Origin of the sequence: Pleomorphomonas carboxyditropha (genome assembly GCF_002770725.1) — a bacterium.
GTDB lineage: Bacteria > Pseudomonadota > Alphaproteobacteria > Rhizobiales > Pleomorphomonadaceae > Pleomorphomonas > Pleomorphomonas carboxyditropha.
In genome coordinates this window covers 1-386,455 of record NZ_NQVN01000003.1, presented here as the reverse complement: position 1 = coordinate 386,455, position 386,455 = coordinate 1, and the positions used below count along the sequence as shown (strand labels likewise).

The window sequence follows — 386,455 nt, the reverse complement described above, 5'->3', positions numbered from 1 at the left end:
TGCCGGCGATGGCGATGCCGACGGCGACCGGCAGGCCGTGGCCGAGCGGTCCGGTGTTGGTCTCGATGCCCGGCAGGTAGTTGCGGTTGGGGTGGCCGTTCAGCATGGACAGCGGCTGCATGTAGGTCTCGAGCTGGGCTTCGGGGAAGAAGCCGGCCTGGGCGAGCACCGAATAGAAGGCGCCGGTGCAGTGGCCCTTGCTCATGATGAAGCGGTCGCGGTCGGGGTGGCGCGGCTCGCCTGGATCGTAGCGCATGACGCCGAAATAGAGGCTCGCCAGGATATCGGCCGCCGAGAAGTCGCCGCCGGGATGGCCGAGCCCGGCGTCGTGGACCATGGTGAAGGCGCTGCGCCGGATGGCAAGCGCCCGCGCACGAACCAGAGCGATCCTGTCGGCGCCGGAAGCCGGCGCCGAGGCGGTTGAAAGGGGCATTTCGCGTTCTCCCGCGTTGCGGCTCGCAGCCGTCAACAGAAGGCCTTGAGACCGAGCGTCGGCACGGCCTCGCCGTTGTGGTGGTAGATGGGCAGCTTCAGGTAGCGGCTGACCGCTTCCTCGACGATGCCGGCCACGTGGCCGCGCACCATGGCGACGTGATGCTCGAAGCCGTTCTGCGTCACCACCTTCAGGAGCTGCCTGAGCTTCTCGACCTGGATCACGGCGATGCCGCCGTCCATGCCGTAGGGATCGTCGGTGAAGTCGCCGTCGCCGACATAGGCCTTGAGGGTAGCGTTGAGGTCGTCGGAGGAGAAGCGCAGGAAGCTCATCGGCCCCGCCTTCACCTTGCCCTTGACGGCGCCGAAGCACTTGTCGCGGCCGATGGTCTCGCCGAGCACGTCGAGCTCGCCGATGTTGGGCGTGTCGCCGAAGAAGCTCTTCGGGTAGTTGCCGCAGTGGGTGCCGACGCACTTGTCGGGGTCGTAGCCGTAGTTGTTGTTCCAGTCGAGGATGGCGGCCGGCTGGCCGGCGGCCAGCGTCAGCGCATACATGGAGAGCGTGCCGAGCACGTCCACCTCGCAGGCGCTCGGCATCAGCTTCTCGCCCATCATGCTCATGGAGAGGCAGGTGGCGCAGCCGTAGTTGTCCTGCAGCGAGCGCCAGCACTGGATGGCCGAAGCGTCGCAGTCGTTCTCGGCCATCCACTCGTCGATGGCGATGCCCCACTTGGCCTGCTTCAGCACCTGCTCCGGCCGGATATGGGCGTCGATCTTGCCGTAGCCGCCGATGGCCGCGAGCTTGTCCTTGACGCTGGCGGCGTCGTCACCGATCGCCTTGGCGCGACCGATGATCTCCGACAGGTCGACCGGCACCACGGTGACGCCGACCGCCTGCAGCAGCTTCTCCGAGTAGCGCATGGTCTGGAACGGCGCCGTGCGGGCGCCGATGGCGCCGATGCGGGCGTGGCGGAGACCGCGCACCGTGCGGCAGACGCGGGAGAAGGCATCGAGGTCGCCGGCGAATTCCTCGCCGTCGAGGTCGGACGTGTGGCTGGTGGTCTCGGTGAACGGGACGCCGTAATTGTAGAAGTTGTTGGCCACCGAGATCTTGCCGCAGAAGGCGTCGCGGCGGCTCTTGACGTCGACCTTGTCGAACTCGTCGTTGCAGGCCTGCAACAGGATCGGCACGCCGAGGCCGGCGGCCATCACCATCTCGATGATGGCGATTTCGTCGCCGAAGTTGGCGAGCGAAATGACCAGGCCGTCGATCTCGTCCTTGTGGGCGGCGAAGAACCGGCCGTAGAGCTTGGCGTCGTCGCGCGTCTGCACCGCGCCGTTCACCGTGGCATCGACCGGCGGCATCAACGTGCGGATGCCGAGGCGCCTGGCCTGCGCTTCGAGGTCGTCGCGGGCCTTGATGCAGGGGGCACCGTTGAAGAATTGCCGGCTGCCCACCACCAGGCCCAGGGTCACGTCGCGCTTGAACTTGTCCGTCATGTCCATCCTCCCGTCGGCCGGAGTTTCCCGCCGACACGAATTCAGTTTTCGATTTTTATCGCTTTCTTTCGTTTGATGATGTTTTTTAGGGGGCGGTTTGTCAATAGGGTTTTTGCCTTGGCCCTTCGGGCAGACAACGCCGGGCGCGGCCCTCGCCGGCCTGGGCCGGCAAAAAGACATGGCCGCCGGTCGGCAATCGGAGCTATAAGGATCGCAAGAAAGCGAAGGTCCCCATGGCGACAGAATCATCGAATGGTAGCGGAACCGAATCGGGCCCGGTCGGCAGGCGTGGCGCCGCCGTGGCGGAAACGCCCGCTTTTACCGGCCTGCTCGCCGAACCCAGGCGCATGAAGATCCTCGAATGGCTGCAGGAAGAGGGCAGCGCCCGCGTGCGCGAGCTGTCGCAGGCCTTCAAGGTGTCGGAAGCCACCATCCGCCAGGATCTGGAGCGGCTCGAGCAGGACGGCTACATCCTGCGCGAGCACGGCGGCGCCTATCTCAAGACGGTGCAGCAGCAGGTCGGCACCATGTCGCTGCAGCACATCGAGAACATGGACCGCAAGCGCAAGATCGGCGCCAAGGCGGCGTCGCTGGTCCGCAACAACGAGACCATCATCCTCGACGCCGGCTCCACCACCACCGAGATCGCCCAGCGCCTGACCACCCGCGAGAACCTGACGGTCATCACCAACGCGCTCAACATCGCCATCATCCTCGGGGCGGTGCCGGGCTACGCGGTGCACATGCCCGGCGGCCAGTTCAAGGCGCCGACGCTGTCGCTTTCCGGCGACAAGTCGGTGGAGTATTTCCGCAATATCTTCGCTTCGAAGCTGTTCCTGGCGACCGCCGGCGTGTCGGTCGACGCCGGCCTCACCTACCCGAGCTTTGCCGACCTGCAGCTCAAGGAAGCGATGATCAAGGCGGCCGCCCACGTCTATCTCGTGGCCGATTCCTCGAAGATCAACCGCACCTCCTTCACCCGCCTCGGCAACCTCGACGTCATCCATTCCTTCGTCACCGACGACGGCATTGCCGACAGCGACGCCAAGGAATTCGAACGCCGCGGCATCGAGCTGATCGTCGCAAGCTGACCCCGATACCGTCGACGCCGGCCCAGGCGGCAGCGGCGCGCCTCTCGTTGAGGCTGCGCGTCGCCATGCGCGTCATTGCCTCTTTCCCGATCCACCCGTCATGCACACGCCGGTTTGGCCGTTTGTCTGCGCCGTCTCCCGTTGTCGGCGAAGTCGGCAGGCCATCGCTACCTTTCGATTGCTATCGACTTTTGTCTAATTGCAAGGGGTTCGGCACTGGGTCGAGCCGCTGATAGATGCTTGTCTTGCCGGGAATGATCATTTTCGACAGGAAAATCGGCTGAAAACGGCCAAGGGAGCCGCCGCTTGCGACCGAACCGGCCGAATGCGCGTCCATCTGTGCGAATGATCCGTTGACAAACGATAGAAAACGAAAATAATCGAAACATGAGGTCCGGGTGGAGAGCTCGATGACCCTAGGGAGGACGAGCATGCCAGATCATGCTGAGTCGCGCCGGCCGATCGCCTGCGCGGCCGACAACCGACCGTCCGCCGCCACGGGCGGCCGAGGCGGCGCAACATTTTCAAGGCGTCTCGTCGTCGCCGGCCTGCTGGCGGTCGCCATGGCCGGCTGCAAGATCCTGCCGATCGCCAGCGAAGACGAGGCGGCGCAGCAAAGGTTCAACGGCGTCGACTACGTGAACAAGCTCTGGGACACCGACGTGATCCCGGTGGTTCGCGACAAGGCCTTCCCGATCGAGACGGTGCTTGCCGCCATCGAGGGCGGCCTCGACAAGGCCGGGTCGGAATTCGGCCATCGCCCGGCCGAGGAGGGCAGCCCCTGGAGCTTCGTCGTCAAGGGCACGGCGGTGATCAAGGAAAAGAACACCACCTCGCGCGCCGGCACCGTGCTGATCGACGTGATGACGCCGAAGGGTGCCGTTCCCGTCACCATCCAGATCGGGCCGGTCATCAAGGGCAACTCGCTGCGCGACGCCATGCCTTTCATCAACTTCCAGAACTTCACCAACCAGCTCGAGTTCGCCGAGGTCGGCCGCGCCTTCAACGGCCGCGTGGTCAGCGAGCTGAAGACGGCCGTCGACGCGCTGGCCCCCGGCCAGACCATCGCCTATTCCGGCACCTTCTCGCTCAACTCGGCCACCGACAAGATCCTGCTCACCCCGGTTCTGATCGGCCCGGCGGGAGGCGGAGCATGAGCGCGCTGGAGCAGGCCGACGCACCGAGGGTGATCCTCCGGGCCGAGAAGATGACGCGCGTCTTTCCCGGCACCGTTGCCCTGGAGGATGTCGATTTCGACGTCTACGAGCGTTCGGTCAACGTGCTGATCGGCGAGAACGGCGCCGGCAAGTCGACGCTGATGCGCATCCTCGCCGGCGTCGACCAGGCGACCTCCGGCCGCATCCTGATGGACGGCGAGGAAGTGTCGTTCTCCTCGGTGCTGGACGCCTCGCAGAAGGGCATCGGCATCGTCTTCCAGGAGCTCAATCTCTGTCCCAATCTCTCGGTCACCGAGAACATCTTCCTCGGCCGCGACATGACCAGGGGCGGCGTCCACATCGACATGTCGCGCCAGCGTGAGCGGGCCAGGGAATTGCTTGCCCGCCTCGAGCACGACATCGACCCCGACACGCTGGTCGACGATCTGCGGATCGGCGAGCAGCAGATCGTCGAGATCGCCAAGGCGCTCGCCGACGACGTCAAGGTGCTGATCATGGACGAGCCGACGTCGGCCCTGTCGGCCTCCGAGGTCGAGGTGCTGTTCCGCGTCATCGCCGAGCTGAAGAAATCCGGCGTCGCCATCATCTACATCTCGCACCGCCTCGAGGAGCTCGTCCGCATCGGCGACTATTTCACCGTGCTGCGCGACGGCCGCTTCCAGGCCAGCGCCCCCAGGGGCGAGGCGACCATTCCCTGGATCATCCGCCAGATGCTCGGCACCTCGGAATTCGCCAAGCGCCAGCAGCGCGAGGTAAAGGTCGGCGAGCCCGTGCTGTCGGTCCGGAACCTGAAGCTGCCGCGCGTCGGCGGCGGCTATCTGGTCGACGACGTCAGCGTCGACTTCCGGGCCGGCGAGATCGTCGGCATCTATGGCCTGCTCGGCGCCGGCCGCTCGGAACTGTTCGAGAGCCTGTTCGGCCTGAGGGCCGACGCCCGCGGCGAAGTCGCCATCGGCGGCAAGGCGATCGACCATCTGCCGGTATCCAGGCGCATCGCCGCCGGCCTGTTCCTGGTCCCCGAAGATCGCCAGCGCGACGGCCTCATCCAGAACCTCACCGTCGGCAGGAACCTGTCGCTCGCCAGCCTCGCCAAGGTCACCAAGCTGTTCACCGTGCAGAACGGCGCCGAGCGCAAGGCGATCGACGTGCTGTTCCGCTCGCTGCGCATCAAGGCGCCGTCGCCGGAAACCCCCATTACGTCGCTGTCGGGCGGCAACCAGCAGAAGGTGGTCATCGGCAAGTCCCTGATGACCGAACCGCGCGTGCTGCTGCTCGACGAACCGACCCGCGGCATCGACATCGGCGCCAAGGAAGAGGTGTTCCGCACCATGCGCGAGCTGGCCGACCAGGGCCTCGCCGTGGTGTTCGCCACCTCCGACCTCAAGGAGGTGCACGCCGTGTCCGATCGCGTGCTGGTGATGTCGCAGGGCCGGATCACCGCCGACCTGCCCGACCACGAGGCGACCGACGAGATCATCGTCCGCGCCTCGACCAAGGGACACGCCGCCCCCATTCCTGCCAACGACCATCCGGCTCAGGATCAGTGACCATGACCAACACCGTTGCAACCCCGGCGGCCGAAGCGCCCAAAGGACAGTCGACGCTGCTCCTGTTGCTCTTGAAGCTCAGGACCTTCATCGCGCTGATCGCCGTCGTCGTCTTCTTCAGCCTGATGGCGCCGAACTTCGTCACCGTCGCCAACGTGGTGATCGTCTCCAAGCACGTGGCGATCAACGCCTTCCTGGCCATCGGCATGACCTTCGTCATCCTGACCGGCGGCATCGACCTGTCGGTCGGCGCCATCGTCGGCCTGGTCGGCATGGTGGCCGGCGCGCTGGTGCTCTACGGCATTCCGCTTCAGATGTTCGGCGTGGTGATCTATCCCAACGTCTGGGAAATGATCGGCATCGCGCTCCTGGTCGGCACCTTCGTCGGCTTCGTCAACGGTCTCCTGATCACCCGTATGCAGGTGGCGCCGTTCATCGCCACGCTCGGCATGCTCTACGTCGCCCGCGGCACGGCGCTGCTGATGTCCGGCGGCTCCACCTTCCCGAACCTGATCGGCAAGCCCGAGTTCGGCAACCAGGGCTTCCCGGTGCTCGGCTCCGGCACCATCCTCGGCATCCCCCTGTCGATCTGGCTGCTGCTGGTCGTCGCCGGCATCGCCGCCTACGTCGCCACCAAGACGCCGTTCGGACGGCAGGTCTATGCCGTCGGCGGCAACGAGCGCGCCGCCACGCTGTCGGGCGTCAACGTCAATCGCGTCAAGCTCGCCGTCTACATGATCTCCGGCTTCTGCGCCGCCATCGCCGGCCTGGTGGTCGCCTCCCAGCTCGTCGCCTCGCATCCGGCGTCCGGCGAGACCTTCGAGATGAACGCCATCGCCGCGGCCGTGCTCGGCGGCACCTCGCTGTCGGGCGGCCGCGGCACCATCGGCGGCACCATCGTCGGCGCCTTCGTCATCGGCGTGCTGTCCGACGGCCTCGTCATGATGGGTGTCTCGGAATTCTGGCAGATGGTCATCAAGGGCGTCGTCATCGTCGGCGCCGTCATCCTCGACCAGATGCAGCGCCGCATCGCCCGCAACGCCCGGCTCGGGTGAGATCTGGGCTGAGATTTCGGCGCCGGCCGAAACCCCGGCCGGCGTCAACGACCGCGGCCGTCGACACCCGACGTGAACCGCGCCCGCTGAGAGGTGTGCAGCGGACTTTAGTGGAGGAGTAAAGACATGTCGCTTCGCAAGACTCTGAAGACGGTTTCCCTCGGCCTGCTGGCCGGCATCGCGCTGACCGCCTCGGCCCTCGCCGCCGACGGCAAGCTGATCGTCATCATCACCCCGAGCCACGACAACCCCTTCTTCAAGCAGGAAGCGGTGGGCGCCCAGGCCAAGGCCAAGGAGCTCGGCTACGAGGCGGCGATCTACAGCCATGACGACGACGCCAACAAGCAGAACGACCTGATCGATTCGGCCATCGCCCAGAAGGCCGCCGCGATCATCCTCGACAACGCCGGCGCCGACGCCACCGTCGCCGCCGTGCAGAAGGCCAAGGACGCCGGCGTGCCGTCCTTCCTGATCGACCGCGAGATCAACGCCACCGGCATCGCCGTCGCCCAGATCGTCTCCAACAACTATCAGGGCGCCACCCTGGTGGCCGAGAGCTTCGTCGAGGCCATGGGCGAGAAGGGCAACTTCGTCGAGCTGGTCGGCAAGGAATCCGACACCAACGCCGGCGTGCGCTCCAAGGGCTTCCATGACGTGATCGACCAGTATCCCGACATGAAGATGGTCGCCCAGCAGAGCGCCAACTGGAGCCAGACCGAGGCCTTCTCGAAGATGGAATCGATCCTCCAGGCCAACCCGGACATCCAGGGCGTGATCTCCGGCAACGACACCATGGCCATGGGCGCCATGGCCGCCCTCGAGGCCGCCGGCCGCAAGGACGTGCTGGTCGCCGGCTTCGACGGCTCCAACGACGTGCGCGATGCCATCCTCGCCGGCAAGATCCACGCCACCGGCCTGCAGCCGGCCTTCCGCCAGGCCCAGTATGCCGTCGAACTGGCCGACAAGTATCTCAAGGAAGGCTCCACCGGCCAGCCGGAGAAGATCTCCATGGACTGCGTGCTGATCACCAAGGACAACGCCGCCAAGCTCGACAACTTCGCGCTCAAGGACTGAGTTTCGAGAGCCGATAATTCCCCGGCGGCATGCCTGCCGGGGTAGCTCCCGAGATGCATGAATGGAAACAGGCAGGCGTGGTTTGCTCCTGCCTGTTTCGCTTTTTACCGCTCATTCAAACCAGACGGCCCGCGGGCGCCTCCAGATCAAGCGAAGTCGGGCGTCAGGACGGCATTCTTGAGGGCAATCGAATAGGGGTGCTGCGGATTGTCTAGCACCGTGCGTGCGTCGCCTCGCTCCACCACTTCACCCTTCCTCATGATGATGATGCGGTCGGAGATATAGTAGGCGGTAGCGAGGTCGTGGGTGATATAGATGATCGATAGGCCGAGCCGGTCGCGCAACGCCCCGAACAGATTGACGATCGACATCCTGAGCGAGGCGTCGACCATTGACACCGGTTCGTCGGCCACCAGCAAGCGTGGTTCGGGGATCAACGCCCGGGCAATGGCCGTGCGTTGCAGTTGGCCGCCCGAAAGCTCATGCGGGAAGCGCCCGCGGACTTCGGCCAGCGTAAGTCCGACCTCCACCAGCACCCGGTCGACCCGCGCTTCGATCTCCTGGCGTGTCGGCTTGCCATTGGCCGTCATGAAGTTGGCGGCGGTGGCGAACAGATAGCGGTCGACGCGCTTCAGCGGATTGAACGCTTCGAACGGATTCTGCAGCACCGGCTGCACCTTGGCCATGAAGGCGCAGCGATCGGCGCGGCTGCGGATGCTGGCGACGTCGACGCCATCGAACAGCACGCGGCCGCGCGTTGGCAACTGCTGGCCGAGCACCATCGCCGCCAGTGTAGATTTGCCCGATCCGGATTCTCCGACCACCGACAGGATCTCAGGCCGTTCTACCTCGATCTGCAAGGAGATGTCCTTGACTGCCTCGATGGAGCGACGCGACAGCAGGCCGCCTTGCAGAAAAGTCTTGCCGACATGATCGATGTCGAGAAGCAGGCTCATGATGTCGCTCCCGAGACGGCAAAGCAGGCGACGCGGTGGCGTGGCGCGAGGGGGTTCAGTGGGGGGACCTGCTTCGAGCAGATATCCATCGCCAGTGGGCAGCGTGGGTGAAAGCGGCAGCCGGCCGGTGGGTCGGCGAGGCTCGGCGGTCGGCCCGACAATGAGGCGCGTCGCGTGGCATCGCCGATCTTCGGCAGGGAGGCGACTAGATGCTGCGTGTAGGGATGACGGGCGCCACGAAACAGCGTTGGCGTATCGGCCTCCTCGACGAGCCGACCGGCGTAGACGATGCCGATACGATCGGACACCGTCGCGTGTACGCTCATGTCGTGCGTCACGAACAGGAAAGATGAGCCGAGATCGCGCTGAATGTCGCGCAGCATGGTCAGAACATCGCGTTGCACGATGACGTCGAGTGCCGTCGTCGGTTCGTCGGCGACGATGAATTCCGGGGTGCAGACGGTGGCAAGCGCGATGGTCGTTCGCTGGCGCATGCCGCCGGACAGCTGGTGTGGATAGCTGTCGAGCACGCCGGGATCGAGATCGAGCCTCCTGAGGTGCTCGCGCACCTTGTCCCAGAAGGTGGCGCGATCGAGGCCCATGTGGGCGAAGGCGAAATCGAAGAAGGAATGCTTGATCCGGCGCACCGGGTTCAACACGTTCATCGATCCCTGCATGATGTAGGAAAGATGCCGCCAGCGAATGGTCTGCAGTTCATCCGGGCCTAGATCGTAGATGTTGTACGCCTGTCCTTCGAAGTTGAAACATACGCTACCACCGACAACGTGCAACGGTGGTCGAATGGCACCGACGATCGTCTTGATCAACGACGTTTTGCCGGAAGACGATTCTCCGGCGACGCCGTAAATTTCGCCCTTGGCGATGGTGAGGCTGATGTCGTCGACAGCACGGATATCACGGTCGATGCCGAAGGCTTTCGTGGTGTAGTAGGCCTTCAAGTTCTCGACCGCTAGAATTGGCTCGGATGCTGCCTTGGGCGTGTGGAGAAGCGCTTCGGTTTGCATCGGATCAGTTCCCCATCCGGTTCAGGCGACTGCGCGGATCGATATATTCGTTCATTGACATGGAGAGCAGGAACAATCCGACGAACAGGATCACGATGGCCCCCACCGGTGCGGCTACCCACCACCAGATGCCGGAAATCAGCGCCGAGTGGGAATTGGCCCAGTAGATCATCTGCCCCATGGTCGGTGTGTCGACATCGGTGAAGCCGAGCACCGACAAGGTGATTTCCATGCCGATCGACCAGATCATGTTGTTCATGGTGGTCGCGAAGACGATGGGCATCACATAGGGCAGGTGTTCCTCGACAAGGATCTTGCGCATGCTCATGCCCGAGTAGACGCTTTGCATAGTGAAAGGCCGTGTCCTCAGGCTCATGGCGATGGATCGGATGAGGCGGGCATCATACGACCAGCCCAGTGCCGACAGGATCAGCACCAGCATCAGCCAGTTCATGTTGTCCTTCAGTACGAAGTAGAACAGCACCAGGATTGGAAACTGGGGAATGACCATGATCGAGTCGTTGATGGCCATCAGCACACGATCGGTTCGGCCACCGGCATAACCGGCCGTGAGCCCGACCACCAGCGATAGGATGCGCGACAGGAAGGCGACGCCGACACCGAAGCCCAGCGTATTCCTGAGACCGATCATCAGTTGCCAGAAAGTATCCTGGCCCCGCGAGGTGGTGCCAAGCCAGAACTCTGCGTCCGGTGGCATGTCCGGCGGCACGACGTAGATATCCGCCGCCGGATAGGGCGAGAAGAAGGACAGAACGACGGCGCCGATCAGCAACAGCAGGATCAAAAGGCCGATCGCAAATTCGATGTTGTAGCGGATGAGGTCGCGGACAATGGTGAACATGGGCCTCACTCCGCCTTGATGCGCGGGTCGAGCAGCGGGCTCAGGATGTCGATCAGGAACACCGCGATGGCGACACCGACGATCGACAGCGAAGCGAGGCCGAGCACCAGGCTGTAGTCACCGGCATGAACGGCATCGATCAACAATGTGCCGATGCCGGGATAGCCGAACACGATCTCGGTGATCACCGTGCCGTTGAAGATGGCGCCGAGCGACATGGCAAGACCGGTGAGCTGCGGCACTAGGGCATTGCGCACCACGTAAGAGCGCAGGATGCGGGTTGAGCCGACGCCTCCGAGCTCCGCGAACGTCACGTAATCCTCGGTGACGATGTTGGAGGTGAGCGCCCTCATGCCGGTCAACCAGGACCCGGCGCCGACCAGGACCAACGCCAGCGCCGGCAGGATCGAGTGACGAATGATGTCGAGGACCAGGGAGAACGACAACGTCAGATCGGCGTTCATCTCGTAGCCTCCGGCGATCGGCAGTACCGGCCAGACGAAGCCGAACAGGATCAGCAGGATGAAGGCGAGGATGTAATAGGGAATTGGCTGCAGGCCGATCAGGCCCAGGCTGACGATCTTCAGGATGCGACTCTTGCGGTAGTAGCCGGCAAGGGCACCGAGCGCATTGCCGATCAGGAAGGAGATCAGCGTTGCCGATATCATCAGGCCCACGGTCCAGGGCAGGGCACGAAATATGATCTGGGATACCGGCGTCGGGAAGGCTGACAGTGACGGCCCAAGATCGCCTCGGAGAAGCCGTGACCAGAAGGAGATATATTGCTCGAAAACGTTTCCCTGCAGCCCGTAAAGCTCGGTCAGCGTCTTGCGCATTAGTTCGATCGCTTCGGGATCGGCTTTGCTGAAGTTGGTGATGACCGAGATCGTCTCGGCCACCGGGTCGACCGGCGTCATGTGCGTTATGAAGAAAGTCGCCGAAATCCCGAGAAAAACCACCAGCAACAACTGGCCAAATCGGCGCGCGACGAAAATCAGGTAGGCTGTCACGGGATCCCGAGCTCCGTTCTCAAGGCCGGCTGGACCGGCGGTCTTGATCCACTCGACCCGTGCGGGACTTGCGGCCCGCACGGGTCTCTTGGAGAGGCGCATCTGGAGGAGGGAGGATGCGCCCGCCGTGGTCAGGGTTGCGCTGGCTTCAGCTTGATCATCATCAGCCGAGAGTTGCCCCAGTTCGGAACCGGATCGGTGTAAGGATCATCCGGGAAGGTCGGGTAGCCCGTCCAGTAAGTCGTGTCCATCGACGAGAACACGTTGTAGGACATCATCGGAATGGTGGGCATTTCCTTCACCACCAGCTTCAGATAGTCCATGCCGTAGTCGACGCCCTTGGGGTCGTCGAAGCTGATCCCGCGGATGCCTTCGATGATCTTGTCGAGTTCTGGGCTCGACCAGCGCTGCCAGTTGCGGGCGGGCTGGACTTCTCCAGGCTTGGCCACGAAGCTCGAGTGCCAGCTGTCGAGGAAGAACGACATGTCGGCATCGCCGCCCCAGGTCTCGACACTCCAGCCGATGGCGGTGTCAAAGTCGCCGGCCTGCATCGGTTGCCAGGGATTGGTGGTCGGCTGCGCCTTGGCGTCGATGCCAAACTGCTTCCATTGCTGGGCGATCAACGTGCCTGCGCGGGTAAATACCGAGCGGGTGTCGCCCTCGACGGTCAGGCGAACCCGGAATGGCTGGCCGTCCGGTTGCGTCCATTGGCTGCCCACCTTCTTGAAGCCGGCCCTTTCAAGCAGCTCGCCGGCCGCTTTCGGATTGGGCTTCCACCAGCCATAGCCGAACTGGTTGGCAATGGCCGTCGCATCAGTCGGAATCTGGTCCTTGAACTTTGGCTGCTTGCGTAGCATGTCGGCGATCTGGGTCGGGATCGTCGGGTCGTAGGGCTTGATCTTCTCTTTGCCGGTATCAAGCTCGAAGGACTTCAGCCACTCGTGCATTGGCGCTTGATAGGTCGTCATGGCGATGCCGGTGGGCGGCACACCAATGGCCGATAGTGTGGCCGCGCCTCGATAGCTGGCGAGGTCGACTGCCTTCATGTCGATCAGCAGCGCCAACGCCCAGCGTACGTCCGCCTTATCGAACGGCGCCTTCTGGGTGTTGAAGATGACCGCCGGCAGGGTTGGATCGGGATGGGCGTAGGGGAAGCCCTTGAACCATGTGGCGAGCGATTTCGACTGGTCCACAAGCGTGAACATGCCTTCCGGCGTGTTGTCGTGGATGATGTCGAGCTCGTGCTTTAGCTGGGCGATGGTCTTCTTGTCCGGCGGGCCGCCGTCGACATAGGCTGCATATTTGGGGCCGGGTTCGCCGATCAGGCCGAGCGGCGTCCGCTGCCAGTCGTCGCGCTTCTCCCAGATGTACCACTTGCCCTGTGGATCATAGTTCTTGAGCTTGTAGGCGCTGATCGAGATCGGATTGGCAAAGTCGAACTTCACCGGGTCGCCCACTTTTTCGAAGACATGCTTGGGCATGACCCAGATGGCGTTCCAGCGCACCGTGAACAGGGCGTGGAAGCGCGAATTCGGCTTTTTCAGCTTGAAGACGACGGTGTAGGGATCGGTCGCCTCGACGCTGTCGACGCTGACGGCCAGCAGAGAACTCCACACCATGCCTGGATGGTCGATCTGCGTCTTCACCGTATAGACGAGATCATCGGCAGTGAATTCGACGCCATCGCTCCAGTACATGCCTTTTCTGAGTTTCACCGTCATCTCGGTAAAGTCGGCATTGTAGATCGGCTTGTCGGCTGCCAGGGAGTTATACCATGTGCCGTTGATGCCCTGGTCCGGGTCGATGTACCAAAGCGTATCCATGGTGAGCTGCTGCAACCCTGTCGACAGGCCGCCACCGCCGTTCACCCAGATGTTGAACCAACCCGGATTCTTGATTGTGCCTTCCGGGTTTTCGATGATCACGGTCTCTTTGCGCGGCAGGTTGGAAATATCCTGCGCTTGAGCCGTGGCCGCCAGGACCGCCAGCGCGGCTCCGGCCAGGAGTTGTCTCCATAGTCTCATGCGGTAGTCCTCCCTCATGATGATCGATCTTTGCGCGGCCAGTCTTTTGCATCGGCATCCGGCCACAGCTCAGTTTTCCCCCGTTGGCCTCCTTGTCTTGCATCGACATGAGCCGGTCTGTGGCTACGTCGGAGGTGGAAAAAGATCGGCCACCTCTCCTCCGAGGTCGGCCGGTCCGATTCAGATTGAAAGGCGGATGACGTTGTAGGAGAGCGGCGGCAAGCGGCTTGTCAGGACGCCGGCTTCGACGGTCGATCCGCTCACCGTTTTCGGAACTACGTTATTTGGAGTGGCGGCCGAATTGACGGCAGCGAGATCGGGATGGCTCATCTGGATATGTTCGACCACGCGGGCGGCCGGGAAGCCGTCTAGCCTGGCTGTAAGGTCGAGTGTTTCGGTAAGATGCCGGTTGACGATGAAGAAGGTGAGGGCGTTGCCCGCCGACGAGCGCACGACCGATGTATCGAGAAATGGAACATCGTCGCCGAAGGCGCTGTCATAGGTCGGGCCGTCGACGATCGCTCTCATGGCGGTGCCGCGGCCATACAACGAGGCATAGAGGAACGGATAGTAGATCGTCTGTTTCCAGGCCGGCCCACCTGTCTCCGTCATGATCGGGGCGATGACATTGACGAGTTGGGCAATACACGCGATCTTCACCCGGTCGGCGCGCCGGATAAACGTATTCAGGACGCCACCGACCTGCAATACATCCTCGAAGTTGTAAATGTCCTCAAGCAGGTGCGGCGCATCCGGCCAATCGTCGCCTTCTAGTATCTTCTTATCTTGCTCGTGGCTGTGATACCAGACGTTCCACTCATCGAACGAAATCGTGACATTTTTCTTTGAGCGTTTCTTCGACTTGACGTAGTCGATGACACCGGCGACCGACATGATGTAACGATCCAGCTTCTCGGCCTTGGCAAGATAGTTCAGCGTGTCGTGTTCCTCGTTGCCGAAATACATATGCAATGACAGGTGATCGATCGCCTCATAGGTGTGGTCCAGAACGGTCGCCTCCCAATCGGGGAACGTCGGCATGCCCGCATGCGACGAACCGCAGACGATCAACTCGAGCGACTTGTCGAACAGGCGCATGGCCTTGGCTGTTTCATTGGCGAGCCGCCCGTATTCGTCGGCGGTCTTGTGGCCAACTTGCCAGGGGCCATCCATCTCGTTGCCGAGGCACCAGAGCTTGACGTTATGCGGCTCTTTCCAGCCATGCTTGCGCCGAAGGTCGCTCCAGTAGGAACCGCCGGGATGATTGCAGTATTCGAGAAAATTCCGGGCCGCGTCGAGGCCTCGGGAGCCGAGATTGACGGCCAGCATGGGCTTGGTGCCCGCTTTCTTGCACCAGTCGGCGAATTCGTTGACACCGATGTGGTTGCTGTCGCGGGTGCGCCATGCGAGGTCGAGGCGCGTCGGACGATCTTCGCGCGGTCCGACGCCGTCTTCCCAGTTGTAGGCCGAAACGAAGTTGCCGCCGGGGTAGCGGACATAGGGCGTGTCGAGGGCTCGAACCAGTTCGATGACGTCGCCGCGAAAGCCGTCGGCGTCGGCGGTCGGATGACCGGGCTCATAGATGCCGGTGTAGATCGCCCGTCCCAGGTGTTCGAGAAAAGAACTGTAGAGCCGGTCATCGACAGGGGAGATGGTGAAATCCCTGTGGATCGTCACGTTCGCTTTCACGGTGGCCTCGCTGCACGTTTCCGTTTATATCTGATGATATGATATATAACGAAGATTATGGTCTGTACCTGATGACGTGTCAACGGCGCAGGCGAGGGTTCGCCGAAAGGCGAACCGGAACGTTTTTCCCGGCAGATACAGAGAATTTCGTGAGATGGAATTTAACTATTGTCGGATATAGCCAATAAAATTTCGCGAACAGAATCGACGACAGATCGTCATTTGACCAAATATCTGTACAATTTATAGATTTTTACTTCAGAAAATCAGGAATTATTCGATCGATATAATCGCATGACGATGTCTTGATCGTAATTTCCAAATCCACGACCGAATATATTGATGCCGCCTGGACGTTTTGCCTGTTCGGCAATGCCGATCCTCATCCGGATTGAATGATGGTTGTCGATATCCAAATCAGCCAGTTTCACATCAGAAATTTTGATACCGTCTATAAATGTCCCGTTTTGCGAGATTGTCCAGGTTTTGAGCTTCCCGTATTGCGATCCCTCGAGCTTCCACCATCGAGGTGTATAGACGCCCCGCTTGTCGCCGTAGTCGCCCGGTGAAGTCCAGGTGCCGACATCGACATTGTTGACCCAGAGCATAATATCGGACGGCCAGTTTGTGTTGGTTCCCGGAACCTCGGAGGACAGTTCCATCGAAAACTCGACGGCGCTGATTTCCTCATTCAGTATCTTGGCATTATTGGGGAATTTATATTCGACATAGCCGCGCCCGAACCAAAGAAGTCCTGCCTGCATACGATTGGGGTCAAGGAAGAAGTTCGGCACGTCGAGGAGGCCGATGACACCTTCGCTCGAGCACAGACCACAAGGCGTCTGAACGTCGCAACTGGTGTAGAGGCCGATCGGCATCGAAACCTCGATGGTTTCGTCGCGTGGCAATTCGGCGGCATCGTCGAAGCGGATAATGATTTCGTCATAGCGTGCCGAGCAAATCTTCTGATGCCCTTTCTTCGCTTTCACCGTCTTGGTGTCGATCAGCTCGGCTTCCTCCAAAGCCTGTACCGAAGTGGCGACGGTCGATTGCGGCAGCGAGAGCGCAGCGCTGATTTCATTGACATTCATCGGCCCCTTGGCGTGCAGCAGGCGCAGAATGTCCAGGCGGGTCGGCGAGGACACGCCCTTGAGCATGGCGTAGCTATCGGCAACGTGCAGGGTGAGAAAATTTCGGTTCAAGGAGGCACTCAAAAATGGGGAAGTTCGTATCTTCATATCATCGATATTGATAGAGTCTATGGGAAAACGATGCTTGGTCCGCTGTTCTACTGGTCGAAGCGGGAAGAAGTCCGGCGTGCCGGGAGCCGTGGCGCGACTACGGATCGACAGGATCGGTTCTGTGGGCTAGGTGCGACAAGCGAATGGCTGTGTCGGTTGGCACGGCGGCGCGTGATGGACGTTTGGCCATTTGGCGTGACGGGAGAAAAACATGCCCTTTCGGATGATCGCCCTCGACCTCGACGGAACGGTTCTCGATCCGGAAGGACGCATCCGCCCGAAAACGATCGCCGCGCTGCAAGCCGCGGGGACGCGCGGCCTCGAGGTCGTGCTGGTCACCGGCCGGCACCACTCGGTCACCCGGCCCTATTACGAGGAGCTCGGGCTCTCCGGTCCGGCCATCTGCTGCAACGGCACCTACGTCTACGATTTTGCCGCCGGACGCATCGTGAACGGCGAGCCTTTCGACCATGACGACGCCCGCCGCGTCATCGCCTCCTGCCGCCAGCACGGCGTCGCCATGCTGATGTACCTCGACGACGTCATGCTCTACGAGGTGCCGACGCCGCATCTTGAGAAGCTCGGCGCCTGGATCGACGGCCTGTCCACCCGGCCGAAACCGCAGCTTCGGCAGGTAGCCTCCATGGAGGCGGTGCTGGATGCCGCCCCCAATGTCTGGAAATTCGTCGTCACCCATCCCGACGCCGGCCGCCTCGCCGGCTGGTACGCCGAGGCCGAAGCCATGCCGGCCTATGGCGTCGAATACTCCTGGCGCGACCGCATCGACGTCATGCCGGCCGGCCGCAGCAAGGGCAGCCGCCTTCTCGCCTGGGCCGCCGAGCGGGGCGTCGACCCGGCCGACATCGTCGCCTTTGGCGACAACTTCAATGATCTCGGCATGCTGACCGGCGTCGGCCTCGGCATCGCCATGGGCAACGCGCCCGACGGGGTCAAGGCGAAGGTGGGCGAGGTCATCGGCGGCAACGACACCGACGCCATCGCCGAGCGCATCGGACGCCTTCTCGCCTAGAGCATCGGACCGAAAAGTGGAATCCGGTTTTCGGTAAATCCGATGTGATAACAAAAGGCTAGATCGTCGCTTTGCGTCCGTTGGGACGCACGGCGATCTAGCCGCCCGCTGGCGGCTGCCTGAGTATTGGGCGTGCCCGCCTATTGACCACCGTTTGGCGAGCCTTTACCAGTTTTTCTCCAGAAACAATGCCGCCGGCCGTTTGCCAACGGCCGGTAACCGCGGAGATGTGCCGCCTTGCGCGGCCACTCGCGCTCGAGCGTCGTCGGGGTTATTGTGAACAGGCGAAAGGCTCCGCCGCCCGGTTGCGGAAGGGGCCGAGCGACCGAAAGGCGGGGAAACCGCCGGGTATGCGAAAAGGGGAACCCGAACATGACTATGCCAGTCCTGGTGAAGCATTTGCGATATCTGTCGGTGGGCGCGGCGATGGCCGTCTTTGTCGCCTGCGCCGGCCCGGCCTTTGCCGCCACGCCGGCCGATACGCTGGTTGAGGGCTTCGCCATCGACGATATCATCACCCTCGACCCGGGCGAGGCTTTCGAGCTTTCGACGGCCGAAGTCACCGGCAACACCTATTCGCTGCTCGTCCGGCTCGATCTCGACGACACCACCAAGGTGAAGGGCGACATCGCCGACAGCTGGACGGTCTCCGACGACGGCCTCACCTATACCTTCAAGCTGAAGCCGGACCTGAAGTTTGCCTCCGGCAATCCGGTCACCGCCGAGGACGTCGCCTTCTCGGTCGAGCGGCTGATCAAGCTGGACAAGAGCCCGGCCTTCCTGTTCGGCCAGTTCGGCCTCACCGGCGACAACGTGACCGAGAAGGTCAAGGCGGTCGATCCGCTCACCGTCTCGCTCACGGTCGACAAGCCCTACGCCACCTCCTTCGTGCTCAATGTATTGTCGTCGACCGCCGGTTCGGTGCTCGACAAGAAGGTGGTCGTCGAGCACGCCAAGGCGGTGACGCCGTCCGACGAGTACAAATGGGACACCGATTTCGGCAATGACTGGCTGAAGACCAACTCCGCCGGCTCCGGCCCCTTCAAGGTGGTGACCTGGAAGGCCAACGAGGCGGTCGTCCTCGAGCGCAACGACAACTATTTCGGCGAGCCGGCCAAGCTGAAGCGGGTGATCTACCGCCATATGAAGGAAAGCGCCGGCCAGCGCCTGGCGCTCGAGAACGGCGATATCGACATCGCCCGCAACCTCGAGCCGGGCGATTTCGACGCGGCGGCCGCCAACAAGGAACTGGCCACCATCTCGGCGCCGAAGGGCACCGTCTACTACATCTCGCTCAACCAGAAGAACCCGAACCTCGCCAAGCCCGAGGTCATCCGGGCGTTCAAGTATCTGGTCGACTACGACGCCATCGGCGCCACCCTGATCAAGGGCATCGGCGAGATCCATCAGTCCTTCCTGCCCAAGGGCCAGCTCGGCGCCATCGACGACAATCCCTACACGTTCGACGTCGCCAAGGCCAAGGAACTGCTCGCCAAGGCCGGCCTTGCCGACGGTTTCACCGTCACCATGGACACGCGCAACACCCAGCCGGTGACCGGCATCGCCGAGAGCTTCCAGCAGACGCTGGGCCAGGCCGGCGTCAAGCTCGAGATCATCCCCGGCGACGGCAAGCAGACGCTGACCAAGTACCGCGCCCGTCAGCACGACATGTACATCGGCCAGTGGGGCTCGGACTATTTCGACCCCAACTCCAATGCCGACACCTTCACCGCCAATCCCGACAATTCCGACGAAGGCAAGACCAAGACGCTTGCCTGGCGCAACGCCTGGGATCCCAAGGAGCTCGACGCCGAAACCAAGGCGGCGCTGCTCGAAAAGGACACGGCCAAGCGCGCCGCCATGTACGAGGACCTGCAACGGAAGGTGCTGGACAGCGGTCCGTTCGTGGTGATCTTCCAGCAGATCGAGGTGGCGGCCTATTCGGCCAAGCTCAAGGGCTTCAGGCTCGGCCCGTCGTTCGACACCAACCTGGTCGCGCCCATCTCCAAGGAATGATCGTGGGCTCCGCCTCCTTCGGGGGGCGGAGCTCCGCCGATCCGTGCATGTGAGGAGCGGCCCGCCCGTGTCTCATTCAAACGCCAAGCGAGCCGCGGGGCTGCGGCGTGCCCGCGGCGTTCTGGCCAATATCGGCCGGTTCGCCGTCATGCTGGCGACCACCTATCTCGGTCTTCTCGCCGTCACCTTCTTCATCGGCCGGGTGGTGCCGATCGATCCGGTGCTGGCGATCGTCGGCGATCGCGCGCCCGCCTCCGTCGTCGAGCGCGTCCGCGAGCAGATGGGCTTTAACCTGCCGCTCTGGCAGCAGTTCATCCTCTATCTGCGGCAGGCGCTGACCGGCGACTTCGGCACCTCCGTGCTGACCACTAATCCGGTGATGGACGACATCATCAGGGTGTTCCCGGCGACGCTGGAGCTTGCCACCGTCGGCACGCTGATCGGCGCCGGCCTCGGCGTGCCGCTCGGCGTCGTCGCCGCCGTCCGGCGGGGCTCGATCGCCGATCAGGTCGTCCGCATCGTCGGCCTGATCGGCTATTCGGTGCCGATCTTCTGGCTGGGCTTGCTGTCGCTGCTGCTGTTCTACGCCCGCCTGAAGTGGGTGGCCTATCCCGGCCGCCTCGACGTCGCCTACGAATATACCTTTACGCCCATCACCGGCCTCTATCTCTTCGACGCCGCCTGGACGCGGCAATGGGACGTCCTCTGGGACGCCTTCCGCCACATCATCCTGCCCGGCGCGCTGCTCGGCTATTTCTCGCTCGCCTACATCAGCCGCATGACGCGCTCCTTCATGCTCAACGAGCTCGGCCAGGAATATATCGTCGCCGCCCGCGCCAAGGGCCTCAGCGAGCGCCGCATCGTCTGGTTCCACGCGCTGCGCAACGCCGCCGTGCCGCTGGTCACCGTCATTGCGCTGTCCTACGCCGGCCTGCTCGAAGGATCGGTGCTGACCGAGACGGTGTTCTCCTGGCCAGGCATCGGCCTCTACATCACCAATTCCCTGCAGAACGCCGACATGAATGCCGTGCTCGGTGGCACCATCATGATCGGCTCGGTGTTCATCGCCATCAACCTGCTGTCCGACCTTCTCTACCGGCTGCTCGACCCGAGGACGCGCGTCAGATGACCGATCCCTCATCCCCGGCGCCGGAAAGCTGGCGCGACTGGCTGCTCACCGCCGAGCCGCGTTCCCGCCATCAGGCCCGGCTCGGCCGCGCCTACGTCACCTGGCGGCGCTTTTCCGAAAATCGCCTCGCCGTCACCGGCCTGCTGATCATCGTCGCGCTGGTGCTGGTCGCCCTCTTCGCCGATCTTCTGGCGCCCCACTCGGCGACCGTCGGCAACCTCGCCGGCGCCCGCCTGCTGCCGCCCGGCTCGCCCGGCTTCCTGCTCGGCACCGACGATCAGGGGCGCGATATCCTGTCCCGCCTGATCGTCGGCTCGCGCATCACGCTGGCCGTGGTGGCGCTGGTCGCCGTCATCGCCGCGCCGGTCGGCCTCCTGATCGGCACCGTCTCCGGTTTTGCCGGCGGCTATGTCGACGCGGTGTTGATGCGGATCACCGACATCTTTCTCGCCTTCCCGAAGCTGATCCTGGCGCTCGCCTTCGTGGCGGCGCTCGGGCCGGGCATCGAGAACGCGGTGATCGCCATCGCGCTCACCTCCTGGCCGCCCTACGCCCGCCTCGCCCGCGCCGAAACGCTGGGCGTGCGCAACTCCGACTATATCGCCGCCGTCCGCCTGATGGGCGCCTCGCCGGCCCGCATCGTCGTCCGCCACATCATGCCGATGTGCCTCTCCTCGCTGATCGTCCGCGTCACGCTCGACATGGCCGGCATCATCCTGACGGCGGCCGGCCTCGGCTTCCTCGGCCTCGGCGCCCAGCCGCCGCTGCCGGAATGGGGAACGATGATCGCCTCCGGCCGCCGCTTCATCCTCGACCAGTGGTGGGTGGCCACCATGCCCGGCATCGCCATCCTGGTCGTCAGCCTCGGCTTCAACCTTTTGGGCGACGGCCTGCGCGACGCCCTCGATCCGCGGGAGGCCGGCCGATGACGCCGCTTCTCACCGTCGGCAACCTGTCGGTCACCTATCCGACCCGCACCGGCGTCGTCGAGGCGGTGCGCGGCATTTCCTTCGAGCTCGGCCGCGAGCGGCTCGGCATCGTCGGCGAAAGCGGCTCGGGCAAGTCGCAAACCGGCCGCGCCATTATGGGCCTGACGCCGCCGCCCGGCATCGTCCGGGCCGACGCACTGTCGTTTTCCGGCGTCGATCTCCTCAAGGCCGGTGCGTCCACCTGGCGCGACATGCGCGGCAGCCGCATGGCGATGATCCTGCAGGACCCCAAGTTCTCGCTCAATCCGGTGCTGACCATCGGTCGCCAGATCACCGAGACGCTGCGCCACCACGAGAACGTCTCCAAGCGCGAGGCGCGGCGGCGGGCGCTCGACATGCTGGAGGCGGTGCAGATCGCCGACCCGGAGCGGGTGTTCGGCCTCTATCCGCACGAGGTGTCGGGCGGCATGGGCCAGCGGGCGATGATCGCTATGATGCTGGTCTGCGGTCCGGAGCTGCTGATCGCCGACGAGCCGACCTCGGCGCTCGACGTCACCGTCCAGCTCGAAGTGCTCGGCATTCTCGACCGGCTGGTGCGCGACAACGGCATGGGCCTCATCTTCATCAGCCACGATCTGCGCCTCGTCTCGTCCTTCTGCGACCGGGTGCTGGTGATGTACGCCGGCCGCATCGTCGAGGAACTGGCCACGGCCGACCTCAGCAAGGCGACGCACCCCTATACGCGCGGCCTCCTCGACTGCACGCCGAAGATCGGCGAGAGCCGGCATCCGCTGCCGGTGCTCGAACGGCGCAAGGAGTGGGCGGCGTGACCATCCGCATCGAAAACCTGTCGGTGACCTTCGATGGCTTCCAGGCCTTGAAATCGGTGAGCATCGCCGTCGGCAAGGGCGAATCCTTCGGCCTGGTCGGCGAGAGCGGCTCGGGCAAGTCGACGTTGCTGCGCGCCGTCGCCGGCCTGGCGCCGGTCAGTGGCGGCACCATCGAGGTGAGCGGCGAAAGGCTGTCCGGCGGCCGGCGCAGCCGCGCCTTCCGCCGTGCCGTGCAGATGGTGTTCCAGGATCCCTACGCCTCGCTGCATCCGCGCCAGACCGTCGACCGCCAGCTCCTGGAGCCGCTGGCCATCCACCGCATCGGCGACGGCGAGCGGCGCATTCTCAAGGCGCTCGACGAGGTCGGCCTCGGCCCGTCTTTCCGCTTCCGCTATCCCCACCAGCTTTCGGGCGGTCAGCGGCAGCGCGTCGCCATCGCCCGTGCGCTGATCGTCGAGCCGGAAATCCTGCTGCTCGACGAGCCGACCTCGGCGCTCGATGCCTCGGTGCAGGCCGAGGTGCTGAACCTGTTGGAGGAGGTGCGCGGCCGCCACGGCCTCACCTATGTCATGGTCAGCCACGATCTCGGCGTAGTCACCCACATGTGCGGCCGCCTCGCCGTGATGAAGGGCGGCGAAGTGGTGGAAACGCTGTCCGCCGCCGACCTCGCCGGCAGCCGGGTGGTCTCCGACTACACCCGGCGGCTGATGGTGGCGAGCAAGGGCTTTTCGCGCGAGGCCGTGTCGGGCTGAAACTTACGCTTTACCGGTCATGAGCGACGCTCGACCGCAATCGAGTCGCCCGACCGGAAGGCCATCGCGTGGAAACCGACCTCTACCTGCCCGTCAAACGCCATCTCGAAAGCCTCGGCCTGACCGTCAAGGGCGAGGTGAAGGGCTGCGATCTCGTCGGCCTGTCCGATGGCGCGCCCGAACTGGTGGTGATCGGCGAGCTCAAGCGCGCCTTCACGCTGGAGCTGGTGCTGCAGGCGGTCGACCGTACGGCGGCGGCCGACGAGATATGGCTCGCCGTTGCCGCCTCGAAGCGCGGCCGTGGCCGCGAGGGCGATCCGCGCGTCAGGAAGCTCTGCCGCTTCCTCGGCTTCGGCCTGATCGCCGTCACCGCCACCGGCCGGATCGAAGTGATCGTCGAGCCGGCGCCCTGGAAGCCGCGCCGCGACGGCCGCCGCCGCTCGCGCATCGTCGAGGAATTCCGCCGCCGCCGGGGCGACCCGATCGCCGGCGGCTCGACGCGGCTGCCGCAGATGACCGCCTATCGCCAGCAGGCGCTCGCTGTCGCCCACGCCTTGCGCGACGCGCCGTCGCGGCCGCGCGACCTCAAGCCGGTCGCTCCCGACGCGGCAAAAATCCTGCAGGCCGACGTCTACGGCTGGTTCGAGCGTGTGGAGCGTGGAATCTATCGCCTTACCGACGGCGGCCGAGCGGCGCTCGTCACCTGGGCGGCTTACCTGCCCGGCGCAGAAGAGCCGGCCGCAGCCTAGAGCGGCAGCCCGGATATATCCGGGCTGCCGCTCTAGGCTTTTGTTTACGCATCGGATTTTCCGAAAACCGGATTCCACTTTTCGGTCCGATGCTGTAGCGCTCACATCTTTGTGTGAGCCTGCAACCGCCCGGTGCATATGGCAGTTTAATGAAGCAGTGCCATATTGCCATAACTTGCCTGTCGGTGCACCGGAGCGATCTGCCTGCATGAATCCCTATTACGATCCCGCCAAAAATCACCACACGCCGAACGGCTTTCGCGATCCGGAAACGGAAGCCGGCCGTGCCACCCTCCGCGATATCTGGGACTGGAAACGGGAGGCGCGCCGCGAAGGGCGGCCACATCCGCCGGGAAGCCCGACTCCATTTGTGGAACCCGATTTCGACCGCATCACCGGCGCGGAGACCTCGGCCACCTTCATCGGCCACTCGACCATGCTGCTCCGCATCGGCGGTCTTTCGGTGCTGACCGATCCCATCTTCAGCGAGCGGGCCTCGCCGTTCAGCTTCCTCGGGCCGCGACGCGTCGTGCCGCCCGGCATCGCCATCGACCATCTGCCGCCGATCGACGTGGTGCTGATTTCGCATGGCCACTACGACCATCTCGATCGGGCCTCGGTGCGCCGCATCCACCATCGGTTCGGTAACCGAACCTTGTTCGTCGCTCCGCTCGGCGTCGGTGCGTTGCTGCGGCGCTGGGGCATCACCAACATTGTTGAACTTGACTGGTGGCAAAGCCATTTCTATCGCGGCCTCGACATGACGTTGACGCCGGCCCGCCACTGGTCGGCCCGCAGCTTCAACGACCGCAACCGCATGCTGTGGGGCGCCTTCGCCGTCTTCGCCGAGGGTTTTTCCTGCTATTTCGCCGGCGACAGCGGCTACGGCCCGCATTATCGCGAGACGCGCGATCGTCTGGCGCCGCGTGAGCGCAATGGCGCCCTGTTCGACCTGGCGCTGATGCCGATCGGCGCCTACGAGCCGCGGCGCATCATGAGGGAGCACCACATGAACCCCGAGGAGGCGGTGGCCGCCCACCGCGAGATCGGGGCGCGGCGGAGCCTCGCCATTCACTGGGGCTGCTTTCAGTTGACCGACGAGGCGCTCGACGAGCCGCCGCTGCGGCTGGCCGAAGCGAGCGCCGAGGCCGGCCTCGCCGAGAGCGATTTCGTCGCCCTGCCGGTCGGCGGCTCCTGGTGGCGGCCGTCGGCCTGATCAACCGTCGAGCTCGGTTCCGAGCCGGCGGAGCCGCGCCGGCAGGAGGCCGATGGTCGCCGCCGTGGCGTTGGCGAAGGCAAAGCGCAGGTAGTCTTCCTGTCCCGGCCCGAAGTAGCTGCCGGGCACGGTGACGACGCCGGCCCGCCGGGCGAGCTGTTCGGCGACGCGGGCCGACGTCAGGCCGGCGAAGGGATGGCGGACGAAGGCGAAATAGGCGCCGACGGCGCCGATCTCCCAGCCGTCAACCTCGGCGATGGCCGCTTTCAGCGCCGTGGCGCGAAGGGTGATCTCCGCCCTGTTCGTCTCCCGCCAGGCGCCGAGCTTGGGCAGCGCCTCTGCCACGGCGATCTGGCCGACGCGCGGCGCGCAGATCTGCAAATTGTCCATGATCTTGGCGATCTCGGCCACGACGGCCGGGCTGGCGGTCACCGCACCCAGCCGGTAGCCGGGCACGCAGAAGCTCTTCGAAAAAGAATAGAGCGAGATCAGGCCGTCGCCCCAGCCGGCGCGGAGGAAGAGATCGTGCGGCCGTCTCGCCTCGGCCGGCAGGAAGTCGCGATAGGTCTCGTCGAGGATCAGCCAGATGCCGCGCCGCCGGCAGAGTTCGAGCAGGTCGGCGAGCAAGGCAGGCGGATAGACGGCGCCGGTCGGGTTGTTCGGCGACACGATGGCGAAGGCCCGGACATCGGGCGTAATCGCCGCCTCCAGCGCTTCGAGGCTCGGCAGGAAGCCGCCTTCCGCCGGGCAGTCGACGAGACCGATGCCGATGCCGAACATGCGCAGCGACGTCTCGTGATTGAAATAGAAGGGATTGGACAGCAGCACCCGGCTGCCCGGCTCGGCGACGGTCAGCGCGGCGCAGATGAAGGCCTGGTTGCAGCCGGCGGTGATGTGGACGTTGTCGGCGGCGATCGCCGCGCCATAGAGCGCGCTCTGGTCGGCGGCGAGCGCCTCGCGCAGCGCCCGGTCGCCCTCGATCGGACCGTAGGCGGCGGTCGACGGACTGGCCGCCGCCGCCATCAGCAGGGCGATCAGGTCGGGGTGCGGCGGATAGCCCGGCACCGCCTGCGACAGGTCGACCGTCGGGCCGAAGCTTTCGTCATAGGCGCGCGCCCAGGCCTGGACGGACGGAATGGGCGGCGGTGCGAGGTCGGCGACGAGCGGGTTGAGGCGCGGCATATCCGGTATCCTGTGGCGGCGCGGTTCAGGGATCGGGTGAAAGGGCGGCAGGCCGGCGCAGCGGCGCGCGCGGCGACAGCTTCGGTTCGGGAAGGGCGTCGGCGTCGAGCGTCGCGAACAGCCAGTCGACGAACGCCTTGACGATCGGCGCCGCGTGCATCTCGTTGCGGCAGGCGACGAAGAAGCTGTCGTTGGCGGTCACGGAAAGGTCGAAGGGCACCACGAGATCGCCGTCGGCGATCAGCCGGGCGGCGGTGATGGTGTCGCCCACCGCCACGCCCTGTCCATGCACGGCCGCCTCGGTGGAAAGGCGGGCGTCGCCGAGGAAGTGCTGGCGGCCGCGCGGCAGGTCGGCGGCGTCGGCGGCGCTCAGCCAGGTCGTCCACTCGTCGCCCCGGTCGCCGTGCAACAGCGTATGATGGCGGAGGTCGCGCACCGAGCGCAGCGGCCGGCTGGCGATCAGGCTCGGCGACACCACCGGAAACAGCCGGAGCGGGCTCCACAGCCGGCTCCAGCCGCCGCCGACGCTGCCGCGCCCGTAGAGGATCACGAGGTCGACCGCCGGGTCGCCGACGCGCGCCGGGTCGTTGCCGGCCGACAGGTCCAGCGTGATGCCGGGGTAGGCGTCGGTGAAGCCGTGAAGGCGCGGCAGCAGCCAGAAGGACAGCAGGCCGGCGACGCAGATGACGGTCAGGGTGCCGCTCGCCTCCGGCCGCTGCAGGCGCGCCGTTGCCGTCGCGATATCGCCGAACGCCTGGGCGACGGCGGGCAGCAGCAGGGCGCCCTGGGCGGTCAGCCGCAGCCGCCGGCTGCCGCGCTCGAACAGCGAGGCGCCGAGCGTCGCCTCCAGCATCCGGATCTGATGGCTGACGGCGCCGTGGGTAACGCCGAGCTCGCGCGCCGCCGCCGACACCGAACCGCGACGGGCGGTCGCCTCGAAGGCGCGCAACGAGTTGAGCGGCGGCAGCCGGCCGGCAATTCCCTGTTCGCCCATCGGACCCCGTCTGTGAGAAAAATTCACGTGTCTGGATAAATCAATGTGAGTTGCATTTCAAATGGATTTGCCTTTTGATTGGGCAGACAAGGAGCCGTCAGCGCTCCGGGGAACGGCTCATTCCAACCATGCGTCCCGTTGCAGGCGCCATTTCAGCGCCGTTGGCTTGGGGAAGCGGCGTTGGCATATCGGGAAGGTCAGCCGGAAATGGTCTGGGATGCCGAGCGATTGAAAGCTCTGCGGCAAAGGTACACCGGCAAACCCGGCGAGACCTACGACCCGCGCTACGCCCGCGTCGCCGCTCGCATCTTCAAGGGCGGCACGCGCGCTGCCCCCTTTTCGGGCATGCCCACTTTGCTGTCGGCGCCGGCCCGCGCCATCGACTGGAATGCCCCGGATTTCGCCGGGCTCGACGTTGCCCTCATCGGCATGCCGATGGACCTCGGCGTCACCAACCGCCCCGGCTCGCGCTTCGGGCCGCGGGCGCTGCGAGCCATCGAGCGCATCGGCCCCTATAACGAAGTTCTCGACACGGCGCCCGTCCACGACATTTCCGTCGCCGACATCGGTGACGTGCCGTTCCGCGGCCGCTTCCGCCTCGAGCAGAGCCATGAGGACATCGAACGGACGGTGGCCGCCATCATGGCGGCCGGCGTGCTGCCGCTGTCGGTCGGCGGCGATCACTCGATCACCCACCCGATCCTGCGGGCGGTCGGCGCCAAGGCGCCGGTCAGCCTCGTTCATATCGACGCCCATTCCGACACCGGCGCGCCGTTCGACGACACCAAGTTCCACCACGGCGGGCCGTTCCGCAACGCCGTGCTCGACGGCGTGCTCGATCCCACCCGCACCATCCAGATCGGCATCCGCGGCTCGTCGGAATATCTCTGGGAGTTTTCGCGCGACAGCGGCATGACGGTGATCGACGCAAAAGACATCTCCGGCCTCGGCATTCCCGCCATCATCGACAAGGCGCGCCAGGTGGTGGGCGACGGCCCGACCTATCTTTCCTTCGACATCGACAGCCTCGACCCGGCCTTCGCGCCGGGCACCGGCACGCCGGAAGTGGGCGGCCTCACCAGCCGCGAGGCGCTGGCGCTCGTCAGAGGCCTCAAGGGGCTCAATCTTGTCGGCGGCGACGTCGTCGAGGTCGCCCCGCAATATGACGCGACCAGCAACACCGCCCAGATCGGCGCCCAGATGCTGTTCGAGATCCTGAGCCTTATGGTGTTCAGCCCGGCGCTGAAAAAGAGTAAATAAATCGTAAAGAGGGGAACCGGCCGCTGATGCCGAACACGGCGGCGGTCAGAGATAAGGGAACCAATCAGATGACCAAGCTCACCGATATCTCCATCAGCCGCCGCGCTCTGCTCGCCGCCGGCGCCACGGGAGCCGCCGTGCTCGCCATGCCCAACGTGCTGCGCGCCCAGGACCGCTCGCTGAAGGTCGGCGCCTACGGCGGCTACTTCAAGGATTCCTTCGACAAGAACGTCTTCCCCGAGTTCACCAAGGCGACCGGCATCGCCGTGGAATCGGTGGCCGAGCCGACCGGCGAGGCCTGGCTCGTCCAGCTCCAGCAGGCGGCCAATGCCGGCGAGGCGCCGGCCGACGTGTCGATGATCTCGCAGACCTCGATGCTGAAGGGCCAGGCGACCGAGCTGTGGGCGCCGCTCGACGCGGCCAAGATCAACAACATCGACGCCCTGATCCCGACCTTCATCAACAAGTATCCCGACGACCGCATCGCCGGCATCGGCGCCGTCGCCTGGTACGTGACGCTGGTCTCCAACACCGACGTCTACAAGGAGGCGCCGACCTCCTGGGCCTTCCTGTGGGATCCGTCCAACGCCGACAAGCTCGGCCTGATGGCGCTGGTCTCCAACTCCTTCCTCTTGGAAGTGACGGCCAAGACCTTCTTCGGCGGCACCAAGGCGCTCGACACCGAGGAGGGCATCCTCAAGGCGTTCGACAAGTTGGCCGAGCTCAAGGGCAACGTCCGCCTGTGGTATCGCGACGAAGCGCAGTTCGAGCAGGCGCTGAAGTCGGGCGAAATCCCCATGGGCCAGTATTATCACGACGTGACGGGCCTCGCGATCGCCGACGGCTTCCACGTCCGTTCCACCTTCCCCAAGGAAGGCGGCATCCTCGATTCCGGCTGCTGGGCGCTGTCCAAGGCGTCGAAGAAGGTCGAGGAGGCGCATCTCTTCATCGACTTCATGAGCCAGCCGTCGATCCAGGCGCTGGTGACCCGCAAGGTCGGCACCGCGCCGACCGTCAAGCGCTCGCTCACCGACCTGACGGATGCCGAGTTCGCCGCCGCCTCGTCGGAGATCGATCCGATCATCCCGCGCTACGACATGCAGGTGGAGAAGGCCGACTGGCTGAGCGAGAAGTGGACCGAACTGATCGTCGGCTGATCGATCCCGCCATACCGGCGTCCCGCCAGGCGCGGGACGCCTCTTTTCTCGCGACGGAAATCCTCATGTCGGGACTGGTACTCAAGGGCGTCAGCCGGGACTTCGGCCCGGTCAAGGCGGTGAACGACGTCGACCTCGAAGTGCCCAACGGCCGCTTCGTCTGTCTGCTCGGGCCGTCCGGCTGCGGCAAGACGACGCTGCTCCGCATGATCGCCGGCCTCGACCTGCCGACCACTGGAACCATCTCGATCGACGGCGAGGACATCACCCGCCTGCCGACCCACAGACGCAACCTCGGCATGGTCTTCCAGTCGCTGGCGCTGTTTCCGCACCTGACCGTCGGCGGCAACATCGCCTATGCGCTCCGGATTCGCGGCCTTTCCAGGCAAGAGCAGGCCCGCCGCGTCGAGGAACTGCTCGCCCTCGTCCATCTGCCCGGCTATGCCGACCGCGCGGTCGCCAAGCTGTCGGGCGGCCAGCGCCAGCGCGTCGCCATCGCCCGGGCGCTCGCCGTCAGCCCGCGCCTGTTCCTGCTCGACGAGCCGCTGTCGGCGCTCGACGCCAAGCTCAGGGAAGCGATGCAGGTCGAGCTCCGCCAGTTGCAGCAGCAGCTCGGCATCACCACCATCGTCGTCACCCACGACCAGCGCGAGGCGATGACCATGGCCGACACGGTGATCGTCATGCAGGGCGGCGAAATCCGCCAGGCGGCGTCGCCGGTCGAGATCTACCGCAAACCCGCCGATACCTTCGTCGCCGACTTCATCGGCTCCACCAACCTGATCGACATCGCCCGCGACGGCGACCGCGCCGTGCTGCTCGGCCGTCCGACCGCCGTCGCAATGCCCTACGGCGTCTCCAGGGCCACGCTGTCGGTGCGGCCGGAGGATGTCGAGCTCACCGCGCCATCGCCGGACCTGCCGGAGGCGGCCGTCACCTTCGTGCGCGATCTCGGCGGCGCCATCGAGTTCTTCCTCGACGCCGGCGGCACCCAGGTGATCGCCGTCACCAGCCCGCGCGCCCGTCCTCAGGTGACGGTCGGCGACCGCGTTGGCCTGCGCCTCGATCCCGCCCGTTCCGTGGTGCTCACCCGATGAGGCGCGAACCGGCCCGCGGTCTCGTCCAGCACCTGCCGGTGATCTTTCCCGGCCTGATGCTGACCGTGTTCTTCATCGTGCCCTTCGGCACCATGGTCGCGGTGAGCTTCTTCCGCCGCCAGCAGGGCGGCTTCTACGTGCCGGACTTCGTGCTGGCCAACTACGCCCGCTTCCTGACGCCGTTCTTCGGCAACGTCCTCGTCTTCTCGCTCTATCTCGCCATCGCCGTGGCCGTGGTGTCGCTGATCATCGCCGTGCCCTTCACCTACCTGATCGCCCGCTCCCGGCGGCAGACGCAGGTGATCTGGCTGGTGGCGCTCCTGTCCATCCTGTCGCTGTCGGAGGTGATCATCGGCTTTGCCTGGTCGACGCTGTTGTCGCGCACCGCCGGCATCACCAACCTTCTCGTCTGGCTGGGTCTGATGGAGGCGCCGCAGGCGCTGGTCCCCGGCTTTGCCGCCGTGCTCACCGGCATGGTCTACCAGGCGATGCCCTACGCCGTGCTGGTGCTCTATCCTTCCATGGTGCGGCTCGACCCGACGCTGACCGAGGCGGCGCGCACGCTGGGCGCCTCGCCGCTCAGGGCCTTCTTCACCGTGGTGCTGCCGGCGCTCCGGACGACGCTGATCGCCACGCTGATCATGGCCTTCATCTTCGCGCTCGGCTCCTATCTCCTGCCGCAGATCCTCGGCCGGCCGAGCCACTGGACGCTGTCGGTGCTGATCACCGACCAGGCGCTCTACCAGTCCAACATGCCGTTCGCGGCGGCCATGGCGGTGTTCCTGGTACTGGTGTCGCTGGCGCTGGTCGCGCTGACCATGTTCGCCGGCAAGAAGCTGGAGGCCTGAGATGGAGCGCTTCCTCTCCCGCCTTTATCTCGCGCTGGTCGGCATCTTCCTCGCCGCGCCGATCGTCGTCGTCACCGGCGTCTCCTTCAACGAGAAGCAGAACCTCGCCTTTCCGCCGCAGGGCTTTTCGCTTCACTGGTTCGCCCAGATCTTCACCGATCCCGAATGGCTGCGGGCGCTCATCGCCTCGGTGCTGCTCGCCGTCACCTCGGCGGCGCTGGCGGTCGCCATCGCCCTGCCGCTCGCCTGGTTCCTGTGGCGGCGCGTCGCGCCCTGGGCGCAGGTGTTCCAACTGCTCGGCGTCGCCCCCTTCACGCTGCCGCCGGTGATCACCGCGCTGGGTTTCCTCACCTTCTGGGCGACGTCCGGCTTCTACGGTCAGCCGTGGACGGCGGTGATCGCCCACGCCATCTTCTTCGTGACGCTGCCGCTCGTCACGCTCTCGCTCGGCTTCTCGTCGATCGACCGCTCGCTGACCGAGGCGGCCGCCACCATGGGCGCCGACGACCGAACGGTGTTCCGCACCGTGGTGCTGCCGCTGATCCTGCCCTATGTGATCTCCGGTTATGCCTTCGCCTTCGTGCTGTCGCTCAACGAATATATCGTCGCCTACATGACCATCGGCTTCGTGCGCGAGACGCTGCCGATCAAGGTGTTCAACGCGCTGCGCTACGGCTACACGCCGACCATGGCGGCGGTATCGGTGCTGTTCGTCGCGGTGACGGCGGCGGTGTTCGGCCTGATCGCCCGCTTCGGCGACCTGCCGAAACTGATGGGCGCCCTGTCCTCGAAAGACTGACCTTAGATCACCTTGCCGGGATTGAGCAGACCATGCGGGTCGAGCGTCGCCTTGAGGCGCTCGATCAGCGCGATCTCGGCCTTCGAGCGGCTATGGCCGAGCCAGCCGCGCTTCAGCGCGCCGATGCCGTGCTCGGCCGATACCGAGCCCGAGAAGGCCCGCGTCACGCCGTAGACCACGCTTTCCACCGCGTGGTGGCCGGCCGGACCGGGCTCGGGCACCGACGCCATCACGTGGATGTTGCCGTCGGCGGCGTGGCCGAAGAACGCCGCCCGGCTGTCCGGCAGCTCATGAGCCAGCGCCGACCGGCAGGCCTCGACGAAGCGGCCGACCTCGCCCGGCGGCAGGCCGACGTCGAAGCTCTCATGCTCGCCGAGTACCGGCTCGATCTCGGCCGACGCGTCGCGGATCGCCCAGAACGCCTCCATGTCGGCGAGCGACTGCGCCAGCACGGCATCCTCGACAAGCCCGGCCTCGAAGATGCCTTCGAGAAAGGCCTCGAACGCCGCCCCGTCGCGCGCCGCGTCGCGGCCGTGACCCTCGACGAGCAGGTAGAGGCCGTGCCGGCCGGCGAACGGATCGCGGCGGCCGGTGACGTTCTCCGTCACCATTGTCCAATAGTCCGGCCACATCACCTCGAAGGCCGACAGCATCGGTCCGAGATCGGCGCGGGCGCTGGCGAGGATATCGGCGGCCGCCTCGAAGTCGCGGACGGCCATCAGCGCCAGTCCGGTCCAGCGGGGCAGCGGCTGGAGCGCGAACACCAGCCGCGTCACCACGCCGAGCAGGCCCTCCGAGCCGACGAAGAGCTGCTTGAGATCGGGACCGGCGTTGTTCTTCAGCATCTTGTTGAGCGAGCCGATCACCGTGCCGTCGGCGAGTACCGCTTCGAGCCCGAGCACGGAGGCGCGCGTCATGCCGTAGCGCAGCACGCGGTTGCCGCCGGCATTGGTCGCCACGATGCCGCCGGCCGTCGCCGTGCCGCGCGCGCCGAAGTCGACCGGAAACAGCAAGCCTTCGGCCTCGGCGGCCCGCTGCATCGCTTCGAGCGGCGTGCCGGCCCGCGCCGTCAGCGTCATGGCCCGGCCGTCGATCTCCTCGACGCCGGCCAGCCGTTCGAGCGACAGCGCCAGCGAGCCGGGCGCCGGCGTCGCGCCGCCGCAGAGGCCGGTGAGGCCGCCCTGCACGGTGACGGCGAGGCGGTGGCGCGAGGCGATGGCGAGCGCCGCCGACACCTCTTCCGTCGAGGCCGGCCTCAGCACGGCCAGCGGCCTCTGCGGCGGCAGCACCGACGAGTCGGCATGGTTGCGGGTCGGGATGTCATCGCCGATGAGAAAGCCGGCCGGGCCGAGCGCCGCCTTCAGCTCCGAAAATGCCTGCTCCTCGCCGCCTTCGCTCATCTCGCCGCCCCATCGCTTCTTGCGGGACCGGCATAGCATGTCCGCCGGCCGGCGCGACAGGCGGACCACGCAACGGCTCACGAATAGACGCGGACGAGATGATCCTTCCGGTGCTCGATCAGATGGCCACCGAACCGCGCCGTGTCGGCGACGAGGCCGAGATCCTTCAGCTCGGCGTCGCTCCAGCGCTCGTGCAGATGCGGCACCGCGTCGAGCAGCGAGCGGGTATAGGGGTGCTGCGGGTCGCCGAACACCCGGTCGGTCGTCCCCATTTCGACGATCGCCCCTTTCTGAAGGATGATGATCCGATCGGAGATGTAGTTGCCGAGCGCGAGGTCGTGAGTGACGAAGATGATCGACAGGCCCTGCCGCTTCAGGTCGCCGAGCAGGTTGAGCACATCGATGCGCGTCGAGGCGTCGAGCATCGAGATGATCTCGTCGGCGATCAGCAGGCGGATGTCGAGGACCAGCGCCCGCGCGATCAACAGGCGCTGCAACTGGCCGCCGCTCATCTGGTGCGGGAACTTGTCGAGGGCGGCGACTTCGAGGCCGACGGCGTTGAGCGCGCCGGTCAGCCGGGCTTCCCAGGCCGCCGCGTCGAGATCGCCCAGGAACTCGCGGCGGATGGTGCGGAAGACGCGGCCGACCTTGAAGATCGGGTTGAACGAGCTGAAGGGGTCCTGGAACACGCCCTGCACGCGGCGGTAATAGGATTTGAGGCCGGCGCCCCTCAGCGTCGAGATGTCCTCGTCCTCGAAGGTGATGCGGCCCCCGCTCACCGAGGTGAGCCGCAGGATCATGCGGCCGACGGTGGTCTTGCCGGAGCCGCTCTCGCCGATCAGCGACACCACCTCGCCGGGCTTCACCTCGAAGTCGACGTCGTGGATCACCTTCGCCTTCTTGCCGCCGAAGGCGCCGGAGCGGAACACCTTGGAGACGTTCTCAACCTTGAGCATGGGCGTCCGCCTTCCAGCAAGCGACCTGATGGCCGGCAGCGATCTCGATGAAGGGCGGCTCCTCGACGCATTTGCCGAAGGCCAGCGGACAACGGTCGCGGAAGCGGCAGCCCACCGGCGGCGACAGCAGGGACGGCGGCCGGCCCTTGATGCCCGGCAGCCGCTTTTCCTCGAAGCGGATGCCCACCTCGGGCAGCGAGCCGAGCAGCAGGCGCGTATAGGGATGGGCCGGCGCCTCGACGATGGTGCGCGTCGGCGCCTTCTCGGCCAGCTTGCCGGCGTACATGATCAGGATGCTGTCGGCGATCTGGGCGAGGATGGCGAGGTCGTGGGTGACGACGATCATCGACTTGACGTAGCCGCGGTCGCGGAACTCGACCAGCGCGCCCGCCACCTTCTTCTGCGAGGCGACGTCCAGCGCCGAGGTCACCTCGTCGGCGATCAGCAGCGACGGGTCGAGCAGCGTCGACAGCACCATGACGACGCGCTGCTTCATGCCGCCGGACAGCTCGATCGGATACATGCCGAGCACGTCAGGCGTCAGGCCGAGGATGGCGAGGCGCCGCTCGAGCTCGGGGCGGAGCGTCGATCCCTTGAGGCCGCGCGCCGCCAGAAGCTCGTCGATCATCCGGCCGATGCGGCGCGTCGGGTTGAGCGCGCTCATGGCGTATTGCGGCACGATCGACACTTTGCGGAAGCGATAGGGGTTCATCGCCCGGTCGTCGGCGATCGGCAGCCTCTCGCCGTCGAGCGCCACTTGCCCGCCGACGAACATCATGCGCTCTTCGAGCCGGATCAGCGCCTTGCCGAGCGTCGACTTGCCGCAGCCGGATTCGCCGGCCAGCCCCATGATCTCGCCGTCGCCGACGGCGAAGCTGACGCCGTCGAGCGCTTTGACGCTGCCGGCCAGCGTCCGGTAGTGGATCTTGAGGTCGGATACCGCCAGCATCTCAGAGCGCCCTCAGCTTGGGATTGAACACCTCGTCGAGGCCGACGTTCATCACGTAGAGCGAGCCGACGATCGCCGTGATGGCAAGCCCCGGCGGCACGAACCACCACCACATGCCGAGCTGCAGCGCGGCGTTCATCACCGAATAGTTCATCATCAGGCCGAGCGAGATGGAGTCGGTCGGCCCGAGCCCGATGAAGTCCAGCGTCGCGGCGGTGAGGATGGCGCCGCCGAACAGCAGGATGAAGGTCATCACCAGATAGGAGCTCATATTCGGCGCGATCTCGCCGAAGATGATGCGCAGCGTGCTCTCGCCGTTGAGCCGGGCCATGCCGACGAAGTCGCGCGAGGTCAGCGAGAAGGTCTGGGCGCGGATGGCGCGCGCCGCCCACGGCCAGGAGGTGAGGCCGATGAACATCGCCTCCGTGCCGAGGCCGCGCACGCTGAGATAGGCGGCGACCACCAGGAGGACGGCAAACGTCGGGATGACCAGCACGACGTTGGTCAGCATGTTCAGTACCTCGTCGACGATACCGCCGCGATAGCCGGCGAAGAAGCCGACGAACATGCCGATCACCGCCGCCGTAATGCCGCCGAGCGCGCCGACGATGAAGCTGGAGCGCAGGCCGTGGACGAATTGCGAGAACACGTCCTGGCCGAACAGCGTGGTGCCGAACCAGTAGCCGGCCGACGGCGGCAGGCCGGGCGGCGCGTCGAAGGTCAGCGGCTCGTGGGTCGCCAGCATCGGCCCGAAGATGGCGCCCAGCAGGAAGACCATGAAGACGAAGGCGCCGATCAGCAGCTTGGTGTTGCGCAGCGCGAAATAGAGGATCTCGTTGCGGCCGGTCTTGGTGGCGGGAGAGGCCGGGGCGGAGCCGGTGGTGCTCGTCATGCGGCGTCTCCCTGCAGTCCGACGCGGGTGCGCGGATCGACGACGACGTAGACGATGTCGACGATCAGGTTGGCGAGCAGCACGCCGACGATGATGAACAGGAACACGCCCTGGATGACGAAATAGTCCTGGTTCTGGATGCCGGACAGCACCAGCCAGCCGAGGCCGGGATAGGAGAAGACGATCTCGGTGACCAGCGCGCCGCCGACCACCGCACCGAGCTGCAGGGCGAGGCCGGTGATCTGCGGCAGCATGGCGTTGCGGAAGGCGTATTTGCGGACGAGCCGCTGCGGCGCGCCCAGCGCCATCAGATAGTTGGCGTAGTCGCTTTCGAGCTCGTAGATGATCATGTTGCGCATGCCGATCGCCCAGCCGCCCAGCGCCACCATGAACAGCGAGGCGAACGGCAGCACCCAGTGGTAGAGGAGACTGCCGATGAACCGCCAGGACCACTCGGCCTTCAGCGACTGGTCGTAGCCGAAGGCCAGCGGGAACCAGCCGAGCGTCGAGCCGAGCACCCAGGCGAGCAGGATGCCGAGCCACATGTAGGGCGTGGCGGTGAGCAGATAGCCGAGCGGCAGCACGCTGTTGTCCAGGAGCTTGCGCCGGGCCGCCAGCGCGCCGACCATGTTGCCGACGTACCAGGACAGAAGGATCGACGGCAGCAAGAGGCCCAGCGTGTAGGGCAGGGCGCGGCCGATCAGCGTCGTCACCGGCGTCGGAAACAGCATGATCGAGCGGCCGAGGTCGCCGTGGAACAGCGCCGACCAGAAATTGAGATACTGCCGCCAGAGCGGCTGGTCGAGATTGAAGGCCGCCATGAAGTAGGAGGTCAGCGCCGCGTTGGCGTCCGGCATCAGCGCGATGCGCGATACCAGCGCGTCGATCGGGTTGCCCGGCATGAAGCGGGGGATGGCCCAGTCGATGGTCACCGCCACGATGAACGTCAGGAGATAGATGATGAGCTTCCGGGCGAGGTAGCGCAGCACGGTCAGGGCTCCGGAAAGGGAATAAAGATCACCCCGGGCGAGACCCGGACGGCGGCGGATGTCGTCGTCCGGGGCCTGCGAGCGAATTGTTGGCTCGGTCGGGCGAAGGCGCCCCGGCGGTGCCGGCCACCGGGACGCGGGATCGGCTTATTCGCCGGCCGGCTCGAGATGCGTGATGGTGTCGAGGCCGGTCATCTGCAGCCAGCCGCGCCAGGAGATCGGGATGAACTGGCGGTCGGTGCCGTCGGCCGGCCAGTTCTTCCAGGTGGTGGTGCTCATCTGCGCCCAGGCGCCGTTGTACCACAGCGGGATCATCGGCAGCTTGTCCATGAAGGCGACCTGCAGCTTGGCCGTGATCTCCTTCATCTTGTCGACGTCGGTGCGCGGCGTCTTGGCGAGCTCGACGGTGAGGTCCCAGGCTTCCTTGTCCTCGAAGCGCGCGAAGTTGTAGTTGGTCTGCGACGACAGGATGGGAAGCTGGTAGAGATAGCGGTAGTAGGTATAGGGCGTGTCGCTGAGCGGCTGGGAATTCTCGATCATCAGGTCGAAATTGCCGGTGTTGCGCGCCGACTGGTAGGTGTTGAAGTCGGGATACCTCGGCGTGATCTTGATGCCGACCGCCTTGGCGTCGGCCGAGATCATCTGCACCGCCTGCATCCAGTCCGACCAGCCCGAGGGCACCTCGATCTTCAGGTCGATCGGCTCCCCCTTCGGCGTCTGATAGAAGCCGTCGGCGCCCTTCTTGTAGCCGGCCTCGTCGAGGGTCTCGGCCGCCCTCTTCGGATCGTAGCTGAAGCCGTGCTCTTTCACCGCCTCCTTGTCGATATACTTGTCCCACACCGGCAGAAGGCCGGTCGGGCTGGCCGGCAGCACCAAGTTGCCGTAGTCGACCTTGGCGATCTGGTCGGTGTTGATGGCAAAGGCCAGCGCCCGGCGGAAGGCCGCGTCGTCGAGCGGCGCCTTCTTGGTGTTCGGCAACAGCCAGGAGGTGACGGCCGGCAGCATGTAGGGCGGCTTGTCGTAATAGGTATGCAGGCCGTAGCCGCCGCTGATCAGTGTCGCCACGCCCGGCAGGAAGTTGTTGTTGAGGTCCTGCCGGCCGGAGAGCAGCAGCCCGAGCGCCACGTTGTTCGACGAGTTGACGAGGTCGATGATGTACTTGGGCTTGGGATCGGGCGAGATGCCGGCCTTCGCCGCCCACCAGCCATCCGGCGTCTTGGTCCAGACGACGCGGGTGGTCGGGTCGTAGCCGGCCTTGTCGAACACGTAGGGACCGGTGCCGATTGGCTCGTCCGGCGTCCACGAGGTGATTTCGGTTTCGTTGGCGTGATCCTTCCACTGGGAAGGCTTCATCATCGGGATGTTCCAGACGGCGTTTTGCCAGGCCTGGTAGTTGGGCGTGCCGTCGAAGGTCACCGTCACCGTATTGCCGGACGCCTCGACGCTCTTGATGCTCTTGTAGAGGTCGGTCCACCAGATGGTCGGCAGCTTGCCGAGGTCGATGTTCCACTTGACGTCGTCGGCGGTGAAGTCCTCGCCGTCGCTCCACTTGATGCCGGAGCGGATGGTCAGCTTGTAGACGGTCGGGCTTTCCCATTCGCCCTTCTCGGCCAGCCAGTCGATATACTTGTCGGCGATCGGGTCGTAGCGGAACAGCGTCTCGTTGACGAGGCCGATCAGACCGTTGGCGAAATTGCCGAAATAGGGGTTGAAGCCGACGATGTTACCCCACTGCGCGCCGCTCATGTAGAGCGTCTCGTTGCGGGGATACTCGCCCGACTGCGCGAATGCCGAGCCGGCGACCGTCGCCATCAGGGCGGCGGCCGACACGACCGTGAAGGTGCGGCGATTGATTCCAAACGACATCTCGTTCCTCCCTTTCCTCCTGCGGCGACAACCTCCCCGCCGCGACGAAAAGCGCCCCGAACCGGCCTCAGCCGTGGGTTGCGCAGCCTTCGAGAGGGGTCATGGGCGACAACGGTCAGGAAAAAGGAAGTGTCCAAACGATCCGACCGAACGGCCGATGACGGAACAGCGGCGACTGTTGGCTCCTCTCGCTCCCACCAAAACGACAAGTCTATGAAATATCGCGTAAATCTCCTCAGCTTCTCGCGATATGACAACGGGCGACCTGCCGTCGCGCCTTGCGCGGTTGCCCGCGGCATTCTTACCTGTAACGTTACAGTAGACTTAGCGAACCGTGCAACAATACGCAAGCCTCAGTTCTGTTCCTCGCCCAAAGGATGTAGGGTGGGCGATTGGGAGGCGCAGCGCGGCCGGCAACGACCGGGGATTTGCGTTGCAACAGCAATATGATGCCCAACGACGAGACGCGCCCGGACACCGCTCAGCCGCGATCGCCCGCCCGGCCGACGCTCAAGACCATCGCCCGCCTCGCCGGCCTCGGCGTGACGACGGTATCGCGCGCCCTGCACGATGCGCCCGACATCGGCGAGGAGACCAAGCTGCGTGTCCGCCGCCTGGCCGACAGTCTCGGCTACCAGCCGAACCGGGCCGGCGTGCGTCTCAGGACCGGCCGCAGCCACGTGATCGCGTTGGTGCTGGCCACGGAGTCGGAGGAACTCGGCATCAATTCGCAGCTCATCTACGGCCTCTCCGAGGTGCTGTCGGCCACCACCTATCAGTTGGTGGTCATGCTGCACGATCCGGCCGGCGATCCGCTGGCGCCGATCCGCAACATCGTCGAGGCCGGCACCGCCGACGGCATCCTCTTCGCCCGCATCGAGCCGGAGGACGCGCGGGTGCGTTTCCTCAGCGAGCGCGGCGTGCCGTTCGCGACGCACGGCCGCACCGCCATGGGCATCGAGCATCCCTATTTCGACTTCGACAACGAGGCCTATGCCGAAAGCGCCGTGTGCCGGCTCGAGAGCCTCGGCCGTCGCTGCCTGGCGCTGATCGCGCCGCCGCCGCATCTGACCTATGCCCGGCACATGGCTGCGGGCTTCGATCGCGGCGTCAGGCGTCTAGGCCTCGATAGGGTTCCGGTGGACGCCATCGACACCGACAGTCCGCACGAGCTCATCCAGGCGGAAGTCTCCCGCCTGATGGAGCGGGACGATCGGCCGGATGGCTTCGTCTGCGGCAGCGCCGTCGCCGCGCTGTCGGTGACGGCCGGCGCCGAAGCGCTGGGGCTGGTGCTCGGCCGCGACTTCGACGTGGTGGTGAAGGAGTCCTCCAACCTGTTTCGCAAGTTTCGGCCGGCCATCGAGACGGCGCACGAGGACTTCCGCGCCGCCGGCCGCTGGCTGGCCGAGGCGATCGTCGGCCGCATCGAGGGCACCGCCGACGCCGGCATCCATTTCCTCGACGTGCCGCGGCTGGCCAGCCCGGAGCGGACGGAGGAGAAAGCGGTTCTGGGCAGCGCTCGCTGAGGGAGCGCTGCCGCCGGATACGGCAAAGCGCCCGATCCGGTCAGGGAAATCGAGCGCTCGACGTCGGCCGGGGGTGGTCGGCCGGGATCCGGGTGGCCCGTTGCAGGCCGGTCGGCTCAGCAGCCGAGGGCCTGCTCGCGGTAGAAGCCGCGCGCCACCACATGGCGCTCGCGGGCTTCGAGATCACAGCGGCCGGTGGCGGCCGTGATGTAGACGACTTCGCGCTCACCGGTGGCGGGGGCGCGGAAGGTCTTGGTGAGGCGCTTCAGGGTGCCGAACATGATCTTCTTCCTTTTCCGTTCCGGGCGGGTCCCGGAACCTTTCTCCGTTCTTTTCTTTGCACCCTGAATATAGCGCCGCCGCCGTCTCCCTCCAATGGCCTGGAACCGCCGCCTTGAATCGTATTTTCTTGGGGGATGCTTCAGTTTTTCTAAGCGATGTCAAAAACCCTCCAGCACGATCTTGCCGCGCGCCCGGCCGCTCTCGATGATCGCATGGGCGCGGCGGAGATTGTCGGCGTTGATCGGCCGCAGCACCTCGGTGACCGTCGTGCGCAGCCGGCCGGCGTCGACGAGGCGGGCGACTTCGGTGAGGAGCCGTCCCTGCTCGCCCATGTCCGGCGTCTCGAACAGCGAGCGCGTGAACATCAGCTCCCAGTGCACCGACACCGCCTTGCGCTTGAAGCCGGTGATGTCGAGGCTGTCGGGATCGTCGATCAGGCCGAAGCGCCCCTGCGGCGCGATCAGCTTGTCGATCTCGCCGAGGTGGCGATGCGTCTGGGTGGTCGAGAAGACGAAGGCCGGCGCGCCGATGCCGAGGCCGGCCACCTCGTCGGCCAGCGGGCGCGAATGGTCGACGACGTGATGGGCGCCGAGGTCGCGCGTCCAGGCCGCCGTTTCCGGCCGCGATGCCGTGGCGACGACCGTGAGGTCGGTGAGCGCCCGGGCGAGCTGGATGGCGATCGAGCCGACGCCGCCGGCCCCGCCGATGATCAGGATGGCCTCGGCGGCGCCCGGCACGCCGCGCCGCACGTCGAGCCGGTCGAACAGCATTTCCCAGGCGGTGACCGTCGTCAGCGGCAGGGCGGCCGCCTCGGCATCGGTCAGCGATTGCGGCTTGCGGCCGACGAGGCGCTCGTCGACGAGATGGAACTGGCTGTTGGCGCCGGGCCGGGCGATCGAGCCGGCGTACCAGACCTCGTCGCCGGGCCGGAAGCCGGTCGCCTCGCTGCCCGTGGCGACGACGCGGCCGACGGCATCCCAGCCGAGCACCTTCGGCTCGCCGGGCGCCGGGGCGGCGCTCGCCCGCACCTTGGTGTCGACGGGATTGACCGACACGGCGGCGACCTCGACCAGGAGATCGCGCCCGGCCGCAACCGGCGTCGGCAGCTCGACGTCGAGCAGCGAGTCCGGACGGTCGATAGGGCCGGCTTGGCGGTAGGCGACGGCTTTCATGGCGGCTTCCTTTCCTGTAGATATGAGCCATAGTTGCGCCTATGCGCGTCAATAGCCAATACGCACAACGAGCGCAGGTACTGCAGAAAAGGATAGTGTCATGGCCAAGGTCCGGCATTCCCGCTTCGACTGCGCGCCGGGTTGCTCGGTCGAGGCGGCCGTCGGTCTCATCGACGGCAAGTGGAAGTCGGTGATCCTGTTCCACCTGCTGGACCGCACGCTGCGCTTCGGCGAGCTGAGCCGCATCCTCGCCTCGGTGACGCCGCGCATGCTGACCAACCAGTTGCGCGAGCTCGAAGAGGATGGGCTGCTGGTGCGCACCGTCTATCCGCAGGTGCCGCCCAAGGTGGAATATTCGCTGTCGCCGCTCGGCCGCTCGATGGAGCCGGTTCTGATGGCGCTAAAGGCTTGGGGCGACGCCAATATCGGCCGTTTCGGCAAGCCGAGGGGCATCGATCTGCGCGAAAGGCAAAGCCCGCCGGCACCGGCCGGCCAGACGGCCGGCGGGCACCAGTGGGCGAAGTTCGACCCGGCCCCGATCGAGGTGATACCGGATGACCTCGAATGACATCGAATGGTCGGGTCGTCTCCTGGATCGTCGTGCGTCCCGACGGACGCAAGGCGACGATCTAGTCCTTTGTCGTTGCATCGGATTTTCCGAAAACCGGCTTCCACTTTTCGGTCCGATGCTCCGGCGTCAGGCCCGCTTCGGGCCGCGGTTGAGCAGGGCGTAAAGCAGGATGGCGCCGAAGGTCGCGGTGCCGATGCCGCCCAGCGTGAAGCCGCCGATATTGAGGGTGAGGTCGCCGGCGCCGGCGATCACCGCCGCCGCCGTGGTGATCAGGTTCTTGGTCTCGGAAAAGTCGACCTTGTTTTCCACCCAGATCCGGCCGGCGGTGGCCGTGATCAGGCCGAAGATGACGATGGAGAGACCGCCGATCACCGGGCCGGGGATGGTGCCGATCAGCGCGCCGAACTTCGGCGAGAAGCCGAGCAGGATGGCGATCACCGCCGCCACCACGAAGATCAGCGTCGAGTAGATCTTGGTCACCGCCATCACGCCCATGTTCTCGGCATAGGTGGTGACGCCGGTGCCGCCGAAGGCGCCCGACAGCATGGTGGCGAGGCCGTCGCCGAGAAAGGCCCGGCCGACGTAACGGTCGAGGCTTTGTCCGGTCATGGCGCCGATCGCCTTGATATGTCCGAGGTTTTCGGCAACCAGGATGATCGCCACCGGTGCGATCAGCGCCATGGCGCTGGTCGAGAAGGTCGGGGCGGTGAAGCTCGGCAGGCCGAACCAGGGCGCGGCGTCGAGCTTGGTGAAATCGATCGGCGCGTCGCCGAACGAGGCGGCGCCCAGCCAGTAGATGAGATAGCCGACGAGGCCGCCGATCAGCACCGGAATGCGGCGCAGCATGCCCGGCGCGTAGACGGCGGCGGCGCCGACGGCGACGATGGTGATCAGGCCGACCGTCCGATCGAAGCCGGTCGCCGAGATGCCCTTGACGGCGATCGGCGCCAGGTTGAGGCCGATAGCGGCGACGATGGCGCCGGTGACCACCGGCGGCATCAGCGTCTCGATCCAGCGGTAGCCGATCTTGATGACGATCAGGCCGATCAGCGCGTAGAGGGCGCCGGCCGCGATGATGCCGCCCAGCGCCACGGAAATGTTGATGTTGGCGCCGGTCCCGGCATAGCCGGAGGCGGCCATCACCACGGCGATGAAGGCGAAGCTGGAGCCGAGATAGGACGGCACGCGGCCGCCGACGATCAGGAAGAAGATCAGCGTGCCGATGCCGGAGAACAGCACGGCGACGTTCGGATCGAAGCCCATGATGATCGGTGCCAGCACCGTCGAGCCGAACATGGCGACCACGTGCTGGAAGCCGGCGATCAGTGTCTGCGGCCAGGGCAGGCGCTCGTCGGGCGCGACGCGATCGGCGGTGGTCAGCTTCCAGCGCGGAAACCAGCCTTCGGTTGGGCTTGTTGTCATGATTGTCTCGTCTGTTGTCCCCGGTCCGTCCCCCCGTGGGCGACCGTTTGGGAAAGGCGAGATGGTCACTATCTCCAAGACCTAAGAAGGCGAAAGAGCAGCCTTCTACGACCCCTGCCGAGGGTCCGGCACCTGAGACGCTGATTTTGAATACGAAAACGTACATTTTGACCATATGGTCAGAATTCAACCCCTTGGTAATCCACAGAAAAATCGGATCAGCCGGCACCGTGGCCGGCAAGGCGGCTCGGCCGAAGCGTCTCGCGGGGTCGGCAGCCTGCCCGCGGCGTCATCGTGCCGGCCACGCCCAACGTCGATCCGAAGCACCGGCTGGCGCTGACTGCCTCATGCCTGGGCGCCTTGCGCGGATCGGGCGCCGCGTGCCATGGCCGGCTCCGCCGACCTCTGGCGGTCTTGACAGTTGCGAGCCTTTCCGCATAACGTCGTAAACGTTTACGGTAACGAACAGGCAGGGAGGAGAGTCCTGTCCGAGCTGGGTCGTCGAACGTCATTGCCGTGCCGATGGGCATGGATGGCGAACGGCAAGGCATACCCTCTTGAGGACCGGGGCAATCCGTCGGATCGCCGTCCACCGTTCTCGGTCCCGCCGGCCGCCATCGCGCCGGAACCGGTCGGCCAACTGGAGGAGTAGGGAGCATGAAGACATCGGCAATCCTCGGGGCGGTGCTCTACGCCGGCGCCGCGGCGCTCGGCACGGCGGCGCACGCCGCCGATCCCGTCACCATCACCATCTGGTGCCAGGACGACGAGCGCCAGCCGGGCCTCAACCTCGCGAAAGAGTTCGGCGAGAAGAATCCCGACATCAAGGTCGTCTACCGCCAGATCCACTTCGACGACGTCACCTCCGAGGCGATGCGCGCCTATTCGACCGGCCAGGCGCCCGACATCATCGCCATCGACAATCCCGAGCACGCGCTGTTCGCTTCGCACGGCGTGTTTCTCGACCTCACCGACCGCATCGCCAAGTCCGAGGTGATCCACAAGGAAGACTATTTCCCCGGCCCGCTCGCCTCGGTCACCTGGGACGGCAAGCTCTACGGCGTGCCCAAGGCCACCAACACCATCGCCCTCTACTACAACGCCGATATGTTCAAGGCGAAGGGGCTCGACCCCGACAAGCCGCCTCAGACCTGGGACGAACTGGTCGACGCCGCCCGCAAGCTCAACGACCCGGCGAGCAACGTCTACGGCATCGCCTTCTCGGCCAAGGCGTCGGAGGAAGGCACTTTCCAGTTCCTGCCCTGGGCGCAGATGACCGGCGGCGGCTACGACAAGATCAACACCGACGGCGCCGTCCGCGCGCTGACCATCTGGAAGACGCTGCTCGACGACAAGCTCGCCTCGCCCGACACGCTGACCCGCGGCCAGTGGGATTCCACCGGCACCTTCAACTCCGGCAACGCCGCCATGGTCATCTCCGGACCGTGGGAGCTCAACCGCATGTCGCAGGAGGCGAAGTTCGACTGGCGCGTGACGCTGATGCCGGTGCCGGAAGCCGGCGCGCCGCGCTCGTCGGCCATGGGCGATTTCAACTGGGCGATCTTCAAGAGCTCCAAGCATCCCGACGAGGCCTTCAAGGCGCTGGAATATTTCGTGTCGCAGGACCCGCGCGTCTTCCCCGACTGGGGCCAGCTCGCCGCCCGCGCCAACGTCGAGATACCGCCGACCGGCGACGCCAGGAAGGACGCGGCCGTCAAGGTATTCATGGAGCAGTTGAAATACGCCCAGCCGCGCGGCCCGCATCCCGAGTGGATGAAGATCTCCAAGGCCATCCAGGATGCCATCCAGTCGGCGCTGACCGGCCAGGCCAGCCCCAAGGACGCGCTGGATCAGGCGGCCGCTACCATCAAGGGCATTCTCGGCTGATCTTTTTGAAAGGCGCTCCGGCTTCGGCCGGGCGCCGATCCGTTGACCCGCAATCGCCCGCCGGGCGGACGTGGGGAGGACCGATGCGACGCCTCTATTCCAGCCTCGTCGATGGCCGGGGATTCGATCTCTGCCTGATCGGCATCCCGCTCGCCTTCCTCATCGTGCTCTCGGGCATCCCGCTTATCTACAACGTGGTGATGAGCTTCCAGGCCGTCGACATGTTCAGCCTCGGCAGCTTCATCCGTCCCTGGGTCGGCTTTGAAAACTATCGCCAGTTGATCGCCCAGCCGGAATTCTGGCCGATCATGGGCCACACGGCGACCTTCCTCGCCGCTTCGATCGCCGGCCAGTTCCTCCTCGGCTTCGCGCTCGCCCTGTTCTTCTGGACCAATTTTCCCGGCGCCTCCTGGCTGCGCGGCCTGTTCCTGGTGTCCTGGGTGATGCCGGGCCTGGTGGTCGGCGCCGTCTGGAACTGGCTCTTGTCGGGCGATTTCGGCGTCTTCAACTTCGTGCTGCGCGAGCTGCACGTCATCTCCGGCAACGTCTTCTGGCGCTCCGACCCGAATTTCGCCCTGTGGAGCGTGATCATCGCCAACATCTGGCTCGGCACCTCCTTCAACATGATCCTGCTGTCGGTCGGCCTCTCCTCGATCCCCGCCGATCTCTACGAGGCTGCCGAGCTCGACGGCGCCGGTGCCCTGACCCGCTTCTGGACCATCACCCTGCCGATGATGCGCTCGACCATCGGCGCGCTGATCTCGCTCGGCCTGATCTTCACCTTGCAGCAGTTCGACCTGTTCGCCGCCATCACCTCGGGCGGCCCGAACAACGCCTCCAACGTCGCGCAATACTGGGCCTGGGATCTCTCCTTCAAGCAGTACGACTTCGCCAAGGGCGCCGCCATCTCGGTGATCATGATCGCCGTGGTGATGGTCGCCTCCGTCTACTACGTCCGGTCGACCCGCCACGAGGTGCGAGGATGAGCGAGACCTTCCGCAACCGGCTGCTGCTTCTCGTCGCGCTGCTGCTCGCCGCCGTCTATCTGTTCCCGCTCTACTGGATGTACATCACGGCGCTGAAGACCGGCTCGGAGATGTTCAGGGCGCCGCCCTCCTTCTGGCCGGACGACCCCCAGTGGTCGATCTTCCCCTTCGTCTTCCAATTGAAGGGCATGGGCCGGTTCCTCTGGAACTCGGTGGTGATCGCCTCCGGCTCGGTGGCGCTGATCGCCGTGCTCGGCACCGGCGCCGCCTATGTGCTCGCCCGCTATCGCAACGTCTGGATCGACGTCGGCCTGTTCCTGGTGCTGATGCTGCAGGTGCTGCCGGCCTCGCTGATGATCACGCCGATCTTCGTGCTGTTCACGCTGACCGGCATTCTCGATTTCCCGCGCACGGCGGTGATCCTCGCCATCGCCGCCAAGAGCATGCCCTTCTTCATCGTGCTGGTGCGCGCCACCTTCATGAGCGTGCCGATGGAATTGGAAGAGGCGGCGCTGGTCGACGGCAACTCGCGGGCCGGCGCCTTCTGGTCGATCGTGCTGCCGCTCGCCAGGAACGGCATCCTCGTTGCCGCCATCCTGATCTTCATGCAGGCCTTCGGCGAGTTCGTCTATTCGAAGTCGCTGATCCAGGAGATCGAGCTGCAGCCGAGCTCGGTCGGCCTCAACGCCTTCATGGGCCCGAACACCAACGAATGGAACCGGATCATGGCCTTCGCCTCGATCTACGTGACGCCCATCCTGGCGACCTTCGTGCTGCTGCAGCGGCGCATCGTCTCTGGCCTGACCTCCGGAGCCCTGAAATGACCAAGCAGATCGAATTTTCCGGCGTCAACAAGCATTACGGCGCCTACCATGCCCTGAAGGACATCGATCTGTCGATCGATAAGGGCAGCTTCGTCGCCCTGGTCGGCCCGTCCGGCTGCGGCAAGTCGACGCTGTTGCGCTCGCTGGCCGGCCTCGAGAAGATCACCGGCGGCGACATCTCGATCGCCGGCGAGGTGGTGACGACCCTGCCGCCGCGCAAGCGCGACGTCGCCATGGTGTTCCAGTCCTACGCGCTTTATCCGCACATGACGGTGGAGGAGAACCTCACCTATTCGCTGCGGGTGCACGGCGTCGCCAGGGCCGAGCGGAAGCAGGCCGCCGCCGAGGTCGCCGCCACCACCGGCCTCGCCGATCTTCTTCATCGCTATCCCCGCGAACTCTCCGGCGGCCAGCGCCAGCGCGTCGCCATGAGCCGGGCGATCATCCGCAACCCCAAGGCCTTCCTGTTCGACGAGCCGCTCAGCAACCTCGACGCCGCGCTGCGCGTCCATATGCGCAAGGAGATCCGCGCCCTGCACGACCGGCTCGGCGCCACTTCGGTCTACGTGACGCACGACCAGATCGAGGCGATGACCATGGCCGACCATGTCGTGGTGCTGCGCGCCGGCGTCATCGAGCAGCAGGGACGGCCGCTCGACCTCTATGACAAGCCGGCCAACAAGTTCGTCGCCGGCTTCATCGGCTCGCCGGCCATGAACTTCCTGCCGGCGACGGTGACCGAAGGCGGCTCAGTCGCCATCGACATCGGCAACGGGCCGCTCAGCCTGGCGATTGCGGTCGCCGCGCCGGCCGGCGCCAGGGTGCTGGTCGGCATCCGGCCCGAGCATTTGACGCTGACCGCGCCCGGCGAAGGCCGCTTCGACGCCTCCATCGCCTTCACCGAGTCGACGGGCTCGACCACCTTCGTCACCACGGCGACGACGCCCGAGCTGATGGTGGTGGAGACCGGCCGCCGCATGGTCGCCAGCGGCGATCGGGTCGGCCTTTCCTTCGGCGACGCCAGCATCCATGTCTTCGACGCGGCCACGGAACGGCGGCTCTGATCGGCCTTCAGGCCCGAAGAAAAACCCCGGAAGCCAGGCTTCCGGGGTTTCTGCTTCGGATCGTCGCCGTGGAGAAGGCGCAGCCGTCAGGCTGGTGGGAGGGTGATCCGAAGCGGGCCGGCGGCACGGAGGATGACGCCGCCGGAACGCTGTTCGAAGTCGTCGCTGCCCTCGACGGCGGCAACATGCCCGATGCCGACGAGACGGAGCGCGTAGGGATGGTCGCGGTCGGGCGTCGCGGTGAGCACGTCGCCGTCGCGATGCACCGTCAATGTCAGCGCCGGTGCGCCGGTGCGATAGTCCGGCACCGTTGCCGCGGCGCTGGCGCCATCGGCGAGCTGATGGAGGGCAAAGGTGACGCCGTCCGCGTAATCGTAGTCCGGCCGGCGGTCGTTGCCGCCGAAGGCGATGAGGCTGCCCGGCCGCACGTAGAGCGGCAGGCTCATGACGCCGTGCGTCTCGCGCCGCCAGGCCGGCCCGTCCGCCACTTCGCCGGTGAGAAGCTGCGTCCAGCGTCCCGCCGGCAGATAGACCGTCACCTCGCCGTCCTTGTCGAACACCGGCGCGACGAGCAGCGACGGCCCCAGCATGAACTGGCGGTCGAGCGTCTCGGCGCCGGGATCGTCGGGGAATTCGATGAGCATGGCCCGGAGCATCGGCACGCCGGTTGCCGACGCCTCGACGGCGGCGGCGTAGAGATAGGGCATCAGCGAGCACTTGAGACGGGCGAAGTCCCTCAGCACGGCCTCGGCCTCCTGGTCGAACAGCCAGGGCACCCGATAGGACTTGGAGCCGTGCAGGCGGCTGTGGCTGGACAAGAGGCCGAAGGCGCACCAGCGCTTGTAGACGTCGGCCTCGGCGGTGTTCTCGAAGCCGCCGATGTCGTGGCTCCAGAAGCCGAAGCCGGACAGGCCGAGCGACAGGCCGCCGCGCAGCGTCTCGGCCATCGCCGGATAGTCGGAATAGCAGTCGCCGCCCCAGTGCACCGGGAAGCGCTGGCCGCCGACGCTGGCCGAGCGGGCGAACAGCACGCTTTCGCCGCGCGTCTCGATCAGCGCGTCGTGCACCACCTTGTTGTAGAGCAGCGAATAGTAGTTGTGCATCCTCACGGGGTCCGAGCCGTCGTGCCAGACGACGTCGGTCGGGATGCGCTCGCCGAAATCGGTCTTGAAGGCGTCGACGCCCATGGCGACGAGGCGCTTGAGATGCCCGGCATACCAGGCGACCGCCTCGGGATTGGTGAAATCGACGATCGCCTGGCCGGCCTGCCAGAGGTCCCATTGCCAGACGCTACCGTCCGCCCGCTTCAGGAGATAGCCCTTCCGCGCCGCTTCGTCGAACAGCTTCGAGGCCTGGGCGATATAGGGATTGATCCAGAGGCAGACCTTCAATCCCTTGTCCCTGAGGCGCCGCAGCATGCCCTCGGGATCTGGGAACACCTCGGGGTCCCATTCGAAATCGCACCAGTGAAGGCCGCGCATCCAGAAGCAGTCGAAGTGGAAGACGTGGAGCGGGATGTCGCGCTGGAGCATGCCGTCGATGAAGGCATTGACGGTGCCCTCGTCATAGTCGGTGGTGAACGACGTCGTCAGCCACAGGCCGAACGACCAGGCCGGCGGCAGCGCCGGCCGGCCGGTGAGGCGCGTGTAGCGCTCCAGCACCGCCTTCGGCGTCGGCCCGTCGATCAGGTAATATTCGAGCGCCTCGCCCTCCACGGCGAACTGCACCTTCGATACCTTCTCCGACGCCACCTCGAAGCCGACGCGGCCTGGGTCGTTGACCAGCACGCCCCAGCCGCGGTTGGTCAGGAAGAAGGGGATGTTCTTGTAGGCCTGGGTGGTGGAGGTGCCGCCGTCCTCGTTCCAGATGTCGATGCTCTGGCCGTTCTTGACGAAGGGCGAGAAGCGCTCGCCGAGGCCGTAGACCAGCGTGCCGACGTCGAGATCGAGCCGCTCGAACACATGCGGCGGCTCGCCCGCAACGCTGGCGTAGCCGGTTTCCCGAAAGGCGGTGCCGGTGAGCCGCCTGCCGCCGCGCGTCACCTCGGTGCGCCAGTCGCCGTCCTTGGCGATCGTCAGCGTCAGTCCGCCGGACGTGAAGCAAAGCGTGCTTTCGTTGTCGACGATGGTCGGCCGAAAGGTCTCGTCCGGAAAGAGCTCGAAGGCGGGGCCGTGCTTGGCGGCGCCCTTGTGATGGGCGATGCGCACGCCGATGACGCCTTGCATCGGCGCGGTCAGCGTCAGCGTCAGGGTCGGCGCGTTGATCTGGTCGGCGCGTCCCCGGCCGCGTCCGGCGAGCGCCAGGATCTCGGCCTTGCGAGCGTCCGTCCGCACAGCATGCACGTGGTGCGGATTGAGGATGCTCATGCCTGCCGGCAGCAGCCAGTTGCCGTCGCTGAACTTCATCGCCTTCCTCCCGGGGCGCTCCGCCGGCAGGCGGGGCGCACGCCGGCCGTTCGTCGCCAAGACCTTCGTGGGTCTTGCGATTCCACGGCCTTCCTCCATTCCGTAAACGTTTACGACGATAGCGGTGGCGGCATCGTCTGTCAAAGGGCTTTTGTATCGGAGGATTGTCTCCGCATAAGCGGTCAACAGGCAGATTTCCTCGACCGCGCCCGGTGTTCCGTCTATTGATCGAACACCGGATTTTTGCTGAAAGACGGCGGTGGCGGTCGGTCGGCCGCTCCGGAATGGCTCCAGCGTTGGTTGGGAGGGCGAGGGATTGGGCATCAAGGAGCTGGCGCGCCATCTCAACATTTCCATCGGCACGGTGTCGCGGGCGCTCAACGGTCATCCCGAGGTCAACGCCGAGACGCGCAAGCGCGTGCTGGAGGCCGCCGCGGCGCTCGGCTACGCGCCGGACCAGGCCGGGCGCAGCCTCCGCCAGGGCACGCTCAACGTCGTGGCGCTGCTGCTCTCCACCGATCTCACGTCGAAGACCGACACCATGTTCTTCATGGAGCTGTCGCGCGGCATTCAGGATCAGTTCGCCGAGCACGGTCTCGATCTCGTCATCCACCTGAACAAGCCGGGCATGGACATGCTCGACCGGGTGAAGCGCATCGTCGAGCGGCGGCAGGCCGACGCGCTGATCCTCGCCGAGACGCGCGACGATGACCCGCGCCTCGATTATCTCGCCGGCCGTGGCTTCCCGTTCGCCACCATGGGCCGCTCGTGGTCGGGGGGCAGCCATCCCTGGATGGACCTCGATTTCGATTCCGCCATGCGCGCCGCCATCGATCGCCTCGCCGGCTTCGGTCACCGCCGCGTGGCGCTGGTCACCGGCGACCCCGGCTACATGCTCGACAGCATGCTGCGCGACGCCTACCGGCGCGAGCTCGCCGGCCATGATCTCGCCGTCGACGAGGCGCTGATGATCAAGGCCGACACCCACGAGGAGGGCGGCTACCGGGCGATGACCGACTTCCTCGCCATGTCCGCGCCGCCGACGGCGGTGATCTTTCCCCATTACCGGGCGGTGGTCGGCGCCTATGCCTGCCTGGCGGAGGCCGGCCTGCAGCCGGGCCGCGACGTGGCGATCCTCAGTTGCTCGGCCGATACCACCATCGCCCAGTTCATGGCGCCGCCGCTCACCTGCTTCCGGCTCGATCTCTACGGCCTTGGCGGCCGCCTCGCCCAGGCCTTGCTCGCCTCGATGCCGCGCTTTGCGGAAAGCTATGGCAGCGCCCTTGTCCAGGAGATCTGGCCGTGGGAGCTGATCGGCCGCGACAGCGACGGCTTCCGCGTCGGCTGACGCATTCCGGACGGCGATGGACAGGCGTAGATCTTGGCGGAGGGCGGAGCCGATTCGCCCGCTTCCGGAGACGACCATGCGCGAGGAAAGCCTGTCCTTTCCGCCCTATCCGACCGAACCGTCCGGGCGTGACGAAACGGTCGAGGTCAGGGTCGGGACATCCGGCGGCAATCGGGTCTTCGAGCTGACCACCACGGCCGCCCGGCGCGACAATCCCTCGCGTCACAGGCGGATCGGGGAACGGCCTGCCGATCCGCGCATCCTGACGGGGTCGCCGCTGTTCGATGCGCTCTTCGCCCAGGCGATCGACGACGCCCGGCTCAACGCCGTCTCGTCGATCCGCGACGGCGCCTATCGCCATGGCGAGCCGATCCCCTGCGACTGCTTCCAGACCGGCGAGAAATGGACCTATGTCTGGACGCGCGACGTCTCCTACGCCACCCATCTCGGGCTGGCGGTGCTCGACCCCGAGCGGGCGGCCACCACGCTTCTCTACAAGGTCAGCCCGTTCCGCGACGGCCTCGTCCTGCCGGACGGGCTGCCGGTGGGCAGCCTGCAAATCGTCCAGGATACCGGTTCGGGCGGCAGTTGGCCGGTCAGCACCGACCGCGTCTCCTGGGCGTTCGGCGCCGAGGCGCTGCTCGCGACCCTTCACGGCGCTGCCCGCGCCGCCTTCGCCGACACCGCCTTGCGGGCGCTGTCCGGCACCATCGAGGCCGACCGGCTCGCCGCCTTCGATCCCGCCGACGGGCTCTACCGGGGAGAGCAGTCCTTCCTCGACTGGCGCGACCAGACCTATGCCCCCTGGGTGATCGACGATCTCACCACCATCGCCACCTCCAAGGCGCTGTCCACCAACGCCTGCCATTTCAAGGCGCTCGACCTCGCCGCCCGCCTCGCCGCCGAGCGTGGCGACACGGCGGCCGCCGATCGCTATGCCGGCTGGGCTGCCGATCTTCGCGCGGCCGTCGATCGCGGCTTCTGGCTGGAAGAGAAGGGCCTCTACGCTTCGATCACCACGCCCGACAGCCCGGCGCGGCCGGTCGAGACGTTCGACATGCTCGGCCTGTCCCTGGCGATCCTGACCGGCATTGCCGGCCGCGAGCGGGCGCGGCGGATTCTGTCGGCCTATCCGCACGTACCTTTCGGCGCCCCCGTCTACTACCCGGCCCAGCCGGATGTCTTCTGCTACCACAATCGCGCCATCTGGCCGTTCGTTACCGCCTATGAGCTGCTGGCGGCCGTGGAAGTGGAAGCCGTCGCCGCCATCGATCACGCCTTCGAGTCGCTGGTGCGCGCCGCCGCGCTCAATCTCGACAACGTCGAGAACCAGGAATGGCTGACCGGCCGCACCTGGTTCGACGACGGCCCGTGCATTTCCTCGGCGCGCCAATTGTGGTCGGTCGGCGGCTATCTCGGCATGGTGACGACGGCGATCTTCGGCTACCGGCCGGCGGCGGAAGGCTTTCGCATCGCGCCCTTCCTCACCGCGCATGTCCGCGATCGGCTCGGCGACGACAGGGCCGAGCTCCATGGCCTTGTGCATCACGGCCGGCGGTTCGCCATCGCGCTCAACCTGCCGCCGCGTGCCGCCGGGCAGGGACATTTCGCCCTGCGCGAGGTGCGCCTCAATGGCGCGCCGGTAACCGGCCTCGTCGCCGACGCCTTGCTTCGGGACGACAATACCGTCGACGTGACCTTCGGCGATTTCATCCCCGACGATGCCGGCCTGTCGCTGATTCCCGTCGTCGAGGCCGCCACCCACGACGATCCCCACGTCTTCTCGCCGCGCGAGCCGCGGATCACCGATCTCGTCGTCGAGGATGGGCGGGTGCGCCTCAATTTCGAGGGCCAGCCGCCGCGCTCCGGCCGCCGCGAGGCGCTTCTCTTCACCGTGCTGCGCAATGGCGAGGTGGCGGCCGCCGATCTCTCCGACACCGTCTGGCATGATCCCGTGCCGCTTCGGCCGGGCATCCGCCGCGCCTATCGCGTCGTCGCCCGTTTTGAAATGAGCGGCAACGCGTCGCACCCGTCCCTTGAGGCGGCGATCGAGGCGGATGCCGTCCTGACCATCGGCGTCGATGGTGCCGGCGTCGAGCGGCGAGACGGCCGGCTGATCTTTGCCGACGTGGCGGTACGCGAGGCCGGCGACTACCGGCTGGCGCTCCTCTACCGGAACCACAGTTTTCACATCCAGACCGGCGTCACCAACGCGGTGAAGAGGGTGGAGGTATTCGACGCCGAGGGACGGCGGGTCGCCTCGGGCATCGTGCAGATGCCGCACATGACGCCGGTCAACCCGCTTCGCCGCTCGACGTTCCTGCCGATGCACCTTCGGGCTGGCCGCTACCGGATAGAGATCGATGATTTTTTCAACATGAGCTATCTTTCATCGAACGCCACCTACATCAGTCCCGGCGGCATGAGCGGCCCGCGCAACGAGGCCGATATCCGCGCCCTCGATATGATCCGCGTCGGTTGATTTCCGGCGAGTATTTTGGGGAAGTCGCAGCCGGAGGTAATGGTCCTTTTCCCGGCCCCTTTCATATGCCCAATTTTATGCCTCACGGCAACTTGACAAAATTTTGGGCACTGATACGGCTTTCGAAACACAATCAAGAAGCCAGAGGGGACCACCATGGACTATCGTCTTTCCCGCCGTGCCGTGCTGGCGTCGGGCCTTGCGCTCGGCGTCGGCGGCCTCATCCTGCCGGCGCGCGCCGCCACGCCGCTGAAGGTGGCCGGCATCCACGCCTCGCCGGTTGAGAACGCCTGGAACTCCTGCCTGCACAAGGCCTTGCAGGACGCCGCCGCCGAGGGCGCCATCGAATACACCTTCTCCGAAGGCGTCTCCGGCACCGATTATCCGCGCGCCATGCGCGAATATGCCGAGGCCGGCAACAAGCTGATCATCGGCGAGGCCTATGCCGTCGAGAAGGAAGCCCGCCAGGTGGCCGCCGACTATCCCGACACCGCCTTCGTGCTCGGCTCGTCCGGCGCGGCGGCTGGCGACAATTTCGGCGTCTTCGGCACCTGGAACCACGACGGCGCCTATCTCGCCGGCATGCTGGCCGGCAAGATGACCAAGTCCAACGTCGTCGGCTCGGTCGGCGCCATGCCGATCCCCGAGGTCAACATGCTGATCAATGCCTTCGCGGCCGGCGTCAAGGCGGTCAATCCGGAGGCGAAGCACCTCGTCACCTTCATCGGCACCTTCTTCGATCCGCCGAAGGCGCGCGAGGCCGGTCTGGCCCAGATCGACGCCGGCGCCGACATCCTGTTCGGCGAGCGCATCGGCACGGCCGACGCCGCCAAGGAGCGCGGCATCAAGGCGGTGGGTTCGCTGATCGACTATACGCCGCGCTACCCCGACACGGTGTTCGCCAACGCCCTCTGGGGCTTCCGGCCGATCCTCAACGCTGCCGTGGCCGACGCCGCCGCCGGCAAGCCGGTCGGCAAGGACTACACCGCCTTCGGCCTGATGAAGGAGGGCGGCAGCGACATCGCCTACGTCAAGGGCGTGGCGCCGGCCGATGCCGAGGCGGCCATGGAAGAGGTGCGGGCGAAGATCAAGTCCGGCGCCTTCGAGGTGCCGCGCGACACCGCCGAGCCGAAGTAAGCCGGCTTATGAAGGACGACGCGACAGCGCTGGCCGAGGCGATCCGCACCGGACGCTTAACCGCCGGCGAGGCCATGGCGGCCTCGCTCGCCGCTGCCGCGGCGCGCTCCGATCTCGGCGCGCTCTGCCATGTCGACGCCGACCTCGGCCGGCGCGAAGCGGCCGCCGCCGATGCCGAGCGCCGCACCGATCCCGATCGGTTTGCCGCCCGGCCGTTCTGCGGCGTGCCGACGCTTGCCAAGGATCTCGGCGGCCCGTTTGCCGGACTGCCGGTGGTCGCCGGCTCGCGGCTGTTTTCGCGGCAAAGGCCCGATGCGCCCGACTCCGACCTGGCGAGCCGTTTCCGCGCCGCCGGCCTGCTGCCGTTCGGCATTACCACCGCGCCGGAATTCGGCCTGGCCCTGGCGAGCGAGCCGGCGATCGGTCCCCTCGCCCGCAATCCGCTCGATCCCAGCCGGACGCCCGGCGGATCGTCGGGCGGTTCGGCCGCCGCCGTCGCCGCCGGCATCGTCGCCATCGCGCATGCCACCGACGCCGGCGGCTCGATCCGCGTGCCGGCCGCCTGCTGCGGCCTCGTCGGCCTGAAGCCGGGCCGCGGCGTCATGCCCGCCGGCCCCGCCTTCGGCAACCATCTCGGCGGCATCGCCTCCGAGCTCTGCGTGTCGCGCAGCGTCCGCGATTGCGCGAGCCTGCTCTCGGCCGCCAGCGGCAACACGCGCGGCCCCTTCGCCGATGTCGTCCTGGCCGAGCCGAAGGCCGCGCCGCTCGATATCGGCGTTCTCTGCGAGACGGGTCCGGATCACCCGACGGCGCCCGAGCGGTCCGCGGCCATCGAGGCGGCCGGCCACTTTCTCGAAGCGCGCGGCCATCGGCTGGTGCCGCTCGCCTGGTCGGATGTCGCGGCCATGGCCGCGGCATCGGCGCGCCTTTTCTACGATCTCGTATCCACCAACCTGGCGCTTCTCTCGGAGACGCCCGGCATCGATTTCTCGTTGACCGAGCCCCTGACCCAGGCGTTTGCCGCGCGGGGCAGGGCGCTGACCGCCGCCGCCCTCTGGCGTTCGCAGACGGCCGGCGTTCTGGTCTCGCGCGACCTCTGGCGGCTGTTCGACCGGATCGATGTCCTGCTCGCCCCGATGCTCGCCACGCCGCCGCCGCCGATCGGCTCCTTCCCCTCCGGCCACGACGATACCGACCTGCATCTCGACCGCATGATCTCCCTGGCCCCACTCGCCACGCTCGCCAACATCTCCGGCTTTCCGGCCCTGACCATGCCTTTCGGCGCCGATGCCGGCGGACTGCCGCTGCCCGTGCAGATGTTTGCGCCGCTGGGAGTCGACCGCCGGCTGCTGTCGCTCGCCGCGACGCTCGAGCGGGACGATCGCTGGCAGCACCGCTTCCCCATCGCAGGATTGCCGTCATGACCGAAACGGTTCTCGAGATCGACCGCGTCAGCAAGAGCTTCGGCGACAACAAGGCCAACGACGCCATCTCGATGACGCTGGGGCGCGGCGAGATCGTCGCCCTGCTCGGCGAGAACGGCGCCGGCAAGACCACCTTGATGAGCATCCTGTTCGGCCACTACGTGCCCGACGAGGGCCGCATCCGCATTGCCGGCGCCGACCTGCCGCCCGGCAAGCCGCGCGCCGCCATCCACGCCGGCATCGGCATGGTGCACCAGCATTTCTCGCTGGCGCCCAACCTTACCGTGCTGGAAAACGTCATGACCGGCACCGAGACGCTGTGGTCCTGGCGCTCGGAAGCCGGCCGCGCCAGGGCCAAGCTGAAATCGCTCGCCGAGCGCTTCGGCCTTGCGGTCGATCCCGATGCCCGCCTCGGCGACCTGTCGGTCGGCGAGCAGCAGCGCGTCGAGATCCTGAAGGCGCTCTACAACGACGCCCGCATCCTGATCCTCGACGAGCCCACGGCGGTGCTGACCAATCTCGAAGCCGAGACGCTGTTCGCCACGCTGAAGCAGATGGCCCGGCAGGGCCTGTCGCTGATCTTCATCTCGCACAAGCTCGACGAGGTGATGGCCGCCGCCGATCGCGTCGTCGTGCTGCGCGGCGGCAAGGTGGTGGCCGAGCGCCGGGCGGCCGCAACCTCGAAGGCCGAGCTGGCCGAGCTGATGGTCGGCCACCGGGTCGCCAGGCCCGTGCGCGAGGCGCACGCGCGCGGCGAGGCGGTGCTGGAGGCGGCCGCCGTTTCGGTCCGTATCGACGGCGTCGACCGGCTGAAGGAGGTCAGCTTCCGTCTGCATGCCGGCGAGGTGCTCGGCATCATCGGCGTCTCCGGCAACGGCCAGGCGGCGCTCGCCGGCCTGCTGTCGGGCACGCTGGCCCGCAGCGCGGGCGACATCCTGCTCTATGGCGCGGCGATCGGCGATCTGTCGGTGGCCGGCACGGTGGCCGCCGGCATCGGCCGCATCCCCGAGGACCGCACCCGCGAGGGAGCGATCGGCGAGATGGCCGTCTGGGAAAACGCCGTGCTGGAACGCATCGACGAGCCGCGCTTTTCCCGGCACGGCCTCGTCGACCGCAAGGCTGCCGTCGCCTTTGCCGACGCCATCGTCCGCGACTTCGACGTGCGTGGCGGCGGGCCGCTGACCCGCACGCGTCTCCTGTCGGGCGGCAACATGCAGAAGCTGATCCTCGGGCGGAACCTGGCCGAACGGCCGCGCATCCTGATCGCTGCCCAGCCGGCGCGCGGTCTCGACGAAGGCGCCGTCGCCGCCGTTCACGCCCGCATCCTCGACGCCAGAAAGGCCGGAACCGCCGTGCTGCTGATTTCCGAAGACCTCGACGAGGTGATCGGCCTCGCCGACCGCATCCAGGCCATCGTCGGCGGCCGTCTGTCGCCGCCGGTGTCGGCCGACGAGGTGGATGCGCGGGCGCTCGGCCTGATGATGGCCGGCGCCTGGCAGAAAGAGGCGGCCTGATGCGCTTCGAACGCCGCGAGCATCGTCCGCTCGCCCTGATCGTCCTGACGCCGCTCCTCGCCGTCGCCGCCGCCCTGGCGCTGTCCGGCCTGTTGATCGCCGCCGCCGGCGCGCCGGTCCTGGAAGCCTATTGGCGCATCCTCGTCGGTGCCTTCGGCTCCCGCCTGTCGGCCACCGAGACGCTGACGCGGGCGACGCCCCTGATGTTGACCGGCCTCGCCGCCGCCGTCGCCTTCCGCGCCCGCGTCTGGAACATCGGCGGCGAGGGGCAATTCTATCTCGGCGCCATCGCCGTCGCCGCCGTCGGCTCGCAGCTTCTGGCCGGCGCTCCCGGCTACCTGTCGATGCCGCTGCTCCTGTTGGCCGGCGCCGTCGCCGGCATGATCCTGCTGATCATCCCGCTATGGCTGAGGCTGAGGTTCTCGGTCGACGAGGTGGTGACCAGCCTGCTGCTCAACTTCGTCGCCGTGCTCGTCGTCTCGATGCTGATCGACGGCCCGCTGAAGGATCCCCTGGCCTTCGGCTGGCCGCAGAGCCAGTCGGTGCCGGACGCGGCCATGCTGCCGAAGCTGATGGCCCGCTCGCGCCTGCACTGGGGCTTCGGCATCGCCCTCGTTCTCGCCTTCGTCGTCCACTTCGTGCAGAGCCGCACGGTGTTCGGCCTGAAGTCGCGCGCCGCCGGCCTCAGCCCTGAAGGCGCCGTCTTTGCCGGCGTGCCGCTCGCCCGGACGCTGCTCTTCGTCGCCTGCCTGTCCGGCGGTCTTGCCGGCCTTGCCGGCGCCGTCGAGGTAATGGGCGTCAAGGGTTACGTCACCACCGACCTGTCGCCCGGCTTCGGCTATTCCGGCATCGTCGTCGCCATGCTGGCCGGCCTTCATCCGCTCGGCGTCGTGCTGGCGGCGCTGTTCACGGCCACCATGTTCGTCGGCGCCGACGGCATGAGCCGGGCGCTGAAGATTCCCACCTATATCGCCGACGTCACCGTCGCGCTGTCGCTGATCACCATGCTGGTGGCGGTGTTCTTCGCCCAGTACAGGATACGCCGATGAGCACCTTCGTCGACATCGTCGCTTCGGTGGGCCTCTGGGCGGCGGTGCTCAGGATCGCCACGCCGCTGATCTTCGGCACCCTCGGGGCGCTGCTCTGCGAGCGGGCCGGCGTGCTCAATCTCGGCATCGAGGGCATCATGACCTTCGGCGCCATGGTCGGCTGGCTCGCCGTCTATCACGGCGCCGATCTGTGGACCGGCCTGCTGGTCGCCGCGCTCGCCGGCGCCGTCTTCGGCCTGCTGCATGCCGCGCTGACCGTGACGCTCGGCCTGTCGCAGCACGTCTCCGGCCTCGGCGTCACGCTGTTCGCCTCGAGCTTCAGCTACTATCTGTTCCGCCTGATCGTGCCGCTCGCCGGTTCGCCGCCGACCATCGTGCCCTTCGCGCCGGTGAGCGTGCCGGGCCTCGCCGGCCTGCCCTTCGTCGGGCCGGTGCTGTCGGCTCAGACGCCGCCGACCTATCTGGCGGTACTGCTGGCCCTGCTGCTCGCCTACGTCGTCTTCCGCACGCCGCTCGGGCTCGCCATCCGCATGACCGGCGAAAACCCGCATGCCGCCGAGGCGCAGGGCGTCAATCCCATGGCGGTGCGCTATGGCGCGGTGATCGCCGGCTCGGCGCTGATGGCGGTGGGCGGCGCCTTCCTGACGCTGTCGGCCTTCAACAGTTTCTTTCCGACCATGGTGCAGGGGCGCGGCTGGATCTGCATCGCCCTCGTCGTCTTCGCCTCCTGGCGGCCGGGGCGGGCGCTGTTCGGCGCCTTGCTGTTCGCCTTCTTCGATGCCTTCCAACTGCGCTTGCAGACGGCGGTGGACGGCGTGCCCTATCAGGTGTTCCTGATGACGCCCTACATCCTCTCCATCCTGGCGCTTTGCGTGATGGCGCGGCGCGCCCGCGTGCCGCAGGCGCTGATGCAGCCCTACCGGCGCGGCGAGCGTTGACAGGAAAAGAAGCGGAAGGTTGGTTCTAGAAGCTGCCGCTGTCGCGCAGCGAATGCTCGACGCGCAGGATGCGGCGGGTGAGCGTCAGCGACAGCACCAGGCCGGGGATGGACATCACGCCGATGAAGATCACGATCGGCGTTTCGCCGAGCCCGAGCATGCTGCCGACCGCCCAGGCGAAGGCAACGAGGGCGCCCAGCATTTCGGAGACAATCAGCAGCGTCGCCCCGATCGCCGAGATGACGGCGTCGGTCTTGGTGTAGCGAACCTCGTGGGGCAGATCGTCGGTATTGACCAGCATGAAATTGCGTCCTGGATGCCGCCGTCTTCGCGGCGCGTTCGTCGGCGCGCATCAAGGGCCAGCGGCGGCCCGCTGTCAAGTGCGGAAGGCTGCAAACCGAAAGTCGTCCGAAGCCGCGTCAGCGGCTTCCGGCGCCAAGCGGCGCCCGCGCGGAGCGCGAAAGCCAAGGACCGGAGGTCCGCTGGCGACTGAGGCAAAAATCAAGACCCGAAGCCGCCGAGCGGCTTCCGGCGCCAAGCGGCGCCCGCGCGGAGCGCGAAAGCCAAGGGCCGGAGGCCCGCCGGCGACTGAGGCATAAAGAAAACGGCCGACGTGGGATGCCCCGCGCCGGCCGCCAAGTCTTTCACCGGAAAGAGGTCACTCGCCCTTCGGCTCGGCCCTGTCGTCCTGCTTGATCTCCTGGCCGGTGGCCTGGTCGACCACCTTCATCGACAGGCGCACCTTGCCGCGCTCGTCGAAGCCCATCAGCTTGACCCACACCTTGTCGCCTTCCTTGACGACGTCCTTGACGTTCTGAACGCGCTGCGGGGCGAGCTGGGAGACGTGCACCAGGCCGTCGCGGGTGCCGAAGAAGTTGACGAAGGCGCCGAAGTCGACGCACTTCACCACGGTGCCCTCATAGATGGCGCCGACTTCCGGCTCGGCGGCGATGCCCTTCACCCAGTTCATGGCGGCCTGGATCGCCTTGAGGTCGGACGAGGCGAACTTGACGGTGCCGTCGTCCTGGATGTCGATCTTGGCGCCGGTCTTCTCGACGATCTCGCGGATGACCTTGCCGCCCGAACCGATCACTTCGCGGATCTTGTCGGGGTTGATCTTCATCACCTCGATGCGCGGCGCGTGCTCGCCGATCGACGAGCGGGCGCCGGTCAGCGCCTTGGACATCTCGCCGAGGATGTGCTCGCGGCCGCCCTTGGCCTGGGCGAGGGCGACCTTCATGATCTCCTCGGTGATGCCGGTGATCTTGATGTCCATCTGCAGCGAGGTGATGCCCTGCGCCGTACCGGCCACCTTGAAGTCCATGTCGCCGAGGTGATCCTCGTCGCCGAGGATGTCGGAGAGCACCGCGAAGCGGTCGCCTTCCTTGATCAGGCCCATGGCGATACCGGCGGTCGGCGCCTTCAGCGGCACGCCGGCGTCCATCAGCGCCAGCGACGAGCCGCAGACGGTGGCCATCGACGACGAGCCGTTCGACTCGGTGATCTCCGACACCAGGCGAATGGTGTAGGGGAACTCGTGATGGGCCGGCAGCTCCGGATGGATGGCGCGCCAGGCGAGCTTGCCGTGGCCGATCTCGCGGCGGCCGGGCGAGCCGATGCGGCCGGTTTCGCCGACCGAGAAGGGCGGGAAGTTGTAGTGGAGCAGGAAACGTTCCTTGCGGGTGCCTTCCAGCGTCTCGATGAACTGCTCGTCCTCGCCGGTGCCGAGGGTGGCGACCACCAGGGCCTGCGTCTCGCCGCGGGTGAACAGCGCCGAGCCGTGGGCGCGCGGCAGCACGCCGACCTCGGCCACGATCGGCCGCACGGTCTTGAGGTCGCGGCCGTCGATGCGCAGGCCGGTGTCGAGCACGTTCCAGCGGACGATCTTGGCCTGCAGGTCGTGGAAGACGGTGGCAACCTTTTCCTTGTCGAACTTCGGCTCAATGCCCTCTGGGAACAGCTCGCCGAACACCTTGGCGCGGGCAGCGTCGACGGCGGCGTAGCGCTCTTGCTTGGCGGTGATCTTGTAGGCGGTCCTGAGGTCGGCCTCGGCGATGGCGAGAACGGCGGCCTCGATCTCCGAGACGTCGGGCGCGGCGAACTCGCGCGGCTCCTTGGCGGCGCGCTCGGCCAGGCGGATGATGGCATCGATCACCGGCTGGAAGCCGCGATGGCCGAACATCACGGCGCCGAGCATGGTGTCTTCGTCGAGCTCCTGAGCTTCCGACTCCACCATCAGCACGGCATCGCCGGTGCCGGCGACCACGAGGTCGAGCTTCGAATCGGCCATCTTGTCGACCGGCGGATTGAGGACGTAGGCACCCTCGATCAGGCCGACGCGGGCAGCGCCGACCGGGCCCATGAAGGGCACGCCGGAAATGGTCAGCGCCGCCGAGGCGGCGACCAGGGCGAGGATGTCCGGTGCGTTCACCATGTCGTGGCTGAGCACGGTGACGATCACCTGCGTGTCGCACTTGTAGCCATCGGGGAACAGCGGGCGGATCGGGCGGTCGATCAGGCGCGAGGTGAGCACTTCGTGCTCGGCCGGGCGGCCTTCACGCTTGAAGTAGCCGCCGGGGATCTTGCCGGCCGCGAAGGCCTTTTCCTCGTAGTTGACGGTCAGCGGGAAGAAGTCCTGACCGGGCTTGGGCTGCTTGGCGGAGACAACGGTGGCGAGAACCGACGTTTCACCGAGCGTCGCGAGCACCGCGCCATCGGCCTGGCGGGCGACGCGGCCCGTCTCGAGGGTCAGCTTCTGGCCGGCCCAGTCGATCTCGACTTTCTGGATATCGAACATGCGTTTGTTCCGTTCTTGTCTGGTCCGGCGCGCGGCCCACGGGCAAGACGACGAGACGCTCCTCTCGATACGAGGCGAGCGTCTGGCAATCCTGCCCCAGGGTGCGGGACACGCCGGAGCGGCGCTCGCCCCGGCGGGGCGACGGCGCCTGTCGTTCTTGCCCGCTTCGGCGGGCGGGACCCTACGCCCTCGTCTCAGGGCGGCGGGAAACCGGAGCCACCCCGGCGAACCGGAGTGGCGGAAGGGGGAGGGCGGCGAACCGCCCGTCCCCGGAAAGGTCCGTCAGCGGCGCAGGCCGAGGCGACCGATCAGCGCGGTATAGCGCCCGGCGTCCTTGCGCTTCAGGTAGTCCAGAAGCTGGCGACGCTGGCTCACCAGCTTCAGAAGGCCACGGCGGGAGTGGTTGTCCTTGACGTGGCTCTTGAAGTGCTCGGTGAGGTTGGCGATACGCTCCGACAGGATCGCCACCTGGACTTCCGGCGAACCGGTGTCGCCCTCGAGGGTGGCGTATTCCTTGATGAGAGCGGCCTTGCGCTCGGCAGTGATCGACATCGGTGACTCCTTGTCGTTGGATAACAAAAATGGCCCGGCCGGGATGTCGTCCAGCCGGGTCGGTGCAACCTGTGTCATCAGGTTGCGGCTTCTCTACAGGAAAACGCGTTCGAAAGCCAGCGGCAATCCGAAGCCGGAAAAGCCGCCTCAATCCGGCAGGATCAGGCGGACCGGCTTCAGCTCGCCGTGCTCCACCTTGGCAATGGCGATCAGCCGGCCGCGCTCGAACACGCCGACCGCCTCCTCCTCCACCGGCGCGTCGCGGCCGCGCAGCAGCACCGGATTGCCGTTCCTGAGCCGGATCGCCTGGTCGGACGTCACGTCGAGCTGCGGCAGGTCGGCAAGCGCCGCCTCGATCGGCGTCAGCAGCGCCAGCGCCTCGCCGTCCGCCTCGAGCGCCGCCTGAAGCGCGTCGAGGGTGACCATGTCCTCCTCGCCGAACGGGCCGACGACGAGCCGCCGAAGCTCGACGACATGGCCGGCCGTACCCAGCTTGCGCCCCATGTCGCGGGCGATGGCGCGCACGTAGGTGCCCTTGCCGCACTCGGCCTCGAAGACGGCGGTGTCGGCGTCCGGGCAGTCGATCAGGTCGAGCCGGTGAACCGTCACCGGCCGCGCTTCCAGCTCGACGGTCTCGCCGGCGCGAGCAAGGTCATAGGCGCGATTCCCGTCGACCTTGATCGCCGAGAAGGCCGGCGGCGTCTGCAGGATCTCACCCTCGAATTCGTCGAGCACGGCGTCGATCTCCTCGGCGGCCGGCCGATGGTCGGAGGCGCGCACCACCTCGCCCTCGGCGTCGTCGGTGGAGGTTTCCGCCCCCCAGCGCACGGTGAAGCGGTAGAGCTTGTCGCCGTCCATCACATAGGGCACGGTCTTGGTCGCTTCCCCCAGGGCGATCGGCAGCATGCCCGAGGCGAGCGGATCGAGCGTGCCGGCATGCCCGGCCTTGGGCGTGCCGAAGATGCGCTTCATGGCGCCGACCGCCTGCGTCGAGGTCATGCCATAGGGCTTGTCGAGCACCACCCAGCCGTGGACCGTGCCTTTTTTCTTGCGTGCCATACCCGAATCCTGCGTGCGCCGGCCGGGGATGGAACCCGGCGTGGCGAATGACGGCGGACAATCGTCCGGAAGGCGCCGCTCCTACACCGGCGACCGGAGGAAGGCAAGGCCCGGAGGATTGCGATAGTGGGGCCGGCATGGAAAAGTGGGAACGCCAATCGTCGGCGGATCTTCCGGAGTTCAGATGTCTTTCGGTGTCTTCGCCGCCGTGCTCGCGGCCGCCTTCGTCCATGCCGGCTGGAACGTCCTCGTCAAGGGTGCCGCCGACAAGCTCGCCATGACGATCTCGGTGGCGATCGGCGCCGGCCTGATCGCAGCGGCGCTGCTGCCGTTCCTGCCGCTGCCCGCGCCGGCAAGCTGGCCGTTTCTCGGCGTCTCGGTGCTGCTCCAGAGCGTCTACTACCTGTTGATCGCCCGCGCCTATCGCATCGCCGACATGAGCCTTGCCTATCCGCTGATGCGCGGCGCGGCGCCGGTCGTCGTGGCGCTGTTCGGCGCCGCCGTCTTCGGCGAGGTGCTGGCCGGCGGACAATGGCTGGCCGTCGGCCTGATCTCGGCCGGCGTTGTCGCGCTGGCTCTCGGCGCCTTCCGGCGGCAGCCGCTGGCTATCGCCGGGGTAACGGCCGCCCTTTGCAACGCCATGGTCATCGCCGCCTACACGCTGGTCGACGCCAGCGGCGTGCGCCTTTCCGGCTCGCCGGTCGCCTACGCGCTGCTGCTCGCCGTATTGACGGGCGTGGTCACCGTGGTCCTGGCGCTGGCCGGCGGCGCCCGCCCGCGCCTTGGTGCGCGCACGCTCGGCCTTGGCCTGGCGGGCGGCGCCGCGACCACGCTCTCTTATGGCGTCGCGCTCTGGGCGATGACGCGGGCGCCGGTGGCGCCGGTCGCCGCCCTGCGCGAGACGTCGATCGTCTTCGCGCTGGCGCTATCGCGGCTGGTCTTCGGCGAGAAGCCGGGCAGGCCGCGCATCGCGGCCGCCTTGCTCGTGGTCGCCGGCGTGATCGCCCTGCGACTTGCCTGAAGTCAGCCGGCCGCCGCCGCGCGACTGGCGATCAGCGCCGCCTCGTCTGCCTGCGCCTTCCGGAAGGCCGGGCGGCTGGCGACCCGCTCGATATAGGCGGCGACTTCCGGTGTTTTCTCGTAGATACCGAAGCTGGTCACCCAGGCGAGCGCCGTTCCCCAGAGGACGTCGGCGACCGAGAAGCGCTCGCCGAGCCAGAAGGGTGTGGCCCGCCTCACCTGTTCGTTGACGACGGCGACCACGGTCTCATAGTCGGCGTAGGGGGCGGTGAAGCGCGGCAGCGATGGCCGCTTCATGGCGTGGTCGACCAGCGCCGGCTCGAAGCTCGAGCCGTAGAACACCATCCAGCGCAGATAGGGGCCGCGGCGGGGATCGCCGATCCCCGGCGTCAGGCCGGCCTCGGGAAACAGGTCGCCCAGATAGAGCGCGACGGCCGCCTGCTCGGTGACCACGATGCCCCGATGGCTGATGGCCGGCACCTTGCCCATCGGGTTGACGGAAAGATAGTCCGGCTTCATCTGGTCACCGGCCCGAATGTCCAGGGCGTGGAGGTCGTAGGGCGCGCCGAGCTCTTCCAGCAGGACCCGGATGGCGAAGGCGCGGCTTTGCGGCGCATAGTGAAACGTGATGCGATCGTCGGTCATGACGGCTCCCTCCTTATGGCCGCGTCGGCGGCCCGTCGGAGGAAGCGTCGATCAGACAACGGTCAGGATCTGGCAGTTGCGCTGCTGACGGAATCCGTCACTCGTCCTTGTCGTCAGGGTCGCCGGGCTTGGCCGGCCCGTCGAGGTCGCGCGCCACGTCGGGCGAATGCAGCAGCGCGTCGATATGGGCCGTCTCGTCGAAACGGTCGTCGTAGCGGAAGGTGAGATCCGGTGCGAATTTCAGGTTGATCCGGTGCGCCACCTGGCCGCGCAGCCAGCGGGCGTTGCGCGCCATCGCCTTCTCGGCCGGCTTCGGATCGCCGCCGCCGAGCGGCGTGATGTAGACGGTGGCGTTGCGGAGGTCGGGACTGACGCGCACCTCCGGCACGGTGATCATCATCCGCGTCACCTCGTCGTCCATCAATTCGCCGCGCGCCAGAATCTCGGCCAGCGCGTGCCGGATCAGCTCGCCGACGCGGAGCTGGCGCTGGGAGGGGGCGCGGGCCTCGCCCTGGGAGTGGCCGTGATGATGGGGCACGATGTTGCCTCCTGAAATGCGGGAAGCGGCGGGGGTGGCCCGCCGCTTCCTCGATGCCTGTCCTGCGGGCGTCAGAGCGTGCGGGCGATTTCCTCGACGCGGAAGCACTCGATGACGTCGCCGGCCCGCATATCCTGGTAGGCCTCGAAGTTCATGCCGCATTCCTGGCCGGCGTGGACTTCCTTGACGTCGTCCTTGAAGCGCTTGAGCGTGCCGAGCTTGCCCTCGTGGATCACCACGTTGTCGCGGATGAGGCGCACCGAGGCGCCGCGCTCCACCATGCCCTCGGTGACGCGGCAACCGGCCACCTTGCCGACCTTGGAGATGTTGAACACCTCCAGGATCTCGGCGTTGCCGAGGAAGGTCTCGCGCCGCTCGGGGGTGAGCATGCCGCTCATCGCCGCCTTCACGTCGTCGACGAGGTTGTAGATGATGTTGTAGTAGCGGATCTCGATGCCGTCGCGATCGGCCGCGTCGCGCGCCTGCTTGTTGGCGCGGACGTTGAAGCCGATGATCGCCGCGTCGGAGGCCGAGGCCAGCGTGACGTCGGATTCGGTGACGCCGCCGACGCCGCCGTGGATGACGCGCGCCGCCACTTCCTCGTTGCCGAGCTTTTCCAGCGAGGCGACGATGGCTTCCAGCGAGCCCTGCACGTCGGTCTTGACGACCAGCGGGAACTCCTTCTTGCCGGCCGTCTGCAGCTTGCTCATCATCTGCTCGAGCGAGCCGCGCGAGCCGGAGGCGCGCTTGGCGACGTTCTCGCGCTTCTGGCGGATGCGGTACTCGGTGATCTCGCGGGCGCGGGCCTCGTTCTCGACCACGGCGACGCGGTCGCCGGCGTCCGGCGTGCCCTGGAAGCCGAGCACCTCGACCGGCATGGCCGGGCCGGCGGCGTTGACGTTGGCGCCGTGATCGTCGAGCAGCGCGCGCACGCGGCCCCATTCGGAGCCGGCCACCACGATGTCGCCCACCTTCAGCGTGCCGCGATCGACCAGCACGGTGGCCACCGGGCCGCGGCCCTTGTCGAGTTTGGCCTCGATGACGATGCCCTCGGCGGCGCGGTCCGGGTTGGCCCGGAGCTCCAGCACTTCCGATTGCAGCAGGATGACCTCGAGCAGCTTGTCGAGGTTGGTCTTGGCCTTGGCCGAAACTTCCACCTCGAGCGTGTCGCCGCCCAGCGATTCCACCTGCACCTCGTGGCGCAGCAGCTCGGTGCGCACCCGCTCGGGGTTGGCGTCGGGCTTGTCGATCTTGTTGATGGCGACGATGAGCGGCACGCCGGCCGCCTTGGCGTGGCTGATCGCCTCCACCGTCTGCGGCATGACGCCGTCGTCGGCCGCCACCACGAGAACAACGATGTCGGTCACCTTGGCGCCGCGGGCGCGCATCGCCGAGAAGGCGGCGTGGCCCGGGGTGTCGATGAAGGTGATCTTCTGGCCGTTCTGCTCGACCTGGTAGGCGCCGATGTGCTGGGTGATACCGCCCGCCTCGCCGGCCACCACGTTGGCGTGGCGCAGCGCGTCGAGCAGCGAGGTCTTGCCGTGGTCGACGTGGCCCATGATGGTGACCACCGGCGGCCGCGGCTGGGTGTCCGCCGCCTCGTCGGGCGCATCGAACAGGCCTTCCTCGACGTCGGCCTCGGAGACGCGCTTCACCGTGTGGCCCATCTCGGTGGCGATCAGCTCGGCGGTGTCGGCGTCGATCACGTCGTTGATCTTCAGCATCTGGCCCTGCTTCATCAGCAGGCGGATGACGTCGACGGCGCGCTCGGCCATGCGGTTGGCGAGCTCCTGGATGGTGATCGCCTCGGGCAGCACCACCTCGCGCAGCACCTTCTCGCGCGGGCCGGACTGCTGGCCGCGCCGCTCCTTCTCGCGCTTGCGCTTCAGCGCGGCGAGCGAACGGGAGCGCTCGCCCTCGTCGTCGGAGAGGGCGGCGGAAATGGTCAGGCGGCCCTTGCGGCGATCGTCCTCGCCGGCCTTCTTGACCGGCGTCGGCGCCGGCACGCGGGCCTTCTTGGCGGCGAGCAGCTTGCCGCGCGGGTTCTCTTCGTCCTCGTCGGTGGCGAGCTTGCCGCGCGGAGCGGCCTCGGCGGCGGGACGCGGCGCGCCGGCCGGCGCCGGCTTCTTGTCGGCCGCCGCCGGTTCGGCGGGCTTCTGCGGCTGAGCCTCGGCGGGCGCGGCCTTGGCGCGCGCTTCCTCCTCGGCCTTGAGGCGGGCTTCCTCGACGGCGCGGACGGCGGCCTCCTCGGCCTCGCGCTTGGCGCGTTCCTCTTCCTCGACCTTGCGGCGGGCTTCTTCCTCGGCGCGGCGCTTGGCCTCTTCCTCGGCGCGCTTGCGCGCCTCGGCCTCGCGGGCGATGGCCTCGGCAAGGGCGGCCTGGCGGGCCTCGATCTCGTCCTGGCTGAGCGTGCGCAGCACCATGCCGCCCGGCGCCGGCCGGCGCTGCTCGCGCGGGGCGGCCGGCGCGGCGTCGCGGCGGGGCTTCAGGCTCTCGGCGATCGACTTCTGAAGCTGCGCCGTCTGCGTCGCCTGCGCGCCCTCGAGCGGGCTGCCTTCGCCGTGCTTGCGCGACTTCTTGGTCTCCACCACGACGGCCTTCGTCCGGCCATGGCTGAAGCTCTGCTTGACCGTTCCCTGCTCAACGGTGCGCCGGGAAAGGGTCAGCGTCTTCTTAGGCGCCATGGACGTGCTCTTGTCGTCGGTGTTCTTCGTATCGCTCATGCCGTACTCTATCCTCGCGGGCCGTCACGGCACCCCTCAAGGGCGGCGCAATGGCCAATCGTATTCGCGAACCTCAGGAAAGGTCCGCTGTCCAGTCCGTGTCCGGCGCCTCACCCCTGTAACGGGCCAGCGCTGCAGCGCATTTCAGGAAGCTGGTGCTCGCCCCACCGGCAAGCAGAGCAGCATGTATCACATTTGCGCCACCCAATGCCAAATCCATTTCGCTCGACGCGAAGATTCCGGCGATAACCTTTGGTCCGGAAGGCGGCGGTTGTTGCCATAATGCCGCATTCCCGGGCATTTCGTCTTCGTCGCCGCCGGTTCCGACGGCACGAAGTCGTCGCCTTATCGCCTGCCCGATCTTGCGCCGGCCGTCATCGGCCGCCTCGCGGGCGTGCAGAACGGCGACCACGCCGCCCTTGCCGGCCGCCTCGCTCACCTGGCCGAAGCCGGTGACCACGAGGCCGGCCTTGCGCGCCATCGACAGCGCCGACAGCGCCGCCTTGAGAAGCAGCGTCTCGACCAGCGCCGGCAGATCGTCGTCGGCCCTGGCCTCCGCCTTGAGGCCGCGCGAGAACGCCCGCTTGCGCACCGCCTCGGCCACCACGTCGCGGCGGCAGGTCACCCAGACGCCCCGGCCCGGCAGGTTGCCGCGAACGTCCGGCACCACCGCGCCGTCCGGTCCGCAGACGAAGCGGACGAGGCCCTCGGGCGGCTGCGCGACGCGCGTCACGATGCAACTGCGTTCCGCCGTCTCCGACCTCGGTGCCATCGTCCTCTTTCCGGGTTTGGAGGCCGCCCGGCGCGGCCTCCGTCATTGTCTTCAGTGCGCCTCTTCGGCGACCTCTTCCTCGGCGACGTCCTCTTCCTCGGCCGGCGGGTCGATCCAGCCGGCGGCGACGCGCGCCGCCATGACGATCGCCTCGGCGTCGGCGCGGCTGACGTCGAGATCGGAGAGGCTGCCCTTGTTGCGGATGGTCTCGCCGTTCTTGCGCTCGGTCCAGCCGACGAGGTCGTCGGTGGCGCAGCCGGCGAGGTCTTCCACTGTCTTCACGCCGTCCTTGCCGAGGGCCACCATCATGGCGGTGGTGACGCCCGGCACGTCGCGCAGCGCGTCGTCGACGCCGAGCTTGATCCGCTCCTCGTCGAGCTCGCGCTCCTTGGCGTCGAGATAATCCTGGGCGCGCGCCTGGATTTCCTCGGCCGTCTCCTCGTCGAAGCCCTCGATGGCGGCGATCTCGTCGCGTTCCACCAAGGTGAGCTCCTCGACGGAGGAGAAGCCCTCGGTGGCCAGCAGCTGGCCGACCACCTCGTCGACGTTGAGCGCGTTCATGAACAGCTCGGTGCGCTCGTTGAATTCCTTCTGGCGGCGCTCGCTCTCTTCCTGCTCGGTCAGGATGTCGATCGCCCAGCCGGTCAGCTGGCTGGCGAGACGGACGTTCTGGCCGCGCCGGCCGATGGCCAGCGACAACTGGTCGTCGGGCACCACCACCTCGATGCGCTCGGCATCCTCGTCGAGCACCACCTTGGCCACCTCGGCCGGCTGCAGCGCATTGACGATGAAGGTGGCCGGATCGGGCGACCAGGGAATGATATCGATCTTCTCGCCCTGCAGCTCCTGCACCACGGCCTGCACGCGGCTGCCGCGCATGCCGACGCAGGCGCCGACCGGGTCGATCGACGAATCCTTGGAGATGACGGCGATCTTGGCGCGCGAGCCCGGATCGCGGGCCACCGACTTCACCTCGATGATGCCATCGTAGATTTCCGGCACTTCCGAGGCGAACAGCTTGGCCATGAACAGCGGATGGGTGCGCGACAGGAACACCTGCGGGCCCCGCTGCTCGCGGCGCACGTCGTGGATGATGGCGCGGATACGGTCGCCGTAGCGGAAGCTCTCGCGCGGGATCAGCTCGTCGCGGCGGCAGATCGCCTCGCCGCGGCCGAGGTCGACGATGACGTTGCCGTATTCGACGCGCTTGACGACGCCGTTCACCACCTCGCCGATGCGATCCTTGAACTCGTCGAACTGCCGGTCGCGTTCGGCTTCGCGCACCTTCTGCACGATCACCTGCTTGGCCGACTGGGCGGCGATGCGGCCGAAGTCGATCGGCGGCAGCGGCTCGGAGATGAAGTCGCCGACCAGGGCGGCCGGGTTGCGGCGCTGCGCCTCGACGAGGTCGACCTCGGTCGAGAAGTTCTCGACGTTTTCCACGACCTGCAACAGGCGCTGCAGCTTGATCTCGCCGGTGCGCGGGTTGATCTCGGCGCGCACGTCGGTCTCCGAACCGTAGCGCGAGCGGGCCGCCTTCTGGATGGCGTCCTCCATCGCCGCGATGACGATCTGCCGGTCGATCGACTTCTCGCGGGCCACCGCGTCGGCGATCTGCAAGAGTTCCAAACGGTTCGCACTGACGGCCATTGTCTTCGTCTCCTGCCCTCGATGGGGTCCTGTTCCGTCCTTCGGGGATTGTCCCGGTTTCTTCCGGGCGGCGCCGCCGCCCGTCGTTCTCAGCTCTTGCCCGCCTTGAGCGCCTCGCGGATCAGCGCCTCGTTGAGCACGAGGCGCGCCTCCGACACGGTGTCGAGCGGGAATTCGATGTCCTTGGTGCCGTCCTCGAGCGCCTGCAGGAGGCGCATGCCGCCCTTGTCGTCCCTGACGCCGGTGAGCCAGCCGCGGAAGCGCTTGCGGCCCATCAGCGGCACGGCGAGTTCCAGCTTGGTCTCGAAGCCCGACCAGCGGATGAAGTCCGACCGCCGCACCAGGATGCGATCCATGCCGGGCGACGACAGCTCGAGGCTGTAGGCCTTGCCGATCGGATCGTCGACGTCGAGCAGCGGCGAGATGACGTTGCTTGCCGCCTCGCAGTCCTCGACGCTCATGGTGCCGTCGGCCTTCTCGGCGAAGATCTGCAGCGTCACGCCGTTGAGGCCGGTCATCCGCACGCGGACGAGACGATAGCCGAGGTCGATCAGCGCCGGCTCGACGATGGCGGCGACCCGTGCCTCGACGCCGGTCTCGGTGACGAGACGCGGCTCGTCGAGCGTCGTCTCGACGCTCTGGCCGCCGAGCGGCGGAAGGGGCGGCTGGTCCTCGGACGTCATCGGTCGGCGGTATCCCTCGCGGCGCGCCTGTCGTCGCGGGCAATAAAAAAGAGCGGGACCTCTCGGACCCACTCCCAACCCGCTTCATGAAGCGCATCAGAACTGATGCACCCCATATAGGCCGCTTTTGCGCGGAAATCAATGGCGGCTCATCCGGAAAGTCGCCGGCTGAAGCCGCGCCGGTGGCCGGGCTGCGAGAGCTTACCCCTCGCGCCGCAGGCGCCGGAACGTGAGATAGGCCGAGCCGCGCCCTTCGCGGCGGGCCTTGGCTTCATAGCGCGTTCCCGGCCAGCCTTCCCAGGGCTGCCGCCAGTCGTCGGGCGCCGAGGCCGTCCAGTCGAAGGCCGGATTGGCGCGGACATGGCGCAGCGTCCAGTCGACGTAGGTGTCGATGTCGGAGGCGAACCAGAACTCGCCGCCGTCCATCAGCACGCGGGCGAAGCGGGCGACGGTGTCCGGTCCGACGAAGCGACGCTTCCAGTGGCGCTTCTTCGGCCAGGGATCCGGATAGAGCAGCAGCAGGCGGTCGAGCGAAGCCTCCGGCAGCCAGTCGAGCACCCTGACGCCGTCCTCGCCGCTGAGGCGGATGTTGGCGATCTCCCCGGCGGCGATGCGGCCGAGCGCCTTGGTCATGCCGTTGACGAAGGGCTCGACGCCGATGAAACCGACATCCGGCCGCTCGAGCGCCCGGTGGATCAGGTGCTCGCCGCCGCCGAAGCCGATCTCCAGCCGGATTTCGGTCGGCGAGCCGGGAAACAGCGCGGCGAGCGGGGCGGGAGCGGGCGTCGTCAGATCGAGCGACAGCCGCGGCAGGTCGGCTTCCAGCCGCTCGGCCTGCCCCTTCCGCAGCGCTTTGCCCTTGCGGCGGCCGAAGAAGGCGCTTTCCCGTGGCTCGCCGGGCCTGTGCTCCAGCCTGTGGTCGTCGTCGCTCATCGTCGTCCGCTGCATGAAAAACCCCGGCAGCCTTCCTTGGCTGCCGGGGCCGGTGTCTAGCTTATTTCAGCGCCTCAGGCGAGGGCCGACTTCAGGGCGTCGACCAGATCGAGCGCCTCCCAGGAGAAGCCGCCGTCCGCCTCGGCCGCCCGGCCGAAGTGGCCGTAGGCCGAGGTGCGGGCGTAGATCGGCTTGTTGAGGCCGAGCCGCTCGCGGATGCCGCGCGGGGAGAGGCGGATGAAGTCGCGGTCGCCGAGCACTTTCTCGATCCTCGCCGGGTCGACGTTGCCGGTGTCGTGCAGGTCGACGTAGATCGACAGGGGATCGCTGACGCCGATGGCGTAGCTGAGCTGGATGGTGGCACGGTCGGCGAGGCCGGCGGCCACGATGTTCTTGGCCAGCCAGCGGGCGGCATAGGCGGCGGAACGGTCGACCTTGGTCGGGTCCTTGCCGGAGAAGGCGCCGCCGCCGTGCGGCGCCGCGCCGCCATAGGTATCGACGATGATCTTGCGGCCGGTGAGGCCGGCGTCGCCGTCCGGGCCGCCGATCACGAACTTGCCGGTCGGATTGACGTGCCAGACGGTGGTCTCGTCGACCCAGCCGGCCGGCAGGGCCTCGAGGATATAGGGCTCGACGATACGGCGCACGTCGGTCGAGGACAGGCCGTCCGCGTGCTGGGTGGAGAGCACGATCTGCGGCGCCCGCACCGCCTTGCCGCCCTCGTAGGCGACCGTCACCTGGCTCTTGGCGTCGGGGCCGAGCAGCGGCTCCTTGCCGGACTTGCGGACCGCCGCGAGGTCGCGGAGGATCTTGTGGGCATAATAGATCGGCGCCGGCATCAGCTCCGGCGTCTCGCGGCAGGCGTAGCCGAACATGATGCCCTGGTCGCCGGCGCCCTCGTCCTTGTTGCCGGCCGCGTCGACGCCCTGGGCGATGTCCGACGACTGCTCGTGCAGCAGGATCTCGATCTCGGCAGTCTGCCAGTGGAAGCCGTCCTGCTCGTAGCCGATGTCGCGGATGGCCTCGCGCGTCAGCTTCTCGATCAGCGCGTTGTCGACGGACTTCGGTCCGCGCGTCTCGCCGGCGATGACGATGCGATTGGTGGTGGCGAGCGTCTCGGCCGCCACGCGCGCCTGCGGTTCGGCGGCGAGGAAGGCGTCGACGATGGTGTCGGAAATGCGATCGCAGACTTTGTCGGGATGGCCTTCCGAGACAGACTCGGAAGTAAACAGGTAGTTCTGGCGGGACATAGGGTTGACCCCTCAAAGAAGACGTCGACGTGGTCGACGGAAGACTGATCTGTCGCCGGGGCGGTCCGTCGCGGCGTCTTCTTTTCGCAAGCCGCCGCAAAAAGCGCAAGCGCCGGCCGCCGTCTCACGCGCGTTTGAAAAGCGCCGTGCATCCGCGCCACGGCGACGGCGAATTCATTCCACAAGAAACAATGAACCGGCAAATCCGTTTCGGTGGGAAAGGTTTCCGTAGGCGCCGCAAGTCCGGCAAAAGAAAAGCGGACCGCGTCGACCTGGGCCGAGGCGATCCGCCATGGTTTGACTCGGTTTCCGCTCAGGCTTCGCCATCCTCGGCGGCCAGGGTCTGCACGAGATCGACGATGCGCCGGCGGACGCGGGCGTCCTTGATGCGCACGAAGGACTTGTTGAGGGACAGGCCTTCGGTCGACGACAGGAAGTCGACGACGTAGGAATGGCTCGGGCTTTCGGCAAATCCTGCCGCCTCCTCAGGCGTGCCCGGCGCGTCCTCGAAGAAGAAGGACACCGGCACCTTGAGAACGGTGGCGATATGCTGAAGACGGCTGGCGCCGACGCGATTGGTGCCCTTCTCGTACTTCTGGATCTGCTGGAAGGTGATGCCGAGCGCTTCGCCCAGCTTCTCCTGGCTCATGCCGAGCATCATGCGGCGAAGCCTGACACGGCTGCCGACATGGACATCGATGGGATTGGGGGACTTCTTGCTGGCCATATTGGTCTCGTCTGCGGATTGTACCCGCGGTTACCGATGAGGCTCGCAAGGCGCGGTCTTTATTTGTTGTCTTGCGGCCCATTTCTTGGCAAACGAACCACAAAGGGGCCGTTGCGCGCTTGGATTGTTGTCTTTGAACGAGAAGTTGTCAACTCCCGGTTCTGCGTTTTCTCTTTCCGAAGAGTGCCAGCAGGATGAAGAAGATATTGAAAGCCAAGAGGAAAGTTGGCTGCCCGTGTTGAAAGAAAGTCTTCGGACGCTCGGACGGCACGAAACCGTCGAGCACGCCTTCCTCGCCGAGCGGTAGACTTGCGACTGTCCTGCCATAAGCGTCGACGATTGCCGATATTCCCGTGTTGGCGGCCCTCACCACCGGCAGGCCTTCCTCGATGGCCCGCATGCGGGCCGCGTCGAGATGCTGATGGGGCCCGCTGCTGCGGCCGAACCAGCCGTCGTTGGTGATGTTGACGAGGTAGTCGGGCCGCCCGCCTTCCGGCAGGACCTCGCCGGGGAAGATCGCCTCGTAGCAGATCAGCACCGAGAAGGACGGGTGGCCGGGAATGGCGATCAGGTTGCGGCGGGGGCCGGGCGAGAAGCCGCCGATGCCGCGGAACAGCTCACCGATGCCGAGCCGGCGCACAAGCGCGCCGAACGGCATGTACTCGCCGAAGGGAACGAGATGCACCTTGTCGTAGGCGGCCCGGATGGCGCCGGTGTCGTCGATGGCGAACAGCGAGTTGTAGTAGCGGCGCCCGCCGTCGCCGAGGTCGTCGGCCGGTTCGACGCGCGGCGCGCCGGTCAGCAGGATCGTGCCGGGCGACAACAGGTCGGCGATGCGGGCGAGCGCCTCCGGCTCCTCGGTCAGGAAGAAGGGCAGCGCCGTTTCCGGCCAGACGATTTCCGAAAAGGAGATGGCGCCCAGCGTCTCGGGGTCGGTCCGGCGATCGGAGAGGCTCGTCAGCTTGTAGAGCGCTTCCTGCTTTTTTTCGGGTGACCATTTGGCGGCCTGGTCGATGTTCGGCTGCACGATGCGGATGCGGGCGTCGGCCATCACCGCCTCGCCCACCGGCGCCGCGCCGGACAGCCGGTAGAAGCCCCAGCCGACGTCGGCGGCGGCGATGAGCAGCGCCAGCGCCAGGGTCAGCCGCCGCGGCCAGGGGCGTTGGTCCCGCGCGTCGGCGAGGAGCGCCGGCGCGGCGAACACGGCGATGCCGGCCAGCGTCAGGCCGTAGATGCCGACGACGCTCGCCCCCTGCGCGGTAATGTCGGTGAAGGCCACCGCCTGTCCGAGGAGGTTCCAGGGGAAGCCGGTGAGCACGTGTCCGCGCAGCCACTCGGACGCGCCGAGCCCTATGGCGAGCGCGAAGATGCGGGTCGGGCCGTCGCTCCACAGCAGCCGGGCGATCAGGGTGCCGAGGGCGGTGAACAGGGCAAGCCCGGCGGCGAGGCTGGCCACCGCGAAAGGCATCAGCGGGACGAGCGCCGACCGTCCCTCGGCGAGAAAGGCCAGTCCCACCCAATGCAGGCCGGCGAAGAAATAGCCGAAGCCGAACCACCAGCCGGTGGCCGCCGCCGGCCTCAGCCGGCGGACGCCGCGCGGCCCGGCGACGACGGCGCCGTCGATCAGCACCACCAGCACCGGCAGCGTCAGAAACAGGATCGGTCCGGCATGCACCGGCGCCAGGGCGAGGGCGGAAAGGGCGCCGGCGACGAAAGTCACGAGGCGGCGCGGCCATCCCCAGAGGAGCAGCAGCCGATGGGCACAGGTTTCGAACATGGCGCCTTTCCCCGGGGCGGCGAATCGGTCATTGCGCTCGAAGCAATAGCCGGTCGCCGCCGGAGAGGAAATGGCCCCGCGGCTCTCAGGCGCCGACTTCCGAGGGTTCGATTGTCTCGGAGGGCTCGGTTGCCCGCGCGACCAGCCGCACCGTCTTGATGCGGCGCGGATCGGCGTCGAGCACCTCGACCTCCCAGCCCGGCAGGTCGTCGGAAACGATCACCTCGCCGCGCACCGGAATGCGGCCGAGGGCAGCGAACAGCAGGCCGCCGAGCGTGTCGACGTCCTCGTCGTAGTCGGCGAAGGAGAAGCTCGGCCCGATGGCCGCCCGCACCTCGTCGAGATCGGCGCGCGCGTCGGCGAGGTAGACGCCGTCCTGCACCGTTTTGACCAGCGGGCCATCCTCGTCGTCGTGCTCGTCGTCGATCTCGCCGACGATGGTCTCGACCACGTCCTCGATGGAGACGATGCCGTCGGTGCCGCCATATTCGTCGATGACCAGCGCCATCTGGATATGCGTCGCCTGCATCTTCTGCAAAAGGTCGGTGGCCGGCATGGACGGCGGCACGAACAGCACGGCGCGCACCAGCTTGGCGGCCTCCAGCGTTATGTCGAGGTCGACCTTGCCGACGTCGAGCCGGCCCTCGTCTTCGGCGGCGGCGGCATCGATGCGCGCCTTGCCGGTGATGTGGGTGATGAGGTCCTTGATGTGGACCATGCCGATGGCGTCGTCGAGCGTCTCCCGGTAGACCGGCATGCGCGAATGGCCGGAGGCCTCGAACAGCCCGAGCAGCTCGGCGAGCGTCGTGTCGGCATCGACGGCGGCGATGTCGGCGCGCGGCACCATCACGTCGGCGACGCGGGTTTCCCTGAGGCGAAGGATATTGCGGATCAGCGTCCGCTCCTCGGGCGAGAAGGCGGCGTCGAGCGCATCCTCCTGGCTGAGCGCGTCCTCGAGATTCTGCCGGAGCGTCGCCGAGGTCTTGAAGCCGAAAGCCTCGCGCAATCGCGCCAGCCAGCTCGATCCGGAACCTGTTCCACCCTCGGCCGAGGTGCCCGGCTGGGTTGCCGCGGCCGTATTCTGACTGCCCGTACTATGACTGTCGCTGTCGCTCATCGTCCTTCTTCCGCGCCGCCCGCTGCCCCTCCCGGCCGCTGACGGACGCCCCGGTAATGCCGTCCCTCAGCGGCCGGCGCCGCCCATCGGCGCGTCGGCATAGGGGTCGGCGATGCCAAGCCGGGCGAGGATGGCCGTCTCGAGGCCTTCCATTTCCCCGGCTTCGTCGTCGTTCATGTGATCATACCCGACGAGATGCAGGAATCCATGCACGATCATGTGCAGGAAATGGTCGCGGAAGGAAATGCCTTCCTCGACGGATTCCCGCGCCACCGTCTCGTGCGCCACCACGATGTCGCCGAGCAGCGGCCCGTAGGCGTCGGCCTCCGGATCGTCCTGCGGGAACGATAGCACGTTGGTCGGCTTGTCGAGATGGCGGTGGTCGCGATTCAGTACACGGATCGCCGCGTCGTCGGTCAGCAGCAGCGACAGCTCCGCATCGTCGGCGATCTCGGCGTCGGCCGCCGCCGCCGCCATGGCGACGGCGGTCTCGACGTCGGCGCGCCAGTCCTCGGGCTCGCCCCACAACGGGCTCTCCGCGAGGATATCGACGGCGATCACGCTCATGCCTTGTCCTTGCGCGCGGCGAGCCGCTCCCGGCTGTCGTCGTCATAGGCCTTGACGATGCGTGCCACCAGCTCGTGGCGGACCACGTCCTCGTGCGTGAAGCGCACCTGCACGACGCCGGGGGTGTCGGTCAGGATGCGGCTCGCCTCGACCAGGCCGGATACCTGCCCGGCCGGCAGGTCGATCTGGCTGGGGTCGCCGGTGACGATCATCTTCGAGCCGTCGCCGAGGCGGGTGAGGAACATCTTCATCTGCATCGACGTGGTGTTCTGCGCCTCGTCGAGGATGACGGCGGCGTTGGCCAGCGTGCGGCCGCGCATGAAGGCCAGCGGCGCGATCTCGATGGCGCCGGAGGCGAGCGCCCGCTCCACCCGTTCGGGCGGCATCATGTCGTAGAGCGCGTCGTAGAGCGGCCGGAGGTAGGGATCGATCTTCTCGCGCATGTCGCCCGGCAGGAAGCCGAGCCGCTCGCCGGCCTCGACGGCCGGCCGCGACAGCACGAGGCGCGCCACCTCGCCGCGCTCGAGCAGGGCCGCCGCGTGCGCCACGGCCAGATAGGTCTTGCCGGTGCCGGCCGGACCGAGGCCGAACACCAGCGTCGAGCGGTCCATGGCGCGGATATAGGCGTCCTGCGCCGGGTTGCGGGCGATGACGGTTTTGCGGCGGGTGGAGATGGCGGCGAGCTGCAGGCGAGAGCTGGCTTCGATGGCCGGCAGCGGCAACTGGTCGCCGACCGCCAGCGCCATGCGGATCGCCCCGTCCACGTCGGCCGAGGTGATGTTCTGGCCGGCCTGCAGGCGGCCGTAGAGCGCTTCCAGCACATCGCGGGCGCGGCTGGCCGCCTCGTGGGAGCCGCGGATGGTCACCTGGTTGCCGCGCGCCGTGGCGTCGACGCCGAGCTTCTGCTCGATCAGCGCCAGATGCTGGTCGAACTGACCATAGAGCGGGCCTATCAATCGGTTATCCTCGAAGACCAGCACCAGATGGGTGAGGTCGGACGCATAGGTCATGGCGTTCCCCGGATAGGTCGCGACTGTCGCGACGGCATGATCGGTACGTGTCGTGACGGCCTCATGCCGACCGTCGGGCCGGCATCGGCTCGCCCTCGAGCCGGCCGATCAGGCTGTGGCCGCCGGTCGCCTCGATGGTGACCTCGGCAATTTCGCCGATCAGCGACGACGGCGCCATGACAGCCACCGGCTGCAGGTAGGGCGAGCGTCCGACGATCTGGCCGGGCAGGCGGCCGGGCTTGTCGAACAGCACCGGCAGGGTGCGGCCGACGAGGCGCTCGGCGAAGACTTTCTGCTGCTCCTCGAGCAGCGCCTGCAAACGCTGCAGCCGCTCGCTCTTCACCGCTTCCGGCACCTGGTCGGCGAGCGCCGCCGCCGGCGTGCCGGGGCGCGGCGAATACTTGAACGAGAAGCAGGCCGCGTAGTCGACGGTGCGGACGATGTCCATGGTCGCCGCGAAATCCTCCTCGGTCTCGCCGGGGAAGCCGACGATGAAGTCGCCGGAGATCGCCATGTCCGGCCGGGCCGCCCGGATGCGGTCGATCAGGGCGACGTATTCGGCCGCCGTATGGCGGCGGTTCATGGCCTGGAGGATGCGGTCCGAACCCGACTGCACCGGCAGGTGCAGATAGGGCATCAGCTTGGAATTGCCGGCGTGGGCGGCGACCAGCGCCTCGTCGAGATCGCGGGGATGGCTTGTGGTGTAGCGGATGCGGGCAAGGCGCGGCAGCTCGGAGAGGCGGGCGAGCAGGCCGGCGAGGCCGACCGTCCGGCCCCCGGCGTCGACGCCGTGGTAGGCGTTGACGTTCTGGCCGAGCAGCGTGATCTCGCGCACGCCGGCCGCCACCAGGGTCTCCGCTTCCTCGACGATCTTCTCGACCGGCCGCGAGGCTTCCGAGCCGCGCGTATAGGGCACGACGCAGAAGGTGCAGAACTTGTCGCAGCCTTCCTGCACGGTGAGAAAGGCCGTCACGCCGCGCGAGCGCACCGCCTTTTCGGAGGGAGCGGCGAGGTGATCGAACTTGTCCTCGGCCGGAAACTCGGTCTCCACCACCTTCGGCCGGGCCGGCGCCTTGCCCTGGGTGGCGGTCGGCCGCTCGCCGGCCCGCACCCGCTCGATCAGCTCCGGCAGGCGATGGTAGGTCTGCGGTCCGAATACCATGTCGACGACCGGCGCCCGGGCGATGATTTCCTCGCCTTCCGCCTGGGCGACGCAGCCGGCGACGGCGACCAGCGTCTCCCGGCCCTCGGCGGCGCGCGCCGCCTTCAGGACGCGCAGGCGCCCCAGCTCGGAATAGACCTTCTCGGCCGCCTTCTCGCGGATGTGGCAGGTATTGAGGATGACGAGATCGGCGTTCTCGGCGCTGTCGGCGGTGGCGTATCCGAGCGGCATCAGCGTGTCCGACATGCGGTCGCTGTCGTAGACGTTCATCTGACAGCCGTAGGTCTTGATGAAGACAGACTTCTTATCCGTCACCGCTGCTCGCTTTCCCTCGTGGGGAACGGCCAATCCAAACCGTCCCGGCAAAGATAACGGCATCTAGTGCATTTTGGGGAGCGGCGAAAGGCAGTTTTCCAACAAATTCGCGTGGCGTTCGGCGGGCGGGCTTTTCGGTTGCTGGAACGATTAGCCGCTGGCCGGCCGTATCCGCCGGCTTGATCGCCGGCAGCGGCGTCTTACAAAGAGTTCCAACCGGCCCTTTGCCGCTCTGGAGAAATCTGCCATGCCGATCTACGAACTCGATGGAATCGCCCCCGAACTGCCTGATGACGGCGACTACTGGGTCGCCCCCGATGCCCATGTGATCGGCCGGGTGAAGCTCGGCGCCGAGGTCGGCGTCTGGTTCGGCGCGGTGATCCGCGGCGACAACGAGCCGATCGTCGTCGGCGCCCGCACCAACATCCAGGAAGGGGCGACGCTGCATACCGATCTCGGCTTCCCGCTCACCATCGGCGAGGGCTGCACCATCGGCCATCAGGCCATCGTCCATTCCTGCGAGATCGGCGACAACGTGCTCGTCGGCATGGGCGCCACCATCCTGAACGGCGCCAAAATTGGTGCCAACAGTCTGGTCGGCGCCAACGCGCTGGTCACCGAGGGCAAGGAATTCCCGGAAGGATCGCTGATCGTCGGCGCGCCGGCGCGGGCCGTGCGGGCGCTCGACGAAGCGGCCATCGACAGGCTGCGGCGGTCGGCGGAAAACTATGCCGCCAACTTCAGGCGCTTCAAGACGGGCTGCCGCAAGATCGCCGACTGACGGGCTGGCGGGGACCTCGTCGAGAGGACGGGATCCCGGGAGCGCGGGGCTTTCGGGACGGCCGGCGGCGTGACAGAAAGGGGCGAAGCGCCGATTCAAACCAAACGGCACCCGCCCCGGAAGAAAAGCTGACATGGCTCCGCTCGAATTCACTCTCGTCGCCCTGCTGGCCCTCGGCTTCGAAGCGGCGATCGGCTATCCCGACTTTCTGTTCCGGCGGATCGGCCATCCGGTCACCTGGATGGGAGCGCTGATCGGCCTGCTCGACCGCACGCTCAACCGCGACGAGCTGGAAGCGGATCGCCGCCGGCTGAACGGCATGCTCGCCGCGGCCCTCAATGTGGCGGCAAGCGTCCTCGTCGCTGGGGCGATCGGTTCGCTCGCCGGACTGGCCGGTCCCATCGCCGGGCCCTGTCTCGTCGCCGTTGCCGGCTCGACGCTGCTCGCCGCCCGCAGCCTGCATGTCCACGTCGCCGCCGTCGCCGACGCCATGCGCCAGGGCGGCCTCGAGGCCGGGCGGCTGGCCGTCGGCCATATCGTCGGCCGCAATCCCGCCCATCTCGACGCCGCCGGCGTCTGTCGCGCCGCCATCGAGAGCCTGGCCGAAAGCTTTTCCGACGGCGTGACGGCGCCTCTGTTCTGGATGGCGATCTTCGGCCTGCCGGGAGCGGCCGCCTACAAGGCGATCAACACCGCCGATTCGATGATCGGCCACAAGACGCCGCGCTACCTCGCCTTCGGCTGGGCGTCGGCCAAGCTCGACGACCTCGTCAACCTGCCGGCCTCGCGCCTGACCGCTTGGGCGATCGTCGCGGCGGCGCTGGCCGACGACGGCGCCTCGGCGGCGGCGGCCGTCCGGGCGATCGATCGCGACGCGCGCCGCCACAAGTCGCCCAATGCCGGCTGGCCGGAAGCGGCGATGGCCGGCGCCCTCGGCCTGCGCCTCAACGGCCCCAAGGTCTATGGCGACACGCGCGTCGAGGACGCCTGGATGGGCGACGGCCGCGCCGAGGTCAACGCCTACGATATCGACCGGGCGCTCCGGCTCTACCGGCGGGCGGTGCTGCTGATCGCCGCCGTGCTGGGGCTGGTCTGGCTCGGCCTCGTCATCCTCGCCCTCGGCTGAGGTCGAGAAGACCGTCGACGTCGAGATGGGCCGCGAGGTGATCGGCGAGGCCGTCGAGCACCCGCTCGATCTCCGCCTCGTAGGCCAGCGCCGACGGGTCGGCGCCGATCCAGGCGAGGAGTCTGGCGCGCTGCCGATCGTCCGAAAAGAGTCCGTGACAATAGCTGCCGACGATGTTGCCGGCCGGTGAGATTGCCCCTTCGTCGTTGCCGTCCGCAAGCCGGGCGAACGGCCGGCGGCGATCGGGGCCGACGGTGGTCCCGACGTGCATCTCGTAGCCGGAAAACGGCGTGCCGTCGGGCAGCGACACGCCGCTCACCGGCCGGAGGCGCTTGTCGCCGGTCATGGTGGTTTCGATATCGAGCAGGCCGAGGCCGTCGATGGCGTCGACGTCGCTTTCGATCCGCTCCGGGTCGCGCAGCATCCGGCCGAGCATCTGGTAGCCGCCGCAGAGGCCGAGCACCTTGCCGCCGCGCCGGGCATGCGCGCGGATGTCGATGTCCCAGCCTTCCGCCTTCAGCGCGACAAGGTCGGGAATGGTCGCCTTCGAGCCGGGCAGCAGCACGAGATCGGCCGGCGGCAGCGGCCGGCCCGCTTCGACAAGGATCACCTCGACGCCCGCCTCCTGCCTGAGCGGATCGAGGTCGTCGAAATTGGCGATGCGCGGCAGCACCGGCACGACGATCCGCTTGCGCTCTTCCTCGCCGCCGGCGTCATAGCGGCTTCTGAGCCCGAGGCCGTCCTCGGCCGGCAGCCGGCCGGCATCCGGCAAATAGGGCACCACGCCGAACGAGCGCCAGCCGGTGTGGCGGGTGATCTCGGCAAGGCCGGCGTCGAACAGGGATATGTCGCCGCGAAAGCGGTTGACGAGATAGCCGGCGACCAGCGCCGCGTCGTCTTCCGCCATCACCGCCTTGGTGCCGACGATCGAGGCGATGACGCCGCCCCGGTCGATGTCGCCGATCAGCACCACCGGCGTGTCGGTGGCCCGCGCGAAGCCCATGTTGGCGATGTCGCCGGCCCGGAGGTTGACTTCGGCCGGCGAACCGGCCCCCTCGACCAGCACCAGGTCGGCGTCCTCCGACAGCCGCGCGAAGCTGTCGAGCACGGCCGGCATCAATTGCGGCTTCATCGCCTGATAGTCGCGGGCTCTGGCGTTGCCGACGATGCGCCCCTGCACCACGACCTGCGAGCCGATCTCCGACTGCGGCTTCAGGAGCACCGGATTCATGTGCACGGAAAGCGGCACGCCGGCCGCCCGCGCCTGCAAGGCCTGCGCCCGGCCGATCTCGCCGCCGTCGGCCGTCGCCGCTGCGTTGTTCGACATGTTCTGCGGCTTGAAGGGGCGAACCCTGAGGCCGCGCCGGGCGTAGAGGCGGCAGAGGCCGGCGACGATCAGCGACTTGCCGACGTCCGAGCCGGTCCCCTGGAACATCAGCCGGCTAACCATCAGAACTCGATCCCCGCCTGCGCCTTCACGCCGGCGGCGAAGTGATGCTTCGCCGCCGCCATCTCGGTGACGCAGTCGGCCGCCTCGATCAGCTCGGGCTTGGCGTTGCGGCCGGTGACGACGACGGTGAGATCGCCCCGCCGCGCCTTCAGCCGTTCGACCACCCCGGCAAGCGGCAGATGCTCGTAGCGGAGCGCGATGTTGAGCTCGTCGAGGACGAGCAGCCGGATGTCGGGATTATCCATCAGCGCCTGCGCTGTCGCCCAGGCGCTCTCCGCCGCGGCGACGTCGCGCGCCCGATCCTGCGTTTCCCAGGTGAAGCCCTCGCCGAGCGTGTGCCAGGACACGCCGGGAAGACCCTCCAGCACGCGCCGTTCGCCGCTTTCCCAGCCACCCTTGCCGAACTGCACGACGCCCACCTTCCAGCCATGGCCGAGGGCGCGGACCACAAGACCGAAGGCGGCGGTCGACTTGCCCTTGCCGGGGCCGGTGTTGACGATCAGCAGCCCCTTCTCAGTGATCGTCTTCGAGGCCACCTCGGCGTCCTGCACCGCCTTGCGCTTCGCCATCTTCAGCCGGTGGCGTTCGGCGTCCGCATCGGTCATGTCGGCGTCTCCTGCCGGCCCGGATTAATGCGCCTCGTCCCAGTTCTGGGCGGCGCGGGCATCGACGACCAGCGGCACGGCAAGCTCCACGGCCGGCCCGGCGGCGCTCTCCATGACAGCGCGCACCACCGGGATGGTCGCCTCCACCTCCTCGTCCGACACCTCGAAGATCAGTTCGTCGTGCACCTGCAACAGCATCTGCGCCGACAGCCTCGCCTCGGCGAGCGCCGCCTCCATGCGCGCCATGGCGCGGCGGATGATGTCGGCGGCCGAACCCTGGATCGGCGCGTTGATGGCCGCCCGCTCCATGAAGGCGCGCATCGACGGATTGGGCGAGCCGATCTCCGGATAGTGGGCCTTGCGGCCGAAGATGGTGGTGACGTAGCCGTTCTCGCGCGCCTGCCGCTTGGTCGCCTCCATATAGTCGCGGATGCCGGGGAAGCGCTGGAAATAGCGCCTGATGTAGTCGCTCGCCTCCTCGCGCCGGATGGACAGCTGGTTGGCGAGGCCGAAGGCCGAGATGCCGTAGATGATGCCGAAGTTGATCGCCTTGGCCCGGCGGCGGATCATCGGGTCCATGCCCTCGACCGGCACGCCGAACATCTCGGAGGCGGTCATGGCGTGAATGTCGATGCCCTCGGCGAAGGCGTTCTTCAGCGCCGGGATGTCGGCGACATGGGCGAGCACCCTGAGCTCGATCTGGCTGTAGTCGGCCGACAGCAGCTTGCGGCCCGGCGGCGCCACGAAGGCGCGGCGGATCTTGCGGCCCTCCTCGGTGCGCACCGGAATGTTCTGGAGGTTGGGCTCCGACGAGGCGAGGCGGCCGGTGGTGGTGGCGGCCAGCGAATAGCTGGTGTGGACGCGCCTGGTCTCCGGATGGATGTAGCCGGGCAGCGCGTCGGTATAGGTCGACTTCAGCTTGGAGAGCTGCCGCCAGTCGAGGATGCGGCGCGGCAGTTCGTGCCCCTCGGCGGCGAGGTCCTCCAGCACGTCGGCGCCGGTCGCCCAGGCGCCGGTCTTGGTCTTCTTGGGCGGAGGCAGGCCGAGCTTGCCGAACAGGATGTCGCCGATCTGCTTCGGCGAGCCGATATTGAAGCTCCCGCCGGCCACCTCGAAGATGCCGGCCTCCATCGCCGCCATCGACTGCGCGAAATCGCCGGACAAGCGCGACAGGATCTGCCGGTCGACGGACACGCCGCGCATTTCCATGCGGGCGATCACGTCGATGAGCGGCCGCTCGGCCGTCTCGTAGAGGGCGGTCATGCCTTCGGCCGGAAGGCGCGGCTTCAGGACGTGCCAGAGGCGCAGCGTGATGTCGGCGTCCTCGGCGGCGTAATGGGTGGCGCGGTCGAGCGGCACGCAGTCGAAGGTGATCATCGACTTGCCCGAGCCGCAGACCTCCTTGAAGGCGATCGGCTTGTGGCCGAGCAGCACCTCCGACAGCTCGTCCATGCCGTGCCCCATGCGGCCGGCGTCGAGCGCGTAGGAGATCAGCATGGTGTCGTCGCAGGGCGCCACGGTGATGCCGAGGCGCTTCAGCACCACCCAGTCGTATTTGGCGTTCTGGCCGATCTTCAGGACCGACCGATCTTCGAAAAGCGGCTTGACGACGCGCACGAAGTCGGGAATGGCGATCTGCCCGGGCACCAAGCCGCCGCCCAGAAGGTCGCCGGCGCCGGAGGTATGGGCGAGCGGGATATAGCAGGCGCGGCCCGGCGTGACGGCCAGCGACGCGCCAACGATCTCCGCCTGCATGGAATCGAGGCCGGAGGTCTCGGTGTCGAAAGCGACGCGGCCGGCGTCGTAGGCCTCCGCCACCCAGGCCTCGAGGCGAGCAAGGTCGGTAACCGTCTCGTAGGCCGAATAGTCGACCGGGATCGCCTGCATCTGGGCAAGCGCCTCGGCGGCGCGGCCGGCGGGCGTGAACACCCCCGACAGCGCGGATACGCCTGTCTCCCCTTCGTCGCCGACCTCGGGAGAGGGGGGACTGACCGTCACGCCGGCGGCCGCGGCATCGGCTGCTTCCGTGGGGGAAGAGGACGAAGCCTCTCCCTCCGGCGGCCAGTACATCACCGGCACCACGGCCGGCGCCACCTTCGACGGCTCGACACCGGTCGCCTCGGCCACGCGGCGAATGATGGTCGAGAACTCCATCGCCTTGGCATAGGCGATCAGTTGCTCGCCGAGAATGGGCCGCACGCCGAGCCCGTCGATCGGATGCTCCAGCGGCACGTCGCGTTTCAGCGTCACCAGGCGATGCGAGATGCGGGCCTGCTCGGCGAAGGCGATCAGGTTCTCGCGCCGCTTCTGCTGCTTGATGCCGGCCGCATTGGCGAGCAGCGCTTCGAGGTCGCCATATTCGAGGACGAGCTGAGCCGCCGTCTTGAGGCCGATGCCCGGCACGCCCGGCACGTTGTCGACCGAGTCGCCGGCCAGCGACTGCACCTCGACCACCTTGTCGGGCGGCACGCCGAATTTCTCGATCACTTCCGGCACGCCGATCCGCCGGTCCTTCATGGTGTCGAGCAGCACGACGCGCTCGCCCACCAGCTGCATCAGATCCTTGTCGGAGGAAACGATGGTGACGTCGGCGCCCACCGCCGCCGCCTCCGCCGCGTAGGTGGCGATCAGGTCGTCGGCCTCGAAGCCCAACTGCTCGACGCAGGGCACGTTGAAGGCGCGGACCGCCTCGCGAATCAGCCCGAACTGCGGGCGCAGGTCGGCGGGCGGCTCCGGCCGCTGCGCCTTGTAGAGCGGATAGATCTCGTTGCGGAAGGTCACCGCCGAGGCGTCGAAAATCACCGCGAGATGCGTCGGCCTGACGCCGACGGCGGTCTGCTCGGTTTCCTTCAGGAGCCGCCACAGCATGTTGCAGAAGCCGGAAACGGCGCCCACCGGCAGGCCGTCCGACTTGCGGGTCAGCGGCGGCAGCGCATGGTAGGCGCGAAAGATATAGCCCGACCCGTCGATCAGGAACACGTGGTCGCCGGCCCTGACCGGACGCGAGACGGGGCTCGAAGGGGATTCTGCGTTCGACATGGGCAGACTATGCCCGCCTGCCCGCCGGAAGTGAAGACGCGCCGTCGCCGTTGCGCACCGCTGCTGACGGTTTTGGGGCGATATCGATCGGCGAGGCGATCATCCGGAGCGATCCCCGACCAACGGCGGGGATGACACCCCGGCGTTGCCGGGCATCATGGTCGGCGACGCGTGGGTCGGGGGCAGCCATGAAGAGCAGCGGTGGCCGGTATTTCGAGGATTTCCGGGTCGGGCAGGTGTTTCGCCACGCCAGCCCGCGCACGGTCACCGACGGCGATGTCGCCTTCTACCGGGCGCTGACCGGCAGCCGCTTCGTCCTGCAATCGTCGGACGACTTCGCGCGCGCCGTCGGCCATCCGATGGCGCCGATCGACGACCTTCTCATCTTCAACGTCGTGCTCGCCCAGTCGGTGCCGGACGTCGGCATCAACGCCGTCGCCAACCTCGGCTATGCCGGCTGCCGCTTTCTCGCGCCGGTCTACCCCGGCGAAACGATCTCCGCGGTGACCGAGGTCATCGGCCTGCGCGACACCGGCGGCCGCACCGGCGTCGTCTATCTGCGCACCACCGGTCACAAGGACAATGGCGTCGAGGTGATGGACTTTGCCCGCTGGCAGACGGTACGCAAGGCCGAGGAGGCCGTGCCGCCGTTCTCCGAACAGCTGGTGCCGCCATTGCCGGCCGCGGTTCCGGCCGATGCCCTGGGGGCGCGTCTGCCGGTGCTCGATCTTTCCGCTTGGGATACCGGCCTTTCCGGCAGCCGTTTCCGCTGGGGCGACTACGAGCTCGGCGAACGCATCGATCACGTCGATGGCGCGCTCGTCGACGAAGGCACCGCCATGCTGGCCGCCCGCTTCTTCGGCAATCCCGCCCGCCAGCATCCGCTGCCCTTTTCCGACGAACGCTCGCGCGGCCGCTGGCTGGTGCCCGGCGGCCTCGTCATGGCCATCGCGCGGGCGTTGACCTTCAACGGCCTCGGCAACGCCGTCCACGTCGCGGCGATCAACGGCGGCCGCTATGTCGGGCCGCTGTTCACCGGCTCGATCGTCCACGCCTGGTCGACCATCGTCGGCAAGGAACTGATCGACGGTCGCGACGACCTCGGCGCCCTGCGCGTCCGCCTCGTCGGCACGCGCGACCAGCCGGCGGCCGATTTTCCCGACCGCGACGACGCCGGCGCCTACCTGCCGTCGGTCGTGCTCGACCTCGATCTCTGGCTGCTGATGCCGCGTTAGCATCCGCCCGAAAAGTTGCAGACTTTTCGGACAAGCGGATGCGCCCAAAAGACAAGGCCGCCGATACCCGTCGGTCTATCTCTCAGCCCCTGAGCTCGGCCGCCAGCAGGCGGCGGACGGCGGTTTCCGCTTCGAACGATACCTTCTTGCGGTCGGCGCTGCGGTCGAAGCGGATCGGCTCGCCGAATACGATGCTGACGTCGAAGTCGGAGGCGGCGAGCATCTCCTTGGCATGCGGCGCCAGATCCTGGTCGCCCACCCAGGAGACGATCGAGCGCCCCGACCGGCCGAGCGGCAGGCCGAGCATGTGCGTGTAGGCGATGGCGACCGGCTGCACGAACACCGCCTCGACGCCGGCTTCGTCGAGAGCCGCGCGGGCGGCGCCGAACAGCGACGAGCGGAACGGCAGGACCTGGTTGCCGTCGGAGGTCGTCCCCTCCGGGAACAGCACGATGACGTCGCCGTCGGCCAGGCGGCGGCCGATGCTGTCCGCCTGGTCGGCGGTGGCGCCGCGTCGGGTGCGGTCGATGAACACCGAGCGTTGCAGACGGGCGAAGAACCCGATCAGCGGCCAGGTCCCGACCTCGCGCTTGGCGACGAAGGAGAGCGGCATCACCGCGCTATAGGCGGAAATGTCGATCCAGGACGCATGATTGGCGGCGAGAAGCAGCGGCCGCTCGCTGGCCGGCCGGCCACGGACGTGAAGCCTGATGCCGAGCGTCCACAGCGCCAGCCGGTGGAAGATCATCTGGAGAAAGCCGGCGAGCCGCCAGCGAAGGCGGCGGGCCGGCAGATAGAGGAGAACGAGGATGAAGGCGGCCACGCAAAACAGCGGCAGCGTCAGCGCTGCCCTGACGTGGCCAGGTTTCACGCCTTGTCCTCCTTGTCGGCCTCGTCGAGCGGCACGCCGTAGAGCTCCAGCCGGTGGTCGACCAGCTTGTAGCCCAGCTTGCGGGCGACTTCGCGCTGCAACGCCTCGATCTCGTCGCTGTGGAACTCGACGACGGCGCCGGTGCGGAAATCGATCAGGTGGTCGTGGTGCTCGTCGGGCAGCGGCTCGTAGCGCGAGCGGCCGTCGCGAAAGTCGAGGCGGGCGATCATGCCGGCGTCGTCGAACAGCTTGACGGTGCGGTAGACGGTGGAGATCGAGATGTTGCTGTCGATCGCCGAGGCGCGGCGATAGACCTCTTCGACATCGGGATGATCGACCGCCTGCTCCAGCACGCGGGCGATGATTCGCCGCTGCTCGGTCATGCGCATGCCGCGCGCCGCGCAGGCTTCTTCCAAAGAGAGCGGAGTGGATTCCTCGGTCATCGCGGATACCCTCGAACAGCCGACCACCGGCATCGGTCAACTATGGGTTATTTGAGATCGGCTCGCATGACAAGGGCGTTCGCAGTACCGCCATCGTAGTAGTTGGCGCGCCGGCCGACCTCGCGGAAACCGAGGCGCCGATAGAGGGCGAGCGCCGGGCCGTTGCTCTCGTCCACCTCAAGAAACAGCGCGGCGACGCGCATGAAATAGAGGCGGCGGATCGTCTCGTCCATCATCAGGCGGCCGATGCCGCGGCCGCGCCGCGACGGCGCGACGGCGACGGTAAGGATTTCCGCCTCGTCGGCGGCGGCGCGCACCATGACGAAGCCGACCGGCCGGCGGGTAAACGGCGTCCGTCCCTCGCGGGCCACCACCGTCGTCACCGCCGGGTCGGCGATCAGCGCCTCCATTTCGGTGGCCGGCCATCCGTGGCGGAAGGCATGGGCATGCAGGGTGGCAAGATCGTCCGCGTCGACGATGCGGCCGGGCTCGCAGATCGGCCGCACGGGAGCGAACAGGCGCATCAGGTCGCAAAGCTTCATGGGGCGGGAGCTCGTGCGAGAAGGCCCGGCACCGGCGGCTGCGGCTTGGCGTCGGGCGCTCTCAGATAGAGCGGCCGGGGCAGGGCGGTCGCCGGATCGGCGAGGCTGCCGAGCCGGGCGAGCGCCAGCGGGTCGGTGGCCGTCATGGCGTCGACCGGCGGCACGCTCCGGCCGGAAACGGCCGCCCGATGGGCGAGGATCGCCGCGCCCGAGCCGGCCAGCACCGCGGCGCGGCCGCCGATGCGGGCGAGCACGCTTTCCGCGTCGGCGGCGAACGGCGCTTCCAGCACGTCGCCCTTCGGCCCAAGGAGGGCGGCGTAGACCTCGCCGCGCCGGGCGTCGACGGCGGCAAGCACCGGTCCGTCCGCCGGTTCGTCGAGCGAGGCGGCAATGAGCTGAAGCGCGTCGATGCCGACGACGGGAATTTCAAGGGCAAGACCGAGGCCGCGCGCCGCCGCCACGGCGATGCGGATGCCGGTGAAGCTGCCGGGACCGACGTTGACCGCTATGCGGGCGACACGGTCGATCTCGGTTTCCGCCGCGGCGAGCACGTCGTCGATCAGCGGGAACAGCCGTTCGGCGTGGCCGCGGGAAATCGCCTCCGAGCGGGCGATCGCCTTGCCTTCGCCGGCGAGGGCGACGGCGATCCGGTCGTTGGCGGTATCGAGCGCAAGCGTCAGCATCGGCCCCCTTTATCCCGGTCGGCGGCCGCTGTCGAGAAGCTACGCCGCATCGTCCACTCCTGCCGGACCGAGGACCTTTCGGGACTTGCGCCGCCGGGCCGGCGCGGCCAGATTAGTCATGATCTGAAAGGAGCTTCGGCATCGTGGTGACGACAGGCGTACAGGGGGGCTTGCGGGAACTCGACGCACGGTCGCGCGACATCTTCCGCCGCATCGTCGAGGCCTATCTCGACACCGGCGATCCCGTCGGCAGCCGCAACATCTCCCGTCTGCTCGCCGCGCCGCTGTCGCCGGCCTCGGTGCGCAATGTGATGTCCGACCTCGAGGCGGCGGGGCTGCTCTACGCGCCGCATACCTCGGCCGGCCGACTGCCGACCGAGCTCGGCCTGCGCTTTTTCGTCGACGCCATGCTGGAGATCGGCGATCTCACCGAGGGCGACCGGTCGGCGATCGAGGGCCGCCTCAGGGCCTCCGGCACCGGCAAGAGCGTCGAGGACGTGCTGACCGAGGCGTCGCAGACGCTGTCCGGCCTGACGCGCGGCGCCGGCGTGGTGCTGACGCAGAAGGCCGACCCGCGTCTCCGCCACATCGAGTTCGTTCGCATCGAGCCGACGCGCGGCATCGTCGTGCTGGTCGGCGACAACGGCACCGTCGAGAACCGGCTGATCGATCTGCCGCCCGACCTGCCGGCTTCGGCGCTGCAGGAAGCGGCCGCCTATCTCAACGCCCATATCCGCGGCCGCACGCTCAGCCAGACGATAGCCGAGGTCGAGCGCCAGCGCGCCGCCCGCAAGCTCGAGCTGGATACCTTGACCGCCCGCCTCGTCGACGCCGGCCTGGCGTCTTGGTCGGATGCCGGCGGCAGCCGGCCGCAGACGCTGATCGTGCGGGGCCGCGCCAACCTGCTCGACGACGTCCGGGCGGCCGAGGACCTCGAGCGCATCCGCGCCCTGTTCGACGAGCTCGAAAGCTCGGAGGATCTGATCGAGCTCCTCGGCCTGGCCGACGCCGGCGAGGGCGTGCGCATCTTCATCGGCTCGGAAAACAAGCTGTTCGGCCTGTCCGGTTCGTCGCTGGTGGTGTCGCCCTACCGCGACGCCGAGGCACGGGTGATCGGCGTCGTCGGCGTCATCGGCCCGACCCGGCTCAATTACGCGCGTGTCGTCCCCATGGTCGACTACACGGCCCGCGTCGTCGGCCGCATCCTCGGCTGAGGGAATGATAGGGTCTAGCGCCGCCGCGCCAAGCGGCATTTCGAGGCGGGGATCGCCTCGAAACGCGTCTAGCGGAGCGCAAAGCCAAGGGCCGGCAGGCCCGCCGGCGCCTGAGGCCGGGAAAAACTTGCCAAGGGTTGATTTTCGTGTCCGAAACCCTCAAATCCGGGGCACGTTCGGCGGCGACCGCCGCCTGCAAGACAGTATGAGGACAAGATGGCAGACGAGACAGCACAGACTCCCGAACCGACCGTTCCCGAACTGGACCCGGTGGTCGACCAGGGACTCCAGCGTATCGCCGCCCTCGAGAAGGAGACGGGCGACCTCAAGGATCAGTTGCTCCGCACGCTCGCCGACATGGAGAATCTTCGCCGCCGCACCGAGCGCGAGATCGCCGACGCCCGCACCTATGCGGTGACCAATTTCGCCCGCGATATCGTCGGCGCCGCCGACAATCTGACGCGGGCCATCGCCGCCGTCGATGCCGAGGCGCGCGCCACCGGCGGCGAGGCGCTGATCTCGCTGGTCGAGGGCGTCGAGCTGACCGAGCGCGAGCTGATGAAGGCGCTCGAGAAGCATGGCGTCAGCCGCGTCGATCCGACCGGCGAGAAATTCGATCCCAACTTCCATCAGGCGATGTTCGAGGTGCCCGATCCGAGCGTGCCGGCCGGCACGGTGGTGCAGGTGATGCAGATCGGCTTCAAGATCGGCGAACGCGTGCTGCGGCCGGCGCTGGTCGGCGTCGGGCGCGGCGGCCCCAAGGCGGCGCCGGCCGAGGAAACCACCCAGCCGGAAGCGCCGGCCGAAAACGGCCGCAAGGTCGACAAGACGGTGTGAGCCGGAAAAATGTCTGAGAGATAAAAGAAGGGCGTCCGGAGCGGCGCCCTTCTTTTTTAAGGCCGGTTTCGAATTCTACGTGGTTTCACCTAAAAGAGACTGGCAATCGGAGGCATTCGCGACTAGCGTCGAAGACGGCCCCAGGAGGGGACGCTCGCCCGCGGGCGGCAATGTCGGAACGGCCCCGCGTCACAGGCGGGGGACATTGCCAGCCCGTCGGCAGACGGGTCTGGCCGGCGGTCCGGCCTCGATGGTGCCTGTCCGAAAGCCCGCTCAATCGTCCATCTTCAGCGCCGCGATGAAGGCCTCCTGCGGGATCTCCACCTTGCCGAACTGGCGGAGCCGCTTCTTGCCTTCCTTCTGCTTGTCGAGGAGCTTGCGCTTGCGCGTCACGTCGCCGCCGTAGCACTTGGCGAGCACGTCCTTGCGGAGCGCCCGGATGGTCTCGCGGGCGATGATCTTGCCGCCGATCGCCGCCTGGATCGGGATCTGGAACATGTGCTGAGGAATGAGGTCCTTCAGCTTCTCGCACATCGCCCGGCCGCGCCGCTCCGCCTGGCTGCGGTGGACGAGCACGGACAGCGCGTCGACCGGTTCGGCGTTGACGAGGATCTGCATCTTGACGAGGTCGCCCTCGCGGTAGTCGCTGAGGTGATAGTCGAAGGAGGCGTAGCCCTTGGAGATCGACTTCAGCCGGTCGTAGAAGTCGAACACCACCTCGTTGAGCGGCAGGTCGTATTGCACGATGGCCCGGCTGCCGACGTAGCTGAGGTCGATCTGGACGCCGCGGCGGTCCTGGCAGAGCTTCAGGATGGCGCCGAGATAGTCGTCCGGCGTCATGATCGAGGCGCGGATCCACGGCTCGGAAATCTCCGAGATGCGCGTCACCTCCGGCATGTCGGCCGGATTGTGCAGCTCGATCTCCGTGTCGTCGGTCAGCTTCATCTTGTAGATGACCGACGGCGCCGTGGCGATCAGGTCGAGGTTGAACTCGCGTTCGAGCCGCTCCTGGATGATCTCGAGGTGCAGGAGGCCGAGGAAGCCGCAGCGGAAGCCGAAGCCGAGGGCGGCCGAGGTCTCCATCTCGAAGGAGAAGCTGGCGTCGTTGAGACGCAGCTTGCCGACGGCGGCGCGCAAGTCCTCGAAGTCGGCGGCGTCGACCGGGAACAGGCCGCAGAACACCACCGGCTGGGCCGGCCGGAAGCCCGGCAGCGGCTCGGCCGTCTGCCGCCGCTCGTCGGTGATGGTGTCGCCGACGGCGGTATCGGCCACCTCCTTGATCGAGGCGGTGATGACGCCGACCTCGCCGGTCTCAAGCTTGTCGCAGAGCTGGAGCTTGGGCGTCATATAGCCGACCCGCTCCACCTCGTAGACGGCGCCGGTCCGCATCATCCGGACCTTCATGCCCTTTTGCAGCACGCCGTCGATGATGCGCACCAGCACCATGACGCCGAGGTAGGCATCGTACCAGCTATCGACCAGCATGGCTTTCAGCGGCGCGTCCGGATCGCCCTTGGGCGGCGGCAGGCGCTTGACGATCGCCTCCAGCACGCCCTCGATGTTGAGGCCGGTCTTGGCGGAAATCTCCACGGCGTCCGACGCGTCGAGGCCGATCACGTCCTCGATCTGGCCCTTGACGCGCTCCGGTTCGGCGGCCGGCAGGTCCACCTTGTTGAGGATCGGCACGATCTCGTGGTTGTTGTCGATCGCCTGGTAGACGTTGGCGAGCGTCTGCGCCTCGACGCCCTGGCTGGCGTCGACGACCAAGAGCGAGCCCTCGCAGGCGGCCAGCGACCGGCTGACCTCGTAGGCGAAGTCGACGTGGCCGGGCGTGTCCATCAGGTTTAGCGTGTAGGTCTCGCTGTCCTTCGCCTTGTAGGCCAGCCGGACGGTCTGCGCCTTGATGGTGATGCCGCGCTCGCGCTCGATGTCCATCGAATCGAGGATCTGGTCCTTCATGTCGCGCTGAGCGACGGTGCCCGTCGCCTGGATCAGGCGGTCGGCGAGCGTCGACTTGCCGTGATCGATGTGGGCGATGATGGCGAAGTTGCGGATATGGGAGAGCGGCTGTGTCGTCATGGCCGGCTAATACCATTCCCCCGGGCCACCGCCAAGCACCCGCCATGTCGCGAGACCAAGGTTTTCCGGCGCCGGATCTACGGCATCGGCCGGCCCGCCATATGTCATGAACGCGATAAGTGTTTTTCGGAGCGGTGCACGCTGTTGTATTCGTTTATCAATGAGAAGCGGCCCGAATTTCGATGCTGCGAGCGTCGCCCGGAAACCGGGGACGGATGTGAGGAAAGGCGGGAAGACGTGGACATGCACTTGCCGAACAAGTTCGCCGCCCTGTCACTGGCCGTCACCGATGCCACGCTTGCCGGAGATGACGATCTCGCGCCGACCGCCGTCGCCGCCCTGATCACCGCCGCCAACAACCCTCCGGCGAGCATCGGTGAGATCGCGGCCATCGTCGGCCTTACGCATTCGGCAACCGTCCGCCTCGTCGATCGGCCGGAAACCGGTGGCCTGCTGCATCGCCGCCGCCGGGTCGGTCGCGAGGTGCTGGTGGAGATCACCGCCGCCGGCCGGCGCCGGGCGGATGGATTGCAGGATCGCCGCCTCGCCGTGAGCGCGGGTTTCCTGGCCGGGCTTTCCGCCGAGGAGCGGGATTTTCTCGGCCGGCTCGTCGATCGGATGCTGCGCGACCACGCGGCGCGCGGCTACGACCGCCGCCGTCTTTGCCGGATGTGCGCGCGGCTGCACTGCAATTGCTGCCTTGAGATGGATCTGACGCCAACCGAAAACGCATCGCCGGACGAATCGGTCACGCGCGAAGAGGCGTGACCTCCGTCTCACGCCTTGCGATAGGTCCAGACGCGGGCCGGCGGCAGGTTGCGGACGATCCAGCCGCTGACGTCCAGCGTCCAGCGCCCGGCCTCGGCGGGAAGCGGCGGCACCAGCGCATAGGAAAACTGGATGAACGGCCGGCCCGGCTCCAGGGCGCTCATCGCCTGTTCGAGGAGATGGCGGCGGCGAAGCGGCGGCTGGGTAAACAGCGGCAGCGACGACACGACGGCGGCCACGTTGGCGACGCCGGCATGCCGCAACGTGTCGGCAAATTCATAGGCGTCGCCGACTTTGACGCGAAGCCCCGGAAAGCGGGCGCGGATATGCTCGGCGAACTCGGGATTGTATTCGACGGCCAGGAGGCGCTCCGGTGCGACGCCGCGCTCGAGAAGCGCGGTGGTGACCGCGCCGGTGCCCGGACCGAGCTCGACCACCGTTCCGTCCCAGGCCGGATCGACCACCGCCGCCATGGCGCGGGCCAGCGAGCGCCCCGATGGGCTTACCGCGCCGGTGGTGAGCGGCTTTGCCGCCCAGCTCCTCAGAAACTTCAGGTCTTCCGAATACTGGCAGCGCACGCGGCGCGCCTCGGCCACCGCCTCATCCCGCACCCGGTGCACGAACATCCCGATCTCCAGTTCGACCTGCAACACCGCCTGGCCGCAGGCTCATCCTGCGTCATGTCGGTATTTTGACGGAAGGGGCTCAACCGCCGAGATTATCGAAGAAATCGCGGACGCGAGCGAAGAACCCGGCTGATTCGGGATTGTTCTCGCCCGACGATTCGCGCTCGAACTCCTCGAGCAGCTCGCGCTGGCGCCGCGTCAGGCGTTGCGGCGTCTCGACCGTGACGTTGATGTACATGTCGCCGATGTCGCGCGAGCGCAAGACCGGCATGCCCTTCGATTTCAGGCGGAACTGCTTGCCGGCCTGCGTGCCCTCGGGCACGCGCACCTTGGTCTTGCCGCCGTCGATGGTCGGCACTTCGAATTCGCCGCCCAGCGCCGCCGTCGTCATCGAGATCGGCACGCGGCAGTGGAGATCGGCGCCGTCGCGCTGGAAGAACACATGCGGCCTGAGCGAGATGAAAATATAGAGGTCGCCGGCCGGGCCGCCCCTCAGGCCGGCCTCTCCCTCGCCGGAGAGACGGATGCGCGTGCCGTCCTCGATGCCGGCCGGGACGTTGACCGACAGCGTCCGCTCCTGCGTGATGCGCCCCGTGCCCGAGCAGGCGTCGCAGGGGTTGGCGATGGTCTCGCCGCGGCCCTGGCAGGTCGGGCAGGTGCGCTCGATGGTGAAGAAGCCCTGGCTCGCCCTCACCTTGCCGCTGCCGCCGCAGGTGCGGCAGGTCTGCGGGCTGGTGCCCGGCTTGGCGCCGGTGCCCGAACACTTGACGCAGGTGATCGAGGTGGGAACGTGAATCTCGACGGTCTTGCCGGTGAAGGCCTCCTCCAGCGTGATGTCGAGATTGTAGCGAAGGTCGGCGCCGCGCTCGCGGCCGTTCGGCCGGCTGCGGCGGCCGCCGCCCATGAATTCGCCGAAGATGTCGTCGAAAATGTCGGCCATCGAGGCGCCGAAGCCGGCATCGGCGCCACGCCCGCCCATGCCGTTCTCGAAGGCGGCGTGGCCGAAGCGGTCGTAGGCCGCCTTCTTCTGCGGGTCCTTCAAGACCTCGTAGGCCTCGTTGGCTTCCTTGAAGCGGCTCTCGGCGGTGGCGTCTCCCGGATTCTTGTCCGGATGCAGCTGCATGGCGAGCTTACGGAAGGCGCTCTTCAGCGTCTTTTCGTCGGCGTCGCGGGGAACGCCCAGCACGTCGTAATAGTCGCGTTTGGCCATCGTCTGTCCCGAGGTGCGAGGAAACGGGCGGCGCCTTCCGCCCATTCTCAACAGGGAACGGCTCCCCGGCTAGTCGACCGGGGAGCCGGATACGCAAGGAAGCCCGGCCTCAGCCGTTCTTCTTGTCGTCCTTGACCTCCTCGAAGTCGGCGTCGAGGACGTCGTCGCCCTCGGTGCCCGGCTTCTCCTCGGTGCCGCCCTGCTGCTGGGCGGCATACATCGCCTCGCCGAGCTTCATGGCCGCCTGGGCAAGGGCGTTGGTCTTGGCCTTGATATCCTCGGCATCGTTCGAATCGATCACCGCCTTGAGGTCGGCGATGGCGCTTTCGATGATCGACTTGTCCGACGAGGAGACCTTGTCGCCGAAGTCGGCAAGCGACTTCTCGGTCGAGTGGATCAGCGCCTCGGCGTGGTTCTTCGCCTCGACCGCCTCGCGGCGCACCTTGTCGGCGGCGGCGTTGGCCTCGGCGTCCTTCACCATCTTGTCGATGTCGGAATCCGACAGGCCGCCCGACGCCTGGATGCGGATCTGCTGCTCCTTGCCGGTGCCCTTGTCCTTGGCCGACACGTTGACGATGCCGTTGGCGTCGATGTCGAAGGTCACCTCGATCTGCGGCACGCCGCGCGGCGCCGGCGGCAGGCCGACCAGATCGAACTGGCCCAGGAGCTTGTTGTCGGCCGCCATCTCGCGCTCGCCCTGGAAGACGCGGATGGTCACCGCGCTCTGGCTGTCCTCGGCGGTCGAGAACACCTGGCTTTTCTTGGTGGGGATGGTGGTGTTGCGGTCGATGAGGCGCGTGAACACGCCGCCCAGCGTCTCGATGCCGAGCGACAGCGGCGTCACGTCCAGGAGCAGCACGTCCTTGACCTCGCCGGCCAGCACGCCGGCCTGGATGGCGGCGCCGATCGCCACCACCTCGTCCGGGTTGACGCCCTTGTGCGGCTCGCGGCCGAAGAACTGCTTCACCGTCTCCTGCACCTTGGGCATGCGCGTCATGCCGCCGACCAGCACCACCTCGTCGATCTGGCCGGCGCTGAGGCCGGCGTCCTTGAGCGCCGCCTTGCAGGGCTCGACGGTCTTCTGGATGAGGTCGTCGACCAAGGCTTCGAACTTGGCGCGGGTGAGCTTCAGCGTCAGGTGCTTGGGGCCCTTGGCGTCGGCGGTGATGAACGGCAGGTTGATCTCGGTCTGGGCCGAGGAAGACAGCTCGATCTTGGCCTTCTCGGCGGCTTCCTTCAGGCGCTGCAGCGCCAGCTTGTCGCCGCGCAGGTCGATGCCCTGCTCCTTCTTGAACTCGTCGGCCAGATAGTTGACGAGCCGCATGTCGAAGTCCTCGCCGCCGAGGAAGGTGTCGCCGTTGGTCGACTTCACCTCGAACACGCCGTCGCCGATCTCCAGGATCGAGATGTCGAAGGTGCCGCCGCCGAGGTCGTAGACGGCGATGGTCCTGGAGTGGTCCGACTTGTCGAGGCCGTAGGCGAGCGCCGCCGCCGTCGGCTCGTTGATGATGCGCAGCACCTCGAGGCCGGCGATCTTGCCGGCGTCCTTGGTGGCCTGACGCTGGGCGTCGTTGAAATAGGCGGGGACGGTGATGACGGCCTGCGTCACGCTGGTGCCGAGATAGGCCTCGGCCGTCTCCTTCATCTTGGCGAGCGTCATGGCCGAAATCTGCGACGGCGAATATTTCTTGCCGTCGGCGTTCACCCAGGCGTCGCCGTTGTCGCCCTTGACGATGGCATAGGGCACGAGGTCCTTGTCCTTGGCGACCATCGGATCTTCGAACCGCCGGCCGATCAGGCGCTTCACCGCGAAGATGGTGTTCTCGGGATTGGTGACCGCCTGCCGCTTGGCCGGCTGGCCGACCAGACGCTCGCCACCGTCGGCGAAGGCGACGATCGACGGCGTCGTGCGCGCGCCTTCCGAGTTCTCGATTACCTTGGCGTTCTTGCCATCCATGATGGCGACGCAGGAGTTGGTCGTTCCGAGGTCGATGCCGATAACCTTGCCCATTTCGTCACTCCATTCAGGCAGACCGTCCGAACCCTCTTCCGAGGCATTCGGCTTGACGCCGGATCCCCGGCCGGTCCCCGTTTTTTTCCTTTGAATGCTGACCGGGGAACTCCCCGAATTCGGCCGGTATATAAGTTGCCGGCGAAGGCGGCGCAAGAAGCTGGATGCACCGTAGCGTCAGGCTAGAGGGGGGCAAGATTCTCCGACAGCGTCGGCATAGACCTGTTTGGAGGCTCTACGAATGTCGTAAATGAGCAAACCTACAAAAGCGACCAACGAAGCGGTGGCAAGCGGTATACCCGATATGGCCGCGGCAAGGCCAAGTGCCGGCAGCATGTAGACACTGAGCAGGATTGCTTGCTGCCATGGTTTGTCCATTCTATCCATAAGCAGAACTAGAGGCATGATGAGAAGCGCGGTATCATAACTGAAAGCATAAGGCAGAATAAGAATTGTCGCGGTCACCAGAGCTGCGAGCTTTACGGTATCCTCAGCCCTTCGCCACAGCACATAAAGAAAGGCAGCGAGGGCGGAGGGGGCAGCGATGCCGACGAAGACCCAGCCATAGTTAATCGGCAAGCCTAAGGTGCGCGCCATAAGCATCGGCGTCGGCATAATCCAGTCAAGTCGCTCGTAAGTCATGAGCACATGAAGTTGCGCCGGGCCAACATAGGCGAGATAGTCGGGAAAAACCGACCAACCGAATGCGAGGGACGTCGTAACAACGAGAATAATGAAGGTTATCGCTGCGGATAGGATGACTTTGTAGCGGTGTTCAGCCAACAGTACGAGCGGAAGAAGCAGCCCGAGATGCGGCTTCATGGTTAGCAGGCCGATCAGAATGCCACTCACCACAGGGTGGTCGTTGCGCAAGATCCAGGCAGCGATCAATAGTGCGCCGATATAAAGCCCGACCTGCCCGAGAACGATGTTAAGGGCGACGACCGGAGCGCCGACGGTTGCGAGTGAAAGCCAAGTCCGGCGTGCGGGCGGCAGCGATCGAAAGGCGAGCTTTGTCGCGCCAAAGAAAGCAGCCAAGCCCAAGACATCCCAGAGGATCAGCGCAGCATGGTAGGGTAGCAGACCAAGGGGCCAAACAAAGAGCAGGACGTGTGGCGGATAGGACCAATTGTGGACGGCGAATTCTGGCCAGAAAGTTTTTCGCAGCAGTGCTACATAAGCTGGCCAGTCAAACAGCGTCGTAATATCGCCCGAGAGCGCTAAGCGCGCGCCCATCCACATATTAGCGAAATCCCGGCCGATGACATAAAATTGACCTCTTGGCGGAAAGCCAACGATCGCGTCGTAAGCGACATAGAAGATTGAAAACCCTAAAATGCCGAGTGAAAATCGAGGCGTAACCAAGTTCACTGACGCAGGGAAAGGCGACGGTGGCATAAGGCGAAAATCCTTGTGGTCATGCTCCGTCGATATCACAAGATGGAAAACACTCTCTAAACGCCCTTCGCTTTGTGTGCTTTTGAGCTTGGCTGTGGCCTGTCATTAAATTGTCTGCGAATTGTCATCTCAGTGTTTGGACAATGTGATGGTTGAGATAAAACGGCTTAGTCGCAGCGTTCTTGCGCCGACCTAACTGGCTCTTGAAGGAGTGTCCGACCGATGAGACCTGACCAAATTTCTGCTGTCGGCGGTCGGCTTTTCTCCGCGTTCGCAGGGAACGCTTTGCATCGTGTCCCGGAATCTACGTCTACTTTAGGCCGGCTGGGCGCGCTGGAGGTGCGGCTTGCCCGTTCGGCGGCCGAGGTGCGCGCTGCCCAGGCGTTGCGCTATCGCGTCTTCTACGGCGAAATGCAGGCGACCGCCGATCCGCGCACCTTCCTCCGCCGCCGCGATGCCGACGCCTTCGACCGCTATTGCGATCACCTGCTGGTTCTCGATCATGACGACGTCGAGATCCGGCCGTTCCGCCGGGCGCGGCCGCGCATCGTCGGCACCTACCGCCTCCTGCGCCAGAAGGTCGCCGAGCGCCATCGCGGCTTCTACACGGCCGGCGAATTCGCCATCGAGCCGCTTCTCGCCCGCCACGCCGGCCTCGAGTTTCTCGAACTCGGCCGCTCCTGCGTCATGAAGCCCTATCGCAGCAAGCGCACCGTCGAGCTGCTGTGGCAGGGCATCTGGGCCTATGTGCTCAATCACGGCATCGACGCCATGATCGGCTGCGCCTCCTTCGAGGGCACCGATCCGGATGCGCTCGCCCTGCCGCTGTCCTTCCTTCACCATCACGCGTCGGCCAACGCCGACTGGCTGGTGGAGGCACGGCCCGAGCGGGCCGTCGCCATGAACCGCCTGCCGATCGAGGCGGTGGACATGCGCACGGCGCTCGCCGGCATGCCGCCGCTCATCAAGGGCTATCTTCGCCTCGGCGCCATGGTCGGCCGCGGCGCCGTCGTCGATCGCCCCTTCGGCACCACGGACGTGATGATCGTGCTGCCCGTCGAGCGTATCTCCGAGCGCTATGTCCGCTATTACGGCGCCGATGCCGGTCGCTACGCCGCCTGATCCTCGCTCCCCGTGAAGACCAGGCGCGAATAGCCGGCGAAGTTCATCACCATGCCGACACCGGTGCCGGCCGCCACGCCGATCGCCGGGCTGAGGCCCGGTATGGCGGCAAGGGCCGCGGCGAAGATCAGATAGTTGGCGGCGATCGAGATCAGCGACACCGCGACATAGCGCGTGCGGCGGCCCGGCACCGGCGCGCGCCGCTCTTTCCAGGTCAGATTCCGGTTGATCGCATAGGTGACGGCGATGGCGACGGCCACCGCGAACACGCGGCCGATATAAGGACTGACGCCGAAGCCGGCGAGCGCTTCCGTCAGACCGGCGTCGACGACGAAGCCGGTAAAACCGGCCAGGGCAAATCCGCCAAGCCTCCGGACGGGGAGCGCCATGTCAGCCGGCCTTGCGACGGTCGGACGGGTCATCGAGCCGGCGCAGGAGATCGCGGAGCGCCGCGAGATTGGCCGCCGTCGCCGCTTCGGTGGCGTCTTCCCGCCGCTTCAGCGCCGGGATGGAGAGATAGAGGGTGCGCTTCTGCTCGACCCGGGCGCGGGCGAGGCTGTCGAGGATGAGGCCGGCGGTGGCCAGCAGCGCCGCCAGGATCATCAGGCCGGTCGACAGCAGCGCCGTCGGCAGGCGCGGCACCAGGCCGGTCTCGACGTAGGTGGCGAAAACCGGCAGGGCAAGGACCACCGAGGCTGCGGCGAACAGGCCCGAGAGTGCGCCGAAGAACAGGCTCGGCCGCGTCTCCTTCACCAGCATGGCGAACATCATCAGGATGCGGAAGCCATCGCGGAAGGTACGCAGCTTGGAGGGCGCTCCCTCGACGCGGCGGCCGTAATCGAGCGGCAGTTCCACGGTGGGAATGTGTAGCTGGCCGGCATGCACGGCCATCTCCGTCTCGATCTCGAAGCCGTGCGACACGGCCGGGAAGCTCTTGACGAAGCGCCGGGTGAACGCGCGGTAGCCGGAGAACACGTCGCTGAAGTCGGGCCCGAACAGCCGCCGATAGAGGCCGTTGAACAACCGGTTGCCGAGGGCGTGGCCGGACCGGCCGGCGTCGACGGTGACGTTGCGGCGGACGCCGACCGCCATGTCGGCCCGTTCGGTCACCAGCGCCCGCACCAGATCGACGGCGTCGCGCGGATCGTAGGTGCCGTCCCCGTCGGCCATGACGTAGACGTCGGCGTCGATGTCGGCGAACATGCGTCGGACCACATGGCCCTTGCCCTGCCGCTCCTCGCGGATCACCTCGGCGCCGGCGACACGCGCCTCGACGGCGGTGCGGTCGGAGGAATTGTTGTCGAACACGCAGACCCGCGCCTCGGGCAGCGCCGTCCGGAACCCGCGCACGACGGCGCCGATCGTCGCCCCCTCGTTGTAGCAGGGCAGGACGACGGCGATGTCGAGACCCGGAAAGGTGGCGTCGGTTGCGAGGTCGCTTGCGGTCATGGAGGTCATCCGAAGGATGCGGACCGCGGACGGCGGCGCGCCGCCTTTACCTTTTATCCATCGTGTTAAGGCAAGGCTAACGACGCTTCGCGTGTGCCGGGCTTTCCCACGTCCTGTCGTCGGCTTTGGTCAATGAATTCCAAACAAGGCGCCCTTGGCGCCCCTCTTGCCCTCTCCCGTCTCGGCCCGCGTGCCCGCCTTCTCTTCGCCGCCGCGCTGGGGTTGCTGGTCATCGGGATTGTGGCCGTCCACCGGCTGACCGATCTCGGGCCCGGCTGGAGCGATCCCGATTCCATGATGCGCCTCGTCGAGGTGCGCGACCTTCTCGCCGGTCAGGGCTGGTTCGACCTTACCCAGTATCGCCTCGACCCTCCGGACGGCGTGCTGATGCATTGGTCGCGCCTGGTCGACCTGCCGATCGCCACGATTATTCTCGCCGCGAGCCCGTTTACGGATCGCGCCGGCGCCGAGCTGTTCGCCGCCAACCTCTGGCCGGTGCTGTTGGTGATCCCCTTCGCCTTTGCCCTGGCTTCGGCCGCCGGTCGCTTCGGCGGCGAGATCGCCCGGCTCGTCACGCTCCTGATGATCTTCCTGTCGCCGCAGGTGAAAGGCGTCTTCCTGCCCGGCGACCTCGACCATCACAACGTTCAGGCCGTTCTGGTCGCCTTCGTGCTGATGGGGCTGGTGCGAGCCGACGGCGCCCGCCGCTGGCCGCTTGTCGCCGGCATGGCGGCGGCGATCAGTCTCGCCGTCGGCATGGAAACGCTGCTGGCCGTTCTCCTGGCCATCCTCGGTCTCGCCATCGCCTGGATCATCGACGCCGATCGCTGGCGGCGCGGCTTCATGCTGTTCACCGGCGCGCTGATGGCCGGCACGCTGCTGGCCGCCGCCGCGACCATCCCGCCATCGCGTTGGCTGGTGCCGGCCTGCGATACCCTGTCCTTCGCCTATCTGACGCCGGTTCTCGTCGGCGGCGCCGCCGTCATCGTGCTGGCCGCCGCCCTGCGCGGTCACGACGACGGCCTGCCCGGCCTTCTCATGCGCGGCGGCGCGCTGATCGCCGTCGCTTCGCTCCTGGTGACGATCGCCGCCGTGCTGTTCCCGATCTGCCTTGCCGGACCCTACGGCGGGGTCGATCCGGCCATTCGGCCGATCTGGCTCGATCGCGTTTCCGAGGCGCAAGGTCTCATCGCCACTCTTGAAGGGCGGCCGGATCTGGTGCCGCCGCTCTACATAGCGCCCTTTGCCGCCCTTGTGCTCGGCGCGCTGGCGCTCCGCCGCATGCCGACCGCCGACCGGCCGGCCTTTACCGTCGTGCTGTCCATCCTCGGTGGTTCCGTGCTGCTGGGGGTGATGCAGTTGCGCGCCCTGGTCGGCGCCCAGATCGTCGCCTCGGCCGCCGTAGGCGCCGTCGCCGCTCTGGCCGTCAAGGCGACCGCCGGGCAGGACGATGCGCGTTCGGTCGCCCGGCGCTGGACCTGGCTCGTTGCGGTCCCCATGTTGTGGACATTTGTCGTCATGGCGGTCGACCGGCTCACCGCTCGCCCGGATATCGACGCCGCCGAAGCGGCGACCATGACCGACTGCCGTGCCTTCTTCGGCGACGTGCTCGGCCCCCGTCCGCCCGGCCTCGTTGTCGCCACCTCGAACTTCGGCGCCTTCCTGCTCAAGGCGACGCCGCATGGCGTGCTGGCGGCGCCCTATCATCGCGACGCCCACGGCATTCTCGCGGTTGACGCCGTCTTCACCGGTGCCGACCCCGAAGCTGCCTTCCGGGCGACCGGCGCCGGCTATCTCGCCGCCTGCATGGGCGACGCCGAGCTCAACCAGATGGCCGAGCGGGCGCCGGAGGGGCTCGCCGCCCGCCTGATCAGGGGCGAGCGGCCATCCTGGATCACCGAGGTCGCCTCGGGACCGGCCGGCGCGATCTTCTCCGCCAGACCCTCCGGCATCGACATCACGGGCTCTCTGCCGGTGCTGCCGTTGCGCCCGTCGATCGGCGAGTGAAGCTGGTTAATCTCCGGTTAATCCGGCAGGGCGCAGCATGGACGGGTCCTCGATGCCGGAATGATCCCATGTCGTGTCGCCTCGCCGCCCTCTTCCTCATCGCCGCGGTCCTGCCCGCCGCCGCCGAAACGCCGGCCAAGCAACTGTTCGGCTCTGCGGCGGCCCCGGCGCCGCTTGCCGCCCGGTCGATCGGTTCCTATGCGCGCGGCTGCCTGGCCGGCGCAACGCTGTTGCCGGTCAACGGCCCGACCTGGCAGGTGATGCGCCTGTCGCGCAACCGCAACTGGGGCAATCCGGCGCTGGTCGGTTTCCTCGAGCACCTTGCGGCCAAGGCGCCGGCGGTCGGTTGGAACGGCCTGCTCGTCGGCGACATGTCGCAGCCGCGCGGCGGCCCGATGTCGTCCGGCCACGCCAGCCACCAGATCGGGCTCGATGCCGACATCTGGCTGACGCCGATGCCGAAGCGCGAACTGACCTACGACGAGCGGGAGCGGGTGAGCGCCGTGTCGATGCTGGCGCCCGACACGCTCACCGTCGATCCTAAGAAATTCTCGGACAGGCAGTTCAACATCATTCGTCTGACGGCGAAGCAGCCGGAAGTGGAGCGCATCTTCGTCAACCGCGCCATCAAGAAGGCGCTCTGCGAGCGGGCGACCGGCGACCGCGCCTGGCTCTCGAAGGTGCGCCCCTGGTGGGGTCACGATTACCATTTTCACATTCGCATCGCCTGTCCGCGCAATTCGCCGACCTGCAAGCCCCAGGCTGAGCCGCCGTCCGGCGATGGCTGCGGCGCCGAGCTCCGGAGCTGGTACGCGCCGCCGCCGCCCAAGCCGACGAAACCGTCCAAGCCCAAGCCGCCGCCGCCCGAGATCACCCTGAAGGATCTGCCGCCCGAGTGTTCCCAGGTCCTCGTGGCGAAGTGACGGAAAAGGCCGCGGTCTCCCGCGGCCCTTGCCATTTTCGCGCCTTTCGGGGTTCAGCCGCGCAGGCTCGCCCCCGTCGCCTTCTGCACGGCGGCGACGATCGCCTTCGACACCTTATCGATGTCATCGTCGGTCAGCGTGCGGTCGCTCGGCGCCAGCGTCACGGCGATGGCCACCGACTTCTGGCCGGCGGCCACGTGCTCGCCCCGGTAGACGTCGAACACGTCGACGCCGCCGATCAGCTTCTTGTCGGCGCCCTGCACCGCCTTGACGATCTTCGCCACCTCGACGCCGTCGTCGACGACGAAGGCGAAGTCGCGGCTGACCGGCATGAAGGCGGACAGCGCCAGCGCCGGCTTGCTGCGGCCGGCCTTCGCCTTGGCGACCGGAATGCGATCGAGGATCACCTCGGCGGCGACGATCGGCCCCTCGGCGTCCAGCGCCTCGACAACCGCCGGATGCAGTTCGCCGAAATGGGCGAGCACGGTCTGCGGCCCGAGCTGGATGCTGCCCGAGCGGCCGGGGTGGAACCAGCTCGGCGCCGACCGGACGATCTGCACGCGCGAGACATCGACGCCGAGCGCATCGAGCAGCGCCAGCGCATCGGCCTTGGCGTCGAAGGCGGTCACGGTGGGTGCCGAACCGGCCCAATGGCGGCCGGAGCCGGCAAGCCCGGCGCTGCCTTCGCGCACGGCGGTTGCCGCGACGCTCTGGTCCTGCGGCCGATCGCCGGCGAACACCTGTCCCACCTCGAACAGCGCGAGGTCGGCAAGACCGCGATCGGCGTTGCGCTTGACCGCCGCGACGAGGCCGGGGATCAGGCTCGGCCGCATGTCGCTCATGTCGGCGGAGATCGGGTTGGCGAGTTCGAGCTCGGCCGCGCCGCCGCCGAACAGCACGGCGACCGGCTTGGCGAGGAACGACCAGGTCACCGCCTCGACGAAACCGCGCGCCGCCAGCGCCCGCTTGGCGCGGCGGGTGCGGATCTGCAGCGGCGTCAGCACCTTCTGCGACACCGAGGCAAGGCGCGGCAGCGCCGTCGTCTTCACCTGGTCGAGGCCGACGATGCGCACCACTTCCTCGACGAGGTCGGCCTTGCCATGGACGTCCGGCCGCCAGGACGGCACGGCGACCGAGCGGCTGCCGCCGCTGCCCGTCGCCGAGAAGCCGAGCTTTTCCAGCGTGCCGGTGATGGTGTCGGCCGGAAGGTCGAGGCCGGAGAGGCGCTTTACCTCGGAGAGCGGGAAGTCGATCGCCTTGTTCTGCAGCGGCTCCCTGCCGGCCACCACCACGTCTGAGGCCTCGCCGCCGCAGAGGTCGAGCACCATCCGCGTCGCCAGCTCCAGGCCGGCGACGACGAAGCCGGGATCGATGCCGCGCTCGAAGCGGAAGCGGGCGTCGGAATTGAGGCCCAGCCGGCGGCCGGTGCGGGCGGTGCGGCCAGGATCGAAATAGGCGCTTTCGATGAAGACCGAGGTGGTGGCTTCGGTCGAGCCGGTGGTCTCGCCGCCCATGACGCCGCCAAGGCCGAGCACGGCCGCGTCGTCGGCGATGACGCACATGCTGTCGTCGACCGCGTAGGTCTTGCCGTCGAGCGCCAGCAGGCTTTCACCCGCCCTGCCGAGGCGGGCGCAGATGGTGCCGGAGAGCTTGTCGGCGTCGTAGACGTGCAGCGGCCGACCCCGGTCGAAGGTCAGGTAGTTGGTGATGTCGACCAGAGCCGAAATCGGCCTGAGGCCGATCGCCTTGAGCCGGTCCTGCAGCCACTTCGGCGACGGCCCGTTCTTGAGGCCGCGCACCACGCGGCCGGCGAACACCGGGCAGGGCGTGTCGTCGCCGTCGAACTTCAGCGCGATCGGCACCGGCGAGGGAAAGGCGCCGGCGACCGGCGCCAGCGGATCGGGCTTCAGCGTGCCGAGGCAGCGCGCCGCCAGATCGCGGGCGATGCCGCGCACGCCGAGGCAGTCGGGCCGGTTGGGGGTGATGGAAATGTCGATCACCGGATCGGCGCCGCCGCGATAGTCGGCGAAAGACACGCCGACGGGGGCGTCCTCGGGCAGCTCGATGATGCCATTGTGCTCGTCGGACAGGCCGAGTTCCCGCTCCGAGCACATCATGCCGCGGCTCTCGACGCCGCGAATGGTGCCGACTTCCAGCACGGCGCCGGTGGCCGGAATGACCACGCCGGGCAGGGCGAACACGCCCTTGAGGCCGGCCCGCGCGTTGGGCGCGCCGCACACCACCTGCACCGGCCCCTTGCCGGCGTCGACGGAGAGCAGCTTCAGCTTGTCGGCGTTGGGATGCTTGTCGGCGGTGACGATCTTCGCCACCACGAAGGGCTTGAGCGGCGCCGACGGGTCGGAGACCTCCTCCACCTCCAGGCCCACCATGGTGAGCGCCTCGACGACTTCGTCGAGCGAAGCGTCGGTATCGAGATGGTCTTTCAGCCAGCTGAGGGTGAACTTCATGGAATTATCTTCCGATTCTCGGGGCCTTATCGGCGGTCATCGAACAGGAGGCAGGTGGACAGCTCCAACCTGACATCCATCGGCATAGCCCGAAGATCTGCGACCGCTGTTTCAGCATCGCTGATCAGCCGTTCAACCTCTTCGCGTCCCTTGGCAAATCCTGTCGGATCGTAGTCGGCGGTATGGCGCTCGAACTGGAGGGCGGGAAACACGGCGCCGATGCTGTTGGCGGTCGGATGGAGATTGCGCGCGGCAACCTGCTTGCACCGTTTGGCCGCCTGATTGTGTTGCAACGCTCGGTAAACTCGTACCCAGGCGGGGCTGCCGTATCGTCCCGCTCCGACCAGAGCGTCGGCAGACAGGCGGCAGACTTCATGGAACAGAGCATAGTAGCTTGCGCTGACAGCACGTCTCAGACTGGTCTGGCGCGGTCTCCTGGAATCGGCCTTCAGCAGGTCTTTTGCCTGTTGAAGAAGGTCATCGGCAATCATGACGGCTTCTCCGACTGATCGTCTTCGGCAAAGACATCACCATCGAAATGGCTTCGCAGCCACAGAAAGCGGTCATCGCCCTTCTCGACCATGTAGCGCATGATGTCATTGATGGCCTGCACCTTCGCCCGAGAATCCAGTGTCGGCGCCCCTTCGCGATAGTGAGCGTCCGCCACGACGACAGGATCGCCATGGTGGTCTTGGTCCGCCCTGACATCCACGGCCCGGAATCCGAACCGATCGAGGTGGCCGCGCAGCTTCTCTTCGATGACGGGCTTGAGTTCGGCAATGCTCAGCATATGGAAACTCCTGTTATTTACCCCGTCAGACCGCCGTAGAGGCTCGGCAGGTCGAGCGGACGGAAGCCGTAGTGCTTCAGCCAGCGGGCGTCGGCGTCGAAGAAGGCCCTGAGGTCGGGCATGCCGTATTTCAGCATGGCGATGCGGTCGATGCCCATGCCGAAGGCGAAGCCCTGGTAGACGTCGGGATCGAGGCCAGCGGAACGGATGACGTTGGGATGCACCATGCCGCAGCCCAAGATCTCCAGCCAGTCGTCGCCTTCGCCGATGCGGATTTCCGAACCCGAGCGGCGGCAGCCGACGTCGACTTCCATCGACGGCTCGGTGAACGGGAAGAAGGACGGCCGGAAGCGCGTCTTGACCTCGTCCACTTCGAAGAAGGCCTTCAGGAACTCCTCCAGCACCCACTTGAGATGGCCGAAATGGGTGGTCTCGTCGATGACGAGGCCCTCCACCTGGTGGAACATCGGCGTGTGGGTGGCGTCGCTGTCGCAGCGGTAGGTGCGGCCGGGCGCAATGATGCGGATCGGCGGCTTCTGCGCCTCCATGGTGCGCACCTGCATCGGCGAGGTGTGGGTCCTGAGCAGCAGGCGCGAGCCGTCCTCCTTCGGCTTCAGGAAGAAGGTGTCGTGCATTTCGCGCGCCGGATGGTCCGGCGGGAAGTTGAGCGCCGTGAAATTATAGTGGTCGGTTTCGATGTCCGGACCTTCGGCGACGGCAAATCCCATGTCGGTGAAGATGGCGGTGATCTCGTCGATTACCTGGCTCACCGGATGGATGCGCCCCTCGGCGAGCGGCCCCGGACGGACCGGCAGCGAGATGTCCACCGTCTCGCGGGCGAGACGGGCGTCGAGAGCGGCGGCCTTCAGCACCGCCTTGCGGTCGGCGATGGCGAGGCCGACCCGGTCCTTCAGCGCGTTGATCGCCGCGCCGCGCGTCCGCCGCTCGTCGGGGCTCATGGCGCCGAGCGTCTTGAGCAGAGCCGACACCGACCCCTGCTTGCCGAGGATGGCGACGCGCACGCCCTCGAGGGCGGCTTCGTCGCCGGCGGCGTGGATGTCGTCGAGAATGGAGGCTTCGAGCTGTTCGATGTCGGTCATGACGCTTGTTCTGGCCCCGATATGTCTGATGGGTGGCTTCTAGCCCGTCTCACCGGCGATTGCACCCCTGGAAACGAAAAGAGCGGCGCACCGATCGGCGCGCCGCTCTCGTAATGTCGGGGGCGGCCGATCGGCGATCGGCCCCGCGCTGTCGCCGATCAGGCGGCAGCCTGGGCCTTCTCGACGATGGCCTTAAACGACGCCGGCTCGCTGATGGCGAGGTCGGACAGCACCTTGCGGTCGATGGCAATCCCGGCCTTGGCCAGGAGATCGATGAAGCGAGCATAGGTCAGCTCGCCGCCGGTGACGTCACGGACGGCAGCGTTGATACGCTGGATCCAGAGAGCGCGGAAGTTGCGCTTCTTGGCCCGGCGGTCGCGCGTCGCATATTGCATCGCGCGATCGACGGCCGCCTTGGCGGTCTTGATGGTATTCTTGCGACGGCCCCGATAGCCCTTGGCGGCCTCTAGAACCTTCTTGTGCTTGGCATGGGACGTGACGCCCCGCTTGACGCGCGCCATAATTCAGTCTCCTCGATAGTGAGTGCCGTATGATCGCGCGGGATCAGGCGTAGGGCAGGAAGTTCTTCTTGATGATGATCTCGTCCGGCTTGGACAGCACGGTGGTGCCGCGAGCCTTACGGATGAACTTGGTGGTCCGCTTGATCATGCCATGGCGCTTGCCGGCCTGGGCGGACTTGATGTGGCCACTGGCCGTCACCTTGAAGCGCTTCTTGGCGCCCGACTTCGTCTTCATCTTGGGCATTTTGCTCGTTTCCGAGTGTTTGGAGATCCCTTGCGGGCTCTCGCTGACTTTGTCTTTCCGTAAAGACCGGCCGACATCGCGGAATTCCGCGGAGGCCTAGACGGTCTGTCCGGGGCTGAGCTTCCACGGTCGCCACGGCATGCCCTTGGACACGGCAAGCCGTCTCCACGCCGGGCGACCTGAAGTGGCTGGGCTTCTAGCCGAAAAGGCCGTTGGGCGCAAGGCGGATTCGCGCAAGACTTGAGGAATCGCCCGAAATCAGCGGCCGTTTGAACGGCGCCATTTCGCCGAGCCGGCTTTCAAAAAACGAAGGCTCCGGCGCGGTCGGGCCGCCCGGAGCCTTTTCGGAAAAACCGGCGCCCTCAGCGCGGGGAGAGCAGCATCACCATCTGACGGCCTTCGAGGCGCGGCTCGCTCTCGACCTTGGCGACCGTGACGGTCTGTTCCTTGACCTGCTGCAGAAGCTTGAAGCCGAGGTCCTGGTGAGCCATCTCGCGGCCGCGGAAACGCAACGTCACCTTGACCTTGTCGCCTTCCTCGAAGAAGCGCAGCATGCTCTTCATCTTCACGTCGTAGTCGTTCGTGTCGATGTTGGGCCGGAGCTTGACTTCCTTGATTTCGACGATCTTCTGGTTCTTGCGGGCTTCCGACGCTTTCTTCTGGGCTTCGAACTTGTATTTGCCGAAGTCCAGGATCTTGCAGACGGGAGGTGTCGAATTCGGGGAAATCTCGACGAGGTCGAGACCGGCGTCGGCGGCGGCGGCCAAGGCATCGGCGATCGCGACAACGCCGAGGTTGTCACCCTCCTCGCCAATCAACTGGACCTGAGGGACCCGGATTTCGCGATTGATGCGCGGACCTTCCTTGACGGGGGCGGTGGCTCGGAACGGACGACGAATGGCTGTCAACTCCTCTGAAGTTTTCGAAAACGACCACCGCTCGGATAGGTCAGCGCCCGACCATGTCAAGGACCTTGATCGTCAAACCGATCGCACCTTTGAAATAGAGGCGCCATCCACCGATGGCCGGCTGTCCTCATAGCGAACCGCTTCTTCCCGTGAAGCGCGGACTCGCAAACTGGACAACGGGCTAAAAATCGTTGGAGAGTGCGAAAAAGTCAAGGTCGCAGACGGCGATCGGCAGGGAAATGGGCTAAAGAAGCGGCAATTGCCTCGGGTGCCGGCCAGGAACCGGGCGCGGTGGCAGCGGGGAGCGGAGTAAGATGACGGACCGGCCGATCAGCATCACCATGCCGGACGACGGCCGAACCATTCGCGGCCTCGTCGCCGACGGCGCCGGCCCGACGATCGTCTGGCTCGGCGGCTTTCGGTCCGACATGACCGGCGCCAAGGCGGAAGCGGTGGCGGCCTGGGGGCGCCGGCACAGCCGCAAGGTGGTGCGCTTCGACTATTCCGGACATGGCGGCTCGGACGGCGCCTTCGAGGATGGCCGCATCGGCCGCTGGTTCGCCGAGGCGAAGGCGGTGGTCGCCGCCGAGGCCGGGCCGGACTTCGTGGTCGTCGGCTCGTCGATGGGCGGCTGGATGGCGCTGCTCCTCGCCCATGAGCATCTCGACGGGCTCAAGGGCGCGGTTCTCGTCGCGCCGGCCCCCGACTTCACCGACAAGCTGTTTTATCCGGCGCTGCCGCCCGAAGCGCGCGCCCGCGTCGATGCCGGCGAGGCCATCGAGCTTCCCGGCGAGTACGGCAGCCCGGCCTACCGGCTCGCCGCCGACTTCTTCCGCGACGGGGCCCGGCACAATCTGCTCGACGCGCCGATCCGGCTGGGCGTGCCGATCATCATCCTCCAGGGCATGGCCGACAGATCGGTGCCCTACACGCACGCGCAGCGCATCGTCGATCGTCTCGTTGACGACGATGTAGTGCTGACGCTGGTGAAAGACGGCGACCATCGGCTGTCGCGGCCCGAGGACATCGCGCTCATTCTCGACGCCGTCAGCCGCGTGACTGAAGAATGAGGGGCGCAAATCCGCGTGAATACGCGTTTTTTCCAGCGTGATCCCGAAGGTTTTTTGCGACTAAAGGATTACCTTGCGGCGCTCGCATGATAGAAGGCCGCCATGGCAACGGTGTTCACCCCTGAACCGGCGAGGTCGGACATGTCGGACATGAAGCTCGTAGTCGTCGGCGCCGGCGGGCGCATGGGACGAACGCTGGTGCGCATCGTCTCGGAGACGCCCGGCGTGACGGTGCACGCGGCCATCGAGCGCGACGGCAGCCCGGTGATCGGCGAGGATGCCGGCATCCTGGCCGGCATCGGCGAGATCGGCGTGCCGCTGACGACCGACGTGCTCGCCGCCGTGGTCGGCGCCGACGGCATTCTCGACTTCACCGCCCCGGCCGCCACCGTCGAATTCGCCGAGCTGGCCGCCCAGGCGCGTATTGCCCATATCATCGGCACCACCGGCTGCTCGGCCGAGGACGAGGCGAGGATCGACGCCGCCGCCCGCCATGCGACAGTCGTCAAGTCCGGCAACATGAGCGTCGGCGTCAACCTCCTGGCGGTGCTGGTCGAGCAGGCCGCCCGGGCGCTCGGACCGGACTTCGACGTCGAGATCCTGGAGATGCACCACCGCCACAAGGTGGACGCGCCCTCCGGCACGGCGCTGCTGCTCGGCGAGGCCGCGGCGCGCGGCCGCGACATCAAGCTCGACGACTACGCCGTCCGCTCCCGCGACGGCTATACCGGCCCGCGTCCGCAGGGCGCCATCGGCTTTGCCACGCTGCGTGGCGGTTCGGTGGTCGGCGACCACACCGTTTATTTCGCCGGCGCCGGCGAGCGGCTGGAACTGAGGCACGTCGCGGAAGACCGGGCGCAGTTCGCCAAGGGAGCGGTCCGCGCTGCGCTCTGGGCGCGTGGGCGGAAGCCGGGCCGCTACGACATGGCCGACGTGCTCGGCCTCAAGGATTGACGAAATTCCGGCCGCGCCCCGGCAAGGGGCGATGGCCGGCTGCCGAACGCTCCGGGACCGATGGTCGGTTCCGGCCCGCAACGAAACGATCAACTGGAGAAAAGCCCATGAGCCGCATTCTGGTCCTCGTCCGCCACGGCCAGTCCGAGTGGAACCTGCTCAACCTGTTCACCGGCTGGAAGGATCCCGACCTCACCGCCCAGGGCGTCAAGGAAGCCACCGCCGCCGGCACCCGCCTCAAGGCGCTCGGCTACAAGTACGACATCGCCTACACCTCGGTCCTGACGCGCGCCCAGCATACGCTGCGCCTCATCCTCGACGAAGTCGGCCAGCCCGGCCTCGAGACCATCAAGGATCAGGCCCTCAACGAGCGCGACTACGGCGAGCTGACCGGCCTCAACAAGGACGACGCCCGTGCCAAGTGGGGCGAGGAGCAGGTGCACATCTGGCGCCGTTCGTTCGACGTTCCGCCGCCGGGCGGCGAGAGCCTGAAGAACACCGCCGAGCGCACGCTGCCCTATTTCAACGCCGAGATCCTGCCGCGCGTCCTCAAGGGCGAGAACGTGCTGGTCGCCGCCCACGGCAACTCGCTGCGCTCGATCATCATGGACCTCGAGAAGCTCTCCGGCGAGGAGATCGTCGCCCGCGAGCTCAACACCGGCGAGCCGATCGTCTACGAGCTCAACGAGGACGGCTCGATCAAGTCGAAGAAGGTGCTGTCGGCCTGATTGCCGGCGCCTTTTGAAAAAAGCGAAACGCCGCGATGGGACCCCCGTCGCGGCGTTTCCGTTTCCGGAAGGAAAAATCGGCCTCAGCCTTTCTCCACCTCGGCGCCGCCGAGCCGGCGGGCGAGGCCGGTTTCCCAGCCGAGAATGGCCTTCTTGCGCGTCAGGCCCCAGTGGTAGCCGCAGAGGTCGCCTTCCCGGCCGAGCACGCGATGGCAGGGCACGACGAAGGACAGGGGGTTTCGGCCGACCGCCGAGCCGACGGCCCGCGCCGCGTTGGGATTGCCGATGTGGCGGGCGATGTCCGAATAGGTCGTCGCCTTGCCGAGCGGGATGCGGAGCAGCGTCTCCCAGACGCGCACCTCGAAATCGGAGCCGATGAACACCAGTCGGATCGGCCGGTCCTGCGACCACACCGTCGGATCGAACACCTGCCGCGCATAGGGCGCGGTCACCGCCTCGTCCTGCACATAGGTGGCGGCCGGCCAGCGGGCCGACATGTCGCGGAACGCCTTCTGCTCCTCGCCGGGGTCGGCGAAGGCGATGCCGGCGAGGCCGCGGTCGGTGGCCATCACCAGCGCCGTGCCGAAGGGCGAGGGGTGGAAGCCGTAGGCAACGGTCACGCCCGCCCCGCGCGCCTTGTAGGCGCCCGGGCTCATCGCCTCGTGCGTCACGAACAGGTCGTGCAGGCGCCCCGGTCCGGACAGCCCGACCTCGTAGGCGGTGTCGAGGATCGACGACGACTGGTCGAGCATCCGCCGCGCTTCGTCGAGGGTCAGCGCCTGCACGAAGGCCTTGGGCGTCAGGCCGGCCCAGCGGGTGAACAGGCGGTGCAGGTGGCCGGCGTCGGTGCCGACGGCGGCGGCGATGGTCTCGAGCTCCGGCTGGTCGCGCCAGCGTTCGGAGATGAAACGAATGGTGTCGCGCACGAGGACATAGTCGCTGTGATCGCGATCGAGGATGACCTCGCCCGCCATGCGCAGCCCCTCGTGCAGCCAGCTCGCCGACATCGGCGGCGAGGTGAGGTTGTCGGTCAGCGTAATGGCGTCCATCGCGTCCTCCATCAAGGGTGCGATGCGAAGTTAGGGAGCGGCGGGCGATCCAACCACCCGATTTTCGCACGTCGGCAGAAAAAGCGCAAAAAAAGCGACATCGGCAGACGGGAAAGCGGCGCTGCTGACGCCGCCGGGCGGCAAATCCGGCTATAGAAAGCGTCGTTGCGCCTTGTCCGGAGTATTCCCGTGCCGAGAAAGCCTGCCGTCGCCGTCGCATCCGAGGATGTCGACAAACCCATTCCGCCGACGAAACCGATGAGCGCCGCCGAGATCGAGGAACTGTTCGCCATCTTCAAGGCGGCCAACCCGGAGCCGCGTGGCGAGCTCCACGCCGTCAACCCCTATACGCTTCTGGTCGCCGTGACGCTGTCCGCCCAGGCCACCGACGCCGGCGTCAACAAGGCGACGCGGCCGCTGTTCGAGACGGTCGATACGCCCCAGAAGATGCTGGCGCTCGGCGAGGACCGCCTCAGGGAGGCCATCAAGACCATCGGTCTCTACCGCAACAAGGCGAAGAACGTCATCGCCCTCTCCGATATCCTGGTGCGCGAGCACGGCGGCGAGGTGCCGCACGACCGGGCGGCGCTGGAAGCGCTGCCGGGCGTCGGCCGCAAGACGGCCAACGTCGTGCTTAACATCGCCTTCGGCGAGCCGACCATCGCCGTCGATACCCATGTGTTCCGCGTCGCCAACCGGCTGGGTCTCGCCCCCGGCCGGACGCCGATCGAGGTGGAGCTCGGCCTCGAAAAGGTGGTGCCGAAAGCCTACCGTCAGCACGCCCACCACTGGCTGATCCTGCACGGCCGCTACGTCTGCAAGGCGCGGCGGCCCGAATGCGGGCGCTGCATCGTCGCCGACCTCTGCCGCAGCCCGGAAAAGCGCGTGCCGATGATGTAGCCGCCGGCAAAAAGCCCCGCCGTCGCCGGCGAGGCTTCGTTGCGGCCTGTTCCAGGGGTGGTCAGGCGATGCGGGCGTATTCGTCGAAGGCAAGGCGTGGCAGGCGCGGGAACAGCGACGCCTTGTCGCCATAGCCGAGGTTGAGCACCAGGAAGGTCCGGACGCGGCTGTCGGGGAAGAAGGCGGCGTCGACGGCGGCGGCATCGAAGCCGGCCATCGGGCCGACGTCGAGCCCCAGCGCCCGGGCGGCCATGGTGAGATAGCCGACCTGCAGCGAGGCCGACCGCAGCGCCGAGAATTGCAGCCGCTCGTCGGGCGAGCCGGCGTACCAGGAGCGGGCGTCGGCGTGCGGGAAGGTCTTCGGCAGGTTTTCGTAGAAATCGAGATCGTAGCCGGCAATGACGGAAATCGGCGCCGTCTTCGTCTTGGCCTGGTTGCCGGGCGCCATGGCGGCGAGCAGCTTTTCCTTGGCTTCGGGCGACTTCACGAACACGAAGCGGCCGGGCAGGGTGTTGGCCTCGGTGGGACCGAGGCTGACGAGCTCGGCCAGTGTCTTCAGCGTCTCGTCGGAGACCGGCTTGTCGAGGAAGCCATTGTAGGAGCGGCCGTCGCGGAACAGGCGGTCGAGGGTATCGTCGGCGAGAAGGGCGGACATGGAAAAGCCTTTCGTGGGAGAAGCGAATTCGCCTCCGAATTAGGCCCCGTCGCTAGGCTCGAATAGTCCGCGATCGGCTGACAGATTGTTCGATAAAAGTGTCCGATAAAGCAAATCTGCCGGAGATTACCCGATAATCACGCCGCTTTCACGCTATCTTGAATGTGCGTGGGGGAATTCTCCGGAACGACAACGCCGCCGGCAAGCCGGCGGCGCGCAACGGTAAGGAAGGAATGATCGGTCAGGCGACGGCCCGCACCTCGCGCACGTCCGGCAGGAAGTGGCGCAGCAGGTTCTGGATGCCGTTCCTGAGCGTCGCCGTCGACGACGGGCAGCCGGCGCAGGCGCCGCGCATGTTGAGGTAGACGACGCCGTCCTTGTAGGCGCGGAAGGTGATGTCGCCGCCGTCGGCGGCCACCGCCGGCCGCACGCGCGTGTCGAGCAGTTCCTTGATCGACGACACCGTCTCGGCGTCGGCCGGATCGAAGTCCTCGGCGCCCGCCGCCGTCTCGACGGATGTGAGAATCGGCGCGCCCGACATGAAGTGTTCCATGATGACGCCGAGCACCGCCGGCTTCAGGTGCGCCCAGTCCGCGTCGCGGCTGGTCACCGTGATGAAGTCGGCGCCGAAGAACACGCCGGTCACGCCGGCGATCTCGAACAGGGCGCCGGCCAGCGGCGATACCGCCGCCTGTTCGGGCGTCAGGAATTCGCGCGGGCTGCCTTCGAGGACGACCCGCCCGGGCAGGAACTTCAGCGTGGCCGGATTGGGCGTGGACTCGGTCTGGATGAACATCGTGTGGGGCTCCTCAGGCTCGCCTGATTGGAACATGTCTAAACTTGATCTTTAGAGGATAGTTCCGACTTTGCCAATGAACAATCGGTGAACCTGCGGACATAAATCGACGCGACCGCTCAGGCGACGGCGGCGATGTCCCCGTCGCTCATGTCGCCGGGCACGATGGTCACCGGAATGGGGAAGGGCGGCCCGGAGCGGGCGGCGACCGAGGTGACCAGCGGGCCGGGGCCCTCGCTGCCGGTGCCGGCGGCCAGCACCAGGATGGCGATGTCGCGATCCTCCTCGATCAGCCGGTGGATCTCCTCGGCCGCCTGTCCTTCGCGAATGATGAGCTCCGCCTCGATGTCGGCGGCGAAGGCGTGCACCCGCTCGGCGGTGGCGGCCAGCCGCTGCCGCGCCTCGTCCATCGCCTCGGCCCGCATCACCTCCTCGACGCCGCGCCAATGCTGGAAGTCGCCGGGCGGGATGACGTAGAGCAGCACCAGGCCGCCGGCGGTGTGCCGGGCGCGCGTCGCCGCGTAGACCACCGCCCGGTCGCATTCGGGCGTGTCGTCGACGACGCAGAGGAACTTGCGGCGGTGGCCCTCTTCGCGGGCGAGGCGGCGTGAAACCATGGCGAGAGACTAGCAGAAGACCGGCGGCGGACAAGCCGCGCCGGCCTCAAGTTTTTTCGATCTGAAGCGCCTCAGCGCCGCTTGCGGCTCTGAATGAAGCCGACGATGTCGCGCACATCGTCCATCACCTTGCCGGCGATGGCGCCGGCCCGCTCCGAGCCGTCGGCCAGGACGGCGTCGATGTGGTCGGGTTCGGCCATCAGCGCCTTCATCCTGTCGTTGATCGGCGACAGGACGGACACCGCGAGATCGGCCAGCGCCGGCTTGAAGGCCGAGAACTGCGAGCCGCCGTGGTCGCCGAGCACCGCTTCCTTCGTCGTGCCGGCCAGCGCGGCGTAGATGGTGACGAGGTTGTCGGCGTCCGGACGCTCCTTGAGCCCCTCGACGTCGGACGGCAGCGGCTCCGGATCGGTACGGGCCTTGCGGATCTTCTGGGCGATGGCGTCGCGGTCGTCGGTCAGGTTGATGCGCGAGTAATCCGAGGGATCGGACTTCGACATCTTCTTGGTGCCGTCGCGCAGGCTCATGACGCGCGGCGCCGGTCCCTGCGTCAAGGGCTCGGGCAGCGGGAAGTAGCCTTCCTCGGCATTGTGGCCCTGGGCGACGATCGAGGCGGAGAAGTCGTTGTTGAACTTCGTGGCAATGTCGCGCGCGAGCTCGAGGTGCTGCTTCTGGTCCTCGCCGACCGGAACATGCGTCGCCCGGTAGACCAGGATGTCGGCCGCCATCAGGCTCGGATAGGCGAACAGGCCCACCGACACGTTCTCGCGGTCCTTGCCGGCCTTCTCCTTGAACTGCGTCATGCGGTTGAGCCAGCCCATGCGGGCGACGCAATTAAACACCCAGGCGAGCTCGGCATGCTCGGGCACCTGGCTCTGATTGAAGACGATATGCATCTTCGGATCGATGCCGGCGGCGAGGAAGGCGGCCGTCACTTCGCGGATCTGGCGCCGGAGCTCGAAGGGATCCTGCCAGACGGTGATGGCATGCTCGTCGACCACGCAGTAGATGCAGTCGTGGGTCGCCTGCATTTCCACGAAGCGCTTGATGGCGCCGAGATAATTGCCGAGATGGAGATTGCCGGTCGGTTGCACGCCGGAGAAGACAAGAGGCTTGAAGGGCATCGGTTTGGACCCGAGGATAGAGTTTCACGCGCCGGCGGTGAAACCGGGCGGGCGGACTTATGGACCCGCCGCGCCGCGATCGCAAGCTGGAAGACGGATGCCCGGCCGGCTACTAGGCCGCGATGCCTTCCGCCGGCTGCGGATGGCGGCGTGGCCGGCGCAGCCACTTCAGCACCGGCTTCTCGACCAGCAGGTGCGTGCCGATCGAGACGGCAATGGTGATGGCCACCATGGCGACGAACACCGCCCGGTTCGGCAGTTCGGCCAGCGGCCCCACGCCGAACAGGCGGATCAGCACCGAGCCGAGCGGCGCATGGATTAGGTAGATGCAATAGGAGCTGCCGCCGAGGACGGCCATGAGCCGGCCGAACGGCAGGGGTTTCCTGAACTCGATCTGCGACACCGACAGGATCAGCAGGGCGGCGCAGCCCATGTAGATCAAGGGACTGGCGATGCCGCCGAGCGGCAGCAGGTTCTCCGGCACGTCCCGGCCGATGTACCATTCCGCCGCCATGGCGGCGATAAAGCCCAGACCGGCGAGGCCGGCGACGAGGCCGGGCTTCGGCAATGAGATACGGGTGACGGCCCAGGCGCAGGCCACGCCGATGCCGAATCCGAGATTGTAGATGTAGAAGAAGGGCTTGATCGCCGGAGCGAGGTCGTAGGGGTGCATCGCGCCAATGACCAGGCTGAGAGCCTGCCAGGCGGCGAGCGCGACGATGCCGACCCTGACGTTGAGCACCATGAGGGCGAACAGAGCGTAGAAGACCATCTCGTGGTGCAGGCTCCAGGCCTGCGGAACCACCCCGTCGCCGGGCAGCGGCAGCAGCAGCGCGTCCAGGATGCCGTTCCAGAAGCTGAATTCGCGCGGACCGCGCAGCGACGGGGCGACGGTGAAGGCCAGCAGCATCGCCGCGAATATGGCGAGATAGAGCGGGTAGATCCGCAGGATGCGCCTGGCGGCGAAGCCCGCCGCCGCCGAGGGACGGCCGATGTCCGAACTGTGCACCCAGTAGATGATGAAGCCGCTCAGCACGAAGAAATAGTCGACGCCGGCATGCCCGGCCCGGAAGGCGAAATCGAACACCCGGTCATGGCGGAGGTTCTCGAACGCGATGGAGAAATGGAAGCAGCAGACCAGAAGCGCCGCCAGGAAACGCCCGAACTCCAGTCCCAGCAGCCTGGGCCTCGCCTCGACCTGCATCCCTGCCCCCGAAATGAAACGCAGCGCGCACGGGCTCGCACCATAGCGGCAATGTCTGAAGGAGTTGTTGTCGCGGCCGACGGGATGCGGTGCGTTCAGCCGGTCTTGCCGCGGGCGAGAACCGCTTTCATGTAGCGGCGGATGTCGACGGCGCCGGTCAGCACGGTGGCGAGCCCGTAGACCGCCATGCCGAACGCGCAGAGAGCCAGGAGCCAGAGGCCCTGGACGAGTTCGCGGCCGCCGCGAAGATGGGCGTCGACCAGGCCTTCGCCGAAGACCAGCGCCGCTCCCATCAGCAGGCTGGCGACGGCGAGCAGCACGAGGCGGCGGGTCAGCAGCGCGTCGGCGCGGAAATGGCCGCGGCGGTGCAGCTCGATCACCAGCATCAGCGCATTGACCCAGGCGGCCAGCGAGGTCGCCGCGGCGATGCCGACGTGGCCGATGAACGGGAACAGCGCCAGCGAGGCGGCGACGTTGACCGCCACCGAGATGCCGCCCTGTATGGTTGGCGTGCGGGTGTCCTCGCGGGCGTAGAACGACGGCTGGAACACCTTGATGGCGACGAAGGCCGGCAGGCCGGCGGCGAAGGCGATCAGCGCGTCGGCGGTGGCGACGGTGTCGGCGGCGGTGAAGGCGCCGCGCTCGAACAGCACGCGCATGATGGTGTAGGGAATGGCGCAGAGGGCGACGGTGGCCGGCAGCGTCAGCGCCATGGCGAATTCCAGCGCCCGGTTCTGGGTGTGGAAGATGCTCTCGGCATTTTCGGTGCGGACGCGGCGGGTGAGGTCGGGCAGCAGCACCACGCCGATGGCGACGCCGATCACCCCGAGCGGCAACTGGTAGATGCGGTCGGCGAAATAGAGCCAGGACACGGCGCTCGCCTGCATCGAGGCGATGATGGTGCCGACCACGATGTTGATCTGGGTGATGCCGCCGGAGATCACGCCGGGAATGCCGAGGTTGACGAAGCGGCGGACGTTGTCGTTGTAGCGCGGCCGGGCCAGCGACATCGGAAAGCCGATCCACCACAGCGAGCCGCCGACGGCGATCAGTTGGGCGAAGCCGGAGATGCACACCGCCCAGGACAGCGTGTAGGCGGCTTCCGGCGTGCCGGCCCAGTTTTCCCACCAGATGAGCACCAGGGCGGCCACCAGGATGACGTTGAGCAGCGACGGCGCGAAGGCGGCGACCGCGAAACGCCCGAAGGACTGCAGCATGCCGGCCGCCATGGCCGTCAGCGACATGCAGGCGAGATAGGGGAACATCACCCGCGTCATGAATTCGGCGGCGGCGAATTTGTGCGGATCGTCGATGAAGCCAGGCGCCAGCACGCCGACCAGCCAGGGCGCGCCGACCTCGGCCAGCGCCGTGACGATGACCAGCGCCAAAAGGAAGACGGCGAGGATATCCTCGGCGAGCGCCCGCGCCGATGTCTTGCCGCCCTCGGCGAGCGCCCGGGCGAACAGCGGCACGAAGGCCGACGAGAAGGCGCCTTCGGCGAACAGGCGCCGGAACAGGTTGGGCAGGCGGAAGGCGACGAAAAAGGCGTCGGCGATCGGCCCCGAGCCCAGCATGTTGGCCATGAACACGTCGCGCACGAAGCCGAGCAGGCGCGACGACAGCGTGGCGCCGCCCACCGTCACGAAGTTTTTGACGAGACTCATGGACGGTTGCCTTCCTCAGGCTGCCTTCTTGGGCGGATGCGGCTCCTCGCCGGCGACGGCGGCGAGGATGCGCCGGCGGATCGCCGCCTGCTTGGCGCCGGACTGGATCTTCAGCTTGGTGAGGTCGGTGACGTAGAACACGTCGACCACCCGCTCGCCGAAGGTGGCGATATGCGCCGAGGCGATGTTGAGGTTGAGGTCGCTCATCGCCGTCGTCACGTCGTAGAGAAGGCCCGGCCGGTCGAGACAGGAGACCTCGAGCACCGAGAGGTTTTCCGACAGCGCATTGTCGAACTTGATGTCGGTCGGCACGCGGAAGGCCTTGGTCGGCTTGCGCTGGCCGACGCGGCGGGCGACGATCTCGGGCAATTTCTCGCGGCCTTCCAGCGCCGCCTCGATCATCTTCAGCACGCGGTCGGCGCGGCGGAACTCGTCGGCGTCGTCGGGGAACTCACGGTTGATCAGGATGGTGTCGAGGGCGAGGCCGTCGTTGGTGGTGTAGATCTGGGCATCGGCGATGTTGACGCCGGCCGCCGCGCAGGCGCCGGTGATGGTGGACAGAAGCCGCGGATGGTCGGGCGCCACCACCACCAGCTCGGAGATCGCCTCGAACTTCTTGGTGGAATAGGCGGTGGCAAGCCGCCGGCCCGTGCTCTCCATCGATTTCAGGAGGCGCGCGTGCATCACCTTCTCCGGCAGGTCGACGCGCAGCCAGTAAGGCGCGAAGTGGCGGCGGCCGTAGTCGGCCAGTTCCGCCTCGCTCCAGTCGGTGAGCTCGGCGGCGAGCTCCGCCTTGGCGGCGGCGACGCGCTGGTCGCGCGACAGCTTGGAATGGCCGCCCAGGAGGTAGGGCTCGGTCTCGTAGTAGAGCGTCCTGAGGAGCTGGCCCTTCCAGCCGTTCCAGACGCCGGGGCCGACCGCCTTGATGTCGGCGATGGTCAGCATCAGCAGCATGCGCAGCCGCTCCACCGTCTGCACCACGGCGGCGAAGTCGCGGATGGTCTGGCGGTCGGACAGGTCGCGCGACTGGGCGATGATCGACATCACCAAATGGTTCTCGACCAGCCAGGCCAACTGGTCGGTTTCGGCCGGCGAGAAGCCGAACCGCGGCCCGAGCCGGCGGGCGATCTTGGCGCCGGCGATCGAATGGTCCTCGACGCGGCCCTTGGCGATGTCGTGCAGGAACAGCGCCAGATAGAGCACGTTGCGGTTGGCGATCACCGGGAACAGCTCGGTGGCCAGCGGATGGTCGCCGTGGTCCTCGCCGCGCTCGATCTGGGCCAGGAAGCCGATGGCCCGCAGCGTGTGCTCGTCGACGGTATAGTGATGATACATGTTGAACTGCATCATCGCCACGACGCGGCCGAATTCGTTGATGAAGCGGCCGAGCACGCCGGTCTCGTTCATCGCGCGCAGCACCGTCTCGGCGTGCTTCTTGGAGGTGAGCACGTCGAGGAAGATGCGGTTGGCTTCCTCGTTGTCGCGCAGGTCGGCATCGATCAGGCGCAGCGAGCGGGTGATCAGCTTCAGCACGTCCGGCTGGAAGTCGAGGTCGTTGCGGGCGGCGACCGCGAAGATCCTGAGCAGGTTGACCGGATCGCGCTCGAATACCTCGTCGTCGGTCACCGACAGGCGGTCGTTGTCGATGATGAACTGCGGCGTGCCGGGCAACGACTTCTTGCGCCGGCGGAAGGTGTGGTGCAGCACCCGGTCGAGCATCGGCTTGGGCTTGGCGTGCATCTCCTCGAGCGCCGCGCAGAAGATGCGCGTAAGATTGCCGACGTCCTTGGCCACCAGGAAATAGTGCTTCATGAAGCGCTCGACCGGCTCGAGGCCGGGATGCAGCTGATAGCCCAGAAGCTCGGCGATCTCCCGCTGGTTCTCGAAGCCGAGCCGGTCGTCGGCCCGGTTGGTGACGAAGTGCAGGTTGCAGCGCACCGCCCACAGGAACTCCTCGCACTTGTGGAAGCGGGTAAGCTCCTTGCGCGAGAAGACGCCCTGCTTGACCAGTTCCTCGGCCGTCGAGGCGCGATAGAAATACTTGGCGATCCAGAACAGCGTGTGCAGGTCGCGGAGGCCGCCCTTGCCGTCCTTGACGTTGGGCTCGACGAGATAGCGCGAGGTTCCCGCCCGCCGATGCCGCTCGTCGCGTTCGGCGAGCTTGGCCTGGATGAACTCGGGGCCGGTGCCCTTGACCACCTCGTTGTCGAAGCGGCTGACCATCTCGGCGTAGAGATCCCTGTCGCCGAGGATCCAGCGCGCCTCGAGCAATGCCGTGCGAATGGTCATGTCGGCGCGGCCGAGCTTGATGCAGTCCTCGACGCGCCGGGTCGAATGACCGACCTTGAAGCCGATGTCCCACAGGAAATAGAGGATGTGCTCCAGGATCTTGTCGGCGAGCGGCTGCGATTTCGGCGGCAGCAGGAACAGAAGATCGACGTCGGACGACGGCGCCAGCGTGGCGCGGCCGTAGCCGCCGACCGCGACGATGGCGATCCTCTCCTCGTGTCCGCCCGGGAAGACGTGGCTCACCGTGTGCTGGTAGATGACGCGGATCAGCGAATCGACCAGGGCCGATAGGCGGCGGGCGCAGCCGACGCCGTCGCGGTCGCGGCCAAGAATGTCGCGGGCCGCCGCCCGTCCGTCCTGGTTGGCCTGCTTCAGGACGGCGAGCAATTCCGGACGCGGATCGCTGTCGGCGGCTGCCGCCCGGTCGGCGATGGCGGCCATCTCTTCAGCAAGCGCCTTCTCGTCGATCAGGGAGGCGGTTTCCGGCAGCTTGGTCATCGGCAACGATCACTTTCGGAACAAAAAGACGCAGCGGGTGCACGTCCATATGATACGTGCCTCGTCAAGCTAAAAGTGACAATGCCCGGAATCGAATAGGCGGCGCATGCCGAACAATCAACCATGCGCCCGTCCGATCCCGGCGCGCAGCGCTTTCAGCCGATAGACCGCCTCGAGCGCCTCGCGCGGGCTGAGTTCGTCGGGCGCCAGCGCGTCGATCGCCGCGAGGAGTTCCGCCTCGGCCGGATCCGGCGGCGCCTCGACCGGCGCGGCGGCCGGACGGCGGGCGAGCGAGAACAGCGGCAGGTCGTCGAGCATCGAGACGGCGTTGTTGCCGCCGGACTTCTCCAGCTCGGCCAGCACGGCGCGCGCCCGCTCGATCACCGGCCGCGGCAGGCCGGCGAGCTTGGCCACCTGGATGCCGTAGGAGCGGTCGGCCGAACCCGGCACGATCTCGTGCAGGAACACCACGTCGCCGCGCCATTCCTTCACCTTGACGGTGGCGTTGACGACGCGCGGCAGCCGCTCGGAGAGGGCGGTCAGCTCGTGATAATGCGTCGCGAACAGCGTGCGGCAGCGATTGGCCTCGTGCAGATGCTCGATGGTCGCCCAGGCGATCGACAGGCCGTCGTAGGTGGCGGTGCCGCGGCCGATCTCGTCGAGAATGACGAAGGAGCGCGCTCCCGCCTGGTTAAGGATGGCGGCCGTCTCGATCATCTCCACCATGAAGGTGGAACGGCCGCGGGCGAGGTCGTCGGCGGCGCCGACGCGCGAGAACAGCCGGTCGACGACGCCGATATGCGCCGATTTGGCCGGCACGAAGGAGCCGATCTGGGCGAGCACGGCGATCAGCGCGTTCTGCCTCAGGAAGGTCGATTTGCCGGCCATGTTGGGACCGGTGACCAGCCAGAGCTTGCCGGCTGCCTCGCCGCCGACATCGCAGCCGTTGGCGACGAATGAGCCGCCTTGCTCGCGCAATACCTGCTCGACCACCGGGTGGCGGCCGCCGTCTATGCGGAAGGTGAGGCTGTCGTCGACACGCGGCCGGACGTAGCCCTCGGCGGCGGCGAGTTCGGCCAGCGACGTGGCGACGTCGAGGGCGGCCAGCATGTCGGCCGCCCGCTTGATGGCGATGCCGGCCTCCACCGTCGCCCGCGCCAGGTCGGCGAAGACGGAAAGCTCGATGGCGAGCGCCCGCTCGGCGGCCGAGGCGATGCGGCCTTCGAGCTCGGAGAGTTCGGTGGTGGAAAAACGCATGGCGCCGGCCAGCGTCTGCCGGTGGATGAACAGCCGGTTGAGCGGTTCGCTGGTCATCGCCTGGGCGTAATTGGGCGCCACCTCGATGAAATAACCGAGCACGCCGTTGTGCTTCACCTTCAGCGACTTGATGCCGGTCGTCTCGGCATAGGTCTGCTGCAGGGCGGCGATCACCTGCCGGCTCTGGTCGCGCAGGGCGCGCGCCTCGTCGAGGTCGGAGCGGAAGCCCTGCCGCACGAAGCCGCCGTCGCGCTTCAGGAGCGGCAATTCGTCGTCGAGCGCCGCCATGAGCCGGGCGGCGAGTTCGGCCGGCGCCGCTTCGAGGCCGTGGGCGATGCGGTCTATCTCGCTGCCGGCGCCGCCGGCCTCCCGAAGGCCGCCGGCCAGTCGGGCGGCGGCATTGAGCCCGCCGGCGATGGCGGCGAGGTCGCGCGGCCCGCCGCGGTCGAGGCTGACGCGGGTGAGGGCGCGGGCCATGTCCGGCACGCCGGCGAGATCCCGGCGCAGCCGCGCCCGAAGCGTCGTCTCGGCAAGGAAGAAATCGACGGCGTCGAGCCGGTCGCGGATGGCATCGGGATCGGCGAGCGGCGCGGCCAGCCGGTCGGCGAGGAGGCGGGCGCCGGCGCCCGACACCGTGCGGTCGATGGCGTGGAGCAGCGAGCCGCGCCGCTCGCCGGCGAGCGTACGGCAGAGTTCGAGGTTGGCCCGGCTCGCCGCGTCGATGGCCAGCGCGCCGCCGAGGCTTTCGCGCGCCGGCGGGTCGAGCGGCGGCCGGCTGCCGACCTGCGTCTTGTCGACATAGGCGACGATGGCGGCGGCGGCCGTCAGCTCCAGCCGGCTGAAGCTGCCGAACGCGTCGAGCGAGGCGACGGAGAAGAAGTCGGCGAGGCGGTGCTCGGCGGTGGCGGCGTCGAAGAAGGCGCGCGGCAGCGGCACCACGGCCGGGCTCGCCGCCTTGAAGGTCCGGCGCAATTCGTCGTCGTCGAACAGGCCGTCGGCGGCCAAGAGTTCGCGCGGCTCGATGCGGGCGAGCAGCGCCGGCAGGGCGGCGGCCGTCGTCTCGGCCAGGCGGAAGGCGCCGGTCGACATGTCGGCCCAGGCGACGGCGAAGGCGTCGGCGGCGCTCTCCGTCCCTTTCTGGCGGGCAACGGCGGCGAGATAGTTGGAGCGGCGGGCGTCGAGAAGATTGTCCTCGGTCAGCGTGCCGGGCGTGACCAGGCGGACGACGTCGCGCCGCACCACCGATTTCGAGCCGCGCTTCTTGGCTTCCGCCGGATCCTCCATCTGCTCGCAGACGGCGACGCGGTGGCCGAGGGCGATCAGGCGCTGGAGATAGTCGTCGGCGGCATGCACCGGCACGCCGCAGAGCGGGATGTCCTCGCCGCGATACCTGCCGCGCTTGGTCAGCGTGATGCCGAGCGCCCGCGAGGCCACCTCGGCGTCCTCGAAGAACATCTCGTAGAAATCGCCCATCCGATAGAACAGCAGGCAGTCGGGATTGGCCGCCTTGATCTCGATGAACTGCGCCATGGCGGGCGTCGCCACGTCGGCGGTCCGGTCGTCGGGGAGAACTTGCGCGTCGGTCATGGAGGCGGAAGCTAACAAAGCCCGCGCCGCTTTTCACGCGCCAAATGTCCGGCGGTTGCGGTTATCCAGCTTGTCATTCCGGCACGGGCGAGGGGCGCGTCAGCACGCCCTCGCCGTAGCGGGCCTTGTCGCGGTTGCGGTGCGAGCCGAGGTTCTCGGAGGCGAGGTAGCTCCATATTTCCTCGGCCGTTTCGGCAAAATGCACGAGGCCGATGTCCTCGCGGTTGATCATGCCGTAGTCGGCCAGCGCGTCGAAGTTGATCACCTTGTGCCAGTATTCGCCGTCGACCAGCACCACCGGGATGCGGGTGCCCTTGTGGGTCTGGGTCAGCGTCAACAGTTCGAACAGCTCGTCGAAGGTGCCGAAGCCGCCGGGGAACACCACCAGCGCGTTGGCGCGCATGGCAAGGTGCATCTTGCGCATGGCGAAGTAATGGAACCGGAAGGTCAGTTGCGGCGTCGTATAGGCGTTGGGTTCCTGCTCGTGGGGCAAGGTGATGTTGAAGCCGATGGTCGGCGCGCCGGCGTCGCGGGCGCCGCGGTTGGCCGCCTCCATGATGCCGGGGCCGCCGCCGGTGGCGATGACGTTGTCGAAGAAGCCGTCGGTGCGATTGACGGCGCCGCCGCGCTCGGAAGCGATGCGGCCGAATTCGCGCGACGTGGCGTACCAGCGATTGTGGAGCGGATCGCCGTTCTCATGGACGCGGGCCGAGCCGAACACCACCAGCGTCGAGCGGATGCCCCAGGCCTTCAGCGTCTGCTCGGCCTTGGAATATTCAAGCATGAAGCGGACGCCGCGCATCGAATCCGACAACAGGAAATCGTTGTCGATGGCGGGCAGGACAAAGGCCTTCGAGGTCTTCTGGGCGGTGTTGTCGGCGATGTCGGTCATGCGGTCAGTCCAGGATTCCGGCCAGAAACGGCGATAGGGGCAAGGATAGGGATCGGGACCTTAAGGAACGCTGAAACGCGGCCGCACTGTGGCAGGAAGGCGTCGGCCGGTGCCGGGCAAGGCCGCCCGGACGGGTGGAAGCGGATATAATCATTTTCGAATCAGGCCGCTCGCTCCATGGAGGGGCCTGGACCGATGGCGGCATCTGGAGCTGAAACTGGACGAACACCTGACGATCGACGAGGGCCGCCAGCTTTGGGCGCCGGACGCTGCCGCCTCCGCTCGCCTCGATGCGGTGCGTCTCGCGCTCGCCGACGGGAACTGGACGGCAGGTTTCGCCGAGTTCGAGCGCCGTCCTTTCGCTTCCCCATCCGATCGTCCGCGCTGGAACGGCATGCGGTCGCCGGCGGCCCGCGTCGTCGTGTTCGCCGAAGAGCACGAGTGCGACACGCTTGCCTTCGCCCGCTTTCTGCCGGAACTCGCCGCCCGCGTGCTGTCGCTGACGCTCGCCGTGCCGTCCGGGCAACGGACGCGCCTCTCGTCCTTTGCCGCCGCCTTCGGCAACCTGCCGCTCGTCGATGTCGCCGGGCTGCCGCCGCACGATCTCGTCCTGCCGCTCGCCTCGGCGCCGGCCGTGCTCGGGCTTTCGCCGGATAGCGTGCCGCCGCCGCGCCTTTTGCCGCCATCGCCACGGACCGGCACGACCATCGGCGTGGCGCTGGCGCCATCGCCCTGGGGCGGAGGTTCCGAAGCGGCGCCGGACGGCATCGCGGCGGTGCTCCGCCAGGCGTTTCCCGGCTTCCGCTTGCTGGCCCTCGATCGGGCGGCGGCCCGGCGGCTCGGCGGCGAGATGGCCGACGCCGATCCGGCCACGCTCGCCGGCCTCGATCTGGTCGTCGCCACCGACGGCCCCGCGGCCCACGCCGCCGGCGTCGCCGGCGTGCCGCTCTGGCTGCTGCTCGACGAGGCGCCGCACTGGCTGTGGGGGCGCCGGGGACGCCTCAGCCGCTGGTACCCCGCCGCCCGTCTGTTCCGCGCCGGGGGGCCGGGCTGGCAAGGCGTCACCGAGGCGCTCGCGTCGGAGGCAAAAGCGCTCGCCGCGCCGGGGCTGTCCGACATTGCCGCGCTCGACCGGCTGGCGGCGGCTGCCGAAGGCGTCGAGGGCGCCTCGGCGGCCGGCGCCGCTCTGCCGTTTGCCGCCCGTCTGGTGGCGCTCGATCCGGCCGATCCGGCGGCTTGGGCGCGGCTTGCCGGGCTCTTGTTGCGCGTCGGCGAGACGGTCGACGCCGACCGGGCGCTCGATGCCGGGCTTTCCGCCGGCGCGCGCCATGTTCCGCTGCTGCTGCTTGCCGCCCGCCGCGATCTCGAGCAGGGCAAGCCCGCCGCGGCCCTTCGCCACGCCGACCGGGCGCTCGGCGTCGATCCCGCCTGCATCGACGCCCTGAGGGCGCGCGCCGCCGCCTTCGCCGCGCTCGGCGAACCGGCCAGGGCGGAATTCGCCCTCCGGCAGGCGGTGCAGGCGGCGCCGCATCGGGCCGATCTTCTGGTCGCCTGGGGTGAAGCGCTGAGAAAGCTCGGAGATGCCCGCGGCGCCTGTCGCGCCTTCGAGCGGGCCGTCATTGCCGAGGATGGCGCCGATGCCCGTCTCGGTCTCGGGCGCCTGGCGGCAACAGCCGGCGAGACCGGGCTCGCCCTGCATTTCCTCGGATCGGCCGTGGCCTGCGACGGCGGCCATAGCGAGGCGGCGATGGAATTCGCCCTCGCGCTCTCCGCCGCCGGCCGCGGCCGCGAGGCGATCGACGTGCTGCGCCGTCTCGTTGCCCGCCGCCCGGTCCCGGCCGCCCGCGCCTTCCTCGGCGAATTGCTGCTGGCCTCCGGCGACTTTGCCGCCGGCCTTGCCGAGTTCGAGTGGCGGCGCGGCGAAGCGCCCGCCCTGCCGGCCCTTTCCGACCTCGCCGGCCGGGATGTGGTGCTCACCGCCGAGGGCGACGCCGGGGTGCTGATCCGTTTCCTGCGGTTTGTCCCGGCGCTCAAGGCGGCTGATGCGGCCAGTGTCCGCATCGCCGGCGCCGACGAACTGGCGCCGCTGCTGGCCGATATCGACGGGATCGACGGCACGGGCGAGGCGTCTGACGGCGATCTGGTGCTGCCGGTGATGAGCCTGCCGGCGCTGCTCGGCCTTGCCGCCCGCGACCTGCCGGCGTCGCGCCGCTCTCTCGCCGCCGATCCGGTCGCGGTGACGAACGCGGCGCGGGCCTTCGCCCACCTCGAAGGCTTCCGCGTCGGCCTGGCGCTCGACGGTCTGGCCGGCACCGCCGATATTGCGGCGCTCGCCACCCTGCCCAACGTCGCCTTCGTCGCCCTCGACACAAGCGCGGTGGCGCGTGTTCCGGATGCCTGGCCGCTCGCCGCCGCCCGGGTTGACTTCGACAGGATCGCCGCCGCCCTTCCGAACCTCGACGCCGTGGTGGCATCGGCGGGGAGCCCGGTTGCGGCGCTGGCCGGTGCCGTCGGCCGGCCGGCCTTCGTCGTCGGGCCGGATCGCGACGACTGGCTATGGCTGGAAGAAGACGGCCGCACGCCCTGGTTCCCGGCCACGCGCCTTTTCCGCCGCCGCCCGGGCGAGGCGGCAGGCGATCCGTGGTCCCGTCTCGTCGCGGCTCTCGCCGCTTTCGCGGCCGGCGACCGCGCCGTTCCTTTCCGGGCCGATCCCGCCCCCGCCGCCGATGTTCCTGCCGAGGGAGACGATCTCCCGCCGGCCGTCATGCTCGCGCGCGCCGGTCTTGCCGCTCTTGCCGGCCGCGACGACCACCGCGCCGTCCTGTTGCTCGGCGACGCCATCGCTGCCGGCGCCGCCGAGCCGGATCTCCGCGAGAAACTGGCCGCCGCCCTTCTGCGCATCGGCGAGCGCGACCGGGCCGGCAATCTCCTTGCCACGCTGGTCGCCGAGGCGCCCACCGCCGAACGGCTCGTCGAGCTGTCGGACGCCGGCCGGCTTGGCGGCCGTCCGGAAGAAGCGCTCGCCCACGCCGAGCGGGCGGCCGAGCTGCGGCCCGACCTCGCCCGCGCCCATCGTGCGGTCGGCAAGGCGCTGGTGGCGCTTGGCCGGGCCGGCGAGGCCCTTCTCTCCTACGGCCGCGCCTCGGCCCTGGCGCCGACCGATCCCGAACTCGCGATGGACGAGGCGGAGGCGCTGCTGATTGCCGGCGACTACCGGCGCGGCTTCGCCCGCGCCGAGGTGCGCTGGCAGGCCGCCGAGCTGCTGCCGCGCCGCTTTTCGGCGCCACGCTGGACCGGCGAGGACATCGGCGGCCGGACGCTCTTCGTTCACGGCGAACGCGATCTCGGGCTGGACATCGCCTTTGCCCGCTTCCTGCCGCAGCTCGTGGCGCGCGGGCCACGGCTCGTCCTGGAGGTTCGCCCGGCGCTGACCGATCTGTTCCGCCGGCTCGATCTCGGCAGCAACGTCACGGTGGTCGAGCAGGGGCGGCGCCTGCCGCCCTACGATCTCGAAGTGCCGCTTCGAAGCCTGCCGCATGTGTTCGGTACCGAGCGGGACGGTCTGCCGCCGTCCGCCCTGTTCCGGCCCGACCCCTTGCGCGTCGACGCCTGGCGCCACCTTGCCGGCGGCGACGGCCGGCCTGCCGTCGGCCTTTACTGGCGAAGCGCCGCCGACGCCGCCTGTCTGGCGCCGCTCGCCGGTCTCGACGGCGTCCGCCTGTTCGCCCTCGACCGCCGCACGGGCCGGGCGTCCCTCGCCGCGCTGCCGAAGGGGCTCGCCGTCGAGCCGCTGGGCGACCGGCTGGGCGGCTTCGTCGAGACGGCGGCGGCGATGACGGCGCTCGACGCGATCGTCGCGCCCGTTTCGGCTACCGCCCACCTTGCCGCCACGCTCGGCCGGCCGACGGTGGTGATCGATCCATCGGCCACGGACTGGCTTTGGGCGGGCGAGGGCGGCGCGCCCTGGTATCCCGCCGCCCGCATTCTGCGCCATGGCGATGATCTCGCCGGTCTGCTGCGCGATCTTCTTCCCGAAAGGTCGGCGCCATGACCGAAACGGTTGTCGACCAGTTGCTGGCCCGTGCCGCCGCCGCCGAGGCGATCCACAAGTGGATCGAGGCGGTGGCGCTCTACGAGGTGGCGCTCGTGCGGTCGCCGGACCATGTGCCGGCCATGCTGGGCGCCGCTGCCGCCGCCCGCGCCAACGGCGATCATGCCCGCGCCGTCGTGTTCCTGACGCGCGCCGACCGCACCGAGCCCGGCCGCGCCGACATCGCCGCCGCGCTTGGCGAGGCGCTTGCCGCGACGTCTCGCCTGCCGGAAGCCGCCGCCGCCTTCGAGCGGGCCCGCGCCGCCAGGCCGCTCGACGCCGGACTTGCCGCCCGCCTCGGCCTGGCGCGCCTGGCCGCCGGCGATGCGGCCGGCGCGGTTTCGGCCTTCGAGGCGGCATTGCGCCTCGACCCGGCCGAGCCGAGCGCCCTTGGCGGCCTCGGTTCGGCGCTCGCCGCCGCCGGCCGTCCGCTGGCGGCGGTCGAGGCCTTTCGCCGGGCCGGCCAGTCCCGTCCGCGCGCCGACCGGGCGGCGGCGTTGCTGTCGCTCGGCGACATGGCCGGCGGTTTCGCCGACCTCGACGCCGTCGCCGCCCGTCCGGCTTGGGCGAGCCGTCTGCCGGCCTGGGCCGGCGGTCCGCTCGACGGTCCGCTTGTCGTCTGGGCCGGCGCCGATCCGCTCGATCTCGTTGCCTTCGCTCCGGCATTGCCGCTCGCCCGGCCGCTGGTGGCCGAACTGATTTTGGTGGCGCCGAAGCCCCTCATGCGTCTCGCCTCGGCGCTGGCCGGCGTCGGCCGGGTGATTGCCGACAACGACGATAGCGCCGGCCGGACGGCGGCCGCCGCGGCGCCGCTTGCCGGCCTGCCGCATCGGCTGGGCCTCACCGCCGGCAGTTTTGTCCCGACCGGCCCGCTGCTCGCCGCCGAGCCGTTGCTCGCCGACCGCTGGAGCGCCCGGCTGGAGCTCGGCCGGGGGCGGCCGGCCGTCGGCCTCGCCTGGGGCGGAGGCCTCGGGCCCGACGATCTCGCTCCGCTCGCCGGCATCGGCGACCTGCGTTTCGTCGCCCTCGAACGGTTGCCGTCGGCCCTGCTGGCCCGCTCCTCGGCGCCGTCCGGTTGGGAGGTGGTCGGCACGCCGGTCCGCGTCGAGCATCCCGGCCCGGATTTCGAGGCCGGCGTCGACGCCCGCGTCGACTGCGCCGCGCTTCTCGGTGGGCTCGACGCGGTGATCGCCGTGGACGGCCTGCCGCTTCGCCTGGCCGGTCTGCTCGGCCGGCCGGGCGTCGCCCTGCTTCCCGCCGCGGCCGGCTGGATCTGGCGGCTGGAGGGCGAAAAAACGCCCGTTTATCCGTCCCTGTCGCTGCTGAGGCAGCCGCCGCAGGGATCGTTCGCCGGCTTGCTGCCCGACGCCGTCCGGCGCGTCAGGGACATGGTCCGTTTTTGATCCTCAGAGGAAAATCCCACCGGAAACCATCGGCTTCCGGGAAGCATGTTGCCTCGGATCGCGTAATGGGCGACAATAACGGAATGAAATTTTACAAACCGACCATTTCGGAGGGAATGCTATCTCTTGCCAATTGAAGTCGTCCTTTTAGGATTTCAGCCTGTCGGGAGGCACTGAGGGGCCCGAGAGGCGGCCTAAGCTCCCGGACAGGCGCGATGCGCGGCATCGCTCGAGGCTGGAGACTGGAAGCATGAGAGGCTCGAAACTACAGGGACTGTTCGCCGCCGTCGTCGCGGCACCGCTCGCCTTCGCCGCTCCCGCCATGGCGGTGACGCTGACCAACGTGTCCTACGACCCGACGCGCGAATTCTACGAGGCCTACAACGCGGCCTTCGCGACGCATTGGAAGGCGGAGACCGGCGAGGACATCACCGTCCGCGCCTCGCACGGCGGCTCCGGCAAGCAGGCGCGCGCCGTCATCGACGGCCTGCCGGCCGACGTGGTGACGCTGGCGCTCGAAAGCGACATCAACGCCATCGTCGAGGCGACCGGCAAGATCCCGGCCGACTGGCGCGGCAAGCTGCCGCACAATTCCGCCCCCTACACCTCGACCATCGTTTTCCTGGTGCGCAAGGGCAACCCCAAGGGCATTCACGACTGGGGCGACCTCATCAAGGACGATATCCAGGTGATCACCCCCAATCCGAAGACCTCGGGTGGCGCCCGCTGGAACTATCTTGCCGCCTGGGCCTGGGCTGCCGGTGAGTACGGCGGCGACGAGGCGAAGATTCGCGACTACGTCTCGACCCTCTTCAAGCACGTGCCGGTGCTCGACACCGGCGCCCGCGGCTCGACCGTCACCTTCGCCCAGCGCGAGCTCGGCGACGTGCTGCTCGCCTGGGAGAACGAGGCCTTCCTGGCGCTCGACGAATTCGGAGCCGACAAGTTCGACATCGTGGTGCCGCCGCAGTCGATCCTGGCCGAACCGCCGGTCGCCGTCGTCGAGGCGAACGCCAAGGCCAACGGCACCGAGAAGGAGGCCCGCGCCTATCTCGAATATCTTTACTCGGCCGAAGGGCAGACGCTGGCCGCCAAGTACCATTATCGGCCGTCCGAGCCGAAGCTGGTCGACCCCGAGCTTCTCAAGGCGATCCCCGAGCTGAAGCTGGTCAGCATCGACGATCCGCTGTTCGGTGGCTGGGCCAAGGCGCAGCCCTACCACTTCGGCGACGGCGGTGTGTTCGACCAGATCTACAAGCCCGCGCAATAATGACCAGCACCGCCGGCGGCTCGTCCGCCGGCGACGACGAGTGGAGGGACTGCCATGTGGATCGCAACGGTGCCGCCCGGGTTTCTCTTTCCGCTGACCGAACGAGACCTTGACGCCGGCGGGCCGGGTGATCCCGGTCGGCCGGTTTCTCCCGAAAGAGAGGCAGATGACCCTCAACGCGCCCTTCGTCAAGCCGAGCGTCCTGCCGGGCTTCCGCCTGACCATCGCCTTCACGATTCTGTATCTGGCGGCGATCGTTCTCCTGCCGCTTGGCGCCCTGCTCTACCGGGCTTCTTCGCTGGGGGTGCATGAGATTGTCGCCCTGGCGCTCGACAGCCGCACGCTGTCGGCGCTGAGGCTGTCCTTTCTGACGAGCTTCGCGGCGGCCGCCTTCAACGTGCCGTTCGGCCTGCTGATCGCTTGGGTGCTGGTGCGCTATGATTTTCCCGGCCGCCGCTTCTTCGACGCCATCATCGACCTGCCATTCGCCCTGCCGACGGCGGTGGCGGGCATCGCGCTGACCGCGCTTTACGCGCCGAACGGCTGGATCGGCGCCGTCGCCGCCCCCTTCGGCCTCAAGATCGCCTTCACGCCGATCGGCGTCTTCCTGGCGCTGGTGTTCGTCGGCCTGCCGTTCATCGTCCGCACGGTGCAGCCGGTGCTCGCCGAGGTCGACCGCGAGCTCGAGGAGGCCGCCGCGACGCTCGGCGCCGGCCGGCTCAGGACCATCGCGTCGGTGGTGCTGCCGGTGCTGAGCCCGGCCATCCTCACCGGTTTCGCGCTGGCCTTCGCCCGGGCGGTCGGCGAATACGGCTCGGTGATCTTCATCGCCGGCAACATTCCCTATGTCTCGGAGATCGCGCCGCTGCTCATCGTCATCAAGCTCGAGGAGTTCGACTACGCCGGCGCCACCGCCGTCGCGGCCATCATGCTGGCGATCAGCTTTGCGACGCTTCTCTTCATCAACCTGATCCAGGCCCGGGCGCGCGCGAGGTATGGCCATGTCTGACAGTTCCGTCGCGCTTGCCGCGTCGCTCGAGGAGGCGCCGGCCGCCGGATCGGTGGCCGTCCGGCCGCCGCGGCGGCGCCTGCCGACCGAGGAGGCCCCATGGGTCAGGCGCCTGCTGATCACGCTGGCGGTCGGCTTTCTCGCCCTGTTCCTGCTGCTGCCGCTCGTCACCGTTTTCATGGAGGCTTTCCGGAAAGGCGCCGGCGCCTTCATTCACGCCTTCGCCGACCCGGCCGCCATCGACGCCATCATCCTGACGCTGGTGGTCGCCGCCATCGCCGTGCCGGCCAATCTCGTCTTCGGCGTTGCCGCGGCCTGGGCGGTCGCCAAGTTCGACTTCCGGGGCAAGGCTTTTCTGGTGACGCTGATCGACCTGCCCTTTTCGGTGTCGCCGGTGGTGGCCGGTCTCGTCTACGTGCTGCTCTACGCCAGCCACGGCATTTTCGGCGGCTTGCTGCAGGCCAACGGCATCCAGATCATCTTCGCTCTGCCGGGCATCATCATGGCGACGGTCTTCGTCACCTTTCCCTTCATCGCCCGCGAGCTGATCCCGCTGATGGAGGAGCTCGGCAATACCGACGAGGAGGCGGCGCTGACGCTCGGCGCCTCCGGCCTGCGCATGTTCTGGACGGTGACGCTGCCCAACGTCAAATGGGCGCTGCTCTACGGCGTGCTGCTCTGCAACGCCCGCGCCATGGGCGAGTTCGGCGCGGTGTCGGTGGTCTCCGGCCATATCCGCGGCTACACCAACACCATGCCGCTGCACATCGAGATCCTCTACAACGAATACCAGTTCGTCGCCGCCTTCGCCGTCGCCTCGCTGCTCGCCGCCCTGGCGCTGGTGACGCTCGGCATCAAGTCCTGGCTGGAGCATCGCTACGCCGGCGATCTCGCCGCCGGTCATCGTCACTGACGGAGCCCCCGATGGAACTCGACATCCGCAACCTCACGAAGACCTTCGGCAGCACGGCGGCCCTGCACGGCGTCGACCTCAAGGTCGCCTCGGGCGAGCTTCTGGCGCTGCTCGGTCCGTCCGGCTCGGGCAAGACGACGCTTCTGCGCTGCGTCGCCGGTCTCGAAATCCCGTCGGGCGGCCAGATCCTGTTCGGCGGCGAGGACGCCAGCCTGAAAAGCGTGCAGGAGCGGCAGATCGGCTTCGTGTTCCAGCACTACGCGCTGTTCAAGCATCTCACCATCGCCGACAATATCTCCTACGGCCTGAGAGTGCGGCCGCGCCGCACGCGGCCGACGGCGGCGGCCATCCGGGACAAGGTCGAGGAACTGCTCGCCCTGATCCAGCTGCCGGGCTACGGCGGCCGCTATCCGAGCCAGTTGTCCGGCGGCCAGCGCCAGCGGGTGGCGCTCGCCCGGGCGCTTGCCGTCGAGCCGCGGGTGCTGCTGCTCGACGAGCCGTTCGGCGCCCTCGACGCCAAGGTGCGCAAGGAGCTGCGCCTGTGGCTGCGGGAGTTCCACGACCGCACCGGCCACACCACGCTGTTCGTGACGCATGACCAGGAGGAGGCGCTCGACCTGGCCGACCGCGTCGTCGTCATGAGCGAGGGCCGCATCGAGCAGGAGGGCACGCCCGAGGACGTCTACGACCGGCCGGCGACGCCCTTCGTCTTCGACTTCATCGGCGAATCGGTCCGCCTCGACATCCACGTCGACAAGGGGCGTCCCTTCGTCGGCCAGCAGGAGGTGTCGATCCCCCGGCTGCCGCCGCTTCTCTTCGACGGGCCGGCGAAACTCTATGTCCGCCCCGAGCATGTCGCTTTCCGCCGCGACGGCGAGGGCCTGTGGGCGACGGTGGTGTCGCTGCACCGCTCCGGCTCGTCGCGCCGCATCGGCTTCCGCGCCGACGGGACCGATACGGTGATCGAAGCCCTGACGCCGGCCGACCGCGAGCCGCCGCGGATCGGCGACCGCGCCGCGCTGGAGATTCAGGCGGCCGGCCTGTTCGCGGCTTGAATCATAGACGGGAGTAATTGCCACTCTTCGCAACCGGTGATAATGGCTACAATTGGAAACATTACCGATTGCCAAGAGGTTGAAATGCGTTGTCTGATTGCCGCTGCCATGCTGGTGGCGCAGGTTACCGCCGCATACGCGGAAGAGCTGACCTACGATCTCAAGTCGGGTGAAACGGTGTCGGAGCAGCTCTATCTGCTCACTCAAGGGAATTGCACGTCCTCGGGGCAGTTTCGAACCAAAGTCCTGAAAGAACCTGCCCACGGCAAGTTGGTCATTCGGCCGGATATCGTCGTCGCAGTCGATCCGCCCTGCAAGGGGCGCAGATTCACCGGAACCAAGTTCTCCTACACCTCGGCCAAGGGCTTCCGCGGCACCGACTATCTGTCGGTCAGCGTCGGCCACCCGGTCGATACCTCCGAAATGCGCTACACCTACACGACCTACGACGTCACGCTGAACGTGCGCTGATCAGGTGCCGCGCGGCTTGGCCCGGCGGGTCGGTTCGGCGGCGAGCGGATCGTCCGGCCAGGGATGCTTCGGATAGCGGCCCTTGAGGTCCTTGGCCACGTCCTTCCACGAGCCGCGCCAGAAACCGGGCAGGTCCCTGGTGGTCTGGATCGGCCGGTGGGCCGGCGACGTCAGCACCAGCGTCAGCGGCACCCGGCCGCCGGCGATCGCCGGGTGGCGGTCGAGGCCGAACAGTTCCTGCACCCGGATTTCGACGGCCGGCCCGCCGTCGGCGCCGTAATCGATGGGCACTCGGCTGCCGGTCGGCGCTTCGAAATGGCTCGGCATCAGCCGGTCCATATCCTGCCTGAGGCCAAAGGGAAGCAGCCGGTCGAGGGCGGCGCCGAGCAGCGCCGCGTCGATGTCGTCGAGCCGCGTCAGCCCGTCGATGAACGGGCCGAGCCAGTCGTCGAGCGTATCGGCAAGGGCGGCGTCCGAGAGGTCCGGCCACGGCGCGCCCACCGTCCGGTTGAGGAAAGCGGCGCGCTCCCTCAGCCGCCGCTGCTCCTTCGACCAGCCGAGACGGTCGACGCCGGTACGGCCGACACCGGATAGGAGGGCGGCGCGCACGTCCGGGCCGGCCGGCGCGGCGATCGGCTCCTCGGCGAGCTTTACCGCTCCGAGCCGGCGGACGCGGCGGGCGCGGACGGCGCGGGCCGCCGGGTCGAACGATACGGTGGTCTCGGCGACGATGCGGGCGGAAAAAAGCGCCTCGATCTCCTCGCGGCAGATGGCGGCGGCAAGCCGGATGCGCGCCCGTTCCGCCTTGCCGGCGAGATCGGCGACGACGATATAGCCTTCCCTGGCCAGCCGGTCGTGCTCCTCGACCATACCGCCGCGACCGCTCGCCAGGCGAAAGGCGCCGCGCTGTCCCCGCGCCTCGGCAACCCGGTCGGGATAGGCGAGGGCAAGGAGGGCGCCGGGAGAGAGCGACGTCGTTGGCGTGTCGGCACCCGCATTGCCCGCCAGCTTCGCCCATTTCGCTGCCATGGCTCGCGCGTCGGCGGCTCGTTGGCCGCGGTCGGCACGCAAGCGCTGAAGGCGGTCGGCGAGATCGGTGGAATCGCCGCCAAGCCCCTGCTCGGTCAGGATCGCGGCGATGTCGGCCGCCATCCGCGCCGCGCCGAACGCCGCCGCACGATGGATCATGTGGGCGAGGCGGGGCGGCAGCGGCAGGCGGGCCAGGGCCTTGCCCTCGCCGGTTATGCGGCCCGCCTCGTCGATCGCCTCGAGGCCGCGCAGCAAGTCCACCGCCTCGTTCCAGGCCGGCTTCGGCGGCGGGTCGAGAAAGGCGAGGGCGGCCGGGTCGCGGATGCCGACGGCGGCGAGATCGAGCGCCAGTTGCGAAAGGTCGGCCTCCAGGATCTCCGGCGTCGAATAGGGTTGCAGCGCCGACGTCTGTCCCTCGTTCCACAGGCGCCAGCAGACGCCCGGCTCGGTGCGGCCGGCGCGGCCGCGCCGCTGGTCGGCCGAGGCGCGGGAAACGCGCACCGTCTCGAGGCGCGTCAGGCCGGTGTCCGGCTCGTATTTCGGAACGCGCGACAGGCCGCCGTCGATGACCAGGCGCACGCCGTCGATGGTCAGCGACGTTTCGGCGATCGCCGTGGTGAGCACCACCTTGCGTTCCGGCGGCCGGCAGGGCCGGATGGCGAAATCCTGCTCGGCGCCGGTCAGCGCGCCGTAGAGAGGCGCGAGGCGAACGCCGGCCGGCAGGCGTCCGTCGAGCCGTTCGGCGACCCGGCGGATTTCCGCCTGTCCCGGCAGGAACACCAGCGCCGAGCCCGCCTCCTCGCGAAGCGCCCGCAGCGTCACCTCGGCTATCTGATCCTCGAAGCGCACGAGCGGGTCGCGGTCGACGTGCCTCGTCTCCACCGGAAAGGCGCGGCCTTCGCTTGCGATCACCGGCGTGCCGCCGAGAAGGCTCGCCACGCGGCCGCCGTCGAGCGTGGCGCTCATCACCACGATCCGGAGATCGTCCCTGAGCGCCGCCCCGTCGAGGGCGAGGGCCAGGCCGAGATCGCCGTCGAGCGAGCGCTCGTGGAACTCGTCGAAAAGCACCGCCGCCACGCCGTCGAGCAGCGGATCCTCGACGATCATGCGCGTGAACACGCCCTCGGTGATCACCTCGATCACCGTTTGGGCCGACACCCTGGAATCCATGCGGACCCGGTAGCCGACCGTCTGCCCGACGCTCTCGCCGAGGCTTTCGGCCATGCGCGCCGCCGCGGCGCGGGCGGCGATGCGGCGCGGCTCGACGACGATCAGCTTGCCCCGCCGCCAGGAAGCATCGAGAAGCGCGAGCGGCACCCGCGTCGTCTTGCCGGCGCCGGGGGCGGCGACGAGGACGAGGCGCGGGTTGCCGTCGAGCGAGGCCCGGATATCGTCGAGCGCCGCGTCGATGGGCAGCGGCGGCAGAAAACGCACCGGGACCGATGTCACCTGAGCGCCCGGAGCACGGCCGAATCCGGCCAGCCGTCGGCCGGCAGCCCGGCCTTCAACTGGAAGCCCCGCACCGCCTCGCGTGTCCGCTGGCCGAGCTTGCCGTCCTTGGGGCCGGCGTCGAAGCCCTGTGCGGTAAGCGCGCCCTGAATGAAGGCGATGTCGGACGCACCGAGCGCCTCGACCTTGCCGTTGCCGGCGCCGACCGGCGGCGCGCCGGCAAGCCGCGTCGCGAAATAGGCGGCGGTCGTCGAATAGACCAGCGATTCGTTCCAGCCGAGGTAGACGTCGAAATTGTGATAGGCGAGGAAGGCCGGGCCGAAGCGGCCCATCGGCAGGTAGAGCGCCGCCACGCCGTCGGGGATGGCCCCGTTGGCGGCGCGCACGCCCATCGCCTGCCATTCGCCGACCGGCTTCTTGATCGGCAGATCGGCCTGGTCCCAGGGCAGGTTCGAGGGAATGTCGACCTCGACGAGCCAGGGCTGGCCCGCCGCCCATCCGAGCGACTGGAGATAGTTGGCGGTCGAGGCCAGCACGTCGGGCGCGCTCTTGATGAGGTTGCGGCGGCCGTCGCCGTCGAAGTCGACGGCGTAGCGAAGGTAGTTGGAGGGCAGGAACTGCGTCTGGCCGAGCTCGCCCGCCCAGGCGCCCTTCATCTCGGACGGCGTGAGGTCGCCGCGCGCCACGATCTGGACGGCGTCGAGCAACTCGTTCTGGAACATCACCGGCCGGCGGCAGTCGTAGGCCAGCGTCGCCAGCGACTGCAGGGTCGGGAAATCGCCGGTATTGGCGCCGAAGTCGCTTTCGAGGCCCCAGACGGCGACGATCACCTGGGGCGGCACGCCGTATTGCGCCTCGATGCGGCCGAACAGGTCGGCATTGTTCCTGATCTTCTGCGCGCCGATGGTCAGGCGGTTCTTGTTGACCATGCGGCCGGCGAACTCGGCGAAGGTCTGCGAGAAGACGCCCTGTCCCCGGTCCTTCCTGATCACCGCCGGATCGAAGGCGATGCCGGAAAGGGCCGAGCGCACCGTGTCCGGGGGAAGGCCGGCGTCGACGAGCGTCTTCGAATAGCCGGCGAGCCACGTGCCGAAGCCGTCGCCCTTGGCGCTGCAGTCGGCAGCGAGACCGGGCGTGGCGAGGACCGGAAGCCCGACAACCAACGCTGTTAGGACGGGAACCGAAGACCGCATGAACACAACCTCCTGAAAGAACCGAACTCGGCTGACGCGAATCATAGCGACATTCGCCGGCAACCGACAGGGCCTCAGTCGGCGCCTGTCGCCGCGCGCCCACGGCCGCCGCGTCCGCCCACCACCACGAGACCGGCGACGACGATCACGGCGGCGCCGATCAGCATCGACGGCCGTGGCCGGTCGCCGAACACCAGCCAGCCGAACAGGATGGCCCAGAGCAGCAGCGAATACTGGATCGGCGCCACCATGGCGGCCGGAGCCAGCTTGAGCGAGCGGGCGATGCAGAGATGGGCGGTCATCGAGATGATGCCGAGGGCGGCCAGCATGACGAGGTCGGTAAGGCCCGGCGCCACCCAGCCGAAGGGCGCCAGGACGGCGCCCACCACGAGCGCGCCGATCGTCTGCCAGAACACCAGCACCCGGTCGGGCGTGCCCCGGAGCTGGCGGCTCTGCACCACCACCATGGCGTAGCAGAGCGAGCCGGCGATGGAAATCAGCGCCGCCCACGAGAGGCTGCCCGAGCCCGGCCGCAGCACGAAGACGACGCCGGCAAAGCCGATGGCGATGGCCAGCCACTGGCGGCGGCCCACCCGCTCGCCGAGCAGCCAGGGCGACAGGGCGGCGACGTAGATCGGCCCGGCGAGATAGAAGGTCATGACGTCGGCGAGCGGCAGGAAGCGGATCGCCATGTAGAAGAACACGATCTCCGCCGTTGCCAGGCCGGCGCGGGACATCTGCATTCCCGGCCGCTCCAGCCGAACGAGCTCCGGCGCGCCGCCTTTCAGAAGCAGAGGCACTAGCACCACGAGCGCGGCGAGCGACCGCACCAGGACGATCTGGCCGGCCGGGAAGGTGCTCGCCAGCCACTTGCCCATGATGTCGTTGACGGCGAACGTGAAGTCGCCGAAGAACATCATGAAGATGCCGAGGCCGACGGCGGAGCCGGCGGCGCGGCGAATGACGGGCTGGGCGGACAACGGGAACTCCGGACATCGGCGGGGGTCGCGTCTCGATAGCCGATCCCGGCTGCCTTGGCGAGGACGGCGGGCCGGTTTTCGGGCGGCGGCCGCTTATTTTCCCGCTTGGCGGGGCGAACGCGCCGAGGATAACCTCGCGCCGGTCATTGCCGTTCTGGAGACGAGATGCCGAAGCTGGATATCCTTCTCTACACCCGCGCCTCCGGCGGCGGCGGCGCCGAGCGCGTCTGGGCGATCCTCGCCAACGGCCTTGCGGCGCGCGGTCATCGCGTCACCTTCGCCTTCGACGAGAAAATGGCCGGCGACGGCGTCGATCCGGCGGTCGACGCGATCGAGATCGGGGGCGGCCACGCCGCCGCCGTGCTGCGGCTCGCCGGCCTGCTGCGCCGCCGCCGCTTCGACGTGGCCGCCGCCGCCGTATCGGTCTCCTGCGTCAAGCTGGCGCTCGCCAAGGCCCTCGCCCTGTCGCGGACCCCGCTGGTTCTCTCCTATCACGGCTTCGAGGAGTACAAGACCGGCCGCTTGTCGGCCGCCGGCTACTACGGCCTGCCGCTGCTGGCTCTTCTGACCAGCCGCTTCGTCGGCGTGTCCGACGGCATCGTCCGGGCGCTCGTCGAGCGATGGCGGGCGCCGGCGGCGCGGACGGAACGCATCTATAACCCGGTGCCGATGATTGCCGCCGCCACGGCCGGTGACATCGCCGCCCGCCTCCCGATCGTCGGGGCCGTCGGCCGCCTGTCGCCGGAAAAAGGCATGGACCTGCTGCTCGACGCCTTCGCCCGCCTGACGACGCCCGACGCGCGCCTCGTCATCGGCGGCGACGGACCCGAGCGGCAGCGCCTTGTCGAGCGGGCGGCCGGTCTCGGCATCGGGGATCGCGTGCGCTTCCTGGGGCGCGTCGCCTCGGCGGCCGAGGTCTACGGCCTTGCCCGCGTCGCGGCGGTACCGTCGCGCACCGAGGCCTTCGGCATGACCACCGTCGAGGCGCTCTCCGCCGGCCTCCGGGTGGTCGCCACCGACTGCGAGGGGTCGCGGGAAATCCTGGCCGGACCCTACGGCGAGCTGGTGCCGGTCGGCGACGCCGCCGCGCTGGCGGCGGCGCTCGATCGGGCGCTGGCGACGCCGCCCGATCCGGCGCCCGGCGTCGCCCGGGCGCAGGAATTCTCGGCCGAGGCCGGCATCGGTCAGTGGGAGCGGCTGTTCGCCGGGCTGGCGGCGCCCGGCTGACGGGCCGGGGAGCGGACACGGCCGAGCGCGATGTGCCGTTCGAACAGCTTCGGCATCTGCACCGCCACCGAATAGGGCGTCACCTTGGCGCGGATCGCTCCGGGGTCGAGCCGGCCGGCGGCGATGTCGGCGGCAAGCCGCGCGAAACCGTCGGCCATCGCCTCGGCGGCCGCCTCGCGGTCTTCCGGCCGCTCGACAAGGAAGCCGGATACGCCGGCCTCGATCAGCGGATCATATTGCGGCAGCCGGATGGCGCCCACCGGCCGGCCGCTCGAAAGCGCCTCCAGGAGATAGCAGGGCATGCCCTCGAAATAGGAGGTGAGGATGCCGGCATGGCAGTCGCGCATGATCGCCGACACGCCCTCTCCGGTCTGGAAACCGTGGCGGACGGTGAACGGCTCGATGGCCGCGAACTCCTTGTCGCGGTGCGGATCGGACGTGCCGACATAATGGAATTCCAATTTGCCGCCGAGCCTGGCGTGAAGGCGCCGCAGCGTCTCGAACATCAGCGGCGGATCCTTGAAGGCATCGAGCCGGCCGGCGAATACGACGCGAAACACGTCGGTTGTTGGAAAAGGCGCCGCCGGGAACCGCTCGGTATCCACCGAAACGGTCATGAACTCGGATTTGCGGGCGATCAGCGGCATCTCCCGCTCGTAGCGGGCGATGATGCTGGGATTGACGCCCACGACGCGGCTGGCCAGGGCGAGGGCGATTTTCTCGCTGAGGCGATGAAGCCACCAGTGGCGGCCGAGAAGACTGTCCATCTTGTCGCCCCTGGTGCCCTCGTTATGCACGAGCTGCACCACCGGATGGCCGATCAGGCGGGCCGGGATCGCCTGCTCGAAGCGCTCGATCTCGGTCGAGGCGGTATCCCCGGCGGCGAGGCGGCGGATGGTGAGAAGATGGCGCATGATGCCGAGGGTGAAGCGCAGCGTCACCGACTGGGTGATCTTCCTGGCCGCCGCATGCAGGCTGTCGCCGGGAATGTGAACCACCGGCAGGAAGTCGATGGACCGACCGTCGTACTCGATCTCCACCGGCTTGCCGATCTCGAGGTCGCCGCGCTCGTCGATGCCGACCAGCAGCATGGACACGCTGTCGGGGTGGCGCGACAGCATCAGCCGCACGTGCGTTTCGATGCCGCCCACCTTGCCGCCGCGCGGATCGATCGAGTGAAAGAGGGTGATGCGATGGACCATCGTCTGTTCACTCCTGGCGGGTGGTATCGTCGGAGGCCGGGAAGAAGCGCCGCCGCGACAGCCGGCCCGCCAGTTCGCGGACATTGTAGCGAACGAGATAGAGGGCCGACAGCGCGTAGCGCTTGGTGAGGCGGCGCGGATCGTGGATGAGCCGCCACAGCCATTCGAGGCCGGCGGCCTGGAACGCCTGCGGCGCCCGGCTCTGGCCACCGCCGATGAAATCGAGCGCCGCGCCGATGCATACGAAGGTGACGCCGGGCGCCCAGCGCCTGGCGAATTCGGCGAAGATTTCCTGCTTGGGCGCGCCGAGCGCGATGAAGCAGATGCGAGCGCCGCTCGACGCGATGCGCTCGGCCGCGGCCCGGGCGTCGATGCCGAAGGGGCTGAAGCCGAAGGGCGGGCTCTCGAGGCTGGCGACGATCAGGCGCGGATATTCGCAGCGCAGCACGGTCTCGGTCGTGGCGAGAATTTCGGGGGTGGTGCCGAAGAAGTGGACGGGAATCCGGGCCAGCGCCGCCGCCTCGCAGAGCGGCCGCACCAGGTCGGCGCCGGTGACGCGCACCAGATTGGCGCCCTGACGCCGCGCCATGGCCACCACCGGCGCGCCGTCGGCCGACACGTAGGTCGCCTGGTCATAGGCGGCACGGAAGGCCGGATCGTGCTCCAGCTTGACGAGATGATCGAGGTTCAGCGTGAAAACCGTGCCGCCGCGGCCGGTCAGCGCGTCGAAGGTGACGAGGTGGACGAGGTCCGCCTGCTTGCCGATATTGACACGCGCCGCATCGATCACCGCGATCGGTTCGGGAGCGTGATTGGCCTCGGTGGGATCGGCGGCGGGGGCCGTGACCGGGCGATCATGGAACAGACCTGACATTGGCGACTCTCCGGCGCGTCAAGCGCCATCCCGACGCCGGAGACGCGCGACGGACCATGAAGATCCCATCCCCGCCTCCCAGCGAATTGCAACGTCCGGGGAGGGCCGTGCTGCAAACACGGCTCTTCCCGCTCGCTGCCAGCTTAGGTCGATCGCCGTTCAGTCCGGATTTATCCGATCCTTCAAATTGTAACGAAATGCCGATTTGTTTTCGACGGAAGCAAGCGATTGCCCCGGCCGTCCACGCCAGGCGCTGGACGGATGGGGCGTCGCCGGCCGGCGTGGCCGGCACACCCCGTCGGGTGGCGCCCTTCAGGCTCGCTCGGCGACGGCGAGTTGTTCGGGGCGCTCCGTCACCAGCACCAGGCCCGTGAAGGCCGGCAGGGCGCCCAGGAGGTCGCGCACCATCTCCGCCGCCTCGTCGTCGTCCTCGACGACGGCGTCGGCGACGATCAGCACCGCGTCGACCCTGGCGAGGAGAGCCTTCAGCAGCTCCGGCGAATGGCGATGCCCGCAATGCAGGACGACGCGGCCGAAATCGTGGGAGAGCTTGTCGACAAAGTCGGCGATGCGGCCGACGTTGGCGGCGATATCGGCCGCCGCGTCCGGCCCGCCGACGCCGATCAGCGTGACGTCGGGGCCTCCCTCGCAGATGGCGACGCTGGCCGCATCGGCCGTGCCGGCGATGACGTCGATCACGCCGGGCATCGTCTCGTCGACGTAGGCGCGATAGAGCGGCAGATCGTCCCAGGAGGCGTCGACCAGCAGAACGCCGTCCTCGGTCGGGACGTGCGCGAGGCCGAAGGCGACCGTCGCGGCCGCCGGTCCGTCGTTGGCGCCGAGCACCAGGATCTTTCGCGATGCCCCGGCCGCCGTTGTGACGTTGCGGGCAAGGTCCTCGAACGTCTTGGCGGCGGTTGGCAGCGGTACTCCCTCGCCATCGGCGATCGCGCTGGTGAGAATGGTGCGCGCGGTCCGAATGGCCGGCCGCCCCCGCCGGTCGTGGGCGACGACCCGCGTGGCAACGGACAGCTCGGCGAGAACCGGCGGGGCTGCCGGAGCGTCGTCGGAGAGAGCGGTTTCGGCCCGGTCCGCCTCGTCTTCGGCCACGATCGGCGACGGCGCCTCATCGGGATCATCCGCCTCGGCCGCCACTTCTGCGAAGTCGAGGACTGCCTCCTGCAGGGTGCCCGCCGCGACGGCCGGCCTGGTTTCGCCGACGGACTTGGCGACGGCCGCCTCTTCGATCCACCGGTATTCCGGCAGATAGCGGCGGCCGCGATAGACGGCGATGGTCAGCGCGAGGCCGAGGCCGGCGATGCCGGCAAGCGCCAGAATGATGGTTCGGCGCGGAGCGTAGGGCGAAAGCGGCACATTGGCCGGGGCGATGACGCGCGCGTCGGATACCTGCGTGTTGGCCTGCAGGGTGATTTCCTCGGTGCGCGCCACGTAGTTCTTGTACATGTCGGCGCGCAGCGAGGCCTCGTTCTCGAGCTCGCGCAGCTCGATGGTCCGCTCGCTGGTGTCGGTGACCACCGCGCTGGCGTCGTCGAGCGCCTTGCGTGCCGACGCCTCGGCGGCCGCCGCCACCTGGTATTCGGCATCGGTGCTCGCCGACAGCGTCTTGAGCTCGGCCTCGATCTGGGCGTCGGCGCGGGAAAGGTCGCCGCGCGCCGCCACCATGCGGGGATGGCTGGGACCGAGGTCCTGGGCGAGCTCGCCGACCGTGCGGGCGGCCAGCGCCCGTTCTATCTTGAGGCGGCTCAGAACGGTGGAGTCGATGCCGCCGAGCGCGGCGTCCGAACCGCTGGCGCGGGCGGCGGCGATCTTGTCGCGGCGGGCCTTGGCATCCTGCGTGCGCAGGCGGGCGGCCACATAGGCGTCGTTGAGCTGGCGCAGCGTGTCCTCGTCCACCGAACGGCCGTTGGCGGTGAGGATGCCGTGGTCGCGCCGATAGGTCTCGAGCTTCTCCTGGGCGGCGCGGGCCTTGGAGCGGAGGTCGTCGAGCTGACGGTTGATGAGGTTGCTCGCCTCGCGGACCGCGGCCGCCTTCACCTCGACCTGGTTGGCGACGAAGGCCTCGGCGAGTTCCTGCGCGATACGCGCCGATTTGCTGGCCGAGTCGCTCAGCACCGAGATATCGAGCACATAGGTCTGGTCGGCCCGCGCCACCTTGATGGCCTTGACGAGCGCCCTGAGCGTCTCGTCGCTGGTGCCGCCGAATTCCGGGTCATGCTCGAGGTCGAGCGTGTCGATGACCGTCGACAGGATGGCGGCGGAGGTGACGATATTGGCCTGGGTGTCGATCCACACGGCATCGATGCCCTGGATCGGCTGCGACAGATCGGGACCGGCCACCTGCTTGTCGCGGGGGTCGAGCAACACGCGCGCCGTCGATTGCCAGACCCGGGGGGCGAGCGTCGCATAGGCAAGCCCGACGCCGACAAACAGCAACGTGATGGCCAAAATCAGCAACCACTGCCGGAACAGGATGGACAGAAGCACGCCGATGTCGACCTCGCCCGGGCGGCGCGTTTCCTCGGCCGCCGGCCTGCCGGCATCCTTCTCGTCGTATGTAAAGCGGTTGTTCAACTTGCTTTCCGCCCATGTTTGCACGTTGTTAACCATAAGTCGGCGCGCTTAAGGAAACGTGAACGCTGTCGGTCGAAATAGAGACGCCAGCCGTACGGCGAAGACCGCCGGTTAACCATGCGGCCACGACGATCCCCCTGGTTTTCACAGGGTTCGTCAGGGGTCGACACCGGCATGGCCGTACGGGCGTTTCAGCTTCCCGTTTCCTACAGCTCCGCTGGTGCCGGCGTTGTCATCGACGTCCGGCCGTTTGCCGTCGGCCTGACGTTCCTGTCCGTCCTGGCGCTCTTTCTGCTGTCGGGCCAGATGCTTAATCTGATCGGCATCCCCTATGACGCGGCCGGCGGCAGCCCGCTCGTCAAGATCCATCCGGCGAGCTACCTGTCGGTGCCGGCGCTGATGGCCTGGATCGTCGTGGACGGCGGGGTCGCCGCCTTCCTGGTCCGCGGCTGGCGCGAGAGTCCGGGCCTGATCGTCTTTTTCCTGGCGATCGGTCTCCTGGCGTTCCAGGTGATCTTCGTGCAGAAGACGCCTATTTCGCAGGTGATCGACAATTTCGTGCTGACCGCCTGCCTGTTCGCCTCGCTTGTCCGCCTCGGAGCCGGCGAGATGCGGAGCCTGGCGCTCCTCGTGCAAGGGATCCTCGCCGTCAACAGCCTGCTCGGCTACGCGGAGGTGCTGGGCGGTTTCCGGCTGACGCCCCTTTACGTCAACGGGGAACTGCTGTCCTGGGAATGGCGGGCGACGGCGCTGCTTGGCCATCCGCTGATGAACGCCATGACCACGGCGGTCTGCCTGGTGTCGCTGGCCCTCGGCGCCGGACCTTTCCGCCGGGGACCGCGCCTCCTTCTCGTGGCGTTTCACTTCGGCGCGCTGTCTTTCTTCGGCGGGCGAACCGCCATGGTCCTGTCGGCCGCCGCGCTGTTCGTCATAGCCGCCGGCGCCGGCGCCCGCCTGCTGCTCGGATGGCGCTTTTCGCTGGCAACGGCGGCGGCTGCCATCCTGGCGACCACCCTTCTGGTGATCGGCGTCATCCTCGTCGTCGACGGCGGTATGATCGATCGCATCCTCCATCGTTTCGTGGACGACGACGGCAGCGCCATGGCGCGCGTCGCCATGCTCTCGATCTTCCGCGACATGTCCTGGCCGGAGGTGGTGTTTGGTCCGGATGTCGCCGCCGTCAAGGCAATGCTGCCGAGAATAGGCACGCCCTACGCCATCGAGAGCGCCTACATCGGCTTCGTTGCCTATTACGGCGGCTTCGTCACGCTGTTCTTTCTGCTGGGACTTGCCGCCTTCTTCGGCGAGCTGGTTCGCCGCTTCGGCCCATCCGTCCTCATGCCGCTCGGCATCTATTTCGTGATCTCGACGGCCATCTCGTCCTTCTCCACCAAATCGCTGGAGCTCGCGCTTCTGACAACCCTCCTCATCACGGCCTTCGCCTGTCGTCGCCAGTCCCCCGGAGGGGCGCCGCCATGCTGATCCGCCAGACCATCCTCTACCTGCCGGCGCAGTTCCTGTCGCCGGTGGCGCAGTTCCTGTCGATGATGATCTGGACCTGGTGGCTGTCGCCGACGGAGATGTCCACCTTCGTCCTGGTCACCTCGACGCAGGAGCTCGCCTATATGGTGAGCCGGTCCTGGTTCTCCTTCTACACGCTGCGTTTCCTGCCGCCCGCCGAGGATGCCAACGGCCGCCGCCGTTACCTCGAGACCGAGACGACGCTGATCGTGCTGCTGACGCTGCCCGAGCTCGCCGCCGCCGGCCTGTCCATGCATTTCTTCGACGGGCGCGGCGATCCGCTGACCGTCTTCCTGATCATCTCCGCCTATTACGTGACGCGCGGCCTCAATAACCATTTCGGCGAGCGGGCGCGGGCCCAGGACAAGATCCTCGCCTATACGCTGCTCCTGACCTCGGGACCGGTGGGCGGCCTCGTCGCCGGCCTGCTCGCGACGGGCGCCTTCGGCGCCTCGGCCGGCGAACTGCTGCTCGCCTACGCGGCGATGCAGGCGCTCGGCACCGCCCTCGCCCTGCCGATGATCGGCGCCAGCCTCAGGACGGCCCGCCTCGACCTCGTCATCCTGAAGGACGCCATCCTGAACGGCGGGCCGATGCTGGCCATCAACGGCATCGGCTGGTTCGGCGAGAACGGCATTCGCTACGTCGTCGACCATATCGGCGGCTCGGCCGCCTTCGGCCTGATGGCCGTCGGCTGGGGTCTCGGCCGCCGCTCGGCCTCCGTCGCCTCGATGCTGGTGGCCGTCGCCGCCTTCCCGATCGCCGCCCGGCTGATCAACGCCGGCGACCGCGAGGCGGCGCTCGACCAGCTCAAGACCAATGCCGCCCTGCTGACCGCCGTGTTGCTGCCGTCGGTGGTCGGCCTCTGGCTGGTCACGGACATTCTCGTCGACATTGCGGTCGCCGAAACCTACCGCGACGTGACGCGCTCCATCCTCGGCCTCGCCGCTTTCGGCGGCATGGTCCGCGCCTATCATGCCCATGCCACCGGCCAGATGCTGACGCTGGACCGCCGCTACGGCCTGCTCGTCCTCATCGGCCTGTTTGAAATCGCCGCCACCACCGGTCTCGCCACCATCGGCTTCTACATGGACTATCTGGTGGGCGTGGTCGTCGGCGCGCTTATCGCGTCCAGCCTGACGCTGGCGCTCTCAGCCGTCGTCGCGATCCGGCTCTGCGGCTTCCGGTTCCCGGTTGCCGACACCGCCCGGATCGCCGCCGCCACCCTCGTCATGGGCCTTGCCGTCCACGTGGTGGACTGGCCACATACCGCCCTTGGTCTTGTGGGCGCCGTGTTGATCGGCGGCCTTTCCTATGTCGCGGCGCTCGCTGCCGTCTATTATAGGCATCTGCCGCCGCTGGTCGGCCTCATCACCGGAAAATTCGCAGGGACGCGACCATGACTTTCATCTCCCAGGAATTTCTCGACGACCTGCTGGCGCAGGAGGAGCGCCTGCAGTTCCCGGCCTTCGACAACGACACCGCCATTGGCCTCGGCCTCCACCTGATGGAGCTCGGCCGCGCCCGTGGCCTGCCGATCACCGTCGACGTGAGGCGCGCCGGCCAGCAGCTCTTCCACGCCGCGCTCCCCGGCACCGCCGCCGACAACGACGAATGGGTGATCCGCAAGAACGCCGTCGTCATGCGCTTCGGCCATTCCTCCTATTACATGGGCCGGCGGGCGGCGCTGAAGGACGTGCCGTTCCACGAGGCGATGCTGGTCGACCCGCTTGCATACGCCGCCCACGGCGGCGCCTTCCCGATCCGGGTGATCGGTACCGGCCTCGTCGGCACCGTCACCGTGTCGGGGCTGCCGCAGAACGAGGACCACGCGCTCGTCGTCGAGGCGATCGAAAGTTTCCTCGCCCGGCAGGGCTGAGGCCGACCGCTGATAATATGCTGACGGGCCTCGACTTTGCCTTCCGTCTGCGTACATAACGGGCGTGACCCTTTTCCGGGCGCGTCGTTGTGCGCAAGAGGCCGTGCGGCCTCGAACGGGAGTGCCGATCTGTGGAAATCAAGTGGCTCGAGGATTTCGTGAGCCTCGCCAACACGCGCAGCTTCTCGCGCTCGGCCGTCGAACGCCGCGTCACCCAGTCCGCCTTCAGCCGCCGGATCCAGCAGCTCGAACAATGGCTCGGCGTGCCGCTGGTCGACCGCTCCACCTACCCGACGACGTTGACGGCCGAAGGCCGCCGCTTCCGCGAGACCGCCGAGGAGGTGTTGCGCCTGATCCTGCTGGAGCGCGCCGAGCTGCGCTCCGGCCGGGCGCAGGGCCAGGGCATCCTGACCTTCTCGACGCTGCATTCGCTGTCGATCTCCTTCTTTCCCTGGTGGCTGAAGGACGTGGAGTCCGGCTTCGGGCCGATCCACGCCCGGCTGATCACCGAGAACTTCCATGACAGCATCCGCATGTTCGCGGAAGGCGACTGCGACTTCCTGCTCACCTACGAGCATCCGCGCGTGCCGGTGCTGCTCGACCCCGAGCGCTTTCCCTCGCTCGATCTCGGCGGCGACCGGGTGATGCCGGTATCGGCGCCCGACGAGGCCGGCGCGCCGCTGTTCCCGCTGCCGGGCGGCTCGGAAAAGCCCGTTCCCTATCTCGCCTACGCGCCGGAGACCTTCCTCGGCCGGTTGGTCTCCGTGCTGCTAGCCGAGCGCGGCGAGGCGCTCAATCTCGCCAAGATCTACGAGAACCCGATGGCCGAGGCGATCAAGACCATGGCGATCACCGGCCGCGGCGTGGCCTGGCTGCCCGGCAACACCATCCGCGCCGAGATCGAGGCCGGCAAGCTCGTGGTCGTCGATCCCGAGGCGGTGATCGACATGCGCATCCGCATCTTCCGCAACATGGACAAGGTGCGCGCCCGCGTCGAACGGCTGTGGACCTACCTCAAGGATCACACCGACGCGGCCCCGACGGTCCGGACGCCCGCCTGAACTCCGCCCAACCGAGGCTCGCCATGCTCGACCTGCTCATTGAGAACGCCAATCTCGCCGACGGCCGCACCGGCGTCGACATCGCCGTCAACGCGGGCCGCATCGTCGACATCCGGCCGGCGATCGGCGGACCCGCCCGCACTGCCATCGACGCGACGGGGCGGCTGGTGACGCCGCCCTTCGTCGATCCCCACTTCCACATGGACGCGACGCTGTCGCTCGGCCTGCCGCGCATGAACCGCTCGGGCACGCTGCTGGAGGGCATCGCCCTCTGGGGCGAGCTGAAGCCGCTTCTCACCCAGAAGGCGGTGGTCGAGCGGGCGCTCCGCTATTGCGATCTCGCGGTCAGCCAGGGCCTTCTCGCCATCCGCAGCCACGTCGACGTCTGCGACGACCGCCTGCTGGCCGTCGAGGCGCTGTTGGAGGTGAGGAAGCGCGTCGCCCCCTATATCGACCTGCAGCTCGTCGCCTTCCCGCAGGACGGCTTCTACCGGTCGCCGACCGCCGAGCGCAACCTTCTCAGGGCGCTCGACATGGGCGTCGACGTGGTCGGCGGCATTCCGCATTTCGAGCGCACCATGGCCGACGGCGCCGCCTCGGTGCGCCGCCTCTGCGAGATCGCCGCCGAGCGCGGCCTGATGGTCGATCTCCACTGCGACGAGAGCGACGACCCGCTGTCCCGCCACATCGAGACGCTGGCCGCCGAGACGATCCGCACCGGATTGCAGGGCAGGGTGGTGGGCAGCCATCTCACCTCCATGCATTCCATGGACAACTATTACGTCTCCAAGCTGATGCCGCTGATGCGGGAGGCCGGCGTCCATGCCGTCGCCAATCCGCTGATCAACATCACGCTGCAAGGCCGTCACGACAGCTATCCCAAGCGGCGCGGCATGACGCGGGTGCCCGAGCTCCTGAAGGCCGGCGTCAACGTCGCCTTCGGCCACGACTGCGTGATGGACCCCTGGTATTCCATGGGTTCGGCCGACATGCTGGAAGTGGCGTCGATGGCCGTCCACGTCGGCCAGATGACGGCGCTCGATGCGATCGATACCGCCTTCCATTGCGTTACCGACCGGGCGGCAAAGGCGATCGGCCTCGAGGATTACGGCCTGGAAGTGGGCAGGGCGGCGAACTTCGTGCTGTTGCAGGCCCGCGACACGGTGGAGGCGATCCGCCTGAAGCCGACGCGCCTCGCCGTGGTCCGCAACGGCAGGGTGATCGCCGACACGCCACCGCGGCTTGCCCGGCTCGACCTGCCGGGCCGGCCGGAAACCGTCGATCCGGCCGCCTACGCGCCGCCGCGCGGGGAATGACAGAGCGTTTTGAAAGTCGTGCCGGACGGCCGCCGGAGTAGAAGCGGTCAGCCCTGCGCGCGGGCTTCCTTCCAGGTGTTGGCCTGGCTCAGCATCGACTTGAGATAGGCGACGTTGGCCTCCGCCTGCGCCGGGTCGAGTTCCTGCCGGGCGATGGCGTCGGCTTCCTTGAACTTGCCCTGCAAGCCGAGCACCAGCGCCAGGTTCTGGCGAATGCGGCTGGTGGCGCCCGGAAGCGCCGCCGCCTGCCTGAGCGTCTTCTCGGCATTGGCGACGTCGCCGGCCAAGAGATAGGACAGCGCCAGATTGTTGTAGATCGACGCCTCGCGGGGGGCGATCTGCAGCGCCTTCTGGTAGGTGGCGCGCGCCTCGGCCGGATTGCCCTGCTGGTCGAGAATGGCGCCTTCGGCCGAATAGAGCTTCCAGTCGGGCCGGTCCGGCTGCTGGGTCTGGCGGATGACCCTGAGCGCCTGGTCGAAATTGCCGTTGGCCGCCAGCGCCTTGCCGTAGGCGGCGCTCATTTCCGGATCGTTCTGGGAGGCGACCATGCCCTTTTCGAGCACGGCCACGGCCTGGTCGGTGCGGCCGCCGAGCCGTAGGGCGGCGGCGTAGTTCAGGATATTGGTTCGGCTCTTGGGATCGGCGTCGTAGCGCTGGCCCCAGGCCGACGCGGCGGCGGCGATCTGCGCGTCGGTCATCCGGTCGACCGAGCCCGTCACCGAGACGTCGCCGCGGGTGGTGATCACCGGCCGGTTGTTGGCGCACCCGGCGGCGGCGAGTGCGAGCGGCAGCAGCAGGGCGAGAAGCGCAGGACGTCGAACGGAAAGCAGCATCAATCCCACCGCGATGACAGGGCGGCGCGGCCGCCTCGGACGTCCTCCTTGGTAATCTGTTAACCCTAACGGCCGGTTAACCCGGCGCCGCCGGTCCGCTATCCTCGCCTTGCCGCCCTCCGCCCGTCTCTCTACACTCGGGGAAATGCCAACTGGAGTTTGCCGTCTTGCTGTCCGTTTTCGCCGCCGCCGATGAAGCCGCCGTTCCCGTCCATGCCGTGACCGCCGAGGGCCTCGAGGCCAAGCTCGCCGAGCTCGGCGCCGCCGCCTGGGCGAAAGCCAACGCCTTCTCCGCCGATGAGGGAACGATCCTGCTGCTGCCGAATGCCGGGGGCGAGGTAACGGCCGTGCTGTTCGGCCTCGGTCGCGAGGAGAAGGCGCGGCCGCCGCTTCTCGCCGGCAAGCTCGCGACGGGGCTGCCCGCCGGTACCTACCGTCTCGAAGGCTGGCCGGGCGGCCCGGGCGAGGCGGCGCTCGGCTTCGCGCTCGGCGCCTACCGCTTCGAGCGTTATTTGAAGCCGAAGACCGACGCGCCCCGTCTTGTCCTGCCCGACGGCGAGGAGGGCGCCGAGGCCGAACGGGTGGCCGCCGCCGTCTTCATGGTGCGCGACCTCGTCAATACGCCGGCCAACGATCTCGGGCCGGCCGAGCTCGCCGCCGCCGCGCGCGAGCTGGCGACGGCGCATGGCGCGGTGTTCGAGGAATATCTCGGCGACGACCTGCTGGCCCGCGAGTTTCCGCTGATCGAGGCGGTGGGGCGCGGCTCCAGCCGGCAGGCGCGCCTCATCACCTTCACCTGGGGCCGGGCCGACGCGCCGAAGGTGTCGCTGGTCGGCAAGGGCGTCGTCTTCGACACCGGCGGCCTCGATATCAAGGGCGGCAGCTACATGCTGCTGATGAAGAAGGACATGGGCGGCGCCGCCAACGTGCTCGGTCTCGCCCGCCTGATCATGGAGGCCGGCCTCGACCTGCGCCTGCGCGTCGTGCTTCCCATCGTCGAGAACGCCATCTCCGGCGCCAGCTTCCGGCCGGGCGACGTTTTCCCGTCGCGCAAGGGCCTCACCGTCCAGATCGGCGACACCGACGCCGAGGGGCGCCTGATCCTCGCCGACGCGCTGGCGTTCGCCGACGACGAGGCGCCGGACCTGCTGGTCGACCTCGCCACGCTCACCGGCGCCGCCCGCGTCGCGCTGGGGCCGGACATTCCCCCCTTCTATACGCGCGACGACGCCTTCGCGGCCGACCTCGCGGCGGCCGGCCTCGCCGCCGGCGACCCGCTCTGGCGCTTGCCCCTGTGGGCGCCCTACGAGGACGGGCTGAAGTCGAAGATCGCCGACCTCAACAACGTGGCGCCCGGCGGCTTTGCCGGCTCGATCACCGCCGCCCTGTTCCTCGGCCGCTTCGTCGAGCAGGCGAAGACCTGGGTGCACGCCGACATCTTCGCCTGGGTGCCGGCGGCCCGGCCCGGCCGGCCGGAGGGTGGCGAGGCGCAGGCGATCCGCGCCCTCTATCGCTATCTGAAGGATCGCTTCGGCCGCGCCTGAACGGCAGCCGGCAAGCAGTCGATATTAAAAAAGCTGTTCGGCGGCGCGTACTTATGCCGCTGCCGGGCGGCTCGTCTGCGTCTTGCGCATTGCTCTTGCCCGAGCCATTCCGTGAATGCGGGCGACAGTTTTTGTTAAAGTCATGAAAAGAAAATATAAATTGGATCGCGTTAGGATCGGCGATGTTTCCTTCGTTTTCACAACCCTGATTTTGGTACGGGGTGGGCCGCATACCAAATCTACCCGATCTCGGATATTCGCCGCAAATCCACGAGATTTGGTATGACGGGGGCGCCGCCGCTCGCCGTATCCTCGGTCAATCCAACGAGAATCGATAGAGTATCGCCGATGTCGACATCTTCCCCCCTGATCCTGGTCATCAACAGCGGCTCCTCGTCGCTGAAGTTCGCCATCTACCCGCTCGGCGAACGCCAGCCGCTGGCCTCGGGCCTTGCCGAGCGCCTTGGCCAGAGCGATGCCTCGATCCGCATCGACGTCGACGGCACCAAGAACAAGACCGCGCTGGTCCCCACCAACCACCAGGGCGCCGTCGACGCGCTGATGGCCTTCCTCAAGGAGCGCGGCTGGTTCGAGCGCGTCGCGGCGGTCGGCCACCGGGTCGTCAACGGTGGCGAGCGTTTCACCGAGAGCTGCATCGTCACCGACGATGCGATGATCGAGGAAATCGGCACCTGTCCTTTCGCGCCGCTGCATAATCCGGCGCACGCGATCGGCATGCGCGCCGCCGTCCACGCCTTCCCGAAATTGACGCAGGTGGCGGTGTTCGATACCGCCTTCCACCAGACCATGAAGCCGGAGGCTTTCCTCTACGCCCTGCCGCGCAAGTACTACCGCGACCTCGGCGTCCGCCGCTACGGCGCCCACGGCACCTCGCACCGCTATGTGTCCGGCGAAACCATCCGTCTGCTCGGCCTCGATCCCAACGACAGCGGCGTCGTCGTCTGCCACCTCGGCAACGGCTCGTCGGCCACCGCCGTGCTGAACGGCAAGTGCGTCGATACCTCGATGGGCCTCACCCCGCTCGAGGGCCTGGTCATGGGCACCCGCACCGGCGACGTCGACTACGGCGCGCTCGCCTACATCGCCAAGAAGACCGGCCTCGACGTCGACGGCCTCGAGAAGATGGCCAACCGCGAGAGCGGCCTGCTCGGCCTGTCGGAACTCTCCAACGACTGCCGCACGCTGACCGAGGCGGCCCAGGCCGGCAACCATCAGGCCGAGGAGACGCTCGACGTCTTCGTCTTCCGCCTCTGCCGCTACATCGGCGCCCTGACCGCCGCCCTGCCGCGCCTCGATGCCGTTGCCTTCACCGGCGGCATCGGTGAGAATTCCGCCTATATCCGGGCCAAGACGCTGAAGCGCCTGTCGGCTCTCGGGCTCGACCTCGACGAGGAAGCCAATGCCACCATCTTCGGTGGCAAGAGTGGTATCGTCTCTCGGTCGAGAAAGCCGGTGGCCATCGTCGTGCCGACCGACGAAGAGCGCGTGATCGCCGAGGACACGGCCCGCCTCGCCGGTCTCCTGCCTGCCAACGCCTGATGCGAAAGGGACGAAGGCCATGACTCCGAAACCCTCCTACCGCACGTTCTTCCTGGCGCCCACCTCCAGCCAGCAGGGCATTTCCTCGGTGGCGCTCGGCCTCGTCCGCGCCTTCCAGCGCGAAGGCTACGACGTCGGCTTTGCCAAGCCGGTGGCCGATCCCGAGGCCTATCCCGACGGGCTCGACCGCTCGGTGCATTTCGCCCGCACGCTGCTCGGCCTCAACACGCCCGACCCGATCCCCGCCGAGCGCGCCGAGGAGATGATCCGCACCGGCAATCTCTTCACGCTGCTCGAGGAGATCGTCGAACTGGTCGAGGAGGCGCGCGGCAACCGCTCCATCGTGGTGGTCGAAGGTCTTCTGCCGTCGACCACCCATCCGCTGACCATCGACCTCGACATCGCCATGGGCCGGTCGCTGTCGGCCGAGATCATCCCGGTGGTTCCCGGTCTCGACGCCACCGTCAAGTCGATCGTCGGCGATCTCGCCGACGCCCAGCACCGCTTCCTCGCCGAGGGCCGTCCGTTTGCCGGCCTGATCGTCGGCCGCGCCCGCGGCGGCGACGTCAAGGCGGAGGAGTTCTCCAAGGCGCTCGAGGCGGCCAATATCGGCGTGCCGGTGCTCGCCGTCACCTCCGACGAGCCGGCGCTCAATGCGCCGCGCCTGATCGACGTCGCCTCCGACCTCGGCTTCGGCATCCTCAGGCCCGGCGACATCAAGAAGGCGCGCGTCGGCGAGATCGTCATCGGCGCGCGCAGCCCCGACAAGGTGGTGAAGGCGCTGAAGCCCGGCACGCTGGTGGTCACCCCCGGCGATCGCTCCGACATCATCATCACCACGACGCTGGCCAGGTCTTCCGGCATGCCGATCGCCGGTCTGCTGCTCACCTGCGACGAGCCGATGGCGCCGTCCATCTCCGAGTTCCTGTCGCCGCGCTTCGGCGACCTGCCGGTGCTGACCACCGAGTTGCAGACCTACGACGTCGCCGTCCGCCTCAATTCGATGGACCGCCGCGTCCGTCACGAGGACGCCGAGCGCATGGAAAAGCTGCTCGAGCACGTGGCCGACCACATCGACCTCGCGCCGCTCGCCCCGGCGACGGCACGCGGCAACGGCGGCCTGATGACGCCGCCGATGTTCCGCCACCGCATGATCCAGGAGGCGCGCGCCGCCAACCGCCGCATCGTGCTGCCGGAGGGCGACGAGCCGCGCACCATCAAGGCCGCCGTCATCTGCACGCAGAAGCGCATCGCCCGCTGCGTGCTGGTCGGCGATCCCAAGGCGATCAAGGACGTCGCCACCACCCACGGCATCGAACTGCCGCCGGAGCTGGAAATCCTCGATCCGTCCAAGGTGCGCGCCAGCTACGTGGCGCCGATGGTCGAGCTCAGGAAGTCGAAGGGTCTGACCCCGCCGCAGGCGGAGGCGCAGCTCGAGGACAACGTGGTGCTCGCCACCATGATGCTCGCCATGGGCGACGTCGACGGCCTGGTGTCCGGCGCCGTTCACACGACGGCCTCGACGGTGCGCCCGGCGTTGCAGCTCATCAAGACCGCACCCGGCAACTCCATCGTGTCCAGCGTGTTCTTCATGCTGATGCCCGACCAGGTGCTGGTCTACGGCGACTGCGCCATCAACCCCGACCCGTCGGCGGACGAACTGGCCGAGATCGCCTGCCAGTCGGCCGACAGCGCCCGTTCCTTCGGCATCGACCCGCGCGTCGCCATGATCTCCTACTCGACCGGCACCTCCGGTACGGGCAGCGACGTCGACAAGGTGCGCGCCGCCACGCTCAAGGTGATGGAGAATCGCCCCGACCTCCTGGTCGACGGCCCGATCCAGTACGACGCCGCCTCGGTCGAGAGCGTCGGCAAGCAGAAGGCGCCGGGCTCGCCGGTGGCCGGCCACGCCAACGTCTTCGTCTTCCCCGACCTCAACACCGGCAACACCACCTACAAGGCGGTGCAGCGTTCGGCCAACGTCGTGTCGGTCGGTCCGATGCTGCAGGGTCTCCGCAAGCCGGTGAACGACCTGTCGCGCGGCGCCCTGGTCGACGACATCGTCTACACCATCGCGCTGACCGCCATCCAGGTCAGCCAGAACGCGCAGCCGGTACAGGCTGCCGCCGCTGCCGAGTAAAGGCGGCGGCAAACGGATCGAACAAAAGCCGGCGGCCTTCGGGACGCCGGTTTTTTGTTGTCGCGGCGACGGACCGGACTTTCCGGGACAACCCGCTACCGCCGGGAATCCCATTTAATAAGCCGGCTTGTCCCGGCGAAACGAAAAGGCCGCCGGATCAGCCCGGCGGCCTCGGATTTGCCTACGAAACCGTATCAGCCGGCGACGGCCAGCTCGGTCCTCAGCCTCTCCGTCTCGAAGGACGCATCGAGGATGCGTTGCAGTTCGGCGGCCCGGCGGAAGCTCGGCTCCAGGGTGCCGCCGGCCTTCACCGCATCGACGAACCGCTTGTAGTTCATCGGCACCGGCTTGGCCGTGACGGGACGCCAGGTCTGGCTGTTGATATCCTTTTCGCCCTTGCAGACGCGCAGCCAGGTGCCGTCGGAGCCGTTCTGGATTTCCAGGGCGCCCTTGTCGCCGAATACCCGGACACGCAGCGTGTTGGCGTAGCCGGTGGCGAAGCGCGAGGCATGGATGACGCCGATGGCGCCGTTCTCGAACTCGAGCGTGCCGGCGAAGCTGTCGTTGGCGTCGAGCGTGTATTCGCCGATCTTGTCGTCGGGCGCCTTGTGGAAGGTCTTCAGGCGGCCGAACAATCGCGTCACGTCGGTGCCGGCGCCGAACGAGGCGAAGTCGAGAATGTGAATGCCGACGTCGCCGATGACGCCCTTGGAGCCGTGATTTTCCGACAGGCGCCACAGCCAGCGGCTCTCGGTCCGCCAGTCGCCCCAGTGCGTGCCGGTCAGCCAGCTTTGCAGATAGCTTGCCTCCACGTGCTTGACGTCGCCGATGACACCCGAGGTGACCATCTGGTGCATCTTGTGGATCTCGGGAACGTTGCGATAGCTGAGGTTCACCATGCCGACCAGGCCGGCCTTTTCGGCCGCCTCGGTCATTTCCAGCGCGTGGGCATAGTTGGTGGCCAGCGGCTTTTCGCACAGCACGTGCTTGCCGGCGGTGAGCAGCGCCATGGTGGTCGGATGGTGGGCGAGATCGGTGGTGACGTTGGCCGCCGAGTCGAACTTGCCCCAGACGATGGCGTCCTCCACCGTGGCGAACGTGTGGGGAATGTTGAATTCCTTGGCGAAGGCGGTGGCCAGTTCCGGGAAGATGTCGACGCAGCCGACGATTTTGACACCGCGAATCTGGGCGAAATGCTTGGCATGGTGGCGGGCCATGCTGCCGGTGCCGACGATGATGAGGCGCATGTGGGAAGGGTCCGTGGGCAGGAAGGCGGAAGGAACGACGGCCGGCAGACGGCTGCCGGCCGCTTGAAGGCTCGCTCAGCGCAGGCCGGGAGCGCCCTTGGCGTGGATGGTGAGGCCGCGTTCCTTGATCGGCTCCGGCGCCTTGTCGACCGGCACGTTGGGCGCCTCGGTGATCGCCGTCCAGGCGGGGGCCGGGTTGTAGGCCCATTTCACGGCATTGCGCAGCACGGTCAGCACGTTCTCGTCGTGATAGGTGGGGTAGGCTTCATGACCGGGGCGGAAATAGAAGATCTTGCCGGCGCCGCGCTTGTAGCAGAGGCCGGAGCGGAACACCTCGCCGCCCTGGAACCAGGAGATGAATACGGTTTCATCCGGCTCGGGAACCGAGAAGGGCTCGCCGTACATCTCTTCCATGTCGAGCTCGATCTTCTCCGGCAGGCCGGCGGCGATCGGATGATTGCGGTTGACCACCCAGAGGCGCTCGCGCTCGCCGGCCTCGCGCCATTTGAGCGCGCAGGGCGTACCCATCAGCCGCTTGAAGATCTTCGAGAAATGCCCGGAGTGGAGGACGAGCAGGCCCATGCCTTCCCAGACGCGCTTGGCGACGCGCTCGACGATCTCGTCCTTGACTTCGCCGTGGGCGGCGTGGCCCCACCAGACCAGCACGTCGGTGGCGGCGAGCTTTTCGGCGGTCAGACCGTGCTCGGCCATCTGCAGCGTCACCCAGCTCGCTTCGATGGACGGATCGACGTTGAGGGCGTCGGCGATGGTGCTGTGCATGCCATCGGGGTAGAGGTCACGAACGACCTGGCTGGTCTGCTCGTGAACGTTCTCGCCGAAGACGGTGGCGCGAATGGTCATGGAAGTCCTCCCGGGGATGAGCGGTCCGGCGCGGTTGATGCGTGTCCGCCGAAGCCGCGGCAAGGTCCGGCCCGCCGGCCCTCCTCGGGCGATATGGGACGAGACGCGGCATCTTGCTTCCTGGCTATTCAAAGCGCTTTTAATGACACTTGTCAAGGGCCGCCCGATAAGGATGCGCCAGTCGGGCAATTGCTTGTTCCATCGAACATATTTTGGATAGCGAAATAATAAAAGCGCTTTGGATGAATCGAAACAACAGAACCGTCCGAAACAGGCGGAATCGGCGACTTGTTGCACAACTGATTTGATATGCAAATTCGGGCGGTTATCGGGCGCCGCACAATCCGCCGCCGCCGTGCGCCGCCGGCCCGGCGAACGGCCGATGCGAGGCATGCGGAGCCGATCGATCGGTTTGGCGGCCATCGGGAGGGCGGCCGCCCGCCGCCCTCTTCCTTTGTCAGCGCTCGATCTGGCTCACGTCGCGCACGGCGCCCTTGGCCGCCGACGTCGCCATGGCGGCATAGGCGCGCAGCGCCGCCGATATCTTGCGCGAGCGCGGCGCGACCGGCTTCCAGGCCGCCTTGCCCTTGGCCTCCATGGCGGCGCGGCGCGAGGCCAGGACGTCGTCGGAGACCAGGAGTTCGATGCTGCGCTTCGGAATGTCGATGCGGATACGGTCGCCCGCCTCGACCAGGCCGATGGCGCCGCCCTCGGCGGCTTCCGGCGACGCGTGGCCGATGGACAGGCCCGAAGTGCCGCCCGAGAAGCGGCCGTCGGTCAGAAGCGCGCAGGCCTTGCCGAGGCCCTTCGACTTCAGGTAGCTCGTCGGATAGAGCATTTCCTGCATGCCCGGGCCGCCCTTGGGGCCTTCGTAGCGGATCACCACCACGTCGCCGGCCTTGACGTCGCCGCCGAGGATGCCCTTCACCGCCGCTTCCTGGCTTTCGAAGATCTTCACGTCGCCCTCGAAGACGAGGATCGACTCGTCGACGCCGGCCGTCTTCACGATACAGCCGTCCTGCGCGATGTTGCCGAACAGCACGGCGAGGCCGCCGTCCTTGGAATAGGCGTGCTCCACCGAGCGGATGACGCCTTTCTCGCGGTCGACGTCGAGCTCGTTCCATCGCCGGTCCTGGCTGAACGCCTCGAGCGACGGCACGCCGCCGGGCGCCGCCGCGAAGAAGGTGCGGACGGCTTCGGAATTGGACTGCATGACGTCCCACTCGCCGATCGCCGCCTTCAGCGTCGGCGCGTGGACGGTCGGCAGGTCGGTGTTGAGAAGGCCGCCGCGATCCAGCTCGCCGAGCAGGCCGAAGATGCCGCCGGCCCGGTGCACGTCCTCCATGTGGATGTTGGCGACGGCCGGCGCCACCTTGGAAAGGCAGGGTACGCGGCGGCTGAGGCGGTCGATGTCGGCCATGGTGAAATCGACGCCGGCCTCCTGGGCGGCGGCCAACAGGTGCAGCACCGTGTTGGTCGAGCCGCCCATGGAGATGTCGAGCGTCATGGCGTTCTCGAAGGCGGCGAAGGAGGCGATCGAGCGCGGCAGCACGCTCTCGTCGTTGCCTTCGTAATAGCGCTTGCAGAGATCGACGATCAGCCGGCCGGCCTTCTGGAACAGCGCCTTGCGGTCGGCGTGCGTCGCCAGCACCGAGCCGTTGCCGGGCAGGCTGAGGCCGAGCGCCTCGGTGAGGCAGTTCATCGAGTTGGCGGTGAACATGCCCGAGCAGGAGCCGCAGGTCGGACAGGCCGACCGCTCGTAGGAGCGCACGTCGGCATCCGACACCTTGTCGTCGGCGGCCGCCACCATGGCGTCGATCAGGTCGACCGACTTGGTGACGCCCGACGTGAGCAGCACCTTGCCGGCTTCCATCGGCCCGCCGGACACGAAGACCGCCGGGACGTTGAGGCGCAGCGCCGCCAGCAGCATGCCGGGCGTGATCTTGTCGCAGTTGGAAATGCAGACCATGGCGTCGGCGCAATGGGCATTGACCATGTACTCGACGCTGTCGGCGATGAGATCGCGCGAAGGCAGCGAATACAGCATGCCGTCGTGGCCCATGGCGATGCCGTCGTCGACGGCGATGGTGTTGAATTCCTTGGCAAGGCCGCCGGCCGCCTCGATCTCGCGGGCGACCAGTTGGCCGAGGTCCTTGAGGTGCACGTGACCGGGCACGAACTGGGTGAAGGAGTTGACCACGGCGATGATCGGCTTGCCGAAATCGCTTTCCTTGACGCCGGTGGCGCGCCACAGGCCGCGGGCGCCGGCCATGTTGCGGCCGTGGGTGGAGGTGCGGGAACGATAGGCGGGCATGGCTTGGTCCATCTCGGTGGAAGGCGTGTTGCCTGACGGATGGGACCGTTTTGCCGAAAAAGCAAGGGCGGCGGCGGCGCAAAGCGTTCGCCGGCGGGTAGACGCATGGCTGAGACGGGCTCGCGGCGCCCTGATGAACGTGATGCTCACCGGCCGGTCGGCAGATGAAAAAGCAGGGACAGCCGCCTTCGGGCGACCGTCCCAATTCATCGTTGCCGCCGCATCCGGGCCGTGCCGTCAGGCGCCGCGCACCTTGGCGAGGAAGCCCTTGATCTCCGAGCGCAGGCAGGCGCAGGTCTCGTCGAGCTCGGTGGCGCCGCTCTTCATCCGCTCGCTGGCGTCAACCGCCGCCGCGTTGGCCTGCGACACGCCGTCGATGTGTTCGGTCACCTCGGCGGTGCTGGACGAAGCCTGGTTGAGGTTGCGCGAGATGTCGAGCGTGGCCGTGCCCTGTTCTTCCACCGAGGCGGCGATGACGTTGGAGATCTCGCTGAGGCGGGCAATAACGCTGGAAATCGCATTGATCGCCGCCACCGACTGCTCGGTCGACGACTGGATGCCGTTGATCTGGTCGGCGATGGTCGACGTCGCCTTGGCGGTCTGGTCGGCGAGCTGCTTGACCTCGGCGGCGACCACGGCAAAGCCCTTGCCCGCCTCGCCGGCCCGCGCCGCCTCGATGGTGGCGTTGAGCGCCAGGAGGTTGGTCTGCGAGGCGATGTTGTCGATGAGGTCGACGACGTCGCCGATCTTCTTGGCCGCCTCGGAAAGTTCCTTGATCTGCGTCGAGGTGCGGACGGCGTCGGCGGCCGCCTCGGCGGCGACGCGGCTCGATTCCTCGACCTGCCTGGTGATCTCGGCGATCGAGCCGGTCAGTTCCTCGGTGGCGGCGGCGACGGTCGCAACGTTGGCCGAGGCCGTCTCGGCGCCGCGCGTCACGCTCTTGGCGCGCTCGGCGGCGCTGTCGGTCGCCTGGTCGAGATCGCTGGTCAGGGCCGCCATGTCCTTGGCCGAGGCCAGCACCTTGTCGGCGATGGCGCCGACCGACGATTCGAACTCCTGGGTGACCCGGTCGATCAGGCTGTGGCGCGCCGCCCGTTCAGCGTCGATGTAGACCGAAATGGCAAAATCCATGTCGACCATGACGGCCTTGCTGAGGGCCTGCAGCAGCTTGAGCCGCGTCTCTTCCCGGCCGCCCTTGAACAGGCCGCCGGAATAGTCCTTGTTGATGCGGCCGATGAGCGTGGCGAGCAGGAAGTCGTAGCCGCCGATATACCAGGTGGGCGACAGGCCGATCCGATAGTGCGTTTCGCCGATCTTCGACACCGACTGGAAGTAGGCCTCGTCGAAGCGGCCGTCCAGCACCCGTTCCCAATGCTTGAGCTGCGCTGCCTTGGCATGGGCCATGTGCTCGGGCGACCGGAAGAAGCGCTTGGTCTCGGGGAATTCGGCGATGTGCCGATAGAAGGCTTCGATGCCCTCTGCAAGGATGCCGGAGATGTAGGAGCGGTGCTCGCGGAGGGTCGCGGCGACGGTGTCGTCGATGGCGTGGAAACCAAGGCGTTGACGCATGTCAGGGGCAAGAGTCGAGGGAGCGGACATGCCGGTTCCTTTATGGTGCGGGTCGGCGCAACGGATGCACCCGACGTCCGGCCTTTGTCGCGCCAAACATCTTACCCGTTCGTAAAGGAATTAGGAAAACCGTCGATATTTAAGGAGGTTGCGTCTCGCGGCCCGCGATATACTACTTATATGCGTATCCTCCATCGAGGGTTCTATCTGCATTACATACGCGGGGCATGACCTCTCGTCGTCAAGGCTCACGGCGACGGCCCGTCGGCCTGGGTTTCGAGATCGGCGTAGCCCTCGGCGCGGAAGCGCGGCTGGCAGAGGCAGAGAAAAACGAGATCGGTGACGCCGTCGTTCTCGATGCGCTGGGGCGTTCCCGTGGGAATGCGGACGCCGTCGCCGGGACCGACGCGGAAACGATCGCCGCCGACCTCCATCACGCCGCTCCCCGTTTCGATCACGTAGGTCTCCTCGACGTCGAGGGCGTGCAGTTGAGTTGTGACGCCGGGCGCAACGCGGGCCCGCGCCAGCGACACCTCCCGCGAAGGATGGCTGAGAAGCTCGGTGATGAAGCAGCGCTCCGGGGTATAGAATTCCCGGAGCCCCTTGCCCGGGATAAGGAAAGGATGGGTCATGCGCGCCTCCTCGGTTGCGGCAGGCGAGTTTGGGGCATCGGCCGGACGTCGGCAACCGTCCCTTTACGAGGCCTGGTTCGGCGCGTTGCGGCGAAAAGCGTTCCACCCACGGCGACCGTCGGCAAAAGTCTTTGCCGGCGTGCCGTTTTCGGCCGGTCGTTGCCTTCTCAGACGGCGGGTGCTGCGCTACATTATTCTCGTTACGGTTTCGGCTGAGAAGCCGTCGGGTCGAAGGGTCCAGTTTATTGTCCCGAACGCCCCTGAAGGGATGCCGCATCCGGCATCTCATGGCCGGGTTCCGAACAAGAGAGGATTTCGACATGTCCGATATCGAAGCCAAGATCAGGGCCAAGGCGCGCGAACTCTGGCAGGCCGAGGGAGAGCCCGAAGGCCGGGCCGATCAGCACTGGCTGGAAGCCGAGGCGATCGTCCGCGCCGAGGCGGAGGCCAAGCCCAAGGCGGCGCGCAAGCCGCGTGCCGCGGTGGCCAAGAAGGAACCGGCCAAGAAGGAGCCGGCCGAAGCCAAGGCGCCGGCTGTGAAAAAGCCCGCCGCCAAGAAGGAATCCGCCAAGAAGCCCTCGCTCAAGGTGGTCTCCGGCTAAGGTCGCCGCCGGGCCGCAATGGACAGCTTGTTGACAAGACCGGCCGGCGCCGTTGCGCCGCCCGGATGACATGCCTAATGTCGCGGCCTTCTTTCAAGGGAGCCGTGACATGACCCTTTCCGCAGCCGTCGAAGCCCGCATCGTCGAGGCCATCGCCAGCGAGATCGGCTGTCGGCCGGCCCAGGCGGCATCGGCCATCGGTCTGCTCGACGAGGGCGCGACGGTGCCCTTCGTCGCCCGCTACCGCAAGGAAGCCACCGGCGGGCTCGACGACACGCAACTGCGCAAGCTCGAGGAGCGGCTCGCCTATCGCCGCGAGCTCGAGACCCGCCGCGCCGCCGTCCTGGCCGCCATCGACGGGCAGGGCAAGCTGACGCCCGACCTCTCCGCAAAGATCGCCGCTGCGGTCACCAAGGCGGAAATCGAGGACCTTTACGCCCCCTTCAAGCCGAAGCGCCGGACCAAGGGCGAGATCGCCAAGGAAAAAGGGCTCGGGCCGCTGGCCGACGCGCTGTTCGCCGACCGGACGCTGGAGCCGGCGGCGACCGCCGCCGCCTATGTCACGGAGGCGGTGCCCGACATCAAGGCGGCGCTCGACGGCGCCCGCGATATCCTGGCCGAGCGCTTCGCCGAAACGCCGGAACTGGTCGGCCGCCTGCGCGCCTATCTCGCGGACCGCGCCGTGCTGCGCTCGTCGGTCATCGCCGGCAAGGAGACCGCCGGCGAGAAATTCTCCGACTATTTCGATCACCGCGAACGCTGGGCGACGGTGCCGAGCCACCGGGCGCTCGCCATGCTGCGCGGCCGCAACGAGGAGGTGCTCGCCCTCGAGCTGGAAATCGACGCCGACGATCCGGCGCCGGTCAAGCCGGTCGAGCGCATGGTGGCGGAGGCCTTCTCGATCGCCGTTCCGGCGAGGCTGCCGGCCGAGGGCTTCCTGTTCGACGTCTGCCGCTGGACCTGGCGGGTGAAGCTGCAGCTTTCGCTCTCCCTCGACCTGATGGGCACGCTGAGGGAAAAGGCCGAGACCGAGGCGATCCGCGTCTTCGCCGACAATCTCAAGGACTTGCTGCTGGCCGCGCCGGCCGGCGCCCGCTCCACCATGGGCCTCGATCCCGGCATCCGCACCGGCGTCAAGGTCGCAGTGGTCGACGCCACCGGCAAGCTCCTGGACACCGCCACCGTCTATCCCTTCCAGCCGAGGAACGACGTGGCGGGCGCGCTCGCCACCCTGTCGGCGCTGGTCCGCAAGCACAAGGTGGAATTGATCGCCATCGGCAACGGCACGGCCAGCCGCGAGACCGATCGCCTCGCCGCCGCGCTGATAGCCGACCTGCCCGCGCCGAAGCCCACCAAGGTGGTGGTGAGCGAGGCCGGCGCCTCGGTCTATTCGGCGTCCGAGCTGGCGGCCCGCGAGTTTCCCGGCCTCGACGTTTCGCTGCGCGGCGCCGTTTCCATCGCCCGCCGCCTTCAGGACCCGCTGGCCGAGCTGGTCAAGATCGAGCCGAAGTCGATCGGCGTCGGCCAGTATCAGCATGACGTCGACCAGGGGCATCTGGCCAGGGCGCTCGATGCCGTGGTCGAGGACGCGGTGAACGCCGTCGGCGTCGATCTCAACACCGCTTCGGCGCCGCTTCTGTCCCGCGTCTCCGGTCTCGGCCCGTCGCTCGCCGAGGCGATCGTCGCCCATCGCGACGCGTCGGGCGCCTTCCGCAGCCGCAAGGGGCTGATGGAGGTGCCGCGCCTCGGCGCCAAGACCTTCGAGCAGGCCGCCGGCTTCCTGCGCATCCGGGGCGGCGACGAGCCGCTCGATGCGTCCTCGGTGCATCCGGAAGCCTATGGCGTCGCCCGCCGCATCGTCGCCGCCTGCGGCCGCGATATCCGCCAGTTGATGGGCGACAGCGCCGCGCTGAAGGCGCTCAACCCGGCGAAGTTCGTCGACGAGCGCTTCGGCCTGCCGACGGTGCGCGACATCCTGACCGAGCTGGAAAAGCCCGGTCGCGATCCGCGCCCCGAATTCCGCACCGCGACCTTCGCCGAAGGCGTCGAGGACATCGCCGACCTCAAGCCCGGCATGGTGCTCGAGGGCACGGTGACCAACGTCGCCGCCTTCGGCGCCTTCGTCGATATCGGCGTCCACCAGGACGGTCTGGTGCATGTCAGCCAGTTGGCCGACCGCTTCGTGAAGGATCCGCGCGATGTGGTGAAGGCCGGCGACGTGGTGAAGGTCCGCGTCGTCGAGGTGGACGTCAAGCGCAAGCGCATCGGTCTTTCCATGCGCAAGGACGACGACGGCGCGCCGAAGGGCACCGGCGGCGGCCGTCCGGATCGCCGCGCTCCCCCGCCGCCGCCGGCCGGCAACAGCGCCATGGCCGCCGCGCTGGCCGCCGCCATGAAGCGGCGGTGACCGGCGGCTTTCGTCGCGACAGACCGTTACACTTTCCGATCGTCCGCCGGCATCTTGCCGATTGGTGGTCGTCGTATTTGGTGTAAGCTCGCCGCCGTTAACCATCGTGGGAGGCCGCCATGGCCAAGCAGTCCACTGGCTATACCGCGCTTCAGCTTTCGCTCCACTGGCTGATCGTCCTTCTGGTGTTTTTCCAGCTGATCTTCGGCGATGACATGGGACGCTACAATTACTTCCTGCGTTCCGGACAGGACGTCGCGCCGCTCCTGACGGGCTATTATCTGCATGTCGGCGTCGGCATCGCCGTTCTCGTGCTGACGCTGGCCCGTCTCGGTCTTCGCCTGACCGTCGGCGTTCCGGCCTCCGTGCCGGGGCCCGCCCTGCAGGTGAGGGCCGGCGAAGCCCTGCACTATCTCTTCTATCTGATGCTGATCGTCACGCCGGTCACCGGGCTTCTCGCCCAGTATGTCGACATGCGCACCTTCGGCGAGCTCCATGCCGCCAACAAGCCGATCTTCGTGCTGCTCATCGTGCTTCACGCGGCGGCGGCGCTCTACCATCACTTCGTGCTGAAGGACTCCACCCTGCGCCGCATGATGGTGCCGGGCACCAACTGACGGCTCTCGTCCCCGCAAACGAAAACCCCGCGGGAGAGGACTCTCCCGCGGGGCTTTTTTAGGCTGCCTGCCGATCGTGAGATCAGGCGGCGGACAGGTTGTCGGCCGAGGACTTGCCGGAACGGCGGTCCTGCACGACCTCGAAGTTCACCTTCTGGCCGTCGTTGAGCGAGCCGAGACCGGAGCGCTCGACAGCCGAGATGTGAACGAAGACGTCCGGGCCGCCGGCGTCCGGAGCAATGAAGCCGTAGCCCTTGGTGGCGTTGAACCACTTGACGGTACCTAGAGCCATGATGAGATCCTTTCCGTAGAAAGTCGAATTTAAGAAAGCCACGCACCCGCACTGGAGCGTGTGACTGGGTGGTTACCGAATTTGGAAAGGTCGTCACGTCGCGGGGGATGACCCCAGGCGTTCAGGGCCGATGGTCTGGCCAAAATCGATTATCTCTCATACTACGAGAAACGGCTTATCGCAAGCAACTTGAAGATGCGGTCCTATGCCGGCCGGAAAGCCGGACAGACGACAGGATCGGTATCTATACGGCCGGCGCCGATCAGGTCAAGGCAGTAGGGGATGGCCGGGAAGACGGCGTCGAGGCAGACGGCGATCGACGCCGGCTTGCCGGGCAGGTTGACGATCAGCGTCGTGCCGCGCGTACCGGCCGTCTGGCGCGACAGGATGGCGGTCGGCACCGTCTCGAGGCTGATGCGGCGCATCAGTTCGCCGAAGCCCGGCAGCTCCTTCTCCAGCACCACCTTCATCGCCTCCGGCGTGAGGTCGCGCGGGCTGGGGCCGGTGCCGCCCGTGGTGAGGATCAGATCGACCCGCTCCTCGTCGCAGAGCCGGACCAGCTCGCCGCCGACGTTGTCGACGCCATCCGCGACCACCTGGGTCAACAGTTCGTAGGGCGAGGTGACGGCCTTGCCGAGCCAGGCGGCGATCGCCGGCCCCGACAGGTCTTCGTAGTCGCCGCGCGCGGCGCGGTCGGAAACGGTGAGAAGCGCGATGCGGACCATAGCCGGACCTCCAGCCTGTGAATCACGGGAGAAGACAGCGTTACCATCTTGCTTCGCTCTTGGCCAAGGCGGCCGAATCGGTCGACAGAAGAAACCGGCCCGCGAAAGACGCGGCCGGAACGATCGGTGGCGTGGGACGAAGACCTCGGCATGACCTTCAGCGTGGACATCGGCAACAGGGCGAACGGCACGCATGCCGCCTTCGACCTCGAGGAACTGCTTGCCACCCGTCTGCTGGTCCAGGGCAATTCCGGCTCCGGCAAATCGCATCTCCTGCGTCGCCTGCTCGAGCAGAGCGCCGAATGGGTCCAGCAGGCCGTCATCGATCCCGAGGGCGACTTCGTGACGCTGGCCGACCGTTTCGGCCATGTCGTGGTCGACGCCAACTGTTCCGAACGCGATCTGGCGCTGATCGCCGCCCGCGTCCGCAAGCACCGCGTTTCCGTCGTGCTCAATCTCGAGGGACTCGACGTCGACGGTCAGGTGCGGGCGGCCGCCGCCTTCCTGAACGGCCTGTTCGACGCCGAGCGCGACTATTGGTACCCGATGCTGGTGGTGGTCGACGAGGCGCAACTGTTCGCGCCGGCCGCCTCCGGCGAGGCCGACGGTGAGGCGCGCCGCGCCTCGCTCGCCGCCATGACCAACCTGATGTGCCGCGGCCGCAAGCGCGGCCTTGCCGGCGTCATCGCCACCCAGCGGCTCGCCAAGCTCGCCAAGAACGTCGCCGCCGAGGCCTCCAACTTCCTGATGGGCCGCACCTTCCTCGACATCGACATGGCGCGCGCCGCCGACCTTCTCGGCATGGAGCGCCGGCAGGCCGAGATGTTCCGCAACCTTCAGCGCGGCGAATTCGTCTCGCTCGGTCCGGCCATCGGCCGCCGGCCGGAGCCGGTCAGGATCGGACCGGTGGAAACCAGGGGACGCGGCGGCGGCCCCAAGCTGACGCCGCTGCCCGAGCAGGGCGGCGAGGCGGCCCGCGAGCTGATCTTCCGCCCGATGGCCGGCGAGGAAGCGCCGCGCGCCGCCGCCGCGCCGGTTTCCACCGCCGACATCCTGTCCGAATTGTCGCGTTCGCGCGCCGCGTTGGCGCCGGCGCCGGAGGACAATCCCGACCAGGCCGACCTGCTCGGCCGGCTCGCCCGCGACCAGGCGATCGAGGACATCCTCACCGAGATGATGGCCGAGCCGGATGCCGCCTTTCAGCCGGTGTCGATGCTCTACCAGGACTTCCTGGTCCGCTGCCGCATCAAGCGGGTGACCGGCGACAGCCTCGACCTGCAGTCCTTCCGCCAGCGCCTGTCGCTGGCCCGCGCCGGGGTGGAGACCGAGACGGTCGACGAGGACGCCTGGCAGCAGGCCACCCTGATCGCCACCTCGCTGCCCGAAGACATGCGCGGCGTTTTCCTGCTGGTCGCCAAGGCGGCGCTTCAGAAGGCGCCATGCCCGTCGGACGCCGACATCGCCCGCGCCTACGGCACCCGTTCGCCGTCGCGGGCGCGGCGGCTCCTTGCCTATATGGAAGAGCGCGGCTTCCTCGTCTGCGCCTCCGACCTGCGCGGCCAGCGGCTGATCCAGTTGCCCGACCTCGGCTGGCAGACGACGCCGGGCTCGGCGACGACCGCCGCCGCCGAATAGGCCCCCGTCCACTAAGCTCTATTGCTGTGTCGCCGCCCCTTGGAGCCGGGTGGAAAACACGACAGACTGCCGCTCCGGCGGCCGTCGACTCGGGGGGAGCCCGGCCGCCCGTTGCGGGAGGACAGCATGGTCTTGTCGAGGTTGGGCGAGGGGGCGACGGCGGCCGTCGACCTTCGCGGCGTCGCGTTTTCGGAAGCCGAACGGGTGATCTTCCGGGCCGGGCCGCTCACCGCGGCGGCCTTCCGCTTTGCCTCCGGCGTCGATGCCGTCAGGCTGTCGAACGGCCCCGACGAGGTGGTGGTGCTGCCCTTCCAGGGCCAGCACGTCTGGTCGGCGCGGCTCGGCGGCCGCGACGTCGGCATGAAGTCGGCGTTCGACGTGCCTCGCCCGACGCAGAAGTTCTTCGAGACCTACGGCGGCTATTTCCAGCACGCCGGCATCACCGCCATCGGCGCCCCCGGTCCCACGGAGCGCCGCGAGCAGCACGGCGAATTGCCGAACGCTCCCTACCGCGATGCCGCCGTGCTGTTCGGCGAGGATGCGAGCGGCCGCTACATCGCCGTCACCGGCCGCTACAACCATACCGTCGCCTTCGCCACCAACTACGAGGCGGTGCCGATTCTGAAGCTCTACGAGGGCCGGCCGCGCATCGCCATCGGCATCACCGTCACCAACCTGAAATCGACGCCGCTCGCCGTGCACTATCTCGGCCATCTCAACTGGCGCGCCCGCGAGGGCGGCCGGCTGGTCGGCACGCTGCACGAGACGGCCGAGGGGATGCGCGTCCGGCAGGAAATCCCGCCGCACATTGAGCCGGGGCCGGGCTATGTCGAGTGGATCGCCGAGCTGGCGAGGGACCCCGGCCTGGCCGGGACACTGACCTCCGACAAGATCTTCGCGCCGGAGGTGGTGTTCTCCTTCGATCCGCTGACCGACGACGAGGGATTGTCGCATTTCATGCAGGTGCATCCGGACGGGACGGCCGACTACACGTCCTTCGCGCCCAAGGACACCGGCGCCGGCGTCCGCTGGATCTGCCGCACCGGCGACCAGGAGGCGGTGGGCATGGCCTTCCCCGTCAGATCGCCGGGCGAGCCGGCCCGGGTAAACGGCCGGCCGGTGACCCACGCGCCGCTCGGCAAGGGCGAGCGCTTTGCGACCGAGATCGTCGCGGCGGTGTTCACGCCGGCCGAGGCCGAAGCCATGGGCCGCCACATCGAGGCGGTGAAGCGGCAGCGCGCCTGAGGAGGCAACGTCAACTGAAAGCGTCGAGCGTCGTCTTCAGCATGTCGTTCGCCGCCTTCATCGTCCTGGCCGACGCCTCGTAGCTGATGCGGGCGGTCATGACGTCGACGAGCTCGCCGGCCATGTCGACGTTCGGCGCGGCGACCATGCCCTCGGCGTCGGCATCCGGCGAAGACGGATCGTAGCTCACGACATGGGGGTCGGCGGCATTGACGATGCGCGCCGTCACGCCGCCGCCCCGCACGTCGGACTGCCTGACCGTTACGGGCGAGTAGGCGGTGGTGGCGCCCGACGCATCCGGCAGCGGTCCGGATGACGAGGCATTGGCGATATTGGCCGCCGCCGCCTCGAGCCGCGTCGAAGCGGCCTGCAGTCCCGATGCTGAAATCGACGACATCGACGAGAGGGACATCGGCATGGCTCCGGAGAAAGGAGTGATCCGCCATTGTCGGCCGGATGTGCTAACCCGGCCTTGCCGGCACCTTGCAAATTTGAAGCGTTCGCCGGTTCGGGGGCTATTCGGGCGATTTATCTCCATTTCCCGGAATATTTGGATGACGGTTCCTCGAAGAAGCACCCCCGGCGATGCCAAATAAAAGGGCATCCGGCGACGGGTGCGGCGGGATTTGACCAGTAGCTTGCGACCGCCGGATCAAACGCTAAAGCGCCATGCCCCGGCATGGTGGTGCCTTTCCAGGAGGCGACCATGGCTGCCAGAGACCTGACGATGCCTCTCACCGACCTCGGCCGATGCTGTCGACCAACTTTTCGAACGTGTCGTTGAAACCAAACGCATTCGAACGGGTTTGACTATCGGCCGGCGCGAGCCGGTCCTGGAGGCATGAAATGGATAGCGGGTACATTGTTGAACTGGCCGGCGAGGCGGTCGGTGTGTTGGTCGGCGCCGGTCGCGCCTACGAGTTTCACGCGGTCGATTCGCGGTTTCGCTCTCTCGAGGGGGCAACTTTCGACAACGGTTTTGCCGCCGAACGTGCGGTTCGGCGTCTCGCCCGGCACGGTGCCGGAAAGCCGGCGCGGCGTGGCCGCCGCCAATATTCGCTTTTTCGCGACGGTCTCGGATTGACGGGCCCGGCAACGATCGAGGCTTTCAGCACCTGATCCTATTCCAGACGGTTTCTTTGGACCTTTCTTCAAGTCTTTGTTTCACCTGATGTCTTGCCTTGGTTGTCCTTCTCGGCTCGTTTCCCTTCCAGGCGCGCCGATCAACTTTCCCGGGAGCCTTGGCTCCCGGGATTTTTTTGTTTCCGGCTAAACCGACGCCGCCTGAGCGCGGCCGGCGATCAGGTCGCGATACCAGATGGCCGACGATTTCGGGATGCGCGCCTGTGTCTCGTAGTCGACGTAGACCACGCCGAAGCGCTTGGCGTAGCCGTGCGACCACTCGAAATTATCCATCAGCGACCAGACGAAATAGCCGTCGACGCGGATGCCCTTGTCGCGGGCGTCGGCGAGCACGCTGAGATGCTTTTCGAGATAGTCGATGCGGCCGGGGTCGTCGCACTTGCCGTCGACGAGCTCGTCATACTGGGCGCAGCCGTTCTCGGCGATGTAGATCGGCGGCAGCTCGTAACGGGCATTGAGGTCGGTGAGCAGGCGATCGAGCGCCGGAGCATGGATCTCCCAGCCCATGGCGGTGCGCGGCACGTTCTCCGCCTGCACCGAGCGGGCGTGCGGATAGGGCAGGGCGGGGTCGGCGGCGATGCGTTCCGGCGCATAGAAGTTGAGGCCGAGGAAATCGATCGGCGTCGAGATGATCTTGAGATCGTCCGCTGCGATCTCCGGCATGATCGGGCCGAAGGCGTCCAGCACGTCGGCCGGATAGCGGCCGAGGAATACCGGATCCATGAACACGCCGTCGTGGAAGGCGCGGTAGCGTTCCGTGGCGGCGATGTCGGCAGGCCGGTCGCTGACCGGATAGAGCGCCTTGGCGTTGTAGACGATGCCGGCCGGCAGGTCGGCGCGGCGCGCCTTGATCGCCTGCACGGCAAGACCATGGCCGAGGTTCAGGGTATGGATGGCGGCGAGCGCTGCCGCCAGATTGCGCTCGCCGGGGGCGTGCTCGCCGATGAGATAGGAAAGATGGCCCGAGCACCAGGGCTCGTTGAGCGTCATGACGCCGGAAAGCCGGTCGCCGAGGCGGGCCATCACCACGTCGGTGTAGTCGGCGAAGGCATAGGCCGTGTCGCGGGCGCACCAGCCGCCGCGGCCGTGCTGCTCGATCGGCAGGTCCCAGTGATAGAGCGTCGCGTAGGGCTTGATCTCCGCCCTCAGCAATTCGTCGACCAGCCGGTCGTAGAAGTCGATGCCCTTCTCGTTGACCGGGCCGCGACCGTCGGGGATGACGCGCGGCCAGGCGATCGAGAAGCGATAGGCGTCCGCCGACAGCGACTTCAACAGCCGGACGTCCTCGGGCATGCGATGGTAGTGGTCGCAGGCGACGTCGCCGCTGTCGCCGCCCCGGACGCGGCCGGGAATACGCGAGAAAGCATCCCAGATGCTCGGCTTGCGGCCGTCCTCGTCATGGGCGCCCTCGATCTGGTAGGCGGCGGTGGCGTAGCCGAAGACGAAATCGCGGGGAAAACGTTTCGAAAGCGCGATGCTGGACATCGGTTCCTCCTCCTCGATCACAAGGCATTGCCATGAATCGGTTCACCCCGGAAGCCCCCGTCGTTTCTTTTTGCGTTCATTCGGAATGGGCTGTATTGGGGCATCACTGATGGAGATGACCGCGGCCGATGGACAAGCTGGCTTCCTGCAATTGGGTGAAGATTGCGTCCTATCTGATCGTCGGCATCGCCCTCCTGCTCTGCCTTGAGATGGGCTTGCTCGCCGGCCTCCTAGCCGGCCTGCTCGTCCACGAGACGGCGCTCAGCGCCGCGCCCTGGCTGCGAAACCGCACCGGCTGGACGCAGGAAATGGGCAAGGCGGTGGCGCTCATTGTCATCGTTGCCGCGATCTCGCTCGGCCTCACCGCCGCCGTCATTGCGGCCGGCTCGCTGTTCACCAATGGCTCGGAGGGCCTGTTCGCGCTCATCCACAAGATGGCCCAGGTGCTGGAGACCGGCCGCACCTACCTGCCGCCGTGGATCGGCGACTACCTGCCGGTCAACACGGACGAACTGCGGCGGCAGGCGGTGAAATTCCTGCAGGACAACGCCTGGGAGCTGCAGCGCTTCGGCCAGGACGTTGGCCGCATCCTCGTCTACATCCTGTTCGGCATCATCATCGGCTCGCTGGTGCTGTTCCGCAAGCCGCCGGAAAAGCCGCACGGCCCGCTGGCCGTCGAACTGATCAGCCGCGTTCGCCGCCTGACGCTGTCCTTCCGCCGCGTCGTCTTCGCGCAGTTCCGCATCTCGCTGCTCAACACGACGCTGACCGCCCTCTTCCTCTACGGCCTCGACCCGCTGATCGGCGTCCAGTTGCCGTTCCTGAAGACCATGGTGGCGGTCACCTTCATCGTCGGCCTGCTGCCGGTGATCGGCAACATCATCTCCAACACGGTGATCTTCATCGTCAGTCTCGGCGTGTCGGCGCCGGCGGCGATCGCCGCGCTGATCTTCCTGATCGCCATCCACAAGCTCGAGTATTTCGTCAACGCCCGCATCATCGGCACCCAGATCAACTCGCGCGCCTGGGAAATGCTGACGGTGATGCTCGCCATGGAGGCGACTTTCGGCGTGCCGGGGCTGATCGCCGCGCCGATCTTCTACGCCTACGTCAAGGAAGAGCTGTCGGCCAACGGCCTGATCTGAGAGGCTTGTCCGCTCCGGCCCTTGCACCCGTATGGCGATCGTTATAGCCTTCAATGTATAACGACCAGACGGGAATTACCTTCATGAAAAAGTCGCTCGCCCTCGTCGCCGCGCTTGCGCTCGGCCTTCTGACCTCGGCTGCCTCCGCCGCCGACCAGATCCGGATTTTCGCCGCCGCCTCGGTGGCGCCATCGCTCCAGAAGATCGCCGACACCTACAAGACCGGCAAGGATGTCGAGGTGCAGATCACGCCGGCCGCCTCCGGCGCGCTTGCCAAGCAGATCGAGGCCGGTGCGCCCGCCGACGTCTTCATCTCGGCCGATCTCAAGTGGATGACCTACGTCGTCGACAAGGGCCTGATGAAGGACGGCAGCACCTTCAACCTTCTTGGCAACTCGCTGGTGCTGGTCGCCGCCAAGGACGACAAGGTCGCCGTCGACTTCGCCGACAAGGCGTCGCTGCCGGCCGTGCTCGGCGAGGAGCGTCTCGCCGTCGGCGAGGCCAAGAGCGTTCCGGCCGGCGCCTATGCCGAGGCGGCGCTGAAGTCGCTCGGCCTCTACGACACGGTGTCGCCGCGCTTCGCGCCGGCCGAGAACGTTCGTGTCGCCCTGCAGATGGTCGCCCGCGGCGAGGCCAAGCTCGGCATCGTCTACGGCACCGACGCCGCCGCCGAGCCGGGTGTCGCCGTCGTCGCCACCTTCCCGGAGACCAGCCACGAGCCGATCGTCTATCCGATCGGCCTCACCAAGGATGCCGGCCAGGCGGCCGCCGACTTCGTGGCCTATCTCAAGGGGCCGGAAGCCGACGCCGTGTTCACCGCCGCCGGCTTCACCAAGCCGGCCGAGTGATCGGTGCCGGGCGGCCGCGCCGTCGGCCGCCCGCGCGTCCAAAATCTGCAAAACGGCGGGCTTGTGCTGCAAGGGCGAGCCCCTTGCATGCCCGCCTGATCGTTCCGTCCATTTCGCCGCCCGCCGCTTGCCGGATCGGCGCCGATCGACCACTGTGGCCCGATGCCGGACCTTTCTCCCGACGCCTGGACTGCCATTGCCCTGAGCTTCAAGGTCGCCGCGATGGCGACGCTGTGGGGCGTGCCGGTATCCACCGTGCTGGCGCTGATTCTTGCTCGCGGACGGTTTCCCGGCAAGGCGCTGTTCGACGGCATCATCCATCTGCCGCTGGTGCTGCCGCCGGTGGTCACCGGCTACGCGCTGTTGCTGCTCCTCGGCCGCAAGGGACCGCTCGGCGCCTTTCTCGACCAGCATTTCGGCATCGTCTTCGCTTTCCGCTGGACCGGCGCCGTCGTCGCCGCCGTGGTGATGTCGCTGCCGATCATCGTCCGCGCCATCCGGCTGTCCATCGAGGCGGTCGACGCCCGCCTGGAACAGGCGTCCGGCACATTGGGCGCCGGCCCGATCGCCACCTTCTTCCTGGTGACGCTGCCGCTGTCGCTGCCGGGCATCCTGGTCGGCGCGACGCTGGGCTTCGCCAAGGCGCTCGGCGAATTCGGCGCCACCATCACCTTCGTCTCCAACATCCCCGGCGAGACGCGCACCATCGCCTCGGCCATCTACACGGCGAGCCAGAGCCCCGAGGGCGACGCCGAGGCGCTTGCGCTGTCGGTGATCGCCGCCTGCATCGGACTGGCCGCCCTCGTCGCCTCCGAGATCATTGCCCGCTGGTTCAGGAGGACCTCCTCGTGATCGACGTGGAGATCCGCCAGCGGCTCGGCAACTTCCGGCTCGATATCGGCTTTTCCGGCGGCGCCGGCGTCACGGCGCTGTTCGGCCCCTCCGGCTCGGGCAAGTCGTCGGTGATCAAGGTGATCGCCGGCCTGACGCGCCTCGAAACCGGCCGCATCGTGCTCGACGGCACGGTCCTCGCCGACGGCAACGGCCGCCACACGCCGCCGCACCGCCGGCGCATCGGCGTGGTGTTCCAGGAGGCGCGGCTGTTTCCGCATCTCTCCGTCCGGCACAATCTCCGCTACGGCCGGTTGTTCACGCCCGGCGGGGAGCGGCGTATCGCCGAGGGACCGGTGATCGACACCCTCGGCATCGGCCATCTGCTCGACCGCCATCCGGCGACGCTCAGCGGCGGCGAGCAGCAGCGCGTCGCCATCGGCCGGGCGCTGCTCGCTTCACCGCGCCTGTTGCTGATGGACGAGCCGCTGGCCTCCCTGGACGCCGCCCGCCGCCTGGAGATCCTGCCGCTGATCGAGACGCTGCGCGACGAGTTCGCCATTCCCATCGTCTACGTCAGTCACGCCGTCGAGGAGGTGGCGCGCCTCGCCGGAAAGGTGGTGGTGCTCGAAGCGGGCAGGGTGGCGCGCGAGGGCTCGCCGGCCGACGTGTTCCGCGTCGCCGCCGACCGCTTCGAGGTCGTGTCGGTGGTCGACGGCCGGCTCGGCGCGCCGGACGGCGCGTTCCAGTTGACGCCGGTCGAAACCCCGGCCGGCACCATCTGGCTGAACGGCGTCGTCCGGCCCGAGGGGCGGCCGGTGCGCGTGCTGGTCCACGCCACCGACGTGGCGCTCGCCACCCGTCGGCCGGAGGGCGTCACCATCCGCACCGTGCTCGCGGGCACCGTCGCCGACATTCCGGACGGCCAGGGCCCGAGCGTCACCGTCGACGTGGCGCTCGACGGCGGCGGCCGCCTCGCCGCCGCGGTCACCCGGGCGGCGGTGGCCGACCTCGGTCTGACGCCGGGCCGTCCGATATTCGCGCTTGTGAAGTCGGTGGCCCTCGACGAGCGGCCGCTGTGAGCGAGGCTCCGAATTCCGGCGGTCGCGCCATCTGAATGCTTTAGCCTCTTTCCTCCGGCCCCGGGCCGGGCTAACTAGCGGCAGCCCCACCGCCGACGAGGTTTCCGACCATGGCCGACGCTCCCAAGCGCACCCACATCCTCACGCTCTCCTGCGCCGATCGTCCGCGCATCGTCGCCTCGGTCACCACCATCCTCGCCGGTCTTGGCGGCAACATCGCCGAAAGCGCCCAGTTCTGGGATCGCGCCACCAACCGCTTCTTCATGCGCATCGCCTTCGAGACGCCGGCCGCCCTCAGCGCCGACACCATCCGCGCCGCGCTGTCCGACACCATCGAGACCTTCGGCATGACCGTCGACCTCGTCGACGCCGCCCGCACGCCGAAGATCGTCATCATGGTGTCGAAGTTCGATCACTGCCTGCAGCACCTGATGTACCAGATCCGGGTCGGCTGGCTGAAGGCGGAGGTTGCCGCCATCGTCTCCAACCACGAGGACAGCCGCGCCTTCGCCGAGGCGCAGGGCATTCCCTACCACTGCTGGCCGGTCGACAAGGACAAGTCGAACAAGGCCGAGCAGGAAGCCAGGGTGATGGCCCTCGTCGAGGAGACCGGCGCCGAGCTGGTCGTGCTCGCCCGGTACATGCAGGTGCTGTCCGACACGTTCTCGTCGACGTTGTTCGGCAGGATCATCAACATCCATCATTCCTTCCTGCCGTCCTTCAAGGGCGCCCGGCCCTACCATCAGGCGCATGAGCGCGGCGTCAAGCTGATCGGCGCCACCGCCCATTACGTGACGCCCGACCTCGACGAGGGTCCGATCATCGAGCAGGAGACCTCGCGTGTCACCCACGCCCTGTCCGCCGAGGACCTCGTCGCCGTCGGCCGCGACAACGAGTCGCGCGTCCTCGCCCGCGCCGTGAAGCTGCATCTCGAGGCGCGCGTGCTGATGCACGGCAAGAAGACCATCGTCTTCGCCTGACGGCTGCTCCGGCAGGCCGATCGGCGCCGGAAGCCGCTATTTTGCGCCACGTTAAGCGTTGTTTCACGCCGGCCTGCCAAAGTCGCTCCATCCTCACCCATGGCATGGAGCTGCGGTGCTGAAAGGCGTGTTTCCCGGCGGCCGCGTCGGAATATTCGCGGGCTGCGGCCTGCTGTACGCCGGACTGTCGGCGGTGATGATCGCGATCGTCGTGACGGCCGGCGTCCGGACGCCGGTCTGGCCGGCCGACGCCGTGGTGGTGGCGCTGCTCGCCAACCGCTCGACCGGCGACCGCCTGGCCGGTGTCGCCGGCGCCCTCGTCGGCTGGCTGCTGTTCGCCTGGTATCGCGGCGGCGACGCGCATTTCTTCCTGTCCATCCTGCTCGTCCGGGCCGTCACCATGGCGACCGGCCTCTGGGTGATCGACCTCGTCCGGGCCTGGGCCAGGCGGTCGCGCAACGAGGAGCTGTTCGAGGTGGCCGCCGCGCTGGTCGCCACCGTCTTTCCGCCGCTCGCCAGCCTTGCCGTGGCGCTCCTCCTGTCGGCGGCCGGCGTGTTGTCGCGCACCCCGATGCCGCTCGGCGTCTGGTGGGGCGGCGCCACCGCCGCCTTCGCCATCTTCCTGCCGGCGCTGCTCTACCTGCAGCGCGACGCGGCGCGGCGCGGCCGGCGGCCGGCCTGGCTGAACCGCGGCGTCTTCGCCGCCGTGGCCGTGCTGTTCCCGGCCGGCGCGGTGGCGGCGACCGCCACGCTGCCCGAGCCGATGGTGTTCTTCGTCGTGCCGCTGCTGCTGACGAGCTTCGTCCTGCGCCCCGTCGATATGGCGGTGCTGTCCGGCTCCGTCTGGTTCGCGACGATGATGGCCGCCTACGGCATGGCCGACACGCCACGGACGCCGATGTTGCTGCCGCTCGGCGTCTCGGTCGGCACGTTGCTGCCGATCGCCACCTGCGTGCTGCTCGAGCGCCTGCGCCAGCGCGAGCGCGATCTCGCCGAGAGCGAGAACTTGTTCCGCCGGTCGATGGACGACGCCAGCATCGGCGTGACGATCATCGGCGGGGAAGGTCAATATCTGAAGGTCAATGCCGCCTTTTGCGCCATGACCGGCTACGACGAGGCCGAACTCGTCGGACGCAGCTTCAAGGACATCACCTACGAGCAAGACCGCGACGAGCTGGACAGCTTCCGCAACGGCATCCTCGACGGCACGGTGCGCAGCTTCAAGGCCGAGAAGCGCTACGTGCGCAAGTCGGGCGAGGTGTTCTGGGCGGAAGTCTCCGTCATCGTCGTCTGTGACCCGGCGACCGGCCGGCCCGATCGGCTGATTGCCCAGGTCGAGGACATCGACCTCAAGAAGCGGACGCTCCAGGCCATCGCCGAGAGCGAGAGCCGCTGGGCCTTCGCCCTGGAGAACGGCCAGCAAGGCGTCTGGGACGTCGACAAGCCCGGTGGCCGGCTCTATACCTCGCCCACCTGGAAGCGCATGCTCGGCTACGAGCCGGAGGACGTGTCGATCGACGGCGGCGACGCCTGGCTCGAGCTGATGCACCCCGACGACCGCGACAGGTTCCTCGCCATCAACAATGCCCACGAGCGCGGCGAGACGGAGTGGCTGGAGGCCGAATTCCGCCTGCGTCACAAGGACGGCCACTGGGTGTGGATCCTCGACCGCGGCAAGGTGATCTCGCGTGACGCCGACGGCAAGCCGCTCAGGATCAGCGGCACGCACACCGACATCTCGCGCAACAAGGCGGCCGAGCGGGAGATCCAGCTTCTCGAGGAACGGGTGCGTCTCGCCGTCGAGGCCGGCGGCATCGGCCTCTGGAGCATCGATCTTGCCACCGGCGTCGCCACCTGGAACGGCGAGACCTTCGGCCATATGGCGACCGACGACACCGACCGCCAGTCGCTCGAATGGCTGCGCTTCGTCCACCCCGAGGATCGGGCCGGCCTGTCGGAGATGCTGCGCCAGGCGGCGCATGATCCCGAGGCGCGCGTCAATACCACCTGCCGCCTGCTCAGTCCCGTCCGCGGCCTGGTGCACATTCGCGTGCTTGCCGACCAGGTGACGCTGTCGAACGGCGACCGGCTGCTGCTCGGCACCGCCTGGGACATCAGCGAGCAGGTGAGCGCCGCCCAGGCGCTGCGCGACGAGAAGGAGCGTCTCAGGACGACGCTGCACGCCATCTCCGACGGCGTCATCGCCACCGATGCCGAAGGCCGCGTCACCCTGATCAATCCCGCGGCGCAACGCATGACCGGCTTCTCGGAGGCCGAGGCCTGCGGCCATCCGATCGAGGACGTGTTCCAGGCCGTTCACGACGACAGCGGCCATCCGGCCGCGTCCTGCGTGCGCCAGGTGCTCGAGACCGGCGCCCCGGTGGAGCGGCTCGGAACGCAGGTGATCGACGTGCGCGGCCGCGACATCCACTATATTCGCGAGGCCGCCGCGCCGATCGCCGCCACCGCCGATGGCCGGGCCGGCGCCGTGCTGGTGTTCCAGGACGTGTCGGCCGAGCGCGCCATGCAACGGTCGCTCGCCCATGCCGCCAGTCACGACGATCTGACCGGCCTCGCCAATCGCCGCCACTTCGAGACGCGTATCCAGAGCATGATCGCCGCGGCGCGCGACGACGACAGCCGGCACGGCCTGCTGTTCATCGACCTCGACCGCTTCAAGATCGTCAACGACACGGCCGGGCATCTGGCCGGCGACGCCCTTCTTCAGGAAGTGGCGCGCACCATGCGGTCGATCGTGCCGATCAGCGATTGCCTGGCCCGGCTGGGCGGCGACGAGTTCGCCGTGCTGATCGAGAATTGCGATCGCCAGTTCGCGGCCTTCGTTGGCGAGAAGCTGATCGACGCCCTCGGCGCCATCCGGTTCACCTGGGAGGGCAAGGTCTACGAGATCGGCGCCAGCGCCGGCGTAACCCAGGTCGACGCCACCACGGCGAGCGCCGAGGCGGTGCTGGCCGAAGCCGACGTCGCCTGCTACGCCGCCAAGGCGGCCGGTCGCGGCCGCGTTTCGGTGTTCCTGCAGGACACCGGCGAAGCGCAGCGTCACATGAGCGATTTCCGGATGGCCGCCCGTATCCGCGAGACGATCGAAAGCGGCCACTTCGTGCTCTATGCCCAGGAAATCCGGTCGATCGCCGAACCCGGGACGCGCGGCCGTTCGCTGGAGCTGCTGGTTCGCATGCTCGACGACGACGGCAGCATATTGACGCCGGATACCTTCATCCCGGCCGCCGAGCGCTTCGAGCTGATGGGAACCATCGACCGCTGGGTGCTCGCCAAGGTGATCGACGACTTCGGCCCGGCGATCATGGCGGTGCCCGGCCTGCACGTCGCCGTCAACCTGTCGGCCAATTCGCTCAATGACCCGACGCTCTGGCGCTATCTCGCCGATCTGTTCCGGGCGAGCCTGCTGTCGCCGTCGCGCCTGACGCTGGAAATCACCGAGACGGCGGTGATCAACTCCTTCGAGGTGGCCCGCGACTTCATCCGGGCCGCCCGCGGCGTCGGCTGCCGCGTCAGTCTCGACGACTTCGGCTCCGGCCTGTCGTCCTTCACCTATCTCAAGAGCTTCGACGTCGACGCCATCAAGATCGACGGCAGCTTCGTCCACAACATGGCCGACAGCACCTATGACCGTACCGTCGTCCGGGCGATCAACGAGATCGGCCGCGAGCTCGGCGTGGACGTCATCGCCGAGCGCATCGAGGACGAGGCGACGCTGAGGGAACTGGCAGCATTGGGCGTCAGCTACGGCCAGGGCTACCTCTTCAACCAGCCCCGCGATTTCCATGCCGTGCTCGCCGACTACGGCGCCGACATGGACGAGGACATGGCCGAACCGCTCCGCGCCTGAGCCCTCCGGGAAATCCGCTGCTTGGACCTAAGCCGAGGTTGTATCTGTCGAAAAGCCGGCTCATCATGCCCTTGTCGGTGGCCAGCCGGAAGACCGGCCCGACCGAACAAAGGCGCGCGGCGACGGTCGCGTCGGCCGCGCTTTCGCTGAGGAGAGCGACATGGCCAAGGGACAGGTGAGAAAGACCAAGGAAGCACGCAAGCCCAAGGCGACGAAGCCGGCCGGCGCCAAGACCGCCTCGGTGACCGACGTTTTCGCCAAGGCGACCGAGGAAGCCACCCATCACACCGGCGGCAAGAAGAAGTCGGTGGCCTGACGCCGCCGGTTTCAGATCAGGTCGAGCGTGGTGCTGCCCTCGCCATAGGCTGCCGCCCAGTCGGCGGCAAAGCCGGCGACGCCGGAATCGGTCAGCGGATGGCGGATCAGCGCTTCGAGAATGTCGGGCGGCAGCGTCGCCGAATGCGCGCCGGCCATGGCGATGTCATGCACCTGCTGGACGTTCTTGAAGGAGGCCGTCAGCAGCCGGGTCGGCAGCGCGTGGACGCGGAACAGATGGACGATGTCGGCGACGACCTTGACGCCGTCGCCGCCGATCATGTCCAGCCGGTTGACGTAGGGCGCGGTGAAGGCCGCGCCGGCCACCGCCGCCATCAGCGCCTGCTGGGCGGTGACGATGGCCGTCGCCGTCACGTGGAAGCCGAGCCCCGACAGCCGCCGGATCGCCTTGATGCCCTCCGCCGTCACCGGCACCTTGGGATGAAAACCGGCGCCGACGAAGTCGGCGAGCTTGCGCGCCTCCGCCACCATGGTGTCGGCGTCCTTGCCGGTCACCTGGACATGCAGCATGGCGCCGTCGCCGATCACCGCGCGGATGTCCTTCAGAATATCGGAAAACGGCCGCTTTTCGCGCGCGATCAGCGTCGGATTGGTGGTGACGCCGGCGACCGGATAGAGGTCCGACAGGCGGGCGATCGCCGCGACATCGGCGGTATCGAGAAAGTAGATCATGGGGTCCTCCCTGCTGGCGGCGACAGTAGAGCATTTTCGAGCGAAGTGGAAACCGGTTCGCGTGAAGAAAATGCGTTAACTCAATAAGATAAAGCATTTCCGTGTTTCAGGGAAACACGGAAATGCTTTTACCTCAGGAGGTGCCGCCGTCACCGGGGATCAGAGCGCCGCCATCCTTTCCCAGAGTCGCGACGCCTCGGCGCGCGCCTCGGCCTCGATGGCGTCGGCATCGGCGCCGACCAGGCGACCGTCGCGGACGACCAGCCGGCCGCCGACGACCACGGCCTTCACCTCGCCATTCTCACGCACCACCACGTCGCCGGCCGCGCCGGGACCGAGGCCGGTGGCCGAGAACCCGAACCGCTCGGCGATCAGCCGCCGGCCGGCGTCGAGGCGGTCCGCTGCCCGGTCGTCGCCGTGGGCGGCGGCAAGGCGGACGAGCGCCGCTTGCTCGACGGCCATGTCGGCGCTCCAGCCGTCGCAGCCGAGCGCCACCTTGTCCGAATGGCGGAGATTGACCGGATAGCCGACGCGGTTGCCCTCGTTGGAGCGCGGATTCTGGACGAGCCAGAGGCCGCGCCGGTCCGCCTCGCGTACTTGGTCGGCGGAGAGGTGCACGCCATGGGCGAGGATCGAGCCGGCCGGCAGCGCGTCGAGGGCGATCAGCCGTTCGAGCGGTCCGGCATAGCCGCGCGCCTGTGCGTCCCTGACGTCATCCGCGGCTTCCGCGACATGGACATGCATCGCCGTGCCGAGGGCGCGGCAGAGATCGCCCGCCATGCGGATGGTGTCGTCGGAGACGGTGAAACTGGCATGCAGGCCGACGAGACGACGCACCAGCGGCGTCTCCTCGACGTTGCCGCACTCGGTAAGGCCGGCTTCGGCTTCGGCGCGGCCGAAGTTGCGCTCGGTGGCGCCGAAGGTGAGAAGCGCCCGGGCGCCGAGCTCTTCGGCGGCATCCGCCAGCACCTGCAGCGATCCCCCGATGAAATGCGGCGATTCGTGATGGTCGACGAGACTGGTGGTGCCGGAGAGCAGCGCCTTGGCGATATAGTCGCGCGCCGAGGCCCTGAGCGCCCCGGCGTCGAGCGCCCGGTCGAGCCGCCACCAGACCTTTTCCAGGATTTCGATGAAATGGACCGGCGCCGGCTCGGCCGCCGGCATGCCGTAGGGCGCGAGACCGGAATAAAGGTGGGTATGGGCGCAGACGGCGCCCGCCGCGATCTCGCCTTGCGGGCAGGGGACGACCGGCGCCGCCGGGTCGGGCGCCGCGGCGATGACGCCGTCGACGATGGCGACAAGCCGGCCGGTCCGGTCGGGTCCCAGGGTGATCGAATAGGTCAATGCCAGTCGCTCCGGTCGAGGTCGGGATCGAGGCCGACCGACAGTGCCCGCGCCGCCGGGCTGTCGATCATCGGCAGCACCGTGCGCCGCACGCCGTCGAAGGCGGCGAGCGCCGAGGCAACGGCGCCGGCGGTCGGCACGAGGCCGATCTCGCCGATGCCCTTGGCGCCGAACGGCCCCTCCGGCTCGTGCTCCTCGATCAGGATCACCTCCACCTCCGGCATGTCGGAGGCCCTGAGCACGCCGATCTCGCGGACGTTGGCGGTGACCGGCATGCCGTCCTTGCAGGGAAGCTGCTCGGTCAGGGCGTAGCCGAGGCCCATGTGCACGGCGCCTTCGAGCTGCCCTTCGGCGAGCTTCGGGTTCAGGGCCTTGCCGACGTCGTGGGCGGCGATCACTTTGTCGACGCGGCCGCTGTCGTCGAGGACGATCACCTGCGTCGCCCAGCCGAAGGCGGTGTGCGTCTTGATCTTGCCGTTCTTGAGCTGCCCCGGCGCCGTCGTATCGTCGATCAGGATGTCGCCGGCGAACACCTCGCCGACGAGGTCCTTCGGCGTCTTCCCTTCATCGAGCGCCGCCCTGAGCGCCTTCGCCGCCTTGATCACCGCGTTGCCGGCCAAGAGCGTGCCACGCGATCCGGTGGTCTGGCCGACGCCGACATCGAAGCGGCTGTTGACCTGCGGCACGAAGATCGACGACGGCAGGCCGGTCACCTCGGCCGCCGACTGGGCGCAGATGGTCAGGAGACCCTGTCCCATCTCGGTGAAGCCGATGTGGAGGCCGATGCGGTCCTCGGCCTCGATCTCAAGGCGGCACTTGCCCCATTCGAGCGCGCCGTTGCCGATGCCGGAATTCTTCACCGCGCAGGCGATGCCGACCGCCTTGCCCGCGGCCTTCGCCGCGTAATAGGCGTCCTTGACGGCGATGAGCGATTTCTCGAGGCCGACCGACTTTTCGAGGATCTGGCCCGACGAGAACACGTCGCCGATGCGGACGCCGTTGCGCCAGCGCATCTCCCAGCCGTCGATGCCGACCTTTTCGGCCAGAAGGTCGAGGCAGCCTTCCATGGCGAACGACGTCTGGTTGACGCCGAAGCCGCGCATGGCGCCGCAGGGCGGGTTGTTGGTGTAGGCGGCGATCGAATGGATGGACAGCGCCGGCACCCGGTAGGGGCCGCAGGCGTGGCCGGCGGCGCGCTCCAGCACCTTGTCGCCGACCGAGGCGTAGCAGCCGGAATCGCCGAGAATGTCGATCTTGGCGGCGGTGATCCGGCCCTCGGCGTCGCAGCCGACGGCATAGGTCATGGCCATCGGGTGGCGCTTGGGATGGACGCGCACCGACTCCTCGCGGGAGAGCACGAGCCGCACCGGCCGGCCGGTCAGGCGGGCCAGCACGGCGGTCTGCGCCTGCACCGTCATGTCTTCCTTGCCGCCGAAGGCGCCGCCGGTCGGCACCAGCTCGACGAAGATGTTGTCCACCGGCTCGCCGAGCACGCCGGCCACCGCCTTGCGGTCCTCGAACACGCCCTGGCCCTGCGAATAGAGGTGGAGGCGGCCGTCTTCGAGCGGCACCGCCAGCGCCGCCTCGGGCTCCAGGAACAGGTGCTCGATGCGCTGGGTCTGCCATCTGCCGGAGACGACGTGGGCGGAAGCGGCAAGCGCCGCCTCGACGTCGCCGCGCTCGATCACCGTCTCGGACAACAGGTTGGGCTGGCGCGGGTTGACCTGCCGGGCGCCGGGCTTCAGCGCCTCTTCCGGCGACAGCGTCGGCTCCAGCAGCGTGTAGTCGACGGCGACCAGCGCGGCTGCGGCGCGGGCGGCGCGCGGCGTTTCGGCGGCGACGGCGGCGATGACGTCGCCGACATAGCGCACCTCCTCGCCGACGGCGACGAACACCGGCCAGTCCTTGCGGATCTGGCCGACCCAGCGGTCGCCCGGCACGTCGCCGGCGGTGGCGATGCGCACCACGCCGGGATGTGCCAAGGCTTTGGACAGGTCGATGGAATTCACGCGGGCGCGGGCGTACGGCGACAGCACGAAGGCGCCGTGCAGCAGGCCGGGCACGTCGATGTCGGCCAGGAACGGCCGGTCGCCCAGCGCGAGATCGCCGCCCCGGAAGCGCTCGACCGGCCGGCCGACGCCGCCGTCGGTCATCGGCTGCGGATGCGGCTTCACGCCGGCCTTGACGTCGCGGATCAGCTCGACGGCGTCGATCACCTTCTTGTAGCCGGTGCAGCGGCAGAGATGGCCATCGAGGGCGGCGGCGATCTCCTGCCGGTCCGTCGCGTCGCCGGCATCGGTCAGCGCCTTGATGCGCACCACGAGGCCGGGCGTGCAGAAGCCGCACTGCACGCCGGCCGCCGCCTGGAAGGCATCGGCGTAGAGCCGCCGCTCCGCCGCGTCGACACCTTCCAGCGTGACGATCGGCCGCCCTCTCAGCGCGGTGGCCTTGACGGTGCAGGTCTTGCTCGGCCGGCCGCCGATCAGCGCCAGACAGCAGCCGCACTGGCCCTGACCGGAGCAGGCATCCTTCAACGAGGTGATCTTCAGCCTGTCGCGCAGCACGGAAAGCAGCGTCTCGTCCGCCTCGACGTCGAGCTGATGGTCGCGGCCGTTGACGGTGAGGGTGATCATGGGCATCTGGCGGAGTCCGTTCAGTCGAAGGCGGTGTTGGCGTAGGTGACGATGGTGGGCGCCGTGACGGCGCGGGCGATGCGGGCAATGAGGATCAGGCGGCCGACGTCGAGCGGACGCCCGGCAACGCCGCAGGCCGTCTCCGGCGCCGCCGGGTCGATCGAAAGGTCGAAGCCGTCCCCCTTGCAGGCGAGGCGGGCGCCGTCGTCGTCGATCGTCAGGCGCCGGCCTTCGTCGCGGACGTGAAGCCGAAGCCCCGTCGCCGTCTTCTCGATGGCGATGCCGTCGCGATCCGGCGCGTCGTCGAGGCTCGCGGGCGAGCCGAACAGGTTGGCCTTGCGGGCAAACGGCCCGCCGGTTTCCGGGCAGGTGACGTCGCAGTTGCCGCAGCGGTTGCAGGCGTCGGCGAAGATGCCGATCTGCTGGGCGCGCGTCACCGGCTGCGCCTCGCCGACCGCCACATCCGCGCCGGGCCGCAGCGTCGCGGCGACGACCGGCTGCTGCGGCAGCGGATAGCGGAAGATGGCGTCGTTGGGACAGACGTTGACGCACTTGCCGCAGGTCTCGCAGTCGAGAAGGCTGAGCGGCACGCCGGTCCGGCGCGGCGGATGGTCGACCTCGGGCCGGCTGTAGCGGCGGTCGTCGCGCACGCGGGCGGCATAGTGGAGGGTATTGCGCAACCGGGCCGCCGACACCCATGGCCCGAAGTCCGAACCGGCGGCGGCGCGCAGGTCTTCACCTGTCTCGATCGCCGCGGCCAGCGCCGCCTTGCGCCCGGCCGGCATCTCCAGATCGTCGAGCGCCGCCCCGGCGAGACCGAACGCCTTCAGGGCATAGGTGTCGAGGTCCGTCGCCTCCACCTCGGCCATGCGATCGGCGAGGTCGGCGACGTAATCGGCGCCCTTGCCATAGCCGGCGCCCTTCAGGAGGTCGGTGCAGACGCTGACCGGCTTGAGGCCGAGGGCCACCGTGTCGGCGAAGTTGCCGACATCGATGCCGGCCGAGAACGAGATCGGCAAGCGATCGCCGAACTCTGCCCGGAAGCGGCCGACCAGCTCGATGGCCAGCACGTGCAGCGGCGGCCCGGACAGGTACATCTCGCCGGTGCCGGCCGGGAAGAACGGCTTGTGGTTATGGACGAGCAGCGTGTTGGAGAACTTGACGCCGAAGCCGCGGCCGATCCTGTCGGCGAGGTCGCCGAGCCGGCTGACGATCGCTCTGACATCCTGCCATTTCGCGTCCTTCTCGAAAGTGGCGTCGGGTACCACGAGGTCGGTGTAGCCGAGCCTGTCGTGCAGGAGGGCGTTGAGATCGGCCTTGCCGAGCAGCGTCGGGTTGAGCTTGATGACCACGTCGAGCCCTTCCTCGGCCATCAGATGGGCGGCGATCGCCTCGATCTCGCCGGGCGGGCAGCCGTGGAAGGTGGAGACGGTGACGCTGTCGGAGATGCAGGTGGGATAGGCGAGGTCCCGGAAGCGGGCGTAGGCGTCGGGAATTTGCCGCCGCAGCCGGTCGATGACGGCGCCGGCGTCCTTCATGCCGGCGATGAAGGCGCGTACCTTGTCCGTGCGGATGCCGGCAAGATCGTAGCCGACGCTCATGTCGATGACGGTGTCTTCGAGGCCGGGCGCCAGACCCTCCGCCTTGGCCATCTCGATCAGCATCGCCGCCTTGACGTATTCCGTAAGCGACTGCTCGAGAGAGAGCTCCTGCGACCATTCGATGTTGAAGCCCACCGTTTCCATGTCGATGCAGGGGCGGGCGATCTCCAGATGGTCGAGCACCTGCACCGTCTTGAGCTCGATCACCCGGCCGCCGGCCAGCCAGCTCAGCACGATGTTCTGCGCCAGTTGGGTGTGCGGCCCGGCCGCCGGTCCGAAGGGCGTCGCCGCCCGGCGGCCGAAGATCGAGGTGGACATGTCACGGCCGGCGGCTGCCTTGGCGAATTTGAAGCGCGGCAGATGGAAGGCGCTCTTCTTCGCCGCGAGCTCGCGGAACATCCGGTTGACGAGCACCGGCAGCGGGATCGGCGTCAGGTCGGCCATGCAAAACAATCCCGCGTCAGACCGGTGCCGACAGCAGCGGATACATTTCCGGCCGCCGGTGCTTCCGGAAATTGAAGATGTTGGCGCGGATCTCGGTGCAGCGATCGAGGTCGCAGTCGTGCGTCACCAGTTCGTCGCCGAGCGTCGAGGCCATGGCGACGATCTCGCCGGTCGGGGCGATGATGCAGCTCTGGCCGATCAGCACGCAGTTCTCCTCGTTGCCGGCCTTGCCGACGCCGACCACCCACATGCCGTTGGCATACGCCCCGGCCTGCATGCCGAGGTGATTGTGGAAGCATTGGAGATGGTCGTGCTCGGGGGCGAGCGGATAGTGATAGGGCGTGTTGTAGCCGATCAGCACCATCTCGGTGCCGCGCAGCGCATGCTCGCGGTAGGTCTCCGGCCAGCGGCGGTCGTTGCAGATGGCCATGCCGATCTTGCCGCCCAGGCAGTCGGCCGGCGTGAAGAAGGTGTCGCCCGGCTCGAAGTAGCGCTTCTCCAGGTGCTGGAACGCCCGCCAGGGCTCGTTGTCCGTATGTCCGGGCAGGTGGACCTTGTGGTAGCGGTGGACGATCTCACCCGTCTTGTCGACGATGATGGAGGTGTTGAAGCGCCTGACGCGGCCATCGACCACCGTCTTCTCGGCATAGCCGAAGCTGATGGCGACGCCGAGCTCCTTGACCTTGGCGAACAGCGGCGCCGTGGCCGGGCCGGGCATCTCGGTCTCGAAGAAGGCGTCGACCTCCGCCTGGTCCTCCATGAACCAGCGGGGGAAGAAGGTGGTCAGCGCCAGTTCCGGATAGACCACGAGATCGCAGCCGCGCCGGGCGGCCTTTTCGATGAGCGCGATCATCCGGGCGACGACCGCCTGGCGGCTGTCGGCGCGGGCGATCGGCCCAAGCTGGGCGGCGCCGACGACGATGGTGCGGGACATTCTCTCGATACTCCTCAAGCGGGTGTGTTGGCGCGGCCGGCCAGGTCCAGCGCCAGCGTGCCGAGCACGGCGAGACCGTTGGCGATGTCGTCCGGGGCCGTGTATTCGGCGGTGTTGTGGCTGAGCCCGGCGATCGACGGCACGAACACCATGGCGGCCGGGCAGGTGCGGGCCAGCATCTGGGCGTCGTGGCCGGCGCCCGAGAACATGCGGCGGGTGGAAAGACCGAGGCTCTTCGCCGTCTTTTCGACCCGGCCGACCAGTTCGCCGTCGAAGGCGACCGGCTCGAAACGGGCAAGGCGGCGCCGGGTGAAGGAAACGTGCTCCTCCTCGGCGACGCGGGCGACCAGGGCGGCGAGGCGCGCTTCCGCCTCGGCCAGCACCTTCTCCTGCGGGTGGCGGAGGTCGACGGTCATCTGCGCCATTTCGGCGACGACGTTGACGAGGTTGGGCCTGAGGCGCAGCGAGCCGACGGTGCCGACCATGTCGCCGCCGATCGACTTGGCGATGTCGGCGACGCCGTGGGCGATGCGGGCGGCGGCGAGGCCGGCATCGCGGCGGAGGCGCATCGGCGTGGCGCCGGCGTGGCTCGCCCGGCCGCTGAGCGTGATCTCCGTCCACGAGATGCCCTGCACGCCCTCGACGACGCCGATGTCGATGCCCTCGGCCTCCAGCACCGGCCCCTGCTCGATGTGATATTCGAGATAGGCGGCCGCCTTGATGCCGCCGAGCGGCGCCGTGCCGGCATAGCCGATGTCGGCGAGATCGTCGCCGAGCCGCGTGCCGTCGATGGAGATGGTGTCGAGCGCTTCCTGGAGCGGCAGGTCGCCGACATGCACGAGGCTGCCAAGCATGTCCGGCTGGAAGCGGGCGCCCTCCTCGTTGGTGAAGGCGGCGACGGTGACGGGCTGCACCGTGGCGATCCCGGCGTCGTCGAGGGCCTGCAATACTTCGAGGCCGGCCAGCACGCCGAGATTGCCGTCGTAGATGCCGCCGGTCGCCACCGTGTCGATATGCGAGCCGATCATCACCGACGGGCCGTCCTGCGTGCCCTTGCGGGTGGCGAAGATGTTGCCGATCGGGTCGATCGTCACCTGAAGCTTCTGGTCCCGCATCCAGCGGACCACCAGGTCGCGGCCGGCGCCGTCTTCCGGCGTCAGGGCGAGGCGGCAGACGCCGCCTTCCGGCAATGCGCCGACCTGGCCGAGCGCCTTGAGGCGGGCGACGAGGCGGTCGCCGTTGACGGGAAGGGCGGGAGAAAGGTCGGTCATCTCTTATGCTCCAGCGCGAACCGCGTCGCCGGTGCGGCCGACGATGCGGGCGTAAAGATCCGGATCGGTGTCACCTTCGCTGCCGAACAGCAGGACGCGCGAGGCGCTGTCAAGGCCGAGCGCCTGCCGCCAGTCCGGCTGGCCGGCGGCGGCGATCAATCCGGCAAGGCCGGCGACCCCCGATTCGCCGCCGACGATGGTGGCCCCGGCGGCGCCCGACGCCAAGAGCTGCATTGTGGCAAGCGCCGCTTGGTCGGCAATGGTCATGAAGGCGGATGCACCGCTGGCGAGCAACGGCCAGGCGATCAGCGACGGCTCGCCGCAGGCCATGCCGGCCATGACGGTGTCGAGGTCGCCGGCGACGGCCGTCGGCTTGCCGGCTCGCGCACTCTCGTAGAGGCACGCGGCCTTGTCCGGCTCCACGACGACGATGGCGGGCATGTCGGCGCCGTAGGCTTCCCACAGGTGGGCGATGATGGCGGCGGCGAGGCCGCCGACGCCACCCTGGACGAAGACGTGGCTGGGCGGGGCATCGAGCGCGCCGAGCGCCTCGGCCACCATCACCGCATAGCCCTGCATGACGTCGCGCGGCACGTCGGTATATCCGGGATAGGAGGTGTCGGAGACCACGAACCAGCCGTTTGCCGCCGCGGTCCGGTCGGCCTCGCGCACCGAATCGTCGTAATTGCCCGACGTCCGCACCACCTCGGCGCCGTAGCGGCGGATGGCCTCGGCCCGCCCTTCCGACACGCTGGCATGAATGAAGATCACCGCGCGGGCGCCGAACATGCGGGCGCCCCAGGCGACGGAACGGCCGTGATTGCCGTCGGTGGCGCAGCAGACGGTAACGGTCCTGGCGGCCTCCTTCAGCCGGCCGGCCGCCAGCGCCGCCTCGTCGACGCCGCCGTCCCTCCGCCGCAGTTCGGCGGCGAGCAGGCGGAACACCGCGTAGGCGCCGCCGAGCGCCTTGAACGAGCCGAGACCGAAGCGCCCGCCTTCGTCCTTGTAGTGGACGGCCGCGACGCCAAGCCGCTCCGCCAGCGTGGGCAGCGAGGCGAGCGGCGTCGGCGCATAACCCGGCCAGGACGAGATGACCTTGGCCGCCCGGACATGGCCGGCGTGCGACAGCGTCGCCTTGAAGGCCTCGGGATAGGGCCCCTTCTTGCGGGCGGCGTTGACGAGAAAGGCGGCCTTGGCGGGCGAAACGGCTGGATTGGGGAAGAGGTAGGTCATCGGTCCGAGGTTCTTGTTGCCGGCCTGCCCGGCTTGACAGGGAAGCATATATGAAAGAGAATTTTCATGAAATGGAAAAGATGAAAAAAGAGGCGATTGCCGCCGGCATGGGCGGACGAAGCGCCGGGGCATCCGGCTACGGCGTCGACGTGCGCATCGCCGCGCTGTTCGACGAGCTGACCGAAAGCGAAAGACGCCTCGCCGAAGTGGTCCTCGAGGCGGCCGCCGACCTTTCGGCCTTCACGGCCGGCGAGCTTGCCGCCCGCGCCGAGGTGTCGGCGGCGACGGCGGCCCGCTTCTTCCGCCGGCTCGGCTACGAGAGCTACGGCGACCTGCGCCGCTCCGTCCGCGAAGCGCGCACCTGGGGCTCGCCGCTTTACGAGCTCTCCGCCGCGGAACGGCCGGCCGATTTCGCCAGGCACGTTGCCCAGGATATCGACAATCTGAAGCGCCTTGCTCTCGATCTGCCGCCGGCCGCGCTTGCCGCCGCCGTCGAACTGCTTGTTTCGGCAAGACGCCTTCACGTGATCGGTTTCCGCAATTCGGCGGCATTGGCCACCTATGCGCGCGGTCTTCTTGCCCACGTGAAGCCGGACGTCCGCCTGTTGCCGCTGGCCGGGCAGACGCTTGCCGAAGACCTCGTCGGCCTCGGTCCCGGCGATGCGCTGGTGGTGTTCGGTTTCCGCCGCCGGCCGCCGGCGCTCCGCGAGGTGATGGCCGCAGTCCGCGACGGCGGCGCCCGCATCCTGCTCGTCACCGACGCCTCCGCGGCCCGCACCGCCCACCTGGCGCACGTGACGCTGCGCTGCCCCAACCAGGGCGCCAGCCTGTTCGACAGCTACGTGGCGCCGATGTCGCTGATCAGCCACCTCGCCTCGGCGGTCGGCGCGGCGCTCGGAGAGGCGGCGGAAAACCGCCTGGCGATGATCGAGGACCTGCACCGGCGCCTCGAGCCTTTTTCGCCGGCCGGCCGGCGGACGCCGCGCGGCTAGAATGTCGGTCCGGAGGATGTTGATTTTCCGGAAAAGCCGGCGCGAGAGCAAATTCCGCGGTGAAACGCCGGCCGGATTGCTCGCCTTTCTGTAGAAACTTTGGGCGTGCACTCCTCTTTTGCGCGACTCTTGGTGAAAAACATGTATACTGCATGGAATGGAAGTGGGTTATCGCCCCGGATCGGGGCGGTTTGCTTATCTTTCATTAACCTTCTTCGTGCCAGACTGGCATTTCTGGTCTTGGTGCGGGTTGGGTGAACAGCGAGCGCGCCAGCTTACGTGGCGGCCACCTCACCCAGAGCCGGAGGGCTCCGTTGTCGCGCAAGCGAAACGGAATCCCGACAGGTTGTGCGGGTTTGGATGGACCCGGAAAACGCCCTGCGGATCTTTGTGTCCGGAGGGATCCTTTTCCATTCCGGTCAATATCGGCCGGTAAAATTCGGGTTGGCGCCAATGTCTATTCTCATTGTTTTTGCAGGCGTGGCTTATTTGGCCATCGGATTGGGTTTCACCGTGCTGTCGCTGCACGAGCTGGCCACCAGCCGGCGCGATCGCCTCTTCAATCGGCTCATGGCCTGGTCCAACGTGCTGCTCTGGTTGCCGACGCTGCTCGTCGTCGCCGCCAGCGCCTTTTTTGCCTCCCTGCGGCCGACGCATCCGCAAGTTCCCGCCATGGCGGCCCGGCGAGACGCTGGCCTCGGCGAGCGGCGTGCCGCTGCCCGCAGGGCCGTCCGCCAGATCTGACGGGAGCGCAGGCAAAGCCCTGCTTTTCGGACGATCATCAGTTGGCCGTCGGCAGAAAAAGCTGCGCCGGCCAAACTTTCCGTTTGACGGAGATTCAGCTAACTATCTGAAAAGATAGGAAGTTGGCCGTTCCGCAAAAAGCGACATCGGCTCCATAGAAACCGCTTGCATTCGTCCGGCCAGTTGGGTAGACACTCCCCAGCGATCGGGACCGCCGATTTCATCGCGGCGGTATCCAGTTCGTATTGGCTTGCGCTCGTAGCTCAGCTGGATAGAGCATCAGACTACGAATCTGAGGGTCAGGAGTTCGAATCTCTTCGAGCGCGCCATTTTATCTCCGGAATCATTGAGCGGTTTTGGCAACGCGCCGGTTTGACGCTTTGTCCGCACGCACGCGGCGCTGACACGTGATCAGAACTGGCTTCCCGCTATCTCCATGCTCGTTCCATCGCATCCCCAATTATGCAGGCCGCCGTGCGCAGTAATGTCTCGCGGGGCGGATAACGCATGATGAGCAGATCGCGAGCAAATCGTGCCTTTGATCGTGCCGTCTGTCTTGCGGGCTCGTAGAGATCGGCATTTATTCACTTCGCGGATGTCGGGGCGCGCTTTTTTCGTCTTGAGAAACCGGCGCAACGCCACGGTGCATCGCTACCTGCTTCATCGACGCCGGGAAAGTTGCACAGCGTGCCGTCTCCGGAGCGCCCGTCGCTGCGATGGATCCAACGAACGGGAAAAACGGCGGGAACGCCGCCCGTTGGATACGATTTTGCAGTTGGGCATCGTCCAAGCCCTGAAAATTCAATCGGTTGATAGAAAGATCCTGCATTTTCAAAGGTGAGCGGCTTCGGTTGCCGGCCCTAAAACCTGCAAAAATTGCACAATAATTGACAGAGAATGCTTGGTCGGCGCCGGCGCGTCGTGAGAGCATTAACCATCGGGCGAGCGAGGGAAATCCAAGTTCAAGGACGCCGCCCGGATCGGTCGAATACCTGTCTGTGTGTATGACGAGACCGCAAATTACTCATAATGACTCACATCCCATCGGCCCGTCGGAGGAGACTGGGCCGGCAGGATCGCCAAAATAGTTCATCGGGCGCCGGCACCACGGCGCCGGGAGGATGAAATGACTCTGAAATCGGCAATGCTCGGCATGGCCTCGATGCTCGTTATCGCGAGCGCGGTCCACGCCGAAACTCTGACCATTGCCACCGTGAACAACGGTGACATGATCCGCATGCAGAAGTTGACCGACGACTTCACCGCCAAGAATCCCGACATCACGATCGAGTGGGTGACCCTCGAGGAAAACAGCCTGCGCCAGAAGGTGACGACCGATATCGCCACCAAGGGCGGCCAGTTCGACATCATGACCATCGGCAACTATGAAGTGCCGATCTGGGCCAAGCAGGGCTGGCTGCTGCCGCTCGACGGTCTCGGCGCCGACTATGACGTGGACGACCTGCTGCCGGCCATCCGCCAGTCGGTGTCCTACGACGGCAAGCTCTACGCCGCGCCCTTCTACGGCGAGAGCGCCATGGTGATGTACCGCACCGACCTGTTCGACAAGGCTGGGCTGAAGATGCCCGACAATCCCAAGTGGGACTTCATCGCCGACGCCGCCCGCAAGATCACCGACAAGTCCGCCGGCATCTACGGCATCTGCCTGCGCGGCAAGGCCGGCTGGGGCGAGAACATGGCCTTCCTCAGCGCGGCGGCCAACAGCTTCGGCGCCCGCTGGTTCGACGAGAACTGGCAGCCCCAGTTCGACCAGCCCGAATGGAAGAATACGATCGAGTTCTACGTCAGCCTGATGAAGGACGCCGGCCCGCCGGGCGCTTCCTCCAACGGCTTCAACGAGAACCTGGCGCTGTTCCAGTCCGGCAAGTGCGGCATGTGGATGGATGCCACCGTCGCCGCCTCCTTCGTGTCCGATCCGAAGGCCTCCAGCGTCGCCGGCAACGTCGGCTACGCGCTGTTCCCGACCAGCGGCGATCTCGACAACCACGGCAACTGGCTGTGGGCATGGAACCTCGCCGTCCCGGCCGGCACCACCAAGGCCGACGCCGCGCAGAAGTTCATCTCCTGGGCGACCTCCAAGGCCTACACCGAGCTGGTGGCCGGCAAGGAAGGCTGGGCCAACGTTCCGCCGGGCACCCGCACCTCGCTCTACAAGAACGCGGAGTACCTGAAGGAAGCCGCCTTCGCCGCCAAGACCCTCGAGGCGATGGACGCCGCCGACACCGGCCATCCGACGGTCAAGCCGGTGCCCTACACCGGCGGCCAGTTCGTCTCCATCCCCGAGTTCCAGGGGATCGGCACCGCCGTCGGCCAGCAGTTCTCGGCCGCTCTCGCGGGTCAGAGGTCGGTCGACGACGCTCTCAAGGCGGCGCAGGATCTGACGGTCCGCGAAATGACCAAGGCCGGCTACATCAAGTAACTCCCGGCTCTCCTCCCGAGCGAAAGACTGGCGGGCGGCTGCCCCTGCGGACGGCTGCCCGCCTCCTTCCCCAGCTTCCCGATCGCGGCGCGCTGCGCCGGACCGATGTCCCGTGCTGGGGCGCGCCCGCCCGCGCGCCCCGTTTCCGCGCCCCGAGGGAACCGGAGTTGCCATCATGCCTCTGACCGTCGAGACGGTTCTGGTCGGCACAACGCTGTCGATGACGGCGCTTGAAAGCAAAACCGCAACGCGCGCCGCCGAGGCCGGGGCCTTCGTCCCGACCCCGGCGGGATGACGGGAACCGGCGCTTCGTTCAAGGACGTCTGCCATGGCAACTCAGAATTCCAGGACCGCGGCACGTTTGATGGTCGCCCCCTCGGTCATCCTGCTGTTTATCTGGATGATCGTTCCCCTCGGCCTGACCATCTACTTCTCCTTCCTCCGCTACAACCTGCTCATGCCCGGCACCGAGCAATGGGCGGGGCTGCTCAACTATCAGTTCTTCCTCACCGATCCCGCCTTCCTCACCGCGCTCGTCAACACGGTGATGATCGTCGTCGGCGTGCTGGCCATCACCATCGTCGGCGGCGTTCTGCTGGCCCTGCTGCTGGACCAGCCGGTGATCGGCCAGGGCATCGTCCGCCTGCTGGTCATCGCGCCCTTCTTCGTCATGCCCACCGTCACGGCGCTGGTGTGGAAGAACATGTTCATGAATCCGGTCAACGGCCTTCTGGCCTGGCTCCAGACGTCCATGGGCTTCACGCCGCACGACTGGCTGGCGGTGACGCCGCTCGCCGCCATCATCGTCATCGTCGCCTGGCAGTGGCTGCCCTTCGCCACGCTCATCCTGTTGACCGCCCTGCAGTCGCTCGACGAGGAGCAGAAGGAGGCGGCGGAGATGGACGGCGCCGGCCCGGTGTCGCGCTTCTTCTATCTCGTCCTGCCGCACCTTTCGCGCGCCATAACCGTCGTCATCCTGATCGAGACCATCTTCCTGCTGTCGGTCTTCGCCGAAATCCTCGTCACCACCAACGGCGGCCCGGGCAACGACAGCACCAACATCGCCTATCTGGTCTACGCCCAGGCGCTGCTCCAGTTCGACGTCGGCGGCGCATCGGCCGGCGGCGTGGTCGCCGTCATCCTCGCCAACATCGTCGCCCTGTTCCTGCTGCGGGCGATCGGCAAGACCCTGGAGGCCTGAGCCATGGCACGCCATGTCAGCACCCGGCGCCGCTGGTTCGTCACCGTCATCGCGTGGGCCATCGGCCTCCTGATGTTCTTCCCTATCCTCTGGACCTTCATCACCTCCTTCAAGACCGAGGGCGAGGCCGTCGCCTCGCCGCCCTCGTTCCTGTTCTTCCAGTGGACGCTGGAGAACTACGTCGAGGTGCAGCGGCGGTCGGACTATTTCCGCCACTTCTCCAACTCGGTGTTCATCTCCTTCGGATCGACGCTGATCGGCCTTGTCATCGCCGTGCCCGCCGCCTGGGCCATGGCCTTCCAGCCCGGCAAGCACACCAAGGATCTTCTGATGTGGATGCTCTCCACCAAGATGATGCCGGCCGTCGGCGTGCTGGTGCCGATCTACCTGATCTTCCGCGACCTGGGCCTGCTCGACAGCCGCGTCGGCCTGACCGTCATCCTGACGCTGATCGACCTGCCGATCATCATCTGGATGCTCTACACCTACTTCAAGGAAATCCCCGTCGACATCCTCGAGGCGGCGCGCATGGACGGGGCCGGGCTGTGGAACGAAATCCTCTACGTGCTGACGCCCATGGCGGTTCCCGGCATCGCCTCCACGCTTCTGCTCAACATCATCCTTGCCTGGAACGAGGCCTTCTGGACGCTGAACCTGTCGGCGGCCAAGGCGGCCCCGCTCACCACCTTCATCGCCTCCTACTCCAGTCCCGAAGGGCTTTTCTACGCCAAGCTCTCCGCGGCCTCGACCATGGCGATCGCTCCGATCCTCATCCTCGGCTGGTTCTCGCAGAAGCAGCTCGTGCGCGGCCTGACCTTCGGCGCCGTCAAATAAGGACACCCCCATGGGCAGCATCACACTTCAGCGGGTGAACAAGGCCTTCGGTGACCTCACCGTCATCCCCGCCATCGATCTCGAGATCGCCGACGGCGAGTTCGCGGTCTTCGTCGGCCCGTCCGGCTGCGGCAAGTCGACGCTGCTGCGGCTGATCGCCGGCCTGGAGGACGTCACGTCCGGCGCCATCCTCATCGACGGCAAGGACACCACGGCCCTGCCGCCGGCCCGGCGCGGCCTGTCGATGGTGTTCCAGTCCTACGCCCTCTACCCGCACATGAGCGTGCGCGCCAACATCGCCTTCCCCCTCAAGATGGCGCGCCTGCCGGCCGCCGAGATCGAGGCCAAGGTGCAGGCGGCGGCGAGGACGCTGAACCTCACCGACTATCTCGACCGCAAGCCGCGCCAGCTCTCGGGCGGCCAGCGCCAGCGCGTCGCCATTGGCCGCGCCATCGTCCGCCAGCCCGAGGCTTTCCTGTTCGACGAGCCGCTCAGCAACCTCGACGCGGCGCTGCGCGTGCAGATGCGCCTCGAGATCTCCGAGCTGCACCAGGCGCTCGGCACCACGATGATCTACGTCACCCACGATCAGGTGGAAGCCATGACCATGGCCGACAAGATCGTGGTGCTGAACCGCGGCAACATCGAGCAGGTCGGCAGCCCGCTCGATCTCTACCGCCGCCCCGACAACCTGTTCGTCGCCGGCTTCATCGGCTCGCCGAAGATGAACTTCATCACCGGCCCGGTGGCCGCCGGGCTGGACTGCCATACCCTCGGCGTCCGCCCCGAGCATATCGCCGTCTCCACCGGCGGCGGCCTCTGGACCGGCACGGTCGGCGTCGCCGAGCATCTCGGCTCGGACACCTACCTGCACATCCACACCGAAAACCTCGGCACGCTCACCGTCCGGGCCGGCGGCGAGATCATGCTCGGCCATGGCGACACGGTGGGCCTGACCCCCGACATGGCCAATCTGCACAAGTTCGACGACAAGGGGAGGGCAATCAGATGAAGCGTCTCGAAGGCAAGTCCGCTCTTATCACCGGCAGCGCCCGCGGCATCGGCCGGGCCTTCGCCGAGGCCTATGTCCGCGAGGGCGCCACCGTGGCCATCGCCGACATCAATCTCGAGCGGGCCCGCCGAACCGCCGAAGAGATCGGCGCGGCGGCCTACGCCCTTTCCATGGACGTCACCGACCAGGCGTCGATCGACGCCGCCATGGCCGAGGTCGACCGCCGCACCGGCGGCATCGACATCCTCGTCAACAACGCCGCCCTGTTCGACATGGCTCCGATCGTCGAGATCCCGCGCGCGAGCTACGACCGGCTGTTCGCCATCAACGTCGGCGGCACGCTGTTCACGCTGCAGGCGGCGGCGAAATCGATGATCGCCCGCGGCAAGGGCGGCAAGATCATCAACATGGCCAGTCAGGCCGGTCGGCGCGGCGAGGCGCTGGTCGCCATCTACTGCGCCACCAAGGCGGCGGTGATCTCGCTCACCCAGTCCGCCGGCCTCGACCTCATCAAGCACCGCATCAACGTCAACGCCATCGCGCCCGGTGTCGTCGACGGCGAGCATTGGGACGGCGTCGACGCCCTCTTCGCCAGATACGAGCAGCGGCCGATCGGCGAGAAGAAGAAGCTGGTCGGCGAGGCCATCCCCTACGGCCGCATGGGCCGCGCCGAGGACCTGACCGGCATGGCCGTGTTCCTCGCCTCGGCCGACAGCGACTACGTCGTCGCCCAGACCTACAACGTGGACGGCGGCAACTGGATGAGCTGACGTCCCGGACTTACGCAAGACGACGGCTCCGCCGGCCCGCCGGCGGCTGTCCGTCCTGACAGGATGCGCCGCGCCGGCGGGCCCGGGTGGGTCCGCGCGCGGCCGTGATGGAGGCCTCATATGCCTATCGCTCTTTCGCTCGCCGCGCTGGACAGCCTGCCGCAAACGGTGACCCGTCCCGCCTACCGCCGCGCCGATCTCAAACCCGGCATCGTGCACTTCGGCCTCGGCAACTTCCACCGCGCCCACCAGGAGGTCTATCTCGACCTGCTGATGAGCGCCGGCAAGGCCCACGACTGGGCGATCGTCGGCGCCGGCGTCCGCGATTCCGACACCGCCATGCGCAAGGCGCTCGAGCCGCAGGACTACCTGACGACGCTGGTCGAGCTCGGCGGCGACCCCGCCGCCGCCCGCGTCATCGGCCCGGTCGTCGACATCATCCCGGTCGAGGACCGCGAACGCCTCGTCGAGACGCTGGCCGCGCCGGAGATCCGCATCGTCTCCATGACCATCACCGAGGGCGGCTACTACCTGGATTCCGCCACCGGCCGCTTCGACGCCGCCCATCCCGAGATCGTCGCCGACGGCCGCAATCCGGACGATCCGCGCACCGTTTTCGGCCTGATCCTCAAGGGCCTCCGCCGTCGCCGCGACCGCGGCGTGCCGCCCTTCACCGTCATGAGCTGCGACAACATTCCCGGCAACGGCGAGGTGACCCACCAGACTCTCACCGGCCTCGCCGGGCTCAGCGACCCCGCTTTCGCCGCCTGGGTCGGCGCCAATGTCGCCATGCCCAACGCCATGGTCGACCGCATCACGCCCGCCACCACCGACCGCGAACGCCAGAAGCTCCGGGACGAATTCGGCATCGTCGACAACTGGCCGGTGTTCTGCGAACCCTTCAAGCAATGGGTGGTCGAGGACCATTTCCCGCTCGGCCGGCCGCCGTTCGAGGATGTCGGCGTCACCTTCGTCCCCGACGTCGCCCCCTACGAGATGATGAAAATCCGCATCCTCAACGGCGGCCACGCCACCATCGCCTATCCGGCGGCCCTGATGGGCATCCACGGCGTGCACGAGGCGATGGCCAATCCGTTGATTGCCCGCTTCCTCGAAACGGTCGAGCTCACCGAGATCATTCCCATCGTGCCGCCGGTGCCCGACACCGACCTCGTCGCCTATTATGAGCTCGTCGCCGACCGCTTCGCCAACCCCAAGGTCGGCGACACCATCGCCCGTCTGTGCCTCGACGGCTCCAACCGCCAGCCGAAGTTCATCATTCCCTCGTCGCGCGACCGCCTGCGCCAGGGTCTCGACGTCACCGGCCTCAGCCTCGTCTCGGCGCTGTGGTGCCGCTACTGCGCCGGAACGGACGACGCGGGCAATCCCATCCCGCCCAACGACGACAGTTGGGAACGCCTGCGCGGCCTCGCCCTCAGGGCCAAGGACGATCCGCTGGTCTTCCTCGACGGTCTGCATGACATCTTCGGCGACGTGGGCGAATCGCCCCGCTTCCGGCAACTGTTCGCCGCGCACCTCGAGGCCCTGTGGGCCCGCGGCAGCGCCGCCGTGCTCACCGGCTATCTGGCGGCAGCGTGACGGAAGGCGGCGCGGGGCCGTCCGTGCGGCGCACGCCGGTCCGCGCCGGCCGTCCAGCATAGTCGGGAGAGGCCGAAGCAAAGCGTGCCTTTACCCGCGCCGTCCGTCCCGCCGGTGCGTGGATGGACGTTGGCGCTCGTTCACGCCCGGGATGTCGGAGCGTGCCTTTCTCCCCTTCGGGAAATCGGCGCGGCGCTCCTTTGCGCCGCCGCTCGCTTCGTCATGGGCGGGAATGATGCACAGCGCGCCATCGCCGAAGGTCTTATCACCGCGATTGATCGGGATTTCTACAAACTGCAAAAACGGCGGGAACGCGCCAATCGGATACGATTTTGCAGTTGGGCATCGCCCAGGTCCTGAAAACTCGATCGATTGATAGAAAGATCCTGCATTTTAAAAGGCGGGTCACGGCGATTGCCGGTCCCGTCGCTTGCAAAAATTGCACAATAATCGACAGACAATGCTTGGTCAGCGTCAAAGCGTCATGCGAGCATTAATCATCGGGCGATTGAGGGAGACACATAAGTGTAGGACGCCGCCCGGACCGATCGGATACCTGTCCCCCACAGGGCAGGGAAAGATTATCGATCGATATAGCTAGTTCACGGAGAGAGAAATGAATAGGTTTGTGGGTGCTGCGCTTGCCGCGGCGATGATGACGCTTGGCCTTTCTTCCACCGCGGGCGCCGAGGAGGCCCTGAAGATCGGTTTTGCCAACCGTACACTTAACGGAGCCTTCTTCGTCGGCCTGACCGAATACATGAAGATCAACGCCGAAAAGGCCGGCTACCAGATCATCACCACCGATGCCGCCGGCAACATGGACAAGCAGGTCGCCGACGTCGAGGACATGCTGTCGCAGAACATCGACTATCTCGTCCTCAACCCGCAGGACCCGGCGGCCGGCGTCAAGATCACCGAGATGGCCGCCAAGAAGGGCATTCCGGTCATCGATCTCGACAGCGACATTTCGCTCGACGCGCCGGTCATCACCCGCGTCATGGCCAACAATGCCGCCAACAACCGGCTGATCGGCGACTTCGCCGTCAAGCAGTTCGGCAACAACCCGATCAATGCGGTGATCATCTCCGGCAACCAGGGCAACCTCGTCGGCGAAGCCCGTCGCGACAACTTCATCGCCGGCGTCATGGAAGCCCAGATGCGCGACTACGGCGCCACCAGCTTCACGGTGCTGACGCAGGCCTGGGGCAACTGGGACCAGCAGGGCGGCCTGAAGGCCATGGAGGACGCGCTCGTCGCCCAGGGCGACAAGATCAACATGGTCTATTCGGAAATGGACGACATGGCGCTCGGTGCCATCCGCGCCCTCAAGGCGGCCGGCAAGCTCGAGAACGTCAAGGTCTTCGCCCACGACGGCTACAAGTTCTCCCTTGACGCCATCAAGCGCGGCGACCAGCAGGCGACCGCCTCCAACAATCCGAAGCTGCTGACCGAGAAGGTGTTCGAGGTCATCAAGGCGCACCATGAAGGCAAGCGCACCTTCAACAACTACGAGTACATCAAGCCGCTGCTGATCACCAAGGACAACGTGGCCGATTACTACGACCCCGAGTCTCTCTTCTGATCAAGGACAGGGTGGACGGGCGATCCCGTCCACCCGCATCCACGGAATAGAACGACGGGAGGGTCGTTTCCATGCAAAGTCCAGCCATCGTCATCGAGGGCGTCAAGAAGCACTTCGGCGGCGTTCGCGCGCTGTCCGACTTCAACCTCAGGGTCGACAAGGGCACCATCCACGCGATCGTCGGCGAGAACGGCGCCGGCAAGTCGACGCTGATGAAGATCCTGTCCGGCATCTACACGCGGGACGCCGGCCGCATCCTGCTCGACGGCGAGGAGGTTCATTTCGAAACCCCGCAGCAGAGCCGCGAGAAGGGCGTCGGCATCGTCCACCAGGAGCTGGCGCTGTCGCCGGATCTCTCCGTCGCCGAGAACATCTTCCTCGACGATCTCGGCCGCGGCCGGCCGCTCGTCGACTGGAAGTCGATCAACGCCCGCGCCGGCGAGCTCCTGAAATCCTTCGGCTTTCCGATCGATCCCCGCCATCGCACCGGCGACCTGACCGTCGCCTACCAGCAGATGGTGGAGATCACCAAGTCGCTGGCCAAGGAAGTCAACATCCTGATCCTCGACGAGCCGACAGCGGTGCTGACGGCGCCGGAGATCGACCTGTTGTTCGAAAATCTCCGCCGCCTCAAGGCCAAGGGCGTCACCATCCTCTACATCTCGCACCGGCTCGAGGAGATCTTCCGCATCGCCGACGGCATCACCGTCGTGAAAGACGGCGTCACCATCTGCGATCTCGATCCCAGGACCTGCAGCGAGAACGACATCATCACGGCCATGGTCGGCCGCGAGCTGAAGTCGCTGTTTCCGGAAAAGAAGCCGCCGCGCGACGAGCCGCTGTTCGAAATTCGCCATCTCACCCGCCGCGGCGTCATCGAGGATATCAACCTCACCGTCCGAAAGGGCGAAATCGTCGGCCTTGCCGGGCTGATCGGCTCCGGCCGCACCGAGATCGCCGAATGCATCTTCGGCCTTGCCCGCTACCAGCAGGGCGAGATGATCAAGAACGGCCGCAAGGTGTCGGTCGCCCACCCGGCCGACGCGGTGGCCCAGGGCATCGGCCTGGTGCCGGAGAATCGCAAGGAACAGGGCGCCGTGCTGCCCATGGGCATCGACGCCAACATGACCATGTCGCGGCTCGGCGGCGTGTCGCGGCTCGGCGTCATCCGCCACGGCTACGAGCAGGCGCTGACCCAGAAGCTGCGCGAGCAACTGCGCATCAAGCTCGGCAGGCTGTCCGATCCCGTGATGAGTCTTTCCGGCGGCAACCAGCAGAAGGTCGTGCTCGCCAAGTGGCTCAACGTCGGCTGCGACTTCCTGGTGTTCGACGAGCCGACGCGCGGCGTCGACGTCGGCGCCAAGTCCGAAATCTACAACATCATCCATCGGCTGGCCGAGGAGGGCAAAGGCCTTCTCGTCATCTCCTCCGAACTGCCCGAGGTCATCGGCCTCTGCCATCGCGTCTACGTCATGGCCGACGGCGAGATCGCCGGCGAGCTGGCCGGCGACGAGCTGTCGGAAGAGCGGATCATGTCGCTCGCCATCCCCAAGCGCAGCATCCAGTGAGGGGAAAAGAGATGACCAACCAGTCCCAAGGCAAGGAAACCACCATGACCGAGATCACATCGGCCCCGGGCGTGCCGGTTGCCGCCCCGGCGTCCAGATGGTCGCGCGAGCGTATCGTCTCGCTGCTGCTCGACCAGTCCACGCTCATCGTCTTCGTCGCGATGCTCGTCATCGCCGCGATGCTGACGGACCGCTTCTACACCTTCGAGAACTTCACCAACATCATGCGCCAGTGCGTGCCGCTCGGCGTGGTGTCGCTCGGCCTGCTGTTCGTGATCCTGACCGGCGGCATCGACCTCTCCGTCGGCTCGCTGATGGCCATCGTCTCGGTGGTGGTGGCGCTGTCCATTCCGACCTATGGCCTGTTCGGCGCCCTGATCCTCGGCCTGCTGACCGGCACCTTCTTCGGCGCCATCTCCGGCGTCTTGGTCGCCTACTTCCGCATCGCTCCCTTCATCGCCACGCTGGCGGTGATGACCATCGCCCGCGGCGCCGGCCTGATCATCTCCAAGGGGCAGCCCGAATTCATCAACGATGACGGCTTCAACGATTTCGGCATCGCCTCCTTCCTCGGCCTGCCGACCACCGTCTACGTGCTGCTGATCTGCTTCGCCGTGGCGCTGTTCCTCTACAAGAAGACGGTGTTCGGCCGGCTGGTCATCTCCATCGGCTCCAACGAGATCGCCACGCGCTTCGCCGGCATCCGGGTCGAGCGCTACAAGTTCGGCGTCTACCTGATCTCGGGCTTCGCCTGCGCCGTCGCCGGCATCATCGCCTCGACCCGCACCGGCGTCGGCTCGCCCATCCTCGCCATCGGCTTCGAGCTCGACGCCATCGCGGCGGTGGTGGTCGGCGGCGCCAGCCTGGCCGGCGGTCGCGGCCGGGTGTTCAACACCATCATCGGCGCGCTCATCCTGTCGGTGATCTCCAACGTGATGAATCTCCTCAACATCCCCGGCTATCACCAGCAGGTGGTCAAGGGAATCATCATCGTCCTCGCCGTGCTGCTCGAGAGCCTGAAGCTCCGCCTGTCCTCGCGCTCCTGACACGATTTTCTGGGTTTTGCATCATGATCAAGCTTAACAACGCCAACCTGGCGACGCTGCCCGCCGACGTCGCCCGCCCGACCTACGACCGCGGCAAGCTCACGACTGGCATCGTCCACTTCGGCGTCGGCGGCTTCCACCGCGCCCATCAGGCCATGTATCTCGACCGGCTGATGAACAAGGGCGAAGCGCTCGACTGGGGCATTTGCGGCGTCGGCGTCATGCCGTCCGACCAGCGCATGCGCGACGCGCTGAACGGCCAGGACGGCCTCTACACGCTGATGGTCAAGCATCCGGACGGCCACTACGAGGCGTCGGTGATCGGCTCGATCGTCGACTTCCTCTATGCGCCCGACGATCCGGAAGCGGTTCTCGAGCTGATGGCGGCGCCCTCCACCCGCATCGTGTCGCTGACCATCACCGAGGGCGGCTACAACTTCCACCATGTCACCGGCGAGTTCGATCTCGGCAATGCCGATGTCGTCCACGATCTCGCCGCCGGCGCCGTGCCCAGGACGGTGTTCGGCCTGGTCACCGAGGCGTTGCGCCGCCGCCGCGCCCGCAGCATCGCGCCGTTCACGGTGATGAGCTGCGACAACATCCAGAGCAACGGCGACGTCGCCAGGAAGATGTTCTGCGCCTATGCCGGCGCCAAGGACGCCGAACTGGGCGACTTCATCGCCAGCCATGTCGCCTTCCCCAACGCCATGGTCGACCGCATCACGCCGGTGACCACCAGGGAAGACATTGCCGAGGTCGCCCGCCGCTTCGGCATCGACGATGCCTGGCCGGTGGTCTGCGAGCCGTTCACCCAGTGGGTGGTGGAGGATCACTTCCCGCTCGGCCGCCCGGCCTACGAGAAGGTCGGCGTCCAGATGGTGGCCGACGTGGTGCCCTACGAGTTGATGAAGCTGCGCCTGCTCAACGCCAGCCACCAGGCGCTCACCTATTTCGGCTACCTTGCCGGCTATCGTTACGCCCACGAGGTGACCGGCAACCCGCTGTTCGCCAAGTTCCTCCTCGACTACATGACGCTGGAGGGCACGCCGACGCTGTCGCCGGTGCCGGGCGTCGACCTCGACGACTATCGCCGCACGCTGATCGAGCGCTTCTCCAATCCGGAGGTGCGCGACACGCTGGCCCGCCTGTGCGCCGAGAGCTCCGACCGTATCCCCAAGTGGCTGCTGCCGGTGATCCGCTGCCAGCTCAAGGCGGGCGGCGACATCTCCCGCTCGGCGGCGGTGGTGGCGAGCTGGGCCCGCTATGCGGAGGGCACCGACGAACAGGGCCGGCCGATCGAGGTGGTCGACCGCCTCAAGGACAGGCTGATGGCGATCGCCGCCCACAATCGCGACAACCCGACCGCCTTCATCGAAAACCGCGAGCTGTTCGGCGATCTCGCCGACGAGCCGCGCTTCGTCGCCGCCTATCGGGAGGCCCTTGCCTCGCTCCATTCGGCAGGAGCGCTGGAAACCGTTCGCCGCTACTGCTGAAGCGGCCGGCGGGCGGCGGCGGAGGCCTCTCCCTCCGGTCGCCGCTCGCCGGCAACCCGATCCGCCGGGAGGAGTATCCCATGTTTCTCGGAATTGATTGCGGCACCCAGGGCACCAAGGCGCTGATCGTCGACGATGCCGGCCGCACGCTCGGCCGCGGCCATGCCGCCCACGACCTCATCGAGCGGGCGAACGGCGCCCGCGAGCAGGAGCCGTCCTGGTGGGTGGCGGCGATGGCCGCCGCCGTCCGCGGCGCCATTGCCGACGCCGGCGTGTCCGGCCGCGACATCGTCGCCCTCGGCGTCTCGGGCCAGCAGCACGGCCTGGTGGTGCTCGACGAAACCGGTGCGTCGATCCGGCCGGCCAAGCTCTGGAACGACACCGAGACGGCGCCGCAGAACGAGGCGCTGATCGCCGGGCTCGGCGGCGCCGCCGCCTGGTTCGACCAGCTCGGCATCGTGCCACGCACCGGCTACACCATCTCCAAGCTCCTATGGCTCAAGGAGAACGAGCCGGACAACTTCCGCCGCATCCGCCGCATCCTGCTGCCGCACGACTACCTCAACTACTGGCTGACCGGCCGGGCGGTGGCCGAATACGGCGACGCCTCCGGCACCGGCTTCTTCGATATTCGCCGCCGCGTCTGGGCCACAGCGCCGCTCGACCTCATCGACGGCGGCAGCGGCTTCCTCGCCGCCGCGCTGCCGGAGCTGATCGCCCCCGATGCCGTGGTCGGCTCGCTCACCGCGGTGGCGGCCGAAGCGCTCGGCCTTTCCACCCGCTGCCTGGTGTCGGCCGGCGGCGGCGACAACATGATGGGCGCCATCGGCACCGGCAACGTCCGGGCCGGCGTGGTCACCATCAGCCTGGGCACCTCGGCCACCGCCTATTGCTACGCCGAAGAGCCGGTCACCGACGCCGACGGCTGGGTGGCGCCTTTCTGCTCCAGTTCGGGCGGCTGGCTGCCGCTCATCTGCACCATGAACGCCACCAACGTCACCGGCCGCATGGTGTCGGCCTTCGGTCACGACATCGGCTTCCTGTCGGAGGCGCTCGCCGCCACCCTGCCGGGGGCCGGCGGCCTGACGCTGCTGCCGTTCCTCAACGGCGAGCGGACGCCCGACCTGCCGACCGCCACCGGCAGCCTCGTCGGCCTCAGGAGCGACAACCTGACGCAGGAAAATCTGGTGCGGGCGATGGTCGAGGGCGTCAGCTTCGGCGTGACCGGCGCCATGCGCCGCATCCTCGGCGGCCGCGATCCTGACCGGATATTCCTGGTCGGCGGCGGCGCCCGCAGCGCACCCTGGCGGCAACTGATCGCCGACGCCTCCGGCGCCGAGATCGTGGTGCCGGCCGGCGAGGAGGCGGGCTGTCTCGGCGGCGCGCTGCAGGCGATGTGGGCGGCCCGGCGCGAAGCCGGCACGCCCGAGCCGCTGTCGGCGATCGCCGAGCGTTCGATCGCGCTCGACGCCGACAAGACCATGCGGCCCGATCCGGCCCGGCGCGCCGCCTATGACGACGCCTTCGGGCGCTATGCCGACGCCCTCCGGCGGATCTACGGCGTCAGGGCCTGAAATGGCCGACCGGTGCCCGCTCGGTCCTCCAGCGAATGGGCACCGGCCGACGGGGCCGGCCGGCGGGGCTCGTCAACCTTGCCGCCGGCCGCCGCCGACAGCGGCATTCCCGGCTCGATCCGCCACTTCAGGCCGCGCTGATGCCGGAAGTCGCTGGGCGACACGCCGATGAAGCGGGCGAAGTTGCGGTTGAAGGTCGACAACACGTCGTAGCCGATGTCGTAGCAGATCGACGTGATGGGAACCTGCGTCTCCATCAACAGCTGGCAGGCTTTGTAGATCCTGAGCCGGTTGATGTATTCCAGGCACGAGCAGTTGAGGTTCTTCTCGAAAAAGCGCGAGAAAGTGGAAAGCGGCATGCCCTCCCGCTCGGCGATCATGCCGCAGGTGAGGTTGGGGTTGTTGTAGTTCTCGGCGATATATTGCAGGACCGAGTTGAGGCGGGCCGAACGCGGCCCGAGGTCGGTGGGCAGGCCCGGGCAGAGAAGCCGCCGGTTCTCGTCGCCGACCAGGGTGGCGAACACCGTAAAGAACAGAGCCAGCTTCTCCGGCCCCTCGGCAACCGCCAGGCGGCGCAGCGGCCCGGCGACCTCGGCCGAGACGGCGGCCGAGAATTCGATGCCGGAATGCGACTGTTCGAACAGCTTGCCGAACGGGGCGGCGTCGGCGAACACCTGCAGGCAGCGCTCGGCGAAGGTGCCGGAGAATTGCAGCGCCATGTCGCGGTCGTGGATGAACAGCCGGTCCTCGCGCTCGCTGAACGAATTGTCCGACACCCACATGTGCGGCATGTTGGGGCCCATCAGCACCAGATTGCCCGGCTCGAAGCGGCCGGCATAGGTGCCGACGAAAAACGAACCGGAGCTGCGCTGGATGAGATGCAGCTCGTATTCCGGGTGATAGTGCCAGCCGGTGTAGGAATAGGGATAGTCGTGGGAAAAGGCGAGGAAGCCGCGGTCGAGCGGCGCCACGATCACCTCCCGTATCAGGTCCTTCATCGCAGCGCTTTTCATCGCTCTCTCCCCGGCAAGACCCAGCCCGAGTTGCCGATCGCTTCCGTCACGGCGGCTTGCGCCACGCGGCCTTCGCCGGCCACCCGATCATTCCCGGCGCCTGCCCGGCTTGTCCACACACGACTTTGCGATGGGGAAGGCTTGATGCCGTTCGGCCAAAGACATCCTAAAGAACCGGCGCCACGCTTGTCTATAATCCGGAAGCCGATCTCGACTCCGCCCCATGTATTGACATGGCGTCCTGGGAGTTGACGGGCTCCGGGCCAGCAGGTTGGAGCGGCAGAAGGGAGCGTCGACACGACTGTTCGTCATTTTTCCCAGTCCTGTTTGCAGCTTCGGTGCATTTGCAGTATCAGAGCGACTTGATGTCAGGAACGCCGGCTGCCTGTTGATTGGAAGCGGCAGTGGCAGGGGAAGGAGGCGACATGGAGAACGGCACCAGGATCGTCGTCGTCACCGCCTGCCCGACCGGTATCGCGCTCACCTACATGGCCGCCAACCGGCTGCAGGCCGCCGCCCAGCGGCTCGGTTACCTGATCAAGGTGGAGACGCAGGGCGCCCTCGGCAGCGAGGACATCCTGACGCGCAAGGATATCGGCCGCGCCAACGCCGCCATCATCGCCGCCGACGTCGATATCGATGGCCTCGACCGCTTCCAGAGCGTGCCGGTGCTAACCGTCGGCACGGCGCAGGCCATCGCCGACCCCGAGGCGGTCCTCGCCGAAGCCCTGGCGCTGCCAAGGGCATGATTTTCGGTTCGCCGGAAAGAATTCTGTAAAACTCGGCAACTATTGTTGACTTGTCGCCAGTTGTTCGGCGTGACACCGTCGCCTCTCGTGAAAGGCGCGGTCGCCGGATGCATTTCGGCCGATAGATCGGCCTCCAGGCAAGAGCGAGTTAGTTCGTCAATGTGCGGAATTATTGGAATCGTCGGTCGCGAGGGTGTCTCTGAACTGCTGCTCGAAGGGCTGAAGCGCCTCGAATACCGTGGCTACGACAGTGCCGGCATCGCAACGCTGGTCGGCGGCGCCATCGAGCGCCGCCGCGCCGAAGGCAAGCTCGTCAATCTGGAGCGGCGTCTCGCCGAGGCGCCGCTTGCCGGCTCCATCGGCATCGGCCACACCCGCTGGGCGACGCACGGCGGCCCCACCGAGGGCAATGCCCATCCGCACGCCACGGATCGGGTGGCGGTGGTCCACAACGGCATCATCGAGAACTACCAGGCGCTGACCGCCGAGCTCACGCAGAAGGGCCACGTGTTCGTCACCGAGACGGACACCGAAGTGGTCGCCCACCTGATCACCGATTATCTTCAGCAGGGCAAGGCGCCGGTCGAGGCCTGCCGCCTCGCCTTCCATCGCCTGGAGGGCGCCTTTGCCCTGGCCATCCTGTTCGCCGGCGAGGAGAACCTGATGGTCGGCACGCGCCGGGGCACGCCGCTGGCCGTCGGCTACGGCGACGACGCCATGTATCTCGCTTCCGACGCCTTCGCCATGGCGCCGCTCACCAACCGCCTCGCCTATCTCGAGGATGGCGACTGGGTGGTGCTGACGCGCGCGTCGGCGGAGATCCGCGCCGCCGACGATACGCCTGTCGAGCGCAAGATCCACGTCTCCAACGTGTCGGCGGCGCTGATCGGCAAGGCCGGTCACCGCCACTTCATGCTGAAGGAGATCTTCGAGCAGCCGCAGGTGATCGGCGACACCATCAACGCCTTCGTTTCCGCCTCCACCGGCGCCATCGCGCTGCCCGACCTGCCCTTCGACCCGGCGAAGGTGCCGCGCCTCACCATCGTCGCCTGCGGCACCGCCTATTACGTGGCCATGGTCGCCAAATACTGGTTCGAGCAGGTGGCGCGCCTGCCGGTCGACGTCGATATCGGCTCGGAGTTCCGCTATCGCGATACGCCCTTCGAGGCGGGCGGCGTCGCCATCTTCGTGTCGCAGTCGGGCGAGACGCTCGATACGCTGGAAGCGTTGCGCCACGCCAAGAGGGCGGGGCAGCACATCGTCTCCATCGTCAACGTGCCGGAAAGCACCATCGCCCGCGAAAGCGACCGCGTCCTCTATACGCTGGCCGGCCCGGAGATCGGCGTCGCCTCCACCAAGGCCTTCACCACCCAGCTCACCGTCATGGCCTGCCTGGTGCTGGCGTTCGCCCGCGCCCGCGGCACCATTTCCCATGAGCGCGAGGCCGAGCTGGCGCTGGCGTTGCGCGAGGTGCCGGCCCGTGCCGCCGAGGTGCTGCGCCACGACGACGCCATCCAGGCGCTGGCCGGCGTGGTGGCGGAAAGCCGCGACGCGCTCTACCTCGGCCGCGGCACCGCCTATCCGATCGCCCTCGAAGGCGCGCTGAAGCTGAAGGAGATCAGCTATATCCACGCCGAAGGCTATGCCGCCGGCGAGATGAAGCATGGCCCGATCTCGCTGATCGACGATGGCGTGCCGGTGATCGCGCTCGCGCCGTCGGATGCCCTGTTCGAGAAGGTGGTCTCCAACATCCAGGAGGTCGCCGCCCGCTCCGGCCGGGTGCTCTTGATCTCCGACGCCGACGGCGTCGCCCGGCTCGGAAGCAAGGTGCGCTGGTCGATCGAGCTGCCGAAGGTCGATCCCTTCGTGGCGCCGATCCTCTATTCGCTGCCCGTGCAGCTTCTCGCCTACCATACGGCGGTAGCCAAGGGCACCGACGTCGATCAGCCCCGCAACCTCGCCAAGAGCGTCACCGTCGAGTGACCGGCGGCAGGTGATTCCATGTGAGAAGGGCGCGCTACGCCGGCTTTCACAAGCCGGCGTAGCGCTTTTCCTATTAGCAAAAAGTATGATTGGGGGAGCCTGGATGCTCCCTATGTCGACTTAAGTATGTTGTGGGCCACACAGCAATCGTACAATTTTCAAGTCGCGGATACTGCCGCAACGTAATGGATTTCAAAGGCTTTCCGTCCTGCCGAATGAGGAACGCCGCGGTGCGGCGCCAGTGTAGGATACATTTTTACAGTCGTGTTTATATCTTTCCACTTTTCCCCGTCGTGATGTCATGTTTTGATCACAATCGAACGAGGACCCGTAAGAACAACGATTGAAGCGTGCTGGAGTCCGAGCGTCGATAGGCGTTCGGAGCGGTGTTTTCGTATCTCCTGATCCGGGCAATACCGGGTCGGGATGGAGGAGCGGAGAGGCTCACGAGATAAACGACCTGACCGGCCCATTCCGGGAGCCGGTGTTTCTTCGACGCAACTGATTTGCGGCGACGGTGTCGCTTATTCTCTGGACTGTCGGTCTCCTTCTTCGGCATGGCAGGACTTCGTGGAGGAGTTTCCAGAATGGCATATACCGCAACCGGAGGGGGCGACGCCTCGTCCTCCAATCTCAAGGTACGCGTCCAGCAAGTGGGCCGTTTCCTGAGCAGCATGGTGATGCCCAATATCGGCGCATTTATCGCCTGGGGTATCATCACCACACTCTTCATTCCGACCGGCTGGCTGCCCAACGAGTTCTTCGCCAAGCTCGTCGGCCCGATGATCACTTATCTGCTGCCGCTGCTCCTGGGCTATACCGGCGGCAAGCTCGTCTACGGCGAGCGCGGCGCGGTGGTCGGCGCCATCGTGACGGCCGGCGTCATCGTCGGCACCGACATCCCGATGTTCCTCGGCGCCATGCTGGTGGGTCCGTTCGGCGGCTGGGCGATCAAGCAGTTCGACAGGCTCGTCGACGGCAAGATCCGCCCCGGCTTCGAGATGCTGGTCAACAATTTCTCGGCCGGTATTCTCGGCATGATCCTGGCCATGCTCGCCTTTGCGATCGTCGGTCCGGTCGTCGAATACCTGTCGGCGGCGCTCGGCGCGGGCGTCAACGCCCTGATCAGCACCGGCCTCATTCCGCTCGCCTCGATCCTGGTCGAGCCGGCCAAGGTGCTGTTCCTCAACAACGCCATCAACCACGGCGTCTTCACCCCGCTCGGCATCCAGCAGGCCGCCGAACAGGGCAAGTCGCTGGTCTTCCTGATCGAAGCCAACCCGGGTCCGGGTCTCGGCCTCCTGCTTGCCTACATGGTCTTCGGCCGCGGCAATGCCAAGGAATCGGCACCGGGCGCCGCCATTATCCACTTCTTCGGCGGCATCCACGAGATCTACTTCCCCTACGTGCTGATGAAGCCGCGTCTGATCATCGCCATGATCCTCGGCGGTGCCACCGGCGTGGCGGCCAACATGCTGCTCGGCGGCGGCCTGCGTGCTCCGTCGTCCCCGGGCTCGATCTTCGCCGTGCTCGGCATGACCCCCGCCGACGGCTTCGTGGGCGTCATCTCCGCCGTGGTTCTGGGCGCGCTCGTGACCTTCCTGGTCGCTTCGGTGCTGCTCAAGACCGACAAGTCGGACGTGGAAGAAGACCTCGCCGCGACCACCGCCCGCGTCAAGGCCATGAAGGCCGAATCGAAGGGCATGGCCGCTCCGGTCGCCGCCGCTCCGGCTGCTGCCGCTTCGGCCGCCATCTCCGGCCCGGTCCGCTCGGTGCTGGTTGCCTGCGACGCCGGCATGGGCTCGTCCGCCATGGGCGCCTCCATGCTGCGCAAGAAGCTGGACCAGGCGGGCCTTGGCGCCATCCGGTCGGGCAACGTGGCGATCAACGCGCTGCCGGCCGACGTGGATGTCGTCATCACCCACAAGGACCTGACCGAGCGCGCCCGCCGGGCCGCTCCCAATGCGACGCACGTCTCCATCACCAATTTCCTCGACGGCGCGGCCTATGACCGCATCGTGGCGGAGATCAAGGCGAAGGCGGATTCCGCCGCGGCTCCGGCCGCCGGCAAGCCCGAGGGTGGCGCATCTTTTAACCTCGGTGAGGAAAACATCTTCCTCGGCCTCACCGCGTCCACCAAAGAGGAAGCCGTTCGCTTCGCCGGCTCCAAGCTTCTGGAGATGGGCGCGATCACCCCGAGCTACATCGACGCCATGCTCCAGCGCGAGACCATCGTGTCGACCTATCTCGGCCAGTCGCTGGCCATGCCGCACGGCACCAACGAAGCGAAGAACGAGGTCCTGAAGACCGGTATCGTCGTCTGCCAGTATCCCGACGGCGTGTTCTTCGGCCCCGAACCCGAGAATGTGGCTCGTCTCGTCGTCGGCCTCGCCGCCAAGGGCAACGAGCACATGGATGTGATGTCGGCCCTCGCCAGGGTCCTGGAGAATCCCAAGGTGGTCGCCCACCTTGCGACGACCAAGAACCCGGCGGACGTGCTGCGCATCCTCGACCTCGGCTGAGCTCGGCTTCTTGAAATCGGGGGTCGCCCAAGGGCGGCCCTCTTCCCGAGACATGTTTTGGAGACGACCATGCGAGCCATTCACTTCGGCGCCGGCAACATCGGCCGTGGCTTTATCGGCAAAATTCTCGCCGACGCCGGATGGGCGGTCACCTTCGCCGACGTCAACGAGACCCTGGTCGGCCAGATCAGGAAGGACGGGCGCTATCCGGTCGACATCGTCGGCTCCGGCAGCCGCCGCGAGGAGGTGACGGGCGTCACCGCCGTCTCGTCGATCGGTGACGACATCGTCGCTCTCATCGCTTCCGCCGATCTCGTCACCACCGCCGTCGGACCGGCCGTGCTGCCGAAGATCGCGCCGACCATCGCCCGCGGCCTCGAGGCGCGCGTCGCCGCCGGCAAGCACGCCCCGCTCAATGTCATCGCCTGCGAGAACACCATCCGCGGCACCACCCAGCTCAAGGAGGCGGTGTTCGGCCACCTGCCGGCGGCTGTGGCCTCCGTCGTGGCGATCGAAGTGGGATTTGCCGACAGCGCCGTCGATCGCATCGTGCCGCCGGCGCCGCCGGTCGAGGGCGAGCCGCTCGCCGTCACCGTCGAGGAATTCTCCGAGTGGATCGTCGACCGCACCCAGCTCAAGGGCTGGACGCACGACATTCCCGGCATGGAGCTGACCGATAATCTGATGGCTTTCGTCGAGCGCAAGCTGTTCACGCTCAACACCGGCCACGCCATCACCGCCTATCTCGGCTTCGGGAAAGGCCTGCCGACCATCCGCGACGCCATCGAGGACGCCGGCATCCGCGCCGTCGTCAAGGCGGCGATGGAGGAAAGCGGCGCCGTGCTGATCCGCCGCTACGGTTTCGATCCGGCCAAGCATGCCGCCTACATCGAAAAGATCCTCGGCCGCTTCGCCAATCCCTTCATCCGCGACGACGTGGCGCGCGTGGGGCGCGAGCCCCTGCGCAAGCTCGGCAAGAGCGACCGGCTGATCCGGCCGTTGCTCGGCACGCTCGAATACGGCCTGCCGCACGTGAACCTCGTCAAGGGCATCGCCGCGGCGCTTCGCTACCGCAACGACGGCGACCCCCAGGCGGTCGAGATGCAGGCGGCCATCGCCGAGGTCGGCGTTGCCGCCGCCGTCGATCGCTTCTCCGGCAACGCGCTTCCGGCGGAGGTTCTTGCCGAAATCGCCGCTGCGGCCCAGATTTAGTTCCCACGAGGCACGAGAGGACCGCCGGTCCGCGGCCCTTCTTCCTCGCATCGCCGCCGCCGCCGGATGTCGGCGGCGGAGGGAGAGGCTTTGCCTCGACAGGGGCATCCGCCCGAAAGGTTGTGAGACTTTTCGGACGGGCGGATGGGAAAACAAGGAGCTGGAGCGACAAGCCGACCCCGTGCGATCGGCCTTTCGTTACAGATATTGGGAGACACGCGCATGACCACCTCGACCATCTCCGTCCGGGCTCCCCTCAAGGGCCGGATCGTGCCGCTCGGCGACGTTCCCGACCCGATGTTCGCGCTCGGCATGATGGGCGACGGCGTTGCCATCGAGCCGGAGGTCGGCGAGGTGCATGCGCCGGTGGCCGGCACCGTGACCTCGGTGCATCGTCGCGGCCACGCCGTGAAGGTGATGACCGACGACGGCGCCGAGTTCCTGGTGCATGTCGGCCTCGAAGCGGTGGCGCTGCGCGGCGCCGGCCTCGACGCCGTGGTGGCCGAAGGCGACCGGGTGGCGGTCGGCGACCTGCTCATCCGCTTCGATCTCAAGGCGCTGGCGGAAAGCTGCGGCATCGTGACGACGCCGGTCCTGGTCACCAACGAGGACGCCTTCCACGTCACCGCCCGCAAGTCGGCCGGCGCGGTCGGCCTCGGCGACGAGGTGATGACGGTGATGCCGATCGATGCGGAAGCGCCGCCGCCGGTCGAACGGATCGAGCGGCAGGTCGTTCTCGAAATGAGCGAGGGCCTGCACGCCCGTCCGGCGGCGCTCCTGGCCGCCAAGGCCAAGGAATATGCCAGCGCCGTCGAGGTCGTCCTCGGCGAGCGCAAGGCTAACGCCAAGAGCCCGGTGTCGCTGCTCACGCTCGGAAGCCGCTGGGGCAGCCGGCTCGTCGTCTCGGCCGAAGGCGCCGATGCGGCGGCGGCGGTGGACGGCGTGATCGAGGCGATCGCTTCCGGCCTTGGCGATCCGGTCGTCCCTTACGTGGATGCCGGCCAGGAAACCTTGCCGGGTGTCGCCGAGGCGGCGTCCGCCGTCGAGGAGCCGCCCGTCGACCTGACGCCCTTTGGTCCCGAAGACAGGCCGCTGCTCGGTGGCGTGGTCGCGGCGCCCGGCCTCGCCATCGGCCGCGCCGTTCATCTCAAGGAAAAGGTCGCCCGGCCGGCCGAGGCGGGCGGGGATGTGGCGGCCGAAAGCGCCGCGCTCGACGCCGCCATCGCCCGCGTCCACCAGCACCTCAGCGAGCAGGCGACGGCCGGCCGCACGCCGCAGCAGCGCGACATCATGGCCGCGCATGCCGCGCTGCTCGAGGATACCGAGCTCCTCGAAGGAGCCCGCGACCGCATCGCCCATGGCAAGAGCGCCGGCTGGGCCTTCTCCGACACGATTTCCGCCCAGGCGGCGCTGCTGCGCGGGCTTGACAACGCCCGCCTTGCCGAGCGCGCCGCCGACCTCGTCGATCTGGAGCAGCAGGTGCTGACGGTGCTGGCCGGCGGCTCGCCGGAGAGCCTGACGCTGCCCGAGGACGCCATCGCCATCGCCGACGACCTCCTGCCGTCGCAGTTCATGGCTTTCGGCGACCGGCTGCCGGCCGCCTTCGTGGTCGCCAAGGGCGGCCGCACCTCGCACGTCGCCATCCTCTCGGCGGCGAGCGGCGTGCCGATGCTGGCCGCCGTCGGCGCCGACGCCCGCCGCATTCCCGAGGGCACGCCGCTGATCGTCGACGCCGAGCGCGGCGAGATCCAGGTGAATCCGACCGAAGCGACCATCGAGGCGACCCGCAAGGCGGCGGCCGAGCGCGAAACGCGCCGCGCCGCCAACCGCGAGGCGGCGCCGATCGATTGCCTGATGGCCGACGGCACGCGCCTGCCGGTCTACGCCAACGTCGGCTCGGTGGCCGACGCGGCGCGCGGTCTCGCCTTCGGCGCCGAGGGCTCCGGCCTGCTCAGGACCGAGTTCCTGTTCCTCGACCGGCCGACGGCGCCCACCGAGGCCGAGCAGCAGGCCGAATACCAGGCGATCGCCGACGCGCTGCGCGGCAAGCCGCTCACCATCCGCACCCTCGATATCGGCGGCGACAAGCCGCTGCCCTATCTCAAGCAGGCGGCCGAGGAGAACCCGATCCTCGGCGTGCGCGGCATTCGCGTCTCCAGGCGCCGGCCCGATCTGCTGCGCCAGCAGTTCCGCGCCATCCTCAAGGTGACGCCGGTGTCGGTCGTCCGCATCATGATGCCGATGATCGCCGATATCGGCGAACTGCGCTGGGCCAAGGCCATCTTCGAGGAGGAGAAGGCAGCCCTCGGCATCACCGCCGACGTGCCGCTCGGCATCATGATCGAGGTGCCGGCCGCCGTCGCCATGGCCGACAAGCTGGCGCGGGAGGCCGCGTTCTTCTCGATCGGCACCAACGACCTCACCCAGTATGTGCTGGCCATGGACCGCGGCAACACCGAGCTCGCCCCGGAGATCGATTCGCTGCATCCGGCGGTATTGAAAACGATTGCCGACGCGGCGGCGGCCGGCGCCCGCCATGACTGCCCGGTCGGCGTCTGCGGCGGTCTGGCCTCGGAACTGCCGGCGGCGCCCATCCTGATCGGCCTCGGCGTCACCAGCCTGTCGGCCACCCGCTCCGGCATTCCGGACCTCAAGGCCTTCATCCGGACGCTCGACAAGGACACCTGCCGTGCCGTGGCGGAAGAGGCGCTGGCGCTCGATTCGGCCGCCGACGTGCGGGCGATGGTGGCCCGGCGCTGGCCCGACCTCTGACGCCTTCGTAACAAACCTCGCCAGCCCGCGCCGCAACAAGGAGGCGCACTATGGTGTCTGCCAACATGACGCTCGACGACTTCGCCCGCGGCGATGCGCTCGCCGCCGCGGCCGGCTGGCCGCAGCATATCGTCTTCGGCCTCGATGCCGCCGCGCCGCCGCTCGGCGCGCTGCAGGTGCAGTTCGCGCGCTTCGAGTTCGTGATCGCCGGCACCTATACCAACCTTCTCTGCGACCGCGCCGCGCGGCTGGTCGAGCGCGAGCTCGGCCCCGGCGATGCGCTGGTGGTGCCGGGCAACTGCTGGAACCAGCCGCTGTGGGACAAGGACGTCGAGGTCCTGAGCCTCCTGTTCGGCGCCACCCACCTCGGCGTCAGCCTGGTGCGATGGAGCGCCGGCGAGCGGCGCTTCGTCTCGGTGGAAAAGCGCAACTGCCTGATCCCCGGCAACGGGCCTTTGCAATACATGGTGGACGCCATGGCGAGCCACCGCGACGACGCCGGGCCGACCAGCCTCGACAGCCGCCTGCTGGCGCAGGCCATCCTCGAATATTCCCGCCGTCTGCTCGCCAATCCGGTGCCGGAAGAGGAGCGGCAGTCGTCGGCCTTCTTCCGCGCCGCCTGCCTCTATATCGAGGAGAACTTCGACCGGCTGATCACCCGCGACACGGTGGCCGCCCACCTGCGCATCAGCCCCAACTATTTCTCGCGCGTCTTCCGCGAGCAGGGCGCCATGACCTTTTCCGACTATCTGACGCAGGTGCGGATCGGCAAGGCGAAGTTCATGCTGGAGAAATACGACCTGCCGCTGTCGCAGATCGCCCAGCGCTGCGGCTTCAACGACTTCAACTACTTCTACAAGGTGTTCAAGAAGGTGGTCGGCCGCACGCCCACCGAATACCGCAATTCGGTGCAGGCCGGGGCGGCGGTCAAGGCGTAAGCATTGAGCCGGCGCGGCTCAGGGCTGTGAAGCGGCGGATTTGGGTGTATGCATCGATGCCATGACGATGCTCTGACGGAGACCTCCGGCCCGATGATCCCAGACGATACCGCAACGCCGGTGCTGCGCCAGATCTCGGTGCGCGCCGTCATGGACGTGCTCCTCAATTCCGGCGCCACCTCGCGGGCCGCCCTCGCCAAGATCACCGGCCTTTCCAAGCAGACGATGTCGGAAGTGATCCGTGTATTGGAGAGCGGCGGCTTCGTGCGCGTCAAGGGCGTCACCTCCGGCAAGGTCGGCCGGGCGGCGGTGATCTACGAGGTCGATCCCCTGGCCGGTTACGTCCTCGGCGCCGAGCTCGGCGTCACCTCGCTGCGCCTGTCGCTCGCCAACATCGTCGGCGACGTCGTCGCCTCGGTCGAGGCGCCGTCGGACGAACTGTCGGGAACGGCGCTGGTCGCCGCGCTCGGCCGCCTCGCGGGCGATCTCGTCGCCGACGCCGGCATCGAACGGCAAAAGGTTCTGGTCGCGGCGGTGGCCATGCCCGGCGTCGTCGAGCCGGAGAGCGGGCGGCTGTCGCTGTCGCCCAACCTCGAAGGGCTCGGCGACATCGACGTCCGCACCCTGCTGTCGGCCGAGCTCGGCTGCCCGGTGGTGATCGAGAACGACATCAACGCCGCGGTGATCGGCGAATCCTGGACCGGCTGCGCCGTCGGGGTCGACGAGGTGGCCTTCGTGTCGCTCGGCACCGGTATCGGCCTCGGCGCGCTGAGCGGCGGCCGGCTGATCCGCGGCGCCAGCGGAGCGGCCGGCGAAATCGGCTTCCTGCCGATCGGTGGCGACCCGGTCGCCCCCGACAGCCTGAGGCGCGGCGCCCTCGAAAGCGCCATCGGCGGGCGCGGCATCCGCGGCCGCTACCGGGCGCTCGGCGGCGCATCGGCGCTGTCGCCGGCCGATATTTTCGTGGCCGCCCAGGCGGGAGACGATGCCGCCGCCGTCGCGGCCGCCCGTGAGGCCGCCCACACCGCCGCCCTGGCGATGGTGGCCGTCCATGCGCTGCTCGAGCCGAGGAAGATCGTCGTCGGCGGCATTGTCGGCTGCCTGCCGGGCGTGGTCGGGCGGATAAGGGACGAGTTGCCCCGCGTCAGCCATCGGCCGATCGCCGTCGAGGTTTCCGTTCTCGCCGCCCGCGCCGCGCTGACCGGCGCCGTCGCCATCGCCCTCAACCAGGCGCACAACCTGCTGTTCAGCCCCGCCGACCTGCCGATGCCCCTGCGGCTGCCGGCCGCCGCGCATGGCTGACCGTCATCCAAATTTTATGTTCGGCATCTTGACGAACTAATTATCCGTCGCCATCATTCTATTGATGGATGGCCTTGGCCGGCCGATGCGCTTGGCCGCCGATCGATGGAGTTCAGGATGCGGATCAATCATTTTCCCACGACCGTGGCGGCGGCCCATGCCGTGGCCGACCGCATCGCCGAGCGCCTCAAGGCAAAGCCGAACATCGTTCTCGGCCTCGCCACCGGCGCCACCATGGAGCCGGTCTACGAGCGGCTGGTGGCGCTGCATCGCGCCGGCGACATCAGCTTCTCCGGCGTCACGTCCTTCAATCTCGATGAATATGTCGGCCTGCCGCCGGCCGATCCGCGCTCCTATCGGTCGACCATGGACAGCCAGTTGTTCGACCTCGTCGACATCGACAAGGCCCGCACCTTCGTGCCCGACGGCCTTGCCGCCGATGCCGCCGCCTTCGCCAGCCGCTACGAGGCGATGATCCGCGAGGCGGGCGGCATCGACCTGCAGCTCCTCGGCATCGGCCGCAACGGCCACATCGGCTTCAACGAGCCGGGCGCCGATTTCGCCGCCCGCACCCGCGTCGTCGACCTCGAAGCGTCGACGCTCGCGGCCAACTCGGCCTTCTTCGGCGGCGCGCAGCCGCCCACCCAGGCGATGACCATGGGAATCGGCACCATTCTCGCCTCGCGTGAGATCGTCGTGCTGGCCACCGGCGCCGCCAAGCGCGACGCGGTGCGCGCCGCGCTCCTCGGCGCCGTCACGGCCGATTGCCCGGCGACCGCGCTGCGCCGCCACGGCAACGTCAGCTGGTGGCTCGATGCCGAGAGCGGCGCCGGCGTCCCCGGCGAAAACCTCGCGGCGGAATAGCCGATTTTTCCTTTGTCGAACGACATGAGCGGCGGCGCTTTCGAGCGTCGCCGCTTTTGCATGTTCAGGCGGCAAGGGCCGGCCGGTCGGGGATCTCGATCACGAAGGTGGCGCCGGGGCCGCCGTCGAGGCAGGAGATGGTGCCGCCGTGCGCCTTGACCAGTTCGGCGACGATGGCGAGGCCGAGCCCGGTGCCGCCGGTCCGCACCGAGCCGGAGAACGGCTTGAACAGCGATTCCCGCGCCTTTTCCGACAGGCCGGGGCCGGTATCGGCAACGCGGATGCTGACCTTGGTGCCGTCGCGCTCGGCCGAAACGGTGAGCCGGCGCACCAGCGCCTCGTCCTTGCACTGTTCGAGCGCCTGCGCGGCGTTGCGGACGAGGTTGAGCAGCACCCGGAACAACTGCTCCGAATCGGCGTCCACCTCCAGGTTCTCGGGCACCGCGTTCACCCATTCGATGCTGGCATGATGGACGAGGCCGGTCATTTCCGCCACATCGGTGCAGAGCCGCGACAGCGACAACAGCCGCCGCGCCGGCGGCGCCTCCTGCGCCTTGCCGTAGGCCAGCACCGACTGGCAGTAATTGATCGCCCGGTCGATGGCCGACACCAGCTTGGGCGCGAAACGCTGCACCGACGGATCGGGAATGGCCGTCAGGCGGTCGGAGATCAGCTGGGCCGAGGCGAGCAGGTTGCGGAGGTCGTGGTTGATCTTCGAGACGGCAAGCCCCAGCTCGACGAGCCGCTTCTGCTGCTTGAACAGCTCCTGGATGCGCTGCTGCATGGTGGCGGCGGCGAATTCGGCGCGGCCGATCTCGTCGGTCCGGCCGCCGTAGCGGACCAGATAGGCGTCGCTTTCCGGCTCCTGCGACCATTTGTAGATCGACCTGCCGAGGCGCCGCATCGGGATGACCATCAGGTATTGGATGGAGAAGAACACCAGCACGCCGACGAAGGCGGAAATCAGGAAGGAGACCAAGAGCAGCCGGCCGGCGAAATGCAGCAGCTCGTCGCGGAGATGGGTCTCGGAGAACACCACCTCGATCTCGCCCTCGTCGTCATAGGTGCCGGTGACGCGGATGGTGCGATCGCCGCCGAACAGCATGGTGTCGATCGCTTCCATGACGATGCCGTGCGTCATCTGGTTGTCGAAGTCGATGCTGCGGGTGACCGTCGGCGGCGCGTCGGCCATGGCGACGAGCTGCTTCATGCCGGCCGAGCGGACCGCGACGGCATAGGCGTCGAGCCGGTTGAGAAGGTCGGCCTGGATGGTGCGCGGCAGCGCCGTTTCCGGATAGGTGGTCAGCGTGTGGGCGACGATCCCGGCGGTGCGGATCTTCGACTCGATGTAGTTGCGCTGGAAGTTGGCGATGGACGGAACGAACAGCAGCACCTCCGCGAACATCACGAACAGAATCGTGAAGATCAGGAGTTTGAAGGACAGACTGAAGGTGTGCGTGGTCGGAAAGTGCGGCTTGTCGGGGCCGCCGGAATTGTCAGTCTGGACCATATGGAAGATTCCGAAAAAAGAATGCTCTCTATCTGTCGCTTCGCGCGAAAATTGGAAGAGGCCCGCGTCCGAAATAAGGTAAAATTCTGTCGTGTTGCCACATTCCTCGTCGATCTTGGCGCCGATCGGTGTCCGCAGGCGTCAGCAGCGTGGGAACAGCCGGCAAAAGGCCGGCGGCCGGCCATTGATGCGTTGACGAGCCATCGTCCGTCCCGTATAAGCCCCTCCGATCGGAAGGGCGCCACCGGTCTTTCGGCCGGCAGTGGCCGGATATGCCGTGGCCGATTTCCCAAGTGAAACGCGAGAGCTGTCCGAAGGCGGGGTGCGAGCCGTCCCGAAGCCGGAAAGCCGCCAGACAACGAGGGGCCCGCGCCGGCGGGCAAGACAAGCATGAAGCGGACTTACCAGCCGTCCAAGCTCATTCGCAAGCGCCGTCACGGCTTCCGTGCGCGCATGGCCACCGCCGGTGGCCGCAAGGTGATCGCCCGTCGCCGGGCCCAGGGGCGCAAGCGTCTGTCGGCGTAATCGGCCCTCGTCCATGGCGGACGCCGGCCGTCCGGCTCGCGAGGCGCCAGACATGCAGCGGCTGAAGAAGCGGAATGACTACGTGAAAGTCGCCCGGGGTGCCAGAACGCCCCGGCGCGGCTTTTTGCTGCAATCGATCCGCCGTCCCGATGGGGTGGCGGACGGGGCCGGGGCGGACGCCCGCTTCGGCTTCACGGTGACCAAGAAGATGGGCAATGCCGTGGTGCGCAACCGCATCCGGCGCCGTCTCAAGGAAGCGGTACGGCTCGCCGGTGCCGCGGCCGCCGACCCGGGGCGCGATTTCGTGCTGGTCGGCCGCCGTCCGGCGCTCGACATGCCGTTTGCCGCCCTGGTCGCCGATGTGGTCGGCGCCGTTCGCGCCGCGGCCTCCGGCAAGATGGGGCCGCGCGGCGGCAAGGAGGCGCTGAAGCCGGCGCCGAGCGAGGAAGAAACAGGTCCATGACCGAAAACCGCAATATGATCCTGGCCATCGCCCTGTCGCTGGCCGTACTGCTCGGCTGGCAGTATTTCGTCGCCGGTCCGCGGCTCGAAAAGGCGCAGATCGCCGAGCAGTCGGCCCAGCAGCAGTCCGTCGGCCAGGCGGCGCCGGCCGATGGCGCCGCGACCGGTGGCGCCGCCGCCGACGGGAGCACGGCGCCGACGGTCGGCCTCAACACCACGGCCGCCTTCGTTTCCCGCGACCAGGCGCTCGCCAAGAGCGCGCGCGTTCCGATCGACACGCCCGAGCTGACCGGCTCGATCAGCCTTAACGGCGCCCGCATCGACGACCTGTCGCTGAAGCTCTACCGCGAGACCATCGAGCCCAATTCGCCGCTCGTGCAGCTTCTCAATCCCTTCGGGACCGACCACGCCTATTATGCCGAATTCGGCTTCATGGCCCCGGCTGGGGCTGGCGTGGCGCTGCCGGGCGCCGAAACGGCCTGGACTGCGCCGGAGGGCGCGCGGCTGACGCCGTCGACGCCGGTGACGCTGACCTGGGACAACGGCGCCGGCCTGGTCTTCACCCGCGAGATCTCCGTCGACGCCCACGCCATGTTCACGGTGAAGGATAGCGTCGCCAACACTTCCGCCAACGCCGCCACCATCTATCCCTATGGTCTCGTCACCCGCTACGGCACGCCGCAGGTGCCGGGCGCCTGGGTGCTGCACGAGGGCCTGCTCGGCGTCTTTGGCGACGAGGGCCTCACCGAGACCACCTACAAGGACCTGAAGGACAGCGACGGCGTGAAGCCCGACCCGGTCAGCAGCGGCTGGCTCGGCATCACCGACAAGTATTGGGCGACGGCGCTGATCCCCGAGGGCGGCGTCACCTTCCAGCCGCGCTTCTCCTGGGCGCTGGCCGGCAACATCGACACCTATCAGGCCAATTACCTGCGCGATCCGCTTCAGGTGCCGGCCGGCGGCAGCGCCGCCACCGAGACGCGCCTGTTCGCCGGCGCCAAGACGGTCGCCCGCGTCGATGCCTATGAAAAGGAGTTCGGCATCGTCAAGTTCGACCGGCTGATCGACTGGGGCTGGTTCTACTGGATCACCAAGCCGATGTTCTGGCTGATCGACTGGCTCTACAACCTGGTCGGCAACTTCGGCATCGCCATCCTGCTGGTGACGCTGATCGTCAAGGCCGTCTTCTTCCCGCTCGCCAACAAGTCCTACGCGTCGATGAGCAAGATGAAGATGCTGCAGCCGGCCATGGCCGACATCAAGGCCAAATACCCGGACGACAAGGTCAAGCAGCAGCAGGAGACGATGGAGCTCTACAAGCGGGAGAAGATCAACCCGCTGGCCGGCTGTCTGCCGATCGTCGTGCAGATCCCGGTGTTCTTCTCGCTCTACAAGGTGCTCTACGTGACCATCGAAATGCGTCACGCGCCCTTCTTCGGCTGGATCCACGACCTGTCGGCGGCCGACCCGACCACCATCTTCAACCTGTTCGGGCTGATCCCCTGGACGCCGCCGCACATGCTGATGCTCGGCATCTGGCCGATCATCATGGGCATCACCATGTTCGTGCAGATGAAGCTCAACCCGACGCCGCCCGATCCGACGCAGGCGATGCTGTTCACCTGGATGCCGATCGTCTTCACCTTCATGATGGCGGCCTTCCCGGCCGGGCTGGTCATCTACTGGTCGTGGAACAACCTCTTGTCGATCCTGCAGCAGTCGCTGATCATGAAGAAGCACGGCGTCAAGATCGAGCTGTTCGACAATCTGAAGACGACGTTTGCCAGAAAGCCGAAGGCCGGCTGAAATCGCCGCCAAGGCTCGTGAAATCGGCGGATCGGCTTTATCGAGCCGGTCCGTTTCCTTTATGAGGGCGAGGACCGCCCGCCGCCGACAGCCAGGATCTGCCACGATGGACGAAACCCGCACCGCGATCGATCCCGAGGCGACACGCCTCCTGTTCGCCCGCCCCTGGACGTTCGTCCGCGGCATGGCGCAGGCGAACGACCTGCCGCCGATCGCCGGCACCATCGAGGTGGCCTTCGCCGGTCGCTCCAACGTCGGCAAGTCGAGCCTCATCAACGCGCTGACCGGCCAGCAGGGCCTTGCCCGCACCTCCAACACGCCGGGCCGCACCCAGGAGCTCAACCTGTTCCGGCCGGAGGTCGACGCCGGCCTGCTGCTCGTCGACATGCCCGGCTACGGCTACGCCGAGGCGCCCAAGGACAAGGTCGACGTCTGGAACGCGCTGATCCGCGCCTATCTGCGCGGCCGGCCCAACCTCCGCCGCGTCTACGTGCTGATCGATGCCCGCCACGGCCTCAAGAAGAACGACGAGGACGTGCTGACCTTGCTCGACAAGGCGGCCGTCTCCTACCAGATCGTGCTGACCAAGGCCGACAAGCTGAAGCCGGGCGGCATCGACAAGGTGCTCGCCGAAATCGCCGAGCGCATCCGCAAGCGTCCGGCCGCTTTCCCCGAAATCCTCGCCACGTCGAGCGAAAAGGGCGCTGGCGTCGACGACCTGCGGGCGGCGATTTCCCGGCTGCTGGCCGGCGCCTGAACGGCGGCTCCGGGTGCGGTGGGTCTGCGACCCGCCGTTCGGCCGTTGAGCCTTGCCCCCCGATCGGCTATAGGCGTTCTCGATCCAACCGACGCCGAGGCCGCCATGACCACGTCCACGCCCGAAACCGCCGAAGCGATGCTGTCGCGCGCCCGCATCATCTCCGAGGCGCTGCCCTACATGCAGCGCTACGACGACAAGACCATCGTGGTGAAATACGGCGGCCACGCCATGGGCGACCCCGGCCTCGCCCGCGCCTTCGCCCGCGACATCGTGCTCCTGAAGCAATCGGGCATGAAGCCGATCGTCGTGCACGGCGGCGGTCCGCAGATCGGCTCGATGCTCGACAAGCTCGGCATCAAGAGCGAGTTCAAGAACGGCCTGCGCGTCACCGACCGCGCCACCATGGAAATCGTCGAGATGGTGCTGGCCGGCTCCATCAACAAGCAGATCGTTTCGGCGCTCAACGCCGAGGGCGGCCGGGCCATCGGCCTCTGCGGCAAGGACGGCAACCTGGTCACCGTCGAGAAGGCGACGCGCACCATGCGCGACCCCGACAGCGAGATGGAGAAGGTGATCGACCTCGGCTTCGTCGGCGAGCCCAAGGTCGTCAACCCGGCCGTGCTCGACATGGTGGCCAAGGAAGACCTGATCCCGGTGGTGGCGCCCGTCGCCCCCGGCGTCGACGGCGAGACCTACAACGTCAACGCCGACACCTTCGCCGGCGCCATCGCCGGCGCCCTGCACGCCGCGCGCCTCCTGTTCCTCACCGACGTGCCGGGCGTGCTCGACCGCAACGGCCAGCTTCTCAAGCAGCTCACCCGCGCCGAGGCGCAGGCGCTGATCGCCGACGGCACCATCTCCGGCGGCATGATCCCCAAGGTGGAGACCTGCTTCGACGCCTTGAAGCGCGGCGTCGACGCGGCGGTGATCGTCAACGGCAAGACGGCCCACGCCGTCCTCCTGGAGATCTTCACCGAGACCGGCGCCGGCACGCTGATCCGCCGCTGATGTTGCAGGGGCAACCGCCCGCCGGCGATGACCTCTCCGTCTTTGCCGGTGTCCGGGACTGGATCTTCGATCTCGACGACACGCTTTATCCGCCGGAGAGCGGCGTCTTCACCGCCGTGATGAGCCGCATCCGCGCCTATACGGCGCGGGTGATCGGCGTCACCGCCGAGGAGGCCGCCGCCCTGCAACGGCACTATGCCGCCCGCTACGGCACGACGCTGCGCGGCCTGATGGAGGAGCACGGCGTCGATCCCGGGGATTTCCTTGCCGAGGTCCACGCCGTCGACCGTTCGGTGCTCGTCCCGCATCCGGCGCTGGCCGCGGTCCTCGCCCGCCTGCCGGGCCGCAAGTTCATCCTCACTTCCGGCACCCACGCCCATGCCGGCGAGACGCTGTCCCGCCTCGGTATCGATGATCGCTTCGACGGCGTGTTCGACATCGTCGACGCCGGCTACCTGCCGAAGCCGGCCGAGGCGACTTACGCCGCCTTCCTCGCCCGCTTTTCCATCGAGCCGGCGGCGGCCGCCATGTTCGAGGATGCGCCGCGCAACCTCGTGGTGCCGCGCGCCCTCGGCATGCGCACCGTCCTGGTGACGGGAGGCACCAGGCCGCGCCCCGACGAGGCAGCCGCCGACTTCGTCACCGCCGACCTCCCGGCCTTTCTCACCCATATCGCGGATGCACTTTCCGGCTGACGAGCCATGCGCCGCCGGGGCTGGCGGAGCCGGCCCTTCGCCTGTATGAGAAGGCTCCGTTTTTCCGCGCCGTGCCGGCCTCCGCCGTTGTCCGCGCGTTCCTTCCAGGAAGCCCCCCAGGAAACTTATGTCTTTTTCTCAAGCTCATCCCGCGTTGGCGCGAGCGCTCGCCGCCCGTGGTTATGTCGATCCCACCGCCGTTCAGTCGGCCGTCGCCGCGCCGGAGCTCGGCGGCGCCGATATGCTGGTGTCCGCCCGCACCGGCTCCGGCAAGACCGTCGCCTTCGGCATGGCGCTCGCCGAACGCCTGCTCGGTCCGGCCGAGGTTTTCGCCGCGGCCGGCAAGCCGCTCGCCCTGGTCGTCGCGCCGACGCGCGAGCTCGCCCTGCAAGTGGCTCGCGAACTCGCCTGGCTCTACGGCGAGACCGGCGCCCGCCTGGTTTCCTGCGTCGGCGGCATGGATCCGCGCCGCGAGCAGCGGCAGCTTGCCCAGGGCACCCATATCGTCGTCGGCACGCCCGGCCGCCTCTGCGACCATCTCGATCGCGGCAACCTCGACCTTGCCGATGCCGTCGCCGTGGTGCTCGACGAGGCCGACGAGATGCTCGACCTCGGTTTCCGCGAAGACCTGGAGAAGCTGCTCGGCGCCGCGCCGGCCGACCGCCAGACGCTGCTGTTCTCCGCCACGCTGCCGGCCGATATCGTCCGCCTCGCCCGCGACTTCATGCGGCCGGACGCGACGCGCGTCGACGTGGCCGAGGACGGCGAGGTTCACGCCGACATCGACTACCATGCCGTCCGCGTCTTCCCGCACGAGATCGAGAAGGCGGTGGTCAATCTGCTGCGCTTTCACGACGCGGTCACCTCCATCGTCTTCTGCGGTACCCGCGAGGGCGTCAAGCGCCTGACCGGCGCACTCCTCGAACGCGGCTTCTCGGTGGTGGCCCTCTCAGGCGAGATGGGGCAGGGCGAGCGCAACGAGGCGCTGTCGGCGCTGCGTGACGGCCGCGCCCGCGTCTGCGTCGCCACCGACGTGGCGGCGCGCGGCCTCGACGTGCCCGACCTCGGCCTCGTCGTCCACGCCGACCTGCCGCACGACAGCGAGGTGCTGCTGCACCGGTCCGGCCGTACCGGCCGCGCCGGCCGCAAGGGCGTCTCGGTGCTGCTGGTGCCGTCAAACCGCCGCCGCCGGGCGGAAAGCCTGCTTGCCGGCGCCGGCATCGAGCTGTTCTCCGAGGCGGCGCCGTCGGCCGACGCCATCCGCCGGCTCGACGAGGAGCGCCTGCTCGCCGACCCGTTGCTGTCGGAAGAAATGGGCGAGGACGAACTGGCTTTCGCGAGCCGCCTCGCCGAGGGCAGGACGGCCGAGGACCTGGCCGCCGCCTTCATCCGCCTCGCCCGCACCCGCCTGCCGGCGCCTGAGGAAATCGGCGACCCGGTGGAGCGCAAGCCGCGCCGCGCCGACGCGCCGGAGCGGCCGAAGGTGCGGGAGACGGTGGACTTCACCGGCTCCGCCTGGTTCCGCCTGTCGGTCGGCCGCCGTGACGGCGCCGAGGTCAAGCGCGTGCTCGCCTTCCTCTGCCGCCATTCCGGCCTCAAGGGCCGCGATTTCGGCGCCATCCGCATCGGCGACGGCGAGAGCTTCGCCGAGGTGGCGCCGGGCGGCATCGCCGCGCTCGAACGGCTCGCCGCCGCCGGCAACGACGAGAACGTCCGTATCGCCCGCGCCGACGGTCCGCCGGCGGCCGCTCCGGCCAGGCCCCGCAAGGACAAGCCGCGGCGTGAGGACGACCATGCCAAGGGCAAGGCGAAGCCGCCACGCGACGGCAAGCCGCCCTACAAGGAGGCGCCGCGCGATAGCAAGCTGCCCTTTAAAGGCAAGAAGAAGGACCGCAAAGCCCACTGACCGGCTGCAAGAATTATCGCAACAATACCTACCTGCTCGTCCGTCCAAGGTGATTGGAGGGAGCTTTTGGGGACGTGTGTCGCCGGCTGACGTGCGTCCAATCCGGGGCAATGACGATAAGACCATGAATTTCGGGCGGTTTCTCCGTTCCGACAAGATCGCCGTCATACGGCGTCTTCCCGGGCCCGACCACGACAAAGGTGGGAAATGTGCCGCCCCGGCATGGACCGCTTTTGTTGCGCCCGCCCGGCAAAACCCCTAAAGCACGAAGCCGATGCCAATCCCGCATGGCCCATTCGGAGATCATCATGACCGAGACTGCCGCCACGGCCGCCTATGCCGACCTCGCCGCCACCCTTGACGTCGCCTGGGAGGATCGCGCCTCCGTCACGCAGGAGACCAAGGGCAAGGTGCGCGACGCCGTCGAGGCGGCGCTCGACCTGCTCGACGGCGGCAAGGCGCGCGTCGCCGAAAAGATCGATGGCGAGTGGGTGGTCAACCAGTGGCTCAAGAAGGCGGTGCTGCTGTCCTTCCGCCTGACGCCGACGGCGCTGATCTCCGGCGCTCCCGGCGGCGCCTCCTGGTGGGACAAGGTTCCCTCCAAGTTCGCGGGCATGGACGCCGCCGCCTACGAGGCCGCCGGCTTCCGCGCCGTGCCGGGCGCCATCGTCCGCCGCTCCGCCTACATCGCGCCGGGCGCCGTGCTGATGCCGTCCTTCGTCAACCTCGGCGCCTATGTCGACACCGCCACCATGGTCGACACCTGGGTCACCGTCGGCTCCTGCGCCCAGATCGGCAAGAACGTCCACCTGTCCGGCGGCGTCGGCATTGGCGGTGTGCTCGAGCCGATGCAGGCCGGCCCGACCGTCATCGAGGACGACTGCTTCATCGGCGCCCGCTCCGAGGTGGTCGAGGGCGTGGTGGTCGGCGAGGGCTCGGTGATCTCCATGGGCGTGTTCATCGGCAAGTCGACCAAGATCATCGACCGCGCCACCGGAGAGGTGCACATGGGCAAGGTGCCGCCCTATTCGGTGGTGGTCTCCGGCTCCATTCCGGGCAAGCCGCTGCCCGGCCAGGATTGGGGTCCGTCGACCTATTGCGCCGTCATCGTCAAGAAGGTCGACGCCAAGACCCGCTCCAAGACCTCGATCAACGAGCTGCTGCGCGACTGACCGGCGGCACGGACGCTTCATCGCAAGCCGGCGCGGAAATTGCCTCGTTGCCGGCTTTGCCTTATTCTGACGGTGCCCCTTATGCCGGAGGTGCTGCCATGAGCGCTCTCACCATCGCCAATATCGATCCCGAGACCGAAGCCGGCCTGCGCCGGTTGGCGGAGCGCAACGGCCGCACGCTCGAGGCGGAGATCGCCGATCTCCTCGCCAAGGCGGCGGCCTCGGTGGCCCCGCCGGTCGAAGACCCGAAAGCGAAGGGCCTCGGCAGCGAGATTGTCGCCATGTTTGCAAAGCATGGCGGGTTCGATCTGCCCGAGCGGCAGCGCTGGCCGGTTCCCGAGCCGATTGATTTCGACACGCCGGATTACGAACGATGATCCTCCTCGATACCAACGTTCTCTCCGAACTGATCCGGCAAAGGCCGGAGCGTCGAGTGGTCGATTGGGTCGACTTACGGGAGCGGGTGATCTCTCCGTCACCGCCATTACCATCATGGAGTTGCGCTTCGGCATCGAGGTGATGCCGGCCGGGCATCGCCGGCGCGCCATCGAAGCCGAAGTTCGCAAACTCCTTGAAGTGAAGTTCCTCGGGCGTATTTTCCCGTTCGACGAGGATGCTGCGGAAATCTGCGGTCGCCTCCGGGCCTCCCGCCGCGCCATCGGCCGGCCGATGCACGATCTCGCCGACGCGGCGATCGCCGCCATCGCCCTGTCGCGGTCGGCATCGCTCGCCACGCGCAACCTGGCCGATTTCGCCGACCTCGGGCTTGACCTGATCGATCCGTGGGCTATGCCTGCTGTCGGATGAACCCGGAGCGCCGCCCGATGCCCCACGATCCCGTCGCCATCGCCCGCGACCTTCTGATGTGCCCGTCGGTGACGCCGGCCGAGGGCGGGGCGCTTGCCTTCCTCGAAGGGCTGCTGGCGCCGGCCGGCTTCACGGTGGACCGTCCGGTGTTCAGCGACGACGGCACGCCCGACGTCGAGAACCTCTTCGCCGGCATCGGAGCCAGCAACCGCCACCTGACGTTCGCCGGCCACACCGACGTGGTGCCGCCCGGCAAGCCCGAGCTCTGGAGCCATGGCCCGTTTGCCGGCGACATCGAGGGTGGGCGGCTCTACGGCCGTGGCGCCGTCGACATGAAGGGCGGCATCGCCGCCTTCGCCGCCGCCGTTCTCGACTTCGTCGAGGACAACGGCCGCGACTTCGGCGGCCGCATCTCCTTTCTCATCACCGGCGACGAGGAAGGGCCGTCGATCAACGGCACGGTGAAGCTTCTCGATTGGGCGGTGAGGCGCGGCGAGCGCTTCAGCCACGCCATCGTCGGCGAGCCGACCAACCCCGCCGCCCTCGGCGACATGGTGAAGGTCGGCCGTCGCGGCTCGCTGTCGGGCTTCGTCAAGCTCAGGGGCGTGCAGGGGCACGTCGCCTATCCGCATCTCGCCGACAATCCGCTGCGCGTGGCGCCTTCGGTGATCGCCGCGCTGATGGACCCACCGTTCGACGCCGGCAACGAGCGCTTCCAGCCGTCCAATCTCGAGGTTACCTCGGTGGAGACCGGCAACCGGGCCACCAATGTCGTGCCGGCCGAGGTGGAGATCGCCTTCAACATCCGCTTCAACGACATCTGGACGGTCGAGGCGCTGCACGCGGAGATCAAAGCGCGGGTGCGGCGCGCCGTCGAGACGGCGCCGCTCCGCAGCGGCCGGCCGGCGCCGCTCGCCTATGAGCTGGTGTTCGAGCCGACCAACGCCGTCTCCTTCCTGACGCACGACGCCACGCTGATCGACGGCCTGTCGGACGCGGTCGAGGCGGTCACCGGCCGTCGGCCGGAGCTCTCCACCACCGGCGGCACGTCGGACGCACGCTTCATCAAGACCTACTGTCCGGTCGTCGAGTTCGGTCTCGTCGGCCAGACCATGCACAAGGTCGACGAAAACGTGGCCCTCGACGATCTCCACCGCCTGAAGGCGATCTATCGAACCTTCCTCGATAGGTATTTTGCCGGGTAACCTTACAGGCGCCTGACGGCCTCAACTCTTCGCCTTGCTCTTCTTCGCCGGCTTGGCTTCGGCCGACGCTTCGCCATCCCAGCGCAGGATGACGACGGCGAGCGGCGGCAAGGTCAGGTCGAGCGAAAAGTCCATGCCGTGGCTCGGGGCATTGTTTGCCGTCAGCCGGCCCTTGTTGCCCATGTTGGAGCCGCCGTAGATCTCGGCGTCGGAGTTGAACACCTCGCGCCATAGGCCGGCGCGCGGCACGCCCACCCGGTAGCCCGAGCGCGGCACCGGCGTGAAGTTGCCGACGATGAGGCAGGGCGCGTCCTTTTCGAAGCCCCAGCGCAGATAGGCGAGCGTCGATTGCTCGTTGTCGTCCACCACCACCCACTGGAAGCCTTCCGGCTCGAAGTCGCGGGCGTGCAGCGCCGGCTCGGCCCGGTAGAGCGTGTTGAGGTCGCGCATCAACCGCTGGACGCCGAGATTGTTCGCCCGGCTCTCCAGCCAGAGATCGATCGTGCCGTCGTGGTTCCACTCCCGCCCCTGGGCGACCTCGTTGCCCATGAAGGAAAGCTTCTTGCCGGGGTGCGTCCACATGAAGGCGTAGTAGGCGCGGATGTTGGCGAAGCGCTGCCATTCGTCGCCGGGCATGCGGCCGAAGATCGAGCGCTTGCCGTGCACCACCTCGTCGTGGCTGAGCGGCAGCACGAAGCGCTCCGAATAAGCGTACATCAGCGCGAAGGTCATCTGGTTGTGATGATACTTGCGATGGATCGGCTCGAGCGAGAAATAGTCGAGCGAATCGTGCATCCAGCCCATGTTCCACTTGTAGGAAAAGCCGAGGCCACCGTCGGCCAGCGGTGCGGTGACGCCCGGCCAGGCGGTGGATTCCTCGGCGATCATCAGCGCGTCCGGCACCTCGTGGGCGATCACGCCGTTGAGGTGCTTGATGAACGACACCGCTTCCAGGTTTTCCCGGCCGCCGTACCGGTTGGGGATCCATTCGCCCGGCTTGCGCGAATAGTCGCGGTAGAGCATCGAGGCGACGGCGTCGACCCTGAGGCCGTCGATGTGGAAGCGCTGCAGCCATTCCAGCGCCGACGCCACCAAAAAACCGATCACTTCGGTGCGGCCGAAGTTGTAGATCAAGGTATTCCAGTCCTGATGAAAGCCCTCGCGAGGGTCCCGATGCTCGTAGAGCGGCGTGCCGTCGAAGTGAGCAAGGCCGTGGGCGTCGGTCGGGAAATGCGCCGGCACCCAGTCGAGGATGACGCCGATGCCGGCCTCGTGGCAGGCGTCGACGAAGCGGGCGAAATCGGCCGGCGAACCGTAGCGGGCGGTCGGCGCGAACAGGCCGAGCGGCTGGTAGCCCCAGGAGCCGCCGAACGGATGCTCCATGATCGGCAACAGCTCGATATGGGTGAAGCCCATGTGCTTGACGTAGGCGACGAGATGCTCGGCCAGGAAGCGCCAGGTGACCGGCTTGCCGTCCGGCCGCTGCCAGGAGCCGGCGTGCACCTCGTAGACGGAAAACGGCGCCGTCTTCGACTGGAAGGCGGCGCGGTTGCGCATGAAGGTGGCGTCGTGCCACTCGAACGGCTTGGGGTCGGCGACGATGGAGGCGGTGGCCGGCGCCAGCTCGTACTGGCGGGCGACCGGATCGGCCTTGTCGGGCAGGAGCTCGCCGTGGGCGCCGATGATCTCGTATTTGTAGGCCTCGCCGATGGCAAGGCGCGGAATGAACAGCTCCCAGACGCCGCACTCGCGGCGCAGCCGCATCGGGTGGCGGCGGCCGTCCCAGGAGTTGAAGTTGCCGACCACCGACACCCGCCGGGCATTGGGCGCCCAGACGGCGAAGCGCACGCCCGGCACGCCGCCCACCTCGGTGACCACGGCGCCCAGGGCGTCGGCGAGATGCCGGTGCTGGCCCTCGGCCAGCAGGTAGACGTCCATCTCACCGAGCAGCGGCCCGAAGGAATAGGGGTCCTCCGCTTCATGGACGCTGTTCGGCCACTCGACGCGCAGGCGATAGAGGCCGGGATCGCCCTGCGCGAAGGCCACCCACAGGCCGCCCTCGACGTGCTGGAAGTCGGCAAGCTTGCGTCCGTCGGCCGAGATCAGCGCGATGGCGCGGGCATTGGGCTTGAAGGTGCGGATCACCGTACGGGCGCCGGACACCCGGTGCGGCCCCAGGAGCGCGAAGGGATCGCCGTGGGTTCCCTCGGTGATCGCCCGGACCGCACCGTCCGTCAGTCCCTCACGCACCCCGAGATCCACCATCGACCTGCCTCCCGAATTCGATCGCTGTTGTGAGACGTTACGCGCAAGGCCGGGCGAGGGCAAATGGCTTTCTGGCCAATTTATTCGAGGCCTCGGGCGCCGGCGCCGCTTGGCGCCGGAAGCCGCTGCCGTGGCTTCGTGCGTCCGGGTCAGCCCGTCAACATCGACTTGAGGCGGGTGAAGCGGCGGCGGATCCGGTCGCCGGACAGCGCCATTTCCAGCGCCCGTGGCTCGGCCACCAGGACGACGAGCTGCCGGCCGCGCGTCGCCGCCGTGTAGAGAAGGTTGCGGGCCAGCATGATGGCGTGATCGCGCAACAGCGGGATCACCACCGCAGGATATTCCGAGCCCTGGCTCTTGTGGATGGTGATGGCATAGGCGCGCGTCAGCGCCTCGAGATCCTCGAGGCCGTATTTGACCTCGCGGCCGTCGAAGGCAACGACGATCTCGTCCTCCTGCTGGCGAATGCGCTTGAGAATGCCGAGGTCGCCGTTGAACACGTCGCGATCGTAGTCGTTCTCGATCTGCATCACCTTGTCGCCGGTGGCGTAGGTCTGGCCGAAGCGTTCGATGCGATCGAGCGGCGCGCCGTTCAGGAGCTCGGCGAGGCGGTCGTTGAGGTTGCGGGCGCCGCAGATGCCCTTCTGCATCGGCGTGATCACCTGCACGTCGCGCATCGGGTCGAGGCCGAAGCGGCGGGGAATGCGGTTGCCGACCACCTCCAGGATCTTGGCCAGCGCGTCGTCGGCGCCGCGCGCCTCGATGACGTAGAAGTCGGCCAGCTCGCCGGACGGCGGCGGTTCGGGCCATTCGCCGCGGTTGATGCGGTGGGCGTTGATGATGATCCGGCTTTCCTCGGCCTGCCGGAAGATCTCGGTGAGCCGGGCGACCGGCACCAGGCCGGAGGCGATGACGTCGGCGAGCACCTGGCCCGGCCCGACCGACGGCAACTGGTCGACGTCGCCGATCAGGATCAGCGCCGCGTTGAGCGGGATGGCTTCGACGAGCGCCGACATCAGCGGCACGTCGACCATCGACGCCTCGTCGATCACCACGACATCGGCCTCGAGCGGCTCCGATGCCGAGCGCTTGAAGCCGCCGGTGGTCGGGTCGATTTCCAGGAGCCGATGGATGGTCTTCGCCTCGCGGCCGGCCTGATCGGCCATGCGGCGGGCGGCGCGGCCGGTCGGCGCGGCCAGCGCCACCGTCAGCTTGGCCGCCGCAATGGTGGCGAGCAGCGCCTCGAGCAGCGTCGTCTTGCCGACGCCGGGGCCGCCGGTGATCACCGATACCTTGGCGCCGGCGACCAGCGCCAGCGCCTCGCGCTGCGACGGGCTGAGCTGCATGCCCTTCCGCGCCTCGAAGCGCGTCACGGCGGCATCGACATCGATCCTGCCCCAGGGCGGCCGCCCCTCGGCCAGCGCCTTCAGGCGGTTCGCCACCGACCGCTCGAAGCGGGCGAGGCGGCGGACGGCGAGATAGGCGGTGCCGTCGATGTCGAAGGTTTCGACCTCGCCCTGGGCGATCGCCCCTTCAATTTCCGCCGCGACGGCATCGGCGTCGACGCCGAGCAGCCGCTCGGCCCGCTCGATCACGTCGGCGCGCGGCACGGCGGTATGGCCGTCGTCGGCGGCGCTCTCGATGGCATGGGCGATGCCGGCCCTGACGCGCTCCGGCGCGGCGCGGTCGATGCCGAATTTCTCGGCGATCTCGTCGGCGCCGGCAAAGCCGATGCCGCGCACCTCGCGGGCGAGGCGGTAGGGATCCTCCTCGACCAGCTTCACCGCTTCCGGCCCCAGCACCTTCCAGATGGCGACGGCGCGCGCCGTGCCGATGCCCTTGTCCTGGAAGGCGATCATCACGTCCTTCACCGCCTTGCGCTCGCGGTAGCTCTCGGCGATGCGGGCGGCGGTCTGCTTGCCGAGGCCGGGTACGGTGACCAGCCGCATCGGCTCGTTCTCGATGACGTCGAGCGCCTTGGCGCCGAACACCTGCACGATGCGCTCGGCCATGGCCGGCCCGACGCCGGAAATCAGGCCGGAGCCGAGAAAGCGAATCACCGCGTCCTTGCCGGTCGGCTCGTGCGTCTCGATACGGTCGGCGCGGAACTGCAGGCCGTGGACCTTGTCGGTCATCCACTGGCCCTCGGCGTCGATCTTCTCGCCCGTTGCGACGGTGGGAACGTGCCCGACGACGGCCACCGGATCCTTGCGGCCGCGCACGCGCACCTTCAGCACCGAGAAGCCGTTTTCCTCGTTGTGGAAGGTCACGCGCTCCACCGTGCCCTGAAGGCGCTCGAACAGGCGCTCGGATGGCTGGGAATCATCAATCATCGCATCAGTTATGCAGTGTCCGCCCACTGTTCGTCGAGCCTTGATCGGTCTATGTATGCGCCCGTCGCGCCTCGATCCGGCAGCAGCCGGCAAAGTGGACCGATCTTCGTCGGAGTGAAACCCTCTCATGTCGTCCGAGCTTACCCGCCGTGACCTTCTGGCCATGTTGGCCGCCCTCGGGCTCGTCCCGAGTCTGTCCGCAACCGAGGCCCGCGCCGTCGAGGCCTCGACAAGGCTCGGCAAGCCCAAGCCCTTTTCCTTCAGCAAGCTGATGACCGCTGCCAAGGAGCGCGCCGCCGCCGCCTACGTGCCGGAGGTGCCGCGCGCCTTCGATGCGCTGGAAGCCATCGACTACGACCGGCACTGGCAGATCAAGTTCAAGGACGACCACACGGTGCAGGCCGCCGGCGGCAAGGCGCCGCTGCGCTTCTTCCATCTGGGCCGCTATTTCAAGCTGCCGGTCGGCATCTACCTCGTCGACGGCGACAAGGCGCAGGAAGTGCTCTATTCGCCCGACTATTTCACCATTCCGGCGAACAATCCGGCCGCCGACCTGCCCGGCGACATCGGCTTTGCCGGCTTCCGCGTCATGGACGAGACCGGCGAGCGCGACTGGCTGGCCTTCCTCGGCGCCGCCTATTTCCGCTCGTCGGGCGCGCTCGACCAGTATGGCCTGTCCGCCCGCGCGCTGGCCATCGACGTCGCCATGCCGACGCCCGAGGAATTCCCGCGCTTCACCAACTTCTATTTCGGCGCCTCCAAGGGGGGGCAGTTCGCCATCTACGCCGATCTCGAGGGGCCGCGCGTCTCCGGCGCCGTGCGCTGGGATGTCGGCCGCGACGAGGACCGGACGGTCGTCATGGACATGGCGGTGCGCTTCTACCCGCGCGAAGACATCGCCCGCTTCGGCATCGCGGCGCTCACCTCGATGTTCTGGTACGACGAGACCAATCGCCAGCGGGCGCCCGACTGGCGGCCGGAAATCCACGATTCGGATGGCCTGTCCATCTGGAACGGCGCCGATGAGCGCGTCTGGCGGCCGCTCAACAACCCGGTCAACGTGATGACGTCGACTTTCGTCGACAAGAACATCAAGGGGTTCGGCCTCTGCCAGCGCGACCGCAACTTCGAGGACTACCAGGACGACGGCGTCTTCTACGAGAAGCGGTCGACGGTGTGGGTCGAGCCGAAGGGCGAATGGGGCGACGGCGCCGTGCAACTGGTCGAGATTTCCACCGACGACGAGATCCACGACAACATCGTCGCCTACTGGCTGCCGGCCGCGCCGGCCGTCAAGGGCAGCGAGATCGCCTTTGACTACCGCCTCACCTGGGGCGTCGACGAGCCGCATCCGGCATCGGTCGGCCGCGTCTACTCGACGCGCCTCGGCTTCGGCGGCGTGCCCGGCCAGGTGCGCCCGGCCGGCGTCGTCAAATACGTGATCGACTTCGACGGCGGCGACCTCAAGGATTGCGACCGGTCGTCGGGCGTCGAGGCGGTGGTGTCGGCGTCCTCCGGCTCCATCTCCGGCGTCTATACGCTGCCGGTGGTGGGAACCACGCGCTGGCGCGCCGTGTTCGATTTCAAGGCCGAAGGTTCCAACCCGGTCGACATGCGCCTCTATCTCCGGGCCGGCGACAAGACGCTGACCGAGACCTGGCTCTACCAGCACCTGCCGTCGACCTTCGTCTGGCCGAAGTGACGCCAGCGAGCCTTTGAAAACTTCGGGAATGGGCGGAGAGGCAACTTTCCGCCCTTTCTTCATGTCAGTAATCGACCCGCATCAGGCAGAGCCCTTCCGGCGGCGCCACCGGCGCACAGGCGCGGCGATCGGCGGCGTCCAGCGAGGCCTTGAGGTCGGCGGCCGTCCAGCGGCCGTCCCCGACCTTCCTCAATCCCCCGACCATCGAGCGCACCTGGTTGTGCAGGAACGAGCGGGCCGAGACCAGGAAATGCACCTCGCCGTCGGCCTCGACGATGTCGAGCTGGTCGAGCGTCTTGACCGGGCTCTTCGCCTGGCAATCCGACGAGCGGAAGGTGGTGAAGTCGTGCCGGCCGATGAGCACCCCTGCCGCTTCCGCCATGCGGCCGACGTCGAGCGGCACCGGCACGTGCCAGACGAGGTGGCGATCGAGCGTCGGCGGTGCCCGCCGCACGAAAACGCGATAGCGGTAATGCCGCTTCACCGCGGAAAAGCGGGCGTCGAAGCTCTCGGGTACTTCCTCGGCCGAGACGATGGTGATGGCGTGCGGGCGAAGGTGCACGTTGCCGGCGTCGCGGATGGTGTCGGTGCGCAGCGTCTTGCCGACGTCGAAATGGCAGACCTGGCCGAGCGCGTGCACGCCGGCATCGGTACGGCCGGCGCCCTTGATGACGACCGCTTCGCCGGCAAATCGCAAAATTGCCCGCTGCAGATGGTCCTGGATGCCGGTTCCCTCGGCCTGCGACTGCCAGCCGGAAAAGCCGCTGCCGTGATATTCGACGAGAAGCCGGTAGCGGGGCATGGCGATCAGCCGAACTTGAAGCCGGGAGCGAGGCGGACACCGCGCGCGAAATCGGCGAAGGCCATCGCCTTCGAGCCGGCGCGCTGCACCGTGACGAGCCGCACGGCGCCCTCGCCGCAGGCGACGACGCCGTCGGGCGAAAGCAGCGTGCCCGGGGCGCCCGATCCCTCCGCCCGCTCGCTGCGGAGGAGCTTCACCCGTTCCTCGCCCTTGCCGAGGTCGGCGGCGAACCAGGCGCCGGGGAAGGGGGAAAGGCCGCGCACGTGGTCGTGCACAGCCGGGCCGGTGAGTTGCCAGTCGACGCGCGTCTCCTCGTTGGTGATCTTCGAGGCGTAGGTGACGCCGTCCCCGGCCTGCGGCGCGAAGGCGAGGGAGCTATCCTCGATCTTGCCGAGCGCCTCGGCCATCAGCGCGGCGCCCAAGGGCGACAGCGCGTCGTGCAGCTCGCCGGCCGTCATGTCCGGACCGATGACGACGCGGGCGGTCAGCGCCACCGGGCCGGTGTCGAGCCCTTCCTCCATCCTCATCACCATGACGCCGGATTCCGGATCGCCGGCCATGACGGCGCGGTTGATCGGCGCGGCGCCGCGCCAGCGCGGCAACAGCGAGGCATGCAGGTTGAGGCAGCAGACGCGCGGCGCGTCGAGCACCGGCTTCGGCAGGATCAGGCCGTAGGCGACGACGACGGCAACGTCGGCATTATGGCTGGCGAAGGTGGCCTGCGCCTCTTCGGTGCGGAGCGTCTTCGGCGTCAGCACCGGGATACCGAGCGCGTCGGCGCGGACGTGCACCGGCGAGCGCCGGAGGTCCATGCCGCGGCCGGCCGGCTTCGGCGCACGCGTATAGGCGGCGACCACCTGGTGCCCGGCGCCGACGACGGCGTCGAGCACCGGCACCGAGAAGTCGGGCGTTCCCATGAAGACGACCCTGAGCGGCATGACGACCCCGTGACGGTTGTTGCGTCCGCCTTTCATACCATGCGGGCAGCGCCGTCAAGCATCAGGGTCACACTGATCATATGAGGCCGCCCCGTCATCGACGCCGGTGACTGAACGACCCCGGACAGGCGGAGCCCTATAGGTGCCCCTCGTTCTTTTCTGCCCGAGGTCCTGCGCCTTCGCGCAGGATGACAATCTATAAGAACCGCCGCGAGCGGTTACGTATTTGTTTCTTATATATAATTCTGTCATCCTACGCGTAGGCGTAGGACCTCGGGCAGAATGGGGCGGGCGGTCTATATAGGTCGCCGTGCCGAGCATTAGAGCGGAGGGGCACCCGAAGCCGCCCCGGCGGCTTCCGGCGCCAAGCGGCGCCGCGCGGAGCGGAAGCCAAGGGCCGGAGGCCCGCCGGCGACTGAGGCGAGCAAGAAACCACCCGTCGGCGACTGAGGCCCGCTAGATTCTCGCCTTTTCCTTGGCCGCCTTGACGAATTTCTTGGTGACGCGGTCGCGCTTCAGCTTGGAAATGTGGTCGATGAACAGCACGCCGTCGAGATGGTCGATCTCGTGCTGCAGGCAGGTGGCGAGCAGGCCGTCGGCTTCCATCTCCTCCGGCTCGCCGGCGAGGTTGGTATAGCGCACGCGGACGCGGGCCGGCCGCTCGACTTCCTCGTAGAACTCGGGAATGGAGAGGCAGCCTTCCTCGTAGACCGACAGATCCTCGGACTTCCACAGGATTTCCGGATTGACGAAGACGCGCGGCTCCTTGGCGTCCTCGTCATGCGACACGTCGATGGTGATGAGACGGGTCATCTCGCCCACCTGCACGGCGGCGAGTCCGATGCCCGGCGCCGCGTACATGGTCTCCAGCATGTCCTGGGCGAGCTTGCGGACGCCGTCGTCGACGCGGGCGACGGGCGCCGAAGTCAGGCGGAGCTGCGGGGCGGGGAGGATGACGAGAGGGCGTGTTGACATGAAAAGTCAGATACGCACGGCAGCTATTTCCGTCAATAGCGACCATTCGGGCGTCCGGCATTCCGGAAGGGCCAGGCGATCGGGGCGGAACGCAAAGGCGCAAGGCTTGCTTTCCGCCGGTCCTGCCGGGCAATGTGGCGCGACCTTTATCCTTGGGAAACGCCATGACCATTCTCGTCGCCGTCCGGGGCTGGAAGCCCGACCATTGGATCCATGCCCTGCGGCAGGCCGCGCCCGACCGGACGGTCGTCCTTGCCGGTGACGACTTCGACCCCGCCGCCGTCCGCTACGCGCTGGTCTGGAAGCCCGAGCCCGGCTATCTCAAGACCTTCGAGAAACTTAAGGCGATCTTCTCGCTGGGGGCCGGCGTCGATCACCTCACCACCGATCCCGACCTGCCCGATCTGCCCGTCGTCCGTATCGTCGATCCCGACCTTACCGGCCGCATGACCGAATGGGTGGTGCTCAACGTGCTCCTGCATCATCGCCGTCACGCCCATTACGCGGCGGCGCAGGCGGCCGGCAACTGGAGGCCGCTTCGCCAGTGGGCGGCCGGCGCCGTGCGGGTCGGCATCATGGGGCTCGGCGAACTCGGCCGCGACGCGGCGCGGGCGCTGCTGGCGCTCGGATTCAAGGTGAACGGCTGGAGCCGGTCGGAAAAGCGCATGGACGGCGTCGATTGCTTCCACGGCACCGAAGGCCTCGCCCCCTTCCTGGCCGGCACCGACATTCTGGTGTCGCTGCTGCCGCTGACGGCCGAGACCGAGAACCTGATCGATCGCGCCGTCATCGATGCCCTCGCCAAGGACGGGCCGCTCGGCGGACCGGTGATCCTCAACGCCGGCCGCGGCCGGTCGCTCGTCGAAGCCGACCTTGTCGATGCGCTGGCGGACGGCCGGGTGAAGGGCGCCAGCCTCGACGTCTTCGCCAGCGAACCGTTGCCGGCCGAAAGCCCGCTCTGGCGGGCGCCCAACCTCTTCATCACGCCGCATGTCGCCGCCGAGAGCGACCCGGTGGCGCTCAGCCGCTACGTGATCGGCGAGATCGCCGCCTACGAGACCGGCCGGCCGCTTCGCCATCTCGTCGATCGCCGTAAAGGCTACTGAGGGCGCGAGGAAAACCGTTAGGCGGCGAAAAAGGCAACATCCCGAATGGGCTGGGTGAATTGACGGCGCTCACAACAAACTGTCATATAACTCAGGTAACGAAGAACGCGGAGACGGCGAACCTTTCCCGACTGCTCGCGGCATCCGGAATCGGTGCGCCATCTGAATCGCGCGAGGCCCGTTCGCCTTCATCGTGAAGGCGGGATTGGCCGTTGCCGAAGAGTGGGAAATCCGGGTGCCGGGGCATCCGGCCAACAGGGGAACCGTCATGTCGTTCAAGCTGTTTCTCGCGTCGACCATCGCCGCGCAGGCCGTCCTGTGTGCCTCCGCGCCGGCGTTCGCCGCCTCGCTCGACGAGCTGGTCGCCGCCGCCAAGGCGGAAGGCAAGCTGACCACCATCGCCCTGCCGCATGACTGGTGCGGCTACGGCGCCGTCATCGAGGGCTTCAAGGCCAAGTACGGCCTCGAAGTCAACGAACTCAATCCGGACGCCGGTTCCGGCGACGAGATCGAGGCGATCAAGGCGAACAAGGGCAACACCGGCGACCAGGCGCCCGACGTCATCGACGTCGGCCTCAGCTTCGGCCCGTCGGCCAAGGCCGAAGGCCTCCTGCAGCCCTATAAGGTGTCGACCTGGGATACCATCCCCGACAGCGCCAAGGATGCCGACGGTCACTGGTACGGCGACTATTATGGCGTGATGTCGTTCGGCATCAACAAGGACCTCGTCAAGGAAAGCCCGGCCGACTGGGCCGATCTCCTGAAGCCGGAACTCGCCAACGCCGTCGCGCTGGCCGGCGATCCGCGCGTCTCGTCGCAGGCCATCTCCGCCGTCTTCGCGGCCGGTCTGTCGGCCGCCGGTGGCGACGTCGCCAAGGCTGGCGAAGCCGGCCTCGACTTCTTCAAGGACGTCGTCGCCAAGGGCAACTTCGTGCCGGTGATCGGCAAGTCGGCGTCGCTCGCTCAGGGCACGACGCCGATCATCGCCGCCTGGGACTACAATCTCCTGTCCTGGCGCGACACGCTGGCCGGCAACCCGCCGATCGACGTCGTCGTGCCGAAGACCGGCGTGCTGGCCGGCGTCTACATCCAGGCGATCTCGGCCTATGCGCCGCATCCCAACGCCGCCAAGCTGTGGATGGAATACCTCTATTCGGACGAGGGGCAGCTCGGCTGGCTGAAGGGCTACTGCCATCCGATCCGCTTCAACGACCTCGCCAAGAACGGCAAGATCCCGCAGGAGCTGCTCGACAAGCTGCCGCCGGCCGAGGGTTACGCCAACGCCGTCTTCCCGACGCTCGACGAGCAGGCGGCCTACAACGAGACCATCACCAAGAATTGGGACAGCGTCGTCGGCGCCGACGTCAAGTAAGCCGGCGCGGCCCGCAAGGCCGCCCGCCCCCGAGTCCACAGACCGTCCTCCGGCCCGCGCCGGAGGGCGGTTTTCCGTGATCGCCGATCCGGATGGCACACAGCATGGCTTCCACTGCATCGCCCGCCAGTCTTCCCCGCCCGCGCGTACCCTGGGCCGTCGTCGGCGTCACGCCGTTCATGGTCTTCGCCGTGCTGTTCCTGATCTTGCCGACGCTGTTCCTGGTGGTCGGCGCCTTCCAGGACAACGACGGCAGCTTCACGCTCGCCAACCTCGGCAAGCTGTGGACGCCGACCATCCTGTCGTCCTACTGGATTTCCATCAAGGTGTCGGTCGCCTCGGCGGTGCTCGGGGCGGCAATCGGCGCCTTCATCGCCTATGCGGCGGTGTCGGGCGGCCTGCCGCGCTGGATAAGGCCGACCATCATGACCTTTTCCGGCGTCGCCTCGCAGTTCGCCGGCGTACCGCTCGCCTTCGCCTTTCTGGCGACGCTCGGCCGCCAGGGGCTCGTCACGCTGTTCCTGTCGTCGGTCTTCGGCCTCAACATCTACGCGCAGGGGTTCAATCTCCTGTCCTTCTGGGGATTGACGCTCACCTATCTCTATTTCCAGATCCCGCTGATGGTGCTGATCGTCGCGCCGGCCATCGAGGGCATCAAGAAGGAGTGGCGCGAGGCGGCGACCATCCTCGGCGCCTCTACCTGGCAATACTGGCGCCATATCGCCGGTCCCGTGCTGCTGCCGAGCTTTCTCGGTGCGACGCTCCTGCTGTTCGCCAACGCCTTCGGCGCCATCGCCACCGCCTATGCGCTGACCGGCTCGTCGCTCAACATCGTCACCATCCTGCTCTACGCGCAGATCCGCGGCGACGTGCTGCACGACCAGAACCTCGGCTACGCCATCGCCTTCGGCATGATCGTCATCACCGGCCTGTCCAATCTCTGCTACATCCTGCTCCGCATGCGCAGCGAAAGGTGGCTCAAATGAAGACCAACCGTCTCAGCCACTGGCTCGCCATCCTGATCGGCACGCTCTACTTCCTGGTGCCGCTCGCCGCCACCTTCGAGTTCTCCCTCCGGAAAATCCGCGGCGTCTACAGCTTCGAAGCCTACCGGGTGGTGCTCGCCGACACGCAGTTCAAGTCGTCCCTCGGCTTTTCGGTGGTCCTCGCGGTGGTCACCATCGTGTTCGGCATGGCGATCATCGTGCCGATGGCCTATTTCGTCGAGCTGCGGCTCAGGAAGCTCAGGCCTTTCATCGAGTTCGTGACGCTGCTGCCGCTGGTGGTGCCGGCCATCGTCATCGTCTTCGGCTATCTCCGCCTCTACAACTCGTCGAGCATCCTGCCGCTCACCAACTTCACGCTCGGCACCAACTTCCTGCTCGCCTGCGGCTACGTGACGCTGGCGCTGCCCTACATGTACCGCTCGATCGAGACCGGCCTCCGCTCGATCGACGTCCGGACGCTGACCGAAGCGGCCGAAAGCCTCGGCGCCTCCTCGGGCACCATCATCTGGCGCATCATCCTGCCCAACATCCGTTCGGCGATGCTGTCGGGCGCCTTCCTGACCTTTGCCATCGTCATCGGCGAATTCACCTTCGCCAGCCTGCTCAACCGGCCGGCCTTCGGTCCCTACCTCCAGCTCATCGGCGCCAATCGCGCCTATGAGCCGGCGGCGCTGGCCGTCATGGCCTTCGCGATCACCTGGGCCTGCATGGGCATCATCCAGGTCGTCTCCCGCAACTCCGTTGCCGCCCGACCCTGATCGGCCCAACCGCCCACTCCACGGAACGCCCGATGTCCTTCATCGAAATCAGCCATCTCCGGAAGTCCTTCGGTCCGAGCACCGTGGTTCACGACTTCAACCTGTCCATCGACAAGGGCGAGTTCGTTTCCTTCCTCGGCCCATCGGGCTGCGGCAAGACCACGATCCTCCGGATGATCGCAGGCTTCGAGAAGGCCACGTCGGGCTCGATCCGGGTCGGCGGCAGCGAGATGACCAATCTGCCGCCGGCCAAGCGCAACGTCGGCATGGTGTTCCAGGCCTACGCGCTCTTTCCCAACCTGACGGTGGCCGGCAACATCGGCTTCGGTCTGAAGATCGCCGGCAAGGAGCGGGGCGAGATCGACGCCCGTGTCGCCGAGATGCTGGAACTGATCAAGCTGCCCGATCTCGGCGGCCGCTACCCCTATCAGCTCTCCGGCGGCCAGCAGCAGCGCGTGGCGCTCGCCCGCGCCCTGGCGGTCAAGCCGCAGGTGCTGCTGCTCGACGAGCCGCTGTCGGCGCTCGACGCCAAGATCCGCGTTTCCCTGCGCGAGGAAATCCGCGCCCTGCAGCGCGAGCTCGGCATCACCACCGTCTTCGTCACCCACGACCAGGAGGAGGCGCTGTCCATCTCCGACCGCATCGTGGTGATGAACCAGGGCCACGCCGATCAGGTCGGCACGCCGTCGGAGATCTACAACAATCCGGCGACACGCTTCGTTGCCAGCTTCGTCGGCACGCTCAACCTGTTCGAGGCGCGCGTCGTCGATCCGGCGGCCGGCCGCGTGTCGATCGACGGCCAGCCGGTGGTGACCAGGCGCGACATTTCCGCCTTCGGCATCGCCGACGAGGCGATGGTGGCGCTGAGGCCCGAGGCGCTCACCCTCGGCGGCGGCGACGACGACCGCAACACGCTGACCGGCACCGTCGAGGAGGTGGCCTTCCTCGGCGCGGTGATCCGCGTGCGGGTACGGCTCAGGGAGGCGCGGGTATCGCTCGACATCTTCAACGATCCGGCGCTCGAATTGCCGAAGATCGGCATGCCCGCCGTCGTCTCCTTCAAGAAGGAAGACCTGCTGATCATCGCGCCCAGCTAAACGCGATCCGGCCGTGCTCAGCTATTCAGCTATGAAGAAGGCCGCCCTCCGGGAGAGCGGCCTTCGTGCTGTATAGGTTGGCGATCAGGGCGCCGGGGCGGGCGCCGGCGCCTCGTCGGCCGGCGCCTCGTCGGCCGGGCCGCCCTGGTCGGGACCGTCGTTCTGGCCCATCCGGTGCTGCATCATGCCGGGTCCGTGATGGCGGCCGTGCTTGCCGTCGCGACCCCAGCCGTCGCGACGCGGCCGGTCGTCGGACGACAGCACGCCGTCGTTGTTGCGGTCGAAGCGACTCAGCAGCCGGTCGCTGGCGGCGTCCGCCTCGGCCTTGCTGATCTGGCCGTCGCCATCGGCGTCGAGGCGCTGGAAGGCGCGCACCATCATCTCGCGATGCTGCTTCCAGAACCAGGGCTCGAATTCCTGGATGGTCACGCCGTCCTGGCCGTCGCTGTTGGCCTCCGCGAACATCTTGTCGCGGTAGGCGGCGATCTCGGCGGCGTCGAGCTTGCCGTCCTTGTTGGTATCGGCATCGGCGAAGAACTTCATCGGGCCGCCCGCCGGGCCGAAGCCCATCGGGCCCATGCCGGGACCGGCGGCGAAGGCGACCGTGCCGACGGTGATCACGGAAAGGGCGGAAATCGTGGCGAGTGTGAGCGCTTTCACGGGAGCTTCTCCTTGGTTGTCCGTTTCCGCCCACGGCTCGATGGGGGTTCCCGTCGGCGGTCAGGTCAACATAGGGATGAAATGTCGCGCGAATTTGCCGGGAAAGGTCCTGGTTGTATTGAGCGGTAACTGCACCGGCGGCTGATACATCTCGATACCATTTCCTCTGGCATCGATCCGGCGGATCGTTATCCTTGGGAAATGGAACGCCAGAGTATCTGTCATGACCGAGCCACAGCCGCATATCCTGGTGGTTGACGACCATCGTGAAATCCGAGACCTCATCGGCCGCTACCTCCTGAAGAACGGCTTCCGCGTCACCACGTCCGAAAGCGCGGCGGCGGCCCGCAAGGCGCTGAAGGCGGCCGCCGTCGACCTGGTGGTCCTCGACATCATGATGCCCGGCGAGGACGGACTCAGTCTCTGCCGGTTCCTGCGCGAGAGTTCCGACACGCCGGTGATCCTGCTCACCGCCATGGCCGAGGATACCGACCGCGTGGTCGGTCTGGAGATCGGCGCCGACGACTACCTCACCAAGCCGTTCAACCCGCGCGAGCTGCTCGCCCGCATCCGCGCCGTGCTGAGGCGGACGCAGGCGGTGCCCAAGCCGCGCGACCCGCTGGAAGCCCGGCAACTGAAGTTCGACCGCTTCGTGCTCGACGCCCGCCGCCGCGAGCTGATCGGCGGCGACGGCGTGGCGCTGCCGCTGTCGACGGCCGAGTTCCAGTTGCTGACCGCCTTCCTGAAGCGGCCCAACATGGTGCTGAACCGCGACCAGTTGATGGACCTCACGTCCGGGCGCACGCCGCAGATTTTCGACCGCTCCATCGACAACCAGGTGAGCCGGCTGCGCAAGAAGATCGAGATCGACCCGAAGAATCCCGAGCTGATCAAGACCGTCTGGGGCGGCGGCTACCTCTTCGCCGCCGACGTCGAGGAAATTTCCGAGTGAGGCCGCGCCTGTTTCCCCGCAGCCTGGCCGGCCAGCTCACGGTGCTGCTGATCGCCGCCGTGCTGATCGCCCAGATGGTCACGCTGGCCTTCTTCGCCGAAAGCCGGCGCTCGGCGATCGACGCGGCGGCGCGCGAGCAGGTGCTCGGCCGCATCGCCACCCTGGCCAATCTGATCGAGGAAACGCCGGCCGGCCAGCGCGACCGCGTTCTCGCGGCGCTCAGCACCTATCGTCTCAGCTATTCGGTGACGGCGGATCCGCTGGTCAAGGGCGCCGCCACGGTCTGGCCCGACGGAGAGACGCGCGACAAGCTCAATGAAATCTTCGGCGCCGACCGGGAAGTGCGCGCCCAGTTCGCCGACAACGATCGCGACGAAGGCGAACCGCACATGCCGATGCACGGCAAGGGCTTCGGCCCCGGCGGCCGGCAGCGGATGAAGCCCTTGCCGCCGACGCTGGCGCTGTCGGTGCGCCTGTCCGACGGCACATGGCTCAATTCCGAAACGCTGCTGCCGCGCCCGCAACTCTGGGCCTGGCCGGTGGTGATGTCGACCTTCCTGACGGTGATCGCCATATCGCTGGTCACCGCCCTGTCGGTGCGGCGCATCACCAAGCCGCTCAGGGAACTGGCGCAGGCCTCCGACCGGCTGGGGCGCGGCGACGGCGTGCCCGACCTGCCCGAGCGTGGCCCGGAGGAGATCGTCCGCGCCAATCGCGCCTTCAACGCCATGCAGGCGCGCGTCAGCCGCTTCGTCGCCGACCGGACGCGCATGGTGGCGGCGATCAGCCACGATCTCCGCACGCCGCTCACCTCCCTGCGCCTCCGGGCCGAGTTCATCGACGACGACGAGACGCGCGAGCGGATGGTCGACACCATCGACGAGATGACGCGCATGGCCGAGGCGACGCTGGCCTTCGCGCGCGACGACGCGGCGGCCGAGGAATCGCGCAACACCGATCTGGTGGCGCTGGTCGAGGCGGTGTCGGCCGATTTTTCCGACCTCGGCCACGACGTCACCGTAGAGGGGCCGGAGCACGTCTATCTGTCGGTGCGGCCGGTGTCGCTCAGGCGCGCCCTGCGCAACCTCGTGGAGAACGCCGTCCGCTACGGCGTCCGCGCCCGCATCCGGCTGGAACGCTCGGCGGCGGCCGTCGTCATCGCCGTCGACGACGACGGTCCCGGCATTCCCGAGGACAAGATGGAGGAGGTGTTCGCCCCCTTCACCCGGCTCGAGACCTCGCGCAACCTGGAAACCGGCGGCGTCGGCCTCGGCCTTGCCACGGCGCGGTCGGTCGTCCGCGCCCATGGCGGCGAATTGACGCTTGCCAACCGGCCCGGCGGCGGCTTGACTGCGACCATCCATCTGCCGGTCGCCGCCGAGACCTGAGCGGCGCCGGCTTTGCACTCTCAGGAGCGTCATGTCCGGTACCCCGACCTTTGCCGTCGCCCCGAGCTTCATGGGGCTCGCCCGCTTCGATCGCAGCGCCGCCTATGCGCTGGCCGGCATTCCGCTCGATATCGGCGTCACCAACCGCACCGGCGCCCGCTCCGGCCCGGCCGCCGTGCGCGCGGCGAGCCGCATGCTGACCGACGGCGATCATCCGCATTTCTGGATCGATCCGACCCGGCTCGACATCGCCGACATCGGCGACTTCGCGATCGCCCTCGGCGATCTTGCCGAAAGCTACCGGGTGATCGAACGGCAGGCCGAGGATCTGAACCACCTCATTGCCATCGGCGGCGAGCACGGCATCACGCTGCCGCTGTTGCGGGCGCTTCGCCGCAAGCTCGGCGCGCCGCTCGGCCTCGTTCATTTCGACGCCCACGTCGACACCTGGCCGGACAACTTCGGTCAGGTCTACGGCCACGGCTCGCCGTTCTATCATGCCATCGAGGAGGGCCTCGTCGATCCCCGGCGGATGGTCCAGATCGGCATCCGCTCGCCGGTGCAGCGCGACGTGTGGGACTGGACGATCGGCAGGGGCGTCGGCATCCTCACCGCCCAGGACGTCCACGCGCTGGGGCCGGCCGCCGTGACCGAGCGCATCCGCCAGGTGATCGGCGCCGGACCGGCCTATTTCAGCTATGATGTCGACTGTCTCGACCCGGCCTTTGCGCCTGGCACCGGCACGCCGGAATTCGCCGGGCTATTCCCCTGGCAGAGCCAGGCGATCCTGCGAAGCCTGACGGGCATCGACTTCGTCGGCATGGACGTCGTCGAGGTGGCGCCCGCCTATGACGTCTCGGAGATCACGGCGCTCGCCGCCGCCACGGTGATCTGGGACTATCTCGGCCTCGTTGGATCGGCGAAGACCGGCTGATCACTTCCTGAGGATGGCCTTCAGGATCGCTTCCGAGCTGATGGCGCCGACGATTTGGCCGCCGTCCTCCACCAGCACCGGCCTGCCGGTGGCGACGGAGGCGGCCATCACCTCGCGGATCGGCGTGCAGCGGGCGACCACGGCGTCACCCTCCTCGCGCGCCGCATCGACGGCGGCCGTCATCACGTCGGCGGCGCGCAACACGTTGAGCGGGTTCATGTGGGCGACGAATTCGGCGACATAGGGCGTCGCCGGCGCGAGCATGATCTCCTGCGCGGTGCCCACCTGCACCACGCGGCCGCCGGCCATGATGGCGATGCGGTCGCCGAGCTTCATCGCCTCGTCGAGGTCGTGGCTGACGAACAGGATGGTGCGCTTGAGTTCGGCGCGGAAGCCGATCAGCTCGTCCTGCAGCTTGTCGCGGATGAGCGGATCGAGCGCCGAGAAGGGCTCGTCCATCAGAAGGATCGGCGCCTCGGTGGCGAACGCCCGGGCGAGGCCGACCCGCTGCTGCATGCCGCCGGAAAGCTCCTGCACCCGGCGATCGGCCCAGTCCGCCAGATGGACGCGCCTGAGCTCGGTTTCGACGCGGGCGGCGATCTCCGCCTTGGGGATGCCGGAAAGCTCGAGGCCGAGCGCCACGTTGTCGGCCACCGTCCGCCAAGGCAGGAGGCCGAACTGCTGGAACACCATGGCGACGCGCTGGCGGCGGATGCGGCGCAGCGCCGCGGCATCGCAGCGGGCGACGTCGACCTCTTCCTCCCCGTCGCGCACCAGCAGGCGGCCACGGCTGATCCGGTTGAGGCCGTTGACGGCCCGGACCAGCGTCGACTTGCCGGAACCGGAAAGGCCCATCAGCACCAGGCATTCGCCCTCGCGCACCGAGAAGGACGCCTGCATGGCGCCGACCGTCAGGCCGGTATCGGCGGCGATCTCCGACGGCGTGAGGCCGGCATCGATCAGCGGGAAGGCGGCCTGCGGCTTCCTGCCGAAGACGATGTCGACGCGCTCGAAGCGCAGCGCGTCGCGAACGCGGGAGGACGGCAAGACAAACTCCTCAGCCGCGGATCCGGCACATGCGGTCGAGCATGATGGCGATCAGCACGATGGCGAGACCGGCGGTGAAGCCCATGCCGATGTTGACGGTGTTGAGCGCCCTGACCACCGGCACGCCGAGACCGTTGGCGCCGACCATGGCGGCGATCACCACCATCGACAGCGACAGCATGATGGTCTGGGTGAGGCCGGCGAGGATCTGCGGCATGGCGTGCGGCAGCTCCACCTTGACGAGGCGCTGCAGCGGCGTGGCGCCGAAGCTGTCGGCCGCCTCGATCAGCGGCTTCGGCGTCGAGGAGACGCCGAGGGCGGTGAGGCGGATCGAGGCAGGCAGGGCGAAGATCACCGTGGCGATCAGGCCCGGCACCATGCCCAGGCCGAACAGCACCAGCGCCGGAATGAGGTAGACGAAGGTGGGGATGGTCTGCATCAGGTCGAGCACCGGCCTGAGCGCCGCCATCGCCCAGGGCCGGCGCGCCGCCAGGATGCCGATCGGCACGCCGAGGCCCATGCACACCGCCGACGAGGCGACGACGAGGGCGAGCGTCTGCGTCGTCTCCTTCCAGAAGCCCTGGTTGACGATGAACAGCAGGGCGGCGGCGACGAACAGCGCCAGCGGAATCGAGCGCTTCAGGATGAAGGCCAGCGTGGCGATCAGCGCCACGGTCACCGGCGGCGGCGGCGCCTGCAACGCCAGCACGATCCAGCCGACGGCGCCGCCCAGCACGGCGGCGATGGCGTCGAAGACGCCGCCGCCGTTGGCCGTCAGCCAGTCGACCAGCGTCTTGGCCCAGGGGCCGACCGGAATCTTGTAGGCCGTGAGGAAGTCCATGATCGCCTCAGCCTCCCATGCGCCGCGTCATCGTCAGAGCCCCAGCGCCGCCTTGACCGCGGCAAGGCCGTCCTGGCCGTCGCGGGTGGTCACGCCGTCGAGCCAGGGGGCGAGCGTGTCGGGGTGCGCCTTCAGCCAGGCCTTGGCGGCGTCCTTGGCCTCGGTGCCGTTGTCGAGGATGTCGCCCATGATCTCGTTTTCGAAGGCCAGCGTGAATTTCAGATTGCGGACGAACCGGCCGAGGTTGGGGCAATCGGCCGACAGATTCTTGCGCGTGTTGGTGTAGATGGTGGCGCCGCCGAAGTTCGGCCCGAACACCTCGTCGCCGCCTTCGAGATAGGCCATCTCGAAGCGGGCGTTCATCGGGTGCGGTTCCCAGCCGAGGAAGACGATCGGCTTTTCGTCCTTCACCGCCCGGCTCACCTCGGCCAGCATGCCCTGCTCGGAGCTTTCCACCAGCTCGAAGCCGGAGAGGTCGAACTTGCCGTCGTTGATCATGCCGAGGATCAGCCGGTTGCCGTCGTTGCCCGGCTCGATGCCGTAGATCTTGCCGTCGAGCTCGGTCTTGAACCTGGCGATGTCGGCGAAGGACTTGAGGCCGGCGTCGAAGGTGTATTTCGGGACGGCCAGCGTGTACTTGGCGCCCTCGAGATTGACGCCCGTCACCTCGATCGTTCCCTTGTCGACGTAGGGCCGGAGGTCGGCCTCCATGGTCGGCATCCAGTTGCCGAGGAAGACGTCGATGTCGCCGTTGGCCAGCGAGGCGAAGGTGACCGGCAGCGCCAGAAGCTGCACCTCCGGCTGATAGCCGAGCCCTTCGAGCACCACCGAGGCGGCGCCGGTGGTGGCGGCGATATCGGTCCAGCCGACGTCGGCGAAGCGCACCGTCGTGCAGGCGTCGCCGTCGGCGGCGAGCGCCGGACCGGCGAGAGCAAGGGCGATCGGCAAGGCGGCAAAGGCGGATTTCATCGGCGGTAGCGCTCCTTGAGGCCTTCGGGGAGGGTGTCCCGACCGGCCCATGAAGGTTTTATGATCATGTGGAGCGAAATGAATACGCATTTTCCTGCGCTTGCCAATGATTTTTTGGGAAATGTCCGTGGACTACTTCCGGTTTGGCGCGGAATTCCGCGCGATGCAGCGTATTTGTCGGCAAGGTCGCCGGCCTGTCCGTTGCAGGGCAGGCAGATTTACGCTGCCGATTTTTTATTGATTGAGCAGTCAATTAAAAATATGCTGTGCCTTGCAGCAAGGGAGGGTGGAATGCCGAAACGCGGCATGCAGCCGATCCGCCAACGGGAACTGATCCTCGCGGCCGTCGAGGCCATTCATGAGCGCGGGCTGAACGGCGTCACCATGGGCGACATCGCAAAGCGGGCCGGCGTGTCGCCGGCGCTCGCCCACCACTATTTCGGCTCGAAGGACGAATTGCTGTCGGCCACCATGCGGCACCTGCTCGGCGAGTTCGCGCTGGCGGCCCGCCGCCGCCTCGCCGTCGCCGGCGATCCGCGCGCCCGTGTCGACGCGATTCTCGAGGCGAGCTTCGCCCCCGACCAGTTCTCGCCGGCCCTGATCTCCACCTGGCTCGCCTTTTACATGCAGTCGGTGCACGACAAGGCGGCGGCGCGTCTGCTCGCCATCTACCTGAAGCGGCTCGAGGCCAACCTCCGCCACGATCTCCGGCCGCTGGTCGGCGACGGCGCGGTGGCGTTCGCCCGCGGCATTGCGGCGATGATCGACGGTCTCTGGCTGCACGCGGCGCTGCCGACGCTACATCGCTCGCCCGACGAGGCGCTCGGCATCCTGCGCGATTACGTCGACGGCCGCCTCGCCGCCGTCGCGCTGTCGTGATGATTTCCCCGTTTGCGTTAGGCACGGTGCGCCGCTAGGCTCGGCCGTCCTGCCGGAGCCTTTCGCCGATGCCCGTCCGCCATATCGCCCTCGCCGTCCTCGTCACGGCGATCTGGGGCTTCAACTTCGTCGTCATCCGCCTCGGCCTGGGCTCGGTGCCGCCGCTGCTGCTCGCCGCCCTGCGCTTCGTCGTCGCCGCGCTGCCGGCCCTCTTTCTCGCCCGGCCGAACGTGCCGCCGACGCGGATGATCGCCATCGGCATGACGCTGTTCGTCGGCCAGTTCGCCTTTCTGTTTCCGGCCATGAAGCTCGGCATGCCGCCGGGGCTCGCCTCGGTGACGCTGCAGAGCCAGGCCTTCCTGACCATCCTGTTCGCCGCGGTTGCCCTCGGCGAGCGGCCGAAGCCGCGCCAGCTCGCCGGCGCCGGCGTCGCGGCGCTCGGCCTTCTGACCATCGCCAGCACGGTGGGCGGCGACTTCACGATGATCGGTCTCGGCCTCACCATCGCCTCGGCGGCGAGCTGGGCGATCGGCAACGTGCTGATGCGCGGCGCCGGCAAGGTCGACATGCTGGCCCTGATGGTCTGGCTGAGCCTGGTGCCGCCGATCCCGCTGTTCGCGTTGTCGCTGGGCTTCGAGGGCTGGCCGGCCATCGTTTCCGGCGTCACCGGCATGGGGCTGGTCGGCGCCGGCTCGGTGCTCTACCTCGCCCTTCTCGCCACGCTGGTCGGCTTCGGCCTCTGGGGATTTCTCCTGAGGAACCACCCGGCCTCGACGGTGGCGCCCTTCTCGCTCCTGGTGCCGCTGTTCGGCACGCTGTCGTCCTGGCTGGTGCTCGGCGAAACCTTCTCGCCGCTGCGCGTCGCCGGCATGGGGCTGATCCTTCTCGGCCTTGCCACCATCGCCCTGCCGCTGCCGGCCTTCGCCAAAAGACGACGGGCGGCCTGATGGCCGCCCGCGCTTTCCGTTTCTTGGTGAGAAAATGTCTTACGGCAGCGGCGCCGGATTAGCCGACAGCGTCCGGAGGTAGGCGATCAGGTTGGCGCGATCCTCCGGCTTCTTGACGCCGGCGAAGGCCATCTTGTTGCCCGGCACCTCGGTCTTGGGGTTGGTGAGGTAGATGTCGAGCGTCGCGTAGTCCCAGGTGTGGCTCTCGCCGAAGGTCACCATGGCAGGCGAAAATTTGAAGCCTTCGTGCGTGCCCGGCTTGCGGTTCACCACTTCCCAGAGGCCGGGGCCAACCTTGTTGGCGCCGGTATCGGCGAAGGAGTGGCACGCCGTGCAGACCTTGCTGGTCTTTTCGCCGGCCGTGGCGTCGGCGGTCTTGAGACGGTCGGCGATCGGCGTCACGTCCGAGGCCGCCGGCGCGGCAGCCGCGGGGGCGGCTGACGCCTCGGCGGCCGTGCTCGCCTGCTGGCTTGCCTCGGCGGCCGGCGCATTGGCGTCGGGCTCGACCGCGGCGGGGGCGGGAGCTTCGGCGGCGGCGACGGCCGGCGCGGCGTCCATGTCCACCACATAGCCGGGCGCGGCGAGTTCCGGCTTGGCGAAGATCTGGTCGGAGACGAAATCGATGGCAAAGGCGACGACGGCAACCGCCAGCACGGCGCCGAGAATCTTGTTGGGTTGCAGCGACATCGGGGACACCGGCTCCTTGGACTCGCGCGGCGCCCGCCCCGGCGCGCGTGACATTTGGCGATCTGAAGGTGGACCTCGCCAGAGGCTTTTTGGTCACACTCGGCAGCATATACGGGATTTTGCTCCCTGCTGCAAACTATCCTCAGGTCGCGTCACGCCTTATAAAGCGGCCGCTCGGGAACGCGCCGATCAGGGCCGTTTCAGCGCTGGTCGGGAGAATTTCAAGTGTCCGCAAACAAGCCGAACGCCCTGGTGATCATTCCTTCGCGCCTCGGATCGACGCGCCTGCCGGGAAAGCCGCTGGCCGATATCCACGGCGAGGCGATGATCGTCCACGTCTGGCGGCGGGCCGTCGAAGTCGGCATCGGCGAGGTGGTCGTCGCCTGCGATCATCCTTCCATCGAGGCGGCGATCGAGGCGGCCGGTGGCCGGGCGGTGCTGACGCGCCCCGACCATCCGAGCGGTTCGGACCGCATCTTCGAGGCGCTTTGCAAGGCCGATCCCGAGGGGCGGGTCGAGGTGGTCGTCAACGTGCAGGGCGATTTGCCGACCATCGCGCCATCAGCCGTGCGCGCCTGCTTCGATCCGCTTCTCGACCCTGCCGTCGACGTCGCCACGCTGACCGCCGAGATCGTCCGCGACGAGGAGAAGGTCGATCCCAACGTGGTCAAGGTGGTCGGCTCGCCGATCGCCGAACGCCGCCTCAGGGCGCTCTATTTCACGCGCGCCACGGCGCCCTACGGCGCCGGGCCGCTTTACCACCACATCGGCCTCTACGCCTATCGCCGCGCGGCGCTCGCCCGCTTCGTCACCCTGCCGCCCTCGACGCTGGAGACGCGCGAGAGGCTCGAACAGCTCCGTCTCCTGGAGGCCGGCATGCGCATCGACGCGGCCATCGTCGACGACGTGCCGCTCGGCGTCGACACGCCGCACGACCTCGACCGCGCCCGGTCGATCATCGGCGCGTCACTCAAGCGATGACGGGCCCTATCTACTTCTGAGGGCGCAATTCCGGACGCAAAACCGGTGTCCACTTTTGCTGGCATTGCTCCGGCGCGGCTGCTATGCCGCTCTCCGCCTGTTGAAGAGCGGAAGAGAACGATGTCGGACAAGCTGAAAGTCGTGTTCCAGGGCGAGCCGGGCGCCAATTCCCATCTCGCTGCCCTCGAAGTCTATCCCGATTGCGAGGCCGTCGCCTGCCCGACCTTCGAGGACTGCTTCGCGGCGCTCGCCTCCGGCGCCGGCGACCTCGGCATGATCCCGATCGAGAACTCGACGGCCGGCCGCGTCGCCGACATCCATCATATCTTGCCGCAGGCCAACGTGCACATCATCGGCGAGCATTTCCTGCCGGTGCATCATCAGCTCCTCGGCGTGCAGGGGGCGCGGATCGAAGACGTCAAGACGGCGCAAAGCCATATCCAGGCGCTCGGCCAGTGCCGGCAAACGTTGCGCACCCTCGGCATCCGGCCGGTGGTCGGCGCCGACACCGCCGGCTCGGCCCGCGAGATCGCCGAGGCCGGCGACCCGACGCGCGCCGCCATCGCCTCCTCGCTGGCCGCCGAGATCTACGGCCTCGACGTATTGAAGGCCGATTGCGAGGACACGCTCCACAACACGACGCGCTTCATCATCCTGTCGCCGCGGCCGACCGACGCGCCGCCGCACGGCACGCCGACGGTCACCACCTTCATCTTCCGCGTCCGCAACATTCCGGCGGCGCTCTACAAGGCGCTGGGCGGCTTCGCCACCAACGGCATCAACATGACCAAGCTCGAAAGCTATCAGCTCGAGGGGCAGTTCTTCGCGACGCAGTTCTACGCCGACGTCGAGGGCCATCCCGACGATCCGGCGGTGAAATTCGCCATGGAAGAGCTCGAGTTCTTCAGCCGCGAGGTCAAGGTGTTCGGCAGCTACCCGGCCAGCCCGTTCCGCGAGAAAATCCGCGAGCCGGCCGCCCACTTGGGGCTCCGGCCCGGGGAGTAATCCTCACTTCAGCGCGGCCCACACCTCGATGAGGTGGCGGGCGACCGCCAGCTTCGGCGGGCAGTGCAGCTTGCCGACCTCGGTGGTCTGCAGCATCGCCTTCACGTCGTCGCGGCTGAACCAGGCGCAGTCGTCCATCTCGGCCTTGTCGACCTTGATATCGGTGGAGATGGCCTCGCCGTAGCAGCCGAGCATCAGGTTGGCCGGGAACGGCCAGGGCTGGCTGGCGTGATAGCGCACGGCGCCGACGTCGATGCCCGATTCTTCCTTCACCTCGCGGCGGACGGCGTCCTCCACCGTCTCGCCCGGCTCCATGAAGCCGGCGAGGCAGGTGTACATGCCCGCCTCGAAGCGCGGCGTGCGGCCGAGCAGCACCCGGTCCTCGCCGTCCTGGATCAGCATGATCACCACCGGGTCGGTCCGCGGGAAATGCTGGGTGCCGCAGCCGGTGCAGTTGCGCTGGTATCCGGCGGCGATGCTCACCGTCGGCGCGCCGCAGACGCCGCAGAAGCGGTGGCGCTGGTGCCAGAACAGCGTGGCGCGCGCCTGCGCCACCGGGCCATAGCCATCGGCGCCGACCAGCGCGTCGCGGGCGAGGCTGCGAAGATCGACGAGGGTCTCGCCGGGCTCCAGCTCCGGCTCGTTCTTGAATTCGCCGGCAAACCAGGGCCGGCCCTCGAGATCGAGGCCGAGGAAGATCTGCGTCTCCGTCTCCTGGAACAGCGCATTGGCTGCGCTGCCCTCGAAGTCGAGGCGGCCGGACTTTACCAGCACGCGATCGCCGAACAGCATCATCAGCCGGCGGCGCGGGTCGGCGAGGTGGCGCTGCACCAGCGCCCCGTCGGCGCGCTGTTCGGAATGGCGGTGAAGCGGGTTGACCGAGTAGGTGTTGTGGCTCGACCAGTCGAAGCCGGAAGAAGGATCGGGAGGTAGGATCATCTTGCGATTTGCTTTCCGCGTGCCAGCTCCAGGCGCCGGCCGCATGCTTGAAGGCGCCGGTCAGGAGCGGTTGCGGCCGACGTTGAGAAGCCGCAGCACCAGCCAGACCGGCACCACCACCACGGCGCCCAGCAGGAAATAGCGCCAGACGCGGTCGAGGGCGTCGAAGCCCATCGACCAGATGCGATCGACGAAGCGCAGCGCCGAGGCGACGATGTCGTAGGGCTCGACGCCGAGCGCGGCGAGCACGACGCCGACCACCAGCGAGAGGATGACGAGCCGCAGGAGAAGACGCGCCGGGCTGTCGCCGAACAGGCGCTGGAAACGGTCGGACATGGCAACGCTCCGGCTTGCGGTGGGGAGGTTGCCGACAGATAGGCGCGGCGGCCGGCCTTGTCCAGCCATTGCGAGCGATCAATCGGCCAAGGAACAGAAGCCGCCCCAGCGACTTCCGGCGCCAAGCGGCGCCGCGCGCGAAGCGCGAAAGCCAAGGGCGGGACGCCCGCCGGCGCCTGAGGCCAAACCGAAGTTGCGCCAGCGACTTCCGGCGCCAAGCGGCGCCGCGCGAAGCGAGTCTTTCGTAGCGAAGCCCCGAAAGACGCAAAGCGGAGCGGAAGCCAAGGGCCGGAGGCCCGCCGGCGCCTGAGGCAGAACTAATTCAACGTGCGCACCGCCGTCGGGCTGTCGAGCGAGAAGGCGGGGATGGCGACGTCGAGCGCCGTGCCGCGATCGTCGACCATGCGGTAGCTGCCGGACATGATGCCGCTCGGCGTCGACAGCGGGCAGCCGCTCGTATACTCGAAGGCCTCGCCCGGCTCGATGATCGGCTGCTGGCCGACCACGCCGGGGCCGGTGACGGTGCGCTGGAAGCCGTTGGCGTCGGTGATCTCCCAGGAGCGCGTCATGAGCTGCACGGCGCGCAAGCCATGGTTGGCGATGACCACTCGGTAGGACCAGACGTAGCGGTGCTCGTCGGGGTCGGACTCGCCGGGGAGATAACTGGGCTCGACGTTGACGACGATCTCGTGGCTGACGGCGGTGAACATGGCGGGCGCATCCCGATTTGGTGCTCGGCGTCAGTAAAGGCTTTCGGGGAAGAAGCGCAAGGCGAGATCGGCGAGCGTGCCGTCGGCGTCGAGCGCGCGCAACGCGCCGTCGATGCTGCCCTTGAGCGCCGTGTTGTCGGCGGCGACGGCGATTTTCATGCCGTCGCCGAAATAGGCCGGCTCGATATAGGCGCCGCCGGAGAAGGCGCAGCAGCCGTGGGCGGCCGGTCCGGCCAGCCAGAAGGCGGCGCCGACGGCGCCCGTGAACACGGCGTCGACCTCGCCGTCCTTGAGCAGCGCGAACAGGTCCGCCTCGGTGGCCGCGGTGCGCGGGGTGGCGGCCGGGAAATAGTCCCGGATGAAATCGGCGTAACGGCTGCCGGAGATGACGCCGACCGCCTTGCCGGCAAGCGTGCGTGGCGACGGCTCCACCAGCGCCGGCCAGCGGCGGACGAAGCGGGCCGGCTCGCGGAAATAGGGCACCGAATAGGCAAGGTGGCGGCGCAGCGCCGGCGTATCGGCGACGCCGGCGGCAATGGCGTCGGCCTTGTTGTCGCGTATCGTCCCGAGCAACAGGGGGAATGGCCGCACCTGCACGGTGCAGGGGATGGAGAGATGGGTGCAGATCGCCCGGGCGACCTCGACGTTGAAGCCGGTGATGAGGCCCGAGCCGTCGACGAAGTTGAACGGCGGAAAGTCGTCGGACGTGACGAAGCGGATGGAGGGCGGATTGGCCGCGGTGGCGGGGCCGGTGGCGAGAGGAACGATCTGCGGATAGTCGGCTTGCGCGGCGCGCGCGCCGGGCGAGGATCCCGGACCGAGGACGCAGGCGGCCAGGATCGTTGCAATCAGGATTTTCGATAGGCGCATCTTCGGTGCACTCTGGCGGCGGCTCGGCCTGGTTTCTTCGAGGCTAGCCGAACTTCGGAGCCGGTGAAAGCCTCGGCCGCCGGCCCCGTCTTCCCCAGGCTCCCCGTCAGCCCTTCGCCGGGTAGCCGGCAAGGCGACGGACGCTCGTCACCGGCACGCCGCCCGAGGCGATGCGGGCGATGGCGGCGCCAAGCGGCTCGATCACCGTGGCCATGTGGAAGCCGTTGGCGTGCAGGAGCTGGCCCGGCCCGGCGACGATGCCGACGTGGCCCTTCCAGAACACGAGGTCGCCGCGCCGGAGCGTGTCGGGATCGCCGTTCCAGTCGACCGGCTCGCCGACCGCCGTTTCCTGCTGGTCGGTGTCGCGCGGCGCGGCGACGCCGGTTTCGGCGAGCGCCCGCTGGACGAGGCCGGAGCAATCGATGCCGAGGCTGGAGGCGCCGCCCCAGAGATAGGGCGTGCCGACATAGGCGGCGGCAACGGCGACGAAATCGCTGGCCGGCGGCGCGCCGACCGGCGCGAGGTGCTTCATCACCGTCGCCGTGCCGTCCGATAGCAAGGCGTAGACGAGGCCGCGCCGTTCCACCTCGCCGGTGACGGCGACGAGCGCCCCTTGCACCAGCGGATAGGCGACGGGCAGCTTGAGGTCGGAGCCCGAAAAGGCGAAGGAGCGCAGCGCCGTCACGGCATGCGTCGGCTCCGGCGCCGAAAAGGACAGCGCCTCGGCCGGCAGGTAGCCGACATAGCCGTCGCGGCCGATCTCCGCGAAGGCCCAGCCCTCGCCGTCGACGTCGAGCACCCGGATAGCCTCGCCATGCAGCGCCTCGCTGTCGAGCGGACAATCGAAGCGCGGTTCGCGCCTGAGGCCGGCGAGCGGCGCCACGATCCGGGCCGGCCGCGGCTCGACGTATCTCCCGGACGCCACCCGGCCGGCGAGCGCGGCGTCGGCGAGATCCTGGCGGGCGAACGTGGTGCGGCGATCGGTGGTCAACGCGGCAGCTCCCTGGCTTTGTCCACGATGGTATCGGCGAGGCGCTCGAGGAACAGCGCCCCCTCCACCGTGCGGTGGACGATGACGTTGCGCCGGTCCGCCTCGTCGCGCTTGCGGCCGAGCAGCTTCAACTCGCCCATGGTATCGAGGGCGCGGGTGATCGCCGGCTTGGTGACGCCGAGCTTTTCGGCGAGGCCGCGCACCGTGTGCGGCGGCGGTTCCAGGTAGACGGTGAGCAGCACGGTGATCTGGCGCGGCGACAGGTCGGCGCCGTTCTCGCGCACGGTGGCGAGCGAAACGTCGTGCCAGAGTCTGAGAGCCTGAGCGGGGCGCATGTCGATCGGCATGCGCCCTTTCTACACCGAATTCGTTTCGGAGGCGTTATTATCCCGCGGTCAGCCGAGCGCCTGCTCGAGGTCGGCGATCAGGTCGTCGGCGTGTTCCAGGCCGACGGAGAGGCGCAACAGGCCCTGGCGGATGCCGAGTTCCTGCCGCACCTCCTCGGTGAAGCGCTGATGCGTCGTCGTCGAGGGATGGGTGACGAGGCTCTTGGCGTCGCCGAGATTGTTGGAGATCTTGATGATGCCGAGCTTGTTGACGGCGGCGAAGGCGCCGTCGCGGCCGCCCTTCACCTCGACGGCGATCATCGTCGAGCCGCCGGTCATCTGCCTGGCGCAGATATCGGCCTGCGGATGGCTCTTCGATCCGGGATAGATCACTTGCTCGACCTTGGGGTGGCCTTCCAGGAAGGCGGCGATCTTCGCCGCGCTTTCGGTCTGCCGGCTGACGCGCAGCGAGAAGGTTTCGAGCGCCTTCAGCATCACCCAGGCATTGAACGGGCTCATGGTCGGGCCGGTCTGGCGCAGGAACACCTGCAGGTATGTCTCCAGGAACTCCTCGTCGCATAGCACGACGCCGCCGAGGCAGCGGCCCTGGCCGTCGATATGCTTGGTGGCCGAATAGGCGACCACGTCGGCCCCGAGTTCCAGCGGCTTCTGGTAGAGGGCGGTGGCGAACACGTTGTCGACCACCAGGCGTGCGCCGGTCGCATGGGCGATCTCGGCCACGGCGGCGATGTCCACCACCTCCAGCGTCGGGTTGGTCGGACTTTCGAAAAAGAAGACGCGGGTGTTCGGTCGCACGGCCGCCCGCCACTGGTCGAGGTCGCGGCCGTCGACCAGCGTACACGAGATGCCGAAGCGCGGCGCCAGGTCCTCGACGATGTAGCGGCAGGAGCCGAACAGCGCCCGCGCCGCCACGATATGGTCGCCGGCCGACGCCTGGCTGAGGATGGCCGCCGTCACCGCCGCCATGCCGGTTGCGGTCGCCCGCGCCACCGGCGCGCCTTCGAGCAGCGCCATGCGCTCCTCGAACATGGCGACCGTCGGGTTGGAGAAGCGGCTGTACTGGAAACCCGGATCGAGGTTGAGGAAGCGCGCCTCCGCCTGCTCGGCGCTGTCGTAGACGAAGCCCTGCGTCACGAACATCGACTCGGACGTCTCGCCCCATTGCGAGCGCAGGCTGCCGCCGTGCACGAGGGCGGTGTCGGGATGCCAGTCGACCTTGGTCATGTCTTCGTCCTTCATTGTCGAGGTCCGGATAAAAGCGAACCCGGCTGCGCAAGGGCGAGCCGGGCGTCAATAATCGACATGTCCGTCCCGACCTTTTAGCAGCCTTGTTTAACGTGGCGGCAAGCCGGTCGGCTCAAAGAACCACGATCATTCGAGGTCTAGGGGAAGCGCGGGCAAAGGTCAAGCCGGCAGCCGATCCCGTCCGCCGCGCAATCGGCGATGCTTCAGCAGCACGTTGCATTCAGCGGCGGTGGAAGTGCTCATCCTTGAAAGGTTGTGTTTGCCACACCAGAATAAATCCCGCGCCTCTACTGATTTTTGGTTGTTGGGGCTCAAGATATTGGGCATGCGACCGCGTCTCCGGAGAGCCGATGAACCCGACGACCAGCCTTGATCGCCGATTCTTCCTGCGGGTGATCATGCCGATGTTCGGCCTGATCGCCCTTTTGCTGGCCGGCGCCATCGCCGGCGCGCTGATGCTGTCGTCCAAGCAGAACCACCTGTCGATCGAGTTCCAGCAGCGCACCGCCAAGAATGCCCTTGGCCATTTCGCCGACGAACTCGCCGGCATGGCCGCCGGCATGGCCGGTCGCGACGAGACGGCGGCGCACGTCATCGGCGCCTTCGATGCCGAATGGCTCGTCAGCCACCTGGCGACCGACGAATCCGACAATTTCTTCTTCGTCCTCGGCCCCGACGACCGCACGCTGTTGTCGCGCATCGACGGCCGGGTCGCGCCGGCGGAGGCGCGCGGCGTGCTGCCGCCGACCTTCAGCCAGATGATCGCCCGCTGGCGGGCCGGCCGCCTTGCCGACACGGTGACCCAGCTCATCGCGGTCGACGGCGCCCCGGTGCTGTTCGCGATCACCGGCGTCCACGCCGTTGCCGACGCGGAGAGGCCGGCCGATGGCGGCTACATCCTGGCGATCGGCCGCCGCATCGATCGCGCCAGCCTCCAGTATATCGCAGAGACCTTCATGCTGCCGAACCTCGACTACGAGCCGGCATCCGGACAGGCGACCGAAGGGGCCGGTCGCCTGCGGCTGATGAGCCAGGACGGCTCGATGACCGATTCGCTGGTCTGGGACCCCATCCTGCCCGGCGACCAGCTCATCAAGGCCCTGGGGCCGGGGCTCGTGTTGGCCTTCGCCGCCTATCTGGTGTTGACGATCGTGGTGCTGACCTTTGCGCGGCGTGCCGCCCGGATCATCAGCGTCAGCGAGGAAAAGGCGCTGCACGACCCGCTGACCGGCCTGCCGAACCGGCTGCTGCTGCTCGACCGCATGCAGCGCCAGCTCGATCCGCTGCGCGGCGACGACGCCAGGGCGGCGGTGTTCTACCTCGACCTCGACGGCTTCAAGGACGTCAACGATAGCGCCGGCCACGCGGCGGGCGATGCCGTGCTGGTGGGCGTCGCCCGCCGGCTCCGCGAGTTCTGCCGAACCGAGGACACGGTGGCCCGGCTCGGTGGCGACGAGTTCGTCATGGTCATCTCGACCGACGACCGGCGCGTGGCGGAAGCGCGCGCCGAGGCGGTGCTGGCCGCCTTGACCAGCCCTTACCACCACAACGGCCATCTGCTCGCCGTCGGCGTCAGCATCGGCGTCGCCATGGCGCCGGAACATGGCCTCGATGTCGCTGCCCTGCTGCACAAGGCCGACGCGGCCCTTTATGCCGCCAAGCAGGGCGGCAAGGGAACGGTCCGTTTCTATCGCAAGACGATGCGTAGCGAGCGGGCGGACGGCGAGCCGGCCGCTCTCGAGGCGGCCGGACTCTGAGGCCGGCCATTGTTGTTCCCATGCGCCGCAAAACAGGCTAGAGCTTCGGAAAGTCCGGCCGGCGCCTTTCCAGCCTCGGCCTCTTACCTTGCCATCCGGACGCTTTGCACGCCCATGACCGAGACTGCCGGCATTCTTCCCGCCCACCGCATCCTTGAACTGTTCGACACCGGCGCCATCCTGGCGGCGCGGCCGCTCGACGCCGACCAGATTCAGCCGGCCAGCCTCGACCTCCGCCTGGGCACGGTCGCCCATCGCCTGCGGGCGAGCTTCCTGCCGGGCGGCGGCGCCACCGTCGAGGACAAGCTCGGCTATCTGACGCTGCACGACCTCGACCTCACCGCCGGCGCCGTGCTCGAGACGGGCGGCGTCTACCTGGTGCCGGTGCTCGAATCTCTTGCCCTGCCGGACGATGTCTCCGCCTCCGCCAATCCCAAGAGCTCGACCGGCCGGATCGACGTCTTTACCCGCCTCATCACCGACCACGGCGTCGCCTTCGACCAGATCGCCGCCGGTTACCACGGCCGGCTGTGGGTCGAGGTGTCGCCCCGGACCTTCCCGATCAAGGTGCGGGCCGGCTCGCGGCTCAGCCAGGTCCGCTTCCGCCGTGGCGACGCCCGCCTCGACGACGCGGCGCTGGCGTCGCTCCACGCCCGCTATCCGCTGGTCGACCTGGAGCCGCGTTTCGAGCACGGCCTGACGCTGTCCATCGATCTGGCCGGGGCGGGCGAGGGCGCGCTGATCGGCTATCGGGCGCGCCGCCACACCAGCGTGCTCGACGTCGACGCCAAGGCGGCGCAGGAGGTCGACGACTTCTGGGAGCCGATCAAGGCGCGCGGCCGGCCGTCGCTGATCCTCGACCCGGACGAATTCTACATCCTGGTGTCGCGCGAGGCGGTGCAGGTGCCGCCGGAGACGGCGGCCGAGATGGTGGCGATCGATCCCCTGGTCGGCGAGTTCCGCGTCCATTACGCCGGCTTCTTCGACCCCGGCTTCGGGCACGCGCCGGCGGGCGGCAAGGGCGCGCGCGCCGTGCTGGAGGTCAGGAGCCACGACGTGCCCTTCATCCTCGACCACGGCCAGACCATCGGCCGCCTCGTCTACGAGCAGATGGTGGAAGTGCCTGCCACGCTTTATGGCCAGGGCATGGGCTCCAACTACCAGGCGCAGGGGCTGAAGCTCTCCAAGCACTTCCGCCCGTGAGGACGGCGCGCCACCTCTTGACAGCGCCGGGCGGGACTGCGATCTAGGTCGCGTCGCGGGTGTAGCTCAATGGTAGAGCAGCAGCTTCCCAAGCTGAACACGAGGGTTCGATTCCCTTCACCCGCTCCACTGCATCGTTCCAGGGAATTCTGAGGAAGTCCAAGAGGCATCGTAAGTCGTTGATTCTGGTTGAGTTTTCGACACCTCGATGTTCCAGTGGGCTCCACGGAAATCCACCTGAAGCCACGACGTTTATGTCCATTTTTGTGTCCATTTTTGCGGGCACGACGGCTTCCGGATTGTTGCTAGGGCGCTGAGGTCGATGGGTTAAGCATCTGGTTCCTGACTCATGTTCAGGAGCTAGAGCATGGCACTCTCAGACTTGGTGGTCCGCCAAGCCAAAGCCACCGGCAAGGCCTACACACTTCCAGACATCGATGGTCTCTCCCTGGCCGTGACGGCCACGGGCAGCAAGAGCTGGCACTTCCGTTACTACTGGATGAAGGAGCCCAAGCGCATGTCGCTGGGCACCTATCCCGAGGTGTCCCTTCGTGAGGCACGCGCCCTGCGTGACGAGGCGCGCGCCTTGGTGGCCAAGGACATCAACCCGCGCCTTCACCGCAAGCAAAAGCGCGCCGCGGTCAAACTCGCCGGTGAAAACACCTTCGAGGCGATCTACAAGAAGTGGCTTGCCCACCGCGAACGCGGCCTCAAGAAGGGCCGGCAGACCACCCTCTCGATCCTCCCTCGCGTCTTCGCCAAGGATGTGCTGCCCTTGCTGGGCAAGCGCTCGATCTACGACATCAAACGCCCTGACCTGCTGGAAGTGATCGCCAGGATCGAGCGGCGCAAGGCGCTCTCCGTCGCCGAGAAAGTCAGGACGTGGTTCAACCAGATGTTCCGCTACGCGCTGGTGGTCGTGCCGGGCCTGGAGCAGAACCCGGCTTCCGACCTCGACGTGGTGGCGCTGCCGCTGCCCCCGGTGAACCACAACCCGTTCCTGCGCATGGCCGAGTTGCCGAAGCTGTTGCAGCGCCTGCGCAAGTATCGTGGCCGGCTGCAGACCCAGCTCGGTCTGCGGCTGCTGCTATTCACCGGCGTGCGCACGGGCGAGCTGCGCCTGGCGACGCCGGATCAGTTCGACCTCGATCGGGGCCTCTGGATCATCCCGCCCGAGGTCGTGAAGCAGCTCCAGGTGGACATGCGCAGGAAGCGCCAGTTGCCCAAGGACATTCCACCCTACATCGTGCCGCTGTCGGTGCAGGCCATCGAGATCGTCCGGCACCTGCTCGAACAGCTCAAACCGGCCCAGCACTATCTGTTCCGCCACGACAGCGAGTTGAAGAAGCGCATGAGCGAGAACACGCTCAACGGCGCGCTCAAGCGCATGGGCTATCGCGACCTGCTGACCGGGCACGGCATCCGGGGCACGATGTCCACCGCGCTCAACGAGATCGGCTACCCGAAGGTGTGGGTGGACGCGCAACTCTCGCACGTCGATCCCAACAAGGTCAGTGCCACCTACAACCACGCCGAGTACGTCGAGCAGCGGCGGCGGATGATGCAGGATTGGGCCGACCGGCTCGATCTCTTCGAGCAGAACATGGTCGAGGCAGCGAGCATGCCGCTCACCATTCATTTGGAGGGCGTGCCCGTCCTCTCGGATGAGGAAGCCGCGAGTGCGCCACCCAAACCAGCGGCCGCGTCGGCGCCGCTCCTGATCGTGACCAGGCCGGGAGACGCGATGCCACTGGTGTCAGCCGAGACGCATCGGCTGCCCGCAGTGCCGTTGCCGCGTTCCGTCATGGAGGAACCGCTGTCCGACATACAGCGCCAGCGGATGGAACTGGTCGATGTCTTCGAGGCACCACACAACCTGCCAGTCGCCGAGTACGCGAAGATGGCGGGCAAGTCCCGCCGGTGGATCAGCTACGAGATCAAGGCCGGCAACCTGCTGGCGCTGAACCTGGGCAACCGTGGTCAGCGCGTGCCGGATTGGCATCTCGATCCGGTCAAGCACGCGCTGATCCAGGCGGTCCTCAAGCTGACCAGGGGCGCCGACCCTTGGCAGATCTACAACGCGCTCCTGCAGCCGCGCGCGAAGCTGCGCGGCGGCTCGGCTCTGGAAAGCGTCAGTGCCACAAATCTCGACAAGATCATCATGGCGGTGAGCACGACGGTGAAGGAAAGCGAGTGGTCCCCGCAGCAGGTGGCGTTTGCGTAGCGCGCCAGCGCCCAGCAGTGCGCGCCCCTGTCTCAGGACACGGAGCGCGCGCGGCGGGCGAATCTTTCCTGGGGCTCGGTCAAGGACGAGGACGGGCGAAGCAGGTAGGCCATCACGATGATGGGTGCGCCAGCCAATGGCCGCGCGGCGATGCCGCGACGCAGGTAGCAGGTCAGTCTCGCGGCGGGTGCGACGGCAATGCCGTAGCCCGCGGAGACGAGCGTCATCGCCATGTCGAAGGTGCTGACGGTCTGCTCATGGCCCTGCGGTGCATCCTCGACCAGGCCATGCGCCACCGCGCGCCACGGCTCGTCGGCCGTTGACTGCGCGCAGATCAACGGCTGCTTGAGCAGCTCTTGGCGAGGCACTTCACGGTAGGACAGCAGGTGCGAGCGCTTGGCGACGGCGACTGCCAGCGTGTCATGCCACAACGGCTCGCACACCCAGCCTGGCCACTCCCAGGCGGCTGTGGACAGGGCCAAGTCAAAGTTATCGTGCGGCAGTTCCTGCGCCTGCGCTGTGGAACTGCATCCGATCAAGGCGGTGGCGGTCTCTGGCTCTTCGGCGCGCTGCAACGCCAGCAAGTCGGCAAGCGGTGAAGGCACCCACTCGCCGAGCACAGCCACCCGGATTTCAGTGGAGGCATCGCTCGATTTCACGTCCAGTTCCTCCAGGCAGTGAACTCGCGGCGACCGATGAAGTCGCTTCTATTGAGTTAAGTTTAACGTGGTTTATATCGTGTCAATCCTCGACGCTTTTGGCAATGCAAAAGCGTTCGATTCAAAGAGGCCGGCCCACCGGGACAACAACCTACGAAGCGGAACCAGCCATCGCGTTTGGGGCCTCCGTGCGCGAAGAAAGAACCAGTCAAGGCATCGCCCAGGAAACGCTGGCTCATCTGTCAGGAATCGAGCGTTCGCACATGGGAAAGATCGAGCGTGGCGAGCATGTCCCCACGCTCCCCCTCATTCTCAAAATCGCCCGTGCGCTGAAATGCAGTTCTGCCCACTTGATGGCGCTGACTGAAGCCAAGCTGGCAGAGACGGCTCCGCCTAAATCAGCGGACTGAAGCCGGCCCGCGCCGTGGCTCCTTGTCTACCCCTGTTCGTTGTCGTTCTTATTACCGGCGGCTGAATTTTCGCGCTTTACGGCCTCGGTGAGGAGGCGCAGGTATGGATTGTCCGGAGGCATTTCCTGGAACAGCGCTTCGGGAGCGCTCAGCAGGTAGCCGTGCAGTCGCCTGGATTTGCGCGGCCCCGTGACTTCGCAGGTCCAGATATTCAGCCCGCTGGCTTGCTTGCGGTGCAGGCCTAGCTTCTCGAAACGCTTCTGCACCCACTGCCATCCCTCCAGGTTCTCCGGTTTCGCCAGTGCGGCGATTTGCAGATGTTCCTGCGCATAGCGCTGGAAGACGCCGGGGCTCACCAGGTAGGCCGTTCCGGCGACGCTGTGCACCAAGGCTTTGGCGTCGTTGATGATGAGCTTGTGCGTCTGGATGCCCTGACGCAGCCAGGCCATGAAATGCTCGCCGGATGGCTCCGGCCGATCCTGAAATGGCGCGAGGCTTATCTGCGGCAGCACCGTAGGCGCCGGTGGCGAGGCAGGCTCGGGTTCGCTCGGGGCCTCCGGCGCTACGGGTGGGGCCGTGTCACTCAGCAGATCGAGCAGCGCAGCCACGCCGTTGTCGCTGGGCATAGGGACGGTCGGCGCGATGCTTGGTGGCGCCGTATCGGCGCTTTCCAAGCCTGGCGCTTCGGATGCCGGTGCCTGCGGTGTCGGCGCCCCTTGTTCCTCGTCGGCCTGCACGCGACCCGCGAACGGCGCCGGCCGGTCGGCCGCATCCCAGACCATGGCCGGAGACAGTTTCAGGAAGGTGAAGCTGTGCGACCAGCCGGCATCGCTGGTGACGGTGGCCTTCCAGATCGCCTTGCCGTCCGGTGTGGCCAAGGCGATGCCGTGATCCTGCAGCACGTTGAACACCGCCGTGTTGCTGGCCGGGATGCCGTCGATGCCCTGCGACAGCAGATGCGCGCGCAGCTTGTCCGAGACGGTCTTGCTCACCAGCCAGAGCGCGTCCTGGGTCAGCCAGCCATCCGAGGCCTGGGGCTGGTTCAGCTTGAATTCTTCCTTCAGGAGGTAGCGCAGGCCATCGAGCAGCTTGCGCTGCAGTGCGTGCCGGGGCGCTGCCAGGGCCTTGCTCGGATCGCCGCCGAGTTCCTGGGCGACGGATGCCTGGTCCGCCTGCACGACCAGTTCGCCGAGCATGCCGGCGTGCTCGTACTGGCCGGCCAGGACGTACAGCAGCGCGGCCCACAGGTCGGGGTAGTCGGCGAGCCAGTCGAAGATGCCCGGATCGAGCAGCCGGGCGTAGAGCAGCCCGGTGGCGGCGCTGTGCAGCCGGTATTCGCGCTCCCTGCGGTAGCGGAAGCGGTACGGCCGCCGCAGCGGGCCGTGCCAGGGATGCCAGACCGTGCCGTCCGCGTACTCGACGTGCAGGTCGACCGCGATCTTGCCGATGTCGTGCAGCAGCGCAGCATAGGCGGTGCCTGCGGTCCAGGCCTCGGCCTGGGCGGCTTGCGCCTCCGGCGTGGCGCCGGCGGGCAGCAGATGCGACTGCCGCAGCTTGAGCGCGTAGGCGACGATCTCCAGGCCGTGGTCCAGCATGCCGCCCGGATAGGCGTGGTGATGGGCCTCCGACGCGGGGAATTGCTGGACCAGCTCGGCGTAGCGTTCCAGCGGGGCGAGGTACAGCGTGGCGAACTGCCGGCGCGACAGCGAGGTGCGCTGCCAGATGTGTTCCAGCAGCTTCTGCCGGCGCGGCGTCGCCAGCAGCGATGCGGCCGGCTCCGGCCGCATCAGCCCTTTGCCGGGCTCGGCGGGAGGTTTGGGCGGTGGCGCACTGGCGGCAGGTGGCACCCGTTTGCGTTGGAACAGCGAGAGCATGGCGAACCCCAGACGGCGGGCCGGTCGGGAGAGCCTTTTGGCCTTTTCGGGTAGGGCCTTTCCCCTTGGCCCCATTCCCTTGCCCCTTCCCCAGCCCTTTGGCCTTTACGGAAACCTTTGGATATAGGGCAACGACGCCTGCCGAACCACAACCAATGCGGGTTTGGCCCAAGTCGGATTGATGCGGGAAGGCTGGCTGTGCCGCCCCTACGATGGAGCCGTTTCATCGACCGGACGGAGCACCATGCACACCCAGATTGACAAGGTAAGGAAATTTCCTTACCATCCAGGCATTGCCATCAGGAGTGCCGCCATGCCCGAAATCCACGAAGTCGCGACGCTGACCTCCAAGGGTCAGATCACGCTGCCCAAGTCCATCCGGCAAGCGCTGGGCGTGGACACCGGCGGCAAGGTGGCGTTCGACCTGCGCGGCGGCGAAGTCGTCGTGACCCGCGCCGACGCCGACCATGAAGACCCGGCCATCGGCGCCTTCCTGGGGCTGCTGGAAGCGGACATCCGGGCCGGGCGGCACGTCCAGTCCCTGCCGGACGATCTGGCGCGGGCCATGCTGGCCAACGCGCACCACGCGGTGAACCTCGATGAAGACATCGAAGGCGAAGTGGCGCTCTGATGCAGCGGCACGGTTGGACGCTCCTGTTCCACGAGGGCGTGATCGAGCAGTTGCGCAAGCTGCACGCGGCCGCGGAACGGGCCGAACAGAACGACCCGCAGGGGTTCGAGAGCAACGCCAACGTCAAGCTGTTCCGGGCGTTGAGCCAGTTGATCATGGATGTCGTGCCGAGCGATCCTGCGCGCGACGAATTCCGCCAGGGCAACACCTTGGGGCCGGCCTACCGGCACTGGCGGCGCGCAAAGATCGGGAGGCGGTTCCGGCTGTTCTTCCGCTTCGACTCCAAGGCCAAGGCGATCGTGTTCGCCTGGGTCAACGACGAGCAGACCTTGCGGTCGTCGGGCAGCAAGTCCGACCCCTATGCGGTGTTCGAGAAGATGTTGGGACGCGGCAACCCGCCGGACGATTGGGCGGCGCTGGTGGCCGCAAGCCAGGCCGACTGGCGCGCAGCAGACAAGGACTAGACCGCGGTTGAAGAACAGCACAGGTTTCAATCGCGACACGGACAGGGATCACAGCCACACGACAGGATGAACATGAGGTAGCCACCATGAAGACCGCCGCACAGACCACCTTCGCAGAACGCCTCGGCCGGACACTGGGCCGGGCGTGGAGAGGCTGCGCGCGTCTGGATCGGCGGGCGCAGGGCTGGCTGCTCGCGCAGGGATGGGCGCCTGGCATTGCCAAGGCCGCGCTGCTGGCCGTCAAGCTCGCTGCGATCGGTGTCCTGCTCTACACCGCGTTCTGGCTGGCACTGCTGCTTGCGTTCGCGCTGGTCGGCGCCTGGGTAGTCCGCAACGACGATGGGAGCTACGACGAGGAACACAAGCCGGAATGGCGATACGGCCCTGCCGGGTACGGCCTCTACACCCATGACGATTACCGGATCGACCCCCACGATCCAGAAGACGAGCAAGCCTAGAGGCGTTACTTCGCTGCTTTCATAGCGACACCCGCACCCCTGCCGCCAGCAGCTTGGGCATCCCTGGTTCCTGCCGCCAGCCCTTGAATTGCCGTTCCCGCGCGCACGCCTACCCAGCCCAGCGCAGCCACCCAGAAGGTAGGCAGCACGATGAACATCGTCGCCATGACGAAGTTCAGCAGCATGTCGCCGAAGGCGTTGTTCAGGCCGATCAGCGGATCGAAGTTGCTGTGCGGCCGGTTCGCGCCGAACCCCCAGCCGTAGAGCGCGTCGAGGATCGTGCTGTCCAGCCAGCGCGCGAGCTGGAACCAGAAGTCCACGAAGAACAGCGCGAACTGCACGCAGCTCACCGCGACCAGCGCCTTCAGCTCGTAGGTGCCGAAGACCAGCACCAGCGGGATGCAGATCACCAGCGCCATCTTGAGCAGCGACAGCACCATCGGCAGCGCCTGGCGTACCACGTCCATCGCCGGAAAGAAGCCCAGCGAGCCCATGGTCAGCCCCAGGTCGCCGGCGCCGCGCGTCACGACGTTGGGCAGCGTCTTCTCGATCTGGCCGCCGTAGTCGGTGTAGACCGAGCCCTGGTTCATCTTCTGCTGCCGCGGCGAGACCACGGCGCGGATCACCGAGTCGTTCACCTCGCTCTGCGACAGGAAGCCCGCCCAGCGGCCGATGCGCGTCAGCAGGTCGGGATCGACCTGGGCCAGCAGGCGCGCGCGCAGGCCGCTGCCGCCGTCCGACCACCACTGCCGGCACGTGGGGTAGCCCCCGCCGCTATCCACCTGGGCCAGCCCCGCATCGCGCGTCGCGTCGTAGGGCCAGGCCGTGCGTGGCGTGTTCGAGTGGTAGGTGTCGTAGAAGCCCGCGTTGTTCAGGAAGTAGCTCGAACCGATCCAGGTCACGTCATTCATCTGCTCGTCGGAGAGCGTGGGCCGAGACATGAACAGCTTGGCGCGCGAGGGGCCGTAGCAGTCATGCACGAAGTCGCCGACCTCCTGGGCCAGCACCGGGTCATCGATGCGCGTGGCATCCACGTCCATGCGCATCTGACGCAGATCCGTTCCGCAGGGGATGGCCGCCACCGCGCCGCCCGTCACCGCCTTCGAGATGGCGTGCATGAAGAACCACCACACCGGCACCAGCGCGCTCTGGTTGTTGAGCGTGGTGTAGGCGTTCGACCAGCCCGTGTCGGTGGGCTGCGGGACGCTGACCTGGCATTGCGCGGAGCGCGTCGTGTCGAACTTGATGGTGCTGAGGTCGACCGGAATGAAGGGGATGCCGGCGAACAGGATGACGACGATCGCCACCCACACGCGGTTCTCGATGCGCATCGATGACAGCACCCCCTTGTTGCCCTCGTCCGCACCCTCGGCCCGCGCGCGCAGCCATTCCTGCACCACCATGACCACGAAGGGCAGCGCGAATACGCCGCTGGCCACGAGGATGTTCCAGATGCCGTTGCTGACGATCCACCCGACCAGGGTCAGGTAATACTCCAGGTAGTCCGTTGTGTTGAGCGTCATGGCGTTCTCCAGGGCTCAGCCATTGCGCAGTAGCTGGCTGCCTTCGAGCAGCACGAGGGTGGCGACGGCCGCGATCTCGGCGCGCAGCAGGCGCTGATGGGTCTCGGCCAATGGCTCGCGTTCGCGCAGGCGCCGACGCATCCACCACCAGCCGTAGGCCGTCGCCGCGTAGAGCAGCAGCCGCCAGACGAGGAAGTGGCCCGAGTGCTCGCGCAGCCACTGCTCCCAGCCGTCGATGCTGCCGACGATGTGGAGGCCGACGACGTTCACGCCGACCGCGATGCCCGCCACCAGCAGCACCCACAGCAGCACGATGCCAACGCGGCGGCCGAGCAGCCGTGCCGGCCGCAGCCAGGCCCGGCTGGTCATGGCCCGCTCCGCGGCTTCTGCACTTCCTTGAGCCGGTCGCGCGTCGTGTCGCCCTCGAAGATGCCGCGCGAGCCCGCGGCGCGGGTGCCGTGGCGCTGCACGATCGCCATCGCCGAATTGCCGGCCAGCGTGCGCCGCAGCTCCAGCTCGGTCTTGAGGTTGTTGATCTCCTGCTCCAGCGCGTTGTTCTCCTGATCGACCGCCTTCACGGCCAGCTCGTTGGCGGCGACGTTCGGCTCCTTCTTGCCGGTCAGCAGCGTGCGCTGCAACAGCAGGGCCTTCTCCAGCACGCTCGACAGCGCGGCTTCGGACGCCAGGCGCTTGCCGAGCAGGTCTTGATCGGGCTCGTCGCGCAGCGCCTCGATCACGCCGCGCGTGATCGGCAGCGAGTTGCTGCCGGCGGCTTCGAGGTTTGCCACCGTCATCGGCGTCGAGCCCGTCACGAGGCCCTGCAGTGCCTGCAGCTTGGTCTCGTACTCTTCCTGGATCACCGGCGTCAGGCCGACGCCAGGCGTGGTCTGCGTCTTGGTGCAGGTCTCGCAGGTGCGTTGCTCGCGCTCGCCGAGCACGCGGGTTGCGAAGTCCGCTGCGGCCTGCGGCGAGGACCAAGTTTGGCAGGTCAGCCGGTTGCCGCAGGACGCGCGCGGGATGGATGAGGTGTCGCTGACGCCGCGGCTGTTGAGCAGGTTGTAGCCGGCACGGGTCACGTCGCCGACCACCTTGATGGAACCCTGGCCCGAGCCGCCCGCGTTGCCGCCGCCCACCCAGGGCACGCCGTTGTTGCCCTTGTTCGATTCGGCCTGCTCGACGGCGGACACCGCATCGGTGCTGCTCACCGCATCGCGCAGCGCGAAACCTTCGGCGAGCTGATCCCACCCGGCCTGGCCGCCGGCCATGTCCGCCATCCGGTTGGCCATCGCCTTGCACGTCAACTTGCTGCGGTCGAAATCGAGCCGAGCCTGCAGCACGCCGTTGGTCAGCAGGTTGTAGAGGCCCGGATCGGCGCGCTGGATGATCAGGGCCGGCAGCGACGCCACGGCGCTGGTGGCGCTCTGGATCACCGAGGACATGATCTGCTGAAAGCCATTGGTGAGGCCGTTCAACTGGTTCTGCAGCGTCGTCGTGATGCTCATGTTTCCGCAGATCAGGTTGCTGTTCCAGCCGATGCCCACGCCGATGCTCTGCATGTTCCCGGCGCCGCCCATGGACACGGCCCGGCCGCCGCCGATGCTGTAGAGCACGTCGTCGCCGATGACGCTGCCGCTCACGCCGACGCCGGTGGGGCTGATGCGGGTCTGCGCCCACGCGACGCCGGCTGCGGCCGTGACGGCGCAGGCGAGCGCGATGCTGAGCGCGTAGGGCCTGGCGCGCTGTGCGAAACGGGAGAGAGACGCTTTCATCGGAATACCTCAGAGGAAATCGACGCTGCCGAGGAAGACCTGCCCGCGGCGCTGGCAGCAGGCATAGGGCCGCCACAGCGCCCAGGCGTAGTCGCCTTGCTGGGCCTGCACGCGCGTGTTGGAGTGGGGGAACACGGCGCAGGAGTTGGAGAGGGTCGGCGTCAGCTCCTGCCACTTGCCGGTGGAGGCATCGCTCTCCACCAGGGCGCCGGCCGGCCAATAGCCGTCGCTCGAACTCGCGAGCAGCGGCTGGTAGACGTGCGGCTGCATGCGCCGCGTGACGACATCGCCCGCGCGCTGCGCGACGACGGCGCCGCTCTTGTAGTCGTCGGTCTGATGCAGGAAGCCGCCGCGCGGATAGACGTTGCCCCACAGGTTGAGCGTCGTGCGGCCGCCGATCTCGCGCATGCCGGGGATCACCGCCTCGGGGTACACCATCTCCGGGACGTTGTAGCGCCAGGCCAGCGTGTCGAGGGTGCTCAGCAGGTACGGCATGAAGGCCGTGCCTGCGCCCTGGCAGGCGTAGCCGGACGCGCTGGCGAACTGGCTGAACACCGAACCGCCGGGATGCCCGATCACGTCGGCGTTCTTGAACTTCGCCAGGTTGTTCTCGTTGTCGTGGTTCGTCGTCCCGTCGCCGCCGGCCTGCGCCGTGGGATTGGGCATGCTCATGGCGCGCACCTCGATCCACGGGTTCTCGCCGGTGTTGCTGTAGCTCGACACCACCGCGTCGGGAATGTAGTGGCGCACCTTCACCGAGGTGCGCACCGTGCAGCCCGTCCAGGTGCAGAACAGCCAGTAGCAGATGCCGACGACGCGATATTCCAGGCAGTCGGGCGACAGGGCCGAGGACACGATGGTAGCCGTGTTCAGCGCGAAGCTCGAAGCGGCGCCGCCGAGCAGCACCGAAGCGATGGCAAGGCGGGCCCGGCGCGACGACGCCGACAGCAGGCGGTTCATGGCTGTGCCCTCCGATGTGATTCGATGCGTGCCACGGCGCGCGCGACATCGGGCTCGCCGTAGACCACGTAGCGGCGATCGACCACCACGGCAGGCACCTTGGCCAGCCCCAAGCCCCAGGCATCGGCGACGCCCTGGTAGGCGCTGCCGATGCGGCGCTGTAGTGCCTGGCTGCCATCGCGCAGGCGTTGCTGCACGAGCGCGGCCGCGCGGCCCGGATCGGCAGGCAGGCCCGCGGCCAGTTCGGCCTCGATGCGCTCGGGCAGATCCAGCTCGATCACGCGCGCGCCGGATGCGGACTGCACGGGATGGCGGCTGTCGGTCACGACCAGCACGTCGGCTGCGGATGCGTCCTGGCCGAGCAGGCACAGCAGCAGCCCTCCCGCGCAGGCGATGCGCGTACACCGCAGCCGCGGGATGGGTTTCAAGAAGGGAGCCGTCATGGCGGGCGTCCTGGGAATGAGAGCAAGGCTCTAGTCGAACGCCGAAGGCAGTCCAACCGCGACAAGGAATGCGCACCGCGCGCGCTCCGCTTTGGGCAGACAGGCGAAAGAAAAGCGGCAGCCGAGGCTCCCGCGGGGACCAGGCGGTCAGCGGCGCTACAGCAGGCCGGATTCGGCGAAGGAGTACGGCGTGCCCTTGCCGACGATGAAGTAATCCACCACCCGGACATCGACTATCGCCAGGGCGGCTTTGAGCCGGTCGGTCAGCGCCTGATCGGCGGCCGAAGGCACGGTCATGCCAGATGGATGCTGGTGGGCCAGGATGACCGCCGAGGCGTTGAGGGCCAGGGCGCGCTGCACCAGCACCCGCGGGTACACCGAGGTTTGATCGACCGTGCCCTTGAACATCGGCTCGTAGGCGAGGACTTGGTGCTGAGAGTTGAGGAACACGACGGCGAAGACCTCGTTGGGCTCCGCGACCAGCTTCAGATGCAGGTAGTCGCGCACGGCGGCGGGACTGTTCAGCATCGGGCCGGCCTTGAAGATGCGTTGTTCCAGCAAGGCGATGGCCTGGCGGATGATCCAGTCTTCGTGCTGGGCGGCGATCAGGCTGAGCGACTCGGGACGCGAGTCGGCGACGACATAGGACATGGCGAACCTCCACGGGATGAAGTCGGAGGACGCCTGTCCCGGGAGGGACAAACCCTCCGGGGACGATGAAGAACAAGCGGCAGAAGAGCGGGCATCCGCCACCGCATGCACAGTGGCTGTTCGCGTCCAGGGATGCGCAGCGAACGGGGTCGATCAGCACGGCCAAGCCGCGTCGTAGCCTTGAAGATCGTGGCTACCTGGGCATGTCTCCGAGAGACTCGGCAGGCATTTCCTTCGATGCGGGCTCGGCCGCTGCACTGGCCGCCAGCAGGTCGATCGCGGACAGCAAGGCATCTCCTTCGACCGGGCCGTGCAGCAGCAGCGTCTTGCCGGACTGGCGATCCTGCAGGCGCAGCGTGGGCGTGACCTTGATGCCCTCCTGCGCCGCGCTCGCCGACTGTGCGCGGATCAGCGCATCGGGGCGGTCGCTGTCGAGGCACTGCTGCGCGGCCGGCGTGAGGTCGGGATAGCGCAGGCCCTCGGGCAGGCCCTGACCGTCGCCGCGGGTGTGCGTGTAGACCCACTCGGCGGCCTGCCAGAACGCGGCCTGGCCGCCGGCCTCGCCGACGCACTCCACCAGGCGCGCACCGGCAGACGCGGCCGGCTCGTGCAACGGCAACGGCAGGTGATGCCATTGCCAGCTCACGTCCGGGTGCGCGTCGATCCAGCGCTTGAGCACTGCGAAGTAGGCGCGGCAGAACGGGCATTCGAGGTCGGCGTACTCGACCACCGTGAAGCGCGCATCGGCGCGGCCATAGCGCCAGGGCGGGCCGGCTGGTGCCGTTGCCGGCGCAGGCGTTGCTTCTGCCGAAGGAAAATCGGGTTCGGCGGGCGGCGACTGCGGCCGCAGGCCGAGCCATGCGGCCGTTGTCAGGGCCGCGGCCATCAGCAGCGCGACGACAAGGACGGTGCGGGACGGCGCGAAGCGAGGGATGCGCATCGTGGACTCCCCGTCACGCCAGCGCATCGAGCACCAGCGGCTCGATGCTGCGGGCGCGGTCGATCTTCTCGGCGATCTTGAAAGCGGCGTCCAGTTCGCCGATGCCGTACTGCTGCATCAACTGGAAACGCTCGGCCTTCTCTTCCGGCTCGGTCTGAGCCAGCGCCAGGTACAGGCTGGGCGGCACCGCGCGGAATAGCACTTCCATGCTCTTGGAAAGGATCACGCCCTCGCTGAACTTGCCGGCCTCCTTGCGGGCCGACAGCATCAGCGCCTTCTGCGCCGCGTTCAGCTCGCGAAAGCGCGCGATCTTCTCCACCTCGTCGGGCGGCATCGAGAGGCAGATCCACCACTCGATCATGTTGAGCATGGGCTCGGCGGCCTTGGGCAGGTCGTCGATGTTCTGCGTCGCCAGCCAGTACCAGGCGCCGAGCTTGCGCCACATCTTCGTGATCTTGACGACGTAGGGCGCAAGCAGCGGGTTCTTGGTGATGATGTGCCCCTCGTCCGTCACGTTGATGATCGGCCGGCCGAGGAACTGGTCGCGCTCGGCGATGTTGTTGACCGTGTTGATAAGGCTGATGTAGGCGATGGAAAGCTGCGCGTTGTAGCCCTCGCGTGCGAAGGTCGCCAGATCGACGATGGTGATGTCGGCCTCGGGCCAGGGCGTGCCGGGCCGGTCGAACATCTCGCCGTCCACGCCCTGGCAGAACATATCCATCGCGTCGGCCATTTCCAGCAGCCGCGCGCGCCGCACCTCGGGTAGTGCCGTATCGCGGCCGCGCTCGCGCAGCGCATCGCGCACGTCGCGCGTCAGGACGGTGCGCTGGTTGGCCACGCAACGCTGGGCCGCATCGAGGATGCACTGGCGGATCAGGCTGCGGTCGGCGCGCGTCATGCGCGCCTCTTCCTTGTCCTCGCCGCCGGTGATCATCAGCCGCGCGGTGATTTCCAGTTCCCCCAGCACGTCACGCTGCTCGTCGGCATCCGCTGCCTGTGCCGCTTCGTCGCGGTCCTCGTCCAGGGCGTCGGCATCCAGCGTCTGCACCTGGCTGGGCGTTTCCACCAGCCGGTGGGCGTCGGCGAACGGCGCGAGGCTCACCCCGGCACCGGGGGCCAGCTTAACGCGATGCACCTTCATGCCTAGCCGCGCCGCGAAGTCGCCGAACAGGCCGAAGCTGTTGCCCGCCTCGACGATGAACAGCCGCGGCCGGTAGATCGCCGTCACCTGGTTCAGGATGTTGTTGAGCGTGGCGCTTTTGCCCGAGCCGGTGGGACCGAACAGGAACAGGTGAGCGTTCATCTGCCGGTCGAGCCGGTTCAGCGGGTCGAAGGTGATCGGCCCGCCGCCGCGGTTGAAGAACGTGATGCCCGGATTGCCGGTGCCCTGGCTGCGGCCCCACACCGGCGCGAGGTTCGCCGCGTGCTGCGCGAACATCAGTTGCGTGTACCACTGGCGCTTGTCGGTGGCCGGATCGAACACGCACGGGAGCCAGCGCAGGTAGCTGTTGAGCGGCGCCACCTCGTCTTCCTCGCGCACCGGCTGCAGGCCGGCGTTGAGCATGACGTTGACCAGTTGCAGGCCGCGGGCGTCGAGCTGCGCGAGGTCGCGTCCGCGCAGATAGAAGGCAAGCGCACCGCGGTAGAGCTTGTGCGCGCTGCCGATCAGCCCGCGCGCTTCCTGCACGTCGCGGCGCGTCTGCTCCGAAGCCAGCGTCTCGCCGACCGACTTCTTGCTCAGGTGGTTCAGGTGCCCTTCGAGCACGTCCTGCGGCGTCGCGACGACGGTCAGGCACATCACCGTGTCCTCGGGCATCTGGTCGAACAGCGCGTTGACGGCATCGCCGCCCTTGCGCGTTTCGCCGGTGACGTGGCCGGTCGCAGGCGGCATGCGCAACCGGTCCATCACGATGATCCGGTGCGGCATGCCGTCGAGCAGCCACGTGCCGTTCGCCACGTCCGAGCGCGGCTGGCCGAAGAACAGGCGCTGCGCGAAGTCTCCGCTAGCCAGCTCGATCTCGCCGTCTTCGACTGCCTCGGGGTAGCGCGTGAGCGCATAGAAGCGCTCGCGGTCGTCGGCGCTGGGGCCGAGCAGCGTCGGGTGCGGGTTGAACCAGCGCAGCAGCCAGTCGTGGATGTCGGCCGCCTCCATGCGGCGGGATTTCACGCCCGCGTTGGCGAGGCCGCCCACGAGCCGGTCGCAGATCGTCGTCAACGCCTGCTCGGGGGACTGGCCGCGCCGCGATGCGGTCGTAGCGTTCGCGCGCCGGTAGACCACCATTCGCACGCGCCGGACCTGGCCGCGCCACGGCAGCCGCGTCACCGTGGTGTCCTCGAACAGCCCGCCGGGCTTGGCAATGGCGCGCAGGTGGTGCCCAAAGAAACGCAGGTAGAAGTCCGTGAAGGCGCTGCCCTGGGCGCGCGGCCGCACATAGTCGGCCAGCCCGCGCAGGTAGGTGTCCCAGGTCGATTCGTCCTGGGCGTAGAGCTGCACGACCCACGGGTTCTCGTCGAGTTCGTCGAACGAGTCCTGCAGCGCGTTCTCCAGTGCATCGCGTGCCTGCCACAGCCAGGCCATCTCACGGCCTTCGGTGCCGACCGGGGCCAGTTCGAAGAAGCCCGCAACCGACTGGCCGTCTTCCAGCAACATGCTCTTGGAGCCGGGCAGGTACTCCATCCACGGCAACAGGTCGGCGAAGGACGGTGCCACGCCGTAGAGCGCCTGCAGGTCCGCTTCGGTGGTCGGCGGGCGCGGCTGGCTGCCCATCGCGCTGCCGGGCTCGGGAATGCCGTGCGCGGCCAGCGTCGAGACATGCTGCGACCAGGCGTCATCGGCATCCAGGTCGGGGCCGGCGGGCGTGACGGCCTTGCGTGCCCAGGGCAACGACCAAGCCATCAGTAGTCCTCCAGGCGCTCGCCAGGCATCGCGTACTGCACGCGCTGGTAGAGCGGGAACACGGTGGTGTAGCCGGGCACGGGCACCGGGTCGGTGCCGGCCAGGTGCGGGAACACGTACATCACTAGGTCCGGGTTCGGCAGGCGTCGGAACTGGCGGTAAATCTCGTTGGCCGCGGTGCGCGTGTAGGCGGCAGCGGCGGCGGGCACCGCCTGCACGTCGGCCTCGGTCAGCGGCCGGCGCAAGTCCTGGCGTGCATCGAGCAGTTGCCGCGCTGCCTGCCCACCACCGGCGCTGCCGCCCGTCTCCTGATTCCACACGTCGAGCATGGTGTGATCGCCGTGCGGCAGCAACTTGTCCTTGCTGGTGGCGCAGCCGCCCAGCACCAGGACCGCGCACAGGATCGCGGCCGATTCAATCCAAATCCGACGCATGCTTGCCTCCGATGCGTTGATTGACCCGGCGCCCCTTGGCGTCGTAGTCGATGTTGAGCGGCTGCTCCAGATGCACCGCGACCTTGGCGCCGGGCCGCACGTAGACGGCGGCGAAGGCTTGGCCGTAAAGCTTGTTGACCCAATCGGCCATGTCGCGGACGCCCCCGGCCAGGATGCGGCCCATCGCCTCGTTGCCGCTGATGCCTACCGTGCCAAGCGAGCCGTTGCTGTTAGCGACCACGGCCACGCTGCCGTTGTCCGACTTGATCAGTGAAGCGGCGCCGGCGCCGGCCGCGGTGATGAGGGCTTGCGAACCCAGGTACTGCTGCGCGTTGCTGCGCCGTTCGCCGCTGACGCAGGGGATGCCGTAGGGATCGCTGATCCAGCCCAGGCCGCCTTGCGTCGTGCTGTTTGCACCATTGCCCTGGCCGCCGCCGCTCTGGTTGCGGTTGCCGTCCTCCGGCATCGTGCGCACCGTGCCGTCGTTGAAGACGAACGTCACCGAGCGAATCTGGCCGCGCACGCAGGAAAGCGTCCAGTCGCCCGAGGCCGTGCCGCTGACCACCGCGCCCGCCACGTCGGGAATGTCGATGCCGTTGGCGGTGAGGTTGTCCGGGCCGATCAGCACCTTGAAGGGGTACGGGTCGTTGACCGTGCCGTCGATCGGCACGCGGCCGATCAGCGCGGTCATCGCGATGGAGCCCATCAGCGTCGAGTTCGACGGCACCGTGTAGACCGGCTTGGACGACGTGCCCACGGCGCGGCTGCCTGCATCCGCGACGGTGCTGGCCACGTTGTCGGCCGTGTCGGAAAGCGTCTTCTGCGCCGGCCCGAAGCTGGTCGGAAAGTTCAGGCCGCCGCTGCTGCCGTTCTTCGCCGAAGGCTTCGCATCGTCCGGTTCCACCCAGCGCGTGCCGCTGGTGCTGCGCGCGGCGCCGCCCTGGCTGCCGCTGAAGCCCTTGCCGTCGCCGTCCTCCAGGCCGAGCCCGACCGGCAGATCGGCCTGGCCGCCCTTGCCGGAAAGCCCATCCAGGCGCCGCTGCAGGTCTTGCAGCAGGCCCTGGGTCTGCTGGCGGTCGCCGGCCAACTGCTCGCGGTACTGCTGCAGGCGGCCGCGTTCACCATCCAGCGCGGACTGGATGCGCTGGTCGATCGCGCTTTCCCGCGCGCGCATACGCTCGTTCTCGCTCTTCTGGTTCTTGTTGTCGTTGAGCGCCGTCTGCAGCTCGTTGCGCAACTGCTTGACCTGGGCCACCAGTGTGGCAACGGTATCGCGCGGCGTGTCGCCCTCGATGCCCAGCGCCTTCATCTCTTCGGGCGTGAGCGAGTTGGCGCTGCCGGCCGGAACGGGCTTGGCGCCGCGATCCCCGGAGAACATCTTGATGCCGACGAACAGCAGCACCAGCGCCATCGGGATCAGCAGCCACTTCAGGAGGGGGTTACTTTTCATGGCGGGCACCTCCTTCGGCCTGGCCGGCCGCCGCGGCCGGCGGCAGGTTCACCGTCGCGTCGATCGGTGAGAGCTTGGGCAGCAGCGACTCGGCCAGGCCGTGGCCACGGGTCACGAGGTAGACCACCGTGGTGTCGGCGGCGCGGCCGGCCGGCGCCAGATTCGGGTGCTGGAAGGTCGCGGCGAGAAAGTCGCCCTGCAGCGCGCGGGGATCGAGGTCGAGCCAGCGCCCGGAGGCGTTGGTGAGCTTCACCGCCGTCACCCACTGGTCTTCGAGCCGCCAAGCGGCCAGCGCCTGCGCACGCACCGGCAGTGTGGGCAGCAAGGTGGAAAGCTCCAGCCCACGGCGCAGATTGACGCGGCCGAGGCCGGGAACGGGCTCCACGGTGCGCAGCGGCGCGTAGAGGTTCTGCGCCGCATAGCGCGTGAGCACAACCGCCACCGGCGTGGCGCGCTTCGCTGCGGGTACGGTGCGCTCCGCATCGTCGTCCGCCGGCTTGGCCGGCTCGCCGTAGCGCGTCGCCGGCACGTCGCCTTCGACGATGCGCACGGGTTCGAGTGCAGGCTGGCCCGCCTTCGCCGGCTCGGCCGCGATGTCCAGCAGGATCAGCGCGCCCGACTCCACGTCCTGCAGTTGCAGCCGTGTGGGCGGGATCGGCGCGCTCGCGCGCAGGTAGATCGCGCCACCAGCGCTCTGCACGCGCAACTGCTCGCCAACCGTGGGCGGCACACCGATGCGCACGTTGCGCTCGATGAACACCACGCGCTCCTGGCCGACCACCAGCGGCACCGCCAGCGGCAGGCGCTCCCAGCGCAGGATTTCGACGGCATGGGCCGCAGGCACGAAGGCCAGGCACAGCAGCAGGCCAGCCAGGGCCGCCGCAGATGAACGCTTCCCGAGGGACTTCATGGGGTGTCTCCCTGCAAGTTGGAGCCGGCGCTTGCGGCCCGGCCGGGCGGCGCCGCAGGCGGCGGGGTCTCGATGCGCTCCGGCGCGCGTGCATGGCAGTCCAGCGCCAGGCCGAAGGGGTTGCGCTCGGGGTCCACGTCCATGCGCACAACCTTGAGTGCATAGCGCACGAGCGCGCGCTTGACCTGCTCGGCGCCCAGGTACTCGTCGGCGCTCACGTCCAGCGTGACGATCCAGTTGTTGGCCGACACGGTGCGCACGCGCATGGCCGGCTCGTCGCCGTAGCCGCGGCCGGGAATCTCGTAGATGCCGCGCACGCGCTGGCGTAGCTCGCCGTTGCTGCGCCGGAATTCGTAGTCCTGCTGCAGGAAGGCACGGCAGCTCGGCGTGAAGTACGCAGACAGTGCATGCAGGTTGCGCGGGTAGTCCTGCTCGCCATTGGTCGGCCAGCGCTGGGCCTGCTGCCAAATGTAGAAGGTGAAGGCGTAGACGCTCTCCGGCGGCACGTCCCACCACTTGCGCGTGCTGCCCGAGCGCAGGTCGGGTGGCACGTGGATGGTCAGGCTCTTGGGTGCGCTCCACCAGCCGAAGCCGAGCAGCAGCGCCACGACGAACAGTGCGGCGCCAGCCAGGCGCAAGGTCTTCACATGCGCCTGCAGGTGCGCGACCTCGTTCTTGAATCGGCTCATGGTCTACCTCGACGCAGGGACGGATCGGGCCGCAGGCGCCGCGTGGACCACCAGCCCGACCGGGTGATGAGCTGGCCCCCGCCCGCATGCGCAGCCAGCGCGGGGTAGCGCAGCGCGAGGCGCCACTGGAGCTGGCGGTACAGCCAGGTGTCGGGCCGGCCGCGCTTCCACCGCCGCAGCAGGCCGCCGCCCACGAAGACACCGACACCGATGCCGGCGACGATCAGCGTGGGCACCATCGCGATGCTGTGCGTCAGCCAGGCCAGCGGTACGCCGGCCACGAGACCGGCCGCGCCGGACAGCCCGGCGCAGACCCACAGCTCGTCGGCCGTGAGCCCGCGCACGACCACCGGGTGGCGGTTGAGGCGGTGCGGCAGGAAGGTCACGAGCCCGTCGCGCGACGGACTCTCCAGGGCGCCGGCCATCGTTGCCGGGCCTTACAGGACGCCGGTAGCCTTGGTCAGCAGCCAGATGCCGACGACCAGCAGGATCGCGCCCACCGCGACGGTCAACCCGAACTGCCCCCACGTTGCGCGGCCGGTGTGGATCTCGGCGTAGCGCGTGTAGGCGTGGTAGCAGACGCCGACGAACATCGAGGCGACGACGAGCAGCGCGATCAGCAGCACGATGTCGTAGCCGTAGTTTTGCAGCGTCTGCATGATGCCGCTGCCGGTGCCGCGCGACGGGTCTTCCAGCGTGGGAAGGTCGGCGAACGACGGCAGCGGCGTGGCGGCGATGCCCAGCGGGATCAGCAGCGCGGCGATGCGCGCGGCGGGCCGCGACGTGGGACGGCGAGAAGTAGCGGGAGCGTTCATGGCGAAGTACCTTTCATGGGGTCAGGACAGGAGGAAAAAGCCCAGCACCAGGTACATCGCGACGAAGCGCACGATGACGCCGAGGAACTGGCGTTGGGTCAGGTGGTGCTCGGCCCAGCCGACATAGGCAGTGCGCATCGCCCACACGCCCCACAGCAGCAGGATGGCGAAGACGAAGCCGAGCACGACGGTGGAGACGGCCCCGGGCGCGAAGCCGCCGTTGGCCGTGAAGGCGGCGACCTGATCGGCGGAAGGCGTCATGACGACGGCGCCTCCTTGGGCGACGTCGCAGGCGCCGCGTTACTGCGCGTGTAGTCACCGGCCAGCGGCACGGGATCACGCGGCTGGGCGCGTTGCGGAACGAGGTAGTCGCGCACGCCGGTGCGCACGCGCTCCAGGTCGGCGCGCAGCCGCGCGTAGTCGAAGTGGTAGCGGGCGCGCTCCTGCGGCGCGGTGGTGGCGGCGTGCTCGGCGAGGCGGTCCAGCAGTTCGAGCTGGCGCGTTACCGCGGCGAGCATCTCGCGCTCCGCAGCGTTGTCGGAGGCGTCAGCGGCGATGGCGGGCTGCAATCCGGCAGCGGCAAGCAGCAGCGCGGCAACACGCACGGCCCAGGGTGCCTCGACGGCGAAGCGCCGAACCTGCGCGGGATTGCGAGTGGTTTCCATCGAGCCGTTCTCCGAGGGATGCGGATGGCTCGATGCTCAAACGGCCGGTCTTCCGGCGCCGCAATCAATCGGAACCGGCCAGCCACCGCTTTCCGCGGCAAACTCCGCTGCAGAGGAAGGAATTTCCCCGATGACGTCGTCTTTAATGCACTACCGTCTGAGTGGAGGTGCAAGTCAAGACGATGATGGTTGTTGCGCTAGTGCTCTACTCCACGGGGAAGAATATCGACCCTTCGCCTGATCTCGGCACCAACTCTGCATACAGAGATCTACGCCCGATGATGACAGCGAGCACTGGCCGCTTGTCCCGACGCTGCGCTGCCAACAAAGTCCATTCAGATCTGTCAAGGCTAGAAGGCTGGGGATGGTCTTCCGGGTGGGTATGCCATTCGCCTAAATAGCGGACAGTTCCCTGACTCGCCGTCCATCGCGACAACGCAATAGCCTCATGACCAAACGGCATCCGCTCGAACAGATAGCGAAACCGCTTGTCCCACGCGGTAGGAACCGTCGCCTGCTCAATGAGCAAATGGGCTCCATGTACAGAACCAAGCAAGAGTCCGCCCGCTTCGCAGTCGGCATCACTAGCCTGGATATGCTGACTGAATGTCTCCAGCGTCTGGGTCGAAAAATGCAGCAACCTGCTCTTGTCGCCAGTTGCCCAGGACCCTAGGAATTGCATAGAGGGCAATCATGATCTCGCAGAGGATCGCAGTCAGGCGTGGCCAGATGATGGGTCTGGTCGATCAGCCGGGTCCGCAATGCAGGAGAGTGGACGCCCTTGACCCAATCAAGGGCCATCTCAGCACCCAAGCTGGCTGCCTGCACCGACACCGAAGCCGGAAATGGCACATACAAGCCCTCGCACCCGTGGCCTGCCAAGATGTTAGGCAGAGCATCAATGGTCGAGCGAAGTTCGCCTCTTCTGTGGCTCTGCCATAGGCATCGGTAGCACGCACCCGATGCGTTCGTTCTCAGGAGCGCACGCACAGCCGTTCCCGGCCCTTCGATCCAAACAGAAAGCATGGGCGTGGGAGCCCTGTAGCGGCCGCACAGCCAATGCCCGAGGGATTCTTCGCCGGTGGCATCGATGAGTAGGTCCAGCTTTCCCAGTTGGGCCTGTCTCACGTCCACGGGGAGCGCATGAACCTCGACGCCTGGCGACAAGCGCTTGAGTTCCTTCGCCATCGCCTCAGCCTTGTTCGACAACAGGTCCGGGAAGCCGAGCCGATGCCGTCCGATGTTCTGTGGAAGGAGGCCATCAAAATCCACCAGCGTGAGTTTCCCTCCGCATGATCCTGCCCCGGCCTTGACCAGCATGTCCGAGAGGTATCCGCCGATCGTGCCGCAACCCACAAGTGCGATTCGTTTCCCCGCCAACGTTTTCGACTTGGGGATGTTGCGCTGGGCCAGATACCGGTCATCGATCCTGATCACTGAGACGGGCATTACCTTCAGCCCAAAACTCGAATCCCTGCGATCAGCAAGCTTGGTCTTTTGACTCACTTGGTGGTCAAAGAGCACGGCAAAGCCGTAGGTCATCAGTGGCGATTCGATGATGATCAGGACGCCATTTGCTTTTTTGCTTTGCCCTTCCTTGATTCGTTCGTGAATCTTGCGCCGACACCGTGGGTCCAGGGTGCTTTGCCAAGCCAAGACGTCCCCCACCGTTTCGGGGGGCCAGTGGCTGGTTAGTGGGCGGGGTTGCGCGGTGGTCTTGACCCGGTATGTCAGCACCGTTTTATCAGTGACCTGGTAGCCGAGTGAATGCAACTTTCTTGTTGTTCGATCTTCGTTGTCGGTGATGAACCAGAGTGGATTCCCATTGGCTTGCGCAACGATACAGTTTTGTCGCCCCAGATCTTCGCCTTGCATGTCCACAAAACAAAGCCAGCCGTTCCAGTAGGCAAAGAACTCTTCGGCGAGATCTTCGATCATCTCGCCCTTCAAGATCTGCCCGAGCACCGCTGCCGCCCGTTGCAGGCACGCCAAGGACTGCCCTACAGGATCGTAGATGTCCAGCACGACAGTTCCCTTGGCCAGATAGCAAAGGCCGCCCTCCGCGCCAAGATGAGGAACTGCATTGGGCAGTTCAGGCGGAATTTCGAGCAGCCGAATGCGAGGCAGGTCGAAGAAGGTAGGGTCGAGCTGAACCTCACATGGAATGCCATCGTCCGCGCCGCACGGGATCAACGGCCCCCTCAGTTTGAACCAGCCGTCGTCCGTCTTGCCGACAAACTCGAAGCCTTGCAGCCTGAAGGCTTCGACCACATCGGAGACCACGGCGACGCTGCTCATCCGGCCTTCGTGCGCCCGACCAATTCGCTCGGACCAGCCGTAGCCGGCGCTGCGGCAATGGTGGCGACAACGGATACCACCTTGACCCGGTCCGGCTCGTTCGGAAAACGCGGACCGAATTCGCCTTGCATCCAGACGCAGGCCTGTGAAGGGCTGCCGGCGTTGGTGGCTCCGCGCAGCACTTTTTCGAATGCTTCGAACGCTTTCGCAGCCTCTTCGACGCCCTCTTTACCAAGGCGTGCAGTAAGCGACTCCGACTCATCAACGGGGTTGTTCACCCCCGCGCGCAGCCGGGCCGGCAATGCCGCGACGACATCCAGCAACGCCAGGTCGTCGCGCCGATCCCGCTTCTCGAATAGCGGAGCCGCAGCGGCCATCAACAGAATCGAAGCCGGTCCACCGCTCGACCACCGCCAATCGCGAAACGCCTTCAAGTAGCGAATCACGCGGCGGAACTGTTCGCCCTTGGCCTCCACCTCGCCCAAAAACCATTCCTTCACAGGCCTGGGGTCGGAGGGCATCCAGTTGCACTCGCGGTGAGCCAGGAGCACTTTATCAGCGGGCAATGCCGTCCAGGCATCCCGCTCTGCCATGTTCACCGCCTCCGTCAGCGAGTCATAGCCGTATCGCTCCATCGAGGCTTTCGCGAGCGTGACGAATTCTTCGTCGGGGATGGCGTACAACGGAATGTCGATGTGGGCATAGGCCGCAATGACAATCCGGATGCATGTCGGCTTGTCGGTGACAAGCTTCCAGTGCTTCTCCTCGACCAACAGCCTCAAGGCTTCTTCAGCAGCTGCAAAGAACACCGTTGTGGCCCTGCTGGGACGCTTCGTCTGCGAGACAAAACTCAACGGCAGATAGCAACCATCATCGACATCCGCCTGCTGGGGCCGTTGTGCCGGGCCGTTCAAGGTCTTGTACGCCCACGATCCTTGCGTGAAGAAGCGTGGCTGCGGCACGTCGTCCGTGTACCCGCGTTCGCGCAGCACGCGCGGAATTCCGGTGCGAAGGCAGTTCCTGACATCATTTCGGGCGCTGGCGATCCAGGCTCGTTGCTCGGGCGACAGATCCAGCTCGTCATGCATGCAGGATTCGTCATCGACGGTGGTAAAGAAAAGCGGGCTCAGGTTCAGCATTCGGCCTCCGGCACATTCTTGTTGGGGCCGTGATAGAAGGTGGGTGCGCCGGCCTGGTGCGCTCGAAACGGTTGGAAAAGAGGGTCGCCAAGCGCGCGCTGCGCTGCATGATTGCCGCGGTCCTTCAGCGTATTCGTGGCGCCGATGGAAACCCGGTCCAGCGCCTTTACGTCCTTGCTTTGATCGGGCGTGGCCTTGTCGTCGATCTGGAAGTAGTTGCTACCCAACGACTGGCGCAGCATGTAGTCCACCGACGACTCCTGGGCAGAGATCACCAGATCGAACAGCCCTCCGCGCCACTTGCCGAATCCGCGGTCGAGGCTGGCGCCGCCACGGACGGTTGCACCGATCGTCATCGTGCCGATGGACAGCACCCGGACCAGTGCATTCTGTTTCGGCGCGAGGAACGTATTGACTTCGTGCAGCCCGAACAGTCCTGGCGCATTGCCGACCAGTCCTCCATCCGCAAAGACGCCACGATCGTTGCGCGCTAGCGGAAAGTAAACGGGCGCAGCGGCGGTCGCCAACGCCACATCCACGATCCTCATGCGGTGGTCCATCTCAAATGAGGGATGGTGAGGCGTTTTGAAGAACTGGCCGCGCCCCGTCGAGTAGTTGACGGCTGGCACGAGAACGCGGTGCTTCAAGTTGCCGATCGTGGCGTCTTGAAAGCGCTCGGTCAGCACGCCCCGCAACCCTGCGGAGTCGTGCTTGGCGGTCAACCAGAAGCCCAGAAGGCGCCGAGCGAGACTTCGGCAACCAAAGATGCGGGAGCCCTGTCGTTCGAACAAGGCTTTGAGTTCAATGGCGGGGATTTCCGCGGCCAGCCCCAAGGCCAGCATCCCGCCTGCAGAGGTGCCGCAGATCAGGTCGAAGTGAGAAGCGATGGGGCGGCCTAGCACGGCTTCAAGCTCGGCAAGAACCGTCGCTGTGTACAAGCCGCGATAGCCGCCCCCAGACAGGGCGAGCACATGGTAGGTGGGCACGCCCATCATGGCACTCAGCCCTTCGGCGGGAAGGAGTCGTTACCGTGGCTGTCCTTGTCACGGATGCGACCGTCCGGACGGTGGATGACCAGTTCGGACTGCTGGTTGCGTGCGATGTCCCGCGCCGCGTCAATGGCCTGCTGCTGCGTATCGTGCACGGAGGTTGCCCGTTGATTGCCGGCACCCTTGACGGCCCAACCGTCCTGGTGAGGAACTACATGCTGATTTTTGCCTGTCATGGCGAATTTCCTAAAGTTGAACCATCGAGACCCCGGCCAGCCGGCCGGGTTGCCAATGACCACCGGTTGAAGCAAAATTCGTTGCTCTTGCAGACAACGGGCGAGTCAAGCCAAATCAACTTGCTGCAGTCGTAGAACTCACTTCTGTTGTCTGGCTGGACAACAATGTATCAGACTTGGTGCCAAGCTGCAAATGGTGGGATTGGTGCCGCAGAACGCAACTGCTTCGGACCGGACACACACCGTTGTCCGCCGCAGCCACAAGGAACGGAACGGATGTCACAAACAGGCCTGGGCGTCGCCCTCAAGACGCTACGCGAGCGCAGAACCCTCTCATTGCGCGAAATCGGTCAACTGTCTTCGGTGGACCATGCCTATGTCCACCGGCTGGAGTCCGGCGAAAAGACAAATCCGTCAGTGGACTTAGTCGAGAAGCTGCTGAAGGTTCTCAAACCAGGTGAAAGAGATGCTGCGCTGGTGATGTGGCTTGTCGACCATGCGGAGGCCGATCCCCGCCTTGTTGAATTCGTGCTGAACGATCCTTCCATCAGCATCGACATCTTTTCGGCTGCAGCAGGCGTGAGGCATCGTGGAAATACAAGGCCCGATCCCGCGACACTGATCGCCCGGATACAGCGAGCATTCGAGGACGAGGATGACTGAATATGGATGAAGCGGATGTCACACAGAAAGCACGGGCCTTTGTTGCGAAGGTTGATGTGTCCGGCATCCGAGAAGACCTGACGCCCTATGTGGTCGCGGCCAACGCCAAAGTCAAGAAAGAGGAGCTTAGTGAGGGGGAGTCCGGCTACACGATCACCAAGCCGAATGGCAAGCACGTGATCACGGTGAATTCGCTGGAGACAGAAGAACGCCAACGCTTCACCATCTGCCACGAAATTGCGCATATCGTCCTTGCGCTGGAATCGAGCCACGAAGAGGTGCCGTCCTGGTCCTATGCGAAGCGGCATCCGAACGAAATCGCATGCGACACTTTCGCCGCCGAGTTGCTGATGCCGTATCAGCAATGGCTATCGCTTGTGCCCAAGGAAGAACCTTCGCTGGAGCTGATCCAGGGCATGGCGGCGCTTTTCAGCACATCATTTCCCGCCGCTGCGTCGCGGTTCGCCTCCCTCAGCGACATCCCTTGCGCCTTCGTCACCATGGAGCGCGGTGCAGTGCGCTACGCGGCACGCTCCACCAGTTTGCGACAGGCTGGGGCTTGGATATCTCCCAGGTCTGCCATTCCTGTCGGCTCTGTGGCTCACCGTCTCCGTTCTTCAGGCAGCAGTGCTGCCGACACAGATGAGGTTGCACAAGACATCTGGTTCGACAACTGGGAAAAGGGCCTCGATCTCTGGGAACTCTCCAGGCACTACGCACGTACTGACACCACGACCTCGCTGCTCTGGTTCGACAGCGACGATTTACCTGAGGTCGAAGTGAACCGCTTCGGTGTACGCGTCGAGGACGACGGTGGCTTGGCTGAACTCACTGGGCAGCTACCGTGGCCGGGACGCAGCAGGCGCCGCTGAGGCCATTTGCGTTCGTGTGTCTGAGTGGCCACATGGCCTCGAAGATGTAGGGTGGATGCAGTGTCAAAGGTCAAAAGATGTTTGGTGTCGATGAGTCGCCATGAAGAGTGAGACGGAGATTATCTTGAACCGCTTTCACAGATACTTCTTGAACGTCGCCGACGCGATGCACACCGCGACGCCGAGCAGCGCCGCGCTGGGCAGCAGGATCAGCAGCGGATGCACGCTGACCGGCAGCGCGAGGTAAGTGACCCAGGGCAGCACCGCCAGCGGCATCAGGCTGGCTCTCGCCCGGTGGTAGACGAAGCCCGATTCGCGGCCGGCGCCGAAGCCGCGCACGTCGCGGCGCACGAGCCCGTCCACCAGGCCGGTGAAGGCCGCCATCAGGAACAGCGGCAAGGTCAGGACCAGCACCAGCAGCCGCACGAGGAACACCAGCACTGTGTACGCCGAGGCGATCAGGTAGCTCTCGACATGCACGTAGAGCTGACCGATGTAGTAGCGGAAGTCCTGCGCCTGGCTGCGCGCGCCGGCACGCGATTGCGCCGCCGCGTCGCGTATCCAGTCCAGCAGGCCCGTTTTCACGAACAGTCCTTGGTAGGCCCACTCGACGAGCTGGAGGGCGCTGCGCCCCGGCTCCTGCACCAGCACGCTTTGCGTGAAATGCTCCGAGACCTGCGACAGCTCGTAGTTCAGCATGCCCTGCGCATGGCGCCAGCCCTGCTCGGGCCAGAAGAAGTGCATGCCGATGCACTCGATCGCGATGCACAGCACCAGCGAACCGGCCAACACCCCGAACAGCCGGAACGGCAGCGTGATGAGGCCTGCGATCAGGCCCTGCTGGCGAACCTGCTGGCGCTGGACGGCGACGGCGGGGTCGCTCATGCCGTGGCCCCTTCATCCGCGCTGGCCATCTGCTTGAAGTCGGCGAGCAAGTCGTCGGGCAGTGCTTGGTCCTGCAGTCCGGGAAGCCCATTGTTGTCCCACCAATCGCCGGCCTCGACGTAGTGCTGGCGCATGTAGCCGGCCAGCTCCTGCAAATCCTTGGGCATGGCCTCGTCGGGGTCGGGCGCCGGCAAGGGCATGCGCACCTTCCAGAGGTGCCCGCCCTCGATCAGTGCAAAGCACTGGCCCTTGGGCAGCCCGACCACGTGCGCCGGTTCAATCAGCGGCACGCTGTTGCTGCTGATGCGGTCCTGCGTGTTGGAGGTGAAGGCGGTGTTGCCGGTCGGGTCCGAGCTGTCGGTGGCGCCGCTCATCACCGTCGTCGTGTAGACCTCGACCTTGGGCAGTTGCCGCGTCAGCAGTTCGGCCGTGGCGGTCTCGCGCACGCGCAGCATGAACAGGTTGTTGAAGTTGCCCACCACCTGGCCCGCCTTCGCGCGGTTGCCGATGCGTGCCTCGATGTCCGAGAGGGTCTGCGTGTAGGCCGTGACCTGGACGCCCGCGCCGCCGCCCTTGTTGACCATGGGTATGAACTCGTCGCCCATGAGTTCGTTGAACTCGTCGGCATGGACGTTGATGGGCACCTTGATGCCCGTCGCGGCACCCGGCAGGCCGTCGTCGATGCCGAACTTGTAGATGTGACCCGCGACGGATACGAGGTCGGAGAACATCGAATTGCCGACCGCCGCCGCGACTTCCGCGTCCGACAGTGCATCGAGGCCGACATAGACCACGGCCCGCTTCCTGATGATCTGCATCCAGTCGAAGATCGGGCGTGGGTCGGCGAGGTCCGAATAGTTCGGCGCCAGCAACTGCGCGATCTTGCCGGTGGTCAGCTTCTCCAGCAGCGGTAGGAGCGATGCGACGATCTTGTCGAAGTACGTCCTGTCGTAGCGCACCGCGCTGCGCAGGCCGTCGAGCACAGGGTCGTAGATGCGCACCTGCGACAGGTACTGCTCCAGCGCGACGACGCGCTTCTCGCGGCCGATCATGTTGCGCGGGATGTTCTTGTCGTTCAGCTTGGCTTCGAGCTGGACGATGACCTCCCAGGCCTTGGGCTCGTTCCGGGCGAAGTAGTGCTGGGCGTACTCGATGAACAGCGCATCGATGTTGATGACATGGCGCTGGATCAGCAGGTAGTCGGGCCGCTGCCCCAGCTCGACCAACGCCCGCGCGATGATGTTGACGAAGCGCCAGGCGAACTCGCGGAACGCCGCGCTGTTGCCTTCACCGGAAAGCTGGCCGGCGATGCGCGTGGCAACTTCCGAGATGCGTCCGAAGCGGCCCACCGCGTTGTAGCGGGCGCTGATGTCCGGCCAGCCCAGGTGGAAAACGTAGAACTCGCCTTCGCGTCCGGCGCGCTTGGCCTCCACGTACATGCGCTTCAACAGATCCGCATCGCCCTTGGGATCGAAGACGATCACGACCTCGTGCTGTCCATTGACCTTGCGCCGGATGTCCTGCGTGATGAACAGCTCGGCCAGGCGGGTCTTGCCGACGCGCGTGGTGCCTAACACCAAGCTGTGGCCGACGCGCTCGGCCAACGGCAGGGTGACGTCGACCTCGTGCGGCTCGATGCCGTGCAGCCGCGGCAGGCCGCCCACCGGCGGCAGCGGCCGCGCCGGGTTCAGCGGGCTGTCCCAGGCCAGGGCCTTCGCCATCTTGGACAACGGGTACGGCGCGAACTCCAGGCGCTCTTCCATGCGCCGTGCCATCCGATAGATTGCCGTCGGCTCCACGTAGCGACGGAACTCCGACCGATACGTCTGCATCAGTCGGTGCGTGTGACGCTGGTCCCAGTGGAAGCCCCGGCCGACGAACAGCCGCTGCTGGCTGACCGGCACGTCGCGGCTGGTCATCACGTAGCGCGGCAGGCGCCGGATGTTGCGCCGGTAGCGCAGGATGGCCCAGGCGTCGCGAAAGCGCAGCGCGCCGAAGGTGAGGAAAGCGAGCGCGCTGCCCAGGCCCAGCAAGGGACTCAGCGCGAGCGACCACGGGGCCACCAGGCACAGAAACGCGGCGCCCGCACAGACCGCGACGGTGTATAGCTCCACCGCTGGCCGCAGCAAGACTTCGACGGCTTGGGACTGGGGCATGGCGGGTGCTTCACGTCACGTCAGGGCTCGATGCCGGTGGCGGTGATCAGCACCGGGTAGTGCTTGAGCCCCAAGCGCTGCGCCAGCTCGTCGCCCGAGGCCGGCGACAGCATCAAGCCCGGTGCGAGGCGACGCAACGCGGCCAGGGCTTCGGGCGTCGCCACGTTGACCACCAAGCCCACGGCGCGTAGCGCCTGCAAGTCCTTGCCCCGTCGTTGGAGCCAGGCTCGTGAGCGGTCGTCGTCGCCGATCAGGAACAGCGGCGTCAGGCCCGGCGCGCGGATCACGCGGCGCGGCTCGTCGCCGGGTGTCAGCCGCATCGAGCGCACCGGCAGCATGGCCGCCTCGGCTTCGGCCGGGCCGCCAATGCGCGGCTTGGTTTGCGGCGTGGCTGGCTGACCGGGCTGCGCATCCTGCGGATTCAAGGCCCGGTAGTACGGCAGCGCCGAGGTGCCGCCTTTGTCCTCGACCACGATCAGCGGCGGGGAACTGTTCTTGGTAACGGGGCCGCGGTCCTGCGCGTCTGCGGTGGTGGCCAGCAGCGCCGCAGTCGCGGCGACGAGGATGCGGTTCATGGCATGGGACTCCGGGCAGAGGGAAGTGAGGCTCCCGGCCCGAGCACGCGGGTCAGGTGCTGGTGGACGCTGCGGCGGTAACGGGCGGCGGGCGCCCCGCCCGCGGGGCGGTGGTAGCGGCCGATGGCGACCAGCCAGTCCTCGCCCGGCGTGTGCTGCTCCTGCAGGATTTCCGCGGCGATGGCGAGGTTGCGGTATGGGTCGAGCAGCTCGCAGGGATGCGCGTAGCGGTGCGCGTGGTAGCCGAGGTTGACCTGGCCGAGGCCGGCGTCGATGCGGTTGACCGGCGTGCGGGCGAGCGCCCGGCGGATGCCGGCGCAGGCCTCGGCCCGCGTGGCATAGCGTTCGGCGCGGCCGGCGACGTTGAGCGTCCACGGCCACGGGATCAGCCGGCCGCGCAGCCGGGCGCCGCTCTCCTGCAGCGCCACCGCATACAGCACCGGCGACGGCACGCCCGCCTGCTGGGCGGCGAGCTGGTAGGCGGGTGGTGGCACCTCCTGGCCGAAGACGATGGCGGCATGGGCGCTGAGGCCGAGGACCAAGGCCGCGCAGCCTGCACGGCGGGTTACTGCCGCTGCCATTGGCCGTTGACCTCGCGCACCACGGCGGGCAGATCGCCGGGCAGGCCGAGCGACAGCCAGCGCCCGGCGTCATGGTTGAGCGTGATGGTGCGGGAGCGCACGCGGCCGGCGTCGATGCCGGCCTGCGTCGCCCACTGGCGGATGCGGGCGTCCTCCTGGCGGCTGCCGACCATGTAGAGGTCGAAGGCGGTGCCGGCCACCTGCAGCTGGCGCACGCGCTGCTCGCACGACGGGCACTCGGCCTTCACGAAAACCGCCAGCCGGCCCGAGCCCCGGTTGCCGGCGCCCGGCGCCTTCGCACCCGGCATGTTCACGCGCTGCTGTCCCGGATAGAGCCGCTTCCACGCCGCGTCGTAGGCCCGCTGGTAGGCCAGCGTCTTGCCCACGCGCTTCGATTCCGCCTGCACCTGCAGCTCCGCATAGCGGTTGCGTTCCTCGTCGCTGCGCGCCTCGATGCCCAGCGCCGTGAGCGGATCGAGGTTCGGGGAATAGATGCCCAGCGGCCCCTGCATCAGTTGGCGGTAGCGCGCCCACTCATCGGAGCGCAGGCCCCAATCGCGCGCCAGCCGTTCGTCCAGCGCGGCGTCGCTGCTGTTCTGAATCTGGGCGGGCACCGTGCGCGAGGACGCGACCGGCGCCGACTGTGCCGAGGCCGTGCCTGCCGTTCCTGCGACAGCGGCGAGGATGGCGGCGAAGCAGATCGCGGCGTGCTTCATGGCCGGCTCCTACGGCAGCGCGAGGCGCTGGGTCTGTCCATCCACGCGGAACACGGCGGCGCGCGCCTCGATCGCCAGCAGATGCCACGCGCCCACGGCATCGCCTTCGCGCAGCAGCCACACGTCCAGCACCGACGACGCCTTGGGTGCCGCCACCGACAGGAAGCGCTCGCCGCCGCGCAGCTCCACGCCCACGACGTTGAACGGCGGTTCGGGCACCTTGGGCTTGGCCGGCTCGGCGGTGCGCCGGGGTGCCGCGGCAGGCGCGGCGGTTCGCTTCATGCGAGCTTCGAGGTCGCCCATGCGCGCCTGCAGCGCCTGCAAGTCGCCGGCATGGGCGTCTGCGCCCTGGGTGTGCTCCACCTGTGCCAGGCGTTCGTCCAGCAACTTGCGGGCGGCCTCGAAGTCGGGTTGGGTGACGGGCTTGGGCTGGTTCTTCGAGGCCGCCGCCTGCTGTTCGAGTTCGGCGACGCGCGTGTTGAGCGCCTGCACGTGGGCATCCTGGGCGCTGGCCTGGCTTTGCTCGCTCAGGCGCGACAGGCCCACGCTGTTGACCACGGCCAGGATGCTCACGAGCAGCAGCCATGCGGCCGCTGTGATCTTCAACCAGCGCGCGCGGCCGGCGTTCTCGTCGGGAAGCTGCGGGATGGTCATGGCTGGGCCTCCTGGGGCACGTGGGAATCGGCGGGTTCGGCGGCCGGCGCGCTCGGTGCCGGAGCCGCGGGAATCGGGCTTGCGCTCGGCGCACGCGCAGTCGTCACGCGCGTGAAGCACACCGCGCGCGAAGCGTCATCGACGGACAACTCCCAGGCCGGGCCGGCGAGTGCCAGCAAGGCATCGCGCAGCGGCAGCGGCCCGAGCCGCAGGTGCGCCGCCGGCAGCGGCAACGCGTACAGCGCGGTCGCCTCCGTCGCGTCGCAGAGCCGGTAGCCGGTGCGCAGCAGCACGTGCCGAAGGGCATCGCCGACGCTCGCGTCCAAGATCGGCGGAATCGAAATCTCGATCACCTGTCGCAGCAGGTCGCGCTGTGCCGGTTCCGGCACCATCTCGACCAGCGTGTAGCGCCCGTAGCGGGCCACCGGGATCAGGCCCGGCTCGGGCTCCGGGGCGATGGTTCTGACCAACACCGCAGGCTCGGGGAGCGAGTCATGGACAGTGGGAGGGCTCGTCGTGCCCGTGGCGGCGCAGCCGGTGATGAGCACGCAGCCGGCCAGCAAGGCAGGCACAGCCAAGCGGTGAGCGACGCAGGTGAGTGGTTGCATGGGGCAATTCCCTGGAACACGGAGCCCTCACCATCGCCGCCGCGAAGCGTTCGGGCAGCAAACAAAGGGAACTGGCAGGCGCCCGACTTCATCGCGCGCCATCGATGCACGGAAAAAAGAAGCCGGCGCCCCGAAGGGCAGCCGGCGTGGGTGGGTGGATCAGGCCGCGACGAGTTGCCGGGCCAGTGCCACCTCGACGGAATCACCGTCCTGGTTCAGCACGTCCAATCCCGACTCGGGCACGTCTCCCGACGTGCTCTGCGAGACCATGATCTTTCGCGCCATCAGCCCCAGGCAGGTCATCTGCGAGGAAGCCGCGTAGCCGAGGTAGATCACGCGAACCGGCAGCTTCTGGCCGATGCGCCATGAGCGCCGGGCCGCCTGCTGCAGGCTGTAGACGTTGTAGCCCGACTGCATGAACACGATCGTCGGAAACTCCAACAGGTCCAGGCCGGTTTTCACCAGCTCGGGGTTCGTGATCAGCACGTCGATGCCGCGGTCCAACTGCTCGGCGATCCAGTCCTCGCGGCGGGAGGCATCCACGCTTGCGCGCAGCACCGCCACCTTGAAGCCTTCCTGCTCCAGCAGCACCTTCAAGCGCGACGTGGTGTCGCGCGTGCCGGTGTAGACCGAATAGACCAGCGTCTTGCGACCCGCAGCCTTCTCCTGCTTGCAGATCTCGATCAGCTCGCGCTCCTTGGGCATCACCTCCAGCTCGTTGAACTGAGCCGGAACGAAGGCCAAGGTCTGGCGTGTGCGCGGGTGCACCACCGTCTCCGACCGGAAGCAGCAATCCGGCCAGGCCAGCAGCACGTTGAGGACCACACCGAGCAGCGTCGTGTCGCGCTTGGCCAGCGCCTGTTTCAGCGCCGAGGTCAGACGAAACGACAGATCGCGATAAGCCGCGGCTTGCGCCGTGTCCATCGCCACCTCGCGGAACTCCTCGTCGTAGGACGGCAGCACGTTGCCGCCGATGTCCTTCAACTTGAGGAATACCGTGAACGGCAGGACGCAACGCAGCACGCCCTTCGGGCCGAAGCCCGGCGCCTTGACCGTGCGCACCGAGACCTTGCTGCCCTTGGCCGTCTTGTGCGCCGTGCCCGTGCTCTCGGAATAGATGTCCTTGAGGATGCCGTGATCCCTCATGAACGCCATCGCGGCCGAGGTCATGCTGCCGCTCTTGGTCGGGCGGTAGCCGTCTTCGATCATTCGCCCAGGCAGGGCTCGGAACAGCAGGTGGAACAGGTCGTCGCCGTAGCCGCCCATCAGCGTGCCAGTGAGCAGCAAGGCCTTGCGCGCCTTCGCTGCGAGCACGCCCATGGCCTGGCCTTGGGCGCTACCGCCGTTCTTGTACTCATGCGCCTCGTCGGCGATGAGCAGGTCGAACGTGCCTTGCGGCAAGTACCTTTTGATGAATTCGCTGGGCTGATACCCGCCCTCGCCGAAGCCGAACTCCATGTTCGCCATCGCCCGCTCCATGCGGTGCGCCTGACGATCCGAGAACACCAGCTCACCGTTGGCATCCATGAGGTTGATGAACTCGTGGATGTTGTCGCCCAGCATTGAGGCCAGGAAGCCGTCGCCGAACTTCTTCATCAGCTTATGCGCCGTGACCTCTCCGATGGTCGGGATGCGCTGCAAGGCTTTGAAGACGGCCGTGGACTGGTCGCTGGCGGACAGGCTCCGCGGTCGCATCAGCGTCCACAGCGGTGCGGCGCAATGGCTGCACCGGCGGCGGTAGTCCTCGGCTTCGAGTTCGACCGGGTTGATCGGCTCGCCGTCGAGATTGGTGATGACCTGGCCGCAGTCCGGGCATGCGCCCACTTCGCCGTGCCGCGTGCGCCGCACGTTGAAGACGGGCTTCCAGTGGAAACCCATGCGCATCCGCACGCGACCGAGAACGTAGAACTCCTGGCCGCGTACCGGCACGCCCAATTGCTCGCGCAGTTTGATGAGCTTGACCAGCGTGTCCGGGCCATTGAGCACCCAGACCTTGGCGCCGGCCACCGTCTCCTGGATTTCCCGGCGCCATTTGTAGACCAGGTGAGGCGGCGAGAGGATCAGCGTGCGGCGATAGCCTTCGGCGTGCAGCACGGCCGCCGTGGCGATGCCGACCGTGGTCTTGCCGCAGCCCATCTCGCCATTGACGATCGCGGCGCGTTCGCCGCGGTCGGCCAGCAGCTCGGTAACGGCATGCACCACCTCGGCCTGCGCGCCGAACAGCTTGCGCTTGAGACTGGCCAGCACGAGCTGGCGATGCGGCCGGGCCTGGCCGGTGTAGACGGGAGGGTTGGCGCGGTTGAGCGAGTCCAGCAGCTCGTCGCCGAATTCGGCAACGAAATCCTGAAGGCTCATCGCCAGGGGAGAAGCAGTCGCTTCGAGCACGTCGCTCTGGACGGGCGTGCCATCAGCGGCGGGAACGACTTCGGTATCGAGGGACATGGTGATGCTCCAAAGAAGATGGGGCATGCACCTCCCCCTGCGGGGCGATGGCATGCCCCGGGGTGGGAAGAGAAGAACGGCGCGAAGCCGCAGTGGAAGAACAGATCGACGGCGACCGTCAGGGAACAGCGATCAGCGGATGGTCAACACCTCGCCGCAGGTCGGCGAGCCTGGTGTCATGTCCCAGGCACGGATGACCGGCACGAACTTGTCGGTCAGGATGCGCGTCTCGGCCACGGAACCGTCGTCGCGCTCGGTGTACTCCGTGTGCAAGGTCTTCTCCTTGTGGGTGTCGCCTTTGACGACGAGCACGCGGCCCGTCTTGGACTTCACCACTCCGGAGATCGCACCTGCGGCGAGTGCCAAGGCGAGATGCCAATGCGATAAACCTCGCGCCGGGGACCGCAGCGACTGCTGCGCGGCGCCCAGGTGCGTGTCGAGCGTCGGCCAGAGCCCTTGCAGTCGGCCGACTTCCTCGGCGAACTGCTCGGGCTCCATCGTCACGCGGTAGAAGTGCTCCGGCTCGGCCGTGGCAGGCACCGTGTAGGGCAGGAACGGCCATTCGACTGGCAGCTCTTCCGCTTCGGCGTCGCCAAGACCTATCTGCAGCAGCAGCGCGCGCGTGGCCTTGACAGACTCCGATGCCTGGTCGCGCTGGCGAACCTTGCGACCGAAGATCACGACCTGCTTGAACTGCGTGTCCACCGCGCGGTAGATGCGCAACTCGGCGAAGTGCCGGGTCAGCCATCCGACCAGCTCGGCGTCGAGCACGTAGTGCGGGACGATGTAGATCAGCACGCCGCCGTACTGCAACAGCGGCAGCGCCTTCTGATAGAACAGCTTTTCCAGCCGAGCGCGGCCCTGGCCCTGGTAGCCGACGTTGCCGTTGGTGTCCTTGGACAGGTCGCCATACGGCGGGTTGAGCCACAGCAGGCCGAAGCTCTGCCGGCTGATCAGTGTGTCCATCAGGTCGCCGTGGATGCAGCGATCGACCAGTTGCCGGGCATGGCGTGCGCGCTCGGCCTCGTACTCGACGGCGAAGGCCTGGACCTGCTCGCGCCCGAGGGCGTGCGCGGCTTCGGCGATCGCCACGCCTTCGCCGGCGCAGGGATCGAGGATGCACAGCGGCCCGGCCGAGGCCTCGGCGGGCGCCAGTGCGGTGAGTGCTCTTTCGAGCGTGGGTTCATCCGTGGGGAAGTACCCGTTCTTGACGAAGTTGCGGGCGAGCCGCGGGAACATGAGGGCCATGGGAATCTCCTGGCATTGAAGATGAAGGGATGCGGACATGCGCGCGTGCATGTCCGGTGAAGGAACCTCAAGCCACCGCTTCGAGCGGTTGCGCCGAGGGGGTGCGGCTGGCGGGTGCGCCGCCGACGAGCGCGCCGCTGCGGATCAGGCCGCCCAGCACCTCGGTCAGCGTCGGCACGTCGATGGCGAGCCGATGGCCTTCCAGAGGCCCGAGGGCGAACGGCAGGCGCGTCAGCATCGACTTCGCCTGCAGCAGTTCCAGTACGCTGTCGCGCCAGGGATCGAGAAGCGGCAGCGGGCACGTGTCCCGCACCAGCGTCCACAGCCGGTCGAGCCGGTGCGTGGAATCGCGAGGCAGGAGCGCCAGTGCGCTGGCGTTGGCCTTGTCGGGTTTGACGCAGCGCCGATCGAACAGCCAGATGTTGGTCAGCGAGCCGAACAGCGTGCGCCGGTAGGCGCGTGCGCTGCGTTTCTCCAGGTTCTCGACGTTGCCGACGAAGACCGGGATGCTGGCGCCCTGCTCGGTGATGACGTGGAACTGATCCAGTCCCTGTTCGTCCCGGCCCAGGGTGAGGCGGGCCAGGAATTCCTGGACGGCGGTGTCGCGCGCCCAGAGGGAGATGAAGACCAGGTTGCCGTTCTCGTCACCGACGACGCCATCGGCCATCAGGTCGGGGCATTCGTCGATGCGATAGAGCGTCTTGGGGGAAGAAGGTGCAGGCATGGTGATGTCCTCGAAGTGAGCGGAGACAGCACCAACCGCGAGGGCAGTCACTGCCCCAGGGGGATGGAAGAAGACGCGGTGAGCGTCGTGGTGAAGAATCAGACCGTGCGTCGCAACGCACCGTAGCCTTGAAGGTCTGGACTACCTGGGCATGTTGTCGGCAACGCCGACGGACATGGGACATAGCCTGCGCCAAGGTGCGCCTACAGCGGGAGCGGAAAACCGACCCAGCGTCCAACCCTGTTTGCGCTGGCGCATCGCCCGCGGCCTGGAAGGACGGCCATAAAAGAAAACCGCCCCGGGAACACCGAGGCGGCAAAGATGACTGCTTGGCTCAGGGAGGAAAAGCCAGGGAGGTATGCAGTCGAACCGCAATTTTCGCGGCGGCAGCGAATTGCCGCATTAGGGTTACACCGAACCAAACTGAACGTGGTGCGCTGGCAGCACAGCGCCGCCAAAGAAAAAGCGGACCATGCCGCGAGGCACGATCCGCTTGTGGGTCAGGCTTTGAGCTGACGCAGGCCATCCGCGAGCAGCCAAAGCGCCCGGTTGAGCCGGACGTTCTGGTCGATGCCCTGAACGGGTCGCGTGCGCTGCTGGCGCCCGTTGGCGGCACGGCCAGTCAGGCCGCCCTTGACCAGGTTCTCCTGAACCCGGTTGAAGACCGACCAAAGATCGGCACGGTTGTCGTCGAAACGACGAGGCCGCAGGATCTGCGTCTCCGTGATGGGCAAGGCCTTGCCCGACTCGTCGTACTTCAAGGTCAGCGCCGACCTGGCGAAGACTTCGGCCTCGCCGTCGTCGAGGGTGATGACGCGCATGGCGTCGCGCGAGTCCTGCACGCGCTCGAAGCCGTGCAGCACCTCGTAGGCGCCTTCGATCACGTGATCGGTGACGTTGCCCTTGTGGGGCACGCGCACGTCGGCGAAGGTGTCGCCGCACACCAGGCCGTTGTGGCAGACGAATCTGAACATGCCCGCGAGCATCTGGTAGCTGCTGGTGCCGTCGTGCGAGTTGAGCAGGATGATCTCGTTCGCCTCGGCGCCGTTGATCTGGCTGGCGTGGCGAAGGCGCAGCATGTGCTTGGTGTAGTCGCGGCGATCCTCGTGTCGCACGCGGGTCTGGCACACCATGAACGGCTGGAAACCTTCTCTGCGCAGTTCGGTCAGCACAGCCGCCGTGGGGATGTAACTGTACCGTTCGGAGCGGCTTTCGTGCGGGGTGTCCGCGAAGATGGATGGGGCCACGGTGCGAATCTGATCGTCCGACAACGGATGGTCGGCGCGCAGCACCGGGGAACGAGGGGCGAAGCGAGATGCGAGTTGCATGATGATCTCCTTGCGGAATGGAGCAATCGGCATCCAGCGGCCGAGGCCGGATGCGTGCGATTGCGTAGGACGAAGAAAAGCCCTGCTGAACAGGGCCTGATGAAAGGGATGAAGAAGTGCGCCGCGTGAAGGCCGGCCTATGGGTTCGGAACCGGCTCCCAGCCGCGGCTGTGCGGGTTGAAGCAAAGCGCTTCCTGGCCTTTGAGGATCGGCGTGAAGCCGTCGAGAAAGACGTGTCGCAGGTACAGCGCGCGGTAGGTCAGTGCCTGCCACGCCTGTTCTTCGCTCAGGCCGTTGGCGATGAAGTGCTCGCGCAGTTCGTCGTCGTCGGAAACCTCGTTGTTGGCCAACTGGTCTTCGACGAAGCGAAGCAGCTCGGGCGGCAAGGACGACATGAGGGTGTCCATGTTCGCCTCAGTCGGTGGCTGCATCGCCGGCCGCTTTGCGCGTCGGCTGCTGGTGGAAGGCATGCACCCTTGCGCGCCAGGTGGCGCAGCGCTGCGGCGCCATGTCGAGATAGCGCAGCGGGCACGAGTAGTAGTACGGGTGCTCGGCCTCGACCAGGAACTTGTAGCCCCATTCGCGGCCCTCGCTTTCCAGCAGATGGCAGCCGATCAAGGTGGCCGACTCGCCGGGTGCGAGACCCAGGACGCCGGCCTGCTTGGCGGTGACGCGCGCCACCGTCCACAGCACGTTGCCGACCAGCGTGTGGTCGATGACCTCACTGCGCGACCGCTCGGTTTCCTCGGTTGCGGTCAGCTCGCGGATCAACTGATCGCGCGTCAATCGAACGAATGTCCAGCCCATGGAATGACTCCTGTGAGAAAGGGCCGGAGTCCTCCCGCCGGGGAAGGAGCCCCGGCGGGTGGTGGAAAGCCGCAGGCATGCGGCGTGAAATGGCGATGGGATCAGACCCTGGTGAGGTGCCAGTCCTGGGACAGCGGAGCGAACTCGTAGCCCAGGTCGCCGAGGCGGTCGCGCTGCTGACGCAGCACGCGCCGATCCACGGTGGCATCGAGCTTGACGACATCGCCCAGCGGCCAGAGTGTGCCGAACAGCGCCGCGTCGCCGTCGTCGTCCGCATGGGCCGTAGCCTCGGCAGACGCAGCAGCCGGCTCGCTGCCGAACGGCGTGGTATCGACCAGCGGGTCGCGCGAGCTGCGCGCCTTCTTCCGGCCGGCCGCCTTGGGGGCGGTCGTCGGCGTCGGCGTGGCGGTCTGCGCTTCCTCGTCGATCGGATCGACTTCCTGCGGACTCAGCCGGCGGGCGTCGTCACGGCTCAGGGCGTCGATGTTGGACAAAGTCATCCCACCCAGGAGGGCGCGGATCTCAATGACCATGCGGCCGTTGGCGGTGTACGTGGACGGGCGAATCTCCGCGATGGCGAAATCGCCCTCGTACTTGCCTTCGGCGTACTGGTCGAGTTCGGCGTTCTTCACGACGAACTCGCCGATGGAGGTCGCAAGGCGCCCGACGTTGAAGTCGCCGTTACGGCCGTGGATGGTCTTGATGGCCAATTGGCCGGGAATGGTGATCATGAAGAACTCCTGCGGACGAAGCTGCGATCACGCACACGGCCGTCATGGCGACGGTCGCATGCGCACGCGAGTGGGAGAAGACAAAGCCCCGGACTCAATTCAGAGTCGGGGCCTTGCGGATCAGAACGACTCGGCAACTTCCAATGCAGGCGCATCGGCAGTGGCTTCGTCGGCAGCTTCGGCGGCGGGCCTGGCGGGCTCGAACGCAGCGGCTTGCGGCTCAGCGAACGTCGCGGGGACATCCGTGTTACGCACGTCGCGTTCGTCGCGCTGGTCGGCATCGGTCGGCTTGGGCTCGGCCTTGTAGACGAGCTTGCCGTCGACCTTGATCCAACTGACGAACAGCAGGCGGGCCTTGAAGCTCACCCCCTGCTCGCCGGCACGCTTGCCCTTGGAGTAGGTGAAGGTGTCGGCCCACAGGTCGCCCAGACGGAAGCCGATCATCACTTTCTTCTCGGCATCGACCGCTTGGATGCAGCGGCGCACGAGGTGCTGCGCTTCGGAGCCCGAGACGCGCGTGTCGAAACGCACGTAGGCCACGTCATCGCTGGGGCCGTTGAGCGCCGCGATGTCGCAGGCCAGGAACGCATCGCCTTTCTTGGGCTTCACTTCGCGGATGCGATTGAGATACCCGAGTCCGGTGATGTGCAGGTCGAAGTAGGACTTGTCGGTGGAAGTGGTCATGGTGAATCTCCTGAGAACAATGAGGCGGAGACACACCCGACCCAAGGCGGGGAAGGTGTGGAACCCCCGCGTGGGTTGAAGGAACAGCTTGGGTGGCATCACCATCGGGAGAACCGATGGCTGTTCGCGCTGGGATGCCGGAGCGAACTGGTTGATCAACGCGGTCGGAACCGCGTCGCAGTCTTGAAGATCGAGACTGCCTGGGCATGCTGCTGACGGGCGTCAGCGGAACATGGCGGCAGCGTGGCGCCAGGCGCGCGCCCGCGCGAGCGGCAATCGGCACCGGCGGCTGTCCGCATTAGTGGCACCCTCTCGCCACCGGGTTGGGCAGGTACTGCCGCTTGCGGACCAGCATCTCGAAGGGCTCGCCCGCGCGGCTGGCGGTATCGAAGTCCACCACCACGAAGCCCGGTTCGATGGGCCGGTACTCCAGCCAGTGGATCGGCACTTGCCAGTGCTCGGCGCAGTCGCGCACGAAGCGCAAGGTGGCTTCCACTTCTTTTCCGGTGTTGGCGAAGCAGACGACGGCATCTGCGGGCAGGCCGCCGTTGGCTTGCAGCACGCGCCAGAGCATGTACGCGCTGGTGCGGCCGCCGCTGAAGCTGATGCAGGTCGGTTGCTCGATCTTGAACGGGTCTCGCATGCAGGCGTCACCAGGCGGTGGCACCGGCAGATGCCGGCGTGAGCGGCCCGAGCCGGACTGGAGACGAGCGCGTGCGATGCGGCCATGGGCCGCGGCACGAGATAAAGAGAAGCCCCCGTGAAGGGGGCTGGGAAGCAGTACGGTCAGTGGCCGGCCGGTGCAGCGGATACCGCCTGCATCGACAGGTGCGTGACCGTGGCCGACACTTCGAGGTCGTCCTCGCTGTGCAGGATACGGGTGAGGACCCGTTCCTGCAGGGCGAAGAACTCGCCGAAGTCGTCGCCGCCGAATTCGGCGCGCGCCAGTTCCCACCAGTCGTCGAACGCATCGACATCGGGGTTGCAGCCCACGGCGTAGGCGATGGTCTTGCGCCGCCCATCGGGCCGGCTCTCGCCGTGCTCGGCCATGAAATACACGCCCTGGTCCTTGACCAGGATGACGCGGCACTGGTTGGCCGCCGCCTCGGCAAGCACGGGCCGAAGCTCGGTGCCTTTGAATCGAACAGTCATGGAAGTGGTCTCCAACGGTGAAGGAAGAAGGTTTCCCGCCGCGAGGACGGGAAGCCGCTTGGGGACGTGAGGGGATCAGTGCTGGACGGGCTTGCGACCGGACAGGCGCTGTACGCGGATGAGGCGCCAGCTCCCGTCGTCGATCAGCCGCTCCAGCACCTGGCCCAAGGTGTCGAAGAACACTTCATCGACCCGCTCGACCAGCTCGCCTTCGCGATGCAGCTCCACCGCGTAGGTGTCGAGGCCGCGTTCGTAGAGCACGGTGACGCGCCCCTGGAACTTCGCCGAAGCGACGGTGAAGCCGATGGCCGGCGGCGTGGCGATGATGTTGCTGGGGCTCGGATCGACCACCGTGAAGTCCCGCGCGCCGGCATCCACCAGCAGGTGCGTGATGCGGCGGAATCCATCGGGCGCGGGCAACTGCTCCAGTTGGTGGATCAGCTCCTGCAGCTCGGGGCACTGCGGCTCGGGGATCGGCAGCTTGGCCGGCGCGGAACCCAGGATGAGCCGCTTCACCGTGTACGGCTGGCCGTCGGCGGTGAACTCAGTGCTCTCCTCGGGCGTATCCGCGCGCAAGCCGTCGAAGCGGCGCCGCGCATACGGTTCGACCTGCACCTTGGCGCCTTCGTCGGGCACGTCGGTGACGAGGGCCTTGTCGAGCACCGCGAACTCGGCCCGCCCCGTCTTGACGACGATGGCCTCGTCGGTGGTGGCGATGACCTTGCCCTCGAAGGGCTTGGGATCAACGTGGAAGCCCAGCGTCGAAACCTTGGGCTGGCCGTCGAAGATGTTGAACTTGAAGCTGCGGACGTTGGAAGGCACGTGGCCGCGAACCAGCGTCGGCATCTGTGCGCGGATGGCTTGGGTATCCATGGAAGACTCCTTGTGGCAACCAAGGGACTTCCGCCCGCAAGGGAGGTGTGTCCCTTGGGGGTGAGGTGGATGGACGCGACATGCGCCCGGAGAAGGAATAGCAACCAGCACGGCGAACCGTGCCGCAGCCTCGAAGGTCTCGACTGCCTGGGCATGCTTGCCGGCAACGCCAGCGAACATGCGAGCAGCGTGCGTCAGGCGTGGGCCAGCGACGCGGGGGAATCGGCACTGCGCGTCCACCGGCTTCGTCCAGAAAGAATACGAGCCCCGCGTGGGGGCTCGAAAGGTGGTGTCAGTCGTCGTAGATCGGCAGGCCGTCCAGCACCTGCGCATCGGCATCGAAGACCAGCATGCGCACGTCGGCGAGCGCGGCCAGGTGCAGCACGTGCATGAGGGATTCCGGCATGCCCTTCTTGCGATGCTCCTGCATCAGCCGCTTGGCCGTGATGCCTTCGACCGCGCGCAGGTTCTCGTCGGTCCAGGGCGTGGCGATCAGCTTCAACCCGATGGCCGGGCCGTACGGGATGCGGAAGGCGACGAACAGGAACAGCGTCGGCGTGGCGATGTCCGCCAGTTCGGCGAGGAAGCGGTGTGCGTCGGCGTCGAGGTGCGCGCTGCTGATTTCCCAGCACCGGCTGTAGTAGCCGGTTTCATAGCGCAGGCGCCGCACGACTTCCCGCGCCGCTTCTTCGGAGTAAGTGTCGCCCACGTGCAGTGGCTTGCCGTCTTCCTCGGCCATCACGGCATAGACCACGTTGCGGGCGAGCCCGTGGCTGCGGCATTGCGCCTGCAACTCGTTGGGGACCACCTGGTCCTCGGTGATCAGCACGAAGTCGTCCGAGAAGATGCAGGCCCGCCGTTCGACCTGGCTGTCCGGCAGATTCGACTGCGAAGGATGCAGCGGCAGGTAGGTCAGCGGGCAGTCGTCGTCGTAGGAGATGGCGAGCAGCCGCTGGACGGACAGGCCGTCGTAGCCGCGGACAAAGGGATTGTTGTTCGAGTAGGACATGGGATTTCTCCAGCAGGGGATGGCCGAGGCAATCCCCTGCTGGGGATTGAACCCCAGCGGGTGGATGAAGTGGCAGCCGGTCAGCCGGCAGCGGTAGAGGACGGGTCGCCCAGCGCCTTCAACAGGTCGAGCAGGCCGCCATTCGCAAGCTGGTACAGGCGGTTGTAGTCGTCGCCGGTCGGCGCCTGCTCCAGGCGATCCAGCCGCGCATCCAGGTTGAGGATGCTCTGGTGCACGTTGCGGGCGATGCTCAGCGCGGAAGGTTTTCCGGCCGGCTTAGGTGCATCGAGCACCGAAAGGACTTCAGCGGGCGATGGGTAGCGGCAGTCGGGTCCGTACTCGACCGGGAACACCTCGCGCCCGGTCAATCCGGTATTCGGGGTTCCGCTGCTGACATGCAGCACATACTCGTCGGGCACATCATTGCCGGCGTAGTCGAACACCACGATGCGCGGCTTGCGCACGTCGGCCGGCCAGCCTTCAAGGATGACCGCATCGATGTCGTCGTCGGTCACGAGCAGACCGATGGAAAAGTCAGGGGACATGAATCACTCCTTTCAAGAAAAGGAGGGACATGGCCCCATGCAGGGACGCATGTCCCTCGTGGGGTGGGAAGAAAAGAAGAACGTCGGCAGGCCGCAGCGCGGCTCACCAGCCGTTGTAGTTCAGCGTCAGGTCGGCGACGACCTTGCGCCGTTCCAGGTCGAGGCCGCCCAGGTCGGACAGACCCTCGAAGCCGCAACGCTTGAGCATCGCACCGCCCTCGCGGGCGTTGTAGAAGCTCACCATCGCGGACAGGAACATCCGCTGGCCGCTGCTCAGGACGCCGAGGGCATCGTTGAGCATCAGCAGCTTCGGCCGCAGATCCCACTTGGTGGTGGCACGCTGCAGGCCTTCGCGGGTGCCGTCGCCGAACCATTCGGCTCCGGCGATGTCGACGCCGCGTTTCCACGCCTCGAAGAAGGCTTGGGGCGCGGCGGCGAAGTGCTGGTGTTCCAGCTCGATCTGATCAAGTACCTCTTGAGGCAGGGCACGGTTCATGACATGGGCTCCTGGTGGTTGGACATCACGGGTGGAGGCGCTGCTGCCAGCGGCCCGTTTGCAGGGCGTGCTCGGCGGCGTGGTGCGAGCGGAAGTAGCTGACCGACTCCCGCGAGACCGGGCCGTCCGCATCGGCGGTGCCGATGTAGTGGCCGGCTGCGCTGCACAGCACTTGCAGGGGCAGGCGCTTGCCGACGCAGGCCAGGGCCTGGTAGCCGATGGATTCGGCTCGGGCCTGTTCAGCACTCAAAGGTGCCGATGCGAGCGCAAGGGACATGGTTTTCTCCTGTTGGTTGAAGACCGGGAGCACCACGCCCTGACGGGAGCGGATACCTCCCGAAGGGTTGAACATGAAAAGCACCCGCGTCGTGGCGACGCGCGTCCGCGGTGGTCGGTGCGAAGCGGACTGGATCGGTCAACGCGGCGAACCGCGTTGCAGCCTTGAGGACCGGGGCTGCCAGGGCATGGTGCTGACGACCGTCAGCGACACATGCGGGAAGAATGAAAGCGCGGCGGCACTCCGTCGCTGATCAAACGGAACCGAACGCCGTCCAGTTTGGGCCGAGCGCTGGCAAGAGCAGCGATGCACGATTCCGTTCGCCCACGACAAAGGCGCCGAAGCCTCGCAAGGCTTCGGCTGGAGAGAAATCAATCCACCTGTGGGCTGCAAGCAGGCCAGGCCATCGTCAAAGCCATTCGCTGCGTCAGCAATCTCACCCGGCCCGTTTCGTGGCTGGGGGCCGGAATCCTCTGGCGTGCATCCACACACAAAGGGAGCCCGTTGTTCCGCCGGCGGGCACCGGCACCGAATACCGTCGACCGCAAGCGGTCTCCTGGCGCCTCGCAGTTTTGCACACCAAGGCGTCAGGAGACCGCTCGCGTATCGGCGGAAGCACCTCGATCAGGGGAACCGCGGCGAACGCGATCCGGGGAGAAATGACCTTCTCGCCCAGCAGGCCGTGATGGGCCTGCAGGACGCGCACACCGTTGCAGAAGGGAACGCGCGCTGGGGAGTCCCGCGGGGTGCGGGAGGTTTGCCCCGCCGTCGGCAGCAGCCGGCGTGGCAGAGGGAAACGTGGGCGTCAGCTCGCCTTCGGAGACCGACGCCGCGGGCTTGGCGCTGCGGGCTTGCCTGTCGCGGTTTCGACCGGCTCCGTGCCCTTGCAGTCCGGGTAGCGGCTGCACGACCAGAACGCGCCGTTCTTGCCAGTGCGCTGGCGCATCGGGGCGCCGCACTGCGGGCAGCTCGGCGCGGGCGGCAGCTTGAGGGGGAGCGTTGCGCCGCGGTACTGCTGCACGAGCTGGGCGACCCAGGCCGATTGCTTGGCGATGAAGGTGTCCAGCGTCATCTGGCCGGCCTCGATCATGTCCAGCGCCTGCTCCCACACCGCCGTCGTGCCCGGATCGGCGATGGCCGCCGGCACCGCGTCGATCAGCGTGAAAGCCGCATCCGATGCGCGGATGGCACGGCCCTTCTTCACAAGATAGCCGCGTGCCAGTAAGGCGCTGATGACGTTGGCGCGCGTGGCCTCGGTGCCGATGCCCGTGGTGTCCTTGAGCTTCTGCTTCAGGCGTGGGTCGGTCACGAGCTTGGCGACGCCCTTCATGGCTTTGACCAGCTCGCCCTGCGTGTAGGGCTTGGGCGGCAGCGTCTTCAACGCCTTCAGATCGACCTGGCCGACCTGGCAGGAAGCTCCAGCACGCAGCGCCGGCAGCACCTGGCCGCGCTGCGCTTCCTCGCCGTCCGCGTCGTCGGGCTCCGGCGCCGCCAGTACCTGGCGCCATCCGGCCACCGCGATCTGCTTACCGACCGCGACCAGCGACTGCCCGCCGCACGTAAGCTGCGCCACCGTCCGGTCGAATTCGTGGTGCGGCAGGAACTGCGCGAGGTAGTGGGCGCGGATCAGCCTGTAGACGGCCAGCTCCTTGTCGCTCATCGCCGAGAGGTTCGCCGGTTCCAGCGTGGGAATGATGCCGTGGTGCGCCGTGACCTTGCCGTCGTTCCAGGCCCGCGAACGCTGCTGGCGATCCAGGCGGTCGATCAGCGGGCGCAGGCCGGGGTCGGTCTTGAGCAGGCTGTCGAGTACGGTGGGCACCTCGGCCAACATGCTCTCGGGCAGGTAGCCTGAGTCCGAGCGCGGATAGGTGGTCGCCTTGTGCGTCTCGTACAGCGCCTGGGCAATGTCCAGCGTCTCCTGCACGTCCAGACCCAACTGCTTCGAGCACACCTCCTGCAGCGTGCCGAGGTCGAACGGCAGCGGCGGCCCTTCGCGCACGCGCTCTGTTTCCACCGACAGCACCTGGGCGGCACCGGCCGCGCGCAGGCGCTCGGCAGCCTGCTGCGCCACCGGCTGTTGCAGGCAGCGGCCGGCGTCGTCGGTGCTGCCCTGCGGCGGCGTCCAGCTTGCGACGAAGGACTGGCCCGCATGTGAGAGTGCAACCTCGATGGCCCAGAACGGCACCGAAACGAAACGCGCGATCTCGCGGTCACGGTCCACCACCAGCTTGAGCGTCGGTGTCTGCACGCGCCCGACCGACAGCACGCCGGTGTAGCCGGCCTGGCGCCCGAGCAACGTGAACAGGCGGCTCAGGTTCATCCCGATCAGCCAGTCGGCACGCGATCGGGCGAGCGCGGAGAAGTAAAGCGGCAGCGTCTCGGCGGACGGCTTGAGCGTGCCCAGGGCCTTGCGGATCGACGCATCGTTGAGCGCCGACAGCCACAGGCGCTGGATCGGGCCGCGGTAGCCGCACAGCTCGATGATCTCGCGGGCAATCATCTCGCCCTCGCGGTCGGCGTCGGTCGCGATCACCAGTTCGCCCGCCTTGGCGACGAGCTGCTGCACGACCTTGAACTGCGCCGCGGTCGCCGCCTTGGGCTCGACACGCCAACGCTCGGGAAGAATAGGCAGTTGCTCGATGCCCCAGCGCTTGTACTGCTCGCCGTAGCCTTCGGGCGGAACCGCTTCGACCAGATGACCGATGCACCAGGTCACGACGACACCCGCACCGCTGTAGCAGCCGTTGCCGCGTTGGCCGGCGCCCAGCACACGGGCGATGTCCTTGCCCTGGGACGGCTTCTCGCACAGGAACACGCGCATGAAGCCTCCTTGGAAGTGTGCGGTCATCGGATGGCCCCAGCTTGGCCGGGCCAGCGGATGACGGCAGCAAGGAAGCCGATTGGCGCAGACACCGCTTTGTGATCGGCAGGCGATGCGTTGCCGCAGCGGCATGCGCGAAGCCGCAACGGCTGGCGCAGCGGGAGCGTCGTTTCGGGAGGGCGGCTGGAACCCGGTGGAACACCCTGGAGCTATCCCCTGGGGATAGCTGGTGCATGGCGGGCGTCTGACGGTTGCTACAGCCGCCCCCTGCGGGGAATCAGCCCTTGGCCTTGGTTTCCTTCGACGCCTTCGTCCCCTTGGTCTCCTTCGGCGGCGGTACTGCGGCCTCGGGTTCCAGCGTCCTGGCGCTGAGGGTCACGGCCTGGATGCGGTACGGCAGAATGCCGATGCGGCGGGCCTCGATCTTGAAGGTCGTGCGCTCGTTGTCGTCGGCGTCCTCCCACTCGTCCTTCACCGTGCGGCCTTCTACCAGCACGCGCATGCCCTTCTGGTACAGGTCTTTCCAGTGGTCGGCGTCGCGGTGCCACAGCTCCACCGGCGCCCAGAAGCCGCCGCGGTCCTCGAATTCACCGTCCTTCTTTGGGATCGGGTTGTCGAAGTAGACGTTCAGGCGCAGCAGCCGGCGCGGCTCGTCGTTGCCGTTAGGGAATTCGCGATAGTCCGGCGCGGAACCGATGTTGCCCTCGCCGACGAAGTGCGTGCTCATGGAGACTCCTTGGGGGTGGTGGATGGAACCGACGCGGCATGCCCGTGGACACGTCGCAGGTAAGCCGCTTCGGCCTGCGCGGCCTTGCTGGCGCACTCCTGGGCCTGGCGGCCCAGCGTGTGAAGGAGGCTGATCTGCATGTTCAAAGCGATGCGCTGCAGCTCCATCGCGTACAGGTCGTCGATCAGCGAGGCCGGCGTCGCCGGGCGGTCGAGCAGCGATTCCCACAGCGCCACGCCCATGGAAGAACGGTCGTGGTTGCGCCAGCGCAGGAAGGTCGTGCCTGCGCCAGTGGTCTGCTGGGCCAGTTGCACGTCGAGCAGCGAGAAGGGGTAGGCCCGCGCCTGTTGCAGCACGCGCCGCTGCGCCAGCCCGATTAAGTCGTCGCGCAGCGCCGTGCACTGGTTGGCCCAGGCCTCCAGACTCCCCTTACCTTTAAAAGGCTGTAAAAGGCCTTTTAGGTAGGAGCCGTGTTCCAGGCGCTGGAAGTCCGCCTGTTCCAGCGGCAGGAAGCGCGCCGGTTGGCCGTTGGAAGACGATGCTGTCATGCCTTCGTGCCTTCGCCGTCATGGTCGTGGTCGTCGTCCGCCACGTCGGCTGCGCCAGCGCTGGGTGCGGCATCCGCGGCTTTACCAGGCTTGCCCGACCGCCGTGCGATCGGTGGCGCAAAGCGCGAGCGGCGCGTGCCTTCGAGCACGTCCTGCGGCAACTCGCCGAACTTCTCCAGCGCCGCCCGCGCCACCGCGTTCTTCGAGGCGAAGTCGTCGCGCGTCGCGCCGGAGTAGCGGTACTGCTGTGCCAGCGAGAACAGGCTGCGCAGCGCATGCGCGCCGTCGTTGAGCCAGCGTTCCAGCGTGCTGCGGTCGATCAGCGCGGTGTGGTGGGCGAGGATCAGCTTGCGGGCCAGGTCGTCGTAGTCGGCCAGCAGGTACACCGCTATGAAGCCGAGCTGCGCATTGACGAACAGCGGCAGCTTCACGGGCTGCACGTTCATGTTCTCGCCCAGCGACAGCGCGGGCGGCACGTCGGCCAGCGCCTGGTCCACCTGCTCACGCAGCGCCTGCAAGCTGTCCTTGGTCTGCGTCAGCTTGTCCTCGATGCGCAGCATCCAGAAATCCGAGTAGGGATCGTCCTGCTCGGCGCCGCGCTTCATCTTGTTCATCACGCTGATGTAGCCGTTCAGGCCGATGATCCCGGGCCGGCCCTCGGCAGGCGCTCGGCCATGCCAGATGCGTGAAGCGTGGTGGGTGTGCAGCGTCAGCGACATCGCGCTGCGCAGCGATCCGAGATTCAACTGCAGGGGCGGCTGGGATTCATTGGCCATGGTGACGACTCGCGGTACGGGAACGAGCCGCCAGCATCGGCATCGCCCGGAAGGGCGTCAGTCAACAAACCGCAGCGGGTGCGCTCCCGGTTGTCGCCCCGGAAGGTCGCGTGTTCCGTCTATCCCCAGGGGATAGGTCCGCGCCGGGCTGCGACCGTGCGACGCATGACAGAACCGAAGCCGATGCCTGGAAGGCTTCGTGTCCCAGCTATCCCCTGGGGATAGCTGCTCAGGAATCGCCCAGGGTTGAACGCAGTTTCGCCAGGTAGGCCCGCGCTGCCTCGCGGCCAGGGCCGTTCGGCGCGGGCGGTGGCGGTGCAGACGGTGCCGGTGCGGCTGGCCGTGGCGGCGGCGCAGGCGGCGTCGATGGCGAACCGCCTTCGCCGGCCCAGGCCTTGAACTCGCCGCGCATCGCCTTCTGGATGATGCCGAACAGATAGCCGGCCGGGTTGCGTACCGCGCTTTTGCGGCAGCGCGCATCCCATTCGTCCAACACCGCCTGCCGCAGCGACTCGTCCACCTGCTGCAAGGCCACCATCGCGCCGCTTTGCTGCTCGTCCTTCAAGCGCAGCAGGCGCTCGGGCAGGCGCAGGTGCTGCAACGACTTCGCGCGCGGTACTGTACGTACTTGATTTATACGATCCATACGTACAGTACGGTCCTCCTTCGGATTCCGAAGTGAGCCGTCTGGCGCGGATTTCAGCCCTGCTTCGGATTCCGAAGACGGGCCTTCGAGATTCCGAAGCAGGCCGTCCTGGCCTTCTTCGGATTCGTGATCCACAGGCGCTTGTGGATAACTCGCGTCCGCCCATTCGTTGCGCGCCATGCGCTGTGCCAGCACCTGCAGCCGCGTGGGCAGCGTGCGGCCGTTGAGCATCGGGTCTTCGGCGATCTCGCGCAGGGTGTTCATGCCGACGATCTGCACCGCCTTCGCCGCATGGGTCAGCGCCTGGCTGACCAGGCCGAGGTAGTCGGGGTCGAGCTGCATCGCCTCGAAGGGTGTCAGCGGTTCGTCGTGCAGCACGTAGAGGTTGCTCAGGATGCGCCCGGTCTTCGGGTCGCGGCGCCGTCGCACCAGGCTCAGCCAGCGCGTCAGCCGCAGCAGCGTCAAGGCGCGCGCCACGGTCTCGTGCGAGGCCTGCGCCGCGCAGGGCATCGAGGCGAGGTAGGGGCGAAGCTGGTCGTAGGTCGGGAACGCCGTCACGCCGTCGCTCTGGAGCTGCAGGCGGAGCACCTGCCAGGCGTTGCGCTCCAGCGGCGTCAGGCGCCGGTCGAGGAACAGCGCACGCGGCACGCTCTCGTGCCGGTTGCCGCTGTAGAGGAAGCCGTCGCTGACCGGCGCGGCCGGCAATGCAGCAGCAGCGCCGCGCGGGGCTGGCGGTGTCGGTGGTGCCCGTGGCACCAGTTCCCGCAGCGCGTCGTCGAACAGTGCCGACAGCGCCACGGGGCCATCGCGCCGGGGTGCGCCGCCGGTCGCCATGGCCTACACCAGCCCCTGGTCGATCCAGTTGCGTATCGCCGACCAGATCACCGACATCGGCAGGTTCAAGGTCTCGGCCAGGTCCATGGTCAGCGTCAGCATCGCCACCTCATCGTCCAGCGCGATGCCGCGCTCCATGACGCCGGCCTTCCACTGCTTCCACAGCGCCGTGTCCTGCGCCTCGTCCAGCACCGGATGCCGCCCCTTGCGCTTGGGCAGGCCGAGGATGTCGCGGCGCAGGGCCACCTCCTGGTGCGTAAGCCCGTAGAAGCGGCTGACCATCTCCGTGCTGGCGCCCAGGCGCAGCATGCGGTCGACCGTCGCGATCTCTCGCTCCACGTCGTGCACTTGGCTCAGCAGCCGCTTCAGCACATCGCGGTTCACCGACACCGAACACCACGACACCGTGGCGTTCACCAGCATGCTCACGAGTTCGGGGTGCTTGAGCGCGTCCAGCTCCTCCTCGCCGAAGCCCATCGCCTTGCAGCGCCGCAGTTGCCCATTGCGCAGGTCGTGCAGCGCCTGTGCGATGACGGCCTGGTTGAGCGGATGCGGTGCCGACATGATGGCCTCTGCTCAGGCGCCGTGGCCGGGGTTGCTGAAGGCCGCGCCGGTCTCCAGATCCAGCAGCCGGCGCGCCATGCGCAGCAGCCGGAACAGCTTTACCAGCCCGGCATCGCTCAGGCGCGGATATGCGCCGCCGCCATGCAGCAAGGCCGCAAGGTCGTCGGCCAGCCGGGCGCCATCGAAGCCGGGGGCGGGTCGGGGCGCGGCGCACAGCGCATGCAGCAAGGTCAGCACCGCACACGCGAACGGAGGCAATGCGCGCACCGCCGGGGGCGCCACGCAGACGAAGCCCATGCCGCCTTCGCTGGGTTCGACCTGCCCGGCCACGTCGGCTTCCTCGGCGATCTCGCGCGCGAACTGTGCGATGTGCACCCGCAGCCGATCCGGCACATCCAGGCCGGGCTCGATGTACCAGACATCCGAGATGGGGTAGAGCCCGCCCGCCTGCACAGGGATCGCGCGCAGCGCGTCGGCCTCGAAGTCGGGCAGCTTGTCGCCCATCTGATCGGCCACCATGCGCTGGATGGATTGCAGGCGTTCGGTGGTCGGGGCCGGGGACACGATGTGACCCTGCAGGCGTTCGTCATCCTGCTGCATGCCCTTGTCGCTGGCGGCCGGCGTGGAACCGGCCTGCGCAGCCTGGCCAGGGCCAGGCTCCGACGACTGCACCGAGGGGCCGGGCGGCAGCGAAGGCGGTGACGGTGGTCGCGGTGGCCCGGCCGGCACCGCAGGTCTTGCCGCCTGCAGCGGCGCAGGATCGCTGGTCAATGCGCGCTGCCGGCTCTCGCTGTCGTCGATTTCCAGGCTCAGCGTGTCGTAGTCCGCTTCCAGCAGCTCGGCCATCTGGCCGACCAGCTCGTCCTGCACCCGCTGCGGTGAGAAGTTGTCGGGCTGCGTGTCGAACTGCGCCAGCAGGTCCTGGAACAGCGTAGCGAAGTCCATCGACAGGTTGCGCCTCAGGGCATGCCGCTCCCAGGTGCGTTCGCAGGCCTTGCGCAGCACCGCGAGCCGTTCCACCTGATGCCGGCCGAGCCCGCCGTACAGCAGCGTGGGGATCGCCGGGAGCAGGTAGTGCACGGCGTCCTGCATGCGGCTGATGTGCGACTGCGGCAGCGGGAAGCCATCGGCCGTAAGCCGCCGCGCCAGCTCGCTCTGCGACAGCGGCTGGCCGCTGTCCCGCCCCATTTCCTGCTCGTAGAACTCGCGCGCCTTCTCCACGCCCAAGGCCCGCTCGATGAAGCTGAGCCCGCCGCGCAACTCGTTCTCGGCCAGGTGCCCGGTCAGCATCACCACTTCGCCGCGCTGCGGCCACGGGCGGAACAGGCAGGGGATGCGGAAGAACCGTTCGTCTTTCGTCTCGCTCCACAGCTCGCGCAGGATCGCCAGGCGCGTGTTGCCGCCGTTGCGGATGATGTAGTGCGGTTCGCCGGGCCGGCGCGTGATCGCGGGCGGCGCATCGAGCCCGCGTTCGCGGATCGAGGCCTTGATGTCCTCGTAGGCCGGGTTGCGCGTCACGCGCGGGTCGTGGTCGTAGGGGCGCAACTGGTCCAGCGTCACCACCATCGGCGTGTCGGCGATGGGGTCGCTCAGGGCCGCGACCGAAGGGCCGTTGCGCTCGAAGCCCGAGGCCAGCAGATTGGCGGCCATGTCCTGCGGCGTCAGGTCAGCCACGGCCATTCTCCTGAGATGCTGCAACACCCTGGGCCGCCTGTCGGTCGGCGCGGCGAAGCTGCGCACGGGCGTTGCGCTCGGCGCGGTGGTCGCTCGCCGTCGAGCTGGTGTAGATCGGCGCGCAGCCTTGCTTCGTGAACAGCAGGTGCCCGCCGCGGGTGCGCACCACCTTCCAACCTTCTCCCAGGGCGAACTCGATCAGCCCTCGCAGCCGCTTGTGGCCGCGGGCCAGGTCATGTGCGCTGGCCATGGCCGGCCCCTCCCGCGTCGCCTCGGCCGGTGACGAGCGCAAAGCGCTCCTGCCACGCCGGGAACAGCTCGCCGGCCAGCGCGCGCATGGTCTCCAATGCGGCAGGTGCCGTGCGGCCCGCCGGCTGGCGGTATTCCACCCGATGCACCGGCAGTCCGCGCGTCGCGGCGCGCGGATAGGCTTCAATCGCCGGCACGTCGGTGTCCAGCACGCGCACGCCAGGCTGCTCCTGGAATACCTGACGCAGCGCCTGCTGGATCAGCCGCGCATTCGACGACACCGGATGCACGCGGTTGATGAGCAGGTGCAGCGGCGGCGGCTCGATGCCGAGGTGGCGGTACGGCGCGATGTCCTCGATGAGTTGCAGCGTGCCGCGCCGCAGCTCGCGCGCCGCGAGGATTTCCGGCGTCACCGGCGAAAGCGCCAAGTTCGAGGCCAGCACCGCCATCTCCAGCAGCACGCTGCGCGCGCCCTGGGTGTCGATCAGCAGCAGGTCGTAGTGCGGCGCCAGCGTGGGCAGCAGGTGGCGCAGCCGCAATCTGCCATCGGGCGCGTGCAGCAGCAGCGTGTTCAGCTCGCCGCGGTCGTCGTTCGAGAGCACCAGGTCAAGCCGCTCGATCGCGGTGCGCGACACCAGTTGCTCGGCGCGCTGCTCGTTGTAGGCCAGCATCTCGTAGATCCCGGCCGGCGCGCGCTCGGCCAGCGTGAAGTAGCTCGACAGCGTGGGCTGCACGTCCAGGTCCAGCAGCAGCACGCGCAGCCCGGTGTCGGCTGCGAAGCCGCCCAGGTTGGCCGCCGTCGTGGTCTTGCCGACGCCGCCCTTGGTCGAAATGATGGACACCACCTGCATGGGCCTCTCCCGGTTGAATGGCATGTACCGAGGAAAAGCGTCAGGCGCGCTCATCGAGGCGATCGGCGATCCATTGCTCGACCTCCGCCGAGTCCCAGCCCACGGCGCGCACGCCCAAGCGCAGCGCCTTGGGGAACTTGCCTTCTTTCATCAGGCTGTAGATATGCGCGCGCTTGAAGCCGGTTTTGGCCTCGACTTCGGCGCGACGCAGGATGCGGTGCTCGGCCGGCACTGCCGGCGCGGTGGTCTGCGAAGACATGAGAGACACTCCTTGACGCTCACTGGCGCTGTTCGGAAAGTGCCTCGTATTCAATACACCGCGGTCGCCGAAATCACTGCAATTGCAGAAGCAGCGACTGCAATTGCAGTGCGCCGCATCGGCATCATGCTGGCCGCGTCGTCAGCGCGACGCCTCCAGGTGGCGCCGCGCCTGCGCGAGCTTGCTCCACAGCGTCCGCTCGCTGAGACCCGGCCGCCCCTCATGGTGTGCGATCAGCGCGCTGACCACGGCATCCATGCTGCGGAACGACGAATAGGCCGCGCCTGACGGCGAATTGCCCAGCAGCAGCGTCAGCAGTCCGCCGATGATGTTGAGGTAAGTCGTCTCGCTGCGCAGGCCAGGCTCGCGCGCCTGTTCGTCGTTGGCCGCGCGCGTGGCATGTTCCTTCGCCAGTGCTTCGTGCGCGGTGCGCAGCGTTTCATGCACCAGGGCAAGTTCGGCAAGTTGCGACTTCGCTGCTTCGCGATCGGCCAGCAGAATGTTGAGCGTGTCCACGCTCACCGCCGGATGCACCGCGCGTTCGATGCCGTCAAACAAAAACCCCGGCCGATCGCCGGGGTAGAACTGCGACATCCACGCTTTCAAGTCCACGTGGCGCACGGTCAGCTCGGGGTCGTCGAGCGCCGGCCGCTGCGAGTCCAGCACGATGCCGGCCTTGCCACCGGGCAATTCGCCATGCGTCAGCGCGTCGAAGATGCGCTCGGCATACAGGCGCAGCAGCGGCCAGCGCGGGAATTCGCCGGGCTCCGGCATGGCACGCTGCTCCAGCGCTTCCAGAATACGCTGCTCGAAGCGCAGGAGACCGCACCAGCGGACGGCCGCCTCGATCGGTCGGTAGTACGTCTTTGCGCCAAAGGCGTGGCTGCTCGATTTCGGCATATCGCGCTCTTCCCATCGTCGGATCGACACATGGCAAGCGCGCGCGGCCCACATGGGCGCAGCGATTGCCCAAAGAACCCGATGAAGCGCGAGCCGGTCGGCATCGTGGTGGACGTTGGGTGCGGCGATGTCGCCGAGCGTTACGCAGGGGGCAAACCTTCTTGCGGTGCCCGCTACACCTCAACCATAATGCACCTGCGAAAAATCTTGTTACCGGCGCAACGGTCTGAAAAGCCGCGCATCCAAGTTCGATCAGGAAGGGATGCTGCGCTTTACCGGAAAACCAGGGCAAAGTTTTCGTAGGAATACGGGCGGGGTAAAGCGCCAATGCGACTTCCGGCTGAGCCGGTTTGCATCCAGCAAGGGCTCATGCGTTCTGCGTCACTGCTGTGACCTCGACAGCTTGAAGGTGCCTTGCTTGATGCCGGGTGGATAGGCCCGATTCGCCATCCATGCCCGTGACGCAAAAGGTCGGCCGCCGATGCAATGCGGGTCAAGGTCCAGACCGAAAGGGAATCGTACCGTCCAAAATCCCCGCGTCACATCGGGCGTTGATCGGTGCCTTGCGGGCGTCCGACACGCTCCACGCGGTCGATGAACTGCCGCAGCGGCTCCATGATTTCGCCTTCGGGTCGCAGTAGATAGGTCGTCAGCGAAGCGGTCTCGTCGGCCAGCGGCCGCACGACGACATCGGCCTGATGGCAACCCGCCAGATGCGCCGCGCTCGAAAAGCCCACGCCGTAGCCGGCGGCCACGAGGGCCAGCATCAGGGAATGGGTCTTGACGTACTCGGCTACCGTCGGCTGCGCATCCACCGTGCGGAGCAGCCGTTCGCGCTGCCGGCTGCAACCTTCGCAGACCTGGGGATCGCACAGCACCAGCGGATAGCTCGCCACTTCCTCCAGCGGCACTTCCTTGAAAGCCAGCAGCGGATGCCTGGCGGGCAAAGCCACCACCAGCGGGTCTCGCCACACCGGCATGGCGACGATGCCGGCGTCCATTTCACCAGCCAATGCAAAACCTGCGTCATACAAGTCGTTGCGCAGTCCAGTCACCAACTGCGCCAGTGGCGTTTCAAATATCCGAATGCCGACCTGTGGTGCCTCCTCGCGGCAAAGCGCAAGCAACGCCGACAAGCGGGCCTGCCCCATGTCACCAGATAGTGCGATGCGCAGCGTGTTCCGCTGGTTCGCTGCGGCGCGTGCCTTGGTCTGCGCTTGCTCGAAGGCCAGCAGTACGCGCCGGGCTTCTTCGAGGAAGACCTGTCCCGCCGGTGTGAGACGAACACTGCGTGGCAAGCGGTTGAGCAGCGGCACCCCTAAATCCGCCTCCATCTGGCGGATCGTGCGCGACAGTGGAGACTGTTCGATGTGCAGCCGTCGAGCAGCCCGGCCGAAGTGCAGTTCCTCGGCTACGGCGATGAAGCAGCGAAGATGGCGTAAGTTCATGCTTTCTCCCTACCGATGTGATCAGTCCATATCATCGTAGGGAGCCGAATAGTGCGGAGGATTCACCTCTGTATCGAGATGAGAGCCATCCTGGGGGGTGATGCTCGGATGCTTTTCGCCCATGTCAGCGCCTACGGCGAAGCTCTCGTTCGAGATCGCCCAGCTGCGACGCCTGAAGTTCGGCAAGAAGAGCGAGCAGCTCGATGCCGAACAACGCGCGCTGTTCGACGAGGCTCTGGACGCCGACCTTGCCGCGGCTGAGGCGCAGCTCCAGGAACTGCTGGGCAAGAAGAAGCCGCCGGCTACGCCTGGCGCGATGCCTAAGCGCACCGCCTTGCCGGCGGACCTGCCGCGCGTGGACTGCCACCACGAGCCCGAGAACACTCGCTGCGCGTGCGGCTGTGCGCTCAAGCGCATCAGCGAGAAGCTGGACAACACACCGGGCGTATTCACGGTAGAGTGCCACATCCGCGGCAAGTGGACCTGCGCACAGGTGCCGAACGCTGACCCAGGCGCCAGTCCCGGCGGAGATCATCGCCAAGGGCATCCCCACCTCCGGGCTGCTCACGTAGGTGCTGGTCGCAAAGGACTCCGACCATCTGCCGCTTACACGGTCGTCCCTAGGCAAGCAGGAATCAGCTGCGTGAGTGAATCGGGAGGTTTGCGCAGCTGATGGGTGGTCAGCAGCGTCTGCGCCGGCGGCTTCACCGGCACGAAGCGCATGTGCGGGCGGGTTGCCGCCTCGCAGATCGCTGCGGCATCGGCCGCACCGTTCTTGCGTCCCTTGCCGGCCATGCGGTAGCGCGTGACGAAGTGGCCTGCAATCAGCCGCGCATCCAGCCCATAGCCGCGCAGCTTGCGTGCCCAGTGATGCGCACCGCCGCAGGCCTCCAGGGCCACCAGGCAGCCGGGAGGCAGCTCCACGCACCAGGCCGCAAACTTGTCAGCGGCCAGCGCCTTGGCAACCACCACGCGCGCATCCACCGCATGCACCTAGATAACCCGCTTGGCCAGATCCACCCCGACTCGGGCAATCTCGTTCATGGACTTCCCCTTCACATGGCTACAGATTGACGACTTGGGGAGCACCATCGCGGCGGCAGCCAACATTTGTTTCCTCGCTGCTTACGATTGATTCACATCGATCGGCCAGCAGATCGCTGGATGTTGACTCTTGACTTTCGGCATTTTAGGCGCACTATCTTGCAAAGTCTTGCAAGAACTTCCTCGAGCGAGGCCGCGTGACGACGGAACATGTGGGGGTGGTATGACAGCGCGCCAGCAGGCGATCTTCACACTCGACGAGTTGGCTACCTACTTAAAGGTCGGCAAGCGGACGCTTTACCGGCTCGCCGCGCACGGGGAAATTCCGGCCTTCAAGGTCGGCGGGACGTGGCGGTTTCGTCAAAGTGAAATCGATCAATGGATCAATGATCAGATCCAAGCAGGCAGAAAGAAGGAGGTGATACGCACAGATGAGCAGCCGAAGTCAGCGAAACATCCCGTGTTGCCTGGGCGCGCTATCCATAGCCGCAGGCAAGCGGATTGAGTGAGTCTTCAATTGATTTCTGGAGGTATGACATGGACATTGATTTCAAGAAATTGGCTCCCTGGAACTGGTTCAAAAAGGAGCAGGAAGAACAACAGAGCACTGCCTCGCTGCCGGTGCAGCGCAATGACCTGCCGGTGGCGGGTGGGCCCGTCAGTCCCATCCTGCAATTGCATCGCGAGATCGACCGCCTGTTCGACGACGCGTTTCGAGGCTTCGGTTTCCCGACGCTGGCCATGCCACGCTGGCCGTCGGACTGGCCGGGCATGCTGAAGCCGGCGCTGGACATCCAGGAGACCGACAAGCAGTACAAGATCGCCCTGGAAGTACCCGGCATCGAGGAAAAAGACATCCAGATCACGCTCGACAACGACGTGCTGCTGGTGCGCGGTGAAAAGCGTCAGGAGCAGGAAAGCAAAGACGGTGGTTTCCACCGGGTGGAGCGCTCCTACGGCAGCTTTCAGCGCGCTCTGAATCTGCCGGCCGATGCCAACCAGGACACGATCAAGGCCGCTTTCAAGAACGGCGTGCTCACGATCACGATGGAAAAGCGCGAGGCCAGTACGCCCAAGCAGGGGCGCTCGATCCCGATCAACGGCTGACGCGGGGCAGCGCGTTTTTCTCAAAAACCACAAAGAGATGAGGCACCGTGATCGGCGGTGCCTCGTCAGATCAATCTTTACAGGAGCATCAGCATGGCCAGAAAACAATGCCAAGTCTGCGGCCAGCCCGCCACGGTGCGGGTGGAAGCCAATCTCAATGGTCGCCACAGCACCATGCTGTTGTGTGACGATCACTATCGCCAACTGGTGCGCCAGCAAAAGCGCACCGTCTCACCGCTGGAAGCCTTGTTCGGCTCGCGCAGCGGGCTGTTCGAAGACTTCCTTGGCAGCGACTTCTTCCGCATCGGTGACGACGCACCGTCCATGGCGGCCGATACCGACGAGGTCGTCGATGCCTCGTTCGGCGAACCCGCCCCGGCCGGTACGGGCACCGCGCGCCGTCGCGGCAGTGGGCTCGCCAGCCGTATCAGCGAACAGTCCGAGGCCCTATTGCAGGAGGCCGCCCGACACGCTGCAGAGTTCGGGCGCGCCGAAGTCGATACCGAACACCTGCTGCTGGCGCTATCCGACAGCGACGTGGTCAAGACCATCCTGGGGCAGTTCAAGATCAAGGTCGATGACCTCAAGCGCCAGATCGAATCCGAAGCCAAGCGCGGCGATAAGCCGTTCGAGGGCGAGATCGGCGTGTCGCCCCGGGTCAAGGACGCGCTCAGCCGTGCTTTCGTGGCCTCCAACGAACTCGGCCACTCTTATGTCGGGCCGGAGCATTTCCTGATCGGGCTCGCCGAGGAAGGCGAAGGTTTGGCGGCCAACCTGCTGCGCCGTTACGGCCTCACGCCGCAAGCGCTGCGCCAGCAGGTAAGCAAGGTGGTCGGCAAAGGGGCCGAGGATGGCCGCGCCGAGACGCCGACCAACACGCCGGAACTCGACAAGTATTCGCGCGACCTCACCAAGATGGCGCGCGAGGGCAAGCTCGATCCGGTCATCGGCCGCGCGCAGGAGATCGAGACGACCATCGAAGTGCTGGCCCGGCGCAAGAAGAACAACCCGGTGCTGATCGGCGAGCCCGGCGTCGGCAAGACCGCCATCGTCGAAGGGCTGGCGCAGCGCATGGTCGCCGGCGAAGTGCCCGAGACGCTGCGCGACAAGCGTCTGGTCGAACTCAACATCAACGCCATGGTGGCAGGCGCCAAGTACCGCGGCGAGTTCGAGGAGCGCGTGCAGAAGGTGCTCAAGGAAGTGACCGAGCACCAGGGTGAGCTGATTCTCTTCATCGACGAGGTGCACACCATCGTCGGTGCCGGCCAGGGTGGCGGCGAAGGCGGGCTGGACGTGGCCAACGTGTTCAAGCCGATGATGGCGCGCGGCGAGCTGAACCTGATCGGCGCCACCACGCTCAACGAGTATCAGAAGTACATCGAGAAGGACGCCGCGCTGGAGCGTCGCTTCCAGCCGGTGATGGTGCCCGAGCCGACGGTAGCGCAGACCATGATGATCCTGCGCGGCCTGCGCGACACGTTCGAGGCGCACCACAAGGTCAGTATCACAGAGGACGCGATCATCGCCGCCGCCGAGTTGTCCGACCGCTACATCACCGCCCGCTTTCTGCCCGACAAGGCAATTGACCTGCTCGACCAGGCGGCCGCACGTGTGAAGCTGTCGGCCACGGCCCGCCCAGTGGCCGTACAAGAGCTGGAGTCCGAACTGCACCAGCTGCGGCGTGAGCAGGACTATGTGGCCTCGCGCAAGCAGTACGACAAGGCCGCCGAGCTGGGCAAGCACATCGAGACCAAAGAGGCCGAACTCAAGAAGCTTGTCGAGGAATGGGAACGCGAGCGCGCCTCGGGTAGCGCCGAAGTCAAAGCCGAGCATGTCGCGCAGATCGTCTCGCGCCTGACCGGCATTCCGGTCAACGAGCTGACGGTGGAAGAACGCGAGAAGCTGCTGCATCTGGAGCAGCGGCTGCACGAGCGCCTGGTGGGCCAGGACGAAGCGGTGCGCGCGGTGGCCGATGCCGTGCGTCTGGCGCGCGCGGGCCTGCGCGAAGGCGGCAAGCCAGTGGCCACCTTCCTGTTCCTCGGGCCGACGGGTGTGGGCAAGACCGAGCTCGCCAAGGCGCTGGCCGAGTCCATCTATGGCGATGAAGGTGCTCTGCTGCGCATCGACATGTCCGAGTACGGGGAACGCCATACCGTGGCACGCCTGGTGGGGGCGCCTCCGGGTTACGTCGGCTACGACGAGGGTGGCCAGCTCACCGAGAAGGTGCGGCGCAAACCCTACAGCGTGTTGCTGCTGGACGAGATCGAGAAGGCTCACCCCGACGTCTACAACATCCTGCTGCAGGTGTTCGACGACGGGCGGCTCACCGACGGCAAGGGCCGGGTGGTGGATTTCACCAATACCATCATCATCGCCACCTCGAACTTGGGCTCGGACATCATCCAGCGTCGGCTGAAGGCCCGTGGCGCCGCCGGCGAGGAATACGAGAAGACCAAGGGCGAGGTGATGGACGTGCTGCGCGGACACTTCCGCCCCGAGTTCCTCAACCGCATCGACGAGATCATCGTCTTCCATGCGCTGGGCAAGGAGGAGATCCGCCATATCGTCGGCCTGCAGCTCGATCGTGTGGCCCGCAACGCCGCCAGCCAGGGCGTGACGCTGACCTTCGATCAGACCTTGATCGATCACTTCGCGGAGGAAGGCTACAAGCCCGAGTTCGGCGCGCGTGAGCTCAAGCGGCTGATCCGCAGCGAGCTGGAGACGGCACTGGCGCGCGAGATGCTGGGTGGCGGTATCGGCAAGGCCGATCACGCCAGCGCCCGCTGGGACGACAAGGCCGAACGGGTGGTCTTCGAGCGCCAGGAGCCACCCGCGAAGCCGGCCGAGCCTGAGAAGCCCGATGCCGCGAACGCGGCCGAGACGCCGCCGAGCGACGCGAGCAAGCCTGCGCGCAAGAAGAAGTCAGCGGGCGGCGAATCTTGAGTCATGGGGAGGCTGTCGTGTCCGACCCCAACGGGCTGACATGGGCAGCCACCCTCGTGTCGCTGGCGGTCGCTATCCCCACAGCGGGGCACGCGGTCATCTACAAGCGTGACCCTCGATCGGCCACGCTGTGGGTACTGCTGATCGCCTTGTTGCCGCTGGGCGGTTCGCTGCTGTATGGGCTGTTCGGCATCAACCGTTACCAGCGGCGGGCGCGGCGGCTCTTCCCGGGGGCAGATCCTGCTGTTCGGCAGGACCTCTCGCCCACGATGCCCGAGGCTGTATCGCCGCCGCTTGCCGGTCTGGCCCACCTGGTGGGACGCGCCACCGGCCAGTCGCTGACCAGCGGCAACCGCATCGAGCCGCTTGTCGATGGCGAGCAGGCCTACCCGGCCATGCTCGCCGCCATCGAATCGGCGCGGTACAGCGTCGCCTTGGCCTCGTACATCTTCGACAGCCAAGGCATCGGGGCGCAGTTCGTCGATGCGCTGCGCCGGGCTCATGAGCGCGGCGTGCAAGTGCGGGTGCTGATCGACGACGTGTATGCCCGCTGGACGCCCCGCAGCGCCTACCGCGCCTTGCAGCGCGCCGGCGTTCCGGCGGCGACGTTCAACCCGACGTTGATTCCCGCGCGCCTGCATGCCGCGCATCTGCGCAATCACCGCAAGCTGCTGGTGATCGATGGCGAGACGGGTTTCACCGGCGGCATGAACATCTTCAGCCCGTATTGGCGGCCCGATGCGCCGGGCCGGGCCTGTCACGATTTGCACTTTCGTCTGCGCGGGCCGGTGGTTGCGCATCTGATGCGGTGCTTCACCGACGATTGGTGCGATACCACGGGCGAGCGGCTCAACGAGGGTCTCTGGGGCGAACCGCCCGCAACGGCTGATGAGCAAGGAACCTCTTGGGCGCGCGGCATCGAGGCCGGTCCCGATGAGGCCCTGGACCGGCTGCGCTGGACCTTCATGGGCGCTTTGAGCGCGGCGAAGCATTCGGTGCGCATCTGGACACCTTACTTCGTGCCCGATCAGCCGATGATCGCGGCGCTAAGCACGGCCGCGTTGCGCGGCGTGCGTATCGACGTGCTGACGCCCGCAAACGGCGACCATCCCACGGTGCAATGGGCCGCACGCGCCCACTACTGGCAGGTGCTGGAGCACGGTATGCGCATCTTCGAACGGCCGGGCCCGTTCGACCACAGCAAGCTGATGCTGATAGACGGCCAGTGGTGCTGCCTGGGTTCGGCCAATTGGGATGCGCGCAGCCTGCGCCTCAACTTCGAGTTCAATGTGGAGGTGTACGACACCGCGCTGTCTACGCGGCTGGAATCCCTTTTTGATGCCGCCCGTGATGCATCGAACGAGATATCGGCCATGGCGTTGCGCGCCCGCCCGCTGGCCATCCGCTTGCGCGACGGGGTGGCCCGTCTGTTCACCCCCATTCTCTAGCGGCACGACTTGCGAGGAACATTGCCCATGGAAAAGAAAGATCAATGGAACATTGGCTACTGGATCGTCGCCGGCCTGTTGCTGCTGACGCTGCAGAACTACTGGCAGGCGGCCAAGACCGTCGAGCCCGTGCCCTACAGCGAATTCGAGAAGGCGCTGGCCGAGGGGCGCGTCGCCGAAGTGCTGGTGTCGGACCGCACGGTCACCGGGCGCCTGAAATCGCCGGACAGCCGGGGCAAGACCACCATCGTGGCCACTCGCGTCGAACCCGACCTGGCCGAGCGGCTGTCCAAGTACGACGTGCCTTACGCGCGGGTGGTGGAAAGCACCTGGCTACGTGATGTGCTCTCCTGGATTCTGCCGGCGGTGGCCTTCTTCGGCGTCTGGTTCTTCCTGTTCCGCCGCTTCGCCGAGAAGCAGGGCATGGGCGGCTTCCTGAGCATCGGCAAGAGCCGCGCCAAGGTGTTCATGGAGAAGAACACCGGCGTCACCTTTGCCGATGTCGCGGGTGTCGATGAGGCCAAGGCGGAGTTGGTTGAGATCGTCGATTTCCTCAAGAATCCGCAGGAGTATGGACGGCTCGGGGCGCGCATTCCCAAGGGCGTGTTGCTGGTCGGCCCACCGGGCACCGGCAAGACATTGCTGGCCAAGGCTGTTGCCGGCGAGGCGGCGGTGCCCTTCTTCTCCATCTCCGGATCAGAGTTTGTCGAGATGTTCGTCGGCGTGGGTGCAGCGCGCGTGCGCGACCTGTTCGAGCAGGCCCGCGGGCAGGCGCCGGCCATCATCTTCATCGACGAGCTCGATGCGCTGGGCCGCGCGCGCGGCGTCGGCGGCCCCATCGGCGGCCACGACGAGCGCGAGCAGACCCTCAACCAGCTGCTCACGGAGATGGACGGCTTCGACAGCTCGGTCGGGCTGATCATCCTCGCCGCCACCAACCGCCCCGAAATCCTCGACCAGGCGCTGCTGCGCGCCGGTCGCTTCGACCGTCAGGTGCTGGTGGACCGGCCCGACAAGAAGGGACGGCTGGACATCCTGAAGGTTCATGTCAAGAAGGTGACGCTGGCCCAGGATATCGATCTCGAACAGGTGGCTGCGCTGACCACGGGCTTTTCGGGTGCAGACCTCGCGAACCTGGTCAACGAGGCCGCGCTGGCCGCGACCCGGCGCAAAGCGTCCGCCGTGGAGTTGCAGGACTTCACCGCCGCCATCGAGCGCATCGTGGCGGGCCTGGAGAAGAAGAACCGAGTACTCAATCCCAAGGAGCGGGAAACCGTGGCCTATCACGAGATGGGCCATGCGCTGGTGGCGCTGGCGCTGCCCGGCACCGACCCCGTGCACAAGATCTCAATCATCCCGCGCGGCATCGGCGCGCTGGGCTACACGCTGCAACGCCCCACCGAAGACCGCTTCCTGATGACGCGCGCCGATCTGGAACACAAGATCGCCGTGCTGCTGGGCGGTCGTGCGGCCGAGAAGCTCGTGTTCGGCGAGCTGTCCACCGGGGCTGCCGATGACCTCGCACGGGCCACCGACATTGCCCGCGACATGATCACCCGCTTTGGCATGGACGAAGGACTGGGCTACATCGCCTTCGAGGCGCAGCGGCCACGCTTTCTCGATACACCGGAACTGGCCCACGGCGGCTGCCGGGTGGCCGAATCGACCCAGGCGCGCATCGATCAGGCCATCCGCGACATCGTGATGGGCGTGTTCGAGCGCGCCTACGGGATCCTCGACACCAACCGCGCGGTGCTGGAGCGTTGTGCGCGCGAACTGCTGGCGCGGGAAACGCTCGACGAGAACGACATCCTTCAATTGACCCAAGGACTTGTTCTTGATGGAAACGAAAAGTAGTAGGCGCTATTCAGAGTAAGCCGGCGGCTCTGTTCGGTGCGTCATCCAATTCGCCGGCATTGTTCAAGGAGAACCGATATGTCTGCATTGACTCCGTGGGACCCCTTCCGGGAACTGGATGAATTGCAAAACGGCCTGGCGACGATGTTCGGACGAATACCCCAGCGACAGGGCGCCCGTACCGGCAACGAAGCCATGACCACGGCGGACTGGGCACCAATGGTGGACATCAGCGAGGATGAGAACGCATTCCTCCTCAAGCTGGATCTGCCGGAGGTCCCCAAGGATGCCGCGCGCGTCAGCGCGGAAAACGGCGTGCTCACCATCAGCGGCGAGCGCAAACTGGAAAAAGAGAAGCAGTGCAAGAAGTTCCACCGCATCGAACGTGCGTATGGCCGCTTTGTGCGCAGCTCTGTCTTGCCTGACAACGTTGATCCGACCAAGGTGACGGCTGATGAAAGACGGCGCGCTGGGAGTGCGGCTTGTCAAGGCCGAGCAAGCCAAACCGAAACAGATTGAAATCTCAGTCAACTAACTTTAATTAGGAGCCCAAGATCATGAATATCAAACAGCCCCAATCAACCTTCTCCGCACTAGCCCTGGCGGTCGTCGTCGGACTGAGCGGACCGGCTCTGGCCCAATCGGCGGCAGGTTCTAGCCCAGGTGCTGCAGCACCCTCTGCCGCTTCCAAGGCGGCGCAGCCACAGGTAGATGACAAGGCCGCCCGGGAAGCCGAAAAAAAGCGTGCTGAGCTCACTCAGGACGCCATCACGGCGCTCACCAAGACCCAGGAGGCTTTGACACTCCTTGATGCAAAGAAGACCAAGGAGGCGCTCGCTGCGCTGGAACTGGCCAGCGGAAAGCTGGAACTGGTATTGGCACGCGACGCCAAACTTGCTTTGGCGCCGGTCGATGTACGCGTCATCACCCACGATATCCACGCCAACGTGGAATCGGTGAAGAAGGCGGTCAAGTTGTCTCGGGAGTTCTTGGGTGATGGCGAGCTGCAAAAGGCCCGGCCCATCGTCGCCAATCTGGCCAGCGAAATCGTGATCGAAACCGACAACCTGCCGATGGCAACGTACCCGGCAGCGATCAAGTCGGCCGCACGGCTCATCGACAGCGGCAAGATCGACGACGCCAAGGCGGAACTCGCCCGAGCACTGAACACGCTGGTGGTGACCTCGGTCGCCTTTCCTCTGCCCGTGCTACGGGCTGAAGCCGCGATGGCAAAAGCTGAAAAGCTGGCCGAGACCGACAAGCGCGATGCCAAGCAGAACGAGGAGCTCAGCACCTTGCTGTCGTCCGTGCGCACGGAGATCGAGATGGCGCAGATCCTGGGTTATGGCAAGAAGGCGGATTTCAAACCCATCTTCGATCATGTGAAGTCCATTGAGCAAAAGTCGGCTGGTGGCAAAAGCGGCAAGGGATGGTTCGACGAGTTGAAGACGCGCCTCCAAAAGCTGTTTTGAGGTGATGAAGGGGCCGACTGTTCGGTCGGTCAGTCTCGCGATGTTCGCAGTCAGCCCCAATAGATTCGCCTATTTTCACTAACTCACACGAGGCATATCACCATGAATGAGCAAACATCGAATCCCAATGCGACGAACAAAGAAATAAACGAACAGGCCGCGGTAAGCAGCCTTCCTGTCAGTCCAGAGGCCAAGGCTGAAGTCGTCACGGAGGTACAGCCTGAGGTTCAGAAGGAAACGGACTCGCAGGCGGCAGACAAACGTAAACAAGTCCTCGATGAGGCCGTCTCGGCCTTGGCGCTGACCAAATCAGCGCTGGCCGCACTTGACGGAAAGGACGCTGCACGCGCATTGGCAACGCTGGCCGAAGTGACGGGAAAGCTGGAGCTGATCGTTGCGCGCGAACCCACGCTCGCCCTGGCCCCCGTTGATGTGCGCACCATCGTGCACGACTTGTTCGCCAACACGGAAACCATTGAGGCGATGACCGACGAGGCGCTGGATGCCCTCAAACATGGCGAGGTGCAACAGGCACGTCACGTGCTGGCTTTGCTGGCCAGTGAAATCGTGATCGCGGTCACCAACATCCCTCTGGCGTCCTATCCCGCAGCCGTGAAGTCAGTCGTGCCGCTGATCGATCAGGGCAAGATTGAAGAAGCCAAAGCCGCGCTGCAGGCAGCGCTCAGCACGCTGGTCGAGACGCGCAGCGTGCATCCGCTGCCCGCCCTGCGCGCCAGGCTGCTCCTGAAGCGCGCCGAGACCTTGGTAGAAGATGGTCAGCGGAGCGAAGCGTCCAATGAGCGCCTGGAGACATTATTGAACGAAGCGCGGCAGCAGTTGGAAATGGCAGAACTGCTGGGCTATGGAAAGAAGAAGGACTTTGAGCCCCTGTATGCTGAACTCAAGAAAGTCAAGCAAAAGACGGCTGGGGGAGGCGGCGGAAAAGGCTGGCTCGATGAAATCAAGGCAAAGCTGTCCAAGTTGTTCTGAAACCGCTGGATAGGGCGTAAGAGGGGCGCGTCGCGCCCCTCTCTTGGCTCAGGAGTGTTTGCTTTTTCACCCCATTAGATCTTTAGGAGATATAGCATGAATACAGACACCATCACCGATTCCAGTGCGGATGAGCCCACCAAAACACTGTGTTCATTGACCGAAAATTGGTGGATTTTTGCGTTGCGCGGTGTCTTGGCATTGATTTTCGCAGCCCTTGCGTTCTGGATGCCACAATCGGCTCTGTTGGCCATGACCTTAGTGTTCGGCGCATTTTCCTTGGTCAATGGCGCTTTCAACTTGGTTGCAGCGGTGCGCCATATCCAGAAAAAAGAGCGCTGGGGCTGGCTGCTGTTCAGCGGCATTGTCGGCATACTTACCGGCGTCGTCGTCCTGGTTGCTCCTTGGGTCGCCACGATGGTCATGGCTTCTTTTTTATGGGCTAGCGTGGGGTTCTGGGCGATTTTCACCGGTGTGCTGGAGATATCCGCCGCCGTTCGGCTGCGTCAAGAAATCAAGGGTGAAATCTGGCTTGCCTTCAGTGGACTGCTCTCGATTGTCCTTGGCGCTATCGTCTTGTGGATATTTTTTTCCCGTCCGGTCGAGTCATTCCTGGCCGCAGGCTGGCTGTTGGGCTTCTATGCGGCAGTCTATGGTGTCACGCTTTTGTTCTTGAGTTGGCGTCTTCGCAAAACGCGCCAGGGATAAGAGCGGGTCAAACTAAATTCTATGGATATGAGCATCCTCGATTCATACCTCCATAGAAATGACATCGAAGGAGTCATACATGCAGATGCAATATAGCTATCGAGCTATCGACAAAGAGTTTCATGAACCTTGGCAGAGAGCTTTGGGAAATGTGATCGAGCACGCCCTCAAGCCATTGCTCGACAAACACACTAAAGATTCAGCGCAACTTCAAATCGTCCTTGATCGCGACAAGATCAAGCGGCAATTTCTGGCCAGTGGCTATATGCACCTGCCCGGCAAAAAGATTGTCAGCGTTACTGCATCACATGACGAGCTGACGCCCCTCGCGCAGATGCTCGCACAGTCGTTGTTCCGTCAGGCCAAGAAGCATTTTGACCGACTGCATGCTCAGGATCAAATCAAGCGCAAAGCACGACGCGAGCGCTTGCGCGAGCTCAAGGTGCGAATTGCTGCAAAACCCGCGTCAGCCGCCCATGAGGCCAAAGAGACCCGAATGCCTCTACTGTCGAAACTTGAGGCTGTCGCAAGGCGTGAGCTGGCTTATCTGCGGGCCGTCGGCGATTTACCGCGCGATTATCCGACGCTGCGCGACGTGGTGGATGAAGCGATTGTCCGAGCTGAGGTGGAATGGCAATCCGTGCCGGGGGAAAAAGAGGCTTACACCGGTCTTTTGAAGCATCTGTTCGCCGTCCTGGATAACGAAGTGGCAAGCAGCCGGCAATTTGGCGAATTCGTTTCTCTGGACGCGCCGGTCGAACCGGATGCCCAGGACGTCGCCGAGGCCATGGTGGAAGAGGAAATCTTCGAATTTTATCAGCCCGATGACACACTCAAGCTGGCCGATATCTTCGCTGGCAGTCAGCATCCCGATGTCGCAACGATCGCGGAACAGGAGGAGCTGATTGATCGGTCGAGCGAGTTCGCTTTTGCATTCGACCTGCTGAAGGACATGCCGCGTTTGTGGCGGCGCATTTTTCTGCTTATCCGTGTGGACGGGCTGAATGCCAGCAGCGTCTCTGAAATCCTGCTGATTCCTAGTAAGGAAGATGCTGTCCGAAGGTGGCTCATGCAGGCCGAAGCATTCATCGCTGCTCATCTGGAAGAGGCCGGAGTAAGCAAAAACGGGAACGATTGGCTCCAAGGCGTTGATTGGTCGGCATTGTCTGTGACCCGAAGCGAGGCAGCCTCACTGTGGTCCAAGGAGGCGAACCATGAAGAATGATCTTCACCTTGTCTGCCCGCATTGCCAGTCCATCAACCGCGTACCGACTGCGAAGCTATCGGAACATCCCAACTGCGGCCGCTGCCAGCAGCCCTTGTTCACGGGCGAGCCCATCGAGTTGACCACGGCGACGTTCTCGCGCCACGTGGAGCGCAGCGACCTGCCACTGTTGGTCGATTTCTGGGCACCTTGGTGCGGGCCGTGCAAGATGATGGCCCCGCAGTTCCAGCAAGCGGCGCGCCAGCTCGAACCCAGGGTCAGGCTGGCCAAGGTCAATACCGAGGCAGAACCCCACCTGGCCGCGCAGTTCGGCATCCGCAGCATTCCGACGCTCGCCCTGTTCCAGGGTGGGCGGGAGATCGGGCGTCAGGCTGGCGCCTTGGGCGCGCAGGACATCGTGCGCTGGGCATCTGCACAGGTGGGGCGCTGACCGATGCAGGACTTGCTCGGCGCCACCCTGATCCTGCTGGCGGCATGCAGCCTCGCGGATGTGGCGACGGCGGCGTTCAGAGTACCCGCCTTGCTGGGTTACCTCGCCGTCGGCGCCTTGCTGGGCCCGTCGGTCAGCGGTGTAGTCGCGCCGGGAGAAGCGCTTGATTTTCTGTCCGAGCTGGGCGTGGCCCTGCTGCTGTTCATGGTTGGGCTGGAGTTCTCCCTCGGGCACTTCTGGCTTTCCCGTAAAACCGTATTGGCGGCCGGCAGCTTGCAGATGATCGCTGTCGCCACGCCACTGACCTTGATGTTGATGTGGCTGGGACAGCCAGTTCAGCGCGCTGCGTTGCTCAGCACTGCGGCGGCCATGTCGTCCACGGCGCTGGTCAGCCGACAGCTGGCCGACCAAGGCGAGCTCACCACCCGCCACGGCCGCAGCGCCATCGGCGTGCTGGTCTTTCAGGACCTGGCCAGCGTGCCCCTGCTGGCCCTGCTGGCGATCTGGGCGCGCGGCGAGTCGCCGAAGATCGAGAGCGTGCTGCTCGAAGTGTTGGGCGTGCTGATGTTGTTCGCGGCAGCGGCCCTCGCCTCCCGTCGTCTGTTGCATGGCCTGCTGGGCTGGGTGGCGCGGCAGGGCCACGAAGAATCCTTCGTGCTGGTTTCCTTGTGCGTGGTGGTGGCTGCCGCCGCTGCTGCACACGCGGTCGGCGTATCCGCCGCCCTGGGTGCGTTTTTGGCCGGCATGGTGCTGGGCGAGAGCGACTTCCGTCACCACATGGAAAGCCACCTCAAACCGTTTCGCGATGTGTTGTCGGGGGTGTTCTTCGTGACCATCGGCCTGCAGTTGGACGGAGCGCAGATTCTTTCGGCACCACTGGCGGTGTTCGCGTGGCTGGCAGTGCTGGTACCGGTCAAGATCGGGCTCAACACCCTGGCCTTGCGGGCGACGCGCCTGTCCGCCCTCGATGCCTGGCGCACGGGCATAGCGTTGGGGCATGGCGGCGAGTTCGCCCTGCTGTTGTTGGGCATGGTCTTGCAGCAGCATCTGATTCCCGCGACCGTCGTACAACCCATGCTGGTCGCGCTGGTGCTCAGCATGGCCTTGGCACCGCTGCTGATCCGCCATCACGATGTACTTGCCCGGTTCTTGAGCCGCACCGGCGGCGTCATTCAGCCACCCCAGGCTGAAGAAGTTGAGATCACCGCGCAGACAGCGCGATTTCGAGACCACGTCATCATCTGCGGCGCGGGCGAGCTTGGCCTGACCGTCAGTGAGATTCTTCGCCACGCCGGCGTGGCGCATCTGCTGCTGGAAGCAGACGAGCAGAAGGTAGAGGCCGAGCGTGCCGCCGGCGTGCCGGTGTTCCATGGCGATGCGAGTCGGCCCGATACCCTGCTGGCTGCCGGGTTGGCGCAAGCGCGTCTGGTGGTGCTCACGTTCGCCCATGCCCAGCAAGTGCTGCGCATCGCCCAGGCGATTGCCGAGCGCCGTCCGGCGCTGACCTTGTGGGTGTCATGCAGAAGTACGACCGCGGCCGATGCATTTCGCGCCATGCCCAACGTGCGTGTGTACCAGCAATCCTTTGCCGCAGGCCTTGGGCTGGCGGAACAAGTGATGTCGTCGCTTGGCATGTCGGCCAAGCTCGTCGAACGAAACATCAGTGCGATGCGCCGCCGTCTCGACAGCGGCAATGTCGCAGGGAGTCCATCTGCATGAAGTCAACAGGCCGCAATCCATTTCAGGTCTTCCGTGACCAATGGGCCATCATGAGTTTATACGAGCGCTTCGAGCAGGTCGTCGCCCTCGTTCTGTCGGCGGTAATTGCCGTCATCATCGTGGTGTCGCTGTTCCAGCTCATCGCCATCGTCTTCACGCTGCTGGTCCTCGATGCCTTCAATCCCCTGGATCACAAGGTATTCCAGAGTGTGTTCGGCATGATCATGACGCTCTTGATCGCGATGGAGTTCAAGCATTCCATTGTGCGCGTGGCGCTGCGTCGGGACAGCATCATCCAGGTCAAGACCGTGATCCTCATCGGTCTGATCGCGCTGGCGCGCAAGTTCGTGATCCTTGACCCCGAGGCGAGCCCCGCAAGATAGCCGCGCTGGCAGGCGCCACGCTGGCTCTGGGTGCGACCTACTGGCTGCTGCGCAAGCGCGGCGACCGCGCCGCCGAGACCTCTGAGCATGACCCGTCATCATCCCAGTGATCCGCGCACGGCGCTGTTGCAACACCGCTGGCTCAACCGCCTGCAGACCGGGCTGTTGGTCCTGACCCTGGTCGGGATCGCAGCCGCAGCAGGGAGACTGCCGTTTGGGGAAGGCGGCCTGTGGCTCGCGCTGTTTGCCGTTGCAGGTGCGTTGCTGCTGGAACCGGTAGCCGCGTCGGCGCTGAGCTTGCGCCTGTACCGCGTACGGGCCTTGCACCCGCAAGAAGCCCACGAGATGTGGGCCCTGTTGCGCGAGCTGCCCGCCCGTGCCGGTTTGCCCGCCACGCCGGTGCCGCACTATGTGCCCAGTGCCGTCGTCAACGCCTTCGCCACCGGATCGAAGCAGGAGGCATCGATCGCCCTCACCGATGGCCTGCTGCGCAGCCTGAGCCCACGCGAGCTGGCGGGTGTGCTCGCGCACGAGATCGCGCACATCACCAATGAGGATCTGCGCGTCATGAGGCTGGCGGATTCCGTCAGTCGCCTCACGAGCCTGCTGGCCCTCATGGGACAAATCGCGATCCTGCTCAACCTGCCCGCGCTGCTGGTTGGCGCGGCGGAGGTCTATTGGCCTGGTCTATTGTTATTGGCCGCATCGCCCCAGCTGGCCCTGCTCGCACAGCTCGGCTTGTCTCGCGTGCGTGAGTTCGACGCTGACCGCCTCGCGGCGGAACTGACGGGCGACCCGCAGGGGCTGGCGTCCGCGCTGGCGAAAATCGAGCGGGTCAGCCGCTCCTGGCGTGCCTGGCTGTGGCCGGGATGGGGCAATCCCGAGCCCTCCTGCTTGCGCACGCATCCGGCAACGCAAGAGCGTATCGCACGCCTGCTGACGTTGGCGCCTGGGCCAGCATCAGCGTTGCCATTCCACGCGCCCCATTTCTTGCCGGAATCCGCTGTGACGCCGCGCCCGCCGCGCTGGCACCCGAGCGGGCTGTGGCGCTGATTGCCTATCAACAGGAGACTTCTCATGGCCTACCCCGACCCGTACCCACGCCCCGCACCGGACCCCTTCATCCGGCGCTGGCTCTTCATCACCGCCTGTATTGCCACGCTCATGCTGCTGTGGCAGTTCCTGCCCGCCATCGAGGCCTGGTTCAGTCCGCGCGAGGCGGCAGATCGCACCGTGACGGCGCGTGGCGATCTGGCGGCGGACGAGAAAGCCACCATCGAACTGTTCGAAGAATCGCGCGCTTCGGTGGTCTACATCACCACCGCGCAGCTGGTGCGCGACGTCTGGACTCGCAATGTCTTTTCCATGCCGCGCGGCACCGGTTCGGGCTTTATCTGGGACGATGCCGGCCACGTCGTCACCAACTTCCACGTCATCCAGGGTGCTTCTGAAGCCACGGTCAAACTCGCCGATGGCCGCGACTACCAGGCCGCGCTGGTGGGGACGAGCCCAGCGCACGACATCGCCGTGCTCAAGATTGGCGTCGGTTTCAAGCGCCCGCCGGCCGTGCCGGTCGGCACCAGTGCCGACCTCAAGGTGGGTCAGAAGGTGTTCGCTATCGGCAACCCCTTCGGCCTGGACTGGACGCTCACCACCGGCATCGTCTCCGCGCTCGACCGCTCGTTACCCGGAGAAGCGGGCGGCCCGGCCATCGATCACCTGATCCAGACCGACGCCGCCATCAACCCTGGCAACTCCGGTGGGCCGCTGCTCGATTCGGCAGGAAGGCTCATCGGCATCAACACGGCGATCTATAGCCCCTCCGGCGCCTCGGCCGGGATTGGTTTCGCCGTGCCGGTGGACACCGTCATGCGCGTAGTCCCGCAACTCATCAAGACCGGTAAGTACATCCGTCCGGCGCTGGGCATTGAGGTGGACGAACAGCTCAATCAGCGTCTGCTTGCACTGACCGGAAGCAAGGGCGTGTTCGTGTTGCGTGTTACCCCTGGTTCGGCAGCGCACAAGGCCGGCCTCGCGGGTGTCGAAGTCACGCCGCAAGGCATCGTGCCGGGCGACCGCATCATCGATGTTGATGGCAAGGCGACGGACGATGTGGCCAAGCTGCTCGCGCGGCTAGACGACAGGAAGGTCGGCGATGTGGTGGTCTTGTCAGTGGAACGGGCCGGCAAATCGCGCGAGGTGCGTGTGGAGCTGCAACCCGGGAATTGATTGAACTGAACCTGTGGATCAGGCGGTAGTGCAGCGTCGCGGTGATTGAGGTTCTCAGGTCTTCGGCCAGGTAGCGTTCCGCCTCAACCTCCGTAATTTTCGGATGCGATCTGCCTATCCGAATAGGCAAGCATGCAACGCCGGAACCTCTTGCCAATCATCGAAGGAGAAAGCGAGGCGCAATCCGCATGAGGTGGACGCAGGCCAGGAACGAGGCAAACAGGAGGCCGCATTGGAACTCAGACTACTGCGCTATTTCGTTGCGGTCGCGGAAGAACTGCATTTCGCGCGAGCGGCCGAGCGCCTTGGCGTAGAACAATCGCCTGTGTCGCGCGCAATGCGCAATCTCGAAGCCACGCTCGGCGTGCAGTTGTTCGACCGCAGCGCGCACCAGACGCGACTGACCTGGGCCGGTCAAGTGTTCCTCGGTGAGTGCCGGCGTGTGCTGGCCACCGTGGAGCAGGCGGTGAGTGCCGCAAAGGCGGCGGCGCAGGGCTATCAGGGTTATCTGCGCATCGCCATCTGCGACAGCTTGGCGCAGCCCCACATTGCCACCTTGCTGGCGCGCAGCCGCGAGGAAGAGCCCGAACTGGAGATTCGCGTCTTCGAGCTGCCTTTCGCGCAGCAGCTCAAGGGCCTGCACAACGATCTGCTGGACATCGGCTTTGCGCTGTCGGACGCGGTGAGCGAAGGCCTTGTCGCCGAGCCCGTGTGGACCGATCCTCTGTCGGTGATCGTGCCCGTGCGCCACCCCTTGTTGGCGCACGCGGAAGTGCCATTGGATGAAGCCTTGAAGTTTCCGTTGGTACTGTGCCATCCGGACGCGGGATCGGGCTGCCACCACCAGATCCAGGCGGTGCTTCAAGGTGCGTCCAAGCCGCTCAAGCTGGTAGATCAGGTGACGAGCCTAGGCGTGATGCTGACTCTGGTCGGTGCCGGTTATGGCCTAGGTTTCGCCATTGCCTCGCAGGTGCAGACCCTGAACCGCCCCGACATAACCGTTCGCCCCTTGGCCGGCACGCCGCCCATGCTGTCTACCTACCTGCTGCGCCGCAGCGCCGAACCCTCTGAGCCCATGAAGCGGTTTCTGCAGCGCGCCCGCGAGGAGTTCCTGCCAAAGGGAGATGAACCGGCCTCGTGACGTTGAGCGCTCGGGTACATTGGCTACTGCTGGCTGTCCATGGCTCGCACTGGACTTGCTCGGAGCGCGCGTTGACCAAGCGTGGTTTTCAGTCCATAATTATGTCCATCTCGGTTCGCCGAGTGCGGAAAACTCGTTATCAATCAACGAGTTGGGAACACGATGATGTTCCCTTCACCCGCTCCAGCCAACATCCTGTTCAATGCTCGCTGCGGCTCTCGTGTCGCGTCTTGTCGCGTGGCTCAGGTCGTCCTCGCTTCCACCCAGGCCCTGGCAATCTTCCGGGCGGTCTCCGCTTATGGAAGAGGCGAGAGCATGAGGCGCCAGTCTCGGTCGTGAGTTATAAGATTTTTGCGATTTTCTTATAACCCAACTTGTTTGCTGGTGGAGAGGGCGTTATAAGAAATATGCGGAAATCTTATAACGGCCGATGTCGATGAAAACAATCGACCTTGTGTATCGAACGATGTTTGCCGAACTGGCGCAGCGGAGTCTCGATGCGTCGTTCGAGATCGATTTCCCGACGACGGGCAACTTCGTCCGAGTGCCCGTGAAGGATCGGGATTACTGGTATTTTGAGCAAACCCAGCCGAACAAGACGCGGAAATATGTCGGCCCGGCCAACGATTCCGAGATTGCCAGCAGGGTTGCGGCCTTCAAGGAGATCAAGGAAGACCTGCGGGGGCGACGCAAGCTGGTATCCACCCTGACAAGGCAAGCCGGGCTGGTTGCTCCCGATCGCTTCACGGGCGATGTCGTGGAAGCGATGGCCAATGCAGGCATCTTTCGCCTGCGGGGCGTTCTCGTCGGAACGGTCGCATTCCAGACCTATGCCGGTTATCTCGGCGTTAGATTGCCCGGCGCCTCGCTGCAGACGGGCGACGCCGATTTCGCCCAACATCATTCCATATCGTCATCCGTTGAAGACAGTCTTCCCCCCATACTCGACCTTCTCAAAGGCGTTGATTCGACTTTTCGGGCCATTCCCCATCGGTCCGACCCTGCACGCGCCACGCAGTTCGAGAACGCCGCGAGATACAAGGTCGAATTCCTGACACCGAACCGAGGATCGGATGACTATGACGACCATGCGAGCCCGATGCCGTCTCTCGGTGGGGCATCGGCGCAGCCGCTGCGATTTCTGGATTTCCTGATCCATGAGCCCATACGCACGGTGATGCTGCATCGGTCGGGTGTACCGGTGACAGTGCCGTCGCCGGAGCGCTATGCTGTCCACAAACTGATTGTCGCCTCGCGCCGCCAGTCCGATGCAAGCGGTATTTCGAAACGCGAAAAGGACGTTTATCAGGCGAGCCTCCTTATCGAGGCGCTGAAGATCACGCGTCGTCAGGATGAACTTGCCGAAGTTTTCGTGGAAGCTTGGAATAGAGGATCGCGGTGGCGAGCGGCGATTGAAAAAGGTCTCGATCTGATGCCCGACAAGCGGCGCATGGCGACCGGCATGACGTTGAAGGAGGCTTTGGCGTCGATCGGCGAGAAACTCGACGGATTTACGGATGTCGGATCAGGCTTGGCCGGTTAGTTGGTCACTTCTTTCGGAAGTCGTGCCGGGCCGAGCGGTGGCGAGGGTTGTCTTAAAAATCAAAAATTGCCGGCTCGAGGCGAGTCTCGCTGCCGCTCGGCTTCTTCCGTGCCGTCCGGTCGTCGGGGCGCCGACGTCAGGCGGCCTGTTCCCGGTTGCGCTTGCGCGTTGCCGCCGCCTTCTTGGCGGAAGCCGACCGCTCTTCCTTTGATCGCGAGGCCGCGGCCTTCTTGGCGGACGCCGAGCGGTCTTCCTTCGACCGGGATGCTGCGGCGGCGCCGCCTTTCCGCCCGCCCTTCTCGGACGAGACGTGGGTGTCGGGACGGCCACGTCCGGAGCCGGACTTGTTGCCGCCGCCGCTTTCCTTGTTGACGGTCGCCCAGGCGCGGCGCTCCGCTTCGTCCTCGGAAACGCCACGCGACTCGTAGCTCTCCTCGATATGCTCGGCCTTGCGCTTTTGCTTGTCGGTATAGGCGGATTTGTCTCCACGGGGCATGGAACCTCTCCTTCTTGCGGATGGGTCCGAAGGAAACCGCTTATCCGCCTGAAAGTTCCTGGCGCCGCCGCCCGCGGCGGATACGGCGACCGAGCCCCGGCTATTCCTCGGGCGACCAGGCGATCGGCACGCTGTCCTTGGGGTCGTAGGGCGCCTTGACGAACACCGCCTTCCACGGCGTATCGCCTCGATTGACCACGTGATGGCCTTCGCCGGGCTCGCAGCGCAGGAAATCGCCGACGCCCAGCACATGCAGTTCCCCGTCGACATACATGTGCACCTCGCCGGCGATCGTCAGGAAGTTCTCCTCGACATGCTGGTGCTTGTGCGTGGAGAAATGCTGGCCCGGCTGCAGCGTCACCACGCCGACATCGATGCGCGGGCCGCGCAGGAGATATTTGGGGCCGTGGTCGCCGAAGCGGTAGCTGTGCTCGTCTTCTCGGGTTTTGAACATCGTTCCTCCACCGCTGTCCCGGTCCGGATGGCGGTCCTTCCTGATACCTGAGGCCTTGGCTTCGCGCCTCGCCCGCCGCGCCCGGATGCCGGCGCGGCAGTCGTCAGAGACCCGGCGCCTTCCACATCGAGCGGGTGATGCCGGCGTCGACCAGGGCGCGCTGGGCGGCATAGGCCTCGCGCCAGCGGTGGGTCACCTCGCCGTAAAGGGCGTGACGGCCGGCGTCCGGCTCATAGCGGCGACGCCAGCGGACGACGGCGTCCGCCGCTTCCGGCAGCGACGCATATTCGCCGATGCCGACCCAGGCGGCGAGACCGGCCGCCAGGGCCGTCGCCTCGGTCACCTCCGGCACCTTGACCGGCAGTCCGGTGACGTCGGACAGGATCTGGCCCCACAGCGCCCCCTTGGAGGCGCCGCCGGCGAAAACGAGGTCGGTCAGCGTCACGCCGGCCAGGTCGGCGGCGAGCCGCAGGTTTTCGGCGGCGACGATCGCCGCGTTCTCCTGGATGGCGCGGAAGATCTGCGGCTTGCCGCAGACGTTGGCGTCGAGCGACAGGTTCAAAAGCGACGGCGCGGCGTGATACCAGGCGGCGCAATTCATCACGTCCGAGAAGATGGGCAGGATGCCGCCCGCGCCCGGCGCCACCGCCGCCGATTTCTCCTCGAGCAGCGCGTAGACGTCGATGCCGCGTTCGGCGGCGACGCGCCTTTCCTCGTCGCAGAAGGCGTCGCGGAACCAGCGGGTGGTCATGCCGACCATGAAGGCGATGCCCTCGGCCTGGCTGAGGCCGGGCACGGCGTGCGGATTGACGCGCACCCGCATGGCCGGATCGGCGGTCGGCCGCGGCATGTTGACCACTTGCTGCCAGAAGGTGCCGCCGAGCACGGCGGCCTCGCCGGCCCGGGCGACGCCGAGGCCGACCGCGCCGAGCTGCACGTCGCCGCCGCCGACCACCACCGGCGCGCCCTCGGCAAGGCCGGTATCGGCCGCCGCGGTCGCCGTCACCCGGCCGATGGCGGTGCCCGTCTCGTGGACGGGCGGCAGGATCGCCGGGTCGATGCCGGCGCGGCGGGCGATATCGGCGTCCCAGGTCCGGGTGTCGAGGGCGAGCAGGCCGCTCGTGCCGCCGTTCGACGGATCGCAGGCGATCTCGCCCGACAGGCGGGCGACGATCCAGTCGGACAGCATCGACATCCGCGCCGTGCGGGCATGCACCTCCGGCAGGTGCCGCTCGATCCACTTGAGGCGCGGGATGGCGCCGAGCGCGAAGGTCTGGCCGGTGACGGCGTAGGCGTCGCGCTCGAAGCCCGGCTGGGCGGCCTTCAGCGCCTTGGTTTCGTCGGAGGCGCGCGAATCGACGTTGGCGCAGGCCCAGAGCTCGCGGCCGTCGCGGTCCCACAGCACGATGCCCTCGCGCATCGAGGTGGCGGAGACGGCGCGGATGGCCGAGGCGGGGAGGCCGGCGTCGGACAGCGCCTTGCGGACGCAGCGGCAGAGCAGCGCCCAGTTGGCGGCGCAGTCGAATTCCATCGAGCCGGGATGGCGGGGATCGCTGAGATGCGTCCACTCCTCCTGCGCCACGGCCACCTGCCGGCCGGCGGTGTCGAAGATGACGGCGCGGCCGCTGCCGGTGCCGGCATCGATGGCGAGAACGTGGGGGCTGGTCATGCTTGGTCCTTCTCGAGGATGGCCTCGGCGGTCGGCTCGTCGGTGATCAGCACGTCGATGCGGCCGCCGCGGGCGGCGGCGCGGATGGCCTCGACCTTCTTGGGGCCGCCGGCGGCGGCGATCACCTGCGGGATGGCCGACAGCGCCTCGAAATCGAGGCCGACCAGCATCTTGTGGAAGGGAAGGTCGAGCGGCACGCCGTTCTGGTCGTAGAAGATGCCGATGATGTCGCCCACCGCGCCCTGGCGGCGGAAGATCTCGAACTGCGAGCGGCTGGCGTAGCCGGAGGCGATCAGCGTCGCCTCGTCGGCGACGGCGCCGATGCCGATCAGCGCGTAGTTGGCGGTGCGCGCCATGCTCATCACCTCGACGACGTGCCGCTCGGCCCGGATCGCCTCGGCGATGCTCTCCTGCGACACGACGAGCGGCGCCGGGATCAGGTGGACGTTCTGCGACGACCGGCCGGAGGCGACGCCCTCGATATAGGCCGACACGCCGCCGGTCAGGCTGACCAGGGAGATGTCGCGATAGGAGAGCGTGCGCGCCAGCCGCTGCAGCGTGCCCATCACCGTGGCGCCCCAGCCGACCGCCAGCATTTCCTGGTCCTTGAGGCGGCCCATCAGGTATTGGCTGGCCGCCTCGGCCAGGCGGTCGTTGATATTGCCGGTCTCCTGGGCGGGAATGACGCGCGCCTCGTCGAGGCCGTAGATTTCCTGCAATCTGGCTTCGAGGGCGAAGCAGCCGCCGTAGCTGGAATTGATGTGGACGTGGATGAGGCCCATCCGCCGGCCGCGCTCGAGCATGCGCGACACCTTGATGCGGGAGAGGTTCAGCCGATCGCCGATTTCGCTCTGGGTCAGGCCGTCATGATAATAATGCCAGGCAACGCGGCTGAGCAGCTCTTCCTCGTGCGGCTCGAATGCCAGTTCGTCATAGGCTTCGTTCACGTCACTCACCTTCACGACATTTGCACGGGCGATGCGGCCATCGCGTCTGTGCGGCCTTTTCGTCGATCATATGATCACGATGCGCACATAAGCGCAAGTGATGAAGTCCCTGATCATCATTAAGTCGTAGGATGCATCAGATCAATGGCAGGGCTGATCAGCAAAATCAATGGCTTAAATGCGCATCGCCATAATGCCACGAATGTGCGCGTCGATTCTTTTGGGCTGCGATGTCACTTATGTGCAGAATGCGGGTTGACGATAGGGGTTGTCCGGCGAATAATTCAGCGTGCAATTGATAAGGCGGCGTTCATTTGAACGGCTGGTACTGCTGATTGCAGACCCCCGCCAACTCCTGGAGGATCCCATGGCCGATTTGGACGACGTGAAGGAAGGCAAGGATTTCGGATTGGACCAGCCGGTGGAGGCGAAGGCGTTTCCCGTGCGCGGTTCCGTCTCGCTCGACTGGGGCATGCAGGATCGTCTCGCCCGCATCTTCCAGGCCAGGAGCGGCCGCACCGTCATGCTGGCTTTCGACCACGGCTACTTCCAGGGGCCGGCCACCGGTCTCGAGCGGCTCGACCTCACCATCCGCCCGCTCGTTCCCTATACCGACGTGTTGATGTGCACGCGCGGCGGTCTCCGCCAGACCATGCCGGCCGACAGCCGCAAGCCGGTGGTGCTGCGCTGTTCGGGCGGCATGAGCGTGCTCACCGAGCTGTCGCGCGAGCTGGTCGCCGTCGACATCGAGGACGCCATCCGCCTCAACGCCTCGGCGATCACCACCAATGTCTACGTCGGCGCCGAATACGAGCACCAGTCGCTCGCCAACCTCGTCAAGCTGATCGACACCGGCAACCGCTACGGCATCCCGACCATGGCGGTGACCGGCGTCGGCAAGGACATGGCGCGCGACGCCCGCTATTTCGGCCTCGCCACCCGCATCTGCGCCGAGCTCGGCGCGCATATCGTCAAGTCCTACTATATCGACAGCGGCTTCGAGAAGGTGGTGGCCGGCTGCCCGGTGCCGATCGTCATCGCCGGCGGCAAGAAGCTGCCGGAACGCGACGCGCTCGAAATGGCCTGGCGCGCCGTCGACCAGGGCGCCGCCGGCGTCGACATGGGCCGCAACATCTTCCAGTCCGATTGCCCGCTGGCGATGATCGCCGCCGTGCGGGCCGTGGTCCATGACGGCGAAAGCGTCGACCGGGCCTACGATATCTACAAGTCCGGCCGGGCGAAGGCCGCCTGAGGCCGCCAAAGGGACCGCAGACCGCGCCGCCGGGCTTCTCGACGAGTCCGGCGGCCCGCCCGGAGGAGGGCGCGACGAAACGCGGGGGAGGGCTCCGGCGTTTCCAATAATAAACTGGGAGACTGTCGATATGGCGGGAACCTCGCCGTCCGACCAGCGGCCGCCGCTGGTCGAAGCCAGGCAAATCTGGAAATTCTTCGGCCCCATCGCCGTGCTGCGCGGCGTCGACCTGACGCTGCGGCCGGGCGAGGTGCACGCGCTGCTCGGCGGCAACGGCGCCGGCAAGTCGACGCTGATGAAGATGATCGCCGGCCTCTATCGCCTCGATCGCGGCGAACTCCTGGTGTGCGGCGAAGACGCCTCGGCCATGACGCCGGTCATTGCCCGCCAGGCCGGCATCCATCTGGTGCCGCAGGAGCCGATGCTGTTCCCGAGCCTTTCGGTCGAGGAGAACGTGCTGATGCACGTTCCGGGCAATCGCAAGGAACTGCGCGCCCGCCTCGAGACGATGATCGCCGAGATCGGCGCCGGCATGACGCTGTCCACCCAGGCCGGCCAGCTCGAGGTCGCCGACCAGCAAATGGTCGAGATCCTGCGCGGCCTGATCCGCGACGCCCGCATCCTCATCCTCGACGAGCCGACCTCGGCGCTGACGCCGCGCGAGGTCGGCAAGCTGTTCGAGCGCATCCGGGCGCTGACCGCCCAGGGCGTCGGCATCTTCTTCATCTCCCACAAGCTCGGCGAGATCCGCGCCATCGCCGACATCGTCTCCATCCTGCGCGACGGCCAAGTGGTGCTGGCCGGTCCGCCGAAGTCGTTCACCGACGCCGAGATCGTCGCCGCCATGACGCACGTCGAGGGCAAGGAAGGCTTCACGCTCGGCCGCGCCGCCGCCCCGGCGGAGCACGGCGCCGAACGGCTGCGCGTCGAGGGCCTCGCCGGCGAAGGCTTCGCCGACGTCACCTTCTCGCTGCACGCCGGCGAGATCCTCGGCCTCGCCGGCGTGGTCGGCTCCGGCCGCACCGAGCTCGCCGAAACCATCTACGGCATTCGCCCCGCCGCGCGCGGCCGCATCTTCGTCGACGGCAAGCCGCTCGCCGGTCACGGCCCGCGCGACAGCCTCGACGCCGGCGTCGTCTACCTGCCGGAAGACCGGCAGGTGTCGGGCCTGTTCGTCAACGCGCCGCTCGTCTGGAACGCCTCGGCGCTGGTGCTGCACCGTGGCCGGGAATGGCTGCCGCTCGCCAGGGAGCGGGCCGATTTCGCCGAGCAGATCCGCCTGCTCGGCATCGTCTGCTCCAGCGCCGACCAGCCGGTGCGCACGCTGTCGGGCGGCAATCAGCAGAAGGTGCTGCTCGCCAAGTGCCTCGCCGCCGGCCCGCGCGTGCTGATCCTCGACGAGCCGACGCGCGGCGTCGACGTCGCCGTGCGCGCCGACATCTATCGGCTGATCGACAGGCTGGCCGGCGAAGGCCTCGCCATCCTGCTGATCTCCTCCGACCATGAAGAGATCGAGCGTCTCAGCCACCGCGTGCTGGTGATGAACCACGGCTATCCGGGCGGCCTGCTCGAAGGCTCCGACATCACCATCAACGCCATTGCCCGCCTCTCCTTCGGGGTCGGCGCCAAGATGGACGCTGCGCAATGATCATCCGCTTCCTGCAGCGCCACCGCGAAGCCTCGGTCGCGCTGATCATCGTTGTCCTGTTCGCGATCCTCGGCCTCGTCGATCGCAGCTACCTGTCCTTCGACACCGTGCTGCTCGTCTACGGCAACAGCCTCATCCTGTTCGTGCTGGCGATCGGCGCCACCATGGTGATGGCGACGCACGGCCTCGACGTCTCCGTCGGCTCGATCATGGGCCTGGCGGCGGTGGTCGCCGGCCTCTTGATGAACGCCGGCTGGGGCATTCCCCTCTCGATCGGCGTGGCGCTGCTCGTCGGTCTTCTCTGCGGCCTGTTCAACGGCGTGCTGGTGTCGTGGCTGAAGGTGTCGGCGATCGTCGCCACGCTCGGCACGCTCGGCCTCTATCGCGGCCTCGTCCACCTCCTGTCCGGCGGCAGTTGGATCGAGGGCCTGCCCGAAGACTTCAAGGCGCTGACCAAGGCCGGCTCGCTCGGCCTGTCGCCGGTCGCCTGGCTGGTGCTGGTCTTGCTGGTCGTCGCCCATTTCGGCCTGCGCTACACCGCTTTCGGCCGCTCGATGTTCGCCGTTGGCGACAATCGCGAAGGCGCCCGGTTGATCGGCATCCGCGTCAACGAGGTGCAGATCGTCGCCTTCGGCCTCAACGGCCTGCTGGCGGCGTTGGCCGGCGTCATCTTCGCCTCGCAGATCGGCTTCATCCCCAACACCGCCGGCACCGGCATGGAAATGCGCGCCATCGCCTCGAGCGTGCTCGGCGGCGTCAGCCTGTTGGGCGGCACCGGCACGGTGCTCGGCGCGGCGCTCGGTGCCTATTTCATGACGTCGATCGACAGCATCCTGGTGCTGCTGCGCCTCGAAGCCTACTGGAACGACATCATCGCCGGCGCCATCCTGCTGGTGGTGCTGATCACCGACGGCAAGATCCGCGAGGCCGTCGATCGTCTCCTCCGCTACCAGAAATACCGCAAGTTCATCGACCCGCAGGCGGCCGGCCCGCAAGCCGACGCCGCCAAGGCCGCCCGGCCGCTCAAGACGGCGCTCGAGACCTCGGAGGCGCGCAAATGAAGCTTCACCCTGTCCTCAAGCGCTGGGAAGGCGTGCTGGCGCTGCTGCTCGTCGCCGAGATCCTGCTGTTCGGCGCCCTCAACCCGGTGTTCCTGCAGCCGTCGATGCTGCTCTACGCCACCTCCGACTTCATCCACGTCGGCATCACGGCGCTAGCGCTGACGCTGGTCATCATCACCGGCGGCATCGACCTGTCGGTCGGCTCGGTGATGGGCCTCTCGGCCATCACCCTCGGCATCCTCTGGGTGGGCGGCGTCGACATCTGGCTGGCGGCCGTGGCGGCGCTCGCCGTCGGCACGCTCGGCGGCGTCTTCAACGCCGTCGCCATCCATCTCTCCAAGGTCAACCCGCTGGTCATCACCCTCGGCACCGGCTTCCTCTACGGCGGCGCCGCGCTGGTGCTGTCCGGCCTTGCCGGCGCCACCGGCTACGAGGGCATCAGCAACTTCGATCCGGCCTTCGTCAACCTCGCCAACCTCGAAGTCGTCGGCCTGCCGCTGCCGTTCGCCCTGTTCCTGGCGCTGACCGTCGGCTTCATGGCGCTCTTGCACCGCACCCGCTTCGGCCGCTACGTCTACCTGATCGGCCAGAACCCGCGCGCCGCCGCCTATGCCGGCACGCCGGTGTTCCGCACGCTGGTGGTCGCCTACGCCCTGACCGGCCTGCTGGCGGCGCTGTCCGGCCTGATCCTCGCCTCCTATTTCGGCTCGGCCCGCTCCGACTTCGGCTCGACGGCGCTGATGCCGGCGATCACCGCCGTGGTGCTCGGCGGCACGTCGATCTACGGCGGCTCGGGCACCATCCTGGGTACGGCGCTGGCCGCGCTGCTGGTCGGCTACCTGCAGACCGGCCTCCAGCTCGTCGGCGTGTCGAGCCACGTGTCGAGCGCCCTGTCGGGCGGCCTGCTGGTCATCGTGGTTGCCTTGCGCAGCCTGTCGGAGATGGGACGCGTCTGGCTGCAGCACCGGCGCGTCTTGCGGAACGTTGCGGCCGAATGACGGTCTGACGTGTGGAGGAGGGCCCGGAAAAGCGGGGTATTCCGCCTCGGGGCCATGTCTTGGAAGGAGAGCAACAATGAAGTTTGGTACCGTTTCCCTCGCGCTTGCCGTGGCCGCCGCCGCGACCTGCGCCGGTCCGTCGGTTGCCGCCGACAGCACCCGCATCGCCTTCATTCCCAAGCTGGTCGGCGTCGGCTTCTTCACCTCCGGCGGCAAGGGCGCCGTCGAGGCCGGCAAGAAGCTGGGCGTCGAGGTGACCTACGACGGCCCGACCGAGCCGTCGGTGTCCGGCCAGGTGCAATATATCAACACCTTCGCCAACCAGGGCTTCAACGCCATCGTCGTCTCCGCCGTGTCGCCCGATGGTCTCTGCCCGGCGCTGAAGCGCGCCATGTCGCGCGGCATCAAGGTCCTGACCTGGGACAGCGACGTCAATCCCGAGTGCCGCAGCTACTACATCAACCAGGGCACGCCGGCCCAGCTCGGCAAGCTCCTGGTCGACATGGCCGCCGAGCAGCATCCGGACGACAAGGCCAAGGTCGCCTTCTTCTATTCGAGCCCGACGGTCACCGACCAGAACCAGTGGGTCGAGCAGGCCAAGGCGATCATCGCCAAGGACAAGCCGGGCTGGGAGATCGTCACCACCCAATACGGCTACAACGATGCCCAGAAGTCGCTGCAGACCGGCGAAAGCATCCTGCAGGCCTACAAGGACGTCGACATCATCATCGCGCCGGACGCCAACGCGCTGCCGGCCGCCGCCCAGGCCGCCGAGAACGTCGGCCGCGCCGGCAAGGTGACCATCGTCGGCTTCTCGACGCCCAACGTGATGCGCCCCTACGTCAAGCGCGACACCGTCAAGGCCTTCGGCCTCTGGGACGTCACCAAGCAGGGCGCCATCTCCATCTACGTCGCCGATCACCTCATCAAGAACGGCGCCATGAAGGTCGGCGACAAGCTCGACATTCCGGATGTCGGCACCGTCGAGGTCAGCCCGAACAGCGTCCAGGGCTATGACTACGAGGCCGACGACAACGGCATCATCCTGCTGCCGGAGCGTCAGGTGTTCACCAAGGACAATATCGACAACTTCGACTTCTGATCGGAGTCTCGTGTCTCCGCGAGACGGCGGTCCCTCCCGTCCGCCGTCCGCTCCTCCCCCCGCCGGCTCCCCATGGGGCCGCGCGGGGCACCCGGAGAGCCGGCCGCCATCCCCCGGCGGCCGGCCGTCCTTTTCCAGCCAGTTCAAGAGGAGAGCCCCATGCACGTCACGCTCGTCGAGATCAACGTCAAGCCCGACCGCATCGACGATTTCCTGCGCGTCTTCGGCGCCAACCGCGAGGGTACCCTCGCCGAACCCGGCTGCCGCCGCTTCGACGTCTTGCAGGATCCTGCCGATCCCGCCCGCTTCACCATCTACGAGGCCTTCGTCGACGAGGCGGCGGTGAAGTTCCACAAGACCACGCCGCACTATCTCAAGGTGAAGGCCGAGCTCGAGGACATCATGACCGGCCCGCGCAGCCACAAGGTGTTCGTCGGCATCATGCCGCGCGACTGACGGGGCCGCCATGTTTCCCTCATCGGACGATCTTGCGACGCGCGACGCGCTGAAGGCGTTCCTGCGTCGCGCCGCGCCCTGCCTCAGCGTCGGCCTGACGGCCGCCGACGCCATGACCTATGGTGCCGCCATCGCCGGGCTGGAAGCGGCGGGCGCCGCCCTTCTGCATTTCGACGTGATGGATGGCGTGTTCTGTCCCGGCTTCACCGCCGGGCCGCCGCTCGTCGCGGCATCGCGGACGAAGATGCTGAAGGACGTCCACCTGATGGTGGCCGACCCGATCGCCGTCATCCCGGCAGCGCTGAAGGCCGGCGCCGATATCGTCCACGTCCATCCCGAGGGACTGTCGCATCTCCACCGGGCGCTCGCCATGCTCGACGTCGAGGTGGCGGGACGACCGGCGCGGCGCGTGCTGCGCGCGGTGGCGCTCAATCCGGCGACGCCGGCCGATGTCGTGGCGCCGGTGCTCGGCGACATCGACATGGTGACGCTGCTCGCCGTCGATCCCGGCTGGAGCGGCGGCGCGCCCGACGCGGCGCTCGGCCGCAAGGTCGAACGGCTGAGACGGCTCGCCGGTGAAGCCGGCGCCGATCCGCTGATCGCCATCGACGGCGGCATCACCGAGGCGACCATCGGGGTTGCCGCCGGCTTCCGGCCGGATATCATCGTCAGCGGCAGCGCCGTCTTCAAGGCGGGCGCCAGCGTCGCCGACAATCTTGAGGGACTACGCCGGGCAGCCGGCCGATAATCGCTGAAGGAGACAGCCATGCGGATCGACCTTTCCGGCAAGCGTGCCGTCGTCACCGGCTCGACGGTGGGCATCGGCCTCGCCATCGCCAAGGGCCTCGCCGAATGCGGCGCCAGCGTCGTCATCAACGGCCGCACCCGGGCGGCGGTCGACAAGGCGATTGCCGCCGCCAGGGCCGACGTGCCGGATGGCCGCTTCATCGGCCACGCCGGCGATCTCGGCACGACCGCAGGCTGCGCGGCGATCGTCGCCGCTCACCCCGATTGCGACGTCCTCGTCAACAATCTCGGCATCTTCGGCCCGCGCGACTTCTTCGAGACGCCGGACGACGAGTGGAGCCGCTATTTCGAGGTCAACGTGATGTCGGGCGTCCGCCTGTCGCGCGCCTGGCTTCCGGGCATGGCGACACGGGATTGGGGGCGGGTGGTGTTCATCTCCTCGGAATCGGCCCTCAACATCCCCGAGGACATGATCCACTACGGCGTCTCCAAGACGGCGATGGTGTCGATCGCCCGCGGCCTCGCCAAGCGGATGGCCGGCACCGGCGTCACCGTCAATTCGGTGCTGCCCGGGCCGACGCTGTCCGAAGGCTTCGCCGACATGCTGTCGGACGAGGTGAAGCGCAGCGGCAGGACGGTGGAAGAGGTGGGCGCCGACTTCGTCATGACGCATCGGTCTTCGTCGATCATCCGCCGGCCGGCCAGCGTCGAGGAGGTGGCGAACATGGTGGTCTATGCCTGCTCGCCGCAGGCCTCGGCCACCACCGGCGCGGCGCTGCGCGTCGACGGCGGCGTGCTCAACACGATCTGATCTCAAGCCGGGATCGGCCGGCTCGCCCAGGCCCGGCTGTCGGAGCCGGCAAGCGCCCGCGCCGAGCCGATGCCGCTCCGCTCGATGCGCGCCAGAAGATCGCCGGTGATGGCGTTGACGGCATTGCCGCCGCCCAGGATGAAGGCGGTGTAGACCTGCACCAGATTGGCGCCGGCGGCGATCTTCAGATAGGCGTCCTCGCCGGTCATCACGCCGCCGACGCCGATGATCGGCAGCGCGCGGCCGACCCGCTCGCGCATCTTGGCGAGCACGATGGTGGAGCGCTCGAACAGCGGCTTGCCGGAAAGGCCGCCCGGCTCCGCCGCCGTCGGGCCGAACACGCCGCTGCGCGACAGCGTCGTGTTGGAGACCACGAGGCCGTCGGCGCCGCGCGCCGCCATCACCGCGGCGATGTCGTCGAGCGCCGCCTCGTCGAGGTCGGGCGCGATCTTGACCAGCACCGGCGTCCGCCGGCCGACCGCCGCCGTCGTGTCGTCGCGCGCTTCGATGGCGCGGGCGACGAGGTCGGACAGGGCGGCGCTTGCCTGCAAGTCGCGCAGGCCGGGCGTGTTGGGCGAGGAAATGTTGACGGTGAAGTAGGAGGCGAGGCCGGCGAAGGCCTTGATGCCCGTCACGTAATCGGCGGCGCGGTCGGCGCTGTCCTTGTTGGCGCCGACGTTGACGCCGATGATGCCCGGTCGTCCATTGCGCCGCTCGAGCTGTTTCAGGGCATGGGCGTGGCCCTTGTTGTTGAAGCCGCAGCGGTTGATCACCGCCCCCGCCTCGGGCAGGCGGAAGATGCGCGGCTTGGGATTGCCCGGCTGCGGCCGCGGCGTCAGCGTGCCGACTTCCACGTGGGAAAAGCCCTGCTTCAGCAGGGCATCGGCAATCTCGGCATCCTTGTCGAAGCCGGCGGCGAGCCCCACCGGGTGGTCGAGCCGCATGTCGAACAAGCCGACGGCGAGGCGGTCGTCGACGATCTTCGGCAGGCCGGGGGCGAGGTTGAAGCGCATGGCGGAGACGGCGAGCGTATGGGCGACCTCCGGATCGAAGCGTCTCAGCATGCCGGCGCCGAACGAGCCGATCAGTTCGGAAAGGGTCATCGGCCGGTCTCCAGGTCGGGGAACTCGTGCGCGCCGTCCGGCCCGAGCGGCAGCGGCACGACGAAGTCGACCGCCGAGAATTCCAGCGGTGCGTAAAGGTGCGGGAAGAGGTCGCCGCCGCGCGAAGCTTCCCACTTCAGCGCCTCACCGAGCGCCGCCGTCTCGATGCCGCTCAGCAGAAGGTCGTTCTGGCCGGCGAAGTAGAGGCGCGCCGTCTCCCTGACCTGCGCCGCCGACGACAGGTGGATGAAGCCATCCTCGAAGTCGACGGATGCGCCGGCGAATACGCCGGTCGCTTCGGCGGCTTCCCACAACGGGCGCGGCGCGATCTTGTAGACGAGACGATCCATGGGGGAACTCCGAAAGGCTGCGGCCTTCCTCTAGAACATCCGGCGGTTCGATGCCACCCTGCCGGGATCAAATCCCCGCGCAATGGCGTCCCCGTTGGCGCGGCTTGCTCCTTCAGCGGAAATCCAGCATTTTCCGCGGCGTGCGCTCCGGTTAGGGAATTCCGCAGGCGATGGCTCGACAGGAACGGCGATACGGGTTTCTCATACGCTGGGTGGCGCCGCTGATCGCCGGGCCGGCGCTGACCGCCGCTGCGCTGCTCTGGCTTTCCGAAGACGCCGAGCGCGAGGATCTTGCCGCCGCCCGCCCGACCATTCTCGATTTCGGCCGCCTGCCGTCCCCTCCCGTGCTGCGGCAGCCGCTTGCCGCCGATCCGCCGCCGCCGGTCGAGGGAAGCGGCCGGACGGCGGCGGCCGGCACTGCCGCCAAGGCACCCGAGCCGGCGCTGCCGCTGGCGCCGCCGCCGGACAGCTTCGAGGCGCTGTTCCCGCGCGTCACCGTGCTCGATGCCGGTCGCTTCCGGACCATCCGCGACCGCGAGCCGCTGGTCGTCCATCTCGCCGGCATCAACGGCCTCGCCTTTTCCGACTCCTGCGAGGGCACGGTCGGCCGCTGGAACTGCGGCGCCCGGGCGCGCGCCGATCTCGCCCGGCTGATCGGCCCGCGCGCCGTCGGTTGCGTCGGCATCGCGGCGGAAGGCGACGACGGCGAGAGCCGCGCCGACTGCTGGGTCGGCAACCGCAACCTGTCGCTGTTCATGGTCAGCCGGGGCTGGGCCGAGCCGGCCGATCCCGCCGATCCGCTGCTCGCCCCCTATGCCGGCAAGGCGAAGGCCGAGAAGCTCGGCCGCTACGGCGACGGCAGCCTGCGGCCGCCGGACCCCGCCGACGAATGAAAAGGCCGGCGCGTGCACCGGCCTTTGATCCTAAAGCATTTTCGAGCGAAGTGGATACCGGTTCGCGTGAAGAAAATGCCCTGGCGATTTGCGGCCGTCAGGCCTGGCCGAGCGTACCGGCGAGCGCCGCGTCGATCATCGCCACGGTTTCCTTCAGGCCGTAGAGCTCGACGAAGGAGCCGAAGCGCGGGCCCTTCTCCTGGCCGAGCAGCACCTGGTAGAGCGTCGCGAACCATTCGAGGCTGACGCCCGGCCCGCCGTCCGGGCTCTTCTTCGACGGATCCTGGAAGCGCGGGAACGACCGGCCGACCGCCAGCACCGTGTCCTGGATCGCCTCGCCGGCCGTGGTGACCGGCAGCGCGTCGAGCGCGTCGCGCAGCTTCGCCAGCGCCTGCCGCTCCTCGTCGTCCGGCGTGCGGAAGGTGACGAAGGGCTTCACCCGGTCCTGGTAATAGGCCAGCGCGTAGCCGCAGAGCTCGTCGAGCTTGGGATGCGTCTCCGGCGTCACGCCCGGCGTATGCCGGCCGATATAGGCCCAGAGCGCGCTCTTGTCGTGGGCGTGGCTGGCCGACACGAGGTTGAGCAGCATCGAGAAGCTGACCGGCATCGGCGTCACCGGCACGTTGCCGGAGTGGATGTGCCACACCGGGTTGGTGAGCCGCTGGTCGAGGTCCATCGTCGGATATTTGTCGAGATAGGCGAAATACTCGTCGACGGCGCGCGGGATCACGTCGAAGAACAGCCGCTTGGCCGTCTTCGGCTTCTGGAACATGTAGAGCGCCAGACTGTCCGGCGAGGCGTAGGTCAGCCACTCGTCGATGGTGAGGCCGTTGCCCTTCGACTTGGAGATCTTCTCGCCGTTCTCGTCGAGGAACAGCTCGTAGTTGAAGCCGTCCGGCGGCGTGCCGCCCAGCACCTTGCAGATCTTCGACGACGTCTTGACGTTGTCGATATGGTCCTTGCCGCTCATCTCGTAGTCGACGCCGAGCGCCGCCCAGCGCAGCGCCCAGTCCGGCTTCCACTGGCACTTGGCGTGGCCGCCGGTCACCAGGGTCTCGAAGCGCTCGCCGCTATCGGGATCGGTCCAGACGATGGTGCCCTTTTCGACGTTGCGCTCCTCGACCGGCACCTGCATGACCACTTCGGTCTTCGGATGCACCGGCAGGAAGGGCGAGTAGGTCTTGCGCCGCTCCTCGCGCAGCGTCGGCAGCATGATCTCCATCACCGCGTCGTATTTGGCCAGCATGCGCAGCAGCGTCTCGTCGAAGGTGCCCTTCCTGTACTCCTCGGTGGCCGACATGAATTCGTAGTCGAAGCCGAAGGTGTCGAGGAACTGCCGGAGCTTGGCGTTGTTGTTGTGGCCGAAGCTCGGATAGCCGTTGTCGAACGGGTTCGGCACATTGGTCAGCGCCTTGCCGAGGTTGGCGCGCAGCAACTCGGGGTTCGGCACGTTGTCCGGCACCTTGCGCATGCCGTCCATGTCGTCCGAGAAGCAGAGAAGGCGCGTCGGCACGCTGTCGCCGGTCAGCACGCGGAAGGCGTGGCGCACCATGGTGGTGCGCGCCACCTCGCCGAAGGTGCCGATGTGCGGCAGGCCGGACGGACCGTAGCCGGTCTCGAAGATCACCGGCTTCGAGGCGTCTTTCCGTTTCTCGATCCGCGCCACGATCTTCTTGGCTTCCTCGAACGGCCAGGCCTTGGAGCGGCCGGCCGCGGCGAGGAGCGCGGGATCGGAAAGCAGGGTGGAAGAAACGGTTGCCATCGGTTGCCTCTATTCGAGAAAACCCGGAGTTTCCGGGCGCGCGGGACAGTAGGGACGAGGCCCCCAAAGGTCAAGGACGCGAGGCGGTTTTGCGTCGATTCCGCCGACAGGACGCTTGCGCTTTTGTCGGCAGCGTCCCAAATAGGGTGCCGTTTGACTTTTGCCCGAGGGTTCCATGCAGAAGCCGTTGTCCATCCAGGAAGCGCTGATCTGGGTGATGGTTACCGCCGCGATCGCCGATCGCAACATGACCGAGCGCGAACTCAATCAGTTCGAGCGGTTGATCGGCTTCCTGCCGGTATTCCAGGGCTTCGAGGGCTCGGTCGGCGCCATCGCCGACGCCTGTTCGGAGAATTTGAAGTCGGTGAACGGCATCGACCATATCCTCGACCGGGTGGCGATGTCGCTGCCGGAGCGCCTCTACGAGACGGCCTACGCGCTGGCCATCGAGGTCGCCGCTTCCGACGTCGACGTCAAGCAGGAGGAGCTGGTGTTCCTGCAAATGCTGGAAGACCGCTTCGCCCTCAACAAGCTGGCCGTCGCCGCCATCGAGCACTCGGCCCGCGTCCGCTACCGCAAGATCGGGTAAGGCGGGATTTAGTCGCTGAATCCATCTTGACGGCGAGCCGCTTTGGCGAGATGACCCGGCGCTCCTTTCGCCGAGTGCCGCCATCTTGCACGTTGCCTCTTCCGGGGACCTTCTCGCCGACCGCCGCTACGAATATGCCCGCGCCTATTTCGACGCCGGCGATCATCGGGCGGCGGCCGATCTCTATCTCCAGGCGCTCGAACGCGCCTCCGGCTGGCTGCCGGCGCTGGTCGGGGCCGCCGACGCGCTGACCGTCCTCGGCCGCCGCGACGAGGCCGGGCCGCTGCTGCGGCAGGCGGCGGCGCACGACCGCGACGGCCTGTTCGGCACGTCGCTGAGGCTCGCGGCCCTCGGCCTCGCCGAGGTTCCCGATGCTCCGCCGGAGGCCTACGTGCGCGGTCTCTTCGACGACTATGCCGACCGCTTCGAGGCGGTGCTGGTGGACGACCTCGGCTATCGCGCGCCTTGGCGGATCGCCGAACTCATCGACAAGGTCCGCCCCGGCGCCGGCTTCGCGCGCGGCGTCGACCTCGGCTGCGGCACCGGCCTGGTGGCCGAGGCGCTGAAGGGGCGGGTGGCGCATTTTACCGGCTGCGATCTTTCGCCGGAAATGATCGCCCGCGCCGAGGCCGGCGATCGCTACCAGGCGCTCGTCGTGGCCGAGGCGGCCGCCTTCCTGTCGGAGCGCACCCAAACCCTCGATCTCGTCACCGCCGCCGACGTGCTGGTCTACATCGGCGCGCTCGACAACCTGTTCCGGCATGTGGCCGCCCGTCTCGCACCGGGCGGCCTTTTTGCATTCAGCGTCGAGGAGGCCGACGACGGCGATCTCGTGCTGCGCGACAGCCTGCGCTACGCCCATGGCGAGACCTATATCCGCCGCGTCCTCGCCGAGGCCGGCCTTGCCGTCGCCGGGCTCGTGCGCGATACGCTGCGGTACGACCGCGGCACGCCGATCGGCGGGCTGATCATGCTGGCAAGGCCGGCACGCTGAGGCCTTCCGCGCAAATGTTCTTCACTTGTTCGCGGAAATCGGGCTTACTCCGCCGGTGACCGAGACGAATCTCCTGCCCCCCAAGTTCGAAGCCTGGTTCGCCTCGCGCGGCTGGAGCCCGCGCGCCCACCAGCTCGCGCTCCTCGAGCACGGCCTCGCCGGCCGCTCGGTGCTGCTGATCGCCCCGACCGGCGCCGGCAAGACGCTGGCCGGCTTCCTGCCGAGCCTCGTCGACCTCGCCGCCCGGCCGAAGTGGAAGCCCGGCACCCGCCGGCGCGGCGTCCACACGCTCTACGTCTCGCCGCTCAAGGCGCTGGCCGTCGACATCGAGCGCAATCTCGAAACGCCGGTTGCCGGCATCGGTCTCGACGTCGCCATCGAGACGCGCACCGGCGACACTTCCGCCGCGCGCCGCCAGCGGCAGAAGCTGATCCCGCCCGACATCCTGCTGACCACGCCCGAGCAACTGGCGCTGCTGCTTGCCGGCCGCGACGCCGAAGCCTTCTTCGAGGACCTGAAAACGGTGATCCTCGACGAATTGCACGCGCTGGTGACCTCGAAGCGCGGCGACCTCCTGGCGCTCGGTCTGTCCCGCCTGCGGGCCATCGCCCCGGCCATCCGCACCGTCGGCCTGTCGGCCACCGTCGCCGAGCCGGACGAGCTCCGCGCCTGGCTGCTGCCGCAGGCGCCGGGCGAGCCGCCGGCCTTGTCGGAGATCGTCACCGTCAAGGGCGGCGCCCGGCCCGACATCCGCATCTTCGACGCCGACGAGACCATCCCCTGGGCCGGCCATTCGGCCCGCTACGCCTATCAGGGCTTGCTCGCCGAGATCGATCGCCGCCGCATGACGCTGATCTTCGTCAACACCCGCAGCCAGGCGGAAATGATCTTCTCCGAACTGTGGCGGCTCAACGACGCCAACCTGCCGATCGCCCTCCACCACGGCTCGCTCGACGTCGGCCAGCGGCGCAAGGTGGAGGCGGCGATGGCCGACGGCCGCCTGCGGGCGGTGGTCGCCACCTCGACGCTCGACCTCGGCATCGACTGGGGCGACATCGACCTCGTCATCCACGTCGGCGCGCCCAAGGGGGCGAGCCGGCTCGCCCAGCGGGTCGGCCGGGCCAACCACCGCATGGACGAGCCGTCGACGGCGCTCCTGGTGCCGGCCAACCGCTTCGAAGTGCTGGAATGCCAGGCGGCGCTCGACGCCAATTATCTTGGCGCCCAGGACACCCCGCCGATCCGCGACGGCGCGCTCGACGTGCTCGCCCAGCACGTGCTCGGCCGGGCGGTGGCCGGCCCGTTTCGCGCCGACGACTTCTACGCCGAGGTCGTCTCCAGCTATCCCTACCGCCGTCTCGACCGCGAGCGGTTCGACCGGGTGATCGACCTCGTCGCCACCGGCGGCTACGCGCTGCGCGCCTACGAGCGCTATGCCAAGATCAGGCTGACCGCCGACGGCACCTGGCGCCTCACCCATCCGCGTTTCGGCCAGGCCTACCGGCTCAACGTCGGCACCATCATCGAGAGCCCGATGCTGAAGGTGCGGCTCGGCGGCAAGGCGCGGGGACGCGGGCCGGTGACCGGCGGCCGGCTGCTCGGCGAGGTGGAGGAATATTTCTGCGAGCAGATGAAGGTCGGCGACACCTTCCTGTTCGGCGGCGAGGTGCTGCGCTTCGAGGGAATGCGCGAGACGGAAGTGATCGTGTCGCGGACGCGGTCGAGCGATCCGCGCATCCCGGTCTATGCCGGCGGCAAGTTCCCGCTGTCCACCTTCCTCGCCGCCGGCGTCCGCAAGATGCTGTCCGACCCCTCCTCGTGGCACAGGCTGCCGGCGCCGGTGCGCGACTGGCTGGCCCTGCAGCGCGATCATTCCCTTCTCCCCAAGCCCGACGAGCTCCTGGTCGAGACCTTTCCCCATCATGGCCGCTTCTTCGTGGTGCTCTACCCCTTCGAGGGGCGGCTCGCCCACCAGACGCTCGGCATGCTGCTCACCCGCCGGCTCGAACGCTTCGGCCTCAAGCCGCTCGGCTTCATCGCCACCGACTATGTGATCGGCGTCTGGTGCGCCGCCGACGTCGGCAGCGCCTTTGCCCGCGGCGAGCCGACGCTGTCGCGTCTCCTGGAGCCGGACATGCTGGGCGACGACCTCGAGGCCTGGATGGCCGAGAGCTATCTGCTCAAACGCATGTTCAAGGCCTGCGCCATGATCGCCGGCCTCGTCGAGAAGAATGCCATCGGCGCCCGCAAGACCGGCCGGCAGGTCACGGTGTCCACCGATCTCATCTACGACGTGCTGCGCGAGCACCAGCCCGACCACATCCTGCTGGAAGCCGCCTGGGCCGATGCCTCCACCGGCCTTTTGGACCTCCGGCGCCTGTCGGATATGCTGTCGCGAATCAGCGGCCGCATCGTGCACAAGCGGCTCGACCGCATTTCGCCGCTGGCCGTGCCGATCATGCTGGAAATCGGCGGCGAGCGGGTGGCGGGCGAGGCCGACGAGGATGTCCTCCGGCAGGCGGCGGACGAAATCATTCGGGAGGCCATGGCGTGACGGCGCTGACGGCGGGACAGGGAGACGACGACGTGCTGACAGCGGGCGGTCTCGTGAATCTCAATGGCGCCGCCGTGCGCTTCGATGCCTCGGGCGTGCTGCATTGGCCGGAAGAGCGGCTCCTGGTGGTCGCCGACCTGCACCTCGAAAAAGGCTCCTCGCAAGGCGCGCGCGGCCGTTTCGTGCCGCCCTACGACACCCGCGCCACGCTCCGGGCGCTGGCGGAGGCGATCGGCCGTCTCCGGCCGGAGCGGGTCATCGCCCTCGGCGACAGCTTTCACGACGGCGGCGCCGAGGGGCGCCTTTCGCCGGCCGACCTTCAGAGCCTCGCATCGTTGGTCGGCTCCGTCGACTGGACCTGGGTGGCCGGCAACCACGATCCGTCGCCGCCGGCCGGCCTCGGCGGTCGGCCGGTCGCCGAGATCGTCGTCGGCCCGCTCGTCTTCAGGCACGAGCCGCGCGCCGGCCGCGCCGCCGGCGAAGTGGCCGGCCACCTGCATCCGGCGGCCAAGGTGGGGCGGACCCGCTCGGTCCGCCGGCGCGCCTTCGTCTCGGACGGCAGCCGCTGCCTGCTGCCGGCCTTCGGCGCCTATACGGGCGGGCTCAACGTCATGGACATGGCCTTCAAGGGGCTTTTCGAGCGGTCGCGGCTGATCGCCTGGATGCTGTCGGACGGCCGGGTGTATCCGGTGCGTTCGGCCGAGTTTTTGCCGGATTGAGCTTATTCAGTCTCGCCGGAACGCCACGCCGGCCAGCCAGCCGGTGAAGCAGGCGACGACCACGGCGGCGAGGCCGTAGAGGGCCGGCCGCTGATGGGCGAGGTCGGTGATCGCCTGCTCGAACCCGCCCTTCAGGATGGAGAAATCCTGCGTCGTCTTGGCGAGCAGCACGCCGCCGGAAAACAGGTAGACGGTGGCCGTGTACCAGCCGATCGGCACGTTGGAGGGAAGCGCGATCGGCGCCTTGAACAACTGCGGCGACAGGAATTCGACGCTGCCCTCGTTGAGGCTGAACAGGTTTTCCTTCTGCATCAGGCGAAAGAAGGCGGCGTCGAATTCGGTGCGAACCGGCGGCAGGGCATCCGGCAGGCCGCGCGTCGGCAGCATGTCGAAGCCGAGGCCCTGGCGGGCGCGCACCGGATTGCCGGCCACGTCGGCCATCGGCGCCGTGGTGGCGATGGCGAGGAAGGAAGGCACGCGCGGCAGTTCGCTCGACGTGCGGTTGATCCAGATGCCGGCCACGCGTTCCTTGCGACGAGCCACCATGGGGCGCAGCGGGCCGGTCAGCGTCACCACGATCTCGTAGGGAGCGCCGCGGGCGACGGTCTGCCGGTCGCGCTCGACGGTGCCGAAGATGACGACGCCCGAACCGGTGAAGTTCGATTCGATGGAGACGCGCTCGGTGGAAAGCGCCGTCACCAGCGTCTCGGCACGGAGGGGCAAGGGGGCGATGATGAGCATCGCCGCGAGGCGGAGGGCGCGGGCGATCATCATCCCCCTCCTATCCGGCTGATCGAATAGAGCTCTTCAGGCTTCACCACCAGATCGACGGCGAACCTGAGGCCGACCGACAGCACCAGGAGGCCGAGCAGCAGGCGCAGCGTCTCGCCGCGCAACGACTGGCCGACGCGGGCGCCGAACTGGGCGCCGACCACGCCGCCGACCATCAGGGCGAGGCCGAGGATGACATCCACCGTCTGGTTGGTGGCCGACTGCATGAACGTGGTGAAGGCCATGGTGCCCAGCGTCTGCAGCAGCGTGGTGCCGATGACGATGGTGGTCGGCACCCTCAGAAGATAGATGAGGGCCGGCACCATGATGAAGCCGCCGCCGATGCCGAGCAGGGCGCCGAGGAAGCCGATGGCCGCGCCGAGCGCGATGACCGGCAGCGCCGAGATGTAGAGCCGCGACCGATGGAAGCGGATCCTGAGCGGCAGGCCGGCGATCCAGCTGTGCTGGCCCGGCCGGCGCACCGGCAGCGGCGTGCCGCGCTGCTTGGCGATGATCGCCCGCACCGCCTCCACCGCCATCAGCACGCCGATGGTGCCGAGGAAGGCGACGTAGCAGAGGGCGATGACCACGTCGAGCTGGCCGACGCCGCGCAGCGCCCCGTAGACCCAGACGCCGATCGCCGAGCCGATGATGCCGGACAGCGTCAGGTAGAGCCCGAGCTTCAGGTCGACCGTCTTCTTGCGCAGATAGGCGAGGACGCCCGAAGCGGAGTTGGCGACGATCTGCGAGGACACCGAGGCGACGGCGACGGCCGGCGAGATGCCGGAGAAGATCAGGAGCGGCGTCAGCAGGAAGCCGCCGCCCACCCCGAACATGCCGGACAGGAAGCCGACCGCCGCGCCCATCCCGAGCAGCAGGAAGAGGTTCATCGGCATTTCGGCGATCGGCAGGTAGAGATCCACGGCCTGTCATCCGTTGAGGGGCGTCCGGGCCAGTATTAGCTGGCAACCCCTTGCGAAAGTGCAACGGAATAGGCTTCTGCCATGGCTTTCCGGCAAAAAAGCGCATCGACACGGCAAAAAGAAAGCCCCCGGAGCGGTGGCGCCGGGGGCCGATGGCACGAAAGGCGGTTCAGATGGCCGGCATGCCGAGCGCGTCGACCAGCGCCTTGTCGATCTCGCCGGTGGCCGGCAGGCCCTTGGCGGTCTGGAAGGCGGCGATGGCGTCGCGCGTCTTGCGGCCCATCTTGCCGTCGGGCGGGCCGGCATCGAAGCCGAGGCTCGAAAGGATCGCCTGGGTGCGGGCGATCGTCCTCGACGTGTCGACCGAGGCGGTGTGCTCGGGCGCCGCCGTCCAGGCCGCATCGGCCGGCGGCACCTCCTCGGCCTTGGGATCGAGCGGCTTGGCGACCCAGGTCTCGACGGCGAGGCGGGCGCGGGCGAGGTCTTCCTTGGAAAGAACCTGGGCGATGTCGTCGCGCTTCTTGGCGCTGTCGGCGTCGCCGGCGGTGGCGGCCAGCGCAAACCACTTGTAGGAGGTGGCAAGGTCGCGCGGCACGCCGAGGCCACGGGCATAGAGGATGCCGAGGTTGAACTGGCTGTCGCGGATGCCGCGGTCGGCGGCTTCCTGGAACCACTTGGCGGCCAGCGCATAATCCGGTGCGCCGAGGCTGCCTTCGGCGTTGATCACGGCGAGGTTGTGCATGGCCTTGGCGTTGCCGAGGGCGGCCGCCTTGGCATACCACTGCGCCGCGGTCTTGGCGTCGCGCGGCGTGCCGGTACCCTTCTCGTAGAGGCTGCCGAGCCGGTATTGGGCCGGCGCGAGGCCGGCCTCGGCGGCCCGGCGGTACCAGTCGACGGCGGCGGCGAAATCCTGCGGCACGCCACGGCCGTCGGCGAAGCGGGAGGCCACCTCGACGGCGGCGAGCGGGTCTCCGCCGGCCGCGGCATCGCGCAGCGCCTTCGGTCCGATGGCATTCGGCAGCGCCGGCGCGGCGCTCGCCACCGGCGCGGCCGGCGTCTCGATTGCCGCTTCGGGAGAGACGGGCGGCGCCGAAGTCACCGCCGGTACCGGCGCGAAGCCGTCGGTCGGCAGGGCGGGCGGCGTCTGCGAGAATCCGTCGCTCGGCATCGCGGTTTGCGAGGCCGGCATTTCGGCGCTTGCCGGCGGTTCGAGCGACGGCGCGGCCTCGCTCATCGGCGACGGCGTTGCCGCCGCCGACGGTTCGGCTGCCGGCGCCTCCGGGGCGGGCGCCGCTGAGGCGGTCGGCTCGGACGAAGAGACGGCTTCCGCCGGCGGTTCGCCGGATGCCGACAGGCGATTCACCGTGTCGTTGGCGATCTTGGCAAGGCCGAGCGCGATCAGCACCACGGCGGCGGCCATCGCCGCCTTGCGCCGGTTGAAGCGGAATTTCGGCAGGGCGAAGCGCGGCTTGCCGCCGGCGGGCTCCTCGTCCTTGGCGGTCTCGCCGGGCACGCCGCTGCCGGCCGCCTGGGCGGCGCGGCGGGCGGCGGCGATGAAATCGGCCTTGGTGGGGGCGCGGGCCGCTTCGGGCGCGGCCGTCCTGTCGGTCGGCGGCATCGAATTCGGCAAACGCGGCTTGCCCGATCCGGGCTCGAGCGGCTTGTTGACGTCGAAGCCGGGCGGCAGCGCCGGCTCGTCCGCCTTCGCCGGCTCCGGCTTGCCGAGCTGCGGCTCGACGCGGGGCGTCGGCGGCGACTTCCGGCCGAAGATGCGCGGCAGGTCGTCTCCCTCGTCGGCGACCGGCGGCATCCGCCGGGTGAGCGCCTCCTGGATCTCTTCCCAGTTGTCTTTGGTGGGGGGCGGCGCCTTCGGCTCGGCGGCCACGGCGTGCGCCCTATCCTCTCCGACTTCGCGCAGGGCCAGGCGCTCCACCGTCTGTCCGATGGCCAGCAGCAGGCCGCGATCGCGCTCGGCATCGGCCCTAAGATCCTCGCCGAGCCGGTTGATGCCGGCCTCGACGCCGGCGAGGCGGGCGGGGGCATCGTCGCCGTGACGGCCGGCGACGGCCGCCACCCGATCGGCGATGGCGTCGACCGACAGCGAGTTCGACATGGTGGCGTCGAGCCGCTCCAGCGCGTCGGCCAGCGCCGCGATTTCGTTCGGCCGCGTTTCGAGGCGGGCGGCGATGTCGGCTATCCGGCTCTCCAGCCGGTCGAAGGCGGCGGCACCGATCGACGGCGCATCCAGCCGGTCGATCCGCTCGACCAGCGTCCGCACGTCGGCGGCAAGGCCGGCATCGGGCCGGCCGGCCGCGGCGAGCACGTCCTCGCGCAGCCGCTCGACGGCGTTTTCGAGCGCGGCGACGTCCTTGCCGGTGGCGAAATCGATGTCGGCCACCGATCGCGTCAGCACGGCGATGCGGTCCTCGATTTCCGAGATGCGGCCGCCGGTCGCCGGCTCGGCGAGCTTGGTCTCGATGCGCGACAGGGCCGCCGCGAGATCGGCCGGCAGGCCGCCGCCGGCCGCCGGCCGGAGCTGCGCCTCCAGCGACCGGCCGAGCTCGGCGAAGCGCTCGTCGAGCGCCCGGATGGCGGCGGCGTCGAGCGTCACGCCCGGCCGGTCCAGGGAGAGGCGCAGGCCGTCGATTTCCTCGGCAAGGCGCGGCAGTTTGTCGGTCGAGCGGGCGATGCGCTCGATGGAGGCCGACTGCCGCTCCAGTTCATGGGCGAAACGCGGCAGTTGCTCGGAGCGCTGGGCGACCTGCGACAGCGTGGCGTTCTGGCGCTCGAGGCCGTCCTGCCAGCGCGCGAAGTCGCCGACGTCGCGCTCGATGGCGCGCAGGCTGCCGGCGACGTCGTCGAGCCGGCGCTCGATGGCGGCGATCACCTCGCGCTTGTCGAGCTGGGCGACGGCGGCGGCGAGGTCGGACAGGCTGCGGCCGAAATCGCCGAGCACCCGCTGGTCGCCGAGCCCCTGGTCGAGCCGTTCGGCGAGGCGATCGAGGCGCGCGGTGATGACGCCGACCTGCTCGCCCGACGGCAGCGTGGCGATCAGCCGCCGGATTTCGGCGAGCCGCTGCACGAGGTCGCCGACGACGCGCGGGTTGTCGACGGAGGCGCGAATGTCGTCGAGCCGCGCCACCAGCGTGTCGAAGGCGCTTTCCAGCGACCGTCCGGAGCTCGCCTCGACCAGCCGCTCGACCTCGGCCCGCAGGTCGGCCACCTCGGTGGCAAGGCCCTCGCCGGGCGCCGTCGTCCGCCGGCGATCGCCGCTCATTTCCTGGCTGAGGGCGCGAACGCGGGCGCCGAGCTCGGCGACATCGGCCTCGCCGCGGCGGCCGTGCCGTGCCGGGGCGAGGGCGTCGCGCTTGCGCGAGATCTGGTCGATGGCCCTTTGCAGGTCGTCGGGTTCGCTGGCGCGCGGCACCGGCCGGACCGGCCGCCGCTCTTCGGCCGGCGACAGCGTCCGGATGCGCTCGCCGAGCCGGTCGAGAGACGTAAGGATGCGGTCGACCGGATCGCCGCCCTGCCGGTCGCCTTCGGATCCGTAGTCGTCGAAGCCGGCCGGCTCCCGGTCGTACTGGCTCGCTCCGTCCATTCCGCCGCCCAAACGAGACGTAGCCCGCGACGCCATGATCGTTCTCCCCGTTTGCGATGGGTCCTCGCGGCAAGGGCCGCCGGGACGGAACACCGCCAGGATGCATTCATTGGGCAATTTGCAAAAACAGGGTAAACGCCCGGTTAACCGGAGGGCCGGTTTTCGCGGCTTTTTAAGCGCTCTGAACGGAACCTTACCGAAGCGCACCGAAAAACAACGATGCCGGCCCGCGAAATGCCCGTCGCTTGACGTAAAGGGAAGCTTATGCGCAGTCTGACCGCCACCCTGGAGCCGTTCCGGCGGCCTTGCATGGAGGGATGGCAGGTGACCGAAAGCGACGAGCCGGCCGCCGAGGCGCAGATCGGGGCCGTCATTGCCGACAAGCTCGAGGACGACGACGGGCTGCACCCCCGGGGATCGCTGTTTTCCATCGGTGACCTTGCCCGCGAGTTCGACGTCACGCTGCGCACCTTGCGCTTCTACGAGGACAAGGGGCTGATCAGCCCGCGCCGGGAAGGGCTCAACCGGCTCTATTCCCGCCGCGACCGCGCCCGCCTCAAGCTGGTGCTGATGGGAAAGCGCGTCGGCTTCTCGCTGACCGAGATCAAGGGCATGCTCGACCTCTACGACCTGCGCGACGGCCAGGTGGCCCAGCTCAAGGTGGCGCTCGATCGCTTCAACGACCGGATCGCCATTCTGGAGAAGCAGAAAAAGGAGATCGAGCAGGCGCTGATGGAATTGCGCCGCACCACGGCGGTGGTCAGCGGCCTTCTGAAGGAAAAGGAAGAGAAGGAGGCCGGCGCGCGCCGGAGCTGACCGGCTTCCGGCGCCGAGCGGTGTCCGCGCGAAGCCAGGGGCGGAGGAAAAGCCGCCTGCCCGGCATCTATATAACTAAACGGCGCCGCACAGATGGAGCCCTATATATACCCCTTGCCTTTTCCTGCCCGAGGTCCTACGCCTTCGCGTAGGATGACAGAATTATATATAAGAAACATATACATAAGGTGTCATCCTACGCGAAGGCGTAGGACCTCGGGCAGAATGGAGCGGGCGGCATATATAGGTCGCCGTACCGAGCATCAGGATGCAGGATATCCTAGGCCACGGAGCGGCTTCCACGCCAAGCGGCACCGCGCGCGAAACGCGGAAGCCAGGGACCGAAGGCGCGCGGTCGATTGAGGCAAGAATAAGATTTTGACCCGGAATACCCCCCGTCGGCGGCGCGATGGGGTATTCTCCTGCCGAGACCCAACCGGGAGACCCACGATGCGCGCGATCCTGGCAACCCTTCTTGTGTCCGGCGCTCTTCTCGCCGTTTCAGCCGTCTCGGCCCAGACCCCACCGGCCGACGACGGCTACAGCCTGCAGCCGGCCGTCGGCGACTATCTCAAGATCGACCGCCGCACCGGCGACGTCTCGCACTGCGCCGTGCGCGGCGGCGCCTGGTCCTGCCAGTTGATCGCCGAGGACCGCAAGGCCTACGAGGAGCGCATCGCCGAGCTCGAGGCGGAAAACGACAGGCTCGGCAAGCGGATCGCCGCGCTGGAGGCGCGGGACAAGGAGGCGCGGGCGCCGCTTCTCGACGAGAACGACGAGCGGCGTCTCCAGGAATTTCTCGACCTCGGCGATCGCATGTTCCGCCATTTCTTCGATCTCGTCGAACGGCTGCGCCAGCGCGACGAGGGGCCGATCTAGCGTCGCCTGCCGCCGGGTCAGCGGGAATCCACAGCTTTCTCAGTAAAAATGCGGTCGGCGGCGGTCCGGGGCATGGCAGCCCGCCGAGGGCTGCGGCATGATCGCACCGACTCCGAACAACCCCGTATGGAGATGAAAGATGCTCAAGGAATTCAGGGAATTCGCGCTGCGCGGCAATATGGTCGACCTCGCCATCGGCGTGATCATCGGCGGCGCCTTTGGCGGGCTGGTCAATTCGATCGTCGCCGACCTGTTGATGCCGGTCATCGGTCTGATCACCGGCGGCATCGACTTTACCAATCTCTACGTCCAGCTTTCGGGCGCGCCGGTGACCAGCGACCTCGACGCCGCCCGCAGGGCCGGCGCGACGGTCGCCTACGGCAACTTCGTGACCCTGGCCATCAACTTCCTGATCATCGCCTTCGTGCTGTTTTTGGTGGTGAAGGTGATGAACCGCCTGAAGAACGCCTCGGAACCGCCGGTGGAAGCGCCGCCGGAGGTGCCGGCCGACGTCGCGCTGCTCACGGAGATTCGCGACCTTCTGAAGAAGGGCTGACCGGGGCCGGCCGGGACGGCCTTGCCGGGTTCGCGGCAGCTTTCTCCATGTCCTGTCTTTTGATTCGTTTTTGCGGGACTGATATTCCCGGTGGGCGGCGATTCTCGCCGGCCCACCGAGCAAGGCATATCCATGACACTCGACGTTGCCGCGCGTTTTCTGGACGACATCAGGCCCGCTGCCCGCAACGCGCCGCCGAGCGGCATCGTCGAGGTGCATCTCGAGGGATTGCGGCGACCGGGAACGGCCAAGCTGTGGGTGGGCGAGGGCAATCTGCCGACCCCGGCCAACATTCGCGACGCGGCGGTCCGCTCGCTGATGGCCGGCGAGACCTTCTACACCCACCAGGCCGGCCTGCCGGAGCTGAGAGAGGCCCTCTGCCGCTATCACGACCGGCTCTACGGACCGTTCGGCGGCCGGCCGGCCGACGTGGACCGCTTCCTCGTCACCGCCTCGGGCATGCACGCCATCCAGATGGCGGCCTCGCTGGTCGCCGGCTCCGGCGACGAGGTGATCGTGCCGACGCCCGCCTGGCCGAACGCGCCGGCCGCCGCCGCGCTGTGCGGCGCCGCGGTGCGCGAGGTGCCGATGCGCTTCGGTCCCGCCGGCTGGGACCTCGATCCCGACGACCTCGAGGCGGCGATCACGCCGCGGACCAGGGCCATCTTCGTCAACTCGCCCAGCAATCCCTCCGGCTGGGTGGCGAGCCGCGACCGGCTCGCCTCCATCCTCGGCATCGCCCGCCGGCACGGCGTCTGGATCGTCGCCGACGAGGTCTACGGCCGTTTCTGCTACCTGGACGGCCAGGCGGTGGCGCCCTCCTTCCACGAGGTGGCCGAGCCCGAGGACCGGCTGATCTTCGTCAACACCTTCTCCAAGAACTGGGCGATGACCGGCTGGCGCATCGGCTGGATCGAGGTGCCGGCCGCCCTCAACGCCACCGTCCAGAATCTGGTGCAGTACACGAGTTCCGGCACCGCCGTGTTCATGCAGCGGGCGGCCGTCGAGGCGCTCGACAACGGCGAGGATTTCCTGGCCTTCCAGATCGCCCGTGCGCGTCACAACCGGGCGACCGTCATCGCCGCGCTCGCCGCCGCCGGCGGCGTGACGCTGTCGCCGCCCGACGGCGCCTTCTACCTGTTCTTCTCCGTCGAGGGCGAGAGCGACCCGCGCCGCCTCTGCCTCGACATGGTGCGCGAGGCCGGCGTCGGCATTGCGCCGGGCACCGCTTTCGGCCGGGGCGGCGAGCGCTTCATGCGCCTCTGCTTCGCCGGCGACCCCGAGGAAATCACCGCCGCGCTCGGCCGCCTTCCGGCCTGGCTCGCGGCGCGCCGGCGCGCCGCCGGCGGCGGGTAGCGTTTTTTTGCGGACATTTGCATTTGAATTTGATCTGGAACAGTTCCTTTTCCGTCGAAGTCGTGCATGTTACATCCGGACTTGCACTGAAGGGCTGTTCCTGATTTGACAGGCCCGCGGGCGAGGATGTGGCCCCATCGGGAAGAAGGGGAGAGCGAGGCGGATATGGGAGAACTCGAGGACCGCAGGACCGCGGTCTCGGAAGCTCGTTTCGAGAGTCTTCTCGACACCGCCGCCGATGGCATCATCGTCATCGACGAGACCGGTCGTATGCTGGTCTTCAACAAGATCTGCGAACAACTGTTCGGCTATACCTCCGAGGAGGCGATCGGCCAGAACGTGTCGCTGATCATGCCGCCGGAGTTCTCGACGTCCCACGACCGTTTCATGCACAACTACCACCGGACCGGCGAGAGGCGGATCATCGGCATCGGCCGCGAAGTCTCAGGCATGCACCGCGACGGCTCCGTTTTCCCGCTGGAGCTGTCGGTCGGCGAGGCGAAGACGGCCGATGGCCGGCAATATATCGGCGTGCTGCGCGACCTGCGCTCCCGCCGCGCCGTCGAGCAGCGGGTGTCGCAGCTCCAGGCGCAGGTGGTGCACATGACGCGCCTCTCCGCCATGGACGAGATGGGCGCCGCCATGGCGCACGAGCTCAACCAGCCGCTCACCGCGCTGCTGCTCTATCTCCAGGCGGTGGCGCGCCAGGTCAAGGCCTGCCACGCCGACGCCAAGCCGCCCAGCGACAAGATGCTCGACGTGCTCGACAAGGCGGTGCAGGAGGCCGAGCGGGCCAGCCACATCGTCCAGCGCATGCGCCAGATGGTGGAGAAGCGCGATCCCGAGCGCGCCACCGTCGACCTGCGCGAGGTGGTCAACGAGGCGCTCGACCTCAGCGAATTCGTGGCGCAGGGCGCCACCGTCACCATCCGCCGCGTGTTCGGCATGACGCCGATCCATGTCGACGCCGACGCGACGCAGATCCAGCAGATCATCCTCAACCTGTTGCGCAACGCCCTCGAGGTGGCCAAGGAGAGCGAGGAGCGCTGGGTCAAGGTCTCGATTGGTTCCGACGATCGCTCGGCCTTCGTGTCGGTGACCGACAGCGGCCCCGGCTTTTCCGAGGATGTCGGCAAGTCGCTGTTCAGGACGTTCAGCACGACCAAGAAGTCCGGCATGGGGCTCGGACTGGCCATTTCGCGGGCGATCGCCCAGAATCATGGCGGCGACCTGATGGCCGATCCCGGCGGCAACGGCCAGGGCGCGACCTTCACGCTGATGCTGCCGATGCACCGTCCGGACGAGGCGGAAGACGATACGTGGGGGTGAGGGGCGGCGGGACTGACGCCGGTGG

338 protein-coding genes, 2 tRNA genes, 6 pseudogenes and 1 riboswitch are annotated in these 386,455 nt (G+C 67.3%); of the genes and pseudogenes, 166 read left to right on the top strand and 180 right to left on the bottom strand.

From position 1 onward, the window contains the following. Both CJ014_RS08840 and CJ014_RS08835 read right to left on the bottom strand, forming a co-directional pair. Window positions 1-433 (bottom strand): annotated as a pseudogene (locus CJ014_RS08840) (transketolase); the annotation flags it as partial. Window positions 434-465: 32 nt separating this feature from the next. Continuing rightward, window positions 466-1,932 carry an L-fucose/L-arabinose isomerase family protein gene (locus tag CJ014_RS08835; protein WP_245427194.1) on the bottom strand — a complete coding sequence of 489 codons (1,467 nt, stop codon included), beginning with the start codon at window positions 1,930-1,932 and terminating at the stop codon, window positions 466-468. A 299-nt stretch (window positions 1,933-2,231) separates the two neighbouring features. On the opposite strand from CJ014_RS08835, the gene CJ014_RS08830 reads away from it, so the two are divergent. From CJ014_RS08830 to CJ014_RS08810, 5 genes are all read left to right on the top strand, one after another. Further along, window positions 2,232-3,023, top strand: a complete 792-nt coding sequence (locus CJ014_RS08830; protein WP_245427193.1) for a DeoR/GlpR family DNA-binding transcription regulator — start codon at window positions 2,232-2,234, stop codon at window positions 3,021-3,023. Between the two features lie 431 nt (window positions 3,024-3,454). Beyond that, window positions 3,455-4,180, top strand: coding sequence for a DUF2291 family protein (locus CJ014_RS08825; RefSeq protein ID WP_165790799.1), 726 nt, complete (start codon window positions 3,455-3,457; stop codon window positions 4,178-4,180). Next, entirely contained in the window at window positions 4,177-5,748 is a 1,572-nt protein-coding gene (locus tag CJ014_RS08820; RefSeq protein WP_100080090.1) for a sugar ABC transporter ATP-binding protein, read from the top strand. The genes CJ014_RS08825 and CJ014_RS08820 overlap by 4 nt, the downstream gene beginning before the upstream one ends. Before the next feature lie 2 nt (window positions 5,749-5,750). After that, window positions 5,751-6,803 carry an ABC transporter permease gene (locus CJ014_RS08815; RefSeq protein WP_100080089.1) on the top strand — a complete coding sequence of 351 codons (1,053 nt, stop codon included), beginning with the start codon at window positions 5,751-5,753 and terminating at the stop codon, window positions 6,801-6,803. A 126-nt stretch (window positions 6,804-6,929) separates the two neighbouring features. After that, window positions 6,930-7,877 (top strand): D-ribose ABC transporter substrate-binding protein, encoded by a 948-nt coding sequence (locus CJ014_RS08810; RefSeq protein ID WP_100080088.1) that lies wholly within the window; start codon window positions 6,930-6,932, stop codon window positions 7,875-7,877. 146 nt (window positions 7,878-8,023) lie between these two features. Here the strand turns inward: CJ014_RS08810 and CJ014_RS08805 are convergent, their stop codons facing one another. From CJ014_RS08805 to CJ014_RS08775, 7 genes are all read right to left on the bottom strand, one after another. Continuing rightward, the gene (locus tag CJ014_RS08805) at window positions 8,024-8,833 is read right to left on the bottom strand and encodes an ABC transporter ATP-binding protein (RefSeq protein WP_100080087.1); all 810 of its coding nucleotides are present in this window, start codon (window positions 8,831-8,833) and stop codon (window positions 8,024-8,026) included. Next, entirely contained in the window at window positions 8,830-9,858 is a 1,029-nt protein-coding gene (locus CJ014_RS08800) for an ABC transporter ATP-binding protein (protein ID WP_100080086.1), read from the bottom strand. The genes CJ014_RS08805 and CJ014_RS08800 overlap by 4 nt, the downstream gene beginning before the upstream one ends. Window positions 9,859-9,862: 4 nt before the next feature. After that, on the bottom strand, window positions 9,863-10,720 hold the full coding sequence (locus CJ014_RS08795; protein ID WP_100080085.1) for an ABC transporter permease: 858 nt from the start codon (window positions 10,718-10,720) through the stop codon (window positions 9,863-9,865). 5 nt (window positions 10,721-10,725) lie between these two features. Then, entirely contained in the window at window positions 10,726-11,730 is a 1,005-nt protein-coding gene (locus CJ014_RS08790; RefSeq protein ID WP_100080084.1) for an ABC transporter permease, read from the bottom strand. 131 nt (window positions 11,731-11,861) lie between these two features. Continuing rightward, window positions 11,862-13,754, bottom strand: a complete 1,893-nt coding sequence (locus CJ014_RS08785) for an ABC transporter substrate-binding protein (RefSeq protein WP_100080083.1) — start codon at window positions 13,752-13,754, stop codon at window positions 11,862-11,864. A gap of 180 nt (window positions 13,755-13,934) precedes the next feature. Then, the gene (arfA, locus tag CJ014_RS08780; protein WP_100080082.1) at window positions 13,935-15,443 is read right to left on the bottom strand and encodes an arabinosylfuranosidase ArfA; all 1,509 of its coding nucleotides are present in this window, start codon (window positions 15,441-15,443) and stop codon (window positions 13,935-13,937) included. 266 nt (window positions 15,444-15,709) lie between these two features. After that, complete coding sequence (locus CJ014_RS08775; protein WP_100080120.1) at window positions 15,710-16,645, bottom strand: ArsR/SmtB family transcription factor; 936 nt, start codon at window positions 16,643-16,645, stop codon at window positions 15,710-15,712. A 250-nt stretch (window positions 16,646-16,895) separates the two neighbouring features. Between CJ014_RS08775 and CJ014_RS08770 the strand changes: the two genes are divergently transcribed. From CJ014_RS08770 to CJ014_RS08735, 8 genes are all read left to right on the top strand, one after another. Continuing rightward, complete coding sequence (locus tag CJ014_RS08770) at window positions 16,896-17,714, top strand: pyridoxal phosphatase (protein WP_100080081.1); 819 nt, start codon at window positions 16,896-16,898, stop codon at window positions 17,712-17,714. A 378-nt stretch (window positions 17,715-18,092) separates the two neighbouring features. Then, on the top strand, window positions 18,093-19,730 hold the full coding sequence (locus CJ014_RS08765; protein ID WP_100080080.1) for an ABC transporter substrate-binding protein: 1,638 nt from the start codon (window positions 18,093-18,095) through the stop codon (window positions 19,728-19,730). Window positions 19,731-19,878: 148 nt separating this feature from the next. Beyond that, the gene (locus CJ014_RS08760; RefSeq protein ID WP_100080119.1) at window positions 19,879-20,859 is read left to right on the top strand and encodes an ABC transporter permease; all 981 of its coding nucleotides are present in this window, start codon (window positions 19,879-19,881) and stop codon (window positions 20,857-20,859) included. Then, the gene (locus CJ014_RS08755) at window positions 20,856-21,788 is read left to right on the top strand and encodes an ABC transporter permease (protein WP_100080079.1); all 933 of its coding nucleotides are present in this window, start codon (window positions 20,856-20,858) and stop codon (window positions 21,786-21,788) included. Before CJ014_RS08760 ends, CJ014_RS08755 begins: the two co-directional genes overlap by 4 nt. Continuing rightward, the gene (locus CJ014_RS08750) at window positions 21,785-22,618 is read left to right on the top strand and encodes an ABC transporter ATP-binding protein (RefSeq protein WP_100080078.1); all 834 of its coding nucleotides are present in this window, start codon (window positions 21,785-21,787) and stop codon (window positions 22,616-22,618) included. Before CJ014_RS08755 ends, CJ014_RS08750 begins: the two co-directional genes overlap by 4 nt. Continuing rightward, the gene (locus CJ014_RS08745) at window positions 22,615-23,370 is read left to right on the top strand and encodes an ABC transporter ATP-binding protein (RefSeq protein WP_100080118.1); all 756 of its coding nucleotides are present in this window, start codon (window positions 22,615-22,617) and stop codon (window positions 23,368-23,370) included. Before CJ014_RS08750 ends, CJ014_RS08745 begins: the two co-directional genes overlap by 4 nt. A gap of 68 nt (window positions 23,371-23,438) precedes the next feature. Further along, window positions 23,439-24,119, top strand: coding sequence for a DUF2161 domain-containing phosphodiesterase (locus CJ014_RS08740; protein WP_100080077.1), 681 nt, complete (start codon window positions 23,439-23,441; stop codon window positions 24,117-24,119). Between the two features lie 370 nt (window positions 24,120-24,489). Continuing rightward, window positions 24,490-25,335 carry an MBL fold metallo-hydrolase gene (locus CJ014_RS08735; protein WP_165790798.1) on the top strand — a complete coding sequence of 282 codons (846 nt, stop codon included), beginning with the start codon at window positions 24,490-24,492 and terminating at the stop codon, window positions 25,333-25,335. Here the strand turns inward: CJ014_RS08735 and CJ014_RS08730 are convergent, their stop codons facing one another. Together CJ014_RS08730 and CJ014_RS08725 are read right to left on the bottom strand one after the other, a co-directional pair. Continuing rightward, complete coding sequence (locus CJ014_RS08730; RefSeq protein ID WP_100080075.1) at window positions 25,336-26,517, bottom strand: aminotransferase; 1,182 nt, start codon at window positions 26,515-26,517, stop codon at window positions 25,336-25,338. A 25-nt stretch (window positions 26,518-26,542) separates the two neighbouring features. Further along, entirely contained in the window at window positions 26,543-27,496 is a 954-nt protein-coding gene (locus tag CJ014_RS08725; protein ID WP_100080117.1) for a LysR substrate-binding domain-containing protein, read from the bottom strand. A gap of 222 nt (window positions 27,497-27,718) precedes the next feature. On the opposite strand from CJ014_RS08725, the gene speB (CJ014_RS08720) reads away from it, so the two are divergent. The 5 genes from speB (CJ014_RS08720) (at window position 27,719) to CJ014_RS08700 (ending at window position 32,672) form a co-directional block, all read left to right on the top strand. Then, window positions 27,719-28,771 (top strand): agmatinase, encoded by a 1,053-nt coding sequence (gene speB, locus CJ014_RS08720; protein WP_100080074.1) that lies wholly within the window; start codon window positions 27,719-27,721, stop codon window positions 28,769-28,771. 68 nt (window positions 28,772-28,839) lie between these two features. After that, complete coding sequence (locus tag CJ014_RS08715; RefSeq protein ID WP_100080073.1) at window positions 28,840-29,928, top strand: ABC transporter substrate-binding protein; 1,089 nt, start codon at window positions 28,840-28,842, stop codon at window positions 29,926-29,928. A gap of 65 nt (window positions 29,929-29,993) precedes the next feature. Continuing rightward, the gene (locus CJ014_RS08710; protein WP_100080072.1) at window positions 29,994-31,025 is read left to right on the top strand and encodes an ABC transporter ATP-binding protein; all 1,032 of its coding nucleotides are present in this window, start codon (window positions 29,994-29,996) and stop codon (window positions 31,023-31,025) included. Further along, complete coding sequence (locus tag CJ014_RS08705; RefSeq protein ID WP_100080071.1) at window positions 31,022-31,873, top strand: ABC transporter permease; 852 nt, start codon at window positions 31,022-31,024, stop codon at window positions 31,871-31,873. The genes CJ014_RS08710 and CJ014_RS08705 overlap by 4 nt, the downstream gene beginning before the upstream one ends. Before the next feature lies 1 nt (window position 31,874). Continuing rightward, window positions 31,875-32,672, top strand: a complete 798-nt coding sequence (locus tag CJ014_RS08700; RefSeq protein WP_100080070.1) for an ABC transporter permease — start codon at window positions 31,875-31,877, stop codon at window positions 32,670-32,672. Window positions 32,673-32,674: 2 nt separating this feature from the next. On the opposite strand, the gene CJ014_RS08695 is transcribed toward CJ014_RS08700, so the two are convergent. The 6 genes from CJ014_RS08695 to CJ014_RS08670 form a co-directional block, all read right to left on the bottom strand. Next, entirely contained in the window at window positions 32,675-34,072 is a 1,398-nt protein-coding gene (locus tag CJ014_RS08695; RefSeq protein WP_100080116.1) for an FAD-binding oxidoreductase, read from the bottom strand. A gap of 77 nt (window positions 34,073-34,149) precedes the next feature. Then, on the bottom strand, window positions 34,150-35,028 hold the full coding sequence (locus tag CJ014_RS08690; RefSeq protein ID WP_100080069.1) for an ABC transporter ATP-binding protein: 879 nt from the start codon (window positions 35,026-35,028) through the stop codon (window positions 34,150-34,152). Beyond that, window positions 35,015-35,977: an ABC transporter ATP-binding protein gene (locus CJ014_RS08685; protein WP_100080068.1), complete on the bottom strand. Its 963-nt coding sequence runs from the start codon at window positions 35,975-35,977 to the stop codon at window positions 35,015-35,017. Before CJ014_RS08685 ends, CJ014_RS08690 begins: the two co-directional genes overlap by 14 nt. Window position 35,978: 1 nt before the next feature. Then, entirely contained in the window at window positions 35,979-36,869 is an 891-nt protein-coding gene (locus tag CJ014_RS08680; protein ID WP_100080067.1) for an ABC transporter permease, read from the bottom strand. Then, complete coding sequence (locus CJ014_RS08675; RefSeq protein ID WP_100080066.1) at window positions 36,866-37,858, bottom strand: ABC transporter permease; 993 nt, start codon at window positions 37,856-37,858, stop codon at window positions 36,866-36,868. Before CJ014_RS08675 ends, CJ014_RS08680 begins: the two co-directional genes overlap by 4 nt. A gap of 147 nt (window positions 37,859-38,005) precedes the next feature. Then, entirely contained in the window at window positions 38,006-39,724 is a 1,719-nt protein-coding gene (locus tag CJ014_RS08670; RefSeq protein ID WP_100080065.1) for an ABC transporter substrate-binding protein, read from the bottom strand. A 449-nt stretch (window positions 39,725-40,173) separates the two neighbouring features. Here CJ014_RS08670 and CJ014_RS08665 point away from each other — a divergent pair, with 449 nt between their 5' ends. Continuing rightward, window positions 40,174-41,250, top strand: coding sequence for a LacI family transcriptional regulator (locus CJ014_RS08665; RefSeq protein WP_100080115.1), 1,077 nt, complete (start codon window positions 40,174-40,176; stop codon window positions 41,248-41,250). A gap of 116 nt (window positions 41,251-41,366) precedes the next feature. Here the strand turns inward: CJ014_RS08665 and CJ014_RS08660 are convergent, their stop codons facing one another. Next, complete coding sequence (locus CJ014_RS08660) at window positions 41,367-41,531, bottom strand: DUF3563 domain-containing protein (protein ID WP_100080064.1); 165 nt, start codon at window positions 41,529-41,531, stop codon at window positions 41,367-41,369. Between the two features lie 159 nt (window positions 41,532-41,690). Further along, on the bottom strand, window positions 41,691-42,704 hold the full coding sequence (locus CJ014_RS08655; RefSeq protein ID WP_100080063.1) for a zinc-binding alcohol dehydrogenase family protein: 1,014 nt from the start codon (window positions 42,702-42,704) through the stop codon (window positions 41,691-41,693). A 100-nt stretch (window positions 42,705-42,804) separates the two neighbouring features. On the opposite strand from CJ014_RS08655, the pseudogene CJ014_RS08650 reads away from it, so the two are divergent. Next, window positions 42,805-43,149: pseudogene (locus CJ014_RS08650) on the top strand (winged helix-turn-helix transcriptional regulator); the annotation flags it as partial. Between the two features lie 252 nt (window positions 43,150-43,401). On the opposite strand, the gene CJ014_RS08645 reads toward CJ014_RS08650, so the two are convergent. Next, on the bottom strand, window positions 43,402-44,697 hold the full coding sequence (locus tag CJ014_RS08645; protein WP_100080061.1) for a solute carrier family 23 protein: 1,296 nt from the start codon (window positions 44,695-44,697) through the stop codon (window positions 43,402-43,404). Window positions 44,698-45,354: 657 nt separating this feature from the next. Here CJ014_RS08645 and CJ014_RS08640 point away from each other — a divergent pair. The 4 genes from CJ014_RS08640 to CJ014_RS08625 all read left to right on the top strand — a co-directional run bounded on the left by CJ014_RS08640 (window position 45,355) and on the right by CJ014_RS08625 (window position 49,458). Next, window positions 45,355-46,584: an ABC transporter substrate-binding protein gene (locus tag CJ014_RS08640; protein WP_100080060.1), complete on the top strand. Its 1,230-nt coding sequence runs from the start codon at window positions 45,355-45,357 to the stop codon at window positions 46,582-46,584. A gap of 83 nt (window positions 46,585-46,667) precedes the next feature. Beyond that, window positions 46,668-47,570: a carbohydrate ABC transporter permease gene (locus tag CJ014_RS08635; protein ID WP_100080059.1), complete on the top strand. Its 903-nt coding sequence runs from the start codon at window positions 46,668-46,670 to the stop codon at window positions 47,568-47,570. Beyond that, window positions 47,567-48,394, top strand: a complete 828-nt coding sequence (locus tag CJ014_RS08630; RefSeq protein WP_100080058.1) for a carbohydrate ABC transporter permease — start codon at window positions 47,567-47,569, stop codon at window positions 48,392-48,394. The genes CJ014_RS08635 and CJ014_RS08630 overlap by 4 nt, the downstream gene beginning before the upstream one ends. Further along, complete coding sequence (locus CJ014_RS08625) at window positions 48,391-49,458, top strand: ABC transporter ATP-binding protein (protein ID WP_100080057.1); 1,068 nt, start codon at window positions 48,391-48,393, stop codon at window positions 49,456-49,458. The genes CJ014_RS08630 and CJ014_RS08625 overlap by 4 nt, the downstream gene beginning before the upstream one ends. 86 nt (window positions 49,459-49,544) lie before the next feature. Here CJ014_RS08625 and yicI read toward each other — a convergent pair whose 3' ends face one another. After that, complete coding sequence (gene yicI / locus CJ014_RS08620) at window positions 49,545-51,863, bottom strand: alpha-xylosidase (RefSeq protein ID WP_100080056.1); 2,319 nt, start codon at window positions 51,861-51,863, stop codon at window positions 49,545-49,547. 316 nt (window positions 51,864-52,179) lie between these two features. Between yicI and CJ014_RS08615 the strand changes: the two genes are divergently transcribed. The 7 genes from CJ014_RS08615 to CJ014_RS08585 all read left to right on the top strand — a co-directional run bounded on the left by CJ014_RS08615 (window position 52,180) and on the right by CJ014_RS08585 (window position 61,755). Continuing rightward, complete coding sequence (locus CJ014_RS08615; RefSeq protein ID WP_165790797.1) at window positions 52,180-53,211, top strand: LacI family DNA-binding transcriptional regulator; 1,032 nt, start codon at window positions 52,180-52,182, stop codon at window positions 53,209-53,211. Window positions 53,212-53,287: 76 nt separating this feature from the next. Next, entirely contained in the window at window positions 53,288-55,693 is a 2,406-nt protein-coding gene (locus CJ014_RS08610) for an MGH1-like glycoside hydrolase domain-containing protein (protein WP_100080054.1), read from the top strand. Between the two features lie 156 nt (window positions 55,694-55,849). Next, on the top strand, window positions 55,850-56,830 hold the full coding sequence (locus CJ014_RS08605; protein WP_100080053.1) for a BMP family protein: 981 nt from the start codon (window positions 55,850-55,852) through the stop codon (window positions 56,828-56,830). 8 nt (window positions 56,831-56,838) lie between these two features. Then, the gene (locus tag CJ014_RS08600) at window positions 56,839-58,254 is read left to right on the top strand and encodes an amidase (RefSeq protein WP_100080052.1); all 1,416 of its coding nucleotides are present in this window, start codon (window positions 56,839-56,841) and stop codon (window positions 58,252-58,254) included. Further along, window positions 58,251-59,768: an ABC transporter ATP-binding protein gene (locus CJ014_RS08595; protein ID WP_100080051.1), complete on the top strand. Its 1,518-nt coding sequence runs from the start codon at window positions 58,251-58,253 to the stop codon at window positions 59,766-59,768. Before CJ014_RS08600 ends, CJ014_RS08595 begins: the two co-directional genes overlap by 4 nt. Further along, window positions 59,768-60,817 (top strand): ABC transporter permease, encoded by a 1,050-nt coding sequence (locus CJ014_RS08590; protein WP_100080050.1) that lies wholly within the window; start codon window positions 59,768-59,770, stop codon window positions 60,815-60,817. Before CJ014_RS08595 ends, CJ014_RS08590 begins: the two co-directional genes overlap by 1 nt. Continuing rightward, complete coding sequence (locus CJ014_RS08585) at window positions 60,814-61,755, top strand: ABC transporter permease (RefSeq protein ID WP_100080049.1); 942 nt, start codon at window positions 60,814-60,816, stop codon at window positions 61,753-61,755. The genes CJ014_RS08590 and CJ014_RS08585 overlap by 4 nt, the downstream gene beginning before the upstream one ends. A 25-nt stretch (window positions 61,756-61,780) precedes the next feature. On the opposite strand, the gene CJ014_RS08580 is transcribed toward CJ014_RS08585, so the two are convergent. From CJ014_RS08580 to truB, 4 genes are all read right to left on the bottom strand, one after another. Further along, entirely contained in the window at window positions 61,781-62,056 is a 276-nt protein-coding gene (locus tag CJ014_RS08580; RefSeq protein ID WP_100080048.1) for a hypothetical protein, read from the bottom strand. 357 nt (window positions 62,057-62,413) lie between these two features. Beyond that, window positions 62,414-64,552, bottom strand: coding sequence for a polyribonucleotide nucleotidyltransferase (gene pnp / locus CJ014_RS08575; RefSeq protein ID WP_100080047.1), 2,139 nt, complete (start codon window positions 64,550-64,552; stop codon window positions 62,414-62,416). Window positions 64,553-64,834: 282 nt separating this feature from the next. Further along, window positions 64,835-65,104 (bottom strand): 30S ribosomal protein S15, encoded by a 270-nt coding sequence (gene rpsO / locus CJ014_RS08570; protein WP_100080046.1) that lies wholly within the window; start codon window positions 65,102-65,104, stop codon window positions 64,835-64,837. A 147-nt stretch (window positions 65,105-65,251) separates the two neighbouring features. Further along, window positions 65,252-66,163 carry a tRNA pseudouridine(55) synthase TruB gene (gene truB / locus CJ014_RS08565; RefSeq protein ID WP_100080045.1) on the bottom strand — a complete coding sequence of 304 codons (912 nt, stop codon included), beginning with the start codon at window positions 66,161-66,163 and terminating at the stop codon, window positions 65,252-65,254. Window positions 66,164-66,347: 184 nt separating this feature from the next. Between truB and CJ014_RS08560 the strand changes: the two genes are divergently transcribed. Beyond that, entirely contained in the window at window positions 66,348-67,184 is an 837-nt protein-coding gene (locus CJ014_RS08560) for an EamA family transporter (RefSeq protein ID WP_100080044.1), read from the top strand. A 2-nt stretch (window positions 67,185-67,186) separates the two neighbouring features. On the opposite strand, the gene CJ014_RS08555 is transcribed toward CJ014_RS08560, so the two are convergent. From CJ014_RS08555 to miaB, 14 genes are all read right to left on the bottom strand, one after another. Then, window positions 67,187-67,828 (bottom strand): glutathione S-transferase family protein, encoded by a 642-nt coding sequence (locus tag CJ014_RS08555; RefSeq protein ID WP_100080043.1) that lies wholly within the window; start codon window positions 67,826-67,828, stop codon window positions 67,187-67,189. 97 nt (window positions 67,829-67,925) lie between these two features. Further along, window positions 67,926-68,366: a 30S ribosome-binding factor RbfA gene (gene rbfA / locus CJ014_RS08550; protein ID WP_245427191.1), complete on the bottom strand. Its 441-nt coding sequence runs from the start codon at window positions 68,364-68,366 to the stop codon at window positions 67,926-67,928. 71 nt (window positions 68,367-68,437) lie between these two features. Then, window positions 68,438-71,089: a translation initiation factor IF-2 gene (infB, locus tag CJ014_RS08545; protein ID WP_100080041.1), complete on the bottom strand. Its 2,652-nt coding sequence runs from the start codon at window positions 71,087-71,089 to the stop codon at window positions 68,438-68,440. A 73-nt stretch (window positions 71,090-71,162) separates the two neighbouring features. Beyond that, entirely contained in the window at window positions 71,163-71,861 is a 699-nt protein-coding gene (locus tag CJ014_RS08540) for an RNA-binding protein (RefSeq protein ID WP_100080040.1), read from the bottom strand. 51 nt (window positions 71,862-71,912) lie between these two features. Then, window positions 71,913-73,511 (bottom strand): transcription termination factor NusA, encoded by a 1,599-nt coding sequence (nusA, locus tag CJ014_RS08535; RefSeq protein WP_100080039.1) that lies wholly within the window; start codon window positions 73,509-73,511, stop codon window positions 71,913-71,915. A gap of 89 nt (window positions 73,512-73,600) precedes the next feature. Further along, window positions 73,601-74,194 carry a ribosome maturation factor RimP gene (rimP, locus tag CJ014_RS08530; RefSeq protein WP_100080038.1) on the bottom strand — a complete coding sequence of 198 codons (594 nt, stop codon included), beginning with the start codon at window positions 74,192-74,194 and terminating at the stop codon, window positions 73,601-73,603. Window positions 74,195-74,395: 201 nt separating this feature from the next. Beyond that, a complete protein-coding gene (gene trmB, locus CJ014_RS08525) occupies window positions 74,396-75,127 on the bottom strand; it encodes a tRNA (guanine(46)-N(7))-methyltransferase TrmB (protein ID WP_207765705.1) in 732 nt (243 codons plus the stop codon). 74 nt (window positions 75,128-75,201) lie between these two features. After that, on the bottom strand, window positions 75,202-76,377 hold the full coding sequence (gene metK, locus CJ014_RS08520) for a methionine adenosyltransferase (RefSeq protein ID WP_100080036.1): 1,176 nt from the start codon (window positions 76,375-76,377) through the stop codon (window positions 75,202-75,204). 313 nt (window positions 76,378-76,690) lie between these two features. After that, complete coding sequence (locus CJ014_RS08515) at window positions 76,691-77,104, bottom strand: helix-turn-helix domain-containing protein (protein ID WP_100080035.1); 414 nt, start codon at window positions 77,102-77,104, stop codon at window positions 76,691-76,693. A 148-nt stretch (window positions 77,105-77,252) separates the two neighbouring features. Continuing rightward, entirely contained in the window at window positions 77,253-78,881 is a 1,629-nt protein-coding gene (gene lnt / locus CJ014_RS08510; RefSeq protein ID WP_100080034.1) for an apolipoprotein N-acyltransferase, read from the bottom strand. A gap of 85 nt (window positions 78,882-78,966) precedes the next feature. Beyond that, on the bottom strand, window positions 78,967-79,998 hold the full coding sequence (locus CJ014_RS08505) for a hemolysin family protein (protein WP_100080033.1): 1,032 nt from the start codon (window positions 79,996-79,998) through the stop codon (window positions 78,967-78,969). A gap of 66 nt (window positions 79,999-80,064) precedes the next feature. Beyond that, window positions 80,065-80,565: an rRNA maturation RNase YbeY gene (gene ybeY, locus CJ014_RS08500; RefSeq protein ID WP_100080032.1), complete on the bottom strand. Its 501-nt coding sequence runs from the start codon at window positions 80,563-80,565 to the stop codon at window positions 80,065-80,067. Beyond that, window positions 80,562-81,575, bottom strand: coding sequence for a PhoH family protein (locus CJ014_RS08495; protein ID WP_100080031.1), 1,014 nt, complete (start codon window positions 81,573-81,575; stop codon window positions 80,562-80,564). The genes ybeY and CJ014_RS08495 overlap by 4 nt, the downstream gene beginning before the upstream one ends. A gap of 61 nt (window positions 81,576-81,636) precedes the next feature. Beyond that, the gene (gene miaB / locus CJ014_RS08490; RefSeq protein ID WP_100080030.1) at window positions 81,637-83,115 is read right to left on the bottom strand and encodes a tRNA (N6-isopentenyl adenosine(37)-C2)-methylthiotransferase MiaB; all 1,479 of its coding nucleotides are present in this window, start codon (window positions 83,113-83,115) and stop codon (window positions 81,637-81,639) included. A gap of 184 nt (window positions 83,116-83,299) precedes the next feature. Between miaB and CJ014_RS08485 the strand changes: the two genes are divergently transcribed. Beyond that, window positions 83,300-83,833 (top strand): gamma carbonic anhydrase family protein, encoded by a 534-nt coding sequence (locus CJ014_RS08485; RefSeq protein WP_100080029.1) that lies wholly within the window; start codon window positions 83,300-83,302, stop codon window positions 83,831-83,833. A 133-nt stretch (window positions 83,834-83,966) separates the two neighbouring features. After that, window positions 83,967-84,959 (top strand): adenosylcobinamide-phosphate synthase CbiB, encoded by a 993-nt coding sequence (cbiB, locus tag CJ014_RS08480; protein WP_100080028.1) that lies wholly within the window; start codon window positions 83,967-83,969, stop codon window positions 84,957-84,959. On the opposite strand, the gene CJ014_RS08475 is transcribed toward cbiB, so the two are convergent. The 3 genes from CJ014_RS08475 to polA are packed head-to-tail and all read right to left on the bottom strand — an operon-like array spanning window position 84,940 to window position 90,053. Beyond that, entirely contained in the window at window positions 84,940-86,409 is a 1,470-nt protein-coding gene (locus tag CJ014_RS08475) for a cobyric acid synthase (protein ID WP_207765701.1), read from the bottom strand. The two genes, cbiB and CJ014_RS08475, sit on opposite strands and share 20 nt — an antisense overlap. Further along, the gene (gene cobO / locus CJ014_RS08470; RefSeq protein ID WP_100080027.1) at window positions 86,409-87,014 is read right to left on the bottom strand and encodes a cob(I)yrinic acid a,c-diamide adenosyltransferase; all 606 of its coding nucleotides are present in this window, start codon (window positions 87,012-87,014) and stop codon (window positions 86,409-86,411) included. Before cobO ends, CJ014_RS08475 begins: the two co-directional genes overlap by 1 nt. Window positions 87,015-87,038: 24 nt before the next feature. Then, on the bottom strand, window positions 87,039-90,053 hold the full coding sequence (polA, locus tag CJ014_RS08465; protein WP_100080026.1) for a DNA polymerase I: 3,015 nt from the start codon (window positions 90,051-90,053) through the stop codon (window positions 87,039-87,041). Between the two features lie 188 nt (window positions 90,054-90,241). On the opposite strand from polA, the gene CJ014_RS08460 reads away from it, so the two are divergent. Continuing rightward, the gene (locus CJ014_RS08460) at window positions 90,242-91,288 is read left to right on the top strand and encodes a MaoC family dehydratase (protein ID WP_100080025.1); all 1,047 of its coding nucleotides are present in this window, start codon (window positions 90,242-90,244) and stop codon (window positions 91,286-91,288) included. Window positions 91,289-91,370: 82 nt separating this feature from the next. On the opposite strand, the gene olsA is transcribed toward CJ014_RS08460, so the two are convergent. The 4 genes from olsA to tsaB are packed head-to-tail and all read right to left on the bottom strand — an operon-like array spanning window position 91,371 to window position 93,827. After that, window positions 91,371-92,159: a lyso-ornithine lipid O-acyltransferase gene (gene olsA / locus CJ014_RS08455; RefSeq protein ID WP_100080024.1), complete on the bottom strand. Its 789-nt coding sequence runs from the start codon at window positions 92,157-92,159 to the stop codon at window positions 91,371-91,373. Then, window positions 92,156-92,602, bottom strand: coding sequence for a Fur family transcriptional regulator (locus CJ014_RS08450; protein ID WP_100080023.1), 447 nt, complete (start codon window positions 92,600-92,602; stop codon window positions 92,156-92,158). The genes olsA and CJ014_RS08450 overlap by 4 nt, the downstream gene beginning before the upstream one ends. A 47-nt stretch (window positions 92,603-92,649) precedes the next feature. Next, the gene (rimI, locus tag CJ014_RS08445) at window positions 92,650-93,144 is read right to left on the bottom strand and encodes a ribosomal protein S18-alanine N-acetyltransferase (RefSeq protein WP_245427188.1); all 495 of its coding nucleotides are present in this window, start codon (window positions 93,142-93,144) and stop codon (window positions 92,650-92,652) included. Next, window positions 93,141-93,827 carry a tRNA (adenosine(37)-N6)-threonylcarbamoyltransferase complex dimerization subunit type 1 TsaB gene (gene tsaB / locus CJ014_RS08440; RefSeq protein WP_100080022.1) on the bottom strand — a complete coding sequence of 229 codons (687 nt, stop codon included), beginning with the start codon at window positions 93,825-93,827 and terminating at the stop codon, window positions 93,141-93,143. Before tsaB ends, rimI begins: the two co-directional genes overlap by 4 nt. Window positions 93,828-93,970: 143 nt before the next feature. Between tsaB and hrcA the strand changes: the two genes are divergently transcribed. Then, window positions 93,971-95,041: a heat-inducible transcriptional repressor HrcA gene (gene hrcA, locus CJ014_RS08435; RefSeq protein WP_100080021.1), complete on the top strand. Its 1,071-nt coding sequence runs from the start codon at window positions 93,971-93,973 to the stop codon at window positions 95,039-95,041. A gap of 216 nt (window positions 95,042-95,257) precedes the next feature. After that, window positions 95,258-95,878, top strand: a complete 621-nt coding sequence (grpE, locus tag CJ014_RS08430) for a nucleotide exchange factor GrpE (protein WP_100080020.1) — start codon at window positions 95,258-95,260, stop codon at window positions 95,876-95,878. 273 nt (window positions 95,879-96,151) lie between these two features. Here the strand turns inward: grpE and lepA are convergent, their stop codons facing one another. Further along, window positions 96,152-97,957 (bottom strand): translation elongation factor 4, encoded by a 1,806-nt coding sequence (gene lepA / locus CJ014_RS08425; protein WP_100080019.1) that lies wholly within the window; start codon window positions 97,955-97,957, stop codon window positions 96,152-96,154. A gap of 144 nt (window positions 97,958-98,101) precedes the next feature. Here lepA and CJ014_RS08420 point away from each other — a divergent pair, with 144 nt between their 5' ends. Continuing rightward, window positions 98,102-98,725: a MarR family winged helix-turn-helix transcriptional regulator gene (locus tag CJ014_RS08420; protein WP_133121821.1), complete on the top strand. Its 624-nt coding sequence runs from the start codon at window positions 98,102-98,104 to the stop codon at window positions 98,723-98,725. An 8-nt stretch (window positions 98,726-98,733) separates the two neighbouring features. Here the strand turns inward: CJ014_RS08420 and CJ014_RS08415 are convergent, their stop codons facing one another. The 4 genes from CJ014_RS08415 to CJ014_RS08400 form a co-directional block, all read right to left on the bottom strand. Beyond that, window positions 98,734-99,351, bottom strand: coding sequence for a class I SAM-dependent methyltransferase (locus CJ014_RS08415; protein ID WP_118847911.1), 618 nt, complete (start codon window positions 99,349-99,351; stop codon window positions 98,734-98,736). Between the two features lie 79 nt (window positions 99,352-99,430). After that, on the bottom strand, window positions 99,431-100,561 hold the full coding sequence (dnaJ, locus tag CJ014_RS08410) for a molecular chaperone DnaJ (protein ID WP_100080017.1): 1,131 nt from the start codon (window positions 100,559-100,561) through the stop codon (window positions 99,431-99,433). 109 nt (window positions 100,562-100,670) lie between these two features. Next, entirely contained in the window at window positions 100,671-102,572 is a 1,902-nt protein-coding gene (gene dnaK / locus CJ014_RS08405; protein WP_100080016.1) for a molecular chaperone DnaK, read from the bottom strand. Window positions 102,573-102,749: 177 nt separating this feature from the next. Continuing rightward, entirely contained in the window at window positions 102,750-103,970 is a 1,221-nt protein-coding gene (locus tag CJ014_RS08400) for a glycosyltransferase family 87 protein (RefSeq protein ID WP_100080015.1), read from the bottom strand. A 222-nt stretch (window positions 103,971-104,192) separates the two neighbouring features. Here CJ014_RS08400 and olsB point away from each other — a divergent pair, with 222 nt between their 5' ends. Then, entirely contained in the window at window positions 104,193-105,092 is a 900-nt protein-coding gene (gene olsB / locus CJ014_RS08395; protein WP_100080014.1) for a l-ornithine N(alpha)-acyltransferase, read from the top strand. On the opposite strand, the gene CJ014_RS08390 is transcribed toward olsB, so the two are convergent. Further along, entirely contained in the window at window positions 105,080-105,481 is a 402-nt protein-coding gene (locus CJ014_RS08390) for a GtrA family protein (RefSeq protein ID WP_165790796.1), read from the bottom strand. The two genes, olsB and CJ014_RS08390, sit on opposite strands and share 13 nt — an antisense overlap. A gap of 1 nt (window position 105,482) precedes the next feature. After that, window positions 105,483-106,541, bottom strand: a complete 1,059-nt coding sequence (locus CJ014_RS08385) for a glycosyltransferase (RefSeq protein ID WP_100080012.1) — start codon at window positions 106,539-106,541, stop codon at window positions 105,483-105,485. A gap of 132 nt (window positions 106,542-106,673) precedes the next feature. Here CJ014_RS08385 and CJ014_RS08380 point away from each other — a divergent pair, with 132 nt between their 5' ends. Further along, window positions 106,674-108,548 carry a hypothetical protein gene (locus CJ014_RS08380; RefSeq protein ID WP_100080011.1) on the top strand — a complete coding sequence of 625 codons (1,875 nt, stop codon included), beginning with the start codon at window positions 106,674-106,676 and terminating at the stop codon, window positions 108,546-108,548. Window positions 108,549-108,616: 68 nt separating this feature from the next. Beyond that, complete coding sequence (mepA, locus tag CJ014_RS08375; protein ID WP_100080010.1) at window positions 108,617-109,471, top strand: penicillin-insensitive murein endopeptidase; 855 nt, start codon at window positions 108,617-108,619, stop codon at window positions 109,469-109,471. A 53-nt stretch (window positions 109,472-109,524) separates the two neighbouring features. On the opposite strand, the gene pheT is transcribed toward mepA, so the two are convergent. The 7 genes from pheT to infC all read right to left on the bottom strand — a co-directional run bounded on the left by pheT (window position 109,525) and on the right by infC (window position 115,493). Next, window positions 109,525-111,939 carry a phenylalanine--tRNA ligase subunit beta gene (gene pheT / locus CJ014_RS08370; RefSeq protein WP_100080009.1) on the bottom strand — a complete coding sequence of 805 codons (2,415 nt, stop codon included), beginning with the start codon at window positions 111,937-111,939 and terminating at the stop codon, window positions 109,525-109,527. A gap of 26 nt (window positions 111,940-111,965) precedes the next feature. Beyond that, window positions 111,966-112,430 carry a hypothetical protein gene (locus tag CJ014_RS08365; protein WP_100080008.1) on the bottom strand — a complete coding sequence of 155 codons (465 nt, stop codon included), beginning with the start codon at window positions 112,428-112,430 and terminating at the stop codon, window positions 111,966-111,968. Continuing rightward, entirely contained in the window at window positions 112,427-112,729 is a 303-nt protein-coding gene (locus CJ014_RS08360) for a hypothetical protein (RefSeq protein ID WP_100080007.1), read from the bottom strand. The genes CJ014_RS08365 and CJ014_RS08360 overlap by 4 nt, the downstream gene beginning before the upstream one ends. 17 nt (window positions 112,730-112,746) lie before the next feature. Then, on the bottom strand, window positions 112,747-113,829 hold the full coding sequence (gene pheS / locus CJ014_RS08355; protein ID WP_100080006.1) for a phenylalanine--tRNA ligase subunit alpha: 1,083 nt from the start codon (window positions 113,827-113,829) through the stop codon (window positions 112,747-112,749). Between the two features lie 158 nt (window positions 113,830-113,987). Next, a complete protein-coding gene (rplT, locus tag CJ014_RS08350; protein ID WP_100080005.1) occupies window positions 113,988-114,350 on the bottom strand; it encodes a 50S ribosomal protein L20 in 363 nt (120 codons plus the stop codon). Window positions 114,351-114,393: 43 nt separating this feature from the next. After that, window positions 114,394-114,594 carry a 50S ribosomal protein L35 gene (gene rpmI, locus CJ014_RS08345; protein WP_026789928.1) on the bottom strand — a complete coding sequence of 67 codons (201 nt, stop codon included), beginning with the start codon at window positions 114,592-114,594 and terminating at the stop codon, window positions 114,394-114,396. 362 nt (window positions 114,595-114,956) lie between these two features. Continuing rightward, entirely contained in the window at window positions 114,957-115,493 is a 537-nt protein-coding gene (infC, locus tag CJ014_RS08340) for a translation initiation factor IF-3 (protein ID WP_100080111.1), read from the bottom strand. Window positions 115,494-115,816: 323 nt separating this feature from the next. Between infC and CJ014_RS08335 the strand changes: the two genes are divergently transcribed. From CJ014_RS08335 to CJ014_RS08325, 3 genes are all read left to right on the top strand, one after another. Next, window positions 115,817-116,572: an alpha/beta hydrolase gene (locus CJ014_RS08335; protein WP_100080004.1), complete on the top strand. Its 756-nt coding sequence runs from the start codon at window positions 115,817-115,819 to the stop codon at window positions 116,570-116,572. A gap of 141 nt (window positions 116,573-116,713) precedes the next feature. Then, entirely contained in the window at window positions 116,714-117,526 is an 813-nt protein-coding gene (gene dapB / locus CJ014_RS08330) for a 4-hydroxy-tetrahydrodipicolinate reductase (RefSeq protein WP_100080003.1), read from the top strand. A 107-nt stretch (window positions 117,527-117,633) separates the two neighbouring features. Next, window positions 117,634-118,254 (top strand): 2,3-bisphosphoglycerate-dependent phosphoglycerate mutase, encoded by a 621-nt coding sequence (locus CJ014_RS08325; protein ID WP_100080002.1) that lies wholly within the window; start codon window positions 117,634-117,636, stop codon window positions 118,252-118,254. Between the two features lie 83 nt (window positions 118,255-118,337). On the opposite strand, the gene CJ014_RS08320 is transcribed toward CJ014_RS08325, so the two are convergent. After that, window positions 118,338-119,228: a methylated-DNA--[protein]-cysteine S-methyltransferase gene (locus CJ014_RS08320; RefSeq protein ID WP_207765704.1), complete on the bottom strand. Its 891-nt coding sequence runs from the start codon at window positions 119,226-119,228 to the stop codon at window positions 118,338-118,340. Between the two features lie 264 nt (window positions 119,229-119,492). Here CJ014_RS08320 and nth point away from each other — a divergent pair, with 264 nt between their 5' ends. After that, on the top strand, window positions 119,493-120,203 hold the full coding sequence (gene nth, locus CJ014_RS08315) for an endonuclease III (RefSeq protein ID WP_425351901.1): 711 nt from the start codon (window positions 119,493-119,495) through the stop codon (window positions 120,201-120,203). Between the two features lie 61 nt (window positions 120,204-120,264). Here nth and CJ014_RS08310 read toward each other — a convergent pair whose 3' ends face one another. From CJ014_RS08310 to CJ014_RS08270, 9 genes are all read right to left on the bottom strand, one after another. Next, window positions 120,265-120,858, bottom strand: a complete 594-nt coding sequence (locus tag CJ014_RS08310) for a malonic semialdehyde reductase (RefSeq protein ID WP_100080001.1) — start codon at window positions 120,856-120,858, stop codon at window positions 120,265-120,267. A 241-nt stretch (window positions 120,859-121,099) separates the two neighbouring features. Further along, complete coding sequence (locus CJ014_RS08305) at window positions 121,100-121,654, bottom strand: NifU family protein (RefSeq protein ID WP_100080000.1); 555 nt, start codon at window positions 121,652-121,654, stop codon at window positions 121,100-121,102. 119 nt (window positions 121,655-121,773) lie between these two features. Further along, window positions 121,774-122,271, bottom strand: a complete 498-nt coding sequence (locus CJ014_RS08300) for a universal stress protein (RefSeq protein ID WP_100079999.1) — start codon at window positions 122,269-122,271, stop codon at window positions 121,774-121,776. Between the two features lie 71 nt (window positions 122,272-122,342). Beyond that, window positions 122,343-123,395, bottom strand: coding sequence for a tryptophan--tRNA ligase (gene trpS / locus CJ014_RS08295; RefSeq protein WP_100079998.1), 1,053 nt, complete (start codon window positions 123,393-123,395; stop codon window positions 122,343-122,345). 112 nt (window positions 123,396-123,507) lie between these two features. Next, complete coding sequence (locus tag CJ014_RS08290; protein WP_100079997.1) at window positions 123,508-124,599, bottom strand: acyltransferase family protein; 1,092 nt, start codon at window positions 124,597-124,599, stop codon at window positions 123,508-123,510. Window positions 124,600-124,694: 95 nt separating this feature from the next. Then, window positions 124,695-126,263, bottom strand: a complete 1,569-nt coding sequence (gene murJ / locus CJ014_RS08285) for a murein biosynthesis integral membrane protein MurJ (protein WP_100079996.1) — start codon at window positions 126,261-126,263, stop codon at window positions 124,695-124,697. A 15-nt stretch (window positions 126,264-126,278) separates the two neighbouring features. Continuing rightward, window positions 126,279-129,050: a [protein-PII] uridylyltransferase gene (locus tag CJ014_RS08280; RefSeq protein WP_100079995.1), complete on the bottom strand. Its 2,772-nt coding sequence runs from the start codon at window positions 129,048-129,050 to the stop codon at window positions 126,279-126,281. A gap of 117 nt (window positions 129,051-129,167) precedes the next feature. After that, entirely contained in the window at window positions 129,168-131,894 is a 2,727-nt protein-coding gene (gene mutS / locus CJ014_RS08275; protein WP_100079994.1) for a DNA mismatch repair protein MutS, read from the bottom strand. Between the two features lie 73 nt (window positions 131,895-131,967). After that, window positions 131,968-132,786: an LOG family protein gene (locus tag CJ014_RS08270; RefSeq protein ID WP_100079993.1), complete on the bottom strand. Its 819-nt coding sequence runs from the start codon at window positions 132,784-132,786 to the stop codon at window positions 131,968-131,970. A 394-nt stretch (window positions 132,787-133,180) separates the two neighbouring features. Here CJ014_RS08270 and CJ014_RS27800 point away from each other — a divergent pair, with 394 nt between their 5' ends. From CJ014_RS27800 to CJ014_RS08235, 7 genes are all read left to right on the top strand, one after another. Next, window positions 133,181-136,837, top strand: a complete 3,657-nt coding sequence (locus CJ014_RS27800) for a tetratricopeptide repeat protein (RefSeq protein WP_165790794.1) — start codon at window positions 133,181-133,183, stop codon at window positions 136,835-136,837. Continuing rightward, window positions 136,834-138,279, top strand: coding sequence for a tetratricopeptide repeat protein (locus tag CJ014_RS08260; RefSeq protein ID WP_100079992.1), 1,446 nt, complete (start codon window positions 136,834-136,836; stop codon window positions 138,277-138,279). Before CJ014_RS27800 ends, CJ014_RS08260 begins: the two co-directional genes overlap by 4 nt. 250 nt (window positions 138,280-138,529) lie before the next feature. Then, entirely contained in the window at window positions 138,530-139,549 is a 1,020-nt protein-coding gene (locus tag CJ014_RS08255) for a sulfate ABC transporter substrate-binding protein (protein ID WP_100079991.1), read from the top strand. A gap of 166 nt (window positions 139,550-139,715) precedes the next feature. Then, a complete protein-coding gene (cysT, locus tag CJ014_RS08250) occupies window positions 139,716-140,558 on the top strand; it encodes a sulfate ABC transporter permease subunit CysT (RefSeq protein WP_100079990.1) in 843 nt (280 codons plus the stop codon). Next, on the top strand, window positions 140,545-141,471 hold the full coding sequence (gene cysW / locus CJ014_RS08245) for a sulfate ABC transporter permease subunit CysW (protein WP_425351900.1): 927 nt from the start codon (window positions 140,545-140,547) through the stop codon (window positions 141,469-141,471). Before cysT ends, cysW begins: the two co-directional genes overlap by 14 nt. Window positions 141,472-141,482: 11 nt before the next feature. Then, window positions 141,483-142,526: a sulfate/molybdate ABC transporter ATP-binding protein gene (locus CJ014_RS08240; RefSeq protein ID WP_100079989.1), complete on the top strand. Its 1,044-nt coding sequence runs from the start codon at window positions 141,483-141,485 to the stop codon at window positions 142,524-142,526. Window positions 142,527-142,610: 84 nt separating this feature from the next. After that, a complete protein-coding gene (locus tag CJ014_RS08235; RefSeq protein ID WP_100079988.1) occupies window positions 142,611-142,997 on the top strand; it encodes a hypothetical protein in 387 nt (128 codons plus the stop codon). On the opposite strand, the gene hrpB is transcribed toward CJ014_RS08235, so the two are convergent. The 3 genes from hrpB to CJ014_RS08220 form a co-directional block, all read right to left on the bottom strand. Further along, window positions 142,998-145,460, bottom strand: coding sequence for an ATP-dependent helicase HrpB (gene hrpB / locus CJ014_RS08230; protein WP_100080107.1), 2,463 nt, complete (start codon window positions 145,458-145,460; stop codon window positions 142,998-143,000). An 11-nt stretch (window positions 145,461-145,471) separates the two neighbouring features. Then, window positions 145,472-146,668 (bottom strand): lytic murein transglycosylase, encoded by a 1,197-nt coding sequence (locus CJ014_RS28150; protein ID WP_245427186.1) that lies wholly within the window; start codon window positions 146,666-146,668, stop codon window positions 145,472-145,474. Between the two features lie 74 nt (window positions 146,669-146,742). Further along, a complete protein-coding gene (locus CJ014_RS08220) occupies window positions 146,743-147,648 on the bottom strand; it encodes a DMT family transporter (protein WP_245427184.1) in 906 nt (301 codons plus the stop codon). A 165-nt stretch (window positions 147,649-147,813) separates the two neighbouring features. Between CJ014_RS08220 and CJ014_RS08215 the strand changes: the two genes are divergently transcribed. Further along, entirely contained in the window at window positions 147,814-148,875 is a 1,062-nt protein-coding gene (locus CJ014_RS08215) for a glycosyltransferase (RefSeq protein WP_100079987.1), read from the top strand. Here CJ014_RS08215 and CJ014_RS08210 read toward each other — a convergent pair. The 3 genes from CJ014_RS08210 to CJ014_RS27795 all read right to left on the bottom strand — a co-directional run bounded on the left by CJ014_RS08210 (window position 148,833) and on the right by CJ014_RS27795 (window position 153,543). Continuing rightward, window positions 148,833-150,077 (bottom strand): glycosyltransferase, encoded by a 1,245-nt coding sequence (locus tag CJ014_RS08210; protein WP_100079986.1) that lies wholly within the window; start codon window positions 150,075-150,077, stop codon window positions 148,833-148,835. The two genes, CJ014_RS08215 and CJ014_RS08210, sit on opposite strands and share 43 nt — an antisense overlap. A gap of 7 nt (window positions 150,078-150,084) precedes the next feature. After that, window positions 150,085-150,951, bottom strand: a complete 867-nt coding sequence (locus CJ014_RS08205) for a WecB/TagA/CpsF family glycosyltransferase (protein ID WP_100079985.1) — start codon at window positions 150,949-150,951, stop codon at window positions 150,085-150,087. 312 nt (window positions 150,952-151,263) lie between these two features. Then, a complete protein-coding gene (locus CJ014_RS27795; RefSeq protein WP_165790793.1) occupies window positions 151,264-153,543 on the bottom strand; it encodes an exopolysaccharide transport family protein in 2,280 nt (759 codons plus the stop codon). A 174-nt stretch (window positions 153,544-153,717) separates the two neighbouring features. On the opposite strand from CJ014_RS27795, the gene CJ014_RS08195 reads away from it, so the two are divergent. The 5 genes from CJ014_RS08195 to CJ014_RS08175 all read left to right on the top strand — a co-directional run bounded on the left by CJ014_RS08195 (window position 153,718) and on the right by CJ014_RS08175 (window position 159,320). Continuing rightward, window positions 153,718-155,025 (top strand): VpsF family polysaccharide biosynthesis protein, encoded by a 1,308-nt coding sequence (locus CJ014_RS08195; protein ID WP_100079983.1) that lies wholly within the window; start codon window positions 153,718-153,720, stop codon window positions 155,023-155,025. Next, the gene (locus CJ014_RS08190) at window positions 155,019-156,467 is read left to right on the top strand and encodes a lipopolysaccharide biosynthesis protein (RefSeq protein ID WP_100079982.1); all 1,449 of its coding nucleotides are present in this window, start codon (window positions 155,019-155,021) and stop codon (window positions 156,465-156,467) included. The genes CJ014_RS08195 and CJ014_RS08190 overlap by 7 nt, the downstream gene beginning before the upstream one ends. Continuing rightward, window positions 156,464-156,943 (top strand): heme-degrading domain-containing protein, encoded by a 480-nt coding sequence (locus CJ014_RS08185; protein ID WP_100079981.1) that lies wholly within the window; start codon window positions 156,464-156,466, stop codon window positions 156,941-156,943. The genes CJ014_RS08190 and CJ014_RS08185 overlap by 4 nt, the downstream gene beginning before the upstream one ends. A 131-nt stretch (window positions 156,944-157,074) precedes the next feature. Continuing rightward, window positions 157,075-158,004, top strand: coding sequence for a LysR family transcriptional regulator (locus CJ014_RS08180; protein ID WP_165790792.1), 930 nt, complete (start codon window positions 157,075-157,077; stop codon window positions 158,002-158,004). Between the two features lie 23 nt (window positions 158,005-158,027). Beyond that, a complete protein-coding gene (locus tag CJ014_RS08175; RefSeq protein ID WP_100079979.1) occupies window positions 158,028-159,320 on the top strand; it encodes an amidohydrolase family protein in 1,293 nt (430 codons plus the stop codon). A 47-nt stretch (window positions 159,321-159,367) separates the two neighbouring features. On the opposite strand, the gene CJ014_RS08170 is transcribed toward CJ014_RS08175, so the two are convergent. Next, window positions 159,368-160,153, bottom strand: coding sequence for a tetratricopeptide repeat protein (locus CJ014_RS08170; RefSeq protein ID WP_100079978.1), 786 nt, complete (start codon window positions 160,151-160,153; stop codon window positions 159,368-159,370). A 167-nt stretch (window positions 160,154-160,320) separates the two neighbouring features. Here CJ014_RS08170 and CJ014_RS08165 point away from each other — a divergent pair, with 167 nt between their 5' ends. The 3 genes from CJ014_RS08165 to pta all read left to right on the top strand — a co-directional run bounded on the left by CJ014_RS08165 (window position 160,321) and on the right by pta (window position 165,397). Beyond that, window positions 160,321-161,697 (top strand): leucyl aminopeptidase family protein, encoded by a 1,377-nt coding sequence (locus CJ014_RS08165; protein ID WP_100079977.1) that lies wholly within the window; start codon window positions 160,321-160,323, stop codon window positions 161,695-161,697. Between the two features lie 348 nt (window positions 161,698-162,045). Further along, window positions 162,046-163,257, top strand: a complete 1,212-nt coding sequence (locus CJ014_RS08160; protein WP_100079976.1) for an acetate/propionate family kinase — start codon at window positions 162,046-162,048, stop codon at window positions 163,255-163,257. A gap of 19 nt (window positions 163,258-163,276) precedes the next feature. Beyond that, window positions 163,277-165,397, top strand: coding sequence for a phosphate acetyltransferase (gene pta, locus CJ014_RS08155; RefSeq protein ID WP_100079975.1), 2,121 nt, complete (start codon window positions 163,277-163,279; stop codon window positions 165,395-165,397). 194 nt (window positions 165,398-165,591) lie between these two features. Here pta and CJ014_RS08150 read toward each other — a convergent pair whose 3' ends face one another. The 5 genes from CJ014_RS08150 to CJ014_RS08130 all read right to left on the bottom strand — a co-directional run bounded on the left by CJ014_RS08150 (window position 165,592) and on the right by CJ014_RS08130 (window position 172,020). Beyond that, window positions 165,592-166,644, bottom strand: a complete 1,053-nt coding sequence (locus CJ014_RS08150) for a Gfo/Idh/MocA family protein (protein WP_100079974.1) — start codon at window positions 166,642-166,644, stop codon at window positions 165,592-165,594. Between the two features lie 75 nt (window positions 166,645-166,719). Further along, complete coding sequence (locus CJ014_RS08145) at window positions 166,720-167,505, bottom strand: ThuA domain-containing protein (protein ID WP_100079973.1); 786 nt, start codon at window positions 167,503-167,505, stop codon at window positions 166,720-166,722. Between the two features lie 457 nt (window positions 167,506-167,962). Beyond that, the gene (gene ilvD, locus CJ014_RS08140; protein ID WP_100079972.1) at window positions 167,963-169,819 is read right to left on the bottom strand and encodes a dihydroxy-acid dehydratase; all 1,857 of its coding nucleotides are present in this window, start codon (window positions 169,817-169,819) and stop codon (window positions 167,963-167,965) included. Window positions 169,820-170,056: 237 nt separating this feature from the next. Next, complete coding sequence (locus tag CJ014_RS08135; RefSeq protein WP_165790791.1) at window positions 170,057-171,388, bottom strand: globin-coupled sensor protein; 1,332 nt, start codon at window positions 171,386-171,388, stop codon at window positions 170,057-170,059. 248 nt (window positions 171,389-171,636) lie between these two features. After that, entirely contained in the window at window positions 171,637-172,020 is a 384-nt protein-coding gene (locus CJ014_RS08130; protein WP_100079970.1) for a cupin domain-containing protein, read from the bottom strand. A gap of 320 nt (window positions 172,021-172,340) precedes the next feature. Between CJ014_RS08130 and CJ014_RS08125 the strand changes: the two genes are divergently transcribed. The 3 genes from CJ014_RS08125 (at window position 172,341) to CJ014_RS08115 (ending at window position 175,646) form a co-directional block, all read left to right on the top strand. After that, entirely contained in the window at window positions 172,341-172,622 is a 282-nt protein-coding gene (locus CJ014_RS08125) for a DUF2934 domain-containing protein (protein WP_100079969.1), read from the top strand. A 109-nt stretch (window positions 172,623-172,731) separates the two neighbouring features. After that, window positions 172,732-175,029 (top strand): Tex family protein, encoded by a 2,298-nt coding sequence (locus CJ014_RS08120; protein WP_100079968.1) that lies wholly within the window; start codon window positions 172,732-172,734, stop codon window positions 175,027-175,029. A gap of 119 nt (window positions 175,030-175,148) precedes the next feature. Next, complete coding sequence (locus CJ014_RS08115; protein ID WP_100079967.1) at window positions 175,149-175,646, top strand: cytochrome b; 498 nt, start codon at window positions 175,149-175,151, stop codon at window positions 175,644-175,646. An 82-nt stretch (window positions 175,647-175,728) separates the two neighbouring features. Here the strand turns inward: CJ014_RS08115 and CJ014_RS08110 are convergent, their stop codons facing one another. Together CJ014_RS08110 and mog are read right to left on the bottom strand one after the other, a co-directional pair. Then, a complete protein-coding gene (locus CJ014_RS08110; protein ID WP_026781928.1) occupies window positions 175,729-175,938 on the bottom strand; it encodes a cold-shock protein in 210 nt (69 codons plus the stop codon). Window positions 175,939-176,141: 203 nt separating this feature from the next. Further along, window positions 176,142-176,663 carry a molybdopterin adenylyltransferase gene (gene mog, locus CJ014_RS08105; protein WP_100079966.1) on the bottom strand — a complete coding sequence of 174 codons (522 nt, stop codon included), beginning with the start codon at window positions 176,661-176,663 and terminating at the stop codon, window positions 176,142-176,144. Between the two features lie 150 nt (window positions 176,664-176,813). On the opposite strand from mog, the gene CJ014_RS08100 reads away from it, so the two are divergent. Both CJ014_RS08100 and CJ014_RS08095 read left to right on the top strand, forming a co-directional pair. After that, window positions 176,814-178,298, top strand: coding sequence for a helicase HerA domain-containing protein (locus tag CJ014_RS08100; RefSeq protein WP_100079965.1), 1,485 nt, complete (start codon window positions 176,814-176,816; stop codon window positions 178,296-178,298). Between the two features lie 126 nt (window positions 178,299-178,424). Beyond that, a complete protein-coding gene (locus CJ014_RS08095) occupies window positions 178,425-179,543 on the top strand; it encodes a DUF4432 family protein (protein WP_100079964.1) in 1,119 nt (372 codons plus the stop codon). A gap of 10 nt (window positions 179,544-179,553) precedes the next feature. Here CJ014_RS08095 and CJ014_RS08090 read toward each other — a convergent pair whose 3' ends face one another. Beyond that, on the bottom strand, window positions 179,554-179,955 hold the full coding sequence (locus tag CJ014_RS08090) for a flagellar basal body rod protein FlgC (protein ID WP_165790789.1): 402 nt from the start codon (window positions 179,953-179,955) through the stop codon (window positions 179,554-179,556). 434 nt (window positions 179,956-180,389) lie between these two features. On the opposite strand from CJ014_RS08090, the gene CJ014_RS27510 reads away from it, so the two are divergent. Continuing rightward, window positions 180,390-180,662 (top strand): hypothetical protein, encoded by a 273-nt coding sequence (locus CJ014_RS27510; RefSeq protein WP_133121820.1) that lies wholly within the window; start codon window positions 180,390-180,392, stop codon window positions 180,660-180,662. A 150-nt stretch (window positions 180,663-180,812) separates the two neighbouring features. On the opposite strand, the gene CJ014_RS08085 is transcribed toward CJ014_RS27510, so the two are convergent. Then, the gene (locus CJ014_RS08085; protein WP_100080104.1) at window positions 180,813-182,171 is read right to left on the bottom strand and encodes a GH1 family beta-glucosidase; all 1,359 of its coding nucleotides are present in this window, start codon (window positions 182,169-182,171) and stop codon (window positions 180,813-180,815) included. Between the two features lie 128 nt (window positions 182,172-182,299). On the opposite strand from CJ014_RS08085, the gene CJ014_RS08080 reads away from it, so the two are divergent. The 7 genes from CJ014_RS08080 (at window position 182,300) to CJ014_RS27790 (ending at window position 191,244) form a co-directional block, all read left to right on the top strand. Then, the gene (locus tag CJ014_RS08080) at window positions 182,300-183,316 is read left to right on the top strand and encodes an AI-2E family transporter (protein WP_100079962.1); all 1,017 of its coding nucleotides are present in this window, start codon (window positions 182,300-182,302) and stop codon (window positions 183,314-183,316) included. An 83-nt stretch (window positions 183,317-183,399) separates the two neighbouring features. After that, complete coding sequence (gene modA / locus CJ014_RS08075) at window positions 183,400-184,164, top strand: molybdate ABC transporter substrate-binding protein (RefSeq protein WP_100079961.1); 765 nt, start codon at window positions 183,400-183,402, stop codon at window positions 184,162-184,164. Window positions 184,165-184,326: 162 nt separating this feature from the next. Further along, window positions 184,327-185,016 (top strand): molybdate ABC transporter permease subunit, encoded by a 690-nt coding sequence (modB, locus tag CJ014_RS08070; RefSeq protein WP_100079960.1) that lies wholly within the window; start codon window positions 184,327-184,329, stop codon window positions 185,014-185,016. Continuing rightward, a complete protein-coding gene (modC, locus tag CJ014_RS08065; RefSeq protein WP_100079959.1) occupies window positions 185,013-186,077 on the top strand; it encodes a molybdenum ABC transporter ATP-binding protein in 1,065 nt (354 codons plus the stop codon). Before modB ends, modC begins: the two co-directional genes overlap by 4 nt. A gap of 110 nt (window positions 186,078-186,187) precedes the next feature. Further along, window positions 186,188-187,057 (top strand): formyltetrahydrofolate deformylase, encoded by an 870-nt coding sequence (gene purU / locus CJ014_RS08060; protein WP_100079958.1) that lies wholly within the window; start codon window positions 186,188-186,190, stop codon window positions 187,055-187,057. Window positions 187,058-187,172: 115 nt separating this feature from the next. Continuing rightward, window positions 187,173-190,928 carry an EAL domain-containing protein gene (locus CJ014_RS08055; RefSeq protein WP_100079957.1) on the top strand — a complete coding sequence of 1,252 codons (3,756 nt, stop codon included), beginning with the start codon at window positions 187,173-187,175 and terminating at the stop codon, window positions 190,926-190,928. 160 nt (window positions 190,929-191,088) lie between these two features. Continuing rightward, window positions 191,089-191,244, top strand: a complete 156-nt coding sequence (locus CJ014_RS27790) for a hypothetical protein (RefSeq protein ID WP_165790784.1) — start codon at window positions 191,089-191,091, stop codon at window positions 191,242-191,244. An 11-nt stretch (window positions 191,245-191,255) separates the two neighbouring features. On the opposite strand, the gene CJ014_RS08045 is transcribed toward CJ014_RS27790, so the two are convergent. From CJ014_RS08045 to CJ014_RS08015, 7 genes are all read right to left on the bottom strand, one after another. Beyond that, on the bottom strand, window positions 191,256-191,936 hold the full coding sequence (locus tag CJ014_RS08045; RefSeq protein WP_100079956.1) for a transaldolase family protein: 681 nt from the start codon (window positions 191,934-191,936) through the stop codon (window positions 191,256-191,258). A gap of 159 nt (window positions 191,937-192,095) precedes the next feature. Continuing rightward, entirely contained in the window at window positions 192,096-193,280 is a 1,185-nt protein-coding gene (locus tag CJ014_RS08040) for an amidohydrolase family protein (RefSeq protein ID WP_100079955.1), read from the bottom strand. Further along, the gene (gene xdh / locus CJ014_RS08035) at window positions 193,277-195,919 is read right to left on the bottom strand and encodes a selenium-dependent xanthine dehydrogenase (protein ID WP_100079954.1); all 2,643 of its coding nucleotides are present in this window, start codon (window positions 195,917-195,919) and stop codon (window positions 193,277-193,279) included. Before xdh ends, CJ014_RS08040 begins: the two co-directional genes overlap by 4 nt. Before the next feature lie 14 nt (window positions 195,920-195,933). Further along, window positions 195,934-197,958 carry a 4Fe-4S dicluster domain-containing protein gene (locus CJ014_RS08030; RefSeq protein WP_100079953.1) on the bottom strand — a complete coding sequence of 675 codons (2,025 nt, stop codon included), beginning with the start codon at window positions 197,956-197,958 and terminating at the stop codon, window positions 195,934-195,936. A gap of 16 nt (window positions 197,959-197,974) precedes the next feature. Beyond that, window positions 197,975-198,892 (bottom strand): N-carbamoyl-D-amino-acid hydrolase, encoded by a 918-nt coding sequence (locus tag CJ014_RS08025; RefSeq protein WP_100079952.1) that lies wholly within the window; start codon window positions 198,890-198,892, stop codon window positions 197,975-197,977. A 14-nt stretch (window positions 198,893-198,906) separates the two neighbouring features. Further along, window positions 198,907-200,163: a Zn-dependent hydrolase gene (locus CJ014_RS08020; protein WP_100079951.1), complete on the bottom strand. Its 1,257-nt coding sequence runs from the start codon at window positions 200,161-200,163 to the stop codon at window positions 198,907-198,909. A gap of 3 nt (window positions 200,164-200,166) precedes the next feature. Continuing rightward, window positions 200,167-201,396 carry a diaminopropionate ammonia-lyase gene (locus tag CJ014_RS08015; RefSeq protein WP_100080103.1) on the bottom strand — a complete coding sequence of 410 codons (1,230 nt, stop codon included), beginning with the start codon at window positions 201,394-201,396 and terminating at the stop codon, window positions 200,167-200,169. Between the two features lie 71 nt (window positions 201,397-201,467). On the opposite strand from CJ014_RS08015, the gene CJ014_RS08010 reads away from it, so the two are divergent. From CJ014_RS08010 to xylB, 14 genes are all read left to right on the top strand, one after another. Next, window positions 201,468-202,388: a MurR/RpiR family transcriptional regulator gene (locus CJ014_RS08010; RefSeq protein WP_165790788.1), complete on the top strand. Its 921-nt coding sequence runs from the start codon at window positions 201,468-201,470 to the stop codon at window positions 202,386-202,388. Between the two features lie 453 nt (window positions 202,389-202,841). Further along, window positions 202,842-203,132 carry a hypothetical protein gene (locus CJ014_RS08005; RefSeq protein WP_133121819.1) on the top strand — a complete coding sequence of 97 codons (291 nt, stop codon included), beginning with the start codon at window positions 202,842-202,844 and terminating at the stop codon, window positions 203,130-203,132. A gap of 252 nt (window positions 203,133-203,384) precedes the next feature. Further along, window positions 203,385-203,461: transfer RNA gene (locus tag CJ014_RS08000), tRNA-Arg, on the top strand. Window positions 203,462-204,258: 797 nt separating this feature from the next. Further along, a complete protein-coding gene (locus CJ014_RS07995) occupies window positions 204,259-205,572 on the top strand; it encodes an ABC transporter substrate-binding protein (protein ID WP_100079948.1) in 1,314 nt (437 codons plus the stop codon). A gap of 328 nt (window positions 205,573-205,900) precedes the next feature. Beyond that, window positions 205,901-206,773 (top strand): carbohydrate ABC transporter permease, encoded by an 873-nt coding sequence (locus CJ014_RS07990; protein ID WP_100079947.1) that lies wholly within the window; start codon window positions 205,901-205,903, stop codon window positions 206,771-206,773. 3 nt (window positions 206,774-206,776) lie between these two features. Beyond that, complete coding sequence (locus CJ014_RS07985; RefSeq protein WP_100079946.1) at window positions 206,777-207,607, top strand: carbohydrate ABC transporter permease; 831 nt, start codon at window positions 206,777-206,779, stop codon at window positions 207,605-207,607. Between the two features lie 10 nt (window positions 207,608-207,617). Then, on the top strand, window positions 207,618-208,619 hold the full coding sequence (locus tag CJ014_RS07980) for an ABC transporter ATP-binding protein (RefSeq protein WP_100079945.1): 1,002 nt from the start codon (window positions 207,618-207,620) through the stop codon (window positions 208,617-208,619). Next, window positions 208,616-209,389 (top strand): L-iditol 2-dehydrogenase, encoded by a 774-nt coding sequence (locus tag CJ014_RS07975; RefSeq protein ID WP_100079944.1) that lies wholly within the window; start codon window positions 208,616-208,618, stop codon window positions 209,387-209,389. The genes CJ014_RS07980 and CJ014_RS07975 overlap by 4 nt, the downstream gene beginning before the upstream one ends. Before the next feature lie 120 nt (window positions 209,390-209,509). Then, a complete protein-coding gene (locus CJ014_RS07970; RefSeq protein WP_100079943.1) occupies window positions 209,510-210,988 on the top strand; it encodes a mannitol dehydrogenase family protein in 1,479 nt (492 codons plus the stop codon). A gap of 616 nt (window positions 210,989-211,604) precedes the next feature. After that, entirely contained in the window at window positions 211,605-212,573 is a 969-nt protein-coding gene (locus CJ014_RS07965; protein WP_100079942.1) for a substrate-binding domain-containing protein, read from the top strand. A 71-nt stretch (window positions 212,574-212,644) separates the two neighbouring features. Continuing rightward, window positions 212,645-214,141, top strand: a complete 1,497-nt coding sequence (locus CJ014_RS07960) for a sugar ABC transporter ATP-binding protein (protein WP_100079941.1) — start codon at window positions 212,645-212,647, stop codon at window positions 214,139-214,141. 11 nt (window positions 214,142-214,152) lie between these two features. Further along, a complete protein-coding gene (locus CJ014_RS07955; RefSeq protein ID WP_245427182.1) occupies window positions 214,153-215,187 on the top strand; it encodes an ABC transporter permease in 1,035 nt (344 codons plus the stop codon). Window positions 215,188-215,210: 23 nt separating this feature from the next. Further along, the gene (locus tag CJ014_RS07950; protein ID WP_100079940.1) at window positions 215,211-216,680 is read left to right on the top strand and encodes a mannitol dehydrogenase family protein; all 1,470 of its coding nucleotides are present in this window, start codon (window positions 215,211-215,213) and stop codon (window positions 216,678-216,680) included. An 80-nt stretch (window positions 216,681-216,760) separates the two neighbouring features. After that, the gene (xylB, locus tag CJ014_RS07945; RefSeq protein WP_100079939.1) at window positions 216,761-218,254 is read left to right on the top strand and encodes a xylulokinase; all 1,494 of its coding nucleotides are present in this window, start codon (window positions 216,761-216,763) and stop codon (window positions 218,252-218,254) included. Here the strand turns inward: xylB and CJ014_RS07940 are convergent. Next, the gene (locus CJ014_RS07940) at window positions 218,236-219,267 is read right to left on the bottom strand and encodes an AraC family transcriptional regulator (protein WP_100079938.1); all 1,032 of its coding nucleotides are present in this window, start codon (window positions 219,265-219,267) and stop codon (window positions 218,236-218,238) included. The two genes, xylB and CJ014_RS07940, sit on opposite strands and share 19 nt — an antisense overlap. 425 nt (window positions 219,268-219,692) lie before the next feature. On the opposite strand from CJ014_RS07940, the gene CJ014_RS07935 reads away from it, so the two are divergent. The 8 genes from CJ014_RS07935 to nagB all read left to right on the top strand — a co-directional run bounded on the left by CJ014_RS07935 (window position 219,693) and on the right by nagB (window position 231,609). After that, on the top strand, window positions 219,693-220,016 hold the full coding sequence (locus tag CJ014_RS07935; RefSeq protein ID WP_100079937.1) for a PTS fructose transporter subunit IIB: 324 nt from the start codon (window positions 219,693-219,695) through the stop codon (window positions 220,014-220,016). A gap of 159 nt (window positions 220,017-220,175) precedes the next feature. Then, entirely contained in the window at window positions 220,176-221,999 is a 1,824-nt protein-coding gene (gene glmS / locus CJ014_RS07930; protein ID WP_100079936.1) for a glutamine--fructose-6-phosphate transaminase (isomerizing), read from the top strand. A gap of 587 nt (window positions 222,000-222,586) precedes the next feature. Then, window positions 222,587-224,521, top strand: a complete 1,935-nt coding sequence (locus CJ014_RS07925) for a PTS mannitol transporter subunit IICBA (protein ID WP_100079935.1) — start codon at window positions 222,587-222,589, stop codon at window positions 224,519-224,521. 69 nt (window positions 224,522-224,590) lie between these two features. Then, complete coding sequence (locus tag CJ014_RS07920; protein WP_100079934.1) at window positions 224,591-225,733, top strand: mannitol-1-phosphate 5-dehydrogenase; 1,143 nt, start codon at window positions 224,591-224,593, stop codon at window positions 225,731-225,733. 222 nt (window positions 225,734-225,955) lie between these two features. Next, window positions 225,956-228,505, top strand: coding sequence for a phosphoenolpyruvate--protein phosphotransferase (gene ptsP, locus CJ014_RS07915; protein ID WP_100079933.1), 2,550 nt, complete (start codon window positions 225,956-225,958; stop codon window positions 228,503-228,505). Window positions 228,506-228,555: 50 nt separating this feature from the next. Next, on the top strand, window positions 228,556-229,443 hold the full coding sequence (locus CJ014_RS07910) for a helix-turn-helix transcriptional regulator (RefSeq protein WP_100079932.1): 888 nt from the start codon (window positions 228,556-228,558) through the stop codon (window positions 229,441-229,443). Between the two features lie 93 nt (window positions 229,444-229,536). Beyond that, complete coding sequence (locus CJ014_RS07905) at window positions 229,537-230,745, top strand: ROK family transcriptional regulator (protein ID WP_100079931.1); 1,209 nt, start codon at window positions 229,537-229,539, stop codon at window positions 230,743-230,745. Between the two features lie 117 nt (window positions 230,746-230,862). Next, the gene (nagB, locus tag CJ014_RS07900) at window positions 230,863-231,609 is read left to right on the top strand and encodes a glucosamine-6-phosphate deaminase (RefSeq protein ID WP_207765698.1); all 747 of its coding nucleotides are present in this window, start codon (window positions 230,863-230,865) and stop codon (window positions 231,607-231,609) included. A gap of 64 nt (window positions 231,610-231,673) precedes the next feature. On the opposite strand, the gene CJ014_RS07895 is transcribed toward nagB, so the two are convergent. Continuing rightward, window positions 231,674-233,119, bottom strand: coding sequence for a sensor histidine kinase (locus CJ014_RS07895; RefSeq protein ID WP_100079929.1), 1,446 nt, complete (start codon window positions 233,117-233,119; stop codon window positions 231,674-231,676). A gap of 390 nt (window positions 233,120-233,509) precedes the next feature. Between CJ014_RS07895 and rpmH the strand changes: the two genes are divergently transcribed. From rpmH to dapE, 11 genes are all read left to right on the top strand, one after another. Then, a complete protein-coding gene (gene rpmH / locus CJ014_RS07890; RefSeq protein WP_026781973.1) occupies window positions 233,510-233,644 on the top strand; it encodes a 50S ribosomal protein L34 in 135 nt (44 codons plus the stop codon). Window positions 233,645-233,657: 13 nt separating this feature from the next. Continuing rightward, on the top strand, window positions 233,658-234,107 hold the full coding sequence (gene rnpA / locus CJ014_RS07885) for a ribonuclease P protein component (protein ID WP_100079928.1): 450 nt from the start codon (window positions 233,658-233,660) through the stop codon (window positions 234,105-234,107). Beyond that, entirely contained in the window at window positions 234,104-235,912 is a 1,809-nt protein-coding gene (yidC, locus tag CJ014_RS07880; RefSeq protein WP_100079927.1) for a membrane protein insertase YidC, read from the top strand. The genes rnpA and yidC overlap by 4 nt, the downstream gene beginning before the upstream one ends. Window positions 235,913-236,018: 106 nt before the next feature. Further along, entirely contained in the window at window positions 236,019-236,669 is a 651-nt protein-coding gene (yihA, locus tag CJ014_RS07875) for a ribosome biogenesis GTP-binding protein YihA/YsxC (RefSeq protein ID WP_100079926.1), read from the top strand. Between the two features lie 138 nt (window positions 236,670-236,807). After that, the gene (gene argB, locus CJ014_RS07870; RefSeq protein ID WP_245427197.1) at window positions 236,808-237,680 is read left to right on the top strand and encodes an acetylglutamate kinase; all 873 of its coding nucleotides are present in this window, start codon (window positions 236,808-236,810) and stop codon (window positions 237,678-237,680) included. After that, entirely contained in the window at window positions 237,680-238,375 is a 696-nt protein-coding gene (locus tag CJ014_RS07865) for a pyrimidine 5'-nucleotidase (RefSeq protein WP_100079924.1), read from the top strand. Before argB ends, CJ014_RS07865 begins: the two co-directional genes overlap by 1 nt. A gap of 127 nt (window positions 238,376-238,502) precedes the next feature. Further along, window positions 238,503-240,281 (top strand): DEAD/DEAH box helicase, encoded by a 1,779-nt coding sequence (locus tag CJ014_RS07860; RefSeq protein ID WP_100079923.1) that lies wholly within the window; start codon window positions 238,503-238,505, stop codon window positions 240,279-240,281. Window positions 240,282-240,589: 308 nt separating this feature from the next. Then, entirely contained in the window at window positions 240,590-241,453 is an 864-nt protein-coding gene (gene dapD / locus CJ014_RS07855; protein WP_100080101.1) for a 2,3,4,5-tetrahydropyridine-2,6-dicarboxylate N-succinyltransferase, read from the top strand. A gap of 98 nt (window positions 241,454-241,551) precedes the next feature. Beyond that, a complete protein-coding gene (locus CJ014_RS07850; RefSeq protein WP_100079922.1) occupies window positions 241,552-241,830 on the top strand; it encodes a FitA-like ribbon-helix-helix domain-containing protein in 279 nt (92 codons plus the stop codon). After that, window positions 241,748-242,260 (top strand): PIN domain-containing protein, encoded by a 513-nt coding sequence (locus CJ014_RS28285; protein ID WP_100079921.1) that lies wholly within the window; start codon window positions 241,748-241,750, stop codon window positions 242,258-242,260. The genes CJ014_RS07850 and CJ014_RS28285 overlap by 83 nt, the downstream gene beginning before the upstream one ends. A gap of 17 nt (window positions 242,261-242,277) precedes the next feature. Then, a complete protein-coding gene (gene dapE, locus CJ014_RS07840; RefSeq protein WP_100079920.1) occupies window positions 242,278-243,465 on the top strand; it encodes a succinyl-diaminopimelate desuccinylase in 1,188 nt (395 codons plus the stop codon). 21 nt (window positions 243,466-243,486) lie between these two features. On the opposite strand, the gene glgB is transcribed toward dapE, so the two are convergent. Together glgB and recD2 are read right to left on the bottom strand one after the other, a co-directional pair. Then, window positions 243,487-245,730 carry a 1,4-alpha-glucan branching protein GlgB gene (gene glgB / locus CJ014_RS07835; protein ID WP_100079919.1) on the bottom strand — a complete coding sequence of 748 codons (2,244 nt, stop codon included), beginning with the start codon at window positions 245,728-245,730 and terminating at the stop codon, window positions 243,487-243,489. A 149-nt stretch (window positions 245,731-245,879) separates the two neighbouring features. Beyond that, window positions 245,880-248,063, bottom strand: coding sequence for an SF1B family DNA helicase RecD2 (gene recD2, locus CJ014_RS07830; protein ID WP_100079918.1), 2,184 nt, complete (start codon window positions 248,061-248,063; stop codon window positions 245,880-245,882). 127 nt (window positions 248,064-248,190) lie between these two features. Here recD2 and CJ014_RS07825 point away from each other — a divergent pair, with 127 nt between their 5' ends. Beyond that, complete coding sequence (locus CJ014_RS07825; RefSeq protein WP_100079917.1) at window positions 248,191-249,765, top strand: OpgD/OpgG family glucan biosynthesis protein; 1,575 nt, start codon at window positions 248,191-248,193, stop codon at window positions 249,763-249,765. A gap of 64 nt (window positions 249,766-249,829) precedes the next feature. Here the strand turns inward: CJ014_RS07825 and truA are convergent, their stop codons facing one another. From truA to def, 3 genes are all read right to left on the bottom strand, one after another. Further along, window positions 249,830-250,567 (bottom strand): tRNA pseudouridine(38-40) synthase TruA, encoded by a 738-nt coding sequence (gene truA / locus CJ014_RS07820; protein ID WP_100079916.1) that lies wholly within the window; start codon window positions 250,565-250,567, stop codon window positions 249,830-249,832. A 5-nt stretch (window positions 250,568-250,572) separates the two neighbouring features. Next, the gene (gene fmt, locus CJ014_RS07815) at window positions 250,573-251,505 is read right to left on the bottom strand and encodes a methionyl-tRNA formyltransferase (RefSeq protein WP_100079915.1); all 933 of its coding nucleotides are present in this window, start codon (window positions 251,503-251,505) and stop codon (window positions 250,573-250,575) included. A gap of 456 nt (window positions 251,506-251,961) precedes the next feature. Beyond that, window positions 251,962-252,480, bottom strand: coding sequence for a peptide deformylase (def, locus tag CJ014_RS07810; protein WP_100079914.1), 519 nt, complete (start codon window positions 252,478-252,480; stop codon window positions 251,962-251,964). 164 nt (window positions 252,481-252,644) lie between these two features. Between def and CJ014_RS07805 the strand changes: the two genes are divergently transcribed. From CJ014_RS07805 to CJ014_RS07785, 5 genes are all read left to right on the top strand, one after another. Continuing rightward, window positions 252,645-253,586: a 2-hydroxyacid dehydrogenase gene (locus CJ014_RS07805; protein WP_100079913.1), complete on the top strand. Its 942-nt coding sequence runs from the start codon at window positions 252,645-252,647 to the stop codon at window positions 253,584-253,586. Between the two features lie 205 nt (window positions 253,587-253,791). Beyond that, window positions 253,792-254,958, top strand: a complete 1,167-nt coding sequence (locus tag CJ014_RS07800; protein ID WP_425351898.1) for an ABC transporter substrate-binding protein — start codon at window positions 253,792-253,794, stop codon at window positions 254,956-254,958. A gap of 104 nt (window positions 254,959-255,062) precedes the next feature. Continuing rightward, window positions 255,063-255,944, top strand: a complete 882-nt coding sequence (locus CJ014_RS07795; RefSeq protein WP_245427174.1) for an ABC transporter permease — start codon at window positions 255,063-255,065, stop codon at window positions 255,942-255,944. After that, complete coding sequence (locus tag CJ014_RS07790; protein ID WP_100079911.1) at window positions 255,941-256,723, top strand: ABC transporter permease; 783 nt, start codon at window positions 255,941-255,943, stop codon at window positions 256,721-256,723. Before CJ014_RS07795 ends, CJ014_RS07790 begins: the two co-directional genes overlap by 4 nt. Before the next feature lie 32 nt (window positions 256,724-256,755). Next, a complete protein-coding gene (locus CJ014_RS07785) occupies window positions 256,756-257,820 on the top strand; it encodes an ABC transporter ATP-binding protein (protein ID WP_100079910.1) in 1,065 nt (354 codons plus the stop codon). Window positions 257,821-257,904: 84 nt separating this feature from the next. On the opposite strand, the gene CJ014_RS07780 is transcribed toward CJ014_RS07785, so the two are convergent. Next, the gene (locus tag CJ014_RS07780) at window positions 257,905-258,480 is read right to left on the bottom strand and encodes an EF-hand domain-containing protein (protein ID WP_100079909.1); all 576 of its coding nucleotides are present in this window, start codon (window positions 258,478-258,480) and stop codon (window positions 257,905-257,907) included. Between the two features lie 223 nt (window positions 258,481-258,703). On the opposite strand from CJ014_RS07780, the gene CJ014_RS07775 reads away from it, so the two are divergent. From CJ014_RS07775 to speB (CJ014_RS07765), 3 genes are read left to right on the top strand one after another with little or no spacing between them, the layout of a single operon-like run. Further along, complete coding sequence (locus CJ014_RS07775; protein ID WP_100079908.1) at window positions 258,704-259,432, top strand: response regulator; 729 nt, start codon at window positions 258,704-258,706, stop codon at window positions 259,430-259,432. After that, complete coding sequence (locus CJ014_RS07770) at window positions 259,429-260,820, top strand: ATP-binding protein (protein ID WP_100079907.1); 1,392 nt, start codon at window positions 259,429-259,431, stop codon at window positions 260,818-260,820. Before CJ014_RS07775 ends, CJ014_RS07770 begins: the two co-directional genes overlap by 4 nt. Before the next feature lie 31 nt (window positions 260,821-260,851). Continuing rightward, entirely contained in the window at window positions 260,852-261,754 is a 903-nt protein-coding gene (speB, locus tag CJ014_RS07765) for an agmatinase (protein ID WP_100079906.1), read from the top strand. On the opposite strand, the gene choV is transcribed toward speB (CJ014_RS07765), so the two are convergent. Genes choV through CJ014_RS07750 form a run of 3 tightly spaced genes read right to left on the bottom strand, consistent with a single transcriptional unit; the run spans window position 261,755 to window position 264,611 of the window. Further along, window positions 261,755-262,801 carry a choline ABC transporter ATP-binding protein gene (choV, locus tag CJ014_RS07760; RefSeq protein WP_245427172.1) on the bottom strand — a complete coding sequence of 349 codons (1,047 nt, stop codon included), beginning with the start codon at window positions 262,799-262,801 and terminating at the stop codon, window positions 261,755-261,757. 10 nt (window positions 262,802-262,811) lie between these two features. Further along, the gene (gene choW, locus CJ014_RS07755; protein ID WP_100079905.1) at window positions 262,812-263,642 is read right to left on the bottom strand and encodes a choline ABC transporter permease subunit; all 831 of its coding nucleotides are present in this window, start codon (window positions 263,640-263,642) and stop codon (window positions 262,812-262,814) included. A gap of 33 nt (window positions 263,643-263,675) precedes the next feature. Next, window positions 263,676-264,611: a choline ABC transporter substrate-binding protein gene (locus CJ014_RS07750; protein WP_100079904.1), complete on the bottom strand. Its 936-nt coding sequence runs from the start codon at window positions 264,609-264,611 to the stop codon at window positions 263,676-263,678. Between the two features lie 291 nt (window positions 264,612-264,902). Between CJ014_RS07750 and betI the strand changes: the two genes are divergently transcribed. Together betI and CJ014_RS07740 are read left to right on the top strand one after the other, a co-directional pair. Then, window positions 264,903-265,490 (top strand): transcriptional regulator BetI, encoded by a 588-nt coding sequence (gene betI / locus CJ014_RS07745; protein ID WP_100079903.1) that lies wholly within the window; start codon window positions 264,903-264,905, stop codon window positions 265,488-265,490. A gap of 68 nt (window positions 265,491-265,558) precedes the next feature. After that, window positions 265,559-266,437: an EamA family transporter gene (locus tag CJ014_RS07740; protein WP_100079902.1), complete on the top strand. Its 879-nt coding sequence runs from the start codon at window positions 265,559-265,561 to the stop codon at window positions 266,435-266,437. 39 nt (window positions 266,438-266,476) lie between these two features. Here CJ014_RS07740 and CJ014_RS07735 read toward each other — a convergent pair whose 3' ends face one another. Continuing rightward, on the bottom strand, window positions 266,477-267,124 hold the full coding sequence (locus CJ014_RS07735; protein WP_100079901.1) for a c-type cytochrome: 648 nt from the start codon (window positions 267,122-267,124) through the stop codon (window positions 266,477-266,479). Window positions 267,125-267,349: 225 nt separating this feature from the next. Here CJ014_RS07735 and CJ014_RS07730 point away from each other — a divergent pair, with 225 nt between their 5' ends. Then, window positions 267,350-268,105, top strand: a complete 756-nt coding sequence (locus tag CJ014_RS07730; RefSeq protein ID WP_100079900.1) for a 3-deoxy-manno-octulosonate cytidylyltransferase — start codon at window positions 267,350-267,352, stop codon at window positions 268,103-268,105. A gap of 120 nt (window positions 268,106-268,225) precedes the next feature. Continuing rightward, window positions 268,226-269,110, top strand: coding sequence for a prephenate dehydratase (locus CJ014_RS07725; protein WP_100079899.1), 885 nt, complete (start codon window positions 268,226-268,228; stop codon window positions 269,108-269,110). A gap of 3 nt (window positions 269,111-269,113) precedes the next feature. On the opposite strand, the gene nudC is transcribed toward CJ014_RS07725, so the two are convergent. The 7 genes from nudC to CJ014_RS07690 form a co-directional block, all read right to left on the bottom strand. Further along, on the bottom strand, window positions 269,114-270,049 hold the full coding sequence (nudC, locus tag CJ014_RS07720; RefSeq protein ID WP_165790786.1) for an NAD(+) diphosphatase: 936 nt from the start codon (window positions 270,047-270,049) through the stop codon (window positions 269,114-269,116). 60 nt (window positions 270,050-270,109) lie between these two features. Further along, window positions 270,110-270,385: a DUF6460 domain-containing protein gene (locus tag CJ014_RS07715; RefSeq protein WP_100079897.1), complete on the bottom strand. Its 276-nt coding sequence runs from the start codon at window positions 270,383-270,385 to the stop codon at window positions 270,110-270,112. Between the two features lie 317 nt (window positions 270,386-270,702). After that, window positions 270,703-271,095 carry a Co2+/Mg2+ efflux protein ApaG gene (gene apaG / locus CJ014_RS07710; protein ID WP_100079896.1) on the bottom strand — a complete coding sequence of 131 codons (393 nt, stop codon included), beginning with the start codon at window positions 271,093-271,095 and terminating at the stop codon, window positions 270,703-270,705. Window positions 271,096-271,125: 30 nt separating this feature from the next. Continuing rightward, entirely contained in the window at window positions 271,126-271,965 is an 840-nt protein-coding gene (locus tag CJ014_RS07705) for a transporter substrate-binding domain-containing protein (protein ID WP_100079895.1), read from the bottom strand. A 106-nt stretch (window positions 271,966-272,071) separates the two neighbouring features. Further along, window positions 272,072-272,956: a C40 family peptidase gene (locus CJ014_RS07700; RefSeq protein WP_100079894.1), complete on the bottom strand. Its 885-nt coding sequence runs from the start codon at window positions 272,954-272,956 to the stop codon at window positions 272,072-272,074. Beyond that, entirely contained in the window at window positions 272,953-273,303 is a 351-nt protein-coding gene (locus CJ014_RS07695) for a MarR family transcriptional regulator (RefSeq protein ID WP_100079893.1), read from the bottom strand. The genes CJ014_RS07700 and CJ014_RS07695 overlap by 4 nt, the downstream gene beginning before the upstream one ends. Before the next feature lie 48 nt (window positions 273,304-273,351). Continuing rightward, on the bottom strand, window positions 273,352-274,527 hold the full coding sequence (locus tag CJ014_RS07690; protein ID WP_245427170.1) for an O-succinylhomoserine sulfhydrylase: 1,176 nt from the start codon (window positions 274,525-274,527) through the stop codon (window positions 273,352-273,354). Window positions 274,528-274,602: 75 nt separating this feature from the next. Beyond that, a riboswitch (SAM riboswitch) is annotated at window positions 274,603-274,682 on the bottom strand. A 216-nt stretch (window positions 274,683-274,898) separates the two neighbouring features. Here CJ014_RS07690 and CJ014_RS07685 point away from each other — a divergent pair. The 4 genes from CJ014_RS07685 to CJ014_RS07670 all read left to right on the top strand — a co-directional run bounded on the left by CJ014_RS07685 (window position 274,899) and on the right by CJ014_RS07670 (window position 279,732). Continuing rightward, entirely contained in the window at window positions 274,899-276,305 is a 1,407-nt protein-coding gene (locus CJ014_RS07685) for a diguanylate cyclase domain-containing protein (protein ID WP_100079891.1), read from the top strand. 114 nt (window positions 276,306-276,419) lie between these two features. Beyond that, a complete protein-coding gene (locus CJ014_RS07680; RefSeq protein ID WP_100079890.1) occupies window positions 276,420-277,508 on the top strand; it encodes a 2'-deoxycytidine 5'-triphosphate deaminase in 1,089 nt (362 codons plus the stop codon). A 55-nt stretch (window positions 277,509-277,563) separates the two neighbouring features. Beyond that, window positions 277,564-277,637: transfer RNA gene (locus CJ014_RS07675), tRNA-Gly, on the top strand. Between the two features lie 238 nt (window positions 277,638-277,875). Continuing rightward, window positions 277,876-279,732 carry a tyrosine-type recombinase/integrase gene (locus tag CJ014_RS07670; protein ID WP_004265627.1) on the top strand — a complete coding sequence of 619 codons (1,857 nt, stop codon included), beginning with the start codon at window positions 277,876-277,878 and terminating at the stop codon, window positions 279,730-279,732. Between the two features lie 32 nt (window positions 279,733-279,764). Here CJ014_RS07670 and CJ014_RS07665 read toward each other — a convergent pair whose 3' ends face one another. After that, on the bottom strand, window positions 279,765-280,391 hold the full coding sequence (locus tag CJ014_RS07665; RefSeq protein ID WP_003454711.1) for a LysR substrate-binding domain-containing protein: 627 nt from the start codon (window positions 280,389-280,391) through the stop codon (window positions 279,765-279,767). Between the two features lie 104 nt (window positions 280,392-280,495). Here CJ014_RS07665 and CJ014_RS07660 point away from each other — a divergent pair, with 104 nt between their 5' ends. Beyond that, window positions 280,496-280,801 (top strand): helix-turn-helix domain-containing protein, encoded by a 306-nt coding sequence (locus CJ014_RS07660; RefSeq protein WP_003454714.1) that lies wholly within the window; start codon window positions 280,496-280,498, stop codon window positions 280,799-280,801. 26 nt (window positions 280,802-280,827) lie between these two features. Here the strand turns inward: CJ014_RS07660 and mobH are convergent, their stop codons facing one another. Further along, window positions 280,828-282,675 carry a MobH family relaxase gene (mobH, locus tag CJ014_RS07655; RefSeq protein ID WP_016451652.1) on the bottom strand — a complete coding sequence of 616 codons (1,848 nt, stop codon included), beginning with the start codon at window positions 282,673-282,675 and terminating at the stop codon, window positions 280,828-280,830. A gap of 313 nt (window positions 282,676-282,988) precedes the next feature. Between mobH and CJ014_RS07650 the strand changes: the two genes are divergently transcribed. The 3 genes from CJ014_RS07650 (at window position 282,989) to CJ014_RS07640 (ending at window position 284,228) form a co-directional block, all read left to right on the top strand. Then, window positions 282,989-283,306 carry a type II toxin-antitoxin system PrlF family antitoxin gene (locus CJ014_RS07650; RefSeq protein ID WP_003454724.1) on the top strand — a complete coding sequence of 106 codons (318 nt, stop codon included), beginning with the start codon at window positions 282,989-282,991 and terminating at the stop codon, window positions 283,304-283,306. Then, a complete protein-coding gene (locus CJ014_RS07645; RefSeq protein WP_003454727.1) occupies window positions 283,306-283,770 on the top strand; it encodes a type II toxin-antitoxin system YhaV family toxin in 465 nt (154 codons plus the stop codon). Before CJ014_RS07650 ends, CJ014_RS07645 begins: the two co-directional genes overlap by 1 nt. Window positions 283,771-283,856: 86 nt before the next feature. Next, on the top strand, window positions 283,857-284,228 hold the full coding sequence (locus tag CJ014_RS07640; RefSeq protein ID WP_003454730.1) for a DUF3742 family protein: 372 nt from the start codon (window positions 283,857-283,859) through the stop codon (window positions 284,226-284,228). A gap of 5 nt (window positions 284,229-284,233) precedes the next feature. Here the strand turns inward: CJ014_RS07640 and CJ014_RS07635 are convergent, their stop codons facing one another. The 21 genes from CJ014_RS07635 to CJ014_RS07535 form a co-directional block, all read right to left on the bottom strand. Next, window positions 284,234-285,751 (bottom strand): conjugal transfer protein TraG N-terminal domain-containing protein, encoded by a 1,518-nt coding sequence (locus CJ014_RS07635; RefSeq protein ID WP_003454733.1) that lies wholly within the window; start codon window positions 285,749-285,751, stop codon window positions 284,234-284,236. A 15-nt stretch (window positions 285,752-285,766) separates the two neighbouring features. After that, window positions 285,767-286,120: a hypothetical protein gene (locus CJ014_RS07630; RefSeq protein WP_004265620.1), complete on the bottom strand. Its 354-nt coding sequence runs from the start codon at window positions 286,118-286,120 to the stop codon at window positions 285,767-285,769. Beyond that, window positions 286,117-287,520, bottom strand: coding sequence for an integrating conjugative element protein (locus CJ014_RS07625; protein WP_003454739.1), 1,404 nt, complete (start codon window positions 287,518-287,520; stop codon window positions 286,117-286,119). Before CJ014_RS07625 ends, CJ014_RS07630 begins: the two co-directional genes overlap by 4 nt. 9 nt (window positions 287,521-287,529) lie before the next feature. Further along, window positions 287,530-288,480 carry a TIGR03756 family integrating conjugative element protein gene (locus tag CJ014_RS07620; protein WP_003454742.1) on the bottom strand — a complete coding sequence of 317 codons (951 nt, stop codon included), beginning with the start codon at window positions 288,478-288,480 and terminating at the stop codon, window positions 287,530-287,532. After that, a complete protein-coding gene (locus CJ014_RS07615) occupies window positions 288,477-288,923 on the bottom strand; it encodes a TIGR03757 family integrating conjugative element protein (protein ID WP_003454745.1) in 447 nt (148 codons plus the stop codon). Before CJ014_RS07615 ends, CJ014_RS07620 begins: the two co-directional genes overlap by 4 nt. A gap of 156 nt (window positions 288,924-289,079) precedes the next feature. Next, window positions 289,080-289,574 carry a JAB domain-containing protein gene (locus CJ014_RS07610; protein WP_004265610.1) on the bottom strand — a complete coding sequence of 165 codons (495 nt, stop codon included), beginning with the start codon at window positions 289,572-289,574 and terminating at the stop codon, window positions 289,080-289,082. 193 nt (window positions 289,575-289,767) lie between these two features. After that, window positions 289,768-290,514 (bottom strand): DsbA family protein, encoded by a 747-nt coding sequence (locus tag CJ014_RS07605; RefSeq protein WP_003454752.1) that lies wholly within the window; start codon window positions 290,512-290,514, stop codon window positions 289,768-289,770. A 13-nt stretch (window positions 290,515-290,527) separates the two neighbouring features. Continuing rightward, window positions 290,528-293,410, bottom strand: a complete 2,883-nt coding sequence (locus CJ014_RS07600) for a conjugative transfer ATPase (RefSeq protein WP_016451650.1) — start codon at window positions 293,408-293,410, stop codon at window positions 290,528-290,530. Then, window positions 293,410-293,844 (bottom strand): TIGR03751 family conjugal transfer lipoprotein, encoded by a 435-nt coding sequence (locus tag CJ014_RS07595; RefSeq protein WP_004265606.1) that lies wholly within the window; start codon window positions 293,842-293,844, stop codon window positions 293,410-293,412. Before CJ014_RS07595 ends, CJ014_RS07600 begins: the two co-directional genes overlap by 1 nt. Further along, window positions 293,825-295,294: a TIGR03752 family integrating conjugative element protein gene (locus tag CJ014_RS07590; RefSeq protein WP_016451649.1), complete on the bottom strand. Its 1,470-nt coding sequence runs from the start codon at window positions 295,292-295,294 to the stop codon at window positions 293,825-293,827. The genes CJ014_RS07595 and CJ014_RS07590 overlap by 20 nt, the downstream gene beginning before the upstream one ends. Next, entirely contained in the window at window positions 295,284-296,204 is a 921-nt protein-coding gene (locus tag CJ014_RS07585; protein WP_016451648.1) for a TIGR03749 family integrating conjugative element protein, read from the bottom strand. The genes CJ014_RS07590 and CJ014_RS07585 overlap by 11 nt, the downstream gene beginning before the upstream one ends. Next, window positions 296,201-296,893 (bottom strand): PFL_4703 family integrating conjugative element protein, encoded by a 693-nt coding sequence (locus CJ014_RS07580; RefSeq protein WP_003454780.1) that lies wholly within the window; start codon window positions 296,891-296,893, stop codon window positions 296,201-296,203. Before CJ014_RS07580 ends, CJ014_RS07585 begins: the two co-directional genes overlap by 4 nt. Continuing rightward, a complete protein-coding gene (locus tag CJ014_RS07575) occupies window positions 296,890-297,318 on the bottom strand; it encodes a TIGR03750 family conjugal transfer protein (protein ID WP_003454784.1) in 429 nt (142 codons plus the stop codon). The genes CJ014_RS07580 and CJ014_RS07575 overlap by 4 nt, the downstream gene beginning before the upstream one ends. A 12-nt stretch (window positions 297,319-297,330) precedes the next feature. Beyond that, window positions 297,331-297,708: a TIGR03745 family integrating conjugative element membrane protein gene (locus CJ014_RS07570; RefSeq protein ID WP_003454787.1), complete on the bottom strand. Its 378-nt coding sequence runs from the start codon at window positions 297,706-297,708 to the stop codon at window positions 297,331-297,333. Window positions 297,709-297,729: 21 nt separating this feature from the next. Beyond that, a complete protein-coding gene (locus CJ014_RS07565; protein ID WP_003454790.1) occupies window positions 297,730-297,969 on the bottom strand; it encodes a TIGR03758 family integrating conjugative element protein in 240 nt (79 codons plus the stop codon). Then, the gene (locus CJ014_RS07560; protein ID WP_004265602.1) at window positions 297,966-298,373 is read right to left on the bottom strand and encodes an integrative conjugative element protein, RAQPRD family; all 408 of its coding nucleotides are present in this window, start codon (window positions 298,371-298,373) and stop codon (window positions 297,966-297,968) included. The genes CJ014_RS07565 and CJ014_RS07560 overlap by 4 nt, the downstream gene beginning before the upstream one ends. Window positions 298,374-298,578: 205 nt before the next feature. Further along, window positions 298,579-299,055: a Mov34/MPN/PAD-1 family protein gene (locus CJ014_RS07555; RefSeq protein WP_003454794.1), complete on the bottom strand. Its 477-nt coding sequence runs from the start codon at window positions 299,053-299,055 to the stop codon at window positions 298,579-298,581. Next, on the bottom strand, window positions 299,043-300,671 hold the full coding sequence (locus CJ014_RS07550; RefSeq protein WP_003454796.1) for a ThiF family adenylyltransferase: 1,629 nt from the start codon (window positions 300,669-300,671) through the stop codon (window positions 299,043-299,045). The genes CJ014_RS07555 and CJ014_RS07550 overlap by 13 nt, the downstream gene beginning before the upstream one ends. Continuing rightward, on the bottom strand, window positions 300,668-301,810 hold the full coding sequence (locus tag CJ014_RS07545; protein WP_003454798.1) for a CBASS cGAMP synthase: 1,143 nt from the start codon (window positions 301,808-301,810) through the stop codon (window positions 300,668-300,670). Before CJ014_RS07545 ends, CJ014_RS07550 begins: the two co-directional genes overlap by 4 nt. After that, the gene (locus tag CJ014_RS07540) at window positions 301,804-302,805 is read right to left on the bottom strand and encodes a CBASS cGAMP-activated phospholipase (RefSeq protein WP_003454800.1); all 1,002 of its coding nucleotides are present in this window, start codon (window positions 302,803-302,805) and stop codon (window positions 301,804-301,806) included. Before CJ014_RS07540 ends, CJ014_RS07545 begins: the two co-directional genes overlap by 7 nt. A gap of 5 nt (window positions 302,806-302,810) precedes the next feature. Continuing rightward, the gene (locus CJ014_RS07535; protein ID WP_003454802.1) at window positions 302,811-303,035 is read right to left on the bottom strand and encodes a DUF2188 domain-containing protein; all 225 of its coding nucleotides are present in this window, start codon (window positions 303,033-303,035) and stop codon (window positions 302,811-302,813) included. A 276-nt stretch (window positions 303,036-303,311) separates the two neighbouring features. Here CJ014_RS07535 and CJ014_RS07530 point away from each other — a divergent pair, with 276 nt between their 5' ends. Next, window positions 303,312-303,698 carry a helix-turn-helix domain-containing protein gene (locus CJ014_RS07530; protein WP_003454804.1) on the top strand — a complete coding sequence of 129 codons (387 nt, stop codon included), beginning with the start codon at window positions 303,312-303,314 and terminating at the stop codon, window positions 303,696-303,698. 2 nt (window positions 303,699-303,700) lie between these two features. Beyond that, the gene (locus tag CJ014_RS07525; protein ID WP_003454806.1) at window positions 303,701-304,570 is read left to right on the top strand and encodes an ImmA/IrrE family metallo-endopeptidase; all 870 of its coding nucleotides are present in this window, start codon (window positions 303,701-303,703) and stop codon (window positions 304,568-304,570) included. A gap of 135 nt (window positions 304,571-304,705) precedes the next feature. Here CJ014_RS07525 and CJ014_RS07520 read toward each other — a convergent pair whose 3' ends face one another. The 34 genes from CJ014_RS07520 to CJ014_RS07350 form a co-directional block, all read right to left on the bottom strand. Beyond that, window positions 304,706-305,455, bottom strand: a complete 750-nt coding sequence (locus CJ014_RS07520; RefSeq protein WP_004265580.1) for a TIGR03747 family integrating conjugative element membrane protein — start codon at window positions 305,453-305,455, stop codon at window positions 304,706-304,708. Beyond that, window positions 305,452-307,611: a type IV conjugative transfer system coupling protein TraD gene (gene traD, locus CJ014_RS07515; protein WP_004265579.1), complete on the bottom strand. Its 2,160-nt coding sequence runs from the start codon at window positions 307,609-307,611 to the stop codon at window positions 305,452-305,454. The genes CJ014_RS07520 and traD overlap by 4 nt, the downstream gene beginning before the upstream one ends. Window positions 307,612-307,631: 20 nt before the next feature. Then, on the bottom strand, window positions 307,632-308,186 hold the full coding sequence (locus CJ014_RS07510; protein ID WP_004265578.1) for an integrating conjugative element protein: 555 nt from the start codon (window positions 308,184-308,186) through the stop codon (window positions 307,632-307,634). Then, complete coding sequence (locus CJ014_RS07505) at window positions 308,183-308,728, bottom strand: lysozyme family protein (protein ID WP_004265577.1); 546 nt, start codon at window positions 308,726-308,728, stop codon at window positions 308,183-308,185. Before CJ014_RS07505 ends, CJ014_RS07510 begins: the two co-directional genes overlap by 4 nt. A gap of 23 nt (window positions 308,729-308,751) precedes the next feature. Further along, entirely contained in the window at window positions 308,752-309,483 is a 732-nt protein-coding gene (locus CJ014_RS07500) for a TIGR03759 family integrating conjugative element protein (RefSeq protein WP_004265574.1), read from the bottom strand. 9 nt (window positions 309,484-309,492) lie between these two features. Further along, complete coding sequence (locus CJ014_RS07495) at window positions 309,493-310,137, bottom strand: hypothetical protein (protein WP_004265569.1); 645 nt, start codon at window positions 310,135-310,137, stop codon at window positions 309,493-309,495. Then, a complete protein-coding gene (gene pilL2 / locus CJ014_RS07490) occupies window positions 310,134-310,745 on the bottom strand; it encodes a PFGI-1 class ICE element type IV pilus protein PilL2 (RefSeq protein WP_016451646.1) in 612 nt (203 codons plus the stop codon). Before pilL2 ends, CJ014_RS07495 begins: the two co-directional genes overlap by 4 nt. 159 nt (window positions 310,746-310,904) lie before the next feature. Beyond that, window positions 310,905-313,187: a helicase-related protein gene (locus CJ014_RS07485; RefSeq protein ID WP_016451645.1), complete on the bottom strand. Its 2,283-nt coding sequence runs from the start codon at window positions 313,185-313,187 to the stop codon at window positions 310,905-310,907. A gap of 132 nt (window positions 313,188-313,319) precedes the next feature. Then, window positions 313,320-314,435: a DUF6094 domain-containing protein gene (locus tag CJ014_RS07480; RefSeq protein ID WP_004265560.1), complete on the bottom strand. Its 1,116-nt coding sequence runs from the start codon at window positions 314,433-314,435 to the stop codon at window positions 313,320-313,322. 67 nt (window positions 314,436-314,502) lie between these two features. Further along, a complete protein-coding gene (locus CJ014_RS07475; protein WP_004265557.1) occupies window positions 314,503-315,159 on the bottom strand; it encodes a hypothetical protein in 657 nt (218 codons plus the stop codon). A gap of 500 nt (window positions 315,160-315,659) precedes the next feature. Next, entirely contained in the window at window positions 315,660-316,487 is an 828-nt protein-coding gene (locus CJ014_RS07470; RefSeq protein WP_004265548.1) for a DUF932 domain-containing protein, read from the bottom strand. 137 nt (window positions 316,488-316,624) lie between these two features. Further along, on the bottom strand, window positions 316,625-316,894 hold the full coding sequence (locus CJ014_RS07465; protein WP_003454871.1) for a hypothetical protein: 270 nt from the start codon (window positions 316,892-316,894) through the stop codon (window positions 316,625-316,627). A 7-nt stretch (window positions 316,895-316,901) separates the two neighbouring features. Then, complete coding sequence (locus CJ014_RS07460) at window positions 316,902-317,294, bottom strand: hypothetical protein (RefSeq protein ID WP_003454873.1); 393 nt, start codon at window positions 317,292-317,294, stop codon at window positions 316,902-316,904. 101 nt (window positions 317,295-317,395) lie between these two features. Next, window positions 317,396-318,025 (bottom strand): DUF3275 family protein, encoded by a 630-nt coding sequence (locus tag CJ014_RS07455; protein ID WP_003454876.1) that lies wholly within the window; start codon window positions 318,023-318,025, stop codon window positions 317,396-317,398. A 120-nt stretch (window positions 318,026-318,145) separates the two neighbouring features. Continuing rightward, window positions 318,146-318,709 (bottom strand): STY4534 family ICE replication protein, encoded by a 564-nt coding sequence (locus CJ014_RS07450; protein WP_003454879.1) that lies wholly within the window; start codon window positions 318,707-318,709, stop codon window positions 318,146-318,148. A gap of 298 nt (window positions 318,710-319,007) precedes the next feature. Next, entirely contained in the window at window positions 319,008-319,352 is a 345-nt protein-coding gene (locus CJ014_RS07445) for a hypothetical protein (protein ID WP_003454883.1), read from the bottom strand. A 143-nt stretch (window positions 319,353-319,495) separates the two neighbouring features. Further along, window positions 319,496-319,861 (bottom strand): DUF3085 domain-containing protein, encoded by a 366-nt coding sequence (locus tag CJ014_RS07440; RefSeq protein WP_003454886.1) that lies wholly within the window; start codon window positions 319,859-319,861, stop codon window positions 319,496-319,498. Window positions 319,862-319,936: 75 nt separating this feature from the next. Further along, window positions 319,937-320,734 carry a hypothetical protein gene (locus CJ014_RS07435; RefSeq protein WP_003454887.1) on the bottom strand — a complete coding sequence of 266 codons (798 nt, stop codon included), beginning with the start codon at window positions 320,732-320,734 and terminating at the stop codon, window positions 319,937-319,939. Window positions 320,735-321,026: 292 nt separating this feature from the next. Beyond that, window positions 321,027-321,743: a DUF5983 family protein gene (locus CJ014_RS07430; protein ID WP_016451644.1), complete on the bottom strand. Its 717-nt coding sequence runs from the start codon at window positions 321,741-321,743 to the stop codon at window positions 321,027-321,029. Between the two features lie 80 nt (window positions 321,744-321,823). Further along, the gene (locus tag CJ014_RS07425; protein ID WP_004265538.1) at window positions 321,824-322,288 is read right to left on the bottom strand and encodes a hypothetical protein; all 465 of its coding nucleotides are present in this window, start codon (window positions 322,286-322,288) and stop codon (window positions 321,824-321,826) included. A gap of 103 nt (window positions 322,289-322,391) precedes the next feature. After that, window positions 322,392-322,784 (bottom strand): hypothetical protein, encoded by a 393-nt coding sequence (locus tag CJ014_RS07420; protein WP_003454890.1) that lies wholly within the window; start codon window positions 322,782-322,784, stop codon window positions 322,392-322,394. Between the two features lie 25 nt (window positions 322,785-322,809). Beyond that, window positions 322,810-323,061 carry a hypothetical protein gene (locus CJ014_RS07415; protein ID WP_003454891.1) on the bottom strand — a complete coding sequence of 84 codons (252 nt, stop codon included), beginning with the start codon at window positions 323,059-323,061 and terminating at the stop codon, window positions 322,810-322,812. Window positions 323,062-323,866: 805 nt separating this feature from the next. After that, entirely contained in the window at window positions 323,867-325,882 is a 2,016-nt protein-coding gene (locus CJ014_RS07405) for a DNA topoisomerase III (RefSeq protein WP_004265528.1), read from the bottom strand. A 277-nt stretch (window positions 325,883-326,159) separates the two neighbouring features. Continuing rightward, complete coding sequence (locus CJ014_RS07400) at window positions 326,160-326,609, bottom strand: single-stranded DNA-binding protein (RefSeq protein WP_003454893.1); 450 nt, start codon at window positions 326,607-326,609, stop codon at window positions 326,160-326,162. Beyond that, window positions 326,606-327,157 carry a DUF3158 family protein gene (locus tag CJ014_RS07395; RefSeq protein WP_004265525.1) on the bottom strand — a complete coding sequence of 184 codons (552 nt, stop codon included), beginning with the start codon at window positions 327,155-327,157 and terminating at the stop codon, window positions 326,606-326,608. The genes CJ014_RS07400 and CJ014_RS07395 overlap by 4 nt, the downstream gene beginning before the upstream one ends. Continuing rightward, window positions 327,154-327,933, bottom strand: a complete 780-nt coding sequence (locus CJ014_RS07390; RefSeq protein ID WP_004265522.1) for a PFL_4669 family integrating conjugative element protein — start codon at window positions 327,931-327,933, stop codon at window positions 327,154-327,156. Before CJ014_RS07390 ends, CJ014_RS07395 begins: the two co-directional genes overlap by 4 nt. A 229-nt stretch (window positions 327,934-328,162) precedes the next feature. Further along, window positions 328,163-329,413, bottom strand: a complete 1,251-nt coding sequence (locus CJ014_RS07385; protein ID WP_020306388.1) for an STY4528 family pathogenicity island replication protein — start codon at window positions 329,411-329,413, stop codon at window positions 328,163-328,165. Window positions 329,414-329,416: 3 nt separating this feature from the next. Continuing rightward, window positions 329,417-329,977, bottom strand: a complete 561-nt coding sequence (locus CJ014_RS07380; protein ID WP_003454899.1) for a DUF2857 domain-containing protein — start codon at window positions 329,975-329,977, stop codon at window positions 329,417-329,419. Between the two features lie 12 nt (window positions 329,978-329,989). Beyond that, a complete protein-coding gene (locus CJ014_RS07375) occupies window positions 329,990-331,651 on the bottom strand; it encodes a ParB family protein (RefSeq protein ID WP_037004480.1) in 1,662 nt (553 codons plus the stop codon). Next, window positions 331,644-331,901 carry a hypothetical protein gene (locus tag CJ014_RS07370; protein WP_003454921.1) on the bottom strand — a complete coding sequence of 86 codons (258 nt, stop codon included), beginning with the start codon at window positions 331,899-331,901 and terminating at the stop codon, window positions 331,644-331,646. The genes CJ014_RS07375 and CJ014_RS07370 overlap by 8 nt, the downstream gene beginning before the upstream one ends. Then, on the bottom strand, window positions 331,885-332,751 hold the full coding sequence (locus CJ014_RS07365) for a ParA family protein (protein ID WP_004265510.1): 867 nt from the start codon (window positions 332,749-332,751) through the stop codon (window positions 331,885-331,887). Before CJ014_RS07365 ends, CJ014_RS07370 begins: the two co-directional genes overlap by 17 nt. Before the next feature lie 40 nt (window positions 332,752-332,791). Beyond that, a complete protein-coding gene (locus CJ014_RS07360) occupies window positions 332,792-333,010 on the bottom strand; it encodes an AlpA family transcriptional regulator (RefSeq protein WP_003454927.1) in 219 nt (72 codons plus the stop codon). A 141-nt stretch (window positions 333,011-333,151) separates the two neighbouring features. Further along, window positions 333,152-333,910 (bottom strand): hypothetical protein, encoded by a 759-nt coding sequence (locus CJ014_RS07355; protein ID WP_003454930.1) that lies wholly within the window; start codon window positions 333,908-333,910, stop codon window positions 333,152-333,154. A gap of 539 nt (window positions 333,911-334,449) precedes the next feature. Next, window positions 334,450-335,358 carry a LysR family transcriptional regulator gene (locus CJ014_RS07350; protein ID WP_012761385.1) on the bottom strand — a complete coding sequence of 303 codons (909 nt, stop codon included), beginning with the start codon at window positions 335,356-335,358 and terminating at the stop codon, window positions 334,450-334,452. Window positions 335,359-335,497: 139 nt separating this feature from the next. Here CJ014_RS07350 and CJ014_RS28145 point away from each other — a divergent pair. Then, window positions 335,498-335,927 (top strand): annotated as a pseudogene (locus CJ014_RS28145) (transposase domain-containing protein); the annotation flags it as partial. Between the two features lie 121 nt (window positions 335,928-336,048). Here the strand turns inward: CJ014_RS28145 and CJ014_RS28370 are convergent. Continuing rightward, window positions 336,049-336,210: pseudogene (locus CJ014_RS28370) on the bottom strand (IS110 family transposase); the annotation flags it as partial. 415 nt (window positions 336,211-336,625) lie between these two features. Between CJ014_RS28370 and mads1 the strand changes: the two are divergent. From mads1 to CJ014_RS07255, 17 genes and pseudogenes are all read left to right on the top strand, one after another. Beyond that, window positions 336,626-336,907: a methylation-associated defense system helix-turn-helix domain-containing protein MAD1 gene (mads1, locus tag CJ014_RS07335; RefSeq protein WP_003454941.1), complete on the top strand. Its 282-nt coding sequence runs from the start codon at window positions 336,626-336,628 to the stop codon at window positions 336,905-336,907. 32 nt (window positions 336,908-336,939) lie between these two features. Next, window positions 336,940-337,509 carry an Hsp20/alpha crystallin family protein gene (locus tag CJ014_RS07330; RefSeq protein ID WP_016451637.1) on the top strand — a complete coding sequence of 190 codons (570 nt, stop codon included), beginning with the start codon at window positions 336,940-336,942 and terminating at the stop codon, window positions 337,507-337,509. 93 nt (window positions 337,510-337,602) lie between these two features. Continuing rightward, a complete protein-coding gene (gene clpK / locus CJ014_RS07325; RefSeq protein WP_016451636.1) occupies window positions 337,603-340,452 on the top strand; it encodes a heat shock survival AAA family ATPase ClpK in 2,850 nt (949 codons plus the stop codon). Window positions 340,453-340,469: 17 nt separating this feature from the next. Then, window positions 340,470-341,900, top strand: coding sequence for a cardiolipin synthase (gene cls / locus CJ014_RS07320; protein WP_016451635.1), 1,431 nt, complete (start codon window positions 340,470-340,472; stop codon window positions 341,898-341,900). Between the two features lie 27 nt (window positions 341,901-341,927). Further along, window positions 341,928-343,757, top strand: a complete 1,830-nt coding sequence (ftsH, locus tag CJ014_RS07315; protein WP_020306398.1) for an ATP-dependent zinc metalloprotease FtsH — start codon at window positions 341,928-341,930, stop codon at window positions 343,755-343,757. Between the two features lie 78 nt (window positions 343,758-343,835). After that, a pseudogene (gene hsp20-GI / locus CJ014_RS07310) lies at window positions 343,836-344,292 on the top strand (small heat shock protein sHSP20-GI). A 22-nt stretch (window positions 344,293-344,314) separates the two neighbouring features. Beyond that, window positions 344,315-345,229: a heat resistance protein YfdX1 gene (yfdX1, locus tag CJ014_RS07305; protein ID WP_016446194.1), complete on the top strand. Its 915-nt coding sequence runs from the start codon at window positions 344,315-344,317 to the stop codon at window positions 345,227-345,229. Window positions 345,230-345,331: 102 nt separating this feature from the next. After that, window positions 345,332-346,219 carry a heat resistance protein YfdX2 gene (gene yfdX2 / locus CJ014_RS07300; RefSeq protein WP_038625722.1) on the top strand — a complete coding sequence of 296 codons (888 nt, stop codon included), beginning with the start codon at window positions 345,332-345,334 and terminating at the stop codon, window positions 346,217-346,219. A gap of 96 nt (window positions 346,220-346,315) precedes the next feature. Further along, a complete protein-coding gene (gene hdeD-GI / locus CJ014_RS07295; RefSeq protein ID WP_003285392.1) occupies window positions 346,316-346,927 on the top strand; it encodes a heat resistance membrane protein HdeD-GI in 612 nt (203 codons plus the stop codon). A gap of 79 nt (window positions 346,928-347,006) precedes the next feature. Continuing rightward, window positions 347,007-348,152, top strand: coding sequence for an RNA polymerase sigma factor (locus CJ014_RS07290; RefSeq protein ID WP_020306402.1), 1,146 nt, complete (start codon window positions 347,007-347,009; stop codon window positions 348,150-348,152). Then, window positions 348,142-348,582, top strand: a complete 441-nt coding sequence (trx-GI, locus tag CJ014_RS07285; protein WP_012761376.1) for a heat resistance system thioredoxin Trx-GI — start codon at window positions 348,142-348,144, stop codon at window positions 348,580-348,582. The genes CJ014_RS07290 and trx-GI overlap by 11 nt, the downstream gene beginning before the upstream one ends. A 3-nt stretch (window positions 348,583-348,585) precedes the next feature. Continuing rightward, window positions 348,586-350,301: a heat resistance system K+/H+ antiporter KefB-GI gene (gene kefB-GI, locus CJ014_RS07280; RefSeq protein WP_012761375.1), complete on the top strand. Its 1,716-nt coding sequence runs from the start codon at window positions 348,586-348,588 to the stop codon at window positions 350,299-350,301. Then, window positions 350,298-350,794: pseudogene (psiE-GI, locus tag CJ014_RS07275) on the top strand (heat resistance protein PsiE-GI). The gene kefB-GI and the pseudogene psiE-GI overlap by 4 nt, the downstream one beginning before the upstream one ends. Then, the gene (locus tag CJ014_RS07270; RefSeq protein WP_012761373.1) at window positions 350,772-351,737 is read left to right on the top strand and encodes a zinc metalloprotease HtpX; all 966 of its coding nucleotides are present in this window, start codon (window positions 350,772-350,774) and stop codon (window positions 351,735-351,737) included. The pseudogene psiE-GI and the gene CJ014_RS07270 overlap by 23 nt, the downstream one beginning before the upstream one ends. Window positions 351,738-351,761: 24 nt before the next feature. Continuing rightward, entirely contained in the window at window positions 351,762-352,913 is a 1,152-nt protein-coding gene (locus CJ014_RS07265) for a S1C family serine protease (protein ID WP_012761372.1), read from the top strand. 232 nt (window positions 352,914-353,145) lie between these two features. Beyond that, window positions 353,146-354,054, top strand: a complete 909-nt coding sequence (locus CJ014_RS07260) for a LysR family transcriptional regulator (RefSeq protein WP_003141085.1) — start codon at window positions 353,146-353,148, stop codon at window positions 354,052-354,054. Window positions 354,055-354,490: 436 nt separating this feature from the next. Beyond that, a complete protein-coding gene (locus CJ014_RS07255; RefSeq protein WP_165790785.1) occupies window positions 354,491-355,597 on the top strand; it encodes a nucleotidyltransferase family protein in 1,107 nt (368 codons plus the stop codon). Between the two features lie 136 nt (window positions 355,598-355,733). On the opposite strand, the gene CJ014_RS07250 is transcribed toward CJ014_RS07255, so the two are convergent. From CJ014_RS07250 to CJ014_RS07235, 4 genes are all read right to left on the bottom strand, one after another. Next, the gene (locus CJ014_RS07250) at window positions 355,734-356,093 is read right to left on the bottom strand and encodes a plasmid stabilization protein (RefSeq protein ID WP_100079889.1); all 360 of its coding nucleotides are present in this window, start codon (window positions 356,091-356,093) and stop codon (window positions 355,734-355,736) included. A 100-nt stretch (window positions 356,094-356,193) separates the two neighbouring features. Beyond that, window positions 356,194-356,547: a cupin domain-containing protein gene (locus CJ014_RS07245; RefSeq protein ID WP_100079888.1), complete on the bottom strand. Its 354-nt coding sequence runs from the start codon at window positions 356,545-356,547 to the stop codon at window positions 356,194-356,196. Between the two features lie 103 nt (window positions 356,548-356,650). Then, window positions 356,651-358,216 carry an autoinducer-2 kinase gene (gene lsrK / locus CJ014_RS07240; RefSeq protein WP_100079887.1) on the bottom strand — a complete coding sequence of 522 codons (1,566 nt, stop codon included), beginning with the start codon at window positions 358,214-358,216 and terminating at the stop codon, window positions 356,651-356,653. Continuing rightward, window positions 358,213-359,163 (bottom strand): sugar-binding domain-containing protein, encoded by a 951-nt coding sequence (locus tag CJ014_RS07235; protein ID WP_100079886.1) that lies wholly within the window; start codon window positions 359,161-359,163, stop codon window positions 358,213-358,215. Before CJ014_RS07235 ends, lsrK begins: the two co-directional genes overlap by 4 nt. 367 nt (window positions 359,164-359,530) lie before the next feature. On the opposite strand from CJ014_RS07235, the gene lsrF reads away from it, so the two are divergent. The 8 genes from lsrF to CJ014_RS07195 all read left to right on the top strand — a co-directional run bounded on the left by lsrF (window position 359,531) and on the right by CJ014_RS07195 (window position 367,238). Further along, entirely contained in the window at window positions 359,531-360,415 is an 885-nt protein-coding gene (lsrF, locus tag CJ014_RS07230; RefSeq protein ID WP_100079885.1) for a 3-hydroxy-5-phosphonooxypentane-2,4-dione thiolase, read from the top strand. A 130-nt stretch (window positions 360,416-360,545) separates the two neighbouring features. Then, entirely contained in the window at window positions 360,546-362,063 is a 1,518-nt protein-coding gene (lsrA, locus tag CJ014_RS07225; RefSeq protein ID WP_100079884.1) for an autoinducer 2 ABC transporter ATP-binding protein LsrA, read from the top strand. Then, complete coding sequence (gene lsrC / locus CJ014_RS07220; RefSeq protein WP_207765697.1) at window positions 362,060-363,124, top strand: autoinducer 2 ABC transporter permease LsrC; 1,065 nt, start codon at window positions 362,060-362,062, stop codon at window positions 363,122-363,124. Before lsrA ends, lsrC begins: the two co-directional genes overlap by 4 nt. Next, window positions 363,121-364,122, top strand: coding sequence for an ABC transporter permease subunit (locus CJ014_RS07215; RefSeq protein WP_100079883.1), 1,002 nt, complete (start codon window positions 363,121-363,123; stop codon window positions 364,120-364,122). Before lsrC ends, CJ014_RS07215 begins: the two co-directional genes overlap by 4 nt. 76 nt (window positions 364,123-364,198) lie before the next feature. Next, window positions 364,199-365,224 carry an autoinducer 2 ABC transporter substrate-binding protein LsrB gene (gene lsrB / locus CJ014_RS07210; RefSeq protein WP_100079882.1) on the top strand — a complete coding sequence of 342 codons (1,026 nt, stop codon included), beginning with the start codon at window positions 364,199-364,201 and terminating at the stop codon, window positions 365,222-365,224. A 159-nt stretch (window positions 365,225-365,383) separates the two neighbouring features. Then, window positions 365,384-365,680, top strand: coding sequence for an antibiotic biosynthesis monooxygenase (locus CJ014_RS07205; RefSeq protein ID WP_100079881.1), 297 nt, complete (start codon window positions 365,384-365,386; stop codon window positions 365,678-365,680). A 10-nt stretch (window positions 365,681-365,690) separates the two neighbouring features. After that, on the top strand, window positions 365,691-366,428 hold the full coding sequence (locus tag CJ014_RS07200) for a ribulose-phosphate 3-epimerase (RefSeq protein ID WP_100079880.1): 738 nt from the start codon (window positions 365,691-365,693) through the stop codon (window positions 366,426-366,428). An 18-nt stretch (window positions 366,429-366,446) separates the two neighbouring features. Then, the gene (locus CJ014_RS07195) at window positions 366,447-367,238 is read left to right on the top strand and encodes an SDR family NAD(P)-dependent oxidoreductase (protein WP_100079879.1); all 792 of its coding nucleotides are present in this window, start codon (window positions 366,447-366,449) and stop codon (window positions 367,236-367,238) included. A 2-nt stretch (window positions 367,239-367,240) separates the two neighbouring features. On the opposite strand, the gene CJ014_RS07190 is transcribed toward CJ014_RS07195, so the two are convergent. Then, complete coding sequence (locus CJ014_RS07190) at window positions 367,241-368,326, bottom strand: quinone-dependent dihydroorotate dehydrogenase (protein ID WP_425351903.1); 1,086 nt, start codon at window positions 368,324-368,326, stop codon at window positions 367,241-367,243. A gap of 11 nt (window positions 368,327-368,337) precedes the next feature. Further along, entirely contained in the window at window positions 368,338-368,691 is a 354-nt protein-coding gene (locus CJ014_RS07185; protein WP_100079878.1) for a DUF952 domain-containing protein, read from the bottom strand. A 170-nt stretch (window positions 368,692-368,861) separates the two neighbouring features. Between CJ014_RS07185 and CJ014_RS07180 the strand changes: the two genes are divergently transcribed. Beyond that, a complete protein-coding gene (locus CJ014_RS07180; protein WP_133121817.1) occupies window positions 368,862-369,584 on the top strand; it encodes a thermonuclease family protein in 723 nt (240 codons plus the stop codon). 97 nt (window positions 369,585-369,681) lie between these two features. Here the strand turns inward: CJ014_RS07180 and CJ014_RS07175 are convergent, their stop codons facing one another. Beyond that, window positions 369,682-371,346 (bottom strand): lysine--tRNA ligase, encoded by a 1,665-nt coding sequence (locus CJ014_RS07175; RefSeq protein ID WP_100079876.1) that lies wholly within the window; start codon window positions 371,344-371,346, stop codon window positions 369,682-369,684. Window positions 371,347-371,521: 175 nt separating this feature from the next. Here CJ014_RS07175 and CJ014_RS07170 point away from each other — a divergent pair, with 175 nt between their 5' ends. From CJ014_RS07170 to pdeM, 4 genes are all read left to right on the top strand, one after another. Next, the gene (locus tag CJ014_RS07170) at window positions 371,522-371,935 is read left to right on the top strand and encodes a tellurite resistance TerB family protein (RefSeq protein WP_100079875.1); all 414 of its coding nucleotides are present in this window, start codon (window positions 371,522-371,524) and stop codon (window positions 371,933-371,935) included. A gap of 85 nt (window positions 371,936-372,020) precedes the next feature. After that, window positions 372,021-372,929: a class I SAM-dependent DNA methyltransferase gene (locus tag CJ014_RS07165; protein WP_100079874.1), complete on the top strand. Its 909-nt coding sequence runs from the start codon at window positions 372,021-372,023 to the stop codon at window positions 372,927-372,929. A 37-nt stretch (window positions 372,930-372,966) separates the two neighbouring features. Next, window positions 372,967-375,483, top strand: a complete 2,517-nt coding sequence (locus tag CJ014_RS07160) for a ligase-associated DNA damage response DEXH box helicase (RefSeq protein ID WP_100080095.1) — start codon at window positions 372,967-372,969, stop codon at window positions 375,481-375,483. Window positions 375,484-375,488: 5 nt separating this feature from the next. Continuing rightward, on the top strand, window positions 375,489-376,202 hold the full coding sequence (pdeM, locus tag CJ014_RS07155; RefSeq protein ID WP_425351902.1) for a ligase-associated DNA damage response endonuclease PdeM: 714 nt from the start codon (window positions 375,489-375,491) through the stop codon (window positions 376,200-376,202). A 6-nt stretch (window positions 376,203-376,208) separates the two neighbouring features. Here pdeM and CJ014_RS07150 read toward each other — a convergent pair whose 3' ends face one another. The 3 genes from CJ014_RS07150 to CJ014_RS07140 all read right to left on the bottom strand — a co-directional run bounded on the left by CJ014_RS07150 (window position 376,209) and on the right by CJ014_RS07140 (window position 381,494). Next, a complete protein-coding gene (locus tag CJ014_RS07150; protein ID WP_100079873.1) occupies window positions 376,209-376,976 on the bottom strand; it encodes a TIGR02186 family protein in 768 nt (255 codons plus the stop codon). Then, window positions 376,973-377,896 carry a sulfite exporter TauE/SafE family protein gene (locus tag CJ014_RS07145; RefSeq protein WP_100079872.1) on the bottom strand — a complete coding sequence of 308 codons (924 nt, stop codon included), beginning with the start codon at window positions 377,894-377,896 and terminating at the stop codon, window positions 376,973-376,975. The genes CJ014_RS07150 and CJ014_RS07145 overlap by 4 nt, the downstream gene beginning before the upstream one ends. Window positions 377,897-378,065: 169 nt before the next feature. Beyond that, the gene (locus tag CJ014_RS07140; protein WP_133121816.1) at window positions 378,066-381,494 is read right to left on the bottom strand and encodes a peptidoglycan-binding protein; all 3,429 of its coding nucleotides are present in this window, start codon (window positions 381,492-381,494) and stop codon (window positions 378,066-378,068) included. 372 nt (window positions 381,495-381,866) lie between these two features. Between CJ014_RS07140 and CJ014_RS07135 the strand changes: the two genes are divergently transcribed. The 5 genes from CJ014_RS07135 to CJ014_RS07115 all read left to right on the top strand — a co-directional run bounded on the left by CJ014_RS07135 (window position 381,867) and on the right by CJ014_RS07115 (window position 386,430). Continuing rightward, window positions 381,867-382,310 (top strand): MerR family transcriptional regulator, encoded by a 444-nt coding sequence (locus CJ014_RS07135; protein WP_245427195.1) that lies wholly within the window; start codon window positions 381,867-381,869, stop codon window positions 382,308-382,310. Between the two features lie 450 nt (window positions 382,311-382,760). Next, complete coding sequence (locus CJ014_RS07130) at window positions 382,761-383,189, top strand: hypothetical protein (protein WP_100079870.1); 429 nt, start codon at window positions 382,761-382,763, stop codon at window positions 383,187-383,189. A gap of 139 nt (window positions 383,190-383,328) precedes the next feature. Continuing rightward, window positions 383,329-383,745, top strand: coding sequence for a large conductance mechanosensitive channel protein MscL (gene mscL / locus CJ014_RS07125; RefSeq protein WP_100079869.1), 417 nt, complete (start codon window positions 383,329-383,331; stop codon window positions 383,743-383,745). Between the two features lie 132 nt (window positions 383,746-383,877). Next, window positions 383,878-385,101 (top strand): pyridoxal phosphate-dependent aminotransferase, encoded by a 1,224-nt coding sequence (locus tag CJ014_RS07120; RefSeq protein ID WP_100079868.1) that lies wholly within the window; start codon window positions 383,878-383,880, stop codon window positions 385,099-385,101. A 165-nt stretch (window positions 385,102-385,266) separates the two neighbouring features. Further along, window positions 385,267-386,430: a two-component system sensor histidine kinase NtrB gene (locus CJ014_RS07115; protein WP_100079867.1), complete on the top strand. Its 1,164-nt coding sequence runs from the start codon at window positions 385,267-385,269 to the stop codon at window positions 386,428-386,430. The last annotated feature ends 25 nt before the right edge of the window (window positions 386,431-386,455 follow it).

Bases quoted from the DNA above. Each gene is read 5' to 3' on its own strand.
- CJ014_RS08630 (WP_100080058.1), top strand. From the start codon at position 47,567: ATGAGCGAGACCTTCCGCAACCGGCTGCTGCTTCTCGTCGCGCTGCTG.
- CJ014_RS08150 (WP_100079974.1), bottom strand. From the start codon at position 166,644: ATGCGCCTCATCATCGTCGGCACCGGCAGCATGGCCCGCCACCATGCC.
- CJ014_RS08090 (WP_165790789.1), bottom strand. From the start codon at position 179,955: ATGTCCCTCTCGTCGATGTCGTCGATTTCAGCATCGGGACTGCAGGCC.
- CJ014_RS07645 (WP_003454727.1), top strand. From the start codon at position 283,306: ATGCAGCGGCACGGTTGGACGCTCCTGTTCCACGAGGGCGTGATCGAG.
- CJ014_RS07535 (WP_003454802.1), bottom strand. From the start codon at position 303,035: ATGACAGGCAAAAATCAGCATGTAGTTCCTCACCAGGACGGTTGGGCC.
- CJ014_RS08795 (WP_100080085.1), bottom strand. From the start codon at position 10,720: ATGTTCACCATTGTCCGCGACCTCATCCGCTACAACATCGAATTTGCG.
- CJ014_RS07465 (WP_003454871.1), bottom strand. From the start codon at position 316,894: ATGGACACCCTCATGTCGTCCTTGCCGCCCGAGCTGCTTCGCTTCGTC.
- CJ014_RS07995 (WP_100079948.1), top strand. From the start codon at position 204,259: ATGACTCTGAAATCGGCAATGCTCGGCATGGCCTCGATGCTCGTTATC.
- dapE (WP_100079920.1), top strand. From the start codon at position 242,278: ATGCCCCACGATCCCGTCGCCATCGCCCGCGACCTTCTGATGTGCCCG.
- CJ014_RS28150 (WP_245427186.1), bottom strand. From the start codon at position 146,668: ATGCGGTCTTCGGTTCCCGTCCTAACAGCGTTGGTTGTCGGGCTTCCG.
- CJ014_RS07960 (WP_100079941.1), top strand. From the start codon at position 212,645: ATGCAAAGTCCAGCCATCGTCATCGAGGGCGTCAAGAAGCACTTCGGC.
- CJ014_RS07200 (WP_100079880.1), top strand. From the start codon at position 365,691: ATGTTTCCCTCATCGGACGATCTTGCGACGCGCGACGCGCTGAAGGCG.
- CJ014_RS07360 (WP_003454927.1), bottom strand. From the start codon at position 333,010: ATGTCTTCGCAGACCACCGCGCCGGCAGTGCCGGCCGAGCACCGCATC.
- CJ014_RS08125 (WP_100079969.1), top strand. From the start codon at position 172,341: ATGTCCGATATCGAAGCCAAGATCAGGGCCAAGGCGCGCGAACTCTGG.
- CJ014_RS07600 (WP_016451650.1), bottom strand. From the start codon at position 293,410: ATGGCTTGGTCGTTGCCCTGGGCACGCAAGGCCGTCACGCCCGCCGGC.
- CJ014_RS08460 (WP_100080025.1), top strand. From the start codon at position 90,242: ATGAAGAGCAGCGGTGGCCGGTATTTCGAGGATTTCCGGGTCGGGCAG.
- CJ014_RS07850 (WP_100079922.1), top strand. From the start codon at position 241,552: ATGAGCGCTCTCACCATCGCCAATATCGATCCCGAGACCGAAGCCGGC.
- CJ014_RS27790 (WP_165790784.1), top strand. From the start codon at position 191,089: ATGGCCAAGGGACAGGTGAGAAAGACCAAGGAAGCACGCAAGCCCAAG.
- CJ014_RS07120 (WP_100079868.1), top strand. From the start codon at position 383,878: ATGACACTCGACGTTGCCGCGCGTTTTCTGGACGACATCAGGCCCGCT.
- CJ014_RS07895 (WP_100079929.1), bottom strand. From the start codon at position 233,119: ATGGTCCAGACTGACAATTCCGGCGGCCCCGACAAGCCGCACTTTCCG.
- CJ014_RS08115 (WP_100079967.1), top strand. From the start codon at position 175,149: ATGGCCAAGCAGTCCACTGGCTATACCGCGCTTCAGCTTTCGCTCCAC.
- CJ014_RS07575 (WP_003454784.1), bottom strand. From the start codon at position 297,318: ATGGCCGGCGCCCTGGAGAGTCCGTCGCGCGACGGGCTCGTGACCTTC.
- choW (WP_100079905.1), bottom strand. From the start codon at position 263,642: ATGGACTTCCTCACGGCCTACAAGATTCCGGTCGGCCCCTGGGCCAAG.
- CJ014_RS28285 (WP_100079921.1), top strand. From the start codon at position 241,748: ATGGCGGGTTCGATCTGCCCGAGCGGCAGCGCTGGCCGGTTCCCGAGC.
- CJ014_RS08195 (WP_100079983.1), top strand. From the start codon at position 153,718: ATGGCCGTACGGGCGTTTCAGCTTCCCGTTTCCTACAGCTCCGCTGGT.
- CJ014_RS08335 (WP_100080004.1), top strand. From the start codon at position 115,817: ATGACGGACCGGCCGATCAGCATCACCATGCCGGACGACGGCCGAACC.
- CJ014_RS07290 (WP_020306402.1), top strand. From the start codon at position 347,007: ATGCAGATGCAATATAGCTATCGAGCTATCGACAAAGAGTTTCATGAA.
- CJ014_RS07545 (WP_003454798.1), bottom strand. From the start codon at position 301,810: ATGCTGAACCTGAGCCCGCTTTTCTTTACCACCGTCGATGACGAATCC.
- CJ014_RS08320 (WP_207765704.1), bottom strand. From the start codon at position 119,228: ATGGCGGGCGAGGTCATCCTCGATCGCGATCACAGCGACTATGTCCTC.
- CJ014_RS07955 (WP_245427182.1), top strand. From the start codon at position 214,153: ATGACCAACCAGTCCCAAGGCAAGGAAACCACCATGACCGAGATCACA.
- CJ014_RS07635 (WP_003454733.1), bottom strand. From the start codon at position 285,751: ATGACGCTCAACACAACGGACTACCTGGAGTATTACCTGACCCTGGTC.
- CJ014_RS08800 (WP_100080086.1), bottom strand. From the start codon at position 9,858: ATGCAAACCGAAGCGCTTCTCCACACGCCCAAGGCAGCATCCGAGCCA.
- argB (WP_245427197.1), top strand. From the start codon at position 236,808: ATGCTGTCGCGCGCCCGCATCATCTCCGAGGCGCTGCCCTACATGCAG.
- dapD (WP_100080101.1), top strand. From the start codon at position 240,590: ATGACCGAGACTGCCGCCACGGCCGCCTATGCCGACCTCGCCGCCACC.
- ybeY (WP_100080032.1), bottom strand. From the start codon at position 80,565: ATGAGCGTGATCGCCGTCGATATCCTCGCGGAGAGCCCGTTGTGGGGC.
- olsB (WP_100080014.1), top strand. From the start codon at position 104,193: ATGAGACCTGACCAAATTTCTGCTGTCGGCGGTCGGCTTTTCTCCGCG.
- betI (WP_100079903.1), top strand. From the start codon at position 264,903: ATGCCGAAACGCGGCATGCAGCCGATCCGCCAACGGGAACTGATCCTC.
- CJ014_RS07420 (WP_003454890.1), bottom strand. From the start codon at position 322,784: ATGAACCGTGCCCTGCCTCAAGAGGTACTTGATCAGATCGAGCTGGAA.
- CJ014_RS08810 (WP_100080088.1), top strand. From the start codon at position 6,930: ATGTCGCTTCGCAAGACTCTGAAGACGGTTTCCCTCGGCCTGCTGGCC.
- pheS (WP_100080006.1), bottom strand. From the start codon at position 113,829: ATGACCGACATCGAACAGCTCGAAGCCTCCATTCTCGACGACATCCAC.
- CJ014_RS08380 (WP_100080011.1), top strand. From the start codon at position 106,674: ATGAATTCCAAACAAGGCGCCCTTGGCGCCCCTCTTGCCCTCTCCCGT.
- CJ014_RS08080 (WP_100079962.1), top strand. From the start codon at position 182,300: ATGGACAAGCTGGCTTCCTGCAATTGGGTGAAGATTGCGTCCTATCTG.
- speB (WP_100079906.1), top strand. From the start codon at position 260,852: ATGTCCGGTACCCCGACCTTTGCCGTCGCCCCGAGCTTCATGGGGCTC.
- CJ014_RS08580 (WP_100080048.1), bottom strand. From the start codon at position 62,056: ATGCTGGTCAATACCGACGATCTGCCCCACGAGGTTCGCTACACCAAG.
- CJ014_RS08095 (WP_100079964.1), top strand. From the start codon at position 178,425: ATGGTCTTGTCGAGGTTGGGCGAGGGGGCGACGGCGGCCGTCGACCTT.
- CJ014_RS07255 (WP_165790785.1), top strand. From the start codon at position 354,491: ATGAAAACAATCGACCTTGTGTATCGAACGATGTTTGCCGAACTGGCG.
- CJ014_RS07980 (WP_100079945.1), top strand. From the start codon at position 207,618: ATGGGCAGCATCACACTTCAGCGGGTGAACAAGGCCTTCGGTGACCTC.
- mepA (WP_100080010.1), top strand. From the start codon at position 108,617: ATGTCGTGTCGCCTCGCCGCCCTCTTCCTCATCGCCGCGGTCCTGCCC.
- pnp (WP_100080047.1), bottom strand. From the start codon at position 64,552: ATGTTCGATATCCAGAAAGTCGAGATCGACTGGGCCGGCCAGAAGCTG.
- CJ014_RS08290 (WP_100079997.1), bottom strand. From the start codon at position 124,599: ATGCAGGTCGAGGCGAGGCCCAGGCTGCTGGGACTGGAGTTCGGGCGT.
- CJ014_RS07975 (WP_100079944.1), top strand. From the start codon at position 208,616: ATGAAGCGTCTCGAAGGCAAGTCCGCTCTTATCACCGGCAGCGCCCGC.
- CJ014_RS08635 (WP_100080059.1), top strand. From the start codon at position 46,668: ATGCGACGCCTCTATTCCAGCCTCGTCGATGGCCGGGGATTCGATCTC.
- CJ014_RS07650 (WP_003454724.1), top strand. From the start codon at position 282,989: ATGCCCGAAATCCACGAAGTCGCGACGCTGACCTCCAAGGGTCAGATC.
- CJ014_RS07825 (WP_100079917.1), top strand. From the start codon at position 248,191: ATGTCGTCCGAGCTTACCCGCCGTGACCTTCTGGCCATGTTGGCCGCC.
- CJ014_RS08715 (WP_100080073.1), top strand. From the start codon at position 28,840: ATGACCAAGCTCACCGATATCTCCATCAGCCGCCGCGCTCTGCTCGCC.
- def (WP_100079914.1), bottom strand. From the start codon at position 252,480: ATGTCAACACGCCCTCTCGTCATCCTCCCCGCCCCGCAGCTCCGCCTG.
- CJ014_RS07405 (WP_004265528.1), bottom strand. From the start codon at position 325,882: ATGCGCGTGTTCCTGTGCGAGAAGCCGTCCCAGGGCAAGGACATCGCC.
- CJ014_RS07485 (WP_016451645.1), bottom strand. From the start codon at position 313,187: ATGTCCCTCGATACCGAAGTCGTTCCCGCCGCTGATGGCACGCCCGTC.
- CJ014_RS07620 (WP_003454742.1), bottom strand. From the start codon at position 288,480: ATGAACCGCCTGCTGTCGGCGTCGTCGCGCCGGGCCCGCCTTGCCATC.
- CJ014_RS08710 (WP_100080072.1), top strand. From the start codon at position 29,994: ATGTCGGGACTGGTACTCAAGGGCGTCAGCCGGGACTTCGGCCCGGTC.
- CJ014_RS07265 (WP_012761372.1), top strand. From the start codon at position 351,762: ATGGCCTACCCCGACCCGTACCCACGCCCCGCACCGGACCCCTTCATC.
- ptsP (WP_100079933.1), top strand. From the start codon at position 225,956: ATGACCACCTCGACCATCTCCGTCCGGGCTCCCCTCAAGGGCCGGATC.
- CJ014_RS07610 (WP_004265610.1), bottom strand. From the start codon at position 289,574: ATGTCCTATGTCGTCGCCGACTCGCGTCCCGAGTCGCTCAGCCTGATC.
- truA (WP_100079916.1), bottom strand. From the start codon at position 250,567: ATGCCCCGCTACCGGCTTCTCGTCGAATATCACGGCAGCGGCTTTTCC.
- fmt (WP_100079915.1), bottom strand. From the start codon at position 251,505: ATGCCGCTCAGGGTCGTCTTCATGGGAACGCCCGACTTCTCGGTGCCG.
- yicI (WP_100080056.1), bottom strand. From the start codon at position 51,863: ATGAAGTTCAGCGACGGCAACTGGCTGCTGCCGGCAGGCATGAGCATC.
- CJ014_RS07380 (WP_003454899.1), bottom strand. From the start codon at position 329,977: ATGTCGGCACCGCATCCGCTCAACCAGGCCGTCATCGCACAGGCGCTG.
- CJ014_RS07180 (WP_133121817.1), top strand. From the start codon at position 368,862: ATGGCTCGACAGGAACGGCGATACGGGTTTCTCATACGCTGGGTGGCG.
- rpsO (WP_100080046.1), bottom strand. From the start codon at position 65,104: ATGTCGATCACTGCCGAGCGCAAGGCCGCTCTCATCAAGGAATACGCC.
- CJ014_RS07935 (WP_100079937.1), top strand. From the start codon at position 219,693: ATGGAGAACGGCACCAGGATCGTCGTCGTCACCGCCTGCCCGACCGGT.
- lnt (WP_100080034.1), bottom strand. From the start codon at position 78,881: ATGTTCGAAACCTGTGCCCATCGGCTGCTGCTCCTCTGGGGATGGCCG.
- dnaJ (WP_100080017.1), bottom strand. From the start codon at position 100,561: ATGGCCAAACGCGACTATTACGACGTGCTGGGCGTTCCCCGCGACGCC.
- truB (WP_100080045.1), bottom strand. From the start codon at position 66,163: ATGGCACGCAAGAAAAAAGGCACGGTCCACGGCTGGGTGGTGCTCGAC.
- yfdX2 (WP_038625722.1), top strand. From the start codon at position 345,332: ATGAATGAGCAAACATCGAATCCCAATGCGACGAACAAAGAAATAAAC.
- apaG (WP_100079896.1), bottom strand. From the start codon at position 271,095: ATGTTCACCGCCGTCAGCCACGAGATCGTCGTCAACGTCGAGCCCAGT.
- CJ014_RS08560 (WP_100080044.1), top strand. From the start codon at position 66,348: ATGTCTTTCGGTGTCTTCGCCGCCGTGCTCGCGGCCGCCTTCGTCCAT.
- CJ014_RS08765 (WP_100080080.1), top strand. From the start codon at position 18,093: ATGCCAGTCCTGGTGAAGCATTTGCGATATCTGTCGGTGGGCGCGGCG.
- CJ014_RS07425 (WP_004265538.1), bottom strand. From the start codon at position 322,288: ATGTCCCCTGACTTTTCCATCGGTCTGCTCGTGACCGACGACGACATC.
- infB (WP_100080041.1), bottom strand. From the start codon at position 71,089: ATGAGCGATACGAAGAACACCGACGACAAGAGCACGTCCATGGCGCCT.
- CJ014_RS07985 (WP_100079946.1), top strand. From the start codon at position 206,777: ATGGCACGCCATGTCAGCACCCGGCGCCGCTGGTTCGTCACCGTCATC.
- CJ014_RS08590 (WP_100080050.1), top strand. From the start codon at position 59,768: ATGCGCTTCGAACGCCGCGAGCATCGTCCGCTCGCCCTGATCGTCCTG.
- CJ014_RS07175 (WP_100079876.1), bottom strand. From the start codon at position 371,346: ATGGCAACCGTTTCTTCCACCCTGCTTTCCGATCCCGCGCTCCTCGCC.
- CJ014_RS07590 (WP_016451649.1), bottom strand. From the start codon at position 295,294: ATGAAAAGTAACCCCCTCCTGAAGTGGCTGCTGATCCCGATGGCGCTG.
- ilvD (WP_100079972.1), bottom strand. From the start codon at position 169,819: ATGCCCGCCTATCGTTCCCGCACCTCCACCCACGGCCGCAACATGGCC.
- CJ014_RS07520 (WP_004265580.1), bottom strand. From the start codon at position 305,455: ATGAGCGACCCCGCCGTCGCCGTCCAGCGCCAGCAGGTTCGCCAGCAG.
- CJ014_RS08755 (WP_100080079.1), top strand. From the start codon at position 20,856: ATGACCGATCCCTCATCCCCGGCGCCGGAAAGCTGGCGCGACTGGCTG.
- CJ014_RS07330 (WP_016451637.1), top strand. From the start codon at position 336,940: ATGGACATTGATTTCAAGAAATTGGCTCCCTGGAACTGGTTCAAAAAG.
- CJ014_RS08625 (WP_100080057.1), top strand. From the start codon at position 48,391: ATGACCAAGCAGATCGAATTTTCCGGCGTCAACAAGCATTACGGCGCC.
- polA (WP_100080026.1), bottom strand. From the start codon at position 90,053: ATGTCGAACGCAGAATCCCCTTCGAGCCCCGTCTCGCGTCCGGTCAGG.
- CJ014_RS07690 (WP_245427170.1), bottom strand. From the start codon at position 274,527: ATGACCAAGGTCGACTGGCATCCCGACACCGCCCTCGTGCACGGCGGC.
- CJ014_RS07540 (WP_003454800.1), bottom strand. From the start codon at position 302,805: ATGATGGGCGTGCCCACCTACCATGTGCTCGCCCTGTCTGGGGGCGGC.
- murJ (WP_100079996.1), bottom strand. From the start codon at position 126,263: ATGAGTCTCGTCAAAAACTTCGTGACGGTGGGCGGCGCCACGCTGTCG.
- modB (WP_100079960.1), top strand. From the start codon at position 184,327: ATGCCGGACCTTTCTCCCGACGCCTGGACTGCCATTGCCCTGAGCTTC.
- CJ014_RS08020 (WP_100079951.1), bottom strand. From the start codon at position 200,163: ATGACCGACCTTTCTCCCGCCCTTCCCGTCAACGGCGACCGCCTCGTC.
- CJ014_RS07370 (WP_003454921.1), bottom strand. From the start codon at position 331,901: ATGGCCAGCGCACATGACCTGGCCCGCGGCCACAAGCGGCTGCGAGGG.
- CJ014_RS08255 (WP_100079991.1), top strand. From the start codon at position 138,530: ATGAGAGGCTCGAAACTACAGGGACTGTTCGCCGCCGTCGTCGCGGCA.
- CJ014_RS07415 (WP_003454891.1), bottom strand. From the start codon at position 323,061: ATGTCCCTTGCGCTCGCATCGGCACCTTTGAGTGCTGAACAGGCCCGA.
- nagB (WP_207765698.1), top strand. From the start codon at position 230,863: ATGCGGATCAATCATTTTCCCACGACCGTGGCGGCGGCCCATGCCGTG.
- CJ014_RS08835 (WP_245427194.1), bottom strand. From the start codon at position 1,932: ATGACGGACAAGTTCAAGCGCGACGTGACCCTGGGCCTGGTGGTGGGC.
- CJ014_RS08585 (WP_100080049.1), top strand. From the start codon at position 60,814: ATGAGCACCTTCGTCGACATCGTCGCTTCGGTGGGCCTCTGGGCGGCG.
- CJ014_RS08700 (WP_100080070.1), top strand. From the start codon at position 31,875: ATGGAGCGCTTCCTCTCCCGCCTTTATCTCGCGCTGGTCGGCATCTTC.
- CJ014_RS08160 (WP_100079976.1), top strand. From the start codon at position 162,046: ATGTCGACATCTTCCCCCCTGATCCTGGTCATCAACAGCGGCTCCTCG.
- cysW (WP_425351900.1), top strand. From the start codon at position 140,545: ATGGCCATGTCTGACAGTTCCGTCGCGCTTGCCGCGTCGCTCGAGGAG.
- CJ014_RS08600 (WP_100080052.1), top strand. From the start codon at position 56,839: ATGAAGGACGACGCGACAGCGCTGGCCGAGGCGATCCGCACCGGACGC.
- CJ014_RS08110 (WP_026781928.1), bottom strand. From the start codon at position 175,938: ATGGCTCTAGGTACCGTCAAGTGGTTCAACGCCACCAAGGGCTACGGC.
- CJ014_RS07170 (WP_100079875.1), top strand. From the start codon at position 371,522: ATGCAGAAGCCGTTGTCCATCCAGGAAGCGCTGATCTGGGTGATGGTT.
- CJ014_RS08485 (WP_100080029.1), top strand. From the start codon at position 83,300: ATGCCGATCTACGAACTCGATGGAATCGCCCCCGAACTGCCTGATGAC.
- lsrB (WP_100079882.1), top strand. From the start codon at position 364,199: ATGAAGTTTGGTACCGTTTCCCTCGCGCTTGCCGTGGCCGCCGCCGCG.
- CJ014_RS07750 (WP_100079904.1), bottom strand. From the start codon at position 264,611: ATGAAATCCGCCTTTGCCGCCTTGCCGATCGCCCTTGCTCTCGCCGGT.
- CJ014_RS08280 (WP_100079995.1), bottom strand. From the start codon at position 129,050: ATGACCAAGCTGCCGGAAACCGCCTCCCTGATCGACGAGAAGGCGCTT.
- CJ014_RS08505 (WP_100080033.1), bottom strand. From the start codon at position 79,998: ATGAGCGACAGCGACAGTCATAGTACGGGCAGTCAGAATACGGCCGCG.
- CJ014_RS07245 (WP_100079888.1), bottom strand. From the start codon at position 356,547: ATGTTCAAAACCCGAGAAGACGAGCACAGCTACCGCTTCGGCGACCAC.
- CJ014_RS08475 (WP_207765701.1), bottom strand. From the start codon at position 86,409: ATGGTTAGCCGGCTGATGTTCCAGGGGACCGGCTCGGACGTCGGCAAG.
- CJ014_RS07555 (WP_003454794.1), bottom strand. From the start codon at position 299,055: ATGCAATTCCTAGGGTCCTGGGCAACTGGCGACAAGAGCAGGTTGCTG.
- CJ014_RS07920 (WP_100079934.1), top strand. From the start codon at position 224,591: ATGCGAGCCATTCACTTCGGCGCCGGCAACATCGGCCGTGGCTTTATC.
- CJ014_RS07905 (WP_100079931.1), top strand. From the start codon at position 229,537: ATGATCCCAGACGATACCGCAACGCCGGTGCTGCGCCAGATCTCGGTG.
- hdeD-GI (WP_003285392.1), top strand. From the start codon at position 346,316: ATGAATACAGACACCATCACCGATTCCAGTGCGGATGAGCCCACCAAA.
- CJ014_RS07400 (WP_003454893.1), bottom strand. From the start codon at position 326,609: ATGAGCACGCACTTCGTCGGCGAGGGCAACATCGGTTCCGCGCCGGAC.
- CJ014_RS08135 (WP_165790791.1), bottom strand. From the start codon at position 171,388: ATGCGTCAACGCCTTGGTTTCCACGCCATCGACGACACCGTCGCCGCG.
- metK (WP_100080036.1), bottom strand. From the start codon at position 76,377: ATGTCCCGCCAGAACTACCTGTTTACTTCCGAGTCTGTCTCGGAAGGC.
- CJ014_RS08100 (WP_100079965.1), top strand. From the start codon at position 176,814: ATGACCTTCAGCGTGGACATCGGCAACAGGGCGAACGGCACGCATGCC.
- CJ014_RS07790 (WP_100079911.1), top strand. From the start codon at position 255,941: ATGAAGACCAACCGTCTCAGCCACTGGCTCGCCATCCTGATCGGCACG.
- CJ014_RS07450 (WP_003454879.1), bottom strand. From the start codon at position 318,709: ATGACCACTTCCACCGACAAGTCCTACTTCGACCTGCACATCACCGGA.
- CJ014_RS07565 (WP_003454790.1), bottom strand. From the start codon at position 297,969: ATGACGCCTTCCGCCGATCAGGTCGCCGCCTTCACGGCCAACGGCGGC.
- CJ014_RS07695 (WP_100079893.1), bottom strand. From the start codon at position 273,303: ATGCCGATCGACATGCGCCCCGCTCAGGCTCTCAGACTCTGGCACGAC.
- yidC (WP_100079927.1), top strand. From the start codon at position 234,104: ATGACCGAAAACCGCAATATGATCCTGGCCATCGCCCTGTCGCTGGCC.
- CJ014_RS07950 (WP_100079940.1), top strand. From the start codon at position 215,211: ATGATCAAGCTTAACAACGCCAACCTGGCGACGCTGCCCGCCGACGTC.
- CJ014_RS08685 (WP_100080068.1), bottom strand. From the start codon at position 35,977: ATGCTGGCGGTATCCGACCTCAAGATCCACTACCGGACGCTGGCCGGC.
- CJ014_RS08805 (WP_100080087.1), bottom strand. From the start codon at position 8,833: ATGAGCCTGCTTCTCGACATCGATCATGTCGGCAAGACTTTTCTGCAA.
- CJ014_RS07350 (WP_012761385.1), bottom strand. From the start codon at position 335,358: ATGAACTTACGCCATCTTCGCTGCTTCATCGCCGTAGCCGAGGAACTG.
- CJ014_RS08540 (WP_100080040.1), bottom strand. From the start codon at position 71,861: ATGGCACCGAGGTCGGAGACGGCGGAACGCAGTTGCATCGTGACGCGC.
- CJ014_RS07660 (WP_003454714.1), top strand. From the start codon at position 280,496: ATGCAAAAGCGTTCGATTCAAAGAGGCCGGCCCACCGGGACAACAACC.
- CJ014_RS08170 (WP_100079978.1), bottom strand. From the start codon at position 160,153: ATGCTGCTTTCCGTTCGACGTCCTGCGCTTCTCGCCCTGCTGCTGCCG.
- CJ014_RS08240 (WP_100079989.1), top strand. From the start codon at position 141,483: ATGGAACTCGACATCCGCAACCTCACGAAGACCTTCGGCAGCACGGCG.
- CJ014_RS08400 (WP_100080015.1), bottom strand. From the start codon at position 103,970: ATGCCACCGTCGCCTTTCCCTGCGTCAGTGAACTTGGTTACGCCTCGA.
- traD (WP_004265579.1), bottom strand. From the start codon at position 307,611: ATGCCCCAGTCCCAAGCCGTCGAAGTCTTGCTGCGGCCAGCGGTGGAG.
- CJ014_RS08390 (WP_165790796.1), bottom strand. From the start codon at position 105,481: ATGGCGCTCCCCGTCCGGAGGCTTGGCGGATTTGCCCTGGCCGGTTTT.
- CJ014_RS08185 (WP_100079981.1), top strand. From the start codon at position 156,464: ATGACTTTCATCTCCCAGGAATTTCTCGACGACCTGCTGGCGCAGGAG.
- CJ014_RS07215 (WP_100079883.1), top strand. From the start codon at position 363,121: ATGAAGCTTCACCCTGTCCTCAAGCGCTGGGAAGGCGTGCTGGCGCTG.
- CJ014_RS08695 (WP_100080116.1), bottom strand. From the start codon at position 34,072: ATGAGCGAAGGCGGCGAGGAGCAGGCATTTTCGGAGCTGAAGGCGGCG.
- CJ014_RS07910 (WP_100079932.1), top strand. From the start codon at position 228,556: ATGGTGTCTGCCAACATGACGCTCGACGACTTCGCCCGCGGCGATGCG.
- CJ014_RS07205 (WP_100079881.1), top strand. From the start codon at position 365,384: ATGCACGTCACGCTCGTCGAGATCAACGTCAAGCCCGACCGCATCGAC.
- trmB (WP_207765705.1), bottom strand. From the start codon at position 75,127: ATGAGCGACGACGACCACAGGCTGGAGCACAGGCCCGGCGAGCCACGG.
- CJ014_RS07435 (WP_003454887.1), bottom strand. From the start codon at position 320,734: ATGGATACCCAAGCCATCCGCGCACAGATGCCGACGCTGGTTCGCGGC.
- CJ014_RS07445 (WP_003454883.1), bottom strand. From the start codon at position 319,352: ATGCGAGACCCGTTCAAGATCGAGCAACCGACCTGCATCAGCTTCAGC.
- modA (WP_100079961.1), top strand. From the start codon at position 183,400: ATGAAAAAGTCGCTCGCCCTCGTCGCCGCGCTTGCGCTCGGCCTTCTG.
- CJ014_RS07270 (WP_012761373.1), top strand. From the start codon at position 350,772: ATGACCCGTCATCATCCCAGTGATCCGCGCACGGCGCTGTTGCAACAC.
- rnpA (WP_100079928.1), top strand. From the start codon at position 233,658: ATGGCGGACGCCGGCCGTCCGGCTCGCGAGGCGCCAGACATGCAGCGG.
- miaB (WP_100080030.1), bottom strand. From the start codon at position 83,115: ATGCCGTTATCTTTGCCGGGACGGTTTGGATTGGCCGTTCCCCACGAG.
- rplT (WP_100080005.1), bottom strand. From the start codon at position 114,350: ATGGCGCGCGTCAAGCGGGGCGTCACGTCCCATGCCAAGCACAAGAAG.
- CJ014_RS07475 (WP_004265557.1), bottom strand. From the start codon at position 315,159: ATGCCTGCACCTTCTTCCCCCAAGACGCTCTATCGCATCGACGAATGC.
- mutS (WP_100079994.1), bottom strand. From the start codon at position 131,894: ATGACCGACGCGCAAGTTCTCCCCGACGACCGGACCGCCGACGTGGCG.
- CJ014_RS08085 (WP_100080104.1), bottom strand. From the start codon at position 182,171: ATGTCCAGCATCGCGCTTTCGAAACGTTTTCCCCGCGATTTCGTCTTC.
- cysT (WP_100079990.1), top strand. From the start codon at position 139,716: ATGACCCTCAACGCGCCCTTCGTCAAGCCGAGCGTCCTGCCGGGCTTC.
- CJ014_RS07115 (WP_100079867.1), top strand. From the start codon at position 385,267: ATGGGAGAACTCGAGGACCGCAGGACCGCGGTCTCGGAAGCTCGTTTC.
- CJ014_RS07705 (WP_100079895.1), bottom strand. From the start codon at position 271,965: ATGCGCCTATCGAAAATCCTGATTGCAACGATCCTGGCCGCCTGCGTC.
- pilL2 (WP_016451646.1), bottom strand. From the start codon at position 310,745: ATGCAACCACTCACCTGCGTCGCTCACCGCTTGGCTGTGCCTGCCTTG.
- rpmH (WP_026781973.1), top strand. From the start codon at position 233,510: ATGAAGCGGACTTACCAGCCGTCCAAGCTCATTCGCAAGCGCCGTCAC.
- CJ014_RS08300 (WP_100079999.1), bottom strand. From the start codon at position 122,271: ATGGTTTCACGCCGCCTCGCCCGCGAAGAGGGCCACCGCCGCAAGTTC.
- CJ014_RS08360 (WP_100080007.1), bottom strand. From the start codon at position 112,729: ATGCTGAGCATTGCCGAACTCAAGCCCGTCATCGAAGAGAAGCTGCGC.
- cobO (WP_100080027.1), bottom strand. From the start codon at position 87,014: ATGACCGATGCGGACGCCGAACGCCACCGGCTGAAGATGGCGAAGCGC.
- rpmI (WP_026789928.1), bottom strand. From the start codon at position 114,594: ATGCCCAAGATGAAGACGAAGTCGGGCGCCAAGAAGCGCTTCAAGGTG.
- CJ014_RS08825 (WP_165790799.1), top strand. From the start codon at position 3,455: ATGCCAGATCATGCTGAGTCGCGCCGGCCGATCGCCTGCGCGGCCGAC.
- mads1 (WP_003454941.1), top strand. From the start codon at position 336,626: ATGACAGCGCGCCAGCAGGCGATCTTCACACTCGACGAGTTGGCTACC.
- CJ014_RS07130 (WP_100079870.1), top strand. From the start codon at position 382,761: ATGCGCGCGATCCTGGCAACCCTTCTTGTGTCCGGCGCTCTTCTCGCC.
- CJ014_RS08365 (WP_100080008.1), bottom strand. From the start codon at position 112,430: ATGATTGCCGATGACCTTCTTCAACAGGCAAAAGACCTGCTGAAGGCC.
- CJ014_RS08015 (WP_100080103.1), bottom strand. From the start codon at position 201,396: ATGACCTACCTCTTCCCCAATCCAGCCGTTTCGCCCGCCAAGGCCGCC.
- CJ014_RS07185 (WP_100079878.1), bottom strand. From the start codon at position 368,691: ATGGATCGTCTCGTCTACAAGATCGCGCCGCGCCCGTTGTGGGAAGCC.
- CJ014_RS07455 (WP_003454876.1), bottom strand. From the start codon at position 318,025: ATGATCACCATTCCCGGCCAATTGGCCATCAAGACCATCCACGGCCGT.
- pheT (WP_100080009.1), bottom strand. From the start codon at position 111,939: ATGAAGTTCACCCTCAGCTGGCTGAAAGACCATCTCGATACCGACGCT.
- CJ014_RS08665 (WP_100080115.1), top strand. From the start codon at position 40,174: ATGCCCAACGACGAGACGCGCCCGGACACCGCTCAGCCGCGATCGCCC.
- CJ014_RS08190 (WP_100079982.1), top strand. From the start codon at position 155,019: ATGCTGATCCGCCAGACCATCCTCTACCTGCCGGCGCAGTTCCTGTCG.
- CJ014_RS08670 (WP_100080065.1), bottom strand. From the start codon at position 39,724: ATGTCGTTTGGAATCAATCGCCGCACCTTCACGGTCGTGTCGGCCGCC.
- CJ014_RS07670 (WP_004265627.1), top strand. From the start codon at position 277,876: ATGGCACTCTCAGACTTGGTGGTCCGCCAAGCCAAAGCCACCGGCAAG.
- mobH (WP_016451652.1), bottom strand. From the start codon at position 282,675: ATGCTCTCGCTGTTCCAACGCAAACGGGTGCCACCTGCCGCCAGTGCG.
- CJ014_RS08450 (WP_100080023.1), bottom strand. From the start codon at position 92,602: ATGACCGAGGAATCCACTCCGCTCTCTTTGGAAGAAGCCTGCGCGGCG.
- xylB (WP_100079939.1), top strand. From the start codon at position 216,761: ATGTTTCTCGGAATTGATTGCGGCACCCAGGGCACCAAGGCGCTGATC.
- speB (WP_100080074.1), top strand. From the start codon at position 27,719: ATGGTCTGGGATGCCGAGCGATTGAAAGCTCTGCGGCAAAGGTACACC.
- CJ014_RS08385 (WP_100080012.1), bottom strand. From the start codon at position 106,541: ATGACCGCAAGCGACCTCGCAACCGACGCCACCTTTCCGGGTCTCGAC.
- CJ014_RS08305 (WP_100080000.1), bottom strand. From the start codon at position 121,654: ATGTTCATCCAGACCGAGTCCACGCCCAATCCGGCCACGCTGAAGTTC.
- CJ014_RS27800 (WP_165790794.1), top strand. From the start codon at position 133,181: ATGCGGTCGCCGGCGGCCCGCGTCGTCGTGTTCGCCGAAGAGCACGAG.
- grpE (WP_100080020.1), top strand. From the start codon at position 95,258: ATGGCAGACGAGACAGCACAGACTCCCGAACCGACCGTTCCCGAACTG.
- clpK (WP_016451636.1), top strand. From the start codon at position 337,603: ATGGCCAGAAAACAATGCCAAGTCTGCGGCCAGCCCGCCACGGTGCGG.
- lsrA (WP_100079884.1), top strand. From the start codon at position 360,546: ATGGCGGGAACCTCGCCGTCCGACCAGCGGCCGCCGCTGGTCGAAGCC.
- CJ014_RS08595 (WP_100080051.1), top strand. From the start codon at position 58,251: ATGACCGAAACGGTTCTCGAGATCGACCGCGTCAGCAAGAGCTTCGGC.
- CJ014_RS08815 (WP_100080089.1), top strand. From the start codon at position 5,751: ATGACCAACACCGTTGCAACCCCGGCGGCCGAAGCGCCCAAAGGACAG.
- CJ014_RS07970 (WP_100079943.1), top strand. From the start codon at position 209,510: ATGCCTATCGCTCTTTCGCTCGCCGCGCTGGACAGCCTGCCGCAAACG.
- CJ014_RS08640 (WP_100080060.1), top strand. From the start codon at position 45,355: ATGAAGACATCGGCAATCCTCGGGGCGGTGCTCTACGCCGGCGCCGCG.
- CJ014_RS08415 (WP_118847911.1), bottom strand. From the start codon at position 99,351: ATGTTCGTGCACCGGGTGCGGGATGAGGCGGTGGCCGAGGCGCGCCGC.
- tsaB (WP_100080022.1), bottom strand. From the start codon at position 93,827: ATGCTGACGCTTGCGCTCGATACCGCCAACGACCGGATCGCCGTCGCC.
- glgB (WP_100079919.1), bottom strand. From the start codon at position 245,730: ATGGTGGATCTCGGGGTGCGTGAGGGACTGACGGACGGTGCGGTCCGG.
- CJ014_RS07150 (WP_100079873.1), bottom strand. From the start codon at position 376,976: ATGATGATCGCCCGCGCCCTCCGCCTCGCGGCGATGCTCATCATCGCC.
- rimI (WP_245427188.1), bottom strand. From the start codon at position 93,144: ATGAAGCTTTGCGACCTGATGCGCCTGTTCGCTCCCGTGCGGCCGATC.
- CJ014_RS08205 (WP_100079985.1), bottom strand. From the start codon at position 150,951: ATGTCAGGTCTGTTCCATGATCGCCCGGTCACGGCCCCCGCCGCCGAT.
- lsrC (WP_207765697.1), top strand. From the start codon at position 362,060: ATGATCATCCGCTTCCTGCAGCGCCACCGCGAAGCCTCGGTCGCGCTG.
- CJ014_RS08820 (WP_100080090.1), top strand. From the start codon at position 4,177: ATGAGCGCGCTGGAGCAGGCCGACGCACCGAGGGTGATCCTCCGGGCC.
- CJ014_RS07440 (WP_003454886.1), bottom strand. From the start codon at position 319,861: ATGACTGTTCGATTCAAAGGCACCGAGCTTCGGCCCGTGCTTGCCGAG.
- CJ014_RS08690 (WP_100080069.1), bottom strand. From the start codon at position 35,028: ATGCTCAAGGTTGAGAACGTCTCCAAGGTGTTCCGCTCCGGCGCCTTC.
- CJ014_RS08235 (WP_100079988.1), top strand. From the start codon at position 142,611: ATGCGTTGTCTGATTGCCGCTGCCATGCTGGTGGCGCAGGTTACCGCC.
- glmS (WP_100079936.1), top strand. From the start codon at position 220,176: ATGTGCGGAATTATTGGAATCGTCGGTCGCGAGGGTGTCTCTGAACTG.
- CJ014_RS08025 (WP_100079952.1), bottom strand. From the start codon at position 198,892: ATGTCCCGCACCATCGTCGTCGGCGCCGCCCAGCTTGGGCCGATCGCC.
- kefB-GI (WP_012761375.1), top strand. From the start codon at position 348,586: ATGCAGGACTTGCTCGGCGCCACCCTGATCCTGCTGGCGGCATGCAGC.
- CJ014_RS08120 (WP_100079968.1), top strand. From the start codon at position 172,732: ATGACCCTTTCCGCAGCCGTCGAAGCCCGCATCGTCGAGGCCATCGCC.
- CJ014_RS07500 (WP_004265574.1), bottom strand. From the start codon at position 309,483: ATGAAGCACGCCGCGATCTGCTTCGCCGCCATCCTCGCCGCTGTCGCA.
- CJ014_RS08610 (WP_100080054.1), top strand. From the start codon at position 53,288: ATGCGCGAGGAAAGCCTGTCCTTTCCGCCCTATCCGACCGAACCGTCC.
- CJ014_RS08210 (WP_100079986.1), bottom strand. From the start codon at position 150,077: ATGGTCCATCGCATCACCCTCTTTCACTCGATCGATCCGCGCGGCGGC.
- CJ014_RS07615 (WP_003454745.1), bottom strand. From the start codon at position 288,923: ATGACGGCTCCCTTCTTGAAACCCATCCCGCGGCTGCGGTGTACGCGC.
- dapB (WP_100080003.1), top strand. From the start codon at position 116,714: ATGTCGGACATGAAGCTCGTAGTCGTCGGCGCCGGCGGGCGCATGGGA.
- CJ014_RS07595 (WP_004265606.1), bottom strand. From the start codon at position 293,844: ATGCGTCGGATTTGGATTGAATCGGCCGCGATCCTGTGCGCGGTCCTG.
- CJ014_RS07580 (WP_003454780.1), bottom strand. From the start codon at position 296,893: ATGAGCCGATTCAAGAACGAGGTCGCGCACCTGCAGGCGCATGTGAAG.
- CJ014_RS07140 (WP_133121816.1), bottom strand. From the start codon at position 381,494: ATGGACGGAGCGAGCCAGTACGACCGGGAGCCGGCCGGCTTCGACGAC.
- trpS (WP_100079998.1), bottom strand. From the start codon at position 123,395: ATGCCCTTCAAGCCTCTTGTCTTCTCCGGCGTGCAACCGACCGGCAAT.
- CJ014_RS07460 (WP_003454873.1), bottom strand. From the start codon at position 317,294: ATGGGCTGGACATTCGTTCGATTGACGCGCGATCAGTTGATCCGCGAG.
- CJ014_RS07390 (WP_004265522.1), bottom strand. From the start codon at position 327,933: ATGGCCAATGAATCCCAGCCGCCCCTGCAGTTGAATCTCGGATCGCTG.
- CJ014_RS07925 (WP_100079935.1), top strand. From the start codon at position 222,587: ATGGCATATACCGCAACCGGAGGGGGCGACGCCTCGTCCTCCAATCTC.
- nusA (WP_100080039.1), bottom strand. From the start codon at position 73,511: ATGGCCGTCAGTGCGAACCGTTTGGAACTCTTGCAGATCGCCGACGCG.
- CJ014_RS08130 (WP_100079970.1), bottom strand. From the start codon at position 172,020: ATGACCCATCCTTTCCTTATCCCGGGCAAGGGGCTCCGGGAATTCTAT.
- CJ014_RS07395 (WP_004265525.1), bottom strand. From the start codon at position 327,157: ATGACAGCATCGTCTTCCAACGGCCAACCGGCGCGCTTCCTGCCGCTG.
- CJ014_RS08770 (WP_100080081.1), top strand. From the start codon at position 16,896: ATGCCCTTTCGGATGATCGCCCTCGACCTCGACGGAACGGTTCTCGAT.
- CJ014_RS07785 (WP_100079910.1), top strand. From the start codon at position 256,756: ATGTCCTTCATCGAAATCAGCCATCTCCGGAAGTCCTTCGGTCCGAGC.
- CJ014_RS07990 (WP_100079947.1), top strand. From the start codon at position 205,901: ATGGCAACTCAGAATTCCAGGACCGCGGCACGTTTGATGGTCGCCCCC.
- CJ014_RS07365 (WP_004265510.1), bottom strand. From the start codon at position 332,751: ATGCAGGTGGTGTCCATCATTTCGACCAAGGGCGGCGTCGGCAAGACC.
- CJ014_RS07510 (WP_004265578.1), bottom strand. From the start codon at position 308,186: ATGAACCGCATCCTCGTCGCCGCGACTGCGGCGCTGCTGGCCACCACC.
- CJ014_RS08730 (WP_100080075.1), bottom strand. From the start codon at position 26,517: ATGCCGCGCCTCAACCCGCTCGTCGCCGACCTCGCACCGCCGCCCATT.
- CJ014_RS07735 (WP_100079901.1), bottom strand. From the start codon at position 267,124: ATGTCGCTGCAACCCAACAAGATTCTCGGCGCCGTGCTGGCGGTTGCC.
- CJ014_RS07195 (WP_100079879.1), top strand. From the start codon at position 366,447: ATGCGGATCGACCTTTCCGGCAAGCGTGCCGTCGTCACCGGCTCGACG.
- CJ014_RS07865 (WP_100079924.1), top strand. From the start codon at position 237,680: ATGTTGCAGGGGCAACCGCCCGCCGGCGATGACCTCTCCGTCTTTGCC.
- CJ014_RS08660 (WP_100080064.1), bottom strand. From the start codon at position 41,531: ATGTTCGGCACCCTGAAGCGCCTCACCAAGACCTTCCGCGCCCCCGCC.
- CJ014_RS08260 (WP_100079992.1), top strand. From the start codon at position 136,834: ATGACCGAAACGGTTGTCGACCAGTTGCTGGCCCGTGCCGCCGCCGCC.
- CJ014_RS07355 (WP_003454930.1), bottom strand. From the start codon at position 333,910: ATGCCGAAATCGAGCAGCCACGCCTTTGGCGCAAAGACGTACTACCGA.
- ftsH (WP_020306398.1), top strand. From the start codon at position 341,928: ATGGAAAAGAAAGATCAATGGAACATTGGCTACTGGATCGTCGCCGGC.
- CJ014_RS07795 (WP_245427174.1), top strand. From the start codon at position 255,063: ATGGCTTCCACTGCATCGCCCGCCAGTCTTCCCCGCCCGCGCGTACCC.
- CJ014_RS07480 (WP_004265560.1), bottom strand. From the start codon at position 314,435: ATGGCCCTCATGTTCCCGCGGCTCGCCCGCAACTTCGTCAAGAACGGG.
- CJ014_RS07585 (WP_016451648.1), bottom strand. From the start codon at position 296,204: ATGAAGTCCCTCGGGAAGCGTTCATCTGCGGCGGCCCTGGCTGGCCTG.
- CJ014_RS08495 (WP_100080031.1), bottom strand. From the start codon at position 81,575: ATGACCTATGCGTCCGACCTCACCCATCTGGTGCTGGTCTTCGAGGAT.
- CJ014_RS07680 (WP_100079890.1), top strand. From the start codon at position 276,420: ATGACCGAGACTGCCGGCATTCTTCCCGCCCACCGCATCCTTGAACTG.
- trx-GI (WP_012761376.1), top strand. From the start codon at position 348,142: ATGAAGAATGATCTTCACCTTGTCTGCCCGCATTGCCAGTCCATCAAC.
- CJ014_RS07725 (WP_100079899.1), top strand. From the start codon at position 268,226: ATGTCGGACAAGCTGAAAGTCGTGTTCCAGGGCGAGCCGGGCGCCAAT.
- CJ014_RS08705 (WP_100080071.1), top strand. From the start codon at position 31,022: ATGAGGCGCGAACCGGCCCGCGGTCTCGTCCAGCACCTGCCGGTGATC.
- CJ014_RS08785 (WP_100080083.1), bottom strand. From the start codon at position 13,754: ATGAGACTATGGAGACAACTCCTGGCCGGAGCCGCGCTGGCGGTCCTG.
- CJ014_RS07560 (WP_004265602.1), bottom strand. From the start codon at position 298,373: ATGGAAACCACTCGCAATCCCGCGCAGGTTCGGCGCTTCGCCGTCGAG.
- CJ014_RS08655 (WP_100080063.1), bottom strand. From the start codon at position 42,704: ATGAAAGCCGTCGCCTACCGCCAAGCCGGCCCTATCGACCGTCCGGAC.
- lepA (WP_100080019.1), bottom strand. From the start codon at position 97,957: ATGACGACACAGCCGCTCTCCCATATCCGCAACTTCGCCATCATCGCC.
- CJ014_RS07525 (WP_003454806.1), top strand. From the start codon at position 303,701: ATGGATGAAGCGGATGTCACACAGAAAGCACGGGCCTTTGTTGCGAAG.
- CJ014_RS08515 (WP_100080035.1), bottom strand. From the start codon at position 77,104: ATGGCCAGCAAGAAGTCCCCCAATCCCATCGATGTCCATGTCGGCAGC.
- cbiB (WP_100080028.1), top strand. From the start codon at position 83,967: ATGGCTCCGCTCGAATTCACTCTCGTCGCCCTGCTGGCCCTCGGCTTC.
- CJ014_RS07530 (WP_003454804.1), top strand. From the start codon at position 303,312: ATGTCACAAACAGGCCTGGGCGTCGCCCTCAAGACGCTACGCGAGCGC.
- CJ014_RS07430 (WP_016451644.1), bottom strand. From the start codon at position 321,743: ATGTCCTACTCGAACAACAATCCCTTTGTCCGCGGCTACGACGGCCTG.
- CJ014_RS08555 (WP_100080043.1), bottom strand. From the start codon at position 67,828: ATGACCGACGATCGCATCACGTTTCACTATGCGCCGCAAAGCCGCGCC.
- CJ014_RS08175 (WP_100079979.1), top strand. From the start codon at position 158,028: ATGCTCGACCTGCTCATTGAGAACGCCAATCTCGCCGACGGCCGCACC.
- lsrK (WP_100079887.1), bottom strand. From the start codon at position 358,216: ATGACCAGCCCCCACGTTCTCGCCATCGATGCCGGCACCGGCAGCGGC.
- CJ014_RS07740 (WP_100079902.1), top strand. From the start codon at position 265,559: ATGCCCGTCCGCCATATCGCCCTCGCCGTCCTCGTCACGGCGATCTGG.
- CJ014_RS07625 (WP_003454739.1), bottom strand. From the start codon at position 287,520: ATGAAAGCGTCTCTCTCCCGTTTCGCACAGCGCGCCAGGCCCTACGCG.
- CJ014_RS27510 (WP_133121820.1), top strand. From the start codon at position 180,390: ATGGATAGCGGGTACATTGTTGAACTGGCCGGCGAGGCGGTCGGTGTG.
- CJ014_RS08310 (WP_100080001.1), bottom strand. From the start codon at position 120,858: ATGTCCGCCCTTCTCGCCGACGATACCCTCGACCGCCTGTTCCGCGAC.
- CJ014_RS07570 (WP_003454787.1), bottom strand. From the start codon at position 297,708: ATGAACGCTCCCGCTACTTCTCGCCGTCCCACGTCGCGGCCCGCCGCG.
- purU (WP_100079958.1), top strand. From the start codon at position 186,188: ATGGCCGACGCTCCCAAGCGCACCCACATCCTCACGCTCTCCTGCGCC.
- mscL (WP_100079869.1), top strand. From the start codon at position 383,329: ATGCTCAAGGAATTCAGGGAATTCGCGCTGCGCGGCAATATGGTCGAC.
- CJ014_RS08645 (WP_100080061.1), bottom strand. From the start codon at position 44,697: ATGACAACAAGCCCAACCGAAGGCTGGTTTCCGCGCTGGAAGCTGACC.
- CJ014_RS07860 (WP_100079923.1), top strand. From the start codon at position 238,503: ATGTCTTTTTCTCAAGCTCATCCCGCGTTGGCGCGAGCGCTCGCCGCC.
- nudC (WP_165790786.1), bottom strand. From the start codon at position 270,049: ATGATCCTACCTCCCGATCCTTCTTCCGGCTTCGACTGGTCGAGCCAC.
- CJ014_RS08010 (WP_165790788.1), top strand. From the start codon at position 201,468: ATGGAAAAGATGAAAAAAGAGGCGATTGCCGCCGGCATGGGCGGACGA.
- CJ014_RS07495 (WP_004265569.1), bottom strand. From the start codon at position 310,137: ATGACCATCCCGCAGCTTCCCGACGAGAACGCCGGCCGCGCGCGCTGG.
- recD2 (WP_100079918.1), bottom strand. From the start codon at position 248,063: ATGATTGATGATTCCCAGCCATCCGAGCGCCTGTTCGAGCGCCTTCAG.
- CJ014_RS07250 (WP_100079889.1), bottom strand. From the start codon at position 356,093: ATGCCCCGTGGAGACAAATCCGCCTATACCGACAAGCAAAAGCGCAAG.
- CJ014_RS07805 (WP_100079913.1), top strand. From the start codon at position 252,645: ATGACCATTCTCGTCGCCGTCCGGGGCTGGAAGCCCGACCATTGGATC.
- CJ014_RS08005 (WP_133121819.1), top strand. From the start codon at position 202,842: ATGTCTATTCTCATTGTTTTTGCAGGCGTGGCTTATTTGGCCATCGGA.
- CJ014_RS07965 (WP_100079942.1), top strand. From the start codon at position 211,605: ATGAATAGGTTTGTGGGTGCTGCGCTTGCCGCGGCGATGATGACGCTT.
- lsrF (WP_100079885.1), top strand. From the start codon at position 359,531: ATGGCCGATTTGGACGACGTGAAGGAAGGCAAGGATTTCGGATTGGAC.
- yfdX1 (WP_016446194.1), top strand. From the start codon at position 344,315: ATGAATATCAAACAGCCCCAATCAACCTTCTCCGCACTAGCCCTGGCG.
- rimP (WP_100080038.1), bottom strand. From the start codon at position 74,194: ATGACGTCCGAGGACCAGCCGCCCCTTCCGCCGCTCGGCGGCCAGAGC.
- CJ014_RS08045 (WP_100079956.1), bottom strand. From the start codon at position 191,936: ATGATCTACTTTCTCGATACCGCCGATGTCGCGGCGATCGCCCGCCTG.
- CJ014_RS08325 (WP_100080002.1), top strand. From the start codon at position 117,634: ATGAGCCGCATTCTGGTCCTCGTCCGCCACGGCCAGTCCGAGTGGAAC.
- CJ014_RS08760 (WP_100080119.1), top strand. From the start codon at position 19,879: ATGCTGGCGACCACCTATCTCGGTCTTCTCGCCGTCACCTTCTTCATC.
- pta (WP_100079975.1), top strand. From the start codon at position 163,277: ATGACTCCGAAACCCTCCTACCGCACGTTCTTCCTGGCGCCCACCTCC.
- CJ014_RS08270 (WP_100079993.1), bottom strand. From the start codon at position 132,786: ATGACCGACATCGCCGACAACACCGCCCAGAAGACCTCGAAGGCCTTT.
- yihA (WP_100079926.1), top strand. From the start codon at position 236,019: ATGGACGAAACCCGCACCGCGATCGATCCCGAGGCGACACGCCTCCTG.
- CJ014_RS07470 (WP_004265548.1), bottom strand. From the start codon at position 316,487: ATGCAACTCGCATCTCGCTTCGCCCCTCGTTCCCCGGTGCTGCGCGCC.
- CJ014_RS08680 (WP_100080067.1), bottom strand. From the start codon at position 36,869: ATGACGAGCACCACCGGCTCCGCCCCGGCCTCTCCCGCCACCAAGACC.
- CJ014_RS07385 (WP_020306388.1), bottom strand. From the start codon at position 329,413: ATGGCGACCGGCGGCGCACCCCGGCGCGATGGCCCCGTGGCGCTGTCG.
- dnaK (WP_100080016.1), bottom strand. From the start codon at position 102,572: ATGGGCAAGGTTATCGGCATCGACCTCGGAACGACCAACTCCTGCGTC.
- CJ014_RS08605 (WP_100080053.1), top strand. From the start codon at position 55,850: ATGGACTATCGTCTTTCCCGCCGTGCCGTGCTGGCGTCGGGCCTTGCG.
- CJ014_RS07685 (WP_100079891.1), top strand. From the start codon at position 274,899: ATGAACCCGACGACCAGCCTTGATCGCCGATTCTTCCTGCGGGTGATC.
- xdh (WP_100079954.1), bottom strand. From the start codon at position 195,919: ATGCCCATGATCACCCTCACCGTCAACGGCCGCGACCATCAGCTCGAC.
- CJ014_RS08750 (WP_100080078.1), top strand. From the start codon at position 21,785: ATGACGCCGCTTCTCACCGTCGGCAACCTGTCGGTCACCTATCCGACC.
- CJ014_RS07605 (WP_003454752.1), bottom strand. From the start codon at position 290,514: ATGCGCATCCCTCGCTTCGCGCCGTCCCGCACCGTCCTTGTCGTCGCG.
- CJ014_RS07940 (WP_100079938.1), bottom strand. From the start codon at position 219,267: ATGAAAAGCGCTGCGATGAAGGACCTGATACGGGAGGTGATCGTGGCG.
- CJ014_RS07640 (WP_003454730.1), top strand. From the start codon at position 283,857: ATGAAGACCGCCGCACAGACCACCTTCGCAGAACGCCTCGGCCGGACA.
- CJ014_RS07775 (WP_100079908.1), top strand. From the start codon at position 258,704: ATGACCGAGCCACAGCCGCATATCCTGGTGGTTGACGACCATCGTGAA.
- mog (WP_100079966.1), bottom strand. From the start codon at position 176,663: ATGGTCCGCATCGCGCTTCTCACCGTTTCCGACCGCGCCGCGCGCGGC.
- CJ014_RS07630 (WP_004265620.1), bottom strand. From the start codon at position 286,120: ATGACCAGCCGGGCCTGGCTGCGGCCGGCACGGCTGCTCGGCCGCCGC.
- CJ014_RS07715 (WP_100079897.1), bottom strand. From the start codon at position 270,385: ATGTCCGACCGTTTCCAGCGCCTGTTCGGCGACAGCCCGGCGCGTCTT.
- CJ014_RS08215 (WP_100079987.1), top strand. From the start codon at position 147,814: ATGCCGAAGCTGGATATCCTTCTCTACACCCGCGCCTCCGGCGGCGGC.
- CJ014_RS08145 (WP_100079973.1), bottom strand. From the start codon at position 167,505: ATGACCATTCGCGCCACCGTCTTCGGCGAGAACGTTCACGAGCAGACC.
- CJ014_RS07550 (WP_003454796.1), bottom strand. From the start codon at position 300,671: ATGAGCAGCGTCGCCGTGGTCTCCGATGTGGTCGAAGCCTTCAGGCTG.
- CJ014_RS08030 (WP_100079953.1), bottom strand. From the start codon at position 197,958: ATGGCCGACCTGACGCCGATCCCGCTGCCGGTGCTCGTCAACCGGATG.